Raw genomic sequence first — 327,630 nt, 5'->3', positions numbered from 1 at the left:
TGTGCACTGTCTCAACTGCAAATCCGGCGAAGTTGTAGTGCGAGTGAAGATGCTCGCTACCCGCGATTGGACGGAAAGACCCCGTAGAGCTTTACTGTAGCTTAGCATTGAATTTCGGTATTGTCTGTACAGGATAGGTGGGAGACTGGGAAACTAGGGCGTCAGCCTTAGTGGAGTCGTTGTTGGGATACCACCCTGATAGTATTGAAATTCTAACTGGATGCCATGAAACTGGTGACAGGACATTGTTAGGTGGGCAGTTTGACTGGGGCGGTCGCCTCCTAAAATGTAACGGAGGCGCCCAAAGGTTCCCTCAGAACGGTCGGAAATCGTTCGAAGAGTGCAAAGGCAGAAGGGAGCCTGACTGCGACACCTACAAGTGGAGCAGGGACGAAAGTCGGGCTTAGTGATCCGGTGGTACCTCGTGGGAGGGCCATCGCTCAACGGATAAAAGCTACCTCGGGGATAACAGGCTGATCTCCCCCAAGAGTTCACATCGACGGGGAGGTTTGGCACCTCGATGTCGGCTCGTCGCATCCTGGGGCTGAAGTAGGTCCCAAGGGTTGGGCTGTTCGCCCATTAAAGCGGCACGCGAGCTGGGTTCAGAACGTCGTGAGACAGTTCGGTCCCTATCCGTCGCGGGCGTAGGAAATTTGAGAGGAGCTGTCCTTAGTACGAGAGGACCGGGATGGACTGACCTATGGTGTACCAGTTGTTTCGCCAGAAGCATAGCTGGGTAGCTAAGTCGGGAAGGGATAAACGCTGAAAGCATCTAAGTGTGAAGCCCACCTCAAGATGAGATTTCCCATAGCATAAGCTAGTAAGACCCCTTGAAGACTACAAGGTTGATAGGTCAGAGGTGTAAGTGCGGCAACGTATTTAGCTGACTGATACTAATAGGTCGAGGGCTTGACCAATATAATCAAGTTGTAATACATTAAGAACTGTGTGCAATTTTGAAAGAGCAAAACTTTCAAAATCTCGTGGTGATGGCATAGAGGTAACACTCCTTCCCATTCCGAACAGGACAGTTAAGGTCTATAGCGCCGATGGTACTGCATGGGAGACTGTGTGGAAGAGTAGGACATCGCGAGGTAAGCATAAACGATAGTTGTAATAACTATCGTTTTTTATTTTGTTTGATTTTTTTCCGCTTTTTTAATTATTTCTTTTGCTATTTTTAAAGCAAGAATAATTGTCTTTTAAACAAGTAATTAAATTTTCTATTATTCTATTCAATATAGTTCGTCAATCATCTTAAATAATCCATATCAGGTTAAAATAAAAGGTAGATAAATACATACTATAGGAGTGCAAAGTGAGAATTTGGATAATATAAATTCATCATATTATCAAGGTTTAATGAATTATATGCCAAGTGTATTAATCAGGAATTCTATATTTTTAGTAAGAAATTAAATATAAATATTATTTAATTTTAATCATTATCTGTAAATTTAAAATTATTATATTATTAATAATAAGAATTAGATGAAAGAAAATAATTTACAGATAAATAAAAATAAACTAATGAGAATTATTCAATAAATAGTTCCAGGGAAGCAGATTATAATGGTTCATGTCATTGCAAGTCCAGATTTGGTACAAGCACGATTTAGGATTGCGGTTGTGAGAATATTTTTTTTTATAAGTTCATATACTTGTGAAGAAATATATAATTGTCTTAATAATTTAAGGGAATATGGAAATATAATGCCGTAGGAAAAATAAAGAGTTTAAAATTTATTATAAAAATGTTTAAAATGTACAAGTTAAAAAAAGGAGTTGGTATGTATGAGAAAAATTTTAATGTTAGCAGGCGATTTTACAGAAGATTATGAAGTTATGGTTCCATATCAGGCATTAGAAATGGTTGGATTCAAAGTTGATGTAGTATGCCCAGATAAAAATTCGGGTGAATACATTAAAACTGCGATACATGATTTTGAAGGATATCAAACATATACTGAAAAAATAGGACACAATTTTCAATTAAATGCTTCATTTAATTATTTAAAATTAGAAGATTACGATGGTTTATATATAACAGGAGGACGTGCTCCTGAATATCTTAGACTTAATAATAAAGTTATAGATATTGTAAAATTTTTCATCGATTTAAATAAACCTGTAGCAGCAATATGTCATGGAATTCAAATATTAACTGCAGCAAATGTTATAAAAGGAAGAAAATTAACTGCATACAGTGCCGTAAAATCTGAAGTTATTTTAGCTGGAGGCTTATTTCAGGATATAAAACCTGACGAAAGTATAGTGGATGGAAATCTAGTAACATCACCAGCGTGGCCAGGAAATACAGCAATTTTAAAAGATTTCTTGAATCTTTTAAAAGTCAATATACAATTGTAAATATTCACAATGTGAAAGTATAGTTATATAATTGTTAACTGAAAAGAAATGGTACTCTTGCTACTCGGTTGATATAGAATATTGTTTAGGAATTTATGATAGCAAAAGTTGTACTGATTTCTGTAAGTTTAAAGTCAAACTTGTGACAAGCAGAAAAAACTTTTAGTAAAAAAATACTAACACAATATTTTTAATGTAATACTGTGCAGAGGAGTATCATTTTTCTTATGAAAAATTAATTTTTAAATTTGTCTTAGTTTGTAATTAATATATCTAGGTAGATAAATAACTTTTCTTATCTTAAAACACCTATACTATAAAGTGGAAATGCTGTCGTGCAGTAAGCAATTGAAAATGAGCTGTTAAAGGCACTTAATAGAAACTCCTGCAAAGTTTTCATAGTCTTATAAAACAATAATGATTTTAAGTGTAATTAATTATGTATGAGTTTATAAAATTAATTTCGAAGAATTTATCTATTACTATCCGTGATGACGAATTATAGTTGGTGCAATTACAAAGAATTCACGTTCGACTGAAATTTGTCATGAATTTTCTTATCATTGTGTAGATAAAGAATTTGAAAGAATAGGAACAAGAATGTCAGATCTATTTCAAATTCCTAAAGAAACAACTAATGAATTAGAAGAAGTGTTTGAACCAGAACGTTTGATAAATATATATATACATATTTAAAAGAAGATAAGAACATTTCAAAAGAATTAAATCATTTTTTAGATTTATACCAAGCTTTAAATGCTTTATTGAATGATTTTTATATCGCTAGACATAGGCGTTACAGGAAGATGTTCGGTATTTGGTAATACTGTGTAGTGGCAGCCTCATTGTATGAAGGTAATTTATTGGTTATGAAGTAGTTTTGTTTTCTACAATTTTTAGCTTTACTGATAAGTATATATGCTGAATGATAGTTTCTAGATTTAGTTAAATGAAACGTTAAAATAAATTTAATTTCTGAATCAATAGCTCGGTATAGACAATATTTTTAACCATTAATAAATACAACAGTTGTATCAGTGTGCCAATTGTTGTATTGTAAATTTAAACTATATTTGAATGTATCCGCCTTTTTTGAAATTTCAGCGATCATTAAGAAAGTTAGGGATAAGTAAGGTATGTGATAATTTTGGCTGAAAAAATATATGCGAGTCAATTAGGAACGCAACGCTACGTAAAATAGTTCTCATTCTTCATTGGAAATAAATATATTTCAAAGTATTAATTTAGTTTATAGTTTAGTTGTCTATGGGGATGGGGCTAACCAGAATCTTATACTGAACAAGCCCTTGTAAATTAATATGTTTAGTGATTATTCATAGTTAGAAAATGAACTTTATTACATCAAGCTATAATTATAACAATTTGAAATTAAGATTAATTAATAGTTAAGACTAGTATATTTTATAAGAGTTTAATTATATGTATATGCAAGCTCTTTTTTATTTTTTAATATAACAAAACAAAAAAGTTAGTGATGGAGATTTTATTTTTGTTCCTATCAGTTATATGTGTGAATAATTTAGGTTAATTCAGGATAGTATAGTAATCATAATATTCAACATAATGAGAAAATAGCATGACAACTATTACTGGTGTGTCAATATAAATAAAAATTAGAATTATGGAGAATTATTTAAAAATATAAGAATAATTTAAAAAAATAGGGAAAATATAAATAAGAATAATATAATAGAGGTGATAAGATAATAACACGTCATAAGACAACACAAAAATACGAACAACAATTTGAACTAAATGAAAGATAAAAAAAGTTTAAAAAAATTGTTGACAGAATTTAAGTCAAGTGATAAACTAAGAAAGTCGCTTGAGGGTGACAAAAATTAACAACGAAAGTTGTGAAAAAGATGGTCTTTGAAAATTGAACAGAATATAATAAATACATTTAAGTAAACCAGCAATTTTTATTTGAGTAAGCTAAGATTAAACTTTTTATTGAGAGTTTGATCCTGGCTCAGGACGAACGCTGGCGGCGTGCTTAACACATGCAAGTCGAGCGATGAAGCTTCTTCGGAAGTGGATTAGCGGCGGACGGGTGAGTAACACGTGGGTAACCTGCCTCATAGAGGGGAATAGCCTTCCGAAAGGAAGATTAATACCGCATAAGATTGCAATATCGCATGATATAGCAATTAAAGGAGTAATCCGCTATGAGATGGACCCGCGTCGCATTAGCTAGTTGGTGAGGTAACGGCTCACCAAGGCGACGATGCGTAGCCGACCTGAGAGGGTGATCGGCCACATTGGGACTGAGACACGGCCCAGACTCCTACGGGAGGCAGCAGTGGGGAATATTGCACAATGGGGGAAACCCTGATGCAGCAACGCCGCGTGAGTGATGACGGTCTTCGGATTGTAAAGCTCTGTCTTTAGGGACGATAATGACGGTACCTAAGGAGGAAGCCACGGCTAACTACGTGCCAGCAGCCGCGGTAATACGTAGGTGGCAAGCGTTGTCCGGATTTACTGGGCGTAAAGGGAGCGTAGGTGGATATTTAAGTGGGATGTGAAATACTCGGGCTTAACTTGGGTGCTGCATTCCAAACTGGATATCTAGAGTGCAGGAGAGGAAAGTAGAATTCCTAGTGTAGCGGTGAAATGCGTAGAGATTAGGAAGAATACCAGTGGCGAAGGCGACTTTCTGGACTGTAACTGACACTGAGGCTCGAAAGCGTGGGGAGCAAACAGGATTAGATACCCTGGTAGTCCACGCCGTAAACGATGAATACTAGGTGTGGGGGTTGTCATGACCTCCGTGCCGCCGCTAACGCATTAAGTATTCCGCCTGGGGAGTACGGTCGCAAGATTAAAACTCAAAGGAATTGACGGGGGCCCGCACAAGCAGCGGAGCATGTGGTTTAATTCGAAGCAACGCGAAGAACCTTACCTAGACTTGACATCTCCTGAATTACTCCGTAATGGAGGAAGCCCTTCGGGGCAGGAAGACAGGTGGTGCATGGTTGTCGTCAGCTCGTGTCGTGAGATGTTGGGTTAAGTCCCGCAACGAGCGCAACCCTTATTGTTAGTTGCTACCATTAAGTTGAGCACTCTAGCGAGACTGCCCGGGTTAACCGGGAGGAAGGTGGGGATGACGTCAAATCATCATGCCCCTTATGTCTAGGGCTACACACGTGCTACAATGGCTGGTACAGAGAGATGCTAAACCGCGAGGTGGAGCCAAACTTTAAAACCAGTCTCAGTTCGGATTGTAGGCTGAAACTCGCCTACATGAAGCTGGAGTTGCTAGTAATCGCGAATCAGAATGTCGCGGTGAATACGTTCCCGGGCCTTGTACACACCGCCCGTCACACCATGAGAGTTGGCAATACCCAAAGTTCGTGAGCTAACGCGTAAGCGAGGCAGCGACCTAAGGTAGGGTCAGCGATTGGGGTGAAGTCGTAACAAGGTAGCCGTAGGAGAACCTGCGGCTGGATCACCTCCTTTCTATGGAGAAATCTAGATCAGCATGATGTCTGACTAGTATAGATACAGTTATGTATCAAAATTTAAATACTTACTCGACAGGTTACTTAAGTATTTGTTCTGTTCAATTTTGAAAGACTATGTCTTTCAATGTTCTTTGAAAATTGCACATAGATTAATGTATATAAAATACAACAAAGCCAAGAAATATATTCTTTGTGAATGATTAATATAACCAGTTTTGTACTAACAAAACTTAAAAGGTCAAGCTACAAAGGGCGCATGGTGAATGCCTTGGCATCAGGAGCCGATGAAGGACGCGATAAGCTGCGATAAGCTTCGGGTAGACGCACATAGTCAGAGATCCGAAGATTTCCGAATGAGGAAACTCACATGGGAAACCCCATGTATCATAAAGTGAATACATAGCTTTATGAAGGTAAACCCAGGGAACTGAAACATCTAAGTACCTGGAGGAAGAGAAAGAAAAATCGATTTTCTTAGTAGCGGCGAGCGAAAAGGAAAGAGCCCAAACCAGAGATTTATCTCTGGGGTTGCGGACAGAACATAACGAGAAATCATAGTTAACCGAACACAACTGGAAAGTTGGACCGCAGGGGGTAATAGTCCCGTAAGTGAAAATTATGATAATCAGTTCTGCACCAGAGTACCACGAGACACGTGAAACCTTGTGGGAAGCAGGGAGGACCACCTCCCAAGGCTAAATACTACCTGATGACCGATAGTGAAGCAGTACCGTGAGGGAAAGGTGAAAAGAACCCCGGGAGGGGAGTGAAATAGAACCTGAAACCATGTGCCTACAACCGATCAAAGCACCTTATGTGTGTGATGATGTGCTTTTTGTAGAACGAGCCAACGAGTTACGGTATGTAGCGAGGTTAAGTACTTAAGGTACGGAGCCGAAGGGAAACCGAGTCTTAATAGGGCGACTAGTTGCATGCTGTAGACCCGAAACCGGGTGACCTATCCATGGCCAGGTTGAAGCGAGGGTAAAACCTCGTGGAGGACCGAACCACGTTGCTGTTGAAAAAGCATGGGATGAGCTGTGGATAGCGGAGAAATTCCAATCGAACTCGGATATAGCTGGTTCTCCTCGAAATAGCTTTAGGGCTAGCGTCGGAAAATGTGAGTAGTGGAGGTAGAGCACTGAATAGGCTAGGGGGCATAGCGCTTACCGAACCTTATCAAACTCCGAATGCCATATACTATCAGTCCGGCAGTCAGACTATGAAAGATAAGTTCCATGGTCAAAAGGGAAACAGCCCAGATCGTCAGCTAAGGTCCCAAAGTGTAAGTTAAGTGGAAAAGGATGTGGGATTTCTAAGACAACTAGGATGTTGGCTTAGAAGCAGCCACTCATTAAAAGAGTGCGTAATAGCTCACTAGTCAAGAGATCCTGCGCCGAAAATGTCCGGGGCTCAAACTTACCACCGAAGCTACGGGTTCACAATTTATTGTGAGCGGTAGAGGAGCGTCGTAATCGGGCTGAAGTCGTACCGAAAGGAGCGGTGGACTGATTACGAGTGAGAATGTTGGCATTAGTAGCGAGATGTAGGTGAGAATCCTACAGGCCGAATATCTAAGGTTTCCTGAGTAAAGTTTGTCTTCTCAGGGTTAGTCGGGACCTAAGGCGAGGCCGAAAGGCGTAGTCGATGGACAATTGGTTGATATTCCAATACCACTATAATCGTTATTATCGATGGTGTGACGGAGAAGGATAGGATGTGCTAACTATTGGATGTTAGTCTAAGCGTTTAGGGAGTTAGGATAGGCAAATCCGTTCTAACAATTCTGAGGCGTGATGGGGAAGGTTCCACGGAACCGAAGTATCTGATTCCATGCTTCCAAGAAAAGCATCTAGAGAGAGAAGTAGTGCCCGTACCGCAAACCGACACAGGTAGATGAGGAGAGAATCCTAAGGCCGACGGAAGAATTGCAGTTAAGGAACTAGGCAAATTGACCCCGTAACTTCGGGAGAAGGGGTGCCTGCTTTACGGCAGGCCGCAGAGAATAGGCACAAGCAACTGTTTAACAAAAACACAGGTCTCTGCTAAAGCGAAAGCTGATGTATAGGGGCTGACGCCTGCCCGGTGCTGGAAGGTTAAGGGGAACACTTAGCGTAAGCGAAGGTGTGAACTTAAGCCCCAGTAAACGGCGGCCGTAACTATAACGGTCCTAAGGTAGCGAAATTCCTTGTCAGGTAAGTTCTGACCCGCACGAATGGCGTAATGACTTGTGCACTGTCTCAACTGCAAATCCGGCGAAGTTGTAGTGCGAGTGAAGATGCTCGCTACCCGCGATTGGACGGAAAGACCCCGTAGAGCTTTACTGTAGCTTAGCATTGAATTTCGGTATTGTCTGTACAGGATAGGTGGGAGACTGGGAAACTAGGGCGTCAGCCTTAGTGGAGTCGTTGTTGGGATACCACCCTGATAGTATTGAAATTCTAACTGGATGCCATGAAACTGGTGACAGGACATTGTTAGGTGGGCAGTTTGACTGGGGCGGTCGCCTCCTAAAATGTAACGGAGGCGCCCAAAGGTTCCCTCAGAACGGTCGGAAATCGTTCGAAGAGTGCAAAGGCAGAAGGGAGCCTGACTGCGACACCTACAAGTGGAGCAGGGACGAAAGTCGGGCTTAGTGATCCGGTGGTACCTCGTGGGAGGGCCATCGCTCAACGGATAAAAGCTACCTCGGGGATAACAGGCTGATCTCCCCCAAGAGTTCACATCGACGGGGAGGTTTGGCACCTCGATGTCGGCTCGTCGCATCCTGGGGCTGAAGTAGGTCCCAAGGGTTGGGCTGTTCGCCCATTAAAGCGGCACGCGAGCTGGGTTCAGAACGTCGTGAGACAGTTCGGTCCCTATCCGTCGCGGGCGTAGGAAATTTGAGAGGAGCTGTCCTTAGTACGAGAGGACCGGGATGGACTGACCTATGGTGTACCAGTTGTTTCGCCAGAAGCATAGCTGGGTAGCTAAGTCGGGAAGGGATAAACGCTGAAAGCATCTAAGTGTGAAGCCCACCTCAAGATGAGATTTCCCATAGCATAAGCTAGTAAGACCCCTTGAAGACTACAAGGTTGATAGGTCAGAGGTGTAAGTGCGGCAACGTATTTAGCTGACTGATACTAATAGGTCGAGGGCTTGACCAATATAATCAAGTTGTAATACATTAAGAACTGTGTGCAATTTTGAAAGAGCAAAACTTTCAAAATCTCGTGGTGATGGCATAGAGGTAACACTCCTTCCCATTCCGAACAGGACAGTTAAGGTCTATAGCGCCGATGGTACTGCATGGGAGACTGTGTGGAAGAGTAGGACGTCGCGAGGTAATCTTGTTATTACAAGACTATAGCTAATATAATTAGCAAATGGATCTTTAGCTCAGTTGGTTAGAGCAACCGGCTCATAACCGGTAGGTCTAGGGTTCGAGTCCCTGAAGGTCCACCAAATTTGGGGGTATAGCTCAGTTGGGAGAGCACCTGCCTTGCACGCAGGGGGTCAAGAGTTCGAATCTCTTTATCTCCACCATTAAAAAAGACTATGTAATATTTCATAGTCTTTTTTTATTTTATTAGATAATATTATGTATAGCATATTTATAAAGATATATAACTATAAACGGTGTAATAAATAGAAGAAATATGATGGAAAATAGGTTAAAAAAGCTAATGATAAAAGTGTACATTAGATAAATTATACTATATAATTTAAAATGTAAAATATATACAAAACTAATAAATATATATCTAAAAGCACTATCATATAAATGGAAATGTGAAATTTAGAAAGGATAGGATTTAATATGAGTGATATATGTACTTTAGCAGATAAGCTTAAGAATTTAAAACTAGAGAAGAGAAGTTTTATACTAGAAGGAAAAGATACAAAAGATATTGATATTGATATAAAACAAGTAGAGTGCGAACTAAAAAGTCTTGAGATGGAAAGTAAACCGGTATTAAAGTAACTCCATAATAAATTTATCTATTAAAGGTATTTATTAAGTTGAAAAATGAGTAATATTCTTAATTATTTAAGCATATTAATTTTAAGTGGTATTTAAAGTTAATATACTTTTTATTTGCTTGTTGAAATAGAATGTAATATTAGATATTTTAGAAGAAATTATAATCCTTATTACAATTAAATATTAGGAATATTTAATTGCAATAAGGATTAAATTTAATATAGGTAAGAATTTTATAAACATATTTATAATTTAAAAGGTATCTTAAGAAGGTAAAAATAATAAATTTATGAGAGGATAGATATTATGATAAGGACTGTTGTCTGCAAAAAAGATGGGTGTAGTGGGAATGAATTTTATATAGTTACAGAAGATAATAAATTAAAATTAACGTGTAAAGATTGTGGTAGTGTTTATTATTATGATGTAAGTTATTATGATTTTATTATGTTATCAAATTGCGAAAAGTGTAATAATGATACATTTAAGGTTTTTAGTGATGTAGAAAAGGATGGATTATATGCCAAATGTACTAAATGCGGATGTCCACCAGAAAAAGTATTCATTGATGACGAAGGCACGCAGGTAAGTTATGAAGTAAAATTATTAAATGATATAAAGCAATTAATGAATCAAATTGATCAAAGGGTTTGTAACTTAGAAATGAAGGTTGAAGGGTTAGAAAAAGGACAAGAATTATTAGAAGAATCACTAGCATATATAAATAAATATATGTCAGAATAAAATTTTTAGTTAGGTACATGAAAATAAATAACATGTCCAAAGTTGCCACGGATATTTTTTATCAGGAAAGAAGAAAAATTGCCTCCATAGTGGACTATGAGGGCAATTTTCTTAAGAGGGGTTATGGAAAATAGGCTGGTAAATGGATTTGCTGTTTATTTAATTGTGCCTCAGATGAGGGTGAAAGATGATAAACAGAAGGAAAAATATTGATTTAATTTTATTAATTATATGGATGGCTTTTATATTTATTATGTCAAATCAGCCAGCAAATATATCGGATTCACAAAGTGGAGGGGTAATAAAATTACTTGCTATGATAGGTATAGATATGAATAATATGTTTGGCCAATTAGCTAATTTTATTGTCAGAAAATGTGCGCATTTCACAGAATATATGATTTTAGCATTATTAGTTTTTAATGTATTGAAGTCACATTTTAATATAAAACAAGTAATTATACTAACTATTATATGTATATTTTTTTATGCATGTTCTGATGAAATACATCAATTATTTGTTCCAGGAAGAGAAGGTGCATTTAGAGATGTATTAATTGATACTTGTGGGGGAACTTTGTTAACATTGATTCAATTAATTAAAGTTAAGATGTTAAATAGATATAGAAATATTAATTAAAGAAATTTAAAAAAGGCTATCAATTCAATTTGATAGCCTTTTTGTGTAAGCAATTTTATTTAATTAGATTTCATATTATTGAAAAAGTTATTTTTTATAATTTTCTCACCAATAGGATATGCATTTAATAGATGCTTTTGTTCATTAGAATTTTGAACATCACCTTTAATTATATTGCCTTTAATAACTGTTGAATTTCTATTGGTATTTACTAAAACTCTTCCCATTGAAGTATTTTTATATTGGGAATCATCCACACCTAAAAGGTAAGAGATAGTTGGCAATAAATCAACCTGTCCACCAGAAGATTCTATTATATCTGGCTTCATGTTAGGGGTATACATTATTAAAGGAATTTTGTGATCATATTCTTTCCACCAGTTACCTTCAAAATCAAGCTTTTGTATACTATCATTATAGTATTTGTGAACGCCAGTGTGATCACCATAAATAACTACAACGGTATTATCTAATAAATTATATTCTTTTAATTTGTTAAAGAACATTTCAATTTGTTTGTCTGCATAGTGTAAACTTTCAAAATAACCACCTAGATAGCTATCATTAATTTCACTTGGCAAATTCAATTCTCTATATTTAGCATCTATATCAAAGGGACCATGACTAGATAATGTAGGTGCTTGTACAAAGAACGGCTCTTTTACATTTTTTAATTTTTCAGAAAGCTGAGTAAGAAAACTTCTATCTGATAATCCATATCCAACAACTTCATCATAGTTATAATCATTAAGACTCCAAAGTTCTTGTGCTCCAAAACCATTCTTATGCAATTCAGTCCAGTTAAATTCACCTGGAAGCTCTGCATGCGTAGATATTGTTTTGTAGCCTTCATTATTTAAAATTCTAGGCAATGAGTTAGGATACACATTTTCGCCATAGTTAGTTGCAGTTATTTGATCACCTAGTGGGAAGATTGAGGTATTAACCATGAAATCACAGTCAATACTATTTGCGCCGTTGTTTTGTTCATAAAAATCATTAAAATATAATCCTTCTTTTGTAAGCTTATTAAGAAAAGGAGTAATTTCTTTTCCGTTAGCTTTTTGATTAAGTACAAAGTTTTCCATAGATTCTATTTGAAGAAATATTACATTTTTACCCTTGAATAGTCCAGCAAATGAATTAGGTTCAAGATTTTCATTATTGTTTTTTATCCAAGTTTCAATTTCTGTTTTATCATCAGGATTAATACTATTCAAAGAAATTTCTTTTGATGCACTTTTTAATGCTTCAACTATATGATAGCCTAGTGGGCCAGGAGCTTGTACAGACATTGATGTAGACCACTGTTTGTTTATTATACTATTACCAAAATCACTTAAACTAAGAACATCAAAGCATAATGTAGAAATTAAAATCATTACAAGAGATGTTTTTAAAGTAAAAATGAAATTATGTATATTTCTAGTTGATGGATTATGTACTTTTTTGATAATAATCCATGCTAAAATTATGATAATATCAATTATAAATAATATATCAATATAACTAAAGTTAACAAGCGATGTTTCAGTAGGATTGAAAGTACCACTAAAGAAGATGTTTTTAATTCCAAGTAAGTCTTTGTTTGTTCTGAAATACGATAAATCTGATGTTAACAATATACTATATAGTAAATTTAAAATAATGTAGAATGCAGTTTGTTTTCTTTTTGAAAATAAATATCCAAAAGAGTATACAAGTAGGATAAATCCTATATATACAAAACTGAATTTTATACTTCTATTAAATGCTATATTCTGAGCTGTAGGAGTATCAGGTATTATGGTTAAAAATAATATTGTTTTAATTAACATATCAATTATAGTTATTAATCGAAGTTTGCTAATTGGAGTTGATAATAGCTTTCTAAATATTAATATCAACTCATTTAAAAAAGTTTTAGATCTAAATTTTATATTTACCATTTTCATACAGGCAAGCTCTCCTAATATTTTATTTTTTTATTTTTATTCTAATAAAGTCAGTTATTTTAAATAATACATAGCTAAGTATCAGTACTATTAGGCCATCAAATATAAAGTTAAATAAGAATAATTGTTTTGCGGTATCAGCTTGACCATTGCCAACAAAAGGCATTGGAAATTGAATACCACCAATTAGCATTACACACCAAAGCAAAAATACTCTAATTTTTATAATAGGATTAAATCTATTAGTTACAAATTTATAAAGAGAAAACAAAAATACTATAAGATAAACTGATAATATAAATAATAAATTTTTTGGTAGTATATTTTCTCTAAAAGATGACCAAACTGTAAACCTATCAAAGCTAGTTACTGGAACTTCGCTATAGCTTTGATAATATTTACCTAATGATGTACTAGTATAAAATGATTTACTTGCAGTATATTCCATACCTTTAATTAATCTAGTAGGATGAGTTAAATAGAATTTTGCTAATTTTCCATTTCCTATCTTACTATAAAACTCTTCATCTGTTATTTCAGTTCTAGGAATATATTTAACATAGTCGCTTGTATCCAAATATGCATGTTTTCCAGCTTCAACTGCCATATCAGGGTTAAGTCCTAGATCAATTAAATCCTGTCTAGGAGTTTCTGAACCATTTAATACACCATAAAATACTGAATTATATTGTGTGTCCTTACTCAAACCATTGCTAGCTATATTAATTCCAATAGGATAAATAACTACAAAACAAAGTAGCGATGACAAAAAGATAAGGTTATTTTTAGTCAAAAGGCGTTTATTATCTAGTATTATTTTAATTAAAAGAATTAGGATAAATGGGAGTGTCATTGATACTTGTAATTTTGAGCCTAAAAACAGAAATGCTGCTAATAATATATAAACTATTCTAGAAAATAATTTTTCTGTACCCTTAGTTACATATTTATAGTATGTATAATGCATTATAGAAGCAATAAATAATAGTAATGTAACTAGCATCATAGGTTCTCCATACAAACTATTGAACCAGATTAAATAATTACCATCAAAGAAAATAAAAAGAATTAACAGTCCCAATAATATGAATTTTGCATTATCTTTAATACCGATGGATTTAAGGATTATGCTAAATGCTAAAATATAAAGTATACTGTAAGCTGCAGCTAAATATTGGGTTTTGAATACATATATTCCTAATAATTTGCAAATAAAAGAAATAAACATAATGATATAGCTTATACTAGAACTTATAAAAAGTACTAGAGGATTATTTAAACCTGAAATTTTATAATCGGTCACGATATACTTGTAAAATCTAATAAAGTTAGGATTACTATTATCAGAGTCCAATAAAGAGAGCCCTGAACTTGCCATAACTCTATCAAAGTCACCTTGATCAGCTACGCCAACTTGAGGATATATAAATATAATTCCAACAGTTGCAATAACAGCAATTATAATAAATAAAAGTATATAGTTACTTTTATGATGTTTCTTGACTTTCATTAAATTTTTCCTCCATAATTTCATGATAAATTTTCTATATTTTTTGATTGTGTCTTATAAAGAATTACTGCAGTTTTAAGAATTCTGACAGATAAAATTATAATGTTTTTTTACCAATACTACAATGAAAACTAACAAAATTAATTATGATATTTTGATTACAAAATACTATAATTAATTTTTAGAAAATTCAGAAAATAAAAAAGGAGTTTACAAACATAGCTAGAATTATTAATTATAACAATTCACGGAACATATAATAAATTAAGAAATAAAATATTGTTAATTGAAATGTAAAAATTAAATTTAATCTTTAGATTTTCAAAGAGAAGACACATGAAAGGCAGGTGAAAGTCAGATTCTAAGGTAACTTAAGGGTTTGACATGGTTCATGAAAAAGTATAGCATTAAAAATTTAAGAAATGTAGGATTGATGGGACATAATGGGACAGGAAAAACTTCTTTAGTTGAAAGTATTTTATATTACTCAAAAATAACTGACAGATTGGGAGACATAGAAGATGGAACTACAGTTCTAGATTTTGACACCGAAGAAAGAAAAAGAAAATTTTCTATTTCTCTTTCAGTGGCTCCAATTGAATTAGATGATGTAAAAATAAACATTATAGATATTCCTGGCTACGCTGATTTTCAAGGAGAATGTGTTGAAGGTATGAGGGCTGTAGATGTTGGAATGATTGTTGTAAGTGGAGTTTCAGGAATAAAGGCAGGAACAGAATTAGCATGGGAATATTGTAATAAGATTAAATTGCCAAGGACAATTTTTATAAATAAATTGGATAGGGAAAATTCTAGTTTTGATAAGGTATTGGATTCCCTTAATCAAAAGTTTGGAATAAGTGTAGTACCAATTCAATATCCAATAGGCTCTGAAGATAACTTTAGAGGCGTAATAAATATTATTTCTAAAAAAGCCAGAATATATGATGTTAAAACAAAAGAAATAAAAGTAATAGACATTCCAGATGAATTAATGGATAAAGTTCAAGATTGTAAAACAATGATTATGGAAGCTGTTGCAGAAACGGATGAAGCATTACTTGATAAATATTTTAATGAAGGTACATTAAGTGATGAAGAAATATATAAGGGACTAATTAAAGGGTGTGCGAGCGGTGAGATTGCACCAGTTATGTGTGGAAGTGCAACAAAGATTATAGGAATAGATACTTTATTAGATGATATAGTGGAATGTTTTCCTTCTCCTGAATATGCAATTCCTCAAAAAGCATTAGATGTTGTGAAAAATGAGGAGGTTTTTGTAAATCTTAGCGAGGACAACCCTTTTTCAGCATTAGTGTTTAAAACTATAGCAGATCCTTTTGTAGGAAAGATATCATTCTTTAGAGTTATTACAGGGGAAGCAAAAGATGATATGACAGTATTAAATTCCAACAAAAATAAGAATGAAAGACTTTCACATATTTTCTTTTTACGAGGAAAGGCACAAATACCTACTGAAAAAATTATTGCAGGGGATATAGGTGCAATATCAAAATTACAATATACTAATACAGGAGATACGTTGTGTAGTCCTGATTTTAAAATAATATATGACAAAATGAATTTTCCAAAATCAGTTTATTCTATGGCTGTAATACCACAGGCTAAGGGTGATGAAGAAAAAATATCTCAAGCTTTAACTAAATTAAAAGAGGAAGATCCAGTTTTTGAAATATCTAGAGATATAGAAAATGCAGAAATTATTATCTCAGGACTTGGAGAAACACATCTTAATATAATTGCAAGTAAAATCAAGAGTAAATTTGGTGCAGATGTGATACTAGATTTACCTAAAATTCCTTATAGAGAAGCGATAAAAGGGTTTGCAGATGTGCAAGGTAAGCATAAGAAGCAATCAGGCGGACATGGACAATATGGTGATGTAGTAATTAAATTTGAACCAAGAACAGATGGGATGGATGATTTAGAATTTGTAGATAAAGTTGTTGGAGGTGCAGTCCCAAGAAACTTTATACCAGCAGTAGAAAAGGGATTACGAGAATGTATATCTCATGGTGTTCTAGCAGGATGCCCAGTTATAGGTCTTAGAGCAACTCTTCATGATGGGTCATATCATTCTGTAGATTCATCTGAAATGGCATTTAAAATGGCAGCTTCAATCGCTTATAAAAAAGGACTTGAACAAGCTAAACCAATTTTACTTGAACCTATTATGAAATTAGAAATTATAATACCTGATGATTATATGGGAGATGTAATTACGGATATAAATAAAAAGAGAGGTAGAGTAATGGGGATGGAACAAGAAGGAGAAAAGCAGAAAGTTATAGCTGAGGTTCCACTTGCTGAAATAAGAAAGTATGCCACAGAATTACGTTCTTTAACCCAAGGAAGAGGACGATTTTCAAAAGAATTTGTGAGATATGAAGAAGTACCAGAAACAGAATTAGCTAAAGTAATACAAAATGTAATTGATTGCAAAAAATAAAATTTTATATTGAAGAATCCATGCTATATAAATGAAAGAGTTTATATAAATGTTTAAATACGATTATATTTAAGTTGATGCTTACTTATATGAAAATTTAATATAGATATTAAAAAAATAAGCAGTTTAGAAAATTTAATACTGAACTGCCCCCTGTCAAGTAGACAGATGAAAAAATAAAAAAATTATGAAGCTAAGGTCTGATTTCGATATTCAATTGGAGTCAGACCTTTTAAATTTTTCTGTAACCTCTTTGTATTATAAAATACTATGTAATCATCAATCGCTTGTCTTAATTCTTCATAAGTATAAAATTTTTGCAAATAATACATCTCGCATTTGAGAGTTCCCCAAAAACCTTCCATTGGTCCGTTGTCGATACACCTACTGACACGTGACATGCTTTGAGTTGCATTAATCTTATCAAGTTTAGCCTTGAAAGTTCTATTAGTATATTGAAATCCCCTATCACTATGAAAAAGTGGCTTTGCAGTCGGATTAGCAATTACTGCTAAGTCAAGTGTATCAAAAACAAGTTGATTGTTATTTGAGTGACCGACCACATAAGAAATAATGCTTTTATCAGATAAATCAAATATTGCACTGAGGTAAGCCTTTTGACCATTAAGTATCTTAAACTCAGTAACATCTGTTAACCATTTTTCATTTGGTTTCTTTGCATAGAATTCTCTATTTAATTTGTTTTCTGCCGTTATTTGTGGAGTACTTTGTAGATAAGACTTTCTCTTTTTTCTTATAACTGATTTCATGTTAATAGACTTCATTAATCTATAAATTCGTTTATGATTATACTGTTTATTAAGAAGTCGATTTATATTCATTGTTATCCGACGGTATCCATAGATACCATGTACATCTTCATAAAGCTTAACAATTTCTTTTAGTATTATTGAATTCTCTTTATCTAATTCAGTCTCTGAACGGTTAATCCATTTGTAGTAAGATGATCGTGCAATACTAGCTAAATTGCATAAATCAGCTATTGGATAGCCATTTTCCTCATGTAATTCTTTTATAGAAATATATTTATATTCTTGGATGATTCTAGTGCTTATCGCCTTCTTTCTACTTCCTTCAATTTTTTTAAGAAATCATTCTCCATCTTTAAACGTCTATTTTCTGCTTCAATAAGTTTTAGTTGTGCTGATAATTTATCAGACTCAGTAAGCTCCTCAGGCTCTTTACGCTTACCGCGACGGTCCATTAACTCTTCATATCCATTAGATTTATATTTTCTTACCCATGTATAAACTTGTTGATAAGAAACCTTAAATTTATCAGCAGTGGCTTGATAATCATCATTATTCGAAATGCAGAATGCAACAATCTCAATTCTTTCTTCATAAGTGGTTTTTCTTCCATTAGTCATAATTCTATCCCCTTGCTTATTGTGAGATTTAAATATCTTATGACTATTATACTTCTTAATCCATTGTTGGAGACTATAAATTGATGGAATTTCATATTTAGTGCATATATTTTCCAATGAACCGTTGCCATCAAGATAATCATGAATTGCCATATATTTGATTTCTTCTGAATAAATTTTATTTTTATGAGTAACAACTAATCCGTTTTCACCATTCATATTATACTTACGAATCCAATTCCTAAATGATTGATTATGGATGCTAAAATCAGAACATATTTGTGCAGCACTTTTTTCACCTGATAGGTAAGATTTAATAGCTCTTAGCTTTTCTTCAATAGAAACTTTTTCTTTTCTGCCCATAAAAAACACCCCCTTTATAGAAACAGTTTTATTATTTTAACTGTCTACTATAAAGGGAGCATATCAATTAGCTTACTTCTACCATTTTTTATTTTCTAATAAAAATTATAAATTGATTTTCAAGTTGTTTTTATATACATATAAGTAAAATTTTACATAGATTTAATTTAGGATAAAGTGCTTCAAAAAAAGGAATACTATTCTAGTATAGAAATCGAAAAAATTGTATTACAATGAGGAGGATGTGCTAATGTCAGATTATAGTATGGATATTAGTGGCAACATAGAATTAAGTGATTATAGCAATATATTTGATTATTTAAATATAATAGATAAAGATGATAATTTTATAATTAAAATTAATAAAAATAATAAACAGGATATAGATGTAATTAATTCAATGCTTGAGGATAATAAATTCATTATTAAGTGTGCTCAATATGATGATTTTGGCAATTATTACATAAATGCGAATAAGAATAAATAATATTTTAAATACAGGTTTTCTAATCATAACATAATATAGTATAATGTTTAGTATAATTGAGTGTTTTAATTTGGAAATGAACTGAAAAAAGGAGAGTATATTATGCAAAAATATGTTGTGGGAGTAGATTTAGGAGGTACTAAAATAAGTACTGCATTATCTGATTTAAATGGAGAAGTAATCAGCCAAACAACAGTACCAACAAAAGCAAACGAAGGAGAAATTCCTGTATTAAATAGAATAATTGAATCAGTTGAAAAAGTAATTAAAGATGGTTCAGCAACTTATGATGAAGTAAAGGCAATAGGAATAGGATCACCAGGACCTTTAGACGCTGAAAAGGGAGTGATTATTCATACACCAAACCTTCCATTTAATAATTTTAATTTAGTTGAACCATTAAATAAAAAATTTGGAGTACCTGTATATCTAGATAATGATGCAAACGTTGCAGCAATTGGTGAATATATGTTTGGAGCTGGAAGAGGTACTAAGCATGTAGTATTCTTTACTGTAAGTACAGGAGTAGGCGGTGGAGCTGTCTTAGATGGAAAGATTTACAGGGGACATACTTCTAATGCATTAGAAATTGGACATATGACAGTAGCACCAGATGGTCCAAGATGTAACTGTGGAAATATTGGTTGTGTAGAAGCAACATCATCAGGAACAGCAATAGCTAAAAGAGGACAAGAAGCTATTGCAAGCAAGGTTGAAACTTCATTAAGAAAATATGAAAAAGTAACTTCATATGAAGTATTTACAGAAGCAGCAGCAGGAGATCCAGTTTGTAAGGATATAATTGATAATGCATTAAATTACCTAGGAATAGCTATTGCTAATGCAGTATCCATATTTGATCCTGAAGTTATAATAATTGGAGGCGGAGTATCAAAGGCTGGAGAAATAGTTTTTGATACAGTAAGAAAAGTTGTAGATAAAAGATGCTTTAAATCTATGGCTGAATCAGTTAAGATCGTACCAGCAGGATTAGGTACAGATGCAGGTGTTATTGGAGCAGTAGCGTTAGCAATACTTGAATCACAAGATAAATAATAGTGTCATAATAAAAATTATGATAATTTAATATATAAAATTTTTGATATGTATGAATAAATAAGAAAGAGTATACATAAATTAGAATTATGAAGGCTCTACTTGCACTGAATTTTTTCTTCTCATACATATTATTAATCTTATTTCTGCAGATGCTTAAACAAGTTTTATTATTTCATAAGTTAAGTATTTGTTTAGAAGTAATTGAGATGAAAAAATTTTTTATATAAGCTATCTCTAATTAATTTTAGAGATAGCATATTATAAAAAAAAGAAATACATTAATATATAAAACCTATTCAATATTTATTATTGGATAGGTTTTGCATATTATATAGAGTTATATAAAATTTAAAGTGTACAAATATCATGGTTATTAAGAAAATAATAGTTAAGTGTTATTTAAGATTATTATATGTATTAAGGAAAAATCAAAAAATAATAGATTTGTATGCTAACTTATTTTGTGTCATACTGTGTGGCATTTTCAGTTAATAGTTAACTATTAGCTGAAAATGTCTCCTTGTATTGCATAAAATATATGCCACATCGTTGGTTTATTATTTTATGTCAGCCTTAATTACAAATATAGAATAAAGAAGGTAATAGAATGAAAGCGGAAATAATAGCTATAGGAACAGAAATTTTATTAGGTGATATAGTCAATTCTAATGCACAGTATTTAGGACAAGAGATGGCATCTTTAGGAATAGACATGCATTATCAACAGGTTGTAGGCGATAATGAAAAAAGAATTATTCATGCTTTTGATGAGGCTTATAGTAGAAGTGATATTGTTATAACAACAGGTGGTCTTGGACCTACAGAAGATGATTTAACCAAGGAAGTTGCAGCAAAATATTTCAATAAAAAATTGATTCCACATGAAAACTCGATTAAGAGAATAAAAGAATATTTTGAATTTAGACAAAAAAGAATGCCAGAAAATAATTTAAAACAAGGATTAATTCCAGAAGGTTGTATTGTAATTAAAAATAACAATGGAACAGCACCAGGTGTTATTATAGAAGAAAATAATAAAACAATGATTATTTTACCTGGTCCTCCAAAGGAAATGAAGCCAATGTTTGAGGAAGCAGTAAGACCATATTTTCAAAAGAAGTCTGATTCAGTATTAGTTTCAAAAATGATAAAAATATTAGGGGTTGGGGAAAGCACTATAGCAGAAGAACTAAAGGATTTAATGGAAAGTCAGATTAATCCAACTATTGCCCCTTATGCAAAAGAAGTTGGTGTTATAGTTCGTGTGACAGCCAAGGCTAGAACTGAAGAGGAGGCAGTAAAATTAATAATTCCTATAGAAGAAGAAATTAAGAAGAGACTTGGTGATAATGTATATGCAATAGAAGATATTGATTTAGAAGAGGTTGTCGCTAAATTATTAATAGAAAAAAAGCTTACAATATCTACAGCAGAGTCTTGTACAGGGGGGATGATAGCAAGTACTCTTATAAATTATCCAGGAATATCAGAAGTACTGTTAGAAGGTGCAGTAACATATTCTAATGAAGCGAAACATAAGAGATTAGGTGTTAAGAATGAAACTTTAGATAAATATGGTGCGGTAAGTGAGGAAACAGCAATGGAAATGGCAATTGGTATTGCAAAGACAGCTGGCACTGATGTTAGTATTGTGACAACAGGGATTGCAGGACCAGGCGGTGGAACAAAAGAAAAGCCTGTTGGATTAGTTTATGTAGGTATATATGTAAAAGGGAAAGTTGAAGTTCAAAAATGTATGTTTAATGGAAATAGAAGTAGAGTAAGACTTCAAGCAACAATTACTGGATTAGATATGCTTAGAAGAAATTTGATAAAAAAATAATATATTAGATAGAATAAAGAACTAATATACCAGTATGCTTGTTTATTTCTAATAATGCTACGTTAACAATGCTTTCAGTGGATAAGTTTTATATAAGCTGAAAGTTTAACATTGTCGGATACAAAGTATATGTTGCATTTTTGGTTTATTATTTTATTTCATGTGAATAAAACGAAATTGCCATAACTGCTTATATCAGTTATGGCAATTTTTAATTATATATAAATAAAAATGGGGGAGAGGCGATTAAATATTGAAGTTAAATACTTCATTATAAATTCTTACCATTTATAATTTATTTATACATAACAATTAAAAAATATATAGATTTTTGATTGTGTCTTAGTTAGAAATAATCTTTGTAGGTGAAGAAGAAAATGTGGAAAAGGATGATTCTACAACCCATCCTCTTGCGTTAACATTAGTATCAACTGGGAGTGCTACATAATACCATGTAATGTTGTTAACAAGCGCTTTTTCAAGAATTCCAACTTCCATTGCAATTGTTATACTTTGCAAAATGTTTGAGTTATCATATGGAGAAAGATGTACAAGTGTTCCTTTTGGGATTAAGCCATATTGATTATCAACATTAAGAAATTGCATAGTGAAATTCTCTTTTGAATTATCTACAAGTTTTAATTGCTCTTTTAATTTTGATAATTGTTTTTTTAACAATATATTATCCCTATGAAGTGAAGAAATTTTTTGATCATATCTAACAAATAAAAAGAATATGATACCAGCTATAATTAAAATGAAGATTAAAAAAAATAAAATGCTCATATGGATGCTCCTAGAAGTAATATCAATATTAATTATATTTAGTTAACTTGTAAAAAAGACCATAACAAATATAATGATAAGTAAATTTATTAATCTTATTTAATAATATATAAGTTCTAATTAGTAAGATTACTAATTGAATATTTATAAAAGTAGAAGTTTAGGTTTGATGAACAATATTTTTTTAGAACTTATATACATACTTAAAATTAATGTTTCCTTATAGTGAAAATATTACTATAATGTAAAATCAAATTTAGTGAGTAGAAAGTTAAGTTACTGTAAATACTAATTATTAAAATCATAGAATTTAGGAGGATGTATATATGGAATCTAATAGACGTTCACAAATTGATTTTGATTGGCATGTAGCAAAGTATATGGATGAAAGGGGATGTAGTTTACAACAAGCTTGTGAAGATTTAGGAATTACTGAATCTAATGTATTTAATTTAGAAAGAAGACATGAAGAATTATATTAGAAAAATATTATTAATATAGTTATTAAATCATTATTTAAGGCACAATTAAGAAAATAATAGATTACTATGCCAGCTTATTTTGTGTAATACTGCGTAGGTAATTTCAGTTGATAGCCATCTATGAGTTGAAAATGTCTCTTATCTGATGCAAAATATGCATCATGTTTTGGGCTATTATTTTCTTTTATGTGCCTAATATGATTTGCTCTCTTTTTTACATATCATCAATTGCTTTAAAAAGTACCTTGTCAATATTATCATTAATAACTAAATTAGCTTTATTGTCAGCAGAAGTAGTACTTTTATTTATAAGTACTAGATTTTTACCATTAAAGTAATTAATAAGTCCTGCAGCAGGATAAACAACTAATGAAGTACCACCTATAATAAGTGTATCAGCTTTAGAAATGGCACCAATTGCTCCATTTATAACATCTTCATCTAATCCTTCCTCATAAAGAACTACATCAGGTTTAACTCGTCCTCCACATTTAGAGCAAATAGGAACACCTTTAGCTTTTAAAATAAACTCGGCATCGTAGAAAGCGTGACATTTAGTACAATGGTTTCTATGAACTGAACCATGTAATTCAAAGACATTTTTGGAGCCAGCCATTTGATGTAACCCATCTATATTTTGTGTAACAATAGCTTTTAGTTTCCCCAGTTGTTCAAGTTTAGCTAATGCAATATGTGCGTTATTAGGTTTTGCGTTTGGGTATATAAGTTTATCTTTATAGAATTGAAAAAATTCTTCTGGATATCTCATATAAAAAGTATGAGATACTAATTGCTCTGGTGTAAATGTTGCATTAAGCTTTTGACTAAATAAACCATTAGAACTTCTAAAATCCGGGATTTTTGAGGCAGTCGATACTCCAGCTCCTCCGAAGAAAACAATATTATTACTTTCTTTTAGGATTTGAGTTAGTTTTTCTGTTTCAGTATTCATAAAATCATCTCCACTATTATAATAATTTATTTTAATTATTGCACAATGTAATGTTAAAAACAAAAGACTTTTACATCAATTAACGTCTTGCACATGATTTATATTGAATATAAATTATAGTTTTTATGCAAAAAAAGCAATTAAATGAAAAAAAGTTTAAGAAAAGTGTTGACATAGTTTGAATATGTCGATATAATACTACTTGTGATCTGGTGATGACGGCGTAGAGGTAACACTCCTTTCCATTCCGAACAGGACAGTTAAGGTCTACAGCGCTGATGGTACTGCACGGGAGACTGTGTGGAAGAGTAAGACGTCGCCAGGTAATTACGGCTCGATAGCTCAGTCGGTAGAGCAGAGGACTGAAAATCCTCGTGTCACTGGTTCGATTCCAGTTCGAGCCACCATAAAGCACTAATATATATTAGTGCTTTTTTTATGTTTAGAAAAGTATGAAAAATTTTATAATAAATTAAAAGAACGCATATACGTACTATTATATTTTCAATTAGTAAGTATATGCGCTATTTTTTTTCTTAAAAATGATTTTTACGAAATATTAATTTTTATACTTGTTATTTTCTTTCATGTGCATTACATTAAACTGTACATTGTGATACTTCTATTGCGTATAAGCCACAAATAGGACATACAGTTACATTAATAATATAACTATCATCTACTTTACCTAAGTTAAATAATTTATTAAACGATGTATTTTCATATTCTTTAGAAATTGTATTTATTACATATGTATTATTTTTTGTGTAAATGTAAAAATGATATTCTAAATAACGATAAGATTTATTAATTTTCTCCTGTTCTCCACATTGACACTTTCCAACATAGTATTCATTAGAAAAGTTTACATCATTACTATTATTTAAAGCTTCTAAAATAATATCGAAAGATAATCCAGTGATTTCGTTTTCGTCTTCGAAGAATAATCCTTCACAATTATCATTGCTTAAAACATATTCTTTATTTTCATGTATAAATGTATAATTCATAAACATCCCCCTAAATTTGAAATTTCTGCGAATATTATATACTAAATCCTAACAAAGATCTAAGAGGTTTAGCTTATATTATTTAGTAATAATATAAGTTTAGAATTTAATATATTTTGTAAATAAATTTAATACAATAGTTTTTAGATGTTTTCAATCTGCCAATCTATTGGTGTTTGATTAGTTTTAATTAAAAAATCATTTGTTTTTGAAAATGGTTTACTGCCAAAAAAACCTCTTGAAGCAGATAATGGACTAGGATGAACTGATTTTATAATAAGATGCTTTGGATTAGTTATTAATTTTTCTTTTGAAATAGCATTGTTTCCCCAAAGTATAAATACTATAGGTGTTTCCTTATCATTTAATATTTGTATGACTTTTGTAGTGAATTCTTCCCAACCTTTATTTCTATGAGAATTGGCTTCGCCAGCTCTTACTGTTAGAACTGTATTTAACAAAAGAACACCTTGATCAGCCCATTTTTTTAGATAGCCATTATTAGGAATATAACATCCTAAATCAGTATGAAGTTCTTTATAAATATTTATTAATGATGGAGGTGTTTTCACTCCAGGATTAACAGAAAAACTTAATCCATGTGCCTGATTAGGACCATGATATGGATCTTGACCTAATATAACTATTTTTACTTTAGAATAAGGAGTAAAGTGTAGGGCATTAAAAAGATCATACATATTTGGATATATGACTTTTGAATTATATTCATTTACAAGGAATTTTTTCAATTTAATATAGTAATCTTTTTTAAATTCGGAATCTAAATAATTTTTCCAATCATTTTTTAGTATTTCAGACATAATATCACCCAAGATTATTATAACATTTTATGACAATAATATGTATTAGGCAAGTTAAGGCACAATCAAAAAAATAATAAGTTCATCTACCACTATATTTTTCACCATTCTGCGTCGGTAAAATGCCATAATACGCCCACTATAATGGCACTTCACTTGCTTGTTTGATGAAAAATAGTCATGGCAGTTTTGGACTTGTTATTTATTTTCATGCCCCTAACTAATAAGAAATAAAATATAATTTTTAGATTTTATTTCTTAATTTCTCTTAACTTAGAAATTAATTTATGATATTTATTGTTAGTAATCATATATACTGTTAAAATGTAAAGGTATATAAAAATTTATATTAAAAAGGAGAATTTACATGGAAAATAAAATATTAGCAGTAGCTGCTGGAAACGAAATAACAGAAAAAGATTTAAATGCAATAATTTCTAGATACCCTGAAGATAGAAGAGCAGCATTTCAAACAGAACAAGGAAAGAAACAATTAATTGAACAATTAATTTCATTTGAATTGATGAATAAGTTTGGAAAAGAAATAGAATTAGACAAAACTCAAGAATACAAGGACGCAATTGAAAGCATATCAAAAGAAGTTATAACTTCAATGGCAATAAATAAAGTTTTAGGTGATTTAACTGTTACTGATGAAGAAGTTAAAAAATATTATGAAGATAATAAAGAAGCTTTTAGTCAACCAGCAACAGTTTCAGCTAAACATATATTAGTAGCAACAGAAGAAGACGCTAAAAAGGCAAAACAAGAAATTGCAAGTAAGGAATTATCATTTGAAGAAGCTGCTAAAAAGTATTCTACTTGTCCATCAAAAGAACAAGGTGGGAACTTAGGATCATTCTCAAGAGGAATGATGGTGCCAGAATTTGAAGAAGCTGCTTTTAACTTAGAAATAGGTGTAGTAAGTGAACCAGTTAAAACTCAATTTGGATATCACTTAATAGTAGTAGATGAAAAGAATGAAGCATCAGTTAAGAGTTTTGATGAAGTGAAAGATATGGTTTTAAATCAATTAATGCAACAAAATCAACATAAAAAATATGACCAAATATTAAAAGAATTAGAAGCTAAATATGGAGTAGACAGAAAATAGTACTTAAAATAAAGTGTTATTTTAAAATTATGTTTAAAATCAAAAGTTTAAAAACATATTAATATTTAATATAAACCTCAGTAGGTAAAAAAACATAAAGTTAAGTGTTTAAATTACCATACTGAGGTTTTATAATTAGCATAATGCGGGACAGTAGATAGTTTTGTGTAAAAAACAAAACTATCTACTGTTTTTTTACATAATCAGTTGGTAGTTTTGGAATAATATACATAAAGAATAAAGGAGGAATATGTATGTCAAAACCAATTGATGATGACTTTGATTACAAAGCTGAGGTAAAGAAATGTAAGACTATCGATGATGTCATGGGTAAAAATGGTTTAATTCAAAGATTAGTTAAAGATGTGTTAGAAAATATTTTAGAAGGTGAAATGGAAGAACACCTTGGAAGAAATAAATATCAAAGAGCAGAAACTAATGATTCTACAAAAAAGAATTATCGAAATGGATATAGTACCAAAAATCTTAGAAGTTCCTTCGGTGACGTCGATTTAGACGTACCAAGAGATAGGAATGCTGAATTTGAGCCACAAATTATAAAGAAATACGAAACTGTGTGTACAGAATTAGATAAAAAGGTGATTTCTCTTTACGCAAAAGGAATGACCACAAGTGATATTCAAGCAGAAATAGAGGACTTATATGGAATAACAATATCACCTTCTATGGTATCTAGAATTACAGATAAAGTTATGGAAAGTGCTGTTGAGTGGCAAAATAGATCACTAGATAAAGTTTATCCAATAGTGTATTTGGATGCTATGTATTTCAAGGTGCGAAGCAATGGAAAGATTATGAATAAAGCTGTTTATATATGCTTAGGATACAACATGCAAGGATACAAAGAAATTTTAGGAAGTTGGGTAGATGAAGCTGAGGGTGCTAAGTTTTGGTTAAAGATATGCACTGATCTTAAAAATAGAGGCGTACGAGAAATCCTTATAGCATGTATGGACGGATTAAAGGGGTTACCAGAAGCCATTAAAACTGTATTTCCATCAGTTAACATTCAAACATGTATTGTTCACCAAATAAGAAACTCAGTTAAGTATATAGCATCAAAAGATAAGAAAGAATTTATTAAAGATTTAAAATGTGTTTATAAGGCTTCAACTGAGGAACTTGCGCTAGCGCAGCTCGATAATTTAAAGGATAAGTGGGGAGATAAATATGCTATTGTAATAGATTCGTGGTATAACAATTGGAGTCACCTATCAACATTCTTCACTTTCTCTCCTGAAATAAGAAAAATGATATATACAACTAATACGCTTGAAGGATTTAACAGACAAATACGTAAGTATACTAAATCAAGAACTGTATTTCCAACCGATGAATCTTTAAGTAAATGTGTTTATCTAGCTACTATGGAAATTATAGAAAAGTGGACTCAACCAACACCAAATTGGGGTCGTACTTTAGCAGAATTATCAATAGTATTTGAAGAACAATTAAATGATGAATTAGCTTAATAGCTTGTACTTTTTGCTAAACTTTATGTATAATATCTGATTTTTCACTAATACTATAAATGGATATAAAACATATTTTTAGCATTTACTAAAAATAAAAAAATATTACTGGACCATAAAATTTCCAGTAATATTTAAATAACAAATATACTAATAACACAAAATTATCTAGAGTCCCCATAATGCTTGTACAAGAATACTTTAAATTTATTAAAAAGGTAAAAGCGTTTATGTACATTTGATTATATATTTTTTACAGCAATTATATTAATTCTAAAAATGAATCTATATACATATCAGCACATTTTATTAAGGATTCTTTACTGTCTAGACTATCATCATCCCTTACAGCAATTACTTTCATATTGGCAGCTTTAGCGCCTTGTACAGCAGGTAATATATCCTCGAATACTAGGCAATTTTTAGGGTTTACACCTAATTTGTTGGCTGCTAATAAATATACATCTGGACAATTTTTGCCATTGGAAACTTCATCAGTAGTCGTAATTGAATCGAAATAATCATATATTTTGTTATTTTTTAAGCATGCCTCTAATAAAGGTGTAGAATTACTAGTAGCCAAAGCAATTTTAATATCCATAGATTTTAATTTATCTAAAAAATCTTTTACTCCTATTTTTAATTTTACATTATTAGAGTAATGATCGAATGCCATTTTATGCCAATCGCCTAAAATTTTTTCTATTGGATCATTCAGGTTAAATTTTTGTTTAAAATAAGCTGCTGTTTGAGAAAAGCTTAAATGCATAATTTGATTTTTTAAGTTTTCTGGAATTGAATGGCCTTTTGATTTCAAATAATTTATATCAATTTGATTCCAAACCCATATGGAGTCAACTAAAGTTCCATCTAAATCGAAAATAGCCCCTTCTATGTTTTTTAGCATATAGTACCTCCTAAAGATATATTTAATTTAAGTGTAACATATTTAGTGAATTTAAGATTCTATGAATATACAAAGATTATGTTTATAGTATATAAATTTATTTTTATAAACAAAAAAACTTAAGGAATAGTCCTTAAGTTAAAATCAAATATAAATATAATTATGGTCGGGGTGACAGGGATTGAACCTGCGACCTCATCGTCCCAAACGACGCGCGCTCCCAGCTGCGCCACACCCCGAAGATATATTTATTATATATTTAATAAGGATTTATGTCAAGGATTTTAAAATTAAAAGTCCAACATAATGTATTGAAATAATATATTATATTGATTCCTATTAGAAAAAGTATGTGCAATAGTTTATAATAACCAAAATTAAGAATAAGTTAGAAAAAGTGGGGAATACGGACGATATATATATATTAATGGAATAACTTAAATTTTCGCCAGATATGAACGTTGTCCATAATTAATGAAAGTGTTATAATTATGTGAGAATTTGATAAAATAAAGGGGGGAAGGTTCGGAAGGACCGCTAATGAATGAAAAATAGATTTCTAGCTATTACGCTAACAGCAGTAATCGTTGTAAGTACTTCTATTCCAGCATTTGCAGCACCAGATAATTCTAAGTTAAATGAATCAAGACAAAAATATGCTGAAATTGAGACTAAAATAGCAGATGTTCAAAATCAAATTTATGATTTAGATGCTCAGATAGAACCACTACAAGTAACTGTAGATAAAAATAAAAAAGAAATAGTAAATATAAATAAGATAATTGATAATACTACAAAGGATATTGAACAATGTAAGAAAGAGATTAATACTTTAGATTTAGCTTTAGGACAAAGAGTTAAAGCTATGTATACATCTGGTGATTTAGAATTTAATTATTTAAATTTTATACTTGAATCAGACTCGACAAGCGATTTCTTTTCTAGGGCACAAGCTGTAGGTAAAATTGTAGGAAAAGATAAAGCAGCTATAGAGAATATTACATCTAAGAGAGATGAATTAAATAACAAAATTCAATCATTACAAGATAAAAAGAATGAAATAGACAAGCTTAATCAGGAAGTACAAACTAATTTAAGTCAGTTAGATGATAAGAAGAAAGAACAAGAAACTTTAATTAGTAAGGCAAAAGAAGAAAAAAGTCAGTTCGATTCACAATATCTATCTCAATTAGAAAGAGAAACTGTACAAGCTCAATTTGCTGTTATAGATAATTCAAATAGCACATCTTCAGAACTTCAATCAGCAGTTGATCAATTGAGAAATATTAGAGATAATCAAATTAAGAGCCAAATTGTTACTAATGAAATTAATGACAAAATAGAAAAAGCTAAAACTTTAATTTCTCAAAAGAAAGATGCTGAAGCAAAAGCAGCGGCGGCAGCAACAGCATCAGCATCAGTAAGTACACCAAATAGAGGAGCTTCGTCACGTTCATCTGTTAAAGTGCCATCAGCTGGAAATGCACAAGCTATATTAAATGAAGCTTATAAACATTTAGGAAAGCCATATGTATGGGGAGCAACAGGTCCAGATAGTTTTGATTGTTCAGGATTTACTCAATATGTATTTATGCACGCAGCAGGTATAGATATATCAAGAACAACATATTCACAAATTAATGTTGGTACACCAGTTAGTGAAGATCAACTTCAACCAGGAGATTTAGTATTCCCACATACAGGACATGTTGGAATATATGTTGGAAATGGACAAATGATTCATGCACCTCAAACTGGAGATGTAGTTAAAGTAAGTCCAGTTTATAAGTTCTATGCAGCAAGAAGAATACTTTAATATATAGTTACATAAAAATTTAAAAGTTAACTTATTATGTGGCCAAGCCCTTTTGTCTGAAAGACAAAAGGGTTTTTGTATCTTTTAGTCAAATGTTATAAATGTTATAATGTAAAGTGGAATTGATATTGAGATGTTGAGTTTATATGATGAATCACAGTTGAAAATAGAAAATTAATAATATTAACAATTTATTTGTGTATATTACAATAAAGGATGAGTAACATGAATGATTATAAATCTAAATATATAAATGACGATGAAACAATAGATGATTTGCAATTAAAAGGATTGAATTTAATTCAAAAAAAAGATGGATTTAAATTTGGAGTAGATGCAGTCTTGTTATCAGATTTCGCTTCTATTAAAAAAAAGCATAGGGTAATTGATTTATGTACTGGAACAGGAATAATTCCATTTTTAATATATGGAAAATATTCGCCTGAAACTATATATGGATTAGAAATTCAAGATGATATGGTAGAAATGGCAAAAAGAAGCGCGATGTTAAATTCGTTAAATGAAAAAATATTTTTTGTTAATGAAGATCTTAAAAACGTTGAAGCATTAAAAAAACTTGAAAGATTTGATGTTGTTACTGTAAATCCTCCATATAAGTTGAATAATGCGGGAATTGTAAATCCATCAGATAAGCTTGCAATAGCACGACATGAGGTATTATGTAATTTAGAAGATGTAATTTCAGCATCAAGAATATTGTTAAAAGATAATGGCAGAATGTTTATTGTACATAGACCAGAGAGATTAGCAGATATATTTACGTTGATGAGAAAGTATAAAATAGAACCTAAAAGAGTGAAAATGGTTCATCCTAAGATAGGTAAAGCTCCTAATATAGTTCTTGTTGAAGGTCAGAGAGATGGTGGAGCATATTTGAAATGGGAATCACCTCTATATGTTTATGATGAAGATGGAAAATATACTGAAGAAATAAATTTGATATATGGGAGGGCATAACATGGAGAATGGTAAGTTGTATTTAGTACCAACACCTATTGGAAATTTAAAAGATATTACTTTAAGAGCATTAGAAACATTAAAAGAAGCTGATGTTATAGCAGCAGAAGATACGAGACAAACGTTGAAATTATTAAATCATTTTGAAATTAAAAAGCCATTATTGAGCTATCATAAATTTAATGAACAAAATAAAAGTGATAAAATTATAGAATTACTTATGGAAGGAAAAAATGTTGCATTGGTATCTGATGCTGGAACACCAGGGATATCAGATCCAGGAAGTGTAATTGTTGAAAGATGTATAGAAAAAATGATAGATTTTGAAGTGCTTCCAGGTGCAACTGCTATAACTACAGCATTGGTGTATTCCGGATTGGATACAACAAAGTTTTTGTTTAGAGGATTTTTGCCAAGGGAAAACAAAGATCGCAGAATTATAACAAATGATTTATTAAAAAGTCAAGAAACTATTATATTTTATGAAGCACCACATAGATTATTAGATACTCTGACATATTTGCTAGATACATTTGGCAATAGAAGAATTGCTGTGTGTAGAGAATTAACTAAAGTGTATCAAGAGATATATAGAGGCACTTTAAGTGAAGCAGTGAACTACTTTGTGGAAAATAAACCTAGAGGAGAATTTGTACTTGTCCTAGAGGGAAAAAGATTAGAAGAAATAAAAGAAGAAAAGAGAGAAACCTGGGCTAACTTATCTATTGAAGAACATATATTAAAATATATGAATGATGGAATAAATAAGAAAGAAGCTATAAAGCTTGTTGCTAAGGAAAGAGAATTGCCTAAAAATGAAGTATATAAATTTTCAACTAATATATAATTAATAAACATAATACGTTTGATAATATAAGAACAAAATTAAGGTTATCTAAAAATAATTATTTAAACTTAATCATAATTATAACCTAATACTTTTATACTGATTGAAAATCAGCAAGTTTTAGCTTAATATAATTAATGTTTTAAAATCATTTTTTAGATAACCTTTTAAAAAAAGAACAACAAGTTAAATATTATCTGCCTTGTTTAATTTCATCTAAACATTTAGTACAAATATTTTTACCTTTATAGTTTATTACGTCTCTAGCATCTCCGCAGAAGATACAAGCTGGTTCATATTTCTTTAATATGATTTGTTCTCCGTCTACATAAATTTCTAAAGCGTCTTTTTCCGCAATATCTAAAGTTCTTCTAAGTTCTATTGGAATAACAATTCTTCCTAACTCGTCTACTCTTCTAACTACACCTGTTGATTTCATAAAAAATTCCTCCTAATTACACAATTCGACATTCTACTCTACCATATTACCAAGTATGTAATATAAAGTCAATAAGTATTTCAATTTCTTCATAAGAAATTACAAAATTCAACCTTAATAAACATCTTACATAAAATATACTACCATATTTTAGAAAAGTCAATACCATTTTTTTCAATAAATGGTATTTAAATTTGAAGATTAAATTATCTGGAATGGCGTGTACACAATTATTAATTGAGATTTAAATAAGATTTGTTTTAACAAATTGATTTATATAAAAAATTTACAAATCCAAGAATAGAAGTAATTTGAGTATTCTTTAGGCAGAAAAACAGAAACTATAAATAATAATGTCGAGAGATTACATAAATTAGATATTTTTTCTCCAAACATCATTTGAAAGTTATGAACAGTATAATAATAAAAAAATCAAACAATTATAAATATAATATGCAAAATACAAGTTATGCTGTAAAAAGTAAATTGTAATAAGTTTAATAATACTCTATAATGAAGATAGATTTAACATCAGGAAGTGTAGGTGCATACTATGGAAAAAAAGTTTGATTCAGATTATATAAACAAGTTAGCAAAAGAAATGTCTAATTATAGTTCGGTTTCATATGATGATCTACCAAAGTATAATTTGTTTTTATCTCAAGTTATAGACCTTTTGAATGATAAATTTGTTGATGAAAAATTCACTAATAATATAGTTCAAAATTATATTAAAAGCGAAGTTATAACTAAGCCAGAGGATGGTAAAAAAAGAGGATACACTAAAATGCATTTAATACAATTAATATTGCTTAGTTATATGAGGCCAGTTTTAACTACAGAAGAAATTAAAAAAGTTTTTAGTCTTGCTTTTAATGAAATAAACGATAGAAATGATGATATAATATCATGGGAAGAAACATACAAAATTTTTGTACAAATACAAAAAGAAAGTTTAGGCGATTATTTAATTACATCTATGACAAATGAAGAAAAATTAGAGCAATTAGTAAAAAAGTTTGAACTTAAAGATGAACAGGAAGAAAGAATAAGGGTTTTCTTATTAGTTTTATCACTAATTGCAGAAGCTAGTGTTATAAAAAAGTTAGCTCAAAAAATAGTGAATGAATATATTACGGATTAAGAGTAAATATAGTTAAATCAAATTACTAATTATCATATATTATGAAGCACCTACTTAATTAAGTATTTAAATTTTGAATTACTAATTAAGTAGGTGTTTTATAAATTTAATGATTGATTTTAAACTTTTTAACTACGTAGGCACATTTAAAAAATAACAAGTCCATTTGCCATACTATTTTGCATCATCATGCATTGGCAAATTGATCTAATAGTCCTACTATGAGGACAATTTGCCTCTTCGCCTGGCAAAAAATATTCATGGCAACTTTAGAACTGTTATTTATTTTCGTGTGCCTTATTTTAGTGAGGGATATTATGGATAAAGTTATTATAAAGGAATCTGTAAGAAACTTGGTCGAATTCTGTTTGAAAAAAGGTCATATAGATAATAGATTTTCTGGAAGCGCTAGGGCTGTGGATGGAATAAAAGCTCATCAGAAACTTCAAGCTGACAATGAAAGGATTTATAAGAATTATGAAAAAGAAGTTTACTTAACATATAAATTTGAAATGGAGAAAAGTGTAATAAATATTGAAGGTAGAGCCGATGGTATTATTATAGAAGATAAAATTATTATAGAAGAAATTAAGTCAACTTATAAGAACTTTGCGTATATTGATGATTTAAATGAATTACATTGGGCACAAGCAAAAATATATGCTTTTATGTATGGCAAGCAAAATAAAGTAGAAGAAATTTATATAAGGTTGTCATATGTTCACTTGGAAACCGATGAAGTTAAGAGTTTTGAAAAGAAATTTACAATGTTTGAATTGGAAGAATTCACATTAAAGGTTTTAAAAGAATATGAAAATTTTATTCTTTTTATCAATAAACAAAGGAACATAAGAAATGAATCTATAAAATTAATTAAATTTCCATTTGAAAAATATAGAGAAGGACAAAGAAGGTTAATTAATATATCTTATTGTACTATAAAAGAAGGAGAAAGATTATTTGTGCAAGCTCCAACAGGAATAGGAAAAACTATTTCAACTATATTTCCTTCTGTAAAAGCACTAGGTGAAGAGATTGGAGAGCGGATAATATATTTGACATCGAAAACTATAAATAGAGAAGTTGCTGAAGATGCTTTTAAAAGACTAAGACAAGAAGGATTAAATTTTAAGAGCATAATAATTACAGCTAAAGAAAAGATGTGCTGTAATGATACTTTTGATTGTAATCCGGAAAATTGTAAATATGCAAATGAATATTATAGCAGAATCAGAATTGTAATATTAGATGTTCTTAAGAATGAGGAATGTATTTCCTCGGAAATATTGCAGAAATATGCCGAAAAATACGCAGTATGTCCTTTTGAACTATCTTTAGATTTAAGCATGTACTGTGATGGAATTATATGTGATTATAATTATATTTTTGATCCTAGAGTATCATTAACTAGAATGTTAGAGAGTAATGGAAATATAGTTTTAATTGATGAAGCTCATAATTTGATAGATAGATCGAGAAATATGTATTCTGCAACTTTATGCAAAAGCCAAATATTAAATTGCAAGAAGATAACAAAAGGGAAATTTAACAAGCTTCATTCAGTACTAGGAAAGATTAATAATTACTTCATTGATTTAAGAAATGAGTGCGATGAAAAAGAAGTTGAATGGTTTTATGAAGCAGAGGGACCGAAAGAGTTAAATAAAATATTAAAGCTTTTCTTAAAAGAAAGTGAAGAAATTTTAGTAAGAGGAAGTAAATTTGGGGGATATGAAGAGATATTACAATTATATTTTGATATAAATGCATTCAATGGGACTATGCAATTATATGATAAAAATTATGTGACTTGCATGAAAAAGGAATCGAAGGATTTTCAATTAACATTATTTTGTGTAGATCCATCTAAGAATCTGAAAGAATATCTATCAAAATGTTATTCTGTAATTTTATTTTCAGCTACAATGTCACCAATAAAATATTATATTGATATGCTTGGTGGAGATGAAAAAAGTTATAGATTAAAATTACCATCACCATTTAAAAAAGAAAACTTAAAAGTATATGTAAGCCCTATTAATATTAGATATAATTATAGGAAAAAAACATTGAAATTAGTTGGTGATACTATATGTAGTTTTATAAATAAGAGAGTTGGAAATTATATAATTTTTTCACCTTCGTATGCATATATGGAATTATTATGGGATAAGATGAATCAAAGAAATATAAATAATTATAAATTAATTAAACAAAAACAGGGTATGTCAGAGGAAGAAAAAACAGATTTTCTAGAAAAGTTTAAAAATAACAATAATCTTCTTGTATTTTGTGTTTTAGGAGGAATGTTTTCAGAAGGAATAGATCTTCCAGGGAATCAATTAATAGGAAGTATAATTATAGGTGTTGGATATCCTAAAATTGGCATGGAAAATGAAATAATAAAAGAATTCTATAAAGAAAATGGATATGATTATGCTTATGTGTTTCCAGGAATAAATAAGGTACAGCAAGGAGTTGGAAGAGTTATAAGAACAGAAACTGATACAGGTAGAGTTCTGTTAATTGATGATAGATATATAACTAATAAATATGGAGTGTTGTTACCGAATGAATGGTATCCAATAAATAAGTATTTATGTGACAATATTTGATTTGTTGTTTGTTTTTATATGATTTTATAAAACAAAAAGTTTATTTATTTATCTAATTAAGTATGTTAAAATATTCATGTTAGTCTAATGGAACAAATTACTTTAGGTACATGGACTTGTTATTTTTGTGAATGTGCCTTAAAGAAGATATTTGTTAAATAATATATTATAAAGTAGAGTTAAGGAGCGAGGAAAAATGAATATTCCATTAATTGATTTAAAAGCTCAATATAAGTCTATTGCTGAAGATTTAGATAGAGTAACTAAAGAGGTTCTTTCTTCTGCAGGTTATATCATGGGTAAGAATGTAACTGAATTTGAAAAAGAATTTGCAGAATATGTTGGTGTTAAACATGCAATATCAGTAGGAAATGGAACTGATGCATTAGTTATTGCATTAAAATCTTTAGGTATAGGAGAAGGTGATGAAGTAATAACTACACCATTTACTTTTTTTGCTACAGCAGAGACTATTTCAGCTGTAGGAGCAATACCAGTGTTTGTAGATGTAGAAAAAGACACATTTGATATAGATCCAAGTAAAATAGAAGAAAAGATTACAAGTAAGACAAAAGCTATTGTTCCAGTACATATCTTTGGTCAAAGTGCTAGAATGGATGAAATAAATGAAATAGCTAAAAAACATAACTTAAAAGTGATTGAAGATGCTTGTCAGGCTGTAGGTTCTAAATATAAGGGCAGAAATATAGGGACACTTGGTGACGTGGCTTGTTTCTCATTTTTCCCAACAAAGAACCTTGGATGCGCTGGTGATGGTGGTATGATAGTAACATCGGATGATGATATAGCAACAATAGCAAGAGCTTTGAGAACTCATGGAAGTGGAGAAAATGGTCAAAAAGCTTACAATCTATTAAACAACATAACTGAAGAAGTAGCTACAGTTCAAAATGCAGATGATACAGTATATAATCCATTAAAATATTATAACTATTTAATTGGATATAACACAAGATTAGATGCTATTCAAGCTGCAATTTTAAGAGTGAAATTACCACATTTAGATAGATGGAATGCAAGAAGAAGAGAAATTGCAAAAATATATGATGAAAAATTAAAAGATACAAATTTAGTAACTCCAGTAATAAAAGAAGAAAATGAGCCAGTATATCATATGTATATACTTCAAAGTGAAGATAGGGAAGCTATGTTAAGTAAACTTAAAGAAAAAGGCGTAGCAACAGGTGTATATTATCCTGTTCCATTACATTTACAAAAGGTATATAAGAACCTTGGTTATAAAGAAGGAGATATGCCAGTAGCAGAATATCTTTCACATAGAACTTTCGCAATACCAGTTTATCCAGAATTAACTGATGAACAAGTTGATTATATAGTTGATGCTATTAAGAAATAATTATCTTAATTATTGATAATAGTTATTTAAATTTGTTTAAATAAAATATTTAAATAATACTGAGAGGAATTAATTATGAGTAATAATTATTTTGTACATGAATCTAGTTATGTAGATGATAATGTTAAAATAGGTGAGGGAACGAAAATATGGCACTTTTCCCATGTTATGGGTAACTGTGAGATAGGTGAAAAGTGCAATATAGGGCAGAATGTTGTAATTTCTCCAGGTGTAAAGCTTGGAAAAGGTGTTAAGATACAAAACAATGTATCTGTTTATACAGGTGTTATTTGTGAAGATTATGTGTTTTTAGGACCATCTTGTGTGTTTACGAACGTAGTAAATCCAAGAAGCTTTATAGAAAGAAAAAGTGAGTATAAAGATACTATAATTGGTAAGGGAGCATCTATAGGTGCTAATGTAACAATTGTTTGTGGTCATAATATTGGAAAGTATGCATTAGTAGGTGCAGGAGCAGTAGTTACAAAACACATACCAGATTATGCTTTAGTTGTTGGAAATCCAGCTAGGATAAGTGGATATGTGTGCAAGTGTGGAGAAAAATTAGCATTTAAAGATGGGAATGCAAAATGCAGTGCTTGTGGAGAAAAATACACTAAAAATGAAGAAAAAGTGGAATGTATAGAAAGCTAAATAACTTTAAATTATAGTTAATAATAATAATTAAATATTAGTACACAAAATTTTAATGAAAATTATAGATTATACGATTACGGAGGTATAAGATGTCAGTATTAAAGCAACAATTATTAGATAAAATAAATAATAAAACTGCAAAAGTTGGTGTAGTTGGACTTGGATATGTTGGATTACCATTAGCGGTTGAAAAGGCTAGAGCTGGATATCAAACTATTGGTTTTGATGTTCAAGAACAAAAGGTTAGCATGGTTAACAAGGGCGAAAACTATATTGGTGATGTAGTTGATGAGCAATTAAAGAAATTAGTTGAATCGGGAACTTTAAGAGCTACTACAGATTTTAGTTTTGTTAAAGATGTAGATACAATTTGTATTTGCGTACCTACTCCATTAGATTTATATAAGCAACCAGATTTATCATATGTTGTAGACTCAACTAAGAGTGTTGCACAATATTTACACAAAGGAATGCTTGTAGTTCTTGAAAGTACTACATATCCAGGAACAACAGAAGAAGTTCTTAAGCCAATTCTAGAAGAAAGTGGTTTAAAATGTGGAGAAGACTTTTTCTTAGCATTTTCACCAGAAAGAGTTGATCCAGGTAATAAAGACTTTAACACTAAGAATACTCCAAAAGTTGTTGGTGGATGTAGTGAAGATTGTACAGAAGTAGCAGCAGCGCTATATAGAAACATTTTAGAAGGAGATATACATACAGTATCATCACCAGCTGTAGCTGAAATGGAAAAAATATTAGAAAATACTTTTAGAAATATAAATATAGGATTAGCAAATGAAATGGCTATCTTATGTAATAGAATGGGAATTGATGTATGGGAAGTTATAGATGCAGCTAAAACTAAGCCATATGGATTTATGCCATTTTACCCAGGTCCAGGTTTAGGGGGACATTGTATTCCACTTGATCCTTTCTATTTAGAATGGAAAGCAAAAGAATATGATTATCATACAAGACTAATAGAAACATCAGGAGAAATAAATGATTCAATGCCTGAATTTGTATTAGATAATGTAATGAAGATATTAAATAAGAATAAGAAAGCATTAAATGGAGCAAAAGTTCTTGTAATGGGAGTTGCTTATAAGAATGATATTGATGACTATAGAGAATCACCAGCATTCAAAGTAATTGAATTACTTGAAAAGAATGGTGCAGATCTTAAAGTAAATGACCCTTATTGTCCAGTATCTAAATATAAAGGAAATGTTTATCACTCAGTTGATTGGACAGAAGTTATTGAAGATTCAGATATAGTAATTATAACAACTAATCATAGCTGCTATGATTATGAAGAAGTTGTAGCTAAGGCTAAAGCGGTATATGATACTAGAAATGCAACTAAGAATGTAGTTAACAATAGAGAAAAAATTTATAAGTTATAAAATAAATAATATTTAATTATTAATTCTAATTTAGCATATTAAAAAATGTTATTCATTTTCATGTGATTAATAAAACATAGTCAGTAAATTGTAAATTTGCTGATTATGTTTTTGTATATGAAAATATAGTTTTCGTTATTTTTAAAATGAATACAAATCATAAAATTATATTAAATTTTTAATTACAGAAGTTTATAACCTTGACAGAGTTAATAATGAATAATATTATATCTATGGGTTTGGTTGTATTTTCATCCTTATATGTAAAAACTTAAAATACAATGTGAAAATATGACAAATACTTGAAAAAGAGGTTGCTACATAATGAAAAAAATACTTAGTTTTTTAATACCAATAGTAATTGCAATCTTTGTGACAATTACAACTAGTGAATTATTAGATAAAAAGTTATCAGTTTTAATTCAACAAAAAGATGTTTCTCAAATGGGAAAAAAGTTTTCTGATGTAGTTAAGGATCAAAGTGTTATAACAAAAAATATATTGTCAAGCAATGGCGATTTATTTATGTTAGGATCATCTGAAATGGGGGTTGATGTTCCACAGAATGCATTGGAACTCTTCCCGGTTAATGGTTCTGGATATGCGGTAAGCTGTTTTGGACGAGCATATTCACAGGATTTGCAACAAGCAGCTTATTTAGGAGCAGGAAACCTACAGGATAATCAGAAAGTAGCATATATATTATCTCTTCAATGGTTTGAAGATGCTGATGGAATACAGCCTTATAACTTTGCAGTTAATTTTTCGGATGTACAGTTTTACTCATTTTTAGAAAATCCTAAGATAAGTGAAGAAAATAAGAAATATTATGCAGGAAGAGTATATGGATTTTTAACAAAAGCCAAAAAATATCCAGCAGAAGCTTTGTATGCAAAGTTATATCTAAATGAAAATAATTTTGATAAGGGAATAAAGCTACTACTTGAGCCTTATTATAAAACTAAACAATATTTATTAAAGATTAAGGATAAGGCGCTAATATATAAAAAATTGAGCAAACTACCAGATAAAACTGATAAGAAACCTAATTATATTAATTGGGAAAATGAACATTCACGAATCAATAAACAAAACGAGAATGTAACATATAATAATGAATTTCATTTAAATGATAAATATTATAATTCTCAAATTAAAGATAAAGTTGGTCAATTTAAGGATCAATCTGTGTCAGAAGATTTAATGAATTCTAAGGAAATGAACGATTATAAATTTTTCTTAAGTGTTTGTAATGAGCTTAATATAAAACCATATATTATTTTACCACCAGTTAATGGATGGTACTACGATTATGTTGGACTTAGTAAGGAAAAAAGAGATGAGTATTATAAAACTGTAGAAAAAATGGCAGAAGATAATGGTTTTGAAGTTTTGAACTTACATCAATATGACTACAAAGAAGGATTTTTAGTAGATGCTAAACACTTAGGTAAAGAAGGATGGTTGAAAGTAAGTGAAGAAATTTATAAGCATTTTGACAAAAAGTAAGGATTTGAACAGAGGAATAATATTAACAATAGTATTAGTAGCCGCATTGCTAGTTTATTTCTTTTATTCATCATCTGATTTGCCATTTGTATATAGTCAATTTTAATAGTATTAGAGGTATGGAATCATGAAGATATTAGATAGCATTGAGAAGTTTGCAAAAACAGAAAGAGCAGCAGTTAAATGTCTAGGAAATGAATTAACATATAAAGAATTGAACGAAAACTCTGATAAAATAGCAAAATATTTATTGGAAGAATTTAAAAGTGACAGAACGCCAATAATTATTTATGGAAATAAAGAAAATGAAATTTTGCCGATAATGATCGGTGCATTAAAATCGGGAAGAGCATATGTACCATTAGATATAACATTTCCAGAAGAAAGAGTTAACCAAATAATTAAAGAAATCAATCCTAAAGTTATATTTAATTTTACGCAGAATAATTTAAAAACACATGATGCATTAGAAATAAATTTAGACCAATTGAAAGATATATTGAAATGTGAAATATCAAATTTATCTAGAGATACTTGGGTAAAAGATGATGATAATTGCTATATATTATTTACTTCAGGAAGTACAGGAAAACCTAAAGGAGTACAAATAAGCAAGAAAAATATTGATTCATTTACACAATGGTTTGAAAAGTATCTTAATTTTGATGAAAGTCCAAACACAATATTAAATCAAATATCATATTCATTTGATGTATCAGTAATTCCTATATATATAGGATTAGGTAATGGAAAAACATTATTTAGTTTAAATAAAGATACTTTAGAGGATTTGAAAGAATTATTTAATCAGCTAATTAATTCACATATTGATTGTTGGGTTTCAACTCCAGCTTTAGCTGAAATGTGTAGTAAGTTTGATGATTTTAATGATGAAAAAATTAGCGATTTAACAAGCTTTGTATTTGCAGGAGAAGTGCTAACTAAAAAATTAATTGGTGAATTAACAAAAAGATTTTCAAAGGCTAGGATTATAAATGGGTATGGTCCTACAGAAGCAACAGTTTTAATTTCAGCAATTGATATAAATAAACAAATGATAGAATCGGAAAAATCTATTCCAATAGGATATCCAATTGAAAATTGTGAATTGAGTATAATAGATAAAAATGGTAACAAAGTTAAAGATGGAGAGAAGGGTGAACTTATTGTCATAGGGGATAGTGTAAGTAAGGGATATTTAAACAATCCAGAAATGACTAATAAGGCTTTCTTTAAATCGGCAGATGGTAAGCAGGGATATAAAACTGGAGATTTAGCTTATTATGAAGAGGGAATAATATATTATTGTGGAAGAAAAGACTTTCAAATTAAACTAAATGGTTTTAGAATAGAGATTGAAGATATAGAAAACAATCTAAGAAAAGTTAATAATATAAATAATGCAGTAGTATTTCCAGTATTTAATGAAGAACATAAAATTTCTCATTTAACAGCATTTGTAGTTTTGAATGAAGAAAATGAACTGTCAAATTTAAAAAAATCAATTTTAATAAAAAATGAATTAAAAAAATTGATACCATCATATATGATTCCAAGGAATGTGAAAATACTAAAGGAATTTCCACTAAATACAAATGGAAAAATTGATAGAAAAAAACTTATGGAGGCTGTAAAATGATATTAATTCAGTATGGGGATTATTTTTATCTGTATGTATTAATGATCTCGCTAATACCAGCTATCATTTTAGGTATATTAGAAAAACCAATTAAATACTACGGTGCATTTTTATCAGTTCTTATGGTAATTGCCATTATGGGATTTGGTAAGTTATTTCCATTATTTTTAGTTGGACAAATTGTACTAATAAAAGCATATTATGCAATTAGAAAAAAAACCGATAATAAATATATATATTTTTTAGCATTGTTTTGTTCAATGTTGCCTTTGATTATATCAAAGTTAAGTGGTCTAACACAAACTGTTAATTTAGGATTTATAGGTCTTTCATATTTGAATTTTAAAGCTATACAAATGATTATTGAAATTTATGATGGAGCTATAGAGGAAGTAAATATTTTAAAAACATTGTATTTCTTTATATTTTTTCCTACATTATCATCAGGTCCTGTGGATAGATCAAGAAGATTTAATAAAGATTTAGAAGAAAAGATATTAAGAAAAGAATATATAAATAATTATTTAGAAGATGGAATTAAACACATTATTAGAGGAATAGTTTATAAGTTTGTACTTGCAGATCTTATAAATTCTCTATGGATGACTAAAATTCCAACAGATATAACTTTTGTAAATTCTATAAATTATATGTATGCATATAGTTTATACTTATTCTTTGATTTTGCAGGGTATAGTGCTTTTGCTGTAGGGGCCAGTTACATATTAGGAATAAGAACACCAGAAAATTTTAACAAACCATTTTTAAGTAAAAGTATGAAGGAATTTTGGAATAGGTGGCATATATCTTTATCAAGATGGTTTGGAGATTATATATACTCAAGATTTATATTAAATAGTTTAAGAAAAAAGAGATTTAAGAATAGAATCATTGCATCTCATGTAGGTCAAATTTTAACTATGTTTATTATGGGATGTTGGCATGGATTAAAATGGTTTTATATAATTTATGGTCTGTATCAAGGACTAGCATTAGTATTGACAGATATATATGAACGTAGATCAAAATTTTATAAAGCTCATAAAAAAGAGAAGTGGTTTCAGTGCGTTCAAATAGTAGTAACATTTCATATAGCTTGTTTTGGATTACTATTATTTTCAGGATATTTATTTAATAAATAGGAGATGGTATTAGTGGAAGAAAAAGTAGTAAAAATATTAGTTGATGTTATAGGTAATGATGATATTGAAGAAGAAAGAGATGAAAATTTATTTGAAGCAGGGCTTCTTGATTCATTAGGAATTATAGAAGTATTATTAAAGATTGAAGAAGTTTTTGGATTAAAGCTTCAACCAACAGATTTAGAAAGAAAAGATATGGCTACAGTAAATAATTTAGTTGCTTTTTTAAAAACTAAACTTTAGGCACATGAAAATAAATAATATAACAAAGGTTTAGTCTATATTTTAGTTAGGCAAGAAGAAAATTTTATTTAATTAAGAAAATAAGCTATTGTAAAATTAGTTATGAATAATTTTACAATAGCTTATTTTTGTGCATATATTCCATTAAATATTGATACTATATATTATAGACATATATTAAGTTAAGAACATTTTAAGTTTAGGCAGAATCAAAAAATAATGGACCATTATGCTTAACTATTTTACACTATACTGTGTCAGTAAATTCTACTAATAGGCGCATGAGCAGAATTTACTTTTTTGTCTGGCATAAAATATTTTCAGCATATTATTAATCTATTATTTTTTCATGTGCCTTAAAAAGTTGAAAATAAGAAATGGTGATTAGATGAATAAGATAAAATCAAAGATAAGGCGACAAATTAATTTATTAATACATCTTATTATTAAGATTAAGAATGATGATATTTTTGCATTAGCATCTCAACTAGCATATTACTTAATGTTATCTTTTTTTCCATTCATTCTATTTCTAATGACATTAGTTGGATTTAGTAGTTTGAGCTCAGTTGATATATTAAATGGAGTGAATGGAATACTTCCTAAAAGTGTTGTGGATTTGACTAGATCAACTATTACGGAAGTTTTTGATAATCAGTATAAAGGATTATTATGGCTATCAATTTTACTAATGATATGGACATCATCAACTGGATTTAAAGCTGTTATAAAGGGAGTTAATAAAGCATATAACTTTAAAGAAAATAGGTCGTTTATAAAAATATCAATTATCTCAATGCTAGGAATATTATCTATAGCTATGATTATTTTATTAGCATTAGTTATGTTAGTATTTGGCGGTGTTATAGCTGATTATATGAGAAAAATGCTTCCTGTTTATTATGTAATAGTAGTTGTGTGGAATGCATTTAGATATGCATTTGTATTTATAGTAATGATTTTTATATTTGCAGCAATATATAGGATTGCACCAGCAAAAAAACTTACCTGGAATGAAGTTATTCCAGGAGCAGTATTTAGTACAATAGGATGGATACTAATTTCGTTCGGATTTTCATTTTATATAAATAGATTTACTAATTATTCTAGATTTTACGGAAGCCTTGGAGCTGTATTTATTTTAATGACATGGTTATTTTTAGTGTCTATGATATTTATATTAGGAGTAGAAATAAATTTTGTTACAGATCAAATTAATGACAGTAGTAATTTACTAGACTAAAGCACATGAAAATAAATAACGAGTCCAAAGTTTACCTGATGATGGAAAATAGCATGGCAAATAGATTTGCTATTTTTAGGTGAGTTATTACTTAACTATAAGGAAAATTATTTTCATTTGTATTTTATTGAATATAAATTGTAGGATTGGATATAAATTTAAACAAATAATTATTCAGGAGGTACAATATGAATAAAATAATATTAGTGGGGAATTTTGTTAAGGACCCTGAACTAAGGCATACTGAAAATGGAGAAAAAATATATACAAGATTCACCATTGCAGTACAAAGAAATTTTAGATTACCAGATGGAACTAGGGAAGCTGATTTCATACCAGTTAAAGTATGGGGGAAAAAGGCTGAGGTTATATGTAAGTATATGAAAAAAGGAAGTTGTATAACTGTAAGTGGAAGACTTAAGACAGGAAATTATGAAGATAAGGATGGAAATAAACGATATATAGCAGAGGTAGTTGCAGAGGATTTTAAATTCCTTGATCATAGAAAGATAGAAGAAAATGTTTCTGCAAATTAGTGGACTGAGTTTATATAAAAGATTAATAGCATAATTATATAATGCGTATGCGATTATTCAGCATAAAATTTTAATATTTAATTTTAAATAAGTATTTTTACTAAAGTTAATCATAAAACAAAATAAATCTAATTAATCAATTAGATTTATTTTGTTTTAATAGGATTGTGTATGTATATGTAAAATTATTTTTGAATAATGTGTAAAATAAGTAAATAAACTATAAAATAATAAAAAATATTGAATATAAAAATTTGTATGATATAATTATTGTAAACGATATATGAGGATTGTTTTTCAATTGTGGTTAATTAAATGAGATTATGAGATAAAAAAGAGCTTGAGGCTCTTTTTTTATTGTACAGAGGAAATTATAAAACTTTACAACACTGAAAGTCTGATTGTATATAGCTTTAAGGATGATATTGTATAAGGGTGGAAAAGTATAAAGCTAGAAAAATAGTTATAAAGGAGGGGGCACAACTACTTTATTTTTTTTAAGAATAAAATTCTTATATTGTAATCTTAGGTTGGAAATATAAATTAACAAAAAATCATTTTGTCGATAAAATAATTTGATATTCGACAAGAAAAAGTTGTAATAATAATAAGTTATAGACTGCAAATGTAGCAAAAGCTAAATCAAATAGTTTTATTGTCAATAAAGAAAACATAATTATTTGAAATATAGTACATGCTTTGACATTTTCTTAGCAGTCCATGTGATAGTATTTAAATAATGATTATTATTTAAAGGAGTTGAGAAGAGCATGAATTTAGTTGAGGAATATATATGTATTAATAAAGATACTGATATAGAGTTTAGATATACTTATAGATTAACAAAAAAAGATTACAATGGAATAGATGCATATGGAATAGAAATTGAAAGAAAGGATTATATTGGTCTAAAGAATGTAAACTTGGAGAGAGAAAGAATTGATATGGTTTCAGCACACAGACATAAAGTAAAACAAATTCTTATAAAATTATATAATAATCAAGTGTCACCAATTCATCTTTTAGATGTTGTTGGAGAATATGCAGATCAACATGTATATGAATTTGATGTAGGCTTAAATAAGCAATATGTAAATAGCAGATAAATTCTAATTAATAAATATTTATGTCAGTATGTGGTAAGATATTACTAAGGAGATGAGATAAATATGATTATTGGAATTGGCATAGATATAATAGAAATTTACAGAATAGAAAAAGTTGTACAAAGAACTCCGAGTTTTATTGAAAAATCATTTACTAGCAATGAAATAAAATATTTTGAATCAAAAGGATTAAAAGCAAATGTTATAGCCGGTAATTTTTCAGCAAAAGAAGCAATAAGCAAAGCAATAGGAACTGGGTTTAGAGGATTTGGGTTAAAGGATATTGAGGTTCTTAGAGATGAATTAGGTAAACCTGTTGTCAAATTAAGTGATAAAATCTATGAATTATTAGATTTAAAGGATATTAATATTCACATAAGTATCTCACATAGTAAGGAGAATGCTATAGCTTATGCAATTATGGAGGCAATATAATGTTTGAAGTTTTTTCGAGTGATAAGTGCAAAAACATGGACAAAGAAGCAATTGAGGAATTAGGAATACCAGGGATTATACTTATGGAAAATGCCGCAATTGGTATATTTGATAATATAAAAGATAAAGGGAGTTCATTTCTAATATTATGTGGTAAAGGAAATAATGGAGGGGATGCCTTAGCACTATCTAGACATTTAATTATAGCAGGAAAAAACGTTAAAGTTTATATTATAAGTAAGGATGAAGAGTATTCAGATGACTTTAAAGTTAATTTTAATATATTAAAAGGGTTAGTTAAGAAAGAGGATATTGTATTTATAAGATCAGAAGATGATATTAATGATGTCATGGTTAATGATTTAGAAAACTATGATATAACAGTAGATGGAATATTTGGTGTGGGTTTAAATAAAGAATTAACTGGTATGTTTAAGAAAACAATAAAGTATGTTAATGAATATGCAAAATGTATAGTAGCAATCGACATTCCATCGGGATTAGATTGTAATTTAGGGATTGAGAGAGGAATTTCAGTTAGGGCAGATTATACGTATACGTTTGAAGTAATTAAGAAAGGATTCTTAAATTATCAAGCGATTGGCTGTGTTGGAGATGTAAGAGTATTGAAAATAGGGATACCAGAACATATTAAACAGTCAAATTCAGATGGGTTTTATATTTTAGAGAAAAATGAATATAAACAATTAGTTCCTAAAAGAAAGGTATATGGTCACAAGGGAAGTTACGGTAGAGCAGTAATAGCAGCTGGAAGAAAGGGATTTACAGGTGCTGCATTTATTACAACAGAGTGTACAGTTAGAGCAGGAAGTGGACTTACTACATTAATATGTAATGAAGATGTTCAAGAAGAATTATCAAATAAATTAATAGAATCTATGACGATAACTTGGGAAGATGAGAGATTAATTGAACTTATAAAAAATGCTAATTCTATTGCATTTGGACCAGGTATAGGTACAAGTGATAGGGAAGCAAGTTTATTAGAAAAAGTTATAGATAATAGTAGTTGTCCGATTGTAATCGATGCAGATGGAATAACTTTGCTAGCAAGAAAGAAAGCATTATTAAAAAAATTAAAAGGAAGAGCAGTTATTACTCCACATCCAGGAGAAATGGCTCGATTTTTAGATATGGGTATTGAACAGATAGAAGAGAATAGATCGAGTATAGCAAAGGAAGTTGCTAAGAGATATGGGATAACTGTTTTATTGAAGGGATATAATACTGTAATTTCAGACGGAGAAGATATTTATATAAATCCTACAGGAAATAGCAAGATGGCATCAGGGGGAATGGGAGATGCATTAACGGGTATAATAAATGCATTTATTTCGCAAGGAATTGGATTGAAAGAATCAGCCCTTTTAGGTGCGTACATTCATGGATATATACCTGATAAGCTTAGTGATCAGGTTTACATAGTAAATGCAAGAGATATTATAAATGAATTGCCTAAACAAATTAATAATATTATTAGTGAGTAATTAAGAATAAAAATCCAAGGAGTTTCATAATATTAATAACGTATTAATAAATCTTTGGAGGAGTTATGAATTCTGAAAAATTCTCAGTTCGGAATAAACTAATAATGGGTATTTTAATTATTATTCCAATATTAATAATTTTAATGATTATTTTTGGAAGACAAATGATTGCACCGACTAATGAACAAATAATAGATCAAATTAGAAATATAAAATGTTATAGCAGTCAGGTTGAATATACTTTTAAAAATCCAAAATCTCAGTTTAATGAGAAAACAACTCAATATTATGATGCGGATAAAGGTTCAAGAATAGAATTTGAAGATGGGTATGAACGAGTTAAGGTTTATAAGGGTGGCGAAATTAAATTAGAAGGAAGTCAAGATGATGAATATACTATTGATAAAGATATTGATGTGATTTATCCATTGGCATTTATAGAAAATATATTATCTAATCCGATTATTGGAGATGTTGAAGAAGTTAAAGCTGATTGGGGAGAAGGTGAGTACTTAAAAATCAATATACAATATAATAGTAAAAATCAACATTTAAATAAAGCAGAATTTTATATAGATAAACAAAATAAAGTTCCCGTTTTATTAAAAATATTAGATAACAAAGATAAAGAAAGAGTTATAGTAACTTATAAGGAATTTAAGAGAGAAAAAAGTTTAGCAGATAGTTTATTTTAATGAAAACAATGATTTATAGAATATATATTTTATTCTAAAACAATGTACTAAAAATTTAGAACATATATTATAAGTTTTAGCCTATAATGTTTTATTTAAGTATCACTAAAACATATTAGGCTACAATGATAGGACAAGCAATATAATCTTTAATAAAATAAATTTCAAGCCAACATTAACATTATATAACAAAGTAATAAACAAAGAAGTACTGATAGGTGGTACATACATAAGTTATAAAGAAAAATTTGTAAAGAGAAAGAACTAATAAACTTTACCTATAATACACAGAGGGATATATTACTACGAAGAACATATTAAAACATATCTTATTGTAGTAGCTTAGAAACATGAAAATGTCATATATTAATGAAATTAAAACAAAAGGTTATTTTGATTCAGTAACAGTCATAACATGCTTTGTATCAAAAAAAGAATTTATAAGAGGTCTAAAAAATAAAAAAATAGAAAAAAAAAGAAAAAATTCAAGAAGATTGAAATAAATGAGTACAAATCCTTTGACAAATTGACATAATCTGCAATATAATTATAGAAGTAAAAAGAATTTTTTGCTGCTATGGAGGCGAATTTATGTCAATCATTAATATAAGTCATATTAAAAATGAGAAAATAAGAAATATAAAAAAGAAGAAAATTATAAAAAGTAGTGGAGTTATGGAGAAGTCGTTAATACAATATATTAACGAGGGAATTTCAGCTGAGTTTGAGCGAATTATGAAAAAGGGTTATGAAGATATGGCTGAAATTAACTTAGAGTATTCTAAAATAGGTTTTGAATATATGTTAGATGATGTTAATGAGTATGAGGCATGGATTTGCGGAGTGTGATTATTAAAAATGACAAACATTGTGGTAAAAAGAGGGGAAATTTTCTATGCTGACTTAAGTCCAGTTATAGGATCAGAACAAGGCGGAATACGACCTGTTATTATAATACAAAATGATATAGGAAATAGGTATAGTCCTACTGTTATTGTAGCAGCAATAACATCTCAAATTAATAAAGCTAAATTACCTATTCATGTTGAAATTTCTTCAGAGGAATATGGTTTAAATAGAGACTCTGTTGTTTTATTGGAACAAATAAGAACATTGGATAAAAGAAGATTAAAAGAAAAAATTGGACATATGACTGAAGTAGATATGAAAAAAGTTGATAAAGCATTAGCTGTTAGTTTGAATTTAAATATAAAATAAATTACTTTATTAATTATAATTATATAAAGAAAGATAAATATTATTAATTGACGAGAACATTATGAATAAAGAATCATAGTGTTCTTTTTGTTTTTATTATAGTATACTTTAAGGGGAAGTAATAAGAAAAAGTATATCACATTTACAAGTAGTATATACACAACTAAATTTATATGTTAGAATAAATATACTAAGAATACAACATATTATAAATAAGAAAATTAATTAATAATAGGGGGTTCTATAATGAATAATAAAAAAACGCTTGAAGAAATTTCAAAGCTAATGAGAAAAGACATAGTATCTATGCTTACTGAATCAGCATCAGGACATCCAGGTGGTTCATTATCAATAGTTGATATATTAGCTGTATTATTTTTTGAAGAAATGAACATTGATTCTTCAAAAGTAAATGATCCTAATAGAGATAGATTTGTTTTATCAAAGGGTCATGCAGCACCAGCATTATATAGTGCTTTAGCTAGAAAAGGATATTTTGATGTAGAAGAATTAAATACATTAAGAAAAATTAATTCAAGATTACAAGGTCATCCAAACATGAATGATATACCAGGAATAGATATGTCTACTGGTTCATTAGGTCAAGGTATTTCAGCAGCTGTTGGAATGTCTATAGCAGGAAAACTTGATAAAAAGGATTATAGAGTATTTACAATTTTAGGAGATGGGGAACTTGAGGAAGGTCAAGTTTGGGAAGCAGCAATGTCAGCAGCACATTATAAATTAGATAATTTAACTGCTTTTGTGGATAATAATGGATTGCAAATTGATGGAAACATTGAAGATGTAATGAATCCAGGTCCAATAGATAAGAAGTTTGAAGCTTTTGGATGGAATGTGTTAACAATCGATGGTCATAATTATGATGAAATACGAGATGCAATTTCAAAAGCAAAACAAGTGAAAGGACAACCAACTGTTATTGTATGTAACACAATAAAAGGTAAAGGTGTTTCATTTATGGAAAACCAAGCTGGATGGCATGGAAATGCTCCTAGTAAAGAGCAATGTGAACAAGCGTTAAAAGAAATTGGAGGGGAAAACTAATGGGTAATAAAATAGCAACTAGAGAGGCTTATGGTAAGGCGTTAGTAAAACTTTCAAACTTAAATGAAAATGTTGTTGTATTGGATGCGGATTTATCAAAATCAACTAAAACAGCTGAATTTAAAGCTGTTGCACCAGAAAGATTTATAAATATGGGAATAGCAGAATCAAACATGATGGGAGTTGCTGCTGGTCTTTCAACTTGTGGTAAAATTCCATTTGCTAGTACTTTTGCAATGTTTGCAGCAGGAAGAGCTTTTGAACAAATAAGAAATTCAATATGTTATCCAAAGTTAAATGTTAAGATATGTGCAACTCATGCAGGTTTAACAGTTGGAGAAGATGGAGCAACACATCAATCAGTTGAAGATATATCATTAATGAGAAGTATTCCTAACATGACAGTAATTAATCCAGCTGATGCAGTAGAAACAGAAGCAGCAATTTTAGCTATAGCAAATTATAATGGACCTTGTTATGTTAGATTAGGAAGATTAGCTGTTAATATTATAAATGATGAAACTAATTATAAATTTGAAATTGGTAAGGGTATAACATTAGCAAAAGGTAAGGATGTTACAATTGTTGCTACTGGTATGATGGTTGAATTAGCTTTAGAAGCTAAAGATTTATTAGCTAAGGAAGGCATTGATGCAACAATAATTAATATACATACAATAAAGCCAATTGATACAGAATTATTAGTTAATGCAGCAAAAGAAACGGGAGCAATAGTTACAGCTGAAGAACATAGTGTAATTGGTGGACTAGGATCAGCTGTTTCAGAAGTTGTAACAGAAAGATATCCAGTACCAGTATTAAAAGTTGGTATAAATGATACTTTTGGTGAAAGCGGTAAACCAAATGAATTGTTACAAGCATATGGCTTAACAACAGAAAATATAGTGAAAAGAGCTAAAGAAGCTATATCTCTTAAAAAGTAGATTATAGTTTAAGGCACGTGAAAATAAATAACAAGTCTAATTTGTCATTTATTGAAATGTGCCTAATAGGCAAGTATATATAACCTTTCTATTTTTTAATTTCATAATGATATTTAAATACAGGAAAGAAGATTTTATTATAATCTACTGACCTGTATTTTTATTTATTTAGTATTAAAATATAAAGAGTAAGGAATAAAATTAAAATATTTACAAAGTGTCTAATTACAATTTATGAAGTTATAATTTTTTCAAAATTAAAATTTGAATAATATATATATAAATATCAGACAATATAAATAATATACGAATGTAGGGGGAATTTAAAATGAGTATTAAATTATTAAGGGAGTATATAGTTATAACTATTGGTATAATTCTAGTGGCATTGTCAGTGGAATATTTTTTTGTACCCAATAATCTTGCAGCAGGAGGGGTGACTGGTGCAGCAATAGTTTTAAATGCTATTATTCCTAAATTATCTATAGGTGCGACTACATTTGTTTTAAATGGATTACTATTTATTGTTGCATTTATGTTTATAGATGGAAATTTTGGTGTAAAGACTATTTATGCAAGTTTAGGATTATCTTTGATTATATGGTTTATAGAAAAATTTTTGAAACCTGTCGCAATAACTAACGATTTAATAATAGCAACAATTTTTGGAACTTTAATTTCAGCAGTTGGAATGGCTATTATATTTAATGAGAATGCGTCAACAGGAGGGACTGATATATTAGCTAAAATTCTAAATAAGTTTTTTCATTTAGATATAGGAAAATCATTATTAGTTGTTGATTTTGTAATAACTTTTGCAAGTGCATTAGTATTTGGAATAGATATAGGTATGTATGCTATGTTAAGTGTAATATTATTAGGTATAACTGTAGATAGATTTATAGAAGGATTTAATGTAAGTAAGAGCATATTTATTATTAGCAAAAAAAATGATGAAATTAGTCAATATATAATGTCAGAACTAGATAGAGGATGTACATTTTTAAGCGGGTTAGGAGCATATACAAAAGAACAAAGTAATGTACTATATGCTGTTTTAAGCAGACCACAATTTATAAAACTAAAGAAATATATAAAGGATGTTGATCATGAAGCATTTATAGCAGTAGGTGAAGTGCATGAAGTTTTAGGTGAAGGATTTAAGGATATAAAGCAAGATTAGTAAAATTAATATAGAGACTCTTTTGTTTAATGGTTAAAAGAGTCTCTATTTTTTATGTCTGAAAAAGTATAAAAAATTAATTTCTTAAACCTAGTTATATCAAGTATTGTGAGAGTATTAATTAGTGAAAAATTAATAATGAATGATAAAGGAAGAAAAGGCTATATTTTTAAAAAAATAAAAATAATTAAAATAATTAAAAGAAATTATGGAGTAATCTCACAAATTGGATTATTCATCATCTATCATTTATCATTAATTAAAAAGGGGAGGGGGCAACGACTTTTGTTCTTGATAGTAGTTTTATCATATATTTGTTGTTAAAAATAGAAATTAGATGATATATGATGAATTTACACAGTGTGCTGTGTAATATTAATCCAAATAAGGATTGTAATTACAGTATATTTAATAAATTTGTATAACATTACAAAGTATTCTTATGATATAATTAATTTTGTAGGTTTTGCAATTAATTTGCAAGATATACAGATAAAGAAGGAGTGTTTGAGTATGATTGAATTTAGAGGAACGTCTAAAATTTATGATAATAATGTAAAAGCCTTATCAGATATTAATGTTGAAATAGAAGCCGGTGAATTTGTATTTTTAGTAGGACCAAGTGGATCAGGTAAATCTACTTTTATAAAAATGCTTCTAAAGGAGATTGACCCAACAACTGGGAAAGTGTTTGTTTCAGAACAAGATTTATCAACTATTACTAGAAAACAAATACCTTATTATAGAAGAAAGATAGGAATGGTGTTTCAAGATTTCAGATTAATACCAAACCTTAATGTATATGAAAATGTTGCATTTGCTATGAGAGTAGTGGAAGCATCACCTAAAGAAATTAGAAGAAGAGTTCCAATGGTATTATCTTTAGTAGGTTTATCTCATAAGTATAAAATGTTTCCGAATGAACTGTCAGGAGGGGAACAACAAAGAGTTTCTTTAGCTAGAGCATTAGTTAATAATCCAACAGTTCTAATAGCGGACGAGCCTACAGGTAATTTAGATCCAGAAACATCTAGAGAGATTATGGAGTTACTTGATGATATAAATAAATCTGGAACTACTGTTTTAATGGCTACTCATGCTAAGGAAATTGTTGATTACATGAAGAAAAGAGTTATAGCTATTGAAAAAGGAGAGATAGTTAGAGACGAGAAAAGAGGGATGTATGAAGATGAAAATTAATACTATTTCATATTATTTTAAAGATGCATTTACGAGTCTAAAAAGAAATAAAACTATTAGCATTGCATCAATGATTACTGTTCTTATAACTTTCTTTGTTTTGGGAATATTTATGTTGGTTGCTAATAATATAAACAAGGGAATTGATACTGTTCAAAATAAAGTAGAACTTAAGATATTTCTTAAAGATGATATAAAACTTATAGATCAAAGAGAAATTGAAATAAAACTAAGAGATATTGATGGAGTTAAAGATGTAGTATATCAATCAAAAGAAGATGAGTATAAAAACTTTAAAAATACTACAAACGGAAATGATGGATTATTGCAAGGATATACATTACAAAATAATCCTTTCTCAGCATCATTTACTGTCAAATTAAATTCGCCAGAATATGCATCTAGCATAACTGAACAAATAAAAGATTTGCAGGGAATTGAGAAAATTGGAGATCAGCAGGATATAGTAGATAAAGTTGTAAGTATAGTTAAAGGTATAAAATTTGTTGGATTTGGATTGTTTGTGATATTGATTGGTGTTTCAATTTTCTTGATAATGAATACAACAAAGTTAACAGTGTATTCAAGAAGACGAGAAGTTGGAATTATGAAATTCGTAGGGGCTACGGATTGGTTTATTAGATGGCCATTTGTTATAGAAGGTATGGTAATTGGATTAGTTGGTTCAATTTTATCATGTATATTACTATTCGTTACATATAAATGGTTATTCTCATGGATTGCTTCACATATGGTTTTTGTAACTCTTGTATCAACAAGTTATGTCTTAACAACTTTGTTATGGCAATTTATTATTGGTGGAGTTATAGTTGGTGGAGTTGCCAGTGTAATAGCATTAAGAAAATTCCTAGATGTATAATTTTTAAAAATAAGATAACAATAAAAATGTTAGTAGTTAATTAATAAGCTATTTAGCATCATAGAGGCTAGAATTGAAGTTTAAATTATTCTAGCTGGCATTTATAAAAATAATAGATCAGTATGCTTGATTATTTTGTATAATGCTGCATTAGTAAATTTGATAAGTAAAAAATTATAAGTTAAATTTACATTTGGTAGTAATACAAAAAATTGATTGCATCTCTGGTCTGTTATTTTATTTAATGGGTATAAGGTACATTTCTTTTGTGTGCCTAATTTGTACATATTGTTATATTGAGCTATATGTATAGCATATATGAAAGGGAGTTTTTATAGGTGAAACAGTTTGGAAACGATGTATTTACATGCAGCAAAAGAAGAAGAAGAAAAATAAATTTTAACTTTATATTATTTATAACGTGTTTACTTATAATAACTAGTGGAGCATCTTTGTTTTTAGGAAATTATATTGCAACTAAAGGTGTATTTTTGGTAAAAACTTCAGACGAAGTTGTAAGTACAGCTAAGCAAATTAATGATGGAAGCAAGTATGCAGCATTATTTACTGTGAGAGATACACTTATGGAAAAATTTGATGGAGAAATTAATGATGATGTTCTTTTAGATGGAGCTATTAAAGGTATGACTAATGCATTAAATGATCCATATACTGTGTTTATGAATGAAAATGAGTTTAATAGTTTTATGAAGCAAAGTAGTGGATCTATTACAGGAATAGGGGTTGAGGTAATATCTAAGGATAATAAAATAGTAATTAAATCACCTATTAAAGATTCACCAGCAGAAAAAGCAGGATTAAAAGAAAATGATGTAATAGAAAAGATAAATGATGTTGAATTATCTGGAAATGATACACAAAAGCTTATAGCTATGATTGCTGATTCAAAGGATTCAGAAGTTAAATTAACAATTAAAAGAGAAGAAGCAGAGTCTTTTGATGTTAATTTAAAACCAGAACAAGTAAAAATTAATTCTGTTAGGGGAGAAATGCTAGATTCATCTGTAGGATATATTCGTATAAAAACTTTTATGAATGAAAATACTTCAAAGGATTTTCAAGATGAAATTCAATCATTAAAAGATCAAGGTATGAAAGGGATGATTTTAGACTTGAGGGATAATCCAGGAGGGTTACTTTCAGAGGGGGTAGGCGTAGCTTCTCAATTTATACCTGATGGGAAAATAGTTACATATACTGTTGATAAATATGGAAATAAAAATGAATCGGTATCAACTGGAGGAATCGCACAAGATATACCTTTAGTTATATTAGTTAACGGTGATAGCGCAAGTGCGTCAGAAGTTGTCACAGGAGCCTTAAGAGATTATGGTATAGCAACAGTTATAGGCGAAACTACTTTTGGAAAAGGGATAGTTCAACAATCTATTAAATTTAATGATGGAATTGGTGGGCTTAAAGTTACTATTTCTAAGTATTATACACCTAATGGTGAAAATATCCACAAAAAGGGGATAACTCCTGATATTCAAGTTACAACTCCTGTGAAATTAGATGAAAATGGATATGATAAAAATGGTGATGAACAATTAAAGTCAGCCATAGAACAAATTCAACAAAAGATTCAATAGGGGGATAAGTACGGTGAATTTATTTATATATCCATTAAGAGCTGTAGCTCAAGCTATAATAACTCCTCCACTATCAGTGATATTAATAATTGTATCGATGATGTTATATATAAAAAATAATAAAACAATAACAATGCAAAAAATAATTTTAGGAGGTAGTGTAAATTCATCTATTGAACTTACACTATCTCAAATTGTTTTGGGAATTATAGGAGGAACATTAGGGAGTATAATATTAACAGGATTAGGAGTAGTTTTTAAGGATATATCTGATATCATTTTTTTATTTTTAACTTCTATACTGTTAATGCTTATAAGGCCAAGAATGATATGTTTTTCATACTCAGGAGCAATTTTGGGAATGTTGAGCATCATAATTAAAGCAGTTAGTTTTTATATTACTCAATTATCAGATTTGAAAATTTTTAATATAGATATATTATATTTAATGATATTTATAGGTATTTTTCATATTATTGAAGGAGTTCTGGTAATGATTGATGGTCATAGAGGGGCAATTCCGGTATTTACGAATAAACATGGAAAAATATTAGGGGGATATGCATTTAAAAGATATTGGCCATTATCTGTAGCAGTAATAACTTCAGGTGTTATAAATAATTTTAATTTAAAGTATTTGCCAATATCAATGGAGATGCCATATTGGTGGCCAATAATTAAAGCACAGGAATTTAATATTATAACAAATACAATGCTTTCAATATTTCCTATGTATGCAATATTAGGATACTCCACAGTAACATTTACAAGAACTAAAAGAGAAAAAGCTACATCATCAGGAATTCACATAGTTGCATATGGCATATCATTGGTTATAGTAGCTCAATTAGCGAGAGTTGGACTTTTAGGGGAAATTGCTGTGTTGATTTTTGCACCATTTGCTCATGAATTTATGTTAAATATTCAGAGAAAAAGCGAAGAAAAAAGATGTGCTAAATTTGTGAGTGATGAAGAGGGATTGGTCGTTCTTGAAATAGCAGTAGATTCACCAATAAAAGATTTTGGAATTGATATTGGCAGCAAGATTTTACTAGTAAATAATACAAATATAAATTCCGAAGCTGAAATATATCCAATTCTAAGAAAAAATTTAAATAGAGGGATTTTAACAATTAAGGATTCAAGTGGTTTTGTAAAAGAATTTGAATATAAACATGAAAATAACAAGAGACTTGGGATAGCATTGGTACCTAGAAATGTAAATGAAACAGATATATCATCTGGTGATAGTGAGAGCTTTAAGAACATATTAAAGATGCTTAAAGATAAAGAAGAGTATAAATTTAAAGGAAAATAACGATATAATGATAAAGAAGAAAATTTGATTTAGGTACATGAAAATAAATAATAAGTCCAAATAATTTGTCATTATAACTTTTAATATCAACAAGTAATCTTATATAGCTAAATAAATTCTGAATTAGATTTAAACTTTGAAATACATTCAATACTAGAAAGAAAGGTGGATCTTTTACGGAGTGTTGCGTTGATAATTTGGCTGTAGTATTTCTTCAGTAAAAGTTGTATCAGTCTTGTCTGTCACAAAAGTGAGAATCGAAATTTTGCATTTCGTTCTTCGAACTTTCTCAGTGAGCGCTTGTCATGGGAGCATGCGAGAATAGTACAACTTTTACTGTTAGAAATACACAACCTAATTATCTAGCAACCGAGTAAAAGATCCACCTTTCTTTCGGTAAGTTACCACATAATTCAAAAACTTAAGTTGTTATCTAATATTTTATTTCTTCAGAGAAATCAAGATCAACTTTATCTAAAGGAATGACTTTAGTTTTATGTTTGATTTTATACCATAAATATAAAACAACGAATAATGGAATTCCTATGTAAGAAGCAATTAAGCCTTGCCAATCAACTCCATCAGGCTTTATACATGAGTAACCTTGTCCTAGAATTATAATTATACACATTAATAATGCTAATATAGGTCCAAAAGGGTACCATATAGCTTTATACTTTAATGTTTTTAAATCTCTACCTTGATGAACGAATGCTTTTCTAAATCTATAGTGACATATAGCTATACCAACCCAAGCTATAAATCCAGCAAGTCCAGATGCCGCAACTATCCATACATAAACTGTACTTTCTGCATAGATTCCAGTTAAGAAACAAGCAGAAGCAACTAAAGTAGTTAAAATCAAAGCATTAACAGGCACACCACGTTTATTAGTTTTTGCAAAGATTTTAGGAGCCATACCTTCTTTAGCCATTGAGAAAAGCATTCTTGTTGACGCATACATACCTGAATTACCAGCAGATAATACAGAAGTTAATATGATAGCATTCATTAATGAAGCAGCACCAGCAACACCAGCTTTTTCAAATACCATTGTAAATGGACTTGTATCAACACTTGCTTCAGTAAATGGAATTATAGCACCTAAAATAATTATTGTTCCTAAATAGAATATTAATATTCTCCAAAATATAGATTTTATAGCTTTAGGAATAGTTTTATCAGGATTTTCACTTTCACCAGCAGCGATTCCGATAAGTTCAGTTCCTTGGAATGAGAAACCAGCAATTAAAAATATAGCAAAGATAGATTTAATACCACCATGAAATGGACCATCATCTACAACATAGTTATGAAAGCCTATTTTGCTTCCTCCCATTATACCAACAATCATTAAAACGCCAACTATTAAAAATATAATAACTGTAACTACTTTGATTCCTGCAAACCAATATTCTGATTCGCCATAAGCTTTTGATGAGAGAATGTTCAAGCCAACTATTATCACTAAGAATATTATACTCCAAATAAATCCGCTAACATTAGGGAACCAATATTTCATTATTAAAGAACCAGCAACCATTTCGGCAGCTACTGTGATAGCCCAGTTGTACCAATAATTCCAGCCAAGTGCAAATCCAAGTGCTGGATCTATAAATTTAGTTGCATATGAACTGAAGGAACCAGAGATTGGCATGTGCGTTGCCATTTCACCCAAACTAGTTATTAAAAAGTACACCATAATACCTATTAACGCATAAGCTAATAATGCACCACCAGGTCCAGCTTGATTTAATGTGTCTCCCATAGCAACAAATATTCCTGTTCCAATGGAACCACCCAAAGCAATCATGTTTAAGTGACGTGCTTTTAGACCTCTTTTTAATTCATTATTTTTTTCATCCATTTTGTCTACTCTCCTTATGATTTAAAATACATAAGTAAGAAACTAAGATAATGAATAAGGCACATGAAAATATCTATGGCAAGTGATTTGTTATTTTTTGAATGTACCTAAATATTTATACAATAAAAAATGCCATGAAAGCATATTCATGACATAAATACCAAAGTTGCATATTAAAATAATATGAAAAATTGGGTATATTTCCATTGAAAATAGCTCTCCACAAATTATTTTGTGACAGTTTTATGCATATTTTACATAAAACCAGTAAATAGTATTAAAGCAATCAACTATTTACTTCGGCGAAAGTTCCTTTCATATTACTTCGTTATGCTTAAATCCGTAATACTACTCTTAAATTCCGCACCTCTATCTTAGTTATCTACCTATTAGTTTATCTTTAATAATTATGTAATAAAATTAAAAATAAGTCAATACGAAATGTTTTACATATTATTTTTTTTAATATTAGTTAGTCAGTTATTTATGAAATAATAATAAATTAAGGTTTTTCATGCAAAGTATTTCATGCAAAGTATATTGTAATGATTTATTTTCGTGTGCCTTAGTTGAGAAATAAAATCTGATATATAATTTGTTGACTTAATATATAAGAAAAAGTAAAATATACATATAATACGAATGTCTGTTCGGAAAAAGCGGAGGTAATGTCATGGGAGAATTCAAGATACATTCTAAATTTAAGCCAACAGGTGATCAACCACAGGCTATTGATAAATTGGTAAATTCAATACAAAAGAATAGTAGAGGTCAAACATTGCTAGGAGTAACTGGATCGGGAAAAACATTTACTATGGCAAATGTTATAGAAAAGCTTCAAAGACCTACTATAATTTTAGCGCATAACAAAACTTTAGCAGCACAGTTATGTTCTGAGTTTAAGGAATTTTTTCCAGATAATATAGTTGAATATTTTGTATCATACTATGATTATTATCAACCAGAAGCATATGTACCTCAAACAGATACATTTATTGAAAAGGATGCTTCCATAAATGATGAAATAGATAAGTTAAGGCATTCAGCTACATCAGCTTTATTTGAAAGAAGAGATGTAATAATTGTTGCATCTGTTTCGTGTATATATGGATTAGGTAATCCTGATGAATATAAAAAGTTAACTATAAGTTTAAGAACTGGAATGGAAAAAGAGAGAGATGAAATTATAAAAAAACTTATAGAGATTCAATATGAACGAAATGATATAGATTTCTCTAGAGGAACTTTTAGAGTTAGAGGCGATTCATTGGATATAATTCCAGCATCATCCTCAAATAAGGGAATCAGGATTGAATTCTTTGGAGATGAAATTGATAGAATTAGGGAATTTGATGTGCTAACAGGCTCCATATTAGGTGAAAGAAATCATGTAGCTATAACGCCAGCATCTCACTTTGCAACTTCGAGAGAAACAATAGAAGAATCAATGGGAATTATTGAGGATGAACTTGAAGATAGATTGAAAGAACTCAATTCTCAAGATAAGCTTTTGGAAGCTCAGAGGCTAAGGCAAAGGACAAATTTTGATATTGAAATGATAAAGGAAATGGGATATTGCAGTGGAATAGAAAACTATTCTAGAATTTTTGATAAAAGATCACCAGGAACACCTCCTAAAACTTTATTAGATTATTTTCCAGATGATTTTTTAATGTTTATAGATGAAAGTCATGTAACATTACCTCAAGTTAGAGCTATGTATGCAGGAGATAGATCTAGGAAAAATACTTTGGTTGAATACGGATTTAGATTACCATGCGCTTATGATAATAGACCACTAAAGTTTGAAGAATTTGAAAAGAAAATTAATCAAGTGGTATTTGTAAGTGCAACTCCTTCAGCATATGAGTTAGATCATTCAGAAGAGATTGCAGAACAAATTATTAGGCCTACAGGGTTATTAGATCCAGAAATTATTATAAGACCAATTAAAGGACAAATAGATGATTTATACGGAGAAATTAATAAAACTAAAGAACGTGGATTTAGAACTTTAATAACAACTTTAACTAAACGTATGGCAGAAGATTTAACTAAGTATTTAACTGAATTAGGTGTTAAAACAACATATATGCATTCAGATATTGATACAATTGAAAGAATGAAGATTATAAGAGAGTTAAGGCTTGGAGAGTATGATGTTTTAGTAGGAATAAATCTTTTAAGAGAAGGATTAGATATACCTGAAGTTGCTTTAGTAGCAATATTAGATGCAGATAAGGAAGGCTTTTTAAGATCCGAAACATCATTAATACAAACTATAGGAAGAGCAGCTAGAAATTCAGAAAGTAAAGTTATAATGTATGCGGATACAATAACAAAGTCAATTGATAAGGCTCTAAAGGAGACGGAAAGAAGAAGAGTTATACAAAAGAAATATAATGAAGAACATGGAATAGTTCCAACTACAATAATCAAAGAGGTAAGAGATGTTATAGAAGCGACAAAAGTTGCAGAAGAAATAGAAGAATATAAAGTAGATAAAGATAAAAAACTTACAAAGAAAGAAAAGGATAAGTTAATAAAAGAATACACTGAAGAGATGATGTTAGCGGCTAAGAATTTACAGTTTGAAAGAGCAGCAGAACTTAGAGACATTATTAATGGATTAAAAAATTGACAATTAAAGATTAATTTAGAATATAGAATTAGTAATTATGAACAAAACATTGAATGATATTTGAATAAAAATGTATTTTGAGAAATTCTGAAAGAATTTAATCATATAACTGTTAGCTGTTACTTGTTAACCGTTAACTGAATTGAGGAGGTTTAGGCGATGAACGATAAAATAATAATTAAAGGTGCAAAAGTTAATAATTTAAAGAATGTTGATTTAGAAATACCAAGAGATAAGCTAGTTGTATTTACAGGATTATCAGGATCAGGTAAATCATCTTTAGCTTTTGATACATTATATGCAGAAGGTCAAAGAAGATATGTGGAATCACTATCTTCTTATGCTAGACAGTTTTTAGGCCAAATGGATAAGCCTGATGTTGAATATATAGAGGGATTATCACCAGCCATATCAATAGATCAAAAAACTACAAGCAAAAATCCTAGATCCACAGTTGGAACAATAACAGAAATATATGATTATTTAAGATTACTTTATGCAAGAGTTGGAGTTCCACATTGTCCAAAGTGTGGTAAAGAAATTACTCAACAATCTGTTGATCAAATTGTGGATAAGATAATGAGCTATGGGGATAAAACTAAACTTCAAATATTAGCTCCTATGGTTAGAGGGAGAAAAGGAACTCACGAAAAGTTAATAGAAAATATAAAGAAAAATGGATACATAAGGGCTAGAATTGATGGAGAAATCTATGATTTGACTGAAGAAGAAATTAAATTAGATAAAAATAAGAAACATAATATTGAAGCTGTTATAGATAGAATTGTTATAAAAGATGGAATTGAAGGAAGACTTACAGAGTCAATAGAAGCTTCTTTAAAAATAGGCGAGGGATTAGTAATTGCTAGTATAGTTGGTGGAGAAGAAAATTTATTTAGTGAAAAATTTGCTTGTCCAGAGTGTGGGATAAGTATAGGCGAGTTAGCACCTAGATTATTTTCATTTAATTCTCCGTTTGGTAAGTGTGATTACTGCGATGGTCTTGGAACTTTAATTGAAATAGATGAAAACTTAGTAATTCCAAATAAAGAGCTAAGTATTCTGGAAGGTGCAGTAGCTAGTTGGGGAAGTGGAAGATTAAAAGAGGATTCGTGGACTTATGCTATACTTAAAGCTCTAGAAAGAGATTATGGATTACAATTGAATATTCCTATAAAAGATTTGGATAAAAAATATGTTGATTTATTGCTATATGGAACTGATGGTAAAAAAATTAAAGTTGACTATGTTAAGGATGGAATTAAAGCAACATACAATTATGCTTTTGAAGGGGAAATAAATGGTCTAAAGAGAAGATATAGAGAGACTAATTCAGATGTAATAAAAACTGATATTGAACAATATATGAGCGATGATTTTTGTCCTAAGTGTAAAGGGGCTAGACTTAAGAAGGAAGCATTGGCTGTTACTGTTGGAGGAAAAAATATATTTGAATTAACAAGTATGTCTATAAAAGATGAATTAGATTTTATTAATGGAATAGAATTTTCCAAGAAGAATAAAATTATTAGTGAACAAATTATAAAAGAAATTAGAAACAGATTACAGTTCCTATTAGATGTAGGCCTTGATTATTTAACTTTATCAAGAAATTCAGGAACTTTATCAGGAGGTGAATCTCAAAGAATTAGATTAGCAACTCAAATAGGTTCATCCCTTATGGGTGTATTATATATACTAGACGAACCTAGTATTGGATTACATCAGAGAGATAATGACAGATTAATACATACGTTAAAAAATTTAAGAGATGTAGGTAATACAGTAGTTGTTGTAGAACATGATGAAGATACTATAAAAGAGGCGGATTATATAGTTGATATTGGACCAGGAGCAGGTGAACATGGCGGAGAAGTTGTGGCTGCTGGAGATATTGATCATATTAAATCTTGCGAAAAATCAATAACAGGTCAATATCTGACAGGAAAAAAATTAATTAAAGTACCAGAGCAAAGAAGAAAAGGAAATGGACAAAAGATAAAAGTTGTTGGAGCTAAGGAAAATAATTTAAAGAATATAAATATAACTATTCCGCTTGGAACACTAACTACAGTTACAGGAGTTTCAGGTTCTGGTAAAAGCACTTTAGTAAATGAAATACTATATAAAGGATTAAATAAAATTGTAAATAAGAGTAAGAATCCAGTAGGAAAGCATAAAGAAATAATTGGATATGAGAACATAGATAAAATAATAGATATAAATCAAAGTCCTATAGGTAGAACTCCTCGTTCTAATCCTGCTACTTATACAGGTACATTTGATATAATAAGAGAATTATTTTCACAAACACAAGAGGCTAAAATGAGAGGTTATAAACCAGGAAGATTTAGTTTTAATGTAAAAGGCGGAAGATGTGAAGCTTGTTCTGGAGATGGAATTATAAAAATTGAAATGCAATTTTTATCTGATGTATATGTGCCATGTGAAGTTTGCAAGGGAAAGAGATATAATAGAGAAACTTTAGAAGTAAAATATAAAGGGAAAAATATAGATGATGTGCTTAATATGACAGTTGAAGAAGCATTGAAGTTCTTTGAGAATATACCTAGAATTGAAAATAAACTGAAAACATTAAATGATGTAGGATTAGGGTATATTAGATTAGGGCAGCCATCGACTCAATTATCAGGTGGAGAAGCCCAAAGAATTAAATTAGCTTATGAATTATCTAAGAGAAGTACAGGAAAGACTTTATATATATTAGATGAACCAACAACAGGATTACATATAGATGATGTTAGCAGATTAATAGAAATACTTCAAAGATTAGTCGATGCAGGAAATACTGTAGTTGTAATAGAACATAATTTAGATATGATAAAATGTGCAGATTATTTAATTGACTTAGGTCCAGAGGGAGGAAATAAAGGAGGAACTCTTATTAAAGCAGGAACACCAGAAGAATTATGTAAAGTTGAGGAATCATATACAGGTAAGTACTTAAAAAAAGTTTTATATTAAGGTACAATCAAAAAAATAATAGATCAGTATGCTAGCCTATTTTGCATTAGCAAAATCAACTGATAGGATCACTATGAGTTGATTTTACTTCCTTGTATGGCACAAAATAGGCGTCGCATCTTTGGAATAGTATTATTTTTTATGTGCCTAAAAAATAATAAGTCAGAATGCTTGGTTATTTTATGTTTCATTGATATAGTTGGCTAATAGCTCGCTATAAGCCAACTATATCGATGTGTTTAGCACAAAATATGCATCGCATATTTGACTTATTATTTTATTTAATATACTTTAAATTGTGAAGTGATTATGACAAAGTATACTTTTCCATGTTATACTTGATTTTTTTGTTGTATAATCATTAATATGATATACGAAATATATATTGAGGTGAAGATATGAGTTTTTCAAAAATGATAGGTGGAATTTTTGGGATAGTTTTTATTGTTATATTATACGTAATAATATACTATGCACTAAAGATAATGTATAAAGATGTTAAAAATGGTGGTAAGAGAAGAAGACCATCAGCTGTAAAAGGAAGTTATGGTTTGGAGATAATTAAATCAGGTAATGGTAAGGGATTAAAAGATGGTTCTATAATCCCCATAAGATATGATTTAACAATAGGAAGAAAAGAAAATAATTCAATTGTATTAGCAGATCCTCATGTTTCAGGGAGCCATGCAAAGATCATAGTTAGGAATAATGGGTTATTTATAGAAGATTTTGATAGTACAAATGGTACTTATGTTAATAGAGCAAAAGTGAATGGTAAAATGAAATTATCGAATAGAGATGAAATAAAAATTGGAACTGCCGTTTTTAAGATTTTAAGCTAAATAAGTGTGTTAGGCTTAGAGTAAGGTACTTATAATTTTATGTATTGTATATACCTTTATTAAGTGAGCCCTGGAATTTTTATTATGTTATCATAAGAGAAAGATGTGCAATGAGGTGAGATAAATTGAAGATTAAAAAGGATGAGGTAATGTTATTGATTTTAACATACCTTCTGTGTATGGCTCTATTTACTAATTTAGCTATATTAAAAGATCCTAAGGATATGGGCGCAATTTATATGGGATTAATAGTATGTGGCCTATTGACTGCTACTCAAATTTTAATAAGAAAGTTTTATCCTCAGGGAGATAAGTTTCTTATAACATTTGCATGTATATTGTCCGTTATAGGAATAGCTGTTTTATACAGGTTAGATACTAGTATTGCAATTAAACAGTTGGCTTGGTTTACAGGTGGGATTATAGTATTTATGATTCTTGTTGTAGCAATTCCAGATGTAAGGGATTTTGCTAAATATAAGAAGGTATATTTGATTTCGACTGTATTAATAATGCCAATGGCATTAATAGCACATCAAAATGTTAATGGTGCGACAAACTGGGTTACTATTGGTGGATTTGGATTCCAACCATCTGAGTTGGGTAAAATAACTTTTGTTCTTTACCTTGCAGCTGCATTAAGGGAATATGAAGATAAAAATAATATTCTAGAAGATTTAAAACAACTTTGGCAGCCAGCGTTAATTGTAATGCTGTCACTTGGGTGCTTAGTGTTACAAAAGGATTTAGGATCTGCATTAATATTTTTCGGTATTGCTATAACAATGCTTTATGTTGCTACTGGTAAGAAAAAGTATGTAATACTTACTTTGATTTTATTTATAATTGGATCTGTATTTGCATACTATTTATTTTCACATGTAAGAGAAAGAGTAACAATATGGAGACATCCATGGGATGATCCTCATGGACAGGGATATCAAATAGTCCAGGGATTATATGCAATTTCTTCTGGTGGAATGTTTGGAAGCGGGTTAGGGCAAGGATATCCTGGATTTGTACCAGTTAATACATCCGATTTTATTTTTTCAGTAATATGTGAAGAATTAGGAATGATATTTGGTCTTGGAATTATGGTTATATATTTCTTGTTCTTCTATAGAGGAATGAGAGCTGCATTTAGAGTGAAAGATACTTTCTCTCAACTTAATACAATTGGAATGAGTGCAATGATAGCATGTCAGGTATTAGTTATCATTGGAGGTGTGTTTGCAGTAATACCACTTACAGGTATTACTTTACCACTTATTAGTTATGGTGGATCATCAATAATAACTATGTTTTTTGCACTTGCAATACTTCAAAAGATATCAGAGGAGGGCTAAAAATTGAAGAATATTTCAGATAGCGTAAAACAAGTAATGGTAGTTTTTCTATTTTGCTTTGTAGCTCTTATCTCTTATATAGCGTATTTTCAGTTTTTTTCAGCACCCACTATAGCAGAACAAGACGGAAATCAGAGACTTTGGGCAGTGAGAAACGAAGTTTTAAGAGGAACTATATACGATAGAAATAAAAATGCATTAACAACAAGTGCAAGAGTAAATGCATTAACACAAAAAAGAACTTATGTTAATGGAGAGTTATATGCTCCTGCTTTAGGTTATGTGGACCCTAGATATGGATTAACAGGTCTTGAATCTAGTTATGATAAAGAATTAACAACTTATAATAAACTTACAAATAATTTCATGAATCTAGTTAAAGATTTTAGTATTGATAAATTAAAAGATATGTATAATACCAGAAAAGAAGATGAAGTTAAGATAGGAAATGGAGTTATAACCACATTGGATCCTAAACTTCAAAAAATAGCTTATGATGCTTTAGGAGAGAGAAAAGGTGCAGCAGTTGCCTTAAATCCAAAAACAGGTGAGGTTTTGGCAATGGTTTCAAAGCCAACATATAATCCTAATGACTTAGAAAATGCAATGAAAGAAGCTAATGAAGGAAGTGCTGAAAATAGTCCATTTATAAATAGAGCGACAACTGGAATGTATCCACCAGGATCAACATTTAAAACCGTTACTTTAACAAGTTCTTTGCAGAATTTACCTGGGATAACTAACAGGACATTTGAAGATGATGGTAAATTGGTGTTTAATTCCAAGCAATCTCTAAGTAATGTTAATGGAGAAGCTAATGGAACACTAGATTTAAAAAATGCATTTAGGGTATCAAGTAATGTTGTTTTTGGTTCATTAGCAATGGAACTTGGAAATGATAAATTAAAGGCAACAGCAGAGAGCTACGGATTTAATAATACAATTAATTCTAATGGATTTAAAATTGCACAAAGTCAATTTCCTACTTTAAAATCAAGTGAAGTTGGAAGTGTAGCACAATCAGGAATTGGTCAAAGTAGTGTTCTAGCTACTCCAATGCAAATGGCTTTAATTGCAAGCACTATAGCTAATGATGGAAAGATGATGGAACCAACACTTGTAAACCAAGTAATAGATAAGGACGGTAATGTTGTTAAAACAATTGAGCCAAAACTTTATAAGCAAGTTATTAGTCCAAATAATGCAAGTACTATAAAAGAATATATGGAATTTTTAGTTGATTCACATGCTAATAGTGGTGGTGGCTGGAGTTACTTTAAGGGATTAAATGTTGCAGGTAAAACTGGTACAGCAGATACCAATCTTAGTGCTAATGGTGCAGCTAAACCACATTCATGGTTTATAGCATTCGCACCAGCTAATAATCCTAAAATTGCAGTTGCAGTTATTGTAGAAAATGGTGGATATGGTGCAGATGCAGCAGCACCAATAGCAGGAAAATTAATTAAGTCTGCGTTATCTCAGTAGATAAAATTGAGGTGAAATTATGTTTGATTTTACAACGCAATTAAAAATTTTACCAAATAAGCCAGGGGTGTACTTAATGAAGAACACCCTTGGTGAAATTATTTATGTAGGAAAAGCTAAAATATTAAAAAATAGAGTAAGACAATATTTTCAAAATTCCAAAAATCATTCAGAAAAAGTAAAAGCAATGGTGAAAAATATTTCGGAATTTGAATATATAGTTACAGATTCTGAAATGGAAGCTCTAATTTTAGAATGTAATCTTATAAAGAAATATAGTCCTAAGTATAATATTTCGTTAAAAGATGATAAATTTTATCCATTTATAAAAATAACAACAAATGAGGATTTTCCAAGAGTATTTATAACTAGAAATTATGCGAAGGATGGAAACAAGTATTTTGGTCCATATCCAAATGCAGGTGCTGTTCACGAAACAATAAATCTCATAAGGAAAATATTTCCACTAAGAACTTGTAAGAAGCTTATAATTGAAGGTGGACAACAAACAAGGCCATGTTTAAATTATCATATAAAAAAATGTAATGCTCCATGTGAAGGACATATTTCAAAAGATGAATACAAAAAAATAATAGATGAGATTATGGATGTACTAAGCGGAAAAGATAAGACTCTTGTTAATAAATTAAAAAAAGAAATGCAAGAAGCTTCAGTAAATTTAGAATTTGAAAAAGCAGCATCTTTTAGAGACAAAATTTTATCTATAGAAACTATAGCTGAGAAACAAAAAGTATTTAAATCCCAAGAAGGGGATGAAGATTTTATAAACATTTTCAAAGATGAGAAGGATACATGCATACAAGTATTCTTCCTTAGAGATGGTAAAGTTACTGGAAGAGAACATTTTATTATAGAAAATAGTTATGATGAAGAAGATAGCACAATTATTTCCCAGTTTATAATTTCATTTTATGGAGGAACTCCAAAAGTTCCTAAGAATATATATATACCTGATAGTGATGAAATTGAAGCTTTAGAGGAATTTTTGACAGTTAAAAGAGGTTCCAAAGTTTTTGTGAAGATTCCTGTAAAAGGTGAAAAGAAAGATATGTTAGAACTAGTTAAAAATAATGCTAAAGTTACTTTGGAGCAATTTAAAGATAAGATTTTAAAGGATAAGGAAATAAATAGAGTATGTCTTGAGGAAATACAGAATTTACTTAATTTGGATAGTATGCCATTTAGAATTGAAGCTTATGATATTTCTAATATACAAGGAGTAGATTCAGTTGGATCTATGATTGTTTTTGAGGATGGAAAGGCTAAAAACAGTGATTATAGAAGATTTAAAATAAAGACAGTTAAAAATTCTAATGATTATGATAGTATGAGAGAGATTTTGGAAAGAAGATTTACTCATGGATTAAAAGAAATTAAGCAAATTCAAGAAAAAGATCTTAAATTTTCGAATGGTAAATTTTCTAATTTTCCTGATTTAATCATGATGGATGGTGGGAAAGGACAAGTAAATATAGCAATTGAAGTTTTGAATAAATTAGGTATAAGCATACCAGTTTGTGGATTGGTTAAAGATGATCACCATGCAACAAGAGGAATTGTTTATAACAATTCAGAATTAATAATAAATAGAAGTTCTAATTTAATGCAATTAATAAGACGTATTCAAGATGAAGTTCATAGATTTGCTATTACTTATCACAGGAGTTTAAGAGATAAAAGAACACTCCATTCAATATTAGATGATATACCTAATATTGGTCAAAAGAGAAGAATGGCACTTCTTATGAAATTTGGAAGCATTGATAATATTAAGAAGGCTAGCTTTAAGGAACTTTTAGAAACAGATTCGATTGATAATAAAGCAGCAAACAGTATTTTGACGTATTTTAGGAATGTGGAAGAAAATAATAAGTCCAAAATGTCATGATTATTTTTCATCAGGCAAAGAAGTGGATTTGTATCATAGCGGGCTATTAGAGGAATCCGTTAACGTGAGCAGATAAGTGAAAGTCCAAATTTATGATTTGGTTTCTTGAACTTAGTCAACTCGTTTATGAGTTAACATCCTTTTTAAATAGATTTGGTGTGAATCGGTTAAGCAGACATCTCAAATCTATGATTTGATGATGGTCGCTTACTCAGAGAGCACTCAGTGAGCGTATGCGAATCGAGCTTCATCTGATGAAGAATAGGCTTGGCAGATGGAACTGTTATTTTTTTGAATGTGCCTTAAAAAACATGAACAAAATAGTTAAATTATGCTATAATAGTACGGAATCATAAAAAAATGCTCAATGAAGAGCAGATTAGTGAATAAAAATTTACTTGTTTTTGAAGATGATATGGATTATTCTATATCATGTAGAAAAATTAGATTAATATCAGTGTTTGAGGAGTTTTTAGCATGAATCAGTATAAAAAATATAAGAATTTGTTCAGTAAAATATATGAAGAATCACAAATTCAAGTAGATGCAAAAATGAGTGAACATATATACTTTAAAGTTGGAGGACCAGTAGATATACTTTTAACTCCAAATAATATACAACAATTAAAAGAATCTATAACAATTTGTAAAGAAAATGAAATTCCTTTCTATGTTATAGGAAATGGTTCAAATCTTTTAGTTAAAGATGGCGGTATTAGAGGCGTTGTTATAAAGTTATGTGAACTTAATAAAATAAAACGTGTAGGAAATAAAATTACAGCTGAATGTGGAGCACTATTAAAAGATGTTTCAGCAGAAGCTACAGCAGGATCTTTATCAGGATTTCAATTTGCATGTGGTATTCCAGGCAGTGTAGGTGGTGCCGTATTTATGAATGCAGGTGCCTATGATGGAGAAATATCATTTGTAATTGAAAAAGCAGAAGTACTAGATGATAAACAAGAAATTAGAGTTCTTTCAAAAGAGGAGTTAAATTTAGGCTATAGACAATCGCTAGTAATGGAAAAAGGTTATATAGTTTTAAGTGCAACATTTGAATTAACACCTGGAGATAAGGAACAGATTCAATCTAGGGTTAGTGAGTTAACGACTAGAAGAGAAGATAGGCAACCTTTAGAATATCCTTCAGCAGGAAGTACATTTAAAAGACCAGAAGGACATTTTGCTGGAAAACTAATAGAAGATGCAGGATTAAAAGGCTTTACAATAGGTGGTGCATGTATTTCAGAAAAACATGCAGGATTTGTTATTAACAAAGGACAAGGAACGGCTAAAGATGTTTTAGATGTAATACATCATGTTCAGGATGAAGTTAAAAAACAATTTGGAGTAGAATTACAACCAGAAGTAAGAATATTAGGTGAAGATTAGGCGCATGAAAATAAATAACAGATCCAAAGTTGCCATGGATATTTTTCATCAGGAAAAGAGGCAAATTGGCATCATAGCGGGCCTATTAGAGCAATTTGCCGATGTAGGATGATGGGAAATAGTCTCGCAAATGGATTTGTTATTTTTTTGAATGTGTCTTAGTAGCTATTTAAAAACTCAAAAGTTTATATGCTTTTGAGTTTTTATTTTTTTAAATGTGCCTTATCATTTAAACATAATAGTATGATATAATTTTAATGGTAAAAGTATCTTTGGAAAAAGGAGTGTGTAATATGAGATTTGTTATAGTTACAGGACTATCAGGAGCAGGAAAAACACAAGCAACCAGAACATTAGAAGATTTAGGCTATTTTTGCGTAGATAATCTTCCTCCAAAATTAATTTCAAAGTTTGCAGAAGCATGTACGCAAAGTGGAGGAAACATTGAAAAAGTAGCATTAGTTATAGATATTAGAAGTGGCATTTTCTTTGATGATTTCTTTGAAACTTTAAAATACCTAAAACAAAATGAATTTAAATATGAAATTCTATTTTTAGAGGCAACAGATGAAGTATTAATAAAAAGATTTAAGGAAACAAGAAGAAGTCATCCATTGTCGCCTGATGGAAGAGTTCTAACTGGTATTACTGAAGAAAGAGAAAAGTTAAGAGAAATTAAAAATGTAGCAGATATAATTGTTGATACATCTAAGTATGAAATAAGGCACTTAAGAGAGAAGATAAATGAAATTTATGGTGATCATGTTTATCCAGAAAAACAATTATCAATTACCATATTAAGTTTTGGATTTAAATATGGAATACCTGTAGATTCAGATTTAGTATTTGATGTTAGATTTATACCAAATCCATTTTATATCCCTGAATTAAAGCAATACTCAGGAAATGATGAACCTGTTAAAGAATATGTATTAAAACAAACTGAGACTAGTACATTTATTGAAAAAACAATAGATATGCTAAAATATTTAATACCTAATTATATTAAAGAAGGAAAAAGACAATTAATAATATCAATAGGATGCACAGGAGGAAGACATCGTTCTGTTGCTATTGCTAATGAAATTTATGAAAGATTAAATAAAGAAAACTATAACAGTAGAATAGAGCATAGAGACGTGGCGGAAGATCTTCATAAAGGGGAAAAGAAACTATGAGGATACGAGATTGGCTTAAACCAGGAATTAAAGTAAAACGATGGTTAGTATTTGGAGTATTTGGAATATTATTAATAGCATTTGGTTTTACAGAGCTAGTAACTCATAGAATTTATAATATATATTATCAGGTATTTTATGTTTTCTTAAATATCACAGGAGTATTTGTATTATATGTTGCAGTTGCGGAGACAATGAAATCTATAATTGCCTTGGTTAATCGAGGGTATATTAAAGTTTCTTTAGATAGCAAAAAAATAGAAAGTTTAATATATGAGAAGAGACTGTTAGTAAAAGGACCTAAAATCGTAGTAATTGGAGGAGGAACTGGTCTTTCAACAATGCTAAGAGGTTTAAAATATTATACATCGAATGTAACTGCAATAGTAACAGTTGGAGATGATGGTGGTGGTTCTGGAGATTTAAGGGAAGACTTAGGAATGCTGCCACCAGGAGATATAAGAAACTGTATATTAGCATTAGCAGACACAGAACCTATAATGGAAGATTTGCTTCAGTATAGATTCAAAGATGGAAGATTAAAAAATCAGAGTTTTGGGAATCTATTTTTAGCAGCTATGGCTGGAATATCTGATAATTTTGAAGAAGCAGTTCAAAAGATGAGTTCAGTATTGGCTGTAACAGGAAAGGTTATACCAGTTACTTTAGATAATATGAAGTTAGTGGCAAAACTTGAAAATGGAAATGTTGTAGAGGGTGAATCTCAAATTCCAGAAGAAGCAATAAGACAAAATTCTAGAATAGAAGAACTAAGGATTAATCCAGAAGATGCTAAACCGCTTAAAGAGGCTTTAGAAGCAATAAGAGAAGCAGATGCTATAGTTATGGGTCCTGGTAGTTTATATACTAGTATAACATCTAATTTGCTTGTTAAGGACATTGCTAAAGAAGTAAGAAAAAGTGAAGCAATAAAAATTTACATTTCTAATATAATGACTCAACCAGGTGAAACTGATGGCTTCAAGGTATCAGATCATTTAAAAGTTTTATGTAAGTATGGTGGAAAAGATATCGTAGATTATGCAATTGTAAATACAGGGGAGATTACTGAGGAACTAAAAGAAAAATATCATGAGCAAAATTCAGAACTTGTAAAATTTGATGAGGAAGATATAAATAGTTTAGGAATTAAAGTAGTCGGAGATAATTTAGTAAAGATTAAAAATGGAACAGTAAAACATGATTCTGATAAATTAGCAGAAGTGTTGGTTGATACGATCATGGAAAAGAAACTTTTATATGATAAGAAGAAGATTATAGAGTATATGTACTTATCTCAACGTATTAAACAGAGAGTGAGAGAAGAAAAAGGTGGATTAAGCGAGTGATAAATTTACCTGCTTATTAGATAAGAAATTTAATAGATAAGGAAGGAAACAAAATGTCATTTTCATCAAAAGTTAAAGGAGAAATATGCAGATATATAGATCTTTCTAAGGGAGAAGCATTAGCGGAAATATCAGCAATAATGAAGGTTAGTGGAACATTAGCTTTTAGTGGAAGTGGATTGAGTTTTAAAATGACTACAGAAAATCCAGCTAGCGCTAGATTAATTTTTACGCTTTTAAAAGATCATTTTAATATTCATTCTAAATTAATGGTAAAGAAAAGTAACTCATTGAAAAAAAATAATATTTACATGGTAGTTATTTCTGAAGAAATGGGTGTAAGAGATTTATTAAGTGAAACAGGTATACTTAAAGAAATTGATGGAATAATGAGTTTAGATTATAGAATAGAAGAACATGTTTTTAAGGATGATAACTTAAAAAGAGCATATGTAAGAGGAGCTTTTATTGGCGGTGGAAGCATAAGTAATCCTGAAAAAACATATCATTTAGAATTTGTTACGCATAGTGAAGAATATGCTAAAGATTTGTGTAATCTTGTGAATACATTTAAGTTAAATTCTAAGGTTATTCAAAGAAAGAATAGCTTTATAGTATACATCAAAGAAGGCGAACAAATTGTAGATTTACTTAATGTTATTGGAGCTCATTCGTCTTTATTAGAAGTTGAAAATATAAGAATAATGAAGGAAATGAGAAATAATGTAAATAGGCTTGTTAATTGTGAGACAGCGAATCTATCAAAAACAGTAAATGCAGCAGTACGACAAGTTGAAAGTATAAAGTTAATACAATCTCAAATAGGACTTCAAAGGTTACCAGAAAATCTTAGAGAGGTTGCGGAATTAAGATTAAATTATCCAGATGAATCCTTAAAAGAATTAGGGGAAATGTTAAATCCACCTGTAGGAAAGTCTGGAATAAATCATAGATTAAGAAAAATAGAAAAAATAGCAGAAGAATTAAGAACAAGTAATTAATTGAGTTAAAAGTTAACAATTAAAAGTTAAAACCTTTAAAATAATTTCATTCTAAAATGTTAACTCTTAACTGATAAAATAAAGGAGGAATAACATGTTTACACACATTGTACTTTTTAAAGTGAAAGAACCAACAAAGGAAAATTTACAATTTTTAAAAGAAACACTTTTGTCAATGAATGGAAACATTAACGAATTAAAGGAACTTGAAGTAGGAGTAGACGTAATAAAAAGTGATAGAAGCTATGATATAGGAATTATAACAAGATTTGATTCAAAGGAAGATTATTTAGCTTATGATGTTAATGAATATCATGTAGAGAAGGTTAAGAAAGTTATAGGACCTTATTTGGAAGGAAGTAAAACTTTAGATTTTTAAGAAGTTAATTCTTAAGACACATTCAAAAAATAACAAGTCCATTTGTTAAGATTATTTTTCATAGTACTTTTGATATTCGATTTACGTTAACAGATTGTTATAATAGGTTGCTATGGTATTAATCTGCTTCATTAATTGATGAAAATAATTATGACATTTTGGAATTGTTATTTTATTTTATATGTATAACTTTAAAATTGGAGGTGAGAACATTGGAAGAAAAACAATTTTGTCATTTGCATCTACATACAGAATATAGCTTATTGGATGGTTCGGGCAAGGTACCTAATATAATGAAGAGAGCAAAAGAATTAGGGATGAAGAGCATTGCAATAACAGATCATGGAGTCTTATATGGACTGGTGGATTTTTATAAAGCAGCTAAGGAAAATGGAATAAAACCAATTTTAGGTTGTGAAGTTTATGTTGTTGCTAAATCTATGAAAATTAAGCAACCAGATAAGGATAATGCAAATCATCATCTTGTTTTGCTTGTAAAAAATGAAGTCGGATATGAAAATTTAATGAAAATAGTATCAACTGCATCTATAGATGGCTTTTATTATAAACCAAGAGTTGATCATGAATATCTTAGAACACATAGTGAAGGATTGATTGCTTTAAGTGCTTGTTTAGGAGGAGAAGTACAATCTTATCACCTTAAAGGCAATTATGAAAAAGCTAAAGAAGTAGCTTTAATATATAAAGAGATATTCAAAGATGATTTTTATATTGAAGTTCAAAACCATGGAATGGAAGAGCAAAAGAAGGTAAATGAAGAAAATATAAGATTATCTAGAGAAACAGGAATACCATTAGTTGCTACTAATGATGTCCATTATATAAATCTAGAAGATTCTAAATCACATGATGTCTTAATGTGCATACAAACAGCTAAGACGATAGATGATCCTAATAGAAGAAGATATCCTTCAGATCAGTTTTATTTAAAGTCAGCAGAGGAAATGTGGGATATGTTCTCGTACATACCAGAAGCATTAGAAAATACTATCAAAATTGCAGAACAGTGTAATTTTGATTATAAATTTCATGAATCAAAATTACCAAGGTTTCCACTGGAACAAGGGCAAGATCCATATGAATATCTTAGAAACACATGTTATAGAGGTTTAATAGAACGATATGATGTTTTTGAAGAATTATTGGATAGACCTTTAAATTACGATGAAATTAATAAAATAAAGGAATCTAATGAAAAGGCAAAAGAATATGTAGATAGATTAGAATATGAACTTGGAATAATAAACCAAATGGGGTATGTTGATTATTTCTTAATTGTTTGGGATTTTATTAGATTTTCATATGAAAGCGGAATACCAACTGGACCAGGTAGAGGTTCTGCAGCAGGATCAATAGTAGCATTTACTTTAGGAATTACTAAGATAGATCCAATAAAATATAGTTTAATCTTTGAACGTTTCTTAAATCCAGAAAGAGTGTCTATGCCAGATATAGATAGTGATTTCTGTTATGAAAGAAGACAAGAGGTAATTGATTATGTTGTAGAAAAGTATGGTGAAGACTGTGTATCTCAAATAATAACATTTGGTACTATGGCAGCTAGATTATGTATTAGAGATGTGGGAAGAGCTATGAATTATAGCTATTCAGAAGTTGATAAGATAGCAAAAATGATACCAACCATGCTTGGAATAACTATAAATAAAGCTCTAGAACTTAATCCAGAGCTTAAATCAGCGTATGATAATGATGATAGGATAAAAACACTAATAGATGTTTCGATGGACTTAGAAGGACTGCCAAGGCATTCCTCAACACATGCAGCAGGTGTAGTTATCGCATCAAAGCCATTAGTTGAATATGTTCCACTTCAAAAGAACGATGAAATGATAGTAACTCAATTTGGAATGACAACTTTAGAAGAGTTAGGATTGCTTAAGATGGACTTCTTAGGTCTTAGAACATTAACAGTTATGAATGATGCTGTTAATATGGTTAAGGCTAATAGGGGGATAGAGATAGACCTTGATAAAATAGACTTTGCAGATAAAGAAGTATATAAGATGATTGGTGAAGGAAAGACAGCAGGTGTATTCCAATTAGAATCGGCAGGTATGACTTCGTTCATGAAAGAATTAAAACCTGATAATTTGGAAGATATTATTGCAGGAATTTCTTTATATAGACCAGGTCCTATGGCGGAAATACCAAGATATATAGAAGGAAAGAGAAATGCAGAGACAGTTCAGTATGAAACACCTGAATTGGAAGATATACTTAATGTTACGTATGGGGTAATGGTTTATCAGGAACAAGTAATGGAAATTGTTAGAAAACTAGCTGGATACTCCATGGGACGAAGTGATATGGTTAGAAGAGCTATGTCTAAGAAGAAACACAAGGTCATGGAAGAAGAAAGAAAAAATTTCATTCATGGCATTATTGAAAATGGAGAAGTTGTAGTTCCTGGTTGTATAAGAAATGGCATTAGTGAAGAGGCAGCAAACAAAATATTTGATTCTATGATGGACTTTGCATCGTATGCGTTTAATAAATCCCATGCAGCTGCATATGCAGTTGTAGGATATCAAACAGCGTATTTAATGAGGTACTGTCCAGTAGAAATGATTGCAGCTATGCTTAATTCAATTATGGGAATAAACGAAAAAGTGGCACATTATATTGGAATTGCTGAAGAATTAGGAATACAAGTGTTACCACCTGATATAAACGAAAGTTTCTCTAAATTTACTGTTAAGGGAGATAAAATCAGGTTTGGGCTGGCGGCAATAAAAAATGTTGGAGCTAATGTGGTAGAAAGTATAGTAAAAGCAAGAGAGAATAAGGGAACATTTGAATCATTGGTTGATTTTATAAATAAAATGGATCCTTCATCAATAAACAAACGTGCGGTAGAATGTTTAATAAAAGCAGGAGCTTTAGATAATTTTAAAGTTTTTAGATCAAAAATGCTAGCGGTTCATGAAAAGCTGATTGATAATATATCAAGTGATAAAAGAAGAAATATTGATGGACAAATAAGCCTTTTTGCTACTGAGGAATTAAAAAATCCAGAAGTTAGATATCCAGAAATAAAGGAATTTAATAAGAAAAACCTATTAGCAATGGAGAAAGAAATGACTGGACTTTATATTACAGGTCATCCGTTAGATGATTATGTTCAAAGTCTAAAAATGCAGACTACTAATGAAATATCAGATGCATTTTTAGTTCAAGAAACTCTTGATGATTCATTAGAAAATGATATAGGTGAAATTGGAATTTTTGATGATAAAAATACTCTTCAAGATAATGATAGAGTAATTCTTGGAGGAATACTTGCACAGGTTAACCAAAAGGTAACAAGAAATAATACAATAATGGCATTTCTAAGGCTTGAAGATTTGACAGGAGTAATAGAAGTTATTGTATTTCCTAAGACATTAGATAAAGTTAAAAATTTATGCATGACTGATAATTTGGTAATAGTAAAAGGTAGACTAAGCTTAAAAGAAGATGAACCACCAAAGCTTATATGTGAGAGCATGGAACCATTGGAAAAGATTAATACATCAAAGGTATATTTAAGGGCAGATGACCAAATCCACGCTAAGGAAATTAGTAAAAAACTTAAGGAATTGCTAGATGAACAATATAAAGGTGATACGCCTATATATATATGTGCAATTAAGGAAAAACAAAAATTTAGAGTTTCAAGAGATAGATGGATAACATTGGATAATGATGCACTAGATATATTAAAGGAAAGCTTTGGAGAGGAAAATGTAAAAATACAAGATTTATAATTAAATTATGAATTAACGGTTAATAAATGCAATTAAATTACCAAATAAGTAAATGAAAAATATTACAAAAATCAATATTATAAAAATTCATATAATTTATATAAATTTATTGAGTATTGGTTATAATATAAGAGAAAAGCGAAGTTCTAAGAAAACTAATCTAAAAGTATATTACATTGGTTACAGTTGAGTATATTAATCCAAGAAAAAATATAGCACATAAAATTATTGGATGAAAATATGACCAATATTTTCAGAATAATCTCTAAAGTTGCTTAAATATGATTGATAATTAATTCAATTTTATGTACAATAATTCTTGGTTAAGAAATTATGGTTATATTTTGTACATAAGGGACTTTATTAGTCCCCAACGGTATTTAAGGAGGAAATATATATTATGAAAAAAATAGCTGTATTAACAAGTGGTGGAGATGCACCAGGAATGAATGCTGCAATTAGAGCAGTAGTAAGAACTGCACTAAAAAATGGCATTGAGGTAATGGGTGTACAAAGAGGATATAGTGGATTGATCAATGGAGAATTATTCAATATGGATAAAACTTCTGTATCAGATATAATTCAAAGAGGTGGAACAATTCTAAGAACAGCTAGATGTCCTGAATTCAAAAACGAAGAAGTAAGAAAAAGAGCTGCTAAAATCTTACAAGCTTATGGAGTTGAAGCTTTAGTAGTTATAGGTGGAGATGGATCATTTACAGGAGCCAAACTATTATCAAAACTTGGAATTAAGACTATTGGATTACCAGGAACAATTGATAATGACTTAGCTTATACTGATTTTACTTTAGGATTTGATACAGCGTTAAATACTGTTGTTGATGCTATAAATAAAATTAGAGATACTTCTACTTCACATGAAAGAGTTTCAATAGTTGAAGTTATGGGAAGAAATTGTGGAGATTTATCTTTATATGCTGGTATAGCAGGTGGAGCAGAATCAATTATAGTACCTGAAATAGATAACTTCGATAAAGATCAACTTTGTAGAACTATTTTAGATGGTAAGAATCATGGAAAAATGCATAACTTAATAATACTTGCAGAAGGTATTGGAGGAGCATTTGAACTTGCAAAATACGTTGAAGAAATAACAGGAATTGAAACAAGAGCAACTGTTTTAGGACATATTCAAAGAGGTGGAAGTCCAAGTGCTACAGATAGAGTTTTAGCTTCAAGAATGGGAGCAAAGGCTATAGATGTATTATTAGAAGGAAAAACTTCAAGAGTTATAGGAATTAAAGATAACAAAATTATTGATCAAGATATAGATGAAGCATTGGATATGGAAAGCAAATTCGATGAAGAATTATATAAGATTGCTCAAATATTAGCATAATAATTAATTGCTTATAGTTTATTTATATAAATTTTATAAATTAATCCAAGAAAGAGGAGTGTTAGTTTAATGAGAAAAACTAAAATGATTTGTACTATAGGTCCAGCAAGTGAGGATATGGAAACATTAGAAAAAGTAATGTTAGCAGGTATGAATGCTTCAAGACATAACTTTTCACATGGAGATCATGCAGAACATGGTGGAAGAATAGAAAAAGTTAAAGCTTTATCTAAAAAGCTTAACAAAGAAATTGCTATAATCCTTGATACAAAAGGACCAGAAATCAGAACTGGAAAATTTGAACCAAACAAGGTTGAATTACAAAAAGGAACAGAATTTACAATATATGCAGGCGATATGTCAGTAGTTGGTGACACTACTAAGTGTTCAGTTACATATGAAGGATTAGCTAAGGATGTTGTACCTGGAAATACAATTTTAATAGATGATGGTTTAGTAGGATTAACTGTTAAGTCTGTTGATGGAAATGCAGTTAAGTGTGAAGTTCAAAACACTGGATTAGTAGGAACTCATAAAGGTGTTAACGTACCAGGAGTATCAATTAAATTACCAGCAATGACTGAAAAAGATAAATCAGATTTAATCTTCGGTTGTGAAGTTGGAGTTACTATGATTGCAGCTTCATTCATCAGAAAAGCAGCAGACGTAGAAGCTATTAGAGAAGTACTTAATACACATGGTGGAGAAAGAATATTAATATGTTCTAAAATCGAAAACCAAGAAGGTGTTGATAACATAGATTCAATCTTAGAAGTTTCAGACCTTATAATGGTTGCTAGAGGAGACCTAGGAGTTGAAATTCCAATAGAAAACGTACCTGCAGTACAAAAAATGATCATCAGAAAATGTAATGCTGCTGGAAAGCCAGTTGTTACAGCTACTCAAATGTTAGATTCTATGATCAGAAACCCAAGACCAACAAGAGCAGAAGTTTCAGACGTAGCTAACGCTATCTTAGATGGTACTGATGCAATCATGTTATCAGGAGAAAGTGCAAACGGAACTTACCCAGTAGAAGCTGTTTCTACAATGGCTAAGATTGCTGAAGAAACTGAAAAGCAATTAGAATACAAAGTAGCTATTTCAGCTGCTAAATCACATACACCAGCTATATCAGGAGTTATTTCAAGAGCAGCAAGTAATGCAGCTAACGAATTAAATGCTAATGCTGTTATAACTTCAACTCAAACTGGAGCTACTGCTAAGAGAATATCTCAATGCAGACCAGAATGCCCAATTATAGCTGTTACTCCAGATGAAGTAGTTGCTAGACAATTAGCATTCTCATGGGGAGTATATCCAGTAGTTGCTAGTAAGATGGAATCAACTGATGAAATGTTAGAAAAATCAGTTGAAATCGCAAAAGCTAATGATTATGTAAAATCTGGAGATACAGTTATATTAGCAGCTGGAGTACCAGTAGATCAAGTTGGAGCAACTAACTTATTAAAAGTTAGCATTGTAAAATAGTATTAAAACATACTAAATTCAAAGCTAATTAATAGTATTATAGTTCTTAATTTAGATTAATAATATAATACACATTTAAAAATGAAGACTTTAGTGATTTCACTAGAGTCTTCATTTTTGTAAAGGAAATTATAATAAATTAAAATCTATGGATAACTTTTATAAAGTGAAGAAATATATAGTTTGTAAGTAGAGTTTTTTGATTATATAGTTAGATAAATTGTTTCTGAAATAAATGTTAACAAAAAATTAACATTTATTTTGGGCATATTTAATATATAATGTATATTATCGCACTTAAAGCGGAATACTTATTTAGTAGGTATGGAATTAAATGGCAACTGATTCTGTATTGGCACCGAAAGGTGCTATTTTTTTTAGAAAATTATAATAAATTAAAAATTCGTGGATAACTTTTAGATAGGATAGAAAATACAGTTTGCGAAACAGATATTCTTCTATCTAAAAGAAAGATAATATAATTAAAAAATTAAATGCGCTATGTTATAATTTCATTAGTAGTATTCAAGCAAATTAAAGACTTTATATCTATAAAGTTATACTGTACTCTTTGACTAGACTTATATAAATTTTATGTTAATAGTGTGTATTCAAAATAATAAGTGATGATGTTAATTACTTTTTTATACGTGTAAAAATAGCTAAGTAAATTAATTTTGAACGAAGGATGTGTATATGTGTTAGAAGAAAAAAAGGAATATATTGTAGAGGTTAAATCTTTAGGATATGAAGGTGAAGGTGTTGCTAAAATAGATGGGTATCCTATATTTATACCAGGTGCATTAAAAAATGAAAAAGTAAAGGTTAAAATAGTTAAAGTTAAGAAGAATTATGCTTATGGAAAGCTTATTGAAGTAATTGATAGATGTGATGAAAGAAGAGAACCAGATTGTCCTAATTATGAAAAATGTGGAGGATGCACATTAGAGCATTTAAGTTATAATGGTCAATTAGATTTTAAATTTGACAGAGTTAAAGATTGTATAAGAAAAATTGCAGGATTGGATGATAAATTAGTAAAATATCCATTAGGAGTTAAAGAAGCATATGGATATAGAAATAAAGTTCAACTTCCAGTTGGATTAGTAGATGGAAAAATTACTATAGGTTTTTTTAGTGAAAAAACTCATGAGATAATTAATGTAGATTCTTGCTTACTTCTTAGTGAAGAAGATGATAATATAATAGAAATAATAAGAAATTGGATGGAGAAATATTCTATATTACCAGCCAAAAAGGATGGAGATTTCTATAAGCAGGGCTTGCTTAGGCATATAATGATAAGAAAGGGATTTAAAACTAATGAAGTAATGATTGTATTAGTTACTACAGATAAGAAAATTAATCATAAGGATGAATTAATAGATGAATTAAAGTTAAAAATTAAAAACTTAAAGAGTGTAATTCAAAATGTAAATCACAAAGATACTAATTTGGTTCTTGGTGAAAAATGTACTACACTATGGGGGGAAGATTATATATCTGATTATATAGGACAATATAAGTTTAATATATCTCCATTATCATTTTTTCAAGTTAATCCAAATCAAACAGAAGTACTTTACAATAAAGCTTTAGAATATGCAGATTTAACTGGAAATGAAATTGTATTTGATGCGTATTGTGGTACAGGTACAATAACATTGTTTTTATCGCAAAAGGCTAAGAAAGTATATGGCGTTGAAATAGTGGAACAGGCAATAGAAAATGCCAAAGAAAATGCTAAGAAAAATGAAGTGACTAATTCTGAATTTTATGTAGGAAAATCAGAAGAAGTAATTCCTAGAATTATACAAGATGGAATTAAACCAGATATAATAGTCGTAGATCCACCGAGAAAAGGTTGTGATACTAAATTATTGAATGCTATAGGAGATGCAAAGCCAAAAAGAATTGTTTATGTATCATGTGATCCAAGTACATTGGCAAGGGATTTAAAACACTTAGAGAAATTAGGATATGAAACTTTAGAAGTTCAACCGGTTGATATGTTTCCTATGACAAAACATATAGAATGTGTTGCAAAGATAGAAAAAAAATAGCATTAATGAATTATTAGGAGTGAGTCTATATCTCACCCTTTTTCTTTATAAATAAGTTTTTATTTACAATTAATTCACAATTTAATGCATAATTATGTTATGATTTATTATATGATAAATTTAATATTGGCAAAGATTCGTAAAAACTATATTATGATTGATTTAATATTTATAAAATAGATAATTAATTGTTTTATAAATTTCAATATACGTTAAATTAATTGAAAGAAAAAACAGTATATGAGGAGTAATGATAATGTCAGATATGATTCAAATTTATAAAAAAAGATCTTTTAAGAGACTTATAACCTTATTAGTATTACTTATATTTTTCTATGTAATGCAGGATATGATAAATTTAATGCTATTAACTTTTGTATTTACATATCTAATTCATAGTATTTCAAAACATTTAATTCAAGAATTTGATGGGAAAATAAGAATAAATTATAAATTCATGGTTGTTATAGTTTCGTTACTTTTAACGTCTGTAATATTTATTATATTAATAGACTTTTTACCAATGGTTATTAAACAGTTAACTCAGGTAATTATGCAGGTACATGAGTTATATGGAAATTTAGGACATAATGAGATTACTAATTTAATAAAAGAAAGATTAGATAAAGTTTACTCAACTATTTTTTCAGCAGAAGGCATAAATTACATAATGCATTCAATAACAAATATAAGCAAATTAGGAATTAATATAATTATTTCTTTAGTTTTAAGTATTTTTTTCTTAATTCAAAAGGATGAAATAATGCAATTTACGCATAAATTTAAAAATAGTAAAATTAATATATTATATGAGGAAGTTGAATTCTTTGGAAAAAAGTTTGTTTTCTCTTTTGGTAAAGTTATTGAAGTACAAATTGTTATTGCTATTATAAATGGTGTGCTTTCAACTATAGGATTATCTATAATAGGATTTCCGCATTTATTAGGATTTGGTGTAATGGTAATGTTACTTGGTCTTATTCCTGTGGCTGGAGTAATAGTATCATTAGTACCTTTAAGTATAGTAGCTTTTAATAATGGTGGATTACCTCATGTTTTTTATGTTCTTGGATTAATTGCTTTACTTCACGCATTTGAAGCGTATATATTAAATCCAAAATTAATGTCTTCAAAGACAAAGCTACCTATATTTTATACCTTAGTTATACTTTTAGTATCGGAACATATTGCAGGTGTTTGGGGACTAATTATTGGAATTCCTGTTTTCATGTTTATTTTAGATATAGTTGGAATATCTTATGGCAATAATAAAAATGATTGAGGCACATGAAAATAAATAACTTGAAATCAATTATGAATTATTATAAAATAAAAAACACAGGGGAGCTTGCACATGCAGGCTGAGAGTAAGTAAAATGTAGCTTTAACCCTTTAAACCTGATTTGGATAATGCCAACGTAGGGAATCTAACTTATGATTATTTAATGAGAGATGTTTAATTTCTTATTTATTATTTGATGAGATATGCTATTTTGGTATATCTCATTTTTTTATTGTAAGGGAGAAGATTATGGAAAATAAGACTTCGAATTCAAGTCAATTTATCTTATGGCTTGGTGCAGCAATTTCTATTGCTGAAATATTGACGGGAGCGCTATTAGCACCTTTAGGATTAAGCCAAGGAATAGCTGCTATTTTGATAGGACATACTATTGGAGGTGTTATACTTTATTTATGTGGTATTATAGGTGCTCAAAGCAAATTATCTTCAATAGAATCAACTAGAATTTCATTTGGAAAATATGGTTCATTTTTATTTTCTATATTAAATATTGTACAACTATTAGGTTGGACTGCAGTTATGATTATCAATGGTTCAAAGGCATTAGATGCAGTTTCTATGCAATTATTTAATTTTCAGAACGAAACGGTATGGTGTATTATTATTGGAGCATTAATTGCTTTATGGATAGGTGTTGGAGTAAAAAGCCTATCTAAAATAAATACTGTAGCAGTAGCTGCACTGTTTTTATCAACTATAGTGCTTGGCTTTATAGTATTTACAAATAATACAGCCAATGTAGGTGCGGGTGGATTTGAAGGAGAGACGTTAAATTTTGGCACAGCAGTAGAACTTAATGTAACTATGGCATTATCATGGATTCCACTTATTTCAGATTATACTAAGAATTTAAAATCTGAAAAAGCGGGTACATTAGCAAGTGCATTAGGATATTGCATTGGTAGTACTTTTATGTTTATCATTGGCCTTGGAGCATCTTTATATGCTGGTACTTCAGATATATCTGGTATTTTACTTTCAGCTGGACTTGGAACAATAGCACTTATTATTGTCATTTTTTCAACAGTAACTACAACTTTTTTAGATGCATATTCTGCAGGAGTAAGTTTTACTAACATAAATAAATGTATAAATGAAAAAACTGCAGGTTTAATTGTATGTGGATTAGGAATAATATTATCAATAGTTGTTTCTATAGATCAATATGAAGATTTTCTATATTTAATAGGATCAGTTTTTGCACCATTATTTGCAATTTCAATAACTGATTATTTTATATTTAATAAAAAATCAATTGAGGAAAAAAATGTGGTTGACATAAAGAATATTATTATATGGATTATTGGAGTATTTGCGTATAGAATATTAATGCAATTTAATTCTATAGTAGGTATAACTATTCCTGTTATGATTGGCATTGCATTATTATGTATTTTAATTAATTTATGTTTAAAAGCATATAAGTAATTTGAGTTAAAATAAATTATTATTGTATATTTTAAAACATATCTAATTATTAAAAGAAAAATACTAGGATATTTGTTGTTATTTTTTTTGATATGAAATAATAATAATATGATATAATGAAAGTATTATGGAACAATTTGGTTTATGTACAGAAGATATTTAGGCACATGACTTATTATTTTTTAAAATGTGCCTTAAAGACAATAAGAAAGGGGATTATAATATGCCATTTATAGGATCTAAGGTAAGTGTAAAAATTTCAAGTGAGAAAGAAGAAATTATAAAGAAAAGATTAGGAGAATCAATAGAACTAATTCCAGGAAAAAGTGAAAAATTTTTAATGGTTGGTTTTGAAGATGAATATTCACTTTATTTTGGCGGTGAAAAATTAGAAAAAGGTGCTTTTGTAGAAGTAAAAATATTGGGTAAAGCAAGTAAGGAATCTTATGATATGCTAACAAAAGCAATTTGCATAATATATGAGGAAGAATTACAAATTCCTAAAGATAAGATATATGTTAAATATGAAGAAGTCGAAAATTGGGGTTGGAACGGACAAAACTTTTAAATAAAAATTTAAATAAAGAAAAAATGAAAAGCAGAATACTGCGTTGTTGCTTTTTATTTAAAGTCTGAGTTATGGCAGGGAAGCTATCTTAAAGCTAAAACATAAGTTTTGAGATGGCTTTTTATTTTTAAATTGACTTTTTATACTCCTTCATATGGCTTATGTATATTCAAAAAAATAACAAATACATCTACTACTAAGCTTATTTTCTATCATGCTATGTCAATAGCTTACCATAATAGGCATGTTATGATACCAATTTATTTCCTTGTGTGATGAAAAATAATCATATTATTTTAAATTTTTTTATTTTCTTTCATGTGCCTAAAGTTACAAGAATAAATATATAAATAGATATATAATTTTAAAGGGGGCGATTATATGATAATAGGGCTTGCTCAAATTAACGTTTTTTGGGAAGATATGAATAAAAATATGAATAAGGTCGAAGAATTTATAAAAAGAGCAATGGAAAGAAAAGTTCAACTAATTCTATTTCCAGAAATGACTTTAACAGGCTTTATAATGGATATAGATAAGTTATTAGACTCAGAAGACATAATAATAAAATGGCTTAGGAATTTGGCTATAAACAGTAATATTAACATAGGAATTGGATTTGCAATAAAGGACAATAAAAAGGGAAAAAATAAATATGTTTTTATTTCTAAAGAAGGTAATGTATTGCTTGAATATATTAAAATACATCCTTTTTCATATGCAAGGGAAGATATTAATTTTTATAAAGGCAATACTATATCTAGTTGTAAAATAGAAGAGTGTAACATAGCACCTTTTATTTGTTATGATTTAAGATTTCCAGAAATATTTCAAATTGCATCGAAACAATCCGAGATAATAACAGTAGCTGCAAATTGGCCTAAGTCAAGAGAAAATCATTGGTTAACATTGTTAAAAGCAAGAGCTATAGAAAATCAATGCTATATAATTGGAATAAATAGAGTGGGACAAAGCGATGGTTTAGAGTATAATGGTGCATCAATATTTGTAGATCCAAATGGGGATGTCTTAAATGAAATAATGTGTAAAGAAGAACTTATTGTTAGAGAACTTAGTTTAGAAAAAATTAATGAAATTAGAAATAAATTTAATATAAAAGATGATAGAAGAGAGGATATATATAAATTATATTTGTAATATATAAAGTTAATTTTTAGAATAAATATTTAGTATGATATAATAATTAAATATATGAATGTACGTTTATATAAGTAGTTATGTTTGTTATTATAAGAAAGGAGATAGTTACTGTAAAGCAAATAGTAATTTATAAGTTTTCAGTAACATAATTGAAAGATAAGATATGATAAATGATTTTCAAGAAGAAATTGCTATTAGACGGTTAAGATTAAAAAAAGATATAAAGAAAACTGGTGGAAATTGTGCAAGAATACTTCTTATCCTATCTTTGTGCACATATGGAATAGGCAGCTTAATTATATTTGGAATTAGATTTAAAGCAAAACAATTAGGGGTTACTATGACCAGTAATGTTGAAGCAGAAAATATATTAGGAATTTCTAAAGATGCATATAATTTCATGATGGGGTATCTTCCATGTATAATTGCTGACATTATAGCTATATTAATAGCATTAAAAACTACAACTATAAGAATAAGAAAAGATATGTTATGCAAAATTAAATCACCTAAGTTATTTGTACTTTTAGGGACAGTTTCTTGCATAGGTACAGGTATGATTTCAAGTATAATATATCAAATATACTCAACTCTTTTTAATGCTGGAGGAATTAAAATACCTGAACCAGATTTTAGTATGCCAACACAAACGGGTTACTTGATATTGTTTTTAGCATATGTATGTGTTGTTGGACCAGTTTTAGAAGAAATTATATTTAGGGGTTTTATACTAAAGAGTATGCAGAAGTATGGAAATTTAACTGCTATTATTGTATCTTCAATTCTATTTTCAATGTTTCATTTAAACTTGGTTCAATTTGTAAATCCGGTATTAATGGGAATTGTATTAGGATTTATTGCTATTAAATCTAAGTCTGTTGTAGCTTCAATAATAGCTCATATATTCAATAATACAATAACATTTATGTTAGCTGGTATATCATTATTGAAAATGCCAATATTAGAACATTCAATTTCAGCTGTATATTTTTTTGGTGGAATTGTGTTATTTGTATTATTTGTTGTTAGATACAGCAAAGACTTTATTGAAACAATTAGAGAAAATACAAATATATTAAAGACTTATAAAAAAGTTGCATACGCTTTTAGTAGTGGATGGGCAAGAGTTTATATAGTATTTTATATGTTATTAGTTGGAGGAATTATGTTTCTAACTAATTTATTTAAAATCAGTTAGAGATAGTAAGTAAGGTACATTAAAACAAATAATAAGTCTAAAGTTGCTATAGATATCTTTCATCAGGCAAGGAAGAAAAGTAACTTGCTATTTTTTTAATGTGCCTAATATATAGTAGATAAAACTGAATTCATGGAGAAAGAAAAAGATATTATGGAAATGAATTTTGAAGAGATTAGATGTTTTTTTATAACAACACTATCTAATCTCTTTTTTATGTCTAAAAACTATAAAAATTTGATGTTTGACACATAGTGATATCAATCATTAATGATAGTACTAAATGTTAAAAAAGTTAATTAAAAGTGGCTCAGAACTTTGTTCTATGATTTAAGTGAATAATTATAATATATAATATTCACTTATTTGTGCAATATATATGCACTTAATAAATTTTAGTAATAAGATTACACTAAAAATTAGAAATGCTATTTAATAAATTTAGGGTGTTATCTATAATGAAAATATATATATGATTTCAGTTAGCTATTACGCAAGTGTAAGTTTTAATGTGCTTTATCTATATAAACCAAGAAATTATTAGTCAATTTGTATTGACACAATATAGATGGATGCTATAATTTAAACAATAAATTAAGGGGGATTAATATGGTTAATAAAAAATTATTGTCAATAATAGAAACGTTAAATGATGAGTTAATAGGTGTATATCGTAAGTTACATCAATATCCTGAATTACCAAATGAGGAATTTGAAACTACAAAAATGATAAAACAATTACTAGCAGAAGTAGGGATTGAGGTTCTTAATTTACCATTAAAAACAGGATTGGTAGCAGAAGTAAAAGGAAATCCTAATGGACCAGTAGTGGCTATTAGATGTGATATAGATGCTTTACCTATTTTGGAAGAAACAAACCTTTCGTATAAGTCAAAAATAGATGGAAAAATGCATGCTTGTGGTCATGATTTTCATACAGCTGCAATTTTGGGTGCTGCTTATTTAGTTAAAAAGTATCAACCATCTTTAATTGGTACAGTTAGATTCATATTTCAACCAGCAGAAGAAATTGGAGAAGGTGCTAAGAAAATTATAGATACAGGAGTTTTAGATGATGTAGATGTAATTTTTGGATTACATAATGTACCTGACGCAGAGGTTGGGATTATGGGGATAAAATCAGGACCTGTAACTGCGGCTGTAGATAGATTTGAAATTAAAATTACTGGTGTAGGAAGTCATGCAGCTAGACCAGAAAAAGGCGTGGATCCAATTATAATTGCATCAAACATAGTTACATCTCTTCAAACTATTGTGAGTCGTAATGTAAGTCCGGCGGAAAATGCTCTCCTGAGTGTAACTCATATACAGGGAGGAAACACTTGGAATGTAATTCCTGAATCAGCATATCTTCAAGGAACAGTTAGAACTTTAGATGAGAAGGTACGTGAGTTAATACCAAAAAGGATGAATGAGATAATTAATGGAATAGCACAATCTTATGGAGGAAGTGCAGAACTTATTTGGCATTCAGGATCTCCAGCGACTAATAATACAGAAGAATGGGCTGAATACAGTGCTAATTTAGGAAAGAAAGTTGGATATACGGTTAAATCTATATCCATGGGATTAGAAGGAGAAGATTTTGCATATTATCAAAAGAAGATACCTGGAGCATTTATTATTATAGGAACAGGATTATCACATGCCCATCATCATCCAGAGTATAAAGTAGATGAAAATGCAATTTTACAATGTGCAAAATATTTTGCTCAATTAGCAGAGGGAGCATTAAAGGAGTTAGTGGATAAGAATTATAGGTAGTTGGTTTCTTCCATATGGTATATGATTAAGTGTGGTGGGCATATTTAAAAGTGGGAGAGATATGAATGAATAATGTTAAAGCAGTAGTAGTGGTCTTGGTTGTTTTAAGTTTATATATAATGCTTTGCTACTACATTGGAGCTAAAGGTAAAAATATATTTATAAAAAGAAATGTAAAGATTAAGACAAAAATATACTGGTCAATATATTGGTTTACAATTTTATCATTTTTGATTGGCAGCATATTAAGAGGAATTTTAACAATAGATAACTGGTTTGCATCTACAGTACTCTTAATTGGAGCTGTATCAATAGCAGTATTCATTTATTCTATATTATTATTTTTACCAGTTGATTTAGCTATATTAATTATAAAGAGAATTAGAATAAGTAAGTCTATCAAATATAAGCTAAAAAGATTGTATTGTGGTGGAATATCAATATTTGTAATAGTATTTATTATAGTTGGATATGGAATTTGGAATGCTAAAAATCAAGTTGTAACTAATTATGATGTAAATATAAATAAGGCAGCAGGGCAGCTTGATTCATTGAATGTTGTTATGGTTTCTGATGTTCATGTTGGAATCGGAATAAGAGAAAAAGGAATCGATAAATTAATTAATTCAATAAATGAATTAAATCCAGATATAGTCTTATTTTGTGGTGATATGGTTGATGAAAGCACTCCAACTAAGTTAAAAGAATATTCTACACAAGCTTTTAAAGATATACAGTCAAAGTATGGAGTATATGATATAACAGGGAATCATGAGTATAATTCTGGAGACATATCAAAAACAATCTCCTTTTTTGAAGAGGGTAACGTGAAGTTTTTACAAGATGAAGCTTTAAAAATAAATGATAGTTTTTATATAGTAGGTAGAAATGATCCGGCAGGAAAAATATTAGATGGACAAGAGACAAAACCACTTAGTGATATATTAAAAGATGTGGATAGATCACTTCCGATTATAGTATTAAATCATAGACCAGAAAGATTGCAAGAAGCAGAAGGAGAAAAGGTAGATTTACAGCTTTCGGGCCATACTCATAAGGGACAAATATTCCCGGGGAACATAATTACAGGTTTATTAAATGAAGATGATTATGGATACATGAAGAAAGATGATTTTAATTTGATAGTAAGTTCTGGATATGGTACATGGGGACCACCTTTAAGAATAGGTACTAAAGGTGAAATAGTAAATATAAAAATAAACTTTAATAAAGGTTGATTTTATCTAAGAAATTTCACTTATGCTTTAAATGTATATCCAAAACTAAAAATAGAGGTCATGCTTTTGTGAGTGTTAATTCAGAAAAGCATGACCTCTTCTATTTCGGTTATCTATCACAGAATTTTAAGTTACAAGTTGTTTATATATGTTTTATTGACAAAACAAAATATTGATATATAATAATAAATATACACCCCCTATGGGGGGAGGGAGGGTGAAAAATATGAGTGAAGAAAGAAAAAAAGCATTACAATCATTAAAGACTGCGAGAGGTCAAATTGATGGAATTATAAAGATGATTGAGGATGATAGGTATTGTATAGATGTTGCTAATCAATTATTAGCGGTTCAATCTTTAATAAAGAAAGCAGACTTGATGATTTTACAAGGTCATTTACGTCATTGTGTAAAAGAAGCTTGTTGCAATAACAATCCTGAAGAGAAGATTGAAGAATTTAATAAAGTTTTAGAAAAATTGCTTTCTAAGTAGATTTCAATATAAAAATAACAGATGAAAAATAGATTTCAAGAAAACTTAAAATTTACTTAGAAATCTTCATTGCGAGTATATAAGCTAATGGGAAGGAGTAATATGAATAAAAAAGCATTTAAAATAGAAGGAATGACTTGTTCAGCATGTTCTAATAGAGTTGAAAGATTTATTAAGAAATTAGATGGAGTTGAAAGTGCTAATGTTAATTTTGCTACAGAGACTTTAAATGTAGAGTTTGATGAGAATAAATTGAATAATGAAGTAATAGAAGCAACCGTGGTAAAAGCGGGTTATGGAGTTAAGAAGAATTTAAAGAGCTACACCTTTAAAGTGGAAGGAATGACTTGTTCAGCGTGTGCTAATAGAGTTGAAAGAGTTACTAAAAAGTTGGATGGAGTTCAAAGTGCCGCTGTTAATTTTGCAACTGAGAAACTTACTGTAAATATTGATGAAGATGAAATTGGCTATGGTCAGATTAAAGCAGCAGTAGATAAAGCAGGTTACAAGTTAATTAAGGAAGAAGAAAAACAAGATGAAGGGAAAAAGCTTGAGGAAAGTAAAGCATTATTAATTAGATTTATAGTTTCTCTATGCTTTGCAGTCCCACTTTTAATAATAACAATGGGGCATATGTTAGGAATGCCACTTCCAAGAATTATTGATTCTATGGAAAATCCACTTAACTTTGCATTAATTCAAGTAATATTAACATTACCTGTAATGATAATGGGATATAAATTTTATAAAGTTGGAATAAAAAATTTATTTCAATTAAGTCCTAATATGGATTCTTTAATTGCAGTAAGTACTTTATCAGCATTTATATATGGATTATTTGCTATATACAAAATAATTACTGGAGATCAAGAGCAAGCAATGAATTATGCAATGCACTTGTATTTTGAATCAGTAGCAGTAATTTTAACATTAATAACTTTAGGTAAGTACTTAGAAGCAGTTTCAAAGGGGAAAACATCACAAGCCATTAAGGCATTAATGGAATTAGCTCCTAAAACAGCAACTGTTATTAGAAATAATAATGAGGTTATAGTTCCAGTAGAAGAAGTAATAGTTGGAGATATAATATTAGTTAAGCCGGGAGAAAAATTACCTGTTGATGGAGAGGTTATTGAAGGAAGTACAGCTATTGATGAATCAATGCTTACAGGAGAAAGTATTCCTGTTGAAAAGATTGTAGGAAGTAATGTAATTGGAGCTAGTATTAATAAAACTGGTTTTATTAAATACAGAGCTACAAAAGTTGGTAAGGATACTGCACTTGCTCAAATAGTTAAGTTAGTTGAGGATGCACAAGGATCAAAGGCACCAATAGCAAATCTTGCCGATATTATATCAGCTTATTTTGTACCAACAGTAATTATGTTAGCAATAGTAGCTTCATTTGGTTGGCTAATTGCTGGAGAAACAACAACTTTTTCATTAACAATATTTATTGCAGTTCTTGTAATAGCTTGCCCATGTGCACTAGGTCTTGCAACTCCAACAGCTATAATGGTTGGAACTGGTAAGGGAGCGGAGAATGGAGTTTTAATTAAAGGTGGAGAAGCTTTAGAAACAACACATCAAATTAAAACTATTGTATTTGATAAAACAGGCACTATAACAGAAGGCAAACCTGCGATTACAGATATAATAACTAATGATATTTCAGAAGAAGAAATTTTAGTTTTAGCAGCTAGTAGTGAAAAAGGTTCAGAGCATCCATTAGGAGAAGCAATAGTTAAAGGTGCAGAAGAAAAAAACATAGAACTTAAAGAAATAGAAGAATTTAAAGCAATTCCAGGACAAGGAATTGAAGTGAAAATAGAATCTAAACATATTTTGCTTGGAAACAAGAAATTAATAAGTGAGAAAAATATCGACATAAGTCAATCTTCAAACGGAGTTGAGAATTTATTAAATTCTGCAGAAGAGTTGGCAAGCGAAGGAAAGACACCAATGTATATAGCAATTGATGGAGTCCTAAGAGGAATAATAGCTGTTGCAGATACTGTTAAAATAAGCAGTAAGAGTGCTATAGAAGATCTTCATAACATGGGTATTAAAGTTGCTATGATTACTGGAGACAATAAGAAAACAGCAGATGCTATAGCTAAGCAAGTTGGAATTGACATAGTTTTAGCAGAAGTTTTACCAGAAGATAAAGCTAACGAAGTTAAAAAACTTCAAGGAGAAAATCAAAAGGTAGCTATGGTTGGAGATGGTATAAATGATGCACCAGCACTCGCACAAGCGGATGTAGGAATAGCAATAGGATCAGGCACTGATGTTGCAATAGAATCTGCAGATATAGTGCTTATGAGAAGTGATCTTAAAGATGTTACAACTGCAATCAAATTAAGTAAAGCTACAATTAAAAATATAAAAGAGAATTTATTTTGGGCATTTGGATATAATGTACTTGGGATTCCAGTAGCTATGGGAGTGCTTCATATTTTTGGAGGACCACTATTGAATCCAATGATAGCTGCTGCAGCGATGAGTTTAAGCTCAGTTTCAGTATTAACAAATGCATTGAGACTTAGGAAGTTTAAAGCTTAGAAAAATAGAGAAAATTACACATTTAAAATAAAAAAGTTAGGCACATGGACTTATTATTTTTTTGATTGTGCATTAGGAATTAATAGAACTTCTAAATTAGTTTGTCTATATTATGTAGTTCTAATTTAAAATAATAAAAATTGGAGGAAAGAAAAATGGCAAAAAAAATATTAATAGAAGGTATGAAATGTGAACATTGTGTAGGACATGTAAAAGAAGCTTTAGAAGGATTATCAGGAGTAACTTCAGTAACTGTAAATCTTGCAGGAAATTATGCTGTAGTTGAAGGTGCAGTTGATAATGAAGAACTAAAAGAAGCTATTGAAGAAGAAGGATATGATGTAATAAGCATCGAAGAGTAAAAACATATTGTAAGTAGATTTTTTATTATAAATTAAATAAGTGAACGAAAATAATAGACTAACATTATGTTGGTCTATTATTTTTGGTATAAGAAGATATTTAAATATTTTTAATGTCAGATATATGATGTTTAGAGCTTTTTGTATTGACGATTGTAGAAAAAAGTGGGAATATAATACTATAAAATAAAAATTATACATAGTTTCAAGAGATATTTAGATAAATAATAATAATGAAATTTTATTATTTAAAATTCATCTAATAATTGATTCTAAATAAATGTTGAGGTATTTTGTGAAAATGTTTTCAAAAAAAGAGAGGATTACATATGATAAAAAATTTAAATAGAAATGATAAGAATAATTTTATTTAAATAAAATTTAAAGGGGTGGATTAAAGAGACAGAAGGCATATTAAAATATCTGAGAATTTATTCAAAAAGATAAAAAATATCATAGTAGTTAATTTTAATAATAGCGATAATAAAAAAAGTTAGGGTGATTTTTATGAAAAGCTTAAAAAGTAAGATTATATTAATGAATGTATTGATAGCAACATTAGTAGCAGTAATTATTGGGGTGACTTCCATTTCAGATTTAAAAAGAAGCAATTCTAAATCGATTGCTCAATATGAAGAGGTTCTTAGATCAAATTATGACAATAACATTAAAGGTCAAATTGAAAACGTAATCACACTGTTGAATGGTATATACAATAAGCAAGTTAATGGGGAATTAACAGAGGTGCAGGCTAAAGATCAAGCAAAATATCTTATTAAGAATTTGAGATATAATAATGACGGGTATTTTTGGATAGATGATGTGAATGGTACTTTAATAGCTCATCCAATATTAAAAGAACAAGAAGGAAGTAATAGAATTAATGAAACCGATAAGAATGGAAATAAATTAATTCAAAATATTATCAATGTTGCAACTAAAGATGGGGGAGGATTCACAGATTATTATTATATAAAACCAAATGAATCAGGTGTATCACCTAAGAGAGCTTATTCACAAGAGTTTAAACCATATGGATGGATTATAAGCACTGGAAATTATGTTGATGATATTGATAAACAAATAGCTGAAAAGACTACTGAATTAAATAATACAACGACTAAGATCATTGTATTACTAGTAGTAATAATAGTTGTATTACTAGCAATAGCAATATTAATAGCTATTAAAGTATCAGCAAATCTTACAAAGCCTTTAACTAAAATAGAAGGTTTAGCACAAAGGCTGGCTAAATATGATTTTTCAGAAGATATAGTCGTAAATGATAAAACAGAGTTTGGTAAAACAGCTATAGCTTTAAATAAGGCTCAAAAAAATGTAAAAGAGTTAATTAAAAATATAAATGGACAAGCAACGGATTTAACAGCTTCTACAGAGGAATTATCAGCACTGACTCAAGAAGTCACAAATAGAGTGCTAAACATGAATAAATCAACTGAACAAATTGTTGAGAATATGGGAGAATCAAGTGAATCAGCTCATCAAATTAATCAATGTATGAAAGAAATAAATTTAAGTGTAAATGAACTATCTACGAAATCTACAGATGGAAGTGGAATTTCTATAAGTTTTAAAGAAAAATCATTAGAACTAAAAAATAAGACTAATCAAGCTTTAGGTAATACAGAAAAGATGTATGATGAAAAACAAGATAAAATATTAGAGGCAATTAAAGCAGGTGGTGTTGTAAAGGAAGTTTCTAAAATGGTTGAGGCTATATCGGAGATTGCAGAGCAAACAAATTTACTTGCCTTAAATGCAGCTATAGAAGCAGCAAGAGCAGGAGAACAAGGCAGAGGATTTGCAGTAGTATCTGAAGAAGTTAGAAAGCTTGCAGAGGAATCTTCCAATTCAGCAACTTCAATTCAAGGAACTGTTGGAAAAATACAAAATGCATTTAGAAAACTTTCAGATAATAGCAGTGAAGTTCTTGGTTTCATAAATAAGGAGGTTAAAGGACAATTTCATGAATTTATATCATCAGGACAATATTATTATGATAATGCAGAACAAATAAGTAGCATCTCAGAAGATATTGCAGCCATGTCACAACAATTAAATGCATCTTTTGAGGAAATTAATTCAATGGTTCAAACTATGTCAGATAATTCTGAAAGATCAACAAGGAATTCTACTGAAATATTAGATGGAATAAAAGAAGCAACAACTAGTATGGAACAAGTAGCAGCGACAGCTGAAAATCAAGCTATCCTTGCACAAAAACTTCAAGGGTTATTAAATGACTTTAAAATTTAATGATATTGTTAAGTGTTAAAGTTATGTAATATAAACAAAAAATGAGGAGAATGTAGAATAACTTGTGTAAATTGAATATTTGATATGTTATATAACTGGAAATTTTATTTCCAGTTATATTTTTATCTTTCTTTTGAAATACTAAAACTGGATATTATTATATTTTTAGTTTGTGCCAAAAAAGATAATATATGCATAATTTCATAAAATGGACAAACTATACAGCTAACGCTTCGTTGATTCTTTCTTTAAACATTATTTCAAATTTTAAAAGTGTAACACCCCAGTTTGGAAGTGGTGAAGTCCATTTTTTCATAACTTGATCTGTTGCTAAATACAATGACTTTCGTAATGAATCATCAGTTGGAAATACAGTTCTAATCTTAGTGAATTTTCTTAGTTGCCTATTAAAACCTTCAAGTGTATTGGTAGTATAAATCATCTTTCTAATTTCTTTAGTATAAGAAAAATATGTAGATAATTTATCCCAGTTTTCATACCATGAATCCACTACAGAATCATAAAGATTATCCCATTTTTTCTTCAACTCATCGAGCTGCGCTAGCGCAATTTCCTCTGTATCTGCTTTATAAACAAGCTTCAAATCTTTCATAAATTCTTTTCTGTTTTTATAAGAGACATATTTTATCGAATTTCTTATTTGATGTATTATACAATTTTGAATACATACCTTTGGAAAAACAGCTCTAATTGCGTCTGGTAAGCCTCTTAATCCATCCATACATGCAATTAAGATGTCTTTAACGCCACGATTATTTAAATCATTGCATACACTTAACCAAAATTTTGCACCTTCAGCTTCGCCTATCCAAATTCCTAAAATATCTTTATAGCCATTCATATCAACTCCCATACAAATATATGCTGCTTTAGAAACAATTCTATGTTCATCTCTTACCTTAAAATGAACCGCATCCATATATACTATAGGATATACTGGGTCTAACATTCTGTTTTGCCATTCTGCTGCTGCGTCCATCACTTTATCTGTTATTTTCGATATCATTGATGGAGAGACATCTATACCATAGAGCTCTTCGAGTTCGGATTGAATATCTCTTGTAGACATTCCACGTGCATACAAACCAATTATTTTTTTATCCAGTTCACTACATTCTGTTTCATACTTTCGAATTGCTCTTGGCTCAAACTCTGATTTTCTGTCTCGTGGAATATCTAAAGGTACCTCCCCGTAACTACTTCTAACATCTTTTTTAGAATAACCATTTCGATAATTCTTTTCACTTTCGTTATCGGCTCTTTCATACTTCTCTCTGCCTAAATGTTCATCCATTTCCGCTTCAAGCAATTGTTGCATAACATCTTTTAATAGCTTTTGCATCAATCCATTCTTACCTACAACATCATCCATGCTTTTACACTTTTTAATTTCTTCTTGATAATTAATATCTGGTACTTTCATTTGGAATCCTCCCTTATTATTTTCAAGTATATTATTCCAAATCTACCATCAAACAATACAAAAAAAGAATGTAGTAGATTTGTTTTACACAAATCTAGCTACATCCCCAAAATGAGTGCATACTTATGATTGTATGTACTCATTTTTTATGTATTTATATATAACCTAAAGTGATTTTTGTATTTTAGCGTATGCGTAATCTAAGGCACTTTCAAGGTTGGCGTTGTTTTTGCCTGCACCTTGTGCTTGGAATGGACTTCCGCCACCTTTGCCATCAATAAGTGATATAGCATCCTTTAATAGGTCGTTCATTTTTACTTCTTTAATACCTTTAGTACAAGCAAATATTAAGTTTACTTTGTCTTCAGATTTTACTGCCATTAAGGCAATTGTATTGTCATTTTCAATAAGTTTAGAAGTAAGATTATTTACATATTTTAAATTTTCACCATCAAAGATTTGTTTTATTACTTTGAAGTTACCTATTTTAGAAGCATTATCAATAAATTCTTTGACTTGATATTTAGCTAATAGAATATTAAGACTCTTATTAGTTTCATTAGCTTCTTTAAGATTCTCACTTAAATTCTTTATTCCATTTATAGCTTCATTTTCATTACAATTTAAGTATTTACAAATAGAACTTTGAAATTCATCTTTTTTAAATGAATCTTCAACAGCACGAGTACCAGCTAAAAATTCTATTCTTGTGCCTTCTTTATGTTTTTCAAATTTTCTTATTTTTATAAGTCTTAAATCTTGAGTTGATGCAGGGTGAAGTCCACAACAAGCATTAATATCAAAATCTCCTATTTTTACAATTCTAATGTCTTCTTTTGTATTTGGAAGTGATCTTCTAATATTAAGTTTTTTAAGTTCAGCTTTACTTGGAACAAAAGAATCCACAGGAAGTGCATCACCTATAGTTTTGTTAGCAAGTTTTTCGGCTTCACGAATTTGTTCTTCTGTTAATATTCCGTAAATATCAACAGTACTAACATCAGAGCCTAAATGAATTGCAAAAGTATTAGCATTAAAAAGATTAAAGAAACAGCCAGATAAAACATGTTGAGCTAAATGTTGATGCATCCCATCAGTTCTTCTATCCCAATTAATCACACATTTAACTTTATGTATTTTTATTGGTTTAGTTTCAACCACATGATATACTTCTTCATCTTTTTCATAAACATCTATAACAGCATGATTATCTATAAATCCAAGATCACAGTTTTGTCCACCGCCACCAGGAAAGAATGATGTTTGATTTAAAAGAACATGAAACTTTCCGTTAAATTCTTTTATATCAACTATTTCAGCAGTAAATTCCTTAACGTACCTATTATCATAATAAATTTTTTCCACGTATAAAATATCCTCCTAATTTTCTTTAGACACATAGATATCCCAATCAAGACTTAGATTTAAGTGGTAACTCACCGAAATCATATATATATTTGTTTCATTGAGCTTATGAAATTTTTGCTGGAAGATTCTAAATGGGAGCTTGTGCCCATTACTGCGTGTTCCAAATATTCATTTTGACAAGCAGTAAATGTAACAAGCTCCCATTAAGAATCTTCAACAGCTTAATTTCAAATGCGTATTTCACAAATATATATATGATTTCTAGTGGAGATATTAACCACAAATAAGTTGGGTTCTTAAATTGGATATATATAAAAAATTAATATGCCTAACAAGTTTAATAATAATTTTCATAGGTTTATTATATCAGAAATAATTTGAAGTTATTTAAGATTTCATTAATTAAGCTATAGATAAATAACTTAGAATTTAGATTTATTTGATAATTAACTGAAATTAGAAATATTTTTGTTCGGTAGGACTATGAAAATATTGCTGAAAGGTTCTAAATAGATGTGTGTATTCACTTTAGAATGTTTCCACTATTTAGTGTGATGGGTTAAAGTAGATAAATATGCAGTATATTTATTTGAACTGTCAGCTTTCAAATTGTATTTGTTGTTCGATTTATACAACGATAGCAAAGCTAAATTCGGTAGAAGTATTGAGTTATTCAAATTGGAGATAGAAGTATCTATAAAATATAATTTTTCACATATTCACATAGATAAACAAATTTTGAAATGGAACTTATTTTGAAATATATTCTAAACTAGAAGGAAGTGGTGCTTTTCTCTAGTAATCGAAACAAAAAAGCACCATTTCCTTCGGTTAGTTATTACATAACCCTAAGTTCAAAGTTGTTTATCTATAAGTTGAGGATAAAATTATAGGAGAGTACAAATACTAAGACTAGCTTAATAGATAAGGTGGTTGAAGTATGAATTTATTAGTTTACTTAGTTTTCAATTTTATTATTTATTCTTTTATAGGTTGGTTGATAGAAGAACTATATGCATTTATAGTTGATAAAAGATTTAAAAAAGAAGGATTTTTAATAGGGCCATTTAAACCCATGTATGGTATAGCAATGACGCTTTTGATTTTATATGATTCAGCATTGAATATTAATAGAATTATATTGTTAGTATTGTGTTTTTTTATTCCTACAACTGTTGAGTATGTAAGTGGATATATGCTTAAACATATTTTCAATAAAGTTTATTGGGATTATTCAAATTTGAAATATAATGTTAATGGATTTATAACACTTAAATTTTCTTTATATTGGACAGTTCTTAGTTTTATAGGAGTCAAATATATTCAACCTATTTTTTATAGTATATATATTAGCGCAGAAGAGTTTTTTCAATTATTCGTAATAGTAAGCATAATTACATTTATAATAGATTTTTATTTTACATTAAAAAAATTTGCTATATCTAATAGTTAGATAATAAAGTTATTGGAAATGAGTAAGGATAGAAAAGTGCATTTTAATCCTTGCTCGTTATTTTTTATTCACTAATTTAAAAGGTTCTATAGGACTTATTTTGTTAATATTAATAGGAGATGGAACAGAGAAAAAAGTATTCAGGAGTTGTCAACAAATTATTAAGCTGTATACATTTACAGGCAATGTGAATTAATATCTTAGTTGCTATATAGAATTCGTGAAAATCAATATCTAAAATATAGAATGTTTATTAGTGCTTGCAAGAAGTATAACTGTTAGTATTTGTAATATTTTGAAGTCTGTGTATAAGTATGTGGATAAACAATGGTCTAGCATATATTACTATACATGTTAAACCTAGTAAAATGCAGGAGTTGTTTATAATGTTAATAAGTACAAAAAACATGTGGATAACAATGTTAATAAAATTAATATTTAAATATTAATTAAATTAGATGTATTGCCAAATATGTAATATGGATATGGAAAAACAAATAGTTTTAGATTATATGGAAAAAAATGGTGAAATAAATATTTATTAAAAAAAATCATAAAAAACTATTACCAACAATATGCACAGAATTGTGGATAAAACCTGTGGATAATGTTGATAAGTCTATAAAAAATTAACTTTAACAAATAGTATAAAGTAGTATAATATATCTATATAGTACACTTCTTGGATGCATACTACCTATGCAAATGGTAGCAAGTATTAATCTAAAGGGAGGGATTAAAAATTATGGTGGCTAAGGAATCAAAATTTGTACCAGAAATAAAAGGTGCATTAAGAAATCATGTAATTGAGGTTCCATCAATTATAAGAGATTGTGGTGGAATTAAAATTTTCGGTAAAAGAATAAAGTCATTATTATTCACTACCGATGTTGCACTTATCAGAAATAGTAATGCTGATGCAATTATTGCAGTATATCCATTTACACCCCAGCCGTTGATAACACAAGCACTTGTAATGGCAGCAGATGTTCCGGTGTTTTGTGGAGTTGGAGGAGGAATAACTCAAGGTAAAAGAGTTATAAATTTAGCACTAGATGCAGAATTTAAAGGAGCTATGGGAGTAGTTGTTAATGCACCGACAGCCAATGAAATAGTTCATAAAATAAGAGCAACTATAGATATACCAGTTATCGTAACTGTTATTTCAGAAGATGAAGATATATCAAAGAGAATAGAAGCAGGAGCTACTATATTAAATGTTTCGGGAGGAAAGAAAACAGCTCAAATTGTTAGAAACATAAGAAAGAGATTTCCGGAATTTCCTATAATAGCAACAGGTGGTCCAACTGAATCAAGCATTAGAGAAACTATACAGGCTGGAGCTAATGCAATAACATTTACACCACCAACATCTGCAAGTATTATGGGTAATCTCATGGATAATTATAGAAATGAATAAAATCTTCAAATATAGAAGATACTAAATTAGAAATAATTGAATTAAGTAATGTGGCAAGATTTAGAAGATAATTTGATAAATAATATAAAAAGGTATTGATTTAAATAAAAAGTATGGTATCATATTTTTTATAATTGAATAATATAGTAATGTAACATGACCTGGGGTAGAGGTGCTGTAATAAAGAGTAATCATAAGGAGTTGGCAGACGATGATTTATGTTAAAAGGGATTATGGCCGAAGGAATAAGTTATTTGCAGTGATTTATTTCTGGGTATTCATATAATATATGGATAACTGTCACGAAAAGTGTTGAGCTACAAGGTACATCTTTTTTCAATTAAAATGACATTTACAATAGTCAATAAAGGAAGGGCTTGTTAGTAATTTATTTAAGTTAACTTAAATATAGTATTATTTATATCCTTTAGAGATAGTTGATAACTGGCAATAACAATTGTTTAAAATATTGTGCACAATAATTTAGCATATTCTCTACCACTCGTCACAGAAACACATTCTGTGGCGTTTGTTTTTTATTATGATAAATTATGATTAAAATTTGGGGGTAACAAAAATGAAATTATTTGGAACGATGAAGGTTGAAGATAACCAATTATCAATTGGAGGAATTAAGGCTGAGGATTTAGTAAAAGAATATGGAAGTCCTTTGTATGTATTTGATGAATCATTAATACGAGAATATTGCAAGGACTATAGAAAATATTTCAAATGTGAAGAGAATGGTAATAGAGTGGCTTTTGCTGGAAAAGCATTTTTAACTATTCAAATGTGTAAATTATTAAAAGAAGAAAACATGTGTTTAGATGTTGTATCAGGCGGAGAGTTATACACAGCATACAAGGCAGGATTTCCACTTGAAAGAGTAATGTTTCATGGTAATAATAAAACATTAAATGAAATAGAACTTGGGATTAAATTAGGTGTTGGAAACTTTGTGGTAGATAATTATCATGAAATGGATATATTAAATGATATAGCAAAAGAATATAATAAAGTACAAAACATTTATTTAAGAATAACTCCAGGAATTGAAGCACATACTCATGACTATATAAAAACAGGTCAAATTGATTCAAAGTTTGGGTTTGCACCAGTTGAAACTGTCATAGAAGATGCTATTAAAAAAGCTATAAGTTTAGAAAATATAAACCTTGCAGGGATACATTGCCACATAGGTTCACAAATTTTTGAATTAGAGCCATATGAAGATGCAGTAGAGGTAATGTTAGATCTTGTGAAAAAAACTGAAGAAAATTTTGGTTATTTTATAAAAGAAGTAGATTTTGGGGGAGGTTTTGGTATATACTATAGTAGAGAGGATAAACCAAGGACAACTGCTGAATATTGTGAAACAATAATTAACAAAGTTGACGAGGTTTGTTCAAGAACTGGTCAGAAGAGGCCAATTCTTACTATAGAACCAGGTAGAAGCATAGTAGCTAATGCAGGAACGACTTTATACTCTATAGGAGCAGTTAAGGAGATTCCAGGAGTTAGAAAATATGTTTCAGTAGATGGTGGAATGACTGATAATATAAGACCTGCTCTTTATAATGCACAATATGAATGTATTTTAGCAAATAATGTTCAATCAGATTGTGAAGAAAAAGTAACTATAGCAGGAAAGTGTTGTGAGTCAGGAGATATATTATTAGAAAATGTTAACCTTCCAGTAATTAAGAGTGGAGACATTTTAGCTATAATGACTACAGGTGCTTATGGATATTCTATGTCTAGTAATTATAATAAGATACCAAAGCCAGCAGTAATTATGGTTAAGGATGGAGATTCAAGACTTATCTGTAGAAGGGAATCATATGAAGATGTAATAAGAAATGAAGTTCATTAAACCTATTAACTAAAAGTTTGATATGTGTTTTATAAACGAACTGAATTACATTTTCAATTAAAAAGCTTTTTATTAATATTCTTTCCCAAGATTATAATATATAAAGGAGATATGCACTAATTTTTTATAAAAATTAGTGCATATCTTTTTATTTATTAAATACATATATTCTCATGCTCGTAAATAAACGTAATCTTTTTTTAAAAATTAACAACTTGTAAATATTATAATTTAAAATTATGGTATACTTAGATAGTATAAAAATATAAAATAGATTAGCATAGGGGGCATAAAGTGTGTCAAAAGAAATCAATGAAAAAGAGATAGTAAATGATAAAAATTCACATAAAAAGTCAATAATAAAAGAATGGATAATAGATATTGCTGCTATTGCAATAATTGCATTATTAGTATGGCGTTTTGTGGGATATGGAGTTTGGATTACAAGTGGATCGATGATGCCAGAATTACAAGTTAAAGATAGGCTGATTGTGACAAGAGTACATAATCCTCAAACTTTGCAACATGGAGACATTGTATTATTTAAGCAAGAGGAGTTTGGAAACGAAATTTTAATTAAGAGATTAATAGGACTTCCAGGAGATAAAATACAAATTAAAAATGGTATTGTTTTTAGAAATGGAGAACAACTTAAAGAAGATTATGTTAAAAACAATGAAATAGTTAATGGAACTTATGAGGTGCCAGAAGGAAAGTACTTCATGTTGGGTGATAATAGAGCTAATTCAAATGATTCAAGACATTGGAAAAATCCATATGTTGATGCATCAAATATAGAAGGAAAGGCTAGAATAAAATATTATCCAATACAAGATTTTGAGATATTAAAGTAAAAATGTTAATAATTAAAGGGAGAACACTTAATGGAAAAGAATATAAAAGCACTAAAATTTTTTAAAGAATGGATAGTTCCTATAATTGCGGCTATTGGAATAGCGTTTTTTATAAATAAGTTTTTAGTTTATAATGTTTATATACCAAGTGAATCGATGGTTCCAACTTTAAATGTTGGGGATAAATTAATGGTTACTAGAATTTATGACACTAGCAAGATTAAAAGAGGAGATATTATTGTATTTTTCTCTAAAGAGTTAAATGAAACGCTAATAAAAAGAGCTATAGGATTGCCAGGAGACCATATTGAGATAACAAATGGAGTTGTTAACATAAATGGAGAGGATATTAAAGAAGATTACGTAAAAAATAATGAATATAATGATAAGAAGTTAGTATTTGATGTTCCTGAAAATAAATTCTTTTTCCTAGGAGATAATAGAATTCGTTCATACGATGCAAGAAAATGGATTAATCCATATATAGATGCATCAGATATAAATGCAAAAGCTAGAATAAAAATTTATCCGTTTACAGATTTTGGAGTTTTACATTAACTTATATTAAATAAATTATGCATATGAATTATTAATAATAAAGTGTATATTAAAATAAAATTAAGAATAAAGTATAAAAATGTTTTTAGTTTTCTTAATATATTCATTAAAATTTTTAATATAGAACTTCGACTAGTATTCTGTACTATATATTCTTAATGTTAAATTAAAAAAATGGTCTTAGATTCAGTTTTTATTTGAAAAGAGGAAGGAAATGAATTATAGATATATTATAGATAGAATAGAGGGAGATTACGTTATTGTTGAAAAAGAAAATGGAGATATGTTTAGGATTATTGCTGAAGCTATAAAAGGAGATTTTAAAGAAGGAGATATTCTCGTTCAAGAAAATCAATTCTTTAAGGTTGATGAAAAGCTTACTCAACATAGGAATGAGGAAATATATAAAAAAACTGAAGATATGTGGCAATAACTATTAATGAGAAAGAAGGGTGATTAGATGCAAGATAATAATAAGGGAAACCATAAAGGTAATAACAATAAGAATAAAAAATCACTTTCAGTAGTGATTACATATTTCTTAATAGCTTTTGCATTTTTAATTGCATTTAATTATGCAAAGGATGCAGCTACAACTAAAGAAATCACATATAATGAATTTATAACTTTACTTGATAATAAAGAAATTTCTAAAGTTGTTATAACAAGTGAAAACTTAATTATTACTCCAAGTGAAGATAATGAAGAGTATAAAGGAAAAACATTATATACAGTAAATATAGATGATGAAAGTTTAATACCTAAGTTGCAGGCCGCAAATATTGACTTTACAGGTAAAAATCCTAAGGAAAGTCCATTTATGAGTATTTTAATGACTTGGATATTTCCTATGGTACTTATATTCTTTATGTGGAAATTCCTATTTTCTAAAATGGGAGGCGGCGGAGGCGGTGTCATGGGCATCGGCAAGAACAATGCTAAAGTTTACATGGAAAGCGAAATAAAAGTTACTTTTGATGATGTTGCAGGACAGGAAGAAGCTAAAGAATCCTTAAAAGAAGTTATAGATTTCTTAAATGGTCCAGATAAATATACTCAAATCGGTGCTAAGTTACCTAAGGGAGTTTTACTTGTTGGACCTCCAGGAACAGGTAAAACACTTATTGCAAAGGCAGTAGCTGGAGAAGCTAAGGTGCCATTCTTCTCACTTTCAGGTTCAAGTTTTGTTGAAATGTTTGTAGGAGTTGGAGCATCAAGAGTTAGAGAATTATTTAAGGATGCAGTAGCTAAGGCACCTTGTATAGTATTTATAGATGAAATTGATGCTATTGGTAAAAGCAGAGATAATCAAATGCAAAGTAATGATGAAAGAGAACAAACTTTAAATCAATTACTTTCTGAAATGGATGGATTTGATTCATCTAAGGGAGTAGTTTTACTTGGTGCTACTAACAGACCAGAAATATTAGATAAAGCATTACTTAGACCAGGTAGATTTGATAGAAGAGTTATAGTAGATAGACCTGATTTTAAGGGAAGAGAAGCTATACTTGGAGTTCACGCTAAAAATGTAATTTTAGGTGATGATGTAGATTTATCTGAAATTGCTAAGAGTACTCCAGGAGCAGTAGGAGCTGATCTTGCTAATATAATTAATGAAGGTGCATTAAGAGCTGTAAGAAGAAGAAGAAGAAAAGTTCTTCAAGAAGATTTAAGAGAAGCTGTTGAAGTTATAATTGCAGGTAAAGAAAAGAAAGATAGAATTCTTTCACCAAAGGAAAGAGAAGTTGTTGCGTTTCATGAAGTTGGTCATGCACTTGTTGCAGCAATGCTTAAAGGCGCAGATCCTGTTCATAAAATCACTATAGTTCCTAGGACTATGGGTGCATTAGGATACACAATGCAGCTTCCAGAAGAGGAAAAATTCTTAACATCAAAAGAAGAATTAATGAATCAAATAACAGTTATGTTAGGTGGTAGATCTGCGGAAGAAGAAGTGTTTGATTTAGTTTCAACAGGAGCTTCTAATGATATAGAAAGAGCTACACAATCTGCTAGAAGTATGGTTTCAATTTATGGTATGAGTGATAGATTTGATATGATGGCTTTAGAGTCAGTACAAAACAGATATTTAGATGGTAGAGCGGTTAGAAATTGTAGTGAACAAACATCAACTGTTTTAGACGAAGAAACATTAAATATCATAAAAGCAGCTCATAAGAAGGCTAGACAAATTCTTAGAGACAACAGAGATTTATTAGATAAAATCTCAGAAGTACTTTTAGAAAAAGAAACAATTTTTGGAGAAGAGTTCTTCGATTTAGTATATGAAAAATATCCAGAAATGAAAGAACAAAAAGAAAAAGAGAAATCTGAACATGAAAGAAGAGTTAAGGAATTAGAAGAGAAAAGAGCTAAGAAGCATGCTTTAGATGCTGTTATAGATGATTCAACAGATAGTTCAGAAGATAAAACTTTAACTAAAAGTGAAGATGATATAACAGACGATAACAAAATAGATGAAAAAGCTGAAGATAATTCTAAAGCTACGATTGATGCTCAAGATTTTTCAAATGATGAATCTAACAAAGTAAGCGAGTAGTTAAACTTTCAGAATGAATCTTTTGATAGTTTTTAATTAAGAGATTATTAGAAGAATAATCGTATTATAACTAAATTAACGAAATTCAATTACATTGACAATGTATAAATTATGATGCACAATGATGGGTAAGATTAGTTTAAGATTTTATCTTTACATTGTGCATTATGCATTAAGGCACAAGCAAAAAAATAATAGAACAGTATGCTTGCCTATTTTGCGTCATACTGCGTCAGTAAAATCAACTAATAGGCTCACTATGAGCTGATTTTACTTTCTTGTCTGACACTAAATATGCGTCGCATCTTTGGTCTATTATTTTTTTCATGTGCCTAAGGCACATTTTTGATTTTTTATTTACATAATTGTTAACTGTTATCTGTTAACTTTATTAAGGAGTTGTAAAGTTTGAACAAAGAAATTGATTTTTTACAAGAAGAAAATAAATTAAATGAAGTTTTGGACATATTAAATAAAGAAATTTTAAAATATTTAGAAAGACGAAAAACAGTTACAAGTTATATTCTTGATGCTAGAAAGAAATATATTGAGGAATATAAAGATGATGAGGATCAAGTAATAGACTATTTTGATCATGAAAGTTTTGTAAAGGAAGAAGCTTATAAGACAATTGATAAGAGACTTATGGAATTTACTAAGCTTAAGGAATCGCCTTATTTTGGGAAAGTTACTTTTAAAGAAGATGATGAAATACCAGAGGATATTTATATTGGAAGATATGGTTTAACATTAGAAAATGCATTTGAACCATTAATTGTTGACTGGAGGGCTCCGATTGCTTCACTTTTTTATAAAGGTACACTTGGAGAATCAAGTTATAATCCACCAGCTGGTGAAGTAAAGGCGGATATAATAGGCAGAAAACAATTGATTATTAAAAAAGGACAATTACAAGGAGTGTTTGATTCAGCAGTAGATGTTAAGGATGAAATACTTCAAATGGTATTAACGAAGAATTCATCTGATAAATTAAAAGATATAGTTATGACTATTCAAAAAGAACAAGATGAAATCATAAGAGAAGATAGAAATAAAGTTATTGTTGTAAATGGAGTAGCAGGTTCAGGTAAGACGACTATTGCTTTACATAGAATTTCTTATTTACTTTATAATTTTAGAAAACAATTTGGAGATAAGGTATTAATTTTTGGACCTAATGATGTATTTATGGACTATATAGCTCAAGTATTGCCTTCCCTTGGAGAAGGTGGGATAAATCAAACTACTTTTGAGAATTTTGCTAAGAAGGAACTTAGTTTAGAATACGAAAATATAAAAAGTTTTGGCAGTTATATTGAAGATGCAATGAATGGAAATCAAGAAGCGTTAAAAGAATATAAATACAAGAGTTCAAAAGAATTCGTAAATTTATTAAATTTCAATATAGATAAATTCAACAATGAATATTTTAAAATTCAACCAGTTAAATTTAATGGTGAAGAAATTGTTCCAGCAGATGAAATAAAAGAGTTGTTTACTGGTTATTATAAGGATATGCCTTTGTTTAGGAGAAGTGAAAAGATAAGAAGAATACTTATTTCTAAAATTAAAGACAAAAGAGATATGGAAGTTTATAAAATAAATAGTGACATCAAAGAAAAGATAAAGAACTTACCAGAAGATCAAATTGACATAGAAAAGACAAACTTAGAATTTTTAAGAAGAATTAAAATAAGAGAAATAGTAAGAGAAGTTATCAATTCTAGAGCACAAGTGGATAGTTGGATCAAGGCAGAATCGGTTTTGAATTTATATAAAGAAATTACTACTACTGAAAATTTAGGATATATGGATTTAGCAGGAATACTTTATCTAATGGTTAAATTACAAGGAGTGAAAGTAAAAAATGAAATTAAGCATATTGTAATTGATGAAGCCCAAGATTATAGTTTTATACAGTTTGAAATTATAAAAGAGATGACAGGTTGTAAGAGTTATACAATAGTTGGAGATTCTAATCAAAGATTAATTCAAACAGATGATGAACCAGCAATGCTTCATTTGAATACAATATTTGAAGATTTAGATGTTGAAGTAAAAGAATATAGTTTAAATAAAAGTTACAGATCAACTCAAGAAATAATGGAATATGCTAATAAATTTTTACATGAAGATAGAATAGTTCCTTTAGTTAGAAGCGGTGAGCCTATTATTGAAGAAGAAGTTGAAACAAAGGATGAATTTATAGATACACTCCTTTCAATAATTGATGACTACGAAGAAGAAGGTCATGAAAACATTGCAGTAATATTTAAAGGAAAAGATGAATTAAAGCAATATGCTCATCTTATTAAAGAAAGAATAAACGTTCAAAGCTTAGATAATGAAGATCTTTTATATAAGGGTGGAAAAGTGCTTATACCAGCTTATCTTGCAAAAGGATTAGAATTTGATGGTGTAATAGTTGTTGAAAATGGAGAAGTTGAACCATTACTAAAATATATAATGTGTACGAGAGCACTTCATAGATTATCAGTAATCAGGCATAAATAATTTATGATTTAGAGTTATGTCTTACCGAAAGCAAGTGGATTCTTTTGCTCGATTGCTATAGAATATTGCTATGGATTTCTACCAATAAAAGTTGTTTCATTCCAGCATGTTCCCAAGGCAAGCTTGTGACAAGCAAGAATTAAACAACTTTTATTGAAGAAATACCTATAGCAATATTCTAAATGCAATGCTACGCAAAAGAATTCACTTACTTTCTAGTTCAGAATATATTTTAAAGTATAAGTCAGGTTAATAGTGAGACAGTTGAAAAACTAAAAAAATTACTTATTTCGATATATGCATATATTTTTTACGGGTCATTTATATCTAAAAAATCGTTACAAGGCTACTTAGAAGGCCTTCTGATGATTTATTTGTTTTTCTAAGAAATTTATGCAAAAATACAGGAACTTTTTTAGTGCATCATTAGGAGTTCGTTTATCTATGCATGCTTAGTTGATTAATCGCTAAAAATTTTGATTAAAATAATATTTATGGTATTATATTAGTTACATTTAATACTAATATACCTATAAATTTACTTATTTTATATATTTTTAATGATTAGGAGTAATATGATAATGATTGAGATTTGTATAGTTTTAGGAATTACTATAATTGGACTTATATACTTAGATATTGCAAAAAAAATAAATTTAATTCACAAAAATATTATAACCTTATTTTTGATTATTGTGCCACACCTTACTTTAATCACTTATTTTTTTATAATATATGCAACACACAATAAAATTTCCTTAGCATTTCAGAGAATAGCTATATTTGAAGTTATAGCATTTGCTGTTTATTTATATGTAAAGATTAATCTTTTTCCATATTCAAAAAAACTTACAGATAAATATAGACTTAAAGTACTATTGGGTGGTAGACGTATTACTTTATATGGATTATTCACATTAATAATACAAACAATCATTTGCATCTATATTTATAGTGATTTGATAAAAAGACTTTATATTCCAAACAATATATTAATTTTAGATATTGTTATTACTATGTTGTTTACTATTATATTAATTACAAATGGAATGCTAAGACTTTTATTAACTTCAAGGAGACTTAATATTATAAAAAGGTTGTTAGTTGCATGGATGGCATTTATTCCAATTGTAAATATTTTTGTTATACTTTATGCATGTAATCTTGCTAGGGATGAATATGAACATGAATGTTATAAAGTTAATATTGAAAAAACAAGAGTTGATTCGAAAATATGTAAAACTAAATATCCATTTGTTTTAATTCATGGAGTTGGATTTAGAGATTTTAAATATATTAACTATTGGGGAAGAATTCCTAAAGAACTTATTAGACAGGGCGCAACTATTTATTATGGCAATCAAGAGGCATTTGGTACTGTAGAATATAATGCACATGATATTAAGAATAAAATTCTTAGTATTATAAAAGAAACAGATTGTGAGAAAGTAAATATCATTGCACATTCTAAGGGTGGACTAGATGCACGTTACATGATAAGCAAGCTCGATATGGGAAAATATGTTGCATCTATTACAATGATATCATCACCACATAGAGGAGTGAAATTTGTAAATATCGCGTGTCATTTACCAGAGTTTATTTATCGAGGTATTGCAAAAGCTTTTGATAAATACTTTACGTTACTTGGTGATAGAAGTCCAGATTTTTATACTGCTACTAGACAATTTTCAACTCACCATAGCAAAAAATTCAACGAAGAGATTAAAGATGTAGAAGGTATTTATTATCAAAGCTATACATCTGTTATGAAAAATTTATTTAGCGATTATATTCTTACCATTCCTTATGTTTTTGTTAAACTAACTGAAGGTGATAATGATGGATTAGTTTCTGTTGATTCTGCAAAATGGGGAGAATTTAGAGGAATTCTTAAAAATAAATGTTCTCGTGGAATTTCACATGGAGACATTATAGATTTAAGAAGAGATGACTATAAACATTTTGATGTAATTGAAAAGTATGTAGAAATTGTATCTGAGCTTAAAAATAAAGGATACTAATTTAAAATAGTTATAAATTTATAGCTATTTTTTAAAACATATTTCTAATTTCGGTTATAGTGTGTGGTATAAGATTGTTTATCTATTTAAAAAAAGCAAATGAATTGATAAATTAGGTTTTGCAAATAAATTTTTCATAAGTATGCATAAATTGAAATGAATTTTATTAGCTAATTGGGAGAAAATAAGATTAAAGAAAGAATACATTTATATAAGAATATATATGTTTATTTAGTATTCAAGGGGGAAAAATTAAATATGTATATTAAATTTTCTCCCTATTTGTTAATATTTAAATAAAAAAATTAAAATTTTATGCATAAGTATTGCATAAATATAAATAGACGTATATAATTATCCTAATGAATAAACGTGATAAAGATGTTAGGGGGAATAATATATGAAAAGTTCAATAGTAAAAAAATTAATAGCAGTAGTGTCAGTAGCAACTATAGCTATAGGTATGGTCGGATGTGGAAATACAGCTAAAAATGAAACTGCTAAAAGTAGTACATCTTCATTAGATGCGATTAAAGCAAAAGGAAAACTTGTTGTTGGAACAAGTGCTGATTATCCACCATATGAATTCCATTCATCAGCAAGTGGTGAAGATAAAATTGTAGGATTTGATATTGATATCGCTGAGCAGCTTGCAAAAGATTTAGGAGTAAAACTTGAAGTAAAAGATATGGCTTTTGATGGTTTATTAGTAGCTCTTCAATCGAATAAAGTAGATATGGTATTTGCAGGAATGACTCCTACAGAAGAAAGAAAACAAAATGCAGATTTCTCAGATATATACTATACTGCAACACATAGGTTTATAGTTAGGTCAGGAGATGAGACTAAAATAACTTCAATGGATGATTTAAAAGGAAAGAAAATTGGAGTTCAAAAGGGTTCTATACAAGAAGGAATTGCAAAAGATAACTTTGATGCAGCAGATGTAAAATCATTAGATAAGATTCCTGATTTAATATTAGATTTAAAGAATAATAAAGTAGATGCTGTTTTAGCTGAATTACCAGTAGCAGAAATTAATGTTGAAAAGAATTCTGGTATTGCAATTGTAAAAGATTTAGTTGTAAAAGATCCAGATGGTGGTGTTGCTATAGCAATGAAGAAAGATTCACCTGAATTAAAAGATGCAATCAATAATACAATAAAGAATTTAGGCCAAGATAAGATTAATCAAATGGCAAAAGATGCAAATAGCTTGGTAGAATAATATCTGATATCAAAATTATAATGAGATACTCATGATTTTTTAAACTAAGAATTTAAATTTTAACATACATTAGAAATTTAAGGCAACATATTTTAAACAATTAAGATATGATGCCTTAAGTTATGTAAAGAAATTTAATAGTAATTAATTAACAATAGTTGATAATTAATTACTATTAATTTATAATAATCTAATGCAGATTTGATTTAATAATCAAAAGTTATAAAATAATTAACATATAAGGCATAATCAAAAACTAGGAGGGAAAATATTGAATTTCACATTTTTAGGAAAGTACTCTGAGTATTATTTAAGAGGGGCAGAGATAACTATTGTATTGGCATTCTTTGCAGTACTGTTTGGAACAATTTTGGGGCTTGGATTAACACTTTTAAGGCGTTCAAATTTTAAACCAGTTAGCTTTATAGCAACAGCTTATGTAGAATTTGTAAGAGGTACTCCGCTTCTAGTTCAAATCTATATAATTTATATTGGATTACCTAAATTATTGGGAATAGACATGCCTGATATGACTGTGGGTGCAATTGCTTTAGCATTAAATTCAGGAGCATATGTTTCTGAAATAATTAGAGCTGGAATTGATGCAGTTGATAAAGGACAAATGGAAGCATCAAGAAGCTTAGGTATGAACCAAGCGTTAACAATGATTCATATCATAATTCCACAAGCATTTAAGAATATTTTACCAGCATTGGGAAATGAATTTATAGCTATAATTAAAGATTCTTCAATGGTTTCTGTAATTGGGGTTGCAGAACTTATGTATAATGCAGGAGTTGTAAGAGGGAATACAGCATTAGGATTAGAACCAATAATTGTAGCGGCAGTAATTTACTTTATATTAACTTTTACAATGACAAGAATATTAAATTATGTAGAAAGGAGAATGAAAGCAAGTGATATACGTTAAGGATTTACATAAAAGTTTTGGAAAAAACAATGTTTTACAAGGTATAGATGATCATATTAGTAAAGGTGAAGTTGTAGTTGTAATTGGACCATCAGGTTCCGGAAAAAGTACATTTTTAAGATGCCTTAACTTGTTAGAAACTCCTACATCTGGTCAAATTACATTTGAAGGCAAAGATATAACTTCAAAAGAAACTAATATAGATAAAATGAGAGAAAATGTTGGAATGGTATTTCAACACTTTAACTTATTTCCACATAAAACTGTATGTGAAAATATATGTTTAGCACCTATTAAAGTGAAAAAAATCTCAAAAGGTGAAGCGAAAAATAGAGCAGAAGAATTGCTTAAAAAGGTAGGCTTATTAGATAAAATAGATGCTTATCCAGCATCATTATCAGGTGGACAAAAACAAAGAATTGCTATAGCTAGAGCATTAGCTATGCAGCCTGATGTTATGCTATTTGACGAACCTACATCAGCTTTAGATCCAGAAATGGTTGGAGAAGTTTTAAATGTTATGAAGGATCTTGCCAAAGAAGGTATGACAATGGTTATTGTTACACATGAAATGGGATTTGCAAAAGAAGTTGGGGATAGAATAATATTTATGGACGGCGGAAAAATCGTAGAACAAGGAACTCCAGATGAAGTATTCGAACATCCTAAACATCCAAGAACTATAGATTTCTTATCAAAAGTACTTTAGGCACAGTCAAAAAAATAATAGACTAGTATGCTTACCTATTTTGTATCATACTACGTTGGTGAATTCTACTAATAGGCTCACTATGAGTAGAATTCACTTTCTTGTCTGGCACAAAATATTTGGCGCATATTTGGTCTGTTATTTTTTCGTGTGCGTTACAATTATATATACTACCAAAATTAGAGGTCATGCATTTGTTCAGGTTTGAGGTAACCTACGCAAAAGCATGACCTCTATTTTTTATATATTTTAAAGTTTAAATCATAGCTAATAATGTATATTTATTATATAATTTTAAGTGTAGAAAATATTAACAATAATTCTATGTTTTCCAAGTAAGGCATATAAAAGAAAATAATAAGGCACATGAAAATAAATAACAAATTCAAAGCTGTCATGAACATTTTCATCAGGCAAGGAGGTAAAGTGCCAGCATAATGAGTCTATTATTTTCTTTATTTTTTGAATATGGGGGTATGAGAATGATTAAGAAAAGAATATGTATAGCAAGTATATTAATAGCGTTTATAATTACATTTATTCCATATACTAGCGCTATGGCAGATGAAAACAATTTATTTAATGAAAGTATAAATAATTTTATAACTCAAAGTAACGAGACTTCTCAAGTGCAAACTTCAGAATCAACTTCAGGTGTAAGATTACAAGATGATTTTTATCAATCTGTAAATGGAAAATGGTTAAAAACTGCACAAGCTAATGTTAATTCGTTATTAAAAGAAGATAGCTCCTTTTCTGAGCTTCAAGAAAAAAATGATGATAAAATTAAAGAAATAATCACTGATTTAGCAGCCAATAAAAGTCAGCATAATTCTGATAGCGATGAGACAAAAATAGTCAATTTGTATAACAATACTCTTAATTTAAAAGAAAGAAATAAACAAGGTATACAACCCATTAAACAATATTTAGATAAAATTGAAAGTGTAAATAGTGTATCACAGTTGTCAGATATATTATCTGATAAAGATATAGATATATTTAATACATTAATAAGATTTTCAGTAGAACCTACACGAGATGAAAAATCTTATAAATTAGATATTAAACCTACTTATCTTGGATTAGGAAATTCAGATCAATATATAAATCCAACTGAAGCTGGTAAAACAGATAGACAAGAATATATAAAGTATTTATATAACATCTTAACTTTAAATGGTTATAGTAAAGAAGATGCAACCAATAAGATAGAATGCTTAATTACTTTTGAAACATCTATAGCGCAATCAATATTAGGATATCAAGAAGTAAGTAAAGTTAATAATCTTGATATGAGTAAATATAATATTCCTGTTACAGTAAATGAGCTTAATAGCAAGGCGCCAAATTTAAATTTGCCTAGTATTATGAAAAAATTAGGTGTTGATAAGGCTAATAATATTGTTCTTCAACAGGACAAATGGTTAACTAAAATAAATGAATTGTGGACAGACTCTAATTTACCTATGCTTAAAAATTATCTTGAGATGATAGTTCTTGAATCTACAAGTACGTTTTTAACTGAAGATTTAAATAATGCTAGTAATGCATATACTAAATATCTATCAGGTGAAGATATAAAAGACATATCAATACAAGATAATGCTTATGAATTGATAAAAGATAAATTTGTTTTAAAAATGGGAAAACTTTATGTAGACAAGTGTTTTAGTAATGATAATAAAAAAGATGTTGAGGATTTAACAAATGAAATAATTGCTACCTATAAGAAACGAATTTCTAATAGTAATTGGATTAGTGATACAACTAAAAATAATGCTATTGATAAATTGAATAAATTGACAGTTAATATAGGTTATCCAGATTATTATGATAGTGATTTTAATGCATATTCTGAAGCAGATGTAAAATCATATGAAGATGGTGGGTCGCTATTAAGTAACATAATGAACTTAACAGTTTTATCAAGATCAAGAGAAATACAACAGTTAAATGAACCTGTAGATAAAAGGATGTTTTCTAGTAAATTATCACCTCAGTCTTTAACAGCAGAATATCATTTCAATAATAATGATCTTATTATTACAGCTGGAATGTTACAACCTGATTTTTATGATAAAAATGAAACTAAAGAACAAAAATTAGCTACTTTAGGATTTATTATTGCCCATGAAATTGGACATGCTTTTGATAACACCGGTATATTATATGATAGTGATGGTAATATGAAAGACACATGGACAGCAGATGATTTTAAAAAGTATATGGGAAGAACTGATGGAATAATTAAGTATTATAGTAGTTTAGAAGGTATGCCAGGAAAGAATGTGGATGGAAAAAATACATTAGGAGAAAATATTGCAGACCTTTCATCAATGCGATGTTTACTTGATATATTGCAAGATATGCCAAATGCAGATTATAAGCAATTCTTTGAAAGCTATGCAAAAGCATATAGAGCTGTTAGGACATCTGAATATGAAGAATATATGCTTAAATATGATACGCATTCGCCTTATAAGATTAGGGTAAATGCAGTATTATCTCAATATGATGAATTCGATAAAACTTATGGAATTAAAGAAGGAGATAAAATGTATGTTAAACCTGAAAATAGAGTAGGCATATGGAGATAAAAATTTAGTATTTAGATTTATGAGGTAACTTACCGAAAGTAAGGGTACTCTTGTTGCTCGATTGCTTTAAAACAAGGCTGTGGATTTCTAAAAGTAGAAGTTGTACCCATTCTTGCATGTTCCTAAGATAAACTATAGGACAAGCGAGAATGGAACAACTTCTACTTAAGAAATGCCTACAGCCTTATTTTAATGCAATGCTCCGAAAAAGAGTCCCCTTAATTTCTAGTTATAGTATATTTCAAAGTTTGTTTAATCACAATTTTCATAGAACTCTAATTTGTCAACTGAGTTCATAGTTGAATACATATGTTTACTAAACTAAAGGTAATATTTGATTTCGGTAAGTTACCACATGAGTTTAGTTTATTTTTTTATGCGAAATGCTTGTCTATTGTAATTATGCAGTTATAAAGAGGATGAGATTGCTTTATATGCTTACTTATAATATTGGTTATTACATTATTGTCGTGAGGAGCTTTTTTTGATGTTTTAACTACGACATCAAAAATCAAATTTTTAATCTCACCTTCGCCAACAACTCTAAAATCATGTATAGATTCAATATAATCATATTGTTTGATTAATTTTAATATTTCATCGTAGATTTCTTTAACTTCATCTTCAACAATGCAAAGAGGATCAATGTGGATTACTAAGTATAGCTTAAGAGCCTTAGAAATCTCTCTTTCAGCCTTATCAATTATCTCATGTATTTTAACAACGCTTATATCACTTGGAATTTCAGCGTGTATGGATGCCATACATTTACCAGGACCATAATTATGTATAATCAAGTCATGAGTCCCAAGGATATTATCGTAAGACATAACCATTGTTTCAATTGATTTTACAAGTTCAGGATCAGGTGCTTCGCCTAATAATGGACTTATAGTATCTTTTACTAATGAAAAGCCAGAATAGACTATAAATAAAGCAACTATCATTCCAATATATCCATCTATAGCAAGATTAGTAAACTTTGATGCTAATAGTGAAATAGCAACACTGCTAGAAGTAACTACATCACCTAGAGCATCTACAGAAGCAGCTTTTAATGCAGAAGAATTAATTCTATCACCGATAAGTTTATTAAATCTTGAAAGCCATATCTTAAGTAATATTGATATTAAAAGTAATATAAAGGGCATTAATTCAAAAAAGACAGAGGTAGGATTAAGTATTTTTTCAAAAGAAGACTTAATAAATTGCAAACCAACTAACATTACCATAAAAGCAACGATTAAGGCAGAGAGATATTCAATTCTTCCATGGCCAAAAGGATGCTCTTTATCTGCAGGCATATTTGAAAGTTTAAAGCCAAAAATAGTTATAAGAGATGAGGCAGCGTCAGAAAGGTTATTAAATGCGTCAGCAGTAATAGCTATGCTGGAAGTTAAAAAACCAACGAAAAGCTTTATAGCAAATAATATAAGGTTAACTATTATACCAATAATTCCACCAAGAATTCCATATGAATTTCTAACTTTATCATCTTTAACAGCAGAACTATTCTTTATAAATGTGTTAACTAAAAATTCAAAAAACATAAGTTGCGCTCCAATCTAAAAATATTATATCTTAAATTAATAATCATATATATTACAATTTTAATTTTTTAGTAAAATTAAGTCAATATTACTCAATTTAGTGTAAATTATTTTTGACACATATATTTAAATTTTATCATAAAATAAATGTTTAAATAAAACGAAAATATAACTAAAAATTTTTTAATATGTTATAATTTATATATACATTTCTTTAAAAATGTTAATAATAATTTTTGTAAATAGTGTAAGGAATATGAGTACAGTTAAGCTATTTGAGTTTAGAAAATATCAAGGGGGAAATTTTTATGAAGAATGTGATATTTACGGGTGCAGCAGTTGCAATTGTTACGCCTTTTACAGAAAATGGGGTTAATTTTGAAGAACTTAAAAAGTTAATAGATTTTAATATAGAGAACGGAACAGATGCCATTGTAATTACAGGTACAACAGGTGAATCTTCAACTATGAGTGATGAAGAACATAAAGAAACTATTAAATTTACAGTTGAATATGTAAATAAGAGAGTTCCTGTAATTGCGGGCACAGGTTCTAATGATACCTTATATGCTGTTGCATTATCTCAATATGCTGAAAGTGTTGGAGTTGATGCACTTTTATTGGTTACACCATACTATAATAAAGCTACTCAAAGTGGATTAGTTAAACATTTTAATTATATTGCTGATAGAGTTAATGTACCTATCATTTTATATAATGTGCCATCAAGAACTGGTGTTAATATAGCACCTGAAACCTGTGCAGGATTAGCAAAACATCCACGTATAGTTGCTATAAAAGAAGCAAGCGGAGATCTTTCGCAAGTTGCAAAAATAAGAGCTCTTTGTAAAGATGACCTTACTATTTACTCTGGAAACGATGATGAGATAGTACCTATATTATCTTTAGGTGGAAAAGGTGTCATTTCAGTACTTTCAAATGTAATGCCTAAGGAAACACATGATATTTGTAGTTTATATTTTGAAGGAAAAGTAAGAGAAAGTGAAAATCTTCAAACAAAATATTTAAGTCTTATTAATGCATTATTTGTAGAGGTAAATCCTATCCCAGTAAAGACTGCATTAGGACTTATGGGATATAATGTGGGACCACTTAGAATGCCATTATTCCCTATGGAAGGTAAGAATTTAGAAACATTACGTACAGAACTTAAATCTAATAATCTTATATAGTAGAACTTAGATTTATATAATGATTAACAGAAAGAAATAGCTCTCTGTTGCTTCAATTACTGCAGAAAAGGACTGTAGATTTCTAACAACAGAAGTTGCATCCATTCTAGCATGTGTCTCAATGACATGCTAGAATGTAACAGCTTCTATTGAAGAAATCTTACAGTCCTTTTTTAAATGTAACACTCAGCAAAAGAGTATCATTTCTTTTTGTATAGGCCATAGTTAAGAATTTAGAAGTGTTATTTAAGCTTTATTATCATTGCGGAACCCTATATAAATTAGTAGTCAGATAACATACTATGATATAAACTTTGTATAGAATCATTTGGTTGGATTCCAAGTTCAGTTTCAAATAAATCTTTCATGTAATTATAATGATTAATAAATTTTGCGTAATCATTATTAGTTAAATATAACTTTAATAATGCTTCATGAGCATATTCATCTAAAGGTGATTTTTCTAAAACAGTTAGAATTATTCTCTCTGCTGAAGTATAATCATTTATTCTTGAATAATACTGTACAAGAGAAATTGCTAATTTACAGAATTTTTTAGAACAATTTTCTCTTTTTGCAAAGGACCAAATATAGTCGTTCTCTTCCAAATACGCATTTTTATATAATGAAAATGCTTTTTCATATTTATGTATTGTATTTTTTGCTAGTTTAAGTTTAGAAGATACAATAGAATCAAATTCTATGATATCAACATATGCATCATTAACAATTAGACAATAGCAACCATTTCTAAATTTGAGATTAAAATTTAAGTTTATTGAAGTTAAGACTTTTTTCATTTTATATATAGTTGTATGCAATAAATTATTAATTTTTTCAATATCATATTCTGGCCAAAGTGCTTCGCATATTACCCACTTTGGAACATAGATTCCAGCATTTTTAAGGAGATATGCAAAAAGTTCTTCTGACTTAGATGTACGCCATTTTATAGCATCATTACTATTAGCACCATAAACTAAGAATTTTTTAAAGTAATAGATGCGACATTTAGATGTTGGGAAGTTCACTTGAATTTCATTCAACAAGTCCTTTAATATAAATTTTTGTTCTTTTAACTCGTTAATTAATCTTTTTTCCAATTTTTTCCTTCTTGTTATATCTCTTGATACCCCTAAAATATCAATAGTATTTGTCTTTTCATCAACTATAAACTTAGTTGATATTTCTATTGTTTTTATTGTTCCATCTTTACAATATTGATTATATTCATCAATATTAGATATAACATTTTCACTTCTATCTCCTGACATAAATTTGCAGAGTCTATCAATATGGAATTTTTTTATTTTTTTCAGTGATTCTGGAGTAAGAGAGTCTTCAATTTTTTCGTTCATTACTTCTTCAACCGTTAATCCTCTTAAATTAGTTATAGAAGGACTTATATATTTGAAACTCATAGTCTGTAAATTAAATAACCATATGCACTCAACTGCATTTTCAATAAGTAGTTTATAGTTTTTAAGTGATTGTAGATATTGATCTGTATCATTTAAATTATTCATAATATTCACCCAATTTATTTTTATATTGAAAGTTAAGATATACAAAAGAAAATGAGAAAATTGTAAATGGCAACATCCTTTATAAGTATATTCTACTATAATAATCGGATGTTAGACAATTATATATAATTATTTGCAATAATATTCTACAAAATGTACAGAAAATGTTCAGAATATGTTGATATAATTAATAAAAAACTGTTATATTTATGGAATGTTTGAATTATGAGGGAATGAAAATATATAAAAATTTATTTATAAAATGTTTCGAGTGAAATGGAAATATTGGTTGATTTTTGGAGGGGAAATTATGAAAAGTGATAATAAAGAACTAAATCATATACAATTAAAAGATATTGTTGATTTGAATTTTTTGCAAAAGTTCCAAGATGATTTTGCAGAAAGTATGGATATTGCAGCAATAACAGTAGATAAAAGTGGAAAACCGGTAACAAAGCCAAGTAGATATACAAAAATTTGTATGAACTATACTCAATCAGTGCAGCTTGGAAAAAATCGTTGTGCACAGTGTCATAGTGATGCTGGAGTAGAAGCGTTTAAGAATAAGAGACCATATATTTATACATGTCATTCAGGACTGATTGATTTTGCAGCACCTATAATAGTAGAGGGCGAACTTGTTGGTACAATACTTGGTGGACAAGTATCATATTCAGATCCAAATGAGGAAAAATTTAAACAAACTGCAAATGAATTGGGACTTGATGAAAATCAATATTACAATGCAGCTAAAGAAGTAAAAATAATAGAGGAAAGAAAAGTTAAATCAGCAGCAGAAGTGTTATTTTCAGTTGCAAACACACTTTCAAGAAGTGGTTATCATGAATTAAAGATTAAGGAAATGACATCAACACTCATGGATAACTTTGAACAAATATCATCTGCCACACAACAATTAGCAGCATCTTCAATGGAAGTTACTCAAAATCAGGGAGCATTGAATAATGAAATAGAGAATGTACAGGGAATGTCTAATGAGATAAATAATATTTTAGGATATATAAAAGATATAGCAAATCAAACAAAAATGTTAGGTCTTAATGCTGCAATTGAAGCTGCAAGAGTTGGGGATTTGGGTAAAGGCTTTAATGTAGTTGCTACTGAAATACGAAAGTTATCAGAAAGTTCAAAAGAAACAGCAATAAATATATCTACATTAACTGAAAAAATACAATTTTCTATAAATAAAACTTTTGAAATGTCAAATAATACACTAGAAATAACAGAGCAACAGTCAGCTGCTATAGAAGAAACTAATGCTAGTATTGAAGAATTGACAAGTTTCACAACAGAAATGGATAAGTTAGTTAACGAAAATTAGAAGCAATTTAAACAATGAACAATATCTTTAAATATTTACTTATAAAATAATATGTCCTATTAAGAATTGATTTGTTAATAGATATAATTATTATATTGTAACGTTAAATTATAACTAGAATATACTATATTAAAAGATATATGAGTTTGAAATTTAGTTATTTATTTAAATGGGGTATAATTATGGATGTTGGATGTGAAATATCAGAACAAAAATTGAAATTAATAAAGGATAAGTTAAATTATTTTAATGATAATATTCAAGACAAAAATGAATTATTAAATGAATTATTAAATATTATACTTGATTTACCAACAGAATTTACAGTTAGTAAAAGTGAATTAAAAACGCTAGGTGCTGAAAATAATACTATAGTTTCAGAATGTTCATTAGAGCCATGTTTGTATCATTATACCTATATATGGGAGTGCAATGGAGAAAGCTATTGGGTATATATAACCAAAGTAGATGCTTGTTCAGTATATGGCTGGAAGTGGTGCAAAGATAGATGGGTTTATTTTATATTGAGAATTAGAAGAATTGATTCTTTTATTTGTTTCTAAATAATCACTTTTGAAGATAAGACACATGAAAGAGAATAATTTATAAATGTTTCTTAGAAAGTTAAATTTTATAAAAGCATATTAAAATACTAATAGTATATTGGCTTACAGTAGATTAAACTGTAAGCCTTTTTATATTCCAAGGAAACAAAAAAGTTATGATTTCAGTTGATCACCACATAAATTTAGAATGGAAGTTGTTTATATATGCATTCAAAAAAATAAGAAGCCCATGTCTCTAATCATTATTTTTAATCTAGCTGTGCTATAATATGGATATAACTTTAGGCATATAAAAAAATAATAGACTAAGAATGTGAAGTATATTTTATATCATACAAGCAATTTATGTTAATTGCAGGAATATTAGCTTGAATTAATGAGGTAGTATGGTGTAATAATAGGCGAGCGATACTGGTCTATTATTTATTTTAATATGCCTTAAATATATTTTAATAAATATAGAAAGAGGTAAAGATTATATGAATAATTCAGAAGAACTTTTAAGTTTTATAAATAAGAGCAAGACAGCATTTCAAGGTGCTTATGAAATAAAATGCATTTTAGATAAACAAGGATATATTGAAATTAAGGAAAAGGATACTTGGAATTTAAAAAAAGGTGGAAAGTATTATGTAATAAAAAATGATTCTGCTGTAATAGCTTTCGAAATTGGATGTGGAGAAATTGAAAAAGATGGATTCAGATTAATAGGAGCACACACAGATTCACCAGGATTTAGAATAAAGCCAAATCCAGAAATGAATGTTGAAGGGCATTATATAAAATTAAATACAGAAGTTTATGGTGGACCAATACTTAGCACATGGTTTGATAGACCTTTAAGTATTGCTGGTAGAGTTACATTAAAGAGTGATAATCCTTTTAAACCAGAGGTTAGATTAGTTGATATTAATAAGCCAGTTATAATAATTCCTAATTTAGCTATACATATGAATAGAAGTATTAATGAAGGATATTCATATAATAGACAAAAGGATACATTGCCATTACTTACAATGAAAGATAGTAATTCTGATTTGACTATAAAAGAATCTGAGGAAAAAGTTAATGATTGTGAAGCGAAGAGTTTAAAAATGGCTATTAATAAGTTAGAAAAGGATGGTTATTTAGTTGAGTTAATAGCAGAGACATTAAATGTGAATGTTAAAGATATATTAGATTTTGATTTATTTCTATATGAATTTAATGAAGGTTCATTGGTAGGGCTTCAAGAAGAATTTATATCTGTAGGTAGATTAGATGATCTTTGGATGGTATTTGCAGGATTAAAAGCATTATTAAATAGTAATAAAATTGGAGCTACTAAGGTTTTAGTAGCATTAGACAATGAAGAAATAGGAAGTTTGACATCTCAAGGTGCAAATTCTTCGATTTTAGAAACAATTTTAGAAAGAATAAGTTTAGGGATTAATAAGAGCAGAGAGGAATTTAAAAGATCTATAAATAACTCTATAATGATTTCGGCAGATTTAGCTCATGCTCTTCACCCTAATTATCCTGAAAAATGTGATCCAACTAGCAGATCCATTCTTGGAGAGGGACCTGTGCTTAAGATTGCAGCAAGTGGTAGCTATTCAACAGATAGTTATGCAAGTGCAATATTTAAAGGAATATGTGAAAAAGCAAATGTTCCATGCCAAGTGTTTGTAAATCGCTCAGACTTAAGAGGAGGAACAACTATTGGGCCAATTTCGGCATCTAAATTAAATATACCAGTAATAGATATGGGGGCACCACTACTTAGTATGCACTCAATAAGAGAATTAGCTTCTGTAAAAGATAATGAATACACAATCAAAGCATTTACAGAATTCTTTAATTAATGTGGGATTTTAAAATTTAGCGATAAACAACCGAAACAAAAACATATCCCTAATTTCGGTTAGTTACATTTTGTTTAGGCACAATAAAAAAAATAACAAGTTCATCTGCCAAGCCTATTTTTCATCATGCTACGTTGTCATATTGCCCTAATAGACCCACTATGAGAACAATATGCTTCCTTGCCTGATGAAAAATAATCATGGCATTTTGGACTTGTTATTTTCTTTCATGTGCCTAATTTTAAAAAAATAAGAATTTTTTTTGTAATTTTGGTAAAAATAACTTCATTGAATAAGGTACATTCAAAAATAATAGACTAGTATGTTGGAATATTTGGTCTATTATTTTCTTTAATGTGCATAATTGATGCTTATATCATATTCAATTAGGAAGGGAGTTTTTTACTTGAAGAAAAATAATTCTTATGGATTACGAAGAAATGTTTTAAAAGAGTTAAATGAAGGATTTTCCAATATTTATGACAATTTTAAGTATTTTAAAAAGTTATCTAAAAGCAGAGAGAAAGTCCTTGGAGCAGCTGAGTGGCTTCTTGATAATATATATTTAATTGAAAAAGAATATAGATCAATAAAGAAAGAAATGCCTATTGATTATTTTAAATCATTACCTTCTATAGAACAGTTAAATGATGATATAGATAAAAAGAAAAAATATAACATGAATGATGCATCTAAAAGTAATAACTTTGGCAGAGAAAATAATATTGAAAATGGAAATTATAAATATCACAATGAAGATGACAATGAGCTTCCACGTATTTTTGTAGTTGCTAAAAATTACATAGGCAATGGTGGAAAAATTGATGGTGAAAGTTTTATTAAGTATATTAATAAAACCCAAGAAGAAAGTTTAGGAGTAAATTTAGATTATGATAATATAAGCACAAGTTTGTTTGCTAAAGAAGATAATAGGGCAAACGGTGAAACTTCTGCTAATAATATTAATGCTGCCAATAAAGAGATGGCCTTTAGAATGGGAGAACTTTGGGCATTTCCGCTTATGATTAAGATTGCAATCATAATAAATTTATCTAAGCATACTAATGAACTTGTTGAATTTCAAAAGGAAATTTTAGAAGGAAAAAGTGTTGCTGAGGAAATTATAGATGCTATAAATAACAATAATCTAAATGATAAATTGGAAGCGCTTAATGAAAAATATGAAAAATTTAGTCCTCTATTTTTAAGGGAGTTTTTTAGAGTTCTAAAAGATAATACTATAGAAAATGATAGTGTTTATAATTTTGCTAAGATTAAATGGGGAGTAAATGAAGAAATTGAAAGTGCTGTTATTAAAAGCAATTTAAGAGAGGAATTTTTAGAAAGAAATATTGGAGAATGCATAACTTCAATTAGAAAAATTGAGGGAATAAGCTGGAGAAACTTCTTTGAAAATACATCATTAGTGGATAGGATTTTAAGAGAAGATCCAGAGAATGTTTATGCTAGTATGGATTTTGAATCTAAAGATTATTATCGACATAAACTTGAAGGCATTGCAAAGATAATTAATAGAAATGAGATTAGTGTAGCTTATAATGTATTAAAACTTGCAAAAAGCAGTAAACATGATAATGAGGAATCTTATAAGTGCCATGTTGGTTATTACTTAATTGACAGTGGTATGAGTGAATTAGAGGGATATTATCATAATATAAATGATGTGATTTCAGAAGGAACATATTTAGCTATAAATGCTTTGGGTACACTTCTTATAAGTGCAATCTTTGTATTAATAAGTAGTTTGGGTGCAGCAAATTATACTAGAGCTGAATACATAATTTCATTTTTAATTATACTAATTCCTGTAAATGAAATTGTAGTTGGACTTACAAATTGGATTGTAGGTAAGACTGTACAAATCAGACTGATACCAAAGATGGATTTTAGTAAAGGAATTCCAGACAAATGCAAAACAATAATAGCTATTCCTGCAATTATAAATTCAAAAGAAAAAGTTAAACGTCTTATGGAAAAATTAGAAGTTGCTTATTGTGGAAATAAGGATAAAAATTTTTATTTTGCATTATTAAGCGATTTTGAGGATTCAAATTGTGAAGTTGAAGATAATGATAAGGAAATAATTAATTGTGGAATTGAACTTACAAGAAAATTAAATGAAAAGTATGCTAAAGATAATTACTATAAAAATAGCATTCATGAAGCTAGATTTTTCTTTCTTAGTAGAAAAAGGATATATAATAAAAAGCAAAATGTTTTTATGGGCAAAGAAAGAAAACGTGGAAAGCTTATGGAGTTTATGGCTCTTATTAGAGGAAAGGAAGATCATACATATAATATTATAAGTTCTGATATAAAAGTTCTTAAGGATGTAAAATATTTGATTACTCTAGATGAAGATACATTTATACCTAGGGAATGTGCGTCTAAACTTGTAGGGGCCATGAGCCATGTACTTAATGCACCCTATGTGAAAGATAATAGAGTTTTAAGAGGCTATGGTGTCATGCAGCCTAAAGTCAGTATAAGTTTAGAAGCTAAAAATAAAACATATTTCTCACGTATTTTTGGAGGTGAAGGAGGAGTTGATGGTTACTCAGTAGCTTATTCTGATACATATCAAGATTTATTTGGTCAAGGATCTTTTACAGGTAAAGGTATAATTGATATAGATGAGTTTTATAGTATATTACATACAGCCATAAAGGATGATAGAATTCTAAGTCATGATCTTTTAGAGGGAGCTCTTACGCGATGTGGTCTGATTAGCCAAGTGGAGCTAATAGATGGTTATCCAGCCTTTTATGAATCCAGCTGTAGAAGATTGCATCGATGGGTTAGAGGAGATTGGCAGCTTATAGGCTGGTTGTTTTCTAAGCAAGTAAGTGCTTTGAATAAGTGGAAAATACTTGATAACTTAAGAAGAAGTTTATTAGCACCTAATATACTAATAGCATTAATTCTTTCTTTGACTATTTTAAATGGAAGAAGTCAAGTGGCATTACTTTGCTTTTTGGCGCTAATGAATTCATTGGTATTTACAATCACAGATTTTGTTGTTACTCCTAAAAACAAGCTTATGGGAACATTTAAAAGTTTTAGTCAGATAATATTAATTTTAACGTTTTTGCCATATCAAGCATTTTTAATGATGGATGCCATAATAATAACACTATATAGGATATGTATATCTAAAAAAAATCTTTTGGAATGGGAATCTTCTGATTTAGTGGAAAAAAGATATAGTAATAGTTTTGGATCGTATTTAAGGAGAATGTGGATTTCTCCAATTATGGGATTAGTAATATTATATTTGTCTATTTATAATTCTATTGGAGTTATAATTTATAGCATAGTTGTTGCTGCTCTTTGGATTGTTAGTCCATATGTAGCGTATTGTATAAGCAGAAAGACTGATAAAGATAAGTTTGATTTAAAGAATCAAGAAAAATCTTATTTGAGACAAATATCGAGAAGAATATATGCATATTATGAGGATTTTGTTAATGAAGAAAACAATTATTTAGCACCAGATAATTATCAAGAAAAGCCTTTTAAAGGAGTGGCACATAGAACTTCGCCAACTAATATAGGTATGGGTCTTATTTCTAATGTAGTAGCTTACGATTTAGGATATATAACAATGATGGATTTGATTGATAAGACTGAGCTTATACTAAATAGTATGAAGGGATTACAAATGGTGCATGGGCATTATCTAAATTGGTATGATACAAAAACTAAAGCACCATTATGGCCTAGATATGTATCAACAGTTGATAGTGGAAATCTTTTAGGAGATTTGTGGGTATTGAAGCAATCTATGCAGGAATTAAAGAGTAAAGAAGTTATAAGAATAAATGAAGTCATGTCATTAAAGGATATATACAAAATAATTGAAGAAAAGGATTCTTCAATTAAAATTAGATTTGCTTCAAATATTAATAATGGTGATTATAAAGATGTCTTAAGCGAAATATTAATGAAAGTGGAAGGCATTAATAAATCTGAAGAAGATAATATTCAAATTACACATAAAGATTATTCAGATGAAAAAAAGAATAAGGAAATTGAATATTGGAGGCAAAAGCTTTTAGAAGAAGCTAATAGAAAACTTACATATTATAGCTATATATTTGATGGATTGGAAAAGTTATACGGTAAAGAATTTTTAGAAGGAATCCCTAATATTATTGAATTGATTGATAGATGTGAAGATTATATAAGTAAATTTGGAGATAACTTCAAACATACAATAAGAGAAAGAATTAATAATTTAAAAGTATATGTTTCTAAAATAGATAATATAATCAAAGAAATTGATAAGATTTCAGAAGAGATGGATTTTAGATTTCTTTATGATGAAACAAGGCAATTATTCTCAATTGGTTATAACGTAGAGGAAAATTCGCTTGGAAATTCTTATTATGATTTGCTAGCATCAGAATCGAGAATAGCCTCATTTATAGCCGTAGCCAAGAATGATGTACATTCATCTCATTGGTTTAAATTAAGCAGAGCTATGACAAATGCTTTTCATACACATTCTCTTGTATCTTGGAGTGGAACTATGTTTGAGTATTTTATGCCATCTTTAATAATGAGAAATTATCCTAAAACATTACTAAGTAAAACATATAAATCTGTAATAAAAGCTCAAATAAGTTTTTCTAAACAAAAACAAACCCCTTGGGGAATATCAGAATCTGCATTCTATAAATTTGATGTCGATGATAATTATCAATATAAGGCTTTTGGTATTCCAGGACTTGGATTAAAAAGAGGTCTTGAAGATGAAGTGGTAATATCTCCATATTCAACATTAATGACATTACCATTCTCTAGGGGGGAAGGGATTAAGAATCTTAGAAGACTAGAAGAAATAGGATGTCTCGGAAGGTATGGATTTATTGAAGCTGTGGATTATACTAAGGCAAGACAGGATAAATACGTTGTAAGGATTCCGAAGTATTCAAAAAGTGAAGAAAAGTTGCTAAATAATAGTGGAATATTAGAAGAGACTTATACACAAAATGTGGATAAGTATGAAAAAGGTGTGGATAACCATGTAAAACGCGTGGATAAACTTGGTAGTAATATAGTTGATTATGACGAAGTTTGCAATGTGAATGATGTGGATAATGTGGATAACTGCTTGGACGACTGCGACACATTAGATAATATAGGGAACCTAGAGAATAGAGAAGAATTAAATAATTCACAAATGATTAACAATGTATATAATGATGGAATAAAAGCAAATAAAATAATGACATATATGGTTCATCATTTAGGTATGTCTTTGATGGCTCTTGATAATGTACTTTTAGACAATGTTTTAATAAGCAGATTTCATAGTCTACCAGAAGTTAAAGCTACAGAATTATTATTAAAAGAAAAGATTCCAAATAATATAACTTTTGAAAGAAATGAAGATTTTTCAGCAAAGAATATGTATTTTGAGGGAGAAAGCTTGATTCCAAGGATATTTAAAGGAAGCAATCAAAACAATCCAGAGGTATTGTTGTTATCTAATGGTGAATATTCATCAATGATAACTGTAACGGGAAGTGGATATTCTAAGAAAAATGATATGATGCTTTATAGATGGAAGGGTAATTCTACAAGTGATGATAGTGGAATGTTCTTTTATGTAAAGAATTTAAATTCTAATGATTATTGGAGTTCAACATTTGAGCCATGTAAAAATTGTGGAGATAAATATATTGCTGAATTTAATTTGGATAAAGCTAAATTTAACAGAAAAGATGGTAATATTGAAACTCAGATGGAGATAGCTGTTTCTCCAGAAGAAAACTTAGAAATTAGAAAAATTACTTTAAATAACTTAAGTGATAAGGGACGAAGTATTGAGATAACAAGTTATATGGAAATAACATTAGCTACCCTCAGTTCAGATGCTGTTCATCCAGCTTTTTCTAACTTGTTTATACAAACAGAATACGATGAGAAAGAAAATATACTTATAGGAAGCAGAAGAGGAAGAGTAAAGGGGGCAAAGGTTCCTTATATATTCCATAAAGTTTTAGCAAACGGAGATTTAGAAGGTAGTATAAGTTATGAGACATCTAGAATTAATTTTATTGGAAGAAACCGAGATCTTAAATCGCCTCTTGCTATGGATAATGATAAATCATTAAATAATACGGTAGGAACAGTTTTAGATCCAATAATGAGTATTAGATGTAGGATTAGATTAGATGGAAATTCAAAGAAAGAAATTTATTATATAACAGGAACAACAGAATCAAAAGAAGAAGTTATTGATATATGCAGAAAGAATAAAGATGCTGCTCAATTAGAGAAGGTTTTTGAAAATTATAGTATAGAAACACAGCTTGAACTTAAAAGCTTAGGAATAAGAAGTGCTCAAGCTAATATATTTCAAAGTTTATCTTCATATATATTCTTTTTACATAGCGGAAGAAAAGATAGAGAAGAATATATAAAAAATATTTCAAAACATCAAAAGGATTTATGGTCTTATGGAATATCAGGTGATCTACCTATTGTATTTTTAACTATTGAAAATGAAGATGATATAAGTTTAGTTACAAATATATTAAGGTTTCATTATTATATGAAGATTAAAGGGGTTAAATTAGATTTAATAGTATATAACAATGAGGAAATCTCTTATGATGAACCTCTTCAAAAAAGCATAATTCAAGCTATAAATACATCAAATGAAAGTAGTGCTTTAAATAAAGAGGGAGGAATTTTCCTTCATAATAAAGCTACTATGGATGAACAAGTTAAAAATTTATTAATAGGAATTTCTAGACTTTATATTAATTCAAAGAAAGGATCAATTTCACAACAAATTAAAAATGTTGAAGAACTTGGAGTTAATGATGATGATGAATTTTCAAGATATAGAAAATCTGTTGATGAGGAAAGTTATAAAAGTAATTTTAATACTTTACTTAATAATGATGAGGAAGAATATGTGTTACAACAAGATGAAGAATTAATAGAAAAAAAGGCTAAGAAGTTAGAAATTAATAGATTAGAAAAGAAATCTAAACCTTTAAATACAACATATAAATTAGAAATTGCAGATGAAGTAACTCCAACATTAGATGATGATAAAGATAGTATTAAAATGACAATAGCAAATCTAAATGATGGTGAAATAGAATACAAAGAATATGATCATGATGAAGATTATATAGAAAAACAAGATTTGATTAAGGGCGTTGCAACTGAAGCACAGGAAAGCCATAAAAAAATAGATTTAAATAAACCAAACAAAGAAAAAGTAGATGAAGATTTCAATATGGAAGATTTAGATTTCTTTAATGGTTATGGTGGCTTTAGCAAAATTGATAATAGTTATTTAATAAAGTTATCTAACTTTAAAAATACTCCAGCACCTTGGATTAATGTTATTTCTAATGATGATTTTGGATTTCATATATCAGAAAGTGGTTCATCTTATACTTGGTGTGGTAATTCAAGAGAAAATAAGATAACACCTTGGAGTAATGATTATATAAGAGATCCATTAGGTGAAGCACTTTATATTAGAGATGATAATACTAATGATTACTTTTCTATAACTCCAAAGCCTGTTAGAGATAAAGGTGATTATTTTATAAAACATAACTTTGGATATTCTGAATTTAAACACACAGCTTATAATATAAGAGGAAAATTAGAAGTGTTTGCACCTAAAGGAGAAAAGGTAAAAATTCAGAAAGTAACTCTAGAAAATTTAAGTGAAAGTGATAGAGAAATTTCAGTATTTTATTATGCAAAACTTGTAATGGGTGTTTATGAATATGATAGTGCAAGATACATTTCAACATATATTCATGGTGAATCTAAAAGAAATCATGAAGAAAACATTTTGGAAAGAGGATTTATCAGAGCATGCAATCCTTATAGTGAGTATTTTGGAAAATTTAATTCTTATCTAACTATTTTAGGTGGAGAAAAAATAAGTTTTACTGGTGATAATAAAGAGTTCATAGGTGCCAATGGAGAAATTTCATCACCAAAGGCTTTAAGTGAGGATAATTTATCCAATATGTGTGGAGCAATTTATGATCCTTGTTTAGCTGCTACTACAAAGATTACAATTAAAAAAGGTGAAAAGGTTCAGCTTTTGATTTTGCTTGGTGAAGAAGAAAAAGAGAACATAAAAGAAGTTATTGATAAATATGAGATTGAAGGAAATGCAGATAGAGAATTAGACAAAGTTAAAGAATATTGGCGACATTTCCTAGGTAATATACAAGTTAAAACACCTGATAAATCTCTTGATTATCTTTTGAATGGATGGTTATTATATCAAACTTTAAGTTGTAGATATTTAAGTAGAAGTGCATTTTATCAAAGTGGCGGAGCATATGGATTTAGAGATCAACTTCAAGATTCTATGGCACTTGGGGTTGTCAATCCAGAAATACCAAAAGCTCAGATATTACGTAGTGCATCAAGGCAGTATGTAGAAGGAGACGTACAGCATTGGTGGCATCCAGTTGTAAATTCAGGTATAAGGACTAGATTCAGCGATGATTTATTGTGGCTTCCTTATGTAACTGCAGAGTATATTAATTCAACTGGAGATTATGGAATCTTAGAAGAAACTGCACCTTACCTTGAAGATGAACCTTTAAGGGAAGGAGAAGATGAGCGATATACTATAGTTAACCAGTCATCAAAAGAAGGAACAATATATGAACATTGCTTAAAAGCTATAGAAAAATCCTTAAAGTTTGGTGAATATAATATTCCGCTAATGGGTAGTGGTGACTGGAATGATGGTATGAGTACCGTTGGAAACAAGGGAAAAGGTGAAAGCGTATGGCTTGGCTGGTTTTTATATTCTATATTAGAAAGCTTCATTAAAATTGCAAATATTAAAAATGATCAAGAAACTAAAGCTCATTATGAGGAAAGAAAAGAGTTTATAAGAGAGAATCTAGAGAAAAATGCATGGGATGGCGGCTGGTATAGAAGAGCATATTTTGATGATGGAACTCCACTTGGAAGCCGTGAAAATCCAGAATGTCAAATTGATTCTTTAGCACAGAGCTGGGCTATAATTTCTGAAGCAAGTAAAATAAGATCAGGTGATGAATTGAATGAAAATAAATTTAATTCTAATCCAAGTTTAAATAATTCAAATAATAAATATGAAAAGGAATGTGCAGAATATAGTCAAAGAGCATTTGAAGCAATGGAAGCAGTTGATAAGAATTTAGTTAAAAATGAAAAAGGCTTGATACTTTTATTAGCACCACCATTTGATAATTCATATCTTGAACCAGGTTACATAAAAGGATATGTACCAGGTGTAAGAGAAAATGGAGGACAATACACTCATGCAGCAGTTTGGGTAATATTAGCTTTGACAAAGCTTGGTTTAGGAGATAAAGCAGTAAGATATTATAATATGATAAACCCAATAAATCATACAAAGACAGAACTTGAATGTACTACATATAAATTAGAGCCATATGTAATGGCAGCAGATGTTTATATAAAAGAGCCTCACGGAGGAAGAGGCGGATGGAGTTGGTATACTGGAGCTTCAGGTTGGATGTATAGAGTGGGAATTGAAGATATCTTAGGATTAAAAAGAGTTGAAAATAAAGGCTATATGATAAATCCTTGTATACCAAAAGCATGGGGAGAATTTGAAATAAGGATCAAAAATGATCGTGAAGATTATAATATAAAAGTTATACAAAATGTAGATAACAATAAGTATGATAATGAAAAAAAAGTTATTGAGATTAACGGTAAAAGGATTGAAGGTATGATAATACCAAGAAATTTGGGGGAAATTAATGTAGTTGTGTATGTATAAATTAGGCTATAAAATAGGATAACATACCTATAAAACAAAAAGAGATTATCTTAAAATAAAGATTAGATATAATATATTGATAGCTCATAGTATGAAATAATCAATATATTATACTGATTCTGTATTTTAAGATATCTTTTTTTATTATTAAGAGTGGATGAATTTTAACGATTAAAAAGTAACTATATAAATGAAAAAATTTACATAAATTAACATAAAACAAATAATTTTTACAATACTAATTATTTAGTGTAAAATAAGAAAATAATAGTAAACCCGCTAAGGAGGATTATAATGTGGAAAAAAATGAAATTATTTAAAAAAATCACATCAATTCTTATACTAATGATTATTGTTCCAGTGATATTTGTTGGTATTATAGCTACAAATAAATCTAGAACATCATTTGAGGAAAATTTAAAATTGACAAGTGCGCAAGCTATTGATGAAGTTAATGATGGATTATCAAAACATTTAAAACTAGTTGGTCAACAAGTAACTACTTTAGCTGATACTGAAGATGTAAAGAATTTTAATAATGATGGTATTAATAAGGATGAATATATTAAAAGAATTCAAAGTCAGTTAAAATCAATAAAAAATACAACAGATGGAGTTTTAAATGTATGTTATGCAAGTGAAAGCGATCAAATAATATTAGATAGTGATGTACTGAGCATAAACGAATTCAATTATAAAGAACGAGACTGGTATAAACAAGCTAAAAGTGATAAAAATGTAATATATACAAAGCCAATAACAGACAAAGTAACAAATGAACAAGTAATATCAGTTGTAAAAAGTGTTTATGACAATAATGGAAAATTCATAGGAACAACAATAATAGATATTAAAATAAATGCAATGATAGATTACATAAAAAATACAAATATAATGAAAGCTGGATATGTTATTGTCACAGATAATGATGGCAATGTTATTATAAATAATGAAAAGAATAATGGAATAATTTCTGATGGTCAAAATATTAGTAACTTACCATTTTGGAACAATAATAAAAATGGAGATTCTAATGCTTGCGATTGGACAAGCAATGGAATTAAAAATTACGTAACTCAGTTAACAAATAATGATACTGGTTGGAAAGTGATTGGTTTTGTAAATGAGAGCGAAATAGCGGAATCAATAGATGCCATAAAATCTACAATAGTAATTGGATGCATTATAGCAGTGATAATAGCAACGATTGCAGGAATTTTTGGCTCAACAATATTTATAAAACAAATAAACAAGATAAAAGATGCAATTAAAAAAGTTGCAGAAGGAGACTTAACAGAAAAAGTAGATATTACAACTGCAGATGAGTTTGGAGAACTTGGCGAAAACTTTAATTCAATGGTTGACAGTATGAATAAATTGATTGGAAAAGTTGAGGAAACTGCAAATAAGTTAGTTGAATCATCAGTTAATATAGCTAGTATGTCAGAAGAAACTACAGCCTCAGTATCAGATGTAGCACAAGCTATAAGTGAAGTTGCAGCAGGAGCTACAGATCAAGCGCAATCAGCAACAAATGTTGCAACAAGAGCTGAAGAATTATCTGATAGCATGGATGAAGTTGAGAATCATTCAAAGCATATTGGAAAACTAGCTGGTGAAACTGAAAGCTTAAGTACTAGGGGAATAAAAACACTTAGTGACTTAGTAATGAAATCTGATAAAACTAAGGAAAATGCAATTGAATCAACAAGTATTGTAAATGAAATGACACAAAGTATCCAGAAGATAAATTATATATCAAATGTGATATCAGAAATTACTGAGCAAACTAATTTGCTATCATTAAATGCAGGAATAGAAGCGGCAAGAGCTGGAGATGCAGGAAAGGGATTTGCAGTAGTTGCAGAAGAAATCCGACAATTAGCAGAAGAATCTAAAAAATCCACAGATGAAATAAAAGCTATTGCTGCAGAAATAAATAATAAAGCAAAGAGTGCCAAAGATGCAATGGAAGAAAGTAAAGAGATGCTTCAGGATCAAGAAAAAGCAATTAATGAAACTGAAGATATATTTGGTCAAATAGTAGATTCCATAATACCTTTAACAGGAGCAATTGAAAATATTAAAAGCTTAAATGAAAGAATGAATTCAAATAAGGAAGATGTAAAATTACAAGTTGAAAATATAGCTGCAGTATCAGAAGAATCAGCATCTATAACAGAAGAAGTTACAGCTTCAACAGAAGAAGTAACTGCAACAATGGATGAACTTACTCAATATGCAAGTAATCTGCAAGATCTATCTAATCAACTTAAAAATGAAATATCACAATTCACAATATAGATAAATAACTTGAAATTTAGAGTTTAGGTGTAACTTGTCGAAAGAAGCTGTATTCTTTTTCTCGGTTGCTATTATAACTTAGCTGTGGATTTCTATCAGCAGAAGTTGTACCTATTCCTGCATGCTCCTCAAACAAGTTGAGGACAAGCAAAATAGGACAACTTCTACTGAAGAAATCACTACAGCCAAATTATAATAGCAACACTCCGAAAAAGAATACAGCTTCTTTCTAGTTTAGGATACATTTCAAAGTGCAAGCCTAAGTCATAGTTGTTTATCTATAAAGATATATAAACAAATTAAGCTTTAGATTTATAAATTTGATATCTATTATAAATAACTTATGGCTTATGTTGCAATTAGCCGATAGTAAATTTATCATTTCTAAAAAAACATCATTGTTCACGTTAATAAATTCTTCTTATAGATCAAGTACGAAACTAATCTGCTTTCTTGCCTAGCGAAAAATAATCATGATATTTTGTACCCGTTATTTTCTTTTATGTGCCTTATATAAAAAAACTAATAAATTAAGTACAAATGCTTAAAAATACTTACGAATAAATATCTTTAAACATAAAATGCATATAAATGCTTAAAAATAATTGACTATTCACTTAAAAGGGCTTAAAATAAACTTAAAGATACTTATATATTGATTTAGAATTAATTCTAAATCGGGTAATGTATATAGATAAATAAATTTTAAATTTGACATACAGATGGAATAGATTTGTATAGTTGATGAAGTTTAGTGTGCATCTATACTAGAAAGTAAGGATATTCTTTTGCGCAGTATTGCATTTAAAATAAAGCTGTAGGTATTTCTTAAGTAGAAGTTGTTCGATTTTTGCTTGTCCTCCAGCTTGTCTGAGGAACATGCAGAAATTGAACAACTTTTACTTTTTGAAATCCACAGCCTTATTTTATAGCAATCGAGCAATAAGAATATCCTTACTTTCGGTAAGTAACCACATAATTCTAAACTTCAAGTTTTTCATTTATAAGAAAGGTGTAATTAATAGGTGATTTTATGTATCAAGAAGAAAGATTATTAAAAATATTAGAATACTTAAATGAAAATAATAATATGTCAATTCACATTATTTGTGAAATGTTTAGTGTGTCAAGAGATACAGCACGTCGTGATATTTTAAAACTTATAGAACAGGGAGCAGTAACGCGTACACATGGAGGTATTTGTTTACCGACATTAAAGAATACAATTAAAGATTATAGAGAAAGAATTGAATCATATTCAGAAGATAAAAGAAGAATAGCTACAAGAGCTTTAGAATTTATTAATGAGGATGAACATTATTTCTTTGATGTTTCTACAATTATACGTTTGTTATGTGGGAACTTAGATAAAAGGGTTACAATACTTACACATTCATTAGATAATATTGAAATACTTTCAGAAAATAAAGATGTTGATATAAGTTCAATAGGTGGTTATCTTAATAAAAATAATAGATTTTTTTATAAGCTGGATTGTTTAGAGTACCTTAAAGGAATAAGATTTGATGCAGTGTTTTTAGGTGCAGCATCAATAACTGAAGATGGATTTTATTATGTTGATGAAGAGGATGCTTTTATAAAGCACGCAGCAGTTAAAAAATCTACAAAAGTAATTATGCTTACAGAATATGAAAAGTTTAAGCGTTCAAGTTATTACAAGGGAGCAAGTTGGGATGAAATAGATGTTATTATAACTAATAAAATGCCTCCTTCCACCTTTGTACAAATTATAGAAACATATAATATTCAACTAATTATAGTTTAAATTAGAGTTATGTGTAACCAACCGAAATTAGATACATTTGTTCATATGACGAGTGAAAATTTCGCTGGAAGCCTCTAAAATTTATATAAGGCACATTCAAAAAATAACAGGTCCATTTGCCAGATTATTTTCAATGATGCTGCATCGACAAATTGACCTAATAGGTTCACTATGAGGGTAACTTGCCCTTTGCCTTATGAAAGATATCCATGGTAACTTTGAAGCTGTTATTTATTTTCATGTGCCTAAAAAGGAGAGATATTTATGAAAAATTTTAAAATGGTATGTTTAGATATTGACGGGACACTATTAAATTCTAGTCACAAAATCACACAAAACGTAAAGAAAGAAATTAATATAATTGCAAATGAAAAACAAATACCAGTAATTTTAGTTTCTGCAAGAATGCCTAAGGGTATAATATTTTTGCAAAGAGAGCTTGAAATAGAACAACCAATTATTTGTTATAGTGGAGCATTGATATTGGATAAAAACGGTCAAATTTTATCTAACGAGATTATATCGTCTTTAAGTTTAGAAGAAATATATGAAGTGACTAAAAAGTTTAATGTTCATATGAGTTTATATAAAGATGATGAATGGTATATAGAAGAGATGGATGAATGGGCTAAACAAGAAAGTGAAATAACAAATATAATTCCAACTGTCATTGATTTTAAAAATTTAATTTACAAATGGAAAAAAGAAGGTACAGGTCCAAACAAGATTTTATGTATGTCAAATCCAGATAAAATAATCAACTTAAAAGAAAGCATAAAAAATAACGATTTGAATATATATCCTTCAAAACCAACATATCTAGAAATTATGCCAAGTAAAGCTTCAAAGACATCTGCAATTAATGTTCTTCAAAAGAAATTTAAAGTTGAACAGTCTGAAATAATAGCTATGGGTGATAATTATAATGATGTTGATATGATAGAATATGCAGGAGTTGGAGTCGCAATGGGAAATGCGCCAGATGAAGTGAAGAAGCATTCAAATTATATAACATCAACAAATGATCAAGATGGAGTTGCAAAAGCCATAATTAAACTTATTTTAGAATAGTATATAAGCAACCTGAAATTTAAAATTATGTGATGGCTAACCAAAATAAGTGGAATTCTTTTGCTCGATTGCTAGATAATTAGGCTGTGAATTTCTAACAGAAGAGATTGTGTCAATTATAGCATGCTTCTTAAGTAAATTAAGTACAAGCTATAATTGAACAATCTCTTCTTAAGAAATATCTACAGCCTGATTATCAACGCAACGCTACGCAAAAGAATTCCACTTATTTTTAGTGTACAGTATAGTTTATTTATATCAAAAGTATAAATTGAAATAGTAATTTGTATATACAGGGAATTGTGATTAAACAAAATTTTGTATATAACAACTTGTTAAAAAGATTATTATAGATATTTAATTTGTAATGGTTACTTATATTTTTAATATATACACATTTACTAAATTTAAGTGTATATCTATTCTAGAAATAAAATGTATTTTTATGAAATAGGCATTTGAAAATGAATTGTAAAGTTTATTAATGAGAGTGTTTTTCATCAGATTGCTGAGAATCATGCGCAACTGATCAATCCATAATTTAGAAAATTGGATGAAATTTTAATTGGCAATTCTATTTTAAATTCTCTTATGAATAAATAGATAATGAACCATACTTATACTTTGAATGCATTATAAACTAGAAAGTGAGGACATTCTTTTGCGTAGCATTGCATTTAAAATAAAGCTGTAGGTATTTCTTAAGTAGAAGTTGTTCTATTTTAGCTTGTCATCAGCTTGTCTGAGGAACATGCTGGAATGGAACAACTTCTGCTTTTAGAAATCCACGGACTTATTTTACAGCAATCGAGCAAAAGCGTGTCCTTACTTTCGGCAAGTCATCACATAACTTTAAGTTTCAAACAAATTTTATATTAATAATAATTATTTTATTAAATAATATTGGATTTATTTTGTCGAAAATTATACAGAATTTTTTTAAAATAACGAAAAATAGTAAAGAGATAAGTAATTAGTTAAAATAATTTATATATTTATTGCAACAAATAATCTAAGGTAAAATTAGGAACGGCAATCTAATTTGGCTGAAAAATTAAGATTACAAGATATATAAATAAAAAATTGGAGGGGCGTATGAAACTAAAGAAAATAAAAAATGGGGAAACATCTAAGAAAAATATTAAGAAATTATTTGAATTTAAAAGTATAGCAAGTGAATTAATAGTTACAATTGGAATAATTGCTGTGCTTTTAACAGGAGGAATAATCCTATCTGTAAGCTTAATTTTATCTAGAGCTTATGATAAGCAAATTAATACTAATAATGAAATGATATCAGGTCTTATTTCTAAAAACTTATCATCTTTTGTAAATACAGCATATAGCGTTACTAAAGATTTATCAGTTAACTCAGAAATACTTTCAATGGATACATCTACTCAAAATAAAGTACTAAAAGAATATCAATCAAGAAATCCTTATTTTGATTTAATTTACGTACAAAATGATTCTGGTATGCAGACTGGAAGATCAGCTGGTGAATTGGCAGATCGTTCTGGTAGATGGTGGTACAAGCAATTACAACAAACACAAAAACCATTTGTATCTAAATCTTTCTATTCAGCTACATCTAATAAACCAATAGCTTCAGTATTTATGCCACTTTATAATGATAATAAAGTAATAGGTTCTATTGGAGCTGACTTAAAGTTAGATTATCTGCAACAATTGGTTGAACAGTATTCTAGTAAAGAAGATGGAAGATATTCATTTATTATAGATAGTGAAGGAGTAGTTATTGCTCATCCAAATAGTGAATTGATTTCGGAAATTAATAATTATAAAACTTTAACTAAAACTATGCAGGTCAAAGATGCTAATGGGAAAATTATGAAAGATAATAATGGCAATAATGTTACAAAAGAAGAGCCTATAAAGATTTGTGATGGATATAAACAAATAGTACAATCTGTTATGAATGGTCAATCAGGCAGTATTAAATTTAAGGATAATAATGAAAGCTATTATGCTTCATATACACCAATATCACTTAATGAACAATCTCAGAGCTGGTCAATTGTAACCGTTCAAAATGAATCTAATGCTAAAGTTGTGATGAAAAGTATAATAAATACAACTTTGATTGCTGGATTGATAATATTAATTATTGCAGCGCTAGCTATGAGTTTTTTAGCGAAAAAAATAACAAAACCTATAATTATTATATCGGATTTACTGACTAAAGCATCAACAGGAGATTTTACAGTTAAATTTGTAACTGATGCTAAAAATGAAATTGGAATTCTATCTTCAAGCTTTAATGAAATGATAAGGAAAATTTCTAATTTATTAAAGGGAACTAAAGAATTAACGGAAAATATAAAGAATAGTGCTGTAATATTAACAGAAAAATCTGAAGAGACCACAAGATCAGCTAATGAAATTAATACTGCAATAAGCGAGATAGCAATTGGAGCATCAAACCAAGCCTCTGATGCAGAAAAGAGTGCTAATTTAGGCGTGAATATGAATGAGAAATTTGTGCAACTAACAGATAAAACTAATTTAATGATTAAAGATGCAGAGATTTCGTCAAGAGTAACTAGTGAAGGTGTTAATAAGATAGAGGAATTAAAGGATAAGACAAAAATTACTTTAGAAATTATAGAAAAAACTGAAAATAGTATAGTTGGTCTAAATAATAAATCAAAGGATATTGAAGGAATTTTAGAAGCTTTAGAAGAAATAGCAGGACAAACTAAGCTATTAGCTTTAAATGCATCAATAGAAGCAGCTAGAGCAGGAGAAAATGGAAAGAGTTTTGGAGTAGTTGCAGAGGAAATTCAAAAGTTATCAGAGGAATCGGAATCTTCAACTAATGATATAGCAAAGATAATTTATGATATTAAAAATGAAATAGTTTCAAGTGCAAATATGATGAAAAATGTAAAACTTGTTTCAGAGGAACAATTTATTTCTGTTAATGATGTTAATCAATCATTTAATAAAATTTCTGAAACTACACACAATATAACTAATATAATTAATAATATAGGAAGTTTCGTTGAAGAAATGGATGCTGATAATAATAATGTTGTTTCATCAATAAACAATATTGCAGCTATCTCAGAAGAGACCGCTGCTTGCTCAGAGGAAGTTACAGCTTCAATTGAAGAACAAACAGAGAACATAAATGAAGTATCTATACAAGTAAGGGAGTTAAAAGAAAAGGCTAGTATTTTGGAAGAAGAGATACAAAAATTTATAATTGAGTAAAGTTTAATTATTGTTTTGAGAAATGTTTGTGAGAAATTGAAAGAATTTGTACTTTGGGATATAATTACTGATAGATAATCAAATTGGAAAATTTACTTATATTTAGGTCTGATAGTTATTACATAAGTCTAAGACCCAAGTTGTTTATCTAAAAAGCACATTTTACTTAATGTGCATATCTTTAAGGAGGACAATTCATTTATGTACAAGCGTGTAAAAAGAACACTAATGATAATTCCAATGATGTTATTCTTATGTTTTTCATTTCTTGGAATTGAATCTTACGCAGTTGACAATGTGGACAAGAGTGGTTCAAGTTCTACAACTAATGTTAGTGATACTACTACCACAAAAACAGAAGATACTCCAGTATATGAAATAAACACTGGCAATACAAATACAAATAGTACGAGCACTCAAGAAAATAGTACAAGTAGTAAAAGTGAATCAAATTCTACTAAAAATACAAATTCTGAGGCGCAAGTGAAAAAAGATCCAGTAAATAGTAATACTCAAACAACTCAAAATGATTCCACAAAGCAAACTACTGATAATGTAGAAAAAGAAACATTACCAGCATGGAAGAATATGAATGGTAAGCTATATTATGTTACTAAGGATGGAATTGTAAAGAAAACAGGATGGTTCAAGGAAAAAGACGTAAATTCAGATTCTAAAAATGACAATGAGTACTATTTAGGTGATGATTTTGCAGCCATTATTGGATGGAAGGAAATAGATGGATCATGGTATTACTTTGATGAATCAGGAATTAAGCAAACTGGTTGGAAATTAATTAATTACAATTGGTATTTATTAGACAAAGATGGAATAATGGAAACTGGTTGGATTAAGAACGATGGTAATACATATTATTTAAATAGTGAAGGTAGAATGAGTCTAGGTAAGAAGTATCTAGATGATAAATGGTACTTCTTTGGTAACGATGGTATTCTTCAAAAAGGAATGTACATTTACAATGGCAAAAAATATTACTCAGATAATGATGGAGTAATGGTAGCTAATAAATGGTTAGAAACTAAAAAGTACAAATATTATATTAAAGCTGATAGTGCTGTTGCAACAGGAGATGCAATAATAGATGGAAAGATGGAGAAGTTTGACGCTGATGGAGTATATCAGGGTGAAGGAGAAATGACTAACCATCTATATGTAAAATATTTGAGTGTTGGAAACGCTGATTGTGCATTTATCAAACTTCCAGATGGAGAGACTGCACTGATTGATACTGGAGATACATCAACTGCAGATGATGTAGTAAACTTTTTAAATGATCAAGATCTTAAAGAAGAAGATGGAAAACCAGTAATTGATTATATTGTAATCACTCATGGACATTCAGATCATATTGGTGGATTAAGTACTATAATTAATAAGTTTAAAGTTAAAAAAGTCTATATGCCTAAAATTGCAGAGATGAAAGATTGGTATTCTAACTTAAAAGTTACAAGTGAAAATGCTAGTTCAGTTGAACTTATGAAACATGATTATGAAGTTTATACAGATGCTATAAATGCGATGAAAAAGAAAGATATGGACTTTACAAATACAGTAAAAGGTCAATATATAGATAACAATAAGATATTGAAATTTGTACAATCTGATAAAAACTTTGGAGGAATAGGTGCAGACAAAGAGACACAATATTATTGGGGAATTAATGAAAATTCTGCGATTGTATATTTAAATTATGGAGATTTTCAAAGCTTATTTACAGCAGATATGGAATGGAATTCAGAAAAAGATTTCTGGACTAATAACTTATTAGAAGGAAAATATGTTGATGTATTAAAGGTTCCACATCATGGACATGATACATCTTCAACAAGTGATTTCATAGCATATGTAAAGCCAACAATGGGAGTAATAAGCAGGGGTAAAGATAGCATTGAAAAAGGAACTGCATATAATAACTTACTAAATAATGGAGTTACTATATATGAAACAAGTGATAGAGAAAATGGAATAGGAATATATGCTAACCAACAAAACTGGACAGTACAAAAATAGTTATAAATTTGACTAAATGAAAGAAATGGTACTCTTTTTAGTATAGATGTAAATTTAAGATTAAAGTACTAGAATGCAAAAAGTTTATAACATATATAGTTAAAAAAAGTTTTCCATAAGCGATGAGGTTATGGAAAACTTTTTTTTGAGAACGGGCATTAAATTAAAATGATAAACTTTAGCGCCCGTGTATTATGGGGTACAGTATTATTCTAGCCAATAATATAGAAAATATTCATAAGGCACATTAAAATAAATAAAAAGTTAATTTTCCTCATTCCTTGATAAATTTATGAGTTTTTAATTATTTAATTATATTTATTATTATAAGTGTAATTAAGGTTACGTTTACAGAAATTTATTCCAATATATATCTGTTTTTTTGATGAATGATGATTATTACTGAGATGTAAATTAATAGAAAATGATTTATATTATTATTGTAGAAACTTAATAAAAATAAAATGATATCAAATCTAATATCAAATTGGAGGTATTATTATGAATTGTAAAACAGTAAATAAATCTAAATTTAAATTAATGAACTATTTTACTAATAAAAATAATGATTATAATAAGGCTTCAAAAAATATAACAAGTATTTATAAATATATTATTGGATTATGGCAAGCAATTTTTCACAGAATAGATAATGACCCTAATAACTATAAGAAAAATTATAATTATTGTGATACTAGCTATAATGTTACAGATAGAATAGAACTTAGATTAATAGCTTCAAAAAAAACATTTTTATAATAAAAGATAATATTTAAATTTAATAAACATGTATATATTTTTTTAAGACCTCTGGATTTAACGGAGGTTTTTCTTTTTATTCATTTGGTCAGCAAGACTTTTTCAGTGGTTTCAACTTTAATCATTTAATATTCACCATTTATCATTAATTAAAAGTGTAGCAGCCACTTTGTTATTTGAATAATTTTACTAAATTTATTTATATACTAATAGTTTGAAATTTAGTACAATATTTATAATCAATGTTAAACTTACCAGTGAATTAATGGTTTGGTAATGCTGAAGCATACAAATTATTAGTTATTACAATACTTATGATAAGCAAAGGGGAACGATTATGAAAAGAAGTTGTAAAAGATTAAGAAATGTGAAAATAACTCGTAATATAATTCTGATATGGATTATATCATTGATGTCAACTGTTATAATCGGTGTTGAAGGATATTCAAACACCAACAAAATGTACAACATTACTAACAATATAAATAGCAATGTTATTCCTAAACTTAAGGATTGGGGAGATGTAAATGGATATATGGGTGTCTTAAGAAATACTTTAACTAAGATAATAGACAGACCATTTGATCCTAAAAATGAAAAAACAATGTTGGAATTAAATAATAATATAACTACAATCATGCAAAGACAAGTTATATCTTCACAAGGAGATGAGAAAGAAGCTGAGTTAGTAAAAACAGCTAAAGAAGCTTATGAACACTATTATTCATTTATTCCTAATATAATAGAACAAAGAAAGCAAGGATTAGTTCCAGATACAAAGATAACTAATGAAGATATGGGGGTATATGGGAATGCTCTTGCTAAAAGTATTACCGATCTTGTAGATTATCAAAAAAATACTGCAAATGAGAATAGTGAGCAGTCTAAAAATGTATATCATGATAGTATTATTGGTTTTGGTATTGTATTTGTTTTGTCAATTTTAATTTTAACTATAATATCTCTTATAATAATAGTTGCTATTAGAGATTTAATAAAAGAATTTACAAATGATTTACAAATATTATCAGAAGGTGATTTTACAATTGAAATTGATGACAGCCTTACCAATGAATTTGGTATTATGAATAATGCATTGAAAAAAACTATTAATTCTATATCACATATATTAAAGAATATTGAAACAGAATCTACATCAATACATAGTCAATCATCTTCTCTTTCAATGTTAGCAGAACAAATGAACACATCAACACAGGACATATCAAGTGCTATAGATGGAGTTGCTAAGGGATCTTCAAGCCAAGCCTCAGAACTTGTAACAATGAATGAATTATTAAATAATTTTGGTGTATCTTTAGATGAAGTTGGAGCCATTATAAATAAGGTTAATGCGCATACAAAAGAGGTAAATGTTAAAGCTGAAAGTAGTAATAATGAATTAGCACATATTATAACATCAATAAATAATATATCTAATTCAGTTAATGATGTTGGCCAAAAAATATCAGATTTAACTAGTAGTGTTAAAGAAATAAATGAAATAACAAATCTTTTAAATGATATTGCAGAACAAACAAATTTATTAGCATTGAATGCAGCGATAGAAGCAGCTAGAGCAGGGGAATCAGGAAAAGGGTTTGCAATAGTAGCAGAGGAAATTGGAAAATTAGCGGAACAATCTAAGCATTCTTCTAATGGTATAAATGAATTAGTAAAAACTATACAAAGTGAAACGGATATGGTTACAATGACTGCTAATGATGCTAATAGTGAACTTTCAAAGCAAGTTTCAGTTATAGATAATTCTATAAAATCATTTAAAGATATAATTATATCTATTGGTAATATTTTACCTGAAATGGATGACATTAATTCATCGATTTCTCAAATAAACAAAAAGAAAGAAAATATAATGGATGTTGCTGAAAATATTGCTGCAGTTGCAGAAGAAAATTGTGCTTCGGCTGAAGAAATTTCTGCAACAACACAAAATATGATTTCATCAGCAGATGAAGTAGAAAAATCATCTCAAGTATTAAATAACAAAACAAATTCAATGATAGAGCAGGTAAATAAATTCAGTTTATAATATAGAGACATAACTTGTAACTTAAAGTTATGTGATCGCTAACCGAAAGAAATGGTGCTCTTTTGTTTCGGTTACTATAGAAAAGGACTGTGGATTTCTAACAGCATAATTTGTTCCATTCATGCATATTCCTTAAACAAGTTAAGGACAAGCAAGAATAGAACAACTTATACTGAAGAAATACTACAGTCCTTTTCTCAATTTAACACTCCACAAAAGTGTACCATTTATTTCCAATTCATGATTATATTTTAAAGAATAAGTCTAAATTATAGTTTAGATATCTATGTTTTATATAAAATATACAATTTAAAGTAAAATTAACCATGACTTAACTGTCATTTAAAGTAGTAGTGATAAATTTAGTATATTAGGAAAATATTTATTAAGGTGGTAATATTATATGAAAATTAGTAAGAAAGCTAAATTTATTATTCCAATTGCTGTAGGCACAATTATCGCTACTACTTCTTGTTTGCATTTTGTGGAAAATGTTAACGCAGAAGTAATGGATTCATCTGGTATTGAAGGATTTTCATTGCCTAAGGTAACAGGAGGCTATAATATTAATGCAAATGTTGGTTCGGATCCAAAAGAACTTGATTTTGCTTGGTTCACTCAGAGTTCTGGAAAGACACAAATAAAAATTGCACGTACATCTGATATGAATGGAACACAATTTCCAAATTCGGCAGATATTCATGATGCAACTCAGAGTACTGTAAAAGTTACACAATCTATTAAGCAAGATTGTACAGTTCTTCCTTATACTAATGGGGTAGGTGATCCTTCGAATTATCGAGACAATGTGTTTAATGGGAAAAGTGTGTCAGATACTCCAACTGGCGAATATTCAAATAAAGTGACCGTAAAAGAATTAACTCCGAATACTAAGTATTCATATTCTGTAAGTGATGGACAAGGAAATTGGAGTCCGGTGTATAGTATTAGTACATTATCTACGGATAAAGTAAGCTTTGCTGCTTTTGGCGATCCACAAATTGGTGCATTTGATAATTCTAAGGGGACTGCTAAATCTAGTGCTACCGGTGGGCATAAGAATTTAAATGATGATAAAACAGCTTGGCAAAACATGCTTAAGTTAGTGAATCAAAATAAAGATTTAAACTTTCTTTTTACAATGGGAGATCAAGTTAATGACTACAATTACTTGATACAACCTTCAAATTCATCTGATGGACAATGGTACCAATATAGAGACTTCTTTAATCCTGACTCAGCAGTAAATTATATTCAAAGTATGCCTTTAGCTGAATTTTGTGGTAATCATGATCACCAAATGGGTGAATATTATGGATATCATTACAATCAGCCAAACATAAGCAAGCTTGGCTCTACTAAATATGGAAATGACGGTGACTACTGGTTCACTGCTGGTCCAGTACTTTTCTTGGTATTAGATGCGAATAATTATGGTACTGCTGATCATGATCAATTTATAGCACAAGCTATTAAAGCTAATCCTAATGCAAAATGGAAAGTGGCTACATGGCATCAATCTGCATATAGTGAAGCTAATCACAATACTAAAAATGAAATTGAAGATCCTGCTTTAACAATACGTAATACTTGGACAAAGATGATGGATAAATATAATATCGATGTTGTATTACAAGGGCATGATCACTACTATACTCGTACTGCACAAATGCTAAATGGAAATGTTGTTGAGCCTAATACTGGAACTCCTGAAACTTTAAAGAATATTGGGAATGAATCTGCACCAGGGACCACAAATCCAAATGCTACTTATGCAAGAAAAGAATATCCAAATAGTGTAACTAATCCAAAAGGAACAGTTTATTTTACACTTGACACTGGTACAGGAAGTAAATATTATGACTTCAACACTGGAAGTAATGATACAGTTGGAGGAAGTGCAGATCATTCATTTAGCGTTGTTGGATGGCAAGGATATGTTCCATCGTATTCTTACGTAAGTTTTACTGATAATACATTTAAAATAAAAACTTATGCAACAACTGATTTTAAAGTTGAGAATCAATCTTTAATTGACAGCTATACAATTACAAAGAACTAATGAAAGATAAATATATTTTAGTGAATAACAAACAGTCCTGTCCATATTTGATGGACTGTTTGTTAGCTATATAAAATATCTCAATGTGGTTAAATAAAATTACTTTGCTATTGTATAGTGGAAGTATAGAAACGGGAGAAATAAAATGAAGCTAAAATTAGATAGGATTTCAGCTATTAAAATATGCAGTAAAATTATTATACCAATTGCTGTTTTAGTTGCTTATATTGTAATAGCTGTTAATTTCAGTTCGCATACGCCAATTTATAATCCATATAGTTCAGGAGCAGGCGGAGAAATGCATTACGAAAAAGGTAAGGTTATATCAATTGATGAACAAGTAATAAATCCTTCAGGTTTCTCAGGGTTATATATTGGGAGACAAATGGTTAACGTACTTATAGAAAGTGGACAATATAAAGGACAGACTTTTCAAGTTAATAATGCTCTGAATTATGATACCAATTTTATTCTTCATAATGGCCAAGAGATTGTTGTGTCTGTAAATACATCTACTGGTGATAAATCACAGATAAATGTTTATATGTTCTCACCATATCGTGTTGTTCCTTTACTTGTACTTATAGGTATTTTTATTGGAGCAATCTGCTTAGTAGGTGGTTGGCGTGGTTTTCATTCTGTGCTAGGGATTATATTTACTCTGACAACAGTAATATTCATTTTTGTTCCATTACTTTTCTATGGTATATCGGCTGTTGCTGCAACTATTTTCCTTGTTGTTATAACTTCTTGCGTAACATTATTTCTAGTTGGGGGATTTGATCGAAAAACTTTGTCCGCTGTATTAGGAACAGTTGCAGGTGTAATTGTGTCGGTTATTATTATGCTTGTTTTTAGTAAAATTCTAGGAATATCTGGTTACACATCTTCAGATACAGATGCATTGCTTAACATTGCTGGTCAAAGTAAGCTGCAGGTAAAAGATCTTTTATTTACAGGAGTTATTATAGCTTCGCTAGGAGCTGTAATGGATATTGCTATTTCTATAGCTACATCAATAAATGAGCTTCATAAGCAAAAGCAGAATGCTTGTTTTAATGAACTATTCCGATCTGGTATGAATATTGGAAGGGATATGATGGGTACTATGAGTAATACTCTTATTCTAGCATTTCTAGGTGAGTCCATTTTTTCTTTTATTCTTATGTATTCTTATCAAGTACAGTTTAAGCAATTGTTCAACTCCAATGGCATTACAATTGATATTGTTAATGCTGTTTGTGGTAGTTTAGCAGTTATTTTTACAGTACCGATTGTTTCTGCTATTGCAGCAAAATTACTTCAAGGAAAGCAAAGTTCTGATTTTATATAATATTTGTATGAAATGGGCAATAAAGATACTGATTTTTTAAATTATATAAGCACTTTAAAATAATTGTTCTATTTTAAAGTGCTTATATAATTTTTAGGTTAATAACAAGTTAAATTCACAATAACATGTATTCTATATTATATAATTATTGCATTAAGTTTACCAAGTATGTAATAAAATAGTACAATCAACTAAAATAGTACAACATATAAAACATAAAGAGTGCAGTTTTAGGACATGTTTTGTATTATTTATTAAATAATTATTTCGACCTAGCCAATAATACAATAAAACAATGTGGCACAGTTATTGCTCTATATTATTAATATAGTATATAAGTCCTAATTGATGAAATTTATTTATTATTAATCAAGTTTATTCTTAATAAAATTAATTCATTTATATTAAGAATAGTTTGTGAGCAGATTTAAATGAATTATCATTTTCACAATATATTGATCAATATAAGTATATTTCATTATCCACAATATAGGACAAGCATATATAAAAAACTTACTGTGCAATTAAATTAATATTTTAAGCATTTATATAATGTGCTTAATTAAAATATTAATTTAAAATATATAAATATTTTAGGAGTGTTTAAAAATGAAAAAAATCAGAACAAGAGTAATAACATTATGCCTATCTTTAGGAATTTTAGCAGGTACTATAGGCATGCCAACTGCAGCATTTGCAGCTACTACAGATGCAACTTATAAAGTAAGTAATGGTATAACAACAGATTCTCCTGATAGTATTAAAGGCACTGATGGTACAAGCAAAGACAGTATTTATGGAGCTAGTTTAGCAGCATCTGGCGGTAGCAGTTTTAGTGGAAGTGCTAATTTTAATGCTAATGTAAATATTGATGTATTAGGTATTGCTAACAGAATAATTTCAGCAATAAACGCTAGAAATTTTAATGGGCAAAATGCAGCATTTTGTAAGGGATTAATGGAAAGTGCATTCTATGCAGCTCACGGTCAATATAATGTAGTTGTTATGGATTTATCACAAAACTACAAACATAATATTTCTGGAGTAAAATATTTTGCTACATATCAATATGGTGGAACTACATTTGGAGTTTGGGTATTCTCAAGACAACAACCTAAGGGATCATATTTTGAAAATGATGGAAGAAGAGGCTGGGATCACTGGGCTTGCCAAGGTTGGCAAACACAAGTTAACAATGTAATGTGGTATAACAGATAAAATCTGACTAAACATTAATTATACATATAAGTAGTATTTAAGAATTTTTTATTAGTGATTTAACTCATACCCATCAAGCTAATTTATTAGCTTGATGGGTAGTTTATTTTTTATTGGAAATTCTACTTTTAGAAATTCACAGTCTTATTTTATAGCAATTGAGCAAAAAAATACATGTACTTTCGGTAATCTACCACTTAACTCTAATCTCTAAGAGCTCTATTCATATATGAAAGTTTAAATTCACCTGAACATAATTTAGTAACTTGTTTTTTAATAAATTCTATAGCGATTGAAGTAGCAATTGTTATTATAATTAGCCATAGTAACACGAAGATTGATATTTTAGGTAGATATACCCACCATTGAAAATATTGATAGCAGAAGAAGCTATGTACCAGCCACATATTTGAACTATGTTTGCCTAAATAAACAAAAAGCTTATTTAATTTCAGTATTTTAACAATATTTACACTACAAAGAATATATAGTGGTGCTATTAAATAGTCAAAATCAATAACATCATCGTTTCTAAATCTTACATACATTAGAACTAGGCAAATCAATAAATATACGAAAATATTATCTAATTTGTTATCTTTAAATTTTTGGCTTATTTTAGGAAATAAATCAAATTTAGCAAATGTTATCCCCATTAAGAAACAAGGTAGCCATGTTAATAACAAGTTTAATTCACTATAAAAGATAGTTCTAGCAAATGTGTTAAATAGTGGGACATCTTTAAGAGAAACATAAACTGTACGTGATAATACAGCTAGTACCATAATTTTAAAAAATGAAGTTACAGAACTGTTTTTAATTAATTTTACTGTTACAGGGAATGTTGCGATAACTAAAACATATAATTCGAAGAACCACCATTCTCCATCATATGTACTTCTATATCCTACAAAATTATCAAAAAACTCTGCAAGATTAAATTCTCTGTAACCTGTAAAGAAACTAATTGGTATGAAAATTATGAATACTGTCCAATAGTTAACATATAAATTTTTAAGTCTTTTAAAAACATTGGAACTAACATGAGCATTGTTTTTAGCAAACTGTTTATATATGCCGAATCCACTAAAAAATAAAAACATGGCAACGCAGATTCTGCCATATTGCCCAAACCAATACTCAATATTATTACCATTAAATTGAAATAAAGAAATAAATTCAGAACTTCCTTTAATTCTATTAGGAAACGTGAATAAGTGATGAATAAACATACATATAATTGCAATGCCTTTAGCGATACTTGTATCGTCTCTAGTAAATTTTAAATTTTCCACATTTAATGACTCCTTTTTATTTAGACTTGTGATGTAATTTGCCGAAAGAATACAGCTTCTTTCTAGTATTGAATATATTTTAAAGTTTAGATCTAATTTGTAGTTTCTTTATCTATAGGAGATTGTGATTAAACAAAATTTTATAACAAGCAAATTGTTATAAATTCATATATAAAACAAATATTAAAAAGTCCAGTAGGTTGTTTGTAATTATTTACTCTATATTCTAAATTAAAATCAACATTGTACATTATACCATTTGTTGAGTGAAAAATATTATTTTTAATTAATATTTAATGTTTAGCATTATATATAGATATAACAAGTAGAACTGGACTTATAATTAGAATATATATACATGATTTCTGTAAGTAACTACATAATTTTAAATTTAGTTCATATTGAGTTTATTTATGCAATGTATAATTTAAATCATATGAAAATAAATAACAAGTCCATCTGCCAAGTTTATTTTTCATCATGACATTTTGGAATTGTTATTTTCTTTCATGTGCCTAAATTAATAATATGTTAATATACGAACGGTGATAAAAATGATAAAATATAGACGAAAAGTATAAGCGTAGTAGTGGAGGTAAAATTTATGAATAAAAAGCTTAAACAATTAATTGCAATTGCTCTTACAGTAAGTTCTGTTGCAGCATTTGGTCCTACAAATGTTTTTAGTTTAATAACACCAGTTAGTGCAAGAACTTCGGTTTTAGATCCAGATGAATTGAAAACATTAAATATAACAACATCAAATGGCAGTAATTTAAAAATTTGCAGTGATAGTTATGATGGAAAAGAAGTTGATATATCTGATATAGACCCAGATAGTAATAAGGAATTTTATGCAGTATTGCCAACAGGAAATACTAAAATAAATGTATCTGCAGATATAAAGGGAAAGAATTATATTGCAAAAATCTTTACATCTAAAAATGAAAATGCAAAAGCATATGATCCAGCAAGACCATATGATGAAGGGAATGATATATATTTAACAGATGATGTTACAAATCTTTATATAAGAATATATAGAAGTCAAGATGATTATGATGAAGTTAAAGATACTGATGTAACAGATTGTTCAAATACTTATATAGTACACATTAAAAAAGAAGAGGCTTTCTCAAAGAAGTATCCAGCTAATAGTGATAATGATAGTCAAACTAATCATGAATATAAGCAAAGTAAGGATATCTACAATAATAGTAATAATATAGAAAAAATAATTGTACCGGGATCAAGTCAAATTGAAATAAAGTCAAGCCAATGGGTAAAAGATGCACTTGGATGGCAATATAATGGTTCTGATGGAACTCCAGTAAAGAATGCTTGGTTATTAGATAATCAAACAGGTAAATATTATTATGTACAAACAGATGGTTATATGACTACTGGATGGAAATATATTGATGGAAATTGGTATTGTTTTGATAATAGTGGAGTAATGCAAACAGGATGGATTCAATCAAGTGATGGAAGTTGGTATTATTTATATTCATCTGGAAAAATGGCTAAAGATACAACGATTGATGGATATACACTAAGTTATAATGGACAAATGATGTAAAAAACTAAGAAGAGGTATTGAAAAATGATTTTATCATAAGACAATAGCCTCTTTTTATATTTATTGATTAAGTAATTAAATACTATTATCAAGGCACATTTCAATAAATAATAAGTTCATTTACTAGCATACTTCCATAGCAAATTTCATCTGTTATGTATTCTCAAGTGACTAAATGTGAATAATAAAATTGAAGATATGACATAATTATTTATACTTAGACAAAAATGTTTATATTAGATTCTGAGAGTATTTTTGCATATATTAGTCATAATTATAGTGAAATAAACCGTTAAGAACAAATAGGTTAAGAGAAATACTCATTAAAATATGTACAATATTGTTGTAACATGATAAAATTAAACTCGTTGAGAACTATTAAAATCAGATGGAAAGTAACCAATAAAAGATGAAATAATTGGAATGGTGTAGTGTTTAGGGGTAAAATACATTATTAGGGGGGAAAACTGATTTTATACATTTTAAACGATATATGCCAACTACGAATAAAAATACATTTCAAAATTATTTTTTGGTTATAAAATAATCTATAATAAATTATTATATTAAAACATAGTAAAAAAAATTATATTGGTAATGGAGAAGGACAAGAATGAATGAAGAGATTGTAAGACTTGAAGATATAGTAGATATATTAAATAAGAGATGGAAAATGATACTTTCAATAACAGTAATTACAACTTTAATTGCTGGAATTTTAAGTTTCTTCATAATTGCACCTAAATATGAAGCTAGTACTAAGTTATTCATAGGAAAAGAAAATAGTCAAACTCAAGATAAAAATTACAATAATAGTGATATTCAAATGTATCAACAATTATTAAAGACATATGCAGGAGTTATAACAACTAACGATTTGGTTGAAAACGCTATTAATAATGCTGACTTAAATGTTACTTCACAGGAAGTACTTAAAAATTTAACAGTTACGCCAAGTGCAAATACTCAAATATTAGAAATAAAATATATAAGTAAAGATAAAACATTATCTAGAGATTTAGTTGATTCAATTACTAATCAATTTATAAAAGAATCTACTGAACTTATACCAAATGGAAATGTTAAAGTAATAGAAAGTGTAAAAATGCCAGAAAATCCAGTTAGTCCTAATAAGAAATTAAACATTGCTATTGGGTTTTTACTTGGACTTATGGTCAGTATAGGATTAGCTTTCTTATTAGAATTTGTTGATAATACATTTAAAACAAAAGAGCAAGTAGAACAAATATTAGGATTGCCAGTTGTTGGAGCAATACCTGATGATTTTAATTAAAGGAGGCAGGTTATGTTTTCAGCAAAAAAATTAGAAAACGCAGTAGCAAATCAACAATATAGAGGATTTGTAGTAGAAAAAAAACCAAAGTCAATAGCAGCAGAAGCTTATAGAACTTTAAGAACTAATATTCAGTATTCATCATTTGATAAGGAAATTAGAAGTATAGTAGTTACAAGTGCTGAAGCAGCTGAAGGAAAATCAACAGTATCTGGTAATCTTGCAATATCTTTTGCTCAAAATGAGAAAAAGGTAATAATTGTAGATTGTGATTTAAGAAAACCATCAGTACATAAAAATTTTAAAATATCTAATTTAGTAGGTCTTTCAGAAGTACTTATAGGAAAAGCAAAATTAGAAGAAGTAGTTCAAAGTCGTAATGAATATCTTGATATGCTTCCATCTGGTAAGATACCACCAAATCCATCAGAAATGTTATCATCAAAGGCTATGGTTAATTTAATAGAAAAGCTAAAAGAAACATATGATATAATAATACTAGATAGTGCACCACTTTTAGCAGTTACAGATGCTCAAATTCTGTCTAAAGACGTAGATGGAACTATACTTGTTACAAGGGCAGGTAGAACAAAAAGAGAATCAGTAATTGAAGCTAAAAATCTTTTAACTAAAGTTGGTGCTAACATAATAGGTAGTGTATTACACGCAGTGGAAAACACAAGAGGTAAATATTATTACTATTATGGATCTAATGAAGATGGTGATGAAACCAAAACTAAAAAGAAACACAAATAAGAACAAGGAGTAATCTTATGATAGATATTCATTCACATATTATACCTGGAATTGATGATGGATCTAAAAATATGGAAATGACATTAGAAATGTTAATAGCTGCAGAAAAAAGCGGTACCAAGAAAATTGTAGCAACTCCCCATTATTTAATGGAATATGGAGAAGCAAAGATTAATGAAGTTAAGGATCATGTAGAAAAAATCAATTCTATTGTAAATGACGAAGGAATAAATATAGAAGTTTATGCGGGTCAAGAAGTATATTTTACGCATAATATAATCAATGATTATTTAGAAGGAAATATTGGAACTATAAATGATTCAAGATATATGCTTATTGAGTTTTCAATGAGGAATCAAGAGCAAAATCTATTTGATACACTTTATGAGTTGCAAGTTAGAAATATAGTTCCTATAATAGCGCATCCAGAGAGATATAAATATATTATAAATAAACCTTCAATTATTAATGATTTCATTAATGAAGGGTATTTATTTCAAATGAATGCAGGAAGTTTAGAAGGAGTATTTGGAGATAGTGTCAGAAAAACAGCTGAAATATTAATTACTAATGGAATATATAATTTTATAGGTTCAGATGCTCATAATACTACAACTAGATCTGTAGGGATTTCTGAAGGTGTGGATTTAGCAAATGCTAAAAATAAAATAAATGGTGAATTAATTGGAGAAAGTTCAAGAAGACTTATTTTAAACGAAGATATAGAATTCTGCGGCCAAAAAATAAAAGAAAAGAAATCTATATTTTCATTTTTCGGTAGATAAGGGTTTTATCTTGACTAACCGAAAGAAGCTGTATTCTTTTTCTCGGTTGCTATATAATTAGGCTGTGGATTTCTAACAGTAGAAGTTGTCATTATTCCTGCATGTTCCTTAAACAAGTTAAGGACAAGCAAGAATGCAACAATTTCTACTGAAGAAATGATTACAGCTCAATTATAAATGCAACACTCCGAAAAAGAATACAGCTTCTTTCTTTGTTTGGAGATGAATTTAGAATTACGTGACAAATCACCGAAATTAGGAATACATTTTTGTTTCTATTTCTAATTTTTATTTTTAGCTATAATTTTTAGTAAGCTGAATAGGCAAAATCTACAAATATTTATTTGAATATGCCTAACTATAAGAGATTTTGAATAAGTTTGTAAATTTCTTTAGCTATTTTTATCATTTATAAATTAGAAAAAGCCTCTTAGTGGAAAGTTATTTATTTGTTGCTTGTCCTAAAACAGTACTGAAAGTTTTAAACTTTAGCGCTATATTTATGACAAACTTAAATATATTTAACTTACCATTAAGAGGCTCTTTATTTTATATAATAAATGTTTATTTAGTAGTTTTAAATTCTATGAAACTCTATCAAGTTCGAAAAGAGTTCCTTTTGCGTATACGTATAATGTATTGTTATCTATAACTAATAAAGATCCACTGCCGTTACTTCCATCAAATGATCCAGAAACAGTAACGCATTGAATTTTATCAGCATCTATACCTAAACTTGCAAATGTATCAGGATAAGAAGCTGCAAAAGCTGAAGCAGTTAATGTCTTAGATGAGAATTTTGGATTATTAACATTACCAATACTTGTGTGTATTTTACTGCTAGAAATCGTAACATTTTCTCCAATTGCAAGACTTATTTTTAAGGCACTTAATTGTGAAGTAGCATTTGAATCAAGTCGCTTTGCAACTTTCCATGTACCAAATACATTACTATATGATGAATTAGAACTGCTTGAGTTACTTGAACTGCTAGAGCTAGATCCACCACTTGATCCACCAGAACTTGATCTTGAACTGCCAGAATTTGATGAAGAATCAGAAGAAGTTGTTGTTGTGTCAGTTGCAGTACTGCTTGTACTATTTGTGCTTGAAGCAGTTGTAGTTAATTTTTCGCCACTTGTAGCAAAAGTATAACTTTGACCATTAATTGTAATGTTTCCAGTTTGCATAGCACCAGAGTTATTTAAGTAATATGTTTTATTATCTACTTGAACTAATCCTGTTTTCATAGCACCTGAAGAAGGGTCTAGGTAATACCAAGTTCCATTATTGTTTGCCCATCCTGTTTTCATAGCACCTGAAGAAGGATCTAAGTAATACCAAGAGCCATTGCTGTTTACCCATCCGTTATTCATAGAACCGGAATCATTTAGATAATACCAAGTACCATTGTCGTTTAACCAACCAGTTTTCATATATCCATCTGTATTAAAATAATACCAAGCACCATTAATAGACCTCCAACCTGTAGAATATGAATCGCCTTCAGTATTCCACCAACCATTAGAGTCTTGTTTCCAAGCAGCAGAAGCTGATGTTGGAAGAACAGTTGCCATTGTCAGTAATGATATTGCTGATAATGCTATCAGACTTTTTAGCTTTGATTTTATCATTTCAAATACTCCTTTATTAGGCACATTCAAAAAAATAATCATGACATTTTGAACCTATTATTTTCTTTAATGCGTCTTAATTTATTTTCTATATATAACATATATATATTTAATTTATCATTATAAGTAAAATTATGCAAAGAATATTGTGAAAAATATGTTATGTATACTATGGAAAATTAGAAAGTATATTGATGAAGTGTAAGATAATAAGTAATATTTTATTATTTCTGATATTAACATAGCAGTTAGCTTGTGATATAATACAATCATAAATTCATTTCGGATAAATTCTAAATTTTAATACAAATCATTATATGATTATTTAAAATAATCTCCATAAAAAATACCAAAAAAGGACAAACATCAAATTAACATAATTATGTACTTTTATATAAAATATACTTATGTTATTATAGTAATATTGGATATTGTTTAATGAAATTAGGGGGGGGAATATAGTGCAACAGTTGAACGCTGAGATGGAAGAGACATTGTTTAAAGAACAAATAGAATCACGTAAATTATATTGCTTTATAAAGAGGGTAATGGATATTTTGGGGTCCGCAATGGGATTGGTAATTTTAAGTCCAATATTGCTAGTAATTGGAATAATTGTAAAAATAGAGTCGAAGGGGCCGCTCGTTTTCGCACAAGAAAGAGTAGGTCTTAATGGTAAAAGATTTAAAATGTATAAATTTAGATCGATGGTTGCTAATGCAGAGGAATTGAAATCTAAATTACATGATCAAAATGAAATGAACGGTCCAATGTTTAAAATGAAAGAAGACCCTAGAGTAACTAAAGTTGGGAAGTTTATAAGAAGGACAAGCTTAGATGAACTTCCACAATTAGTAAATGTACTCAAGGGAGAGATGAGTTTAGTTGGACCAAGACCATCTCTTCCTAAAGAAGTTGAACAATTTGAAGATTGGATGATGACTAGATTTTCTGTAAAACCTGGCCTTACTTGTTATTGGCAAGTATCTGGAAGAAATGATATTGAATTTGAAGATTGGATGAAGCTTGATGCTAAGTATGTAAGTGAAAGAAGCACTCTAGTCGATATAAAATTAATTTTGAAAACATTTGGTGTGTTATTTGGAGATGAGCATGCAAGTTGATAATTAAATAGAATATTATTATTAACATTAAAATTAATATGTGATTCAAAAATTAAGGAGAGAGAAAATTATGTTATGTGCTTTAATTATGGCTGGAGGTAAGGGGACGAGATTTTGGCCTTTATCTACAGAAGAAAAACCTAAACAGTTTTTAAATTTAATAGGTGACGATACTATGATACAAATGACAGTTAATAGAATAAAACCTATTATACCAATGGAAAGAATATTTGTTTGTACTGGTGCAATGTATGTTGATTTAGTAAAAGAACAATTGCCAGAATTACCAGAGAGAAACATAATAATTGAACCAGAAGGAAGAAATACCACTCCATGTATAGCATTATCAGCTTTAGTCATAGATAGATATTTTAAAGATTCAACTATGATTGTACTACCTTCAGATCATTTAATAAAAGATGAAGAGAAATTTAGAAATATAATAGAAGAATCAGAAGATTTCCTAGAAAATAATGAACAAGCAATAATAACACTAGGAATGAAGCCAGATAGACCAGAAACAGGTTATGGGTACATAAAATATAATAATGAAACTAGTAAAAATGATGCTTTTAATACGTTTAAAGTAGATAAATTTGTTGAAAAGCCAAATGAAGAAAAAGCCAAGGAATATTTAGAAAATGGATCTTATCTTTGGAACGGTGGAATGTTTTTATGGAAGACTTCAACTATCATAGATGAAATAAAAAAATATTCACCACTAACATATGAGGCTATTCATGAAATAGAAAGCATAAAAGAAGAAAATTTGCAAAAGTTAATAGATGAAAAATATAATAAAACAGAATCCATATCAATAGATTATGCAGTCTTAGAAAAATCAAAAAATATTTATGTTGTGCCGAGTGAAATTGGATGGGATGATATAGGTACTTGGAAATCTGTTGAAAGATATAAGGAAAAAGATATTAACAATAACATTCTTGATGGAAATGCACGAGTAATTGAATCTAATAGTAATATAGCTATTAATAAAGGAAAGAGAATAGTTATGATAGGAATAGATGATGTTATGACGCTAGAGACTGAGGATAGCATTTATATTGTTAATAAAGATTATATGGATAATCTTAGAGATTATAAAAATATTGTTTAAAATTTATAATAGAAAGTGTTGAAACTAAAAATGAGTAGGATTAAGTTCTTAAATACAGAAATAGATAATGTAACAATGTTAGAAGCTATAAATAAGATAGATGAGTTTGTATCGAAAAGGAAACCTAGCTATGTAGTTACTCCTAATGTTGACCATATAGTAAAATTAGAAGTTGATGAAGAATTTAAAGAAGTTTATAGGGAGGCAGATTTAATTCTAACAGATGGAATGCCATTAATATGGATATCTAATTTTAAATCAATGCCAATAAAAGAGAAAATTTCAGGTTCGGATTTTTTCCCAGAGGTATGCAAATTAGCATCAGAAAAAGGTTATAAGATTTTTTTATTAGGTGCAGCGGAAGGAGTAGCTGCAAAGGCAGCAGAAAACCTAAAGAATAAATTTGAAGGTCTTAATATAGTTGGGACATATTCACCAAGTTATGGCTTTGAAGATAAACAAGAAGAGATAGAGAAAATTATAGATATTATAACTAAATCGAAACCAGATATCTTAGCAGTAGGATTAGGTGCTCCTAAACAAGAAAAATTTATACATAAATTTAGAGATAGATTAAATATACCAGTTTCATTAGCAATAGGGGCTAGTATAGATTTTGAAGCGGGAAATATACAAAGAGCACCTATATTTATGCAAAAATGTGGTCTTGAATGGTTTTATAGACTATGTAAAGAGCCCAAAAGAATGTTTAAGAGGTATTTAGTAGATGATCTTAAAATTTTTAAAATAGCGTTGAAGTATAAGTAAAATATTTTTACTTAATTTTAAAAAATATTAAATGAGGTAAAATAATGAAAATACTATTTATTACAAATCTATTACCATATCCTCTTGATAATGGGGGGAAAATTAAAAGTTATAATACTTTAGAGATGTTATCAGAGGAAAATGACGTAGATATATTTTCTTTTTATGAAAGTAGAAAAGAATTAGATTCGTTAAAATATATGAAGTCTAAATTTAATAACGTACATATTATAGAGAAGCCACTAACAACAAGTAAGAATATTAAAAAAATGATATTTATAGCATTTAGAAGTTTATTTAATAAATTACCATTTGTTCTTTTAAAATTTAAGGATAATAATATGAGCCAGTTATTAAAGAAGGAAATTAGTAAAAATAAATATGATTTAGTATATATTGATCATCTACAATTAGGTGTATATTGGGATATTTTAAAAATGTGTAATTGTCCAATATATTTAGATGAACATAATTGTGAAAGTCAAATTTTAAAGAGAAAGATTAAATCTGGAGAAAATATTTTAAAAAACTGCTTTATTAGACTTGAGTATAAAAAATTAAAGAATTTTGAAGATAAAATTGTGAAGAAATGTGATAAAGTAATTGTTCTATCAGAAGAAGACAAGAAGTGTTTAATGAATGGAGTAGATGTTAATAAGAATAAGTTTACTGTAATACCTATTCCAATTCAAGCGGATTTTATGAAAACAATAGGATCTAGAATCAATAATAAAAAAACGCTTAATATAATGTTTTTAGGTACTTTAACGTGGTTTCCTAATTCTCAAGGGATAGAATGGTTTGTTGACAAAGTTATACCTAAATTGGAACAGACTAATTCTAATTATAAATTATTTATAGTGGGAAAGGATCCTAGTGAATCATTAATGAATAAATGTAAGCAAAATAATAAAATTATTGTAACAGGTTACGTTGATGATGTTAATGAATACATAGAAAAATGTGATATTATGATTGTTCCTATATTCGTAGGCAGTGGAATGCGAGTTAAGATATTAGAGGGATTAGGAAAACGAATTCCAATAATATCAACACAAATTGGTGCTGAAGGTATAGATGTAGAGAATGAAAAAGATATTTTATTGGCAGAAAATGAACAAGAGTTTATAAACAGTATTGTAAAATTAACAGATAATGAATTATATTCAAGTATTCAAAAAAGTGGCAGAAAACTTTTTGATTCAAAATATTCTATTGAGGCTGTTATAACTAACTACAAAAGATTAGTTTTAAATGACAAGGAGTTGAAAAAAAATGAATAATACTCCATTGGTTTTTATAATTTTAGTGAATTATAAAGGTGTAGATCATACAATCGAATGTATAAAAAGTTTAAATGAAATAACATATTCAAACTATAAAATTATAGTTGTGGACAATGATTCACAAGATAATAGTGTAAATAAGTTAAAAGAATATAAAAAAAATTTTATTTTAATTGAAAATAAAATTAATACAGGATTTGCAGGAGGAAATAATTTAGGAATTAATTATGCAATAAAAAATAATGCAGACTATGTTCTTTTATTAAATAATGATACAACAGTTGAACCTAATTTTCTTGATGAGTTGATAAATAAAACTAGCCCTGAGATAGGAATAAATATAGGGAAAATATTATTTTATTACGATAAAAGTATGCTTTGGTATGCAGGTGGAAGGATAAATGCATTAAAGGGATGCACAGATGTAAATGGATTTGAAAAAGATAATGGTCAATATGATGAAGAGAAATATGTAACTTTTGCAAGCGGATGTTGTATGCTAATTAGTAAGGAAGTATTAAATAAAGTTGGTATGCTAATGGAAGAGTATTTTCTCTATTTTGAAGATACCGATTATTGTGCTAAGGTGTTGAATAATGGATATAAAATTTTATATTGTCCAAAATCAGTTATTTATCATAAAGAATCTGTTAGTACAGTTAAGGAATCTTTTAATTTTTTATATTATATTACAAGAAATAGGCTTTATTTTATAAAAGATAATATAAAAGGAATAAATAAAATATTATCTTTTATTTATTCCTTCATATTTATTTTTACTAAAGCAATTATAAAGAACCAGGATAAAAAACCTATATTATGTGCATATAAGGATTTTTTTAGGAAGAAAAAAGGAAAGTTAATAATTTAATGGAATAGAAATATATCTATATTCTTTACATGTTTTATTAAAATGTTTATTTGAAAAACTAAATAAATTAAGGATAAAGGAAGTATAAATATGCGATTTGTAACTATGTTTCCAGAAACGAAAAATATACATCTAACGAAAGATGTTGGGATGATACCATTTATTATGTATAAAAAATTTGGATATGATTCAACAATAGTATGCTATAAAAATGGAAAGTATGATTATTTAAGGGATGAGGTTAAAGGATTAAAAATTAACTTTATAAAAAAATATACTGGTAAATCTATTATAGATGGAGCAATATATCTATTGGGTAATGCAAAGAAAATTGATGTATTACATTTATTTCATTTAGGTAAAAGAGAAATCGTATGGATAAATTTATATAAGATTCTAAATAAAAATGGAAAAGTATATCTTAAGTTTGATGCTGATTATAAAATAAAAAAAGCGATAAATCCATCTATGAATACATTAAAATCAAAAATAAAGAATATAACTTTAAGAAAATGTAAATTAACAAGTGTAGAAACACTTAATATATATAAATTTTTAAGAGAAGAATGGAAAATAAACGTAGAACATATACCTAATGGTTTTTATGATTATGGCAAAAAAGAAATAGTGCAGTATACTAATAAAGATAATATTATACTAACAGTAGGTAGAATAGGATCTTATCAAAAAGCAACGGAAATATTATTAGAAGGTTTTAGATTGGCTTCAAGTGGGTTAAATAATTGGAGATTAAGGATTGTAGGACCTATAGAGGAATCATTTAAAGATTACATGAATAAGTTTATCACGAAAAATCCTAATTTAAAAGAAAAAATAGAGTTTACTGGTGCAATATACAATAGAAAAAAATTGGAAGAAGAATATAGAAAAGCAAAAATATTTTGTTTAACTTCTAGGTATGAAGGGTTTCCGTTGGTTTTTTTAGAAGCAATAAAGCATGGATGCTATATTATATCATCTGATTTTGATGCTGCATATGACATAACTAATAATGAAAAATATGGTGATGTATTTACTATAGATGATGTAAATGAGTTATCAATATGTTTAACTAAGGATTGCAATCAAGAGCAAAAGTTAAGAGAAAATTGTTATAAAATTCAAGAATATAATTATGAAGAATTCTATTGGCCTATAATTTGTGAAAAAATTCATCATCTAATTAATTAGTAGAAAGTACAGAAAGAAAATTGTTCAATCTTTATCATTTGGATAAAGTTTGAATAATTAATATTTAAGTTATTTTAAAAAATGTGTAAAATATTACAATACGGCATAGATGAGCGTAATAAATTTTATATTGTAGTAATTTAGAAAGAATTAAAAATGAAAATATGATTGTTGTATTGAACAAAATGGGTTTTTATTCATTTTGTTCAATACAACAATCATATTAAGGAGAAAGTAACATGGATAAAAAACTGTTAAAATATATAATAATATTTAATCCATTTTTGGATATAATATATTCTGTTATAAGTAAAACAGGCGTAACCTTACCTATTAATCAAGTGGTAAGGATTTTAATTATGGCATATTTATTTTTTCGATTCACAAATAATAAAGATAAGATTTTTGTTATTCTTATTGCTATATTATTTGGAATAGGGGAAGTAACTTATATATACACTAATGGAACATCTGTTTTTACTGATATTCAATACATCACTAAAATATTGTATTTTATTATAGTAATTTATGCATTTAGAAGTATTTTATCCAAGCATATTTTAACGATAGATGAAATATTAAACTATATTATACTATCATCTTGTATTATTGTAGCAAGTATAATATTGAGTGTATTTGGAATTGGATTTCATACTTATTTTGACGGAAGGTTTGGTTATAAGGGATTTTTTACTGTACAGAATGCAGTTACAGCTACACTGATAGTAACTACTCCATTAAATATTTTTCTATATGAAAAATTTAAATATAAAAAATATTTAGTGAGTTTTATTTTATCAGCTATATCATTATGCCTAATTGGGACTAAGGCAGGGATAGTTGGGGGTGTAGGAAGTATAGTAGTAGTTTATTTGATTTTTTTATTTAAAATGAAATTCACTTATATTAAAATTATTTTAGGTCTTTTTTCAATAGCAACAATTATTTCCTTTAGTTATTTTAAACAAGAACTATTTATTAATGTCTATAATGTTATGGTAGAAAAGATTTATTCTTGGGGGGAAAATAATGTATATAGTTATATTGTTTCAAACAGAAATTTGCAGGTATCATATGTAGAACAGTATATTAGTACTTATTATAAACAAAATCCACTTTTATTTTTTGGAATAGGTTTTACCAATTGCAATAATATATTGCAATTACATTCGTTTGATATAATAGAGATGGATTTTAATGGAATATTATATTACTCAGGCATATGGATATTTATTGTGATTTTTTCTATAATAACAAAAAAAATATTAGTTTTACTTAAATATTTTTTTGAATCAAAACTATCAATTCAATATTATACTTTGTTATTAAGTATAATAGGTGGAACAATACATTCATTTTGGGGAGGACATGTAATTTATGAAGCAATGACGAGTTTATATTATGGGATAGCTCTAATAATTCCAGCTATTTTGTATCAAGACATAAAAATTGAGAGAACAGCATGTTGTAAACCAATAGATTAATGTTTGAAGTCGGATTTAAATTAGGAAAAATTCGTTAATTTATAAATTAATATCGTATAATGGTAAAAATTATTATAAAAAATTTAATACATAAGTTATCAGAGAGTTTTTTATCAGTAAGAAATATCTATTAAATTTAGGAGAATACGAATGAGAAACATTAAATTAAACAAAGTAGTAAGAAATTTTATATCATTAACTTTTGCTAATGTATTAGGTCAAGTATTAATGTTTATATCAGTAGTATATACAGCAAAATATTTTGGTCCAGATAATTTTGGAATAATAAATTTTTCGAATACTATTATTACATACTTTACAGCGTTAGCAAGCTTTGGATTACAATCACTTTGTGTATTAGAAATTGCTAAATCCAAAAAGAATAATGATTATAAAATTAATACTATCCTTAGTTTGAAATTAATTCTTGCAACAATTGTATATATTTTAGTTATTATACTTGCTATTTTTATAAATAAAAGTATAGTATATAAACTTAATATATTATTTTATGGTTTATCTATCTTTCCAAATGCGATTTATGTAGACTGGATATTTAATGCTAATGAAGAGATGCAATATAATTCTCGTTCAATAATTATAAAGAATCTTGTGTATTCTGTTGTGGTTATAATAGCATTAAGGTTTTTTAATATAACTAATTTATATTATTTAGCTGTATTTATGTTTTTAGCAACATTAATTAGCAGTTTATACTTGCTTAAAATAGCTAAAAGGCATTATAATATGAATTTTAAATTCATAATTAATTTTAAAGAATATAAAAGACTTATTTTGAATTCGTGGCCATTTTTCTTTTCAGGCATTTTTGCTACTATTAATTCTACTATAGCAACACTAATGCTTGGATTTATGAGAACAGATTATGAAATAGGAATATATAATTCTGTGTATAAAATTGTTAATGTTTTTATAATGATAGCTGGAATTTTATTTACTCCAGTATATCCATCATTAATTAGATATTATAATGAAAAACAGATTGATAAATTAAGTACACTTGTAAATAATTTAAGAAAAATAGTATACATAATATCTATACCTATATTATGTGTAGCATTTATATTAAATAAAGAGATTATACTTACTTTATATGGTGACAAATATAAAGACGCATATATTGTTTTAACTATATTATTTATTTATGTTGCATTATTATATATTAGAGAAATTTATGGATATGAATTGAGTGCTTGGAATTTGCAGAAGAAATATATGAAAGTTGTTTTGTTATCATCAATTTACAATATTATATCAAATTTTGCATTTATTAAATATTATGGTATAGAAGGGGCTGCTGTCAATACATTAATAAGTGAAATTATTAATGTGGTGCTTATGTTTAAGATAAGCAGAAATGTTGTAAAAATAAAATATGAAAATAAATTCATAGCAAAGATATTAGTTAGTTCACTTGGCATGAGTGTAATTATATTAATATGTAAAATAGTCACTTATAATGCAATTATTTTATCTATAATAGGAGGAGGAATTTATTTTTGTTTATTATTTATTACTAATACAATTAGTATTAGTGAAATAAAAGAAAATGTTTTAACAAAATAGTTGAATAATTACTAATTTTTAATTAATACTAATAGTATTAATTAAAAATTAGTAATATAAGTATATTTTTAATTTTTACATGCGTTTTGACAAAGTTTTATGTGTTTATTTTAGGGAACATTATTAATATAAGTGTTAATCAATTATTTTTTGGGGGGAGTGATTTAATTAATCAATATAGAAGGGAAGAGTAAGTGTATTGAAAAAAATAATTTTGGCGGGAGCCTCTCTTAATTCTGGAAACAGGGGAGTAAATGCTTTAACTAGAGGACAAATAATGTTGATATGTGATAAATATGGATATGATAGTGAAATAGAAATATTATCATATACAGTAAAAGATGAAATAATAAATAAAATAATTTACAATAATAAGGAAATAATAGTTAAGGAAACTCCGTGTAGTAAAAATGAACTTATTGTAGCATATATCGAGAGCATTGGTTTTGGAGAAAATTATATATTAAAAAAAATTAAATTAGCAGATATGGTTTTTGATATAAGTGAAGGCGATAGTTTTAGTGATATATATGGAACTAAGAGATTTATTCAACATTCAATAATAAAATTAATAGCAATTAATGTCAAAACAAAGATAGTTATTATGCCACAAACTTTAGGCCCATTTAATAGAAACTGGGTAAAAATAATAGCAAGAAAAATATTAAATAAAGCTGATAAAGTTTTTGTAAGGGATGAAATAAGTAAAAAAGTTGCAACAGAAGAATTACAAATTCAACGTGATATAAAGTATATTCCAGACTTAGCTTTTTATATGAAATGTGATGAAAAAACCTTTATAGATAAGTTTATAAGTGATAAAAAAAAGATAAAGGTGGGAATCAATGTAAGTGCTTTATTGTATAATGGTGGATATACTAAAAACAACATGTTTAATTTAAAAGCAAATTATAAGAAGTTAGTAACTTCATTAATTGAAAAATTTGCAAATATGAATGATGTTGAAGTGATTTTAATACCTCATGTAATGACGAAAAATTTTGAGGTTGAAGATGATTTTAGTGTTTGTAAAAAAATAGCTAATGATATAAGTAAAAAAATACGAACAGATATAAAAACAATAGATAAATATTATAGAGAAGATGAAATAAAGACAATAATCAGCGGATGTGATTTTTTTATAGGGAGTAGAATGCATGCGTGTATAGCAGCAATTTCAACAAAAGTGCCAACGGCTCCCATTGCATATAGTAGAAAGTTCATAGGTATATGGGAGAAAATAGAATTAGGAGATTGTGTTTTAGATCCTAAAAATGAAAGTGAAAATGAGATAATAGAGAAAATTATAAAAATATATAATAATAGAAGTAGAATTAAGGAAGTGCTTGAATTACAAATACCTTTATTAAAAAGTCAAATTGAGAATATTCCATATATAATTGAACAGAAATAATTTTTATAATATATATTTTGTATTAAGTTATTTATTAATTAGTTTAAAATTAAATTTACATTACAAAATATATATTAAAATTTAAAGGAGTGGTGGTAGTATGAAGGGAATTATTTTAGCAGGTGGATCAGGAACGCGACTATATCCAGTAACAAAAGCAATGTCAAAACAAATGGTGCCAATATATGATAAACCAATGATATATTATCCAATGTCAGTTTTGATGCTTGCTGGAATAAAAGATATTTTGATTATATCTACCCCAAGAGATATAGTTAATTTTAAAGAATTATTTAAAGATGGACAAGAATTAGGATTGAATATTGAATATGCTATTCAAGAAAATCCTAATGGTTTAGCGGAAGCATTTATTATTGGAGAAAAATTTATAGGTGATGATAATGTAGCTATGGTTCTTGGAGATAATATTTTTTATGGACAAAGTTTTACAGAACATTTAAGAAAAGCTGCAAGCTTAGAAAATGGAGCGTATGTATTTGGCTATTATGTTCAAAATCCAAAAGCATTTGGTGTAGTTGAATTTGATTCCAATAACAAGGTTATTTCTTTGGAGGAAAAACCAGAAAATCCAAAGTCTAAGTATGCAGTTCCAGGACTTTATTTTTATGATAATTCAGTAGTTGAAAAGGCTAAATCTTTGAGGCCTTCACCAAGAGGGGAACTTGAAATAACTGATTTAAATAAATCATATATGCAAGAGGGATCATTAAAAGTTCAATTACTAGGTAGAGGAATGGCATGGCTTGATACAGGAACTCATGCATCTATGCTTCAAGCTTCTAATTTTGTTGAGGCAGTTCAAAATACTCAAGGTACATATATAGCATGCCTTGAAGAAATTGCGTACAGAAAAGGATGGATAACTTCAAAACAAGTGATTGAACTTGCTAAACCATTAATGAAAACTGGTTATGGGAAATATCTAATGGATATAGTAGATGAGGTTGAAAAATCTAAAAAAGAAGTAGCAGTAACAGTAAAGTAGAGGTGTGAATATGGGGAATTTTAATTTTAATAAAACAAAGATTGATGGAGTTTACATAATAGAACCTAAGGTTTTTGGTGATAACAGAGGCTATTTTATGGAAACTTATAATAAAGAACATTTTCAAGAAGCTGGACTTAATATGACTTTTGTTCAAGATAATGAATCAAAATCAAGTAAAGGAGTACTTAGGGGACTTCATTTTCAAAGAAAACATAGTCAAGGAAAACTTGTTAGAGTAACTAAAGGTGAAGTTTTTGATGTAGCTGTTGATTTAAGAACTGGATCTCCTACTTATGGTGAGTGGGAAGGTGTTGTTTTAAATGATGAAAATAAAAAGCAATTTTATATTCCAGAAGGTTTTGCACATGGTTTTTTAGTATTATCAGATGAAGCAGTATTTAATTACAAATGTACAGATTTATATGCACCAGAATATGATGGCGGAGTTATGTGGAATGATCCAGATATAAACATAAAGTGGCCAGTAGATGGAATAGAAAACATACTTTTATCGGAAAAGGATAAGGTACATCCAAGCTTAAAACAATTAGATTTAAGTGAATATGAAGATTTTATATATAAGAAATAAAGGAATATAAGTAGGGATTTTATTTAAACAAAGTTATTGTTAAAATAAAATAATCTCTATTTTCTTTTAACTAAATGTAAGGAGTAAATATATATGAAAATATTAATAACAGGATGTAAAGGTCAATTAGGGAATGAACTTCAAGAGATAATAAAGAGTGGAAAAGCAGAAATCGGTGAAGTTTCAGAAATTATAAAAAATTCAGAAGTTATAGCGCTTGATGTAGATAAACTCGATATAACAAATTTAACTCAAGTGAAAGAAATATTAAATGATTTAAGACCAGATGTAGTAATAAATTGTGCAGCAGCAACTAATGTTGATGGTTGTGAAAGTAATGAAGATTTTGCATTTAAGGTTAACTCAATTGGACCTAGAAATTTAGCTATGGCTTGTGAAAAAATTAATGCTAAATTAGTTCAGGTATCAACTGATTATGTATTTAGTGGAGTGGGAAATAAACCATTAACTGAATATGATTTAACAGCACCTTATAGTGTTTATGGAAAGACTAAGCTTTTAGGAGAACAATATGTGCAAAAATTTTGTTCAAAATCATTTATTGTTAGAACAGCTTGGCTTTATGGATATGTAGGGCATAACTTTGTTTATACTATGATGAAACTTGGAAAAGAAAAAGATATGCTTACAGTAGTTGATGATCAGAGAGGAAATCCAACTCATGCTAATGATTTGGCTTATCATATATTAAAGCTAATAGAAACACAAGAATATGGAGTATATCATTGCACTGGTAAAGGTGAATGTACTTGGTATGATTTTGCTAAAATGATAATTGAATTATCTAGAGAAAAGTGTGAAGTTAAGCCTTGTACATCAGAAGAATACAAAACACCAGCAAAGAGACCAGAATATTCATCACTTGATAATATGATGCTTAGAAATACTGTTGGTGATGAAATGAGAGAATGGAAAGAGGCAATTAAATCATTTATAGATAAATTAAATAAATAATGTAAGACAAAAAAGAACATGTTAAAATAGAAGGAAATACGTATTTGTTCTTTTTATAGGGGGCTTAAATAAAGGAGTTGTAATAATGAAAACATATTTAGTTACAGGCGGAGCAGGGTTTATAGGATCAAACTTTGTTTTATATATGTTAAATAAATACCAACATATTAAAATAGTTAACTTAGATAAATTAACTTATGCAGGAAACTTAGAAAATCTTAAATCAATCCAAAATGATGAAAGACATACATTTGTTCAAGGAGATATTTGTGATAAAGAATTAGTTTCTAGTCTTTTTGAAAAATATGATGTAGATTATGTTGTTCACTTTGCAGCAGAGTCACATGTTGATAGAAGTATAAAAGAACCAGAAGTATTTGCTAAGACAAATGTACTTGGTACAGTTAATATGCTTAATTGTGCAAAAAATGCTTGGGAAACAAAAGATGGATTTAAACAAGGTGTTAAATTCCTTCATGTATCAACAGATGAAGTTTATGGTTCATTAGGAGCAGAAGGCTTCTTTATGGAAACAACACCATTAGATCCTCACAGTCCATATTCATCAAGTAAAGCAAGTTCAGATTTAATGGTTAAGGCTTATTATGATACATATAAAATGCCTATAAATATAACTAGATGTTCAAATAACTATGGACCATTCCAATTTCCAGAAAAGCTAATTCCATTATTAATAAATAACTGTTTAAAACATAAGGATTTACCTGTATATGGTGATGGTATGAATATAAGAGATTGGTTATTTGTAGAAGACCATGCAAAAGCAATAGATATGGTTATTAACGATGGTAGACTTGGAGAAGTTTACAATGTTGGTGGACATAATGAAAGAACTAATATTCAAATAGTTAAAACAGTTATCTCTTATATTAATGAGAATGTAGATAAAGAAGTAACTGAAAACTTAATAAAATATGTTGAAGATAGAAAAGGACACGATAAAAGATACGGAATAGCTCCAGATAAAATAAAAGAAGAGTTAGGATGGTATCCTGAAACTGTTTTTGAAGTTGGAATAAAAAAAACTATCAAATGGTATTTAGATAATCAGGAATGGATGAAAAATGTTACTTCTGGTGATTATCAAAAGTATTATGAGAAAATGTACACAAATTCTACCATTCCAGAGGCCTAGAAATTTCTAGGTGCAATCACTACACTAAATTAAATGTTTCGTGTAGTGTTTTTTATATCATAAAAATTAATATAAAAGGTTTTAAGATAAAAGAGAAGAACAGCCAATTTAACTAAGCGTTCATTTCTACAATGATAACCTAAAATATCTAATAGCTGTAAAACATAAAAATAGGAATACAAAAGTTTTATACATATAAACGAATACAGGTTTTTCATTATCATAAGTAATTTCCATATTTTATGTTGGGCAATTTTCTACTGGTCAATGTGAAAATATATCTGTTTTTACTCTATCATCAGTATAAGGAGTAAATTTTATAGCTATTTGTAGAACACAAAAAATATTCTGTAATGAGGCAATATTATTCATGAAATACACAGGAAAATAGTAAAAAGTTATAATAAAGCTACTATTATTTGAATTTAAAAAGAAATTACAAAGGAGTAAAATAAAATGAATTTTAAAGAAAAGTACAATTATTGGTTAGAGTTAGACATAATAGATGAAAATATAAAGTCAGAACTTTTATCTATAGGGGATGAAAAAGAAATAGAAGATCGTTTTTATAAAGATTTAGAGTTTGGTACTGGTGGACTTAGAGGAATTATAGGTGCTGGAAGTAATAGATTAAATATATATACAGTTGGTAAGGTTACTGAAGGATTAGCTAGATATTTAGTTAATAAATATAAGGAAAACATATCAGTAACTATAGCGTATGATTCAAGAAATATGTCTATTGAGTTTTCAGAATATGCAGCTTTAGTTTTATGTGCTAACAATATAAAAGTAAACTTATTTGAAAGTTTAAGACCAACTCCTGAGTTGAGTTTTGCAGTTAGGGAATTAAAGAGTAATGCAGGAATCGTTTTAACAGCATCTCATAATCCAAAGCAATATAATGGTTATAAAGTATATGGAAATGATGGATGTCAAATAACAGATGAAGCTGCAAATGCTATAATTTCAGAAATAAATAATGTTGATTACATAGATGTAAAGAAAATTTCAAAAGAAGAAGCTGTTAATAAAAGTCTATTAAACATAATAGGAGAAGAAGTAGATAGAAAATATATTGATACTTTGAAATCTTATACTATAAGAAAAGATTTAGTTGAAAAACATGCTAAAGATTTAAAGATAATATATACTCCTATCCATGGAACAGGTTTAATGCCAATAAAGAGAATGTTAAAAGAGCTTGGATATGAAAATTTACATATAGTAAAAGAACAAGAAATTCCAGATGGAAATTTCCCAACTGCGCCATATCCTAATCCAGAGGATTCAAAGGTATTTGAACTAGCATTGAAAATGGCAGAGAAAGTTAATCCGGATATTATCTTTGGAACAGATCCAGATGCAGATAGAATTGGTGTTGTAGTTAAAGATTCTAATGGTGAATATAAAATATTAACAGGGAATCAAATTGGAGTTCTATTAACTCATTATATATTAGATGCATATAAGGAAGAAGAAAAATTACCTTCTAATGGTGCTATTGTTAAAACTATAGTAACTACAGAAATGGTAAAAGATATATGCAAGGAATGTAATGTAGAATTGTTTGATGTGTTAACTGGGTTTAAATATATTGGAGAAACTATAGGTAGATTTGAGAAAACTAATAGTAACACATTTATATTTGGTTTTGAGGAAAGTTATGGATGCCTTTTTGGAGATCATGCTAGAGATAAAGATGCAGTAGTAACAGCAGAGATGATATGTGAAATGACATTATATTATAAAAACAAAGGCTTAAGTTTATATGAAGGATTTATAAATCTTTGCAAAAAATATGGATATTATAAGGAAACACTTATTTCAATAGAACTTAAAGGAAAAGAAGGGCAAGAAAAAATAAGTAGTTGTTTAGAATATTTAAGAAATAATGAAATAGAAGATGTAAATGGTGTTAAAGTAGAAAACTTTTTTGATTATAAATTATCAAAAGCGAAAGATATGTGTAATGAAAAAATAAGCACTTTAACTTTACCTAAATCAAATGTATTGAAATATGTATTAAGTGATGGTTCATGGTTTGTTATAAGACCTTCAGGAACTGAACCTAAAATGAAGATATATGTAGCTGTTATAGGAAAAGACTTAGAAGATTCAGACGACAAATTAAAGAAATTTGAAGAAACAATAATGAAAAAGATTAATGAGATTTTAAAATAGTAAGGGAATCGCAAGGTTATTACTAGGATTTGTGACTAGCGAGTTCTGGAAAGTATTTCTCACAAAGGGGGCAGGTACTAGCATAAAATCACCAATTACAAAGATTGCACTAAAAGATTATTTAGTGCAATTTTTTTGTTAAGAGAGAGAATGTAGAATAACTTGTGTAAATTGAATATTTGATATGTTATGTAACTGAAAGTTTTATTTCCAGTTATATTTTTATCTTTATTTTGAAATACTAAAACTAAATAGTATGTTGATGAAACTAATAAGAGGAATTTATTATGCTATTCATTAGGCATTGTATTTGTTTCATTTTTTATAATTATTGGTTCTGCTTTTTTAATTCATATTTATTAATGTATCTTTCATTAATGATATATTTTGTACTTTTATGTAAAGCAAAAAAGCATACAAGATAAAAAAGAACGGTACTGTGTTTTTTAGTAGGTACTTACTACCATCTCGTAGGCCTGAAAATTTAAAAAGACCACTCACCAATAACTTGCTCCCCTTCAGCTAAAGATCTTTCTTCAACTTCATCACTAAAAAAACACAATAAATTATCCTCACTATCTTCATCTATAATATTAATTAAATTATTTATATTGCTGTTCTTATTTGATTTTTTTGTCTTTTTCCTTTGTAGCGTAATAGGAATATCATTATGTGAATCAGTATTATTACTACTGTTAGACTTATGCTTTATATTACTTACATTATTATGGGGTTTGCCAGAATCATCATCAATATAATTAGTTCCTAAATTATTCACAGTATAATTTTTAATATTAGTGTTTACTTCAGTTTGTAATTTATTTAGATTTGTTTTATTTTCAGTCTTGTTATCTTTATTGTCGATTATATTACATTTTTCAGATTCAATTTCAGAAACTTCCTTATTTTTGGTAGTTTTATCATTATTTTTATCATTTTCATTAACCTTGTATTTAATTTTATCATTAACTTTTATGTTTTGATGCTTTGCAAAATTTTTCACTCTATAAATCTTATTTTCGCTGAACTCAATCATTTCTAATTCTATTAATACATCTAATGCTAATTTGATTTGATCAATACTTCTATTAAATTCTATTGATAAAGTTTCTATTGTATATGGGATATTTTTTGAAAGATATAAATCACCTTCTAAGTTAACTTTTCCAGCTAAAATTACAAGTCTAGTCCAAACATAATGAATAAGATCTCTTTCAGGTTTCATATCTATTATTTTAAATTTAGTATCATCAAACATATCTACTCTGAATTTTACATATTTTCTTTCTCTCATATTTATCATTCCCCTTAATCTTTTTATTTTTTATATGTCTTGATTATTCTATGATCATAAAATAAACTTTTTTGAATATGTCTTATACTTAATATATACGCTTCACTAAATAAAATTTCAGTCAATTTAATAAATTTTTTTATATCAAAATATTACAAAAATCGATACTATAGATAAGATAAATTAATTCAATAAATTCACTGTGAATATGTATTAGAGAGGAATTGAAGCTTGTGTGTAAATTAAATCCAAAGATTGATTTTGCACTTTAGAAGTTTTTTGGAATGCAGGAAAATAAAAAGTTATTTTATCTTATTTTCATGGAACAAGTTGTAGTATATAATAATGTACATAGCTTCATAGAAAATTTATTTTGGTACTAGGTATGCTGTTAAGCATATGTTAAGATAAGAGACATACAATATATTTATATTATTAAGATTAAATATTTATATATAAAGAAAATTATAAGCAAAATATTAAAATACTTAGTTTTATGGAGGAGAGTTTAAAATGGCAAATAAAATAAGAAAAGCAATAATTCCAGCAGCAGGTCTTGGTACAAGATTCTTACCTGCAACTAAAGCTCAACCAAAGGAAATGCTACCTATAGTTGATAAACCTACTATTCAATATATTATAGAGGAAGCTATTCAGTCAGGAATTGAAGAGATTCTTATTATTACTGGAAGAAATAAGAAGTGCATAGAAGACCATTTTGATAAATCTGTTGAACTAGAGATGGAGCTTGCAAAGAATAATAAAGATGAATTATTAGAATTGGTTCAAGACATATCAGATATGGTTGATATTCATTATATAAGACAAAAGGAACCTAAGGGATTAGGCCATGCTATTCATTGCGCTAAGAGTTTTGTTGGGAATGAACCATTTGCAATTCTTCTTGGAGATGATATTGTATATAATGAAGAGAAACCTTGCTTAAAGCAACTTATTGATTGTTATGATGAATATAAGACAACTATATTAGGAGTTCAAAATGTTGCTCCTCAAAATGTATCTAAATATGGTATAGTTGATGGAATTGAGATAGAAGATAGAGTATGTAAAGTTAAGAGCTTAGTTGAAAAACCAAAAACTGAAGATGCACCATCTAACATTGCAATACTTGGTAGATATATAGTAACGCCTAAAATATTTGAAATATTAGAGGAAACTAAGCCAGGTAAAGGTAATGAAATTCAACTTACTGATGCATTATTAGAACTTGCTAAAAATGAAGCTATGTATGCTTATAACTTTGAAGGCAGAAGATACGATGTTGGAGATAAATTAGGATTTTTAGAAGCAACAGTAGAGTATGCTTTAAGAAAGCCTGAACTTAAAGATGATTTTATGGAGTATTTAAAAAATATAATATAATTAGAAGAGTTAGATATAGCATAATTTCGTAAATAAAAAATTGGAAGTACAGATAAGATTATTTATGTAAGTCAGTTATGAAATTCTGACTTGCATATTTAAGGTTAAAAAAATTATGGATATAGGCATGGCACTAAATTTAGGTTTGGTGCTATTTTTGTGTTTAAGAAAAGTATGTTATGGAATATAATATAAGTAACAGAAGAAACGAAATTGAATCTAGTTAAATGATAAAGATAATGTAATCACAATATATTTCACAACTTTATATAATTAAGATGACAGACATTTAGAAGAGGTGAAATAATTATGAGAAAATATTATTATTTAATAGTAGGTTTAGGACTTCCAAGGGGTGATAAATTTGAATTTAGAACAAAAGATTGTTGATGAAATAGTGATTATATGTCATAAATATGAATATATTAGTAAAGTCATTCTTTTTGGATCAAGAGCACGAGGTGATAATTCATTTAAAAGTGATATTGATTTAGCTGTATATTGTGACAACTCAATAGCAGATTTTATTGAAGATGTTGAGATGAATACTACAACTTTATTAGAGTTTGATTTTTCAGATATGAAAGATATACATGATTACTTATTTATAGATCAAGTAAAAAAAGAAGGAGTAGTTATTTATGAGAAGCATTGATTTCAAATATATGAACTTAAAAAAAGCTTATGACAGACTTGTTGAAGTAAGTAAGCTATATGATGGAAAGAACGATATAATAAGAGACAGCTTAATCCAAAGATTTGAATTTACATATGAGCTTACTCATAAAGCACTCAGAGAATTTATGAAATATTTAGGCGTAACTCTTGAAAATTCATTTCCACGTACAATATACAAAAAAGCATATGTAAATAATTTAATATCTGATGATAAAGTTTGGATTAGTTTATTAGAAGATAGAAATTCTACATCACATATATATAATGAAAATTTAGCAAATGAAATTGCAAATAGAATAGTAAATGAATATGTTAAGGCAATAGGAGAGTTAGTTGAGAATTTAGGAAATTTAATATAATGTGTATTTTGTATATTTAGCGGATAATTTAAAATAATCGGAGGAAATTATAGTGAAAAAGATTGTTATACTTTTATGCATATTTTGGATTGGATTTATATTTTATATGTCAAGTAATAATGGAGAAATCTCACATGAACAAAGCACAAAAGTAGTTGATTTAATTGAAAATAAAGCGGCAAGTCAAAATTCTAATGTAACTACTAACACTAATAAAAATACTGTTCAGACACAGCAATTAAAAGATAATAAATTAGATCATATAGTTAGAAAGAATGCTCATGCATTTATGTATATGGTATTAGCTATTTTAGTAAGCGGTATGTTTTTTAGATTTAATAAAAAGGGTAAAGGTATAATAATTTACATATTATTTATATGCTTATTCTATGCTGTAACTGACGAGTTCCATCAATCATTTGTACCAGGTAGAACATCATTAGTTAGTGATATTCTAGTAGATTTCGGAGGAGCTTTAATAGGACTGACTTTATTTTATTTAATGTATTACAAAATCTATCCAAGATTTATATCTAATAAAAAATAGATTTTTTAGAGTGATTTATTAGTTTTATAATTAAAAATAATAGACCAGTATGCTTGCATATTTTGGTCTATTATTTTTTTGACGACTATATACGACAAATATTACATATATATTATATATTTTCATATAAAGCCTAATTTTTTATAGAATAAAATTAATTATTTTAAAAAATATTTATAAAAAGTATAGTATAATATGATTAATAAAACAATTTAATTATATAAATTAAAAGGGGATAGAATGAAATGCAAATGAAAAAATTATTATCAATTGGTGTTATAAGTTTAACAATAGCTTCTAGTACTTGTGTGGGAGTGTTTGCTGCAAATAATATATTAAGCAATGAGCAAAAATCAGCAATACAAGGAATAATAAGGACGTATTATGCTGGTGGAAATCCAATAAGCAATTTAAATGTTAATAAAGATACAAAAGTTAGTGATATTGTTAATCAAGATTCTGATTATTATAAAAAAATTGAAGGAAAATTAAATTCATATGATGAAGGAAGTATTCTTGTTGATTCTATTAAAGATGGAGCTAGCATTGGTGAAATTTTAAATTCTTCTTTAATTTATGCTAGTTTAAATCAAGGTAATTTTAATACTTATAAAGCAATGGCTACTGATGTTGCAAATCAATTAATGGATATTGATAATACTACAGATCCTTCTACAAGATCAATTAAGGAACAAAAAGCTGCTGATATGATTAAAGCGTCTTATGGTGAGGTTAAGTTCGGAAAAAATAGTTTAGGGAAAACAACTGTGTCTCTTGAAAAAGATAATAAAATAATACTTCAAATGGATTCTGATAATGGGAATAAATTAATTGATATACTTAATTCATTTAATAGTTATGATGAGCTTAAATCTTATTTAACAGAATTAGGAGTTAATGTATAGTTAATCAATATATTTTAATTTACGAGGAAATTTTAATGAAGTTAAAACTGTCAATAACTTTAAAAGAACGTAGAAACACATAGTCTGCTAAGCAGATTTTCGTGTGAAAAGTTATTGAGAGTTTAATCCTAATTAAGGAGGGATTAGCAGGCTAAATGAAAAGAAGAAAAAAATATATAAATATAATTGCTCAAATATTGTTAGTTATTAGTATTATGCTTTCAGTGTTAGCTATATTTATTAATAGTATTGTATTGAATAAAAATACATATTTAAATATTCTAAGCAAAGAGGGGACTTATGCACAGATTAAACAATCTGTATATGACAAAATAGATACAGCAATAGGTTCTAAAAATATTGGTAATGATGTTAAAGAGCAAATAATAACAGAAGATGATATAAGAAACGAAGCAGATAATGTAATTACTGGTTTGGTGCAGTATTTAAAAACTGGAGAGAATAATGTAGCACCTATAAATACGGAAATATATAAACAGAGGATTACAAAAATTTTAAATACTATTGTAAATAATCTTGTAAGTCCATCAAAAGATGATTTATCGTTTAATAACAACATAGACATACAACCTACAAATGTATCATTTTATAAATACGAACCACAATCTGAAAAAGTGATATATATGAACAATGCATTACAATATGAAAATAAGAGGATAGATAGAAATAAATTAAGTTTTGATAACATGATGGTTGTTAAGGATAATTCAAAATATGGACAAGATTCAATATCTATGGAAAGACTGATGACTTCTAGTGAAGCACAATCTAAGATTAAAAGCATATTGAAAGAAAAAGGATTAACAGAAGAACAAGCAAGACAAAAAATGGCTGAAAAAGGTATCACGGACGAACAAGCTTTGAAGATATTGCAGGGGTATGGGATAACAATAGATGACGCACCACAATCTTCATCAAGTAACAATTCTTCTGCAACGACGTCTAAGGGTAGCCAAAGCAAAACTTCTCAGCAAACTGATAATGGTAATAATAATACTAATAGTTCTGTAACAACTTCAGATAATCAAAGTCAAACTTCTGGGAGTGTATCTAATGGAAATCAAAGTCAAACTGCTGACGGAACGTACAATAGTATGAACCAAGATTCTAGCAATGCTGAATTATCTGGACAAAATAATGAGAAAATTGGTAGTGTTCAAAATGATTCAAATGGAGAAAGTAAAGGCGTATCTTTTATAGATAAGTTAAAAGGTGAAATTATAAATTCAATAATAACTGATGACGGTACAAGTACTGACCAAAAATTAAATACTATAAAAAATACATTATTAGATGAAGTAGGAACTCGTATAGATAATGAGATTCAAAAAATAAATTTAAACAAATTAATGGAATCTAATAAATTACAAGCAGTAGCTAAAATAACATCAATCTTTTATAAAATGTTTTGGGCATTTATGATTATGCCTATTATATTGATTTTAGCTTTAATTAAATTAAATAATGGAAAAGTTTATCTAAGCTTAAGAAGTATAGGTAGTGCATTTTTGGTATCTGGATTGATTTTATTTACAGTGTTCTTTGGTGGATATATTTCAAAATTTTATGAAAACATCAATGTTAATACAGTTTATTTTAAGGATGTTATTGCTATTATAATGAAACATTTCTTAATAAACTTATGGGTAGCAGGAGTAATAACTTCAGTTATAGGTCTGTTATTACTTACACCAATGATAAAAAAGAATTTTATAAATAAAGTACGTTAATGATAATAAAAAAACGGGGAGTGTAAAATAATAATGAGAAGTTTTAAAATTAAAAAATTAGTTGCAGCAGCACTTGCAACTTTAACAATAGGTTCTGTATTTCAAACAGGTGCATATGCTAGTTGGAAACAAGACTGGCAAAATAATTGGAGTTGGAGTGAAAGTGGCAGAAATGCTGTAGGTTGGAAGCAAGTTGATGGGACTTGGTATAACTTTGATTCAGCTGGAAAGATGAAGACAGGCTGGGCAAATGATAATGGAACATGGTATTATTTACAATCATCAGGAGCTATGAAAACAGGTTGGGTGAATGATAATGGAACATGGTACTATCTACAATCATCAGGAGCAATGAAGACAGGCTGGGCAAATGATAATGGAACATGGTATTATTTGCAATCATCAGGAGCGATGAAGACGGGTTGGGCAAATGATAATGGAATATGGTATTATCTACAATCATCAGGAGCGATGAAGACAGGTTGGGCAAATGATAATGGAACATGGTATTATTTACAATCATCAGGAGCAATGAAGACAGGCTGGATGAATAATAATGGAACATGGTACTATCTACAATCATCAGGAGCTATGAAAACAGGTTGGATTAACGATAATGGAACATGGTACTTTGCAGATGTATCAGGAGCAATGAAAACAGGTGTAATTGAAGTAGATGGAAAAGTATATTGCTTAGCACAATCAGGAGCAATGCAAACAGGTAACGTTGTTATCAACGGTGTAACTTATACTTTTGATGCAAGTGGAGCAGCGATAGGTAATAATATACCTACTCCAACTTTAACATTTACATCTTCTGGAACTATAATAACTAAGAGCAATGATGGAAACTCATCAGGAGATGAAAATACGTCAAATAGTGGTGGAAGTTCATCAGGTAGCGGAGGCTCATCTTCATCTGGTAGTGGACATTCTTCAAGTGGTGGAAATTCATCAAATGGTGGAAGTACAGCATCAAAGACTTTCCAAGATATTATAGATAGCCAATATAGTGTAGATACGCAAATTACATTTAATGATTATAAAGCAGATGGAGTTATAAAACCTAAATTAAACTTTACTCCAGGTACAGAAACTGTAACAATAAATGGAGAAGAATGTATTGTTAAAAAAGATATTTATGTTACATTAAATGGAATGGATGCTTATATATCAGGAGATTTACAAAATGGATATACAGTTACAGGCAGTGGAGATTTTAATGTAAGAGCGTCTATATCTGTATTTTCAAAGACTACAGGAAAATTATATTATGTAACACCTAAAACATATACAATTACAGTATAATATCATTAAGGCACATTCAAAAAATAAAATTAAATAAATACATAGTAAAAGAAAATAATTTAAATTAGAAATATATAAAATTTAATCAAAAATAAAAAAATGAAAGCAGATGAAGAATATGATTACTTCATCTGCTTTCTTCATTTTGCCTAAATTACCTATACAAGATTATAGTAATATATTACAATGTTTAGGTATATGAAAATAAATAACAGGTCCAAAGTTGCTATGAATATTTTTCATCAGGCAAAGAGGCAAATCGTCCTTATAGCGGGTATATTAGGTTAATTTGCTCATGCGGAATGATGGAAAATAGTATGGTAAATGGACTTGTTATTTTTTGAATGTGCCTTAGAGCACAGTTTATTGTACTAGAAGGAGAAGGTATATATGTGTTTATTAGAATTAAAAAATATTAATAAGTATTATAAAATAAGTGGCAGCAATAAGTTTCATGTTATAAAGGATGTCAATGTATCTTTTAATAAGGGAGAATTAGTATCTATAATTGGTGAATCAGGAAGTGGAAAATCTACTTTAATGAATTTAATTGGTGGATTGGATTCGAACTATTCAGGAGAATTACTTGTAAATGGAAAAGATATTAGTAAACTTAGAAAAAAAGAATTGGATACTTACAGAAAGAGTAAAGTTGGATTTGTTTTTCAAAGTTTTAATTTGATTTCACATTTATCAATTTTAGATAATGTGACAATTGCGATGACTTTATCTAATGTAAAGAAGAAAGCAAGAATTAAGCGTGCAAAAGAAATATTAAGTGAACTTGGTTTAGAAAATCAAATAAATAAAAAGCCTAGTCAATTATCTGGGGGTCAAAAACAAAGAGTTGCTATTGCAAGAGCTTTGATTAATAATCCGGAAATAATAATTGCAGACGAACCTACAGGAAGCTTAGATTCAAAAACTACAATGCAGGTTTTAGAAATATTAAGAAACATAGCTGAAAAAGGAAAGCTTGTAATTATGGTTACTCACTCTGAAAAAGTAGCATCATGTTCAAGTAGAGTAGTCAAAATAGCTGATGGTAAAATTATTTCGGACGATGAAATTTTTAAATTTGAAAATACATATAATCTAGAAGATTCATCTAGTAATCAAAAAAGATTTAAGTTCTTTGGTATAAGAGGAAAGAATTTAGGTATAATATCTGCAGTAAAATTAGCTTTAAAAAATATGAAAGAAAAGTTTGCACGTAATATATTTCTTTCTATAGGTGGCAGCATAGGAATAATGAGCGTTATTTTGATGTTATCTTTAGGTAATGGAGTTAAAACATATTTTAATACAATGATGAATAGTCATGTTAATCCTTTAGTAATTGAAGTTAATATGCCTAGTGAAGAAGATGATAAGACAATAGATTTAGATGTTGCTAAAATACAAAAACCAGAGATAAATAAAGAGAAGTCATTTGAAGATACGGATATTCAAAAGTTATCTCAAATAGAAAATGTATCTCAAATAGAAAAGGGATATACATTGATTTCAATGGGTTCAAATTCATTAAGTTATAATGGAAAAGGATCAAATTTAATAAGACTTTCAACAATATCATCAAATATAACGGAATCAAACATTCAAGAAGGAAGTTTACCTAAAGAAGGTGAAATATTAATAAATAAAGCTGTAAGTGATAAACTTGGTGGAGATGTTGTTGGGCAGAAAGTAACCTTAAATCTTTTGTTAAATCAAAAAACTGTAAAAGCAGAATTTGTTGTAAGTGGAATTGAGAATGCTAGCGGAGATTTATCATCAATAATTAAATCAGTTTTCTTAAATTATTCTGATTTAGAAAAAATCTATTCAGAAAATAATAGTGCCTTAAAACCAAATGTAATGTATATTAATACAACTAGTGAAAAATATACACCTGCAATTAAAGAAAAGGTTAAAGAATTTGGATATTCAGGATCTTCACAAGAGCAAATGACCTCAATGTTTAATGAAATGATAAATATCACAACATATGCATTATCAGGAATAGCGGCAATATCATTAATAGTATCAGCAATTATGATAATTGTTGTTATGTATATTAGTGTTGTTGAGAGAACAAAAGAAATAGGAATAATTAAGGCAATTGGTGCGAGACGAAAAGATATAAGAAGAATTTTTGTTTGTGAAGCATTTTTAATTGGAGTTTTTAGTGGTGTAATTGGCCTTGTTTTCTCATATGCAGTAATGAATGGTATTAATACTATGTCGAATAAACTGTTTAATATTAATGTAGTTATAATAAAGAATTCTTATGCAGCCTTTGGAGTAGGAGTAAGTATTATCATAAGCATATTATCAGGAATATTACCTGCTAATAAGGCATCTAAATTGGATCCGGTAGAATCTTTAAGAAGAGAATAACTGAAGATAAAAAGTTGTTTTGTTTATGTATTTGAGGGGAGATTAATCTATTGGATTATTTTACCTATAAGCATATGAAAGCCGTGATATAATCTATGATTACAAAGAAGAAATATGAGATATATATTGTAATATTATTGGAAATAGGGTAATATAAACATATGATTGTTTAAATAGTTAATTATTTTACCAATATTTTATATAGGTGTAAATATAAACACATAATCTGAAAGGGGATAGAATAAAATGAAAATGAAAAAATTATTATCAATTGGAGCACTTGGACTAGTTATGGCTTGCTCTACATCAGTTGCATCATTTGCAGCAGATACAAAATCATTATCTAGTGATGAAAAAGCTATAATAGTAGCAATGGCTAAGGAATATAAAAATGGAGGTAGCATTTTAGGTATTGATAAAAATACAACTACTTCTAGTGCTATTGGAATTAATACAAATGCAATTAAAAATGAATTAGAAAATTATGAAAATGGAAAAAGACTTTTAAATCACCTTGATTTAAATGGAACTGTTAATGATAATGCACATAGTGTAGTAGAAGCAATTATAAATAAGTGTCATGAAGTTGGTGGAAATGACGCTGATGCAAGAGATGCAGAATTTAAAATTTTAAGAGGTCAAATTATAGATGTAGTGAATGATGTATTAGCTTTTGATAAAGCAACTGGTACTGATAGAGCTAATAAAGAGACTAAACTTAAAAATTTATTAGCTAATTCAGAATACAGTGTTACTTTAGGTAAAAATAGTGATGGAGCAACAACTGTATCTGTTGAAAAGAAAGATGGTACAATAGCACTTCAAGTTAGTATGAATGATGCTGAAAAGATAAGAGATATTTTAAATACTTTAACTCTTGCAGATTTAGAAGATATTAATGCAGGAAACAATATCTTAGGTTAATTATAATTTTACAATTAGTGGAGAATTATATTTAATCAGTATAAACAGCATAGGTAGGCATTAATAGGAGGCATTAATATATAATGAAAGAATCCCATAAATATACTAGCATTATAATTAAAATATTATTAATGCTTAGTATTATGCTAGCTGTGTTAACCGTATTTATAAATTGTTTCGTTTTAAATAAAAACACTTATATAAATATGCTTAATAAAGAGGGTACTTATAAAAAGGTTACAGAATCCATATATAGTAAAATAGATTCTGTGCTAAAGGAAAAGAACATAAATTATGATATTAAGGAATCATTAATAACAGAAGATGATATAAAAAGAGAATCTGATACTGCAATTACTGGTTTGATTGAGTATTTAAAAACAGGTGAAAATAATATGAATACTGTAGATACTACAGTATATAAACAAAGAGTTTCAGATATCTTAAAATCTTTTGTTGGTGGTAGTAACTTATTATCAGAAAATACATCGCAAGATGAAAAAAATAATTTAGCTAATGGTGAAATTGCTTTTAATGATCAACTAAAAAGTACTAATTTATCATGTTCTGAAGGAAAGATAATTGTTCAGAATTTAGATAATGCTCAGGGAAAAGTTGAAACTCAAAATATTATATATGTTCAGAATAAATCAGATTTTGGATCAAATAATATGATAGTTGAAAAATTAGCATCTCGTAGCGAAATAGAAGATCAAGTAAGGAAAAAATTAGCTGAAAAAGGTATATCAGAAGATCAAGCTAGACAAATGTTAAAAGATAGAGGAATATCTGAAGAACAAGCATGGAAAATGTTAGGGCAGCAGGGCATAACACCGGATGATGATAATAAAGATGAAACAAGTAATGATTCATCTTCAAAAGGATCATCTGATGCTACTAATGCTAATGCTGCTAAGTCTCAGAGTAACTCTGATGATAATTCTTCACAAGAATCATCATCTAATCAGAATGAGATAAAAGAGGGAAACTCTACATCAAATTCTAATCATAATGGTAATGTGAAGGACAAGCTAAACAGTATTTCAGATGATAAAAAATCTATTATTCAAAATCAGTTAGATAGTATTGTAAATAAATTAGCTGATGAAGCTGGAAATATTATAGACAAAGAAGTTCAAAAAATAAGCTTAAATAGTTTGATGAATTCAAGTAAGATTCAAACAATAGCTAAAGTGATATCTATATTTTATAAGATGAGAGTAGCATTTATTATTGCACCTATAGTATTAGCTATAGCGCTACTGATGTTAGAGAAAAATGTTATTTCGATTGTAAAGTGGATAGGAATTAGTCTTTTATTTTCAGGAGTATTTTTATTAGCAATATCGCTTGGTGGTAATATGTTTAAAATTTATAATATCATCAATGTAAATACAGATTATTTAAAAGATATAATTTGTAATACAGTAAAGCGTTTTCTATCTATATTATCAATTTTTGGAATAATAACATTTGTTGTAGGAGCAATCTTAATGATACCAACAAGAATGTATATTAATAAACATAAATATAATTAGGAGGGGTATATAAAAATGAAAAATCTAAAGTTAAGAAAATTAGTTGCAGTTGCATTAACAGTTGCTGCAATCTCTACAGTATCTCCAGTAGGAGCATCAGCAGCATGGAAGCAAAATTCTACAGGTTGGTGGAATACAGAAGGAGATTCATATTCTACTGGCTGGAGAGCTATAGATGGAAAATGGTATTATTTTGATTCAACTGGATACATGAAAACAGGTTGGATAAATGATGGAAGCGCTTGGTATTTTGCAGATGCATCAGGTGCTATGAAAACAGGTTGGGTACTAGATGGAAGCACTTGGTACTATACAAATGCTTCAGGAGCAATGAAGACAGGTTGGGTACTAGATGGAAGTACTTGGTACTATACAAATGCATCAGGAGCAATGCAAACTGGATGGGTAAATTATAACGGTAACTGGTATTTCACAGCTTCAAATGGAGCAATGAAGACAGGTTGGGTAAATGATAATGGTACTTGGTACTTCACAAGTGTATCAGGAGCAATGCAAACTGGTGTTGTTGAAGTTGATGGAAAAGTATATTATTTAGCAGCATCAGGAGCAATGCAAACTGGACAAGTTACAATTAACGGAGTAGTTTATACATTTGCAGCAAGTGGTGAAGCTACAGGTGATAATATCCCAACTCCAGATAAAGGATTTAGTTCATCAGGTATATCACAAACACCAAATACTACTGGAAGCAATAATTCATCAAGTTCATCAAGATCATCAGGTTCATCAGGTGCTGGACACCATAAGAGTAGCAGTAGTTATGCAATAAATGCTGCTAGTGGATATAATAAAATAACTAAAAAATCAGATGATACTTATAGCGCAAGAGCTAATGCAGATGGAATGTTTAGATTTACAATTGATAATAAATCTGATGATAATTCATACTTCTATGCTACAAATGAAGATGGAACTGATGTTAATATAACAGCAGATAAAGATGGTATGTATGCAATTGACATAAATGCAGGTGCTAGCAATGTTATAGTTATAAAAGAAATTGTTCGTTCACAAGATGCTGAGTCTGGTGTAACTTATAAAGTACTTAACACATACAAACTTACAGTTACTAAATAATAGTAGCAATTCTGTTGTATTATAAATAAGATACAAATTAAACAAATGACTTCTGTATTTTTTCAGAAGTCATTTTTTAGGTATATTGATAAAATAAATAATATGTAAAAGATATTAAGTGTGTTTCTGCTAATATACTTAAAGAGTTTATATTTTGAACAATAGTTTACTCACATAATGTAAATTAAAAAATAAAAGATAATTATATCTATTTATAGTATTTTATATGCATAAAATAAAAAAGTACCTAAATTATAGAAAATTTATGTATTATATAGTATATGTATTATATATTAAATGATAAATTTATTATAAATTAAGAAAATTTTAATATATATTACCATATTGGAATGTTAAGATATATTAAAAGTTTTTTAATATATCAAATACAAAATAAAATGTGAATTAACATTTTATTTTCAGAAATAGGGGGAAGGAATAAATGAAGAAAAATGTAATTAAAATTGTTGCACTTGCATTAGCTGTAAGTGGAGCAGTTACACTTGCGCCAACAGAATTAAATTTAGGAATGAAGGCAGCTTATGCAGCAGAGACTAATAGTAGTGAATTATCATCATTAAAACTTGAAACTAATAGCGGTAGCACTATTAGATGTTATGATGATAAGGGTTATGATTCAGATGATAAAGTAGATTCAAATGATATGAAATATGACATACAATATTATGCTAAAACCAATTCTAAAAAAATAAAGGTTAAGATAGATGGAGTTAATGATAAGTATGTAAGAGTATTTACTAATGATTCAAGCTCTAGTAAAGGTCAAAAAGCAAATAAATCTATTAGCTTAGATTCTAGTACTACTAAACTAACTGTAAGAGTATATAGTGAAGAACCAGATAAGGATAATCCCAAATATAGTGATAAAGAAAATAAGTTATATGACTACACTATTAAGGTAAAGTATACTGGTAATAATAATGATAATAATGATAATGATGATGACAATGATAGTAGTGATTATGATGATATTTATCTAGATGATTTAACTTTAACTTATTCTGGAGATGATATTGATTTTGACTTTGATAAAGAAACAACTTCATATGATATAAAAGTTAAAAAAGATGTTTCTTATGTAAAAGTTATGGCTGAACCAGAAGATCATGATTATAAAGTTAGAGTTAATGATAGCGCAGTACATGAAGATGATGATTATGAAAAGAAAGTAACTTTAGATGAAGGAAAAAATACAATTAAAGTAAAAATCACAAATGATGATGATGAAAGAGTTTATACTCTAAATATAACTAGAGGAAGTTCATCATCAACAAATACTTCATCGGATAGTACATCTACAGATGATACAACTGTAGTTAATGCAAATGGTTGGAGTATTCAAAATGGACAAGTATGCTATTTGGATGAAAATGGAAATAGGAAAACTGGTTGGTTAGAACTTGAAAGTGATTGGTATTATTTAAGTTTTGATGGAGTTAGAAAAACAGGTTGGCAAAATATAAACGGAAATTGGTATCACATGGATGAACAAGGAAAAATGCAAACTGGCTGGTTTAAAGATTGGAATGGAACTTGGTATTACTTAAAACCATACTCAGATGGAACTAAAGGAGCTATGTTACACGACACATATGTTGGTGGATATAGATTAGGATCTGATGGAGCATGGGTAAGATAATAGTGTAAACTTCAAAAAAATACTTCATATGGAATTTAAGATTTCCATATGAAGTATTTTTTAGTGTCTAACTATTATTTATGTTAAAGTGATTTATTACAAATTTTTTTGAGTTTTTGTCTATTAATAAAGTTAATTGCAACTCCTACACCTAAAACTATCCAAAATATTGGAGCAACGCTTACAACTGAATCGTTAAATAATCCAGCAAACAAGTATCCAATTACACCTAAGCAAGTTGCTATACCAAGAATTTGATCCTTATCATATTCATTTTTTAGAGCATATAATTTAATGCTGTCAACAATGTAGATTATCATTACAGCTAAAAATGCTAATAATGCAATTACACCTTCGTTTAATGCTATTTGTAGGTAAAGATTATGTGGTTTATCGACAACCATATTAGTTGTATCATAAGCATAGTATTTTCCAATTAAATCATTTTGAGGGAATCTGAAAATAAAAGTATCAGGGCCACTGCCAATTAAGATATTTTGTTTTAATAAAGGAAGTGCTCTTGCCCAAATATATCCTCTCATAGAACCAAGTTTTTCTTTACCTTTAAATCCAATAGTATCAGGATAAACAACGTCAACATCAATTCCACTACTATAATCTACTAAATGAATGGTATTATTCGGTTTTAACTTGAACATAAATCCAGTTTTATTATCAATATTTACAATTACACCATCAGCTCTGCTTGATGTTTTAGCAAGTTTAGCAAATTGTAAAGAAATATTTGAGAAATTTTGTGCATCTGTTTTATATGATTTATCTTTATCATTGGTTCTAACGAACTGTATAATTTCATCTTTTGAATTTTTGAATACATAATTACCATTTTCAAAACCAATTTTTAAAGTATCATTAGCTAATGTTATTTCTGCACCCGTATCAGTATTTTTTACATCTTTAACAGCCGAATGTTCTCTATAATCAAAATCACTTGTGTCTTTAAAAACACTAAAAGAATCGGATATTAAGCTAGGGATTCTTGCAAATATAGCTCCCTTAGTTGCAAAGTTACCTATGATAGCTACAATGATTATACAACCAAGACCTATTAAAAATTGTTTTCTTCTCTTTAAAATTAATTTTCCAAATATAATCGCACCAAAAATTATTGACATAACAAGACCAATTATTCCAGCACGAGATGTACTTCCAAGTAATAACCAAATAGAAAGTAAACTTCCTATACATGCAAATAGTTTATATCCAATTTCATACTTTTCAAATATAGCTATGCAAAATAATATTGGTAATATAATCGCTACAAAACTACCAACATAGTTATAATGAAATAAAGTACCATATAGCTTTCCAGCTTCATATGACAAAGTTAGAGAAATATTTGTATATTCACTAGGGACAACAATTAACTTACCTAGATCACTTTTAATTAAGTCTTGCCCTATATATTGAAAGAAACCTAAAAATGAATTAATAGCAACTACGATTAGAATTGGAATAACAATATAGTTATAATTATCTGTAGTTTTGAAGGTATAAATAGAATAGATAAAAATAATCATATAGCAGGCTATTGTAATGAGACCTTCAGCTCTATCATACATACCATAAAAAGCCTGTTGCTTATATGGTGATAATATTGCAGAAGCTACAGTGAATAGTAAAAATACACCTGATGAAATTAAAATAGAATTAACTATTTTATCTTTTTTGTCAAAAATTTTTTTAAAGAAGACAACGCTAATTCCGACCAAGATAATAGCAAAAATTAGTAAAAACAAAGCTTTTCTTTGTGAAAATAAATCACTTCGTTTTGTAGTGCCATATAGCTTGGCAAGATTAGAATCGGGTTCTATAAAAGTTAAGCGAACAATTAAAGGAACGATTCCTAATATAAATGCAATTGGAAAGAAAAAATTAATAGGTTTTTCTCTTGAATTAGTTTTCATATTTTGCAATTCTTACACATCCTAATATTTATTTTTGTAATTTCTCTATACAAATATGTAATATTATAGCACCGTGAGTATGTCATTGCAATAAAATAGGGTGATTGCGATATAGATAAACAATTTAGAATTTAGGCTTATGTGGTAATTTAACGAAAGAAGCTATATTCTTTTTCTCGGTTGCTATATAATTGGGCTGTGGATTTCTATCAGCAGAAGTTGTATCAATTCCTACATGTTCCTCAAACAAGTTGAGAACAAGTAAGAATTAGACAACTTCTACTGAAGAAATGATTACAGCTCAATTATAAATGTAACACTCCAAAAAAGAACACAGCTTCTTTCTAGTTAGAATATATTTCGAAGTTTAAATTTAGCTCTTAGTTTGTTTATCTATATTTAATTAAGAGGAGAATATAAAAAATAAGCCACATTTTATATATGTGACTTATACTCATTTAAAATAATATTAATTGTCTTTGGTAAAATATTATTTATAGAATAATTTTCAACTAAATCTAAACTTTTATTAGACATTTTGTATTGGATTTCTTTACTATCATATATTGTTTTTATATATGTATAAAATTCAGAATCATTATCGTATTCAAAGAGAAATCCGTTTTCGTTTGGAATTACTAAATCTTTGTGGCCTTTTACATTAGATGCAACTATAGGAAGACCAACGCACATAGCTTCCATAATGTTAAATGGCAATCCTTCAATTCTGCTAGATGAAACACATATATCAGCCATTTGATAGTATGTACATGTATCTTTTGTATAACCAATAAAGAATACATTATTATTAATTCCTAATTCTTTAGTATAAGTTTTTAATTCATCTAACAATATTCCATCGCCAAGTAATAATAACTTAATATTTGTGTAACCATCTTTTACTAGTTTATCTACTGTATTTATAATAAATTTTTGATTTTTGCGTTTAGAAAATTCGGCTACATATATTAGGAAGAAATCATTAATTGAAAAGTGATGTTTTTTTCTTAAAGCAATTTTATCTTCATATGATATAGGAGAATAAGATGATAAATTTATTCCCATACCATCTATTGAGTATATATTATTTCTGTAAAGTTTGTGTTTTTGTGCAATTTTATAATCATCACGATTCATTACGATTATAGTATCAGTAACACATTTGGTGATTTTTTCGGCCATAACCATAATTATTTTTTTTATAAATGAACTGTTATTGTCAAATAAATATCCATGAACAGTATTTATTACTAGATTGGGTTTGTTGAAAGATAACATTATACCTAGTCTAGTAAAGAAAGCTGCAAGTGTAGTATGAAGACTTATAATATCATAATTTTCTGATTTGATTATTTTACTGATTTTTATTGCATTAGAAAAATTTTTAATAGAAAACATATTTTTTTGAAAAGGAACAGGTATAATTTTATCAATACATTTAAGTTCAGATTTATTATTAGCTTTTCCTATAACATGTACATTATAACCATGTTCTTTAAAGTATTTTATATATGGCATATGAAAGTTTTCTATATGCGATAAGGTTGATGCTACAAAAAGTATTTTCTTCATAATTTTACTCCATTATTAGTTGTAGTTTGGTTGCTGCTGCTTGTTGCTAATTTTTCACTATTTTTAAATCCCTTAAAAGCAGTTTGAAGTAATATAGTTATGTCCATTAGTATGTTCCAATTTTCGATATAATATATGTCATATTGAATTCTTTTCTTAATAGATGTATCTCCTCGATAACCTTTAATTTGGGCTAGTCCAGTTATTCCTGGCTTTACTTGATGTTTAACCATATAAAGAGGTATTTCATCTTTAAAGGTTTCAACAAAGTGAGGAAGTTCAGGTCGAGGGCCTACTAAGCTCATATCACCTTTTAAAACATTTAAAAATTGAGGTAATTCATCAATTGAAAATTTACGAATAAAAGAACCAAATTTAGTTTTTCTAGGATCATTATTTGTAGTCCAACCAGTTTTTTCCGAACAATTAACTTTCATTGATCTAAATTTGTACATTGTAAATATTTTTTTGTTTAAGCCTACACGATTCTGTTTAAAAATAATAGGGCCTTTTGAAGTACATTTAATTATAATAGAGGTAATAATCATAATTGGACTGACTAATATTAATAAGACAAGTGAACCTATTATATCTAGTGCTCTTTTTATAAAAGCATTTCCTAAATTGTCTAAAGGAATTCTTCTAAGATTAATAAGAGGAATGCTTCCAATTTGATCTATGTAAGGTTTACTTGGAATGTATTTATAGCAAAATGGAATAATTGAAATTTTAGTACCACTTTTTTCACAATCTGAAACTATATTTTCTAGATATTTTGAATCAGATATATCTAGAGCACAAATAACTTCATCAGGCTTGTACTCATATAATACATTTAATAAGTCATGATAATTACCAAGTTTTTTGCCTTGAAAATCTGAATTGTTAGCTACATATCCAGAATAACTATAACCATAGCTCTTATTAGTTTTAATAACATTTAAATATTCATTAGCAACTTCACCAGCACCGATAATAAGCACATGCTTTAAATTTAGTCCCTTTTCTCTAAACATTGAAAGAATTTTTCTTAAAATTAATCTTTTAGAGATTATTAAAAGAATATTTACAAAATAGAAAATTACAAGAACTAATCTAGAAATATGAACTAATTTTAATACAAACAATAAAGACAACAAAATTGCTATAAGAATTGTATTTGATTTAATAATTTTAATACATTCATTGATAAAAGCTGTAGTTCTAAATGAATGATATAAATTAAAAAAATAAAATATAATCAAATTTATAGGAATTATAACGACAGTAAATTGAATATACGTAAATAACCTAATGTAATCTGTATTAGATGAAAATATATGAAAACGAATGAAATACGCTAATATCATTGATATAAATAGAATTATAATATCTGAAATAGCATTGATTTGATTTAAAAATGTTTGATTTTCTTTTATCATTATTATACCCATCCTTTATACAGTAGATATATATAAATTAACTAGCTGTATAATATCATTTTATGTGAAGTTTTGCAATAAACGATTAATCGTACTTAATCTATAATTACTCAAATTGGAATAATTGCTGCATGCTTTATAAAAAAAGGCTTGCCTGAAATAACTACCAATGAGTAAATATTGTAAAATCCGTTTATTTATTTATTTTATTATGTTAAAATAAATACAAAATTGTTTTTATAAAGAGGTGAAAATGTGTTTCTAAGTATTGTTGTGCCGGTATATAATGTGGAAACTTATTTAAAGAGATGTTTAGAGAGTATACTAGCATGCAAATTGACAGATTATGAAGTGATTTTGGTGAATGATGGAAGCACAGATAATAGCTTTAATATTTGCTTGGACTTCGAAAAACGATATAGTGAGATTAAAGTTATAAATCAAAAAAATGGAGGGCTTTCTAATGCAAGGAACAGTGGACTTAAGGAAGCGAAAGGCACATATATTGCATTTATAGATAGCGATGATTATATTATAAGTGAAAATTTCTCAAGAGTTATAGAAAAGTTAAAAAATATAAGAAAAAAATCAATAGACATAGTAGTTAGTGATTTTTTTAGAGTTTCTCAAGAAGAAAAGATAATTGATAGAATTAATCAAATTGAGGGAAGTGAAGATCTAATTTGTGATAATTCATATATGATGAAATTTTTATTGCCTCATGGGTGTTTTTGGAATGCATGGCGTTTTATATTTAATAGAAGTTTTTTGCAAGAAAATAAATTTCAATTTAAAGAGGGATTTTTATGCGAAGATATTGATTTTGCTGTAAAAACCTTATTGAAATCTAAAAATATAGTTTTTTATCATAATCCTTATTATTGTTACAAATTAGGAAGAGAAAACTCTATAATGAATAAAGTTAGTATTAAGTTTATGTATGATTATCTTACAATTACAAAAGAATGTATGGATCTATTACATAAAAATAACGAGATAAATTTCTCATATAGAATGAAAACGAAACTAGTAGTAGAATATATTTTAAATTTAGCGACTATTTACGAAGTAGATAAAGAGCATAGAAAAGAAGCAAAAGATTTATTTAAGCAGACACAGTATATATTGAAGATGACAGAAGATAAGAAATGCAGACAATTTAATAGTGTAATTAGTTTATTAGGTATTTCGCCTGTAGCATTTGTATTATTTCTTTTAAAGAAAGTAAGGAGAACAATAAGGATATGGACAAGAATGTTTCGAAAAAAATAAAATATTATGGAAAGATTCTAAAAAGATATCAAAATGTTGTTGATTTTTATACTAGTAGTCAAAAATTATTAAAAAACATGCCAAAAAATTTATCTTATGAAGATAGTGTAATATATGAAACATCTGTACTGGTGACGGCACCAGTATTAGTTAGTTATGTCATATATATATTGAAAGATGCACAAAGACGAGGAATGCAACGGTTATATTTCCTTTCCAGGGATGGTTATATCATGTATAAAATAGCTAAAGTTATATGTAATAAATATAAAATAAATATAGATTGTAGATACTTATATGTAAGTCGTTTGGTGTTAAGAGAACCTATTTATTTTATTGATAAAAATGAGGCAATGAAATATTTTTGTGAGTATGGGGTTAAAGTTTCACCTAAGATAGTATTAAAACGTGCAGGAATAAGTTGTGAAATGCAAGGCAAAATACTTAATGAGATTGATGTTAAATTTAAAGAAAAGCTTTTAACTAAGGATGAATTAATTATTTTACGAGAAAAATTAAAAAATAATGAATGTTTTATAAAAGAAGCATTAGAACACTCAAAATCTAAATATAAAATAATATATGAATATTTTGTTCAAGAAGGACTAACAGAAAACAGAGATTATGCAATTGTCGATGTAGGTTGGCTTGGGTCGATGCAACGTAATATAAGGCAAATTCTTTCTTATGCAGGTGATAATAGAACTTTATGCGGATATTATTTTGGTATGTTTGAAAATGGAAAAGTAGAAGATGGAGACTACAATTGTTTTTATTTTTCTAAAGAATTTAATAGTTCTAGACGAGTTTTTTTTAATAACAACTTATTTGAATGTATGTGTAGTGCAAATCATGGAATGACAGTAGGATACAAAAGAAACAATAATAATTCAATTAATGCAGTTTTTAGCGATCAAGAACTGAAATGGAACGTGAATTTACAATTAAATACTGTGGAAAAGTTTACGAAATTGTTTGTAAGTGAAAATGAGTGGAATAATATTTTCATAGATAAGTTATCTAATTTAACTCAAAAGTTACTTAAAAGTTTTATGATGTTTCCAAGTATAAATGAAGCTACCGTATATGGAAGCATACCCTTTGCTGATGATCCGAGTGAAAGTTATATGTTAAATTTAGCGGAGAAACTTACAAATGAGGAATTGTGGCAATATAATATTTTTTATAAAATATATAGAAATATATTTTTAAATAATAAACAAATAAAATATAATGAATCTTTTTGGATTAATGGAACTATTAAGTTATCTAATATATCATGTAAAAAGCTATTTAATTTAAGTTGTTTAATATGTGAGTATCTTCATTATTTAAAGTTGAATAAAGTAAATTAACTATAGTTTATTTGAAGTTAATAAAGCAACTCACGTGGATTAATAATATAAATATTTAACAATTTATTAACCTAAATAATACTGAATGTTTTCAATATTATTAGGATATTTTTGGAGGTTATTTTTATGGTTTTAGGATTTTGTCAGTTCTTAAAAGATCTGATTAAAGATAGAGAATTATTATTTAGATTATCAATTAATGATTTTAAAGCAAAATATGCAGGTTCTATATTTGGGATTATATGGGCATTTGTTCAACCTTTAATTACAATTTTAGTGTTTTGGTTTGTTTTTGAAATGGGATTTAAATCAGTTCCCATTGATAATTTTCCATTTATCTTATGGTTTGTGCCTGCATATATTCCTTGGATTTTCTTTAATGATATTTTAATGTCTACTTCTAATTGTTTATATGAATATAACTATTTAGTTAAGAAAGTAAAATTTAGAGTTAGTATTTTGCCAATTATGAAGATAGTATCAGCCTTTTTTGTACATATATTTTTTGTTTTATTCATATTTTTGATATTTGGAATGTATGGATATGGAATCAATGCATATTTTTTTCAATCCTTTTATTATACATTTGCACTTATAGTATTTTGTATGGGATTATCCTGGGCTGTATCTGCACTTTCAGTATTTTTTAAAGATATGACACAATTAATATCAGTAATTTTACAAATTGGTTTTTGGATTACACCTATTTTCTGGAATGCGGATAAAATGGATTCTTGGATTGGTAAGCTATTAAAAATAAATCCTATTTATTATATTATTAGAGGTTATAGAGATAGTTTTCTTTATGGAGTACCATTTTGGCATAGAATAAATACATCAATTTATTTTTGGATGGTAACTATTATTTTATTTGTTTTTGGAACTTTAATTTTTAAAAAATTAAGACCTCATTTAGCAGATGAATTATAAGGAGTGTAAAATTTGAGTGTAATTAATGTAGAGAATGTGAAGAAAGTATATCCTTTATATAATAATAAAAAAGATAGATTAAAAGAAGCTTTTTCTATATCAGGAAAAAAGTATCATAAAGATTTTTATGCTTTAAATGATATAAGTTTTCAGATAGAAAAGGGTGAATGTGTTGGATTAATTGGATTAAATGGTTCAGGAAAATCTACTATTTTAAAAATTTTAGCTGGAGTATTAACACAAAGTGAAGGAAAAATAGATATTGAAGGAAAGGTTTCAGCATTGTTAGAGCTAGGAGCAGGATTTAACCCAGAGTACACAGGGTTTGAAAATATATATCTTAATGCAATGATGATGGGATTTTCAAAGAAAGAAACTGATGAAAAATTGCAAGATATATTAGACTTTGCAGATATTGGAGAATTTATAAATCAACCTGTAAAAGTATATTCATCAGGAATGTTTGTAAGGCTGGCATTTGCCATAGCAATTAATGTAGAGCCAGATATTCTAATCGTAGATGAAGCTTTAAGTGTTGGAGATGTATTCTTTCAACAAAAATGTTATAAAAAAATAAAAGAATTAGCTGGTAAATCTACTGTATTGATTGTATCACATGATTTAAATGCAATGACAAAATTCTGTAAAAGAATTATTGTTATGAATAAAGGGAACTTAGAATTTGATGGTGAACCTAATGAAGCTATTACACAATACTTTAGAATTAAACAAGGACAAGTAAAAGAAAATTTATCATTAACTTCAAATAAATCAAATGAAGTACTTAATTTAGAAGATTATAAAATTCCGAAGCAGAATGAATATAGTGGGAAGATGGATGTAATTATTGAAAAATATTTTTACTCTATTAATGATGAGCCTTTTGCAGAATATTGCCAAAGGGATGATGAAATTCATATTTCACTTATAGTAGATTCTAATAAAGACATAGATGATTTAATTGTTGGTTATCAAACAAGAGATAAATATGGTAATGAAGTATTTGGGCAAACATCTTTAACATCAGAAGTGGAACAGTTTCAATTAGAAAAAGGAAAAAATATCATATCTTTTAAAGTTACATGGCCAGAAATAAGAGAAGGTGATTATTTTATTACTTTAGGAATTGGTGAAGGTATTGATGTTTTAAATCAAACCGAAGAGTGTTGGATTAATAATGCGATACATGTAGTTGCAAGTACAATTGGAAAAACAATTTTTGGAGTATTTAATAATTCTATTGAAGACTATACAATTGAAAGAGTAAAGTAAATTAAAAAATAAGAGGGGATAATTAAAATGGAAGAATGGAGCTATCATGAACCAAAGTTTGAATGTGATGAAATAAATTATGATTTACTTAGATATTCACCTTGGTCAGGACATAGAAATTTTGCATATGATTTTGTGAGTTTTTTCAAACCAAAAACTATTGTTGAATTAGGAAGTCATTATGGATGTTCGGCGTTTGCATTTGCTCAAGCGATAAAAGATTTTAATTTGAATACAGAACTTGATGCAATTGATACGTGGTCTGGTGATGATTTTACAAAGAATGATTATGAAAATGATGTATATTCGGTTTTTAAAAAGACAATAGATAAATTCTATTCTGAACAAAAAATAAATATGTTAAGAATGACATTTGATGAAGCAATTTCAAAATTTGAAGACAATTCAATTGATGTATTACATATTGATGGTTCTCATCATTATGATGATGTTAAGCATGACTTTTATACGTGGTTTCCTAAGGTGAAAAATGATGGAATAATTTTTTTGCATGATATAAGTGAAGATATTGTATTAGGAAGTATAATGGGATCAAATAAATTTTGGAATGAATTAAGTGAAAAATTTAAAAACACAATGAGATTTGATTTTAGTTGGGGACTAGGAATAATTTTTCTTTCAGAAGAAAAATATATGAGAGCTATTAATAAAATCAATTTAAGCAAATATCAAAGACAAAATAATGCTTTGTCTGTAGAATATAGAGAAGAATTAAGAAAAAGATATTTTATATTAAAGGACAATAAATTCTATATTGATAGTTTAATGGAGCAATTAAAAGTTAAAGATCTTCATTTGAACAGATACAATGAAGATATGATTGAAAAGAACAAATATATAGGAGTATTAGAAAAACAGGTTTTAGAAAAAGATAAAGATTTAAATGCTTATAAGTTAAATGTAGAAGGTAAAGATAAATATATAAACGAACTAGAAATTCAAATTAGTGAAAAAGATAAAATTTTAAATGATTATAAGTTGAACGTAGAAGGTAAAGACAGATATATTAGTGAACTAGAAACTAGAATTGCAGAAAAAGAAAATATTCTTTTTGAATTAGAAGAAAAATTAAAAAAAAGCTTTTTCGGAAAATTTATAAAAAAATAAATTGATTAGGAGTGTAGATTATTATGATGGATGCTTTGATTTCTATTATAATACCAGTTTATAACACGGAAAAGTATTTAAAACGTTGTTTAGATAGTGTTGTAAATCAGAGTTATAAAAATATCGAAATCATTGTTGTAAATGATTGTTCCCCAGGAAATGCAGAGGAAATAATAAATTCTTATATGGAACATGATGAAAGAATAAAGTATGTTACATATGAAAAAAATAAGGGATTATTTTGTGCACGATTAAAAGGTGCTGAAATTGCTACTGGTGATTATATTGCATTTATTGATAGTGATGATTATGTAACTATAGATTTTTATCATTGCTTGGTAAAGAATGCAATCAAAAATAATTCGGATATTGTAATTGGTAAAACAATTTTTGAAAAAAGTAAAGAAGAACAATATATTAATAATTTACATGATTGTTGTTTTTTGTTTGATGAGCTTAACGGAGAAGAAGTAAGAAATAATTATTTCAATCAAAAGGGGTTATGTTATTCGTGGCATACAGTATGGAATAAATTATATAAAAAGGAATTATGGGATAAGTGTTTAGAATATTATAACAAAATAACAGAGCATTTAATTATGACAGAAGATATTGCTTTTTCCACATTGATGTTTTACTATGCTGAAAAAGTTACTACAACACAAAATGATGGATATTTCTATTGTCAAAATGGAGATGCATCAACAAATGTAGATGATATAACAATAAAAAAATTTGAAAAAAATATGAAAGATATAAAATTAGTATTTGATTTTGTAAATGATTTTTTTGAAGATGTTAATGCACCACAATGGATAAAAGATAAATTTTTAGAAACTAAAAAGTATTATTCTAGAATGTGGAGGGAACTTGGAGAAAGAGTTTTCTTTGGTCACAAAAAAGTATGTGCAGCTAAAATTATGGAAGAATTTTTACCACAATATAAAGAACATACTAGTGAAGACGATCATTTCTTTGAATCTATTAACACAAAATGGAACGGTGGACTAGAACACATAAAAGAACAAATAATAACAGGGGATTATGAGTATATTAGCTTTGATATATTTGATACATTAATATGTCGTCCGCTTTATAATCCTACTGATTTATTTTATATGTTAGATAAGAAATTCGAAGAATTATATGAGACTAATATCAGTTTTTATAAAATAAGAATTGCTGCAGAATCTATAGCAAGACAAAAGGAAAGCGGTTTACATCCTTCTTTTCAAGATGTTAATATTGATGAAATTTATAATTATATAAGTATGGAATACAATATACCTGTTGACATTGCAAATTTGATGAAAGAAGAAGAAAAAAAATTAGAGATACAACTTTGTCGTGAGCGTAAGTCTGTAAAAGAACTTTTTGATGCTGCACTAATATGTGGAAAAAAAGTAATCATAGTTTCAGATATGTATCTTGATGAAGAAACTATTGTTAAAATATTAAGTAAAAATGGATATTATGGATATGAAAAGTTATATTTATCTTCTACATTAAGATTAACTAAATACAATGGTGCACTATTTAAAACAGTATTAGAAGATTTGAACGTTAAAGGAAATAAAATTCTTCATTTAGGTGATACATGGCAAAATGATATCATAAATGCTGAGGCAGTTGGAATTAAAACTATGTTTATTCCAAAGGCATTAGAGGTTTTTGAAAATAAAATTCCTAATGTATGCACTAATAATTGTGGTTATATAGCCAAGTCTGCATGTGGAAGTGTACAGAATCCAAAAGGCTTTATGGATTCATTAGGATTTCGTTCAATGTTAGCACTTGTGGCAAACAAGTATTTTGATAATCCATATAGAAGTTTTAATGAAGTTAGTGATTTTAATATTGATCCATATTTTATGGGATATTATGCTGTTGGGATGCATATGGCAGGAATAGTAAAATGGATAATGGAAGAATCAGAAGAAAAAGAATATGATAATATTCATTTTATGTCTAGAGATGGGTATCTTCCTATGAAAATATACGAAAAGTATCATGAAGTATATAAAAATGCACCAGAAGCTAAGTATATTTATACATCTAGAAAATCACTTTTACCAGGAATGCTTATAAATGAACTTGATTTTTATGATTTACCTATTGAATTTAGAAATCATACTCCAAAGACAATTTTATCTTTACTTAAGTTTTGTTCAAAAGAAGTTAATAAAGATATAGAAATAAATTTAAGGAATAATGGAATTTTATATAATAAAGCATTTGAAAACGAAGATGAGTATAATAATTTTATGAGATATTATTTAGAAAACTTATATGACGGAATGAAGCATGAGAAATCTTATAATGTTGCAAAAGATTATTATTCAATTTTAAATTGTAAAAAAGATGTTACTTTTGATTTGGGTTATAGTGGAAGGATTCAAGGAGCAGTTTCAAAGCTAGCAGGAGAAGGAATAAATGTGTATTTTATACATAGTGACAGTAAGAAATCAGATAGTGTTAAGAGAAAGCATAATTTTAAAATAAAAAGTTTTTATGATTTTACTCCTAACATGACTGGATTAATAAGAGAACATCTTCTTTCAGATCCAGGACCTTCTTGTATAGGATTTAAAAGAAAAGAAGGAACAGTAATACCAAGGTTTGATTTAGAAGAAAAAGATTTTCAAGATTTCTTTATTGTAGATTTAATTCAAAAAGGTGCAATTGATTTTACAGAAGATTATATTGAAATTTTTAAAGAATATATTGAATATATTCCTTTTAAGAGTCAAGAAGTATCACTTGTATTTGAAGGAATGCTTATAAATTCAAAAGATATTGATAGAAAAATATTTAAGGCTTCTTATTTTGAAGATTTAGTTTATGGTGCTAGAGATAGAATTAATATATATGAATTTATTAAAAATGAAATAGAAATACTAAAAGCTGAAAATCCTACTTTAGGTTTAGATAGTGGTATGGATTATAGTAGTATGATAGAGAAAATACTATGGGGAAGAAATAAGATTATTAAGTTTATGATTTATACGATCTTTGATAGAAAAACTTTGAAGGGAAAAGTAAAAAATAAGCTTGAAAATACCCCTATAATATTTAAGATATGTAAAAAAGGATATAAAATTTTAAAAAAATATTTTAAAAAGAATATTTAAAAAGTAGTGTAACTCGTTGTACTAATTAAAATTAATCAATTGTAATAATATAGTACAACGAGTTAAATTTTAATTGGATAAATTTATGAGAATTATGGCATTATTATAATAAATAATGATTAAAAATATTTGTAAGGAGAAATTAATGAAAGAAAATTTGAATGAAAATGTGATTAATATGAAAAAATTAGAATTTGAAAGTAGTAATATTAAAATATTTATAACACATTTAATTTTTGTAGGAATTGCTTATGCAATGTTTCTGAAAATGCATTTTTCTGTAGATTCTTATGCTATTATATATGATAATTTAGGAATGCAATATCTAATGCAAGGGAGAATGGTTACATATTTTTTAAATTTAATATTTAATAAATTAAATATTAATCCAACATTAAATCAGCAAATATTTTCAGTATATTTAATAATTTGTATTGCGGCGTCAAGTACAATATTGTTTTCGATTATAAGTAAGTATTTACAAAGCTTAAAATTTAGTCAGTGGATATTGGTTAATATTTCAATTATATTATCTTTTATAAATGTATTTTTATTAGAATGGTTTTTGTATCCGGAGATTACTTTTTTCTTAGGTACAGGATTAGTTAGTACTGTTGCAGCAATTTACATATTAAATAAAGGTAATAGAATTATTAATATTATAGGTTCCTTCCTATTTTTAATGATTTCTATGGGAATATATCAAGCAAATTTAGGCATTTTTATTATATACAGTTTAGTGATTTGTTTAATTAAAAATAAAATGAACTTAAACATGGTTTCTGTCAAAGAATCATTTCTCGTACTTTTTATAGGTTTTTCTAATTCTGTCTTGAATGTTTTATTATTAAAATTAGCAATAGTATTAGGAATAGCTGTAAAGGGTGATAGGGCACCGAGTTTTAGTTTTGAAGTTATAAAAACAAATATGGAAGGAGTCTTAAGAGTACAAAAAAGTATTTGGAATAATGCATATAATTTTCTTCCTAAATATAGTGTTAGTATATTTGGTATTGTATTATTTTTTATGCTTGGTTATTTACTAAGAAAAAATAAATATTGTAAAAAAAATATTGCATATTTTATATGTGTTATAGTTATCAATTATTTAATTATATTTGCACCACATTTATTTACAAGTAATCTATGGTTAGCACAAAGAACTATTGTAGGATTTTTTGTGTTTTTATCTTCTCTTATTATTTTAGTAATGTTTAATTGTAAAAATAATAAGAGAATGGAGAGAGCATTACTGGTTATATCAAGTACGTTTTTAATAATCAATTATATACAAATACAGAACATTGGTATTAATCATATGGAAAGCAATAGATTAGATCAAGAATATGTTTCAATGATTAATCAAGAAATTGAAAAATACGAAAATCAAAATAATATTAAGGTTAAATATATTGCTGCAGAAAATGATACAAAACCTACATATAATTATAAAAATATTGGATATTCAATTTATGATACTAATATAAGGGCATTTATAACACCTTGGGCCAATGTGAATATGATAAATTATTTTTCAGATAAAGATTATATTAAAGTACCAATGGATTCAACAATATATGAGAAGTACTTTAAGGGGAAAAATTGGGATGAGTTTTCTAAAGATGAGCAATTTATTTTTGTAGGAGATACGTTATATTTGATTTTGTATTAAAAATATTATTAAAATGCATACATAAGTATTTAAAATTACCGAAATTAAGGAGAAAGTGCTATATGAAAGATACTTTATATTTAGTTATACCTTGCTATAATGAAGAAGAGGTACTACATGAAACCGCAAAAAGATTAATTGAAAAAATAAATACTATGATTAAAAATAATATTATATCAGATGAAAGCAAAATTCTTTTTGTTAATGATGGTTCAAAAGATAAAACTTGGAGTATTATAAAGGAATTACATTCTGAAAACAATATTTTTTCTGGTATTAATCTTTCAAGAAATAGGGGACATCAAAATGCATTACTAGCGGGGCTTATGACTGCTAAGGAATTTGCAGATATGACTATATCATTAGATGCAGATTTGCAAGATGATGTAAATGTTATAGATAAATTCGTTGAACAGTATTATCAAGGATCTGATGTTGTTTATGGGGTAAGATGTTCGAGAGATACTGATACTTTCTTTAAGAGAACAACTGCTTTAGCTTTCTATAAGCTAATGAGTAGTCTAGGAGTAGATATGGTATATAATCATGCTGACTATCGCCTTATGAGTAAGCGTGCTTTAGAAGGGTTGAATAAGTTTAGAGAAGTTAATTTATTTCTTAGAGGGATGGTTCCTTTGGTAGGATACAAATATTCAATAGTTGAATATGAACGTCATGAAAGATTTGCAGGTGAATCAAAATATCCACTAAAAAAGATGATTGCTTTTGCTTTAGATGGAATTACATCACTCAGCATAAAACCTATAAGAATAATTACAGGAATCGGTTTTACTATATTTTTTATTAGTATTCTAACTTTAATATATTCTATCATTATTAATTTTATTGGAAATGCAGTAACAGGATGGACATCTTTAACTATTTCTATTTGGATGCTTGGGGGAATTCAGCTTTTATGCCTTGGAGTTATAGGTGAGTATATTGGAAAGATATATAATGAAACGAAACAAAGACCAAGATTTATAATTTCTGATAGATTAATTGAAAACAAAATAAAAGATGTTTAAGAATAAATTTAAAAAATATATATTGAAATAAAAAATTAATGATTGAAACTTTTTTGAAAGTAAGCATAAAGAGTGTTTATTGCTTACTTTAGAATAAAAGTGAATTAAAAATATATTGAAAAGGAAAGAAAAGAATGCAACCTGGATTTAATATTAAAAGTTATTTAAATATAATAGATAAGAAAATAATTGAATTTGTTGATAAAAACTTATATAAAATGTTCATAATAATAGTATCGATTTGTGCATTTATTATAAGAGTTAATTTTCTTGATATTAAAAGTTCGGATTATGATGTTTATATATGCAAGTGGGGAGAATATTTAGCAAATCATAATGGCTTTTTAGGGATAGCATCTATAAATTCAGATTATAATGTGCCTTATTTATACATACTAGCAAGTTTGACATATGTACCTTTAAATTATATGTTCAAAGTTAAATTTATTTCTATTATATTTGATTATATTGGAGCAATGGCATGTTATTTAATCATGAAAAAGCTTTTAAAAAATAATAAAAATTTTAAGCTTATTTCTACTATTACTTATTCACTCGTTTTATTTATACCAACTGTTATTTTGAATAGTTCTGCATGGGCGCAGTGCGACATTATTTATGTTACATTTATTTTATTTTCAATTTATTATTTGTTAGATAAAAAATATGTTAAGGCATTTTTATTTTATGGACTTGCTATGGCATTTAAATTACAGGCTATATTTATTTTTCCGCTATATGTAATTTTGTATTTCAATAAAAAAGATTTTTCGATTATAAATTTTTTTATTATACCTATGATAAATGTTATTTTATACATACCTGCATTTTTGTTTGGAAGACCTTTAAATTTGTTATGGAATGTATATTTTAATCAAATTGGTGAATATACTAACTTAACTTTAAACTTTCCTAATATATATAATTTGATTTATGGAAATAAAGTGTTTAGTAAATGTGGAATTATTTTTACGATTATAAGTATTGGTATTTTATCTATATATATTTTAGGTAAAAGAATTGAATTAGATAATACAAAAATAATTGAATTGGCATTGTTATTAACACTAGTTGAGACTTATTTTCTACCATCAATGCATGATAGATATATGTTTCTAGCAGATATATTATCAGTTGTGTATTTTTTAGTTAGGAGAAAAAATATTGTAGTTCCTGTAGGTATAATTGGGATGTCATTGAATGTGTACATGACTTATTTATTTGGAGTTACATCAATTTCAATGGTGATATCGAGCATAATTCAATTTTTTATAGTTATCAAAGTTTTTTTTGAATTTATAAATTTTGAAGATAAAAAAATACTTTATGAAAACAAAAACAGTATTTAAATAATTAGAAAACAAATTTAATATATGTAGGATATAAAACAGGTAAGATAAATTACAAAGTCTTATCTGTTTTTTTGTTAAGTACATACATTCTATAAGACATAAAATTGAAGAGAAAAGATACGAGGATGAACTTAAGCAAGAAGGTTATGAAAATATAATCCTCATTCTTTCGGTAAGTTACCACATAAATCTAAATATAGTATTTACATAAATGAGGAATAACAGTAATAAAAAAATAATTATTCTACAATATTAAAAAAGGTACCAATATTTAAATTAAACTTTGTATTATATAATGCAAATTAGTTCTAATAAGGAAATAAAGTATAATAAAAAATATATTTCTAAAATTTATATAAAAAAGTACCTAAAATTAAAATCACGTTTGTATATATAATGACTTTGTAGTAATTAAAATCCATATAAAGAAAATATATAAATATATGATAAAATTATATGTACAAACTATATGTGGTATGTTATACTAAAATAATGTAGATTGGGTATAATAATACATTTAATAAATTGTTTATTATACTAAATATAAATATATTCAGCATAATATTCCTTTACATAAATGTACAAGGGTGTTATAATTTATCTGAATTATGAAAAATTAGGAGGGAAAGAAAAATTATGTTTAAAAGATCAACAAAAATAACAAGTTTATTAGTAGTTGCAGCTTCTGTTGCTTCAATGGTTCCAGCTTACGCTGCTGATTACAAGAGAATAGAATCTCAAGATGGTAAAGTATATAACGCACAAGCTTATAAAGATGGTGTTGCAGTTATCGATGGAAATGTTAAAGACGGAGATACTGATGCTATATACTACTTAAAAGATGGTAAGTATACTGAATTAGACGGTGTTAGTACTGGTGATTCATTCGATGGAGTTCATAATGCAAAATACCTTGACATCCAAGATGGAGACAACTTCGTTGATTTAACAAGTGGTAAAGTTACAGATGATAACATGGTAGAAGATGATGCAGATGATGCTGCAGCAAATCTTAAAAAGAAAATAAAATCTGACAACGATGGAAGATATTCTAAAACAGATGCAGATGCAACTAAAGATGGTAAACAATTAACTGTAATACCAGGAGCAAAATATGGTGCAACATGGTATTCTACTAGCTATGACGTAAAAAATGCTTCAGAAGCAGGAGTAGCACAATACGAAGTATACACTGATGCAAATGGAAATTACATCGATGCTGATTACAATATAGGAAAAATCAAGGTTGAAGCAGCTGGTAAATCAGTTACTTTAAAGAACACAGATACAGATGATTTAATCAATGATGATGATACAAAAGCAACAGTTAAATCTCCAGTTGTAATTGGACAAGATAAGGATTATATCTACAGAACAGCAACTATAGAAATTACTAACAAGACTAAAAAAATAGATAAAGTAAATGGTGTTAAAGTTACTACTGGTTCTGCAGTTGAAGCAACTGGTGATGATAAAACAGTAGCTTTAAATGTAATTCAAAAGATTTCAAAAGCTCAAGATTCTGATAAAGCAGATGGAGCAAGATATGCTAAAAATGTAACAACTTATGTAATTTCAGATGAAGATGCTAAGTTATATAGTGGAGATAAAGCTAATTTACTTACTAATGGTACAACTAAGTATACTGTAGTTAACGGAAAAGTAATTGCATACAACAAAGATTTACATTTAGCTGCAACTATAGAATTAAAAACTAAGAGTGCATACTACTATGCTGATGTAAACAGTGTTTGCGACGATGACGTAACAAGTTTTGATACAGATACTGATGGAAACTTATGGATGTTAAATGATGGATTCGTTTATGAATGGAACAACGATGAAGACTGGAACAAAGTTTACAAAGTTGATGGAGCTATGATTAACTTATCAGTTTACGACAAAGACAACATGGTTGTTTGGAGTGACGATAGTGATGAAGTTTACTCAGTAATCGGATCAAAGACTAAAGATAAAGATAAAGATAAAGACACAACTACAACTACAACTACAACTACTGCACAAGTAGGTTGGGTACAAAACACTGCTGACGGATCATGGGCTTACTATGAAAACGGAGCTAAGGTAACAAATGGTTGGAGACAAACTAACGGAACTTGGTATTTCTTAAATGCTGATGGCGTTATGATGCAAAACGGTTGGTTAACAAACGGTGGAGCTTGGTACTACTTAGCTGAAAACGGCGCTATGAAGACTGGCTGGATTCAAGTAAGTGGAAACTGGTACTACTTAGCACCAAGTGGAGCTATGAAGACTGGTTGGTTCCAAGATACAAATGGAACTTGGTACTATGCTAATGAATCAGGAGTTATGTTACATGACACAACTGTTGGTGGATATACTTTAGGTTCTAACGGAGCTTTAGTATAATAGAATTTAGTAATTCTAGTTTACGCTAAGTAATCAGAGTTAACTAGGTTATAGAAAGGACGAGCATTGCTCGTCCTTTTTTACGTATATAAAAATTAGGTAAATGAAAGAAAATAGCAAGTCCAATATGTTATGATGAAAAATGCGTTTGTCAGATGGAGGTGCTATTTTTTTATGTGTCTTAATAAGAATTACATTTGAAGAAATTTAAAAGTAGAAATGATACTAATATATATAGTGGGAATTTGGAAGTTGCATCAAAACCATGTACTGTATCACTAAGTCAATGGATAAATAATGTTGCAACATATATATATTATTTAGATTATATAGGACTTTGAAGTTGCGATTTAAATAACAATTATGTATAAAATTTATATAAATAAAGAAAAATAAATATAAAACCATATGTTAAGTGTTAAATAATGTATGTATTATGAATAATTCCTCTACATGTTTTACCAAAAATAGATACGTATACTTGTCCAACATAATTATAGTTAACTAGGAAATATAATTACATTAAATTTTTTTAAAAAAGTATTCACAAACTTCGAGCATCATGCTACAATGAATTTGTTCTTGGGAATAAGACGAAAAAAGACATGAATATCAGGGGGAAGAAGATATGATAAAAAGAATGAACAAAGTAACATCATTATTAGTAGCAGCAGCAGCAGTTGCTTCAATAGTACCTGCTACAGCAGCAAATGCAGCTGACTATAAAAAGACTGAAACTAAAGAAGGAACAATCTATTCAGCAGTTGCTTACAAAGATGGAAAAGTATATGTTGATGGAAATGTTAAAGATGGACAAACTGACGGAGCTTATTACTTAAGCGGTGGAAAATATAATGATTTATCAGATGTTGATAGTGGAGCATCTACTGAAATATTTGGGGACAAGTACCTAGATATTAGTAATGGAGATTACTCTATGGATTTATCAACTGGTAAAGTAACTGCAGATGATGTTAAAGAAAATTCAATAGATGATTTAGCATTAGCTTTAAGAAAGAATATTAAAAATACTGCTAAAGACAGATATTCTGATCACGATGTATTACATGATGATTCAAATATAAGCGAAATTACAGTAGGACCTAAATTTGCAACTACTTGGTATGCAACAACTTACACTAGCAAAGATACTGGTGCAGCTTTAAACATCTATTCAGATAATAAAGGAAATTACATAGATGCAGATTATAGTGTGGGAAAAATCAAGGCTACAATTGGAGATACTACAACTGCACAAAGCGTTACAGTAGAAAATACTAAGGATTCAAAAGACTTTAAGAATAATAATGGTTCAGCAAAAGTATCAATTGCAAATGCTGAAATAATTGCACAAGATGCAAATAACATATATAGAAAAACAAAATATGTTGTTGAAAATACAGTTACACCTATAACTAAAATTAATGGTGTAGCAGTAACTGGAACTGCTTTCACAGTTGAAGCAAGTGGTACTGGAAATAAAGTAAGCTTCACAGCTATTGAAAAAATATCAAAAGCTCAAGCAAGTGATTCTGTAGATGGAGCTAAATATGCTGCATCAGTAACTAACTATATTCTTGCAGATCAAAACGGAGCTAAAATAGATTTATTAGCAGATGCAAAATTCAGCGCATTTGGTACTAAATTAGTATCATACGTTGTTGCAAATGATAAAGTAACAGCTCAAACAATCGACTTTAAGACAACTAGTGGATTTAACTATATTGATCCTCAGAATGCAGATTCAAATGAAGTTGCAACTTCTTTTGATGTAGATGCTAATGGTAACCTTTGGAGATTAGAAAGTGGATATATCTACAAATTTGATAATAACAAAGATTGGGTTAAAACTTACAAAGTTGATGGATCAATGGATTCAATAAACGTTTATGATGAAAACAACTTAGTTGCTTGGAGCAAAGATAATGGTAATGATGATCAAGTTTACACAATTGTAGGCGGAAAAGATACAACAAATTCAGATACTACAACAGACACAACAACTACAGATACTACAACAGATACAACAACTACAGTTAAAGCTGGTTGGAACAAGAATTCAGATGGAACTTGGTCATTCATGAATAATGATAAATCAAAAGCTACTGGCTGGGTTAAAGATGGAGCTACTTGGTACTTCTTAAACAACTCAGGAGTAATGCAAACTGGTTGGGTTAAAGATGGAGCTACTTGGTACTACTTAAATAACTCAGGAGCAATGCAAACTGGTTGGGTTAAAGATGGATCAGCTTGGTATTACTTAAACAACTCAGGAGCAATGCAAACTGGTTGGTTCAAGGATACTGATGGAAACTGGTATTTCTTACAAGACAATGGATCAATGGCTGCAAACACAACTATAGGTGGATACAAATTAGGAGCTAACGGAGCTTGGATCAGATAGTCTAAACTATTTGTTCATATTCTGTGAAAATTTCTAGAATATTTCTAGGGAAATAAAAAAATAATCATGAGAGCGTACAAGCTCTCATGTAATATAGTAGATATACTACTAATTTATACAACATAGGTAATGACACAACATTTATAACATGACAATAAAGTAACGACATAATTTTACAAAACATAATGATATATAATCTATATTCTATATTCTACGAAAGAGTAGCCTTAACAAGCTTTATGCTAGTTAGGGCTGCTTTTTTATTTATCTTTATTTAAGAAATAAATAAGGTTCTTAATTTTAAGATTTCATGAATATTATGGTATAATTAATAGCAATAGGTACATTTTATTTTGAAGCAAATATTAAAATTGGGACGGTGAATATTAATGAAAAAAAATATGCATATAAGAACATTAGCAATAGTTGTTGCAACATTAACATCAGCTCAGATAAGTGGAGTGGCAACGTCTATGACAGAAAAATATAATGTTGCTTATGCTGCAGAGAATGGTGAACAAGCAAACGATTTATCATTACAATTATCTAATGTAGTAGCACTTTCTGTAGATAGTACAACGGGACAAGCAGTGACACCACAACCTGATCCTTCTACGACTAAGGCTATAAAGTCAGTATATATATCTGGGACAGAGCGAGTTGGTAAAACATTGACTGCTAATGTGGATTATAATGCAGGGATGGTAAAGCCTTCGGTTAAATATCAATGGCTAAAGAGCAGTAGTAAAGATGGAACGTATCATGAGATATCGGGTGCAACTAATAGTGAATATAAGCTTGATAGTGATGATAAAGATGATTATATTAAGGTAAGAGTTACTTCAACAATTAATGATAGTGATACTATGACAAGTAGTAGAACTGGTAGTATTAGTAAGAAATCTTCTTCAAGTAGTAGTAGTAGTAAATCTTCAACAGCTGATTCAAAAGAAATAGAATCTGATATTAGGAATGCAGATTCTAATGAAATTGTAACAGAGACTATTTATGATGAACCTAAAATAAAACAAGAAGTTTTTGAAACTTTACAAAATCATAGTGATATAACTTTGGATTTTGTTGGTAATGATTATGAATGGATATTTAAAGGAAAAGATATTAAAGATCCATCAGCTTTGGATGGTAGTTTAGATACTAGAATTGATACAACGTCTCCAAATGAATCAGATATAAAAAAATTAACAAATGGTGTGGATGTAGTTAATTTATATTTCAAGCATAGTGGAAAACTTCCGGGTAAAGCTGAAATAAAATATAATATTGGATCAGATTATAATGGAGATTTAATGTATGTGTATTATTATAATGATGATACTAAACAATTAGAGCTGGTGCAATCTGGTGTAAGAGTTAAAGATGGAAATGTAGAATTTACAATAGAGCATTGTTCAGATTATATTTTGAGTAAAGTTTTAATTTCAGGAGCAAAAGGTAATGATAGCATAAATAATGTAACTGTTACAACGCAATCTCAAAATCAATGGAAGCAGCTTAATGATGGTACTTGGCAGTATATAGAGAATGGTTCATTAGTTAAAGGATGGAAATATATAAATTTAAAATGGTATTACATGAATGCAAATGGTGTAATGCAAACTAATTGGTTATATGACGGAGGAAAGTGGTATTACTTAAATAGCAGTGGTGATATGGCAACAGAATGGAAGCTGGTAGGAAGCAATTGGTATTACCTAGGAGCAGATGGAGTTATGTTAACAGGATGGATATGCCTTGGAGGAAATTGGTACTATTTAGATTCTAATGGAGCTATGGTCACTGGAACGAAAGTTATAAATGGACAAAGATATTTGTTCAATGATAATGGAATCTGGCAATAAGAATTAAAATACAAATAAACAACCTTTAACTTAGACTTATATGATGGCAAATCGAAAGAAGCTGTATTCTTTTTCTTGGTTGGTATATAATTTGGTTGTGGATTTCTATCAACAGAAGTTGTCCTATCCCTGCATGCGCCTCAAACAAGTTAAGGGCAAGCGAAATAGCACAACTTCTACTGAAGAAATACCTACAACCAAATTACAAAGGCAACACTCCCAAAAAGAATACAGCTTCTTTCTAGTATAAAATATATTTCAAAGTATAAATCTAGTTAGTAGTAGTTTGTTTATCTATAAAATTAACAAAAAGTTAATGTAAAATTAAGAACTTGTTTATTAACATACATTTACACTATAAAATGATAATGGTAAGATTAATAGGAGAGCAAAGGGATTTAAGGGGGCGAGAAAGTGAGAAAAAGCCTTAAATATATGGCAAGGGCAGTTCTTTTTGTAAGCACATTTTGTGTAATTGAAGCTGCAAACTATGGATGTTTAAGACCTATAGCTGCTTATGCCGAAAGTGATGCAGAAATAAAGAGTATTACATTAAGTGGTGGATATAGTATTGATTTTTCAAAGGATAAATATTCTTATGTTTTAGATGTTAATGAAGATACAGATGCAATAGTAGTTAGGGCTAAACCATTTTATAACAATGATAAAGTTCTAATTAATGGCACTCAAGTAACAGAAGAAGATAAATATAGACAAGTTGTTAAGTTGCAAAAAGGAAAAAACAAAATTGAGGTAAAGATTAAAGATGCATTTGATGATAGCTATGAAAAAACATACGCAATATATATATATAGAGGTATATCAGATGCTGTTTATTTGAAAGATATAAATATAGATGATAAGAGTATTGGGTTTGATAAAAATAAACGTTTTTATAATATAGAGCTTGATGAAGATACAGAATATATGAAATTAACTACTATAAGAGAAGATCCTAATTATACAATAAAGGTTAATGATAAGCAATTAAGTTCTAATGATAACATTAAAATAAAGTTTAAAGGTATAGGAAAATATGTAATTAATGCAACTGTTAAAGATGAGGAGACTCAAAGGGAAAGAGTTTATAATTTAAATATATATTTAGGTATTCCTGTATCACCAGACGTTACTTCATCTGTCAAGGATAAGCTAAAACCTAATCAATGGGTTTTAGTAAATGGTAGATGGACATATAATGATTCAATGGGAGAACCTTTAAAAAGTACGTGGCTTTTTGATAGCAAATATCAAAATTATTTTTATTTCAATGAAAGAGGATACATGCATACTGGATGGCTATTGTATGAGGGAAACTATTATTATTTAGATAATTACGGAGCTATGCAGAGAGGTTGGTTGAAATATAATAATAATTGGTATTACTTGAATAACAATGGAGCAATGGAAACTGGTTGGTTAAAATATGATGATAAGTGGTATTTCTTTGATAACTCTGGAGAAATGAAAACTGGCTGGATAGTAGATGATAACAAATGGTACTTTCTAAATTATAAAGGTGAAATGAAGACTGATTGGATTTTAGATAATAAAAAGTGGTATTACTTAGATGAACATGGTGTAATGCAAACCGGATGGTTAGATTTTAATAACGATTGGTACTTTATGAATAATGATGGAAGCATGAAATCTGGAGAATGGGTATTTAATAATGGTAATTGGTACTATATAAATTACGCAGGAACTATGAGATCTGGTTGGCTTTATAAAGATGATAAATATTATTATCTAAATGAAGATGGAACTATGCAAACAAGTACTAAAGTTATAGATGGATATGAATATAATTTTAACGAAGATGGATCTGTAAATTTTAATTATAGATAAACAACTTGTAACTTACTTTCTAGTATGGAATATATTTTAAAGTTTAAATTTAGTTTATATTTTGTTTTTCTACACCATTAATATTTCAGTAGTTTGAAATTGAATATTCATGGTGTAGTAATAAAAAAGGATTGTCTCAAAATAGAGTTTAGTACAATATTATTGATGATTTTTAGTATAAAACGATTAATATATTGTGCTAATTTTGTATTTTGAGATAGTCTTTATTTTTTTGAAAAATAATTAAAAATTAATTAATTACAATTTGTTTGTTTATAATTTAGTATGTTTTTTAATTAAAGTTAAAAAAGGTCCAATATTGTAAAAAAAAATTGTATATTGTAATGAAAGCAAAAAAATCAAATAGACATAGGAATTAAGAACTGAACTTATAAATTAGAATACATATATTTTATTTTTACGTGTCTAAATCTAAGACTTGATTTGTTTATTTATATTTTATTTCATGTATGTAAAGAAATCTTTAAAATAGTCGAAAATAATGATATCATGAACATATAAATCTTAACTTTCATGGTATATAATATTAGGTTTTGTAGAATATAGTATTCATTATGTTGATAAATTAGGCACATGAAAGAAAATAACAAGTCCAAAATGTCATGATTATTTTTTATCAGGCAAGGAAGCGGATTTGTCTCATAGCGGGCTATTAGAGGAATTTGTTGACGCAGCATGATGAAAAATTGGCTTGGCAGATGGACTCGTTATTTTTTTGAATGTGCCTTAGATAGGGAGGACGTATTAATAATGAAAGGTAAAATTAGTTTTAAAAAGATTATTTCTTATTTGTTAGTTTTTACTGTGCTAGTTGCAACAGTGCAAATAGGAAATATAAAACCTGCTAGTGCTGACATAATTATCAGCTCTGGAGTCAGTCAAATACAAGGAGTAACATTATACAAAAGTAATTCTATAGAAGATTCTAATAAGATAACTATAGATAAAACTAGTTCGGGTAAATATATTGCTAGATTACTTCCAGTAGGACAAACATTTAATTTGGTACCAAGTTCAGGTTATACTATTACTGATGTTGCAAGTAGCAATCCTAATAGTATGTCAGTGCAAAAGCAGTCAAATGGCACTAATTATAATTGGAATATTTCTTCAATAACTGATGCTAGTGATTTTGATCTTACAATTACTGTTCAGGATTCAAATGGAAATATACAATCTAGCACATTAACTATGCAATTTGAGGTAGATTCAACATTACAATTTGGAAAAATGAATGTTACTTTGGATGGAGAGATAGATCCTCATCCATTAAATTATGGAACCGATATAGGAGGAAAGTATATTTTACCTAATGTGGCGGCGTCTGTAAAAAGTGCTAAAATAGAATTGGTTGAGAGTGATGGAACTCCAATGACTTGCACAATAAATGGTTCAAGCAGCAATACTGTTGATTTAGTTGGTGGAGATAATGTAATAAGTATAAAGGTAACTAAACTTGGTGTTTCTAAGGTATATACTTTAGTAATTTCTAAGAAAGGTGAAGCAAAATTACAATCTTTAGTTCCATCAATAGGAACATTGGACCCAGCATTTAATTCAGATATATTTGATTATCAATTAACAGTTCCAACAGATCAGACAACAATATCTTTTACACCAACATCAGTTGATAATTCAACTACAATAAAAGTAAATAATAGTGTTGTTACAAGTGGTAAGAAGAGTAAAAATATTAAATTAAAAGAAGGGGAAAATACTGTTACTGTTGAGTTAACAACTGCAAATGGAGATACTAATGTCTATACAATTGTGGTAACAAGAACAGAGATGTTTAGAAGTGCAGCTCTTACTTCTCTAAATTTAACATCTGGAACTCTTACACCAACGTTTAATAAAGGCATTTATGAATATAATGTAATTGTTGAGAATGATGTTACGTCAATAGGAGTAACTCCTACAGCAGAAGATATTAATGCTACTATTACAGTTAATGGTAAGACTGTGCCAAGTGGAGCTACTTCAAATTATGTAAGCTTAGACGAAGGAAGCAATGTTATAAATGTAAAAGTAACAGATTCAAAGAATAATAGTAATACATATGTGTTAAATGTTACAAGAAGATATTCTAAGGATAATGTTAATTTAAGCGGTCTTTCAGTAACTGATGGAACAATGTCTCCAACATTTGATCCAGAAACTTATCTTTATAGTGTAAAAGTAGCTAGGAGTGTAGAAAAAGTTAAAGTTACATTTACAGCACAAAATGATAAGGCGACAATGAAAGTAATTGATCCAAATGATGAAAATAGTAAAAATAAAGAGTATACAAGTGGACAATCATCAGATTATGTTAAACTTAACATAGGAGCTAATCTTATTACAGTAGAAGTTACAGGTGAAGATACTTCTAAAACTACTACTTATAAATTAAGTATAATAAGAGGAGATATCGAAGGAACAAACCAATGGGTACTTGTTGGCGATAACTGGACATTTTATAATGGTGCTGGAGTACAACAAAAAAATACATGGGTTAAATATGATAACCAATGGTATCACTTAGACATTAATGGCTACTTGGACAAGAATGGCTGGATAAATCTTGATGGAAATTATTATTACTTAAATCCAAATGGAATAATGATTACTGGATGGTTTTATGAAAAAGGATATTGGTATTATCTTCAAGGTGATGGTTCGATGAGATCAAACTGTTGGGCTATGTATGATGGAAACTGGTATTTCTTCAATGATCTTGGAGAAATGCAAACAGGTTGGACATTATATGGAGGAAGATGGTACTACATGGATGACCATGGCATTATGCAAAAAGGTTGGATAACTTACGATAAGAATAAGTATTATTTAAATGATGATGGTACTATGAAAAATGGATGGTTATACAACGGAAGAGTATGGTACTATTTTGATGATGCAGGAAAAATGAAAACAGGATGGGAAACAATACAAGGCAAAAATTATTATTTTGATAATAATGGAGCGATGAAAACAGGAATGATGTTCCTTGATGGTAAATGGATCAACTTAAATAATATTTAAATATAGATAAATAACTTAGAATTTAGAGTTATGGTGTAATTCAACGAAAGAAATGGTGCTCTGTTGTTTCGGTTACTAGAGAAAAGGACTGAGGATTTCTACCAGTAGAAGTTGTACCAATTTCAGCATGTTCCTTAAGCAAGTTAAGGACATGCTAAAATTGAACAACTTCTACTGAAGAAATCCTACAGTCCTTTTCTCAATGTAACACTCAACAAAAGAGCACCATTTCTTTCTAGTTTTGATATAATTACAAAGCTTAAAGTTATTTCATAATATATATATTTAATTTTACTAAGAAAAAACAGATTTTTTTAAAGTATTTTAAAACACATTTTAAATGGGAGGTTGTTCCGTTTACTGCTTGTCAAAATGAATATTTGGAGCATGCAGAAATGGGCACAATCTCCCGTTTAGAATCTTCCAGCGAAAATTTCATAAGCTCGATGGAACAAATATGTATATGTTTTCGGTAAGTTACCACATAATCCTATTTAATTACATTTTACCTTAGATTTAGTTTTAATTGAATTGGCTATAATATATAATAAGTAGAAAGGACATTAAGGAGTGGAGTGGGGGATATGTCAGAAATTATATATGAAAAATTAGATGAAGCACAACTAAATAGAGTTATTGAAATTTTAAATGAAGAATTTCATCCTATAGTTATATACTTATTTGGCTCTGCATCTAGAAATGAACTTAGGAAAGATAGCGATATTGATATTGCATTTTTAACAATTAATGATGTAGATCCATATGTATGTTTTATGAAGGCACAGGAATTGGCTGATATTTTTAAAAGGGAAGTAGATCTTATAAATTTAAATACATCATCTACAGTTTTTAGAGCACAGGTAGTTGGTACTGGAAAGAATATATACTGCTGCGATGATACTAAACGTATGTATTTTGAAATGAGGGCACTAAAAGAGTATGCTCTATTGAACGAGGAAAGAGAAGTTATTTTAAATAAAATTAAAGAAAGGGGATCTGTATATGGGAAAGGACGTCATTTTAAATAAAATTGAGACTATTGAAAGATGTGTGAATAGAATTAATGAAGTGTATGATAATAACCCTGAAAATCTAAATGATTATACAAAGCAGGATTCAATAATTTTAAATATACAAAGAGCATGTGAAGCATCAATAGACTTAGCGATGCATATAGTATCGGAAAAGAAATTAGGTGTTCCACAGAATAGCAGGGATTCTTTTGAGGCACTTAATCATAATAATATAATAGATAATGAGTTAAATAAAAAAATGAAATCTATGGTTGGATTTAGAAACATAGCAGTTCATGATTATAGAGCAATAAATTTAAAAGTTGTACAGATTATTATAGAAAGTCATTTAAAGGACTTTGAAGAATATATTTATCAAATAAATAAATTGTTATAGAAAACTAAAAATTAGACTTGAGAGTATAAGAACATTTGAACTGATTAATATAGGTGATATAATATTAGAATAAGATACATGAAAATAAGGCATATGAAAATAAATAACAGGTCCAATTTGATGTGGATATTTTCATCAGGCAAGGAGGTAAATTGTCATGGAAAATAGGCTAGCAAATGGACTTATTATTTTTGGGGGATGTGCCTAAATTGGAAGGCGGGTATATATGATAAGAAGAATTAATAAAATAGTGGCATTAGTACTGGTTTCCACAGGGATTAGTAGTGCTATTCCTAATAATATTTTTAGCCAAACTGCAAATGCAGCAGAGAGCAATCAATCAGTAATAAATATAGATACACAAAAAAATACAGTAGCGATGGAAAGTCAAGATCAAGCATTGAAAACTGTTGTTAAAGCAATGATACCTAGTAAAACAGGATATTCCACATCGGTAATAAGTGAATTTAAGGAGTGTGGAAGTGTAGCATATACATTAGATGATGCAACAGCTTTAAGTATTGGTAATACATTAAAAAGTAATATTTCTCAAATGATAGCAGGTGTTAATAAAGTTAAAAACAAGGGAACTGAAATGAAAGTTAAGGGACAAGCTACTTCTAACAATGATATGATACAATCAGGAACTGATTTGGAATCGTCAGCAACAACTGTGTTAGAAGAGTTAAATCAAGCAAACTCAATGTCGGATTCACAATTAGTGCAAATGATTGAGTCACAAGCTAAAAATGTAACTGTATATCAATATAGAGAATTAAAAAGTGATGATGGATTAACAGCATCGTCTCCAACTACTATTCAAGCAGAAGGGTTTGTGGTTGGTGGAATACTTGGAATAGCATTAGATCCACAGGATACTTATAATGCAGAAACAAGGATTGCAACTTATAATAGTTCAACTTTAATAGAGAATTTAACTCTTAATAATAATGGGACTTATGGTAAATCAATTGATTTAAATTCTTCAACAAATAAGGTTGTTTGTGATGGTTTGCATATAAATGTAATTGATTCTCAGAATAATGCTTTATATGTAATCAATAATCCTGCATATAACATGTTTAAACAATCTAAATCATTATATACTGACGAAGATAAAAGGTTAAATATTCTAAACTTTCCATCAGAAGTTAATAATTTAAAAGGATATGCTACAGACATAAGTTTTAATACTGGAACTCAAAGTATACAAACAACAATTTTAGGTTTATTGCTAAATTTAAAAAATTCATCAACAACAGATAAAAAAACATACAAATATGTAGCACCTGTAGATAGTCCTGAAGCGGAAATGCTTAATGTTGTTGTAAGTAAATTAGGGCTAAATGATTTAGCAAAACAATTAGTTGAAAATCAGATGAAAGGATCTACATTTGTTATGATTCCAGATGTAAAGACTGATATAACTAATAAGGTGAATAATGCTATTGATAAAATAAATAATACAGTTGAAGATATCACAGATGCTATGAAAGATTTAAGTGATGCAATGGAAGATTTAAATGATTCTCTTAATGATAAAAATAATGATGTGAATAAAGCATGGGATAAAGTATTTGATAGGTTTGATAATGATCCAGGCTGGGCTAAAAAAGATGGATATTGGTATTACTACGATAAGGATGGAATAAGTTCAAAAGGTGCTCAGACAATTGATGGCAAGACTTATTACTTTAATAGAATTGACGGAGCTATGGAAACCGGATGGCAGATTGTTAATAATAAGAAATGTTATTTTGACAAAGATAAGGGATATGAATTGTTTACTCAATGGGTTCAAGACGGGGACGATTGGTACTTTGTTGATTCAAGCGGAGCAGTTAAAAAATCAGATTGGATTACGTCAGGAGGAAACTATTATTATGTAAAAGCTGATGGAAAAATGACTAAAGATTGGTTAAAGGTTGATGATAATTGGTATTTCTTTAATAGCGATGGTTCCATGGCGTCTTCTACTTGGAAATGGTCAGATAATAAGTGGTATTATTTGAAGGAAAATGGCGCTGCAGCAAATGATTGGCTTCAAATAGGAGATAACTGGTACTGTTTTAAAGATTCATCAGGAGAATTGCAAACAGGATGGTTTAGAAATAATGGAAATTGGTATTGTGCTGGAGATAATGGAGTAATGAAGACAGGATGGGCATATTCATCAGATGGATGGTGCTATTTGGATGATTCCACTGGTAAGATGAAGAAAAATGAATGGGCAAATATCAATGGAAAATGGTATTACTTCAATATCAATGGAACAATGGTAACAGGTTCAAGATATATAAATGGAACAAAATACACATTCAATTCAGATGGAACTATGGAGTAAGGCACATTCCAAGTTTCATAGATAAACAACTTGGAAGTTAGAATTATGTGATGATTAACCGAAAGAAGTGTGACTCTTTTACTCGGTTGCCAGATAATTGGGCTGTGGATTTCTAAAATCAGAAGTTGTCTAATTAATGCATGCTTTTCCTCAACTTGCTTGAGGAGCATGCATTAATTAGATAACTTCTGCTGATGGAAATCCACAGCTAAGTTATATAACAACCGAGAAAAAGAATGCAGCTTCTTTCGGTAAGTCACCACATAAGTTCGAATTAATATTAAATCTTCCTTAAAGGTGCTTAAACATTACATTGAAGGTGTTTACAATGTATGGATTGCGGTGGTAAAATGTAGATATATAGGGATGGGAGGAAGAATATGAATAAAAGAATAAGAAGAATAATTGCAGTTGTACTAGCAGTTAGTGCTTTTTCAACAATTGAACCAACAAAATATATGAATATTACAGGAATTACAAAGGCATATGCATCAAGCACAGTTATAGATAATTTTCAAGTAAATAAAGCTGCTACTGATAATGAATTAAATTTGTATGAAGATGAGGATTATGAAGATACTACTAATTTTAAAGCAAGTACAGACACTTATTATGTAAAAACATCATCATCAAGTATTAATTTTACTTTTGATACAAATAGCAATTATGTAACTAAAGTATTTAAAGATGATAGTAAGACAGGAACTCCATTTGATTCTGGAGAAGAAATTAATCTTGATAAAGGAACTAATACTTTATATGTAAGGACATATAAAGAGTCAAAATTTGATAAGAATAACGTAAAAACTAATGTTATTGAAGAATATAAAATTGTAGTAGAAAGAAAGACAAACTCTACAAATGATGTTCAACTATCTAAGATTTCTTTAGATTATGGTGATATTTCATTTTCTAAATCACAAACTTCATATGATGTAGATGTTAATTCGTCTGTAGATCAAATAGAGATTACTGCTAAGCCAAGTAAAAAATCTTATACAGTGAAAATTGCAGGGGATGAAGTAACTGAAGACGATGATTATCAAGAAACAGTGGATTTAAGAAAAGGTGCAAATGAAATTGAAATAAATGTTACTGATGATGACGGCAATGAAAATACTTATACTCTAAATATTTATAGAGGTGGTAAGAGCAATACAACAACAGACAATTCTGATATTGATACAACTCAAGATAAGATTTATTTAAAAGATTTAAAATTAAATAATGGTGATGTTGAGTTAGACTACAATAAACAAGTAACGAAATACAATGTAAATGTTGATTCGTCTGTGAATAAACTTACAATTAAAGCTGAACCACAAGATGATAATGATACAGTAAAAGTTAATGGTGGTAAAGTTGATTCGGATTATGAAAAAACTGTAAATTTAGATGATAATTCAACAAAGGAAATTCAGGTTAAAGTTAAAAATAGTGATGGAGAACAAAGAATTTATACTCTTAATGTAACAAGAGGAACAGTTTCGCAAAATAGCACAACTAATAATACATCAACAGATGCTGCAAACAATACATCAACAAATACTACAAGTAATACAACAACTAATGATACTAACACAAATAATAATTCCACAAATCAAACTACATCCAATAATACAGTAGTTAGTAAATGGGTTAAAGATACAGTAAGCGATAAGTGGAAATATTATGATGATAAGGGTGATCAAGTAAAAGGAAAATGGTTTTATTATATAAATGATAATCATTGGTATTATTTAGATGATCAAGGAAATATGAAAACAGGTTGGTTATCAAAGGATTATAAGTGGTATTATTTGGATGAAAATGGTATTATGCAAATTGGCTGGGTTAACCTATCTGGAACTTGGTACTATCTAAATGCAGATGGTTCAATGAGAACAGGATGGTTACAAGAAGGTACTAAGAAATATTACTTAAATTCAAATGGAGCAATGCAAACTGGAACAGCTACTATCAATGGAAAATCATATACATTTGACACTGCTGGAGCAATGAGTAATTAATTTTTAATGATCGCCTCAGTATGATAATTAAGAAAGTTATTTTCTTGATTATCACTTGAGGAATTAGGCACATGAAAAAAATAATAGACTAAAGGTGTGACGCTTATTTTTTGTCTGATATTAAATAAGCAAGCATATTGGTGTATTGTTTTTTGATTGTGCCTTATATAGTTATAGGAAACTTGTACGATAATATACATAAAAGCAATATTAGTCTTTGTATGGGGAATACTGGGCATAAAATTATAAGGAATTTAAAATAGAAGATTATATTTTTAGTTATAAAGTTTTGCAATGATAATCAATATTATGAAGATTAAATAGGTAATAATATTGTTCGGATTGAAACTTATGAGATTAAAAAATCAATGATATTTCTCAATTTGTAGGAATTCATATGTCTTGTTATCAACATGAAACTCTATATAAAGTCTATATTAAAAATTGTAAATATGCATTGTTAATGGTTAATGAATCATGTGCTTTAGATAACATAAGATTAATTATAATTATATAATTCTATAAAGTAAAAATAAGGTGAATGTGAAATTATAACAGGAGGAGCTTGTATGAAACGTAAATTAATAAGTAAGATAATTGCACTGTCTATTGTTGGAACAGTATCGGCTACAATATATCCAACTAGAGCATTTGCAGCATGGACAAAAGATAATCAAAATAATTACTATTATACTCAAGGGAATAGTAAATTAACTGGTTGGAATAAAATTAATGGTTCAACATATTATTTTGATGAAGATGGAATAATGAAAACAGGATGGATAAAAATTGATTCTTCATGGTACTATTTGGACAATTCTGGTGTGTTAAAAAGAGGATGGATTTATTATAATAACAATTGGTATTATTCTGATGCGAGTGGAGTAATGCAAACAGGAATAATTAAGATAGTAGGAAGTACATATATTTTTACATCTAACGGAATAATGCAAACTGGACATGCTATTATTAATGGAACATTCTATACATTAGATAATAGTGGTGCAGTTGTAAGCAATAGTACGCCATCAGCTAACAAACAATTTGATGAATATGGAAAATGTGTGTTAGATTCAGGTAATAGTACAAGTAACATTGATGCACCAAATGAATCTAAATATAATGAAGAGATTGTAGATCAGAGTAAATCAGACGAGGATCCAAATGAAGGAAGGAAATTTAAAGTTACATTTAAGGATAGCATTAATGGAAAAGATATTGAAGATAAAACAGTTAAATATGGACGTTCTATTAAGTTAGATGAACAAGATAAAGATGGTTATAAATTTGTTGAATGGAATACTATGAGTAGTGGTAAAGGAAAAAGTTATGATTCTGGAGATAATGTAAAAATCAGATCAGATTTAACTTTATATGCTATTTGGAAGCAAGAAACTGATACAAAATCAGTAACTAGTATTTCAATAAGTGGGGATTCACAAGTTGAAGTTGGAAAGAAAATTCAATTAAGTGCGGATATATTGCCAAGTGATGCCACAAATACAAAGGTTAAATGGTCTGTTACTAATAATGGTGGAAGTGCTACAATTGATAATGATGGAATATTAACAGGTGCTACAACTGGTAAGGTAACTGTAACGGCAACTGCAGCAGATGGTTCAGGACTTTCATCATCTAAGGATGTAAATATAGTAGCACAAAAGACTTTAGTAACAAGTATTACAATAGGTGGCGATAGCGTTGCAATAACACAAGATGGTGGAACATTAGATATTAGAACACTATTATCAGTATTACCTGAAAATGCAAGTGATAAAGAAGTAAGTTGGAGTGTTAGTAAAGTTGCAGAAAATACTGGAGATGCAATAGGTAATGCAACAATTAGTGATTCTGGTGTACTCACAGCTCTTGGCAATGGAACAGTAAAAGTAATTGCAACAGCTAAAGATGGATCTGGAATTACTGGAAGTAAATTTGTTCATATAAGTAATCAAACTGTTAAGTTAACATCTATGGCAGTGAGAGGTAAAGATAACTTAAAAGTAGTTAATGTTGGAGATAGTACTCATAATTATAGTTTACAAATGTATGCAGATTTAGTGCCAACTAATGCAGATATAAGTTCTACTGAATGGTCAGTTAAAGATTCTACTACAAGTGGATCAACAATGACAGGAAAAGCAATGATTAATAGTTCAGGAGTTTTAACAGGAACTAGTCCAGGAACAGTAACTGTAGCAGCCAAGGTAACAACTAAGAGTGGAGATGTAATTACTGGCTCACAAGAAATAAATGTAGTTCAATTAGTAACTAGTATTGATGTAATAGGTAGAAGCGTTACAGATCAAACAACTTCTTCAAGCATAACAACTAATGGTGGAACATTGCAAATGGAAGCAACAGCAACACCAACTAATGCCAATACTAAAGATGTGACATGGTCAGTTGTGGAGAATGATGCTAAGGGAACTACAACGGATAAGGCAACAATTAGTAAAAGTGGTATATTAACGGCAACAAAAAATGGAGAAGTATTAGTACAAGCAACAGCAACAGATGGTTCTGGTGTTGTGGGAAGTAAAGTAATAACTATAAGTAATCAACTTATCAAAGTAAGTAAGCTTACAATAGATGGCTTGGATAATGTAGAAATAGGAAGTGATACTATTAGCTCACCAATTACATTAAAGATGACTGCAGTAACAACTCCACAGGTTGTAAGTGATAATAGTGTTGAGTGGTCAGTTAAAGAAATGAGTTCTTCTGGTCCAGTTGATACAGATAAAGCAACTATAAATCAAAATGGATTATTAACAGCTAAGTCACCAGGAAAAGTAGTAATAATAGTTAAAGCTAAAGACGGATCAAATACTATTGCAACTAAAGAAGTAGAAATAATTCGAAAAGTAGAATCACTTGTAGTGCTAGGAGCTAATAGTTCAAAAAAAGTAGCTACTAATGGACAATTACAAATGAATGCTTTTGTATTACCTAGTGATGCAAAAGATCAAACAGTTAAGTGGTTGGTTGTTCAAGCTACAACTGATGAAATAAATAACAATTCATCAAAATTAACTTTAAATCCAGGATTGGCATCTATAGAAGAAAGCACTGGAATTTTAACAGGAATAGCTAATGGAGAGGTAAAAGTAATAGCAATATCGAACTATGATAATAGTATAAAAGGACAATTATTAGTAGATGTAGTTGTTCCAGTAACAAGTATTCAAGTACAATCTTCATCACAAGTAATAACAGCTGGTGAGCAATTACAAATGAGTGCGGATGGATTATCTGATGCAACCGATAAAGTAGTTACATGGTCAATTCAAGGAATTAGTGGAGATACGGGACAAGTATCAATTAATAACAATACTGGAGAGTTAACTACAACTTCAAATATAACACAAAAAACAGTAGTAACTGTAATTGCAACGGCACATGATGGATTTGGAGCTTGTGGAACTGCAACTATAACTATAAACCCAAAAAAAACAACTTAATGATAAGCTAGGACTGTCTTAAAAAATGGTATCATTAGCATGTAATATTGAGTATTAGTTTAGGACAGTCTCACACTGCCAGAGAGGAGACTGAAAATGAAGTATATATATTTAAAAAGAATAATTGCAAGTTGTATTATTTCTTCAACTCTACTTGTAATGGCTCCTTTGGGAGCTTCTGCAGCATGGATCGGAAGTTATAATGAAGGTTGGTATTATACAGAAGGTTATACTTATGCTACAGGATGGAGATATATAAATGGAACATGGTATTTCTTTGATGATACAGGACTTATGAAAACTGGATGGATTAGCAGCAATGGTTTATGGTATTATGCAGATTTAAGCGGGGCTATGCAAAAAGGAGTAATACAAATAGAGGGTAAAATTTATTTGTTTACAGATAGTGGGGCAATGGAGACAGGCTCAGCTATGATAAATACAAAGTTATATAATTTTAATGAAAAAGGAGTTTGCACATCAGGGGAAGCTCCAATGCCTAGTAGGGCATTTGATTACTATGGTGTTGATGTACGACCATATGTGCCAAGTCAAATTGTAAATAGTTCGGATACAAAAATGAATAATGATCTTCCATCGGATGATGCAAATACAGTTAAGACATATAAAATTCAATTCAAGGATGACGATGGAACGTCTCTTAAAACAAAGAATGTTGAAGAAGATAAAAAGGTAACATTGTATGAACCAACAAAGAGTGGATATGATTTTGTAGAATGGAACACTAAGAAGAATGGCGATGGCACAAGTTATCAATATGATGATCAGATAACAGTCAAAAAAGATCTTACATTATATGCACAATGGAATGAGTCTACCAATACTGATACAAATAATACAAGCAGTGATCAAAACATTCCAGTAACAAGCATAAAGGTTGTGTCTGTAGGTAGTAAAACAACAATTACATTAAATAGTACATTACAAATGACAAGGACTGTATTGCCAAGCAATGCCACTACTCAAAATGTAACATGGTCAGTTGAAGATGGAACTGGGTCAGCAACAATAAGCTCAACAGGAAGATTGACTCCAAGCAAATTAGGTACAGTTATTGTAAAAGCAACTGCAACTGATGGTTCAAATGTATATGGTGAAATTCAAATAACAATAGTAGATTAAGTATAGATGAACAACTTCTACCGAAGAAATACCTACAGCCAAATTATAAATGCAACACTCCGAAAAAGAATATAGCTTCTTTCTAGTGTTGAATATATTTCAAAGTTTAAATATTGTTCATAGTTTGTTTATCTACAAAATAAACAAATTTTAAGTTTAATTTACAATCAGAGTAAATAAACATATTTACTAAATTTAAGTGTATAACTATACTAGAAATCAAATACATTTTTGTGAAACAGGTATTTGAAAATAAGTTGTGAAGTTTGTTAATTAGAGATTGCTCCATTTTTGCTTGTCCTCAATTCATTGAGGAGGATGCAGGAATGGAGCAATCTCTAATTTAGAAACTTCCAGCGAATTTTCATAGTCATGTGGAACAAAAATGCATTTGATTTCAGTTAGTTATATCATAAGTTTAAATTCAAAATTTACTTGTTAATTGCTGAGCCGTCAGAAACTATTGTATAGCCATCAATTACAGTATTTTTTGCCATAGCTCCTGATTCTTTTAGATAATACCATTTTCCAGAAGTATCTTTTAACCAGCCAGTTTTCATTGCTCCTGTTGAATCGAAGTAATACCATTCATTATTTATAAATGTCCATCCTACAGCTATAGTACCATCAGCTTTTTTATACTGCCAATTACCATTTGTTTTTATATAATTTCCTTGTGCATTTTCTAAATTGGTATTTGCATTATTATTATTATTATTATTATTATAGGTTTCTGAGTTATCTTGTCCTCTTGTTACAACTAAAAAATATTCTCTTCGTTTATGATTAAAAGAATCTACAATTCTAATTTTTATAATATTTTTACCTTCATCTAAAGATATTAGTCGCTTATCTTTATCATTACCACTAGTCTTTATGTGTTTATCATTAATAAGTAAATTATAAACTTGTTCTTCTGGAATGGCTTTAACTGTAATACACGAGATGCTTTTATCAATATTTATGTTGGAAATAGGATTTGTTTTATCAAAAGTAAAATCAATTTTATTATCATTATTATCAAATAAAATTAAATTATCTAAATAAATATCATCATAGTCTTTTAAGGTTATAGTATCATCTTCTGATTCATTATCAAGATCATTATCCGTACTGTTACTAGATTCTCTTTCTACGATAAGTTCGTACTCTGAATCATAATCATTATCCGAAGCGTTTTTAGAATTATAGAGTCTTATATAAATTGATTTACTTTCTCCTTCTGGGATGGTTATTTCACCATAAATATCATTTAATTTTTCATTTCCTGAAAATGCTCTTATATCCACTGCGTTAGTTTCGAGTGTATTTAGTTTGAAGCTAGCTTTATCAGAAGAAATTTTTGAATAAATAATTGATGGAATTTTGTCGCCGTTTTTTATTTTATAATCTTTATTATAAGTTATGCTATCATAAATTGGTATTATAGAATAACCAGATGATATGGATAAAGCATTTATTTCATACTCAGAATATGCATAAGCACTTTGTTCTAATATATTTATAGTTGATGGTGTGAATATAGAAAAGGCAGTAAAGATAATTGTAAATGAAATTAACTTTTTTATATTTTTGTTCATAATAAAGATCCTCCAATCATTAACTATATATACTATATTTTACCATGAAGTAATATAGTATATGATAAAAATAAGCTTGATTTATAGATAAATTAAATTAGAATCTTAAAACAATACTGGATTGAGTATTTTTAATGTAGTATTATATATTTATACGGTTGATTTGGAAAATATTGTTCATAAAGGTGGAGTAAAAATGAAGATACTAAATATTGCTCATAGAGGATATAGTGGAAAGTTTGATGAAAATACTATGATTGCCTTTAGAAAAGCGATTGAGTATAAAGCAGATGGCATAGAGACAGATGTTCAGCTATCGAAAGATGGAATTCCAGTTATAATTCATGATGAAACTCTAGATAGAACAACTGACGGACATGGTTTTGTTAAAGATTATACATTAAAAGAATTAAAAGAGTTTAGAACAAAGAGTGTACCAAGGGTTCAAGCTTTAAAAGGTGAAGCAATTGAGGGATTACAACTTATAAAAGAAATTAATAGTTCTAAACTGGGAGAATACACTTTAGATGAAGTTGAATATTTTAAAAATAATAATGGTGAAGAAATACCAACTTTGAGGGATTTGTTAGAACTTTTTTCAGCTTCTGATTTGAAAATATTAAATCTAGAACTTAAAAATAGTATATCTGAATATGATGAACTTGAAGAAAAGGTTATAAGTATGATTGATGAATATAACTTAAGGGATAGAGTTATAATTTCAACATTTAATCATATGAGCTTAGTTAAGATAAGAGAGCTTGAAAAGCAAGAGATTGAATATATGGCTAATCAAGTAGAAACTTTAAAAGATAGCAATAGTGCTAATTATAAAAACACAAATACTAAATTAAAGAATGATAAAACTAAGCCTAAAAGTAAAATAATTTTAGGTGCATTAACAGATTCGACGTTGGCTAACGTACCTAAATATTTAAATGATATTGATGTTGAATGTTATCATCCATGTTTTTATAGTATTTTAAATAAATCATATATGAAAGAAATAAAGAATGCAGGAATTAAAGTTAATCCTTATACAGTTAATGAGATTGAGTATATGAAGATGGTTATAGAAGCTGGTGCTGATAGTATAATTACAAATGAAGTTGAAAAATTAAATGATGTAATTAAGTCATTTCCCAATATAGATAAACAACTTGGGATTTAGACTTATGTGATAATTCACCGAAAGGAAGTTAATTCTTTTGCTCGATTGCTATAGAAATCCATATCAATATTCTAAATGCAATGCTCCGCAAAAGAATTAACTTCCTTTCTAATTTTGAATATATTTCAAAGTTTAAATCTAGTTCGTAGTTTGCTTATCTGGGAGGATGTGATTAAAATAGTCCTGTGGAACAAAAATGTATTTGATTTCGGTAAGTTACCACATAACTTTAATATATCTTTTTCTTAAAAAATGTGTAGTTAGGCACAATCAAATAAATAACACGTCCATTTGCTAGTCTATTTTCCATCGTGCTGCGTCGGCAAATTGACCTAATAGCCGCTATGAGGTTAATTTGTCTCTTTGCCTGATGTAAAATATTCATGACAACTTTGTACTTGTTATTTATTTTCATGTGCCTTAATTGTGATTATGGTTTAATTTAAAAGTTCATTTGCAATTGAGTTAATAGTTTCTGTTAATGTTTTTAAATTTGTAGATAGCTCTGATAATTGAGAATTTATGGAGTTAAAGTTAGTGGAATTAATTTTATCATTTTCATCAATAGTATTATTTTTAGAATTAATTGCATTGGTTAAGGTATCAATGTTACTTTTCAACATGTTTATATTTTCAGTTAAAGGAGATATAGCATTTTTTAATTCTGATATATCATTACTTACAGGGGATATATAGGAATCGAAATTGTTAGTATTGTCTTTTTTAAAATCTATTAAGTTATTATCAATAGAATCCATTTTATTATCTATGCTATTTAATTTATCAGAAAAAATTTTTGTTATATCATTAAATGAATCATTATAAGAATCTAATTTCAAATTTTGAGTGTCCAACTTTTCGGAAAGAGACTCAGGAATGTTATTATTAACTTTATCTTTTATACAATCTAAAATTGAGCTCTGATTTTCTAAATTATTTGAAAAAGAGCCTAAAATAGTTTTAATATTAGTAAATTCTTCATCACTGTTTACTTTATCTTTAATATAAGTTAAAGAAGATTCTTGGTCAGTTAAGGTATTTACAATTTTATTAAGCAAATCTTCAGCAATACTATAAGCTTCATTATTATTAACTTTATTTTTTATGGAATCTAAAATTGAGCTTTGACTTTCTAAATTATTTGAAAGAGAATCTAGAGTATTTTGAATTTTAATACAACTTTCATTATTGCTTACTTCATCTTTAATAGAAGTTAAAATAGGGATTTGATCATTAAATTTAGTATTAATATAATCGATTAAATCTTGATTTAAGGTAATGTGCTTTTGTGATAAATCATTAATAAATTTAGGGTTATTAATTTCATCTTCAATAGAAGTTAAAATAGAAGTTTGATCATTGAACTTGCTAGTAAGATATTGGAGTAAGTTTTGAGTTAGGGAGATGTGTTTTTTATATAAATCATCAACAATCGTATAGTTGCTAATTTTATTTTCGATAGAAGTTAATAGTGATGCTTGATCACTAAATTTGTTTGTAATATCATCGATTAAATTTTGATTTAGTGTATTATTGTCCTCAGATAAATTATTAATTAGATCATTTTTTATATAAGATAATATATTCGATTGATTTTCGTCTAAAGTAGAAATTTTCTCGTTAAGATTATCAGAAATAGAAGTTAACATATTTTGAGTAGCAACAGAATCTTGGTTATCCTTAATGAGAGCTAGAGTAGAATCTTGTTCATTCAATGTACTTACAATTTTATTAAGCAAATCTTCAGTAACAACAAAAGATTTATTATTATTAACTTTATCTTTAATAAAATCTAGAATTAAATTTTGATTATTTAAATTATTAGTATGAGAGTCAAGAGCTTTTTTAATGGTAATAAAATTGTCTGCATCATTTATTGTACTTCTAATAGAAGCTAAAACAGAAGTTTGCTTATTAAATTCGTTAGTAATATAGTTAATTAAGCTTTGATTTAAGGCAATATTTTTTTTCAATAGAATATTAATAAGCTCATTTTTTATAGAAGGTAAAATATCTGATTGATTTTCATCTAAAACAGAACTTTTATCATTAATATTTTTAGTAACATTTTCAGATGTATTTTCATAAGTATCATTTTCGATAGCTTCAATATTTTCTGTTATCTCAGAAGCTTCAGAAAATTCTATATTATCTTCAGCATAGGTCACTATATTTAAATAAGGTGGGGTATAAGACATGGATGAAGCTAATTTAAATATAGCATTTGAGTTTTTATTTGGAGGAGTCAAAATTATATTGTAATTCATATTAAATTTCACTAAGGATTTTATTATAGAAGTTACATCAACTTTTAAATAAGATCCTACATAAGTATTAGGCATACTTAGGATTACTGGTTTTGTAAAATTATTGTTTGGAAAATTAGTCCAGTTAGCATTAGGTATATCAATATTTTCGGAATTGCCCAAAAGTATTAAATTTTCAGGACCGTTATGAATATATTTAATATCTTCAAGAAATAAAAATAAATATGCTTCTTTAATAGAATCAGATTTTAAATCAGGTATATGGAAGTTTAGTATAGATCTATATAAGTTAAAACTTGATAATTTATTAGTAAAACCACCAACTAGTAATGAATTATTTTTAGAAAAGTTTGTATTTGAATGAAATTTGCAAACATAAGTTGCATCGTTACAATTAATTTTTATTGAATTTTCCAATAGTATTACTCCTTAAAATTAAAATTTTAGGCATATGAAAAAAATAGCAAATTAAATTTTAATTGTGCCTTATACTAACATGATATTCTTTATATACCTTATTACTAAAACATACTATGAAATATGTTTTTATTAAGTTCATTTATTAAATGAAGTTTTGTGGATTCAATACAAATTTTGTTAAAGTAGGAACCTAAATATGGGAAAATATTTTATCTAATTTTTCAATGTCACCATTTTTATGTTTTGACATACGATGTAATATAAGTATTAAATAAATTATGTTTGTAATAGTCTTATAAGGAGGAGAATTTATGTCAATAAATTTTAAAAAGTTTTCACCACGTCCAGGAATTGTAAATAAGCAAGGACGTTTGCCAGATCCTTCTGAATTAGTATGCGTTGAAGTACCTAAGGTGTTTGATCAATGCTTAATAAAAAGATGTCTTGTATATGGTGAAGGGCCTGACACAAATACAACTGATTGTGAGTTAAGAAGCAATCCATTAAAAGATCCGAAGAGATATATTGGTAGTAGGGATTTTAATGTAAAGTTGATTTCAGTAGAGGAAATTCCAAACAATGGAAATCCTGATTTCAAAAAAATAATTCTTTCGTACATGATTTCTTTCTATGCAGATTATATTGATGCTGATGGGATAACTAAAAGTGAATTATATGAAATAAACAGAACAGATACAATTGGGAAATTTTATTGTCCTGATTCAATTGCTCAAATTTCTGCTAGTTGCATACATGGTAACCATGATAAAGATTTGGATTGTAATATATTAAAACTTGAAATGGTAGCTGATGCTCTAGCTGGTGAATTGTTGACAGATGAAGGAGGAAACGATGTTTTAGATATTACTTTAGGTTACTATATAATTGTAAAATGTGAGCTTGTGGTTCAACTTCTTATTCCAACTTATGATTATTGCCCAGTTCCAGGTGAACCATGTGCTGAAGAAGAGCCTGAGGATGTATGTGTACAATTTGAAAATGCTCCAGTACCTAAATTCTATCCAGATCAAAATTTAAGGCCATTATTCTCAGAATCCGATGATGATTATGAAGATGATGATTATAAAGATAATAATTAGGATTGGATGTGTATAATAAATTCTAATTAACTAGGCTTTGTAAAAGTATAAATTTTATATTTATGCGTTTCGCTAGTTTTAAAAAATATGTTCCTTATATTTTTCATAGAAGTGATTATTATTACATTATACTCATTAGTAATTAGGCACATTCAAAAGAATAACAGGCCTATTTGCTGGACTATTTTCCATCATGCTACATCAGCAAATTGACCTAATAGACCCACTATGAGGGCAATTTACCTCTTTGCCTGATGAAAAGTATCCATCGCAACTTTGGACCTGTTATTTATTTTCATATGCTTTAATACAATAGAAACTGTGAAAAGTTCTTTGTATTATAAAATTTTTCAAAACCATAAGAATTGAACTCTAGCATTTCAATCATTGTTCTTATTATAAAGTTTTTATTTTGATTGGGCACAATTAAGAAAATTGCTTTAATATTTTCTTTCATGTGTCTTAACTATAATTTGAATTATTGAATTTTGCTAGAGTTTTTTTATAAATTAACTAGCATAACGCGTAAATTTGAGAGGGTGTTTCATATGATTTACTTAGATAATGCAGCAACATCATTTCCAAAACCATCAGAAGTTTATGAAGAAGTACTAAAATGTATGAAAAACTATGCTGCTAATCCCGGAAGAGGTTCTTATGAAATAGCTGTAAAGGCAGCTTCGAAAATTATGGAAACAAGAGAGGAGATATGCAATTTATTTAATATTGCAAGTCTTTTTAATTTGATTTTTACAAGTAATGCGACAGAAGCTTTGAATATAGGGATTAAAGGAATTTTAGAAAAAGGAGATCACGTTATTAGTACAGTGATTGAACATAATTCTGTTTTAAGACCATTGCATTCGCTAAGTGAAAAAGGCGTTGACGTCACTTTAATAAGTTCAGATAAAGCTGGATATGTTAGTATTAAGGATATTAAGGATGAGATTAAGAAAAATACAAAAATGATTATTATAAGTCATATATCTAATGTGCTAGGAAGCATTCAAGATATTAAAAATATAGGAAACCTTTCAAAATCAAATGGGATTATATTTATGGTTGATGCATCGCAAAGTGCTGGGATTATTCCAATTGATGTAGAAAGGGAGCATATTGACTTGTTGGCGTTTTCAGGACATAAAGGATTGCTAGGACCACAAGGGACAGGATGTTTATTTATACGAGAAGGTATAAAATTAAAGAATTTTAAGGAAGGCGGAACAGGGAGTAACTCTCATTTTATGATCCAACCAGATTTTTTGCCAGACAAATTTGAAAGTGGAACTCTGAATACACCAGGGATTGCAGGTCTTGGAGAAGGTGTTAAATTTATTAAAAGAATTGGAATAGACAGCATACAAAAATATGAAGAAGAATTAACATCATACTTATTAGAAGAAATAAAAAGACTCTCTTATATAAAAATATACGGAAGTTATTCTGGAAATAAAAGAGGACCAGTAGTTTCATTTAATATAGAAGGAGTAGATGCTTCTATTGTTGGTGAAGAATTAGATAAAGAAGGAATAGCAGTACGAACAGGATATCATTGTGCAGCATTAATACATGACGTGATTGGGACAGAATATGCTGGTACAGTAAGAGTGAGCCCAGGATATTTTAATACATTTGATGATATAGAAAAGTTAATAGTAGCAATAATGAGGATATATAAAGTAAGATAAATCACATTCAAATATTTTCACTGCCTAATATAAGGCACAATCGAAAAAATAATAGACCAGTATGCTTACCTATTTTGCGTCATACTGCGTCAGTAAGTTTTGCCAATAGGCTCGCTATTACCAAAACTTACTTCCCTTGTCTGGCACCAAATATGTATCGCATCTTTGGTATATTATTTTCTTTCATGTGCCTAAGAAGAATTCAGTACATATATAACGATATATGTAATAAACGTGCAATTAATTCGACTTTTACACTAGTTGCAACGTCATACATATATAACTATATATGTAATAAAAATTAGGATGTGAAAGTTATGAATTCTTATAAGAATACAGATTCTCCATATCAAATAGATAATCCTAGTGAGTCTGAAAGATATACGATGCTTGAATATATACTCAAGATACAGAATAGATCAGATGATTTAAATAATATAATTGATTTAATGAGTCCGCCAAAAGATATAACTAATATTTGTAAAGCTGGATGCGCAAAAAATATAAAAGTAGCTGTAATTGGTGCTGGAGAAGCTGGCTTAGCTGCTGCTTTTGAACTTAGAAAGATAGGCTGTAACATTGTTTTATTTGAAGCAAGTCAGCGAATAGGAGGCAGGGTATATACTCATTATTTTGATAGAAATAGAAAGTATTATGGCGAGTTAGGACCAATGAGTATACCAATATCTCATGAAACTACCTGGCATTATATAAATCTTTTTAAACTTGAGACAAGTCCTTTCGTGGATTATAATTATAATTCTTTATTTTATGTTAAAGATGAGCGTGCGGTTAATGATGCTAGTGGTATAAGTGCCAAAAATAATATATATCCTAAATTTAATTTAAGTAAAATTGAAGGTAAAAAATCATGGCGTGAACTTCATGAAAGAATATGTAAAAAATATTTAAGCTCTTTTTCAGCAGAACTAAGAAAGGAATTGATTCAAGTTAAACCTGAATATTCAAAGAATATAAAAGAAATAGATAAATTAAATTATAGAAATGCATATGAGAATGTAGATCTTAGTCAAGATTCCATATCAATGCTTGGATATTTAGATGGCAAAGAACAATTTTTTAGTTTAAGTCTTATAGAAATGCTTCAAAAGTACTATACAGCAGATTTTGAATATAACTATCGTATTACCGATGGAATGATTAATTTGCCTCAGTCATTATATGAAGCACTTTGTGATAAAAGCGAAGAGGGTTATAAAGATATTAATAAAGAACAATTAGGGAAAGTAGAAATAAAAATGGGTTTCCCTGTTAGTGGAATATATGATTCTTCTTCAAAAGATAAAGTTATTCTTAAATACATGGATTGTAGGGATAATAAAGAAACATCCGAAGAGTTTGACTATGTAATATGTGCAATACCATTTTCAAGTTTAAGGAGAATTCAAATAGAACCTCTTTTCACAAATAGAAAAATGCAGGCTATAAGTGAAATGAATTATGAAATAGCACACAAGATATACTTATATCTTAAAAATAGATTTTGGGAAATGGGAAATGCATCAACAAAGATAGTAGGAGGAAGTTCGCATACAGATCTTCCTCTAGTTTCAATTTACTATCCTTCAGATCATGCAAAAGCTGTAGCTAATAAATATGGCAAGTGGATATTAAAACATGGAGCAAGCTATAAAGAGGCTGGTGCATTATTAGCAGGTTATAGCTGGGGGCAGGATGCAGTAAGGCTTGGAAATGAGAATCCAGAATTGTTACTTGATGATGTTATGAGATATGTAGAAAGAGTTCATGGTTTATCTCTTCATTATCTTGATGATAAATTAATTGATTATAAGTCATTAATTTGGTCTGATGTACAATATATATGGACTGGAGGGGCATTATCAAAACCGGGAGATAAAACACTTTTCTCATATAATGTAACAGTTCCAGAGATGGAAGATAAAGTGTTTTTTGCAGGAGAGCATATATCACAAAAGCATGTATCTCAGCAAGGAGCTCTTCAAAGTGGTATGATTGCTGCAAATGAAATAGCAAAAAGGATAAATGATAATGCGGTAAATATAAAAAGAAGTTAATCATAATTGAATTTAATTTTATAGTTATTTTTTAACTATTTGGTTAGATTTCTTTCTAAAATATTAATTTTACAGTACAAATTGAAATTAAAATGATATGAGCGTCGTAAAATGATTAAATTTTAATCAGGAGCGATGCTCCTTTTGAGTTAAACAAAAAAAATTCTAATATTTAAGATATAACATTAATTATTTGAAAGCTTCTGAATCTTAAGCGTACTTAAACAGGATTAGTTATTTTGCTCCATAATTAGCAGATGAATTTTAATTTATGAAGATGATTCTGGAGTTCTTTCATTAAAAATAAGCCGCTACAAAACTAAATCTATTAGTCTTGTAGCGGCACCAGATACATTTTCAAATATAATGATTAATTATTAATTATTAGCAAATTCTTGCACAACCAACGGCTAATGCTGCTATATCAGTATTAGTAAATTCAATGAAGCTACCTGTAGCAGGACCAGGATTAGCCGATACTATATCAACAAAGTAGGTACAGTCTTTTGATGGTACGTTTTCTGAACAGAAAACAAAGGAAAATGGTGTAGTAATAGTTGAACCACCAACACCTGATAGATTTATAGTATAAGATCTTAATGTTTTACTAGTACCACCATTGCAGTTATTAGTACCACTATTGCAGCTTCTGCTTAGTCTAATTGTTACAGAACCAGCAGGTCCAGTTATATCAGCATTTATTAAAGTAGAAAATTCAATTTTTATATTTGGGAAACACAAACAAGTTGTGTCAATCTCTACTTCAGCTAATGAAATTGATGGAGTTGTTGTTGAAGGTGTAAAAACTGAAGTAATTCTAGGATTTGAAGCTTCACCGCATTGTAAAAGTGCTGGACATGGTAGAGGATGCAATTCCTCAGCACCAGCTGCACAGGCAGCAAATCTTGGTGGACAAGGATTTGGACAAATATTGCCAGTACCAGCAGTACCACCGCAATTTCCGTGTGATAATGAATTCATAATAAAATCCTCCTTTAAATTAAATAAATTTTATTTTTAAATTACTAATATTATAATTAGTGTATTTTGTTCCTCTACTATAATATATGAATCTCATTGTTATACGTGATGATAATACGTAAGATTTATCATAAAATATAAGAAATTAATAAAAAGTAAAAGTATTATCATATTTTTATAGTTGTCAATTTTAGTAGAGATACGTTATTTGATTGTAGTTTTTCAGCTATTTTGTGATTATAAAAAGTTAATCATATTTACTTTAGATTGGTTATCACATTTCTTCATTACGATTACCATCATCACAATCTGGGAATAATGGATCTAAATTTTGATCAGGATAGAACTTAGGAATTGGAGCTTTTTCAAATATCTCGCATGGATCTTCCTCCGGTTCTTCTTCACATGGTGCTTTAGGAACTGGACAGTAGTCGTAAGTTGGGATAAGGAGCTGTACAATAAGTTCACATTTTACAATGATATAATATCCCAAAGTGATATCTAAAACCTCTTTTCCAGCTTCATCTTTTAGTAATTCACCAGCTAGAGCATCAGCAACCATTTCAAGTTTTATTATATTAGAATCCAAATCTTGTGGCTGATTACCAGGTACAAAACTAGCAGAAATTTGAGCTATAGAATCAGGACAATAAAATTTTCCAATTACATCTGTTCTATTGATCTCATATAATTCACTTTTATTTACACCATTAGCATCAATATAATCTGCACAGAAAGAAATTTTGTAAGAAATAATTATTTTTTTAAAATTTGGATTTCCCATTAGTGGAATTTTATCCACAGAGAGTAATGTTAAATTAAAGTCTCTGCTACCAATATATCTCTTAGGATCTGTTAGAGGGTTACTTCTTAATTCGAAATCAGTTGTATTTGTATCTGGACCTTCACCATATACAAGACATTTTTTGATTAAACATTGATCAAATATTTTAGGTACTTCAATGCAAACCAATTCAGAAGGATCTGGTAAACGTCCTTGTTTATTTACAAGACCAGGACGTGGTGAAAATCTTTTTAAATTTACGGACATAAATTATCCTCCTTTTCAAAGAATTATAATAAGGCACGTGAAAATAAATAAAAAGTTCAATATTTGAATGTGCCTAAATATAAGTCTATTCAATACTTTTAATACATTATATGTAAGTACATAAAAGAGGTGAAAATAAAAAAATAGATTAAGCACAATTAAATTTGTGCGTGTACATAAAACAATTTTTTATTTTATGGATGCATAATAGATTTTTACTAAAAATATAATTTTAGAAAGGAGGAATTAGAATGAATTGTGTATGTCCTTGGATATATGTTGATTATAGAAATAATATATGGGATTTTTTCAAAAACGGCAATAAAGAATTATGTTACAAGATTATGTATGGAGAAGGAAAATGGAGCAAAGAAAGTCTAATTGATAAGGAAATACGGGGATTTGCTATTTATATTGAAGATGATGAGACAATACATATAGTATATAGCAACATTAAAGGAGAGCTAAAATACTGTACAATGAAGAATAAGCGATGGGTAGGAATGACGCTTTATCAAATAGATGTTGATGAATTTGAAATACAGAGTTTGAAAATTCGAATTATACGAGATGAAATGCATATATTTTATTTATTAATAGGTAAAGATGGCAGTGATCATGGTGTGTTAATGCATTGTATATGGAATGGAAGAGAAACAAAGGTTAATACTTTATCGGATATTATATTGGTACCTAATATAAATGAGCACTATATGTTAAATATAAATGAAAATAATGATATTGATACATTTTTTATCACAGATGAAGGAGATGAAATATCTTTAAATTATTGTAGTTTTCAAAATCATATATGGTCTTCTGTAAAAAGGCTCTATGGTATTCAAGGAGAGGAAATCGATTTTGAAGTGCTAGTGGACAAAGAAGAGATTAATATACTAAATAAATCTAGAGAAGATGCTATATATTTTTTAGATCATGTTCGTATAGATAAAGGTGGAATTATTCAGGAATTCAGAGTTTATGAAAGTAGTAAGGAATTATCGGAACCTCTGGTATTTGTTAAAGACAGAAAGCTTTATTCTTGTTGGTTAGAGCAAGGTGAAATTTTGTATTCAGTTTTTGATAATGAAAAATGGCGTAAGGCATATCATTTTGATAGGGGGAATGAACTTCCAGTAAGTCGATATAATTGCTTTATTTGCTCAGATGGAGGGAGTTCAATTAAAGCAATGAAAGCTTATGCAACTGATGAACCAGATTTATATCTGTTTGTCCCAAGTCAGTTTGTAATAAATAGAAAGGAGTCACTAAAAGATGAGAGAATTAAAGTTACTGAAGATTTATCCAGTGAAGGAGAAGAGGTTCAAAGATTAAAACTTAAATTATCTCGGATGAAACTAGAGAAGAAAGACTTAGAGAATAAAATTGACTCTTTAAATATGCAATTAAAAAAAAGACTAAAATCTATACACGAGTATGAAGAGGAATTTGTTAGATTAGTAGAACAAAAGCGAAAGGCAGATGAAAATTACAAAGTATTCTTAGAATTGCAACAAAATATCCAAAAGAAACTGGAGAATACAAATAAGCAGTTATTAGAAGAAAGAAATGTTAAAGCAAGTATTGAAAATGAGCTGAAAGAATATAAGGAAAAAAATATATTAATTAAGCAACAAGTTGAAATGCTGAGTACGGAAAATGAAAGATTAAATAAAGAGATTGAGTTAGAAAAGGAAAATATTCAAGAGAAATTGGAGGAGTTAAATACAAATTTATTAGAAGAAAGAAATATTAAAGCAAGTATTGAAAGTGAGCTTAAAGAATGCAAGGAAGAAAATAGCTTAATTAAGCAGCAAGTTGAAATGATGAGTGAGGAAAATAAAAGATTGAATAAAGAGCTTGAATTTGAGAGGAATCAATCTATTATGGAACGATTATTAAAAAGAAGATCAAATGGAATATAAGGCATATACAATTGGACTTGTTATCTAAATTAACATATATGACTTGGTAGCATAAAATAAATTATGATGTATATCATAGAGGTGAAAAATATGGCAACAGAAGAGTATGATTATATAATGACATTTACATCCCATAATAGGGCACTATATATGTATCAGCGATTAACTGGAAGAAATATTAAAGTCAAACTTGTTACAGCTCCTAATAAAATTAATATTAGCTGTACTCAAGCAGTAAAATTCAAGGAAATAGATATAGAAATCATTCAAACTGAACTTAAAAGGAATAATATTTATCCTACTGCAACATTTAAGATTATAAAAGATGGAAAAAATGAAACTTATGAATTAGTTAATTAGGAATACTTGGGCGTATTTGAGCATGTTCAAAAAATAATAGACAAGTATATTTGTATAGTTGATCTATTATTTTTTATTGAATAATAATAATGGATAAAGCATATTCTTTAATATGATGCATATTAAAAATACAATGAAGGAATAATTTTATATATATTTAATTATGTTATTTTTTTGAATATGCTTAGTAATAAATAGGGTGATGATAAGTCTGTGGTTGATAAAAAAGAGAAAATGATTTATTATGTATCAAACTTAGGAATATCTACGGTATCTATTATCGACGGTGATGGCTATCATATTATAAAGGAAGTTGAAATTGGTCCAAGACCGCAAAATATAATCGTAGATGAAAGTAATAATATATATATAGCTAGTGATAGAAATGGAAAAGTTACAGTTATTCATGATTTATATGATTGTATTAAAACATGGGATATGCCTAATAATGGAAATATACAAGTAGATTCTATAGCTCATAAGATTTATGTCTGTAATACTGATGAAGTATGTATTTATGATTTAAGAACTGGGGAAAAGATTGGTTCTTTGAGAGGATTTATTGCAGCAGATAGTATAGAACTTAATAAGAATAAGAAAAGATTATTTGTTTTGGATGTTTTACAGAATGAAATAAAAGTTTATGATACATCAAATCTTAATTTAATAAAGATATACAAAGATATTGGAAATTCACCTAAGTATATTCTCATTGAAGAAAATGAAAATTATATTTATATTGCTAATAGAGAAAAAATATATATATTAAATATTGAAAATGAGAATATTTCATTTATAGATTTAGAAAAGAGATCTATTATTACATCCTTGGAACAAAGTGGAACTTTTTTATATGTGGCAAATGATGGATTACATAGAATTGAAGTTATAGATACATTAAAAAGAAAATGTATAGCAAATATCACAACTACTATGCAAAAAGTAAAAAGAATTAGATTGTCTCCAGATAAAAAAATATTACTTGTAATTGGTCAAAATATTGAAGGAAAAGGTGTAATTAATAGAATAGATGTGTCTGGAAATGTTATTTTAGATACTTTTGATTTAGAAAAAAAGAATGGTATACCATATGATATTGGAGTTGCTATTCAAAGAAGATTGCCAAAGAAAGAAGAAGCTTTGAGTATAATAGATTCAGAAGATACATTAAAAAAAGAAAACGGAACTACAATACTTGCAAAAAAAGTTTTGTCAACCTATCAAGAAAAAATAATTTTTCAGGATGTATCAATAAAACTAACTTCTGAAGAAGAAGAAATTATAAATATAGACGAAATTAGATTTAAAAAGTGCGAAATTATAAATGAAACAAGAAATAGAGAAATTATAGATAATCGAAAAGAATATTCAATGCTAAAATATAACTTTTACATACCATATTATATCTGGTATAAAGATGAACATGGTAGGAAGTATATTGATGAAGGAAAGATAGAAGGAATACAAAATGCTACATTATATATACCAGCGTATGCAGAACAACAAGGAGTTGAATTTGTAGTTAATTCCTTTACTAAATTAACAAGTAATCCAGAAATTATAAACAATGACTTAAAGTTTAGTGTTAGTGTTTTGATTTCAACAAGAGCAATTGTAGATGAATTAGTATTCATACCGTTTTTTAAGAATTGTGATGTTCAGGCATGTGAAAATAAATAACAAGTCAAATTTGCTATGGATATTTTTAATTAGTCAAGGATGTTAATTGCCCTCATAGCGGGCATATTAGGTCAATTTGCTGACACAGCATGATTGAAAATAGGCTGACAATAGACTCGTTATTTATTTAAATATGCCTTATAATGAGGATAAGGCATATTCAAATAGAGAATTGAGCAAAGATAGTGTGTTATAAAGTAGAAAATGATATAATTATAATTTAGAAGAGATCGCTGATAAATTTAGTTTATTAGCGGTCTAAATTATTTTTAAGTGTACATAATGAAGTAGTTGTTATAGACTTATGGGAAAAATGATTGTAATGTACATAGCATATTGAATATGATATAATATTTTAGTTAACAATGAAGAAAAATAGAAAATTTTATATACAAAAATGTATATTAAAATTAACAATATAAAATTAAAATTGAAACATATATATTAGTTTAATATAGGTAATATTAAAAATGAAAATCTATATTTAGGCACATGAAAGAAAATAACAAGTCTAAAATGCCTTAAATGATAGAATTTAGGCATATGAAAGAAAATAACAAGTCCAAAATGCTATGATTATTTTGCATCAGGCAAGGAAGTGGATTTGTCTCATAGCGGGCTATTAGAGGAATACACTAACGTAGCATGATGCAAAATAGGCTTTGCAGATGGACTCGTTATTTTTTTGAATGTGCCTTAGTCCAATGTAAATAAGTTATAGGAAGCTTATAAATGAACTGTACATTAAAAAGGAGGATTTTACTTTGGCTGATTATATAAATGAAATAGAAAAAAGAAGAACCTTTGCAATTATATCTCACCCTGATGCAGGTAAAACTACATTGACAGAAAAGTTTTTATTATATGGAGGAGCTATTAGACTTGCAGGTTCTGTTAAAGCTAGAAAGGCATCTAAGCATGCAGTTTCTGACTGGATGGAAATCGAAAAGCAAAGAGGTATCTCAGTTACTTCTTCAGTTATGCAATTTAACTATAATGATCACTGTATTAACATATTAGATACTCCAGGTCACCAAGACTTCTCAGAAGATACATATAGAACTCTTATGGCTGCAGACTCAGCAGTTATGGTTGTAGATGCTGCTAAAGGTATAGAAGATCAAACAAGAAAGTTATTCCATGTTGCTTCTTTAAGAGAAATGCCAATCTTTACATTTATAAATAAGATGGATAGAGAAGCTAAAGATCCATTCCAATTATTAGATGATATTGAAAATGAACTTGGAATTAAAACTTATCCAATGAATTGGCCAATTGGTTCTGGTAAAGAATTCAAAGGAGTATACGAAAGAGACAATAACAGAATTATAGCTTTCAATGGTGGAAATCACGGTCAAAATGAAGTTGAAGCAATAGAAGGTTCACCAGATGATCCTAAGTTTAGAGAAATATTAGGAGATGCTCTTCATGATAAATTAATGGAAGACATTGAGCTTTTAGATATTGCCGGAGATGAATTAGATTTAGATGCTGTACGTCGTGGAGAATTAACTCCAGTATTCTTTGGATCAGCATTAACTAACTTTGGTGTAGAACCATTCTTGGAACATTTCTTAGAAATGACTACATCACCACTTGCTAGAAATTCAAGTGCTGGAACTATTGATCCATTTGAAGATAAGTTCTCTGCTTTTGTATTTAAGATTCAAGCAAACATGAATAAAGCTCATAGAGATAGAATCGCATTTATGAGAATTTGTTCAGGTAAATTTAATAAAGGTGAGGATGTATACCACATGCAAGGTGGAAAGAAGATTAAATTAGCTCAGCCACAACAATTTATGGCTCAAGATAGAGAAATTGTTGAAGAAGCTTATGCAGGAGATATAATTGGTGTATTTGATCCAGGTATATTCTCAATTGGAGATACATTATGTTCACCATCAAAGAAATTTAAATTTGAAGGAATTCCAACTTTCGCTCCAGAACATTTTGCTAGAGTTAGACCAGTAGATACTATGAAGAGAAAACAATTTATAAAAGGTGTTACTCAAATTGCACAAGAAGGAGCAATTCAAGTATTTAAAGAAACTCATATTGGTATGGAAGAAATCATAGTTGGAGTTGTTGGTGTACTTCAATTTGAAGTATTAGAATATAGATTAAATAACGAATATAATGTTGATGTAAAGATGGATAGATTAGATTACAGATTTGTTAGATGGATTGAAAACAAAGATGTTGATATGGATTCATTAAACTTAACTTCAGACACTAAGAAAGTTAAGGATCTTAAAGATAGAAATCTTCTTATATTCCAAAATGACTGGGGTATAAGCTGGGCACTAGATCATAATAAAGGATTAATATTATCTGGTGTAGGAAAAAGTGAAGACTAAAAACTATAGATAAATAACTTATATTTAAAATTAGGTAGTAATTGATTGATATTCCAAGTAAATATGTAAAAGATAATGAGAGCTTAGGCACATTAAAGAAAATAACAAGTCCAAAATATCATGATTATTTTTCATCAGGCAAGGAAACACATTTGTCTCATAGCCGACTATTAGAGAAATCTGCTAACATAGAATGATGAAAAATAGGCTTGTCAGATGGAATTGTTATTTTTTTAATGTTCCTTAAAAGCTCTCATTATTATTATATAAATTTTATAAATTAAAAGCCTTTATAGGAACCATATAAAATCACATCTTCTGTATCACCAGATTGAATAGGAGGGCTTACAGCAATATTATATGTTTTATCTATAGGAAGAGGAGTATCATTTAAAGAGTTATCATATTCATCTGATACATAATAATGATTTATTTGCCCACTAGAAGCACGAGTTACTTGTAAATCTACAACTATATAATAAACTGATGCTGGAGCTACAGTTCCTGTAACTCTTACTGTTCTAGTAATGGAGGTGTTTGGAGGATATGGGTTGCAATTACTTCCGCAAGCTTCCTTACAAACTTTAAACAAAATAGCTTCAAGTTCTTTTTTGCATATCTTTATATATTTCTCACAACAATCATCTTTAAAGTATTCACCATTACAATTTTTTTTACAACAACAATCCTGAGAACATTTATTATTACATTCTTTTTTACAACATTTGTTAGAAGAATATGGCTCATAATTTACTATTATAAATGGTACAAGATAGCTGTCTGAACTTTTTACAGATCCAAAGCTTGTAAGGATATCTTCATTTCTTCCATATAGTATTATACCTTTATTTTTTAAGCTGTTTTTTACCCATGACGAAACTATAGTTGTAATATCTATTGTTACTGATATATTATCGGTCAATGGATAAAAGTTTATTACAGTATAATGATCATAATTAGGAGAATTATTATAAGTTGTATAAGTACTGAAGTATTCATAGAGCGGACTTATGGAGAATTTTTTACTAGTATCATAATAAAAATTATCAGTCTTAAAAAGCGTAAGTTTTGCATTATGAACTATAGCATTAGCAGGTATTGATGAGATATCCCAAAACAAATAACTGTAGTAGTTATAGTTAGAATCAGAGCCTACTATTATTTTATCTTCATTTAAACTTTTATCAGAATATTTATTTGTAACGCTTAGGCTTTTAATAGCTGGAATTGTAATACTTTTCATAAATTAACCTCCATTTTTCCAATACCGTTGACCATATAATGATAATCAGATGACATTTGTTTTGTGAAATTTACCTGTAATGATATATGTTACAAAGAAAGATAAGGCAAGTCGTAGATTATTTTATTCATTGTAGTAATGATATGTATGAGATTTTTCTTGTTGCTATAATAATGATTTGCAATGTTATTAATAAAATATGTTAAAAACATGGAGCCGTATACTGACTCCATGAAATTTATATCAAAGTTTTTATTAGTGTTTGAAGCTATTTACAACAGTTGTCGAACTAACTGATTGAGTACCAAATAGTTTAGGAGTAATAACTATCTGATAGTTACCGGCACCAGACCATGCTCGAGCAGTAGTAGCAGTAGCACTAGCAGCAATTTGAAATGTCTTATAAAAAGTTTCGTGACCACCATTACGAGAAGCAACAGCTTGAATTTCAATAAAACCTGCATCATTGTGTGCAGGGATAGTTCCTGTAGCATAAATTGTTTGAATAGTGCTGTTTTGAGGTGTATCAAAACTTGCCATTAAATAACATCTCCTTTAATTAATTTCTTAGATTTTTTGTATCAGTATAGTAATATTATATTATTGTTTTCTAAAATTGTGATAAAGTAATACATATTTCATGGTTTTGTAAAGTACGTTATTTTAAATTCATAATTTAAAGGATTTTATTAATTAATTCATTTTTACGTGCCTAAAATTAAACTTATTCATAAATAAAATTTTAAAAAGTCAATAATAGGAAATGGCAAATCATAATTTAAATCATCAGAGAATAGAATATTGTAATCAGAATTTTGGAGTGATTTAATGAAAGACAACTTGGGCAATATTACAAAGCAATCAAAAGATGAATTAATAAATACTACTGAAAATCTAAAAGAAGATGTTTCAGGTATTGTAAAAGATAAAATTAAGTTAGCGTTTTTTGTAAAGATGGGGCTAGATAGTTTTTTAGGTGATATTATTGAAGGTCTGTCACAAGAATATGAGATAAAAAAAATTATAACAATAGAATATAAGCAAATTGAAGACGGTATGCAATGGGCAGATATTTGTTGGTTTGAATGGTGTGATGAATTAATAGCATATGGAAGTAAATTAGAGTTGGCTAAAGAAAAGAAAATTATATGTAGACTTCATAGTTATGAAGCATTTACAGATTATATTAATAATGTTAATTGGAGTAATGTAAATAGATTAATAGTAGTTTGTGAGCATATAAAGAGTTTTATTATTAAAAATTTTAGCATAGATGAAAAAATAGTAAGTATTATACCTAATGGAATAGATGAAAAAAGGTGGAGATTTAAAGAGCGAGAAAATGGATTTAATATAGCTTATGTAGGATATATAAATTATAAGAAAGGGCCAATGCTTTTATTACACACTTTTAAAGCTATTTATGAGACAGATCATAGATATAAATTATATATTGCAGGAATTTTTCAAGATAATAGATATGTGCTGTATTATAATCAAATGATACATGAATTTGGATTGGAGAATAATGTTGTATATGAAGGGTGGCAAAATGATTTAGATACGTGGCTTGAAGATAAAAATGCGATATTATGCACTAGTGTACTTGAATCACAAAATATGAGTGTTATGCAGGCGATGTGTAAAGGGATAAAGCCGATAATACACAATTTTGTAGGGGCTAGATTAATATATCCATCTCAATATGTATGGAATACAATAACTGAAGCTGTCGAAATGATTTCCGATAAAAATTACACTTCAAAAGTATATAGGGCATTTATTAAAGAAAGATATTCATTAAATGATCAATTAATGAAAATTAAAGATCTATTAATTAGTTTGCCAGAAAAAATGTCTAAAGGAAATTTAAATTATATAAATTCAAATGATTTAAAGAAAAGTAGTGATCAAGTTGATTTAATGAAAACAAAATTTACGGTAAATTCAGATGATATTACTAATACAGAAGCTTTATTTGATTATTTATTAAGCATAAATGATGAAGAAAGCTATATGAAATATTTAAGTGAGTGGTTTATAAGAAGTAAATATGAATTAACATTCAAATTCAATTATTATTATGGAAATATGTATAGGAGATTTACTAGTTATTCAAGATTCAAATATATGCAAAAAAATGTATATGAGGAAATGGATAAAATCGGAGGCAAAATTTTAGAAGAGAATTATTTAACTTATTTTAATAATAAAAAAATAAGTTTAAAAGAAAATAAGAGAAAGATTTTATTTATATTAAATGGTTTGGATATACATCAGAGTGTAACACAATTCTTTATAAATTATTTACAAAGTTCTGAGAATATTAAACATAGATATTCAGTATTGAGCCTTTTAAACAAGAATGAATTTAATAATAGTAAAGAAAGTATAGATTATTTTAATAAGTTAAATGTAAATTTATTTGTACCAATTAGCAATTGTATTGAAGATAAAATTAAAGAATTTTACATTTATATAAGTGAAGGGAATTTTGATTATGTAGTATATCAAAGTTTATATTTTGCACCTATAGGAGTATTGTTATATCCATTATTAAAAAAAGTTTGTAAAATTATTGGAAAAATTCAATTTCAACAGCCAGAAGATTATTTTGATGAGAAATTGGATTTTTGTTACACGTATATTAAAAAAGATAATTGTTGTAAAAATATATTTGAATTAATCTCACCAATAAATACTGAGTTAGTGGATAAAAATCTGGATATAAGAACTTTATTTAATATTGATAGGAAGAAAAAAGTAGTAATTTCAATTGGAAGGCCTATAAAATACAAAAACAATGAATTTTGGAATTTTGCAATTAAGCTTATTAATGAAATACATGACATATGTCTTGTTGTATTTGGAGGCGATTATAGCGAGTTTAAGCAATATGTTCCAAATAAATTAATTGAGGAATACAAGGTGATTTTTGCAGGATTTAATTTAGAAGCATCATCATATCTAAAAAGTTGTGATTTTTATTTAAATTCATATCCTGGTGGAGGATATTCTCTAGAAGAAGCTTATTATGCAGAATTGCCTATTATTACTTTTTGTAAAGAAGAAAATGATGAAGCATTTAATGTAATGAATGCTAGTTATATGGCTCCAGCATATTTATATAATAATGCAAAAACTATTTTCCCTAAAACAGGTGATTTTGATCAATTATTAAGTTATTCTAAAAAATTAATTCAAGATGATAGTTTTAGAAATACTATCAAAATTAATAGAAAAATAGAAAGTAATAATTTAAAATTTGAGTATTTTGTAAAAGAGTTTGAAAAATATATGGATAATATAGCAAATAATAATGGGAGAAATAATAAATGATAAAAAGTAAAAAAATATTTCTAACAGGTGGTGCAGGCTTTATAGGCACAAAGTTGTGTGAAAAGCTTAGCAGTAATAATGAATTGTTAATATATGATAATTTAAAAAGAAATTCGATTAAAAATACAAATTTATTAAATAAAGATAATATAAAATTAGTTAAGGGCGATATTTTAAATTTTAATTTTTTAAAACATGCCATAGAAGAATTTAAACCTAACATAGTAATTCATTTAGCTGCGATTGCAGGAATAGATACTGTTATAAAAAATCCAGTGAGCACTATGAAGGTTAATATGATTGGAACTTATAATATTCTTGAAGCATTAAAGGATCAAAAAATAGAAAGATTTATAGATTTCTCAACTTCGGAGATATTTGGATCTTATGCATATAAAGTTGATGAAGCACATACAACAAATTTAGCTCCTGTAGGAGAAGCAAGATGGACTTACTCGGTATCAAAACTTGCAGGAGAACATTTAGCGTATAGTTTTTATAAGGAGTATGAACTTCCAATAGTAACAATAAGGCCTTTTAATATATATGGAGATGGCCAGGTTGGTGAAGGTGCGATTCATCAATTTGTTGTAAGAGCTATCAAAAATGAGCAGATACAAATTCATGGCGAAGGAAATCAAATACGATCTTGGTGTTATATTGATGATTTTATAAATGGAGTAATGTTATGTTTAGATAATGAGAGAGCAATAGGACAAGCATTTAATATTGGAAATCCAAGAGGAACTATTACTATAGCCATGCTTGCAAAATTAATAAAGAGAATAGCAAAGTCTAAATCTGAAATTGTTTATGTACCAAAAAATTATGTGGATATAGAACTGAGAAGTCCAAGCATAGAAAAAGCTAAAGAGATTTTGAAATTTGTACCTAAATATGATTTAGATGAGGGGTTAGAAAGAACAATTAAGTGGTATAGAGGTGTTTTAAATGATTAAACTAGCTTCTCCGGATATAGGACAGGAAGAATTGGATGAAATAAAAAAAGTTTTTGATTCAAAATATTTGGTGCAAGGAGATAAAGTAGAAGAATTTGAAAATCAATTAAAAGAATATTTAAATGCTAAATATTGCTTTGCTGTTAGCAGTGGAACTGCTGCATTGCATTTAGCTTTGCTTGCCATTGGAATAAAGGCAAATGATGAAGTTATAGTGCCTGATTTTACTTTTCCAGCAACAGCTAATGTAGTAGAAATTGTAGGTGCTACAACTAAGTTTGTAGATATTAAACTAGATAGTCTATGTATAGATACAGATAAAATAGAAAATGCAATTACTGATAAAACAAAAGCAATAATACCTGTTCATGAATTTGGACAGCCAGCAGATATGGATAAAATAGTGGCTATAGCTAAAAAATATAATTTAAAAGTTATAGAAGATGCTGCTTGTGCACTTGGAGCGGAATATAAAGGGAAAAAGGTCGGAACGATTGGAGATATTGGTTGTTTTAGTCTTCATCCAAGAAAAGCTATAACAACGGGTGAAGGTGGAATTGTAGTTACAAACAATTCTAAATTAGCAGAAAGTATTAGAATACTCAGAAATCATGGACTGAACTATAAAAATGGAAAAATAAGATTTGTACAGGCAGGTTTAAATTATAGAATGACAAATATCCAAGGAGCTATTGGAACAGTACAAATGAAAAAATTAGAATTAATAAATGAGAGAAGAATTGAAGTAGCAAAGAAGTATAATAATTTACTTAAAAATGTGAAGTTTGTAACATTGCCAGAAGAAAAAAGTTATGAAAAACATGTTTGGCAAACATATCATATACTTTTAGATAAAAGAATTGACAGAGATAAATTAATTAGCAAGTTAAAAGATAAAGGAATAGAAACTAATTTTGGCGCTTATTCTGTACATGAAGAGCCTTACTATAAAGAGAAATATGGGTATGAAAATTGCCAATTTTACAATTCCATATATGCTCATAAGCATGGAATGGCATTACCTATGCATAACAATATTTGTTCGAAAGAGATAATTTATATTGTGTCAGAATTGGAGAAAATATTAAATGAATAATAATATAATAACGTATTTCAAAGAAAATGGAATGATAAATCCAAAGAGAAGTATTAATCTAATATACAAAGCAATAAAATTTACCAAATTGAATTTAAATGGAATTATAGTTTTTACTGAGGCTGCATGTGGTGAGTTTCTATATACGCCTATAATAGCAGCAATGGCTGGGGCTAAAAAAGTGTATGCAATAACTAAAGATTCAAAGTATGCATCTAAAGATGAGGTGAAAAAGAAAACAATGCTATTTGCTGAGCTTTGTGATGTTGCAGATAAAATAGATGTAGTGTTTGATAAGATGAATATTAATGAAGCTGATATAGTAACTAATTTAGGTTTTGTAAGACCTATTGATAAAGAAACAATAGATATGATGAAAGAGAATGCAGTGATTCCATATATGTGTGAAACATGGGAATTAAGAAATGACGATATAGATATAAATTATTGCAGACAAAAAGCTATTAATGTAATGGGAACAAATGAAAATTATCCAGGATTAGATACATTTAAATTTAGTGGCCCACTTGCAATAAAAATGTTATTTGATGTGGGCATAGAGATTTATAAAAGTAAGATTGTAATTGTAAGTAATGATAATTTTGGACAGAGGATATATACTACATTATCAAAATTGTCATCAGATGTAGTGGTGATAAGAAATTTATTAGAAGAAAACCATCATTTATTAGTAAATGCAGATGCTTTAATTGTGGCAGATTATACTTCAGAAAAATGTTTTATAGGCAAAAATAATTCGGAAATAACATCAAAGAAATTAAAAGCATTGTCAAATTTTATAACAGTGGTACAGTATGCTGGGATAGTGGATATTGACGATTTAAAAGAAAACTGTATAAATTTTTATCCAGATTATGAAGTAGGAAATTATAGAATGGGAAAAACCTTGGCATATTTAGGACCAAAACCAATAATTGATTTACATTGTGCGGGGCTTAAAGTTGGAGAAATCATGTATAAAAATAGTAAAAAACAGATTAGAAATAAATTGTGTCAAGAATTTTTATAAGTATGAGGAAGGTAAAAAATGAAATTATCTGAATTAGTTAATAAAATAGAGAATATTAGTATTTATAATGATGGAGAATTTGATAATCTTGATTATTCAAGCTCTAAGACGAAAAGTAGGATTTTAACATTTATTAATGATGAAAAATATATACACACATTATCAGAATCTGTAACTTGTATAATATGTGATGCTAAGATAGCTAAAATACTTCCTGATAAATATGGAATTTGTTTATCAGATAATCCACGTTTAAGTTTTTACTTAATCCATAATTGTTTATGCAGGGATCTTAACTTATATAATAAAGAAGAGTTTGAGACTATTATAGGAGATAATTGTATAATACGTGATAGGAAAGGTATAAGTAGAAAGAATGTCATTATTGGTAATAATGTAACTATAGAGGAAAATGTTATTATTAGAGAAAATGTTAAAATATTGGATGATGCAGTAATTAGGTCTGGAGTTATACTAGGAGGTGAAGGATTTCAGTTTAATAAAGAAGGAAGAACCTTTTTTATTGAGCATTGTGGTGGGGTAGAAATAGGTAGGAATGTTGAGGTGCAATACAATACCTGTATTGATAAAGCAATGTTTCCATGGGATAATACTATAATTGGGGAAGAAACCAAAATTGATAATTTAGTACATGTAGGACATGGAGCAAAGGTTGGGAAAAGATGTTTAATTGCAGCTAATGCATTAATTGGTGGAAGTTCAATTATTGGAAATGATTGCTGGATTGGGGTAAGTGTAACTATATCAAATGGACTTATTGTTGGCAATAATGCGAGTATTAAAATAGGAGCTGTTGTTACTACCAATATAGCAGATGGAAGTGCTGTTTCAGGAAATTTTGCAATAGAACATAGCAAATTTATTAAATTTATTAAGAGTATAAGATGAATTGTATAATTTTATGTGCAGTTATAGAGTTAATATGTAAATATAAATGATGTAGTAGTAGTTAAAAATTTCGATAGTAATATTGTGGTTGTTAGAAATCCAGCTAAACTATAGAATAACAGTTAAGTAATAAGAAAAAATAGGAATGAGATAACATATACTTTTTCTTCAGTATATGTTATCTCATTTTTATTTTTTTATTATTGCAAAATTAAAGAACTAATTAGTAAGAAAAACATATTATATTATTGAACTTAGGCACATTCAAATAAATAACAAATTCATTTGCCTTAACTGAAAAAAATTGACTAACTAGGGGAGAATTAGATGTTAAATAAGGATAACTTAATCTATAAGATTAATAATAAAACAGCAACTGTAGGTATTGTTGGATTAGGATATGTAGGCTTACCTTTGGCAGTTGAATTTGCAAAAGGTGGATATAAAGTATTGGGATTTGATATTCAAGAGAAGAAAGTTAATATGATTAATAATGGAGAAAATTATATCAGTGATGTTATGAATGAAGAACTAAAGTTTGTAATTGAAAATAGAAGATTAAAAGCGAGTAATGAAATTAAGTTTTTGAAAGACACAGATGTAATATTAATTTGTGTTCCTACTCCATTAGATAAGTATCAACAACCTGACATAAGCTATGTTAAAGAATCTACAGAATCAGTTGGAAAGTACTTGCATGAAGGGATGCTCGTAATTCTTGAAAGTACAACTTATCCAGGAACTACTGAAGAATTAGTATTACCTACATTAGAGAAAATGTCTGGTTTAAAGTGTGAAAAAGATTTTTACTTAGCATTTTCACCTGAAAGGGTGGATCCTGGAAATTCAATATATCATACTGCTAATACAGCAAAGGTAGTCGGAGGAGTAGGGAGAAATAGCACGGAAATAGCAGCAACATTATATAGGAATGTTTTAAACAGCGAAATTTTTGAAGTATCTACTCCAAGAGTAGCTGAAATGGAAAAAATTCTTGAAAATACTTATAGAAATATAAATATTGGATTAATTAATGAAATGGCAGTTATATGTAATAAGATGAATATAAATATTTGGGAGGTTATAGAAGCAGCAAAAACTAAGCCTTATGGTTTTCAAGCATTTTATCCAGGTCCCGGGCTTGGCGGACATTGTATACCATTGGACCCATATTATTTAACCTGGAAAGCTCGAGAATATGATTATCACACAAGACTTATAGAAACCTCAGGGGAAATTAATAATTTTATGCCTCAATATATAGTGCAAAGAGCTGCTAGTATATTGAATAAATTTAATAAAGCTTTAAATAAAGCAAATATCTTGATATTAGGAATAGCCTATAAAAGTGATATAGACGATTATCGAGAAAGTCCTGCGCTTAAGATAATAGAAAATTTTCAAAAACAAGGTTCAGAAGTAGAATTTTATGATCCATATATATCATCTTATATGTATAAAGGCAAAGAGCATTATGGAATAAAATTGACACAGGAAGTATTAAGGAATGCAGATTTAGTTGTTATAACTACTGCCCATAAAAAATATAATTATAGCTTTATTCAAGAGAATTCTATATTCATATTTGATACAAGAAATGCAACTAAAAATGTTCAAAATAAAGATAATATTGAATTACTATAAGATACTAAAAGTGTCTATCTCATTAAATATATTCCATAAGATAGGAGGATTTCATGAAGAATCAAGTAAGTTTATGTATGATTGTAAAAAATGAAGAAGAATATTTACCCAAATGTCTTAAAAGTATTAAAGATATTGTTGATGAAATAATAGTAGTTGATACAGGTTCTACAGATAAAACAGTAGAAATTGCTAAAAGTTATGGTGCAAAAATTTATTACTTTAAATGGAATAATAATTTTAGTGAAGCTAGAAATGAATCTTTAAAATATGCCACAAAAGATTGGATATTCATATTAGATGCAGATGATGAGTTAAGTTTAGAGGGAAGAGAAGCATTTAAAGCATTACTAGATATGGAATTAGATGAAAAAGCAATTTATCATTTCGAGACATTAAGTTACTATGGAAGTGTCATAGAAAATGGTAATATTGCTGTAAATTTAAATCCACGGTTATTTAAAAATTATCGTGGTATTCATTATGAAGGAGAAGTTCATAATCAATTAATTAGAGTAAATGGAGAGTATAATGCTGTTTGCAATGATATAAAAATATATCATTATGGATACCTTGATAAAAGAATCATTTCTAAAGATAAAAGAAATAGAAATATACCTATTTTGAATGAACAAATTAAAAAAGATCCTAATAATAAATTTGCTTATTTTAATTTGGGAAATGAATATGGGGCAGAAGATGATACAAATAAAGCGTTGGAATGTTATTATAAGGCTTATGAAAATTTTACTCCAGATATAGGTTTTGGTTCTTTGTTGATATTACGAATAATTGTTTCTAATTTAATATTAAAAAAATATGATGAAGCTTTAAAATTTATAAGTATAGGGAATTCAAATTATCCAAAATGTACAGATTATTATTTTTATGAATCAATTGTTTGGAAAGAGCTTGATAGACCTACTCTTCAAATAAAAGCATTGAAAAAGTGTATTGAACTTGGTGAACCGCCTTCTGAATTGAAATTTATATTTGGAACATGGAGTTATAGAGCTTATTATGAGTTAGGTAAAGTCTATATGAAATATAGGGATTATTATACTGCTTATAATTATTATGTTGATGCCTTGAAATCAAAACCTGATTATATTGAACCTTTATATGATATAGCAAATGCATTAAAAGCACAAAATGTATCACTTGAAGAGATGAAAAGAATAATAGAAGAGTTTTTCCCAGAAGACAAAAAGATTCATTATGGAACTATTGCTGATTTATTTTATTATATTGGATATTACAACATAGCATTAGAATATATAAAAGAATATGAAGAATCAGTAAGTGCTACTGAAAATACAATCATGCTAAAATCAAGATGTCTTATAAGAACTGGCGATTTTAAAGAATGTACTAGTATAAATTATACTGATAAAAAAAGCTCAAATTATATAATTTTGTCTATGTATAAAGTTTTAAGTTTTGCATTACTAAATAGATATGAAGATGCATTATTTATAATAAATAGTTTTAATGAAAAGAATTTATCTAATTATGATAAAAAGTATTTAGGGGTATATTCTGAGTTAATAAAATTACTAACCCAAAAATCAACAAGTATGTTGTCAGAGGATGAAAATGATAAAGAATATATGAATATAATTTTAGAAGTTATAGAAATATTGCTTATAAATAATAAATTTGATGAATTAAAAGTAGCTGTTAATTTGCTAAATTTAGTAAACACTAAATATGCATTACTTTATCTTGGAAAATTATATTATAAATATGGATATATTGATCTTGCGAAGAAAGAAATATTAAGATCAATAAAAGAAGTTGATATATATGATGCAGAAGGATTAGATATATTAAAATACTAAATTAGTTAATAGAGATGTTCAAATTATATATCATACTTATGGGATAGTTAACCGAAATTCCATAAATTTTTGTTTCATAGGGTAATGAAATTTTTAATAAAAGGTTCAAAGTACAAGGTTGTGCCAATTCTTGCATGCTTCTAAGATAAAATTAGGACAAGCAAAAAACGCATAACTTTGTACTAATAACTTTAAGAATTCAATCTATATTAAATGAAGAAGTGAAAATAATACAAATGTACAAGTTAAATTTTATAATACAATAACAATGGATTAAATTGATAAGATTAAAAGTCAATGGTCAATATGTGAAGACGAGAAATTATATTCTTTTGATATTTATAATGATTACTGGGAAATAGAATACTATTATGTAGTAATAGAAAGTAAAAATTTAAATACAATAAAAGATGATAACTTTTAAGAGAATATCATCTTTTATTGCATTTAAAAGGATATTTTTATTCAAGGCATTAGAATAAGTCGTCACCGCTCTTAAACCCAAAACCAGGATGATTATCAAATCTAACGACACCTACAATTGCCTTGCCTTTTACTGCTTTATTTACCATTGCAGTACCTTCTATTCCAAATCCACCGCAAAGCTCTATTGCAGTAATACCTTCCTCAGCTAATTCAATTGCTACCTTTTCAGCCTCTTGATAATTATCAACTCCTACTACTGTCAGTGCTACATTGGGAGTATCTACTACTGTTCTATGTTTATTGGGATTAGCTTCTGTAGCTATAAATATAAATGCTGCCTTAAGTTTCATGTTTATTCATTCCTTTCAATATCATTTATCACTAAATTTAAATTATTATTTTAAAACTTAGCTTAAAATACATTTAAAAATAAAAAGCAAGAATACTTGTCCGTTTTTATCTATGACTCACCAATGTATTTTTATAAATAATATGTTATTTTGTTCCAAACATAATAAAAGTGTAACATAAAGAATTTTTTTATTCAATGAGAACTGGATTTATATGTAGACAAGTTTATGTTTAGAGTCACGTGCAGACTATTTGTATAAATTTACTACATGCTAAGTGCATATCTTCACTAGAAATCAGAAATGTTTTTGTGCAGTAGGCATTTCTTAAGTAGAAGTTGTTTAATTTTTGCTTGTCATCAGCTTGTCTGAGGAACATACGAAAATTAAACAACTTCTACTTTTAGAAATCAACATCATTATTTTATAGCAATCGAGCAAAAGAGTATCCTTACTTTCGGTAGGTTACCATATAACTCAGAGTTATAAGCTGCATCTTAATACAACATCTTTACCACTAGAAACTTGTTTACTGATAACGGGATTTAATGATTTTAATTTGTCATGATTTACTATTATAACTGGAGTGATTAGTGATAATCCTTTGGATTCTATAAGTTTTCTATCTATTTTTAAAATTGGTGTGCCGGCACTTACTTTTGTGTTGACAGATTGTAATGCTTCAAAGCCTTCACCATTTAGTGAGACAGTTTCTAAACCAATATGAACCAATAATTCAATACCATCAGTAGTTTTAATAGAAAAGGCATGTTTACTATCCATTATTAAAGATATAGTACCATCACAAGGAGCAACAACGGTGTCTCCAGTAGAATCAATTGCAATACCATCTCCAACCATTTTTTCTGCAAATACTGGATCTGGAACTTCACTTAATTGTATAGTTTTTCCTGATATTGGTGCTACGATATTTAATGATTTCTTAAATAAATTGAACATAAGTATATGACTAAATTAAAATAAAATTGATTTTATGGCGTTCCGCAATGAGAATAGAGCATATATCAATCTCGCCGAAATTAGATACATATTTGTTCCATAGGACTATGAAAATTTCGCTGAAAGGTTCTAAATGTGAGGCTGCCCCATTTCTGCATGCTCCAAATATAAAATTGTGACAAGCAGTAAATGGAACAGCATCACATTAAGAACCTAAACAGCTTATTTTCAAAGGCCTATTACACAAACATGTATCCAATTTCTTTGTTTGTGATACATTAAATTCTTAATGAGGAATCCTATAATATTTATTTTAATAAGTCAATTCACCTCGCTTTCATAGTTATAAATTTATAATTGTAGATTTATAAGTCATATTAAAAACAACAACAAATCAATTAGCCAGCCTATCGTCCATCATCCAGTATCAGCAAATTGATCTGATAGACCTGCTAAGGGAGCAATTTGCCTCTTTGCCTAATGAAAAATATCTATGGCAACTTTGAATCTGTTATTTATTTTAATGTACCTAAAGCTCTGAATTAAATGAGTACGTTAACAGAACATATTATGATTTTAATTTTACTTATATTACTTTTAAAATCAATAGTTTTAGAGGATTATGTGAAGAGGTACAAAAAATGTGAAAAGTCATATAATAATTCACTTGTCTCCTAAAATAGTGTAAACGATTGATAACAAAAAATGGACATGCTAGTATTGGATTATAGAAAGTGACGAGAGAGAGGTTGAGGAAAAATGATGCAAAAAATTCAAAAGTTTGGTGGAGCTATGTTTACACCAGTTTTACTTTTTTCATTTGCAGGTATCGTAATTGGTATTGGAACATTATTTACCACCCAGGCAATTATGGGAAGTTTAGCAGATCCGAGTAGTGGATGGTTTAAATGTTGGAATGTAGTGTTGCAAGGTGGTTGGACTGTATTTAATCAATTGCCATTATTATTTGTAGTTGGACTTCCAATAGGTATGGCAAAAAAACAAAATGCAAGATGTTGTATGGAAGCATTTGTATTATATTTAACATTTCATTATTTCTTAAGTGCAATTATTTCTCAATGGGGTGACTTCTTTGGAGTTGATTTTTCAGCTCAAGTAGGAGGGACTAGTGGCCTCACAATGATAGCTAACATTAAGACATTAGATATGGGGATGATTGGAGCTTTACTTATTTCAGGACTTGTAATTTATTTACACAATCGTTTCTTTGATACTGAATTACCAGAGTGGCTTGGAACTTTTAGTGGTTCTACATTTGTATTTATGCTTGGCTTTTTTGTTATGATTCCAGTAGCAATTATCGCAGCATTTACATGGCCAAAAGTTCAACTTGGTATGCATGTATTCCAAGGATTTGTAAAAAGTGCAGGTGCATTAGGGGTATGGGTATTTGTATTCTTAGAACGTATATTAATTCCATTTGGATTACATCATATATTATATTCTCCATTCTATTATGATAATGTAGTTGTACCAGGTGGCCTTTACTCTTATTGGGCAACAAAATTACCACAAATAGCAGCATCTAAAGATTCTTTGCGATCATTATTGCCAGAAGCTGCATTTACATCTACAGGATATTCAAAAATATTTGGGTGTCCAGGTATTGCATTAGCATTTTATGCAACAGCAAAGCCAGAAAAGAAGAAACAAGTATTAGCTTTATTAATTCCTATCACATTAACTGCAATCTTTTGTGGAGTAACAGAGCCAATTGAGTTTACATTTTTATTTGTTTCACCGGTATTATTTGTAGTACATGCACTACTCGCTGCAACTATTTCTACTACTATGTATTTAGCAGGTATTGTAGGAATATTTTCAGGAGGAACCATTGAAATGGCTTCATTAAACTGGATTCCTTTAATGGGAAATCATTGGCAACAATATTTACTTCAATTTGCTATTGGGCTTTGCTTTACAGGAGTTTGGTTTGTGGTATTTAGATTCTTGATTTTAAAATTTGATTTTAAAACTCCTGGTAGAGAAGATGATGCAGAAGAAATAAAATTCCATTCAAAGGCAGAATATAGAGAAAGACAAAATGGTTCACAAGTTGATGAGAAAACTGCATTTGCAATTGAAATTTTAGAGGGATTGGGAGGAAAAGATAATATTGTAGATGTTACAAATTGTGCTACTAGACTAAGAGTTAATGTTAAAGATGAAAAACTTTGCAAAGATGATCCTTATTTTAAATCTATTGGAGCTCATGGATGCTCAGCAAATGGTAAATCATATCAGGTTATTGTTGGATTAAAAGTTCCAAGCGTAAGAGAAAAATTTGAACAATTATTATAAATTTTTAGAGTATTAAGGCGCATGAAAATAAATTAAAAGTTCAATTTGCCATGGAGAGGAGAACAAATTGATTGGTTATTTCTTTGAATGTGCCTAATTCAAAGGTAGGAGATAAAAATGATAAATGCAAAGCAGATTAAATCTGTAAATAAATATTATAATATTGCAAAGATATTATTTACTATAACTCCATTTCTATATATGATATATCTATCAATGGGTACAACTAAATTTGGAGAATCTATTCCGCAACTAATTCAGGAAAATCCTAAAATTACAGTGATGTTTTTGATATCAATGATTAATCCATTTATCGCATATTTGTTGATTTTTATGCATAAAAAAATAGAAGATGGCGATATTGCGTATGCTGTTGTGAATTTAGCAGTGCTCATAATTTCAGAAATTATGCTTCAAAATATATTTTATATAAGTTTGCTTGGCTTTCTTATAATAAAGACATTGAAAACATATAATGTTTCCTTTAAGGAATGCTTTATAGAAAAGTTAGATAGAAAATTTTTAGGAACTATTTCAGGTGGTATTGTAGTATTAATATTATCAGGTATTTGTTTATTTGCTACTATTAGAATTAGTATGTAGAAAAAATTATTAGGTATATTCATAAAATAACTTGTAACTTAGACTTAGGTGGTAAATAACCGAAAGAAAGGGTGCTCTGTTGTTACGGTTACTAGAGAAAAGGATTGTGGATTTCTAGCATCAGAAGTTGTTCCATTCCAGCATGCTCCTTAAGCAAGTTAAGGACATGCAAGAATAGAACAACTTCTGATGAAGAAATCCTACAATCCTTTTCTCAATGTAACACTGCACAAAAGAGCACCCTTTCTTTCTGGCTTAGAATATATTTTAAAGTTTAAGTCTAATTCATAGTTTATTTATCTATATAGGGTTCATTGTTGAGATTCAAACTTATGAATTAAAAAAAATACTGATGTTTCTAAATTTGTAGCAATTTATATGTCTTGATATCAATATTGAACCATATAGGAGAGGATGATTGAGAAAACTATAACTTAGACCTATGTAATAGTTAATTGAAATACTGATTATTCATTTTTTTCGATTACTGAAAATTTTGGTGTATGATTCTGAGATTGTAAGTTGTACCAACAATTTTTGCTTCATAAATATGTTGTAAACAAGCATATGTGAAACAGTATTGCAGAGGAAAATTGACTCACATTCCTTAATATATTACATCGAATAAGCACTTATAAATTCATGTTTTTAGTAATTGTTTATAGTCATAAAATGTACTTTGCCACACACTCCTATAGATAAAAAAATTATGTGATGATTAACCGAAATTAGAAATATTTTTATTACATATGACTATAAAAATTTTACTAAAAAGTTCTAAATAGATAGTTGAATTCATTTGATTATAAAACAACATATTAAGTAATCAGTTTTTTCATAATTTATTATACAAAATAGAATTTGTCACATCATCTTATATATAGATAAACAAACTATTAACTAGATTTAAATTTTGAAATGTATTCCATGCTAGAAAGTAAGGGGATTATTTTACGTAGTGTTGCGATTATAATTGGGCTGTAGGTATTTCTTCAGTAGAAGTTGTTCTATTTTTGCTTGTCATCAACTTGTTTGAGGAGCATGCAATAAATGGAACAACTTCTGCTGGTAGAAATCCACAGCCCAATTATCCAGCAACCGAGTAAAATAATCCCCTTACTTTCGGTAAGTTACTACGCAACTCTAAATTTAAAGTTGTTTATCTATTATAAGAAGAATTATGTGTAAAAAAGCACCTGTGAAAAATCACAGAAAATGTTAAGAAATACAGTTAAAATACTCATTGCCCTAAAGGCTTCAAATCTATTGTAAGCTGTTTTTGATAGGTGTATTATTACCCTAACGAAACAAAAAACAATAATAAAAATAAGAATTTAGGGTATATATAGAGGAGGAATAGAAAATGGCAAATAAAAAATATTCAATTACAGTAGCAGGTGGAGGAAGTACTTTTACACCAGGAATTGTACTTATGTTATTAGATCAAATGGATAGATTTCCAATTAGATCCATTAAATTTTATGATAATGATGCACAAAGACAAGAGATTGTTGCAAAGGCTTGTGAAATTCACTTAAAAGAACATGCACCAGAAATTGAGTTTTCATATACAACAGATCCAGAAACAGCATTTAGCGATATTGATTTTGTGTTAGCTCATATAAGAGTTGGAAAATATGCAATGCGTGAAAAAGATGAAAAAATTCCTTTAAAATATGGAGTATTAGGACAAGAAACATGTGGACCAGGAGGAATTGCATATGGAATGCGTTCTATCGGAGGAGTTATTGAAATCCTTGATTATATGGAACAATATTCACCAAATGCATGGATGTTAAATTACTCAAACCCAGCTGCGATTGTAGCAGAAGCAACAAGAAGATTAAGACCAAATTCAAAAATATTAAACATATGTGATATGCCAATTGATTTGGAAGAAAAGATGGCAAAAATGTGTGGACTTCAATCAAGAAAAGAAATGCAAGTATCTTATTATGGCTTAAATCACTTTGGATGGTGGTCAAAGATTTATGATAAGAATGGAAAGGATTTAATGCCACAAATCAAAGAACACATGGCTAAGAATGGATTTGCAGATGCATTGTCTGACACAAATCAACATGTAGATGAAAGCTGGATACACACATTCCAAAAGGCAAGAGATGTGTTTGCAGTTGATCCAACAACTATTCCAAACACATACTTAAAATATTATTTATATCCAGATTATGTGGTAGAAACTTCAAATGCAGAATATACTCGTGCAAATGAAGTAATGGATGGCAGAGAAAAAAATGTATTTGGTACATGTAAAAAAATAATTGAAAGTGGTACAAGCAAAGATGGAGGCTTTGAAGTAGATGCACATGCAACTTATATTGTAGATTTAGCATGTGCTATAGCAGAAAATACAAGAGAAAGATTCTTGCTTATCGTGCCAAATGAAGGAGCGGTAGAGAATTTTGATAGAACAGCAATGGTTGAGATTCCATGTATAGTAGGAAGTAATGGATATGAAAGAATCTGTCAGGGAGCTATTCCACAATTCCAAAAAGGATTAATGGAGCAGCAAGTAAGCGTAGAAAAACTTACAGTTGAAGCATGGATAGAAGGAAGTTATCAAAAATTATGGCAAGCACTTACACTTTCTAGAACAGTACCAAGTGCAAGAATTGCAAAATTAATCTTAGATGATTTAATTGAAGCAAATAAAGAGTATTGGCCACAATTAAAATAATAAAAATAACTTAAAGTTTAGAAATAATATTACTAATATTTAAATACTGATTAAAATTTAAATTAAAAAATTATCTAAGGTTATTACTTCTTAATGTTTTCAAACCTATAGATTAAAATAGCCAGTAACTTTTGATTTAATATATAATAGGTGATTTCAGAATTAATTAAATTAATTCTGTAGATATAATAAAAATATATAAAGGGATGAAGTAATTGGTAAAGGGTATTTTTCCGAGTGACCCTGATACTTTAGGGATTATTAAAGAAATAGAGGCTTGTTTAGGTTTGGAAAATAAAGAAGTTGACCAAATGAACTATACTGAATTAACTAATTATATTAATAATATAACTTTAATGTTATTAAATTAAAGTGGTAATTTTAATTATAGTAGAAAAAATATAACAAAAGCTAATTAAAAGATAACTATATTTTTTCACAATGCAGAAAAATATAGTTGTCTTATGATTTAAAAGTTAAGCCAATCAAAGATTGATGAAATTATACAATCGATTATAAAATATAAAAACAGAGAAGGAACTGGTCAGATGATTTGTTGGAATAAATTCTATAAAATTATAGAATTTATTAATTAGTGTAATTTGAAATATATAACGTTTAAATTGAAAAAGCTTAAAAGATTTTTATAGTTTTATGAAATGATTACAACAATATTGGATTACGTATGTAAATTAAGGGGAGTGTATATTTTATGAGAAAAAGATTAATATCTAAATTAATTGCTTTAGGATTATTTATTAATTTTACTTTTGTTCCAATTCCAGGTGTAAATTTATCGTCAACAACGGTATATGCAGAAACTAGTACTAGTTCTAGTTTACCAGATAAAACAAAAGATGGTGTTATTCTTCATGCTTTTGATTGGTCTTTTAATACCATAAAAGCTGAATTGCCAAACATTGCTGCTTCTGGCTTTAAGTCAGTTCAAGTTTCTCCAGTACAAGGAACAAAAGATTCAAGCAAAGATGCAAGTAAATGGTGGTTATTATATCAGCCAACAAATCAATCTATTGGTAATGCACAACTTGGGACATATGATGATTTTAAATCTCTTTGCAAAGAAGCTGAGAAATACAATATTTCAATTATTGTAGATGTAGTAATGAATCATATGGCTAATAATGGGAATAATGATCAATTAGATTCAGCTGTAGATCCTAGCTTTAAACAAGATAATTTTTATCATAATCAAGGACAGTGCAGTAATTGGAATAGTAGACATGATGTCACTCAAAAAGGTATTGGTATGCCAGATCTAAATACTCAAAATCCTGATGTTCAGAATAAGGCAATCATATTCTTAAATCAATGTGTAGATGCTGGAGCTGATGGATTCCGTTTTGATGCAGCTAAACATATTGAAACGGATATAGGATTAGATTCTAATCAATCTTGGTCTGGAAATTACTGGACTAATGTTTTAGGAAACCTTCATAATAAATCAAACTTATTCATATATGGCGAAGTATTGCAAGATGGAACTGTAGATAACATTTCATCTTATGAAAAATTTATGAGTGTTTCGGCTAGTAATTTTGGTGGCAGCATAAGAAACGCAGTTACTTCTAATAATTTAAGTTCACTTGGTACTACACTTGGTGGTGTTGAATCTGATAAAGCCGTTGATTTTGTTGAAACTCATGATACTTATGAAGATGGTAAAAGTAAAAATCTTACAGATACACAAAGAAAAGTTGGATGGGCCATAGCTGCATCTCGAGCAAAAGCAACTTCTTTATTCTTTGATAGACCTACTGGTTCAATTGGTGATGAAGGTGATCAATTATGGAAGGATTCAGATATAAAAGCAATTAATGAATTCCATAATGCAATGGTAGGACAAAATGAATATTTAAGATGGACAAACAATGGCCAAACTATGTTAATAGACCGTGGTACTAAAGGTACTGTAATTATAAATGATAGTTCAAACACATATATTAACTCTTCTACAAATTTAGCGGATGGAACTTATACTAACCATGGTAGTTCAAATTGTACTTTAAATGTTTCAAATGGAGTAGTATCTGGAAACATTCCTGCAAATTCAATTGTTGTTCTTTATAATGGTAAACCTATTCCTCCAGTTCCTCCTACACCTGATGATCCAACTACTAGTTACACTCCACATTCAGGTTATAAAGTAGATTATGATAGCAGCACTCTTGTTCAAAATAAATCTTTCACTATATACTATAAGGGTTCGCTATCTAATTCAAATAAAGTTTCATTACACTGGGGATATAATGACTGGACAAGTTTAACTAATCTTGATATGACTAAGGATTCAAATGGTTTCTGGAAAGGTACTATAACTATTCCAGCTAATGCAACAAAATTAGACTTTGATTTTACTGACGGAAGTAATTGGGATAACAATAGTAATAAAGATTGGCACTTACCAGTATGGTCAAATTCTGTTCCAGTGCAAATGACTTCAGCACCAACAGCTGGAAAGACTATTACTATTGCATATAATGGAAATTTAGCATCAAACTCTAGTTCTATTACATTACATTGGGGATATAACAACTATACATCACCTACCGATGTAACAATGAGTAAACAATCTGATGGAAAATGGACTGCTAATATAACAGTACCATCTGATAGCACTATGCTTAATATGTCATTTAAAAATAATTCGAATACTTGGGATAATAATGATTCAAATAACTACAATTATTCTGTAGCAAAATAAAAAAATGGGCATTTCAAAATGAAATAAATTCATATTGGAATGCCTTTATTTATGGAAAATTCATATAATTTATCACTAATTAATATTATTATTTGCTTTTCAAAACCTCATGAGAGGAGTGGTCATTCATGGACAAAAAAGAAAATATGATGTAAAATTTAAACAATTATGAGGAAGGTTATAAGGCACATTGGACTTATTATTTATTTTCACGTGCCTAAAAGTGGATTGGATATTATGAAATTAGATGAATTAGTAAATAAATATTATAAATGTTTAAATGATAATGATTTGTATATCTGGAATTATATTTCGAATCATCGGAAAGAGTGTGAAAATCTTGCAATTGATCAATTAGCTTATAAATGTAACGTTTCAAGAACAACTATCCTTAGATTTGCTCAAAAATTATCATTAAAGGGATATGGTGAATTAAAAGTTTATTTAAAGTTGGACAATGAAAGAACAAAAGAAAATGTAAATAATTTAGAGGCAGTTTGTGATACATATAATGAAGTAATTAAAAATATAAAAGATAAGGATTGCACAGATATTTTTAAAGTAATTGATAAAGCAAAAACACTTTATGTTTATGGAATTGGCATGATTCAATCTTCTATAAAGAAAGAAATCAAGCGAACATTTTTAGCAGCTGGAAAAGTATTTTATGATTTAAGTGGTTATACAGAAGCAAATGCACTAGTAGATATTGCTAAAGAGGATGATGTTTTTATAATTATTTCTATGTCTGGAGAGAATCAGTTTATCCTTGATTTTGCTAAAAATTTAAAAATTAGAAATGTCCCAATTATATCTATAACTAAGCTTAAAGAGAATTCATTAGCAAAAATAAGTGATTATAGTCTTTATACATACACAGTATTAATACCTAAAATTTTTAATGATGTAGATTTTGAATCTTTAACATGCTACTTCATTTTAATTGAAATTTTATTTTTAAAATATATGGAGTATCAAACACAAAAAAAGAAGAAGGAAGAACAAAATGAGATTAGAAGCATTGATTGATGAAAATTATGAAAAGTTAAACGAAAGTGATTTGCATATTTGGAATTATATTTTAAATCATAAAAAGGAATGTCAAGCTATGTCTATACAAGAATTAGCTTCTAAATGTAATGTTTCTCACACAACTATCTTAAGATTTACTCATAAATTGGGATTACAAGGATATAGTGAAATGAAAATTTATTTGAAGTGGGAAAATAAACAGCAAAATCAGTTTGATAATATACAAGTTGAAAATATATGCAATGATATTGAAAAAACTATGGAAGTTATGAAAAAAAGAGATTTCTATGATGTATTTGAGTTGTTTGAAAAATCCGATAGAATTTATGTATATGGATCTGGAGCAGTACAAAAAAATGCTGCAGAGGATTTAAAAAGAAATATGATTTTTGGCAATAAGTTAGTCTATGTTTTAGAGGGAAAAAGTGAGACAGACATTATCTTAGATATTTTATCTTCAAAAGATGTTTTTTTCTTATTATCGTTATCTGGAAATAATTCATTTATGAATGAATTTGCATATAAGCTAAAGCAAAAAGGAGTAAAAATTATTTCTGTTACCCAGATTGGGAATAATAAATTAGCTTCTCTTAGTGATGTTAGCCTTCAATTTTATACACACCCAGTGTTGTTAAATGAAAATAAAGCTGAGTTTTATTCCACAACACAATTTTTTTTAATTAACCAAATTTTATTACTGAAATATTTAGAATATGTAAATGGTTAATTGAGGTAATAATATTTGAATTAATTTCTTGTAAATGAATGATTTAGAAGTATGTAAGAATAAGAGCTGTATAAAAATGTTTAATTCGAAAATTTATCTTTGATAGTATAGTTTTTTTTGCTAAAATCTATGTGAGGAGGTGGAAAACGGTTTGACTATTAAAAAGAAACTTATTACTTTTATTTTTGCATGTGCAATGGTATTAAGTTTAATTCCAACAATTAATGTACAAGCAGCGACTACTGATTTTAATATAATATCTGATACAGATGTTACTGCACAAGAAGCAAAAAAATGGGCAAAGTCAAAAGGTGCAACTGATACTTTCATAAGTTTAGCAGATCTTTATTGGAAGTATTCTGAGGACTGTGGGGGCGTTAATCCTGGAATTGCATATGTACAAGCAGCTAAAGAAACTGGATACGGTAAATTTGGTGGAGTTATAGATGCTACATATCATAATCCATGTGGATTAAAAACAGCAGCAGGTGGTGATAATTATGATCCAAATGCTCACCAAAAATTTAATTCATGGGATGAAGGTGTACAAGCACATATGGATCATTTAGCTTTATATGCAGGAGCTAATGGATATCCTAAAAGTAATAGCTATGATCCAAGGCACTTTAGAACTATTAAAGGAAGAGCAACTACAGTAAGGTCTTTAAGTGGAAATTGGGCTCCAAGTACTACATATGGTGATGAAATAGTATCGTCATATGTAAGTTTACTTGATTCTGCAAATGTGAATTATGAAGAAGATGATAATAATAGTAATAGTAGTAATTCTAATGAGAATACATCCAATAAAGATAGTAGTTCTGAAGATTATAAGTCAGATGGAGATCCAAATCCAGGGACACCTGAAAGCAAACCAAAAGCATTGAATGTTACAGATGTAGTTAAAGAAACAAAGTCTACTGTGCAGGATGAAAATAAAGATACCAAGCCTACTATTACATCGACTAAAGGATGGAAAAAGGAAAATGATTCATGGTATTTTTATAATTCAGATAATACGAAAGTAAAAGGTTGGATTAAGCCAGAAGATAACAATTGGTACTATTTAAAAGATGATGGTAAAATGACAACAGGATGGTTTCAGGTTAATGGAACATGGTATTACTTTAATGAATCTGGTGTGATGGCTAAAGGTTGGTTGAAGTTGAGTGATAATTGGTATTATTTAAATAATACTGGTGCAATGTTAACAGGAATTCAAAATGGCGGATCGGGATTATATTATCTAAAGGATTCTGGTGAAATGTATGATAAATCAGGATGGAATAAGATAAAGGATAAATGGTATTACGTTGAATCAAGTGGAAGATTAAAGACAGGTTGGTTAAAAGATAACAGTCTTTGGTATTATCTTCAAGGTGATGGTACTATGGTAACTGGTCTTAAGAAAATAGATGGACAAACTTATTTACTTAATGACAGTGGTAGTATGGAAGCTGGTTGGAATAAGATAAATAACAATTGGTACTATTTCAATAATAGCGGTAGTTTATCAACAGGTTGGATTATAGACAATGGACAAAATTATTATCTATATAATACAGGAGCTATGGCAACAGGTTGGATTAATCTTAACGGAACATGGTATTATTTAAAATCAAGTGGAGCTATGCAAACAGGCTGGATTAAAGTAGGTACTGATTGGTATTATTTAGATCCAGGCACTGGAAGAATGCTTACTAATACTACAGTTGAGGGATATGCTTTAGGTTCTAATGGTAAGATGAAAGATAAATCTAATCAAAATAGCAATAATGATAAATCTTCCAATAATAGTAGCAGTACTTCAAATAATAGTACATCAACTAAGAAGGAGACTGCAACAACTAAGACTAATAATGCATCAACTAGCAAAAAGACTATAGTAGTAGACGCAGGACATGCTTATGGTACTGATACAGGTGTTGTAACTAACATTAATGGAGTAAAATATGATGAAACTGAATTAGATATTCAGCTTGCAGGAAAATTAAAGAGTGAGCTTGAAAAGAGAGGTTTTAATGTTATAATGACAAGAAATGTTGGTGAAACACCAAGTTATGGATCATTGTATGCTAGTCTTGCTCATAGAGTAGAAGTAGCCAATGATGCAGATGCAGATTTCTTCATAAGCATACATCATAATGCTGTAGATGGCATTCCAGATGCTAGTGGAGTTGAGACTTACTATAGCACAAATTCTAAAGATAGTAGTTATGGTGGAGGTTTAGATAATACTAGAATGCAACAATCCATGAAAATGGCTAAAGCTATAAATAATAGTATTATAAATAAGATTGGTGCTAGAGATAGAGGTGCTAAAAGTGATGCTAGTGCTGCAGTAAAAACATTATTTGTACTTAGAAATACAAATATGCCAGCAGTATTGGTTGAAACAGGATTTTTATCAAATCAAGCAGAGGCAAAGAGATGTGCAGATCCATCTAGTCAGCAACTTGTTGCTGAAGCTATAGCAGATGCGATTGCAGCTAATTATTAATTTAAAGAGTAAAATAATTTATGAATATAGAATATAAAATTTATAATTTAGTTTAAAATTATTTTCAAATTGTAAAAAATCAGTTCAGTATGATAAAAGTATTTCAAATTTATTTTTGAGATTCTGAAAGCTGAACTGATTTTTTTGTCAAACAAAGTATATATTTTACAAAACAATATAATAAAAAATAGTAAAATTAATTTATATATAATAAAATTATAAAATATTACAATAAGCCTATAAACTACATTAAAGAAGTGTAGAATGCTGTGTTATTTTGACTATAAGGTACCGAAAATAGATGATATATTTGTATTGTATAGTAAAAGTGAACAAGAATTTTGGAAAATCAAATAGAACGGAGGAAAAGCTGTTTTGAAGACTAATAAGAGATTGACTATATTTTTGCTTACCTTTGCTATGTTTTTATCATTAATTCCAGTAGTTAAAGTGCAGGCTGCAACTGGAGTAGAAAATTCTATTTCTGATGTTAAAATCATATCAGAAACAGAGGTGACAGCAAAACAAGCTGGAGAATGGGCAAAAAGTAGAGGTGCAACGGATACCTTTGTTAGCCTAGCTGAATTATATTGGAAGTATGCGAAAGACTGTGGAGATGTTAATCCAGGAATTGCATACGTACAAGCTGCCAAAGAAACTGGTTATGGGAAGTTTGGTGGCGTATTGGATGAAACATATAAAAATCCATGTGGAATGAAGACAAGTTCTGGTGGCGGTGATTATGATGCTAATGCCCATAAAAGATTTAATTCATGGGATGAAGGTGTACAAGCTCATATGGATCATTTAGCTCTTTATGCTGGAGCAGATGGTTATCCGAAGAGTAATACTTATGATCCAAGACATTTTGTTACAATTAAAGGCAAGGCAACTACTGTAAATTCATTAGGTGGAAAGTGGGCTCCAAGCTTAACTTATGGTGAAGAGGTTAATAAGTTATATAATGATTTATTGACATATGCACAAATAGTTCCTAAAACAGAAATTAAGCCTAATGGTTCGGTATCAGAAATACATACAACAATACAAGATGTAAATTCTAGTTATGGAGCTACTACAAATGCTGGAGTAACTACAAACTTAGAGGTTAATACATCACAAACTAATAGTGATGTAACTATTTCTTCGTCAATAGGATGGAGATTAGAAGGAGGAAACTGGTATTACTATAAATCAGATGGAACTAAAGCAACTGGATGGATTAAACCAGATAGTAATTGGTACTATTTATATAGTGATGGAATTATGGCCAATGGTTGGTTAAATTCAGGTGGAACTTGGTTTTATTTTAAATCAAGTGGAGCTATGCAAACTGGATGGTTAAAGGAAAGTGGAAAATGGTATTACTTTCAAGGTGATGGAAGTATGGTAACTGGTCTTAAGATCATTAATGGCAAAAAATATTTTTTAGATAGTAGTGGAGCTATGAAAATTAGCTGGTCAAAAATAGGTGGAAATTGGTATTACTTTGATACTGATGGATCAATGATTACTGGATGGATTAAACCTGATGGAAGGTGGTATTACTTCTATTCAGATGGTATAATGGCAACCGGTTGGGTTAAACTTGGCAGTGAATGGTATTATCTTCAATCAAGTGGATTAATGGCAACAGGTTGGATAGTAGTTGATGGAAAATACTATTATCTGGATCCGATATCTGGTGTAATGGCTAAGGATACATTGATCAATGGATGGAAAGTTGGTTCAGATGGAACAAGAGAAAATAAAACAAGCAATGTTGGCATTGATGGAAGTAAAAAATTAATAGTAATAGATCCTGGTCATAATTTTGGTGGTGATGATGGTGCATATGCTACTCATTATGGAGTTACATATTCAGAAAGAGATTTGAATATGCAAGTTGCGGTCAAGTTGAAAGCTAAACTTGAAGAAAAAGGTTATCAGGTAATCATGACTAGAAATGAATTCGAGAGGGAAACTTTAGGAGTAGGCCAAAGTCTTGCAAATAGAGTTAATATAGCTAATAATTTTGGAGCAGATTTCTTTATAAGCTTACATCATAATGCAGCAGATTCATCATCTGCAAATGGGGTTGAGGTTTATTATAGTTCAAGATCTCAAGATGAAAGTTTTGGTGGAGGATTTAGTGATTATAAACTTTCAGTAAGCAAAACCATGGCAGCATCTATTAGCAAAGCAGTAGCAAATGCAACTGGTGCAGTAAATAGAGGTTCTCATGATGGTAACTTATATGTTTGTAGAAATACTAAAATGCCTTCAGTTCTAGTGGAGTTTGGTTTCATAACAAATCCAAGTGAAGCAGCAAGATGTGCTGATTTTAGTAATCAGCAATTATCAACAACAGCAATTGCAGAAACAATTGCTGCACAAATTTAGATTTATGATATAACTTACCAAAAGAAGCTGTATTCTTTTTCTCGGTTGCTATATAATTGAGCTTTGGATTTCTAACAGCAGAAGTTGTCCTTATTATGCATGCTCTTCAAACAAGTTGAGGACAAGCAAAATAAGGATAACTTCTACTGAAGAAATGCCTACAGCCCAATTATAAATGCAACACTCCGAAAAAGAATACAGCTTCTTTCTAGTGTAGAATATATTTCAAAGGCCCATTACACAAACATGTATCCAATTTCTCTGTTTGTGATATATTAAATTCTCATTTTTATAGAGTCTGAAAACTTTCCTGAATCAATCACAAATAATATTAAATTAATTGACTCCATATCTGGTATCGGCCGCTTAACAGCTATTACTTTAATATCTGAAATAGGTGATATAGATGGTTTTATTAAACCAAAATATCTTGTGGCTTTTTTGGTATTGATAGCGTCATTAATGAGTTACGTAATTTTAAAGGTCATGATAATAAAATTTCAAAAAGTGAAACAAATATATAGATGATTTTGCTGAGTTACCACATAAATCAAGTGTTGGGCTTATGTAATAGATAACTGAAATAGAGCTTGTGTATTATATAAATGCTTGACATAGTAAGGCATATTTACCATACTATAGATATCTAAATTTTAAATTTTACGTATAGATATTTAATTTATAAATTATGCTTATGATTTGAATGTATATCCCAAAGTAGAAATAGAGGTTATGCTTTTGTGTAGTGTTACCTCAAAAAATTTTGATAGCTATGCTTCTTAGACTGTAAGTTGTTCCACATGTGCTTGTTCACAACATGTTTGTGAAGCAAGCATTGTGGGTACAACTTGCAGTCTTAGAAGGATCTATCAAAATTTTAAGTAACCGAAACAAATGCATAACCTCTATTTCGGTTAACTATCTCATAATTTTAAGTTATAGGTTGTTTATCTATATAGAAATTAAGCAATGTTGGAGGTGAGAAAAATGAATTGGTTTAAGAAATTTATGTATGGAAGATATGGTGTGGATGAATTATCCATAGCATTGCTTATTTTATCGATTATATTAATATTTATAAGTGAAATGTTATCTAAATATTTGTATGCATTTGGACTTATTGCATATATACCAATATTATTATACGCATTTAGAACATTTTCTAAAAACATATATAAGCGTCAGCAAGAAAATGGTAAATATTTAAGAATGAAAAATGCACTAATTGTATGGCTTAAACAAAAACAAGTAAGAGCTAAGGAATTAAAAACTCATAAGTATTTTAAATGTCCAAATTGCAAGCAAACACTTAGAGTACCAAGAAGAAAAGGAAAGATTACAATTACTTGTCCAAAGTGCAAAAATAAATTTAAAGGAAAATCATAATTGATACTAGAAAATTAATATCAATATATTTTGTATAATAAATAAAGATTTTGACTAAAACGGACCTTTTATAATATATAACGGATGTATTATATTATGAAAGGTCCTTTTTGTTACTTAGTTGTGTTGGACAACTAATTCATTTGAAAATGTATGAGAAACATATTCAAATAGTGGATTTAAATTCCTAAAGAAATTAATAAATTATTCGATATATATATTAGTAGAATAGGATGAATATATTGATTATTAATACACAATGAAAAAAATAATAGACCAGTATGTATACTTATTTGGCGTCATGCTGTGTCAATAAATTCTGCTAATAGTCACCTATAAGTAGAATTTGCCTCATTAATTAGCGCGTTATATGGGATGCATCTTTGGCCTATTATTTTTCATGTACCTAAATTTAAGTTTATGAAAGTTAAATACACATTTTGGGAGGGGAAAATCATGAATAAATTGCACAAAAGATTTATAGCTATGCTTGTTATTTTCACAAGTTTAATATCTTTTTTGCCAGTAAAATTCGGAGGGCAGGTAGCTAAGGCAGATGAAGGAACAGATATACAAGTAAGTGCTGATGGAAGTACAACTCCACTGCCATCAACTGTAGATACTAGTACTAGTAAAAATGAAGTTATTTATACTAGTGAGAATACAGAAGGTGGATTTAGTATAACAGCTTCAGATGTTAGAACAACTCAAGAGAAGTTAACACAATTGGCAAAAGATACCCAAAGTTCACAAACGGGTATTATAAGTCAGGAAGTACAAATAGTATCTATAAATGGAATACAGAGTAGTGGTGTTGGTACTGATTCAGATCCAAATTTCAGTAGTGTAGGTATAAAAGATACTGACTATGCAAATCCATTATCAACAAGTGAAAAAAGAGTTGGTAGAACAATACTCAACCTACCGCTTGGAGTAAATAAAATTGTATATCGTATTAAAATAACTAAATTAACAATGAATTGTGAAATGGTTGATAGTGGAAAAGTTGATTCAAGTGGAAATCCTATAAAAGTAGCAAATGTAACAAAAGGGATTCAAGAGGATATAAATCATGCAGATGGGAATTTGACAATTGAACATGCAAATAATTACGTAATAGATAAAATAAAGCCAATGGTTTTTAACGCGTATATTAAATCTCAAGATGTTGATAACGAGAGTACAATAGAAAACAATACACGTCCGTTTTTATATTCAACAACAGCAAAACCAGATTCTAAAATGCCACTTAGATATACATATGATGTGCCAGATTCAACTTCAATATTAACTTATGATATGACTTTAGATAGTTCATTAGTTTTGGATGGTGCCAAGATATATAAAAATGGTAATTATGATTCTAGTGCTACTATTACAAATAGTGAAGGTCATGGTAAATTACATGGTAGTTTAAGTAGAATTGGAAACTCAGATACAATTTTAATAAAATTAGATCCTTCAGCAGTTAGTGGTAATGGAAATAAAGCGGATCCAGCAATTCAAAAATCTTATGCTATAGAAATTAGATATAAAACAATGAATGCTACAAAGGACTATAGTATATATGATAATGCTGGAATAACAAAACTTAATTATAATGAAGAAGCAGATGTACCAGCGTATATAGGTAAAAAATTTACTGTAGGTACAATTAATGATACAGATAGCACACCTGTTTATACTGGTCAAATAACTATAGATAAAAGGGCAGAAATGATTAGTTTAGATCCTGCTTTAGTAAGAAGTAGAAAGACTGTAGCGTATAAGTTAACTAACCACTATAAAGATACCGATGATGCAAATGAAAAGATTTTAAATTCAGAACTGAAAAATGGAAAACAATATATTAATTTTGCAGCAGGTTCTTTAAGTAATACTTTGTACCTTGATGTGTATGAAGGCGATGGACAAAGTAGAACAGGGAATCTTTTAGCAAGATATGTATTAAATGTTATAAATCCTTCAAGTACAGATACTTCTAATTTAAGTTTACTTTTAGATGACGGAAATGCAGAATTAACGCAGCCAGGTGTAAAATCTAATAAAATAGCATTTAGTCAAAGTAGACGTACTTATGATTTATATGCAGGTGATACTGTTAATGTAAAGCTTCAAGGAACTAGTAGTAAAAATGAATACATAAAAGTTTGGCTTGCTGATGAAATTGATAGTAATAATCTTACAGAGGCAGATGCATCTAAGGCAAATACATTTAATCAAAGTAGTGGGATTAGAAGCGATAGTCTTAATGTAAGTGTTGGAAAATCAAAGAAAATGATTGTGCAGGCTTATTATGATAAGTATACTGAACAAACCGATTCAAATGGAAATAAAAAGAAGGTTTTAGTAGGAAGTTATCCTGTAGGAGATAAATATTATTTCTATTTACCTAAGAATTTTAATTCAAGTGATAATACTAATAACAATACTGATAAATCATCAGATGCTTTATTAAGTTCGCTAAAGATAAAAGGTGCAACTTTAACAGATTCTAATGGGAATTCAGGATTTTCAAGTAGTACTGATAGCTATAATGTTTCAGTAGATAAGGATTGTACAAGTGTTAGTTTAACTGCAACATCAGAAGATCAAAATGCTAAATCAATAGTTGCAACTGTTAGTGGTTCTGAGGATTCTTCTAATTTGGTTTCAGGAGAATCAACTGATCTTACATTGAATTCAAGTGGTACAACCAACATAAATATAGTTGTTACTGCTCAAGATGGTACTACAACTAAAGCTTATAGTATTATAGTAAAAAATAGTACCAAAAGTAGTAATGATAAATTGAAAAATGTAATTCTTAGTACAGGTGATTATACTTTTGATTCTTCAGAAGATACAACTAAGGTTCGAGTAGATCTTAATGCAACTAGTATTAAGGTAACGCCAGTAGTAGAAGATCCAAACTCAACTGTAACTGTAAATGGTCAAAAATATTCTAACGATCCAATAAATGTTAGTCTTAAGGGAGCTCAAAAAACTGATATTGAGATAACAGTCAAATCAGAAGATGGTAAGAGTACACAAACTTATACTTTAGAAGTTACTAGAACGGATTCATCAAATAATAATACTGATAATGGTAGTGATGAACAAGATCAATTTTATGATGATATTAGCGATTGCTGGGTGGATTTAAATAAGTATGATGAATGGGGAAAAGTAAATGACAAACCTGTTTATTTTGACAAAAAACACAAGCAAGTTAAAAATCAATGGGTTCAAACTAAAGGTGAATGGTATTATTTAAATAATGTAGGATATAGAGCATCAGGATGGAAAGTTGATACTGATGCTGGAAAAACTTATTATTTAAGTCCAGTTACAGGAAAGCTAATGACTGGATGGATGAACTTAGATAATAATTGGTACTATATGGGCGGAAATGGTGTAATGCACAAAGGTTGGTTGTATTTAAATGGCAAATGGTATTATTTTGCTCCAAATGGACAAATGGTAGTAAATCAATCAATGTATATTGATGGAAAAATGTATAAATTTGCAGTAGATGGATCTGTTATATTTTAAAATTAAATACAGAAGTATTGCAAAACATTAAAAGTTTGTTAATAAAAAACTGAAAAAGAATACACATATAAAGAAATTAGCCACATGTTTATGAAATAGGCATTGAAAATAAGATGTTGAAACGTCTTAATATCATGTTGTTTCACCTTAGTTTGTTTAAATTTTATATTTAGATCAAACTAAAGTGGGATAACATGAGATTTAGGTGTTTTTATCCAAATTTTCTTAGTCCTATGGAACAAATATGTGGCTAATTTCATTGAGGAATGGTAAAACTTTAATGTTTCGCAATATACATGTTTATAATAATATATTTATTGACATAGGGAATTTGAGGGAATATAATAATTATAGTTCATATTTCGAACATAAAAAATATGTGTATTTATCCACAATAATGTGTAAAAATTATTATTACTAATTATATGCTGTGAATAGAAATAGTGGAGGGGTATTATGTTAGAAGATAAATTAGAAGTATTAAAAACACTAAATGATAATTTTAATATTAATCAAAGGGAATTAGCAAAAAAAACTAACATGTCTCTTGGTAAAGTTAATGCTTTATTAAAGGATTTTACTACAGAGGGATTTATAGATAGGATTACAAATAATAGAGGAACATTATACAAAGTAACTGAGAAGGGAATGAAATTTTTAGAAGAGAATATTGCGTATGCAAAGAGTACTAGATTAAAGCTTCATGAGGAAGAGAAAAAGATAGTAAGGCAAGCTGTAATATTAGCAGCAGGTAGAGCTGAAGATTTTGGAAAGCCTGTAGGTATGCTTGAAATTCAAGACTTTAAATTGATAGATAGAACTCTTAGCATATTAAAAGAAAATGGAATAAGCAGGATTGTTATAGTAACAGGATATAAAAGTGAATTATATGAAGAATATTTTAAAAATAGTAAGAATGTAACTTTAGTAAATAGTGATATTTATAAATGGACAGGAACAATGCATTCATTATCTTTAGCTAAGGATTATATTGATGATGATTTCTTGCTTATTGAAAATGATTTGATATTTGAAGGTAGAGCAATTAAAGAATTAGTTGAAAGTGAAAATAGGGATTGTATACTTTTTACAAATGAGAGTGGATCTGGAGATGAAGCTTTTGTTGAAATAAGAGATAATCATTTATTTAAGATGTCTAAAGATATTCATCAATTTAATAGAATTGATGGTGAAATGATTGGACTTACTAAAATTTCTTATAAATTGTATCAAATGATGCTTGAGGAATTCAAGGAAAATGTTAATCCGTATTTAAATTATGAATATGTACTATTAGATGTAGCTAGAAATTATAATATTGGATTTGTTAAGATAGATGATCTTGCATGGGGAGATGCTGATACAATAAAAGAATATGAAAAGATTAAAAATCATCTTTATCCAACAATTAGAAGAAGAGAGCTTAGTTATGAAATAAACAATATAAAATCTATTGTATGTGAAGCATTAAAAGTAGAAGAGGGAGATATTACAGAAGTTACGCCAGCCGGTGGTATGACTAATAAAAATTATAGGATATGTGTTAAAGGAATTAGATATATTTTAAGGGTTGCAGGTGCGGGCACTAGTCAAATGATAAATAGAAATACAGAGATGTTTAATTCTGCAATTGCTTCGGAAAAAGGATATAATGTAGAAGTTCCATATTTCAATCTTGAAACTGGAGTTAAGATATCTAAATTTATAGAAAATGCAGAAACTTTAACTCATAGAAGTATTAAGAAAGAAGATAATTTAAAGCAGGTTACTACTATTTTAAGAAGTCTGCATGAGTGCAAGGATTTTCATATGGATAATGAGTTTAATGCATTTAGGGAACTTGAAAAGTATGAAAAAATATTAAGAAGTGATAACGGTGAATTTTTCGAAGATTATAATGAAGTTAGAGAAAAGGTAATGGGGCTTGAGGAAGAATTAAGAAAATGTAATAGAGTATTTGTTCCATCACATAATGATTTAGTTTCAGAAAACTTTGTTAAGGACACTGAAGGCAGAATATATTTAATTGATTGGGAGTATAGCGGTATTAATGATGATATGTGGGATTTAGCAGCACTATCTTTAGAAAATGAATTTTCACAAGATGATATTGATTTAATGTTTAGATTATATTTCAATGGAAAAGAAGCAGATGAAAACTCAAGAAGAAGACTATTAATCCATCAAATTTGTCAGGATACTTTATGGGCAGTATGGACATTAATTAAAGAGGCTGAAGGAGATGACTTCGGTACTTATGGAATTGACAGATATAATAGAGCTAAAGAATATTTAATGAAATTATAAGGCACATGAAAGAAAATAATAAGTCCAAGATGCTCTGATTATTTTGCGTCAGGCAAGGAAGTGGATTTGTTTCATAGCGGGCTATTAGAGGAATCCGCTGATGAGCAGAGAACCCAAATCTATGATTTGGTGTGAATCGTTTACTCAGTGAGCGTATGCGAGTCGAGCTTCCTCTGATGAAAAATAGGCTTGGCAGATGGACTTGTTATTTTTTTGAATGTGCCTGAATAAGGAATAATGAAGAATTAATGATGAACGATTGAGGTGTGATATGAGAGCAATTTTAATGGCTGCCGGGATGGGCACTAGACTTAGACCATTAACATTAACTACTCCAAAGTCTTTGATAGAAGTTAATGGTATGTCTTTACTTGAGAGACAAATTATCAATTTAAGAGAAAGAGGAATTGATGAAATTATAGTCTTAACTGGATATTTACATGAAAAGTTTGATGAAATAGTTAAAAAATATAACTTAATTAAGGTTGTTAATGATAAATATGATGTGTATAACAATATTTATACTATGTATTTAGTTAGAGAATATTTAAAAGATGCATTTGTAATTGATGCAGATAATTATATTACAAGAAATTTCTTGCCTACTAGCAAGCCAGAAACATCAGTATATTACTCAGCATGCAAAGAAAATATAATCAATGAATGGATTTTAAGGTATGACCAGGATGGAAGAATTCATGGAGTTGATATTGGAAAAAATGGAGATGAACCTAGCTATATTATGTCGGGTGCATCATTTTGGACTGAGGAAGATGGAAAATTAATAGCTCAAAAAGTTGAGGAAGCTGTTAATTTAGGAGATTTCAAAGATATGTATTGGGATAGCATTGCAGTAGATAATTTGGATAATATGAATGTAAAAATTGAAAAAATACAATCAAATGATATTTTTGAAATAGATTCTCTTGAAGATTTAGAATACTTAAAGAGAAGTCTTAACATTAAATAAATATGCAATTTAAGTTTATGTGGTAATTCACCGAAAGCAAGTGGATTCTTTTGCTCGATTGCTATAGAATATTGCTATGGATTTCTACCAGTAAAAGTTGTACCCATTCCAGCATGTTCCCAAGGCAAGCTTGTGACAAGCAAGAATGGGTACAACGTTTACTGAAGAAATACCTATAGCAACATTCTAAATGCAATACTACGCAAAAGAATCCACTTACTTTCTAGTATAATCACAATCTAAAAATTAAATAATATCTTATTAACAAATTTCACAACTTATTTTCAAATGCCTGTTTCATAAAAGTATATTTGATTTTGGATATTGATTTAAGATTACAAGTTATGTAATAAAAAATTATATGGTATATTAGTTCCTATTTAGGTTTTATGGAAGGAAAAGAACTATAAACTAGATTTGAGTTTTGAAATGCATTCTATACTAGAAATAAGGATGACTAATTTACGTAGTGTTGTATAGCTAAATTATCTAGCAACCGAGTAAAATAGTCATCCTTATTTCGGTAAATTATATCATAACTCTAATTTCAAGTTGCATATAAGAAGTTAAGTAAACGTAAACAATAAACGTGTGAGAATGCACATTATAAATATATCTTTGTATTAGAGTATTTGTTACTTCTTTGATTAGGAAAGTTTATTATATTTTCAGCTTTTTTATTTTCAGTACTGATTAAGTGTAGAAAAGTTTTGCATGTAAAAATGTAATCTCTTTTGAAAGAAGTATTAGTAGTTAATTTTGTTGCTCTATAAGCAAGCTTAGAAGTCTTATTGTTTAATTTTCTTTTATTTCTAAAATTTATGTCCAACCAATCTAATTCATAAAGAGTTTTTGAGAATCTTAGAATTTTTTTTATCCCCAATGATTTTAAACATTTCTGCAAAGTTCTTAAAGTATTATTTAGTCCAGCACCTGGAGTTGTTGAGACAACAATACCAACTTTATCTGCCATTTTTGAGTTGAATTCATAATTTTGTAGATTACATAGTAAATTATTTAAAAATAATTTCATTTGAACACTTACATCACAGGAGCATACTGGAGAAGCTAAAATAATTAGATCGGATTGATCTAGGACGTTAATTATATCATATATATTATTACGATGATGAGATTTATGTTGAGCATTTATAAAACATGAAACAGAACCTGAGTACAAATAAGATAAATCATCAGATATAAAAAATTCTGTAACAGATATATCTGCATTTAATTTAATTTTTTTCAATAAAAGTTTAACACAATTATAAGTATTGTCTTTGGTAGTAGTTCCATAAATAATTGATATTTTCATAAGTATACTCCTTTCCTGACAGTTTTAGACAGAGGTACATACTGAATTAGTTACGTTTTTGAATAGGTATTATATGTGTATTAAGGATTAAAAATATAATATAATTTTAAACTAATAATTGTTAATTTGATTATAGCAAAATGAAATGGGTTAAGTCTACTAAATTTACAAAAATATATATAAAATTAGCAAATTTACAATGGATTAAGGGGGAAAATAACAGTTTAAAAGAGGTTTTTTATAAAATATGCAAAATTTAAGAATGAGATTATGGCGATAATATATGTTTTCAAAAATAAAATAATGCAGTTTATTATCATTGTTTTTAGCTTTTATATATTATTATATCTGTTAAAAGAAGAAATATATTTATTTGTAGAACTTAGTTTTTTGAACATATTGCATTGAACATTGAACAATGATAATATAGTTATGTTCATAAAATGAACTTGATGAATTACATAGATAGTATTAAATATGATGTATACTGAATCCTTTTATATACATAATATTTATAGATTAAGTTAAGAATAAAAACAATTAGGCACATGAAAGAAAATAACAAGTCCAAAATGCCATGATTATTTTGCATCAGGCAAGGAAGTGGATTTGTCTCATAGCGGGCTATTAGAGGAATCCGCTGACGCAGCATGATGCAAAATAGGCTTGGTAGATGGACTTGTTATTTTTTTGAATGTGCCTTAATTAGATTTGAGGGGGATTTTCAATGGAAGGTAATAGAAATAATTATAAGATAGGCGTATTAACGGGATTAGGTTCAGCAATAACTTGGGGAATAGATACAGTTTTGATGGCAATAATACTTGCTATGAGTCCATTTTCATCAGAAGGTGTAATAGTTTTAGCACCAATTTTAACAGCATGCTTTCATGATGCATTTTCAGCAGTATGGACATTTATATATCTTTCATTAAAAAAGCAATTAAGACCATTAATTAAAGCTATGAAAACTAGGAGTGGTGCGGTGGTTGCATTAGCAGCAATTATGGGGGGGCCAGTTGGGATGACGGGATATGTAATGGCAATTCAATATATTGGACCATCTTATACAGCTATAATATCATCATTATATCCAGCATTTGGAGCAATTTTAGCATATTTGATACTAAAAGAGAAGATAGGTAAAAAGGGATGGATAGGATTATTCGTTGCAATTTTAGGGATAGTGCTAATTGGATATTCACCAAATGAATCTGGAATTAGTATTGTAGGATTTATATGGGCTTTAGTTTGTGCAATAGGATGGGGAAGTGAATCTGTTATATGTGCAATTGGAATGAAAGCTGATGAAGTATCTGCAGAGTCTGCACTTCAAATAAGACAGTTAACATCAGGTATTGTTTATTCTGCTTTAATAGTTCCTATGGTAGGTGGAATTGGAATGAGTATTGAAGCTTTAAGAACAAATTCAGTTTGGTATCTTATAGCAGTTGCTTTATCAGGAACGGCATCATATTTGTTCTATTATCAATCAATTGATAAAATTGGAGCAACAAAAGCTATGGGATTAAACTCAACAAATACTGTTTTTGCAATAATATTCGATGTATTAATAAATGGAACTCAATTAAGTTTAAAAACAATTATATGCAGCTTAATGGTTATGGGTGGAGTATATTTGATGGCAAAAGTTTCAGAAGAAGAAATTAAAGAAACTTCTGAATTTGCATAAGTTAAGGTACAATCAAAAAGTAATAGATCAGTATGCATGGCATTTTTGGTCTATTACTTTTTTGATTATGCATAAATAAGATACATGAACGTGTTATTTTTTTATGTAATTAATAAAAGGTGCTGAATAATTTATTTTTTAAATAAGTTATTCAGCACCTTTCATTGTTTAGGCACATGAAAATAAATAATTAGTATGTCTCTACCTTAACTTCTAATTAATTTTGCCTTTACTTTACCTATCATTTCAAAAAATACATCATCTTTTGTAATAATAAGAGCACCTATATAAAATAAGCTACAAAAAGTAACATCTATAATACATATATATATTATATTATGAGTAAGACTTTTTATTAAAATAGTTATTGGAATAAATATTAGTGAATATACTAGATATTTCATGTTATTAAAATTAAATAAATTTATATTTAATTTTATTACTCTTTTTACAAGTCTATACTGCAATCCAATAACTATTATATTTGCTATTAAAGTTGTACCTATAGCGGTTACAATTGTAAAATGTCCTATGAATATTAGTATAAATTTCAATATTAAATTTATAATTCCACCTATAAATATTAATATTGAATCATCTTTTTCTCTTTGATATAAATAAATTATTTGATTAGAGATAATATTTTGTATACCTAAACTTAACATGTAAATCGAAAATACTTCCATTGCGGGAATTACTGATAAATACTCACCTCCACCAAATATTCCAATCACTTCATTTGATAAACACATTAATCCGATAGATGCAGGGAATAAAATTATAAAATATATTTTTGCGACTCTTTTTAGAAGTACTAAATATTTATCTTGTGAATCATTTCCTAAATAATTTGATAATCTTGGCATAGTAACAGTAACTAGTGTAAGCAATAGTGTATTTATCATATTAATTATTCGTTGCGCCATATAATAATATCCTACATCAGTTGTTCCATTACTGGCTTTTATCATAAATTTATCAAGTTGTGTATATAATACACCTACATTAGAAAGTATTACAGCATAAATCATTGGTTTTAGATGTTTTTTAAAGCATAAATTAGAAAAATCAAATTTTATTCTTTTCTTTATATAAATAAAACTCACTATATTATTTAAAAAATTAGTTATTACTATAACATATAGATAAAATAGATAGTTTTCTTTGCTTCTTACCAAAAATATAATTATAATACAACTTACAATTCTGATTATCATAGTCTTAATAGTAATAAAGTCATAATTCTCTAAAGCTTGGTTAACCCATTCTACATAAAAAAGATTAAAGGCTAAATTTAATCCAAGAATTATACATGTGTAAAGATAAGGCTGACCTTTATAGGAAAATAATACAAATGCCATATATGCTAATGTTGCTAAAATATTTGTTATTGTTGTTAAAACAAATAAGCTTGTAAATGTCTGTCTGAGTTTAATCTTATCATCACGTACTCTGCTAATTTCTCTTAGTCCATATGTATATATACCAAAGCTTGCAAAGATAGAAAAATAGTTATTTAAGGAATCTCCATATCCCATATATCCATATAGCTCATTTCCTATCGCTCTAGATACACTTGGAATTACTAATATTGGTAGCAGTATATTAAATAAGTTTAATATTGAATTAAATATTGCGTTTCTTGAAATTGATTTAGACATATTTTCACCTCTATAATTTAAACTACTATCAATTTTAAAGTAGTTAAACTTGAATTACTCAAAACTAAATAAAAATAATATAGGGTTAAGGTACAATTACTTATTTTGAGCAATTATTCTATTGTAATTATACTTTCTTATTTTATAATAACATTAATTAATTATCAATCATAAAACGGAGAAATATGAGTGTTATTGTAAATTTAAGGCACATGAAAAAATAATAAGCTCAAAATGTTATGATTATTTTTTATTAGGCAAGGAATCAGATTTGTTTCATTTTTTCATGTGCCTAAATTTTTTTGTAACTAAAATTGTATTAATCGATTGTTGAGTCTGATAAAATTGAAATATATTTTGTTAACGATTGAATTTTGGGAGGAATATTATGAAATCTGATAAAAGTAATTATAAAATTGGAGTGGCAAGTGGTATTATATCAGCAGCTACTTGGGGATTGGATACAGTATTGATATCAATAGTACTTGCTATGAGTCCATTTTTACCACAAGGTGCAGTATTTTTAGCACCGTTTATAACAGCATTTTTTCATGATGCTTTTTCAGCAATGTGGACATTAATATATCTTGGATTTAAAAGACAACTAGGGAGCTTATTTAAAGCTATGAAAACTAAGAGTGCATTATTTGTTGTTATAGCAGCACTTATGGGGGGACCTATTGGAATGGCAGGATATTTACTCTCAGTAAAATTAATTGGACCATCATATACCGCTATAATTTCATCACTATATCCAGCAGTTGGAGCAATATTAGCTTATTTTATATTGAAAGAAAAGATAAGTAAGAAAGCATGGATTGGATTAATAGTTGCAATTATGGGAGTATCAATACTTGGATATTCATCTAGTGAAAATGGTGTGAATATAGTTGGCTTTTTATGTGCATTTCTTTGCGTAATTGGATGGGGTAGTGAATGTGTAATATGTGCATATGGAATGAAAGGTGATGAAGTATCTTCAGAATTTGCGCTTCAAATAAGACAAATGACATCAGCGATTGTTTATGGAGTTATTATAGTTCCAATCATTGGTGGTATAGGGCTTGGTTTTGAGATTTTAAGAACAAGTGTTATTTGGTGGATTGCAGCAACAGCATTATCAGGAACAATTTCGTATTTATTTTATTATAAAGCAATTTATAAAATTGGGGCAACAAGGGCAATGGGATTAAACATAACATATGTTGTTTGGTCTATAATCTTTGATAAGTTTATTATTGGAAGTGATATAGGAATATTAACTATTATAAGTAGCGTAATGGTTATTGTAGGAGTTTATTTTGTTGCAAGAGAACCAGAAACAGAAAAGAATGAAACAATCAAATTTGTAGAAGCAGAATAAAATTTAAAATTAAGGAACATGAAAATAAATAACAAATCCAATTTATCGTAGATAGTTTTCATCAGGCAATTTACTGACTGAGCATGATTGAAAATAAACTGATGAATGGACTTGTTATTTATTTCAACGTGCCTAAAATAAAAAAACTAAGTTTAAAAGTGTTAAATAAGTAAAAAATATAATGACTTATTTAACACTTTTTTAAGTATATTTTATTTAATTTAAAATATTACGTAAAAATATTATACGATTTACTTTATATATATTATATAATATATACAGGAGGGGGAAAAATGAATATACGAAAGAAATTTGTTATTTTTTCTGTTTTGCTGTTTGTAATACCAACCTGTATTGCAACAAGTATAAGTATTGAGAACTTACGTAATAAAACTATAGAAATTATTAAGCAGAACATTATAACAGTTGCTGATGATCAATCATCGAATTTACAAGATTTTTTTAGAGAAAATATCAGTAATCTGAATGTTATTAAGAGTATGCCTATAACTGAAAATTTATTGATTTATTCGAACAATAAAACAAATCCTAAGGATATAAAAAAGAATGTAGATATGCTAAATGAATTTTTAATTAGCACAAAAGAAGAATATTTTTATCTAAATGACCTAGCAGTTATTAACAAAGAAGAACTTGTAATAGCAGATAGTAACAACGAGCGTATAGGCCAAAATATTATGTTATCTGATAATGACAAAAGAAAGCTATTGAATAATCAAATAGTTGTAACTAATATCATTGAAAGAAAAGAGGTTAATAATGGAATAAAAAGTGCAATAATAGTAAGCCCTGTTTTTTCAGAAGGTAAATATGAAGGCTCAATACTAAATGTTATAGATATGACTTATTTTAAAACAGCTGTAGATAATATACATTTTTTTAAAACTGGTAACGTATCAATTATAGATGGGAATGGAAAAATTGCATATAGTAATAATAAGGAATTTAAATACAGCATAAATAGGATTGAGGGTAAAAACAATTTATACTCACAGTGGAAACAAGTAAATTTTAATAATAATCCTAAAGGGATAATTAATTACAATACTAATGGAGTTGAGAAAATAGGTTATTATTCAAGAATTTCAGGCACTGATTGGATAGTTTTTAGTGATGTGCAGTGGAATGAATTTAAAATTCCATTGAATGAAAATATTAAAAATATAATAATTACTTTATTATTTATTATAGTTATTGCAACAATTTCATATATTTTTATAATGAAACATTTTTTTAAGCCTTTATTTAATTTATTAGAATCAATAAAAAAAATAAAACAAGGTGATTATTCAGATAGATTTATATATGATAAGGACAATGAATTTGGTGAAATATCTAAAGCATTTAATGAACTAATAAGTAAAATAGAAAAGAAAAGAAGATACATTAAAAATAAGAATAGAGAATTGTATTGTTTAACATCTAATATACCTGGTGGAGTTCATAGAAATATAATAAAAGATGGAGAGCATATTGTAGACTTTTTAACTGGCGGATGTTTAAATCTTTTAGGATATAAAAGACATGAATTTAAAAAAATGTTTGGTAGAAAAATATTTGATGTAATTTATGAGGAAGATCGTGAAAGAGTTGAAAGAGAAATTAATGATCAAATAAGTAAAAATAATAGATTTGCTGTAGAATATAGAATTAAACGTAAGGATGGAAGTATAGTATGGATTCTTGATAATGGAAGAATAGTAGAAGATAGAGAGGGAAAGATATTTAGTTATAATGTTACAATAAATATAAATGATGCTAAAATAGCACAAGAAGAATTAAGGTTAAGTGAAGAACGCTATCGTATAATTATGTCTCAAACAGAAGAGATAATTTTCGAATGGAATGTTAAAGAGGATGCTATTTCATATTCAGATAATTGGCAACAAAAATTCAATATTGAATCTAATATAAGTAATATTAGTAAGAAAATATATAATAATAATAGTATTTATAAAGATGATTTAAAGGAGTTAGGAAAATTTTTAAACGATTTTATAAATGGAGAAAAATACAACGAAACTGAAATTAGAATCAAAAATATAGATAATGAATATATTTGGTGTAAAATAAGAGGAACCGCAATGTTTGATCAAAATGATAATCTTTTCAAAGTAATAGGAGTAATAATTAATATTAATAAAGAGAAGATTGAAAGTGAAAAACTTTTATTTAAAGCTCAGCGGGATAGTTTAACTAAACTGTATAACAAAGGAACAGTGGAAAATATAATAAAAGAATATATGGAAAATAGTAATATTAGCAATAAACATGGAGCATTGTTTATTATAGATATTGATGATTTTAAATCAATTAATGATAATATGGGTCATCTAGTTGGAGATGATGTTTTAAGTAATGTTTCTTCGATGTTTTTGAATGTTTTTTATGAAAATGCAATTGTTGGTAGAATTGGCGGAGATGAATTCATTGTATTTTTGAAGGACATAAAATCAGAGAAGGTTATTTATGATAAGGCAGATAAATTGGTAAATGGATTTAAAGCTGGTTATATAGAAAATAATTTGGATTATAAAGTTTCAGGAAGCATAGGAATTGCTAAATATCCTAAAGATGGAGAGTCATTTGGTGAACTTTTTGAAAATGCGGACAAAGCTTTATATTTAGCTAAAAATAAAGGTAAGGATAATTATTGTATTTTTGAAAAAAACATATAAAAAGCTAGTAGAATTGGTAGACAAACAAGTTATACTATTGAATTAATTGAACAATTTGTAAAACGTAAAGATGAATTGATTGTTAAGGAAAATAAGGCTCAAGTAAAACTTTTTAGCCTTATTTTTTTATTATGATATATAATAAAAATATATATATTTGTACTAAGGCACATTCAAAAAAATAACAAGTCCATCTGCCAAGTCTATTTTTCATCATGCTGCGTCAGTGGATTTGTCTAATAGCCCGCTATGAGACAAATCCACTTCCTTGCCTTATGCAATCAGGGTATTTTGGACTTGTTATTTTCTTTCATGTGCCTAAATAATATTATTGTAAAACTATAGTAGTATATTATATATGCTAGATGATTAAGTTAACATATATAATGAAACAAAAAATTGAATATAGGTGGAGGGAATGATAATGATAAAACTTATTGCATCAGATATGGATGGTACACTGCTTAATAGTGACCATAAAATTTCAAAAGAAAACTTAGAAGCAATTAAAAAAGCACAAGAAATGGGAGTACATTTTGCGATTGCTACAGGAAGAATATATAGTGATGTAGAACCATTTCTTAAAGAGTATGGAATTAAATGTGAATGCGTAGTTATGAATGGGGCGGAATATCGTGATGAGGATGGAAATGTATTAGAAAGCATAGATATTGATAAAAATAAGGCGGTTGAGATTTTTGACATGATAGAAAGTAATGAAGTTTCAGCAGAGATATATACTAATAAAGGATTATACACTATTGATACTAAGGAAAAAGCTTTAATACAAATTGCATATAGAGTTCAAGCATTTAACCCTGGAACAAGTTTTGAAGAAGCTATTATAATTGCAAAACAACATTCACATTTTACTGGTTTAAATTACATAACTGATATAAAGAAATTTTTAAATAGTGACATTAAAATAGGAAAGTTTGTTGCTTTTTATAATAATGAAGAAACTACCATAGAAGTAAAAAATAAATTAGAAAGTGTTAAAGGTTTAGCCATTTCATCAACATTTACTAAAAATATAGAAATAAATAATGTAAATGCGCAAAAGGGGCTTATATTAGCTAAAGTTGCACAAAAAATGGGAATAGAAAAAGATGAAGTTATGGTAATTGGTGATAGTTTTAATGATTATTCTATGTTTACTGAATTTCCGGTATCTTTTGCTATGGAAAATGCTATGCCTGAAATAAAAAAAGTAGCAAAACATATAACAGATACAAATGATAATGCAGGAGTAGCGAAAGCTATTTACAAGGTATTGAATTTGGAAATATAACTAACCGAAAGAAATTGTGCTCTATTTGTTACGGTTACTAGAGAAAAAGACTGTAAATTTCTAACAATAGAGGTTGTATCCATTCCTGCATGCTCCTTAAGCAAGTTAAGGACATGCGGGAATGGAACAACTTCTGTTGAAGAAATTCTACAGTCTTTTTCTCAATGTAACACTTCACAAAAGAGCACCATTTCTTTCTAAAATAAGATATATTTTCAAGTTTGGTGATTCTGATAGCTTGTTCACACTATAATTTATATTTATTTATGATATTATACCATGATTATTATGTTTAATATTGTATAAATAAAACAAGCTGTTTTTTAAAAAAACAGATAACAAGAATGTTTCATATGTCACTAAATCTTCAAGAATGTACAAATATCTTTTTCATAGTGATATATTAAAATCATGAAAAGAATAATGTAGTTAATTTGATTTATTTTCACTATATGTAAGATGAATTTGTAAAAATAAGAGAAGATGGAGTGGGTATATATGTTTCATAGGAATTTAAAAGATTTTCCGAAAGACTTTTTATGGGGAGCATCAACATCAGCTTATCAAGTTGAAGGAGCTTATAATGAAGATGGGAAGGGATTATCAGTTCAAGATACAAAAGATGTAATACCAGGTACACCTGACTTTAATGTATCTAGTGATCATTACCATCATTATAAAGAAGATGTAGCATTATTTGCAGAGATGGGGTTTAAAACTTATCGTTTTTCAATTGCATGGACAAGAATAATTTCAAATGGAGTTGGTGAAGTTAATAAGAAAGGAATCGAATTTTATAATAATTTGATTAATGAATTATTGTTATATGGAATAGAACCTTTAGTTACAATGTATCACTTTGATTTACCAGATGCACTTCAGCAAAAAGGTGGTTGGTCTAATAGAGAAACTGTAGATGCTTTTGTAAATTATGCAAAGGTTTTATTTGAAAATTTCGGGGATAGAGTTAAGTATTGGCTTACAATAAATGAACAAAATATGATGATACTTCATGGTGCAGCAATAGGAACTGTAAGTGAAGGAGCAAAAAATATTCAAAAAGAATTGTACAAACAAAATCATAATATGATGTTAGCACAAGCAAGAACAATGAAATTATGCCATGAAATATGTCCTAATTGTAAAATAGGACCAGCACCAAATATTACTTCAATATATCCAGCAAGTTCAAAACCAGAAGATATATTAGCAGCTAACAATCAATCTTCAATAAGAAATTGGTTGTATTTAGATATGGCTGTACATGGCAGATATAATCCAATAGCTTGGAGTTATATGGTTGAAAAGGGAATTGAGCCTACTATTGAAGAAGGAGAGATGGACATATTAAAAGGTGCAAATCCTGATTTTATAGCATTTAATTATTATTGCACAGGAACAGCTGGAGAAAGCAAGATTGATGATACTGAATTATCAACTCAAGGAGGAGACCAGCAAATTTCAGTTGGAGATATAGGAGTATATAAGGGAGTATCAAATCCTAATTTACAAAAGACAGAGTTTGGATGGGAAATTGATCCGGTTGGATTTAGAAATACATTAAGAGAAGTATATGAAAGATATGCATTACCTATTATAATTACTGAAAATGGTTTGGGTGCTTATGATAAAGTAGAAGAAAATGATACTATAAATGATGATTACAGAATTGAGTACTTAAGAAAGCATATAGAACAAGCAAGACTTGCAATAACTGATGGAGTAGATTTACGCGGATATTGTCCATGGTCAGCTATAGATCTTATAAGTACACATCAAGGATTTAAAAAGAGATATGGATTCATATATGTAAATAGAGATGAATTTGATCTTAAAGACTTAAGAAGAATAAGAAAAAAGAGTTTCTTTTGGTATAAGAATGTAATTAAAACTAATGGAAAAGAACTTTAAGCACATTTCTGATTGTGACTTAATTAAGGAGAAGAGTTATGATAGGAAATATTGCTGCACTGTTAACTACATTATCATTTTTACCACAAGCATTTAAAGTTATAAAAACTAAAAATACAGAAGGAATATCATTGTTAATGTATGCGATGTTTGTTTTAGGAGTATTTCTTTGGTCTATATATGGATATATGATTGGAGATATGGCAATATTAGTATCTAATACAATTACATTTATACTTGCAATAGTAGTACTTTGTTATAAGGTACATTCAATAAAAAAATCTAGTAATTAATAGCTCATAATTTTAAATAATGTAAAGGGAGTGTCGCAAAATGATTAAATTTTAATCAGGAGCGATGCTCCTTTTTGGTTTAAACCAGTGAATTTGCAAATATTTAAAATTCCACATCAATTATTTAAAGATTTCTGATTTTTAAGCGCACTTAAATAGATCTAGTTACTTTATTCCATAATTATGCAACAAGCTTTTTATATTTTAATATAGGTAAACTTTATATGAGTAACTGATTTTTGAAAATCTAATGGACTATAGTTAAAAGCAACATAATTGGAATATATATGGTTGTACTGTTAAAAAATATGTGATATATTATCAATAATTGGTTAGACCAATATATAATGCTATTTATGTAATTCACAAGTGAAGATAAGGTGATCGATATCAATATTATAAAGAAGTTGGATGATAGTAATGAAAAGGAATTATGAAAGCAAATCGATTAAAAATATTATATATTCAATGAAGTTAAGCCACTTGAAGGAATTGACTAAAGTTTTTGAAATACATGTACATGGAAAGAGAAAAGAAGATTTTGTAGAAAGTATATCATTTTATATTAAAAATAATATTTCAGTGATAATAGACAATTTTATTACGTACGAAGAATATAATTTTATAAAAAAAATATGTGACAGTAATTATACATTATTATTGAATGAAAAGCATAATATGAGAGAAGAAGTTATAAAATCATTAGAATACCTAGGGCTAATATACTCATACTATGATTTTACTGAGAGAAAGGTATCAATTTCATTTGAAATAAGAGAGAAAATAAAGTTAAGGCTTTGCAAAGTTGAAGTTATTGAACATTCAAAGGAAAATCAGAAACTTATAGAATTGTTTAAGAATTTATTAGATATATATGGAGTTATACCACAAGATTTATTATTAGATTATATTGCTCAAGATTTCAATATGGAATATAAAGTACATGAAGCTATTAAAAACTTATGGAGATATAATGACAGATATAATTTATATTATAGTGATTACAAATTAAATTATTGTAATATAAAAATTATTGATATGAGAACTCTTAATGAAAAAATATCAACAAAACCAAATATAAATTATAAATATTATGATAGAGATCAGCTTAAAAATATGGGTGATGGTAAGTTGGATTGTATTGAAAAAGAAATATATATTGTATTAAAAAGGCAGTTTAAATCATCAGAAATTACTTTAAAATGCTTGGAGTACATAATAACTATGATTAAAAATGATATGTCAAGTAAAGAGATAAGTGAATTTATAAGGAATAAGACAAGAAGAATGGGTGAGCAAGGGAGAAAGATCATAGAAGAATTAGTAGATAGGGCGAGAATCTATTATCCACTATGGACGCTAAAAGGACATTCTTTAGAAGACTTAAAATATAACTGCAAGCTTATGCAAGTTGAACATTCAAGGAAATATAGAAATGTTAAAATAAATTTATAAATATAACAGATCCAGGTGCTAAAAAATGTTAAGTAATTCTGAATTCATAAGCAATCTGGATAAACTAGCTTCTGATTTTAATACAGAAGCTTCTTTTTTTTAAGAAGATGTGATTGAATTATATTATATAGAATAAATATATTTATGGAGCTAGGAGTTGATTAGTATATGTTTAATTATGAAATAATCCAAAGTTTGAATGATTTAGAATTATCGCTATACAGATATATAATGAAGAATTGTGAAAAAGTAGTTTACATGAGAATTAGAGAATTGGCAGATGAGGCACATGTATCAACCACTACTATATTAAGATTTTGTAAGAAATTAGATTGTGAAGGGTATTCAGAATTTAAATTGAAATTAAAAATGTATATTGAAAAAAATGAAGATAAAAAAGTAAACAATGACACTTCATTAATAATAGATCTTCTTAAAAAGTTAGATAATGATGAGTTTGAAGAAAAAATGGATAAGATTTGTGAACAAATAAAAGAAACGAATAACCTTGTATTTTTAGGGGCGGGGACATCTGGTATACTATGCAAATATGCTGCGAGATATTTTTCATCAATAGGCAAGATTGCTATGTATATTGATGATCCGTATTTTCCAACTAATTATAAAGCATATGAAAGTTGTGTTGTTATAGTAATATCAGTCTCTGGAGAAACTATGTCAGTTGTTGAACATATAAGTAATTTAAAAAGAGAAAAATGTGTAATTGCAAGTATAACAAATAGTGAAAAGTGTACAATATCTAAGATATCAGATTTAAATATATCATATTATGTGCAACAAGAAAAAATAGGAATCAGTGATATAACAACACAAATACCAGTACTTTATATAATAGAAAATATAGGTAAAAGGTTACATAATAAATTTATAAATGATTAAGAAAGGTAACTTTTTGCTTAACCAATGGGATTAAGCAAAAAAATAAAGTAGTAATAATTTACCTTTTATTATTTGAAAAAAATTTCTGAGTTTTTGCAATATAAATTTTTTGTGCAAATATTAATGTAATTGCTGTATTAATGGTTTAGATGATATAATTAGTACGATTATAATAATGTTGGTAAAACATATAAAAATAACAAGTTAGTTTTTTATATGCCAAATTACTAATAAGACTAGGGGGAATAATAATGTTTTGTAAAAATTGCGGTAATGAAATATTAAATGGAGATAGGTTTTGTGGAAATTGTGGACAACCGGTAGAGGGCGCAAAACCTGAAAAAGTAATTATATCAAGTAAATTAAACGATAGTGTTCTAATGAAATTATTAAAAATCTATTTTGTTAAGCCAGTATCATTCTTTACTGAATTACAAGGTGAGGATTTGGTAAAAACATCAGTTGCTTTATTTTTTGGATTATCTATAATAAATGGATTATTTAATATAATATATAGTTCTGCTTTAATTAATTCTCTTTTTGGAATGATAAGAAAGGTACCTGATATGCTAGCGGATGTTGGAATACTTTCAAAACAAGAAGCTGCACAGGCAACAAAAGAAATGCTTATGTCTAATCAAATGGCAGACGTAAAAAGTAAAATTAATGCTATGATTGACAATAAAGAAATATTTTTAACAGGATTTGGTCATCTAATAATAATGATGATTGCAACGGCTATAATTTTAGCGATACTTAATGCAACAATATTAAAAAATAAAATACAATTAACAGATGTATTTTTTATATCAACTTCATCATACATTCCATTAGTAATATCGATAGCTTTAGGATCTTTAGCAACACTTATAAGTATTGTTTTTGGAGCATTTGTAATTACTTCAGGATATATATTATCGTTTATTACTTTATATAGTGGTATTAGACAAATTAGTGATGAAAAAAATGATAAAGTATTTACTTTAATGGCAATATTATTTTTAGTAATTTCAGCTGTATTATCAATATTAGTTGTACAAGAAATACAATCTTCTATTATGACAATTGTAAATAACGTTAATTCAATAAAACAATTCTTATAATGTAAAAAATAAGAATAGTAATTAGTTTCATGTGCCTAATATAATTATGTGGAGGAATAGTTTATGAATTATTGCAAACAATGCGGCAAAGAAATAAGCAATAATGCTAAATTTTGTCCAAATTGCGGAACACCAATTAATTCATTTAGTTCAGTAGAGGATGAATATGATGATGTCAGCTCTGTGAATGATGATTATGAAGAAGATTTTATTCAATATAAAGATCCTAAAAAGAAAAAAAATAAAATAATTGTAGCGGTAATAGTTTTTGCGTTATTAGTTATTGCAGTATCAGGCGGAATATTTGCTAAAGTAACACTAGATCAAAAAGAAAAACTTAAAGAAAGCATAGAAATTACTAATGTAGATATAACAAATTATCCTAATATAGTAGTATCAATTAAAGCTAATAATTATTCAAAAAGTCTTGATGTGAAGAACTTTACTTTAAAAGAAAATGATACTTTTCAAAAGAATTTAAAGCTTGATATGGAGTTAGAAGGAAATGATTATAAGATTAGCTATAAAACTTCAGATGAATCCAATTCTGGAGATAGAAATATAAAAGTTTCTTATTCAGAAGATAATCATGAAGTTGTAGCTGATGGAAATTATACAGCATCAAAAAAATCTAACGATTCTACTACATCATCCAATAGTTCTACTAATGGCAATGTAGTTAATACTTATGATAATAATGAAGTACCAATAAAACAAGCAATTGATAATTATGAAAAATCATATATAAGAATGGTTAATTCAAAAGATACTTATTATGTTAGAGATGCTATAGATTTAAGTGGCGGCTTAATGAATGACTTCACTAATACTGTTAAGAGTTATTCAGAACAAGGAATAAATGAAGATTTAATTGATTATAAAATTGAAAAAATTAATAAAATAAGCGATCAACAATATGAAGTTACGAATTATGAAAAGTTCCATATATCTTATAATAAAGAAAATAAGTCTGTATATACTGACTTTAGAACTGTGTATGTTTTAAATAAAACTAGTACGGGATTTAAGGTATATTCTATAAAGAATATAGACAAGTTAGGAAGTAAATAAAATTATAAATATTTATGAAGAGGTGAGATAATGAAGTTTTGTACTAAGTGTGGAGCCCCTATGGATAAGGATACAAAGTTTTGTAAGAAATGTGGTAATTTAGTTAATAATAATATTGATAAAAAAGAAAAACAATTTACAGAGGCTTTAGATAAAATTGATATAAATGATAGCGTAGAAAAAAATAATCATTCTACTATTGATTTACAAAACGGAGAACATAGTAAGAAATCGAAGTTGATTGAAAAAGAAGAACCTAATGCACAAGATTTAAGTAAAACACAAGAAATTCCTGTTCAAAGGCTAGATGAGTACTCTGATTATAATCAACCTAGTTATAATAATGTAGCACATCCTAAGAAACCTAGAAATAAATTTTTATCAGGAATTGTTCCAAAGGTTATAGCAGGGGTACTTGTGATTGTAGTTATATTAATTGGAGTATTTTTCAATAGAATTGAAGCAGCATATTATATTTCAAAATGCAATAACTCAATTGATGAAACAGAAAAAATCCAATATGCAACCAAGGCTGTTAAAGCTTTAGATTCAAGTAATACTAAAGATGTACTTAAAAATACTCTTGTTGAAATAGCAAAAGATGATGTGGATTTAGCTGAGAAAGATCTTGAGAAAGTATCAAGCATGATATCTCAAGGGGATTATCAAAATATCGCGAGTGGAATAAAAGAGAAAAAAGTAGATAAACTTTGTAGTCAAGGAAAATATCAAGAAGCATTTAATGAATTAAATGAAATAAATAAATTAGGGGGAGACTTCAAGTCAAATAAAAATTATGAAGATATAATGTTAAATGTTGTTGCAAAATTAACAAATACTCCTGTCCAAAATACTAAAAATTTATTAATGGACAATAGTAGTATATGTTTTGATAGTTTTGATAGTGATCCTTTTGATGAAATAATAGAGTTGAAAAAGAATGGTAGTTATTCTTATAATTCAGATATCAAAATAAACCTTTATAAATGTAAAAATGGACAATATAAATTGGTTGATACTAAGGTAATAAATAGTGCTTGGAATGGAAAAATGCAAGGTGTTTATAATTATGATACTGACAAAAAAGGTGTATATGTAAGTTATTCAACTAATGCAAATAGTGGAAATAGTGTAGGGACAAGTGTTTATGGCGTTAGTGATGATAAATTACAACTTAAAGGAACTATCGGTGCAAATAATTACACAAAACCAGAGGATGTAAACAATGATGGAATATATGAAATTTTATCAAATAGTTCAAGCTTAGTAAGTCAATCTGGTGTTTCTAAGTGGTACAGGGTTTATGATGATGGAAAAGCTCCAACAGAAGTAAATGGAAGTGGAAAACAAACTAGCAAAACTGGTACAAGTTCAAATGATTATATATTTAAAGATAGTGATAAAACATATCTTATGGAAGATGATTTACGTGGAAAAACTAAAGATGAATTAGCACTTGCTAGAAATGAGATTTTTGCTCGTCATGGATATGTGTTTACTGATGAAACATATAAAAAATATTTTAGTTCAAAGAGCTGGTATACTCCTAATTCAAGTTATGATGGTAGCGATTCAGCATTGAACCAATATGAAATAGCAAATTATAAAGTTATACAAAACTGGGAGAACAAGTAGATGAAAAAATTTATATCATGGTCGTTATTATTAGTTATGCTATTATCTTTAAGCGGATGTGGAACTGTAATTAAAAACGAACCTGAGCAAAATGAATCTAAAAGCTCGCAAGACATAGATGAAAATCAATCAAATGAAAATGATCAAACTGCGAAAGAAGATACGAGCAAACAAGAAGCTCCGATTGAAGAAAAACAAGCACCAGAACCAGTTGTTAATAAAAAGGTAGTTGTTATAGATCCAGGCCATTCATCTCATGGAAATAAGGGAATGGAGAAATTATCTCCAGATTCAGATGTAATGAAAATAAAGGATCCAGGTGGAGCGCAGGGTGATTTTACTGGAACTCCTGAATATGTTGTAGCTATGAGTGTAGCTTTAAAATTAAAAAGTTTATTGGAACAAAATAAAGTGACAGTTATTATGACTAAAACTCAAGATAGTGATAGTCCGGGAAATATAGAAAGAGCAGAAGTAGGAAATTCAAATAATGCTAATTTAGAAATAAGAATACATTGTGACTCGGCAGATAGCAGTAGTGCGAGTGGTGCATCAATGTTAGTTCCACAACCTATTGGATATGCTAAGGATATCAGTGGAATAAGTGAAAAATACGGACAAACTATATTAGATAAGTTGATAGCAGATGTTGGGATGAAAAATAGAGGTGTTGTAAAAAGAGACGATTTGACAGGTTTCAATTGGTCAAAGGTTCCAGTTGTACTAGTAGAAATGGGATTTATGTCTAACCCTCAGGAAGACAAACTTTTAAATGATGATAGTTATCAAAATAAATTAGCACAAGGATTATGCGATGGAATATTAGAATCATTAAAATAAAATGAGACTTAAAATTGATTATGCAATGATTAACTGAAATTAGATACACGTTTATTACATCGGACTGTTGAAAATGTTGCTAGAAAATACTAGGATGCAATCAAATTCTTAATGCACCTAAATGGGAGGTTAACACGCTTCTGGACGGTCCAATTTTCAATTGGACAAGTAGAAGCGGAATAGCCTCCCATTTAGTGCTTTAAACAGCTTGTTTTCAAATGATTCCTTCATAAACGTGTATTTAATTTTTTTGGCGTGAGGTAGTTTTTTTGTGGTATAATAAGACAGGAATTTTAGACACAATCAAAACCGAAAGAGAGGAACAGAATATGGATTATAAGGTTAGTGTTATAGTACCTGTGTATAAGGTTAGAGATAGAATTTTAAATACATTAGAATCTTTGAAAGCACAGACCTTTAAGGAATTTGAAGTTTTATTTATTGATGATGGTTCACCAGATGATAGCAGTGAATTTGCACATAATTATTTAAAGAATACACATGTAATTTACAGAATAATAAAGAAGGAAAATGGTGGAGTTAGTTCAGCAAGAAATTTAGGAATTGAGGAAGCAAGAGGCGAATATATTCAATTTTTAGATTCGGATGATTATATAGATAAAAATATGCTTAAGGATCTATATGAAAAAGCTATTAAAACTAAAAGTGAAATTGTATATTCAGCATATGTTTTTGAAGAGAGTAATGGTAAGAGGATTACAGATAATTCAAAGGATTTATTTGAAGGAGAAAGCTCCGGAAAAGAAGCAGCACTTGGATTAATTTATGGAGTATCATATACTCACATTATGGCAAATTTATTTAAACGTTCACTATTGATGAATAATAATATTAGATTTGATGAAAAAAGAAAATTTGCAGAAGACATTTCGTTTGCAATTAAAGCTTATGTTCATGCAGAAAAGATTTATTCAACAAATAAAATTTATGCTCATTACGTAAAATGGGGAGAATCTGTAATGAACAATGTATCTTTAAATTTTTTAGACATTTATTATTCAAATGTTGAAACTTTAGACTATTTAAAGATGAAAGTTAGAGATAATGATTTAGAAAAAGCAATGATTCATAGCAGAATTCCAGCTGGAATAGTTAATATTATAATTGCCTTTGCAACAAAAAAAGAACTAAGAGATGAAATGTATAAGTTCATTAATAATCCATATGTAAGAAGTCATTTGAGTAAATATAGAATGTATAGATTAGAAAAGGATAGATTGAAATATCTTATTTTAAGTAAAATGATTTTATATAAGCCAAGCATGGTAGAAAAGTATTATTCGAAAAGAGAGAAATAATATAATTAATTTATTCATGATTGAAAATGAATGCTCCAACAACTGAATTTAGAGTGGAAATATACATTAAATATAGAATATTTGTCTAGGAAGGAATATTAGCAATGAATAATGAGGAGTTTACATATAATAGAGAGAACTATGAGGATTTAGGATTAAGAGATGCACAAATGCTTATGGTTGATATTTTAAGAGAAGTTCATAAATTATGTGAAAAACATGGACTTAAGTATTTTTTGGATGCGGGAACACTACTTGGTGCTGTTAGACATAAGGGATTTATTCCTTGGGATGATGATGTTGATATTGGAATGCTTAGAGAGGACTATAATAGATTTTTAGAAATAGCTAAGAAAGAACTTCCAAATCACTTATTTTTACAAACTTTTGAGACAGATAAATATTATGATGTTTATCCTGTTCCATGTAAAATAAGATACAATGATACAATATTTTTGGAAGGCGATAGAAAAGAAGATAATTATAAAATGAATAATGGAGTTTATATAGATGTGTTTCCTTATGATAGTCTGCCAAAACATAGGATTACATATAAAATACAACGTACATTAAGTTATAATATTTTAAAAAGCTTTAAAAGAATTAGAGATATTCCAGAAAAATTAAGCCTAAAAAATAGAGTGACATATTCATTTTATAGATTAATGGTAAAAATGTTTCCAAATAAGAGAAGATTAAAGTTCTTTGAGTTTTTAATTAAATGGAATGATATAAATTCAGAATATATGGCATATGGTCTTGATACTTATTGGAGTGAATATGTTTATAAAAAATCCGATTATTTTGACTTAGTTAAATTAGAATTTGAAGGAATAGATCTCTATGCTCCAAAGAATTATGATACAATTTTAACTCAATTATATGGTGACTATATGACTTTACCTAAAAAGGAACATAGAGTTTGGCATGCTAAAGAAATGAAGAAATTAAAGAGTAAGAGTTAATGATGAATGATTAAGAAACAACCTCATTTATGGAATTTGAAAAATGTATGTTTTAAAAATCTTGAAAGAATTTTATTATCAATAATTATTCTTTATTTTCACGTGCCAAAATGTGAAATTTTGCTTAAGAAACATGGTTAAATATTGCATATATTTATTAATATTAGTATAATGCAGATAGTATTTAAATCAAATAATGTGATGGAAGGAGTCAATAATTTGATAAATATATCTATAATTACTCCGGTTTATAATGTAGAAGCTTGTATTGAAAAGAATATACAATCAATTATAAGTCAAAGTAGTAAGGATTTTGAACTTATACTTATAGATGATGGTTCAAAAGATAGAAGTATAGAGATAGCAAAAGAATTGTTAGAGGATTCAGATGTTAATTATAGAATTATAACACAAAAAAATTCTGGTGTGAGTATTGCTAGAAATAAAGGAATAGATGAAGCAGTTGGTGAATATATAACATTTTTAGATTCAGATGATTACATTGACTGTAGATTTGTTGAGCTTATGTATGAAAAAGCAAAACAAACACAAAGTGATGTTGTATTTTGTGATTATAGTGAAGTTGATACTAAAGGAAATGTTTTGGTTAAAAGTAGAGCTAAGTGTTTAAATGATTTCATAACTGGAAAAGAAGCAGCTCTAAGACAATTGAATGATGAGATTAACATAGGTATGAGAAGCGCAATATATAGAACTTCAATTATTAAAGAAAACAATTTATCATTTGATAGCAATAGAAAATATGGAGAAGATATGGTTTTTATAGTCAAATCATTATTATGTTCAAATAAAATAATAAGTGTAAATAAAATTTTGGGATTTTATGTTATATGGGAATCATCAGTAACTAATTCAGTATCTTTAAAGCATCTTGATTGTTATTATTCGTATGCAGATTTATTAGAGTACATAAAGGATAATACTAATTTAAAAGAAATAAAAAGCTTTTTAACAGAATATAAAATCCCATATGCAATAGCTCATATTTTTTCTGTTTTATCAAGAAGCGAGAAGTTTCATAAAGATCTTTTTGAGTTCTTAGACAAAGAAGATATAAAAAAATATTTAAAATCTTATAAAATACAAAAATTGAATAAAAAGTATATTAGATATTTTATTCAGTGCAAAGGAATATTATATTTTCCAAATGTACTAGTAAAAGTTTTTAATAAGAAAAGTTATTAAGGCACAATCAAAAAATAAAATTAAATTTAAGATTTGACTTGCTTGTATTTAGGCATCCTTGATCGTTTTTTCTTAGGGATGCCTTAGGCACAATTAAGTAAATAACAAGTCCATTTGCCAGCCTATTTTCAATCATACTTCTTCGGCAAATTGACCTAATAGACCTTTATGATGGCAATTTGCCTCATTGTTTTGATGAAAAATATTCATGGCAACTTTGGACTTGTTATTTATTTTCATGTGTCTTAGCAAAAATCTTTCCAGAATGGAGGAAAGTTATAGTGAAAAATTGGAAGACATTAATAATTATGATAATTGATATTTTCATGGTTAACATGGCATACTTATTTGCTATAAACATTACACAAAGTGAGAGGTTTACAGAAATATCTAAAATATATACTCATGATGTTATAGCTTTAAGTTTAATTTATATAGTATGCTTTACTTTATTTAAAATGTATGAAAGTTTATGGCATTTAACAGGAACAGATGAATTTTTGTTAGGTGTTGGAGGAACTGTTTTAGCAGGTATATTATCTATTGGATATACTAGAAGTTTTTTAGGAAATACAATTCCTTTAAATGTTTGTGTTGTAGGAACACTTTTAAGCATTTTCTTTGTATTAGGTTACAGAATTCTTTATAGAGTTTATAGAAGAACACTTTTGTACATACCATTTAAGTATTCTGCAGACCAAAGAAGGGTAATGATTGTTGGTGCAGGTTCAGCGGGAACTATGCTTATAAATGAGATGATGGCAAGAAGAGAATTGAAGTATAATCCTATAGTGCTAATTGATGATGATCCTAATAAGCGTGGCAAAAGAATATCAGGTGTAAAAATAGAAGGAAATAGACATGATATTCCATATATTGTTGGAGAGCAGGAAATTGATTTGATTTTAATTGCAATTCCATCACTTGATCCGAAGAATAAAGCAGAAATAATTGATATTTGTAAGAATACAAATTGTAAGCTTCAAATAATTCCAGGAATGTATGAAATATTAAGCGGAGATGCTACTGTTAGTAGACTTAAAGATGTTGATTTAGAAGATTTACTTGGAAGAGATCCAATTCAATTAGACAATAAAGGAATTGCAGATTATATTCAAGGTAAAACTATATTAGTCACAGGTGGCGGAGGATCAATAGGATCAGAGCTTTGCAGACAAATATCTATATATAATCCAAAGAGACTTATAATTTTTGATATTTATGAGAACAATGTATATGATATTCAAAATGAACTTAAAGAAGATTTCCCAGATATGGACCTTAGTGTTTTAATAGGTTCTGTTAGAGATAGAAAGAGATTGCATGAAATTTTTATTAGATATAAAGTAGATGTTGTATTCCATGCAGCTGCTCATAAGCACGTACCTTTGATGGAAGACAGTCCTAAAGAAGCTGTTAAAAATAATGTGTTTGGAACATTAAATTTAGCGTTAGAAGCTAGTGAAGCGAAAGTGTCAAGATTTGTAATGATTTCTACTGATAAGGCTGTTAATCCAACTAATATTATGGGGGCAACAAAGAGATTATGTGAAATGATTATTCAAGCAATGGATAAGCAATCCAAAACTGAGTTCGTTGCAGTTAGATTTGGAAATGTTTTAGGTAGTAATGGATCTGTTATTCCACTATTTAAGAGACAAATTGCTCATGGAGGACCTGTTACAGTTACTCATAAGAAGATAATTAGATACTTTATGTTAATTCCAGAAGCAGCTCAATTAGTTCTTCAAGCAGGTGCATTTGCTAAAGGTGGAGAAGTATTTGTTTTAGATATGGGAAAACCAGTTAAAATTTATGATTTAGCTTGTGATTTAATTAGACTTTCAGGTCTTGAACCTAATAGAGATATTAAAATTGTATTTACAGGTCTTAGACCAGGAGAAAAATTATATGAAGAACTTTTAATGAGTGAAGAAGGATTAGAAGATACTGTTCATAAGAAGATATATGTAGGTAAGCCAACTTTTGAAGACATGGATACTTTAAAAGAAAAACTTGAACAACTTCAAAACTTGTTAGATTTAAATGATATAAGAGAAATAAAACATCAAATGCAAAAAATAGTACCGACATATCATTATAAGAATGAAGACGAGATAGCTGCGGAAAATGCAGATAAGGAGTAATTATGGAAAGAAGAGATAAATTTGGATATATTGTTTTAGCAATCATAATTGCTATTGCAGCATTTTTAGGAGTAACTACTGGTAATTATTTAGTAACAGGAATGTATATTTTGACCTTGTTAGCTGTAGTATCAATTAGTAAAACTGAGGATGTGTACAATTTACTTTATGCTGTGTTACTAGTATCAGCAGTTTATGACTATACATTGTATGTACCAGGAATTGATAAAATATATATGTTTCATATAGTTTTAGCAATATTTACAGTATTATCTTTATATAGAGCATTTAAAGATAGGGATGTTTTATTAAATATAGATAAAAAAATTATAGTTATTTATGCAATTTGGTTTGTTTATATGTGTGCAAGTGTTGTATGGGCTTTAAGCAGAGGTTTAGCAATAAAGTATATAGCTATTTATTTAATTATGTTTGCATTTATAATTGATATGATGATTTATAACATAAATAAAAAAAGACTTAAGAATACAATGAATATATTATTGTTTTTAATATCGTTAATTGTAGTCATTGGTTTTGTAGAAGTTCTTCTAGGTCAACAATTGCCAGTAAAACACTATATTGATGGTTTTAAAGATACTTTACCAGAATGGCAAATTAATACTATACAAGCGAGACCAATAGTATTTTCATATAATACAAACAACTTAACAGCAACTCTTGCAATGATGATACCAATTTGTTTATTTGCTATTTATAAATTTGAAAATATATTAGCAAAAATATGGTTCACAATAATTTCTTGTGCAGCTTTTTCGTTGGTAGTAATAACAACTTCGAGAACTGGTTATACAGCATTTTTAGTTGGAGTTGCAGCATTTGCAATATATTCAATAGTTAACATCAGAAAATTAGGATTAAAGCAGATGATTTTTCCAGTAGTAATAATAGCAGGATTTACTTTAGCATATTTTTATAGCCCTATGCTTATGCATATAAAGCCAGTAGGAGATGTTAAGATACAAAATTCAACTTCTCTTTCAGGAAAATTGCATGCATTAGAAGATATTACAGAGGGAGAAATTACCCAAGAAGGATCAGCTTTACATAGAATGGAAATTATAAAAGATGTATATTATGGTGTTATAGGTAATAAGCATTTCCAAGGTTATGGTGTAGGAAATGTTGAGCAATTCTTAAAGGATCAAGGAAATACAGGAGCAATATATAGTCCTCACTGTTATGTTATAGAAATCCTTGGTGATTTCGGATTACCTGGAATAGTATTATACGGTATATATTACTTATATTTATTAATTGGAAATCTTGTAATTGCAATAAAGAAAAAGAGTTTGATGTGCCTTATGGCAGCATCGGGTTTAATAGCATTTGCACCAGCAAGCTTTGGTCCAAGTTCTATAACTTATGTATTCTCTTACTGGATACTTATTGGATTTGCAGTATCATGTATGCAAGTCAACAAAAGATCAGATGATGGATACAGACCTACAGCATCAATAAAAGAATTTAGAATGAACTAATCTTAAGGTATTGCGAAATACTTAAAGTTTTGCAATGCCAACCGAAATATGACACATATATGTTTCTCAGGACTAGGAAAATTTCACTGAGTATATCTAAATTAAAAGTTGTATCCATTTCAGATTGTTCCAAAGACAAGCTTTGGACAATCTAAAATGGAACAACTTCCAATTAAGATATACTAGCAGCTTATTTTCCAATGCCTGCTGCACATATATGTGTCATATTTCTTTGTTTTATTATAACATTAACCTAAGTATTTTGTGATTATGTCTGTAATTATTGAAGATGTATCTCCATTTCCAAAAGCAGAAGCTGGAGTACCAGTTGGATGGAAGTTTTCTAAGGCATCTAAAATCTTATTTGAATCACTTCCAACAATTACATTCCAACCATTTTGAACAGTTTCAACCCATTCAGTTTCATCTCTCATAGTAATACATGGTTTCTTTAAGAAATATGCTTCTTTTTGAACTCCACCACTATCAGTAACTATTTTTTGTGCATTTTCTTGAAGAGAAATCATTTCTAAATATCCTACTGGATCTATAATTTTAATATTTTCTCCTACATGTAGGTTATATTCTTCAATGAATTTCTTTGTTCTTGGATGAAGAGGAAGTATTATCTTTTTACCAGAATCACTTAATGCTCCTATTATTGAAGTTAATCTTTCAATGCTATTTGTGTTTTCTGCACGATGTATTGTTGAAAGTATGTAACTATCTTTAGATAAGTTAAGTTTTTCAACTATTGTTGATACTCCTTTAGCTTTTTCTTTGAAAAGATTTATAGCATCATACATTACATCGCCAACATTATGAACACCTTTTATAATGTTTTCATTTTTTAAATTATTTAAGGCTGTTAAAGTAGGTGTGAAAAGTAAGTCTGAAATATGGTCTGTAAGTATTCTGTTTTGTTCTTCAGGCATAGCTTTATTAAAACTTCTAAGACCAGCTTCAACATGAGCTACAGGAATTAATAATTTACTGGCACAAAGGCTTCCAGCAAGTGTTGAATTTGTATCTCCATAAACTAAAACCATATCTGGTTTTTCTTTTAAATATATTTCTTCAAGAGCTATTAACATACTACCAGTTTGATGTCCATGGTTTGAAGAACCTATGCTTAAATTATAATCTGGTTTTGGGATTCCAAGTTCTTCAAAGAATATATCTGACATATTATTATCATAATGTTGTCCAGTATGGACTAATATTTCACTATTACCATTGCTTCTTATTTTATTAGAAACTGTTGCAGCTTTTATAAACTGTGGTCTAGCCCCTATGACAGTTAGTACTTTCATGTAGTACTCCTCCTTATATTGTATGAAATTGATTTAAGGCACATGAAAATATTCATGGCAAATGGACTTATTATTTTTTTGAATGTGCCTAATTTAAATACAGTATTATTTTAGCATATTATATGAATGAAAGGAACTTAAGCATAGAAAAATCATAGATTTTAATTGCTATCACTTTGAAGGCGTATAGTAGTATGTAATAAAGTTTGTTTTATACAATAAATTGTGAAAAACTGATTATTTAATAGATTGATTTATAACGATTTGCTAGCTGTAAAATTTAGTTTGATAATATATTGCCATATTTATTAGCGGAGGAAGTTCGAATGGCAAAATCATAGATTTTGATTCTCACTTATGTTATAATTTATAAAGTTAATTAGCATTATAATGTAAAAAGGAGCAAATAAGATGAACATCTTACTAATAAATCACTACGCAGGGTCTGATTATCATGGAATGGAATTTAGACCATACTACATGGCCAGGGAATGGGTGAATATGGGACACAATGTAACCATACTTGCAGCGGACTATTCTCATCTAAGAAAAAAGAATCCAAAGGTAGATAAAGATTTTCAAGAAGAAGTGATTGATGGAATAACATATGTATGGGTTAAAACACCGGAATATCATGGAAATGGTGTGGGAAGAATTAAAAATATATCTACATTTATGTGGAAATTAAGAATGAACTATAAGAAGGTTGCAGATAAATATAAGCCAAATGCAGTTATAGCATCTTCAACTTATCCATTAGATATATATCCAGCTCATAGAATTGCAAAGAGATGTAATAGTAAGCTTTTCTTTGAAATACATGATTTATGGCCATTAAGTCCTATGGAAATAGGAGGATATTCTGAAAAAAATCCTGCCATAGTTATACTTCAAAGGGCAGAAGATTTTGCATATAGAAATTCAGATAAAATTATATCAATATTGCCAAATGCAGATAAACACATAAGAGAAAGAGGATTTTCAACTGATAATTTTGTATATGTTCCAAATGGAATAATTATTGGTGAAAAGAAAGTACCTCCAATGGAAAAAAGCATTGAAAGATTAAAAGAGTTGAAAGAACAAGGATATTTCTTGGTTGGATATACAGGTAATCATTCACCTGCTAACGTATTAGATACAATGATTGATTCGGCTAAGAAAACAAAAGATGAAAAAGTAAAATACATATTAGTTGGAAATGGTAATGTAAAAAATGAATTAATGCAATATGCAAAATCTAATAATGTAACTAATATAGAGTTTTTAGATCCAGTATTAAAAGATAATATGGATAATGTATTACAATTACTAGATATTTGTTATATAAGTTTAAAGAAGCAAAACTTATTTAATTATGGGGTTAGTCCAAATAAATTATTTGACTATATGATGGCGGCAAGACCAATAATATATGCAGTAGAAGCTTCAAATGATCCAGTTAAGGATTGTGGTTGTGGAATCAGTGTACCAGCAGAAAATCCAGATGCAGTAGTTGAAGCAGTTATGAAAATAAAAAGCTTAAGTGATGAGGAAAAGAAGGAAATGGGTCAAAGAGGAAACGACTATGTTCTTGCAAATCATACTTATCATGGATTAGCTGAAAAGTTTTTAAATGCATTAAAATAAGTTAGCGGGAGTAAATATATGAATAAATTTAACAAGATAATAAAAAGAATATTTGATATAATTTGTTCTGGTTTAGGACTTATAGTATTAAGTTTAGTATTTCTTGTAATTGCACTAAGAATAAAAACAGGTTCTGATGGACCGATATTTTTTAAGCAAATAAGAGTTGGAGAAAAAGGTAAAGAATTTGAAATTCTTAAGTTTAGAACTATGGTTGTAGATGCTGAAAAATTAGGAAGACAAATTACTGTAGGTAATGACAGCAGAATTACTAAAATAGGAGCATTTTTAAGAAAATATAAACTAGATGAACTTCCACAATTAATTAACGTATTTAAGGGAGATATGAGTCTAGTAGGTCCAAGACCGGAAGTACCAAGATATGTTAAGATGTATAATGAAGAGCAAAGAAAGGTTTTGGAAGTTAAACCAGGAATAACAGATTTAGCATCTATTAGATATAGAGATGAAAATGAGCTTCTTGGAAAAGCTGAAAATCCAGATGAATTCTACATAAACACAATTATGCCTGATAAGTTAGCATTAAATGTGGAATATATCAAAAAAAGCAATGTATTTTTTGATATATATATAATAATTCAAACAATAATAAAATGTATTTAATTAGTTTTCACTAATAGCTCAGAAAAATACTTGTAAGATTAAAAAACGTTTTGATTACTTTAAAAATTTTATTTATGTTTATTACATTGTAAATTTAATATAGAAAAATTCAGAATATAAGAAAAGAAGGTTGAGAGATACTATGAAAAAATTAAAGTTTGCCATTATTGGTTGTGGAAGAATTTCTTATAAACATGTTGAAGCTTTAGCAAAGAATATAGAAGAAGCAGAATTAGTTGCAACTTGTGATGTGGTTTTAGAGAAGGCTGAAGCAAAGAAAACAGAATATATAGAAAAGACTGGAGCAGCACAAGATTCTGTTCACACATACACTGACTATAAAGAAATGTTAGAAAAAGAAGAAATAGATGTTGTAACAATAGCAACAGAAAGTGGATATCATGCTGAAATAGCTATTCATTCAATGAATAAGGGAGCAAGTGCACTTGTAGAAAAACCAATGGCTATGTCTATCGATGATGCTAATGAAATGATTAAAGTAGCTAAAGAAAATAATGTTAAGCTTGGAGTTTGTCATCAAAATAGATTCAACAAACCAGTACAAAAACTAAGAGAAGCAGTAGAAGAAAATAAGTTTGGTAAATTAGTTAATGGTACAGCGAGAATACTTTGGAATAGAAATATGGGATACTATGACCAAGCACCTTGGAGAGGAACTTGGGCATTAGATGGTGGTACATTAATGAATCAATGTATACATAATATAGATTTACTTCAATGGATGATGGGTGGAGAAATTGAGAGAGTATATGCAGAATGTGATACTTACTTAAGAGATATTGAAGCAGAAGATTTTGGAGCTATAGTAATAAGATTTAAGAATGGCGCTATTGGAATAGTTGAAGGCTCAGCTTGTGTTTATCCAAAGAATTTAGAAGAAACACTAAGTATATTTGGTGAGACAGGAGCAGTTTCTATTGGTGGTCTTGCAGTAAATGAACTTGAAACTTGGAGATTCGAAGGTGACGATGAAGAAGCAATTAAAAATTCAGTTAATGTTAAAATAGATAATGTTTATGGAGAAGGTCATACACCATTATTTAAAGATGTTATTGATGCTATAAACAATAATAGAGAACCATTAGTATCTGGAGAAGAAGGCAAGAAAGCAATGTCAATAATACTTGCAGCGTATAAATCAAGAAAAACTGGCATGCCAGTACAATTTCCATTCAAAGATTTTAAAACATTAGATATGGCAGAAAACTTTGAAGGAAGAAAGAAATTTAGAAAATAAAATTTCCCTATATAGATATCTAAATCAAGACTTAGATTTAGGTGGTGACTAACCGAAAGAAATGGTGCTGTTTTGTTTCAGTTACTAGAGAAAATGATTGTGGATTTGTAGCATCACAAGTTGTACCCATTCCTGCATGATCCTTAAGCAAGTTAAGGACATGCAAGAATAGAAAAACTTGTGATGAAGAAATCCTATAATTATTTTCTCAATGTAACACTCAACAAAAGAGTACCATTTCTTTCTAGTTTAGAATATATTTTAAAAACATAAATATAGTTTTTTGGTGTCTAGATAGTGTTATTAATTGAAAATTAGGTACATTAAAGAAAATAACAAATCCAAAATTTTATGATTATTTTTCATCAGGCGAAGAAGTAGATTGACTTGTTATTCACAGATAAATCAATATTATAAATTGGAATCGATATATATAAATAAATCATAAACCAGATTTGAATTTAAAAATATATTCAAATCTAGAAAGTAAGTGGATTCTTTTGCGTAGCATTGCATTTAGAATATTGCTATAGGTATTTCTTCAATAAAAGTTGTTCTATTCTTGCTTGTCGCAAGCTTGTCTTGGGAGCATGCAAGAATAGAACAACTTTTACTGTTAGAAATTCATAGTAATATTCTATAGCAATCGAGCAAAAGAATCCACTTACTTTCGGTGAATTACAACATAAGCCGAAGTCATAAGGTATGTATCTATAACTAGAATTCATGTTTGCAATGTTTTGTTTTAAACGTTTAAACTAAAATTGCTTTTAAGGGTAAAAATGTGATAACATAAGTATAGAAAGAATTAAAATCTTTAGGCACATGAAAATAAATAACAGGTCCAAAGTTGCCATGAATATTTTTCAGCAGGCAAGGAGTCAAATTGCCCTTATAATGGACCTATTGGAGCAACTTGCGCATGTAGAATGATGGAAAATGGTTTGGTAAATGAGCTTGTTATTTTTTGAATATGCCTTAATAGAGAGGACGATATAACATGAAAGTAAAAAAGGCTATTATACCAGCAGCAGGTTTAGGAACAAGATTTTTACCAGCAACTAAAGCTCAGCCAAAGGAAATGCTTCCAATAGTTGATAAACCAACAATTCAATATATAATAGAAGAAGCAATTGCCTCTGGGATTGAAGAAATTCTTATTATTACAGGTAGAAACAAAAAGTGTATAGAAGATCATTTTGATAAATCAATAGAATTGGAACTTGAATTAGAGAAGTCAGGAAAATCAGAATTATTAGAGTTAGTAAGAGATATTTCTGACATGGTTGACATACATTATATAAGACAAAAGGAACCAAAGGGCTTAGGACATGCCATTCATTGTGCAAAAACTTTCGTTGGAAATGAACCTTTTGCAGTATTACTAGGTGATGATGTAGTTGATAGTGAAACGCCATGCCTAAAACAGTTAATTAATTGTTTTGAAGAATATAATACTACAATTTTAGGAGTTCAAACAGTACCTGAGGAAAATGTTTCTAAATATGGAATAGTTAATGGAATCCATATAGAAGATAGAGTTTATAAGGTTAAGGACTTAGTTGAAAAACCTTCAATAGAAGAAGCACCAAGTAATGTTGCGATATTGGGCAGATATATTATAACTCCGGAAATT

At 28.5% G+C, this 327,630-nt stretch carries 226 protein-coding genes, 4 tRNA genes, 6 rRNA genes, 3 pseudogenes and 3 riboswitches (2 of these 242 only partly in view); of the genes and pseudogenes, 204 read left to right on the top strand and 35 right to left on the bottom strand.

The features are described 5' to 3' along the window. The 4 genes and pseudogenes from CLSA_RS20990 to CLSA_RS24660 all read left to right on the top strand — a co-directional run. A 23S ribosomal RNA gene (locus CLSA_RS20990) occupies positions 1–917 on the top strand; it begins 1,993 nt to the left of the window's first position. Between the two features lie 62 nt (positions 918–979). Then, a 5S ribosomal RNA gene (gene rrf / locus CLSA_RS20985) occupies positions 980–1,096 on the top strand. Positions 1,097–1,794: 698 nt separating this feature from the next. Then, positions 1,795–2,370 carry a DJ-1/PfpI family protein gene (locus CLSA_RS20980; protein ID WP_022750621.1) on the top strand — a complete coding sequence of 192 codons (576 nt, stop codon included), beginning with the start codon at positions 1,795–1,797 and terminating at the stop codon, positions 2,368–2,370. A gap of 498 nt (positions 2,371–2,868) precedes the next feature. Further along, positions 2,869–2,970 (top strand): annotated as a pseudogene (locus CLSA_RS24660) (hypothetical protein); the annotation flags it as partial. 196 nt (positions 2,971–3,166) lie between these two features. Here CLSA_RS24660 and CLSA_RS22710 read toward each other — a convergent pair. Continuing rightward, a pseudogene (locus tag CLSA_RS22710) lies at positions 3,167–3,361 on the bottom strand (hypothetical protein); the annotation flags it as partial. A 979-nt stretch (positions 3,362–4,340) separates the two neighbouring features. Here CLSA_RS22710 and CLSA_RS20975 point away from each other — a divergent pair. The 8 genes from CLSA_RS20975 to CLSA_RS20945 all read left to right on the top strand — a co-directional run bounded on the left by CLSA_RS20975 (position 4,341) and on the right by CLSA_RS20945 (position 11,206). Further along, positions 4,341–5,853 (top strand): 16S ribosomal RNA (locus tag CLSA_RS20975). Between the two features lie 241 nt (positions 5,854–6,094). After that, a 23S ribosomal RNA gene (locus CLSA_RS20970) occupies positions 6,095–9,004 on the top strand. Positions 9,005–9,066: 62 nt separating this feature from the next. Beyond that, positions 9,067–9,183: ribosomal RNA gene (rrf, locus tag CLSA_RS20965) — 5S ribosomal RNA — on the top strand. Together the 16S, 23S and 5S rRNA genes with 2 tRNA genes alongside form the textbook arrangement of a ribosomal RNA operon. A 42-nt stretch (positions 9,184–9,225) precedes the next feature. After that, positions 9,226–9,302 (top strand) — tRNA-Ile (locus CLSA_RS20960). 5 nt (positions 9,303–9,307) lie between these two features. Continuing rightward, positions 9,308–9,383: transfer RNA gene (locus tag CLSA_RS20955), tRNA-Ala, on the top strand. Between the two features lie 274 nt (positions 9,384–9,657). Next, on the top strand, positions 9,658–9,822 hold the full coding sequence (locus CLSA_RS23535) for a hypothetical protein (RefSeq protein WP_022750618.1): 165 nt from the start codon (positions 9,658–9,660) through the stop codon (positions 9,820–9,822). 306 nt (positions 9,823–10,128) lie between these two features. Beyond that, complete coding sequence (locus CLSA_RS20950; protein WP_022750615.1) at positions 10,129–10,566, top strand: hypothetical protein; 438 nt, start codon at positions 10,129–10,131, stop codon at positions 10,564–10,566. A 187-nt stretch (positions 10,567–10,753) separates the two neighbouring features. Further along, positions 10,754–11,206 (top strand): VanZ family protein, encoded by a 453-nt coding sequence (locus tag CLSA_RS20945; protein WP_022750613.1) that lies wholly within the window; start codon positions 10,754–10,756, stop codon positions 11,204–11,206. A 59-nt stretch (positions 11,207–11,265) separates the two neighbouring features. On the opposite strand, the gene CLSA_RS20940 is transcribed toward CLSA_RS20945, so the two are convergent. Both CLSA_RS20940 and wsfD read right to left on the bottom strand, forming a co-directional pair. Then, a complete protein-coding gene (locus tag CLSA_RS20940; RefSeq protein ID WP_022750610.1) occupies positions 11,266–13,140 on the bottom strand; it encodes an LTA synthase family protein in 1,875 nt (624 codons plus the stop codon). A 22-nt stretch (positions 13,141–13,162) separates the two neighbouring features. Continuing rightward, a complete protein-coding gene (wsfD, locus tag CLSA_RS20935; protein ID WP_022750608.1) occupies positions 13,163–14,650 on the bottom strand; it encodes a glycan biosynthesis hexose transferase WsfD in 1,488 nt (495 codons plus the stop codon). Between the two features lie 391 nt (positions 14,651–15,041). Between wsfD and fusA the strand changes: the two genes are divergently transcribed. Then, positions 15,042–17,123 carry an elongation factor G gene (gene fusA / locus CLSA_RS20930; RefSeq protein ID WP_022750607.1) on the top strand — a complete coding sequence of 694 codons (2,082 nt, stop codon included), beginning with the start codon at positions 15,042–15,044 and terminating at the stop codon, positions 17,121–17,123. A 185-nt stretch (positions 17,124–17,308) separates the two neighbouring features. On the opposite strand, the gene CLSA_RS20925 is transcribed toward fusA, so the two are convergent. Both CLSA_RS20925 and CLSA_RS20920 read right to left on the bottom strand, forming a co-directional pair. Further along, positions 17,309–18,184, bottom strand: coding sequence for an IS3 family transposase (locus CLSA_RS20925; protein ID WP_257788124.1), 876 nt, complete (start codon positions 18,182–18,184; stop codon positions 17,309–17,311). A gap of 11 nt (positions 18,185–18,195) precedes the next feature. After that, positions 18,196–18,876 (bottom strand): helix-turn-helix domain-containing protein, encoded by a 681-nt coding sequence (locus CLSA_RS20920; protein WP_022744350.1) that lies wholly within the window; start codon positions 18,874–18,876, stop codon positions 18,196–18,198. 250 nt (positions 18,877–19,126) lie between these two features. On the opposite strand from CLSA_RS20920, the gene CLSA_RS20915 reads away from it, so the two are divergent. From CLSA_RS20915 to CLSA_RS20905, 3 genes are all read left to right on the top strand, one after another. Then, entirely contained in the window at positions 19,127–19,363 is a 237-nt protein-coding gene (locus tag CLSA_RS20915; RefSeq protein WP_022750604.1) for a hypothetical protein, read from the top strand. 102 nt (positions 19,364–19,465) lie between these two features. Continuing rightward, positions 19,466–20,419 carry an ROK family protein gene (locus tag CLSA_RS20910; RefSeq protein ID WP_022750602.1) on the top strand — a complete coding sequence of 318 codons (954 nt, stop codon included), beginning with the start codon at positions 19,466–19,468 and terminating at the stop codon, positions 20,417–20,419. A gap of 610 nt (positions 20,420–21,029) precedes the next feature. Then, complete coding sequence (locus CLSA_RS20905; RefSeq protein WP_022750600.1) at positions 21,030–22,265, top strand: competence/damage-inducible protein A; 1,236 nt, start codon at positions 21,030–21,032, stop codon at positions 22,263–22,265. 342 nt (positions 22,266–22,607) lie between these two features. Here the strand turns inward: CLSA_RS20905 and CLSA_RS20900 are convergent, their stop codons facing one another. Then, positions 22,608–23,051, bottom strand: coding sequence for a hypothetical protein (locus CLSA_RS20900; protein ID WP_022750598.1), 444 nt, complete (start codon positions 23,049–23,051; stop codon positions 22,608–22,610). A gap of 326 nt (positions 23,052–23,377) precedes the next feature. Between CLSA_RS20900 and CLSA_RS23530 the strand changes: the two genes are divergently transcribed. Further along, positions 23,378–23,533 carry a hypothetical protein gene (locus tag CLSA_RS23530; RefSeq protein WP_022750596.1) on the top strand — a complete coding sequence of 52 codons (156 nt, stop codon included), beginning with the start codon at positions 23,378–23,380 and terminating at the stop codon, positions 23,531–23,533. A 214-nt stretch (positions 23,534–23,747) separates the two neighbouring features. On the opposite strand, the gene CLSA_RS20895 is transcribed toward CLSA_RS23530, so the two are convergent. After that, positions 23,748–24,485 carry an NAD-dependent protein deacylase gene (locus CLSA_RS20895; RefSeq protein WP_041716406.1) on the bottom strand — a complete coding sequence of 246 codons (738 nt, stop codon included), beginning with the start codon at positions 24,483–24,485 and terminating at the stop codon, positions 23,748–23,750. A gap of 208 nt (positions 24,486–24,693) precedes the next feature. Here CLSA_RS20895 and rrf (CLSA_RS20890) point away from each other — a divergent pair. Next, positions 24,694–24,810, top strand: a 5S ribosomal RNA gene (gene rrf, locus CLSA_RS20890). A 6-nt stretch (positions 24,811–24,816) separates the two neighbouring features. Beyond that, a tRNA-Phe gene (locus tag CLSA_RS20885) sits at positions 24,817–24,892 on the top strand. A gap of 192 nt (positions 24,893–25,084) precedes the next feature. On the opposite strand, the gene CLSA_RS20880 is transcribed toward CLSA_RS20885, so the two are convergent. Together CLSA_RS20880 and CLSA_RS20875 are read right to left on the bottom strand one after the other, a co-directional pair. After that, positions 25,085–25,495 (bottom strand): DUF3785 domain-containing protein, encoded by a 411-nt coding sequence (locus CLSA_RS20880; protein ID WP_022750588.1) that lies wholly within the window; start codon positions 25,493–25,495, stop codon positions 25,085–25,087. A gap of 143 nt (positions 25,496–25,638) precedes the next feature. Further along, a complete protein-coding gene (locus tag CLSA_RS20875; protein WP_022750586.1) occupies positions 25,639–26,316 on the bottom strand; it encodes a uracil-DNA glycosylase in 678 nt (225 codons plus the stop codon). Between the two features lie 367 nt (positions 26,317–26,683). Between CLSA_RS20875 and CLSA_RS20870 the strand changes: the two genes are divergently transcribed. Together CLSA_RS20870 and CLSA_RS20865 are read left to right on the top strand one after the other, a co-directional pair. Further along, complete coding sequence (locus CLSA_RS20870; RefSeq protein ID WP_022750583.1) at positions 26,684–27,430, top strand: peptidylprolyl isomerase; 747 nt, start codon at positions 26,684–26,686, stop codon at positions 27,428–27,430. 254 nt (positions 27,431–27,684) lie between these two features. Next, positions 27,685–28,923: an IS256 family transposase gene (locus CLSA_RS20865; protein ID WP_022743471.1), complete on the top strand. Its 1,239-nt coding sequence runs from the start codon at positions 27,685–27,687 to the stop codon at positions 28,921–28,923. A 262-nt stretch (positions 28,924–29,185) separates the two neighbouring features. Here CLSA_RS20865 and CLSA_RS20860 read toward each other — a convergent pair whose 3' ends face one another. Then, positions 29,186–29,830, bottom strand: coding sequence for an HAD family hydrolase (locus CLSA_RS20860; protein ID WP_022750580.1), 645 nt, complete (start codon positions 29,828–29,830; stop codon positions 29,186–29,188). A gap of 163 nt (positions 29,831–29,993) precedes the next feature. Beyond that, positions 29,994–30,069 (bottom strand) — tRNA-Pro (locus tag CLSA_RS20855). A gap of 305 nt (positions 30,070–30,374) precedes the next feature. Between CLSA_RS20855 and CLSA_RS20850 the strand changes: the two genes are divergently transcribed. From CLSA_RS20850 to rsmI, 3 genes are all read left to right on the top strand, one after another. Next, complete coding sequence (locus tag CLSA_RS20850; protein ID WP_022750577.1) at positions 30,375–31,646, top strand: C40 family peptidase; 1,272 nt, start codon at positions 30,375–30,377, stop codon at positions 31,644–31,646. Between the two features lie 225 nt (positions 31,647–31,871). Next, positions 31,872–32,624, top strand: coding sequence for a tRNA1(Val) (adenine(37)-N6)-methyltransferase (locus CLSA_RS20845; protein WP_022750574.1), 753 nt, complete (start codon positions 31,872–31,874; stop codon positions 32,622–32,624). Between the two features lies 1 nt (position 32,625). After that, entirely contained in the window at positions 32,626–33,471 is an 846-nt protein-coding gene (rsmI, locus tag CLSA_RS20840; protein WP_022750570.1) for a 16S rRNA (cytidine(1402)-2'-O)-methyltransferase, read from the top strand. 193 nt (positions 33,472–33,664) lie between these two features. Here the strand turns inward: rsmI and CLSA_RS20835 are convergent, their stop codons facing one another. Continuing rightward, a complete protein-coding gene (locus CLSA_RS20835; RefSeq protein ID WP_022750567.1) occupies positions 33,665–33,910 on the bottom strand; it encodes an AbrB/MazE/SpoVT family DNA-binding domain-containing protein in 246 nt (81 codons plus the stop codon). 553 nt (positions 33,911–34,463) lie between these two features. Here CLSA_RS20835 and CLSA_RS20830 point away from each other — a divergent pair. From CLSA_RS20830 to CLSA_RS20715, 25 genes are all read left to right on the top strand, one after another. After that, positions 34,464–35,054 (top strand): DUF1836 domain-containing protein, encoded by a 591-nt coding sequence (locus tag CLSA_RS20830; RefSeq protein ID WP_022750565.1) that lies wholly within the window; start codon positions 34,464–34,466, stop codon positions 35,052–35,054. Between the two features lie 317 nt (positions 35,055–35,371). Continuing rightward, positions 35,372–37,669: an ATP-dependent DNA helicase gene (locus CLSA_RS20825; RefSeq protein WP_022750562.1), complete on the top strand. Its 2,298-nt coding sequence runs from the start codon at positions 35,372–35,374 to the stop codon at positions 37,667–37,669. A gap of 196 nt (positions 37,670–37,865) precedes the next feature. Next, a complete protein-coding gene (locus tag CLSA_RS20820; protein WP_022750557.1) occupies positions 37,866–39,047 on the top strand; it encodes a DegT/DnrJ/EryC1/StrS family aminotransferase in 1,182 nt (393 codons plus the stop codon). A 75-nt stretch (positions 39,048–39,122) separates the two neighbouring features. After that, positions 39,123–39,701, top strand: coding sequence for an acyltransferase (locus CLSA_RS20815; RefSeq protein WP_022750554.1), 579 nt, complete (start codon positions 39,123–39,125; stop codon positions 39,699–39,701). A 92-nt stretch (positions 39,702–39,793) separates the two neighbouring features. Then, positions 39,794–41,110: a nucleotide sugar dehydrogenase gene (locus CLSA_RS20810; RefSeq protein WP_022750551.1), complete on the top strand. Its 1,317-nt coding sequence runs from the start codon at positions 39,794–39,796 to the stop codon at positions 41,108–41,110. Positions 41,111–41,434: 324 nt separating this feature from the next. Then, positions 41,435–42,619 carry a D-alanyl-lipoteichoic acid biosynthesis protein DltD gene (gene dltD / locus CLSA_RS20805; RefSeq protein WP_022750547.1) on the top strand — a complete coding sequence of 395 codons (1,185 nt, stop codon included), beginning with the start codon at positions 41,435–41,437 and terminating at the stop codon, positions 42,617–42,619. Between the two features lie 127 nt (positions 42,620–42,746). Next, positions 42,747–44,258 (top strand): D-alanine--poly(phosphoribitol) ligase subunit DltA, encoded by a 1,512-nt coding sequence (dltA, locus tag CLSA_RS20800; protein ID WP_022750541.1) that lies wholly within the window; start codon positions 42,747–42,749, stop codon positions 44,256–44,258. Then, positions 44,255–45,400, top strand: a complete 1,146-nt coding sequence (gene dltB, locus CLSA_RS20795; RefSeq protein WP_022750537.1) for a D-alanyl-lipoteichoic acid biosynthesis protein DltB — start codon at positions 44,255–44,257, stop codon at positions 45,398–45,400. The genes dltA and dltB overlap by 4 nt, the downstream gene beginning before the upstream one ends. Before the next feature lie 12 nt (positions 45,401–45,412). After that, positions 45,413–45,643 (top strand): D-alanine--poly(phosphoribitol) ligase subunit 2, encoded by a 231-nt coding sequence (gene dltC / locus CLSA_RS20790; protein WP_022750534.1) that lies wholly within the window; start codon positions 45,413–45,415, stop codon positions 45,641–45,643. Positions 45,644–46,031: 388 nt separating this feature from the next. Then, positions 46,032–46,886 (top strand): YihY/virulence factor BrkB family protein, encoded by an 855-nt coding sequence (locus CLSA_RS20785; protein ID WP_022750531.1) that lies wholly within the window; start codon positions 46,032–46,034, stop codon positions 46,884–46,886. Between the two features lie 188 nt (positions 46,887–47,074). Next, positions 47,075–47,422: a single-stranded DNA-binding protein gene (locus tag CLSA_RS20780; RefSeq protein ID WP_022750527.1), complete on the top strand. Its 348-nt coding sequence runs from the start codon at positions 47,075–47,077 to the stop codon at positions 47,420–47,422. Positions 47,423–48,192: 770 nt separating this feature from the next. Further along, positions 48,193–48,528: a DUF6514 family protein gene (locus CLSA_RS20775; RefSeq protein ID WP_022750524.1), complete on the top strand. Its 336-nt coding sequence runs from the start codon at positions 48,193–48,195 to the stop codon at positions 48,526–48,528. 63 nt (positions 48,529–48,591) lie between these two features. Then, positions 48,592–48,963, top strand: a complete 372-nt coding sequence (acpS, locus tag CLSA_RS20770) for a holo-ACP synthase (RefSeq protein ID WP_022750521.1) — start codon at positions 48,592–48,594, stop codon at positions 48,961–48,963. Then, entirely contained in the window at positions 48,963–50,471 is a 1,509-nt protein-coding gene (locus CLSA_RS20765) for a bifunctional ADP-dependent NAD(P)H-hydrate dehydratase/NAD(P)H-hydrate epimerase (RefSeq protein ID WP_022750517.1), read from the top strand. Before acpS ends, CLSA_RS20765 begins: the two co-directional genes overlap by 1 nt. A gap of 65 nt (positions 50,472–50,536) precedes the next feature. Then, the gene (locus CLSA_RS20760; protein WP_022750515.1) at positions 50,537–51,166 is read left to right on the top strand and encodes a germination lipoprotein GerS-related protein; all 630 of its coding nucleotides are present in this window, start codon (positions 50,537–50,539) and stop codon (positions 51,164–51,166) included. Between the two features lie 350 nt (positions 51,167–51,516). Then, positions 51,517–51,669, top strand: a complete 153-nt coding sequence (locus tag CLSA_RS23265) for a hypothetical protein (RefSeq protein ID WP_022750511.1) — start codon at positions 51,517–51,519, stop codon at positions 51,667–51,669. A gap of 88 nt (positions 51,670–51,757) precedes the next feature. Further along, positions 51,758–52,015: a hypothetical protein gene (locus CLSA_RS20755; RefSeq protein ID WP_022750509.1), complete on the top strand. Its 258-nt coding sequence runs from the start codon at positions 51,758–51,760 to the stop codon at positions 52,013–52,015. A gap of 9 nt (positions 52,016–52,024) precedes the next feature. Further along, positions 52,025–52,384, top strand: a complete 360-nt coding sequence (locus CLSA_RS20750; RefSeq protein WP_022750505.1) for a type II toxin-antitoxin system PemK/MazF family toxin — start codon at positions 52,025–52,027, stop codon at positions 52,382–52,384. Positions 52,385–52,630: 246 nt separating this feature from the next. Further along, positions 52,631–53,452 carry a transketolase gene (locus tag CLSA_RS20745; protein ID WP_022750500.1) on the top strand — a complete coding sequence of 274 codons (822 nt, stop codon included), beginning with the start codon at positions 52,631–52,633 and terminating at the stop codon, positions 53,450–53,452. Further along, positions 53,452–54,396 (top strand): transketolase family protein, encoded by a 945-nt coding sequence (locus CLSA_RS20740; RefSeq protein ID WP_022750496.1) that lies wholly within the window; start codon positions 53,452–53,454, stop codon positions 54,394–54,396. The genes CLSA_RS20745 and CLSA_RS20740 overlap by 1 nt, the downstream gene beginning before the upstream one ends. A 328-nt stretch (positions 54,397–54,724) precedes the next feature. Then, entirely contained in the window at positions 54,725–55,579 is an 855-nt protein-coding gene (locus CLSA_RS20735) for a YitT family protein (protein WP_022750495.1), read from the top strand. 513 nt (positions 55,580–56,092) lie between these two features. Further along, positions 56,093–56,779 (top strand): cell division ATP-binding protein FtsE, encoded by a 687-nt coding sequence (gene ftsE / locus CLSA_RS20730; RefSeq protein ID WP_022750491.1) that lies wholly within the window; start codon positions 56,093–56,095, stop codon positions 56,777–56,779. Further along, positions 56,769–57,659, top strand: a complete 891-nt coding sequence (gene ftsX / locus CLSA_RS20725; RefSeq protein WP_022750487.1) for a permease-like cell division protein FtsX — start codon at positions 56,769–56,771, stop codon at positions 57,657–57,659. The genes ftsE and ftsX overlap by 11 nt, the downstream gene beginning before the upstream one ends. A gap of 338 nt (positions 57,660–57,997) precedes the next feature. Beyond that, on the top strand, positions 57,998–59,272 hold the full coding sequence (locus tag CLSA_RS20720) for a S41 family peptidase (RefSeq protein ID WP_022750484.1): 1,275 nt from the start codon (positions 57,998–58,000) through the stop codon (positions 59,270–59,272). 13 nt (positions 59,273–59,285) lie between these two features. Continuing rightward, positions 59,286–60,590 (top strand): hypothetical protein, encoded by a 1,305-nt coding sequence (locus CLSA_RS20715; protein ID WP_022750480.1) that lies wholly within the window; start codon positions 59,286–59,288, stop codon positions 60,588–60,590. A 433-nt stretch (positions 60,591–61,023) separates the two neighbouring features. On the opposite strand, the gene CLSA_RS20710 is transcribed toward CLSA_RS20715, so the two are convergent. Further along, positions 61,024–62,457: an amino acid permease gene (locus tag CLSA_RS20710; RefSeq protein ID WP_022750478.1), complete on the bottom strand. Its 1,434-nt coding sequence runs from the start codon at positions 62,455–62,457 to the stop codon at positions 61,024–61,026. A 205-nt stretch (positions 62,458–62,662) separates the two neighbouring features. Continuing rightward, positions 62,663–62,837, bottom strand: a riboswitch (Lysine riboswitch). Between the two features lie 293 nt (positions 62,838–63,130). Here CLSA_RS20710 and uvrB point away from each other — a divergent pair. The 26 genes from uvrB to CLSA_RS20580 all read left to right on the top strand — a co-directional run bounded on the left by uvrB (position 63,131) and on the right by CLSA_RS20580 (position 102,047). Next, entirely contained in the window at positions 63,131–65,098 is a 1,968-nt protein-coding gene (gene uvrB / locus CLSA_RS20705; protein ID WP_022750475.1) for an excinuclease ABC subunit UvrB, read from the top strand. 159 nt (positions 65,099–65,257) lie between these two features. Then, positions 65,258–68,083 carry an excinuclease ABC subunit UvrA gene (gene uvrA, locus CLSA_RS20700; RefSeq protein ID WP_022750472.1) on the top strand — a complete coding sequence of 942 codons (2,826 nt, stop codon included), beginning with the start codon at positions 65,258–65,260 and terminating at the stop codon, positions 68,081–68,083. Between the two features lie 398 nt (positions 68,084–68,481). Beyond that, positions 68,482–68,925 carry an FHA domain-containing protein gene (locus CLSA_RS20695; protein WP_022750467.1) on the top strand — a complete coding sequence of 148 codons (444 nt, stop codon included), beginning with the start codon at positions 68,482–68,484 and terminating at the stop codon, positions 68,923–68,925. A 125-nt stretch (positions 68,926–69,050) separates the two neighbouring features. Then, positions 69,051–70,271: an FtsW/RodA/SpoVE family cell cycle protein gene (locus CLSA_RS20690; protein WP_041716405.1), complete on the top strand. Its 1,221-nt coding sequence runs from the start codon at positions 69,051–69,053 to the stop codon at positions 70,269–70,271. 3 nt (positions 70,272–70,274) lie between these two features. Next, entirely contained in the window at positions 70,275–71,759 is a 1,485-nt protein-coding gene (locus CLSA_RS20685) for a peptidoglycan D,D-transpeptidase FtsI family protein (protein ID WP_022750459.1), read from the top strand. A gap of 19 nt (positions 71,760–71,778) precedes the next feature. Beyond that, positions 71,779–73,668: an excinuclease ABC subunit UvrC gene (gene uvrC, locus CLSA_RS20680; protein WP_022750455.1), complete on the top strand. Its 1,890-nt coding sequence runs from the start codon at positions 71,779–71,781 to the stop codon at positions 73,666–73,668. A gap of 477 nt (positions 73,669–74,145) precedes the next feature. Next, the gene (gene murB, locus CLSA_RS20675) at positions 74,146–75,060 is read left to right on the top strand and encodes a UDP-N-acetylmuramate dehydrogenase (RefSeq protein WP_022750448.1); all 915 of its coding nucleotides are present in this window, start codon (positions 74,146–74,148) and stop codon (positions 75,058–75,060) included. A gap of 293 nt (positions 75,061–75,353) precedes the next feature. Further along, entirely contained in the window at positions 75,354–76,238 is an 885-nt protein-coding gene (rapZ, locus tag CLSA_RS20670) for an RNase adapter RapZ (RefSeq protein ID WP_022750443.1), read from the top strand. Continuing rightward, a complete protein-coding gene (locus tag CLSA_RS20665; RefSeq protein ID WP_022750440.1) occupies positions 76,235–77,587 on the top strand; it encodes a gluconeogenesis factor YvcK family protein in 1,353 nt (450 codons plus the stop codon). The genes rapZ and CLSA_RS20665 overlap by 4 nt, the downstream gene beginning before the upstream one ends. 53 nt (positions 77,588–77,640) lie before the next feature. Continuing rightward, the gene (gene whiA, locus CLSA_RS20660; RefSeq protein WP_022750436.1) at positions 77,641–78,588 is read left to right on the top strand and encodes a DNA-binding protein WhiA; all 948 of its coding nucleotides are present in this window, start codon (positions 77,641–77,643) and stop codon (positions 78,586–78,588) included. 94 nt (positions 78,589–78,682) lie between these two features. Next, a complete protein-coding gene (locus CLSA_RS20655) occupies positions 78,683–78,967 on the top strand; it encodes a Dabb family protein (RefSeq protein ID WP_022750433.1) in 285 nt (94 codons plus the stop codon). 212 nt (positions 78,968–79,179) lie between these two features. Beyond that, positions 79,180–82,755, top strand: coding sequence for a DNA polymerase III subunit alpha (locus tag CLSA_RS20650; RefSeq protein WP_041716404.1), 3,576 nt, complete (start codon positions 79,180–79,182; stop codon positions 82,753–82,755). 400 nt (positions 82,756–83,155) lie between these two features. Continuing rightward, positions 83,156–84,115 (top strand): 6-phosphofructokinase, encoded by a 960-nt coding sequence (gene pfkA / locus CLSA_RS20645; RefSeq protein WP_022750427.1) that lies wholly within the window; start codon positions 83,156–83,158, stop codon positions 84,113–84,115. Between the two features lie 69 nt (positions 84,116–84,184). Continuing rightward, positions 84,185–85,606: a pyruvate kinase gene (pyk, locus tag CLSA_RS20640; RefSeq protein ID WP_022750423.1), complete on the top strand. Its 1,422-nt coding sequence runs from the start codon at positions 84,185–84,187 to the stop codon at positions 85,604–85,606. Positions 85,607–86,304: 698 nt separating this feature from the next. Next, positions 86,305–87,669, top strand: a complete 1,365-nt coding sequence (rlmD, locus tag CLSA_RS20635) for a 23S rRNA (uracil(1939)-C(5))-methyltransferase RlmD (RefSeq protein WP_022750420.1) — start codon at positions 86,305–86,307, stop codon at positions 87,667–87,669. 256 nt (positions 87,670–87,925) lie between these two features. Further along, positions 87,926–88,951 carry an AI-2E family transporter gene (locus CLSA_RS20630; RefSeq protein ID WP_022750416.1) on the top strand — a complete coding sequence of 342 codons (1,026 nt, stop codon included), beginning with the start codon at positions 87,926–87,928 and terminating at the stop codon, positions 88,949–88,951. 48 nt (positions 88,952–88,999) lie between these two features. Next, a riboswitch (TPP riboswitch) is annotated at positions 89,000–89,111 on the top strand. An 89-nt stretch (positions 89,112–89,200) separates the two neighbouring features. After that, positions 89,201–90,400, top strand: a complete 1,200-nt coding sequence (gene cytX / locus CLSA_RS20625; RefSeq protein ID WP_022750414.1) for a putative hydroxymethylpyrimidine transporter CytX — start codon at positions 89,201–89,203, stop codon at positions 90,398–90,400. A 223-nt stretch (positions 90,401–90,623) separates the two neighbouring features. Continuing rightward, the gene (locus CLSA_RS20620) at positions 90,624–90,968 is read left to right on the top strand and encodes a phenylpyruvate tautomerase MIF-related protein (RefSeq protein WP_041716403.1); all 345 of its coding nucleotides are present in this window, start codon (positions 90,624–90,626) and stop codon (positions 90,966–90,968) included. 381 nt (positions 90,969–91,349) lie between these two features. Continuing rightward, positions 91,350–92,126: a nitrilase-related carbon-nitrogen hydrolase gene (locus CLSA_RS20615; protein ID WP_022750405.1), complete on the top strand. Its 777-nt coding sequence runs from the start codon at positions 91,350–91,352 to the stop codon at positions 92,124–92,126. 166 nt (positions 92,127–92,292) lie between these two features. Continuing rightward, on the top strand, positions 92,293–93,327 hold the full coding sequence (locus CLSA_RS20610; RefSeq protein WP_022750402.1) for a CPBP family intramembrane glutamic endopeptidase: 1,035 nt from the start codon (positions 92,293–92,295) through the stop codon (positions 93,325–93,327). 609 nt (positions 93,328–93,936) lie between these two features. Then, positions 93,937–95,112 carry an amidohydrolase gene (locus CLSA_RS20605; RefSeq protein ID WP_022750393.1) on the top strand — a complete coding sequence of 392 codons (1,176 nt, stop codon included), beginning with the start codon at positions 93,937–93,939 and terminating at the stop codon, positions 95,110–95,112. Between the two features lie 65 nt (positions 95,113–95,177). Continuing rightward, positions 95,178–96,350, top strand: a complete 1,173-nt coding sequence (locus tag CLSA_RS20600) for a metallophosphoesterase (RefSeq protein ID WP_022750390.1) — start codon at positions 95,178–95,180, stop codon at positions 96,348–96,350. 226 nt (positions 96,351–96,576) lie between these two features. Then, the gene (locus tag CLSA_RS20595; RefSeq protein WP_022750386.1) at positions 96,577–96,843 is read left to right on the top strand and encodes a metal-sensing transcriptional repressor; all 267 of its coding nucleotides are present in this window, start codon (positions 96,577–96,579) and stop codon (positions 96,841–96,843) included. 102 nt (positions 96,844–96,945) lie between these two features. Next, entirely contained in the window at positions 96,946–99,408 is a 2,463-nt protein-coding gene (locus tag CLSA_RS20590; RefSeq protein WP_022750384.1) for a heavy metal translocating P-type ATPase, read from the top strand. A gap of 155 nt (positions 99,409–99,563) precedes the next feature. Continuing rightward, positions 99,564–99,770 carry a heavy-metal-associated domain-containing protein gene (locus CLSA_RS20585; protein ID WP_022750379.1) on the top strand — a complete coding sequence of 69 codons (207 nt, stop codon included), beginning with the start codon at positions 99,564–99,566 and terminating at the stop codon, positions 99,768–99,770. Between the two features lie 507 nt (positions 99,771–100,277). After that, the gene (locus CLSA_RS20580; RefSeq protein ID WP_022750374.1) at positions 100,278–102,047 is read left to right on the top strand and encodes a methyl-accepting chemotaxis protein; all 1,770 of its coding nucleotides are present in this window, start codon (positions 100,278–100,280) and stop codon (positions 102,045–102,047) included. Positions 102,048–102,264: 217 nt separating this feature from the next. On the opposite strand, the gene CLSA_RS20575 is transcribed toward CLSA_RS20580, so the two are convergent. After that, positions 102,265–103,491 (bottom strand): IS256 family transposase, encoded by a 1,227-nt coding sequence (locus tag CLSA_RS20575; RefSeq protein ID WP_022746146.1) that lies wholly within the window; start codon positions 103,489–103,491, stop codon positions 102,265–102,267. Positions 103,492–103,656: 165 nt separating this feature from the next. Next, entirely contained in the window at positions 103,657–104,856 is a 1,200-nt protein-coding gene (locus tag CLSA_RS20570; RefSeq protein WP_022750370.1) for an alanyl-tRNA editing protein, read from the bottom strand. A 943-nt stretch (positions 104,857–105,799) separates the two neighbouring features. Between CLSA_RS20570 and CLSA_RS20565 the strand changes: the two genes are divergently transcribed. The 13 genes from CLSA_RS20565 to CLSA_RS20505 all read left to right on the top strand — a co-directional run bounded on the left by CLSA_RS20565 (position 105,800) and on the right by CLSA_RS20505 (position 123,586). Next, positions 105,800–106,312 carry a putative ABC transporter permease gene (locus CLSA_RS20565; RefSeq protein WP_022750367.1) on the top strand — a complete coding sequence of 171 codons (513 nt, stop codon included), beginning with the start codon at positions 105,800–105,802 and terminating at the stop codon, positions 106,310–106,312. A 745-nt stretch (positions 106,313–107,057) separates the two neighbouring features. Beyond that, entirely contained in the window at positions 107,058–107,732 is a 675-nt protein-coding gene (locus tag CLSA_RS20560) for a beta/alpha barrel domain-containing protein (protein WP_022750365.1), read from the top strand. A gap of 159 nt (positions 107,733–107,891) precedes the next feature. Further along, positions 107,892–108,060: riboswitch (Lysine riboswitch) on the top strand. A 249-nt stretch (positions 108,061–108,309) separates the two neighbouring features. Beyond that, positions 108,310–109,605, top strand: coding sequence for a diaminopimelate decarboxylase (gene lysA / locus CLSA_RS20555; protein WP_022750362.1), 1,296 nt, complete (start codon positions 108,310–108,312; stop codon positions 109,603–109,605). Between the two features lie 296 nt (positions 109,606–109,901). Beyond that, positions 109,902–110,459: a signal peptidase I gene (lepB, locus tag CLSA_RS20550; RefSeq protein WP_022750357.1), complete on the top strand. Its 558-nt coding sequence runs from the start codon at positions 109,902–109,904 to the stop codon at positions 110,457–110,459. 30 nt (positions 110,460–110,489) lie between these two features. Beyond that, the gene (gene lepB / locus CLSA_RS20545; RefSeq protein WP_022750354.1) at positions 110,490–111,017 is read left to right on the top strand and encodes a signal peptidase I; all 528 of its coding nucleotides are present in this window, start codon (positions 110,490–110,492) and stop codon (positions 111,015–111,017) included. A gap of 214 nt (positions 111,018–111,231) precedes the next feature. Then, entirely contained in the window at positions 111,232–111,450 is a 219-nt protein-coding gene (locus CLSA_RS20540; RefSeq protein WP_022750350.1) for a DUF3006 domain-containing protein, read from the top strand. A gap of 27 nt (positions 111,451–111,477) precedes the next feature. Next, positions 111,478–113,580 (top strand): ATP-dependent zinc metalloprotease FtsH, encoded by a 2,103-nt coding sequence (gene ftsH / locus CLSA_RS20535; protein ID WP_022750347.1) that lies wholly within the window; start codon positions 111,478–111,480, stop codon positions 113,578–113,580. A gap of 408 nt (positions 113,581–113,988) precedes the next feature. Further along, on the top strand, positions 113,989–116,094 hold the full coding sequence (locus tag CLSA_RS20530; RefSeq protein WP_022750344.1) for a HelD family protein: 2,106 nt from the start codon (positions 113,989–113,991) through the stop codon (positions 116,092–116,094). 575 nt (positions 116,095–116,669) lie between these two features. Beyond that, the gene (locus CLSA_RS20525) at positions 116,670–118,118 is read left to right on the top strand and encodes an esterase/lipase family protein (protein ID WP_022750340.1); all 1,449 of its coding nucleotides are present in this window, start codon (positions 116,670–116,672) and stop codon (positions 118,116–118,118) included. A gap of 400 nt (positions 118,119–118,518) precedes the next feature. Further along, the gene (locus CLSA_RS20520; protein WP_022750339.1) at positions 118,519–119,346 is read left to right on the top strand and encodes an ABC transporter substrate-binding protein; all 828 of its coding nucleotides are present in this window, start codon (positions 118,519–118,521) and stop codon (positions 119,344–119,346) included. 271 nt (positions 119,347–119,617) lie between these two features. Then, positions 119,618–120,277, top strand: coding sequence for an amino acid ABC transporter permease (locus CLSA_RS20515; RefSeq protein WP_022750335.1), 660 nt, complete (start codon positions 119,618–119,620; stop codon positions 120,275–120,277). Further along, complete coding sequence (locus CLSA_RS20510; protein ID WP_022750331.1) at positions 120,264–120,986, top strand: amino acid ABC transporter ATP-binding protein; 723 nt, start codon at positions 120,264–120,266, stop codon at positions 120,984–120,986. The genes CLSA_RS20515 and CLSA_RS20510 overlap by 14 nt, the downstream gene beginning before the upstream one ends. 482 nt (positions 120,987–121,468) lie before the next feature. Continuing rightward, a complete protein-coding gene (locus CLSA_RS20505; RefSeq protein WP_022750329.1) occupies positions 121,469–123,586 on the top strand; it encodes a M13-type metalloendopeptidase in 2,118 nt (705 codons plus the stop codon). 374 nt (positions 123,587–123,960) lie between these two features. Here the strand turns inward: CLSA_RS20505 and CLSA_RS20500 are convergent, their stop codons facing one another. Beyond that, positions 123,961–125,136: a cation diffusion facilitator family transporter gene (locus tag CLSA_RS20500; RefSeq protein WP_022750326.1), complete on the bottom strand. Its 1,176-nt coding sequence runs from the start codon at positions 125,134–125,136 to the stop codon at positions 123,961–123,963. A gap of 308 nt (positions 125,137–125,444) precedes the next feature. On the opposite strand from CLSA_RS20500, the gene dapA reads away from it, so the two are divergent. Next, positions 125,445–126,329 carry a 4-hydroxy-tetrahydrodipicolinate synthase gene (gene dapA, locus CLSA_RS20495; protein ID WP_022750323.1) on the top strand — a complete coding sequence of 295 codons (885 nt, stop codon included), beginning with the start codon at positions 125,445–125,447 and terminating at the stop codon, positions 126,327–126,329. Positions 126,330–126,610: 281 nt separating this feature from the next. On the opposite strand, the gene CLSA_RS22305 is transcribed toward dapA, so the two are convergent. Further along, positions 126,611–127,855 (bottom strand): PAS domain S-box protein, encoded by a 1,245-nt coding sequence (locus CLSA_RS22305; protein ID WP_022750320.1) that lies wholly within the window; start codon positions 127,853–127,855, stop codon positions 126,611–126,613. A gap of 310 nt (positions 127,856–128,165) precedes the next feature. Between CLSA_RS22305 and CLSA_RS20485 the strand changes: the two genes are divergently transcribed. The 14 genes from CLSA_RS20485 to CLSA_RS20420 all read left to right on the top strand — a co-directional run bounded on the left by CLSA_RS20485 (position 128,166) and on the right by CLSA_RS20420 (position 159,284). Beyond that, the gene (locus CLSA_RS20485; protein WP_022750316.1) at positions 128,166–129,197 is read left to right on the top strand and encodes a PocR ligand-binding domain-containing protein; all 1,032 of its coding nucleotides are present in this window, start codon (positions 128,166–128,168) and stop codon (positions 129,195–129,197) included. 182 nt (positions 129,198–129,379) lie between these two features. Continuing rightward, complete coding sequence (locus tag CLSA_RS20480; protein ID WP_022750314.1) at positions 129,380–129,760, top strand: hypothetical protein; 381 nt, start codon at positions 129,380–129,382, stop codon at positions 129,758–129,760. A gap of 482 nt (positions 129,761–130,242) precedes the next feature. Next, the gene (locus CLSA_RS20475) at positions 130,243–131,607 is read left to right on the top strand and encodes a M18 family aminopeptidase (RefSeq protein WP_022750310.1); all 1,365 of its coding nucleotides are present in this window, start codon (positions 130,243–130,245) and stop codon (positions 131,605–131,607) included. 406 nt (positions 131,608–132,013) lie between these two features. Further along, a complete protein-coding gene (locus CLSA_RS20470; protein WP_022750306.1) occupies positions 132,014–141,430 on the top strand; it encodes a glycoside hydrolase family 94 protein in 9,417 nt (3,138 codons plus the stop codon). Between the two features lie 294 nt (positions 141,431–141,724). Next, complete coding sequence (locus CLSA_RS20465) at positions 141,725–143,734, top strand: methyl-accepting chemotaxis protein (protein ID WP_022750304.1); 2,010 nt, start codon at positions 141,725–141,727, stop codon at positions 143,732–143,734. Positions 143,735–144,767: 1,033 nt separating this feature from the next. Next, complete coding sequence (locus tag CLSA_RS20460) at positions 144,768–145,520, top strand: DeoR/GlpR family DNA-binding transcription regulator (protein WP_022750303.1); 753 nt, start codon at positions 144,768–144,770, stop codon at positions 145,518–145,520. 264 nt (positions 145,521–145,784) lie between these two features. Further along, on the top strand, positions 145,785–146,591 hold the full coding sequence (locus tag CLSA_RS20455) for a Cof-type HAD-IIB family hydrolase (RefSeq protein WP_022750301.1): 807 nt from the start codon (positions 145,785–145,787) through the stop codon (positions 146,589–146,591). A gap of 1,095 nt (positions 146,592–147,686) precedes the next feature. Next, positions 147,687–149,828, top strand: coding sequence for a methyl-accepting chemotaxis protein (locus tag CLSA_RS20450; RefSeq protein ID WP_022750298.1), 2,142 nt, complete (start codon positions 147,687–147,689; stop codon positions 149,826–149,828). 201 nt (positions 149,829–150,029) lie between these two features. Beyond that, on the top strand, positions 150,030–151,859 hold the full coding sequence (locus CLSA_RS20445) for an MBL fold metallo-hydrolase (RefSeq protein WP_022750295.1): 1,830 nt from the start codon (positions 150,030–150,032) through the stop codon (positions 151,857–151,859). A gap of 501 nt (positions 151,860–152,360) precedes the next feature. Further along, entirely contained in the window at positions 152,361–152,618 is a 258-nt protein-coding gene (locus CLSA_RS20440; protein WP_022750291.1) for a hypothetical protein, read from the top strand. Positions 152,619–152,955: 337 nt separating this feature from the next. After that, a complete protein-coding gene (locus CLSA_RS20435; protein ID WP_022750290.1) occupies positions 152,956–154,671 on the top strand; it encodes a methyl-accepting chemotaxis protein in 1,716 nt (571 codons plus the stop codon). 403 nt (positions 154,672–155,074) lie between these two features. Next, on the top strand, positions 155,075–156,733 hold the full coding sequence (locus CLSA_RS20430) for a purple acid phosphatase family protein (protein ID WP_022750286.1): 1,659 nt from the start codon (positions 155,075–155,077) through the stop codon (positions 156,731–156,733). 145 nt (positions 156,734–156,878) lie between these two features. Next, a complete protein-coding gene (locus CLSA_RS20425) occupies positions 156,879–158,066 on the top strand; it encodes a YibE/F family protein (RefSeq protein ID WP_022750283.1) in 1,188 nt (395 codons plus the stop codon). A gap of 609 nt (positions 158,067–158,675) precedes the next feature. After that, positions 158,676–159,284 carry a hypothetical protein gene (locus CLSA_RS20420; protein ID WP_022750280.1) on the top strand — a complete coding sequence of 203 codons (609 nt, stop codon included), beginning with the start codon at positions 158,676–158,678 and terminating at the stop codon, positions 159,282–159,284. Positions 159,285–159,487: 203 nt separating this feature from the next. Here the strand turns inward: CLSA_RS20420 and CLSA_RS22300 are convergent, their stop codons facing one another. After that, positions 159,488–160,579 carry an acyltransferase family protein gene (locus tag CLSA_RS22300; protein ID WP_022750276.1) on the bottom strand — a complete coding sequence of 364 codons (1,092 nt, stop codon included), beginning with the start codon at positions 160,577–160,579 and terminating at the stop codon, positions 159,488–159,490. 604 nt (positions 160,580–161,183) lie between these two features. On the opposite strand from CLSA_RS22300, the gene CLSA_RS20410 reads away from it, so the two are divergent. The 4 genes from CLSA_RS20410 (at position 161,184) to CLSA_RS20395 (ending at position 164,993) form a co-directional block, all read left to right on the top strand. Further along, entirely contained in the window at positions 161,184–162,158 is a 975-nt protein-coding gene (locus CLSA_RS20410) for an N-acetylmuramoyl-L-alanine amidase family protein (RefSeq protein WP_022750272.1), read from the top strand. Positions 162,159–162,771: 613 nt separating this feature from the next. Next, a complete protein-coding gene (locus CLSA_RS20405; RefSeq protein WP_022750270.1) occupies positions 162,772–163,452 on the top strand; it encodes a YveK family protein in 681 nt (226 codons plus the stop codon). A gap of 12 nt (positions 163,453–163,464) precedes the next feature. Then, positions 163,465–164,208 carry a CpsD/CapB family tyrosine-protein kinase gene (locus CLSA_RS20400; protein ID WP_022750266.1) on the top strand — a complete coding sequence of 248 codons (744 nt, stop codon included), beginning with the start codon at positions 163,465–163,467 and terminating at the stop codon, positions 164,206–164,208. A gap of 17 nt (positions 164,209–164,225) precedes the next feature. After that, on the top strand, positions 164,226–164,993 hold the full coding sequence (locus CLSA_RS20395; protein WP_022750262.1) for a tyrosine-protein phosphatase: 768 nt from the start codon (positions 164,226–164,228) through the stop codon (positions 164,991–164,993). Positions 164,994–165,577: 584 nt separating this feature from the next. Here CLSA_RS20395 and CLSA_RS20390 read toward each other — a convergent pair. Next, positions 165,578–166,627 carry a PspC-like choline-binding domain-containing protein gene (locus CLSA_RS20390; protein WP_041716400.1) on the bottom strand — a complete coding sequence of 350 codons (1,050 nt, stop codon included), beginning with the start codon at positions 166,625–166,627 and terminating at the stop codon, positions 165,578–165,580. A 461-nt stretch (positions 166,628–167,088) separates the two neighbouring features. Between CLSA_RS20390 and CLSA_RS20385 the strand changes: the two genes are divergently transcribed. The 14 genes from CLSA_RS20385 (at position 167,089) to CLSA_RS20320 (ending at position 183,382) form a co-directional block, all read left to right on the top strand. Then, positions 167,089–167,751 (top strand): sugar transferase, encoded by a 663-nt coding sequence (locus CLSA_RS20385; protein WP_022750253.1) that lies wholly within the window; start codon positions 167,089–167,091, stop codon positions 167,749–167,751. Positions 167,752–167,821: 70 nt separating this feature from the next. Further along, positions 167,822–168,868, top strand: a complete 1,047-nt coding sequence (locus tag CLSA_RS20380; protein ID WP_022750249.1) for a mannose-1-phosphate guanylyltransferase — start codon at positions 167,822–167,824, stop codon at positions 168,866–168,868. Positions 168,869–168,898: 30 nt separating this feature from the next. Beyond that, on the top strand, positions 168,899–169,636 hold the full coding sequence (locus CLSA_RS20375) for a WecB/TagA/CpsF family glycosyltransferase (RefSeq protein ID WP_022750245.1): 738 nt from the start codon (positions 168,899–168,901) through the stop codon (positions 169,634–169,636). A gap of 44 nt (positions 169,637–169,680) precedes the next feature. After that, positions 169,681–170,919: a glycosyltransferase gene (locus CLSA_RS20370; protein WP_022750242.1), complete on the top strand. Its 1,239-nt coding sequence runs from the start codon at positions 169,681–169,683 to the stop codon at positions 170,917–170,919. Next, positions 170,912–171,793: a glycosyltransferase family 2 protein gene (locus CLSA_RS20365; RefSeq protein ID WP_022750239.1), complete on the top strand. Its 882-nt coding sequence runs from the start codon at positions 170,912–170,914 to the stop codon at positions 171,791–171,793. Before CLSA_RS20370 ends, CLSA_RS20365 begins: the two co-directional genes overlap by 8 nt. A 90-nt stretch (positions 171,794–171,883) precedes the next feature. Further along, positions 171,884–172,984 carry a glycosyltransferase gene (locus CLSA_RS20360; protein ID WP_022750235.1) on the top strand — a complete coding sequence of 367 codons (1,101 nt, stop codon included), beginning with the start codon at positions 171,884–171,886 and terminating at the stop codon, positions 172,982–172,984. A 239-nt stretch (positions 172,985–173,223) separates the two neighbouring features. Then, positions 173,224–174,468, top strand: coding sequence for an O-antigen ligase family protein (locus CLSA_RS20355; RefSeq protein ID WP_022750234.1), 1,245 nt, complete (start codon positions 173,224–173,226; stop codon positions 174,466–174,468). Between the two features lie 150 nt (positions 174,469–174,618). Next, positions 174,619–176,055: a flippase gene (locus tag CLSA_RS20350; protein ID WP_022750230.1), complete on the top strand. Its 1,437-nt coding sequence runs from the start codon at positions 174,619–174,621 to the stop codon at positions 176,053–176,055. Between the two features lie 199 nt (positions 176,056–176,254). Next, positions 176,255–177,469 (top strand): polysaccharide pyruvyl transferase family protein, encoded by a 1,215-nt coding sequence (locus CLSA_RS20345; RefSeq protein WP_022750226.1) that lies wholly within the window; start codon positions 176,255–176,257, stop codon positions 177,467–177,469. Between the two features lie 100 nt (positions 177,470–177,569). After that, positions 177,570–178,475, top strand: coding sequence for a glucose-1-phosphate thymidylyltransferase RfbA (gene rfbA, locus CLSA_RS20340; RefSeq protein ID WP_022750222.1), 906 nt, complete (start codon positions 177,570–177,572; stop codon positions 178,473–178,475). 10 nt (positions 178,476–178,485) lie between these two features. After that, positions 178,486–179,067, top strand: a complete 582-nt coding sequence (rfbC, locus tag CLSA_RS20335) for a dTDP-4-dehydrorhamnose 3,5-epimerase (RefSeq protein WP_022750218.1) — start codon at positions 178,486–178,488, stop codon at positions 179,065–179,067. A 93-nt stretch (positions 179,068–179,160) separates the two neighbouring features. After that, positions 179,161–180,042, top strand: coding sequence for a dTDP-4-dehydrorhamnose reductase (gene rfbD, locus CLSA_RS20330; protein WP_022750216.1), 882 nt, complete (start codon positions 179,161–179,163; stop codon positions 180,040–180,042). An 85-nt stretch (positions 180,043–180,127) separates the two neighbouring features. Further along, entirely contained in the window at positions 180,128–181,198 is a 1,071-nt protein-coding gene (gene rfbB, locus CLSA_RS20325; protein ID WP_022750212.1) for a dTDP-glucose 4,6-dehydratase, read from the top strand. A 456-nt stretch (positions 181,199–181,654) separates the two neighbouring features. Further along, complete coding sequence (locus tag CLSA_RS20320) at positions 181,655–183,382, top strand: phospho-sugar mutase (RefSeq protein ID WP_022750206.1); 1,728 nt, start codon at positions 181,655–181,657, stop codon at positions 183,380–183,382. A gap of 484 nt (positions 183,383–183,866) precedes the next feature. On the opposite strand, the gene CLSA_RS20315 is transcribed toward CLSA_RS20320, so the two are convergent. Beyond that, positions 183,867–184,676: a phage replisome organizer N-terminal domain-containing protein gene (locus CLSA_RS20315; protein ID WP_022750204.1), complete on the bottom strand. Its 810-nt coding sequence runs from the start codon at positions 184,674–184,676 to the stop codon at positions 183,867–183,869. 513 nt (positions 184,677–185,189) lie between these two features. On the opposite strand from CLSA_RS20315, the gene galU (CLSA_RS20310) reads away from it, so the two are divergent. The 12 genes from galU (CLSA_RS20310) (at position 185,190) to CLSA_RS20255 (ending at position 199,206) form a co-directional block, all read left to right on the top strand. Beyond that, complete coding sequence (gene galU, locus CLSA_RS20310) at positions 185,190–186,059, top strand: UTP--glucose-1-phosphate uridylyltransferase GalU (protein ID WP_022750200.1); 870 nt, start codon at positions 185,190–185,192, stop codon at positions 186,057–186,059. A 355-nt stretch (positions 186,060–186,414) separates the two neighbouring features. Next, positions 186,415–186,714 carry a nucleotidyltransferase domain-containing protein gene (locus tag CLSA_RS20305; RefSeq protein ID WP_022750196.1) on the top strand — a complete coding sequence of 100 codons (300 nt, stop codon included), beginning with the start codon at positions 186,415–186,417 and terminating at the stop codon, positions 186,712–186,714. Beyond that, positions 186,701–187,096 carry an HI0074 family nucleotidyltransferase substrate-binding subunit gene (locus CLSA_RS20300; RefSeq protein ID WP_022750192.1) on the top strand — a complete coding sequence of 132 codons (396 nt, stop codon included), beginning with the start codon at positions 186,701–186,703 and terminating at the stop codon, positions 187,094–187,096. Before CLSA_RS20305 ends, CLSA_RS20300 begins: the two co-directional genes overlap by 14 nt. A gap of 52 nt (positions 187,097–187,148) precedes the next feature. Continuing rightward, complete coding sequence (locus CLSA_RS20295) at positions 187,149–187,643, top strand: VanZ family protein (RefSeq protein WP_022750189.1); 495 nt, start codon at positions 187,149–187,151, stop codon at positions 187,641–187,643. 245 nt (positions 187,644–187,888) lie between these two features. Then, complete coding sequence (locus tag CLSA_RS20290) at positions 187,889–188,548, top strand: hypothetical protein (protein WP_022750185.1); 660 nt, start codon at positions 187,889–187,891, stop codon at positions 188,546–188,548. A 155-nt stretch (positions 188,549–188,703) separates the two neighbouring features. Then, positions 188,704–190,299 (top strand): hypothetical protein, encoded by a 1,596-nt coding sequence (locus tag CLSA_RS20285; RefSeq protein ID WP_022750182.1) that lies wholly within the window; start codon positions 188,704–188,706, stop codon positions 190,297–190,299. 33 nt (positions 190,300–190,332) lie between these two features. After that, entirely contained in the window at positions 190,333–191,607 is a 1,275-nt protein-coding gene (locus CLSA_RS20280) for an N-acetylmuramoyl-L-alanine amidase family protein (RefSeq protein WP_022750181.1), read from the top strand. A gap of 390 nt (positions 191,608–191,997) precedes the next feature. Then, the gene (locus CLSA_RS20275; protein WP_022750180.1) at positions 191,998–193,986 is read left to right on the top strand and encodes an ABC transporter ATP-binding protein/permease; all 1,989 of its coding nucleotides are present in this window, start codon (positions 191,998–192,000) and stop codon (positions 193,984–193,986) included. 246 nt (positions 193,987–194,232) lie between these two features. Next, positions 194,233–194,910 (top strand): hypothetical protein, encoded by a 678-nt coding sequence (locus CLSA_RS20270; RefSeq protein WP_022750179.1) that lies wholly within the window; start codon positions 194,233–194,235, stop codon positions 194,908–194,910. A gap of 83 nt (positions 194,911–194,993) precedes the next feature. Further along, positions 194,994–196,448, top strand: a complete 1,455-nt coding sequence (locus CLSA_RS20265) for an MATE family efflux transporter (protein WP_022750175.1) — start codon at positions 194,994–194,996, stop codon at positions 196,446–196,448. 15 nt (positions 196,449–196,463) lie between these two features. Continuing rightward, positions 196,464–197,546 carry a PspC-like choline-binding domain-containing protein gene (locus CLSA_RS22295; RefSeq protein WP_022750171.1) on the top strand — a complete coding sequence of 361 codons (1,083 nt, stop codon included), beginning with the start codon at positions 196,464–196,466 and terminating at the stop codon, positions 197,544–197,546. Positions 197,547–197,988: 442 nt separating this feature from the next. Then, complete coding sequence (locus CLSA_RS20255) at positions 197,989–199,206, top strand: N-acetylmuramoyl-L-alanine amidase family protein (RefSeq protein WP_022750168.1); 1,218 nt, start codon at positions 197,989–197,991, stop codon at positions 199,204–199,206. An 83-nt stretch (positions 199,207–199,289) separates the two neighbouring features. Here the strand turns inward: CLSA_RS20255 and CLSA_RS20250 are convergent, their stop codons facing one another. The 4 genes from CLSA_RS20250 to CLSA_RS20240 all read right to left on the bottom strand — a co-directional run bounded on the left by CLSA_RS20250 (position 199,290) and on the right by CLSA_RS20240 (position 204,127). Then, positions 199,290–201,134 (bottom strand): O-antigen ligase family protein, encoded by a 1,845-nt coding sequence (locus CLSA_RS20250; RefSeq protein ID WP_022750166.1) that lies wholly within the window; start codon positions 201,132–201,134, stop codon positions 199,290–199,292. 124 nt (positions 201,135–201,258) lie between these two features. Then, on the bottom strand, positions 201,259–201,384 hold the full coding sequence (locus tag CLSA_RS24425; protein WP_022750163.1) for a hypothetical protein: 126 nt from the start codon (positions 201,382–201,384) through the stop codon (positions 201,259–201,261). Between the two features lie 185 nt (positions 201,385–201,569). Beyond that, positions 201,570–202,706: a glycosyltransferase gene (locus tag CLSA_RS20245; protein WP_022750160.1), complete on the bottom strand. Its 1,137-nt coding sequence runs from the start codon at positions 202,704–202,706 to the stop codon at positions 201,570–201,572. Then, positions 202,703–204,127: an undecaprenyl-phosphate glucose phosphotransferase gene (locus CLSA_RS20240; protein ID WP_022750159.1), complete on the bottom strand. Its 1,425-nt coding sequence runs from the start codon at positions 204,125–204,127 to the stop codon at positions 202,703–202,705. Before CLSA_RS20240 ends, CLSA_RS20245 begins: the two co-directional genes overlap by 4 nt. A gap of 255 nt (positions 204,128–204,382) precedes the next feature. On the opposite strand from CLSA_RS20240, the gene CLSA_RS20235 reads away from it, so the two are divergent. The 21 genes from CLSA_RS20235 (at position 204,383) to CLSA_RS20140 (ending at position 239,181) form a co-directional block, all read left to right on the top strand. Further along, entirely contained in the window at positions 204,383–205,399 is a 1,017-nt protein-coding gene (locus CLSA_RS20235) for a glycosyltransferase family 2 protein (RefSeq protein WP_022750157.1), read from the top strand. After that, positions 205,372–206,754, top strand: a complete 1,383-nt coding sequence (locus CLSA_RS20230) for a hypothetical protein (protein ID WP_022750153.1) — start codon at positions 205,372–205,374, stop codon at positions 206,752–206,754. Before CLSA_RS20235 ends, CLSA_RS20230 begins: the two co-directional genes overlap by 28 nt. 126 nt (positions 206,755–206,880) lie before the next feature. Next, entirely contained in the window at positions 206,881–207,684 is an 804-nt protein-coding gene (locus tag CLSA_RS20225) for an ABC transporter permease (protein WP_022750150.1), read from the top strand. Positions 207,685–207,696: 12 nt separating this feature from the next. After that, the gene (locus CLSA_RS20220) at positions 207,697–208,956 is read left to right on the top strand and encodes an ABC transporter ATP-binding protein (protein ID WP_022750146.1); all 1,260 of its coding nucleotides are present in this window, start codon (positions 207,697–207,699) and stop codon (positions 208,954–208,956) included. A 27-nt stretch (positions 208,957–208,983) separates the two neighbouring features. Further along, positions 208,984–210,084: a class I SAM-dependent methyltransferase gene (locus tag CLSA_RS22290; protein WP_022750143.1), complete on the top strand. Its 1,101-nt coding sequence runs from the start codon at positions 208,984–208,986 to the stop codon at positions 210,082–210,084. A gap of 23 nt (positions 210,085–210,107) precedes the next feature. Next, on the top strand, positions 210,108–213,215 hold the full coding sequence (locus tag CLSA_RS20210) for an HAD-IA family hydrolase (RefSeq protein WP_022750139.1): 3,108 nt from the start codon (positions 210,108–210,110) through the stop codon (positions 213,213–213,215). Between the two features lie 145 nt (positions 213,216–213,360). Further along, a complete protein-coding gene (locus tag CLSA_RS20205) occupies positions 213,361–214,887 on the top strand; it encodes a glucosyltransferase domain-containing protein (protein WP_022750135.1) in 1,527 nt (508 codons plus the stop codon). A 62-nt stretch (positions 214,888–214,949) separates the two neighbouring features. Beyond that, positions 214,950–215,915 (top strand): glycosyltransferase family 2 protein, encoded by a 966-nt coding sequence (locus CLSA_RS20200; protein ID WP_022750132.1) that lies wholly within the window; start codon positions 214,950–214,952, stop codon positions 215,913–215,915. Positions 215,916–216,049: 134 nt separating this feature from the next. Then, positions 216,050–217,264: a hypothetical protein gene (locus CLSA_RS20195; protein ID WP_022750128.1), complete on the top strand. Its 1,215-nt coding sequence runs from the start codon at positions 216,050–216,052 to the stop codon at positions 217,262–217,264. A gap of 639 nt (positions 217,265–217,903) precedes the next feature. After that, complete coding sequence (locus CLSA_RS20190) at positions 217,904–219,658, top strand: N-acetylmuramoyl-L-alanine amidase family protein (RefSeq protein WP_022750124.1); 1,755 nt, start codon at positions 217,904–217,906, stop codon at positions 219,656–219,658. A 197-nt stretch (positions 219,659–219,855) separates the two neighbouring features. After that, positions 219,856–219,999, top strand: coding sequence for a hypothetical protein (locus CLSA_RS23260; RefSeq protein WP_022750121.1), 144 nt, complete (start codon positions 219,856–219,858; stop codon positions 219,997–219,999). 287 nt (positions 220,000–220,286) lie between these two features. After that, positions 220,287–222,062, top strand: coding sequence for an N-acetylmuramoyl-L-alanine amidase family protein (locus tag CLSA_RS20185; protein WP_022750117.1), 1,776 nt, complete (start codon positions 220,287–220,289; stop codon positions 222,060–222,062). Between the two features lie 389 nt (positions 222,063–222,451). After that, a complete protein-coding gene (locus tag CLSA_RS20180) occupies positions 222,452–223,921 on the top strand; it encodes a putative cell wall binding repeat protein (protein WP_022750113.1) in 1,470 nt (489 codons plus the stop codon). A gap of 414 nt (positions 223,922–224,335) precedes the next feature. Then, entirely contained in the window at positions 224,336–225,769 is a 1,434-nt protein-coding gene (locus CLSA_RS20175) for a cadherin-like beta sandwich domain-containing protein (protein WP_022750109.1), read from the top strand. A gap of 771 nt (positions 225,770–226,540) precedes the next feature. Beyond that, positions 226,541–228,811 (top strand): N-acetylmuramoyl-L-alanine amidase family protein, encoded by a 2,271-nt coding sequence (locus tag CLSA_RS20170; RefSeq protein WP_022750105.1) that lies wholly within the window; start codon positions 226,541–226,543, stop codon positions 228,809–228,811. Between the two features lie 584 nt (positions 228,812–229,395). Next, complete coding sequence (mntA, locus tag CLSA_RS20165) at positions 229,396–229,839, top strand: type VII toxin-antitoxin system MntA family adenylyltransferase antitoxin (protein WP_022750101.1); 444 nt, start codon at positions 229,396–229,398, stop codon at positions 229,837–229,839. Beyond that, a complete protein-coding gene (gene hepT, locus CLSA_RS20160) occupies positions 229,814–230,221 on the top strand; it encodes a type VII toxin-antitoxin system HepT family RNase toxin (RefSeq protein ID WP_022750099.1) in 408 nt (135 codons plus the stop codon). The genes mntA and hepT overlap by 26 nt, the downstream gene beginning before the upstream one ends. 226 nt (positions 230,222–230,447) lie before the next feature. After that, positions 230,448–232,565 (top strand): N-acetylmuramoyl-L-alanine amidase family protein, encoded by a 2,118-nt coding sequence (locus tag CLSA_RS20155; RefSeq protein WP_022750095.1) that lies wholly within the window; start codon positions 230,448–230,450, stop codon positions 232,563–232,565. A gap of 380 nt (positions 232,566–232,945) precedes the next feature. Beyond that, entirely contained in the window at positions 232,946–234,574 is a 1,629-nt protein-coding gene (locus tag CLSA_RS20150) for an N-acetylmuramoyl-L-alanine amidase family protein (RefSeq protein ID WP_022750091.1), read from the top strand. Between the two features lie 569 nt (positions 234,575–235,143). Then, complete coding sequence (locus tag CLSA_RS20145) at positions 235,144–238,038, top strand: Ig-like domain-containing protein (RefSeq protein WP_022750087.1); 2,895 nt, start codon at positions 235,144–235,146, stop codon at positions 238,036–238,038. A gap of 96 nt (positions 238,039–238,134) precedes the next feature. Next, positions 238,135–239,181: an InlB B-repeat-containing protein gene (locus CLSA_RS20140; RefSeq protein ID WP_022750083.1), complete on the top strand. Its 1,047-nt coding sequence runs from the start codon at positions 238,135–238,137 to the stop codon at positions 239,179–239,181. Between the two features lie 431 nt (positions 239,182–239,612). Here the strand turns inward: CLSA_RS20140 and CLSA_RS20135 are convergent, their stop codons facing one another. Next, positions 239,613–240,761 (bottom strand): N-acetylmuramoyl-L-alanine amidase family protein, encoded by a 1,149-nt coding sequence (locus tag CLSA_RS20135; RefSeq protein ID WP_022750081.1) that lies wholly within the window; start codon positions 240,759–240,761, stop codon positions 239,613–239,615. A 196-nt stretch (positions 240,762–240,957) separates the two neighbouring features. Here CLSA_RS20135 and CLSA_RS22705 point away from each other — a divergent pair, with 196 nt between their 5' ends. Then, complete coding sequence (locus tag CLSA_RS22705) at positions 240,958–241,932, top strand: glycerophosphodiester phosphodiesterase family protein (protein ID WP_022750076.1); 975 nt, start codon at positions 240,958–240,960, stop codon at positions 241,930–241,932. 437 nt (positions 241,933–242,369) lie between these two features. On the opposite strand, the gene CLSA_RS20120 is transcribed toward CLSA_RS22705, so the two are convergent. Continuing rightward, positions 242,370–244,616, bottom strand: coding sequence for a DNRLRE domain-containing protein (locus CLSA_RS20120; RefSeq protein WP_022750072.1), 2,247 nt, complete (start codon positions 244,614–244,616; stop codon positions 242,370–242,372). Between the two features lie 314 nt (positions 244,617–244,930). Here CLSA_RS20120 and CLSA_RS20115 point away from each other — a divergent pair, with 314 nt between their 5' ends. From CLSA_RS20115 to CLSA_RS20105, 3 genes are all read left to right on the top strand, one after another. Next, positions 244,931–245,719, top strand: coding sequence for a hypothetical protein (locus CLSA_RS20115; protein WP_022750067.1), 789 nt, complete (start codon positions 244,931–244,933; stop codon positions 245,717–245,719). Between the two features lie 548 nt (positions 245,720–246,267). Beyond that, positions 246,268–247,407, top strand: coding sequence for an aminotransferase class V-fold PLP-dependent enzyme (locus CLSA_RS20110; protein ID WP_022750065.1), 1,140 nt, complete (start codon positions 246,268–246,270; stop codon positions 247,405–247,407). Positions 247,408–247,724: 317 nt separating this feature from the next. Beyond that, positions 247,725–249,464 carry a flavin monoamine oxidase family protein gene (locus CLSA_RS20105; protein ID WP_022750060.1) on the top strand — a complete coding sequence of 580 codons (1,740 nt, stop codon included), beginning with the start codon at positions 247,725–247,727 and terminating at the stop codon, positions 249,462–249,464. A 384-nt stretch (positions 249,465–249,848) separates the two neighbouring features. Here CLSA_RS20105 and CLSA_RS20100 read toward each other — a convergent pair whose 3' ends face one another. Both CLSA_RS20100 and CLSA_RS20095 read right to left on the bottom strand, forming a co-directional pair. Further along, the gene (locus CLSA_RS20100) at positions 249,849–250,445 is read right to left on the bottom strand and encodes a DUF4489 domain-containing protein (RefSeq protein WP_022750055.1); all 597 of its coding nucleotides are present in this window, start codon (positions 250,443–250,445) and stop codon (positions 249,849–249,851) included. A 274-nt stretch (positions 250,446–250,719) separates the two neighbouring features. Beyond that, the gene (locus tag CLSA_RS20095; RefSeq protein ID WP_022750051.1) at positions 250,720–251,496 is read right to left on the bottom strand and encodes a hypothetical protein; all 777 of its coding nucleotides are present in this window, start codon (positions 251,494–251,496) and stop codon (positions 250,720–250,722) included. Between the two features lie 251 nt (positions 251,497–251,747). Between CLSA_RS20095 and CLSA_RS20090 the strand changes: the two genes are divergently transcribed. The 4 genes from CLSA_RS20090 to CLSA_RS20075 all read left to right on the top strand — a co-directional run bounded on the left by CLSA_RS20090 (position 251,748) and on the right by CLSA_RS20075 (position 257,821). Then, positions 251,748–253,421 (top strand): hypothetical protein, encoded by a 1,674-nt coding sequence (locus CLSA_RS20090; RefSeq protein WP_022750047.1) that lies wholly within the window; start codon positions 251,748–251,750, stop codon positions 253,419–253,421. Between the two features lie 90 nt (positions 253,422–253,511). Further along, on the top strand, positions 253,512–253,781 hold the full coding sequence (locus CLSA_RS20085; protein ID WP_022750045.1) for a putative Se/S carrier protein: 270 nt from the start codon (positions 253,512–253,514) through the stop codon (positions 253,779–253,781). Between the two features lie 213 nt (positions 253,782–253,994). Then, complete coding sequence (locus CLSA_RS20080) at positions 253,995–255,461, top strand: YncE family protein (protein WP_022750041.1); 1,467 nt, start codon at positions 253,995–253,997, stop codon at positions 255,459–255,461. Between the two features lie 764 nt (positions 255,462–256,225). Continuing rightward, positions 256,226–257,821 carry a peptide chain release factor 3 gene (locus CLSA_RS20075; protein WP_022750039.1) on the top strand — a complete coding sequence of 532 codons (1,596 nt, stop codon included), beginning with the start codon at positions 256,226–256,228 and terminating at the stop codon, positions 257,819–257,821. A 280-nt stretch (positions 257,822–258,101) separates the two neighbouring features. On the opposite strand, the gene CLSA_RS20070 is transcribed toward CLSA_RS20075, so the two are convergent. Continuing rightward, the gene (locus CLSA_RS20070; protein WP_022750037.1) at positions 258,102–259,064 is read right to left on the bottom strand and encodes a DNRLRE domain-containing protein; all 963 of its coding nucleotides are present in this window, start codon (positions 259,062–259,064) and stop codon (positions 258,102–258,104) included. Positions 259,065–259,319: 255 nt separating this feature from the next. After that, a complete protein-coding gene (locus CLSA_RS20065) occupies positions 259,320–259,604 on the bottom strand; it encodes a hypothetical protein (protein WP_022750033.1) in 285 nt (94 codons plus the stop codon). 288 nt (positions 259,605–259,892) lie between these two features. Here CLSA_RS20065 and CLSA_RS20060 point away from each other — a divergent pair, with 288 nt between their 5' ends. The 7 genes from CLSA_RS20060 (at position 259,893) to CLSA_RS20030 (ending at position 269,882) form a co-directional block, all read left to right on the top strand. Continuing rightward, the gene (locus CLSA_RS20060) at positions 259,893–262,403 is read left to right on the top strand and encodes a glycosyltransferase (protein ID WP_022750028.1); all 2,511 of its coding nucleotides are present in this window, start codon (positions 259,893–259,895) and stop codon (positions 262,401–262,403) included. Further along, positions 262,400–263,362 (top strand): NAD-dependent epimerase/dehydratase family protein, encoded by a 963-nt coding sequence (locus tag CLSA_RS20055; protein WP_022750023.1) that lies wholly within the window; start codon positions 262,400–262,402, stop codon positions 263,360–263,362. The genes CLSA_RS20060 and CLSA_RS20055 overlap by 4 nt, the downstream gene beginning before the upstream one ends. Continuing rightward, entirely contained in the window at positions 263,355–264,458 is a 1,104-nt protein-coding gene (locus CLSA_RS20050; protein ID WP_022750019.1) for a DegT/DnrJ/EryC1/StrS family aminotransferase, read from the top strand. The genes CLSA_RS20055 and CLSA_RS20050 overlap by 8 nt, the downstream gene beginning before the upstream one ends. Continuing rightward, positions 264,451–265,488 carry a hypothetical protein gene (locus CLSA_RS20045; RefSeq protein WP_022750017.1) on the top strand — a complete coding sequence of 346 codons (1,038 nt, stop codon included), beginning with the start codon at positions 264,451–264,453 and terminating at the stop codon, positions 265,486–265,488. Before CLSA_RS20050 ends, CLSA_RS20045 begins: the two co-directional genes overlap by 8 nt. A gap of 18 nt (positions 265,489–265,506) precedes the next feature. Further along, the gene (locus CLSA_RS20040) at positions 265,507–266,397 is read left to right on the top strand and encodes a UDP-3-O-(3-hydroxymyristoyl)glucosamine N-acyltransferase (RefSeq protein WP_022750014.1); all 891 of its coding nucleotides are present in this window, start codon (positions 265,507–265,509) and stop codon (positions 266,395–266,397) included. 327 nt (positions 266,398–266,724) lie between these two features. Beyond that, positions 266,725–268,041, top strand: a complete 1,317-nt coding sequence (locus tag CLSA_RS20035; RefSeq protein WP_022750010.1) for a nucleotide sugar dehydrogenase — start codon at positions 266,725–266,727, stop codon at positions 268,039–268,041. A 53-nt stretch (positions 268,042–268,094) separates the two neighbouring features. After that, positions 268,095–269,882: a tetratricopeptide repeat-containing glycosyltransferase family 2 protein gene (locus tag CLSA_RS20030; RefSeq protein ID WP_022750006.1), complete on the top strand. Its 1,788-nt coding sequence runs from the start codon at positions 268,095–268,097 to the stop codon at positions 269,880–269,882. Positions 269,883–270,355: 473 nt separating this feature from the next. Here CLSA_RS20030 and CLSA_RS20025 read toward each other — a convergent pair whose 3' ends face one another. Beyond that, complete coding sequence (locus tag CLSA_RS20025) at positions 270,356–270,658, bottom strand: DUF6506 family protein (protein WP_022750003.1); 303 nt, start codon at positions 270,656–270,658, stop codon at positions 270,356–270,358. Positions 270,659–271,141: 483 nt separating this feature from the next. Further along, positions 271,142–271,618 (bottom strand): PTS sugar transporter subunit IIA, encoded by a 477-nt coding sequence (locus CLSA_RS20020; protein ID WP_022750001.1) that lies wholly within the window; start codon positions 271,616–271,618, stop codon positions 271,142–271,144. A 759-nt stretch (positions 271,619–272,377) separates the two neighbouring features. Between CLSA_RS20020 and CLSA_RS20015 the strand changes: the two genes are divergently transcribed. The 14 genes and pseudogenes from CLSA_RS20015 to CLSA_RS19960 all read left to right on the top strand — a co-directional run bounded on the left by CLSA_RS20015 (position 272,378) and on the right by CLSA_RS19960 (position 294,801). Continuing rightward, on the top strand, positions 272,378–273,940 hold the full coding sequence (locus tag CLSA_RS20015) for an alpha-glucoside-specific PTS transporter subunit IIBC (protein ID WP_022749997.1): 1,563 nt from the start codon (positions 272,378–272,380) through the stop codon (positions 273,938–273,940). A 117-nt stretch (positions 273,941–274,057) separates the two neighbouring features. After that, the gene (locus CLSA_RS20010) at positions 274,058–274,543 is read left to right on the top strand and encodes a hypothetical protein (protein WP_022749994.1); all 486 of its coding nucleotides are present in this window, start codon (positions 274,058–274,060) and stop codon (positions 274,541–274,543) included. A 1,363-nt stretch (positions 274,544–275,906) separates the two neighbouring features. Beyond that, a complete protein-coding gene (locus tag CLSA_RS20005; RefSeq protein ID WP_022749989.1) occupies positions 275,907–277,241 on the top strand; it encodes a 6-phospho-alpha-glucosidase in 1,335 nt (444 codons plus the stop codon). A gap of 215 nt (positions 277,242–277,456) precedes the next feature. Next, the gene (locus CLSA_RS23255) at positions 277,457–277,612 is read left to right on the top strand and encodes a hypothetical protein (RefSeq protein WP_022749987.1); all 156 of its coding nucleotides are present in this window, start codon (positions 277,457–277,459) and stop codon (positions 277,610–277,612) included. A gap of 341 nt (positions 277,613–277,953) precedes the next feature. After that, on the top strand, positions 277,954–279,963 hold the full coding sequence (locus CLSA_RS20000) for a carbohydrate-binding protein (protein WP_022749983.1): 2,010 nt from the start codon (positions 277,954–277,956) through the stop codon (positions 279,961–279,963). Positions 279,964–280,131: 168 nt separating this feature from the next. Beyond that, positions 280,132–280,992 carry a MurR/RpiR family transcriptional regulator gene (locus CLSA_RS19995; protein ID WP_022749980.1) on the top strand — a complete coding sequence of 287 codons (861 nt, stop codon included), beginning with the start codon at positions 280,132–280,134 and terminating at the stop codon, positions 280,990–280,992. Further along, entirely contained in the window at positions 280,970–281,722 is a 753-nt protein-coding gene (locus CLSA_RS19990; RefSeq protein WP_022749976.1) for a MurR/RpiR family transcriptional regulator, read from the top strand. Before CLSA_RS19995 ends, CLSA_RS19990 begins: the two co-directional genes overlap by 23 nt. Positions 281,723–281,873: 151 nt before the next feature. Next, positions 281,874–284,222 (top strand): N-acetylmuramoyl-L-alanine amidase, encoded by a 2,349-nt coding sequence (locus CLSA_RS19985; protein WP_041716393.1) that lies wholly within the window; start codon positions 281,874–281,876, stop codon positions 284,220–284,222. 375 nt (positions 284,223–284,597) lie between these two features. Beyond that, positions 284,598–286,604, top strand: coding sequence for an N-acetylmuramoyl-L-alanine amidase (locus tag CLSA_RS19980; protein WP_022749967.1), 2,007 nt, complete (start codon positions 284,598–284,600; stop codon positions 286,602–286,604). Between the two features lie 291 nt (positions 286,605–286,895). Then, positions 286,896–287,125, top strand: a pseudogene (locus CLSA_RS24625) (transposase); the annotation flags it as partial. A 466-nt stretch (positions 287,126–287,591) separates the two neighbouring features. Then, positions 287,592–287,990: a zf-TFIIB domain-containing protein gene (locus CLSA_RS19975; protein ID WP_022749962.1), complete on the top strand. Its 399-nt coding sequence runs from the start codon at positions 287,592–287,594 to the stop codon at positions 287,988–287,990. A 456-nt stretch (positions 287,991–288,446) separates the two neighbouring features. Beyond that, complete coding sequence (locus tag CLSA_RS19970) at positions 288,447–291,524, top strand: N-acetylmuramoyl-L-alanine amidase family protein (protein WP_022749960.1); 3,078 nt, start codon at positions 288,447–288,449, stop codon at positions 291,522–291,524. Between the two features lie 456 nt (positions 291,525–291,980). Next, positions 291,981–293,831 carry an NTP transferase domain-containing protein gene (locus tag CLSA_RS19965; protein WP_022749955.1) on the top strand — a complete coding sequence of 617 codons (1,851 nt, stop codon included), beginning with the start codon at positions 291,981–291,983 and terminating at the stop codon, positions 293,829–293,831. A 271-nt stretch (positions 293,832–294,102) separates the two neighbouring features. Beyond that, positions 294,103–294,801: a sugar phosphate nucleotidyltransferase gene (locus CLSA_RS19960; RefSeq protein WP_022749951.1), complete on the top strand. Its 699-nt coding sequence runs from the start codon at positions 294,103–294,105 to the stop codon at positions 294,799–294,801. Between the two features lie 604 nt (positions 294,802–295,405). Here CLSA_RS19960 and CLSA_RS19955 read toward each other — a convergent pair. Then, complete coding sequence (locus CLSA_RS19955; RefSeq protein ID WP_022749946.1) at positions 295,406–296,116, bottom strand: NAD(P)H-dependent oxidoreductase; 711 nt, start codon at positions 296,114–296,116, stop codon at positions 295,406–295,408. Between the two features lie 727 nt (positions 296,117–296,843). Between CLSA_RS19955 and CLSA_RS19950 the strand changes: the two genes are divergently transcribed. Beyond that, positions 296,844–297,809, top strand: a complete 966-nt coding sequence (locus CLSA_RS19950) for a DMT family transporter (RefSeq protein ID WP_022749940.1) — start codon at positions 296,844–296,846, stop codon at positions 297,807–297,809. Between the two features lie 206 nt (positions 297,810–298,015). Here the strand turns inward: CLSA_RS19950 and CLSA_RS19945 are convergent, their stop codons facing one another. Next, positions 298,016–299,470 (bottom strand): oligosaccharide flippase family protein, encoded by a 1,455-nt coding sequence (locus CLSA_RS19945; protein WP_022749935.1) that lies wholly within the window; start codon positions 299,468–299,470, stop codon positions 298,016–298,018. A gap of 388 nt (positions 299,471–299,858) precedes the next feature. Between CLSA_RS19945 and CLSA_RS19940 the strand changes: the two genes are divergently transcribed. The 16 genes from CLSA_RS19940 (at position 299,859) to CLSA_RS19865 (ending at position 321,170) form a co-directional block, all read left to right on the top strand. Then, entirely contained in the window at positions 299,859–300,833 is a 975-nt protein-coding gene (locus CLSA_RS19940) for a DMT family transporter (protein WP_022749930.1), read from the top strand. Positions 300,834–301,126: 293 nt separating this feature from the next. Further along, positions 301,127–303,532, top strand: a complete 2,406-nt coding sequence (locus tag CLSA_RS19935) for a diguanylate cyclase domain-containing protein (RefSeq protein ID WP_022749925.1) — start codon at positions 301,127–301,129, stop codon at positions 303,530–303,532. Between the two features lie 424 nt (positions 303,533–303,956). Then, a complete protein-coding gene (locus tag CLSA_RS19930) occupies positions 303,957–304,823 on the top strand; it encodes a Cof-type HAD-IIB family hydrolase (protein ID WP_022749922.1) in 867 nt (288 codons plus the stop codon). Positions 304,824–305,321: 498 nt separating this feature from the next. Continuing rightward, positions 305,322–306,734, top strand: a complete 1,413-nt coding sequence (locus CLSA_RS19925; RefSeq protein ID WP_022749919.1) for a glycoside hydrolase family 1 protein — start codon at positions 305,322–305,324, stop codon at positions 306,732–306,734. Positions 306,735–306,772: 38 nt separating this feature from the next. Then, positions 306,773–307,027, top strand: a complete 255-nt coding sequence (locus tag CLSA_RS19920; protein WP_022749916.1) for a SemiSWEET transporter — start codon at positions 306,773–306,775, stop codon at positions 307,025–307,027. A 420-nt stretch (positions 307,028–307,447) separates the two neighbouring features. Then, positions 307,448–308,482, top strand: coding sequence for a hypothetical protein (locus tag CLSA_RS19915; protein WP_041716390.1), 1,035 nt, complete (start codon positions 307,448–307,450; stop codon positions 308,480–308,482). Between the two features lie 168 nt (positions 308,483–308,650). Continuing rightward, a complete protein-coding gene (locus tag CLSA_RS19910; protein ID WP_022749910.1) occupies positions 308,651–309,382 on the top strand; it encodes a MurR/RpiR family transcriptional regulator in 732 nt (243 codons plus the stop codon). A 251-nt stretch (positions 309,383–309,633) separates the two neighbouring features. Further along, on the top strand, positions 309,634–310,485 hold the full coding sequence (locus tag CLSA_RS19905; RefSeq protein WP_022749906.1) for a zinc ribbon domain-containing protein: 852 nt from the start codon (positions 309,634–309,636) through the stop codon (positions 310,483–310,485). Positions 310,486–310,548: 63 nt separating this feature from the next. Next, entirely contained in the window at positions 310,549–311,556 is a 1,008-nt protein-coding gene (locus CLSA_RS19900) for a zinc ribbon domain-containing protein (protein WP_022749901.1), read from the top strand. 30 nt (positions 311,557–311,586) lie between these two features. Further along, complete coding sequence (locus CLSA_RS19895; RefSeq protein ID WP_022749896.1) at positions 311,587–313,191, top strand: YARHG domain-containing protein; 1,605 nt, start codon at positions 311,587–311,589, stop codon at positions 313,189–313,191. After that, entirely contained in the window at positions 313,192–314,031 is an 840-nt protein-coding gene (locus tag CLSA_RS19890; protein ID WP_022749891.1) for an N-acetylmuramoyl-L-alanine amidase, read from the top strand. Between the two features lie 269 nt (positions 314,032–314,300). Beyond that, positions 314,301–315,350: a glycosyltransferase family 2 protein gene (locus CLSA_RS19885; protein ID WP_022749889.1), complete on the top strand. Its 1,050-nt coding sequence runs from the start codon at positions 314,301–314,303 to the stop codon at positions 315,348–315,350. 104 nt (positions 315,351–315,454) lie between these two features. Then, positions 315,455–316,315 (top strand): LicD family protein, encoded by an 861-nt coding sequence (locus CLSA_RS19880; RefSeq protein ID WP_022749884.1) that lies wholly within the window; start codon positions 315,455–315,457, stop codon positions 316,313–316,315. A 219-nt stretch (positions 316,316–316,534) separates the two neighbouring features. Continuing rightward, positions 316,535–317,521 carry a glycosyltransferase family 2 protein gene (locus CLSA_RS19875; protein WP_144079382.1) on the top strand — a complete coding sequence of 329 codons (987 nt, stop codon included), beginning with the start codon at positions 316,535–316,537 and terminating at the stop codon, positions 317,519–317,521. A 281-nt stretch (positions 317,522–317,802) separates the two neighbouring features. After that, entirely contained in the window at positions 317,803–319,668 is a 1,866-nt protein-coding gene (locus CLSA_RS19870; protein WP_022749875.1) for a polysaccharide biosynthesis protein, read from the top strand. Between the two features lie 2 nt (positions 319,669–319,670). After that, entirely contained in the window at positions 319,671–321,170 is a 1,500-nt protein-coding gene (locus CLSA_RS19865) for an O-antigen ligase family protein (protein ID WP_022749871.1), read from the top strand. Positions 321,171–321,418: 248 nt separating this feature from the next. Here CLSA_RS19865 and wecB read toward each other — a convergent pair whose 3' ends face one another. Further along, the gene (gene wecB / locus CLSA_RS19860; RefSeq protein WP_022749866.1) at positions 321,419–322,483 is read right to left on the bottom strand and encodes a non-hydrolyzing UDP-N-acetylglucosamine 2-epimerase; all 1,065 of its coding nucleotides are present in this window, start codon (positions 322,481–322,483) and stop codon (positions 321,419–321,421) included. A gap of 411 nt (positions 322,484–322,894) precedes the next feature. Here wecB and CLSA_RS19855 point away from each other — a divergent pair, with 411 nt between their 5' ends. From CLSA_RS19855 to galU (CLSA_RS19840), 4 genes are all read left to right on the top strand, one after another. Next, entirely contained in the window at positions 322,895–324,112 is a 1,218-nt protein-coding gene (locus tag CLSA_RS19855; protein WP_022749864.1) for a glycosyltransferase family 4 protein, read from the top strand. An 18-nt stretch (positions 324,113–324,130) separates the two neighbouring features. After that, complete coding sequence (locus tag CLSA_RS19850) at positions 324,131–324,736, top strand: sugar transferase (protein ID WP_022749859.1); 606 nt, start codon at positions 324,131–324,133, stop codon at positions 324,734–324,736. Between the two features lie 142 nt (positions 324,737–324,878). Continuing rightward, positions 324,879–325,994, top strand: a complete 1,116-nt coding sequence (locus CLSA_RS19845) for a Gfo/Idh/MocA family protein (RefSeq protein WP_022749855.1) — start codon at positions 324,879–324,881, stop codon at positions 325,992–325,994. A gap of 1,000 nt (positions 325,995–326,994) precedes the next feature. After that, positions 326,995–327,630 carry the 5' portion of a UTP--glucose-1-phosphate uridylyltransferase GalU gene (gene galU / locus CLSA_RS19840; RefSeq protein ID WP_022749851.1) on the top strand. It continues 234 nt past the right edge of the window, so 636 of the gene's 870 nt are visible here — the first part of the coding sequence; it begins with the start codon at positions 326,995–326,997; its stop codon lies off the right edge, out of view.

Origin of the sequence: Clostridium saccharobutylicum DSM 13864 (assembly GCF_000473995.1) — a bacterium.
Lineage (GTDB): Bacteria > Bacillota > Clostridia > Clostridiales > Clostridiaceae > Clostridium > Clostridium saccharobutylicum.
The sequence above is the reverse complement of the archived record's forward strand: the minus strand, read 5'-3'. Positions and strand labels throughout refer to the sequence as shown.

Excerpts from the sequence above, each read along its gene's own strand:
- CLSA_RS20085 (WP_022750045.1), top strand. The coding sequence starts at position 253,512 with ATGGCAACAGAAGAGTATGATTATATAATGACATTTACATCCCATAAT.
- CLSA_RS20905 (WP_022750600.1), top strand. The coding sequence starts at position 21,030 with ATGAAAGCGGAAATAATAGCTATAGGAACAGAAATTTTATTAGGTGAT.
- CLSA_RS20115 (WP_022750067.1), top strand. The coding sequence starts at position 244,931 with ATGTCAATAAATTTTAAAAAGTTTTCACCACGTCCAGGAATTGTAAAT.
- CLSA_RS20380 (WP_022750249.1), top strand. The coding sequence starts at position 167,822 with ATGTTATGTGCTTTAATTATGGCTGGAGGTAAGGGGACGAGATTTTGG.
- CLSA_RS20290 (WP_022750185.1), top strand. The coding sequence starts at position 187,889 with ATGCAAATGAAAAAATTATTATCAATTGGTGTTATAAGTTTAACAATA.
- CLSA_RS20785 (WP_022750531.1), top strand. The coding sequence starts at position 46,032 with ATGAATAAGATAAAATCAAAGATAAGGCGACAAATTAATTTATTAATA.
- CLSA_RS20695 (WP_022750467.1), top strand. The coding sequence starts at position 68,482 with ATGAGTTTTTCAAAAATGATAGGTGGAATTTTTGGGATAGTTTTTATT.
- CLSA_RS20025 (WP_022750003.1), bottom strand. The coding sequence starts at position 270,658 with ATGAAACTTAAGGCAGCATTTATATTTATAGCTACAGAAGCTAATCCC.
- CLSA_RS20280 (WP_022750181.1), top strand. The coding sequence starts at position 190,333 with ATGAGAAGTTTTAAAATTAAAAAATTAGTTGCAGCAGCACTTGCAACT.
- CLSA_RS20810 (WP_022750551.1), top strand. The coding sequence starts at position 39,794 with ATGTCAGTATTAAAGCAACAATTATTAGATAAAATAAATAATAAAACT.
- CLSA_RS20395 (WP_022750262.1), top strand. The coding sequence starts at position 164,226 with ATGATAGATATTCATTCACATATTATACCTGGAATTGATGATGGATCT.
- CLSA_RS20190 (WP_022750124.1), top strand. The coding sequence starts at position 217,904 with ATGTTTAAAAGATCAACAAAAATAACAAGTTTATTAGTAGTTGCAGCT.
- CLSA_RS20455 (WP_022750301.1), top strand. The coding sequence starts at position 145,785 with ATGAAAAATTTTAAAATGGTATGTTTAGATATTGACGGGACACTATTA.
- ftsH (WP_022750347.1), top strand. The coding sequence starts at position 111,478 with ATGCAAGATAATAATAAGGGAAACCATAAAGGTAATAACAATAAGAAT.
- CLSA_RS19855 (WP_022749864.1), top strand. The coding sequence starts at position 322,895 with ATGAACATCTTACTAATAAATCACTACGCAGGGTCTGATTATCATGGA.
- CLSA_RS20425 (WP_022750283.1), top strand. The coding sequence starts at position 156,879 with ATGAAGCTAAAATTAGATAGGATTTCAGCTATTAAAATATGCAGTAAA.
- uvrA (WP_022750472.1), top strand. The coding sequence starts at position 65,258 with ATGAACGATAAAATAATAATTAAAGGTGCAAAAGTTAATAATTTAAAG.
- CLSA_RS20090 (WP_022750047.1), top strand. The coding sequence starts at position 251,748 with ATGAATTGTGTATGTCCTTGGATATATGTTGATTATAGAAATAATATA.
- dltA (WP_022750541.1), top strand. The coding sequence starts at position 42,747 with ATGAAGATATTAGATAGCATTGAGAAGTTTGCAAAAACAGAAAGAGCA.
- CLSA_RS20265 (WP_022750175.1), top strand. The coding sequence starts at position 194,994 with ATGAAAGAATCCCATAAATATACTAGCATTATAATTAAAATATTATTA.
- CLSA_RS20060 (WP_022750028.1), top strand. The coding sequence starts at position 259,893 with ATGAAAGACAACTTGGGCAATATTACAAAGCAATCAAAAGATGAATTA.
- CLSA_RS20065 (WP_022750033.1), bottom strand. The coding sequence starts at position 259,604 with ATGGCAAGTTTTGATACACCTCAAAACAGCACTATTCAAACAATTTAT.
- CLSA_RS20225 (WP_022750150.1), top strand. The coding sequence starts at position 206,881 with ATGGTTTTAGGATTTTGTCAGTTCTTAAAAGATCTGATTAAAGATAGA.
- CLSA_RS20575 (WP_022746146.1), bottom strand. The coding sequence starts at position 103,491 with ATGAAAGTACCAGATATTAATTATCAAGAAGAAATTAAAAAGTGTAAA.
- CLSA_RS22295 (WP_022750171.1), top strand. The coding sequence starts at position 196,464 with ATGAAAAATCTAAAGTTAAGAAAATTAGTTGCAGTTGCATTAACAGTT.
- CLSA_RS19910 (WP_022749910.1), top strand. The coding sequence starts at position 308,651 with ATGTTTAATTATGAAATAATCCAAAGTTTGAATGATTTAGAATTATCG.
- CLSA_RS20835 (WP_022750567.1), bottom strand. The coding sequence starts at position 33,910 with ATGAAATCAACAGGTGTAGTTAGAAGAGTAGACGAGTTAGGAAGAATT.
- CLSA_RS22290 (WP_022750143.1), top strand. The coding sequence starts at position 208,984 with ATGGAAGAATGGAGCTATCATGAACCAAAGTTTGAATGTGATGAAATA.
- CLSA_RS20185 (WP_022750117.1), top strand. The coding sequence starts at position 220,287 with ATGATAAAAAGAATGAACAAAGTAACATCATTATTAGTAGCAGCAGCA.
- CLSA_RS20465 (WP_022750304.1), top strand. The coding sequence starts at position 141,725 with ATGTGGAAAAAAATGAAATTATTTAAAAAAATCACATCAATTCTTATA.
- CLSA_RS20820 (WP_022750557.1), top strand. The coding sequence starts at position 37,866 with ATGAATATTCCATTAATTGATTTAAAAGCTCAATATAAGTCTATTGCT.
- CLSA_RS20610 (WP_022750402.1), top strand. The coding sequence starts at position 92,293 with ATGATAAATGATTTTCAAGAAGAAATTGCTATTAGACGGTTAAGATTA.
- CLSA_RS20775 (WP_022750524.1), top strand. The coding sequence starts at position 48,193 with ATGAATTTAGTTGAGGAATATATATGTATTAATAAAGATACTGATATA.
- CLSA_RS20595 (WP_022750386.1), top strand. The coding sequence starts at position 96,577 with ATGAGTGAAGAAAGAAAAAAAGCATTACAATCATTAAAGACTGCGAGA.
- CLSA_RS20565 (WP_022750367.1), top strand. The coding sequence starts at position 105,800 with ATGAATTTATTAGTTTACTTAGTTTTCAATTTTATTATTTATTCTTTT.
- CLSA_RS20600 (WP_022750390.1), top strand. The coding sequence starts at position 95,178 with ATGAATAATGTTAAAGCAGTAGTAGTGGTCTTGGTTGTTTTAAGTTTA.
- CLSA_RS19900 (WP_022749901.1), top strand. The coding sequence starts at position 310,549 with ATGAATTATTGCAAACAATGCGGCAAAGAAATAAGCAATAATGCTAAA.
- CLSA_RS20665 (WP_022750440.1), top strand. The coding sequence starts at position 76,235 with ATGAGGATACGAGATTGGCTTAAACCAGGAATTAAAGTAAAACGATGG.
- CLSA_RS20400 (WP_022750266.1), top strand. The coding sequence starts at position 163,465 with ATGTTTTCAGCAAAAAAATTAGAAAACGCAGTAGCAAATCAACAATAT.
- CLSA_RS20590 (WP_022750384.1), top strand. The coding sequence starts at position 96,946 with ATGAATAAAAAAGCATTTAAAATAGAAGGAATGACTTGTTCAGCATGT.
- rsmI (WP_022750570.1), top strand. The coding sequence starts at position 32,626 with ATGGAGAATGGTAAGTTGTATTTAGTACCAACACCTATTGGAAATTTA.
- CLSA_RS23265 (WP_022750511.1), top strand. The coding sequence starts at position 51,517 with ATGAAAATGTCATATATTAATGAAATTAAAACAAAAGGTTATTTTGAT.
- CLSA_RS23530 (WP_022750596.1), top strand. The coding sequence starts at position 23,378 with ATGGAATCTAATAGACGTTCACAAATTGATTTTGATTGGCATGTAGCA.
- wsfD (WP_022750608.1), bottom strand. The coding sequence starts at position 14,650 with ATGAAAGTCAAGAAACATCATAAAAGTAACTATATACTTTTATTTATT.
- galU (WP_022750200.1), top strand. The coding sequence starts at position 185,190 with ATGGCAAATAAAATAAGAAAAGCAATAATTCCAGCAGCAGGTCTTGGT.
- CLSA_RS20320 (WP_022750206.1), top strand. The coding sequence starts at position 181,655 with ATGAATTTTAAAGAAAAGTACAATTATTGGTTAGAGTTAGACATAATA.
- CLSA_RS20630 (WP_022750416.1), top strand. The coding sequence starts at position 87,926 with ATGTCAGATATGATTCAAATTTATAAAAAAAGATCTTTTAAGAGACTT.
- CLSA_RS20915 (WP_022750604.1), top strand. The coding sequence starts at position 19,127 with ATGTCAGATTATAGTATGGATATTAGTGGCAACATAGAATTAAGTGAT.
- CLSA_RS20390 (WP_041716400.1), bottom strand. The coding sequence starts at position 166,627 with ATGATAAAATCAAAGCTAAAAAGTCTGATAGCATTATCAGCAATATCA.
- CLSA_RS20145 (WP_022750087.1), top strand. The coding sequence starts at position 235,144 with ATGAAACGTAAATTAATAAGTAAGATAATTGCACTGTCTATTGTTGGA.
- CLSA_RS20945 (WP_022750613.1), top strand. The coding sequence starts at position 10,754 with ATGATAAACAGAAGGAAAAATATTGATTTAATTTTATTAATTATATGG.
- CLSA_RS20830 (WP_022750565.1), top strand. The coding sequence starts at position 34,464 with ATGGAAAAAAAGTTTGATTCAGATTATATAAACAAGTTAGCAAAAGAA.
- CLSA_RS19905 (WP_022749906.1), top strand. The coding sequence starts at position 309,634 with ATGTTTTGTAAAAATTGCGGTAATGAAATATTAAATGGAGATAGGTTT.
- CLSA_RS20940 (WP_022750610.1), bottom strand. The coding sequence starts at position 13,140 with ATGAAAATGGTAAATATAAAATTTAGATCTAAAACTTTTTTAAATGAG.
- CLSA_RS20015 (WP_022749997.1), top strand. The coding sequence starts at position 272,378 with ATGATGCAAAAAATTCAAAAGTTTGGTGGAGCTATGTTTACACCAGTT.
- CLSA_RS20050 (WP_022750019.1), top strand. The coding sequence starts at position 263,355 with ATGATTAAACTAGCTTCTCCGGATATAGGACAGGAAGAATTGGATGAA.
- CLSA_RS20580 (WP_022750374.1), top strand. The coding sequence starts at position 100,278 with ATGAAAAGCTTAAAAAGTAAGATTATATTAATGAATGTATTGATAGCA.
- CLSA_RS20010 (WP_022749994.1), top strand. The coding sequence starts at position 274,058 with ATGATAAATGCAAAGCAGATTAAATCTGTAAATAAATATTATAATATT.
- CLSA_RS20585 (WP_022750379.1), top strand. The coding sequence starts at position 99,564 with ATGGCAAAAAAAATATTAATAGAAGGTATGAAATGTGAACATTGTGTA.
- CLSA_RS20745 (WP_022750500.1), top strand. The coding sequence starts at position 52,631 with ATGAATAATAAAAAAACGCTTGAAGAAATTTCAAAGCTAATGAGAAAA.
- CLSA_RS19880 (WP_022749884.1), top strand. The coding sequence starts at position 315,455 with ATGAATAATGAGGAGTTTACATATAATAGAGAGAACTATGAGGATTTA.
- lysA (WP_022750362.1), top strand. The coding sequence starts at position 108,310 with ATGAAATTATTTGGAACGATGAAGGTTGAAGATAACCAATTATCAATT.
- CLSA_RS20750 (WP_022750505.1), top strand. The coding sequence starts at position 52,025 with ATGACAAACATTGTGGTAAAAAGAGGGGAAATTTTCTATGCTGACTTA.
- CLSA_RS20740 (WP_022750496.1), top strand. The coding sequence starts at position 53,452 with ATGGGTAATAAAATAGCAACTAGAGAGGCTTATGGTAAGGCGTTAGTA.
- CLSA_RS19965 (WP_022749955.1), top strand. The coding sequence starts at position 291,981 with ATGTTAGAAGATAAATTAGAAGTATTAAAAACACTAAATGATAATTTT.
- CLSA_RS20895 (WP_041716406.1), bottom strand. The coding sequence starts at position 24,485 with ATGAATACTGAAACAGAAAAACTAACTCAAATCCTAAAAGAAAGTAAT.
- CLSA_RS20445 (WP_022750295.1), top strand. The coding sequence starts at position 150,030 with ATGTACAAGCGTGTAAAAAGAACACTAATGATAATTCCAATGATGTTA.
- CLSA_RS20365 (WP_022750239.1), top strand. The coding sequence starts at position 170,912 with ATGAATAATACTCCATTGGTTTTTATAATTTTAGTGAATTATAAAGGT.
- CLSA_RS20845 (WP_022750574.1), top strand. The coding sequence starts at position 31,872 with ATGAATGATTATAAATCTAAATATATAAATGACGATGAAACAATAGAT.
- CLSA_RS20170 (WP_022750105.1), top strand. The coding sequence starts at position 226,541 with ATGAAAGGTAAAATTAGTTTTAAAAAGATTATTTCTTATTTGTTAGTT.
- CLSA_RS20710 (WP_022750478.1), bottom strand. The coding sequence starts at position 62,457 with ATGGATGAAAAAAATAATGAATTAAAAAGAGGTCTAAAAGCACGTCAC.
- CLSA_RS20540 (WP_022750350.1), top strand. The coding sequence starts at position 111,232 with ATGAATTATAGATATATTATAGATAGAATAGAGGGAGATTACGTTATT.
- CLSA_RS20030 (WP_022750006.1), top strand. The coding sequence starts at position 268,095 with ATGAAGAATCAAGTAAGTTTATGTATGATTGTAAAAAATGAAGAAGAA.
- pyk (WP_022750423.1), top strand. The coding sequence starts at position 84,185 with ATGAGAAAAACTAAAATGATTTGTACTATAGGTCCAGCAAGTGAGGAT.
- dapA (WP_022750323.1), top strand. The coding sequence starts at position 125,445 with ATGAAGAATGTGATATTTACGGGTGCAGCAGTTGCAATTGTTACGCCT.
- CLSA_RS20110 (WP_022750065.1), top strand. The coding sequence starts at position 246,268 with ATGATTTACTTAGATAATGCAGCAACATCATTTCCAAAACCATCAGAA.
- CLSA_RS20560 (WP_022750365.1), top strand. The coding sequence starts at position 107,058 with ATGGTGGCTAAGGAATCAAAATTTGTACCAGAAATAAAAGGTGCATTA.
- CLSA_RS19950 (WP_022749940.1), top strand. The coding sequence starts at position 296,844 with ATGGAAGGTAATAGAAATAATTATAAGATAGGCGTATTAACGGGATTA.
- hepT (WP_022750099.1), top strand. The coding sequence starts at position 229,814 with ATGGGAAAGGACGTCATTTTAAATAAAATTGAGACTATTGAAAGATGT.
- CLSA_RS20195 (WP_022750128.1), top strand. The coding sequence starts at position 216,050 with ATGCAACCTGGATTTAATATTAAAAGTTATTTAAATATAATAGATAAG.
- CLSA_RS20605 (WP_022750393.1), top strand. The coding sequence starts at position 93,937 with ATGGTTAATAAAAAATTATTGTCAATAATAGAAACGTTAAATGATGAG.
- CLSA_RS19990 (WP_022749976.1), top strand. The coding sequence starts at position 280,970 with ATGAGATTAGAAGCATTGATTGATGAAAATTATGAAAAGTTAAACGAA.
- CLSA_RS19945 (WP_022749935.1), bottom strand. The coding sequence starts at position 299,470 with ATGTCTAAATCAATTTCAAGAAACGCAATATTTAATTCAATATTAAAC.
- rfbB (WP_022750212.1), top strand. The coding sequence starts at position 180,128 with ATGAAAACATATTTAGTTACAGGCGGAGCAGGGTTTATAGGATCAAAC.
- CLSA_RS20780 (WP_022750527.1), top strand. The coding sequence starts at position 47,075 with ATGAATAAAATAATATTAGTGGGGAATTTTGTTAAGGACCCTGAACTA.
- fusA (WP_022750607.1), top strand. The coding sequence starts at position 15,042 with ATGAAAAAGTATAGCATTAAAAATTTAAGAAATGTAGGATTGATGGGA.
- CLSA_RS20375 (WP_022750245.1), top strand. The coding sequence starts at position 168,899 with ATGAGTAGGATTAAGTTCTTAAATACAGAAATAGATAATGTAACAATG.
- CLSA_RS19865 (WP_022749871.1), top strand. The coding sequence starts at position 319,671 with ATGGAAAGAAGAGATAAATTTGGATATATTGTTTTAGCAATCATAATT.
- CLSA_RS20735 (WP_022750495.1), top strand. The coding sequence starts at position 54,725 with ATGAGTATTAAATTATTAAGGGAGTATATAGTTATAACTATTGGTATA.
- CLSA_RS20900 (WP_022750598.1), bottom strand. The coding sequence starts at position 23,051 with ATGAGCATTTTATTTTTTTTAATCTTCATTTTAATTATAGCTGGTATC.
- CLSA_RS19920 (WP_022749916.1), top strand. The coding sequence starts at position 306,773 with ATGATAGGAAATATTGCTGCACTGTTAACTACATTATCATTTTTACCA.
- CLSA_RS20475 (WP_022750310.1), top strand. The coding sequence starts at position 130,243 with ATGAATAATTCAGAAGAACTTTTAAGTTTTATAAATAAGAGCAAGACA.
- lepB (WP_022750354.1), top strand. The coding sequence starts at position 110,490 with ATGGAAAAGAATATAAAAGCACTAAAATTTTTTAAAGAATGGATAGTT.
- CLSA_RS20950 (WP_022750615.1), top strand. The coding sequence starts at position 10,129 with ATGATAAGGACTGTTGTCTGCAAAAAAGATGGGTGTAGTGGGAATGAA.
- rfbA (WP_022750222.1), top strand. The coding sequence starts at position 177,570 with ATGAAGGGAATTATTTTAGCAGGTGGATCAGGAACGCGACTATATCCA.
- CLSA_RS20150 (WP_022750091.1), top strand. The coding sequence starts at position 232,946 with ATGAATAAAAGAATAAGAAGAATAATTGCAGTTGTACTAGCAGTTAGT.
- CLSA_RS19940 (WP_022749930.1), top strand. The coding sequence starts at position 299,859 with ATGAAATCTGATAAAAGTAATTATAAAATTGGAGTGGCAAGTGGTATT.
- CLSA_RS20910 (WP_022750602.1), top strand. The coding sequence starts at position 19,466 with ATGCAAAAATATGTTGTGGGAGTAGATTTAGGAGGTACTAAAATAAGT.
- wecB (WP_022749866.1), bottom strand. The coding sequence starts at position 322,483 with ATGAAAGTACTAACTGTCATAGGGGCTAGACCACAGTTTATAAAAGCT.
- CLSA_RS20525 (WP_022750340.1), top strand. The coding sequence starts at position 116,670 with ATGATAATGATTGAGATTTGTATAGTTTTAGGAATTACTATAATTGGA.
- mntA (WP_022750101.1), top strand. The coding sequence starts at position 229,396 with ATGTCAGAAATTATATATGAAAAATTAGATGAAGCACAACTAAATAGA.
- ftsE (WP_022750491.1), top strand. The coding sequence starts at position 56,093 with ATGATTGAATTTAGAGGAACGTCTAAAATTTATGATAATAATGTAAAA.
- CLSA_RS20180 (WP_022750113.1), top strand. The coding sequence starts at position 222,452 with ATGAAAAAAAATATGCATATAAGAACATTAGCAATAGTTGTTGCAACA.
- CLSA_RS20980 (WP_022750621.1), top strand. The coding sequence starts at position 1,795 with ATGAGAAAAATTTTAATGTTAGCAGGCGATTTTACAGAAGATTATGAA.
- CLSA_RS20765 (WP_022750517.1), top strand. The coding sequence starts at position 48,963 with ATGTTTGAAGTTTTTTCGAGTGATAAGTGCAAAAACATGGACAAAGAA.
- CLSA_RS20815 (WP_022750554.1), top strand. The coding sequence starts at position 39,123 with ATGAGTAATAATTATTTTGTACATGAATCTAGTTATGTAGATGATAAT.
- CLSA_RS20500 (WP_022750326.1), bottom strand. The coding sequence starts at position 125,136 with ATGTTTTTTGAATTTTTAGTTAACACATTTATAAAGAATAGTTCTGCT.
- cytX (WP_022750414.1), top strand. The coding sequence starts at position 89,201 with ATGGAAAATAAGACTTCGAATTCAAGTCAATTTATCTTATGGCTTGGT.
- CLSA_RS20300 (WP_022750192.1), top strand. The coding sequence starts at position 186,701 with ATGAGAAGCATTGATTTCAAATATATGAACTTAAAAAAAGCTTATGAC.
- CLSA_RS19975 (WP_022749962.1), top strand. The coding sequence starts at position 287,592 with ATGAATTGGTTTAAGAAATTTATGTATGGAAGATATGGTGTGGATGAA.
- CLSA_RS20875 (WP_022750586.1), bottom strand. The coding sequence starts at position 26,316 with ATGTCTGAAATACTAAAAAATGATTGGAAAAATTATTTAGATTCCGAA.
- CLSA_RS20880 (WP_022750588.1), bottom strand. The coding sequence starts at position 25,495 with ATGAATTATACATTTATACATGAAAATAAAGAATATGTTTTAAGCAAT.
- CLSA_RS22305 (WP_022750320.1), bottom strand. The coding sequence starts at position 127,855 with ATGAATAATTTAAATGATACAGATCAATATCTACAATCACTTAAAAAC.
- CLSA_RS20520 (WP_022750339.1), top strand. The coding sequence starts at position 118,519 with ATGAAAAGTTCAATAGTAAAAAAATTAATAGCAGTAGTGTCAGTAGCA.
- CLSA_RS19850 (WP_022749859.1), top strand. The coding sequence starts at position 324,131 with ATGAATAAATTTAACAAGATAATAAAAAGAATATTTGATATAATTTGT.
- CLSA_RS20200 (WP_022750132.1), top strand. The coding sequence starts at position 214,950 with ATGAAAGATACTTTATATTTAGTTATACCTTGCTATAATGAAGAAGAG.
- CLSA_RS20480 (WP_022750314.1), top strand. The coding sequence starts at position 129,380 with ATGGATGTTGGATGTGAAATATCAGAACAAAAATTGAAATTAATAAAG.
- CLSA_RS20355 (WP_022750234.1), top strand. The coding sequence starts at position 173,224 with ATGGATAAAAAACTGTTAAAATATATAATAATATTTAATCCATTTTTG.
- CLSA_RS20485 (WP_022750316.1), top strand. The coding sequence starts at position 128,166 with ATGAAAAGTGATAATAAAGAACTAAATCATATACAATTAAAAGATATT.
- CLSA_RS20350 (WP_022750230.1), top strand. The coding sequence starts at position 174,619 with ATGAGAAACATTAAATTAAACAAAGTAGTAAGAAATTTTATATCATTA.
- CLSA_RS20205 (WP_022750135.1), top strand. The coding sequence starts at position 213,361 with ATGAAAGAAAATTTGAATGAAAATGTGATTAATATGAAAAAATTAGAA.
- CLSA_RS20450 (WP_022750298.1), top strand. The coding sequence starts at position 147,687 with ATGAAACTAAAGAAAATAAAAAATGGGGAAACATCTAAGAAAAATATT.
- CLSA_RS20135 (WP_022750081.1), bottom strand. The coding sequence starts at position 240,761 with ATGAACAAAAATATAAAAAAGTTAATTTCATTTACAATTATCTTTACT.
- CLSA_RS19935 (WP_022749925.1), top strand. The coding sequence starts at position 301,127 with ATGAATATACGAAAGAAATTTGTTATTTTTTCTGTTTTGCTGTTTGTA.
- pfkA (WP_022750427.1), top strand. The coding sequence starts at position 83,156 with ATGAAAAAAATAGCTGTATTAACAAGTGGTGGAGATGCACCAGGAATG.
- CLSA_RS20070 (WP_022750037.1), bottom strand. The coding sequence starts at position 259,064 with ATGAAAAGTATTACAATTCCAGCTATTAAAAGCCTAAGCGTTACAAAT.
- CLSA_RS20005 (WP_022749989.1), top strand. The coding sequence starts at position 275,907 with ATGGCAAATAAAAAATATTCAATTACAGTAGCAGGTGGAGGAAGTACT.
- CLSA_RS19930 (WP_022749922.1), top strand. The coding sequence starts at position 303,957 with ATGATAAAACTTATTGCATCAGATATGGATGGTACACTGCTTAATAGT.
- CLSA_RS20275 (WP_022750180.1), top strand. The coding sequence starts at position 191,998 with ATGTGTTTATTAGAATTAAAAAATATTAATAAGTATTATAAAATAAGT.
- CLSA_RS20360 (WP_022750235.1), top strand. The coding sequence starts at position 171,884 with ATGCGATTTGTAACTATGTTTCCAGAAACGAAAAATATACATCTAACG.
- CLSA_RS20040 (WP_022750014.1), top strand. The coding sequence starts at position 265,507 with ATGAAATTATCTGAATTAGTTAATAAAATAGAGAATATTAGTATTTAT.
- CLSA_RS19955 (WP_022749946.1), bottom strand. The coding sequence starts at position 296,116 with ATGAAAATATCAATTATTTATGGAACTACTACCAAAGACAATACTTAT.
- CLSA_RS20435 (WP_022750290.1), top strand. The coding sequence starts at position 152,956 with ATGAAAAGAAGTTGTAAAAGATTAAGAAATGTGAAAATAACTCGTAAT.
- rfbC (WP_022750218.1), top strand. The coding sequence starts at position 178,486 with ATGGGGAATTTTAATTTTAATAAAACAAAGATTGATGGAGTTTACATA.
- CLSA_RS19895 (WP_022749896.1), top strand. The coding sequence starts at position 311,587 with ATGAAGTTTTGTACTAAGTGTGGAGCCCCTATGGATAAGGATACAAAG.
- CLSA_RS20250 (WP_022750166.1), bottom strand. The coding sequence starts at position 201,134 with ATGAAAACTAATTCAAGAGAAAAACCTATTAATTTTTTCTTTCCAATT.
- CLSA_RS20315 (WP_022750204.1), bottom strand. The coding sequence starts at position 184,676 with ATGAGAGAAAGAAAATATGTAAAATTCAGAGTAGATATGTTTGATGAT.
- CLSA_RS20440 (WP_022750291.1), top strand. The coding sequence starts at position 152,361 with ATGAATTGTAAAACAGTAAATAAATCTAAATTTAAATTAATGAACTAT.
- CLSA_RS20850 (WP_022750577.1), top strand. The coding sequence starts at position 30,375 with ATGAAAAATAGATTTCTAGCTATTACGCTAACAGCAGTAATCGTTGTA.
- CLSA_RS20405 (WP_022750270.1), top strand. The coding sequence starts at position 162,772 with ATGAATGAAGAGATTGTAAGACTTGAAGATATAGTAGATATATTAAAT.
- CLSA_RS20255 (WP_022750168.1), top strand. The coding sequence starts at position 197,989 with ATGAAGAAAAATGTAATTAAAATTGTTGCACTTGCATTAGCTGTAAGT.
- CLSA_RS20035 (WP_022750010.1), top strand. The coding sequence starts at position 266,725 with ATGTTAAATAAGGATAACTTAATCTATAAGATTAATAATAAAACAGCA.
- whiA (WP_022750436.1), top strand. The coding sequence starts at position 77,641 with ATGTCATTTTCATCAAAAGTTAAAGGAGAAATATGCAGATATATAGAT.
- CLSA_RS20370 (WP_022750242.1), top strand. The coding sequence starts at position 169,681 with ATGAAAATACTATTTATTACAAATCTATTACCATATCCTCTTGATAAT.
- CLSA_RS20825 (WP_022750562.1), top strand. The coding sequence starts at position 35,372 with ATGGATAAAGTTATTATAAAGGAATCTGTAAGAAACTTGGTCGAATTC.
- CLSA_RS20860 (WP_022750580.1), bottom strand. The coding sequence starts at position 29,830 with ATGCTAAAAAACATAGAAGGGGCTATTTTCGATTTAGATGGAACTTTA.
- CLSA_RS20655 (WP_022750433.1), top strand. The coding sequence starts at position 78,683 with ATGTTTACACACATTGTACTTTTTAAAGTGAAAGAACCAACAAAGGAA.
- CLSA_RS20270 (WP_022750179.1), top strand. The coding sequence starts at position 194,233 with ATGAAAATGAAAAAATTATTATCAATTGGAGCACTTGGACTAGTTATG.
- CLSA_RS20230 (WP_022750153.1), top strand. The coding sequence starts at position 205,372 with ATGGACAAGAATGTTTCGAAAAAAATAAAATATTATGGAAAGATTCTA.
- CLSA_RS20420 (WP_022750280.1), top strand. The coding sequence starts at position 158,676 with ATGAAAAAAATCAGAACAAGAGTAATAACATTATGCCTATCTTTAGGA.
- CLSA_RS20865 (WP_022743471.1), top strand. The coding sequence starts at position 27,685 with ATGTCAAAACCAATTGATGATGACTTTGATTACAAAGCTGAGGTAAAG.
- CLSA_RS20240 (WP_022750159.1), bottom strand. The coding sequence starts at position 204,127 with ATGATAAAAGAAAATCAAACATTTTTAAATCAAATCAATGCTATTTCA.
- uvrB (WP_022750475.1), top strand. The coding sequence starts at position 63,131 with ATGGGAGAATTCAAGATACATTCTAAATTTAAGCCAACAGGTGATCAA.
- CLSA_RS20285 (WP_022750182.1), top strand. The coding sequence starts at position 188,704 with ATGAAAAGAAGAAAAAAATATATAAATATAATTGCTCAAATATTGTTA.
- dltB (WP_022750537.1), top strand. The coding sequence starts at position 44,255 with ATGATATTAATTCAGTATGGGGATTATTTTTATCTGTATGTATTAATG.
- rfbD (WP_022750216.1), top strand. The coding sequence starts at position 179,161 with ATGAAAATATTAATAACAGGATGTAAAGGTCAATTAGGGAATGAACTT.
- CLSA_RS19995 (WP_022749980.1), top strand. The coding sequence starts at position 280,132 with ATGAGGAAGGTTATAAGGCACATTGGACTTATTATTTATTTTCACGTG.
- CLSA_RS20460 (WP_022750303.1), top strand. The coding sequence starts at position 144,768 with ATGTATCAAGAAGAAAGATTATTAAAAATATTAGAATACTTAAATGAA.
- CLSA_RS20870 (WP_022750583.1), top strand. The coding sequence starts at position 26,684 with ATGGAAAATAAAATATTAGCAGTAGCTGCTGGAAACGAAATAACAGAA.
- CLSA_RS20055 (WP_022750023.1), top strand. The coding sequence starts at position 262,400 with ATGATAAAAAGTAAAAAAATATTTCTAACAGGTGGTGCAGGCTTTATA.
- CLSA_RS19845 (WP_022749855.1), top strand. The coding sequence starts at position 324,879 with ATGAAAAAATTAAAGTTTGCCATTATTGGTTGTGGAAGAATTTCTTAT.
- CLSA_RS20410 (WP_022750272.1), top strand. The coding sequence starts at position 161,184 with ATGAATAAAAAGCTTAAACAATTAATTGCAATTGCTCTTACAGTAAGT.
- ftsX (WP_022750487.1), top strand. The coding sequence starts at position 56,769 with ATGAAAATTAATACTATTTCATATTATTTTAAAGATGCATTTACGAGT.
- CLSA_RS20155 (WP_022750095.1), top strand. The coding sequence starts at position 230,448 with ATGATAAGAAGAATTAATAAAATAGTGGCATTAGTACTGGTTTCCACA.
- CLSA_RS20245 (WP_022750160.1), bottom strand. The coding sequence starts at position 202,706 with ATGAAGAAAATACTTTTTGTAGCATCAACCTTATCGCATATAGAAAAC.
- CLSA_RS19960 (WP_022749951.1), top strand. The coding sequence starts at position 294,103 with ATGAGAGCAATTTTAATGGCTGCCGGGATGGGCACTAGACTTAGACCA.
- CLSA_RS20920 (WP_022744350.1), bottom strand. The coding sequence starts at position 18,876 with ATGGGCAGAAAAGAAAAAGTTTCTATTGAAGAAAAGCTAAGAGCTATT.
- CLSA_RS20755 (WP_022750509.1), top strand. The coding sequence starts at position 51,758 with ATGTCAATCATTAATATAAGTCATATTAAAAATGAGAAAATAAGAAAT.
- CLSA_RS20100 (WP_022750055.1), bottom strand. The coding sequence starts at position 250,445 with ATGAATTCATTATCACACGGAAATTGCGGTGGTACTGCTGGTACTGGC.
- CLSA_RS20000 (WP_022749983.1), top strand. The coding sequence starts at position 277,954 with ATGAGAAAAAGATTAATATCTAAATTAATTGCTTTAGGATTATTTATT.
- CLSA_RS20430 (WP_022750286.1), top strand. The coding sequence starts at position 155,075 with ATGAAAATTAGTAAGAAAGCTAAATTTATTATTCCAATTGCTGTAGGC.
- CLSA_RS20760 (WP_022750515.1), top strand. The coding sequence starts at position 50,537 with ATGAATTCTGAAAAATTCTCAGTTCGGAATAAACTAATAATGGGTATT.
- dltD (WP_022750547.1), top strand. The coding sequence starts at position 41,435 with ATGAAAAAAATACTTAGTTTTTTAATACCAATAGTAATTGCAATCTTT.
- CLSA_RS20105 (WP_022750060.1), top strand. The coding sequence starts at position 247,725 with ATGAATTCTTATAAGAATACAGATTCTCCATATCAAATAGATAATCCT.
- CLSA_RS19890 (WP_022749891.1), top strand. The coding sequence starts at position 313,192 with ATGAAAAAATTTATATCATGGTCGTTATTATTAGTTATGCTATTATCT.
- CLSA_RS20615 (WP_022750405.1), top strand. The coding sequence starts at position 91,350 with ATGATAATAGGGCTTGCTCAAATTAACGTTTTTTGGGAAGATATGAAT.
- CLSA_RS22705 (WP_022750076.1), top strand. The coding sequence starts at position 240,958 with ATGAAGATACTAAATATTGCTCATAGAGGATATAGTGGAAAGTTTGAT.
- uvrC (WP_022750455.1), top strand. The coding sequence starts at position 71,779 with ATGTTTGATTTTACAACGCAATTAAAAATTTTACCAAATAAGCCAGGG.
- CLSA_RS19915 (WP_041716390.1), top strand. The coding sequence starts at position 307,448 with ATGAAAAGGAATTATGAAAGCAAATCGATTAAAAATATTATATATTCA.
- CLSA_RS19925 (WP_022749919.1), top strand. The coding sequence starts at position 305,322 with ATGTTTCATAGGAATTTAAAAGATTTTCCGAAAGACTTTTTATGGGGA.
- CLSA_RS20620 (WP_041716403.1), top strand. The coding sequence starts at position 90,624 with ATGCCATTTATAGGATCTAAGGTAAGTGTAAAAATTTCAAGTGAGAAA.
- CLSA_RS20045 (WP_022750017.1), top strand. The coding sequence starts at position 264,451 with ATGAATAATAATATAATAACGTATTTCAAAGAAAATGGAATGATAAAT.
- CLSA_RS20505 (WP_022750329.1), top strand. The coding sequence starts at position 121,469 with ATGATTAAGAAAAGAATATGTATAGCAAGTATATTAATAGCGTTTATA.
- CLSA_RS20140 (WP_022750083.1), top strand. The coding sequence starts at position 238,135 with ATGAAGTATATATATTTAAAAAGAATAATTGCAAGTTGTATTATTTCT.
- CLSA_RS20020 (WP_022750001.1), bottom strand. The coding sequence starts at position 271,618 with ATGTTCAATTTATTTAAGAAATCATTAAATATCGTAGCACCAATATCA.
- rapZ (WP_022750443.1), top strand. The coding sequence starts at position 75,354 with ATGAGATTTGTTATAGTTACAGGACTATCAGGAGCAGGAAAAACACAA.
- CLSA_RS20210 (WP_022750139.1), top strand. The coding sequence starts at position 210,108 with ATGATGGATGCTTTGATTTCTATTATAATACCAGTTTATAACACGGAA.
- CLSA_RS20095 (WP_022750051.1), bottom strand. The coding sequence starts at position 251,496 with ATGTCCGTAAATTTAAAAAGATTTTCACCACGTCCTGGTCTTGTAAAT.
- murB (WP_022750448.1), top strand. The coding sequence starts at position 74,146 with ATGAATCAGTATAAAAAATATAAGAATTTGTTCAGTAAAATATATGAA.
- CLSA_RS19970 (WP_022749960.1), top strand. The coding sequence starts at position 288,447 with ATGAATAAATTGCACAAAAGATTTATAGCTATGCTTGTTATTTTCACA.
- acpS (WP_022750521.1), top strand. The coding sequence starts at position 48,592 with ATGATTATTGGAATTGGCATAGATATAATAGAAATTTACAGAATAGAA.
- CLSA_RS23535 (WP_022750618.1), top strand. The coding sequence starts at position 9,658 with ATGAGTGATATATGTACTTTAGCAGATAAGCTTAAGAATTTAAAACTA.